General features: G+C 69.8%; 400 protein-coding genes, 1 other RNA gene, 4 pseudogenes and 1 riboswitch (2 of these 406 only partly in view). Of the genes and pseudogenes, 220 read left to right on the top strand and 185 right to left on the bottom strand.

Annotation, left to right across the window (positions count from 1 at the left end):
• Positions 1 to 114, bottom strand: the 5' end (the start) of a protein-coding gene (coaA, locus tag ACH34W_RS19275) for a type I pantothenate kinase (RefSeq protein WP_395962288.1). Its footprint begins 825 nt before the window's first position; only the first 114 of its 939 coding nucleotides appear in the window; its start codon is at positions 112 to 114; its stop codon lies off the left edge, out of view.
• A gap of 199 nt (positions 115 to 313) precedes the next feature.
• On the opposite strand from coaA, the gene glmS reads away from it, so the two are divergent.
• The 5 genes and pseudogenes from glmS to ACH34W_RS19300 all read left to right on the top strand — a co-directional run.
• On the top strand, positions 314 to 2158 hold the full coding sequence (gene glmS, locus ACH34W_RS19280) for a glutamine--fructose-6-phosphate transaminase (isomerizing) (protein ID WP_395962289.1): 1845 nt from the start codon (positions 314 to 316) through the stop codon (positions 2156 to 2158).
• Positions 2159 to 2234: 76 nt separating this feature from the next.
• Positions 2235 to 3227, top strand: a complete 993-nt coding sequence (locus ACH34W_RS19285) for an ABC transporter ATP-binding protein (RefSeq protein WP_395962290.1) — start codon at positions 2235 to 2237, stop codon at positions 3225 to 3227.
• A 19-nt stretch (positions 3228 to 3246) separates the two neighbouring features.
• Positions 3247 to 4200, top strand: coding sequence for an ABC transporter permease (locus ACH34W_RS19290; RefSeq protein WP_395962291.1), 954 nt, complete (start codon positions 3247 to 3249; stop codon positions 4198 to 4200).
• Positions 4201 to 4323: 123 nt separating this feature from the next.
• A complete protein-coding gene (locus ACH34W_RS19295; RefSeq protein ID WP_395962292.1) occupies positions 4324 to 5766 on the top strand; it encodes an alkaline phosphatase PhoX in 1443 nt (480 codons plus the stop codon).
• Positions 5763 to 5960, top strand: a pseudogene (locus ACH34W_RS19300) (DUF6082 family protein); the annotation flags it as partial. The gene ACH34W_RS19295 and the pseudogene ACH34W_RS19300, both read left to right, overlap by 4 nt.
• Positions 5961 to 6079: 119 nt before the next feature.
• Here ACH34W_RS19300 and ACH34W_RS19305 read toward each other — a convergent pair.
• The 3 genes from ACH34W_RS19305 to ACH34W_RS19315 form a co-directional block, all read right to left on the bottom strand.
• A complete protein-coding gene (locus ACH34W_RS19305; RefSeq protein WP_395962293.1) occupies positions 6080 to 6451 on the bottom strand; it encodes a DUF397 domain-containing protein in 372 nt (123 codons plus the stop codon).
• Between the two features lie 88 nt (positions 6452 to 6539).
• A complete protein-coding gene (locus ACH34W_RS19310; protein ID WP_395962294.1) occupies positions 6540 to 6800 on the bottom strand; it encodes a DUF397 domain-containing protein in 261 nt (86 codons plus the stop codon).
• Between the two features lie 124 nt (positions 6801 to 6924).
• A complete protein-coding gene (locus ACH34W_RS19315; protein ID WP_395962295.1) occupies positions 6925 to 7803 on the bottom strand; it encodes a helix-turn-helix domain-containing protein in 879 nt (292 codons plus the stop codon).
• 320 nt (positions 7804 to 8123) lie between these two features.
• On the opposite strand from ACH34W_RS19315, the gene ACH34W_RS19320 reads away from it, so the two are divergent.
• The gene (locus ACH34W_RS19320) at positions 8124 to 8783 is read left to right on the top strand and encodes a hypothetical protein (RefSeq protein WP_395962296.1); all 660 of its coding nucleotides are present in this window, start codon (positions 8124 to 8126) and stop codon (positions 8781 to 8783) included.
• 52 nt (positions 8784 to 8835) lie between these two features.
• On the opposite strand, the gene ACH34W_RS19325 is transcribed toward ACH34W_RS19320, so the two are convergent.
• Both ACH34W_RS19325 and ACH34W_RS19330 read right to left on the bottom strand, forming a co-directional pair.
• The gene (locus ACH34W_RS19325) at positions 8836 to 9090 is read right to left on the bottom strand and encodes a DUF397 domain-containing protein (RefSeq protein WP_395962297.1); all 255 of its coding nucleotides are present in this window, start codon (positions 9088 to 9090) and stop codon (positions 8836 to 8838) included.
• Between the two features lie 295 nt (positions 9091 to 9385).
• Positions 9386 to 10018, bottom strand: a complete 633-nt coding sequence (locus ACH34W_RS19330; RefSeq protein WP_395962298.1) for a hypothetical protein — start codon at positions 10016 to 10018, stop codon at positions 9386 to 9388.
• A gap of 433 nt (positions 10019 to 10451) precedes the next feature.
• Here ACH34W_RS19330 and ACH34W_RS19335 point away from each other — a divergent pair, with 433 nt between their 5' ends.
• From ACH34W_RS19335 to tsaD, 9 genes are all read left to right on the top strand, one after another.
• On the top strand, positions 10452 to 11321 hold the full coding sequence (locus ACH34W_RS19335) for a helix-turn-helix domain-containing protein (RefSeq protein WP_395962299.1): 870 nt from the start codon (positions 10452 to 10454) through the stop codon (positions 11319 to 11321).
• Between the two features lie 93 nt (positions 11322 to 11414).
• The gene (locus tag ACH34W_RS19340) at positions 11415 to 12860 is read left to right on the top strand and encodes an NAD(P)H-hydrate dehydratase (protein WP_395962300.1); all 1446 of its coding nucleotides are present in this window, start codon (positions 11415 to 11417) and stop codon (positions 12858 to 12860) included.
• Positions 12861 to 13020: 160 nt separating this feature from the next.
• Positions 13021 to 14148: an alanine racemase gene (gene alr / locus ACH34W_RS19345; protein WP_395962301.1), complete on the top strand. Its 1128-nt coding sequence runs from the start codon at positions 13021 to 13023 to the stop codon at positions 14146 to 14148.
• A 30-nt stretch (positions 14149 to 14178) separates the two neighbouring features.
• Positions 14179 to 15261, top strand: coding sequence for an alpha/beta fold hydrolase (locus tag ACH34W_RS19350; protein WP_395962302.1), 1083 nt, complete (start codon positions 14179 to 14181; stop codon positions 15259 to 15261).
• Between the two features lie 38 nt (positions 15262 to 15299).
• Complete coding sequence (tsaE, locus tag ACH34W_RS19355; RefSeq protein ID WP_395962711.1) at positions 15300 to 15734, top strand: tRNA (adenosine(37)-N6)-threonylcarbamoyltransferase complex ATPase subunit type 1 TsaE; 435 nt, start codon at positions 15300 to 15302, stop codon at positions 15732 to 15734.
• 568 nt (positions 15735 to 16302) lie between these two features.
• On the top strand, positions 16303 to 17049 hold the full coding sequence (locus ACH34W_RS19360) for a hypothetical protein (protein WP_395962303.1): 747 nt from the start codon (positions 16303 to 16305) through the stop codon (positions 17047 to 17049).
• A 73-nt stretch (positions 17050 to 17122) separates the two neighbouring features.
• Positions 17123 to 17833 (top strand): tRNA (adenosine(37)-N6)-threonylcarbamoyltransferase complex dimerization subunit type 1 TsaB, encoded by a 711-nt coding sequence (gene tsaB / locus ACH34W_RS19365; protein ID WP_395962304.1) that lies wholly within the window; start codon positions 17123 to 17125, stop codon positions 17831 to 17833.
• Entirely contained in the window at positions 17830 to 18330 is a 501-nt protein-coding gene (rimI, locus tag ACH34W_RS19370) for a ribosomal protein S18-alanine N-acetyltransferase (RefSeq protein WP_395962305.1), read from the top strand. The genes tsaB and rimI overlap by 4 nt, the downstream gene beginning before the upstream one ends.
• Positions 18327 to 19364, top strand: coding sequence for a tRNA (adenosine(37)-N6)-threonylcarbamoyltransferase complex transferase subunit TsaD (tsaD, locus tag ACH34W_RS19375; RefSeq protein WP_395962306.1), 1038 nt, complete (start codon positions 18327 to 18329; stop codon positions 19362 to 19364). The genes rimI and tsaD overlap by 4 nt, the downstream gene beginning before the upstream one ends.
• 41 nt (positions 19365 to 19405) lie before the next feature.
• Here the strand turns inward: tsaD and ACH34W_RS19380 are convergent, their stop codons facing one another.
• From ACH34W_RS19380 to ACH34W_RS19395, 4 genes are all read right to left on the bottom strand, one after another.
• Positions 19406 to 20377 (bottom strand): phosphotransferase family protein, encoded by a 972-nt coding sequence (locus ACH34W_RS19380; protein WP_395962307.1) that lies wholly within the window; start codon positions 20375 to 20377, stop codon positions 19406 to 19408.
• Positions 20378 to 20598: 221 nt separating this feature from the next.
• Positions 20599 to 22215 (bottom strand): hypothetical protein, encoded by a 1617-nt coding sequence (locus tag ACH34W_RS19385; protein WP_395962308.1) that lies wholly within the window; start codon positions 22213 to 22215, stop codon positions 20599 to 20601.
• Between the two features lie 192 nt (positions 22216 to 22407).
• Complete coding sequence (locus tag ACH34W_RS19390) at positions 22408 to 22614, bottom strand: zf-TFIIB domain-containing protein (protein WP_151558844.1); 207 nt, start codon at positions 22612 to 22614, stop codon at positions 22408 to 22410.
• A gap of 160 nt (positions 22615 to 22774) precedes the next feature.
• Entirely contained in the window at positions 22775 to 24043 is a 1269-nt protein-coding gene (locus tag ACH34W_RS19395; RefSeq protein WP_395962309.1) for an SAM-dependent methyltransferase, read from the bottom strand.
• 255 nt (positions 24044 to 24298) lie between these two features.
• Here ACH34W_RS19395 and groES point away from each other — a divergent pair, with 255 nt between their 5' ends.
• The 4 genes from groES to ACH34W_RS19415 all read left to right on the top strand — a co-directional run bounded on the left by groES (position 24299) and on the right by ACH34W_RS19415 (position 28189).
• Positions 24299 to 24610, top strand: a complete 312-nt coding sequence (groES, locus tag ACH34W_RS19400) for a co-chaperone GroES (RefSeq protein WP_225992920.1) — start codon at positions 24299 to 24301, stop codon at positions 24608 to 24610.
• 104 nt (positions 24611 to 24714) lie between these two features.
• On the top strand, positions 24715 to 26343 hold the full coding sequence (gene groL, locus ACH34W_RS19405) for a chaperonin GroEL (protein WP_395962310.1): 1629 nt from the start codon (positions 24715 to 24717) through the stop codon (positions 26341 to 26343).
• Between the two features lie 392 nt (positions 26344 to 26735).
• Complete coding sequence (locus ACH34W_RS19410) at positions 26736 to 27338, top strand: sigma-70 family RNA polymerase sigma factor (protein WP_395962712.1); 603 nt, start codon at positions 26736 to 26738, stop codon at positions 27336 to 27338.
• Positions 27335 to 28189, top strand: a complete 855-nt coding sequence (locus ACH34W_RS19415; RefSeq protein WP_395962311.1) for a hypothetical protein — start codon at positions 27335 to 27337, stop codon at positions 28187 to 28189. Before ACH34W_RS19410 ends, ACH34W_RS19415 begins: the two co-directional genes overlap by 4 nt.
• A gap of 43 nt (positions 28190 to 28232) precedes the next feature.
• Here the strand turns inward: ACH34W_RS19415 and ACH34W_RS19420 are convergent, their stop codons facing one another.
• A complete protein-coding gene (locus tag ACH34W_RS19420) occupies positions 28233 to 28622 on the bottom strand; it encodes a DUF5319 domain-containing protein (protein WP_395962312.1) in 390 nt (129 codons plus the stop codon).
• 305 nt (positions 28623 to 28927) lie between these two features.
• On the opposite strand from ACH34W_RS19420, the gene guaB reads away from it, so the two are divergent.
• From guaB to glpD, 3 genes are all read left to right on the top strand, one after another.
• On the top strand, positions 28928 to 30424 hold the full coding sequence (gene guaB / locus ACH34W_RS19425; protein WP_395962313.1) for an IMP dehydrogenase: 1497 nt from the start codon (positions 28928 to 28930) through the stop codon (positions 30422 to 30424).
• Positions 30425 to 30522: 98 nt separating this feature from the next.
• Positions 30523 to 31632 (top strand): GuaB3 family IMP dehydrogenase-related protein, encoded by a 1110-nt coding sequence (locus ACH34W_RS19430; RefSeq protein ID WP_395962714.1) that lies wholly within the window; start codon positions 30523 to 30525, stop codon positions 31630 to 31632.
• Between the two features lie 82 nt (positions 31633 to 31714).
• Positions 31715 to 33454 carry a glycerol-3-phosphate dehydrogenase gene (gene glpD, locus ACH34W_RS19435; RefSeq protein ID WP_395962314.1) on the top strand — a complete coding sequence of 580 codons (1740 nt, stop codon included), beginning with the start codon at positions 31715 to 31717 and terminating at the stop codon, positions 33452 to 33454.
• A gap of 220 nt (positions 33455 to 33674) precedes the next feature.
• Here the strand turns inward: glpD and ACH34W_RS19440 are convergent, their stop codons facing one another.
• The gene (locus ACH34W_RS19440) at positions 33675 to 34358 is read right to left on the bottom strand and encodes a TetR/AcrR family transcriptional regulator (protein ID WP_395962315.1); all 684 of its coding nucleotides are present in this window, start codon (positions 34356 to 34358) and stop codon (positions 33675 to 33677) included.
• 292 nt (positions 34359 to 34650) lie between these two features.
• Here ACH34W_RS19440 and ACH34W_RS19445 point away from each other — a divergent pair, with 292 nt between their 5' ends.
• From ACH34W_RS19445 to ACH34W_RS19455, 3 genes are all read left to right on the top strand, one after another.
• Positions 34651 to 35475 (top strand): SDR family oxidoreductase, encoded by an 825-nt coding sequence (locus tag ACH34W_RS19445; RefSeq protein WP_395962316.1) that lies wholly within the window; start codon positions 34651 to 34653, stop codon positions 35473 to 35475.
• A 65-nt stretch (positions 35476 to 35540) separates the two neighbouring features.
• On the top strand, positions 35541 to 37106 hold the full coding sequence (locus ACH34W_RS19450) for a succinic semialdehyde dehydrogenase (RefSeq protein WP_395962317.1): 1566 nt from the start codon (positions 35541 to 35543) through the stop codon (positions 37104 to 37106).
• A gap of 8 nt (positions 37107 to 37114) precedes the next feature.
• Positions 37115 to 38896 carry a GMC oxidoreductase gene (locus ACH34W_RS19455; RefSeq protein WP_395962318.1) on the top strand — a complete coding sequence of 594 codons (1782 nt, stop codon included), beginning with the start codon at positions 37115 to 37117 and terminating at the stop codon, positions 38894 to 38896.
• Positions 38897 to 38985: 89 nt separating this feature from the next.
• Here the strand turns inward: ACH34W_RS19455 and ACH34W_RS19460 are convergent, their stop codons facing one another.
• The gene (locus ACH34W_RS19460) at positions 38986 to 39639 is read right to left on the bottom strand and encodes a hypothetical protein (protein WP_395962319.1); all 654 of its coding nucleotides are present in this window, start codon (positions 39637 to 39639) and stop codon (positions 38986 to 38988) included.
• 157 nt (positions 39640 to 39796) lie between these two features.
• Here ACH34W_RS19460 and ACH34W_RS19465 point away from each other — a divergent pair, with 157 nt between their 5' ends.
• Entirely contained in the window at positions 39797 to 40534 is a 738-nt protein-coding gene (locus tag ACH34W_RS19465) for a DNA alkylation repair protein (RefSeq protein WP_395962320.1), read from the top strand.
• A 12-nt stretch (positions 40535 to 40546) separates the two neighbouring features.
• Here ACH34W_RS19465 and ACH34W_RS19470 read toward each other — a convergent pair whose 3' ends face one another.
• Positions 40547 to 41488 carry a zinc metalloprotease gene (locus ACH34W_RS19470; protein ID WP_395962321.1) on the bottom strand — a complete coding sequence of 314 codons (942 nt, stop codon included), beginning with the start codon at positions 41486 to 41488 and terminating at the stop codon, positions 40547 to 40549.
• A 233-nt stretch (positions 41489 to 41721) separates the two neighbouring features.
• Between ACH34W_RS19470 and guaA the strand changes: the two genes are divergently transcribed.
• The 6 genes from guaA to ACH34W_RS19500 all read left to right on the top strand — a co-directional run bounded on the left by guaA (position 41722) and on the right by ACH34W_RS19500 (position 50718).
• Entirely contained in the window at positions 41722 to 43290 is a 1569-nt protein-coding gene (gene guaA / locus ACH34W_RS19475; protein ID WP_395962322.1) for a glutamine-hydrolyzing GMP synthase, read from the top strand.
• A 27-nt stretch (positions 43291 to 43317) separates the two neighbouring features.
• On the top strand, positions 43318 to 44226 hold the full coding sequence (locus ACH34W_RS19480) for a LysR substrate-binding domain-containing protein (protein WP_395962715.1): 909 nt from the start codon (positions 43318 to 43320) through the stop codon (positions 44224 to 44226).
• Positions 44227 to 44418: 192 nt separating this feature from the next.
• Positions 44419 to 44922, top strand: a complete 504-nt coding sequence (locus ACH34W_RS19485; protein ID WP_395962323.1) for a hypothetical protein — start codon at positions 44419 to 44421, stop codon at positions 44920 to 44922.
• The gene (locus tag ACH34W_RS19490) at positions 44919 to 46100 is read left to right on the top strand and encodes a glycosyltransferase family 4 protein (RefSeq protein ID WP_395962324.1); all 1182 of its coding nucleotides are present in this window, start codon (positions 44919 to 44921) and stop codon (positions 46098 to 46100) included. Before ACH34W_RS19485 ends, ACH34W_RS19490 begins: the two co-directional genes overlap by 4 nt.
• Positions 46101 to 46195: 95 nt before the next feature.
• On the top strand, positions 46196 to 47089 hold the full coding sequence (locus ACH34W_RS19495; protein WP_395962325.1) for a CDP-alcohol phosphatidyltransferase family protein: 894 nt from the start codon (positions 46196 to 46198) through the stop codon (positions 47087 to 47089).
• A 29-nt stretch (positions 47090 to 47118) separates the two neighbouring features.
• A complete protein-coding gene (locus tag ACH34W_RS19500; RefSeq protein WP_395962326.1) occupies positions 47119 to 50718 on the top strand; it encodes a CDP-glycerol glycerophosphotransferase family protein in 3600 nt (1199 codons plus the stop codon).
• Here ACH34W_RS19500 and ACH34W_RS19505 read toward each other — a convergent pair.
• Together ACH34W_RS19505 and ACH34W_RS19510 are read right to left on the bottom strand one after the other, a co-directional pair.
• Complete coding sequence (locus ACH34W_RS19505; protein WP_395962327.1) at positions 50704 to 51738, bottom strand: PseG/SpsG family protein; 1035 nt, start codon at positions 51736 to 51738, stop codon at positions 50704 to 50706. The two genes, ACH34W_RS19500 and ACH34W_RS19505, sit on opposite strands and share 15 nt — an antisense overlap.
• Positions 51735 to 52457, bottom strand: coding sequence for a cytidylyltransferase domain-containing protein (locus tag ACH34W_RS19510; protein ID WP_395962328.1), 723 nt, complete (start codon positions 52455 to 52457; stop codon positions 51735 to 51737). Before ACH34W_RS19510 ends, ACH34W_RS19505 begins: the two co-directional genes overlap by 4 nt.
• Before the next feature lie 104 nt (positions 52458 to 52561).
• Here ACH34W_RS19510 and pseB point away from each other — a divergent pair, with 104 nt between their 5' ends.
• Both pseB and ACH34W_RS19520 read left to right on the top strand, forming a co-directional pair.
• Complete coding sequence (pseB, locus tag ACH34W_RS19515; protein WP_395962329.1) at positions 52562 to 53545, top strand: UDP-N-acetylglucosamine 4,6-dehydratase (inverting); 984 nt, start codon at positions 52562 to 52564, stop codon at positions 53543 to 53545.
• 4 nt (positions 53546 to 53549) lie between these two features.
• Positions 53550 to 54674 (top strand): DegT/DnrJ/EryC1/StrS family aminotransferase, encoded by a 1125-nt coding sequence (locus ACH34W_RS19520; RefSeq protein WP_395962330.1) that lies wholly within the window; start codon positions 53550 to 53552, stop codon positions 54672 to 54674.
• Between the two features lie 72 nt (positions 54675 to 54746).
• Here ACH34W_RS19520 and ACH34W_RS19525 read toward each other — a convergent pair whose 3' ends face one another.
• From ACH34W_RS19525 to ACH34W_RS19555, 7 genes are all read right to left on the bottom strand, one after another.
• A complete protein-coding gene (locus ACH34W_RS19525; RefSeq protein WP_395962331.1) occupies positions 54747 to 55829 on the bottom strand; it encodes a hypothetical protein in 1083 nt (360 codons plus the stop codon).
• The gene (locus tag ACH34W_RS19530) at positions 55819 to 57567 is read right to left on the bottom strand and encodes a hypothetical protein (protein WP_395962332.1); all 1749 of its coding nucleotides are present in this window, start codon (positions 57565 to 57567) and stop codon (positions 55819 to 55821) included. Before ACH34W_RS19530 ends, ACH34W_RS19525 begins: the two co-directional genes overlap by 11 nt.
• Complete coding sequence (locus ACH34W_RS19535) at positions 57564 to 58808, bottom strand: acyl-CoA reductase (protein WP_395962333.1); 1245 nt, start codon at positions 58806 to 58808, stop codon at positions 57564 to 57566. Before ACH34W_RS19535 ends, ACH34W_RS19530 begins: the two co-directional genes overlap by 4 nt.
• Positions 58805 to 59884 carry an acyl-protein synthetase gene (locus ACH34W_RS19540; RefSeq protein WP_395962334.1) on the bottom strand — a complete coding sequence of 360 codons (1080 nt, stop codon included), beginning with the start codon at positions 59882 to 59884 and terminating at the stop codon, positions 58805 to 58807. The genes ACH34W_RS19535 and ACH34W_RS19540 overlap by 4 nt, the downstream gene beginning before the upstream one ends.
• Positions 59881 to 61269: an AMP-binding protein gene (locus ACH34W_RS19545; protein ID WP_395962716.1), complete on the bottom strand. Its 1389-nt coding sequence runs from the start codon at positions 61267 to 61269 to the stop codon at positions 59881 to 59883. Before ACH34W_RS19545 ends, ACH34W_RS19540 begins: the two co-directional genes overlap by 4 nt.
• Before the next feature lie 62 nt (positions 61270 to 61331).
• A complete protein-coding gene (locus ACH34W_RS19550) occupies positions 61332 to 62081 on the bottom strand; it encodes an SDR family NAD(P)-dependent oxidoreductase (RefSeq protein ID WP_395962335.1) in 750 nt (249 codons plus the stop codon).
• On the bottom strand, positions 62074 to 62307 hold the full coding sequence (locus tag ACH34W_RS19555; RefSeq protein WP_395962336.1) for an acyl carrier protein: 234 nt from the start codon (positions 62305 to 62307) through the stop codon (positions 62074 to 62076). Before ACH34W_RS19555 ends, ACH34W_RS19550 begins: the two co-directional genes overlap by 8 nt.
• Before the next feature lie 87 nt (positions 62308 to 62394).
• On the opposite strand from ACH34W_RS19555, the gene ACH34W_RS19560 reads away from it, so the two are divergent.
• The 3 genes from ACH34W_RS19560 (at position 62395) to ACH34W_RS19570 (ending at position 64570) form a co-directional block, all read left to right on the top strand.
• On the top strand, positions 62395 to 62877 hold the full coding sequence (locus ACH34W_RS19560) for a GNAT family N-acetyltransferase (protein WP_395962337.1): 483 nt from the start codon (positions 62395 to 62397) through the stop codon (positions 62875 to 62877).
• A complete protein-coding gene (pseI, locus tag ACH34W_RS19565) occupies positions 62874 to 63941 on the top strand; it encodes a pseudaminic acid synthase (protein WP_395962338.1) in 1068 nt (355 codons plus the stop codon). Before ACH34W_RS19560 ends, pseI begins: the two co-directional genes overlap by 4 nt.
• Positions 63942 to 64225: 284 nt before the next feature.
• On the top strand, positions 64226 to 64570 hold the full coding sequence (locus tag ACH34W_RS19570; protein WP_395962339.1) for a hypothetical protein: 345 nt from the start codon (positions 64226 to 64228) through the stop codon (positions 64568 to 64570).
• Here ACH34W_RS19570 and ACH34W_RS19575 read toward each other — a convergent pair.
• From ACH34W_RS19575 to ACH34W_RS19620, 10 genes are all read right to left on the bottom strand, one after another.
• Positions 64551 to 64889: an STAS domain-containing protein gene (locus ACH34W_RS19575; protein WP_395962340.1), complete on the bottom strand. Its 339-nt coding sequence runs from the start codon at positions 64887 to 64889 to the stop codon at positions 64551 to 64553. The two genes, ACH34W_RS19570 and ACH34W_RS19575, sit on opposite strands and share 20 nt — an antisense overlap.
• A 73-nt stretch (positions 64890 to 64962) precedes the next feature.
• The gene (locus ACH34W_RS19580; protein WP_395962341.1) at positions 64963 to 65784 is read right to left on the bottom strand and encodes an exodeoxyribonuclease III; all 822 of its coding nucleotides are present in this window, start codon (positions 65782 to 65784) and stop codon (positions 64963 to 64965) included.
• Between the two features lie 64 nt (positions 65785 to 65848).
• Positions 65849 to 67048 carry a 4-hydroxy-3-methylbut-2-enyl diphosphate reductase gene (locus ACH34W_RS19585; RefSeq protein ID WP_395962342.1) on the bottom strand — a complete coding sequence of 400 codons (1200 nt, stop codon included), beginning with the start codon at positions 67046 to 67048 and terminating at the stop codon, positions 65849 to 65851.
• 128 nt (positions 67049 to 67176) lie between these two features.
• Positions 67177 to 67878, bottom strand: a complete 702-nt coding sequence (locus ACH34W_RS19590; protein ID WP_395962343.1) for a class I SAM-dependent methyltransferase — start codon at positions 67876 to 67878, stop codon at positions 67177 to 67179.
• A gap of 100 nt (positions 67879 to 67978) precedes the next feature.
• Positions 67979 to 68884, bottom strand: a complete 906-nt coding sequence (locus tag ACH34W_RS19595; protein WP_395962344.1) for an SRPBCC domain-containing protein — start codon at positions 68882 to 68884, stop codon at positions 67979 to 67981.
• Positions 68885 to 69079: 195 nt separating this feature from the next.
• Positions 69080 to 69937: an FAD binding domain-containing protein gene (locus tag ACH34W_RS19600; RefSeq protein WP_395962345.1), complete on the bottom strand. Its 858-nt coding sequence runs from the start codon at positions 69935 to 69937 to the stop codon at positions 69080 to 69082.
• On the bottom strand, positions 69934 to 72381 hold the full coding sequence (locus ACH34W_RS19605) for a xanthine dehydrogenase family protein molybdopterin-binding subunit (protein ID WP_395962346.1): 2448 nt from the start codon (positions 72379 to 72381) through the stop codon (positions 69934 to 69936). The genes ACH34W_RS19600 and ACH34W_RS19605 overlap by 4 nt, the downstream gene beginning before the upstream one ends.
• A complete protein-coding gene (locus ACH34W_RS19610; protein WP_395962347.1) occupies positions 72378 to 72869 on the bottom strand; it encodes a (2Fe-2S)-binding protein in 492 nt (163 codons plus the stop codon). Before ACH34W_RS19610 ends, ACH34W_RS19605 begins: the two co-directional genes overlap by 4 nt.
• Before the next feature lie 129 nt (positions 72870 to 72998).
• Positions 72999 to 74951 (bottom strand): sigma-70 family RNA polymerase sigma factor, encoded by a 1953-nt coding sequence (locus ACH34W_RS19615; RefSeq protein ID WP_395962348.1) that lies wholly within the window; start codon positions 74949 to 74951, stop codon positions 72999 to 73001.
• Positions 74948 to 75268 carry a YciI family protein gene (locus ACH34W_RS19620; protein WP_395962349.1) on the bottom strand — a complete coding sequence of 107 codons (321 nt, stop codon included), beginning with the start codon at positions 75266 to 75268 and terminating at the stop codon, positions 74948 to 74950. The genes ACH34W_RS19615 and ACH34W_RS19620 overlap by 4 nt, the downstream gene beginning before the upstream one ends.
• A gap of 137 nt (positions 75269 to 75405) precedes the next feature.
• On the opposite strand from ACH34W_RS19620, the gene ACH34W_RS19625 reads away from it, so the two are divergent.
• Positions 75406 to 76044: a DUF998 domain-containing protein gene (locus ACH34W_RS19625; protein ID WP_395962350.1), complete on the top strand. Its 639-nt coding sequence runs from the start codon at positions 75406 to 75408 to the stop codon at positions 76042 to 76044.
• Between the two features lie 27 nt (positions 76045 to 76071).
• On the top strand, positions 76072 to 76434 hold the full coding sequence (locus ACH34W_RS19630) for a DUF1801 domain-containing protein (protein WP_395962351.1): 363 nt from the start codon (positions 76072 to 76074) through the stop codon (positions 76432 to 76434).
• Positions 76435 to 76504: 70 nt separating this feature from the next.
• On the opposite strand, the gene ACH34W_RS19635 is transcribed toward ACH34W_RS19630, so the two are convergent.
• Positions 76505 to 78034, bottom strand: a complete 1530-nt coding sequence (locus ACH34W_RS19635; RefSeq protein WP_395962352.1) for an alkaline phosphatase D family protein — start codon at positions 78032 to 78034, stop codon at positions 76505 to 76507.
• Positions 78035 to 78380: 346 nt separating this feature from the next.
• On the opposite strand from ACH34W_RS19635, the gene ACH34W_RS19640 reads away from it, so the two are divergent.
• Entirely contained in the window at positions 78381 to 78824 is a 444-nt protein-coding gene (locus ACH34W_RS19640) for a cysteine dioxygenase (protein ID WP_395962353.1), read from the top strand.
• 1 nt (position 78825) lies between these two features.
• Here ACH34W_RS19640 and ACH34W_RS19645 read toward each other — a convergent pair whose 3' ends face one another.
• The 4 genes from ACH34W_RS19645 to ACH34W_RS19660 form a co-directional block, all read right to left on the bottom strand.
• Entirely contained in the window at positions 78826 to 80145 is a 1320-nt protein-coding gene (locus ACH34W_RS19645; RefSeq protein WP_395962354.1) for a dicarboxylate/amino acid:cation symporter, read from the bottom strand.
• Positions 80146 to 80272: 127 nt separating this feature from the next.
• On the bottom strand, positions 80273 to 80359 hold the full coding sequence (locus ACH34W_RS19650) for a putative leader peptide (RefSeq protein ID WP_395962717.1): 87 nt from the start codon (positions 80357 to 80359) through the stop codon (positions 80273 to 80275).
• An 86-nt stretch (positions 80360 to 80445) separates the two neighbouring features.
• Complete coding sequence (locus tag ACH34W_RS19655) at positions 80446 to 80670, bottom strand: hypothetical protein (RefSeq protein WP_395962355.1); 225 nt, start codon at positions 80668 to 80670, stop codon at positions 80446 to 80448.
• Entirely contained in the window at positions 80663 to 82030 is a 1368-nt protein-coding gene (locus ACH34W_RS19660) for a PspC domain-containing protein (protein ID WP_395962356.1), read from the bottom strand. The genes ACH34W_RS19655 and ACH34W_RS19660 overlap by 8 nt, the downstream gene beginning before the upstream one ends.
• A gap of 166 nt (positions 82031 to 82196) precedes the next feature.
• On the opposite strand from ACH34W_RS19660, the gene ACH34W_RS19665 reads away from it, so the two are divergent.
• The 3 genes from ACH34W_RS19665 to ACH34W_RS19675 all read left to right on the top strand — a co-directional run bounded on the left by ACH34W_RS19665 (position 82197) and on the right by ACH34W_RS19675 (position 85030).
• The gene (locus ACH34W_RS19665) at positions 82197 to 83444 is read left to right on the top strand and encodes a PspC domain-containing protein (RefSeq protein WP_395962357.1); all 1248 of its coding nucleotides are present in this window, start codon (positions 82197 to 82199) and stop codon (positions 83442 to 83444) included.
• Positions 83441 to 84076, top strand: coding sequence for a LuxR C-terminal-related transcriptional regulator (locus tag ACH34W_RS19670; protein ID WP_395962358.1), 636 nt, complete (start codon positions 83441 to 83443; stop codon positions 84074 to 84076). Before ACH34W_RS19665 ends, ACH34W_RS19670 begins: the two co-directional genes overlap by 4 nt.
• Before the next feature lie 183 nt (positions 84077 to 84259).
• On the top strand, positions 84260 to 85030 hold the full coding sequence (locus tag ACH34W_RS19675) for a DUF4190 domain-containing protein (protein WP_395962359.1): 771 nt from the start codon (positions 84260 to 84262) through the stop codon (positions 85028 to 85030).
• 100 nt (positions 85031 to 85130) lie between these two features.
• Here ACH34W_RS19675 and ACH34W_RS19680 read toward each other — a convergent pair whose 3' ends face one another.
• Both ACH34W_RS19680 and ACH34W_RS19685 read right to left on the bottom strand, forming a co-directional pair.
• Positions 85131 to 86252, bottom strand: coding sequence for a winged helix DNA-binding domain-containing protein (locus ACH34W_RS19680; RefSeq protein ID WP_395962360.1), 1122 nt, complete (start codon positions 86250 to 86252; stop codon positions 85131 to 85133).
• Between the two features lie 59 nt (positions 86253 to 86311).
• Entirely contained in the window at positions 86312 to 86698 is a 387-nt protein-coding gene (locus ACH34W_RS19685) for a winged helix-turn-helix transcriptional regulator (protein ID WP_395962361.1), read from the bottom strand.
• 147 nt (positions 86699 to 86845) lie between these two features.
• On the opposite strand from ACH34W_RS19685, the gene ACH34W_RS19690 reads away from it, so the two are divergent.
• Positions 86846 to 87448: a short chain dehydrogenase gene (locus ACH34W_RS19690; RefSeq protein WP_395962362.1), complete on the top strand. Its 603-nt coding sequence runs from the start codon at positions 86846 to 86848 to the stop codon at positions 87446 to 87448.
• Positions 87449 to 87468: 20 nt separating this feature from the next.
• Here the strand turns inward: ACH34W_RS19690 and ACH34W_RS19695 are convergent, their stop codons facing one another.
• Complete coding sequence (locus tag ACH34W_RS19695; RefSeq protein ID WP_395962363.1) at positions 87469 to 88122, bottom strand: nitroreductase family protein; 654 nt, start codon at positions 88120 to 88122, stop codon at positions 87469 to 87471.
• A gap of 114 nt (positions 88123 to 88236) precedes the next feature.
• Here ACH34W_RS19695 and ACH34W_RS19700 point away from each other — a divergent pair, with 114 nt between their 5' ends.
• A complete protein-coding gene (locus ACH34W_RS19700; protein WP_395962364.1) occupies positions 88237 to 88866 on the top strand; it encodes an NAD(P)-dependent oxidoreductase in 630 nt (209 codons plus the stop codon).
• On the opposite strand, the gene ACH34W_RS19705 is transcribed toward ACH34W_RS19700, so the two are convergent.
• The 5 genes from ACH34W_RS19705 to ACH34W_RS19725 form a co-directional block, all read right to left on the bottom strand.
• Positions 88856 to 89281 (bottom strand): DUF3703 domain-containing protein, encoded by a 426-nt coding sequence (locus ACH34W_RS19705; protein WP_395962365.1) that lies wholly within the window; start codon positions 89279 to 89281, stop codon positions 88856 to 88858. The two genes, ACH34W_RS19700 and ACH34W_RS19705, sit on opposite strands and share 11 nt — an antisense overlap.
• Before the next feature lie 79 nt (positions 89282 to 89360).
• Positions 89361 to 90086: a helix-turn-helix transcriptional regulator gene (locus ACH34W_RS19710; protein ID WP_395962366.1), complete on the bottom strand. Its 726-nt coding sequence runs from the start codon at positions 90084 to 90086 to the stop codon at positions 89361 to 89363.
• A 153-nt stretch (positions 90087 to 90239) separates the two neighbouring features.
• Positions 90240 to 90692, bottom strand: coding sequence for an SRPBCC family protein (locus ACH34W_RS19715; RefSeq protein ID WP_395962367.1), 453 nt, complete (start codon positions 90690 to 90692; stop codon positions 90240 to 90242).
• Between the two features lie 27 nt (positions 90693 to 90719).
• Positions 90720 to 91664: a nucleoside hydrolase gene (locus tag ACH34W_RS19720; protein WP_395962368.1), complete on the bottom strand. Its 945-nt coding sequence runs from the start codon at positions 91662 to 91664 to the stop codon at positions 90720 to 90722.
• 100 nt (positions 91665 to 91764) lie between these two features.
• On the bottom strand, positions 91765 to 92484 hold the full coding sequence (locus ACH34W_RS19725; RefSeq protein WP_395962369.1) for a PIG-L deacetylase family protein: 720 nt from the start codon (positions 92482 to 92484) through the stop codon (positions 91765 to 91767).
• Between the two features lie 131 nt (positions 92485 to 92615).
• Between ACH34W_RS19725 and dhaK the strand changes: the two genes are divergently transcribed.
• From dhaK to ACH34W_RS19740, 3 genes are read left to right on the top strand one after another with little or no spacing between them, the layout of a single operon-like run.
• Complete coding sequence (dhaK, locus tag ACH34W_RS19730; RefSeq protein WP_395962370.1) at positions 92616 to 93611, top strand: dihydroxyacetone kinase subunit DhaK; 996 nt, start codon at positions 92616 to 92618, stop codon at positions 93609 to 93611.
• On the top strand, positions 93608 to 94237 hold the full coding sequence (gene dhaL / locus ACH34W_RS19735; RefSeq protein WP_395962371.1) for a dihydroxyacetone kinase subunit DhaL: 630 nt from the start codon (positions 93608 to 93610) through the stop codon (positions 94235 to 94237). The genes dhaK and dhaL overlap by 4 nt, the downstream gene beginning before the upstream one ends.
• Before the next feature lie 2 nt (positions 94238 to 94239).
• Complete coding sequence (locus ACH34W_RS19740) at positions 94240 to 94632, top strand: PTS-dependent dihydroxyacetone kinase phosphotransferase subunit DhaM (protein ID WP_395962372.1); 393 nt, start codon at positions 94240 to 94242, stop codon at positions 94630 to 94632.
• A 20-nt stretch (positions 94633 to 94652) separates the two neighbouring features.
• On the opposite strand, the gene ACH34W_RS19745 is transcribed toward ACH34W_RS19740, so the two are convergent.
• Together ACH34W_RS19745 and ACH34W_RS19750 are read right to left on the bottom strand one after the other, a co-directional pair.
• Complete coding sequence (locus ACH34W_RS19745) at positions 94653 to 95003, bottom strand: protealysin inhibitor emfourin (RefSeq protein ID WP_395962373.1); 351 nt, start codon at positions 95001 to 95003, stop codon at positions 94653 to 94655.
• A 135-nt stretch (positions 95004 to 95138) separates the two neighbouring features.
• Complete coding sequence (locus ACH34W_RS19750) at positions 95139 to 96617, bottom strand: hypothetical protein (RefSeq protein WP_395962374.1); 1479 nt, start codon at positions 96615 to 96617, stop codon at positions 95139 to 95141.
• A gap of 356 nt (positions 96618 to 96973) precedes the next feature.
• Between ACH34W_RS19750 and pcrA the strand changes: the two genes are divergently transcribed.
• Entirely contained in the window at positions 96974 to 99235 is a 2262-nt protein-coding gene (pcrA, locus tag ACH34W_RS19755) for a DNA helicase PcrA (RefSeq protein ID WP_395962375.1), read from the top strand.
• Positions 99236 to 99249: 14 nt separating this feature from the next.
• Here the strand turns inward: pcrA and ACH34W_RS19760 are convergent, their stop codons facing one another.
• Together ACH34W_RS19760 and ACH34W_RS19765 are read right to left on the bottom strand one after the other, a co-directional pair.
• A complete protein-coding gene (locus ACH34W_RS19760) occupies positions 99250 to 100167 on the bottom strand; it encodes an NADP-dependent oxidoreductase (protein ID WP_395962376.1) in 918 nt (305 codons plus the stop codon).
• A 4-nt stretch (positions 100168 to 100171) separates the two neighbouring features.
• The gene (locus ACH34W_RS19765; RefSeq protein ID WP_395962377.1) at positions 100172 to 100636 is read right to left on the bottom strand and encodes a luciferase family protein; all 465 of its coding nucleotides are present in this window, start codon (positions 100634 to 100636) and stop codon (positions 100172 to 100174) included.
• A gap of 65 nt (positions 100637 to 100701) precedes the next feature.
• Here ACH34W_RS19765 and ACH34W_RS19770 point away from each other — a divergent pair, with 65 nt between their 5' ends.
• The gene (locus ACH34W_RS19770; RefSeq protein WP_395962378.1) at positions 100702 to 101109 is read left to right on the top strand and encodes a winged helix-turn-helix transcriptional regulator; all 408 of its coding nucleotides are present in this window, start codon (positions 100702 to 100704) and stop codon (positions 101107 to 101109) included.
• 77 nt (positions 101110 to 101186) lie between these two features.
• Positions 101187 to 101573: a RidA family protein gene (locus ACH34W_RS19775; RefSeq protein ID WP_395962379.1), complete on the top strand. Its 387-nt coding sequence runs from the start codon at positions 101187 to 101189 to the stop codon at positions 101571 to 101573.
• On the opposite strand, the gene ACH34W_RS19780 is transcribed toward ACH34W_RS19775, so the two are convergent.
• A complete protein-coding gene (locus tag ACH34W_RS19780) occupies positions 101570 to 104620 on the bottom strand; it encodes a BTAD domain-containing putative transcriptional regulator (RefSeq protein WP_395962380.1) in 3051 nt (1016 codons plus the stop codon). The genes ACH34W_RS19775 and ACH34W_RS19780 overlap by 4 nt on opposite strands.
• A gap of 19 nt (positions 104621 to 104639) precedes the next feature.
• A complete protein-coding gene (locus ACH34W_RS19785) occupies positions 104640 to 105287 on the bottom strand; it encodes a TetR/AcrR family transcriptional regulator (protein ID WP_395962381.1) in 648 nt (215 codons plus the stop codon).
• A gap of 48 nt (positions 105288 to 105335) precedes the next feature.
• On the opposite strand from ACH34W_RS19785, the gene ACH34W_RS19790 reads away from it, so the two are divergent.
• Complete coding sequence (locus tag ACH34W_RS19790; RefSeq protein WP_395962382.1) at positions 105336 to 105869, top strand: GNAT family N-acetyltransferase; 534 nt, start codon at positions 105336 to 105338, stop codon at positions 105867 to 105869.
• 18 nt (positions 105870 to 105887) lie between these two features.
• Here the strand turns inward: ACH34W_RS19790 and ACH34W_RS19795 are convergent, their stop codons facing one another.
• The gene (locus ACH34W_RS19795; RefSeq protein WP_395962383.1) at positions 105888 to 107123 is read right to left on the bottom strand and encodes a Tm-1-like ATP-binding domain-containing protein; all 1236 of its coding nucleotides are present in this window, start codon (positions 107121 to 107123) and stop codon (positions 105888 to 105890) included.
• 363 nt (positions 107124 to 107486) lie between these two features.
• Positions 107487 to 109109 carry a glycoside hydrolase family 15 protein gene (locus ACH34W_RS19800; protein ID WP_395962384.1) on the bottom strand — a complete coding sequence of 541 codons (1623 nt, stop codon included), beginning with the start codon at positions 109107 to 109109 and terminating at the stop codon, positions 107487 to 107489.
• A gap of 349 nt (positions 109110 to 109458) precedes the next feature.
• Here ACH34W_RS19800 and sucC point away from each other — a divergent pair, with 349 nt between their 5' ends.
• The 3 genes from sucC to ACH34W_RS19815 all read left to right on the top strand — a co-directional run bounded on the left by sucC (position 109459) and on the right by ACH34W_RS19815 (position 113620).
• Complete coding sequence (sucC, locus tag ACH34W_RS19805; protein ID WP_395962385.1) at positions 109459 to 110637, top strand: ADP-forming succinate--CoA ligase subunit beta; 1179 nt, start codon at positions 109459 to 109461, stop codon at positions 110635 to 110637.
• 3 nt (positions 110638 to 110640) lie between these two features.
• On the top strand, positions 110641 to 111528 hold the full coding sequence (gene sucD, locus ACH34W_RS19810; protein WP_395962386.1) for a succinate--CoA ligase subunit alpha: 888 nt from the start codon (positions 110641 to 110643) through the stop codon (positions 111526 to 111528).
• A 400-nt stretch (positions 111529 to 111928) separates the two neighbouring features.
• Positions 111929 to 113620 (top strand): DUF6350 family protein, encoded by a 1692-nt coding sequence (locus tag ACH34W_RS19815; RefSeq protein WP_395962387.1) that lies wholly within the window; start codon positions 111929 to 111931, stop codon positions 113618 to 113620.
• A 36-nt stretch (positions 113621 to 113656) separates the two neighbouring features.
• Here the strand turns inward: ACH34W_RS19815 and ACH34W_RS19820 are convergent, their stop codons facing one another.
• Positions 113657 to 114220, bottom strand: a complete 564-nt coding sequence (locus tag ACH34W_RS19820; protein WP_395962388.1) for a hypothetical protein — start codon at positions 114218 to 114220, stop codon at positions 113657 to 113659.
• A gap of 105 nt (positions 114221 to 114325) precedes the next feature.
• On the opposite strand from ACH34W_RS19820, the gene purN reads away from it, so the two are divergent.
• The 4 genes from purN (at position 114326) to ACH34W_RS19840 (ending at position 117944) form a co-directional block, all read left to right on the top strand.
• Positions 114326 to 114991: a phosphoribosylglycinamide formyltransferase gene (gene purN, locus ACH34W_RS19825; protein WP_395962389.1), complete on the top strand. Its 666-nt coding sequence runs from the start codon at positions 114326 to 114328 to the stop codon at positions 114989 to 114991.
• The gene (gene purH, locus ACH34W_RS19830) at positions 114972 to 116537 is read left to right on the top strand and encodes a bifunctional phosphoribosylaminoimidazolecarboxamide formyltransferase/IMP cyclohydrolase (RefSeq protein ID WP_395962390.1); all 1566 of its coding nucleotides are present in this window, start codon (positions 114972 to 114974) and stop codon (positions 116535 to 116537) included. Before purN ends, purH begins: the two co-directional genes overlap by 20 nt.
• A 181-nt stretch (positions 116538 to 116718) precedes the next feature.
• A complete protein-coding gene (locus ACH34W_RS19835; RefSeq protein WP_395962391.1) occupies positions 116719 to 116898 on the top strand; it encodes a hypothetical protein in 180 nt (59 codons plus the stop codon).
• A gap of 80 nt (positions 116899 to 116978) precedes the next feature.
• A riboswitch (ZMP/ZTP riboswitch) is annotated at positions 116979 to 117066 on the top strand.
• Positions 117067 to 117089: 23 nt separating this feature from the next.
• On the top strand, positions 117090 to 117944 hold the full coding sequence (locus ACH34W_RS19840) for a bifunctional methylenetetrahydrofolate dehydrogenase/methenyltetrahydrofolate cyclohydrolase (RefSeq protein ID WP_395962392.1): 855 nt from the start codon (positions 117090 to 117092) through the stop codon (positions 117942 to 117944).
• 129 nt (positions 117945 to 118073) lie between these two features.
• Here ACH34W_RS19840 and ACH34W_RS19845 read toward each other — a convergent pair.
• Positions 118074 to 118649, bottom strand: a pseudogene (locus tag ACH34W_RS19845) (FHA domain-containing protein); the annotation flags it as partial.
• A gap of 301 nt (positions 118650 to 118950) precedes the next feature.
• On the opposite strand from ACH34W_RS19845, the gene ACH34W_RS19850 reads away from it, so the two are divergent.
• The 6 genes from ACH34W_RS19850 (at position 118951) to ACH34W_RS19875 (ending at position 127726) form a co-directional block, all read left to right on the top strand.
• The gene (locus ACH34W_RS19850) at positions 118951 to 119265 is read left to right on the top strand and encodes a DUF3017 domain-containing protein (RefSeq protein WP_395962393.1); all 315 of its coding nucleotides are present in this window, start codon (positions 118951 to 118953) and stop codon (positions 119263 to 119265) included.
• A gap of 126 nt (positions 119266 to 119391) precedes the next feature.
• On the top strand, positions 119392 to 120615 hold the full coding sequence (locus tag ACH34W_RS19855) for an NADP-dependent isocitrate dehydrogenase (RefSeq protein WP_395962394.1): 1224 nt from the start codon (positions 119392 to 119394) through the stop codon (positions 120613 to 120615).
• Positions 120616 to 120851: 236 nt separating this feature from the next.
• Complete coding sequence (locus ACH34W_RS19860) at positions 120852 to 121841, top strand: malate dehydrogenase (RefSeq protein WP_395962395.1); 990 nt, start codon at positions 120852 to 120854, stop codon at positions 121839 to 121841.
• Between the two features lie 262 nt (positions 121842 to 122103).
• Positions 122104 to 123957, top strand: coding sequence for an HSP90 family protein (locus ACH34W_RS19865; protein ID WP_395962396.1), 1854 nt, complete (start codon positions 122104 to 122106; stop codon positions 123955 to 123957).
• On the top strand, positions 123954 to 126692 hold the full coding sequence (locus ACH34W_RS19870; protein ID WP_395962397.1) for a hypothetical protein: 2739 nt from the start codon (positions 123954 to 123956) through the stop codon (positions 126690 to 126692). The genes ACH34W_RS19865 and ACH34W_RS19870 overlap by 4 nt, the downstream gene beginning before the upstream one ends.
• 227 nt (positions 126693 to 126919) lie before the next feature.
• Positions 126920 to 127726: a hypothetical protein gene (locus ACH34W_RS19875; protein ID WP_395962398.1), complete on the top strand. Its 807-nt coding sequence runs from the start codon at positions 126920 to 126922 to the stop codon at positions 127724 to 127726.
• A gap of 7 nt (positions 127727 to 127733) precedes the next feature.
• Here the strand turns inward: ACH34W_RS19875 and galK are convergent, their stop codons facing one another.
• A complete protein-coding gene (gene galK / locus ACH34W_RS19880) occupies positions 127734 to 128870 on the bottom strand; it encodes a galactokinase (protein WP_395962399.1) in 1137 nt (378 codons plus the stop codon).
• Complete coding sequence (gene galE / locus ACH34W_RS19885) at positions 128867 to 129838, bottom strand: UDP-glucose 4-epimerase GalE (protein ID WP_395962400.1); 972 nt, start codon at positions 129836 to 129838, stop codon at positions 128867 to 128869. The genes galK and galE overlap by 4 nt, the downstream gene beginning before the upstream one ends.
• Before the next feature lie 113 nt (positions 129839 to 129951).
• On the opposite strand from galE, the gene ACH34W_RS19890 reads away from it, so the two are divergent.
• From ACH34W_RS19890 to ACH34W_RS19905, 4 genes are read left to right on the top strand one after another with little or no spacing between them, the layout of a single operon-like run.
• Positions 129952 to 131052 carry a hemolysin family protein gene (locus tag ACH34W_RS19890; RefSeq protein ID WP_395962401.1) on the top strand — a complete coding sequence of 367 codons (1101 nt, stop codon included), beginning with the start codon at positions 129952 to 129954 and terminating at the stop codon, positions 131050 to 131052.
• 18 nt (positions 131053 to 131070) lie between these two features.
• Complete coding sequence (gene trpS, locus ACH34W_RS19895; protein WP_395962718.1) at positions 131071 to 132135, top strand: tryptophan--tRNA ligase; 1065 nt, start codon at positions 131071 to 131073, stop codon at positions 132133 to 132135.
• A 58-nt stretch (positions 132136 to 132193) separates the two neighbouring features.
• The gene (locus ACH34W_RS19900; RefSeq protein ID WP_395962402.1) at positions 132194 to 132727 is read left to right on the top strand and encodes a 2'-5' RNA ligase family protein; all 534 of its coding nucleotides are present in this window, start codon (positions 132194 to 132196) and stop codon (positions 132725 to 132727) included.
• A 57-nt stretch (positions 132728 to 132784) separates the two neighbouring features.
• Positions 132785 to 133837 (top strand): YihY/virulence factor BrkB family protein, encoded by a 1053-nt coding sequence (locus ACH34W_RS19905; protein WP_395962403.1) that lies wholly within the window; start codon positions 132785 to 132787, stop codon positions 133835 to 133837.
• A gap of 23 nt (positions 133838 to 133860) precedes the next feature.
• On the opposite strand, the gene ACH34W_RS19910 is transcribed toward ACH34W_RS19905, so the two are convergent.
• Together ACH34W_RS19910 and ACH34W_RS19915 are read right to left on the bottom strand one after the other, a co-directional pair.
• A complete protein-coding gene (locus tag ACH34W_RS19910) occupies positions 133861 to 134283 on the bottom strand; it encodes a nuclear transport factor 2 family protein (RefSeq protein ID WP_395962404.1) in 423 nt (140 codons plus the stop codon).
• A 112-nt stretch (positions 134284 to 134395) separates the two neighbouring features.
• The gene (locus tag ACH34W_RS19915; RefSeq protein WP_395962405.1) at positions 134396 to 135628 is read right to left on the bottom strand and encodes a D-alanyl-D-alanine carboxypeptidase family protein; all 1233 of its coding nucleotides are present in this window, start codon (positions 135626 to 135628) and stop codon (positions 134396 to 134398) included.
• Between the two features lie 407 nt (positions 135629 to 136035).
• Here ACH34W_RS19915 and ACH34W_RS19920 point away from each other — a divergent pair, with 407 nt between their 5' ends.
• From ACH34W_RS19920 to ACH34W_RS19955, 8 genes are all read left to right on the top strand, one after another.
• A complete protein-coding gene (locus ACH34W_RS19920) occupies positions 136036 to 137202 on the top strand; it encodes a glutamate--cysteine ligase (RefSeq protein WP_395962406.1) in 1167 nt (388 codons plus the stop codon).
• Positions 137189 to 138709 carry an amidohydrolase gene (locus ACH34W_RS19925; protein WP_395962407.1) on the top strand — a complete coding sequence of 507 codons (1521 nt, stop codon included), beginning with the start codon at positions 137189 to 137191 and terminating at the stop codon, positions 138707 to 138709. Before ACH34W_RS19920 ends, ACH34W_RS19925 begins: the two co-directional genes overlap by 14 nt.
• A gap of 383 nt (positions 138710 to 139092) precedes the next feature.
• Positions 139093 to 140145 (top strand): BMP family protein, encoded by a 1053-nt coding sequence (locus tag ACH34W_RS19930; RefSeq protein ID WP_395962408.1) that lies wholly within the window; start codon positions 139093 to 139095, stop codon positions 140143 to 140145.
• Positions 140146 to 140287: 142 nt separating this feature from the next.
• A complete protein-coding gene (locus ACH34W_RS19935) occupies positions 140288 to 141865 on the top strand; it encodes an ABC transporter ATP-binding protein (RefSeq protein WP_395962409.1) in 1578 nt (525 codons plus the stop codon).
• Positions 141858 to 143252, top strand: coding sequence for an ABC transporter permease (locus ACH34W_RS19940; protein ID WP_395962410.1), 1395 nt, complete (start codon positions 141858 to 141860; stop codon positions 143250 to 143252). The genes ACH34W_RS19935 and ACH34W_RS19940 overlap by 8 nt, the downstream gene beginning before the upstream one ends.
• The gene (locus ACH34W_RS19945; RefSeq protein ID WP_395962411.1) at positions 143249 to 144601 is read left to right on the top strand and encodes an ABC transporter permease; all 1353 of its coding nucleotides are present in this window, start codon (positions 143249 to 143251) and stop codon (positions 144599 to 144601) included. Before ACH34W_RS19940 ends, ACH34W_RS19945 begins: the two co-directional genes overlap by 4 nt.
• A gap of 188 nt (positions 144602 to 144789) precedes the next feature.
• The gene (locus tag ACH34W_RS19950; protein WP_395962412.1) at positions 144790 to 145206 is read left to right on the top strand and encodes a cytidine deaminase; all 417 of its coding nucleotides are present in this window, start codon (positions 144790 to 144792) and stop codon (positions 145204 to 145206) included.
• A gap of 59 nt (positions 145207 to 145265) precedes the next feature.
• A complete protein-coding gene (locus ACH34W_RS19955; RefSeq protein ID WP_395962413.1) occupies positions 145266 to 146585 on the top strand; it encodes a thymidine phosphorylase in 1320 nt (439 codons plus the stop codon).
• Between the two features lie 63 nt (positions 146586 to 146648).
• Here the strand turns inward: ACH34W_RS19955 and ACH34W_RS19960 are convergent, their stop codons facing one another.
• Positions 146649 to 148358, bottom strand: coding sequence for a hypothetical protein (locus ACH34W_RS19960; RefSeq protein ID WP_395962414.1), 1710 nt, complete (start codon positions 148356 to 148358; stop codon positions 146649 to 146651).
• Positions 148359 to 148409: 51 nt separating this feature from the next.
• Here ACH34W_RS19960 and ACH34W_RS19965 point away from each other — a divergent pair, with 51 nt between their 5' ends.
• Positions 148410 to 149483: an adenosine deaminase gene (locus ACH34W_RS19965; protein WP_395962415.1), complete on the top strand. Its 1074-nt coding sequence runs from the start codon at positions 148410 to 148412 to the stop codon at positions 149481 to 149483.
• 36 nt (positions 149484 to 149519) lie between these two features.
• Entirely contained in the window at positions 149520 to 150170 is a 651-nt protein-coding gene (locus ACH34W_RS19970; RefSeq protein WP_395962416.1) for a PH domain-containing protein, read from the top strand.
• A 63-nt stretch (positions 150171 to 150233) separates the two neighbouring features.
• Here the strand turns inward: ACH34W_RS19970 and ACH34W_RS19975 are convergent, their stop codons facing one another.
• Genes ACH34W_RS19975 through ACH34W_RS19985 form a run of 3 tightly spaced genes read right to left on the bottom strand, consistent with a single transcriptional unit; the run spans position 150234 to position 153167 of the window.
• Positions 150234 to 151889: a phospho-sugar mutase gene (locus ACH34W_RS19975; RefSeq protein WP_395962417.1), complete on the bottom strand. Its 1656-nt coding sequence runs from the start codon at positions 151887 to 151889 to the stop codon at positions 150234 to 150236.
• A complete protein-coding gene (locus ACH34W_RS19980) occupies positions 151886 to 152680 on the bottom strand; it encodes a purine-nucleoside phosphorylase (RefSeq protein ID WP_395962418.1) in 795 nt (264 codons plus the stop codon). The genes ACH34W_RS19975 and ACH34W_RS19980 overlap by 4 nt, the downstream gene beginning before the upstream one ends.
• A 34-nt stretch (positions 152681 to 152714) precedes the next feature.
• A complete protein-coding gene (locus tag ACH34W_RS19985; protein WP_395962419.1) occupies positions 152715 to 153167 on the bottom strand; it encodes a gamma-glutamylcyclotransferase in 453 nt (150 codons plus the stop codon).
• Between the two features lie 1428 nt (positions 153168 to 154595).
• Between ACH34W_RS19985 and ACH34W_RS19990 the strand changes: the two genes are divergently transcribed.
• Positions 154596 to 155981, top strand: coding sequence for an NAD(P)H-quinone dehydrogenase (locus tag ACH34W_RS19990; protein ID WP_395962420.1), 1386 nt, complete (start codon positions 154596 to 154598; stop codon positions 155979 to 155981).
• On the opposite strand, the gene ACH34W_RS19995 is transcribed toward ACH34W_RS19990, so the two are convergent.
• On the bottom strand, positions 155975 to 156283 hold the full coding sequence (locus tag ACH34W_RS19995; RefSeq protein WP_395962421.1) for a DUF5313 family protein: 309 nt from the start codon (positions 156281 to 156283) through the stop codon (positions 155975 to 155977). The genes ACH34W_RS19990 and ACH34W_RS19995 overlap by 7 nt on opposite strands.
• A 1600-nt stretch (positions 156284 to 157883) precedes the next feature.
• Between ACH34W_RS19995 and ACH34W_RS20000 the strand changes: the two genes are divergently transcribed.
• Positions 157884 to 159146, top strand: coding sequence for a DUF222 domain-containing protein (locus ACH34W_RS20000; protein ID WP_395962422.1), 1263 nt, complete (start codon positions 157884 to 157886; stop codon positions 159144 to 159146).
• A gap of 243 nt (positions 159147 to 159389) precedes the next feature.
• Here ACH34W_RS20000 and ACH34W_RS20005 read toward each other — a convergent pair.
• A pseudogene (locus ACH34W_RS20005) lies at positions 159390 to 160170 on the bottom strand (IS5 family transposase).
• A 416-nt stretch (positions 160171 to 160586) separates the two neighbouring features.
• Complete coding sequence (locus ACH34W_RS20010) at positions 160587 to 160796, bottom strand: hypothetical protein (protein ID WP_395962423.1); 210 nt, start codon at positions 160794 to 160796, stop codon at positions 160587 to 160589.
• Positions 160797 to 162029: 1233 nt separating this feature from the next.
• Between ACH34W_RS20010 and ACH34W_RS20015 the strand changes: the two genes are divergently transcribed.
• The gene (locus ACH34W_RS20015) at positions 162030 to 162383 is read left to right on the top strand and encodes a hypothetical protein (protein WP_395962424.1); all 354 of its coding nucleotides are present in this window, start codon (positions 162030 to 162032) and stop codon (positions 162381 to 162383) included.
• A gap of 690 nt (positions 162384 to 163073) precedes the next feature.
• On the opposite strand, the gene ACH34W_RS20020 is transcribed toward ACH34W_RS20015, so the two are convergent.
• Positions 163074 to 164384, bottom strand: a complete 1311-nt coding sequence (locus tag ACH34W_RS20020) for a hypothetical protein (RefSeq protein WP_395962425.1) — start codon at positions 164382 to 164384, stop codon at positions 163074 to 163076.
• 164 nt (positions 164385 to 164548) lie between these two features.
• On the bottom strand, positions 164549 to 166318 hold the full coding sequence (locus tag ACH34W_RS20025) for an acetyl/propionyl/methylcrotonyl-CoA carboxylase subunit alpha (RefSeq protein WP_395962426.1): 1770 nt from the start codon (positions 166316 to 166318) through the stop codon (positions 164549 to 164551).
• Positions 166319 to 166493: 175 nt separating this feature from the next.
• On the opposite strand from ACH34W_RS20025, the gene ACH34W_RS20030 reads away from it, so the two are divergent.
• The gene (locus ACH34W_RS20030) at positions 166494 to 167543 is read left to right on the top strand and encodes an SPFH domain-containing protein (protein WP_395962427.1); all 1050 of its coding nucleotides are present in this window, start codon (positions 166494 to 166496) and stop codon (positions 167541 to 167543) included.
• A gap of 29 nt (positions 167544 to 167572) precedes the next feature.
• A complete protein-coding gene (locus tag ACH34W_RS20035; RefSeq protein WP_395962428.1) occupies positions 167573 to 167896 on the top strand; it encodes a hypothetical protein in 324 nt (107 codons plus the stop codon).
• A gap of 133 nt (positions 167897 to 168029) precedes the next feature.
• On the opposite strand, the gene rpsN is transcribed toward ACH34W_RS20035, so the two are convergent.
• Genes rpsN through rpmG form a run of 4 tightly spaced genes read right to left on the bottom strand, consistent with a single transcriptional unit; the run spans position 168030 to position 168983 of the window.
• On the bottom strand, positions 168030 to 168335 hold the full coding sequence (gene rpsN / locus ACH34W_RS20040) for a 30S ribosomal protein S14 (RefSeq protein ID WP_395962429.1): 306 nt from the start codon (positions 168333 to 168335) through the stop codon (positions 168030 to 168032).
• The gene (rpmB, locus tag ACH34W_RS20045; RefSeq protein WP_395962430.1) at positions 168335 to 168571 is read right to left on the bottom strand and encodes a 50S ribosomal protein L28; all 237 of its coding nucleotides are present in this window, start codon (positions 168569 to 168571) and stop codon (positions 168335 to 168337) included. Before rpmB ends, rpsN begins: the two co-directional genes overlap by 1 nt.
• Positions 168571 to 168822 carry a type B 50S ribosomal protein L31 gene (locus ACH34W_RS20050; protein WP_395962431.1) on the bottom strand — a complete coding sequence of 84 codons (252 nt, stop codon included), beginning with the start codon at positions 168820 to 168822 and terminating at the stop codon, positions 168571 to 168573. Before ACH34W_RS20050 ends, rpmB begins: the two co-directional genes overlap by 1 nt.
• The gene (gene rpmG / locus ACH34W_RS20055; RefSeq protein WP_395962432.1) at positions 168819 to 168983 is read right to left on the bottom strand and encodes a 50S ribosomal protein L33; all 165 of its coding nucleotides are present in this window, start codon (positions 168981 to 168983) and stop codon (positions 168819 to 168821) included. The genes ACH34W_RS20050 and rpmG overlap by 4 nt, the downstream gene beginning before the upstream one ends.
• An 84-nt stretch (positions 168984 to 169067) precedes the next feature.
• Between rpmG and ACH34W_RS20060 the strand changes: the two genes are divergently transcribed.
• Positions 169068 to 170186: a CobW family GTP-binding protein gene (locus ACH34W_RS20060; protein WP_395962433.1), complete on the top strand. Its 1119-nt coding sequence runs from the start codon at positions 169068 to 169070 to the stop codon at positions 170184 to 170186.
• Between the two features lie 382 nt (positions 170187 to 170568).
• Positions 170569 to 171108 carry a hypothetical protein gene (locus tag ACH34W_RS20065; RefSeq protein ID WP_395962434.1) on the top strand — a complete coding sequence of 180 codons (540 nt, stop codon included), beginning with the start codon at positions 170569 to 170571 and terminating at the stop codon, positions 171106 to 171108.
• A gap of 84 nt (positions 171109 to 171192) precedes the next feature.
• Here the strand turns inward: ACH34W_RS20065 and ACH34W_RS20070 are convergent, their stop codons facing one another.
• Entirely contained in the window at positions 171193 to 171981 is a 789-nt protein-coding gene (locus ACH34W_RS20070) for an SAM-dependent methyltransferase (protein ID WP_395962435.1), read from the bottom strand.
• A 522-nt stretch (positions 171982 to 172503) separates the two neighbouring features.
• Here ACH34W_RS20070 and ACH34W_RS20075 point away from each other — a divergent pair.
• From ACH34W_RS20075 to ACH34W_RS20095, 5 genes are all read left to right on the top strand, one after another.
• On the top strand, positions 172504 to 172776 hold the full coding sequence (locus ACH34W_RS20075; protein ID WP_151558621.1) for a WXG100 family type VII secretion target: 273 nt from the start codon (positions 172504 to 172506) through the stop codon (positions 172774 to 172776).
• A 151-nt stretch (positions 172777 to 172927) separates the two neighbouring features.
• The gene (locus ACH34W_RS20080; RefSeq protein WP_395962436.1) at positions 172928 to 173170 is read left to right on the top strand and encodes a hypothetical protein; all 243 of its coding nucleotides are present in this window, start codon (positions 172928 to 172930) and stop codon (positions 173168 to 173170) included.
• A gap of 38 nt (positions 173171 to 173208) precedes the next feature.
• Positions 173209 to 175239 carry a hypothetical protein gene (locus tag ACH34W_RS20085; RefSeq protein WP_395962437.1) on the top strand — a complete coding sequence of 677 codons (2031 nt, stop codon included), beginning with the start codon at positions 173209 to 173211 and terminating at the stop codon, positions 175237 to 175239.
• The gene (locus tag ACH34W_RS20090) at positions 175236 to 175817 is read left to right on the top strand and encodes a hypothetical protein (protein ID WP_395962438.1); all 582 of its coding nucleotides are present in this window, start codon (positions 175236 to 175238) and stop codon (positions 175815 to 175817) included. Before ACH34W_RS20085 ends, ACH34W_RS20090 begins: the two co-directional genes overlap by 4 nt.
• 122 nt (positions 175818 to 175939) lie before the next feature.
• On the top strand, positions 175940 to 176716 hold the full coding sequence (locus tag ACH34W_RS20095) for an MOSC domain-containing protein (RefSeq protein WP_395962439.1): 777 nt from the start codon (positions 175940 to 175942) through the stop codon (positions 176714 to 176716).
• Positions 176717 to 176920: 204 nt separating this feature from the next.
• On the opposite strand, the gene ACH34W_RS20100 is transcribed toward ACH34W_RS20095, so the two are convergent.
• The gene (locus ACH34W_RS20100; RefSeq protein WP_395962440.1) at positions 176921 to 177394 is read right to left on the bottom strand and encodes a VOC family protein; all 474 of its coding nucleotides are present in this window, start codon (positions 177392 to 177394) and stop codon (positions 176921 to 176923) included.
• Between the two features lie 156 nt (positions 177395 to 177550).
• On the opposite strand from ACH34W_RS20100, the gene ACH34W_RS20105 reads away from it, so the two are divergent.
• Both ACH34W_RS20105 and ACH34W_RS20110 read left to right on the top strand, forming a co-directional pair.
• The gene (locus tag ACH34W_RS20105; protein WP_395962441.1) at positions 177551 to 178042 is read left to right on the top strand and encodes a nuclear transport factor 2 family protein; all 492 of its coding nucleotides are present in this window, start codon (positions 177551 to 177553) and stop codon (positions 178040 to 178042) included.
• 11 nt (positions 178043 to 178053) lie between these two features.
• The gene (locus tag ACH34W_RS20110) at positions 178054 to 179253 is read left to right on the top strand and encodes a pyridoxal-phosphate dependent enzyme (protein WP_395962442.1); all 1200 of its coding nucleotides are present in this window, start codon (positions 178054 to 178056) and stop codon (positions 179251 to 179253) included.
• Positions 179254 to 179380: 127 nt separating this feature from the next.
• Here ACH34W_RS20110 and ACH34W_RS20115 read toward each other — a convergent pair whose 3' ends face one another.
• The gene (locus ACH34W_RS20115) at positions 179381 to 179737 is read right to left on the bottom strand and encodes a nuclear transport factor 2 family protein (RefSeq protein WP_395962443.1); all 357 of its coding nucleotides are present in this window, start codon (positions 179735 to 179737) and stop codon (positions 179381 to 179383) included.
• On the bottom strand, positions 179734 to 181197 hold the full coding sequence (locus ACH34W_RS20120; RefSeq protein ID WP_395962444.1) for an MFS transporter: 1464 nt from the start codon (positions 181195 to 181197) through the stop codon (positions 179734 to 179736). The genes ACH34W_RS20115 and ACH34W_RS20120 overlap by 4 nt, the downstream gene beginning before the upstream one ends.
• An 87-nt stretch (positions 181198 to 181284) precedes the next feature.
• Between ACH34W_RS20120 and ACH34W_RS20125 the strand changes: the two genes are divergently transcribed.
• The 3 genes from ACH34W_RS20125 (at position 181285) to sigJ (ending at position 185130) form a co-directional block, all read left to right on the top strand.
• Positions 181285 to 181992, top strand: a complete 708-nt coding sequence (locus ACH34W_RS20125; RefSeq protein ID WP_395962445.1) for a TetR/AcrR family transcriptional regulator — start codon at positions 181285 to 181287, stop codon at positions 181990 to 181992.
• Positions 181993 to 182005: 13 nt separating this feature from the next.
• A complete protein-coding gene (locus ACH34W_RS20130; RefSeq protein ID WP_395962446.1) occupies positions 182006 to 184159 on the top strand; it encodes a LuxR C-terminal-related transcriptional regulator in 2154 nt (717 codons plus the stop codon).
• A gap of 95 nt (positions 184160 to 184254) precedes the next feature.
• Positions 184255 to 185130, top strand: coding sequence for an RNA polymerase sigma factor SigJ (gene sigJ, locus ACH34W_RS20135; protein WP_395962447.1), 876 nt, complete (start codon positions 184255 to 184257; stop codon positions 185128 to 185130).
• Between the two features lie 91 nt (positions 185131 to 185221).
• Here the strand turns inward: sigJ and ACH34W_RS20140 are convergent, their stop codons facing one another.
• A complete protein-coding gene (locus tag ACH34W_RS20140; protein ID WP_395962448.1) occupies positions 185222 to 189907 on the bottom strand; it encodes an FtsK/SpoIIIE domain-containing protein in 4686 nt (1561 codons plus the stop codon).
• Between the two features lie 107 nt (positions 189908 to 190014).
• A complete protein-coding gene (locus ACH34W_RS20145; protein ID WP_395962449.1) occupies positions 190015 to 190932 on the bottom strand; it encodes an NAD-dependent epimerase/dehydratase family protein in 918 nt (305 codons plus the stop codon).
• Between the two features lie 131 nt (positions 190933 to 191063).
• Here ACH34W_RS20145 and ACH34W_RS20150 point away from each other — a divergent pair, with 131 nt between their 5' ends.
• The 11 genes from ACH34W_RS20150 to ACH34W_RS20200 all read left to right on the top strand — a co-directional run bounded on the left by ACH34W_RS20150 (position 191064) and on the right by ACH34W_RS20200 (position 202108).
• Positions 191064 to 191765 carry a WHG domain-containing protein gene (locus tag ACH34W_RS20150; RefSeq protein WP_395962450.1) on the top strand — a complete coding sequence of 234 codons (702 nt, stop codon included), beginning with the start codon at positions 191064 to 191066 and terminating at the stop codon, positions 191763 to 191765.
• Positions 191766 to 191998: 233 nt separating this feature from the next.
• Complete coding sequence (locus tag ACH34W_RS20155; protein ID WP_395962451.1) at positions 191999 to 192937, top strand: hypothetical protein; 939 nt, start codon at positions 191999 to 192001, stop codon at positions 192935 to 192937.
• Between the two features lie 2 nt (positions 192938 to 192939).
• The gene (locus tag ACH34W_RS20160; RefSeq protein WP_395962452.1) at positions 192940 to 193932 is read left to right on the top strand and encodes a hypothetical protein; all 993 of its coding nucleotides are present in this window, start codon (positions 192940 to 192942) and stop codon (positions 193930 to 193932) included.
• Entirely contained in the window at positions 193933 to 195234 is a 1302-nt protein-coding gene (locus tag ACH34W_RS20165; RefSeq protein ID WP_395962453.1) for a CpaF family protein, read from the top strand.
• Positions 195235 to 195268: 34 nt separating this feature from the next.
• Positions 195269 to 196249, top strand: coding sequence for a type II secretion system F family protein (locus ACH34W_RS20170; RefSeq protein ID WP_395962454.1), 981 nt, complete (start codon positions 195269 to 195271; stop codon positions 196247 to 196249).
• Positions 196246 to 197163, top strand: coding sequence for a type II secretion system F family protein (locus ACH34W_RS20175; RefSeq protein WP_395962455.1), 918 nt, complete (start codon positions 196246 to 196248; stop codon positions 197161 to 197163). Before ACH34W_RS20170 ends, ACH34W_RS20175 begins: the two co-directional genes overlap by 4 nt.
• A 63-nt stretch (positions 197164 to 197226) precedes the next feature.
• Positions 197227 to 197433, top strand: coding sequence for a hypothetical protein (locus tag ACH34W_RS20180; protein WP_151558591.1), 207 nt, complete (start codon positions 197227 to 197229; stop codon positions 197431 to 197433).
• Positions 197434 to 197480: 47 nt separating this feature from the next.
• Positions 197481 to 197870 (top strand): TadE/TadG family type IV pilus assembly protein, encoded by a 390-nt coding sequence (locus tag ACH34W_RS20185; RefSeq protein ID WP_395962456.1) that lies wholly within the window; start codon positions 197481 to 197483, stop codon positions 197868 to 197870.
• Positions 197871 to 197956: 86 nt separating this feature from the next.
• Positions 197957 to 198373 (top strand): TadE/TadG family type IV pilus assembly protein, encoded by a 417-nt coding sequence (locus tag ACH34W_RS20190; protein WP_395962457.1) that lies wholly within the window; start codon positions 197957 to 197959, stop codon positions 198371 to 198373.
• 20 nt (positions 198374 to 198393) lie between these two features.
• The gene (locus tag ACH34W_RS20195; RefSeq protein WP_395962458.1) at positions 198394 to 198816 is read left to right on the top strand and encodes a TadE/TadG family type IV pilus assembly protein; all 423 of its coding nucleotides are present in this window, start codon (positions 198394 to 198396) and stop codon (positions 198814 to 198816) included.
• Positions 198817 to 198946: 130 nt separating this feature from the next.
• Positions 198947 to 202108 (top strand): BTAD domain-containing putative transcriptional regulator, encoded by a 3162-nt coding sequence (locus ACH34W_RS20200; RefSeq protein ID WP_395962459.1) that lies wholly within the window; start codon positions 198947 to 198949, stop codon positions 202106 to 202108.
• A 114-nt stretch (positions 202109 to 202222) separates the two neighbouring features.
• Here ACH34W_RS20200 and ACH34W_RS20205 read toward each other — a convergent pair whose 3' ends face one another.
• The 4 genes from ACH34W_RS20205 to ACH34W_RS20220 form a co-directional block, all read right to left on the bottom strand.
• Positions 202223 to 203470, bottom strand: a complete 1248-nt coding sequence (locus ACH34W_RS20205; protein WP_395962460.1) for a YncE family protein — start codon at positions 203468 to 203470, stop codon at positions 202223 to 202225.
• A gap of 106 nt (positions 203471 to 203576) precedes the next feature.
• Positions 203577 to 204623 (bottom strand): NYN domain-containing protein, encoded by a 1047-nt coding sequence (locus ACH34W_RS20210; RefSeq protein WP_395962461.1) that lies wholly within the window; start codon positions 204621 to 204623, stop codon positions 203577 to 203579.
• A 118-nt stretch (positions 204624 to 204741) separates the two neighbouring features.
• Positions 204742 to 205008, bottom strand: coding sequence for an acyl-CoA carboxylase subunit epsilon (locus ACH34W_RS20215; RefSeq protein ID WP_395962462.1), 267 nt, complete (start codon positions 205006 to 205008; stop codon positions 204742 to 204744).
• Positions 205005 to 206597, bottom strand: a complete 1593-nt coding sequence (locus ACH34W_RS20220; protein ID WP_395962463.1) for an acyl-CoA carboxylase subunit beta — start codon at positions 206595 to 206597, stop codon at positions 205005 to 205007. The genes ACH34W_RS20215 and ACH34W_RS20220 overlap by 4 nt, the downstream gene beginning before the upstream one ends.
• Before the next feature lie 133 nt (positions 206598 to 206730).
• Between ACH34W_RS20220 and ACH34W_RS20225 the strand changes: the two genes are divergently transcribed.
• Complete coding sequence (locus tag ACH34W_RS20225) at positions 206731 to 209361, top strand: phosphoenolpyruvate carboxylase (protein ID WP_395962719.1); 2631 nt, start codon at positions 206731 to 206733, stop codon at positions 209359 to 209361.
• Between the two features lie 51 nt (positions 209362 to 209412).
• On the opposite strand, the gene ACH34W_RS20230 is transcribed toward ACH34W_RS20225, so the two are convergent.
• A complete protein-coding gene (locus ACH34W_RS20230) occupies positions 209413 to 210192 on the bottom strand; it encodes an enoyl-CoA hydratase/isomerase family protein (protein WP_395962464.1) in 780 nt (259 codons plus the stop codon).
• A 93-nt stretch (positions 210193 to 210285) separates the two neighbouring features.
• On the opposite strand from ACH34W_RS20230, the gene ACH34W_RS20235 reads away from it, so the two are divergent.
• Both ACH34W_RS20235 and ACH34W_RS20240 read left to right on the top strand, forming a co-directional pair.
• A complete protein-coding gene (locus ACH34W_RS20235) occupies positions 210286 to 211131 on the top strand; it encodes a biotin--[acetyl-CoA-carboxylase] ligase (protein WP_395962465.1) in 846 nt (281 codons plus the stop codon).
• 125 nt (positions 211132 to 211256) lie between these two features.
• On the top strand, positions 211257 to 212246 hold the full coding sequence (locus ACH34W_RS20240; RefSeq protein WP_395962466.1) for an adenylate/guanylate cyclase domain-containing protein: 990 nt from the start codon (positions 211257 to 211259) through the stop codon (positions 212244 to 212246).
• A gap of 261 nt (positions 212247 to 212507) precedes the next feature.
• Here ACH34W_RS20240 and bfr read toward each other — a convergent pair whose 3' ends face one another.
• Entirely contained in the window at positions 212508 to 213005 is a 498-nt protein-coding gene (bfr, locus tag ACH34W_RS20245; protein WP_395962467.1) for a bacterioferritin, read from the bottom strand.
• A 104-nt stretch (positions 213006 to 213109) separates the two neighbouring features.
• Entirely contained in the window at positions 213110 to 213409 is a 300-nt protein-coding gene (locus tag ACH34W_RS20250; protein ID WP_395962468.1) for a bacterioferritin-associated ferredoxin, read from the bottom strand.
• A gap of 163 nt (positions 213410 to 213572) precedes the next feature.
• Between ACH34W_RS20250 and glgX the strand changes: the two genes are divergently transcribed.
• From glgX to ACH34W_RS20275, 5 genes are all read left to right on the top strand, one after another.
• A complete protein-coding gene (gene glgX, locus ACH34W_RS20255) occupies positions 213573 to 215696 on the top strand; it encodes a glycogen debranching protein GlgX (RefSeq protein ID WP_395962469.1) in 2124 nt (707 codons plus the stop codon).
• Positions 215689 to 217944, top strand: coding sequence for a malto-oligosyltrehalose synthase (gene treY / locus ACH34W_RS20260; protein ID WP_395962470.1), 2256 nt, complete (start codon positions 215689 to 215691; stop codon positions 217942 to 217944). The genes glgX and treY overlap by 8 nt, the downstream gene beginning before the upstream one ends.
• 4 nt (positions 217945 to 217948) lie before the next feature.
• Positions 217949 to 219718 carry a malto-oligosyltrehalose trehalohydrolase gene (gene treZ, locus ACH34W_RS20265; RefSeq protein WP_395962471.1) on the top strand — a complete coding sequence of 590 codons (1770 nt, stop codon included), beginning with the start codon at positions 217949 to 217951 and terminating at the stop codon, positions 219716 to 219718.
• Positions 219719 to 219972: 254 nt separating this feature from the next.
• Entirely contained in the window at positions 219973 to 220644 is a 672-nt protein-coding gene (locus ACH34W_RS20270) for a response regulator transcription factor (RefSeq protein WP_151558558.1), read from the top strand.
• 101 nt (positions 220645 to 220745) lie between these two features.
• Complete coding sequence (locus tag ACH34W_RS20275) at positions 220746 to 222023, top strand: ATP-binding protein (RefSeq protein ID WP_395962472.1); 1278 nt, start codon at positions 220746 to 220748, stop codon at positions 222021 to 222023.
• Between the two features lie 22 nt (positions 222024 to 222045).
• On the opposite strand, the gene ACH34W_RS20280 is transcribed toward ACH34W_RS20275, so the two are convergent.
• A complete protein-coding gene (locus ACH34W_RS20280) occupies positions 222046 to 222642 on the bottom strand; it encodes a GtrA family protein (protein WP_395962473.1) in 597 nt (198 codons plus the stop codon).
• A gap of 207 nt (positions 222643 to 222849) precedes the next feature.
• Here ACH34W_RS20280 and ACH34W_RS20285 point away from each other — a divergent pair, with 207 nt between their 5' ends.
• On the top strand, positions 222850 to 224046 hold the full coding sequence (locus ACH34W_RS20285; protein ID WP_395962474.1) for a 5-(carboxyamino)imidazole ribonucleotide synthase: 1197 nt from the start codon (positions 222850 to 222852) through the stop codon (positions 224044 to 224046).
• 48 nt (positions 224047 to 224094) lie between these two features.
• Complete coding sequence (gene purE / locus ACH34W_RS20290; RefSeq protein ID WP_395962475.1) at positions 224095 to 224586, top strand: 5-(carboxyamino)imidazole ribonucleotide mutase; 492 nt, start codon at positions 224095 to 224097, stop codon at positions 224584 to 224586.
• Positions 224587 to 224592: 6 nt separating this feature from the next.
• Here purE and ACH34W_RS20295 read toward each other — a convergent pair whose 3' ends face one another.
• Positions 224593 to 225018, bottom strand: coding sequence for a CoA-binding protein (locus ACH34W_RS20295; RefSeq protein ID WP_395962720.1), 426 nt, complete (start codon positions 225016 to 225018; stop codon positions 224593 to 224595).
• Between the two features lie 65 nt (positions 225019 to 225083).
• Complete coding sequence (locus ACH34W_RS20300; RefSeq protein ID WP_395962476.1) at positions 225084 to 226427, bottom strand: UDP-glucose dehydrogenase family protein; 1344 nt, start codon at positions 226425 to 226427, stop codon at positions 225084 to 225086.
• A gap of 67 nt (positions 226428 to 226494) precedes the next feature.
• On the opposite strand from ACH34W_RS20300, the gene ACH34W_RS20305 reads away from it, so the two are divergent.
• Complete coding sequence (locus ACH34W_RS20305) at positions 226495 to 227664, top strand: acyl-CoA dehydrogenase (RefSeq protein WP_395962477.1); 1170 nt, start codon at positions 226495 to 226497, stop codon at positions 227662 to 227664.
• A gap of 45 nt (positions 227665 to 227709) precedes the next feature.
• On the top strand, positions 227710 to 228543 hold the full coding sequence (locus tag ACH34W_RS20310; RefSeq protein ID WP_395962478.1) for a hypothetical protein: 834 nt from the start codon (positions 227710 to 227712) through the stop codon (positions 228541 to 228543).
• Between the two features lie 18 nt (positions 228544 to 228561).
• Here ACH34W_RS20310 and ACH34W_RS20315 read toward each other — a convergent pair whose 3' ends face one another.
• The 8 genes from ACH34W_RS20315 to ACH34W_RS20350 all read right to left on the bottom strand — a co-directional run bounded on the left by ACH34W_RS20315 (position 228562) and on the right by ACH34W_RS20350 (position 237801).
• Entirely contained in the window at positions 228562 to 228906 is a 345-nt protein-coding gene (locus tag ACH34W_RS20315) for a hypothetical protein (RefSeq protein WP_395962479.1), read from the bottom strand.
• A gap of 54 nt (positions 228907 to 228960) precedes the next feature.
• On the bottom strand, positions 228961 to 230136 hold the full coding sequence (locus ACH34W_RS20320; RefSeq protein WP_395962480.1) for a hypothetical protein: 1176 nt from the start codon (positions 230134 to 230136) through the stop codon (positions 228961 to 228963).
• 320 nt (positions 230137 to 230456) lie between these two features.
• Positions 230457 to 230750, bottom strand: coding sequence for a hypothetical protein (locus ACH34W_RS20325; protein WP_395962481.1), 294 nt, complete (start codon positions 230748 to 230750; stop codon positions 230457 to 230459).
• A 128-nt stretch (positions 230751 to 230878) separates the two neighbouring features.
• Positions 230879 to 232897, bottom strand: a complete 2019-nt coding sequence (locus ACH34W_RS20330; RefSeq protein ID WP_395962482.1) for a xanthine dehydrogenase family protein molybdopterin-binding subunit — start codon at positions 232895 to 232897, stop codon at positions 230879 to 230881.
• Entirely contained in the window at positions 232894 to 233895 is a 1002-nt protein-coding gene (locus ACH34W_RS20335) for an FAD binding domain-containing protein (protein WP_395962483.1), read from the bottom strand. The genes ACH34W_RS20330 and ACH34W_RS20335 overlap by 4 nt, the downstream gene beginning before the upstream one ends.
• Positions 233892 to 234488, bottom strand: a complete 597-nt coding sequence (locus tag ACH34W_RS20340) for a 2Fe-2S iron-sulfur cluster-binding protein (protein WP_395962484.1) — start codon at positions 234486 to 234488, stop codon at positions 233892 to 233894. The genes ACH34W_RS20335 and ACH34W_RS20340 overlap by 4 nt, the downstream gene beginning before the upstream one ends.
• A 62-nt stretch (positions 234489 to 234550) precedes the next feature.
• On the bottom strand, positions 234551 to 235969 hold the full coding sequence (guaD, locus tag ACH34W_RS20345) for a guanine deaminase (RefSeq protein WP_395962485.1): 1419 nt from the start codon (positions 235967 to 235969) through the stop codon (positions 234551 to 234553).
• 158 nt (positions 235970 to 236127) lie between these two features.
• Complete coding sequence (locus ACH34W_RS20350) at positions 236128 to 237801, bottom strand: LCP family protein (protein WP_395962486.1); 1674 nt, start codon at positions 237799 to 237801, stop codon at positions 236128 to 236130.
• 292 nt (positions 237802 to 238093) lie between these two features.
• Between ACH34W_RS20350 and ACH34W_RS20355 the strand changes: the two genes are divergently transcribed.
• Complete coding sequence (locus tag ACH34W_RS20355) at positions 238094 to 239092, top strand: glycosyltransferase family 2 protein (RefSeq protein ID WP_395962487.1); 999 nt, start codon at positions 238094 to 238096, stop codon at positions 239090 to 239092.
• A gap of 113 nt (positions 239093 to 239205) precedes the next feature.
• Complete coding sequence (locus ACH34W_RS20360; RefSeq protein WP_395962488.1) at positions 239206 to 240027, top strand: hypothetical protein; 822 nt, start codon at positions 239206 to 239208, stop codon at positions 240025 to 240027.
• 22 nt (positions 240028 to 240049) lie between these two features.
• On the opposite strand, the gene ACH34W_RS20365 is transcribed toward ACH34W_RS20360, so the two are convergent.
• Positions 240050 to 240841 carry a glycerophosphodiester phosphodiesterase gene (locus ACH34W_RS20365; protein ID WP_395962489.1) on the bottom strand — a complete coding sequence of 264 codons (792 nt, stop codon included), beginning with the start codon at positions 240839 to 240841 and terminating at the stop codon, positions 240050 to 240052.
• Positions 240838 to 241557: a 2-C-methyl-D-erythritol 4-phosphate cytidylyltransferase gene (gene ispD / locus ACH34W_RS20370; protein ID WP_395962490.1), complete on the bottom strand. Its 720-nt coding sequence runs from the start codon at positions 241555 to 241557 to the stop codon at positions 240838 to 240840. The genes ACH34W_RS20365 and ispD overlap by 4 nt, the downstream gene beginning before the upstream one ends.
• Positions 241558 to 241686: 129 nt before the next feature.
• Here ispD and ACH34W_RS20375 point away from each other — a divergent pair, with 129 nt between their 5' ends.
• From ACH34W_RS20375 to ACH34W_RS20400, 6 genes are all read left to right on the top strand, one after another.
• Positions 241687 to 243318: a CDP-alcohol phosphatidyltransferase family protein gene (locus ACH34W_RS20375; protein WP_395962491.1), complete on the top strand. Its 1632-nt coding sequence runs from the start codon at positions 241687 to 241689 to the stop codon at positions 243316 to 243318.
• Entirely contained in the window at positions 243315 to 243863 is a 549-nt protein-coding gene (locus ACH34W_RS20380; protein ID WP_395962492.1) for a DUF5941 domain-containing protein, read from the top strand. The genes ACH34W_RS20375 and ACH34W_RS20380 overlap by 4 nt, the downstream gene beginning before the upstream one ends.
• 2 nt (positions 243864 to 243865) lie before the next feature.
• A complete protein-coding gene (locus ACH34W_RS20385) occupies positions 243866 to 244597 on the top strand; it encodes a sugar phosphate nucleotidyltransferase (protein WP_395962493.1) in 732 nt (243 codons plus the stop codon).
• Positions 244598 to 244735: 138 nt separating this feature from the next.
• The gene (locus ACH34W_RS20390; RefSeq protein ID WP_395962494.1) at positions 244736 to 245809 is read left to right on the top strand and encodes an iron-containing alcohol dehydrogenase family protein; all 1074 of its coding nucleotides are present in this window, start codon (positions 244736 to 244738) and stop codon (positions 245807 to 245809) included.
• A gap of 7 nt (positions 245810 to 245816) precedes the next feature.
• Positions 245817 to 246755, top strand: a complete 939-nt coding sequence (locus ACH34W_RS20395) for a CDP-alcohol phosphatidyltransferase family protein (RefSeq protein WP_395962495.1) — start codon at positions 245817 to 245819, stop codon at positions 246753 to 246755.
• Between the two features lie 111 nt (positions 246756 to 246866).
• Positions 246867 to 247748, top strand: a complete 882-nt coding sequence (locus ACH34W_RS20400) for a glycosyltransferase family 2 protein (protein WP_395962496.1) — start codon at positions 246867 to 246869, stop codon at positions 247746 to 247748.
• Between the two features lie 14 nt (positions 247749 to 247762).
• Here ACH34W_RS20400 and ACH34W_RS20405 read toward each other — a convergent pair whose 3' ends face one another.
• The gene (locus ACH34W_RS20405; RefSeq protein ID WP_395962497.1) at positions 247763 to 248254 is read right to left on the bottom strand and encodes a metallophosphoesterase family protein; all 492 of its coding nucleotides are present in this window, start codon (positions 248252 to 248254) and stop codon (positions 247763 to 247765) included.
• Positions 248255 to 248285: 31 nt separating this feature from the next.
• Complete coding sequence (locus ACH34W_RS20410) at positions 248286 to 248723, bottom strand: nuclear transport factor 2 family protein (RefSeq protein ID WP_395962498.1); 438 nt, start codon at positions 248721 to 248723, stop codon at positions 248286 to 248288.
• A 135-nt stretch (positions 248724 to 248858) separates the two neighbouring features.
• Here ACH34W_RS20410 and ACH34W_RS20415 point away from each other — a divergent pair, with 135 nt between their 5' ends.
• Positions 248859 to 250097 carry an NADH:flavin oxidoreductase/NADH oxidase family protein gene (locus ACH34W_RS20415; protein WP_395962499.1) on the top strand — a complete coding sequence of 413 codons (1239 nt, stop codon included), beginning with the start codon at positions 248859 to 248861 and terminating at the stop codon, positions 250095 to 250097.
• On the opposite strand, the gene ACH34W_RS20420 is transcribed toward ACH34W_RS20415, so the two are convergent.
• From ACH34W_RS20420 to ACH34W_RS20450, 7 genes are all read right to left on the bottom strand, one after another.
• Positions 250094 to 250753 carry a TetR/AcrR family transcriptional regulator gene (locus tag ACH34W_RS20420; protein WP_395962500.1) on the bottom strand — a complete coding sequence of 220 codons (660 nt, stop codon included), beginning with the start codon at positions 250751 to 250753 and terminating at the stop codon, positions 250094 to 250096. The two genes, ACH34W_RS20415 and ACH34W_RS20420, sit on opposite strands and share 4 nt — an antisense overlap.
• Before the next feature lie 103 nt (positions 250754 to 250856).
• A complete protein-coding gene (locus ACH34W_RS20425) occupies positions 250857 to 253367 on the bottom strand; it encodes a HelD family protein (RefSeq protein WP_395962501.1) in 2511 nt (836 codons plus the stop codon).
• A gap of 94 nt (positions 253368 to 253461) precedes the next feature.
• The gene (locus ACH34W_RS20430; protein WP_395962502.1) at positions 253462 to 254247 is read right to left on the bottom strand and encodes an SDR family NAD(P)-dependent oxidoreductase; all 786 of its coding nucleotides are present in this window, start codon (positions 254245 to 254247) and stop codon (positions 253462 to 253464) included.
• Complete coding sequence (locus tag ACH34W_RS20435) at positions 254244 to 254939, bottom strand: acetoacetate decarboxylase family protein (protein WP_395962503.1); 696 nt, start codon at positions 254937 to 254939, stop codon at positions 254244 to 254246. The genes ACH34W_RS20430 and ACH34W_RS20435 overlap by 4 nt, the downstream gene beginning before the upstream one ends.
• 43 nt (positions 254940 to 254982) lie before the next feature.
• Positions 254983 to 255468 (bottom strand): SRPBCC family protein, encoded by a 486-nt coding sequence (locus tag ACH34W_RS20440; protein ID WP_395962504.1) that lies wholly within the window; start codon positions 255466 to 255468, stop codon positions 254983 to 254985.
• Positions 255469 to 255510: 42 nt separating this feature from the next.
• Positions 255511 to 256101 (bottom strand): HD domain-containing protein, encoded by a 591-nt coding sequence (locus ACH34W_RS20445; protein WP_395962505.1) that lies wholly within the window; start codon positions 256099 to 256101, stop codon positions 255511 to 255513.
• Positions 256102 to 256239: 138 nt separating this feature from the next.
• Positions 256240 to 257367 carry a glycosyltransferase family 4 protein gene (locus ACH34W_RS20450; RefSeq protein ID WP_395962506.1) on the bottom strand — a complete coding sequence of 376 codons (1128 nt, stop codon included), beginning with the start codon at positions 257365 to 257367 and terminating at the stop codon, positions 256240 to 256242.
• 210 nt (positions 257368 to 257577) lie between these two features.
• Between ACH34W_RS20450 and ACH34W_RS20455 the strand changes: the two genes are divergently transcribed.
• A complete protein-coding gene (locus ACH34W_RS20455; RefSeq protein WP_395962507.1) occupies positions 257578 to 258597 on the top strand; it encodes a hypothetical protein in 1020 nt (339 codons plus the stop codon).
• The gene (locus tag ACH34W_RS20460) at positions 258594 to 259784 is read left to right on the top strand and encodes a DUF6716 putative glycosyltransferase (protein ID WP_395962508.1); all 1191 of its coding nucleotides are present in this window, start codon (positions 258594 to 258596) and stop codon (positions 259782 to 259784) included. The genes ACH34W_RS20455 and ACH34W_RS20460 overlap by 4 nt, the downstream gene beginning before the upstream one ends.
• A 32-nt stretch (positions 259785 to 259816) precedes the next feature.
• On the opposite strand, the gene ACH34W_RS20465 is transcribed toward ACH34W_RS20460, so the two are convergent.
• From ACH34W_RS20465 to ACH34W_RS20525, 13 genes are all read right to left on the bottom strand, one after another.
• Entirely contained in the window at positions 259817 to 261385 is a 1569-nt protein-coding gene (locus ACH34W_RS20465) for a glycosyltransferase family 39 protein (protein ID WP_395962509.1), read from the bottom strand.
• Between the two features lie 148 nt (positions 261386 to 261533).
• Positions 261534 to 263825, bottom strand: a complete 2292-nt coding sequence (locus ACH34W_RS20470; RefSeq protein WP_395962510.1) for a phospholipid carrier-dependent glycosyltransferase — start codon at positions 263823 to 263825, stop codon at positions 261534 to 261536.
• 101 nt (positions 263826 to 263926) lie between these two features.
• On the bottom strand, positions 263927 to 265300 hold the full coding sequence (locus ACH34W_RS20475; protein ID WP_395962511.1) for an alpha-2,8-polysialyltransferase family protein: 1374 nt from the start codon (positions 265298 to 265300) through the stop codon (positions 263927 to 263929).
• Positions 265297 to 266262, bottom strand: coding sequence for a glycosyltransferase family 2 protein (locus ACH34W_RS20480; protein WP_395962512.1), 966 nt, complete (start codon positions 266260 to 266262; stop codon positions 265297 to 265299). Before ACH34W_RS20480 ends, ACH34W_RS20475 begins: the two co-directional genes overlap by 4 nt.
• Positions 266263 to 266368: 106 nt before the next feature.
• Positions 266369 to 267670, bottom strand: coding sequence for a hypothetical protein (locus tag ACH34W_RS20485; RefSeq protein WP_395962513.1), 1302 nt, complete (start codon positions 267668 to 267670; stop codon positions 266369 to 266371).
• The gene (locus ACH34W_RS20490) at positions 267667 to 268611 is read right to left on the bottom strand and encodes a glycosyltransferase family 2 protein (RefSeq protein WP_395962514.1); all 945 of its coding nucleotides are present in this window, start codon (positions 268609 to 268611) and stop codon (positions 267667 to 267669) included. The genes ACH34W_RS20485 and ACH34W_RS20490 overlap by 4 nt, the downstream gene beginning before the upstream one ends.
• Before the next feature lie 10 nt (positions 268612 to 268621).
• Entirely contained in the window at positions 268622 to 269512 is an 891-nt protein-coding gene (locus tag ACH34W_RS20495; protein WP_395962515.1) for an N-acetylneuraminate synthase family protein, read from the bottom strand.
• Positions 269509 to 270693, bottom strand: a complete 1185-nt coding sequence (locus ACH34W_RS20500) for a cytidylyltransferase domain-containing protein (protein WP_395962516.1) — start codon at positions 270691 to 270693, stop codon at positions 269509 to 269511. The genes ACH34W_RS20495 and ACH34W_RS20500 overlap by 4 nt, the downstream gene beginning before the upstream one ends.
• A gap of 115 nt (positions 270694 to 270808) precedes the next feature.
• The gene (locus ACH34W_RS20505) at positions 270809 to 271933 is read right to left on the bottom strand and encodes an acyltransferase family protein (RefSeq protein WP_395962517.1); all 1125 of its coding nucleotides are present in this window, start codon (positions 271931 to 271933) and stop codon (positions 270809 to 270811) included.
• 14 nt (positions 271934 to 271947) lie between these two features.
• Positions 271948 to 272310, bottom strand: a complete 363-nt coding sequence (locus ACH34W_RS20510; protein ID WP_395962518.1) for a phosphomannose isomerase type II C-terminal cupin domain — start codon at positions 272308 to 272310, stop codon at positions 271948 to 271950.
• Positions 272311 to 272361: 51 nt separating this feature from the next.
• Entirely contained in the window at positions 272362 to 274389 is a 2028-nt protein-coding gene (locus ACH34W_RS20515; protein ID WP_395962519.1) for a DUF6077 domain-containing protein, read from the bottom strand.
• A 157-nt stretch (positions 274390 to 274546) separates the two neighbouring features.
• Positions 274547 to 274930, bottom strand: a complete 384-nt coding sequence (locus tag ACH34W_RS20520; protein WP_395962520.1) for a DUF2304 domain-containing protein — start codon at positions 274928 to 274930, stop codon at positions 274547 to 274549.
• Positions 274927 to 275646, bottom strand: a complete 720-nt coding sequence (locus ACH34W_RS20525) for a glycosyltransferase family 2 protein (RefSeq protein WP_395962521.1) — start codon at positions 275644 to 275646, stop codon at positions 274927 to 274929. The genes ACH34W_RS20520 and ACH34W_RS20525 overlap by 4 nt, the downstream gene beginning before the upstream one ends.
• Positions 275647 to 275932: 286 nt before the next feature.
• On the opposite strand from ACH34W_RS20525, the gene ACH34W_RS20530 reads away from it, so the two are divergent.
• Positions 275933 to 277948, top strand: a complete 2016-nt coding sequence (locus ACH34W_RS20530; protein WP_395962522.1) for a PIG-L family deacetylase — start codon at positions 275933 to 275935, stop codon at positions 277946 to 277948.
• Here ACH34W_RS20530 and ACH34W_RS20535 read toward each other — a convergent pair.
• Positions 277945 to 281382 carry a CDP-glycerol glycerophosphotransferase family protein gene (locus ACH34W_RS20535; protein WP_395962523.1) on the bottom strand — a complete coding sequence of 1146 codons (3438 nt, stop codon included), beginning with the start codon at positions 281380 to 281382 and terminating at the stop codon, positions 277945 to 277947. The two genes, ACH34W_RS20530 and ACH34W_RS20535, sit on opposite strands and share 4 nt — an antisense overlap.
• A 35-nt stretch (positions 281383 to 281417) precedes the next feature.
• Entirely contained in the window at positions 281418 to 283655 is a 2238-nt protein-coding gene (locus tag ACH34W_RS20540) for a CDP-glycerol glycerophosphotransferase family protein (RefSeq protein WP_395962524.1), read from the bottom strand.
• 423 nt (positions 283656 to 284078) lie between these two features.
• Here ACH34W_RS20540 and ACH34W_RS20545 point away from each other — a divergent pair, with 423 nt between their 5' ends.
• Positions 284079 to 285773 carry a hypothetical protein gene (locus tag ACH34W_RS20545; RefSeq protein WP_395962525.1) on the top strand — a complete coding sequence of 565 codons (1695 nt, stop codon included), beginning with the start codon at positions 284079 to 284081 and terminating at the stop codon, positions 285771 to 285773.
• Positions 285774 to 285806: 33 nt separating this feature from the next.
• Here ACH34W_RS20545 and ACH34W_RS20550 read toward each other — a convergent pair whose 3' ends face one another.
• From ACH34W_RS20550 to ACH34W_RS20565, 4 genes are all read right to left on the bottom strand, one after another.
• Positions 285807 to 286805 (bottom strand): CDP-alcohol phosphatidyltransferase family protein, encoded by a 999-nt coding sequence (locus tag ACH34W_RS20550; protein WP_395962526.1) that lies wholly within the window; start codon positions 286803 to 286805, stop codon positions 285807 to 285809.
• A 189-nt stretch (positions 286806 to 286994) separates the two neighbouring features.
• Positions 286995 to 288275 carry a lipopolysaccharide biosynthesis protein gene (locus ACH34W_RS20555; RefSeq protein ID WP_395962527.1) on the bottom strand — a complete coding sequence of 427 codons (1281 nt, stop codon included), beginning with the start codon at positions 288273 to 288275 and terminating at the stop codon, positions 286995 to 286997.
• Positions 288276 to 288283: 8 nt separating this feature from the next.
• The gene (locus tag ACH34W_RS20560; RefSeq protein WP_395962528.1) at positions 288284 to 288724 is read right to left on the bottom strand and encodes a DUF2304 domain-containing protein; all 441 of its coding nucleotides are present in this window, start codon (positions 288722 to 288724) and stop codon (positions 288284 to 288286) included.
• On the bottom strand, positions 288721 to 289542 hold the full coding sequence (locus tag ACH34W_RS20565) for a glycosyltransferase family 2 protein (protein WP_395962529.1): 822 nt from the start codon (positions 289540 to 289542) through the stop codon (positions 288721 to 288723). Before ACH34W_RS20565 ends, ACH34W_RS20560 begins: the two co-directional genes overlap by 4 nt.
• A gap of 524 nt (positions 289543 to 290066) precedes the next feature.
• Here ACH34W_RS20565 and ACH34W_RS20570 point away from each other — a divergent pair.
• Entirely contained in the window at positions 290067 to 291632 is a 1566-nt protein-coding gene (locus tag ACH34W_RS20570; RefSeq protein ID WP_395962530.1) for a hypothetical protein, read from the top strand.
• Positions 291633 to 291790: 158 nt separating this feature from the next.
• On the top strand, positions 291791 to 293701 hold the full coding sequence (locus ACH34W_RS20575; RefSeq protein WP_395962531.1) for a glycosyltransferase family 2 protein: 1911 nt from the start codon (positions 291791 to 291793) through the stop codon (positions 293699 to 293701).
• 90 nt (positions 293702 to 293791) lie between these two features.
• Here the strand turns inward: ACH34W_RS20575 and ACH34W_RS20580 are convergent, their stop codons facing one another.
• The 4 genes from ACH34W_RS20580 to ACH34W_RS20595 all read right to left on the bottom strand — a co-directional run bounded on the left by ACH34W_RS20580 (position 293792) and on the right by ACH34W_RS20595 (position 301078).
• On the bottom strand, positions 293792 to 297349 hold the full coding sequence (locus ACH34W_RS20580) for a CDP-glycerol glycerophosphotransferase family protein (RefSeq protein ID WP_395962532.1): 3558 nt from the start codon (positions 297347 to 297349) through the stop codon (positions 293792 to 293794).
• A gap of 127 nt (positions 297350 to 297476) precedes the next feature.
• On the bottom strand, positions 297477 to 298763 hold the full coding sequence (locus ACH34W_RS20585; RefSeq protein ID WP_395962533.1) for an acyltransferase family protein: 1287 nt from the start codon (positions 298761 to 298763) through the stop codon (positions 297477 to 297479).
• 18 nt (positions 298764 to 298781) lie between these two features.
• Positions 298782 to 300206: an LCP family protein gene (locus tag ACH34W_RS20590; protein WP_395962534.1), complete on the bottom strand. Its 1425-nt coding sequence runs from the start codon at positions 300204 to 300206 to the stop codon at positions 298782 to 298784.
• 101 nt (positions 300207 to 300307) lie between these two features.
• A complete protein-coding gene (locus ACH34W_RS20595) occupies positions 300308 to 301078 on the bottom strand; it encodes a TIGR03089 family protein (protein WP_395962535.1) in 771 nt (256 codons plus the stop codon).
• A 299-nt stretch (positions 301079 to 301377) separates the two neighbouring features.
• Here ACH34W_RS20595 and ACH34W_RS20600 point away from each other — a divergent pair, with 299 nt between their 5' ends.
• From ACH34W_RS20600 to ACH34W_RS20610, 3 genes are all read left to right on the top strand, one after another.
• Positions 301378 to 303432 (top strand): hypothetical protein, encoded by a 2055-nt coding sequence (locus tag ACH34W_RS20600; RefSeq protein ID WP_395962536.1) that lies wholly within the window; start codon positions 301378 to 301380, stop codon positions 303430 to 303432.
• 72 nt (positions 303433 to 303504) lie between these two features.
• A complete protein-coding gene (locus tag ACH34W_RS20605; protein WP_395962537.1) occupies positions 303505 to 304416 on the top strand; it encodes a glycosyltransferase family 2 protein in 912 nt (303 codons plus the stop codon).
• Positions 304417 to 304429: 13 nt separating this feature from the next.
• Entirely contained in the window at positions 304430 to 305566 is a 1137-nt protein-coding gene (locus ACH34W_RS20610; protein ID WP_395962538.1) for a glycosyltransferase family 4 protein, read from the top strand.
• Here ACH34W_RS20610 and trxA read toward each other — a convergent pair.
• Both trxA and ACH34W_RS20620 read right to left on the bottom strand, forming a co-directional pair.
• Positions 305541 to 305864 carry a thioredoxin gene (gene trxA, locus ACH34W_RS20615; protein WP_151558378.1) on the bottom strand — a complete coding sequence of 108 codons (324 nt, stop codon included), beginning with the start codon at positions 305862 to 305864 and terminating at the stop codon, positions 305541 to 305543. The two genes, ACH34W_RS20610 and trxA, sit on opposite strands and share 26 nt — an antisense overlap.
• A gap of 2 nt (positions 305865 to 305866) precedes the next feature.
• Positions 305867 to 306874, bottom strand: coding sequence for a YbhN family protein (locus tag ACH34W_RS20620; RefSeq protein WP_395962539.1), 1008 nt, complete (start codon positions 306872 to 306874; stop codon positions 305867 to 305869).
• 118 nt (positions 306875 to 306992) lie between these two features.
• Between ACH34W_RS20620 and ACH34W_RS20625 the strand changes: the two genes are divergently transcribed.
• From ACH34W_RS20625 to ACH34W_RS20635, 3 genes are all read left to right on the top strand, one after another.
• The gene (locus ACH34W_RS20625) at positions 306993 to 307700 is read left to right on the top strand and encodes a class I SAM-dependent methyltransferase (RefSeq protein ID WP_395962540.1); all 708 of its coding nucleotides are present in this window, start codon (positions 306993 to 306995) and stop codon (positions 307698 to 307700) included.
• 191 nt (positions 307701 to 307891) lie between these two features.
• Positions 307892 to 309034, top strand: coding sequence for a glycosyltransferase family 4 protein (locus ACH34W_RS20630; RefSeq protein ID WP_395962541.1), 1143 nt, complete (start codon positions 307892 to 307894; stop codon positions 309032 to 309034).
• Positions 309035 to 309074: 40 nt separating this feature from the next.
• Positions 309075 to 310142, top strand: coding sequence for a sugar phosphate nucleotidyltransferase (locus tag ACH34W_RS20635; protein ID WP_395962542.1), 1068 nt, complete (start codon positions 309075 to 309077; stop codon positions 310140 to 310142).
• A 48-nt stretch (positions 310143 to 310190) separates the two neighbouring features.
• Here ACH34W_RS20635 and ACH34W_RS20640 read toward each other — a convergent pair whose 3' ends face one another.
• The 4 genes from ACH34W_RS20640 to ACH34W_RS20655 all read right to left on the bottom strand — a co-directional run bounded on the left by ACH34W_RS20640 (position 310191) and on the right by ACH34W_RS20655 (position 316121).
• Complete coding sequence (locus tag ACH34W_RS20640; protein WP_395962544.1) at positions 310191 to 312752, bottom strand: bifunctional FO biosynthesis protein CofGH; 2562 nt, start codon at positions 312750 to 312752, stop codon at positions 310191 to 310193.
• A 142-nt stretch (positions 312753 to 312894) separates the two neighbouring features.
• Positions 312895 to 313848 carry a LysR family transcriptional regulator gene (locus ACH34W_RS20645; protein WP_395962546.1) on the bottom strand — a complete coding sequence of 318 codons (954 nt, stop codon included), beginning with the start codon at positions 313846 to 313848 and terminating at the stop codon, positions 312895 to 312897.
• A 260-nt stretch (positions 313849 to 314108) separates the two neighbouring features.
• Positions 314109 to 314987, bottom strand: a complete 879-nt coding sequence (locus tag ACH34W_RS20650) for a DNA-3-methyladenine glycosylase family protein (RefSeq protein ID WP_395962547.1) — start codon at positions 314985 to 314987, stop codon at positions 314109 to 314111.
• A gap of 171 nt (positions 314988 to 315158) precedes the next feature.
• Positions 315159 to 316121: an NlpC/P60 family protein gene (locus ACH34W_RS20655; RefSeq protein ID WP_395962548.1), complete on the bottom strand. Its 963-nt coding sequence runs from the start codon at positions 316119 to 316121 to the stop codon at positions 315159 to 315161.
• A 261-nt stretch (positions 316122 to 316382) separates the two neighbouring features.
• Here ACH34W_RS20655 and ACH34W_RS20660 point away from each other — a divergent pair, with 261 nt between their 5' ends.
• Entirely contained in the window at positions 316383 to 317399 is a 1017-nt protein-coding gene (locus ACH34W_RS20660) for a substrate-binding domain-containing protein (RefSeq protein ID WP_395962549.1), read from the top strand.
• A gap of 18 nt (positions 317400 to 317417) precedes the next feature.
• Here ACH34W_RS20660 and ACH34W_RS20665 read toward each other — a convergent pair whose 3' ends face one another.
• Together ACH34W_RS20665 and cofD are read right to left on the bottom strand one after the other, a co-directional pair.
• The gene (locus ACH34W_RS20665) at positions 317418 to 318704 is read right to left on the bottom strand and encodes a coenzyme F420-0:L-glutamate ligase (RefSeq protein WP_395962550.1); all 1287 of its coding nucleotides are present in this window, start codon (positions 318702 to 318704) and stop codon (positions 317418 to 317420) included.
• Positions 318701 to 319639 (bottom strand): 2-phospho-L-lactate transferase, encoded by a 939-nt coding sequence (cofD, locus tag ACH34W_RS20670; protein WP_395962551.1) that lies wholly within the window; start codon positions 319637 to 319639, stop codon positions 318701 to 318703. The genes ACH34W_RS20665 and cofD overlap by 4 nt, the downstream gene beginning before the upstream one ends.
• Before the next feature lie 190 nt (positions 319640 to 319829).
• Here cofD and ACH34W_RS20675 point away from each other — a divergent pair, with 190 nt between their 5' ends.
• The 4 genes from ACH34W_RS20675 (at position 319830) to ACH34W_RS20690 (ending at position 326358) form a co-directional block, all read left to right on the top strand.
• Positions 319830 to 320870: a hypothetical protein gene (locus ACH34W_RS20675; RefSeq protein ID WP_395962552.1), complete on the top strand. Its 1041-nt coding sequence runs from the start codon at positions 319830 to 319832 to the stop codon at positions 320868 to 320870.
• Positions 320871 to 321075: 205 nt separating this feature from the next.
• Complete coding sequence (locus ACH34W_RS20680) at positions 321076 to 321339, top strand: WhiB family transcriptional regulator (protein WP_067487041.1); 264 nt, start codon at positions 321076 to 321078, stop codon at positions 321337 to 321339.
• Positions 321340 to 321486: 147 nt separating this feature from the next.
• Entirely contained in the window at positions 321487 to 324912 is a 3426-nt protein-coding gene (locus ACH34W_RS20685; RefSeq protein WP_395962553.1) for a glycosyltransferase family 2 protein, read from the top strand.
• Positions 324913 to 326358, top strand: coding sequence for a DUF5719 family protein (locus ACH34W_RS20690; protein WP_395962554.1), 1446 nt, complete (start codon positions 324913 to 324915; stop codon positions 326356 to 326358).
• Positions 326359 to 326568: 210 nt separating this feature from the next.
• Here the strand turns inward: ACH34W_RS20690 and ACH34W_RS20695 are convergent, their stop codons facing one another.
• Both ACH34W_RS20695 and ACH34W_RS20700 read right to left on the bottom strand, forming a co-directional pair.
• Complete coding sequence (locus tag ACH34W_RS20695) at positions 326569 to 327438, bottom strand: esterase/lipase family protein (protein ID WP_395962555.1); 870 nt, start codon at positions 327436 to 327438, stop codon at positions 326569 to 326571.
• 377 nt (positions 327439 to 327815) lie between these two features.
• Positions 327816 to 328244 carry a metallopeptidase family protein gene (locus ACH34W_RS20700; protein ID WP_395962556.1) on the bottom strand — a complete coding sequence of 143 codons (429 nt, stop codon included), beginning with the start codon at positions 328242 to 328244 and terminating at the stop codon, positions 327816 to 327818.
• 208 nt (positions 328245 to 328452) lie between these two features.
• On the opposite strand from ACH34W_RS20700, the gene ACH34W_RS20705 reads away from it, so the two are divergent.
• From ACH34W_RS20705 to ACH34W_RS20750, 10 genes are all read left to right on the top strand, one after another.
• Complete coding sequence (locus ACH34W_RS20705) at positions 328453 to 330306, top strand: substrate-binding domain-containing protein (protein WP_395962557.1); 1854 nt, start codon at positions 328453 to 328455, stop codon at positions 330304 to 330306.
• Entirely contained in the window at positions 330303 to 331520 is a 1218-nt protein-coding gene (locus tag ACH34W_RS20710; protein ID WP_395962558.1) for a sensor histidine kinase, read from the top strand. The genes ACH34W_RS20705 and ACH34W_RS20710 overlap by 4 nt, the downstream gene beginning before the upstream one ends.
• Positions 331517 to 332206 carry a response regulator gene (locus tag ACH34W_RS20715; RefSeq protein ID WP_395962559.1) on the top strand — a complete coding sequence of 230 codons (690 nt, stop codon included), beginning with the start codon at positions 331517 to 331519 and terminating at the stop codon, positions 332204 to 332206. The genes ACH34W_RS20710 and ACH34W_RS20715 overlap by 4 nt, the downstream gene beginning before the upstream one ends.
• Before the next feature lie 141 nt (positions 332207 to 332347).
• On the top strand, positions 332348 to 332728 hold the full coding sequence (locus ACH34W_RS20720) for a DUF3499 domain-containing protein (RefSeq protein WP_395962560.1): 381 nt from the start codon (positions 332348 to 332350) through the stop codon (positions 332726 to 332728).
• A 160-nt stretch (positions 332729 to 332888) separates the two neighbouring features.
• Positions 332889 to 334238, top strand: coding sequence for a phosphomannomutase/phosphoglucomutase (locus ACH34W_RS20725; protein WP_395962561.1), 1350 nt, complete (start codon positions 332889 to 332891; stop codon positions 334236 to 334238).
• Positions 334235 to 334417 carry a Trm112 family protein gene (locus ACH34W_RS20730; RefSeq protein WP_395962562.1) on the top strand — a complete coding sequence of 61 codons (183 nt, stop codon included), beginning with the start codon at positions 334235 to 334237 and terminating at the stop codon, positions 334415 to 334417. Before ACH34W_RS20725 ends, ACH34W_RS20730 begins: the two co-directional genes overlap by 4 nt.
• Complete coding sequence (locus ACH34W_RS20735; protein ID WP_395962563.1) at positions 334414 to 335559, top strand: bifunctional phosphoglucose/phosphomannose isomerase; 1146 nt, start codon at positions 334414 to 334416, stop codon at positions 335557 to 335559. The genes ACH34W_RS20730 and ACH34W_RS20735 overlap by 4 nt, the downstream gene beginning before the upstream one ends.
• Entirely contained in the window at positions 335560 to 336534 is a 975-nt protein-coding gene (locus ACH34W_RS20740) for a cation diffusion facilitator family transporter (protein WP_395962564.1), read from the top strand. It begins immediately after the preceding gene.
• A gap of 506 nt (positions 336535 to 337040) precedes the next feature.
• Positions 337041 to 338702 carry a sensor histidine kinase gene (locus ACH34W_RS20745; protein WP_395962565.1) on the top strand — a complete coding sequence of 554 codons (1662 nt, stop codon included), beginning with the start codon at positions 337041 to 337043 and terminating at the stop codon, positions 338700 to 338702.
• A 21-nt stretch (positions 338703 to 338723) separates the two neighbouring features.
• Positions 338724 to 339395 (top strand): response regulator, encoded by a 672-nt coding sequence (locus ACH34W_RS20750; protein ID WP_395962566.1) that lies wholly within the window; start codon positions 338724 to 338726, stop codon positions 339393 to 339395.
• A gap of 58 nt (positions 339396 to 339453) precedes the next feature.
• Here ACH34W_RS20750 and ACH34W_RS20755 read toward each other — a convergent pair whose 3' ends face one another.
• Positions 339454 to 339789, bottom strand: coding sequence for a MerR family DNA-binding transcriptional regulator (locus ACH34W_RS20755; RefSeq protein ID WP_151558330.1), 336 nt, complete (start codon positions 339787 to 339789; stop codon positions 339454 to 339456).
• A gap of 145 nt (positions 339790 to 339934) precedes the next feature.
• On the opposite strand from ACH34W_RS20755, the gene ahcY (ACH34W_RS20760) reads away from it, so the two are divergent.
• From ahcY (ACH34W_RS20760) to ACH34W_RS20775, 4 genes are all read left to right on the top strand, one after another.
• Positions 339935 to 341365, top strand: coding sequence for an adenosylhomocysteinase (gene ahcY / locus ACH34W_RS20760; protein ID WP_395962567.1), 1431 nt, complete (start codon positions 339935 to 339937; stop codon positions 341363 to 341365).
• A gap of 87 nt (positions 341366 to 341452) precedes the next feature.
• Entirely contained in the window at positions 341453 to 342715 is a 1263-nt protein-coding gene (ahcY, locus tag ACH34W_RS20765) for an adenosylhomocysteinase (protein WP_395962568.1), read from the top strand.
• Between the two features lie 36 nt (positions 342716 to 342751).
• Positions 342752 to 343333: a hypothetical protein gene (locus ACH34W_RS20770; RefSeq protein WP_395962569.1), complete on the top strand. Its 582-nt coding sequence runs from the start codon at positions 342752 to 342754 to the stop codon at positions 343331 to 343333.
• A 231-nt stretch (positions 343334 to 343564) separates the two neighbouring features.
• Positions 343565 to 344836 carry a M14 family metallopeptidase gene (locus ACH34W_RS20775; protein ID WP_395962570.1) on the top strand — a complete coding sequence of 424 codons (1272 nt, stop codon included), beginning with the start codon at positions 343565 to 343567 and terminating at the stop codon, positions 344834 to 344836.
• Positions 344837 to 344938: 102 nt separating this feature from the next.
• Here ACH34W_RS20775 and ACH34W_RS20780 read toward each other — a convergent pair whose 3' ends face one another.
• Positions 344939 to 346375 (bottom strand): RDD family protein, encoded by a 1437-nt coding sequence (locus ACH34W_RS20780; protein WP_395962571.1) that lies wholly within the window; start codon positions 346373 to 346375, stop codon positions 344939 to 344941.
• 73 nt (positions 346376 to 346448) lie between these two features.
• Between ACH34W_RS20780 and ACH34W_RS20785 the strand changes: the two genes are divergently transcribed.
• Positions 346449 to 347444, top strand: coding sequence for a stage II sporulation protein M (locus ACH34W_RS20785; RefSeq protein ID WP_395962572.1), 996 nt, complete (start codon positions 346449 to 346451; stop codon positions 347442 to 347444).
• Between the two features lie 95 nt (positions 347445 to 347539).
• Here the strand turns inward: ACH34W_RS20785 and ACH34W_RS20790 are convergent, their stop codons facing one another.
• The 5 genes from ACH34W_RS20790 to ACH34W_RS20810 all read right to left on the bottom strand — a co-directional run bounded on the left by ACH34W_RS20790 (position 347540) and on the right by ACH34W_RS20810 (position 352970).
• Positions 347540 to 348850, bottom strand: coding sequence for a DUF58 domain-containing protein (locus ACH34W_RS20790; protein WP_395962573.1), 1311 nt, complete (start codon positions 348848 to 348850; stop codon positions 347540 to 347542).
• Positions 348850 to 349809 (bottom strand): AAA family ATPase, encoded by a 960-nt coding sequence (locus ACH34W_RS20795; RefSeq protein WP_395962722.1) that lies wholly within the window; start codon positions 349807 to 349809, stop codon positions 348850 to 348852. The genes ACH34W_RS20790 and ACH34W_RS20795 overlap by 1 nt, the downstream gene beginning before the upstream one ends.
• Before the next feature lie 74 nt (positions 349810 to 349883).
• Positions 349884 to 351119, bottom strand: coding sequence for a DUF4350 domain-containing protein (locus ACH34W_RS20800; RefSeq protein WP_395962574.1), 1236 nt, complete (start codon positions 351117 to 351119; stop codon positions 349884 to 349886).
• Positions 351116 to 351865, bottom strand: coding sequence for a DUF4129 domain-containing protein (locus ACH34W_RS20805; protein WP_395962576.1), 750 nt, complete (start codon positions 351863 to 351865; stop codon positions 351116 to 351118). The genes ACH34W_RS20800 and ACH34W_RS20805 overlap by 4 nt, the downstream gene beginning before the upstream one ends.
• Positions 351855 to 352970 carry a hypothetical protein gene (locus tag ACH34W_RS20810; protein ID WP_395962577.1) on the bottom strand — a complete coding sequence of 372 codons (1116 nt, stop codon included), beginning with the start codon at positions 352968 to 352970 and terminating at the stop codon, positions 351855 to 351857. Before ACH34W_RS20810 ends, ACH34W_RS20805 begins: the two co-directional genes overlap by 11 nt.
• Positions 352971 to 353331: 361 nt before the next feature.
• On the opposite strand from ACH34W_RS20810, the gene mtrA reads away from it, so the two are divergent.
• The 7 genes from mtrA to ACH34W_RS20845 all read left to right on the top strand — a co-directional run bounded on the left by mtrA (position 353332) and on the right by ACH34W_RS20845 (position 361994).
• Positions 353332 to 354009 (top strand): MtrAB system response regulator MtrA, encoded by a 678-nt coding sequence (gene mtrA / locus ACH34W_RS20815; protein WP_151558308.1) that lies wholly within the window; start codon positions 353332 to 353334, stop codon positions 354007 to 354009.
• Between the two features lie 70 nt (positions 354010 to 354079).
• The gene (mtrB, locus tag ACH34W_RS20820) at positions 354080 to 355717 is read left to right on the top strand and encodes an MtrAB system histidine kinase MtrB (protein ID WP_395962578.1); all 1638 of its coding nucleotides are present in this window, start codon (positions 354080 to 354082) and stop codon (positions 355715 to 355717) included.
• Entirely contained in the window at positions 355714 to 357534 is a 1821-nt protein-coding gene (locus ACH34W_RS20825; RefSeq protein WP_395962579.1) for an LpqB family beta-propeller domain-containing protein, read from the top strand. The genes mtrB and ACH34W_RS20825 overlap by 4 nt, the downstream gene beginning before the upstream one ends.
• An 85-nt stretch (positions 357535 to 357619) precedes the next feature.
• On the top strand, positions 357620 to 358384 hold the full coding sequence (locus ACH34W_RS20830) for a ComF family protein (RefSeq protein ID WP_395962580.1): 765 nt from the start codon (positions 357620 to 357622) through the stop codon (positions 358382 to 358384).
• 675 nt (positions 358385 to 359059) lie between these two features.
• Positions 359060 to 359731 (top strand): ribosome hibernation-promoting factor, HPF/YfiA family, encoded by a 672-nt coding sequence (hpf, locus tag ACH34W_RS20835; RefSeq protein ID WP_395962581.1) that lies wholly within the window; start codon positions 359060 to 359062, stop codon positions 359729 to 359731.
• 216 nt (positions 359732 to 359947) lie between these two features.
• A complete protein-coding gene (locus tag ACH34W_RS20840; protein ID WP_395962723.1) occupies positions 359948 to 360646 on the top strand; it encodes a response regulator in 699 nt (232 codons plus the stop codon).
• A gap of 160 nt (positions 360647 to 360806) precedes the next feature.
• Positions 360807 to 361994, top strand: coding sequence for a winged helix-turn-helix domain-containing protein (locus tag ACH34W_RS20845; protein WP_395962582.1), 1188 nt, complete (start codon positions 360807 to 360809; stop codon positions 361992 to 361994).
• A gap of 140 nt (positions 361995 to 362134) precedes the next feature.
• On the opposite strand, the gene ACH34W_RS20850 is transcribed toward ACH34W_RS20845, so the two are convergent.
• Positions 362135 to 362473 carry an HGxxPAAW family protein gene (locus ACH34W_RS20850; protein WP_395962583.1) on the bottom strand — a complete coding sequence of 113 codons (339 nt, stop codon included), beginning with the start codon at positions 362471 to 362473 and terminating at the stop codon, positions 362135 to 362137.
• A 183-nt stretch (positions 362474 to 362656) separates the two neighbouring features.
• Here ACH34W_RS20850 and secA point away from each other — a divergent pair, with 183 nt between their 5' ends.
• Positions 362657 to 365509 carry a preprotein translocase subunit SecA gene (gene secA, locus ACH34W_RS20855; protein ID WP_395962584.1) on the top strand — a complete coding sequence of 951 codons (2853 nt, stop codon included), beginning with the start codon at positions 362657 to 362659 and terminating at the stop codon, positions 365507 to 365509.
• 58 nt (positions 365510 to 365567) lie between these two features.
• Here the strand turns inward: secA and ACH34W_RS20860 are convergent, their stop codons facing one another.
• The 4 genes from ACH34W_RS20860 to ACH34W_RS20875 all read right to left on the bottom strand — a co-directional run bounded on the left by ACH34W_RS20860 (position 365568) and on the right by ACH34W_RS20875 (position 370225).
• Entirely contained in the window at positions 365568 to 366080 is a 513-nt protein-coding gene (locus ACH34W_RS20860) for an Rv3235 family protein (protein ID WP_395962585.1), read from the bottom strand.
• Positions 366081 to 366307: 227 nt separating this feature from the next.
• The gene (locus tag ACH34W_RS20865; protein WP_395962586.1) at positions 366308 to 367729 is read right to left on the bottom strand and encodes a PTS transporter subunit EIIC; all 1422 of its coding nucleotides are present in this window, start codon (positions 367727 to 367729) and stop codon (positions 366308 to 366310) included.
• A 34-nt stretch (positions 367730 to 367763) separates the two neighbouring features.
• Positions 367764 to 368504, bottom strand: coding sequence for a GntR family transcriptional regulator (locus tag ACH34W_RS20870; RefSeq protein WP_395962587.1), 741 nt, complete (start codon positions 368502 to 368504; stop codon positions 367764 to 367766).
• A gap of 332 nt (positions 368505 to 368836) precedes the next feature.
• Positions 368837 to 370225, bottom strand: coding sequence for a PTS transporter subunit EIIC (locus tag ACH34W_RS20875; RefSeq protein WP_395962588.1), 1389 nt, complete (start codon positions 370223 to 370225; stop codon positions 368837 to 368839).
• A 163-nt stretch (positions 370226 to 370388) separates the two neighbouring features.
• Between ACH34W_RS20875 and nagA the strand changes: the two genes are divergently transcribed.
• From nagA to ptsP, 7 genes are all read left to right on the top strand, one after another.
• Complete coding sequence (gene nagA / locus ACH34W_RS20880) at positions 370389 to 371543, top strand: N-acetylglucosamine-6-phosphate deacetylase (protein ID WP_395962589.1); 1155 nt, start codon at positions 370389 to 370391, stop codon at positions 371541 to 371543.
• An 8-nt stretch (positions 371544 to 371551) separates the two neighbouring features.
• The gene (locus ACH34W_RS20885; protein ID WP_395962590.1) at positions 371552 to 372595 is read left to right on the top strand and encodes an SIS domain-containing protein; all 1044 of its coding nucleotides are present in this window, start codon (positions 371552 to 371554) and stop codon (positions 372593 to 372595) included.
• Positions 372596 to 372718: 123 nt separating this feature from the next.
• Entirely contained in the window at positions 372719 to 372955 is a 237-nt protein-coding gene (locus ACH34W_RS20890) for a glucose PTS transporter subunit EIIB (protein WP_395962724.1), read from the top strand.
• A gap of 31 nt (positions 372956 to 372986) precedes the next feature.
• Entirely contained in the window at positions 372987 to 373436 is a 450-nt protein-coding gene (locus ACH34W_RS20895; protein ID WP_395962591.1) for a PTS glucose transporter subunit IIA, read from the top strand.
• Positions 373427 to 374119, top strand: coding sequence for an HAD family hydrolase (locus tag ACH34W_RS20900; RefSeq protein WP_395962592.1), 693 nt, complete (start codon positions 373427 to 373429; stop codon positions 374117 to 374119). Before ACH34W_RS20895 ends, ACH34W_RS20900 begins: the two co-directional genes overlap by 10 nt.
• Positions 374120 to 374138: 19 nt before the next feature.
• Positions 374139 to 374411, top strand: a complete 273-nt coding sequence (locus ACH34W_RS20905) for an HPr family phosphocarrier protein (protein ID WP_395962593.1) — start codon at positions 374139 to 374141, stop codon at positions 374409 to 374411.
• Positions 374412 to 374647: 236 nt separating this feature from the next.
• Entirely contained in the window at positions 374648 to 376345 is a 1698-nt protein-coding gene (gene ptsP, locus ACH34W_RS20910) for a phosphoenolpyruvate--protein phosphotransferase (RefSeq protein ID WP_395962594.1), read from the top strand.
• A gap of 170 nt (positions 376346 to 376515) precedes the next feature.
• Here the strand turns inward: ptsP and ACH34W_RS20915 are convergent, their stop codons facing one another.
• From ACH34W_RS20915 to ACH34W_RS20925, 3 genes are all read right to left on the bottom strand, one after another.
• Complete coding sequence (locus ACH34W_RS20915; protein ID WP_395962595.1) at positions 376516 to 378174, bottom strand: glycoside hydrolase family 3 protein; 1659 nt, start codon at positions 378172 to 378174, stop codon at positions 376516 to 376518.
• A gap of 76 nt (positions 378175 to 378250) precedes the next feature.
• A complete protein-coding gene (locus tag ACH34W_RS20920) occupies positions 378251 to 380530 on the bottom strand; it encodes a transglycosylase domain-containing protein (RefSeq protein WP_395962596.1) in 2280 nt (759 codons plus the stop codon).
• A 380-nt stretch (positions 380531 to 380910) separates the two neighbouring features.
• Positions 380911 to 382047: an N-acetylglucosamine kinase gene (locus tag ACH34W_RS20925; protein WP_395962597.1), complete on the bottom strand. Its 1137-nt coding sequence runs from the start codon at positions 382045 to 382047 to the stop codon at positions 380911 to 380913.
• Positions 382048 to 382108: 61 nt separating this feature from the next.
• On the opposite strand from ACH34W_RS20925, the gene ACH34W_RS20930 reads away from it, so the two are divergent.
• From ACH34W_RS20930 to ACH34W_RS20960, 7 genes are all read left to right on the top strand, one after another.
• A complete protein-coding gene (locus ACH34W_RS20930; RefSeq protein WP_395962598.1) occupies positions 382109 to 383071 on the top strand; it encodes a MurR/RpiR family transcriptional regulator in 963 nt (320 codons plus the stop codon).
• Positions 383068 to 383964 (top strand): N-acetylmuramic acid 6-phosphate etherase, encoded by an 897-nt coding sequence (locus ACH34W_RS20935; protein WP_395962599.1) that lies wholly within the window; start codon positions 383068 to 383070, stop codon positions 383962 to 383964. The genes ACH34W_RS20930 and ACH34W_RS20935 overlap by 4 nt, the downstream gene beginning before the upstream one ends.
• A 279-nt stretch (positions 383965 to 384243) precedes the next feature.
• The gene (locus tag ACH34W_RS20940) at positions 384244 to 384879 is read left to right on the top strand and encodes an HAD family hydrolase (protein WP_395962600.1); all 636 of its coding nucleotides are present in this window, start codon (positions 384244 to 384246) and stop codon (positions 384877 to 384879) included.
• A gap of 102 nt (positions 384880 to 384981) precedes the next feature.
• Positions 384982 to 385491 carry a DUF6912 family protein gene (locus ACH34W_RS20945; protein ID WP_395962601.1) on the top strand — a complete coding sequence of 170 codons (510 nt, stop codon included), beginning with the start codon at positions 384982 to 384984 and terminating at the stop codon, positions 385489 to 385491.
• A gap of 157 nt (positions 385492 to 385648) precedes the next feature.
• Entirely contained in the window at positions 385649 to 387277 is a 1629-nt protein-coding gene (pruA, locus tag ACH34W_RS20950; RefSeq protein ID WP_395962603.1) for an L-glutamate gamma-semialdehyde dehydrogenase, read from the top strand.
• Between the two features lie 244 nt (positions 387278 to 387521).
• Positions 387522 to 388247 carry an HAD family hydrolase gene (locus ACH34W_RS20955; RefSeq protein WP_395962604.1) on the top strand — a complete coding sequence of 242 codons (726 nt, stop codon included), beginning with the start codon at positions 387522 to 387524 and terminating at the stop codon, positions 388245 to 388247.
• 199 nt (positions 388248 to 388446) lie between these two features.
• The gene (locus ACH34W_RS20960; protein WP_395962605.1) at positions 388447 to 390411 is read left to right on the top strand and encodes an acetoacetate--CoA ligase; all 1965 of its coding nucleotides are present in this window, start codon (positions 388447 to 388449) and stop codon (positions 390409 to 390411) included.
• A 105-nt stretch (positions 390412 to 390516) separates the two neighbouring features.
• Here the strand turns inward: ACH34W_RS20960 and ACH34W_RS20965 are convergent, their stop codons facing one another.
• From ACH34W_RS20965 to ACH34W_RS20980, 4 genes are all read right to left on the bottom strand, one after another.
• Entirely contained in the window at positions 390517 to 391332 is an 816-nt protein-coding gene (locus ACH34W_RS20965; RefSeq protein ID WP_395962606.1) for an aldo/keto reductase, read from the bottom strand.
• An 8-nt stretch (positions 391333 to 391340) separates the two neighbouring features.
• Positions 391341 to 392378: a GDP-mannose 4,6-dehydratase gene (gene gmd, locus ACH34W_RS20970; protein ID WP_395962607.1), complete on the bottom strand. Its 1038-nt coding sequence runs from the start codon at positions 392376 to 392378 to the stop codon at positions 391341 to 391343.
• A gap of 14 nt (positions 392379 to 392392) precedes the next feature.
• Positions 392393 to 393604 (bottom strand): class I SAM-dependent methyltransferase, encoded by a 1212-nt coding sequence (locus ACH34W_RS20975; protein WP_395962608.1) that lies wholly within the window; start codon positions 393602 to 393604, stop codon positions 392393 to 392395.
• 112 nt (positions 393605 to 393716) lie between these two features.
• Positions 393717 to 394271 carry an NUDIX domain-containing protein gene (locus ACH34W_RS20980; RefSeq protein WP_395962610.1) on the bottom strand — a complete coding sequence of 185 codons (555 nt, stop codon included), beginning with the start codon at positions 394269 to 394271 and terminating at the stop codon, positions 393717 to 393719.
• An 828-nt stretch (positions 394272 to 395099) separates the two neighbouring features.
• On the opposite strand from ACH34W_RS20980, the gene ACH34W_RS20985 reads away from it, so the two are divergent.
• Positions 395100 to 395519, top strand: a complete 420-nt coding sequence (locus ACH34W_RS20985; RefSeq protein WP_395962612.1) for a nuclear transport factor 2 family protein — start codon at positions 395100 to 395102, stop codon at positions 395517 to 395519.
• 75 nt (positions 395520 to 395594) lie between these two features.
• Here the strand turns inward: ACH34W_RS20985 and ACH34W_RS20990 are convergent, their stop codons facing one another.
• A complete protein-coding gene (locus ACH34W_RS20990) occupies positions 395595 to 395957 on the bottom strand; it encodes a VOC family protein (protein ID WP_395962613.1) in 363 nt (120 codons plus the stop codon).
• A gap of 309 nt (positions 395958 to 396266) precedes the next feature.
• Here ACH34W_RS20990 and ACH34W_RS20995 point away from each other — a divergent pair, with 309 nt between their 5' ends.
• The gene (locus tag ACH34W_RS20995; protein WP_395962614.1) at positions 396267 to 397148 is read left to right on the top strand and encodes a 2-dehydropantoate 2-reductase; all 882 of its coding nucleotides are present in this window, start codon (positions 396267 to 396269) and stop codon (positions 397146 to 397148) included.
• Between the two features lie 19 nt (positions 397149 to 397167).
• Positions 397168 to 397356 (top strand): hypothetical protein, encoded by a 189-nt coding sequence (locus ACH34W_RS21000; protein ID WP_395962615.1) that lies wholly within the window; start codon positions 397168 to 397170, stop codon positions 397354 to 397356.
• 90 nt (positions 397357 to 397446) lie between these two features.
• On the opposite strand, the gene ACH34W_RS21005 is transcribed toward ACH34W_RS21000, so the two are convergent.
• Positions 397447 to 398043, bottom strand: a complete 597-nt coding sequence (locus ACH34W_RS21005; protein ID WP_395962616.1) for a hypothetical protein — start codon at positions 398041 to 398043, stop codon at positions 397447 to 397449.
• Between the two features lie 55 nt (positions 398044 to 398098).
• The gene (locus tag ACH34W_RS21010; RefSeq protein ID WP_395962617.1) at positions 398099 to 399163 is read right to left on the bottom strand and encodes an NlpC/P60 family protein; all 1065 of its coding nucleotides are present in this window, start codon (positions 399161 to 399163) and stop codon (positions 398099 to 398101) included.
• Positions 399164 to 399504: 341 nt separating this feature from the next.
• Between ACH34W_RS21010 and ACH34W_RS21015 the strand changes: the two genes are divergently transcribed.
• Positions 399505 to 401247, top strand: coding sequence for a serine/threonine-protein kinase (locus tag ACH34W_RS21015; RefSeq protein WP_395962618.1), 1743 nt, complete (start codon positions 399505 to 399507; stop codon positions 401245 to 401247).
• Positions 401248 to 401496: 249 nt separating this feature from the next.
• Entirely contained in the window at positions 401497 to 406341 is a 4845-nt protein-coding gene (locus ACH34W_RS21020; protein ID WP_395962619.1) for an NAD-glutamate dehydrogenase, read from the top strand.
• A 26-nt stretch (positions 406342 to 406367) separates the two neighbouring features.
• Here ACH34W_RS21020 and ACH34W_RS21025 read toward each other — a convergent pair whose 3' ends face one another.
• From ACH34W_RS21025 to prfB, 3 genes are all read right to left on the bottom strand, one after another.
• Positions 406368 to 407273, bottom strand: coding sequence for a hypothetical protein (locus ACH34W_RS21025; protein WP_395962620.1), 906 nt, complete (start codon positions 407271 to 407273; stop codon positions 406368 to 406370).
• A 146-nt stretch (positions 407274 to 407419) separates the two neighbouring features.
• The gene (locus ACH34W_RS21030; protein WP_395962621.1) at positions 407420 to 407758 is read right to left on the bottom strand and encodes a hypothetical protein; all 339 of its coding nucleotides are present in this window, start codon (positions 407756 to 407758) and stop codon (positions 407420 to 407422) included.
• Between the two features lie 153 nt (positions 407759 to 407911).
• Positions 407912 to 409027 (bottom strand): peptide chain release factor 2, encoded by a 1116-nt coding sequence (gene prfB / locus ACH34W_RS21035; RefSeq protein WP_395962622.1) that lies wholly within the window; start codon positions 409025 to 409027, stop codon positions 407912 to 407914.
• 113 nt (positions 409028 to 409140) lie between these two features.
• On the opposite strand from prfB, the gene ACH34W_RS21040 reads away from it, so the two are divergent.
• Positions 409141 to 410190 (top strand): hypothetical protein, encoded by a 1050-nt coding sequence (locus ACH34W_RS21040; RefSeq protein WP_395962624.1) that lies wholly within the window; start codon positions 409141 to 409143, stop codon positions 410188 to 410190.
• Between the two features lie 54 nt (positions 410191 to 410244).
• Here the strand turns inward: ACH34W_RS21040 and ACH34W_RS21045 are convergent, their stop codons facing one another.
• Positions 410245 to 410388, bottom strand: coding sequence for a hypothetical protein (locus ACH34W_RS21045; protein ID WP_395962625.1), 144 nt, complete (start codon positions 410386 to 410388; stop codon positions 410245 to 410247).
• Positions 410389 to 410779: 391 nt separating this feature from the next.
• Here ACH34W_RS21045 and ftsE point away from each other — a divergent pair, with 391 nt between their 5' ends.
• The 12 genes from ftsE (at position 410780) to ACH34W_RS21105 (ending at position 422028) form a co-directional block, all read left to right on the top strand.
• Positions 410780 to 411469, top strand: a complete 690-nt coding sequence (gene ftsE, locus ACH34W_RS21050; RefSeq protein WP_344546665.1) for a cell division ATP-binding protein FtsE — start codon at positions 410780 to 410782, stop codon at positions 411467 to 411469.
• Positions 411470 to 411527: 58 nt separating this feature from the next.
• Positions 411528 to 412433 carry a permease-like cell division protein FtsX gene (gene ftsX / locus ACH34W_RS21055; protein ID WP_395962626.1) on the top strand — a complete coding sequence of 302 codons (906 nt, stop codon included), beginning with the start codon at positions 411528 to 411530 and terminating at the stop codon, positions 412431 to 412433.
• 109 nt (positions 412434 to 412542) lie between these two features.
• The gene (locus ACH34W_RS21060) at positions 412543 to 413766 is read left to right on the top strand and encodes a S41 family peptidase (protein ID WP_395962627.1); all 1224 of its coding nucleotides are present in this window, start codon (positions 412543 to 412545) and stop codon (positions 413764 to 413766) included.
• Positions 413767 to 413770: 4 nt separating this feature from the next.
• Complete coding sequence (gene smpB / locus ACH34W_RS21065) at positions 413771 to 414244, top strand: SsrA-binding protein SmpB (protein ID WP_151558223.1); 474 nt, start codon at positions 413771 to 413773, stop codon at positions 414242 to 414244.
• Between the two features lie 9 nt (positions 414245 to 414253).
• The gene (locus tag ACH34W_RS21070; protein ID WP_395962628.1) at positions 414254 to 416191 is read left to right on the top strand and encodes a penicillin-binding transpeptidase domain-containing protein; all 1938 of its coding nucleotides are present in this window, start codon (positions 414254 to 414256) and stop codon (positions 416189 to 416191) included.
• A gap of 314 nt (positions 416192 to 416505) precedes the next feature.
• Positions 416506 to 416878, top strand: a transfer-messenger RNA (tmRNA) gene (gene ssrA, locus ACH34W_RS21075).
• A 513-nt stretch (positions 416879 to 417391) separates the two neighbouring features.
• On the top strand, positions 417392 to 417952 hold the full coding sequence (locus ACH34W_RS21080) for an RNA polymerase sigma factor (RefSeq protein ID WP_395962629.1): 561 nt from the start codon (positions 417392 to 417394) through the stop codon (positions 417950 to 417952).
• Positions 417949 to 418860 carry a zf-HC2 domain-containing protein gene (locus ACH34W_RS21085; RefSeq protein WP_395962631.1) on the top strand — a complete coding sequence of 304 codons (912 nt, stop codon included), beginning with the start codon at positions 417949 to 417951 and terminating at the stop codon, positions 418858 to 418860. The genes ACH34W_RS21080 and ACH34W_RS21085 overlap by 4 nt, the downstream gene beginning before the upstream one ends.
• A 5-nt stretch (positions 418861 to 418865) precedes the next feature.
• Positions 418866 to 419552, top strand: coding sequence for a hypothetical protein (locus ACH34W_RS21090; protein WP_395962632.1), 687 nt, complete (start codon positions 418866 to 418868; stop codon positions 419550 to 419552).
• Complete coding sequence (locus tag ACH34W_RS21095) at positions 419549 to 420376, top strand: hypothetical protein (RefSeq protein ID WP_395962633.1); 828 nt, start codon at positions 419549 to 419551, stop codon at positions 420374 to 420376. Before ACH34W_RS21090 ends, ACH34W_RS21095 begins: the two co-directional genes overlap by 4 nt.
• Before the next feature lie 32 nt (positions 420377 to 420408).
• Entirely contained in the window at positions 420409 to 421269 is an 861-nt protein-coding gene (locus ACH34W_RS21100) for an ATP-binding cassette domain-containing protein (RefSeq protein WP_395962634.1), read from the top strand.
• Between the two features lie 228 nt (positions 421270 to 421497).
• The gene (locus ACH34W_RS21105) at positions 421498 to 422028 is read left to right on the top strand and encodes a hypothetical protein (RefSeq protein WP_395962635.1); all 531 of its coding nucleotides are present in this window, start codon (positions 421498 to 421500) and stop codon (positions 422026 to 422028) included.
• A 61-nt stretch (positions 422029 to 422089) separates the two neighbouring features.
• Here ACH34W_RS21105 and ACH34W_RS21110 read toward each other — a convergent pair whose 3' ends face one another.
• The 4 genes from ACH34W_RS21110 to ACH34W_RS21125 form a co-directional block, all read right to left on the bottom strand.
• Complete coding sequence (locus ACH34W_RS21110) at positions 422090 to 423109, bottom strand: hypothetical protein (RefSeq protein ID WP_395962636.1); 1020 nt, start codon at positions 423107 to 423109, stop codon at positions 422090 to 422092.
• The gene (locus ACH34W_RS21115) at positions 423109 to 423690 is read right to left on the bottom strand and encodes an RNA polymerase sigma factor (protein ID WP_395962637.1); all 582 of its coding nucleotides are present in this window, start codon (positions 423688 to 423690) and stop codon (positions 423109 to 423111) included. The genes ACH34W_RS21110 and ACH34W_RS21115 overlap by 1 nt, the downstream gene beginning before the upstream one ends.
• 116 nt (positions 423691 to 423806) lie before the next feature.
• Positions 423807 to 424352, bottom strand: a complete 546-nt coding sequence (locus ACH34W_RS21120) for a hypothetical protein (RefSeq protein ID WP_395962638.1) — start codon at positions 424350 to 424352, stop codon at positions 423807 to 423809.
• Positions 424353 to 424602: 250 nt separating this feature from the next.
• Positions 424603 to 424797, bottom strand: coding sequence for a hypothetical protein (locus tag ACH34W_RS21125; RefSeq protein ID WP_395962639.1), 195 nt, complete (start codon positions 424795 to 424797; stop codon positions 424603 to 424605).
• Positions 424798 to 424894: 97 nt separating this feature from the next.
• Here ACH34W_RS21125 and ACH34W_RS21130 point away from each other — a divergent pair, with 97 nt between their 5' ends.
• From ACH34W_RS21130 to ACH34W_RS21140, 3 genes are all read left to right on the top strand, one after another.
• The gene (locus tag ACH34W_RS21130; RefSeq protein ID WP_395962640.1) at positions 424895 to 425473 is read left to right on the top strand and encodes an RNA polymerase sigma factor; all 579 of its coding nucleotides are present in this window, start codon (positions 424895 to 424897) and stop codon (positions 425471 to 425473) included.
• On the top strand, positions 425466 to 426584 hold the full coding sequence (locus ACH34W_RS21135; protein WP_395962641.1) for a hypothetical protein: 1119 nt from the start codon (positions 425466 to 425468) through the stop codon (positions 426582 to 426584). The genes ACH34W_RS21130 and ACH34W_RS21135 overlap by 8 nt, the downstream gene beginning before the upstream one ends.
• A 179-nt stretch (positions 426585 to 426763) precedes the next feature.
• Positions 426764 to 427579 carry an SAM-dependent methyltransferase gene (locus tag ACH34W_RS21140; RefSeq protein WP_395962642.1) on the top strand — a complete coding sequence of 272 codons (816 nt, stop codon included), beginning with the start codon at positions 426764 to 426766 and terminating at the stop codon, positions 427577 to 427579.
• Positions 427580 to 427612: 33 nt separating this feature from the next.
• Here ACH34W_RS21140 and ACH34W_RS21145 read toward each other — a convergent pair whose 3' ends face one another.
• The 3 genes from ACH34W_RS21145 to ACH34W_RS21155 are packed head-to-tail and all read right to left on the bottom strand — an operon-like array spanning position 427613 to position 429226.
• Positions 427613 to 428029: a VOC family protein gene (locus tag ACH34W_RS21145; protein ID WP_395962643.1), complete on the bottom strand. Its 417-nt coding sequence runs from the start codon at positions 428027 to 428029 to the stop codon at positions 427613 to 427615.
• Positions 428030 to 428039: 10 nt separating this feature from the next.
• Complete coding sequence (locus ACH34W_RS21150) at positions 428040 to 428459, bottom strand: helix-turn-helix transcriptional regulator (RefSeq protein WP_395962725.1); 420 nt, start codon at positions 428457 to 428459, stop codon at positions 428040 to 428042.
• The gene (locus ACH34W_RS21155) at positions 428459 to 429226 is read right to left on the bottom strand and encodes a DUF6597 domain-containing transcriptional factor (protein ID WP_395962644.1); all 768 of its coding nucleotides are present in this window, start codon (positions 429224 to 429226) and stop codon (positions 428459 to 428461) included. Before ACH34W_RS21155 ends, ACH34W_RS21150 begins: the two co-directional genes overlap by 1 nt.
• 65 nt (positions 429227 to 429291) lie before the next feature.
• Here ACH34W_RS21155 and ACH34W_RS21160 point away from each other — a divergent pair, with 65 nt between their 5' ends.
• From ACH34W_RS21160 to ACH34W_RS21190, 7 genes are all read left to right on the top strand, one after another.
• A complete protein-coding gene (locus tag ACH34W_RS21160; RefSeq protein WP_395962645.1) occupies positions 429292 to 429867 on the top strand; it encodes a TIGR03086 family metal-binding protein in 576 nt (191 codons plus the stop codon).
• Positions 429868 to 429987: 120 nt separating this feature from the next.
• Positions 429988 to 430977: an EI24 domain-containing protein gene (locus ACH34W_RS21165; protein ID WP_395962646.1), complete on the top strand. Its 990-nt coding sequence runs from the start codon at positions 429988 to 429990 to the stop codon at positions 430975 to 430977.
• A 75-nt stretch (positions 430978 to 431052) separates the two neighbouring features.
• Positions 431053 to 432774, top strand: a complete 1722-nt coding sequence (locus tag ACH34W_RS21170) for a hypothetical protein (RefSeq protein WP_395962647.1) — start codon at positions 431053 to 431055, stop codon at positions 432772 to 432774.
• Positions 432775 to 432852: 78 nt separating this feature from the next.
• Positions 432853 to 435081, top strand: coding sequence for an acyl-CoA dehydrogenase (locus ACH34W_RS21175; protein ID WP_395962648.1), 2229 nt, complete (start codon positions 432853 to 432855; stop codon positions 435079 to 435081).
• Positions 435082 to 435593: 512 nt separating this feature from the next.
• Positions 435594 to 435887, top strand: a complete 294-nt coding sequence (locus ACH34W_RS21180) for a hypothetical protein (protein WP_395962649.1) — start codon at positions 435594 to 435596, stop codon at positions 435885 to 435887.
• Between the two features lie 70 nt (positions 435888 to 435957).
• A complete protein-coding gene (locus ACH34W_RS21185) occupies positions 435958 to 436320 on the top strand; it encodes a YciI family protein (RefSeq protein WP_395962650.1) in 363 nt (120 codons plus the stop codon).
• Between the two features lie 15 nt (positions 436321 to 436335).
• Complete coding sequence (locus tag ACH34W_RS21190) at positions 436336 to 437655, top strand: RNA polymerase sigma factor (protein WP_395962651.1); 1320 nt, start codon at positions 436336 to 436338, stop codon at positions 437653 to 437655.
• Here the strand turns inward: ACH34W_RS21190 and ACH34W_RS21195 are convergent.
• Complete coding sequence (locus ACH34W_RS21195) at positions 437603 to 438394, bottom strand: alpha/beta fold hydrolase (RefSeq protein ID WP_395962652.1); 792 nt, start codon at positions 438392 to 438394, stop codon at positions 437603 to 437605. The genes ACH34W_RS21190 and ACH34W_RS21195 overlap by 53 nt on opposite strands.
• 113 nt (positions 438395 to 438507) lie before the next feature.
• Between ACH34W_RS21195 and ACH34W_RS21200 the strand changes: the two genes are divergently transcribed.
• From ACH34W_RS21200 to ACH34W_RS21220, 5 genes are read left to right on the top strand one after another with little or no spacing between them, the layout of a single operon-like run.
• On the top strand, positions 438508 to 440241 hold the full coding sequence (locus tag ACH34W_RS21200) for a hypothetical protein (protein ID WP_395962653.1): 1734 nt from the start codon (positions 438508 to 438510) through the stop codon (positions 440239 to 440241).
• Positions 440241 to 440372 carry a hypothetical protein gene (locus ACH34W_RS21205; protein ID WP_395962654.1) on the top strand — a complete coding sequence of 44 codons (132 nt, stop codon included), beginning with the start codon at positions 440241 to 440243 and terminating at the stop codon, positions 440370 to 440372. Before ACH34W_RS21200 ends, ACH34W_RS21205 begins: the two co-directional genes overlap by 1 nt.
• A 31-nt stretch (positions 440373 to 440403) precedes the next feature.
• Positions 440404 to 441231, top strand: coding sequence for a glycosyltransferase (locus ACH34W_RS21210; protein ID WP_395962655.1), 828 nt, complete (start codon positions 440404 to 440406; stop codon positions 441229 to 441231).
• On the top strand, positions 441228 to 442541 hold the full coding sequence (locus tag ACH34W_RS21215; RefSeq protein WP_395962656.1) for a glycosyltransferase family 4 protein: 1314 nt from the start codon (positions 441228 to 441230) through the stop codon (positions 442539 to 442541). Before ACH34W_RS21210 ends, ACH34W_RS21215 begins: the two co-directional genes overlap by 4 nt.
• 57 nt (positions 442542 to 442598) lie before the next feature.
• Positions 442599 to 447032, top strand: coding sequence for an alpha-(1->3)-arabinofuranosyltransferase family protein (locus ACH34W_RS21220; protein ID WP_395962658.1), 4434 nt, complete (start codon positions 442599 to 442601; stop codon positions 447030 to 447032).
• A gap of 27 nt (positions 447033 to 447059) precedes the next feature.
• Here the strand turns inward: ACH34W_RS21220 and ACH34W_RS21225 are convergent.
• The 3 genes and pseudogenes from ACH34W_RS21225 to ACH34W_RS21235 all read right to left on the bottom strand — a co-directional run.
• A pseudogene (locus ACH34W_RS21225) lies at positions 447060 to 448157 on the bottom strand (acyltransferase family protein); the annotation flags it as partial.
• 159 nt (positions 448158 to 448316) lie between these two features.
• Positions 448317 to 449132, bottom strand: coding sequence for a glycosyltransferase family 2 protein (locus ACH34W_RS21230; protein ID WP_395962660.1), 816 nt, complete (start codon positions 449130 to 449132; stop codon positions 448317 to 448319).
• Between the two features lie 11 nt (positions 449133 to 449143).
• Positions 449144 to 450754: an MFS transporter gene (locus tag ACH34W_RS21235; RefSeq protein WP_395962662.1), complete on the bottom strand. Its 1611-nt coding sequence runs from the start codon at positions 450752 to 450754 to the stop codon at positions 449144 to 449146.
• Between the two features lie 135 nt (positions 450755 to 450889).
• On the opposite strand from ACH34W_RS21235, the gene ACH34W_RS21240 reads away from it, so the two are divergent.
• Both ACH34W_RS21240 and ACH34W_RS21245 read left to right on the top strand, forming a co-directional pair.
• Positions 450890 to 451951: a DUF3068 domain-containing protein gene (locus tag ACH34W_RS21240; protein WP_395962663.1), complete on the top strand. Its 1062-nt coding sequence runs from the start codon at positions 450890 to 450892 to the stop codon at positions 451949 to 451951.
• A 152-nt stretch (positions 451952 to 452103) separates the two neighbouring features.
• A complete protein-coding gene (locus ACH34W_RS21245; protein WP_395962664.1) occupies positions 452104 to 453213 on the top strand; it encodes an NAD(P)H-dependent flavin oxidoreductase in 1110 nt (369 codons plus the stop codon).
• A 41-nt stretch (positions 453214 to 453254) separates the two neighbouring features.
• On the opposite strand, the gene ACH34W_RS21250 is transcribed toward ACH34W_RS21245, so the two are convergent.
• Both ACH34W_RS21250 and ACH34W_RS21255 read right to left on the bottom strand, forming a co-directional pair.
• Positions 453255 to 453665, bottom strand: a complete 411-nt coding sequence (locus ACH34W_RS21250; protein ID WP_395962665.1) for a VOC family protein — start codon at positions 453663 to 453665, stop codon at positions 453255 to 453257.
• Positions 453666 to 453706: 41 nt separating this feature from the next.
• Positions 453707 to 454138 (bottom strand): helix-turn-helix transcriptional regulator, encoded by a 432-nt coding sequence (locus tag ACH34W_RS21255; RefSeq protein ID WP_395962666.1) that lies wholly within the window; start codon positions 454136 to 454138, stop codon positions 453707 to 453709.
• Positions 454139 to 454177: 39 nt separating this feature from the next.
• Here ACH34W_RS21255 and ACH34W_RS21260 point away from each other — a divergent pair, with 39 nt between their 5' ends.
• Both ACH34W_RS21260 and ACH34W_RS21265 read left to right on the top strand, forming a co-directional pair.
• Positions 454178 to 455113: a DMT family transporter gene (locus ACH34W_RS21260; protein WP_395962667.1), complete on the top strand. Its 936-nt coding sequence runs from the start codon at positions 454178 to 454180 to the stop codon at positions 455111 to 455113.
• A gap of 192 nt (positions 455114 to 455305) precedes the next feature.
• Positions 455306 to 455896: a Uma2 family endonuclease gene (locus ACH34W_RS21265; RefSeq protein WP_395962668.1), complete on the top strand. Its 591-nt coding sequence runs from the start codon at positions 455306 to 455308 to the stop codon at positions 455894 to 455896.
• Between the two features lie 13 nt (positions 455897 to 455909).
• On the opposite strand, the gene ACH34W_RS21270 is transcribed toward ACH34W_RS21265, so the two are convergent.
• From ACH34W_RS21270 to ACH34W_RS21280, 3 genes are all read right to left on the bottom strand, one after another.
• Positions 455910 to 457061, bottom strand: coding sequence for an MFS transporter (locus ACH34W_RS21270; RefSeq protein WP_395962669.1), 1152 nt, complete (start codon positions 457059 to 457061; stop codon positions 455910 to 455912).
• Positions 457062 to 457256: 195 nt separating this feature from the next.
• The gene (locus ACH34W_RS21275; protein WP_395962670.1) at positions 457257 to 457682 is read right to left on the bottom strand and encodes a hypothetical protein; all 426 of its coding nucleotides are present in this window, start codon (positions 457680 to 457682) and stop codon (positions 457257 to 457259) included.
• 127 nt (positions 457683 to 457809) lie between these two features.
• Positions 457810 to 458070, bottom strand: coding sequence for a hypothetical protein (locus ACH34W_RS21280; protein WP_395962671.1), 261 nt, complete (start codon positions 458068 to 458070; stop codon positions 457810 to 457812).
• A 404-nt stretch (positions 458071 to 458474) separates the two neighbouring features.
• Between ACH34W_RS21280 and ACH34W_RS21285 the strand changes: the two genes are divergently transcribed.
• Complete coding sequence (locus ACH34W_RS21285; protein ID WP_395962672.1) at positions 458475 to 458996, top strand: hypothetical protein; 522 nt, start codon at positions 458475 to 458477, stop codon at positions 458994 to 458996.
• A 398-nt stretch (positions 458997 to 459394) separates the two neighbouring features.
• Here the strand turns inward: ACH34W_RS21285 and ACH34W_RS21290 are convergent, their stop codons facing one another.
• Both ACH34W_RS21290 and ACH34W_RS21295 read right to left on the bottom strand, forming a co-directional pair.
• Positions 459395 to 460669: a hypothetical protein gene (locus ACH34W_RS21290; RefSeq protein WP_395962673.1), complete on the bottom strand. Its 1275-nt coding sequence runs from the start codon at positions 460667 to 460669 to the stop codon at positions 459395 to 459397.
• Positions 460666 to 461373 carry the 3' portion of a hypothetical protein gene (locus ACH34W_RS21295; RefSeq protein ID WP_395962674.1) on the bottom strand. It continues 240 nt past the right edge of the window, so only the last 708 of its 948 coding nucleotides appear in the window; its start codon lies off the right edge, out of view; it ends in the stop codon at positions 460666 to 460668. The genes ACH34W_RS21290 and ACH34W_RS21295 overlap by 4 nt, the downstream gene beginning before the upstream one ends.

The following is a 461373-nucleotide window of genomic DNA, read 5'->3' on the forward strand; positions in this document are numbered from 1 at the left end:
GGCGTCAAGCTCGCCGGGCGTGAGGGGCAGCGGCGTGTTCTCACGCAACCCCAGCCAAGCCTCTCGCGAGAGTTCCACATAGGGGCTCGGCACGCCGTCCCATCCGCTCGTCATGGCTGAACAGTAACCACCGGGTCATCTGAGATCAGGCGGACGTACGGTTTCCGAGGGCCGTCGACGCCTTGGGGACAGCCCCAAAGCCCTTGCAGGTAGGCGCAGGCGCGGCCCGGCGTGTCGCGCCGGGGACGGCGGGCGCCTAGCCGCTGGTGGCCAGCGCGCGCGTGTGGGCCGGACACCGAATAGGCTTGCCGCCATGTGCGGAATCGTGGGGTACGTGGGCTCGAAGCAGGCCGTCGAGGTCGTGATGGAGGGACTGGCACGGCTGGAGTACCGCGGCTATGACTCAGCCGGGGTCGCTCTCGTGTCCGACGGGGAGCTGTCAACGGCCAAGCGCGCGGGCAAGCTCGTCAACCTGCGCAACCTGCTGGAGGAGGCGGCGCCGCCGGCGGGCACGCTCGGAATGGGGCACACCCGATGGGCCACCCACGGGCCGCCCAACGACCGCAACGCGCATCCGCACACCGACTGCTCCGGGTCGGTCGCGGTGATCCACAACGGCATCATCGAGAACTTCGCCACTCTCCGCGCGGAGCTGGAGGAGCGCGGTCACGGGCTGGCCTCCGACACCGACACCGAGACCGTCGCGCACCTCCTGGAGGAGGAGCTGAAGGACGGCATCGGCCTGGCCGAGGCGCTGCGCAAGGTGTGCCGCCGCTTGGAGGGCGCCTTCACCCTGGTCGCGGTGCACGCCGCCGACCCTGAGCTGGTGGTGGGGGCGCGCCGCAACTCGCCGCTGGTGGTGGGGCTGGGCGACGGCGAGAACTTCCTCGCCAGTGATGTCGCCGCGTTCATCGCGCACACCCGCAACGCCATGGAACTGGGCCAAGACCAGGTCGTTGAGCTGCGCCGGGACGGCGTGACGGTCACCGACTTCGACGGCAAGCCCGCCGAGGTGAAGGAATACCACGTCGACTGGGACGTGTCCGCCGCCGAGAAGGGCGGCTACGACTACTTCATGCTCAAGGAGATCGCCGAGCAGCCCCGCGCGGTCGCCGACACCCTGCTCGGCCGCATCGGCACCGACGGCCGGCTCACCCTCGACGAGATGCGCATCACCGACCAGGAGCTGCGCGAGGTCGACAAGATCATCATCGTCGCCTGCGGCACCTCGTACCACGCCGGGCTGATCGCCAAGTACGCCATCGAGCACTGGGCCGGACTGCCCTGCGAGGTGGAGCTGGCCAGCGAGTTCCGCTACCGGGACCCGATCCTGAGCCGGACCACGCTGGTCATCGCGATCTCGCAGTCCGGCGAGACGATGGACGCGCTCATGGCCGTCCGGCACGCCCGCGAGCAGCACGCCAAGCTGCTGGGCATCTGCAACGTCAACGGGTCGACGTTGCCGCGCGAGTGTGACGGCGTCCTTTACACGCACGCCGGACCGGAGATCGCTGTCGCCTCCACCAAGGCGTTCCTGACCCAGCTCGTCGCCGTCTACCTGATCGCGCTCTACATCGCGCAGGTGCGCGGCACCAAGTGGGGCGACGAGGTCTTCGCCATGATCCAGCTCCTGGAGCGGATGCCGGAGAAGGTGGAGAAGGTGCTGGAGACCATGGAGCCGGTGCGCGCGCTGGCCCGGTCGCTGGCCGACGAGCGCAGCGTGCTGTTCCTGGGCCGCCACGTGGGCTTCCCGGTCGCGCTGGAGGGCGCGCTCAAGCTCAAGGAACTGGCCTACATGCACGCCGAGGGGTTCGCCGCCGGCGAGCTCAAGCACGGCCCGATCGCGCTGATCGAGGAGGGCCTGCCGGTGATCGTGGTGGTGCCGCCGCGCGCCCGTGACGTGCTGCACGACAAGATCGTCTCCAACATCCAGGAGATCCGGGCCCGCGGAGCCCGCACCATCGTGATCGCCGAGGAGGGGGACGACTCGGTGGAGCCGTACGCCGACACCCTGATCAGCGTTCCCGCCGTCCCGACCCTGCTGCAGCCACTGGTGACCACTGTGCCGCTCCAGGTCTTCGCCTGCGAGCTCGCCACCGCCAAGGGCCACGACGTCGACCAGCCCCGCAACCTGGCCAAGTCCGTCACGGTCGAATAACGGCTGGAACCTCCCGGAACCACCCGCGTCCGTCCCCGCGTCGGAAGGGGATAGTCATCGCGCGGGAGGTGGCCGGGTGGCCGAACCGAACGGGATCGAACCGAACGGGATCGAACCGAACGGGATCGAGGCGCGCGGGGTGTTCCGCGCGTTCGGAATGGTGCCCGCCCTGCGGGGGCTGGATCTGACCGTTCCCTACGGGCAGGTGACCGCCCTTGTGGGAGCCAACGGGGCGGGCAAGACCACCCTGCTGCTGATCTTGGCGACGCTGCTCGCTCCGGACGCGGGCCGGATCAGCGTGGCGGGCCATGATCTGAGCACGCATCCCGAGCAGGCGCGGTCGGCGCTCGGCTGGATGCCGGACACCTTCGGGGTGTACGACCAGCTCACGGTCGACGAATACCTGGCGTTCTTCGCTGACGCGTACCGGCTGCCGAAGGACGAGAAGCCGCGCCGCGTCCGGGCGCTGCTGTCGCTCGTTCACCTGGAGGACCAGCTCGGACGGCCCGTCCATGGGCTGTCGCGCGGGCAGAAGCAGCGACTGGGCGTGGCCCGTGCGCTGGTGCACCGGCCCCGGGTGTTGTTGCTGGACGAGCCCGCCTCCGGGCTCGATCCCCGGTCGCGCGTCGAGCTGCGCGACCTGCTCCGCTCACTGGCCGCGGACGGTGTGGCCGTCCTCGTGTCGAGCCACATCCTCAGCGAGCTGGAGGAGATCGCCGACCGGGTGGTGCTGGTCGCCCACGGCCAGGCCGTGGGCGAGCACCGGATGGCCGACCTCATCGCGTCCGGGCCCAACGGGATGGGACGCGCGCGCTGGCGCATCAGAGCGATGGAGGGAGTGGAAGGGGGCTCCCTCGCGGCGCGGCTGGCCGCCCGGCCCGGTCTCGGCGAGGTCGGCGACCTGCCGGGTGGCGCGGAGGTCGGTCCCCTGACGGAGAACGAGGCCGCCGATCTGCTCGCGGCGCTGATCGCGGAGGGCGTGCGCGTCGTCGCGTTCGGACCGGTCGGAAGCGCGCTGGAGTCCGCGTACCTCGCCATGACCGAGAACATGTCGCAGAACCGGAGGTAGCACGATGACAGCGCACGGAATGACAGCGCACGGAATCGGCCTCGTGGCACGGCAGGAGATCCGCACGCGGCTGCGGACCGGGCGGTGGAAGGCGCTCCTGACGGTGTGGGGCGTCGTCGTGAACGGCCTCGCGGTGCTCTTCCGGCTGGCGCTGGAAAGCTCGGAGGGCTTCGACTGGGGCGACGAGGAGGGCGTCATCATGTTCGGCGGCGTGCTGCTCTCGGTCCTGGTCCTCACGTTGCTGGTCACGCCGGCGCTGAGCGCGCAGACGATCAACGGGGACAGGGAACGCGGCACGCTCGCCACGCTCCAGGTCACGCGGTTGACGGCGGGCGAGATAGCGCTGGGCAAGCTGGTGGCGGCGTGGGGGACCGGGCTCGTGGTGCTGGGCCTCACGCTGCCGTCCCTGTTCCTGCCCGTCCTCGAGGGCGCGATCGGCGTGGGGCGCTTCGTGGTCGTGGTGCTCGTCGCGGGCCTGCTCATCGGCATCGTCTGCGCGATCTCGCAGGGCTGGTCGGCGCTGCTGGCGCGGAGCATCACCTCGGTACTGATGTCGTACATGACGGTGTTCGGGCTGCTGGTGGTCACGCCGATCGTGTTCACGCTGGCGATACCGCTGACGGCGGCGCCGTCGGACACTGAGCACGGCACGTATTCGAAGGAGCACACAGAGTACGTGTGGTGGCTGCTCGCGCCCAACCCGGTCGTGATCCTGGCCGACGCGACGCCGCGGTTGCCCAAGAGGCACAACAGCATCGGCTACCAGAGTGAGGAATCGGACCCGCTCGGTGACATCGGCCGGTCGGTGCGGGACGCCCGTGCCGGGAGCGGCGGAGATGAGGATTCTGTGGGGCCGGTCTGGCCGTATGGGCTGGGGTTCAACCTGATGCTGGCGGGCGGCGCCCTGTGGGTGAGCGCACGGCGGCTGCGTGCCCCGGCGCGGACCCTCCCGGAGGGCATCCGGGTGGCCTGATCAGGGCGTCAGTGCAGCGCGAGCGCGGTCACAATCGGATGACGTGGCTGTTCGCGGCCTGTCCCATATGGTGAATGATCGGTAAATTCCCGGAGAACGTTGCCTGACGAAGGAGAATCCGGGATGGATCGGCGTCATTTCCTGGCCGGTGGAGCGACCGTGGCGGCCGGAGCGGCGCTGACAGCGGGACCGTTCCAAGGGGTCCTCGCGCACACGGAGCAAGCGGAGAAGGTGAGCAACGGCGGCGTGCCCGCGCGGGGCCGCGCCTACGGGCCACTGCGCCCCGTGCGCGACCTGCGTGACGGCGAGGTCCGGCTGCATCTGCCTCAGGGATTCCGCTACCGCTCGTTCAACCCGGCGGGCTCCACGCTGGGCGACGGCACCGTGACCCCCGGCAAGCACGACGGCATGGCCGCCTTCCGTGGCACCCGCGGCTCGGTGATCCTGGTCCGCAACCACGAGGTGAACGGGCCGGTCGGCGCGTTCGGCGACCCGGCCAAGGCGTACGACTCCGCTGCGGGCGGCGGCACCTGCACTCTGCGCGTCACCCCGTACGGCGAAGTGCTGGACTCCCGCGTCAGCCTGGGCGGCACCCAGATGAACTGCTCGGGCGGCCCGATGCCGTGGGGCAGCTGGGTCACCTGCGAGGAGACGATCAACGGCCCGGACGTGGGCAACGACTTCTCCGGCGGCGACAACAGCAAGCTCAAGCAGAAGCACGGCTACCTCTTCGAGGTCCCGACCAGCCGCCGGGTCACGCCGCGCCCGATCCGCAACGCAGGCCGCTTCGCGCACGAGGCAGCCGTCTGCGACCCGCGGACGGGCGCCATCTACATGACCGAGGACAACTTCAACTTCGCCTCGGGCTTCTACCGCTACCTGCCGCCGAAGAACCCCCTCCGTACCGGCCGGCTCCTCGACGGCGGCCGGCTCCAGATGCTCGCGGTGAAGGGCAGGCCCGGGGCCGACCTGTCGCTGGGCCAGCCCAGGAACGCGGTGTACGAGACGACGTGGGTCGACATCGACGACCCGGACCCCACGTTCACCGGCAAGCCGAGCAACGACGAGGCGATCCAGGCCGTCGGCAAGCAGGGCCGCGCGGGCGGCGGCGCGCTCTTCTCCCGCCTGGAGGGCGCGGTCTACGACCACGGCGTGGTCTACTTCGTCTCCACGCAGGGCGGCGCGCCGGTCACCCAGCCGCCGCCTTCCGGCTTCGGTGACGGCCGGGGCCAGATCTGGGCGTACGACACGCGCAGCGGCAGGCTCCGCCTCGTCGTGGAGTCACCCGGCGCCACCTGGCTCGACCTGCCGGACAACATCACCCAGAGCAGGCGAGGCGCCCTCGTCCTCTGCGAGGACGGCGACGGCGACAACTACCTGCGAGGCCTCACGCAGCGCGGGAACCTCTTCGACTTCAGCCGCCTGGAGCCCATCAAGGAGGACGGGGGCGCCGAATTCGCCGGCTCCACGTTCTCCCCGGACGGCAGGACGCTCTTCGTCAACATCCAGTCGAAGGTGGGCATGAGCTTCGCGATCTGGGGCCCCTGGCACCACGGCCCCTTCTGACCTCGCCCGCCCGGGAGCCGCCCAGCGGCCGCCGGGAGTCGCCCTGGGAAGACGGCTGCGCGGCGGCACCGGGGCGCAGTTACTGGCAGATGCACGGTTCGGCGCGCATCGCCTGCGCCACGGGCCGCCGCGCCCGGACGTTCAACGAGATCTTCGACCAGGAACACGCCGCGGCTGTCGCCACCGGGCCGCCCGCAAGGAGACGTGTTGCCGTTCGGCCGGATGCTCCGCGTACGCGCCGTCCGAGATCCCTCTCGCTGCTCGGTGCCGTGGGTGCGGGCGTGGTCGTGGGGTACGCGGGGGGACGGGTTGTTCAGACGGCCGGCGGGATCCTCGGGTCGAGGACGCCGGACTTGACACTGTTGGTGAAGCCGAGCCAGCCGGCTTCAGTGAGAATAAGGATCGCTGCTTCGCCGGAATCCGGTTCGCCGCGAACCCCTACCTTCCGGCCAGGGAGCCTGCGTACCTCCACACAGGTGTTGCTGGCGCCGCAGTGCCGACTCTTGACCCATGGACTCTGGGATGCCTGCTCAGCTCGCATCCCCACCTCCTGACGGGGTTGGACCGACGAGGACAGGCGTCGTTGCCAAGCAGGTTCTACCCACCGTCCACCGAGAATATTAGCGGGAGATCGATCCGCCTGGTGATAACACGGAGAGCGATCAAACGGAGAGCAGGACTTCATTCGAGTCAGGGGAGAGTCAAGGGTCTGATGCGACAGGCGCCCGTCAAGTGAATGTGGGACGGGCGCCCTCACTCAGCGTGTCCTGGTACTAGACACTGAGGTCGAATTCGCCGCTCTTTGCTTGCGTTAGGAACGTGCGCCAATCGTGTGTACTGAAACTCAGGATTGGCCCTTCGGTGCCATCCTTCGTGTCCCGAGTGCCGATCTGTCCATTCGGGAGTACGCCCACCTCAACACACGTCGCACTTCCGCCACATCGTGTGCTCTTCCGCCATCTGGCGGAGTTTGCGACCAAGGCTGACACCGACGATCCTCCAGGGTTTTTTTGTCCGATTCGAGCTGCAGGCACCTTGCCTGATAACTCCGCTATGGCAGTGAAAGCCGGTAGCCGGAGTCGCTCAAAGTGACTTCGCGCCCGGACTTTACCAGTTGAGCCGTCGCCACTGCGAATGGCGTGGCCGTGTAATGGCCGACTACTCCCGCGGCTTGGTCCACCAGTCTCTGGTTTGGTCTAGCAACAGGCGGGATTCTTCGGGTGGCAGTGCGGTCTGGCGCATGTGGTGATGGGCGAGTCTATACATATTGGTCTCTCGCTCGTCCTCCAAATAGTGCAGGGTGAGGCTCTCGGTGTGGACGGTGTCGGGAAAGGGGGCATCGTAGAGAGGTGGAAATTCGAGCAGTGTGAACGAGCCGCCCAGGATTCTTTGTTGTGCATCGAGCGGTAGCACCAATATTTCCACATGCGGCAGTGTCGACATCCGAAGGAGATGGGAGACCTGCTCGATCATCACTGCCGCGTCGCCGATGCGTCGCCGGAGAACGGCTTCGTCAAGTACCACCTGCAGCTCCAGTGGGCGCGGTTGGCGCTCGACCACTTGCTGACGGCGCATGCGAACCTCGATGCGTCGTTGTATCTCCTGAGGTGTCAGCGTGTCGACGATCTGCCAGCCGCTGATGACTTCGCGAGCGTAAGACTCTGTCTGGAGCAGTCCGGGAACGACGAGATTTTCCCAGCAGAGGGCTTTGCGCGCGTCCGCCTCAAGCGCGATCAGCTGGGCGTATTCGGGTCCAATTGATGGAAAGGCCTCCCACCAGCCCTTTTCTGCCGCGTCCTCCGCGAGTGCAATGAGCTCGTCGTGGTGCGGCCCGTTCACCTCGTAAAGGCGCAGGAGCCGGCGGACGTCGGAGATCCGCGCACCGGTGCGCGCATTCTCGATCCGGGACACCTTCGCCGTGCTCCACGAGAGCTCGGCTGCGACGTCGTCTCCCGTCAGCTGCCGCTCCTCGCGGAGCCTGCGCAGCTCGGCCGCCAGGCGCCGCTGCCGGACGGAAGGACGTGGGGATGCGCTCATGGCTGCGGTCTCTCCCGCCCAACGGGTTGCTTTGTGCGCAGTCTGCCCCGGGAGGGGGGCCACGACGCAAGCCGGGTGGCGATGTTTCTACGGCGTCGAAGGATTCGTCGCCGTACATGACACTGTAACTTGCACAGCAACCTACGGATGTTCACAATCTAACCAAGCGGCCGATCATCAAAACGGCCGGCGTCCGACCGGGTCACAAGCCCGGCCGACCGAAGGCAGGCAACGGGGCCTCGCCGGGTCATCCGAGATCACAACCACGTGGTCTTCCCTCGAAGGTTGCCGGCCGACCGGCCGGAGAATGGAGGGGTCCGGTGGACAATCTCCCCCTGCACCGGAGCATCCTGGCCGTCGACATGGAACGGTCGACGAGCCCGCTCCGGACCAACCCGATCAAAGGTGAGCTGCGCGGCCACGTCTACCGCATGCTGGACCAGGCCATGGCCTGCGCCGGTATCGGCCCGCGGCAGCGCGACCCGTTCGAAGACCGCGGCGACGGCGTGCTCGCGCTGATCCAGCCCGATGACGGCGTCCCCAAGACCTACCTGCTGAGCCGCCTCATCCCCGAGCTCGCCCGGCAGCTGGTCGACTACAACCTGGGCCTTCCGCCCGACGAACGGCCGCGCCGCGGCCTCCGTCTCCGTGCCGTCGTGCACGCCGGCGAGATCCACCGTGACGCGTACGGCTACTTCGGCGAAGCCCTCGACGTGGCCTGCCGTCTCCTCGATGCCCGGGCGCTTAAGAAGTGCCTCGAATCCGTGCCGGCACCCCTCGTCCTGGTCGTCTCCGAGGAGATCTACCAGACCATCGTCAAGCACGGCTACGGCGGTATCTCTCCGGAGACCTACCAGCCCGACGTCCGCGTCAAAGTAGCCGGTCGCCGCCGCCAAGGCTGGGTCCACGTCCCTATCGAAGCGCTGAAGCTCATAACCGAGACCCAGCACTTCACCGGCCTCGACCACACCGCCGCCTAACACCCCAGCCATTCCGGGAACGGGCTCAATTCGAGCCCTCATCATCCCCTCGTCACGGCAGGTCGTAGACACCTTGCTTGGTGTGTGAAAGGAAGTCCCGGAACGTTTTTTGGTCGAGGAATAGGATGGGGCTGGCATCGCCGAGCACGCTGTCCCGGGCACCTGCGATCCCCGAGGAGAGTGGCGCTAGTTCGACACAGCCATTTGTCGCCTGGCAGGCTTGGGCCTTCTGCCACTGCGGAGATGCCGGGGAAAGTCCTGAGTGTCTGGACTCACCGTCGAATTCATCCTCCACTGTCGCCTGCATGGCTTTCCCCTTCGCCTAGTCGAGGCGAAGGGACCCCATCTCAGGAGCTCCTAGGGCAGAGCTCAAGAAGGGGTGGCCTGTTGCATGCCCCGACCTGAATGAATGGACGAATATACGTCGGCATGCACGTGCCGACTGCGGGGAAGACTAGTGGGCTGGGAGTCGCACCGGCAACGTGGCGCGCGTTACGTCCTTGGTCAATTTTGTGGACACCGCCAGTCGGTTTGTATCAACCCAGAAGCGAACTTCGTAGACGAAATTGCAGTTGTGGGCCCGTACGATCCGTCTATCTCCTTTAGGCGGCAGTGGGAGGTTGGGAGCAACTCTCAGACGGCGGTTGATGGATCCAGCCGTAGCGTGTGAGACCGCACACTCTGACCTCGACAGCGCGCTTGTAGGTTTCCGGGCAGATCCCGTCGTAGCGATGGAAGATGATCGCTTCGTAGATCTGCTGGGACACAACAAGCACGAGCGGTGCCGTGGTCTCGCGCAGCACTTCACGGACCACCTGCGAATCCAGCAGCCGGATGGCGGCGTCGATCTCGGCTCCGAAGGGGCCGTGGTCATCGCACAGCAGATCGCCCGCATGCACCACGGCGCGCATGCGAAGCTGCCGTTCGGCACGTTCGGCCGGAGGTAGAGCGGCGTTGTACTCCGTCAGCAGGCGCGTCAGCACCGGGATGAGCGGCATCAGAAGGCGCGATCTCGGGACCTCGTCCACCGGGTGGACCAGCACGAGCACCCCGTCACCCCGGTCTGCGATCGGCTCACAGTGCCGTTGGTCGATCCCGGCGGCTTTCATCGCCTCGCGCAGGAGGTGGTAGAGCTGGTGCCGCAACTCGACCTTGATGAGGTTGGTGCGGGCCGACGAGCTTTCGAGGTCCAGGGCCAGGATGCTTCGGTGCAGGGGGCCGCGGAGGTTGATCAAGGTGCCCTCCCATCCAGGCCGATGCTCCCGCCCGGCCCGGCAGAGACTGAGGAAGGTTTGCCACCTGGGTGGCAGGCCCCGATAACAGCATCGTCGCCGTTAGCGGGCGTCGCTCGCGTGATCCGCCCCGGCAGAGGGTGCCGGTTCGGTTTACTCCCCTTATGGTCTATGTATGACCGATCAGGACGTCCTGTGCAACATGCACGGCCGCATGCAGTCAGGGGTTAAGAAGAATCTATCCTTGTCGTGACATGGACGGTCGAAAATTGCACGACCAATTGCTCATACCATCGGAAGATGATGGAATAACGTGACAATGCAACGTGCAGTGTCAGTTGCACTGTAAGACAATCCAACACATCCCAGACGACCAGACAACTGGACAACCCGTGGCCGGAGACCATTCCCGGCCTGTCGTGGGGGGGAGTCGGCGGTGCCCACGTCGCGAGCTCCGACCGTTCGCCAGCGCAGGCTGGGGGCCGCGCTCCAGCGGCTGCGCAAGGAGAACGAGCTCAGCGCGGATGATGTCGGCTGGCGGCTGGGCTGGTCGGCCTCCAAGGTCAGCCGGATCGAGACCGCGCGCATCGGGGTCCGCGAGTCTGATCTCAGACGGCTGCTCAAGCTGTACCGGGCGACCGAGCACATGAGGGCCGAACTGCTGGCTCTGTCGCACGAAGCAGGGAAGAAGGGCTGGTGGGCCGACTTCCCCGAACTGCGCGATGACCTGGCCACGTTCATCGCGCTGGAGGACGAGGCCGATCAGGTCCTCACCTTCGAAAGCCAGGCCGTCAACGGGCTGTTGCAAACCGAGGACTACGCGCGGCGGCTCATTCTCGGGTGGGACGAGGTGATGCCGCGTCCACCGGCGGCCATCGACCGAGATCTGCAGGTGCGGATGCGACGGCAGCAACTGATCGCGCCGCCGCGTTCGCTGCGGTTGACGGTGGTGCTGGACGAGGCCGTGCTGTTGCGGCGCGTCGGGGACGCGACCGTGATGCGACGGCAACTGGAGCGCCTCGTCGAGCTCGCGGGGCTGCCCAATATCGAGCTGCTGGTGTTGCCCTTGGACGCCGATCACGGCGCTGGTCTCAGTGCGTTCACCTTGCTGGAGTACGCGCCTGCGTACGAGGTCACGTTCCCCGCGATGGTCCATACGGAGAGTCGTACCTCGAGCCAGATTCAGGACGAGACGGTCACGCATGAATACCGTCGCGAGTTCCAATGGCTTGTCGAACGCAGCCTTGACCAGAGTCGCTCGGTCGAGTTCATCCAACGGGTCAATGCGGAGCGATGGGCGCGCTGAGGCCGGCGTGGCAGGGTGGGCGCGGCGGCATGTCTCACTGAGCCACGACGGGGGCATTACGACGGCGGTCGTGATCGCTGAAGGGGAGTCTGGATGAGGTACGCGCACGAAGTCGGCAAGGTACGCGCCGCCGAGCAGGCGCTGATGGCGCGGTTGCCGGAAGGCACGCTGATGCAGCGGGCCGCGGCGGGGCTGGCTGCTGTCTGCGCCGGGTTGTTGCCGCGGGTGTACGGGGCGGATGTCGTCTTGCTCGTGGGCGGCGGTGACAACGGTGGCGACGCTCTGTACGCCGGAGCACGGCTGGCCAGGCGGGGCGCCCGGGTGACCGCTGTGGCGGCCGGTTCGAAGATCCATGAGGAGGGGCTGGCCGCGTTGCGGGGAGCGGGCGGGCGGCTGGCGGACGATGCCGGGATCGAGGGCGCCGATCTTGTGATTGACGGGCTGACCGGGATCGGCGGGACCGGGGGATTGCGGGAGCCGTACGCGACGTTTGCGCGGCGGGCCTCGGAGGCTGACGGGATCGTTGTGGCTTGTGACGTCCCCAGCGGGGTTGACGCGAGCAGTGGACGGGTGGAGGGCACCGCTGTACGGGCGGATGTGACGGTCACGTTCGGGACCCATAAGCCGGGGCTCTTGATCGACCCGGGGGCGGCATATTGCGGTGTCGTGGAGCTGGTCGATATCGGGTTGGACCTGCCCGATCCCGATGTCGTGGCGGCTTGGCCGATGGATGTCCGGCCGCCCGAGCCGGGGCCGGAGTCCGACAAGTACCGGCGGGGCGTGGTCGGGATCTTGGCCGGCGGCGATGAGTTCACCGGTGCCGCTGTGCTGAGCGTGGGCGGGGCTGTGCGGGGCGGTGCGGGGATGGTCCGGTTCGCCTCGGTGCCGCACGCCGTGGAGGTGGTGAGGCATCGGTGGCCGGAGGTCGTCACCGCGGTGATCGAGCCTCGGGACGGCCTGGATGGGGTCGGGCGGGTGCAGGCATGGGTCGTGGGACCGGGACTGGGGACCGGCGCGGACGGTGAGGCGCTGGTCGAAGCGGCCCTGAGCACCGATCTGCCCGCGCTGGTGGACGCGGACGGACTGACGATCCTGGCGCGGCGGCGGGACCTGTTGCGGCGGGAGGCTCCGACCGTTCTCACGCCTCATGCGGGGGAGCTGTCCCGGCTGCTCGGCGTGGAACGGGAGATCATCGAGGCGAGACGGCTGGAGCATGTCCGGCGCGCGGCGGCCGAGCTGTCCGCGATCGTGTTGCTGAAGGGGTCGACGACCCTGGTGGCCGAGGAGGATCGTCCGGTACGGGTCAATCCGACGGGCACGCCGCGGCTCGCCACGGCGGGGACCGGGGACGTGCTGTCTGGGCTGATCGGGGCGTTGCTGGCGGGCGGGATGCAGGCGCTGGACGCCGCGGCGGCCGGCGCCTACCTGCACGGGCTGGCCGCGCGGCTCGCCTCGGCAGGCGAGCCCTCCGACACGCCGATCAGCGCGTTCGACGTCGTCACCGGGCTTCCCGACGCCTTCCGCAGCCTCACCGGGTGAACCTGGCGGCGGGCGACCGGGGGAACCTGGCAGCGGGCGATCGCGTCCAAACGGGGTAAGGAACGTAATAGGGGTTCACGCGGACAGTGCGGTCATGGGCCGGGGGACAGCGGGGGAACACATCCCATGCACTGCCCATGGACCGGCACACTGGGTAACTATGAGGAGTCCAGCACAGGCGCGCATCGATCTCGCCGCCATCAGCCACAACGTCTCCCAACTGCGGGAACGGGCAGGCGGCGCCGAGGTCATGGCCATGGTCAAGGCGGAGGCGTACGGCCACGGGCTGGTGCCCGCCGCCCGCGCGGCGCTGGCCGGCGGGGCCACCTGGCTGGGGGTCGCCAAGCTCGCTGAGGCGCTGGAGCTGCGGCGGGCCGGGATCACCGGGGTGCGGACGCTGGTCTGCCTGGGCGTGCCGGGCGAGCCGTACGACGAGGCGATCGCGCTGGACGTGGATCTGACCGCGGGCACGCCCTCGCTGGTCGAGGAGATCGCGGCGGCAGCCGAACGCGCCGGGAGGCCCGCGAGGCTGCAGCTCAAGGCCGACACCGGGATGGGCCGCGGCGGGTCGACGCCGGCGGACTGGACCGCGCTCGTGGAGGCCGCGCTCAAGGCCGAGGCCGCCGGGCATCTCCGGGTGGTGGGGCTCTATTCGCACTTTGCCTGCGCGGACGACCCCGGGCATCCCTCGATCGCGAACCAGATCGAAGTCTTCACAGAGCTCGTCGAGCATGCCGAGAAGGCGGGGATCCGGCCGGAGATCAGACACCTGTCCAACTCCGCTGCCATCCTGACGTTGCCGGAGGCCCGCTTTGATCTCGTGCGGCCCGGCATCGCCATGTACGGGCTGACGCCCGTGCCGGCGCTCGGTACGTTCGGGCTGCGGCCGGCCATGACGCTCACCGCCGACACGGCCGTGGTGAAGCGGGTTCCGGCGGGCAGCGGCGTCTCGTACGGCCACACGTACGTCACCGACCGGGAGACGAACCTCGCGCTGGTGCCGGCCGGATACGGCGACGGGATCCCCCGGCACGGCTCCAACCTGCTGGAGGTGTTCGCGGCCGGCCGGCGTCGCCGGATCGCCGGGCGGGTCTGCATGGACCAGTTCGTCATCGACCTGGGGGACGACACGCTGTCCGCCGGGAACGAGATCATCTTGTTCGGCCCGGGGGACCGGGGCGAACCGACCGCCCAGGAGTGGGCGGACACGCTCGGCACGATCTCGTATGAAATCGTCACCCGCATCGGTTCGCGGGTCCCCAGGGTGTACGAGGGCGGCGCGTCGTAAGGGGCGCATCGTAAAAGGACAGGTCAGACAATGAAAAGCAGCAACAAGCGCAGGATCGGCGCAGTCGGCGCCGTGGCGGGCATCGGCGCGGCCGGTGTCGGAGCCGCGGTCGGGCTGCGGCACCTGGCGGTCGGCCGCGTCCGGCTGCGTCCCGACCCGGACGCGGGCGAGCCGTTCGGCGAGCTCCGCGGCCGGGAGCTGACGGTGCTGGCCGACGACGGCCTGCCGCTGCACGTCGAGATCGACGGCCCGGACGACGCGCCGCTGACCGTGGTGTTCTGCCACGGTTACACGCTCAACCAGGACTCCTGGCACTACCAGCGGCGCGACCTGGCGGCGAAGGGCGCGAAGCTGCGGATGGTCTTCTGGGACCAGCGCAGCCACGGCCGCTCGGGGCGCAGCAAGCCCACGCACGCCACGATCGACCAGACCGGCGCCGACCTGCACGCGGTGCTGCGTGCGACCGTCCGGCCGAAAGAGCCCGTCGTGCTCGTCGGGCACTCCATGGGCGGCATGTCGATCATGGCGCTGGCGGCAGACCACCCGAAGCTGTTCGGGAGCCAGATCAAGGCCGTGGCGCTGGTCAACACCTCCTCCGGCGAGCTCGCCGAGCTGACGCTCGGCCTGCCGCTCGTGCTGGCCAAGGTGATCCGGCCGCTGGCGTCGGGCACCCTGCGCGGCCTCGGGCGCCGCGCGGCGCTCGTGGACCGGGCGCGGGTGTACGGGGCCGACATCGCGTTCATGGTCACCCGCCGGATGGCGTTCGCCGACAAGTACGTCAGCCCGACCGTGGTGGACTTCCTCGAGCAGATGATCAGAACGACCCCGATCGACGTGATCGCGGAGTTCTACCCGTCGCTGGTCTCCCACGACAAGTCGGCCGCGATGGAGACGATCGCCAAGGTGCCCGCGCTCGTCCTGGTCGGCGGCGAGGACCGGCTGACGCCGGCCGAGCATGGCCGCCGCATCGCCGAGATCCACCCCGACGCGGAGCTGATCGAGGTCGGCGACGCCGGCCATGTCCTGCCGCTCGAATACCCGGGTGTGGTCACCGGTGGACTGCGCCGTCTGGTCGAACGAGTCCTGCCACGACGCGAGGAGCGCACCGCGTGAGTGAGCCGCTGAACCTGGCCGTGCCCACTGCCGAGGACATGTGGGACCTGGGGCTCCGGCTGGCCGGGCTGGTTCAGGCCGGGGACCTGCTGGTGCTCACCGGCGACCTCGGCGCGGGCAAGACGACGCTCACGCAGGGGATCGGGGAGGGGCTCAAGGTACGCGGGCCGATCACGTCGCCGACCTTCGTGATCGCGCGGGTGCATCCCTCGTTGTGCGGCGGGCCGCCGCTGGTGCACGTGGACGCCTACCGGCTGGGCGGTTTCGCCGAGCTCGACGATCTCGACCTGGACGCGTCGGTGGCGGAGTCGGTCACGGTCGTGGAATGGGGCGAGGGACTGGCGGAAGGCCTGACCGAAGATCGACTAGAAGTGATCATTTCTCGCGGGCATGACGAGGGATCCGAGGAACGGTCGGTGAACATCACCGGTGTCGGCGGGCGATGGGCCTACCTGCGGGACGATCTGGCCTGATGCGGCCTAGGCGATCTGAGAAACACTCGCGATTTTCCGTAAGTGGGACCGAGCCACTTTACGGTTACATGTCGTACTCTTTGCCGAACGAACCACACCTTCGCGACATAGCGGCTTTTCCTCGGGCGGGAGTGGACCGGTGAGTGGGAATCATCGCAGCGGGAATCACCGCACCGACGGCACGGACAGCGGCGCGTACCGCCATGCCGGGCTCGGCCCACGCCCTCCGGCGGGGAGCGGCGGCTATCCGGCGCGCGAATCCGGCCCCCGCCGACCCATCCGTGACACCGGCCCTGGCGGCCCCGGCGCCCCTCGCGACACCGGCGCTGGCGCGGCTAGTGACACTGGCGCGGGCTCCGGTCACGGCTCGGGCTCCGTTCACGGTTCGGGACCTGGCTCCGTTCACGGCTCGGGACCTGGTGCCGTCCATGGCTCAGGACCTGGCGCCGTCCATGGCTCGGGACCTGGCTCCGTCTACGGCACCGGGCCTGGCTCCGTTCACGGCACGGGGCCTGGCCCCATCCGCGACACCGGTCCCAGTGCGATGCGCGAGACCGGTCCCCGCCCCATGCGCGACGTCGGATCCCGCCGCACCGGCAGCGGAAGCCACCGCGTCGTGCGGAAGAAGCAGTCGAGCCGCCGCTGGGCCTTCGTCCTGGCGGGCGTGGTGGCCGGTGCCGCGGCCTGCGTGCTGGCGGCATTCGTGATCATGAGCGGGGGCGGCGTGGGGGAAGGCGCGCACAGCGGCGGCGAGGTCGCCAACAGTGGCGCCGCCGACACCACGCCCCAGACCACGGGCGAACGGTCGCTTGTGCCCGACGCGTGCCAGCTGGTCGGCAACGAGCTAGCGGGCAGGCTCGCGCCCAACGCCGACCGCACCCAGGCCGACAACTACCAGAGCAACGACCGGCAGAACCAGTGCGTCTGGGGCGCCTACACCGGTGACCGCAAGCGCCAGCTGACCGTGGAACTGCGCGCGATCGTCGCGGCGGGCGGCCAGAGCGCGACCGACGCCGCCCGCGCCTCGTTCGACGCCGAGCGCAAGGCGGACGAGTCCGGCAAGGCCCTGCTCGCGGTCCAGGAGCTGACCGAGAAGCGCCGGCTCACCGATGTCGGCGACGACGGCTACGTCGTCTACAGCGTGAACGACAGCCAGGGGTCGAGCGAGGCCATCGCCAACGTCCGCGTCGGCAACGTGCTGGTGACGATCCACTACTCGGGTTCCAACAAGGGATCCCCGCTCAGTGAGTCCGTCGCCATCGACGGCGCGCTGGAAGCCGCGAAGAGCGCCGTCACCGGCCTCAACGCCAGCTGAACGCGCCCCTGGTGACCTGCGGGGTGTCCCGCGCGGGCCCCACCGCCTGTCACGGGCACTAAGCTTTTAGTTCGTGCTCGTCTTGGCTTTCGACACCGCGACCGCCGCCGTCACCGTGGCGCTGTACGAGTGGTCTCCGGGTGAGGGGATCGTCGGCCGCGCGGCGGCCGAGGCGGTCGACCCGCGCCGGCACACCGAGCTGCTCACCCCTTCGATCGCGGCCGTGCTGGCCGAGGCGGGGGCGGCACCGGAAGACCTCAGCGCGCTGGCGGTGGGCGTCGGCCCCGGCCCCTACACCGGGCTGCGCGTCGGCCTGGTCACCGCGCGCGCCATGGGCGAGGCGCTGCGCATCCCCGTGCACGGCGTCTGCACGCTGGACGTCGTCGCCTGGGCCTCGGGCCGGATGACGCCGTTCGCCGTGGCGACCGATGCCCGGCGCAAGGAGGTCTACTGGGCCCGTTACGACTCGGCGGGCGCCCGTTCGACCGAGCCCGCCGTCGGCCCGGCCACCGACGTGCGCGACGGCGCTCCCAGCGATCTGCCGGTGATCGGCGAGGGAGCGGCCCTGTACGCCGACGTGCTGGGCACACCCGGCCAGGACCCCGCGCCGCTGCTGCCGACGGCGACGGCGCTGGCGGAGCTGGCGGTGACCCGCCTATCGGGCGGCGCCGGGCCGGAGCTGCTTCCGCCCGAGCCGCTCTACCTGCGGCGTCCCGACGCCAAGGAACCCGGCCCGCGCAAGAAGGTGACGCCCTCGACGCCGCCGAGCGGAGTGCGGCCATGACGAAGTACCTGCTGCGCGGCATGACCGACGAGGATCTGCCCGCCGTCCTGCGGCTGGACCAGGAGCTGTTCCCCGAGGACGCGTGGAGCGAGGAGATGTTCCGCGGCGAGCTGGCGGACCAGCCGCGCACCCGCCACTACGTGATCGCCGAGTCCGGAGACCGGGAGATCATCGGTTATGCGGGCCTGTCCGCCGCAGGCGGGCAGGCGGACGTGCAGACCATCGGGGTGCGGACCGGCTGGCGGGGCGCGGGCATCGGCGCAGCGCTGCTCACCGAGCTGCTCGACGAGGCGGCCCGCCGAGCCAGCGAGGCCGTCTTCCTGGAGGTGCGCGCCGACAACGACTCGGCGCGCCGGTTGTACGAGCGGTTCGGCTTTGAACGTGTCGGCGTCCGCAAGCGCTACTACCAGCCGTCGAACGTGGACGCCATTGTGATGCGCCGCGAGCTCCGTGCGGTTCGCCGTGCGCCTGTCGGCTTCTCCCGGGAGCAATCATGATCCGAGACTCCGAGCCCCTGGTGCTGGGCATCGAGACCTCCTGCGACGAGACCGGCGTCGGCGTCGTCCGCGGCCACACTCTGCTGGCCGACGCGATCGCCTCCAGCGTGGAGCAGCACGCCAGGTTCGGCGGTGTCGTGCCCGAAGTGGCCTCACGGGCCCATCTTGAGGCCATGACTCCGACCGTGGAGCGCGCGCTCGCCGACGCCGGGGTGGCGTTCGAGGACATCGACGCGTTCGCGGTCACCGCCGGTCCGGGGCTGCCCGGCGCGCTGATGGTCGGCGTGGCCGCCGCCAAGGCCTACGCGCTGTCCCTCGGCAAGCCCCTGTACGGGGTGAACCACCTGGCCGCGCACGTGGCCGTCGACCAGCTCGAACACGGCCCGCTGCCCAAGCCCTGCGTGGCCATGCTGGTCTCGGGAGGCCATTCCTCGCTGCTGCTGGTGCCCGATGTGGCCACCGACGTCCGGGCGCTGGGCTCGACCGTGGACGACGCGGCGGGCGAGGCGTTCGACAAGGTCGCCCGGGTGCTGGATCTCGGCTTTCCCGGCGGCCCGGTGATCGACCGGATGGCCCGCGAGGGTGATCCGGCCGCGATCGCGTTCCCGCGTGGCAAGTACGCCGACGGCACGTACGACTTCTCCTTCTCCGGCCTCAAGACGGCCGTCGCGCGCTGGGTCGAGGCCAGGGAACGCGCCGGCGAGCCGGTGCCGGTCGCGGACGTGGCCGCCTCGTTCCAGGAGGCGGTGGTCGACGTCCTCACCCACAAGGCGCTGCGGGTCTGCAAGGACAACGATGTCCAGGACCTGCTGATCGGCGGCGGCGTCGCGGCCAACTCCCGGCTGCGGGCCCTCGCCCAGGAACGGTGCGAGGCCGCAGGCGTACGGCTGCGGGTGCCGAGGCCCAAGTTGTGCACCGACAACGGCGCCATGGTGGCGGCGCTGGGCTCCGAGCTGGTGGCCTCCGGCAAGGCCCCGTCAGAGCTCGATCTGCCCGCCGACTCCAGCCTGCCGATCGAGCACGTGCTGCTCTAGTACGTGCTGCTCCAGCGCCGATCAGGTTTCGAGTTCGCCGATCAGGCTTCGAGCTCGGCCAGCAGGGACGCCAGGTAGTCCTCGATGAGTGGCACGTGGGCCTCGCTGATGGTCCGCCCGGGCTCCTCCGGGAGCATGTCCAGCAGGCACCGGACGTCCCAGGACGGGTCGTGCGGGTAGCCGCCGGACACCTGGTCGAACGCGGCCAGGAACCGGTCCGCCACGGGCTTCCCGTACCGCAGCACCAGGCTCAGCCGCATCTGCGCGATGTCGACGGCGACCGGGCCGTACGAGGCGTCCGACCAGTCGACGACGCCGGTGAGCCGCCCGTACGACCACAGCGTGTTGTCCGGCTGGTAGTCGCGGTGGATGAAGCGGGACGGCGCCTCCGGCGCGGGCCTGGACGCGACGTCGTACGCGCGCTCCCACAGCTCGGTGCGGTCCGCGTGCACGGGCGGTGTGCGCACACCGAGCCGGTTGTAGGGGACGTACGGCGGCATCGTGGACGCGCCGTTCAGCGCATGCACGCCCAGCAGCGCCGCCGCGAATTGGATGAGGTATTCGGGCAGGTCGTCGGGGGCCGGCCGGGGCGGGTGCCCGATCAGCCGGGTGATGAGCAGAGCGGGGGCGTCGCCGTAGGCGCCGGCGGGGTCGGCGGCGACCAGCGTGGGCGTCGGGATCTCGGCGCCGGCCAGGAGGGCCAGCGCGGCGATCTCACGTTCGGGGGAGAAATCCGAGCCGCCCCGGGGGAAGTAGGCGTCGTGCGGGCGGCCTGCGCCGAGGTCAGGAGGGCCTGCGGGGAGCCAGCGGCGGAGCACGAGCCGGTGGGCGCTGCCTGAGCGGCTCTCCACCAGAAGCGCGTGGTTGACGTGCGCGACGCCGCCCGCCAGTGGACGGATCATCCTGACCTCGGCGCCCTGGCCGAGGCACTCCTCGACCCAGCGCAGGGTGGCGCGGTTTGGCGGTGCGCCGATCGGAAGACAGGTAGCCGGGGTCTGGGTCACGAGGTCCATGAAAACGGATTCAGCTGGGTATTGAGAGTGATTTTGCAAAGACGGAACGTAACGAAACGCACGTCGTCGGCCTTTCTTGGGTGGAGGATCCTCCACCGTGCCGCCTTCGCGGGGGTCTCTTTGCGGTCTTCTCCAGTTCGCACCGTGGGCGTCGGCGGGGCGCCCACGTCTTGGGCGCCCCGCCCTTCCATGATCAATGAAGCTCGCCGCCAGGGCCGCCGCTAGTCCTTGCCCTCGCGGCGGGGGCGCAGCAGCGCCTCGGCCAGCGCCAGCATGGTCTCCTCCAGCGTCGAAAGCCGCTTGAGGACGTCCTCGTGCACCGCCGTCACCTGCTTGGTGACGTCGCCGTGGACGCTGTCGACCTTCTTGCCGACCTCCGTCTGCACGCCCTCGACCCGCTTGCCGACCTCCGCCTGCACGTCCGCGGCGCGGCGGGCGACCTCGTCGTGCATGCCGTCCACGCGCTTGGCGAACTCCTCCTGGACGCCGCCGACGCGCTTGGTGACGTCCTCGTGGATGCTGTCCACCTGCTTGGTGACGTCGTCGTGGATCCCGTCGATCCGCCTGCTGACGTCGTCGTGCACGCCGGTGACCTGGCGGGAGAACTCGTGGTGCACCGACTCCACCTGCTTGGTGACGTCGATGTGCACCGACTCGACGCGCCGGGAGACGATCTCCACCTGGGTGGTGAACTCCTCCAGGGCGCCGTCGACCTTCTTGGTGACCTCCTCGTGGATGCCCTCGATGCGCTTGCGCACGTTCTCGTGGACGTCCTCGAAGCGTTTGGAGAACTCCTCCATCCGCTTGGCGACGTCGCTGTAGGCGGTCTCGGCGATCTGGGACATCGTCGCCTTGACCTCGTCCCGGTCCGGCCGGGCGCGCAACTCCTCGATGAGCGGGTCGACCGCGTCGACGAGGTGTTTTTCCAGCGCGTCGAAGCGGTCGCTGTGGTCGAGCACCGGCCGCTGGACCAGCTCGGCCAGCTTGCGGTGCAGCTCGGAGATCTCCAGTGTGGCGGGGAGCTGGCCGATCCGGTCGTTGACGCCGTCGATCCGGTCATCGATGCCCTCGAACCGGCCGTCCAGCCCGTTCAGCTTGCCCGACAGCCCCTCGAGTCGGCCATCGAGCCCTTCCAGCCGTCCGTCCAGCCCTTCCAGCCGTCCACCGACCCCCTCGACCCGGCCGTTGACGGCTTCCAGGCCCTGCTCCACGCGCTCGGCCATCTCGCCCAGCGACTGGTCCACCCGCGTGGTGACCCCGGTGATCGAATGTTCGAGCTTCTCGGCCCGGTGCCCCAGCTCGGCCAGTGACTTGTCCAGCCGGTTGAAGCGGACGGAGGCCGCCTCCATGCTGCCCTGGAGCTTGTCCAGGCGCTTGGTCATCTCCTCCATCCGCTGCGATGCCTGCTGGGTGGCGTCGGTGATGTTCTGCGCGGAGTCCAGCACCGCCTGCAGCCGGGTGAGACCCTCATCGACGTTCTCGGCTACGACACCGACGTCGGCCCAGAGCGCCGGCAACTCGGCGACGGGCTTGACCCGCTCGCCCACCGCCTCGATGTGCTCGGCAAGTCCCTCGGCCCACTCCGGAGGTTTGCTGGACAGGTCGTCGACCTGCCCGCGCACGTTGTCGAGCTGCCCCGTCAGCCCGTTGAGTTCCCGCTCCCGGACCTCCCGGAGCAGCCACTCCATACCTTCCAGTCGCTGGCGTATCTCATCCAGGACCTGACCCTGTGAGCGCTGTTCATAGACGTGGTCCTGCGCCGCACGGGCGAGCAACTCCCGCATCCGGTCCGAGACCGGTTGACCCCCCGTCTGCAGGAAGTTGTGATTCGTTTCCACCCGATGCTCCTTCGTGTGCCGACGCGGCTAAATAACGCGCGGCAATGAATCGTGAGGGCCCAACCATAGTGCTTCTCCAGCGTGCCTATGAGAGGGAGCAGGGAACATTACGAGTTCTGTAGAATGCGCTTGTTTCCCGAGTGGTACGGAACGTGGCCGATCACAACGAGTGTGGTGATTCGGGTGTTCTGCTTAATTCCGGCGGTGGCGTCCCTCATAGTGCCGCCCGCCGTGCCCGTTGCTGGGCAGGGGCGGCGGCAGCGTGCAGCCGCAGGTCTCGACCAACCTGACCAGCTCGTACTCACCGATCAGTACCGCCCGGCAGGACATGCACTGCTCGATCAGGATGCCGTCACGCTGGTAGCCGACCATTCCCGCATGGCATTTGGGGCATTGCATGGCCACCTCCTGATCAAGCGGGGCCGTTTCCCGGCCCGGTTCATTCAACCTTGCCGGTCAGGCGTAAATGATAGTCCGCGCAATGCCGGAAAGTGCTCAGGATTTGCTCTGCCGTGGCGCGTTGCCCGTGGTCACTTGGTGTTCTCGGCCCGCGTGGAGATCATTGGGATTGATTAAGGGCGCTATGGTCTGCCGGGCGCGTCAGCAGAGCGATCGGCGCAGCGCCGACACGTGTCAGGACGAGCGTCATCTCTTTCGCCCCCCTGGGTGCCTTCCGCGCGAAGCCGAGGTCGCGCCGGAGCCGGTCGACGTCGACCGCCGAGCCGCGCTTCTTGACCGTCAGGACGCCGACCTCGCGGCGCCGCAGCTCGGCCTTCAGCCGCTTCAGCGAGAAGCCCAGCACGTCCTCGATCTCGTACGCGCTGGCGAACGGGGTCGGGACGAGCTCGTCGGAGGTCACGTAGGCGATCTGCGGGTCGGCGAGCCCGCCGTTCACCCGCGCCGCCACCTCGGCGACCAGATGGGCGCGGATCACGGCCCCGTCCGGCTCGTACAGGTAACGCCCCCACTCGCGTACGGCCGGATCGCCCAGCCCGGGCTCGGGTGTCAGTGTCTCGACCGTCAGCTTTTCTTCTGTAATCGGCTTTTCTTCTGTAATCAGTGTTGCGCGGCGGCGCACGTCCCCGGCCAGCCCGCCGAGCCACAGCGCGGCCTCCTTGACCTCGCCGCCAACCGAGATCCATTCGGCCTCGGCGCCGTCCGGCACCGCCTCGTGCGGGATGCCGGGCGCCACCTTCACGCACGCGCCGCCCGCCCGGCCCGCCAGCTCCAGCACCGTGTCCAGCGGCGGCTCGTACGACCTCGGGTCGAAGACCCGCCCCCGCGCCGTCCGCCGTCCCGGGTCGGCGAAGACCGTCCCGTACCCGCCCGGGTCCTGCCGCGTGGCGTCCCCCTCACGGACGGAGGCCAACTCGCCCAGCCCGAACGCCTCGATGTTCGCCCGAGCCACTGCGGCCGTCAGCGGATCGAGCTCGACGCCCACACCCGGCACCCCCGCGCGAGCCCGGGCGATGAGGTCGCCGCCGATCCCGCACCCGAGCTCCAGCGTGGGCCCTGTTGTGATGAACGAGGTTGTGGCGAACGAGGCGAAGCGGCGGGCTCGGTATGCGGCCACGGACGCCCGGGTGGACTGCTCCAGTCCAGCGGGGGTGAAGTACATCCGAGCCGCGTCCCCGCCGAATTTGGCACGGGCACGCTCGCGGAGGCGCACCTGGGTGAGGGCGGCGGCGACCAGGTCGGCGGGGTGGCGCTCACGGAGCCGGGACGCGGTGGTGATGAGCCCGTTCTCACTCAGGTCCGCCCCGGCCGCCTCGGCCAGAACCGCCTGGCCGGGTGAGGTGAGGAGGCTTGAGAACGCCGCGATGTCCATAGGGTGGACGGTAGCGCTGCGATGAACGGCGGAAGACGCGGCCGTTGACTGTGTTCGCCCTTGACCGTGTTCGTGTTGACGGGCTACCGGGGATTGCATAGTCTCCGGACTGGCACTCTCCAGGCGAGAGTGCCAACACAGCGACAAGGTCGGTCTGGCACCCGCGACGACAGGCCGGTCCAGGGTCGCCTCTTCTGCCACCTGTGCGGCCGGCCTCGCCGAGGTCGGCCGAGGACACCACGAAGGGGAGGTCAGATCGTGACGACCGCCACCAAGGTTGCTCTCAAGCCGCTTGAGGACCGCATCGTGGTCCAGCCGCTCGAGGCCGAGACCACCACCGCGTCGGGCCTGGTCATTCCTGACACCGCCAAGGAGAAGCCCCAGGAGGGCACTGTCCTTGCGGTGGGCCCGGGACGCGTCGACGACAAGGGCGAGCGCGTGCCGCTCGACGTAAGCGTCGGCGACGTCGTGCTCTACAGCAAGTACGGGGGCACCGAGGTCAAGTACAACAACGAGGAGTACCTCGTTCTCTCGGCTCGCGACGTGCTCGCGATCATCGAGAAGTAATCACCGAGACGTGATGCAACGCCCCGGATCCGCCCGAAGCAGGGGCGGGTCCGGGGCGCTCGCGTGACGTGTCTGCCGTACAACGGAGTTTGGGAGTTATCCGTATGGCGAAGATCCTGCAATTCGACGAGGACGCTCGCCGGGCTCTTGAGCGCGGCGTCAACGCCCTCGCGGACGCCGTCAAGGTGACCATCGGCCCGCGCGGCCGCAACGTGGTCATCGACAAGAAGTTCGGCGCGCCGACCATCACCAACGACGGCGTCACCATCGCCCGCGAGGTGGAGCTGGAGGACCCCTACGAGAACCTGGGTGCCCAGCTCGCCAAGGAAGTGGCGACCAAGACCAACGACATCGCCGGTGACGGCACCACCACCGCGACCGTGCTGGCCCAGGCGCTCGTGCGCGAGGGCATCCGCAACGTGGCCGCCGGCGCCTCGCCGCTGAGCCTCAAGCGGGGCATGGACGCGGCGGCGCAGTTCGTGTCCGACCAGCTTCTCAAGTCCGCGCGCGAGATCGAGGAGAAGAGCGACATCGCCGGTGTCGCGACGATCTCCGCGCAGGACGCCAAGATCGGCGAGCTGATCGCCGAGGCGTTCGAGAAGGTCGGCAAGGACGGCGTCATCACCGTCGAGGAGGCCCACACCTTCGGCCTGGAGCTGGAGTTCACCGAGGGCCTGCAGTTCGACAAGGGCTACCTGTCGCCGCACATGGTGACCGACCCCGAGCGCATGGAGGCCGTCCTGGAGGACGCCTACGTGCTGATCGTGGACGGCAAGATCTCCAACGTGCAGGAGTTCCTGCCGCTGGCCGAGAAGGTCGCCCAGACCAAGAAGCCGCTGCTGGTCGTGGCCGAGGACGTCGAGGGCGAGGCCCTGGCGCTGCTCGTCGCCAACAAGATCCGCGGCACCTTCCTGTCGGTCGCCGTCAAGGCGCCCGGCTTCGGCGACCGCCGCAAGGCGATGCTCGGCGACATGGCCACCCTGACCGGCGGCCAGGTCGTCAGCGAGGCCATCGGCCTCAAGCTCGACAGCATCGGCCTGGACGACCTCGGCCGGGCCCGCCGGATCACCGTCACCAAGGACGCCACCACGGTCGTCGACGGTGAGGGTTCGCAGGACGAGATCAGCGCCCGGATCAACCAGATCAAGGTCGAGATCGAGAACAGCGACTCCGACTGGGACCGCGAGAAGCTGCAGGAGCGCCTGGCCAAGCTGGCCGGCGGCGTCTGCGTTCTGCGCGTCGGTGCCGCCACCGAGGTGGAGCTGAAGGAGAAGAAGCACCGCCTCGAGGACGCCATCTCGGCGACCCGCGCGGCCATCGAGGAGGGCATCGTGTCCGGCGGCGGCAGCGCCCTGGTGCACGTGGCCAAGGAGGGCTTCGACGCCCTCGGTCTCAGCGGCGACGAGGCCACCGGTGCGGAGGCCCTGCGCCGCGCCCTGGTCGAGCCGCTCCGCTGGATCTCCGAGAACGCCGGCCAGGAAGGCTACGTCGTCGTCTCCAAGGTGCAGGAGCTGCCCGCCGGCCACGGCTTCAACGCCGCGACCAGCGAGTACGGCGACCTTGTCGCCCAGGGCGTCATCGACCCGGTGAAGGTGACCCGTTCCGCCGTCACCAACGCCGCGTCGATCGCGGGCATGCTGCTCACCACCGAGGCGCTCGTCGTGGAGAAGCCGGAGGAGGCCGATGAGGCCGCCGGCGGCGGTCACGGCCACGGTCACGGTCACGGCCACTGATCACCGGCTGCCGATCACGGCCACTGATCATTGGCCCGACGGTGCCCGGTTGAACAACGGTGCCCGGTTGAACATTCGAAGCGAAGGCCCTCACCCGTCCGGGTGGGGGCTTTCGTGTGATTTCCGGCCTGCTGAGCTGTTTATGGGTGTTTGAGGTGGTCGGTTGGGAATTCATGGGACCACGGGCGACCGTATGACCGCGTTGCGTCATATCAGAGGGCTCGTCCCCGCACTGTGACCATTCCGTTGTCGTGGACGGGGGAGACAGGCTGGACCCCGCTGGGCATCATGCTCTCGTGACCGAGGGAGCTTTCGCCGGGACCACGACCGCGCGCGCTACCGAGCCCTCGGGGGGGAACGCCCCTCCGACAGCTCCCGATGTCGGGCGAGGGGTGCGGGTCGTCCGCCCGGCCGCCGCCCGTTCGAGCAAGGCCGACGAAGGCGACCTCAAAGAGCTGACGAGCCTTGCCGTCCAGGGCGACCCAGGGGCGATCGAGGTGCTCATCGGGCACGTCCGCCCGATGGTGGTCCGGTACTGCCGGGCCCGTCTGGGCCGGGTCTCCGGGCAGTACCACATCGCCGACGACGTGGCCCAGGAGGTGTGCATCGCGGTCCTGTCCGCGCTGCCCCGTTACCGCGACATGGGCCGCCCCTTCGCCTCGTTCGTCTTCGGCATCGCCTCGCACAAGATCGCTGACGCGCTGCGCAGCGCGGTGCGGGCGGCCGTGCCGACCGAGGACCTTCCGGACGGGCCGGACGACCGGCCGGGTCCCGAGGAGACCGTGGTGCGCTACATCGAGGCGCAGCGCGCTCGCGATCTGCTGACCCGCCTGCCCGATCACCAGCGTGAGCTGGTGTTGTTGCGGGTGGTGGCGGGGTTGTCGGCGGAGGAGACCGGTAACGTGCTGGGCATGTCCGCGGGGGCGGTACGCGTCGCGCAGCACCGGGCCCTGACCCGGCTGCGCGCGATGGCACGAGAGGAGTCGATCGCTTGACGGAACGGAGCCACGGCGCCCCGGATCCGGCCGAGCCTTCGAAGTCCGGTGCGCCCCCGGCACCGGGGAACCCGACGCCCGCGCCGCCGCCGCCGCCGCCGTCGCCGTCGCCGGGGGCGGATCTGAGTGCCGTACGCCGTACCGACGCGTTGTTCGACGAGCTGGCGGCCCGCCGCACTGCCGCCTCTGAAGCCGCCCCGCCGCCCGGCATCTCTGGCCGCCGCACATCCGGTGACCCCGCCGTACGCCTGTTGCACGCACTGGTCGCCGACGTTGACGCGGGCCTCGACACCGGCGATGCCGCCGGGCCGGACACGCTGCCGGGCAAGGGCGCGGACGAGGCGGGCGAGAGCGATCCGGCCGCCCCGGGCGGGCGGCGCCGCGGCTCCCGTACGTTCGTCGCCCTCGGAGTCGTGGGCGTGGTCCTGACCAGCACCGGCGTCGCGGCCGCGGGCGGCGGGCTGACCCGTGACGCCGCGCCCGCTCCGCAGACGCCCAAGGTGTCCGACGAACCACTGGTGGACCGGCTCGAGCCGAAGAGCCGCCCGTCCTCGCCGGGCAGGACGCCGGTCACGGGCCCCGGGGCGCCGGCTCAGGGCCGTCCGGATGCGGGCCGTCCAGATGCGAAGGGGCCCGAGCCCGACCCGGCACGCCGGCGTTTCGAGGACCTCAAGGGCAAGCTCGAAGACCTGTTGCCGCCCAAGAACCGCCGGCAGGGGCACGATGAGTGGCCCTTCCAGACGCCCACGCCCAAGGCCAACGACGAGGACGACACCCGGAAGAAGCTGGACGACATCCGCAGGCAGGCCCAGAAACGGCTCGAACGCTACCGCGACCGCCACGGCCGCTAGCGCCGGGCACGGCGGCCGGTCCGTCAGTCGATCATTCGGTCGATCAGTCGGCCTCGCGGCCCTCTTCGCTGTCGATGACGCCGTCCACGTAGCCGCGGGCGTATTCCCAGCTCACGTAGTCGACCGGATCGGGTGCCAGCGCCGGCTCGTGCACGCGGGGCAGCCCCTGGTCGAGCAGATGCCGCAGGTTGCCGTGCAGCAGATCCCAGTCGATGTAGTGCAGCTTGCCGCAGTCACCGCAGTCGACCGTCAGCCCGCGTACGCCGAGGGGTTCGAGGAGGGCCCGGAAGACCTCCAGGTCGGCCAGATCGGCCAGCACGTCCTCCCGCTCGGCCACGCTGAGCGGGGCGATCTCCTCCCCGGGATCGCCAAGCGACGCCGCCGGGTCCTCGGGGTCGTCGGCGAACGGATCGAGCGGAGCATCGTCGTGCACGATCCCACGCTACTGCGCGATGCCCCACCAAGTGCACCCCCTGTCCCTTCCGAGCGCGAACGGCCAGGTGTCCACGCCGTTACGCAATGCCCCATAGAAGGAATCTTTACGGATCGGAGGGGAATTCAGCGGCTCGTCCCGGGCGTTATCGGGGGATCTGGGGGGTCGTCCTCCCAGGGGGCAGGGACGGCGCGGGCAAGCGGCGGTGCCCAGGGCACCCGACGCCCTACCATGGGAGCAGGCCGCCGTGACCTGGCACTGTTCACAAAGCGCACGATGCCGCCGCGACTACTGGAAAGGTCGTCATGAACCCCGCAGCCGAGTCCGCGAAGTTCCTTCCGCAGGGCCTGACCTTTGACGATGTGCTGCTGCTGCCGGGGTATTCCGACCTGCAGCCGGGGGAGGCGGACACCACGACCCGGCTGACCCGCAACATCTCGCTGCGCATCCCGCTGGTGTCGGCCGCGATGGACACGGTGACCGAGTCCCGTACCGCGGTCGCGATGGCCCGCCAGGGCGGTATCGGCGTGCTCCACCGCAACATGTCGGTCGAGGAGCAGGCAGCCGAGGCCGACCGGGTCAAGCGCTCCGAGGCCGGGATGATCACCAACCCGGTGACCTGCCTGCCCGACGCCACGCTGGCCGACGTCGAGGAGCTGTGCGCCCGCTACCGCATCTCCGGCGCGCCGGTGACGGATGTGCGCGGCGTCCTGGTCGGCATCGTGACCAACCGCGACATGCGCTTCGAGACCGACCACTCGCGCCCGGTGCGCGAGGTCATGACCCCGATGCCGCTGGTGACCGCACCGGTGGACGTGTCCAGGGACGACGCGTTCAACCTGCTGGCCACCAACAAGATCGAGAAGCTGCCGCTGGTGGACGAGGAGGGCCGGCTGCGCGGGCTCATCACGGTCAAGGACTTCACCAAGAGCGAGCAGTACCCCGACTCCACCAAGGACACCGACGGCCGCCTGCTCGTCGCCGCCGCCGTGGGTGTCGGCGAGGACGCGATCCGCCGTGCCCAGGCGCTCATCGAGGCCGGCACGGACGTCATCATCGTCGACACCGCGCACGGCCACTCCAAGGGCGTCGCCGACACCATCGCCAAGATCAAGGCGAACGCCCGGGTCGAGGTGGTCGGCGGCAACGTCGGCACCTACGCCGGAGCCAAGGCGCTCGCCGAGGCCGGTGCGGACGGCGTCAAGGTCGGCGTCGGCCCGGGTTCCATCTGCACCACCCGCGTCGTCGCGGGCGTCGGTGTGCCGCAGATCACCGCGATCTTCGAGGCGGCCCGCGCGGCTAAGGAGGCCGGGCTGCCGGTCATCGGCGACGGCGGCCTGCAGTACTCCGGCGACATCGCCAAGGCCATCGTGGCCGGCGCCGAGACCGTGATGCTCGGCAGCCTGCTGGCCGGCATCGAGGAGTCCCCGGGCGAGCTGATCTTCGTGCACGGCAAGCAGTACAAGTCGTACCGCGGCATGGGCTCCCTCGGCGCCATGCGCAACCGCGAGCGCGGCGCCTCCTACTCCAAGGACCGCTACGCGCAGGCCGATGTCAGCGCCGAGGAGAAGCTGATCCCCGAGGGCGTCGAGGGCCAGGTGCCCTACCGCGGCCCGCTGGCGAACGTGGCGCACCAGCTCGTCGGCGGCCTCCACCAGTCGATGTGGTACGCCGGGGCGCGCACGATCCCCGAGCTCCAGGAGCGCGGCCAGCTCATGCGGATCAGCGCGGCGGGGCTGCGCGAGAGCCACCCGCACGACATCCAGATGACCGTCGAGGCTCCCAACTACCAGGGCCGCTAATCTGAACAGGTCGGCTTTTCCCGCCGTGACCGAGGAACCGTCATTCCGGATCCATGGTCACGGCGGAGTCATGAGAGGAAGCACCAGTGGCTGCTGAGGTGGAGATCGGCCGGGGCAAGAGCGGTCGCCGGGCATACGCCTTCGACGACATCGGCATCGTGCCGTCCCGCCGTACGCGCGACCCCGAGGAGGTCAGCGTCGCCTGGCAGATCGACGCCTACCGGTTCGAGATGCCGCTGGTCGTGGCGCCGATGGACAGCGTCGTCAGCCCGGCCACCGCGATCGCGATCGGCAGGCTCGGCGGTCTCGGCGTGCTCGATCTCGAAGGTCTGTGGACGCGGTACGACAACCCCGAGCCCCTGCTCGCCGAGATCTCCTCGCTGGACGACGCCCGCGCCACCCGCCGGCTCCAGGAGATCTACACCGAGCCGATCAAGGAGGAGCTGATCGGCCGCCGGATCGAGGAGATCCGCGAGGCCGGGGTGACGGTCGCCGCGCGGCTGTCGCCGCAGCGCACGGCGCAGTTCCACAAGGCCGTGATCGACGCGGGCGTGGACCTGTTCGTGATCCGCGGCACCACGGTCTCGGCCGAGCACGTCTCCGGGCGGGCCGAGCCGCTCAACCTCAAGCAGTTCATCTACGACCTCGACGTCCCCGTGATCGTCGGCGGTTGCTCCACCTACACCGCGGCGCTGCACCTGATGCGCACCGGTGCCGCCGGCGTGCTGGTCGGCTTCGGCGGCGGCTCGGGCCACACCAGCCGCACGGTGCTGGGCGTGGCGGTGCCGATGGCGACCGCGGTCGCCGACGTGGCTGCGGCCCGCCGCGACTACATGGACGAGTCCGGTGGCCGCTATGTGCACGTCATCGCCGACGGCGGCATGACCAACAGCGGCGACATCGCCAAGGCGTTCGCCTGCGGGTCCGACGCGGTCATGATCGGCTCCCCCTTCGCCCGTTCCACCGAGGCGCCGGGCCGGGGCTACCACTGGGGCAGCGAGGCCCACCACGGCGACGTGCCCCGCGGCACCCGCCTCAACCTGGGCACGATCGGCAGCCTGGAGCAGCTCCTGTACGGCCCGTCGCACGTGGCCGACGGCTCGATGAACCTCATCGGCGCGCTGCGCCGGGCGATGGCCACCTCGGGCTACACCGAGCTCAAGGAATTCCAGCGGGTCCAGGTCGTGGTCGCCCCGCAGTCCCACTGAGGGTGGCCCTCGGAGTGGTGGCCTCCTTACTGTTGGGTAGGTAAGCCACGTCATGACCCAAACCCGCATGGGGGAAATCGCGATGACGGCATCACCGGTGACCGGACTGGGCAGCTCACGGCTGGGGCCCGCGGAACGCACCGCCGCGCTGGACCGCATGGGACAGGAGGAGTTCGATGTCGTGGTCGTGGGGGCGGGCATCGTGGGCGCGGGCGCCGCGCTCGACGCCGCGACCCGCGGCCTTTCGGTGGCGGTCGTCGAAGCCCGTGACTTCGCCTCGGGCACGTCGTCGCGTTCGTCGAAGCTGATCCACGGCGGTCTGCGGTATCTGGAGCAGTACAACTTCGACCTCGTACGGGAGGCACTAACCGAGCGGGGGTTGCTGCTCCAGCGGATCGCGCCGCACCTGGTCCGGCCCGTTCCGTTCCTTTTGCCGACGACCAAGCGTGTCTGGGAGCGCGGCTACCTCGGCGCCGGAGTGGCGCTGTACGACGCGCTCTCGTTCTCCATGGGGAGCACCCGCGGCGTGCCGCACCACAAGCACCTGACCCGCAAGGGGGCGCTCAAGCTGGCGCCGTCCCTCCGCAGGGACGCCTTCGTTGGAGCGATCCAGTTCTGGGACGCGCAGGTCGACGACGCCCGATTCGTGATGACGGCGCTGCGCACGGCCGCCGAGTACGGCGCGCAGATCGCCTCGCGCACCCAGTGCGTGGGCTTCCTGCGTGAGGGCGAGCGGGTGACCGGGCTCCGCGTCCGCGATCTGGAATCCGGCACCACCAGCGAGGTACGCGCCAAGCAGATCGTCAACGCCACCGGCGTCTGGACTGACGACATCCAGGAGCTCGTCGGCGGGCGCGGCCAGATCCACGTGCGCGCCTCCAAGGGCATCCACCTGGTGGTGCCCAAGGACCGCATCCACTCGTCCACGGGTCTCATCCTGCGCACCGAGAAGTCGGTGCTCTTCGTCATCCCGTGGGGACGGCACTGGCTGATCGGCACCACCGACACCGCCTGGAACCTCGACAAGGCACATCCGGCGGCGTCCCGCGCCGACATCGACTACGTCCTCGAACACGTGAACTCGGTGCTCAACACCCCGCTCACCCACGATGACGTCGAAGGCGTGTACGCGGGCCTGCGCCCGCTGCTCTCGGGTGAACGCGACGAGACCTCGCAGCTGTCGCGCGAGCACATCGTCGCCCACCCCGTGCCCGGCCTCGTGCTCGTCGCCGGCGGGAAGTTCACCACCTACCGGGTCATGGCCAAGGACGCCATCGACGCCGTCGCGCACGGCCTGGACGGCAAGGTCGCCGAGTCGTGCACCGACCGCATCCCGCTGGTCGGCGGCGACGGCTTCCAGGCGATGTGGAACGCCCGGCACCGGCTGGCCTCGGGCTCCGGCCTGCACGTGGCGCGCATCGAGCATCTGCTGCGGCGGTACGGGACGCTCGTGGACGACCTGCTGGGGCTCATCAAGGAGAAGCCGGACCTGGGCAAGCCGCTGAACGGCGCGGACGACTACCTGCGCGCCGAGATCGTCTACGCGGCGGCGTACGAGGGGGCCCGGCACATCAACGACGTCCTGGCCCGCCGTACCCGCATCTCGATCGAGGCCTGGGACCGCGGTCTCGGCGTCGCGAAGGAGGCCGCCGACCTGCTGGCCCCGGTGCTCGGCTGGTCCAAGAAGCAGACCGATCGCGAAGTGGAGTACTACCGCAAGCGCGTCGAGGCCGAACGCGACTCCCAGAACCAGGACGGCGACCAGGAAGCCGACGCCAGCCGCCGGGGCGCCCCCGACATCGTTCCCACCGCGACTCCTTAATTCGGCTTTCGCGGCCTCGGGTCCTCGCCTGGCGGCTCGGACCCGAACCGCCATCCCACAGCGCCCCACCCGCCACCCATCAATCGACAAGCTTCGCTTGACGCCTGATAGCGGCAAGCGCGGCATCGCTTCGCGATCTCTCGTGCAGCTTCGCCTTCGGCTCGCTGCACGACCCGGTCGCGCGCTCGCGTGCGTGGCCAGGGTCCATCGGAGACAGGACCTAGGTGGCCGTGTCGGGGCCGGGAAGGGCGTGTCCCAGTACGAGGCGCATGCCGGCGGCATAGAGCTCCGCCGGCACCCGGTCGGGGTCCAGGAGGTGCTGGAACGCCAGGCCGAAGTCGAGTGCCATCGCCAGCGCCGCGCGATCGTTGCGGGGGACGCCTTCGGTCTCGCCCAGTTTCAGCCCGCGGGCGATGGAATCCCGGCGTTCGGCGTACCAGTCGGCCAGGCGCCAGCCCGCGGCATAGTCGCGCATGCCGTACAGCCAGAACTCCACCAGCAGCAGCGCGAGCAACCGCGCGTCCTCACCGGCGAGCCGGCGTGCGTAGGCGTGCCCGGCCCGCTCGAAGCGTTCGTCAAGGGGACGGTCCGCGTCGCGGAGTTCGTCACAGACGTCGGTCCCGATCCGTTCGCGGATGTAGCGCTCGAGCAGGGCGAGGAGCAGGTCCGTCTTGCCCGCGAAGTTCGAATAGACCGCGCCTTTGGTCAGGCCCGCGGCCGACGCGACGTCGTCGAGCGAGGCGCCGTGGATGCCGCGTTCGGCCCAGAGCCTCTCGGCGGCGCCGAGCAGGGCGGTCCGGGTGAGCTCGCGGCGTTCCTGTCGCCGCCGTCCCTTGCCGCTGCCGCCTTCCTGCCCGCTGGGTCCGTCCTGCTCCGGCCCCGGTTGCACCTGGGCATTGATCATTCGTCGATTCCTCCTCGGAAACGGCACCATCGCCCCGAGGACGCGCGGCAGCGAACGCCCGGGGAGCAACGGCGTGTTCGGCTCTCCGCTTTCCGGAATACACCGAGAGGTCATGGTCAATCCGCTGCTTACGTGAGAAGGATCGAAATGGAACGTTCCCGTCTCCCATAATGGAAATAGGTCAATGCTTGGTCTTTTCAATGGCTTGTTCGCTTAGGTAATTGGCAGGTCCATTCCTGAATTCGCGGCGGGCCGGGAGGTAGATCACCGGTCTGGAGGGAAGGGCCCGGCCATGAGCGATTTCAAGGCACCGATCTCGGGCACCGGGTACGACCAGGTGGCGATCATCACGGGCGCGGACTCCGGGATCGGCCGCGCCACGGCGGTGGCCCTCGCCGAAAGCGGCTTCGACGTCGGGATCACGTTCCACTCCGATGAGGCGGGCGCCCGTGGGGCCGCGGCCGAGGTGGCCTCCCGCGGCCGGCGTGCCGCCGTACGGCGGCACGATCTCGCCGAGCCGGTGGCGGCCGCCGCCGTCGTGGACGAGCTGGCGGATGAACTCGGCGGAGTCGGCGTGCTGGTCAACAACGCCGGAACCGGGAGCAGCCGCCCGCTGCTGGAGATGGAGTACGACGAGTGGCGTTCGGTGGTGGCGGTCGATCTGGACGGGGCGTTCATGTGCGCCCGGCAGGCGGCCCGCCGGATGGCCGCTGCCGGTCATGGCGGCCGGATCGTCAACGTGACCAGCGTCCACGAGGAGTATCCGCGGGTCGGCGCGGGTCCCTACTGCGCGGCCAAGGGCGGGCTGCGCATGCTCGCCCGGGTGCTGGCGCTGGAGTTGTCGCAGTACGGCATCACCGTCAACACGATCGCGCCGGGCGAGATCGCCACGCCGATGACCGGCCAGGCGGACGAGCCGCCGCGACCGGAGACCAGGCCCGGATACCCGCTGGCCCGGCCGGGGGACGCACGCGAGGTGGCGGCGGCCATCGCCTTCCTTGCAGGGCCTGGGGCGTCCTACATCACCGGTGCGTCCTTGTTCGTCGACGGTGCGCTCGGCCTGATGGGACCGCAGGCCGCAGGCGCGCTCGACTCCGCGGACTGGCGCAAGGGCTGAACAGCGCGGAACGTCTCATTACCTGTGGGTAGCGAAAAATGTCCAGGCGGTCATAGTCTGCCTTCATGGCTTCTCCGAAGGTCCCCGAGCGCACGCTCTCCGCTGCCCTGATCGAGCGGCTGACCTCCCACATCGTGGCCGACGGCGCCGACAAGACCACCATCCCCGCGCCCTTCACCGGCGAGCCCCTCGCGACCCTTCCGGTGTCGAGCTCCAAGGACGTCCTGACGGCCTACGAACGCGCCCGGGAGGCGCAACGGGCCTGGGCGGCGCTGCCGGTCAGGGAACGGGTCAAGCCGTTCCTGCGGCTGCCCGACGTGCTGGTGGAGCGCCGCGAGGAGATCCTCGACGTCATCCAGCTGGAGACCGGCAAGGCCCGCCGCCACGCCCTGGAGGAGTTCCTCGACGTGGCGCTCTGCACCCTCCACTACGCCCGGCGGGCCGAGAAGCTGCTCAAGCCGCGCCGCCGCCAGGGCATGATGCCCGGCGTCACCCGCGTCCAGGAGATGCGCCACCCCAAGGGCGTCGTCGCGCTGATCGCCCCCTGGAACTACCCGTTCTCGCTCGGGGCCAGCGACATCGCCCCCGCCCTCCTGGCCGGCAACGCCGTGATCCACAAGCCCGACACCCAGACCTGCCTGTCCAGCCTCTGGATCCTCGATCTGATGGTCGCCCTCGGCCTGCCCAGGGACCTGTGGCAGATCGTCGTCGGCGATCCGGCGGAGGTCGGCGACCCGCTGATCGACAATGCCGACTACGTCTCGTTCACCGGCTCGACCCGGGCGGGCCGGGCGATCACCCAGCGGGTCGCGCCGCGGCTGGTGAGCTACTCCATGGAGCTCGGCGGCAAGAATCCGATGATCGTGCTGGACGACGCCGACGTCGAGCGGACCGCGAAGGGGGCCGTCCGCGCCTGCTTCACCAACGCCGGGCAGCTCTGCATCTCGATCGAGCGGATGTACGTCCACGAGGACATCTATGACCGGTTCGTGCCGGAGTTCGTGGACAACGTCAAGAACATGAAGCTCGGCACCAACCTGAGCTTCGAGCCGGAGATGGGCTCGCTCACCTTCCAGCGGCAGCTCGACGTGGTCAGCAAGCATGTCGACCAGGCGGTCGAGCAGGGCGCGACGGTGCTGGCGGGCGGCAAGCCCCGGCCCGACATCGGCCCGTGGTTCTACGAGCCGACGGTGCTGGCCGACGTGACCACGGACATGGACCTGTGCGCGAACGAGACGTTCGGCCCCGTGGTGGCGATCTACAAGTTCCGTGACGAGAAGGAGGTCGTCGCCACCGCCAACGACACCGAGTACGGCCTCAACGCCTCGGTGTGGACCAAGAACGTGGCGCGCGGCCGTGCGCTGGCCGCGAAGATCCAGGCGGGCACGGTCAACATCAACGACGGCTACGGCGCCGCCTTCGCCTCCTACGACGCGCCGATGGGCGGCTTCAAGCAGTCCGGCGTCGGCCGCCGGCACGGCGCCGAGGGCCTCCTCAAGTTCACCGAGGTGCAGACCATCGCCAGCCAGCACTTCATGGATCTGGAGCCGCCCGGCAACGTCTCGTTCGACAAGTTCGCCGACCTCATGGCCACCGGCGTCAAGGTCATGAAACGGCTGCGGATCAAGTAGGGGGCCTCGTGGCCGGCAGGCACGACTTCGACGTTCTCATCGTCGGGTCAGGGTTCGGCGGCAGCGTCTCCGCGCTGCGGCTGACCGAGAAGGGCTACAAGGTCGGCGTCATCGAGGCGGGCCGCCGCTTCGACAGCGGACCGGACGGCGGGCCGGACAGTGGGCCGGACGGTACGCATGGCTCGCGCCATCCCGGGCTGCCCAGGACCAACTGGAAGATCTCGCGGTACCTGTGGGCGCCCGGCCTCGGGCTCACCGGGATGCAGCGCATCCACCTGATCCGCGGCGCCAAGGCGAGCCGGGTCATGGTGCTTGCGGGCGCCGGGGTCGGCGGCGGGTCGCTCAACTACGCCAACACCCTGTACGTCCCGCCCGCGCCTTTCTTCCAGGACCGCCAGTGGGCCGACATCACCGACTGGCAGGCCGAGCTCGCCCCGTTCTACGACCAGGCGCGGCGCATGCTGGGCGTCGTTCAGAACCCGACGACCACCGCGGCCGACGTGGAGTTGAAGAAGGTCGCCGACCGGATGGGCAAGGGCGACACCTTCGTCAAGACCCCGGTCGGCGTGCACTTCGGCTCGGGGCCGGGTGTGGAGAGCGACGACCCGTACTTCGGCGGCGCAGGGCCGCGGCGGCGTGGCTGCATCGAGTGCGGCGACTGCATGGTCGGCTGCCGGCACGGCGCCAAGAACATGCTCACCGAGAACTACCTCTACCTGGCTGAGAAGGGCGGCGCGCGGGTGATGCCGCTCAGCCGGGTCACCCGGGTGAGCCCGCTGGCGGGCGGGGGCTACGAGGTGGAGATCGTGCGGACCGGCTCGTTCGGCCGCCATCGCAAAACCTTCACCACCGAGCAGGTGGTTTTCGCGGCCGGTACGTACGGCACGCAGAAGCTGCTGCACAAGCTGAAGTCGACCGGCCTGCTCCCGGCGATCTCCGACCGGCTAGGCTTGCTGACCCGCACCAACTCCGAGGCGATCCTGGGCGCCGGCCGCAAGAACGGCGTGCCCGGCCCCGACTACTCCAAGGGCGTGGCGATCACCTCGTCGTTCCACCCGACGCCGGAGACCCACATCGAGCCGGTGCGCTACGGCAAGGGTTCCAACCTGATGGCCGGGTTGCAGACGCTCCTGGTGGACGGTGACCGTCCCGGTGAGCGCCACAGGCCCAGGTTCCTGAAGTTCCTAGGCGAGGTGGCGCAGCGGCCCAAGGACCTGGCGCAGCTCTTCAACGTGCGCGCCTGGTCCGAACGGACGGTCATCGCCCTGGTGATGCAGACGCGCGACAACTCGATCACCCTCAAGCCCAAGAAGGGGCCGTTCGGCTGGGATGTCCAGGCGACCGAGGGCCACGGCGAGCCCAACCCGACCTGGATCCCCGAGGGCCACGAGGCGACCCGCCTGCTGGCCGAGGAGGTCAACGGGATCCCGGGTGGCTCCTGGGGCGATCTGTTCGACATCCCGATGACCGCACACTTCCTCGGTGGCTGCGTCATCGGCGACTCGCCCGAGACCGGCGTGATCGACCCGTATCACCGTATGTACGGCCACCCCGGCCTGCACATCGTGGACGGCTCGGCCATCTCGGCCAACCTGGGCGTGAACCCGTCGCTCACGATCACCGCCCAGGCCGAACGCGCGATGTCGTTCTGGCCGAACAAGGGCGAGGACGACCTCCGGCCGACGCTCGGCACGGGCTACCGGCGCCTCACCGCCGTGACGCCGAAGAACCCGGCCGTCCCGGTCGACGCCCCGGCCGCCCTCCGCCTCCCCATCGCCGAGATCACCTGATCTCCCGGCGGAGACCCGGGCGCGGGGCGGGCGGGTGGCCCGCCGCGCGGCGCATCACTGGGGAGATCAGAGAGGTCGATCCAGGCAGGTCACGGGTAGTACGCGGCGATCCGGGTCTTGATGTTCTTGACAGCCGCCTCGTACTCCACGGGCGGGTTCTCGCCCGACCGGTGGTCCATCAGCGTCAGGGCGTAGAGCACCCGGCCCTGGCGGACGACGGCGAACTGGTACGGCGTGCCGGGGTAGCCGGTCACCCCCGAGATCGCCCGGTAGACACGCACGCCGTCTGCGGTGCCGACCTGGCGGACGTCCTTCATGTAGCCCGAGCCGTCCCCGTCTTCGGGATAGCGGTCCTCACAGGTGATCAGATCCGCCTCGTACTGCCGGAACGCCGCGTCCGCCTTCTCCGGGGTGGGGAACTTCAGCGCGGTGTCCCAGCCCACGAACAACTCGGTCCGGTGGCGGACGGTGATACCGCCGTCGGCGCCGGTCGGGCGGCCGTACACGCCGCAGGGGGTGGTGAAGACCTCGCGTTCGACGTAGCGGTTGGTCCAGGGTTCGCCGACGTCGGGACGCTCCCCGGCGGGGAGGATGACGGCCGGGTTGATCGATTCGGCGGCGGTGGTGGAGGTCGTCGTGGTCGTGGACGTGGTGCCGGTCGCCATGGCGGGGGTGGTGGTGAGGACGGTGAGCGCGGCGGTGAGCGCGCCCAGCACGCCGACTCGGGTCCGTGGGCCGAGCATGGGGGAGTCCTCTCGTGGACAGCCGATGATCATGTACTCAAGATCATCTGCCCGGCTGCGGGCAAGGACAGTACAAACTTGTACGACCGTGATCAGAGTGTGATCATTAAGCCCGGATCGCGGGCGGCGCGGGTGATGTGGGCGTAGCTTGGCCGGCATGGATGTCGCCCAGGAGGCCTCGCGCATCGAGAAGGAGCTGCGCGCCCAGGCCGACCCGGTGCGGTCGGAGAACGAGAAGCGCTACCTCAAGAGCGACTTCGTCCATATCGGTGTGCCCATGGGACCGCTCCGCAAGATCGCAGTATCGGCCGTCCGCGACATGCCCGATCGGGAGGACCTGCTCGCCCTCGCCGAGGCGCTGTGGACGATGACCGAGTCCGGTCGTCCCGTCCACGAGCTGCGCATGTCGGCGATCGAGATCCTGATACGCCGGGTGGCCGTGCTGGACCCCGATGACCTGGGCTTCGCCGAACGCCTGATCAGGGATTCGGCGAGCTGGGTCTATGTCGACGGCCTCGCGGAGAAGGTCGTCGGAGGCCTGGTCGTGCGCGTCCCTGAGCTGGCCGCCGTGCTCGACCGGTGGGTGGGCGACCCGTACTTCTGGATCCGCCGGACCGCGATGCTGGCGCTGCTGGCGGGGGTCCGTGCCGGTGACCCCGATCTCGACCGGATCTCCGCGTACGGGGACGAGCTGATCGGGGAACGCGAGTTCTTCATCCGCAAGGCCCTCGGCTGGGTCCTGCGTGAGCTGTCCAAGAAGGGCCACGCGGACTGGGTCCGCGACTGGGTGACGGCCCGGACCGGCGCGATCTCCGGCGTGTCCATCCGGGAGGCCGTCCGCCATCTCCCTCCGGCGGACGCCGAACGGCTCCTCGCCGCGTACAAGGCCCGCTGAGGGCCCCGTAGCTCATCCGCGGTAAGCAGACCAGACCTTGTGCATGCGAGCACCCTGGCCTGCCGTGAAGTTGTTCATGCAGGAGTCGAAGGCGTAGTCCATGAAGTTGTGGATCGGGTCGCGGCCGGCGGCCGGGCAGGTGTCCTTGCTGCCCGGGCAGCCGTCGGTGGAGTCGCGCGCGGGCGGGGTGTCGGCCACCCGGTCGCCGGGACTCGCGCAGCCGTCCTGGAACACGTGGTAGAGGCCGAGCCAGTGCCCGGTCTCGTGGACGCCGCTGAAGCCGCGGTCATAGTTCTTGATCGATCCGCCCGGCATGGTCCCGATGTGGAGGACGACGCCGTCCATCTTGGGTTCGTTCTCGTACAGCCAGGGGAACGTGGACCAGCCGAGCAGTTCGTCGCCGAGGTCGGCGCTGTAGAGGTTGAGAGTGCCCGGCCCGCCCTTGCGCAGCCGGGGCTTGTAGGTGCCCTCGTAGGCCTCGGGATAGTCGTACCAGCTGGCATTGTCCGACCGGGTCACCTGCTTCAGGACGAACGTGAAACGGGTGTCGGTGCCACCGAGCCGGCCGCCGTACGCGGCGTTCAGCGCCGCGATCTGACGCTTGATCAGGGCCGTGGACAGGTTGCCGCGCGGACCGTCGTGCAGGACGTGGAAGTAGACCGGGATCCAGATTCGGCTCGGGACCTGTCGCTGAGTCTGGCCGGCGCTGGGCGTCTTCGTGCCGAGCGCCGCGAGCAGACCGTTCAGCTCGCGCTCGACATTCACGACCTCGGCCGGAGTGAGCTCGTTGCGCTCTCGGGCTGAGTGGGCTCCGTGCCGGACCCGGGCTTCCGGGTGCGCGCAGCCTTCCTGCGTGCCCGTGACGCTCTCGGCGGCGGGCTTCGGAACGGGCGGCACGGACGCGGAGGTCACGGACGCGACCGCCAGTGCGGCAACGGCAAGGAGCAGCTTCACGTCGATCCTCGGGGATCCGGGGGCGGGCGGGAGACGATGTGAACGCAGAGCGTGACCCACAAGTACCAGAGAGTCGCCCTGTGGGGGAGCTGATCCCAGTCGAACGGAAGCTGACCGTTATTACTCGCGTGCTGTAAGTGATCCCCACCCCGGGCGGACCGTGATCTCCGAGAAGGCTTCTAGACTGGTAGTCCTTCGCCGAAACCCTGTTTGCCCTGCGAAAGGCGCTGTTGGTGTCCGTCGACCAGTCTTTTGACACCGTTCTCGTCGTCGATTTCGGTGCGCAGTACGCGCAGCTGATCGCCCGGCGCGTACGCGAGTGTCATGTGTTCAGCGAGATCGTTCCGTCCACCATGCCGGCGGCGGAGATGCTCGCCAAGAAGCCGAAGGCGATCATCCTGTCGGGCGGCCCGGCGTCGGTCTACGCGGAGGACGCGCCGGTCGTCCCGGACGGGCTGTTCGACCTCGGCGTCCCCACGTTCGGCATCTGTTACGGGCACCAGGTGATGGCGCAGGCGCTCGGCGGGACGGTGGAGAACTCCGAGGTCGCCGAATACGGCGGCGCCACCATCGCCGTGACGGCTCCGGGCGTGCTCTTCCGGGGGATGCCCGTCCACCAGTCGGTGTGGATGTCGCACCGTGACTTCGTGAGCCAGGCACCGGCGGGCTTCACGGTCACGGCCATGACCGACGTCACCCCGGTGGCCGGCATGGAGGACCCCGAGCGCGGCTTCTACAGCGTCCAGTTCCACCCCGAGGTGCTGCACACCGAGCACGGCATGGAACTGCTGCGCAGGTTCCTGTACGAGGGTGCGGGCTGCCGGCCGAACTGGACCATGGTCAACATCGCCGAGGAGTCGATCGAGGCCGTCCGCACCCAGGTCGGTGGCAAGCGCGCCATCTGCGGCCTCTCCGGCGGCGTCGACTCCGCGGTGGCCGCCGCTCTCGTTCAGCGCGCCATCGGCGACCAGCTCACCTGTGTCTTCGTCGATCACGGTCTGCTGCGCAAGGGCGAGGCGGAGCAGGTCGAGAAGGACTTCGTCGCGGCCACCGGCGTCAACCTCCATGTGGTGGACGCGCAGGAACGGTTCCTCGCGGCACTCGACGGGGTCACCGACCCCGAGGAGAAGCGCAAGATCATCGGACGCGAGTTCATCCGGGTCTTCGAGGAGGCCGCGAGGGAAATTGTCGGCGAGGCGGCGGCGGCGCCGGTGGAGTTCCTTGTGCAGGGCACGCTCTACCCGGACGTCGTGGAGTCCGGCGGCGGCACGGGCGCGGCCAACATCAAGTCGCACCACAACGTCGGCGGGCTGCCGGACGACCTGCAGTTCAAGCTGGTCGAGCCGCTGCGCACGCTCTTCAAGGACGAGGTCCGGGCGCTCGGCGAGCAGCTCGGGCTTCCCCCCGAGATCGTCTGGCGGCAGCCGTTCCCCGGGCCGGGCCTCGGCATCCGGATCATCGGCGCCGTCTCCAAGGAGCGTCTGGACATCCTGCGCGACGCCGACGCGATCGCGCGCGAGGAGCTGACCCGGGCCGGCCTCGACCGCGAGATCTGGCAGTTCCCGGTGGTGCTGCTCGCCGACGTGCGGTCCGTGGGCGTCCAGGGCGACGGCCGTACCTACGGTCACCCGGTCGTCCTGCGTCCCGTCACCAGCGAGGACGCGATGACCGCCGACTGGGCCCGCCTGCCGTACGACGTCCTGCAGAAGATCTCGACCCGCATCACCAACGAGGTGCGTGAGATCAACCGGGTGACCGTCGACATCACCAGCAAGCCCCCGGGCACGATCGAGTGGGAGTGACCCATCAGCAGGCCGACGGTCGCCCAGCTGCGGGCCTTCCTGGCGCTCGCCGAACACCTCCACTTCCGTGACGCCGCCGCCGCGCTGCGGATGAGCCAGCCGGCCCTGTCGGGCGCGGTGGCGGCTCTCGAAGAGACCCTGGACACGCAGCTCGTCGAGCGGACGACGCGCAAGGTCCTTCTCACGCCCGCGGGCGAACGCGTCGCCCGTCGTGCGGAGCTCGTGCTCACGGAGCTGGACCGCCTGGTGGAGGAGGTGCACTCCGCCCGCGGTTCGCTCGTCGGCCCCCTCCGCGTCGGTGTGATCCCGACCGTCGCGCCCTACCTCCTCCCCGTCGTGCTGCCGCGTCTGTCCGCCGAGTTCCCCGACCTGGAGTTGTCGGTCCACGAGGAGCAGACCGAGGCCATCACCGCCGAGCTTCTCGCGGGCCGGCTGGACGTCGTCCTCCTGGCCCTGCCCGTCTCGGCCCCGGGCGTGACCGAGCTCGCCCTGTACGAGGAGGACTTCGCTTTGGTGGCCCCCGACGCCCATGACCTGGGGAGCCCGGACGAGCCCCTGCCGCGGTCGGCGCTCAACGACCTCGAGGTCATCCTGCTCAACGAGGGGCACTGCCTGCGCGACCAGGCCTTGGACGTCTGCCGCGAAGTGGGTGCCCGCGCCGGTGCCGCCACGTACGCCACCAGCCTCGCGACGCTCGTCCAGCTGGTCTCCGGAGGTCTGGGCGTGACCTTCGTCCCCGAGACCGCCCTTCCGGTGGAGACCCGGCGGGCCCCCGGCCTGACCGTTCGCCGTTTCGCGGCGCCCGCACCACACCGGCGCATCGGTCTCGCCTACCGCTCCAGCTCTCCTCGCGCCGACGAGTTCGAGACCCTGGCGCAGAGCATCCGGTCCGCCGTGGCCGCCGCGGACGCACACGTACGCGTCCAGCCCGCCTGAAAGCGCCACCCGCCTGAAGCGCTGCCCGCCTGAAATGCCAAGGGCGGCCACGCCCGCGTCGGGTCTCCCCAAGCCTCCGGCAAAGTCTTCGCCATTCTCGTCCGGCTGTCGGTAAGTGCGCTGACAAAGCTCAGCGCGCACCGAATCACTGCGGTTCACTCCTGGCAACTGATGCGCCGACGAGAGGGCACGATGACGACGGGGACCAGGCAACCGCATGCCGAGCTCGATGAGGTCTGGGCACGCGACGAAGAGATCAGGCTCGTCGGCAGCCTGCCCCCGTCCGTCCCCGCCGATCGGCTGTGGCGAGTCCGCCTGACGCTGCGAGCGCCCGGCCGCCCGGCCACGGTGCGAGGCCGGGTGCTGTGGCCGTTCCAGAGCGTGCGCCGGGCGTTCTGGCGCGCGCCGGGACCCTTCATAGCGACGGTGTCCGGCCACAAGTTCGAGGCGACCGTGCCGGTCGAGTTGCTCACCCTGCCCATACCGATCCTGGCCGCGTGCTGGGACGTCCATCTGGTCTCCGAGGACGACGGGGAGTGCTTGGAGCTCCGCCTCGGCCGCCACTGTGGCGTCCCGCCGAAGGCACAGTCGATCACCTTCCCGTGGCAGCGCGTCGAGGGCTGGCAACGCTTCAAGGTCCGGCCCTGCTACCGCGCCGACAACGACCTCTCCGTGGAAAGCCGGCGTACCCGATGAAGATCACCTATGTCCTGCTGCACGCGTACGGCATGGGCGGCACGATCCGCACCGTCATCAACCAGGCCAACGCGATGGCCGCCGCCGGGCACGAGGTCGGCCTCGCCAGCGTCGTGCGCCGCCGGGACGGCAGCCACTTCACCATCGATCCCCGCGTGGAGATGGTCGATGTCGTCGACCAACGCGCGGTACGGCCGGTCCAGCCGGCGCACAGCGAACCCGGCGTCCAGGTGCCGGTCGGCGAACCTGCCAAGGAGACCTTCACCCGCGTCGTCGAAGACACGTTCGTCGAGTTCATCCAGGGACTGGACGACGGGATCCTGGTCACCACTCGTCCAGGACTCAACTTGCTGGCCGCTCGGCACGCACCCGAGAGGCTGGTACGGGTGGCGCAGGATCACATGCACCTGGGCCGTTACAAACCCGGCGTACGGGCGGCGATCCTTGAGGACTACCCGCGCTTGGACGCGGTGGTGTCGTTGACCCGCAAGGACCGCGCGGAGTACGAGCAGGCGCTGAACGGCCAGGTCAGGACCGCGCACATCCCCAACCCGCTGCACAGCCTCTCGGCGCCACGGACCGATCATTCGAGCAAGGTCGTGGTCGCCGCGGGCCGCCTGACGCGCCAGAAGGGCTTTGACCTGCTCATCCCCGCGTTCGCCCAGGTGGTCCACCGGCACCCTGACTGGCGGCTGTACGTCTACGGCTCGGGCAAGGCGGAGGGGCGCCTGCGCAAGCTGATCCACGGGCACCATCTCTATAACCACGTTTTCCTCATGGGGCCGACCAAGCACCTGGACAGGGAGCTGTCCAAGTCCTCCATCTACGCCTTGAGCTCACGGTTCGAGGGCTTTCCCATGATCCTCCTGGAGGCCCTCAACTGCGGGTTGCCGGTCGCGAGCTTCGACTGCCCGACCGGACCGGGCGAGATCATCGTGACCGGGGAGAACGGCCTCCTGGTGCCGCACGAGGATGGCGAGGGCCTCGCCGCCGCACTCTGCCGGCTGATCGAGGACGCGCCGCTGCGGCGCCGCCTCGGCGAGGCGGGCCGCGAGACCGCCACACGGTACGGACCCGACGCGATCCGGAGCCGGTGGGAGGCGCTGTTCGCCGAACTGATCGAGGCGAAGAAGGCGGGTCCCCCTGCGCCGCCCAAGGGCGCGGGCGCGCACACGTAGATCCGCCCACGCACCGGTCAAGTCTGGGTCAGACGACGGTGCGGTAATGGCGATGCGTTCCTGGGTGAACACGACCGGTCAGCATGCTGGGCTTCATGGCCACGTACTCACTGGAAGACGTTCGCGCGGTCTGCAAGCAGCGCGACGCGTGGTGGACGGTCCTGCTCGTCGACCCGATCGCCGTCCGGCTGGCCTGGTTGGTCGCGAACCGCACCTCGTTCACCCCCAACCAGATCACCTTCGCCGCCTTCGCCCTCGGCCTGGGCGCGGCGGGGTGCTTCGCGCAGGCCACCTCCGGGTGGCTCGCACTCGGGGCGCTGCTCTACCACCTGGGATTCGTGCTGGACTGCGTGGACGGCAAGGTCGCGCGCCTGCGGGGCACGGGGTCGCCGTTCGGAGCCTGGCTGGACTTCATGCTCGACCGGGTCCGGGACGGCCTCTGCGCGCTGGGCCTCGCGGGCGGGCAGTACGCCGCCACCGGGCACGTCGCCTATCTCTGGCTCGGTTTCGCGGTGCTGGCCCTCGACATGATCCGCTACCTCAACGGCCCGCAGATCGCCAAGGCCCGCCGGAAGATGGTGAGCAGGCCCGCGTCCGAGGAGGCGGGCAAGTCCGAGGCGGGGAGGCCCGAGGCGGGGAAGTCCGAGGCGGGGAAGTCCGAGGCGGGGAAGTCCGAGGCGGGGAAGTCCGAGGCCGGCAAGCGGACCGGACCGCCGCCCGCCGGGCCCTCCCGCTACCAACGGGTCCGCCGGAGCCTGTTGCGGTGCAGGATCCGCATGCATCTGGTCAGCGGCATCGAGTTCCAGATGGCCACGTTCATCGTCGGGCCGCTGACCGGCGCGATCATCCCGGTCACCGCGGCCGCCGGCCTTCTGCTGCTCGCCTTCGAGTGCCTCATCATCTACCGGTTCTGGAAGAGCACCCGCGACTTCACCCGGGCCTTCGCCGAGCGGCACACGTTCGCTCCGCCGGCCGAGGCGAAACGTTGAGCGGCCCCGTGATCAGCGTGAGCGGCCCCGTGATCAGCATTATCGTTCCCTTCCACAACGAGGAGTCCCACCTCGCGGAGTGCCTGGAGTCGCTGGCGCGGCAGACGCTGCGGCAGCTTGAGGTGATCATGGTGGACGACGGGTCCACCGATGCCGGAGCCGTGATCGCCAAGGCGATGGCGGACCGGGATGGGCGGTTTGTTCTGCTGCAGCAGGAGCACGCGGGCGTCGGAGCCGCACGCAACGTCGGCGTCAGGCATGCGCGGGCGGAGTATCTGGCTTTCGTGAACGCCCATGACGTGGTGGTCCACAACGCCTACGACCTGCTCGTCGGGTCCCTGCGGAAAACGGGCTCCGACCTGGCTTGCGGCAACGTGCTCCGCATGGAGTCCGGGCGCACCTTCCAGTCGCGTGCGCATCGCGAGCCCTTCGAGTCCCCGACGGAACGGACCCACATCACCAGGTGCCCGGCACTGCTCCGGGACCGGAAGGTGTGGAACAAGGCGTACCGCCGCTCGTTCTGGGACAAGCACAACCTCTCGTTCACCCAGGGCGGCCAGGGCCGCCACGTGGACGCGCCGTTGTCGCTTCGCGCCCATGTGCTCGCCTCGGCCGTCGACGTCCTGGACACGGCCGTCTACTCGTGGCGCAAGTCCACGAGTGCGCCGGCGGAACGCCGCGACGGGCCACGGGATCTGGAAGAACGGATGGCCGCGGTCACCGAGATCTGCGACGTCCTCGCCGCGCACGCACCGAAGCTGTCCCGGACCTATCACCGGCAGGTGTTCGGCAAGGAGCTCGGGCTGCTCGTGAAGGCACTCCCCACGGTGCCCGCGGCCGACCAGGCCCGGCTGCTCGCCCTGGGGGTCCGGTTCGTCGAACAGGCCGACCGGCGTGCGATCGCGCAACTCGACGCGTTCGACAGGCTCTGGGCGCACCTGCTCGGCCGCCGAATGCTCGCCGAACTGCTGGAGGTCATGGCTCCGCACAGGAAGGCGGAGTTCGCCAAGGCGCCGGTCACGCGGCAAGGGTGGATCCGGCCGCGCTGGTACGCGCGCTATCCCTACTTCGAGGACCGGACGCGTGGAGTCCCGCGAGCGGTCTACGACGTCACCGGCGAGCTGGAGTTCCGTGGACGCGTCGACACCGTCGAGTGGCGCGGGGACCGGTTGCTGGTCGAGGGGTACGCCTGCATCGGCCGTCTCGATGTGGCGTCTGCCGGCGACGCGCAGATCAAGCTCTGGCTCCGGGACGCACGTGGAGGCAGGCGCGTCGAGCTCGTCGTGGACCGGATACGGCGTCCCGATGTCACCGCCGAGCTGAACCACCCGTTCGTCTGCTACGACTGGGCCGGGTTCGCCGTGGAGATCGAGCCGTCGCTGCTCATCCGGCGTTGCCGGAAATCAGGCGAGTGGGAACTGCACGCGGAGGTCGTCGTCGCGGGCACCAAGCGCAGCGGCAGGGTGGGCAGCCCGCCCGGGCAGCAGACGGCCTGGCTTCCGTCGCGGCAGGAGGACGGACGGCGGGATGGAGCAGTCTGGATCCAGCCGGTGGCAGGTCCCGAGGGTTTCGCCGTGCGCGTCAAACCGCTCAAGGCAGTCGTCACAGGCCATCGCCGCGTGGGCACAGCGCTGGAACTCGGCGGCTGGACGTCGGTCACAGGGGAAGCCGCCGGAGGAGTCGCCACGGACGCCGCCGAGGGACTCGCCAGGGACGTCGCCGGGGAAGGAGCTCGGACGCGGGTGGTCGCGACCTCACGGCAGGCTGATCTGACGGTGTCGGGAGACATCGAGGTCGCCGAGCCGGTCGGCGGGCGCTGCGGATTTCGTGCGGTGCTGCCGTTGGAGGAGATGGTGTCTCTCCAGGCGAAGACCGCACCCGGCAGCATCGGAGAGTGGGAGATCACGCTGAGGGGCGGCGCGGGGAGGCTCAAGCCGGTGCTGGCCGTCGAGGTACCCGAGGGCCGTTATCCCGTCGGAGCACAAGAGGTGGCACTCACCCGCACCCGGTACGGCAACCTGCTCGGCCTGGTGCGACCCTGCGCCCCCGTGGTCACCGAGATCGGCTGGAGCGACGAGGGGCGGATCCGGCTCGCGGGGGACTTCGCGGGCGAGGGCGCCCGGCCGGTGAGCCTCATCGTCCGGCACGCCCGCGCCGCCGAGGAGTACACCGTTCCGCTCGAATGGGCAGGCCGGCGGTTCACCGCGGCCTTCTCGCCCGAGGCGATGCCGGCGCTGGGCTCCACACGGCCGATGACACCTGGGACCTGGAAGCTCTTCGCCGTCACCGGTGATCCTGAGGACGGCGACGCGGAAGTGGCCGTTCTCCTTGAACGAACCGTCATCTCAGAGCTTCCCGAAGCCAGGAAAGTGGGAGCCCACGAGGTCGCGCTGCTCGCCCATACGGGAGGGTCGCTCCAGGTGCGCGTCCGCCTGGCGCTGGCCGAGGATGAACGTGGAGCTCACGCTCAGGAGCGGCTCAAGACGATCGTCTATCCCCGGTTGCGCGCGACACCGCTTCGCGACCTGGTGGTCTTCGACTCGTACATGGCCCGCCAGTACTCCTGCAATCCCCGCGCGGTCTATGAGGAGCTCGTTCGCCAGGGCACCGATCTGGAGTCTGTCTGGGTGTCGCGCGACGGCCAGTTCACGGCGCCGCACGGGGCCCGCACCGTGCTCGTCGGAACCAGAGACCACTACGAGGCACTGGCCAGAGCCCGGTACATCGTCGGCAACGAGGCCCAATGGCCGTGGTTCGTCAAGCGAGCCGGCCAGACGTACGTGCAGTGCTGGCACGGCACGCCCCTGAAGAAGCTCTCGCTGGACGTTCCGGCTCTTCCGCATCTGAGGCAGGCCACGCTCGAATGGGTGGAACGGGAGGTGCCGCGCTGGGACGTCCTGATCTCGCCGAACCCTTTCACCAGCCCGATCATGCGGCAGGCCTACCGGTACCAGGGCGAGATCCTGGAGTCCGGCTATCCCCGCAACGACCTGCTGTTGCGGCCGGAGGGCCCGGCGATCGCGGCTGAGGTGCGCAGGCGGCTGAGCATCCCGCCGGGCAAGCGGATCATCCTGTACGTGCCGACATGGCGCGACGACCTCTACTTCGCTCGGGGCAGGCGCGCGTTCGAGCTCGCCCTGGACCTCGGCGAGGCGCGCGCGGCCCTCGGTCACGACCATGTGCTGCTTCTTCGCACGCACTACCTCGTGACCGACCGTTCCTGGTCCCAGGTGGACGACTTCGTGGTGGACGTGTCGCGTTATCCCGACATAGCTGATCTCTACCTTGCCGCCGACGTACTGGTCACCGACTACTCCTCGGCCATGTTCGACTTCGCCGTCACAGGCAAGCCGATGGTGTTCTTCGCCTATGACTTGGAGAAGTACCGCGACCACGTGCGGGGGTTCTATTTCGACTTCGAAGCCGAGGCGCCCGGCCCGCTGCTGCGGACCTCGGCGGAGACCATCGCCGCGCTGCGTTCGGTGGACGAGGCGGTGCGCGACTCCGCTGCCGCCTACGCCGCGTTCGTGGCCAAGTTCTGCCCGTACGACGACGGGCACGCCGCCGAACGGGTGATCCGGCGCATGTTCGAGCTCGGTGGAAGGTGTGACCGTTCAGACCGGGCGTAGCTGGACGGCGTCGAGGAGGGCGTCGCACACACGCTCGCGGCCACGTCCGTCGATGAACGCGTGGCCGCGGGCGGCGATGGCCATACGTTCGCCGGGATCGGTGAGGAGCCGCTGCAGTGTCTCCACCGCCGCTCCCGCCGCCGCTCCGGTCAACCGGGCGGGATGCCCAAGCCCGGCCGCCAGGCCGCGGGAGACGGCCGCCTGGTAGCCGATCAGCTGGTTGTCGGCGACATGGACAAGCGCCGCCGGTACGCCCAGGCACATGAGCTCCCAGACAGAGGAGCCGGACGCACAGATGGCCAGGTCGGCGCCGGAGGCCAGCTCAGCGATGCGGCCGGTCGGCGCGACCGGCACGAGGGACTGGCCAGGCGACAGCTCGATGGCCGCCAGGGCACGGGCCGTCGTCGCGCGAGCCGCCACGACCGTCGCGGTGAAGGGGACGCCCGTGGCCGCCGCGAGACCCATGACGGCCGGCGCCGCGTCGGCCGCGTCCGTACCGCCCAGGAAGCACAGGATCCGGGGGACGCCGCCGCCGTGCTGAGGGGGGCCGTCCGGCCGGAGCCGCCGCACGCAGTCGCGCAGCAGGACGAAATCCGCTCCCGCCAGCCGCAGGGAACCCGCCGGCATCTCGAAGGAGGCCTGCTCGGCCCCCAGGTTCTGGTCGAGGTAGACGTCGGCCTGCTGGCCGCGGTGGTCCCCGTCCACGATCGCGAGCACCGCCGTCCCGGCTCGCCGCACGGCGTCCGCGCAGGCGGGGTCGGTCTCGTACGAGTCGATGACCAGAACGTCCAGGCCGAGCGCGCGGGCCTGCGCCGCCAGCGGGCCCGGTCTCGCGGCTGCCGGCATCAGTGGCAGCACCCGGGCTTCGAGCTCCGCCCCGATCCAGTCCGGGCCGTTGATCTCGCCGAGGAAGACCACCGGGACGTCGCGCCGGACGAGCTCCTCGGCGAGGGCCACGCAGCGGATGAGGTGCCCGGCGCCGGTACCGATCCCGGCGTCACATCTGATCCCGACCTTCACCCTTCGCAGAGCGCCTTCTGTCGCACGCCGGCGTTCAGTGCGCGTACCTCCGGGTTGAGCTCCAGCCAGTCGACGAGCTCCCGGTAGGGGATCGGCGTGTCACCGAACTTCCCGGTGACCGCCTGGAGGAGGGCAAGGTCGGCGGCAGTGTCGAGAGTGACCCGGAGATGGTCCGCATGCGGCGGGAAGGTGAGCCCCATGACGGTGAAGTCCGCTGGATGCGTGTAGACGTACGACGTCACATGGACGCGATGTTGCCCGGTCGCGAGCCGGCCGGCGCGGCGGAGTGCCTGCGCGGCGATGACCTCGGCGTCCAGGCCGCGCGGCAAGGTGTGCGGGAGCCCGCCGCTGAGGTAGTCGAGATTCGGAAGGGCGCGGAACGCCGTGCCGACGGTCCGGATGACGGCCGGATCGAGGAGGGGGCAGTCCGCTGTGAAACGCATGACGGCGTCGGCAGGACGGGCTTCCAGTGCGCCCAGGAACCGGTCGAGGACGTCGTCCGCCGGGCCGCGGTAGGAGGCGGCGCCAAGCCGTTCGCATTCGGCGACGACCGCGTCATCCTCAGCGCGATCGGTCGTCGCCACCACCAGATCGTCGAGCACGCCGCTCTCGCGGGCGGCACGGACGACCCAGCCGAGGACCGGCCGTCCGGCCAGTGGGAGGAGCACCTTGCCGGGCAGGCGGGTCGACCCCATGCGGGCCTGAATGATTCCGGTCATGCGGACGGACACGACATTCCCCCACGTCGGCGTGGTGATACCGAGGAGGCGCTAGGCTACCGCAAGCCGTTACGGTAAGTCATGTAAAGCTACGGGGGGTAGTCGTGGTCGCGACCGAGGGCTCTTCGATCTTGCTGACCGGAGGAACCGGCTCCTTCGGCAAGGCGTTCCTGCGCCACGCCCTCGAGCACCTCGATCCGCGCCGGGTGGTGGTCTTCTCCCGCGACGAGCTCAAGCAGTACGAGATGCGCGGGCTCTTCGGCGACGACCCGAGGCTGCGCTGGTTCATCGGCGACGTCCGCGATCGCGAGCGGCTGCGCCGGGCCATGCACGAGGTGGAGTACGTCGTGCACGCGGCGGCGCTCAAGCAGGTCGACACGGCCGAATACAACCCGTTCGAGTACGTGCAGACCAACGTCCAGGGCTCGCAGAACGTCATCGAGGCGGCCATCGACTGCGGGGTGCGCAAGGTCGTCGCGCTCTCGACCGACAAGGCGTCCAGCCCCATCAACCTCTACGGCGCCACCAAACTGGTCGCCGACAAGCTCTTCGTATCGGCCAACCACTACGCCGCCAGCTACGACACCCGCTTCGCGGTCGTGCGCTACGGCAACGTGATGGGCAGCCGCGGCTCGGTGATCCCGTTCTTCCGGCGGCTGGCCGAGCGCGGCGAGAGCCTTCCGATCACCGACAAACGCATGACGCGCTTCTGGATCAGCCTGGAGCAGGCGGTCGAGTTCGTCGTCGACTCGTTCGGGCTGATGCGCGGGGGAGAGCTCTACGTGCCGCGCATCCCGAGCATGCGCATCATGGACCTCGCTCGGGCGGTCGCCCCGCAGAGCCTGATCCACGAGATCGGCGTGCGGCCGGGCGAGAAGCTGCACGAGGAGATGATCGCGCCGGACGACAGCCGCCGCACGGTCCGGTTGCCCGGCCGCTACGTGGTCATGCCCACGATCGCGACCTGGGGATACGTCCCCCCGCAGGGCGGCGAGCCGGTGCACGAGGGTTTCAGCTACCGGTCGGACGACAACGACATGTGGTTGACCGCCGACGACCTGCAGGGTCTGCTCGCGACCTGCGGGTGACGCCGTGCTGCCCTACGGTCGCCAATCCATCGACGACACCGACATCGCCGCCGTCACCGAGGTGCTGCGCGGTGACTGGCTCACCACCGGGCCCGCCGTGGCCGGCTTCGAGGAGGCCCTTGCGTTCTGGACCGGCGGGGTGCCGTGCGTCAGCGTGACCTCCGGGACGTCGGCGCTGCACGTCGCCTACGCGGCGGCCGGTGCAGGGCCCGGCGACGAGGTGGTGACGTCCCCGATGACCTTTGTGGCCACGGCCTCGACGGCCATGGTGCTAGGGGCGAGCGTGGTGTTCGCCGACGTCAGTGACGACACGGCCAATCTCGACCCGCAGGCCGTCGAGGCCGTTCTCTCGTCCCGGACGAAGGTCGTCACGGCCGTCGACTACGCCGGGCATCCGGCCGACTATCCGGCGCTCCGGCCCTTGGCGCACGCACACGGAGCGCTGCTGGCCGCGGATGCCGCGCACTCGCTGGGCTCCCGGCTCAACGGCGTTCCTGCGGGGGCGCTCGCCGACATCACGACCTTTTCTTTCTTCCCGACCAAGAACGCGACCACCGGGGAGGGCGGCGCGTTGGCGGTGCCCGACCCCGAGCTGTTCGATCGGGCGCGCAGGTTCCGCTGCCATGGGCTCGTGCGGGAGGTTGAACGGCTGCGGTCGCCCGATGAGGGTGGGTGGCATCAGGAGGTCCACACGCTTGGGTTGAACTACCGGTTGCCGGATGTCTTGTGTGCGCTTGGCACCAGCCAGCTCCGGCGGCTCGGGGACTTCAAGGTGCGGCGTGCCCGTCTCGTGGCGCGCTACAACGAGCTGCTGGCCGATGTGGACGGCTTGCGGCTCCCGGTGGCGAGGGCGGGGGCCGACCCGATGTGGCACCTCTACGCGGTGCGGATCCTGGACGGGCGTCGCCGTGAGGTGTACGACCGGATGCGCGCGGCGGGCATCGGAGTGCAGGTGAACTACATCCCGGCCTACTGGCACCCAGTCTTCGAGGATCTCGGCTACAGACGCGGGATGTGCCCGGTCGCGGAGTCCTTCTACGCCGAGCAGCTGTCGCTGCCGCTGTTCCCCGATCTCACCGAGGCGGAGCAGGACCGGGCGGTGGCGGCACTGCGGGACGCCCTTGCCTGAGCGCTCGGAGTTGCCTGTGCACTCCGCCTTGTCTGAGCACTCCGACTTGCCTGAGACCCTCCGGGTCGTCCCTCAGATCGGTGTGTGGTCGATCAGCTTGAAGCGGGTGGCCGATTTCGGGGCGTCCTGCTGGGAGATCGTCAGCAGTATCGGCTGCGCCTGGCCCGGCACGACGACGGTGAATCCGCCTTCGGGCCGGTAGGAGACCGGGAGCGTGGTGACCGCACCGTCGCCCAGCCCGACGGCCTGGACTTGGAGCCAGTCGAGGACATGTGGCCCGGGTGGCGCGGCGGCCTCAAGCCCGCGTTGTGCGATCACCAGGGCCTTCCTGCGGGCCCGGTCCATGTGCCGCCGCCAGCGTGGACTGTCCTTCGCGCCGCGGAGGGCGGGCGGCGTGCCGCGTGCGAATCCGAGGGTCAGCCGGGCGGAGGTTCCGGCGCACGGGTTCACCACGAGCATGCCGGCGCTGAGGAAGGTCGCGCCCTGCTCCGTGAGCATCTGGGCGTTGAGGCCGCCGGTGCTCACCATCCCGAGCCGTTCGCTCGTACGGGCGTCGAGGGTGTGGTTGACGGACCACGCGACCGGAGGATCGGCGGGGCTGACGGAGATGGTGTTGACCATCATTCCCGTCGTCGCCTGCGGCGCGAGCGCGGAAGCGGCGGCGACGGCCGCGCCGCTCGCGGATCGCCACTCATGCGCGCCCCACAGCTCGAAGAGCGCGAGGCCGCCGGCAGGGAGCTCGCCGGACGCGAGGGTCACGCCGAGCTCACCGATCGCCCGTCCCTGTCCCACCGGGCGCGGTGTGAGCAGCAGTGCGCCGCGTACCTCACGCTGGGCGCAGACGACGACCAGCCGTGGCTGGTCGGCCGCCGATCGGGGCACGTCCTCGTGCACGTAGCGGTCCCAGTACGTGGCGGTGTGACGGTCAAGGCTCAGCCGGAGCGTCACCCGGGTGGGGTCGTCGCCGAACGCAGCCGCGCTCAGGCCGAACGCCGCCGGCGACGCGATGCACCGGCCCACGTTGCCCGTCCGGCGAAGGAACCCCTCGGTGACGCGCAACACGGGGTCCTTGCCGTCGGTGAGCTGGGGCGGGACGGGACCGGCCCGGTCGTGGTCGTAGCGCGTCGCCAGGTAACCGCCGGAGTCAGCCTGCATCGGTCGTACCGCCCTCTCTCATCGCCGGTAGCAGCTCTGTCAGGGACCCGGAGTCGGTCAGATCGAACCTGGTGAGGAAGGGCTCGCGCCTGGTCCACATCCGGCGGACCGAGGTGAAGAGGGGGTCGCCGTCGCTCTCGACCGCCCTCATATTGATCTCCAGGGTGCGCAGGTGCGTGTCCTCGGGCATGACGTCCCAGTGCGGCACGAGCAGTGAGGAGACGTCGGTCGCGCTGCGGTAGAACCACGACCACAGCCGGGCGCGCTCGACCTGGTCCGCGCTGATCAGGGATTCCTTCCGGGTCAGCGCCTCGATGGACGCGGTGAGCGTCTTCCAGTACGCGTCGGCGTCGGGCACCACCGTGGACATCCCGCACGCGCTCCACTCCGACCACCCCGCCTGGATGACGGGCGTGCCGAACGCGGGCAGCTCGTTGCTCACGCTGCCGCGGACGGTGATCCCCAGATCGGTGAGGCTCCACATCGCGTTCTTGGACAGGTCGTTGCTTGACATGAAGGTCAGGTGACCGGCGTGGCCGTACGAGTCGGCGAGCTTGCCGAACATGCCGGTGCGGTCGTATTTGTCCTGGTTCGGATGGTCGAGCAACAGCCAGTTGGCCTGGCTGTGCGTGGCGGCGAACGCCACGGTCTTCTGGAACCACCCGGCCAGGTCGGCGAAGATCTCACGGTTCGTGCCGAGCGCGTCCGAGACCGCGTGGTTGAAGACGGTGATGACCGGGAGCGCCGGATCCAGGCCCAGCTTCGCCATCCCGTAGGCGCGGAACTGATCGCGCTCGGTCAGGTTGGTGAGCTCGCACAACGCGTTGGGCCCGAACCGCCACCAGCTCGGGCGTCCCAGATTGCCGCGGGTGCGCCAGGCGACCAGTTCTGCCGCCGGACGGATGATGTCCCGGTTGCCCCAGACGTGCCGGTCGAAATAGGCACCGATCTGGCGCGTGAGCTCGGCCCGGAACGTGGCCTCGCCCTGCCGGTGCTCGGGGAAGAGCGTGTAGGCCTTCAGCGACCCGGTGGACTGGACGTGCACCACCGGGACCTCGAAGCGCGTCGCCGCCTCCGTGCCCAGGCCCCAGGGGTCATAGTCCACATGGCTCGTCACGAAGGCGATCGGCCGCAGCGCGCGGAAGAGCATTTCGTAGACGGCGGCGAACGCGGCCGAGCGCGGTCGCTGCTCGCGCAGTCTGGGGTTGTCGTGGCGATCCCCGTCCAGGCGCGGCACCAGATCCAGCCGGCATGCGGAGGCGTAGGCGATCTCGTCGAGGACATCCGCGTCGATGGACGACCACCGGACAGCCGTCTTGTCGGTGCCGGTGTCTGCGGCGACGCCGGACCCGACGGTCAGCGTCCGACCGCAGAGATCGAACGTGGGAGGCCTGCCATCCGGCGCCGCCGCCACCTGGTCGACCAGTGCGTGCACGTCGACGACCTCGGTGACGGCGAAGGCCTCGCCGAGACGCCGCACCTTCTCGACGTTGAAGTCCTCCCAGATCGTTTCGTACCAGCTCTCGTCCGTGCCGGTCAGGACGAGGACGCGTGCGGGCCGCACCCGCCGGATCGCGTTGGCCAGCGCCAGGTTGCGGAGCACGTTGCGGAACTGGTGGTGCATCGCCTCGACGACGATCCAGTCCTCGCCCGGCGTCGCGGGCAGATTGTTGCGCCAAAAGACCGAGGCCACCGACAGGAACCGGTCGTAGTTCGCGGGTGTGGCGTTGAGTCTCACAGGGACCCCCCGGGTGAGATCGTCATGACGCGGCTGAACTCGCGGAGCAGGTCATAGCCGTCCCAGATCGCAGCGAAGGAGAGCGCCGAGCCGAACGGCACGACGCGGTCGATGCCCCGCGCCCCCGCGCCGGCCGCGAAGTCCCGCAATGTCGCGGGCGGGAAGCCGAACGTGCTGAGCGTCTGGTCCTTACGGGTGATCAGTGGGATCAGGTCGTCCAGATCATCGATGACGGCGCAGGCGAAGGTGCCCGCACCCAGCCACCGTCGCGGCAGGCGGGCCGGCTCGGTGAGGTCGAGCGTGGCGATCGTGTTGCCGCGGAAGCGGATGGCGGACGCGTCTCCCGTAGCCGCCATGCCGTAGGCGGCGACGTGCTTTTCCACGGCCATGGCGGCGTCCACGCTGAAGCCGCGTGCCGTGACCGCTTCGGCGAGCAGATCCTCGAACTGACGGCGGGCATCGGCTGCGGCGGTGGGCTCGCCGACCCAGAAGAGCGTGCGGGGAGAGGAGCAGGCCGCCTGGTCGAACCAGTAGGCGTCGTTGACGAAGCCGTCTACGGCCGCCCGGCGCCGGTCCGGGCCGGCGGCGTGCCATCCGTTCACCGAGATCGCGGCCAGCGAGGACCGGTCGGGGAAGGTCAGATCGCGGGCCGGTGGCCGTAGGCGATGGCGCCGGATGGCGGTGACCGACGCGTCGCCGCCCCAGACAACGCGCAGGTCGCAGGCCGCCGAGAGCGCCTCCGTCGTCGCATCCGACCGTTCGTAGCCGACCAGCCGCTGGGTCTGGGCCACGGCAGGGTCGGCCTGGTCGAGAGCATTGTGCAGCACCTGCAGAATCACGGAAGACGCCCCGCCGCCACGTGTGGACAGGCGGACGACGTTGGCGTTGCCCGCGAGTGCCGACAGTGCCCATGAATAGACGAAGACCGTGTCCACATTGGCGGGCGGGATGTGGAAGACGAGCCCGCGCGGAAAACGGAGACGGTCGTCCGAGTGCTCGGCCGCGCCTTCGAGGACACGGGACAGCTCGCTCGGCCGCAGGAAGAAACCGAGCGCGCCCAGCTCGGGATGGCGCCGCATGACCGACGGCTTGAGCAGCCGCCGCGAGACCGCGCCGAGGAAGTCCCTGAGCCGCTCGTCGCCGAACGTGAGCGGACCGTCGTCCGGGATGGCTGTGACCTCGGCCAACAGCGTGCCGACCGAGACGGGCTCACCGGGCGGGAAGTGTTGCCGGACGCTCATGCCGCCACACCTCCCGGCTGTGCCGCGAAGGTGTCGCTGCAACCCCGTGCTTCAGCGCGCGGGAGGCGTCCGAGTACCGAGAAGCGCTTGCCGGGCCAGTCGCCGTCGTCGATGCCGTGGACCACGCCGAGGTCCTCGGTGAGCAGGACATGCCCCGGGTAGGAACGCGGCAGGGTGCTGACGACTTCGAGGAGCCCCGGTACGCCGGGCTCGGTCTCCGCCCAGGTGGCAGGATCGCGGACGATGACGTCGGCGAAGTCGGTGCAGTAGAGCGAACCCCCGCTGGAACCTTCCAGGAAGATGGTGCCGATCTGCTCCACCATCCCGTAGAAGTTGTGGATGCGCGTCAGGCCGGTGTGCTCGGCGAAACTGCTCCGGAACTCCGCGTTGTCCACAGCCTGTGCGGCGAGCTTCTTCCATCCGCCGGAATGCACGAGGACGCCCCGGGACAGGTCGAGGCCGGCCGCCCGCGCCGGTTCGTAGAGATACCGCCACACCATGAACGTGAAGCCGAAGATCAGGAACGGGGCGTCGCCGTGGCGGGCGAGGAAACCCTCCAGCGCCGCGAGGTCGGGACGGTCGTGCTCGTCCAGGATCCAGGTGTGGTCGCGGCCGAAGTTCGCCATGCCGAGCACGCCGGCGGCCCGCGCGCTGGACGACCGTGCCACCGCCCGGCTGTCGACCATCAGCATCGGGAGCCGCCGGGGGCCGAGGACGGTGCGCATCGTCCGGGCGAGCATGCGGGCCTGGGTGGCGGCCGCCTCCCTGTCCAGGTGGATCCGGCTGACCGCCCCGGTCGTGCCGCTGGAGGTCAGCACGCGGAACACGGCATCGTCGGGAACGCTCTTCAGCACGTGGTCCTTGAACATCCTGACCGGCAGCCACGGGAGCTCACCCACCGCGGCGTACTCCCGCCCGCACTCCCGGTCGTCCGCATGACCGATTGCTTTGAGGATCCGGTCGTACGCGGGGCAGGCCGCCCGGTGATGACTGGTCAGGCTCGCTAGCTCGGGGAGCAGCCGCGCCTCTTTGTCCTTCTGAGCAAGGGCGAAGACGTCCTGGGCCGTAACGATCATGAACGTGCCTCCAGTGCCCGGTAGTCGACCTTGCCGTTGGGGAGAAGGGGGAGACGGTCGATGCCGCGGACCTCGATCCCGGTGTGGTGCAGCCGCAGCTCCTCGGCCAGCACCGGGGCGGCACGGCGGCAGATCTCGGCGGTGGCGCGCTCGGCCCACACGATCACCCGGTCGTCGGCGCCGACCGCCGCCACGCTGCCGAGGTCGCGGGCCAGGCGCTCGACGTCGTCGAGATTCAGCCGGGTGCCGAACACCTTGCCGATGCGCTTGAGCCGCCCGGTGAGATAGAGGAAGCCCTCGTCGTCGAGGTGTCCCAGGTCGCCGGTCGCGAGCGTTCCGCCCAGGTCGTCGCCGCGAGCGAGGTCCTCGGCGCGCTCGGCGTACCCCATCATCACGTTGGGGCCTTGGTAGACGACCTCGCCCACGGCCTGCGGCGATGCCGTCGTCTCGCCGTCACCGGTCCGGATCGTGAGCAGTCCACTGGGGATGGCTGGGCCGACCGAGCCCGGCTTGTCGGTGAGCCGTTCCGGAGGAAGAGCCGTCATGCGCGCGGTGGCCTCGGTCTGCCCGTACATGACGTGCAGCCGCCCACCCACCGCCTCCATCCGCGCCGCGAAGTCGGTGAGCAGCTCGGGGCGCAGCCGTCCTCCGGCCTGCGTGAGAGTCCGGAGGGAGGGGTAACGGGCGGGGTCGAAGCGGATCCTGCGCAACATCTCGTACTGGGCGGGAACGGCCGCCAGCGACGTGACACCGTGGTCAGCCACCATCGTCCAGAAGGGGCGGCTGACGATGCCGCCGGACTCGAACACCACGGTGGCCCCCGCGACCAGGTGGCTGTTCAGCACGGACAGGCCGTAGCTGTAGAAGAGCGGCAGGCTCGTCGGCGCGACCTCGCCGCCGTCGATGCCGAGCGCCGCCCCGATCGAACGGGCGTTGGCGAGCACGGCGGCACGGGTGAGCCTGACGAGCTTCGGGCTGCCCGTCGAGCCGGACGTGGCGAGCAGGAGCCCTAGATCGGGATGCGGCTCCACCTCTGACGGCCGTTCCGGACACCAGGCCGACCCCAGCGCGGGCAGTTCGGCTGGGCGATACCCGTCGGGTGCGGCCGTGCCGCCGAGCAGGACGGCGGGCTCGTAGCGGCGAACCAGGTCGTGCATCGTGGTCGCGGGCAGTGCCGGGTCGAGCAGCGCGATCGGACGTCCCGCCGCCATGGCGCCCAGGTAGCGCACGGCGGCGTCGACCGAGATCGGTGTCCGCGCCATGACGAGCCCGGAAGGGGCCTTGAGGTAGTCGGTCGCGGCCTCGTCCACCCGCGCGCGCAGGACGGCGCCGGTGAGCGTGACCCCGGTGGCCGCGTCGACCAGCCGCGCGGCGTGGTGGAGCAGCGTGTCGGTCCGCGGCGTGGTTGCGGTGAGAGTGGTCGTGGTGAGAGCGGTGCTGGGCGGGGTCAGAGGACCAGCCCCCCGTCCACACCGATCACTTGACCGGTGACGAAGCGGGCGCCGTCCGACAACAGGAACGCGATGACGTCTGCCACGTCCTCGGGCCAGCCCAAGCGGCCGAGCGCGGTCGCCGCGACGCGTTCCCCGCGGTCCTGGTCGTTCAGGGTCGCCAGCATGTCGGTGTCGATGAAGCCCGGGGCCACGGCGTTGACCCGGATCCCGGCCGGGCCCAGCTCCTTGGCGGCGGCGAGGGTGAGGCCGAGCACGGCGGCCTTGGACGCCCCGTACAGCGCCTGGCCGGGCGCGCCTTTCGTGCCCATCACCGACGAGAGCATGACTACGGAGGGACGGGTGCCGCGGCGCATCAGGCGCAGGGCGGCTTGGAGGGTGTGTGCGGTGCCTGCGGCGTTCACCGCGAAGAGCCGCTGCACGCTTTCGGCGCTCGTCATGCCCAGCATGCCGGCGTCGTGCACGCCCGCGTTGACCACCAGGGCGTCGAGGCGGCGGTGGCGGTCGAAGACGGCGCGCATCATCGCCGCCACGGCAGCCGGATCGCCGACGTCGCCGGAGACGGCCAGCGGGTCGCCGTCGAACTCCTTCGCCGCCGCCTCGGCGGCGTCCACCGTCCGCCCGTGCAGGACCACCGAGTAGCCGTCCGCGGCCAGCCGGCGGGCGGTGGCCAGCCCGATCCCGCGCGACGAGCCCGTGACGAGCGCGACCCGGGGCGAGGCCCCGGACTCCGGCGCCTCAGACAAGGTGCTTCTCCAGCAGTTCCCGCGCCTTGCCGAACGAGCTCATGTCGATGACGTCATCGATGTCGATCATGATGTCGAACTCGTCCTCGAGGGCCGCGACGAGGGCCATGTGCGCGAGCGAGTCCCACTTGTCGATCCCGCGGTATTCCAGGACGTCGACCTCGATCTCTTCGCCCAGGTTGAGGGCACTGCGAAAGACCCGGCGCAGCCTCTCGTCATCGATCACGGCTCCCCCTCGTGATGGCGTATCGTGCTGACTCAACCACGGATTGTAGTGGCGGCATCGGTCATTGGGGGTGTGATGCTCAGGGAGGTGTCCGACTCCGACCTCGGCACGCTCCGCCGCTGGCGCAACCACCCGGAGGTCCGCAAGGCCAGCTTCACCACCCACGAGATCGGCGAGGTCGAACACCGCCGCTGGTGGTCACGGGTGTGCGCCGACCCGGCCCGCCGCGTGCTGGTGTACGAGCACAGGTCCACGCCGTGCGGTGTGGTCACGTTCTCCGGGCTTGACGGCGCCGGCGCCGAGGCCTGGTGGGGTTTCTACCTCGACCTCGACGGGCTGCACGAGAGCGGCGAGTTGCTGCGCGCCTGGCTCGGGTTGGAGAAGGCGGCGATCGCGCACGCGTTCGGTCCCCTGGGTCTGCGTGTGCTGCGCGGTGAGGTGCTGGCCGCCAACGAGGCCGTGCTCCGGTTCCACCGGCGATGCGGCTTCAGCGAGTCGGGGCACTACGTACGCGAGATCGACGGCGAGGAGCAGGTGGTCGTCCGCATGGAGCTCAGGAGGGAAACATGAGCCGGGTCGTGACGAAGCGTGCTGTCACGGTGGGTCCGCACTCCGTCGGGGCGGGCGGCCGGCCGTTCATCGTGGCCGAGCTGTCCGGCAACCACAACGGAGACCTCGGGCGTGCCTTGGCCATCGTCGACGCGGTGGCGGACGCGGGCGCCCACGCGGTCAAGCTCCAGACCTACACGGCCGACACTCTCACCATCGACGTCGACTCGCCGCGGTTCAGGATCGGAGACGGGCATGAGCTGTGGGGCGGCCGTAGCCTCTACCAGCTCTACGAGCAGGCGCACACGCCGTGGGACTGGCACGCCCCCGTCTTCGAGCGCGCCCGCGAACGCGGCCTGGTCGCGTTCTCCAGCCCCTTCGACCCGACCGCGATCGCTTTCCTCCAGGCGCTCGGCGTGCCCGCCTACAAGATCGCCTCATCCGAGCTGGTCGATCTCCCGTTGATCCGGCTGGTCGCGGAAACCGGCAAGCCGTTGATCATTTCGACTGGGATGGCGAGCGTCGGTGAGATCGACGCGGCGGTCCGCGCGGCCCGCGAAGCCGGCTGCGAGCAGCTCGTCGTCCTCGGCTGCACGGCGTCCTACCCGGCCGCCCCTGAAGACGGCAACCTGCGTGCGCTGCCGCTGCTGGCGGAGATGTTCGACGTGCCCGTGGGCTATTCCGACCACACCCCGGGCATCGGCGTCCCGATCGCCGCCGTCGCGCTCGGGGCCTGTCTGATCGAAAAGCACGTGACCCTGGACCGCACGGACGGCGGTGTCGATTCGGCGTTCTCGCTGGAGCCGGACGAGCTCGCGGCGCTCGTCGTGGAGAGCGAGCGGGCGTGGCGGTCGCTCGGTGCCGCACACATCGGGCCCCGGCCCGGCGAGCGCGAGGGCCTGCGCTTCCGCCGTTCCCTCTTCGTCGTCGAGGACGTCCGGGCGGGGGAACCGGTGACCGACCGCAACGTCCGTTCCATCCGCCCGGCCGGCGGTCTCGCTCCGGACGCCTTCGAGTTCGTGCGCGGCCGCACGTTCGCGGGCGACGTACGCCGGGGCACTCCGGTCACCTGGGAGCTCTTCTGACGCCCGCGCGTCGCGGCACGGCGGGCAATGGCACGTCAATTCACACTGATCGCGGATCGCCGTTGGTCAACATTGCGCATTCATCGGTGCGCGGTTGAAGTCATTTCTGTCGGGCACACGGCATTCGAAGGGGACATTCTTGGCCCGGCGCTCGGCGGTGAGAAATGCCTCAGGGTAAAGGCTTGGTCGATCGATTACCGCGTCAGGTAAAGGCAGGGAAGGCGTGGATATGCGCTCGGTTCGTCAGCGGGAGCACGTTCTCAGGCTGAAGGGGGGAATGTTCGATGCACAAGGTCATTGTGGCCTTGGGGGCGATGGCGCGGGTCGTCCTGGATGCGCACTCCGAGCATCTGCCCACGGCGGATCCGGTCGTGGTTCGTGAGATCTTGGTGGGGCTCGGCTATGCCGTTCCGATGAATTCGAGCGGTCTCGCCGCGGGGTTGCGCGAGTTTCAGGGCGCTGTCGGCTTGACGCCCGACGGGGCTGCGGGGCCGCATACGGTGCACGCTCTGGCCGAGGCGCGCAGGGCGGTACGGATCGTCAGCGTGGAGCAGCTGCCAGCGCAGATGCCGGAGTTCGCGTGGGCAGGGCGGAGTGCGGGGGCGCCGGTCAGCCAGGGAGGTCGTTGAGGCTCTCGACCGTCTCGAACGCCCGGTGCGTGCCGGTGATGTCGAGGATCTTGCGCACCCGATGGTGCAGGCCCATCAGCACGAGCCGCCCGCCCCGGGCGTGGATCCACCGGCTCGACCGGAGCAGGGACTCCAGCCCGGAGGAGTCCATGAACCACACCTCGGTCATGTCCACGATCACCCGCGGCTGGGGGGTCAGGCCGGCTTGGTCGATCGCGTTGGTCAATACCGACCGCCCGCAGAGGTCCAATTCGCCGGTCAAGCGAATGACCGTCCACAGTCCGATCCGGTCGACCTTCGCCCCGAGCGTCTCCAGCACTTCACACCTCGCGTCCAAACGGCTACGTCCAAGGTAGATGGAGTTGTCGGGCGGCGTAAGTGCGACGGCGGAGCTAATCGACATCCACCACGATCGGTGCGTGATCGGACGGGCCCTTGCCTTTGCGGGCCTCGCGATCGACATACGCCGACCTGACGCGTTCGGCCACCGGCGAACCGGCGTAGAAGAGGTCGATGCGCATGCCCATGTTCTTGTGGAACATCCCCGCCCGGTAGTCCCAGTAGGTGAACGGGTGCGGGCCCTTCATCGGGGTCGGGACCACGTCGTGCAGCCCCAGCGACAGCAGTTCGGCCAAGGCCTGCCGTTCGGCCGGCGTGACGTGTGTGGAACCGGCGAAGACGGCCGGATCCCAGACGTCCGCGTCGGCCGGGGCGACATTGAAGTCGCCGGCGGCCACCAGGGAGCGGTTCTTCTCGAGTTCGTCCGTGAGGGCCGCCTTGAACGCCGCGAACCATGCGAGCTTGTAGGCGTAGTGCGGTGAGCCCACCGTGCGCCCGTTCGGTGCGTACAGGGACCACACGCGGATCCCGTCGCAGGTCGCGCCGAGCGCCCGTGCCTCGGCTGCGGGCGGCGGGAGCTCGTCGTCGAGCAGCGACGGCTCCTCGGGCGGGTTGACGAAGCCGGGCTCGCCGGGGAATCCCCGCGTCACGTCCTCCAGGCCGACCCGCGAGAGGATCGCGACGCCGTTCCACCGGCCGTCGCCGTGAGCGGCGGTCTCATAGCCGAGCTCGGCGACCTCCGAGGCCGGGAAGTTGTCGGCGGAGCACTTGGTCTCCTGCAGGCAGAGGACGTCGGGCTTGGCCTCAGCCAGCCATTCGAGCAGCCGCGGCAGACGTGCTTTGACCGAGTTGACGTTCCAGGTCGCCAGGCGCATGCCTCAAGCTTGCCATCCCGGCGTGAGGGCCGCCCTCACACGGCTTGCTTCTGACTTAGCGGACTCACACGGCTTCTGACTCAGCGACCGCGGCTGTCTCGCTGACCACGCGGCGGCGGACGACCGAGAGCGGGCCTAGGCCTGCCAGAGCCCGGATGACCGTCGCGGTCATCCCGGGCTTGGCGGAGAGGGCGGCCGCCAGTCCGATGGTGGCCGCGTCGGCGAGGCCGGCCGGGTCCAGATCGCCGAGGTCCCCGAGGATCTGGGTGGGGGTGCCGGTGGTCAGGCCGGCGAGCTCGCGGGCGTCGGGCGAGTCACGGTCACCGCAGATCAGCATCAGGTCGGCGGCCTCCGCGATCGCGCGGACGGTGTCGGCCCGGTCGGAGGCGGCGTAGCACCAGCCGTCGGGATGGGGGCCGCGCGCCAGGGGATACCGGGCCCGGAGCGCGGTGACGAGGCGCGCCGCCTCGTCCGCCGCCATGCCGGTCTCGACGACGTACGAGATCCGCTCCGGCAGATCGAGGCGCTGGATGTCCTCCTCGTTCTCGACGAGGACCGTGTCGTCCGGTGCCTGTCCGGTGAACGATCCGATGGCCCTGTGGTCGCGCCGTCCGACGACCACGACGGTGTCGCCGCGGTCCGCGAACCTGCGGAGCTCGCCGTGCGCCTCGGTCACCAGAGGGCAGGTGGCGTCGACGACCCGCATGCCGCGTGCGGCGGCCTCGGCCCGGACGCCCAGCGGGACGCCGTGGGCGGGGAACACGACCGTCCCGCCGTCGGGAACCTCGTTCAGGTCGTCGATCTCGATGAGACCGTCGACCTCCGGGGGCCGTCCGATCACGTAGGCCGGGTCGTCGCGTGCGATCTCCTCCATCATGCGGAGCGCCCGGGCGGCACCCATGCACCGCGGTTCGACACCTGACACCAGTACGCGGCGCATGCGCGGTGTCCGGGACCACACGTCCATGGTGTCGCGGGCCGTCGCGAGGGAGGCGGGATCGTCACAGTGGGCGGCGAGGCCGAATCCTTCCGCGTGGCCGTCCTTGGCGAGGTAGGTGGTCGTGTACAGCAGGCCCTCGCCGTGCCACTGGCCCAGCTGTGCCTGACCGCGCCGGGCGGCCGGGCCCAGCCGTGCCGCGAGGGCGGGCGCCGCCGCACACTCGACGAGCCCTCGCCGGGGATGCAGAAAGGAGTCCGCCACGAGGATCTCGCCCACGGCGACGCCGTATACCGCGAACGATTCATGCCACAACGTACGATCCATCGGAGCCCCCGAATTACTTCCTCTTTCAGTATCTGAATGCGGAGGCAACGGGACGGCAGCCCAAGGTCATGGAATCGGGAAAAAAGACTTGATTACAGGTTTTGGGTGCTTTTGGCCCTTTTGTTGCACTAGGTCGGGCGATGGGCGCGGGCGAAGAGGGTGACGCCGGGCCAGGATTTGAGCGGAAGGCGGCGTTCGAGCGACGTGAGCAGGCTCAAGCCCTCGTTGAGAGCCGGGTGAACGTTGGCCATGTCCTCGCAATGGGCCATCCGGTGGCGGCGCAGCCTGATGAGCGGGCGGAGCACGACGTTGCAGCTCCACACGCGGTCGAGGGCGAGGCCGGCGGCCGCGAGCGTGTCGGTGAGCGTCCGGCGGGTGTAGCGGCGGTGCCGTCCCAGCGCCACGTCATGGGCCGACCAGAGCTTCATGTCGCACGGGACGGACACCAGCGCGGTGCCGCCGGGACGGAGCACACGAGTGATCTCCGACGTGGCGGTGGCATCGTCCTCGATGTGTTCGAGGACGTTCAACGCCAGGGCGAGGTCAAAGGTGCCGGAAGGCAGCGGCAGGAAGCACGCGTCGGCGTAATAGGCGTCCATGCCCTGCGCCAGGCAGAGGTCTACGGCGGTCTCGGTGTTGTCGATCGCGGTGGCGCGCCAGCCGTGGTCGAGGAGTACCCGGGTGTTGCCGCCGCCGGCGGCGCCGATGTCGACGGCGCGGCCCGGGGCGCCGAGACGGCGCAGCTCACGGGCGATGATCTCCCGGCGCTCGCGGTACCACCAGTTGTCGTCCTCGATCTCGGCGACCCGCTGGATCTCGATGGTGTCCACGGCACCAGCCGACGCGACGGGCCGCCGCGCCGCCAGGACCACCGCCGCGCCCGGCCGGATCGTTGGCCGGTTCTTGATCGATGGATGGGGTGGCCCACTCCTAGCCGCGCCGGCGGCGCCGGAACAGGAAGCGAACGGCCAGCAGAAAAGCGACGGCGGCGGCGACGGCAGGGATGACGCGCCGCACGATGGACGGGCCCGCCACTTCGAGCAGGTCGATCGCGTCGTCCTCCTGGCGCGGCCGGACAGGCAGCGGCCGCACGGTCGATTCGGTCGACTCCGCCGGGCTCGCCGGGCGCTGCGCCGGAACGGTGGGCGTGGCCTCCCGCGCGGAAGCGGGCTCCTGCGAGGCGGGCTCCGGCTCGACGACCGGGATGTCGGGGCGGGTGTCGAAGATCGAAGGCGGGGGAGCCGTGGCCTCTTCGGCGATGCTCGACGACGGTGTCGCGGTGTCCTCGATCTTGTCCTGCGCGGTCTTGTCCGGTGCGACCTTGTCCTGGGCGGCCTCGGCGGCGGCCTGCTGGTCGACCGCGCCACCAGCCGCCTGCTCCGCGGCCTCGGTGGGGGACTCCAGTTCCTTGGCGAGTGCCTTGGCGAACCGGGTGACGAGCTTGGCGCCGACCTCGGCGAGGATGTTGCGGCCGAACTGGGCTGGACGGCCCGTCACGTTCAGCTTGGTGTGGACCGTGACCCGGGTGATGTCGCCTTCGTCATGCAGGCGGGCTTGGACCGTTGCGGAGGCGGTGCCGGAGCCGCGGGCCTCCTTTGCGGCGGCCTCGATCGTGACGGTGTGCGAGGACTCGTCGGCCGCGGCGATCCGGGCGGTGCCGCGATAGGTGATGGTCATCGCGCCGACCTTCACCTTGAGGCGGCCCGCGTACTCGTCGCCGTCGACCGAGTCCAGTGTCGCACCGGGCATGCAGAGCGCCACACGCTCCACGTCGAGCAGCACCGACCAGGCTTGATCCACCGGTACGGGGACGGTGAATTCGTGGTCGAGCTCCATGGTGGGGATTCCTTCTCGTCTGGGGGGCTTGTCCGTGACCCTATGACCGTCACCCTCCCGGCCGCCAGATGCGCAGGTGAGGATCGCATGTCACGGAGGTGCGGCCGGGGCGGGTGATCGTGTGGCCGGGAGTGGGTGATCATGCGGCCGGGCCCTGGGGCGTGTGGGTCCGGCCGCATGATCACGGATCCGGCGTCAGACGGCCGCCGCGGCGGTCAGGGCACGGGCGGTGAGCACCTGGGCCAGATGGGTCCGGTACTCCGCCGAGCCGTGCAGGTCGCCGGGCGGCTCGGTGCCCTCGGCAGCCCGTTCGGACGCGGCACGGAAGGAGTTCTCCGAGACGGAACGGCCCTCGATGAAGCGCTCGACCTCGGTGGCCCGGACGGGTGCCGGACCCATGTTGGTCAGGGCCACCCGGGCGTCCTCGATCGCGCCGCGTTCACGCCGTACGGCGCACGCGACACCGACGATCGCCCACGCCTGCGCCGTGCGGTGGAACTTCTCGTAGTGCGCACCCCAGCCCGGTCCGAGCTTGGGCACGCGCACGCCGATGAGCAGCTCGTCGGACTCCATCGCCGACGTCATCCAGTCGACGAAGAAGTCCGCTGCGGGGATCTCCCGGTCACCGCGCACGGACCGCACGACGAAGACCGCGTCCAGCGCGAGCGCCACCGCGGGCAGGTCACCGGCCGGGTCGGCGTGCGCGAGCGACCCGCCGAACGTGCCGCGATGCCGCACCGCCGGGTCGGCGACGGTCGCCGTGGCCTTGGCGATGAGCGGCGCGTGTTCGAGGACGAGGGGGTCGCGCACCACCTGGTGGTGCGTGGCCATCGCGCCGATGAACAGGTCGCCGTTCTCCGAACGGATCTGCCGCAGCGACTCGACCCGGTCGAGGTCGATCAGCGCGTCCGGGTAGGCCAGCCGGAGCCGCAGCAGCGGCATCAGGCTCTGGCCGCCCGCCAGCACCTTGGCGTCCTCGCCCGCCTGCGACAGCGCCGAGACGGCCTCCTCGATCGAGGACGGGCGGATGTAGTCGAAGGTCGGAGGGATCATGCCCGGCCCCCTTCCTGGTCTCCCTGCGCCGAGCCGAGTCCGCCGCCCGCGCCGGGCTGCGCTCCGCCGGGGCCCTCGGGTTCCTCGCCGAAGGCTTCGCGGAGCGCACGCCAGACACGTTCGGGCGTGCATGGCATCTGCACGTCCTGCACGCCGTGCTGCCGGAGCGCGTCGACGATCGCGTTGACGACGGCGGGCGTGGACGCGATGGTGCCCGCCTCGCCGACGCCCTTCACCCCGAGCGGGTTGGACGTCGCCGGGGTCTCGGTCCGGTCGGTGACGAACGTGGGCAGGTCGGCCGCCGACGGCACCAGGTAGTCGGCCATCGTCGTGGTCGTGAGGTTGCCGTCCGCGTCGTACACCGCCTCCTCGTACAGCGCCTGCGCGATGCCCTGCGCGAGCCCGCCGTGCACCTGCCCGTCGACGATCAGCGGGTTGACGACCGAGCCGATGTCGTCGACCGCCACATACGAGCGGATCTTCACGAATCCGGTCTCGGTGTCGACCTCGGCGGCGCACAGATGCGTGCCGTGCGGGAAGGAGAAGTTCTCCGGGTCGAACGTGGCGTCGGAGTCCAGCGACGGCTCGACGCCTTCGGGGAAGTCGTGCGCGGACAGCGTCGCGCCGGCGACCTCGGCCAGCGTCATCGAGGCCCCGTCACCCCCGACCCCCTTCACGCTGAACGAGCCGCCCGCGTAGTCGAGGTCGGTTTCGGCGGCCTCCAGCAGGTGCGCCGCGACCTTGCGGGCCTTATCGACGACCTTCTGGCAGGCGTTGTGAACCGCGATGCCGCCGATGGTGAGTGACCGCGAGCCGTAGGTGTCCCACCCGCGCGGCGCGATGAGCGTGTCGCCGTGCAGCACCTTCACGTCCTCGAACGGCACGCCGAGCGCGTCCGCCGTGATCTGCGCCCAGGCCGTGGCATGGCCCTGGCCGTGCGGCGACGTCCCGGTGACGACCTCGACCTTGCCGGTGCCGAGCACCCGCACGGTCGCGTGCTCCCAGCCGCCCGCCGCCGACCGCACCTGGGCGAGCGCGCGCGACGGCGCGAGACCGCACATCTCGGTGTACGTGGAGACGCCGATGCCGAGCTGCACGGTGTCGCGGCGTTCCCGCCGGTCGGCCTGCTCGGCGCGCAGCTTGTCGTACTCGAACAGCGCGAGCGCCTTGTCGGTGGCGGCCTCGTAGTTGCCCGAGTCGTAGGTGAGCCCCGTGATCGTCGTGTAGGGGAACTCCTCGTGCTTGATCCAGTTGCGCCGCCGTACCTCCAGCGGGTCGAGCCCCAGCTCGGCGGCCAGCTCGTCCATCATCCGCTCGACGCCGAACGTCGCCTCCGGCCGCCCCGCACCCCGGTAGGCGTCGGTGGGCGTCTTGGTCGTGAAGACCCCGGTGCAGGTGAAAGAGTAGGCGTCCATCTTGTAGATGCCGTTGAACATCGGCGCGCCCAGCGTCGCGATGCCCGGCGTGAGGAGCATCAGGTACGCACCCATGTCGGACAGGATGTCGACCTTGAAGCCGCGGATCCGCCCGTCGGCCTCGGCCGCCATCGTCAGCCGCTGGATCTGGTCGCGGCCGTGGTGCACGGTCATGTTGCCCTCGCTGCGCGACTCGGTCCACTTGACGGGACGGTCGAGCCGCTTGGCCAGCAGCAGGAGGAGCACCTCCTCCCCGTACACCTGCAGCTTGGAGCCGAAACCGCCGCCGACGTCCGGCGCGATCACCCGGATGCGGTGCTCGCCGATGCCGGTCACCGACGCCAGCATCAGCCGCAGGATGTGCGGCACCTGCGTCGCCGACCACATCGTGAACTCGTCGCCGTCCGGCCGGCAGACCACGGCCCGCGGTTCCATGGCGGTCGGGATGAGCCGCTGCTGCACGTACCGGCGTTCGATCGTCACGGGTGCGTCGCGGAACGCGGCGTCGACGTCGCCGCTCTCGACGACCATCCGGTAGCTCTGGTTGGTGCCCAGATCGCCGTGCACGAGGTCGGCGCTCTGCCGCAACGCCTGCTCCATGTCCGTCACGGCGGGCAGCGGCTGGTAGTCGACGTCGATGTCCTCCAGCGCGTCGATCGCCGCGTACCGGTCGCGCGCCACCACGCACGCCACCGGGTCGCCCACGTACCGCACCTCGGAGACCGCCATCGGCGGGTGGTCGGGGATCAGGATGTCCTCGGTGACCGGCCACGCGCACGGCAGGCTGCCCTGCTCGTCGGCGAAGTCCTGGCCGCTGAACACAGCGAGCACGCCCGGCCGGCTCTTCGCGGCCTCGACGTCCACCCGGGTGACGCGCGCGTGCGCGTAGGGGCTGCGCAGGAACGCCACATGGCACAGCCCGGGAAGCTGCAGGTTGTCGGTCCACTGCGTCCGGCCCGTGATGAGCCGCGCGTCCTCGCTCCGCAGCCGCGCTTTGCCTACCTCAGTCGCCTTGCCTACTTCAGTCACGGGGCCACCTCCGACTGGGCAGGTCGCCGCATCTCATCAGCGGCCTTGCGCACTGCGCGGACGATGTTCTGGTAGCCGGTGCAACGGCAGAGGTTGCCCTCCAGGCCCTCCCGGATCTCCTCCTCAGAGGGATCGGCGTTCTCCCGCAGCAGGTCGATCGATGCCAGGATCATGCCGGGTGTGCAGAACCCGCACTGCAGCGCGTGTTCCTCGTGGAACGCCCGCTGCATCGGATGGTTCGTCCCGTCGGTCCCCAGCCCCTCGACCGTGGTGATCCCGCGGTCGTCGGCCTGGACGGCGAGCACGGAGCAGCTCTTGACGCTCATCCCGTCGAGCAGGACGGTGCAGGCTCCGCAGTTGGTGGTGTCGCAGCCGATCGGGGTGCCGACCTTCCCCAACCGGTCACGGAGATAGTGGACGAGCAGGAGGCGCGGCTCGACGTCGTCCTCGTACGTCACACCGTCGACCTCGACGCGGATTCGTGGCATTCGATCTCCCATGGACGTCTCTTGGGCAGGGTTGTAGGGGGGAGACGTCCCTGGGGGTGGAGCGCGCTGGGTCGGCCGCGGCATCGAGGCCACCTCCGAAGGAAGGAGGGCGACCTTTTGAACGTATGCCTACTCGGAATCGCGTACTAGACCCTGACGTGCGCCTTTTACTCCGATTTTGAGCCGATGGAGCGTATAGCCGTCGCCTGTGGGGTCGAGCGACTTCGTGGCCTGTTTGAAGAGGTATTCGGCCCGTTCATAGGAAAGACGGCGGCGGCCGGTCTCCGGGCACAGATCGGCCGCGGCGGGCATACGGGCGGGCGCGGGACGCCGGTCGGCGAGGAAGAGCGGCCCCCGGGTCCGGTCGCCGATCAGCTGGGGGAGCAGCCGGGCGGTCTCGGCTCGCCAGCTCACCCAGGCGCCTCGTACGCGGGCCCGGCGGTCATCGAGGTCGAGGGCCTCGACGTTCAACGCCAGCACCGTCGTGATCGGGGCCGCCGACTCGTACAGGAGCCGCCAAAGGGTGCGTTCGCGTAGCGGCAGATCCTTACTCCACAGCTCGTCGAGCCGAGGCGCCGCCGCCGTCGTCGAAGGCGCCGCCTCCCGCCTCTCAACGCGTGCCGCCAGGTCATCCGCCGAGGCCCAATCAGAGAACGACCGTACGGTCGAGCGGTGGCGGTTCCAGGTCTTGGGGGCGGCACCACCCCACGCCGTGGCGAACACCCGCGCCACTTCCTCTGCGGTCAGCGCGTCCAGCGGGGCCTGGTCGCCAAGAGCCCGGCGCAACCGGTCGAGCGTCTGCCGGTACGAGCGGACCGTAGCCGCGCCCAGGCCGTCCTGGCTCAGGAAGCCGTCCGCGGCCGAGCCCAGCGTCGGCCCGGCCACCTCCGGGACCTCGATCTCCTGCGCGCGCCGCAGCAGAAAGGCCCGCTCCGCCTCGTTCTTGGTCAGCACGGCGGCACGCTCGAACTCCCGACGTGCCTCCGCCTGCCGGCCCAGCCGCAGCAGGAGATCTCCACGTACACCTGGAAGCAAGTGGTAATCGCGCAAGGAGGGATCGGCCACCAACTCCTCGACGAGCTCAAGCCCGGCCTCCGGCCCGCGCGCGAACCCCACCGCGACCGCACGGTTGAGGCGCACGACCGGGGTCGGCATCAACCGGACCAACGCCTCGTACAGCGCCGCGATCTGCGCCCAGTCGGTCGCCTCGGCCGTCTCAGCCTGCGCGTGCGACACCGCGATCGCTGCCTGGAGCACATAGGGCCCAGGTGCGCCGCCCGCCGCCCTGGCTCGCAGCATCGCCTGGAAACCTCGCCGGATCAGCAACCGGTCCCAGCGGCCGCGGTCCTGCTCGTGCAGCTGAACGGGCTCACCCTCCGGCCCCGTACGCGCCGCCGAACGCGACTCCTGGATCTCCATCAAGGCCACGAGCCCGTGCACCTCGGCCTCGTCCGGCGCCAGCGCCGCCAGCAGCCGCCCCAACCGCAACGCCTCCAAGGTGAGCCCCGGCCGCATCAGGCCATCACCTGACGTCGCCGAATACCCCTCGTTGAAAACCAGATAGATCACGCCCAGCACCGAAGAGAGCCGTTCGGCCAGCTCCCTCCCCTCGGGCAGCTCAAACGCCACCTCCTTCTCGGCGAGCGTTCGCTTCGCCTCGCTCACCCGCCGCGTGATCACCGGCTCGCTCACCAGGAACGCCCGTGCGATCTCCGCCGTCGTCAGACCGCCGAGCAGCCGCAACGTGAGGGCCACCCGGGCCTCGGTCGGCAGCACCGGGTGGCACGACATGAACATCAGCCGCAGCAGGTCGTCCTGCTGTTCCTCCGGCTCAGGCGCGACCTGCTTGCGTTCGAGGTTCCGCGACCGCCGGACGAGGTCGACCGCCCGGCGCTTGGCGATCGTCATCAGCCAAGCGCCGGGATTGTCCGGCACACCCTCCCGGGGCCACTGTTCGAGCGCGGCGACGAACGCGTCCTGAGCCAGCTCCTCCGCCAGCCCCACATCGCGCACGATCCGGGTCACCGCGGCGATGATCTTCGCCGACTCGAACTTCCAGATCCCCTCGAGGATCTCGGTCACGGACCGAAGACCTCCTGGATGACGCTCTCGCCGTCACCGACGATCTTGCGGAACCGCCGGCCCAGCTCGATCGCCTCCTCCTTGGACCGCACCTCGACCAGCGCGAACCCGGCCACCGCCTCCTTGGCCTCGGTGAACGGCCCGTCCGTCACGGTGATCTCGTCGCCCTTGGAGGTCAGGACGATCCCCTCCGGCCCGAGCCCGCCGGTCGCCAGCAGCACGCCCGCGGCGGTCATCTCCTGGATGAACGCGGCCATCTCGGTGAACAGCTTCTCGTCAGGAGCGTCTCCGCCCTTGGACATCATCAGGTAGCGCATCGGTCTTCCCTTCTCGAACCCCGCATCTCGGAGTTCTGCCCCCACGTCGAACGAGCTTATGTGACAGGGAACACTCCCATTCCCTGTCACAGATCCCAGTCGACGTGTCAGCGAGAACCGAACCGAGAGAGGCAGACATGACCACCATCACCGCCACCCGCACCGCCACCTCCAAGACCCGCGCCCTGCTCACGTCCGCCGCCGTGGCCGCGCCCCTCTGGGCCGTGGTCTCCCTCGCCCAAGCAGGCACCCGGGAGGGCTTCGACCTGGCCCGGCACCCGCTGAGCGCCCTCAGCAACGGAGACCTCGGCTGGCTGCAGATCACCAATTTCCTGGTCGCCGGCACCCTCACCGTCATCGGCGCCACAGGCTTGAGTCGCGTCCTGACCACCACATGGGCGCCCCGCCTGGTCCGGATCAACGGCCTCGGCATGATCGCCGCAGGCATTCTCGTCATGGACCCCGCCGACGGATTCCCGCTCGGCACGCCCTATGGCATGCCCGAGACGATGACCTGGCACAGCTACGGCCACATGGCCGCCGGCTCGATCGCGTTCATCGCCCTGATCGCCGCCAACTACGTGCTAGGCCGCCACTTTTCCCGCGCCGGCAACCACTCGTACGCCATCGCCTCCCGCATCGCCGGGACGGCCCTTCTCCTGGGCAACGCGTGGGCCATGACCGGCGGCAAGGCCGGCTCGCTCACCCTCGCCGTCGGAGCCATCACCGCGATGCTCTGGGTCTCTTTCGTAGCCGCCGCCCACCGCAACCACTGACACTCACTGACGCACAAGGAGCCAGCCATGCCCAAGCACACCACTGTCCAGGACTACGTAACCGCCCTCCCCGAGCCCCAGCGCGAGATCGCCGAAAAACTCCTCCCCCTCATCGAGAAGGTGCTTCCCGGCGCAAGCGCAGTCTGGCACGGCCACCCGGTCTGGAGCCTCGGCCCAGCCCCGGGCAAGTCCCCGGTCTGCCATATCAAGGCCTACTCCACATACGTCACCTTCGGCTTCTGGCGGGGCCAGGAACTCTCCACACCCGGCCTCGAAGCAGGCGCCCGCCAGATGGCCTCCATCAAGCTCCGCACTCTCGCCGACATCGACCCGGAACTCATCACCACCTGGCTCACCCAGGCTCGAGCTCTGGAAGAGTCGACCTCTTGAGAACGCCACAGAGCGCCGGGTGCCCCTTCGCCCGGCGCTTCGGCGTTCTAGAGCCCGCCGAATGGATCACTCAGCGGGCCGGGGTGAGTTCTTGTGCGTAGAGGACCTTGCCGTCGATGTCTCGGAGGCGGGCGGTCAGGTGGCCGCTCCTGCCGTTGATGTCCACCTCGCCGAAGAACTGGTAGCCCTCGGCGGGGGACGTGTTGGCGCGCGGGGGTGTCTGGCGGAACTTCAGCTGGGGACCGAACGTGGATTCGAGATTGTTGGGGCCGAAGGCGCCGGCGTTGAGGGGTCCGGTGACGAACTCCCAGAAGGGGTCGAAGTCCTGGAACGCGGCCTTGGCGGGGTCGTAGAAGTGGGCGGCTGTGTAGTGCACGTCGGCGGTCAGCCAGACCATGTTGCGGACGCGGTTCTTTTTGGCGTACGAGAGCAGGTCGGCGATCTCGCGTTCGCGGCCAAGGGGAGCCCCGTTGTCGCCTTGGGCGATGCCTTCGAACGCGGTGCCGTCGGGGACGATCAGGCCCAGCGGGAGGTCGGCGGCGATCACCTTCCAGGTGGCCTTGGAACGGCGGAGCTCGCGCTTGAGCCAGGCGAGCTGTTCCGCGCCGAGGATCTGGCCCCTGGGGGAGTTGTTGGCGTTGTTCGCGTCCTTGTAGGTGCGCATGTCGAGGACGAAGACGTCCAGGTGCGGGCCGTAGGAGATGCGGCGGTAGACGCGGCCCTTCTTGGCGGTCGAGATCGGCGTGTACTCGAACATGGCCTGGCGGGCGCGGGCAGCCAGGACGTCGACGCGCTTCTCGGTGTACTGCGGCAGGTCGAGGATCTCGCCCGGATACCAGTTGTTGACGACCTCGTGGTCGTCCCACTGGTTGATGATCGGGGTCCGCGCGTTGAACGCCTGGTAATTGGCGTCCAGGAGGTTGTAGCGGAACTGGCCGCGGTATTCGGCGAGCGTCTCGGCGACCTTGGTCTTCTCGGGGATGACCAGGTTGCGCCACGTACGGCCGTCGGGCAGTTGGACGGTCTCCGCGAGGGGGTTGTCGGCGTAGACCAGGTCGCCGCTGCACAGGAAGAAGTCGGGGTCGACCGCGCCCATGGCCTTGAAGATGCGGTAGCCGCCGAGGTCGGGGTTGATGCCCCAGCCCTGGCCCGCGAGGTCGCCCGACCAGACGAACGAGACGTCCCGGCGGTGGCGGGGCGCGGTGCGCAGGCGACCGGTGGTGGGGGCGGACGTGGCATGGCTGTCGAGATCCGCCAGACGGACGCGGTAGTGGAGCTCCTCGCCGGCGGGGAGGCCGCGGAGGAACGTCTTGCCGGTCAGGTCGGAGGACGGCGTGAGGACCGGGCCGCGGACGTGGTGGGACTGCCTGAAGTCCGGGCGCCGGCTGACCTCGACCAGCATGCGCGCGGGGCGGTCGGAGCGTGCCCAGACGAGCGCCTCGTGCGCCGTGACGTCACCGCTCTGGACGCCGTTGGTGAGACGGGGTCGGCTGCGGATGAGGGCGGGTGCCGCATGGGCCGCGGGAGAGAACAGGCCAAGGGCAGCCCCGCTGCCCGCCACCAGGCCACCACGCAAGAGACTCCGCCGGTCCAGCGCCATCGACGACTCCGTTCACACGAGTGAGATCAGGACGTGCGCATGCTCTCGTGTCGCGGCGTACACGACCAGGCCCGAATGTGGCTTTTCCGTGAACGCGGGACATCTCGTGATCATTTGGGCATCGACTTGACAGCGTTCCGTAGTGGAGTGTCTCCTATACCTCATGCCAGCGCGCCTCTCACTCTGCAGCCCCGTGGCCCTCCGCCGCGTGGCCAGCGCGCTGTGTCCTTCCTGTTGTCGCTGATCAGCGATCTTCCCGCCGGGTGACGCCTTCCCCGGCCTGCTCTCCCGTTTGACCTTTCCCTTGGCTCATCGGCCATCAGCGGCCGCACACGAAGGACTTTCTGTGAACCTCAACATGGTTCCCGACATCACGATGCGTGGCCAGGACGACCCCCACGGGCGGTCGTCCGTCGTGCGGCCCCCGACCGTCGGGCAGCTCGCCGCGCGCATCCATGACCTCGCGGCCCGTCCCGGCGACTGGTGGGCCCTGGTGCGGTTCGCCGCCGACGGCCCGGTGCGGGTACGGCTGGACGAGGTGGACGGCATCAAGCTGTGGCTGACCACCTGGCCGCCCGGCCACCGGACCGACGTGCACGACCACGCGGGCACGGAGGTCAGCACGGTCATCGCCGGGGAGCTCGCCGAGGTGCGGATCACCGCCGAGGGCGTGACCGAGCGGCCCCTCCGGGCCAACCGGGTACGCGTCCACGGCGGTGGCCGCACCCACGAGCTCACCAATCCCGGCCCGGCCTACGCGATCACCCTCCACGCCAACCTGGCCTCCTGAGTCAGGCGGGAACGGGCTCCCGTGTCTTGGTCGTGCCGGGCTCTTCAACGGCGGTCGGCTCGTCGGTGATCTCGGGCGGGGTGCGGTTGAAGACCTTCTCGTCGAGCAGACCCTCGGAGCGGGCGACGAGCACCGGGACCGTGAGCTGGCCGGCGACGTTGAGGGTCGTCCGGGCCATGTCGATGACCTTGTCGATGGCGATCAGGTAGCCGATCGCCTGCAGCGGCAGGCCGACGGTGGTGAGGGTCAGGGTCAGCGCGACCAGGGCCGGGCCGGGGGTGCCGCCGGTGCCGAGCTGGCCGATGACGGCGGCCAGGGCGATCAGGGCGTACTCGGCGAAGCCCAGGTGGGCGCCGGTGTACTGGGCCACGAAGACCGCGGCCACCGCCGGGTAGATCGCGCCGCAGCCGTCGAACTTGATCGTGGCGCCCAGCGGCTGGGCGAAGTTCGCGTACTCGCGCTGCACGCCGTTCCGCTCGATCTGCACCTTCTGCGCGATCGGCAGGGTGGCGAGGGAGGACGAGGAGACGAACGCGAACTGCAGCGCAGGCCAGGAGTTGCGGTAGAACCTCAGCGGCGAGACGCGGCCGAAGACGCGCAGCAGGACCGGGTAGCCGACGATCAGCATCACCGCGACGGCCAGGTAGATCGCGCCGGTGAACTTGGCGAGCGGCTGCAGCGAGCTCGGCCCGTACGTGGCGACGACGGAGCCGATCAGGAAGAACGAGCCGATCGGGGTGAGCCGCACGACCCACCAGACGACCTTCTGCATGACCTGGTAGATGTCGTCGATCAGGTCGGTCAGCCGCTGCCCGCGCTCACCGATCGCCACGAGGGCGGCGCCGAACAGCGCGGCGAACGTGACCACGCCGAGGACGTTGCCCTCGGACATCGCGTTCACGATGTTGGACGGGAAGAGGTTCTGCAGAATCTGCGTCCAGGTGACCGGCTCGGTCTCGGCCGCCTCGCTGGCGAGCTTGCCCAGCCCCTCGCCCGGGTCGACGACCAGCGCGACGATCAGGCCGATCGCGGTGGCGATGGCCGAGGTGATCACGAACCAGCCCAGCGTCTTGCCGGTCAGCCGCGCCACGTTCCCGACATTGCGGAGCCGGCCGATGCTCACCACGATCGCGGTGAAGACGAGCGGGACGACGACGACCTTCAGCAGGCTGGTGTAGACCGAGCCGAACGGGTCGAGCCAGTCCTCGGCGAGCTTGGCGCCGTCACCGAGGTTGTTGAGCAGGGCACCGACCGCCACGCCCAGGACGAGCGCGAGGACGATCTGCTGCCAGAACTGCCATTTCCAGACACGCAAATACACGGAGGGGTCTCCAGGAGTCGAGTCACCCCGTACGGCGCCGTCCGGCCGGCCACATCAGGGCACGGCGGTGCGCGGGGGTGAAAAAAGGTGAAGGGGAGCGGGAGTCAGAAGAGGGCGTGGTGGCGGGTCAGCCGCGACACAGCACGCTGGCGAGGCGGCACAGGTCGACGTGCAGCCGGGCCACGAGCAGGATGCTCTTCTTGGTGGTCCTCACGGGGTTGAATAACCCCGATGTCCCGTTTGTTCGTTCCCGGCCGGGCGGTGATCCCCCTCACACCTGATCACCGGCCGGGATCGAGGTCAGCGCAGGGTGCGGCGCCGGGAGCGGGTGAGGACCCGGATGATGCCCACCACACCGAGCCCGATCAGCACCGCGGGGACGAGGAACCGCAGGCTCACGACGGGCTCGCCGGAGAACCCGGTCGCCAGCGACACACCGGCGACGGCCAGGAAGAACAGCCCGGTGATCACACCTCCGGGGTCGAACCGGTGCCGCCGTCCGTCCCGCGTCCCGTGCTCAGACATGATCCACCTGTATCTCGCCGACCTTGCCGCGGATCCGCAGCGTGATCACCGGCGGGTTCACGGTCGTGCCGTCCTTGGGCGGCAGCACCTCGTTGACCTTGGCGCGCGGGCCGCTGATCGTGCGCAGGTCCACGGACATGTCACCCAGCCCGATCTGCGCGTCCAGCTCGACCCGGACCGTGGGGGGGAGCTTGACCTTGAGTCCGCCGAGCAGCACCTCGACGTTGATCGTGATGCGTTCGCCCGCCTTCATCGGCAGCGCGGTGAGGTCCAGGACGGCAGAGCCGACCGCGACCTTGTAGTCCTGTTCGGTACGGGTGCCATCGGTGGGCCGCCATTTGATCTCGCCGTAGCGCGCGTCCCGCGGCACCTCGGTGGCCGCCGACCCGGCGAGCAGGCTCAGCGTGAGCAGGGTGCCGGCCGTGGCCAGCCCGCGCGCCCGGAACCATCCGCCCAGCAGGAGCCCGCCGCCGATGACGGCCAGCGCGGCCGACGCGACGATGACGGCGTTCTGCGGTGCGGGGTGGCCGCTCGCGACCGGGATCATCGCGGCCCCGGCGGCCATGGCCGCCAGCAGGGTGATCTGCGTCAGGGGCGGCGGCCCGTGCTGCTTGCGGATCGCCGCGGCGGCTCCGGCTGGCCATGCCTTCATCGGAGGTACGGAACGTTCTGCCGCTGGCCGGGTGTCTGCCGGAAGGGTGTCCGTCGGCTGGCTGTCCGCGGGCGGAGTGCCGCCGAGGGTGGCTAGGTCGATCATGCCCTCGGGCAGCCCGCCCGGCGTCCGGTCGAGCTTGTCCAGCGAGATCCGGGTGCTCTCCGCGCCCGCCGTACTCGGGGCAGCCGCACCCTGATACGGCTGGTTGAGCGGGTGGCCCTGGAGCCGTTCGGGGAACGTACGGGCGGCTGCGACGAGGTCCACCCCCCGCGCGTGGGAGACCAGCAGTACGAGGCCGAACACCGTGAAGATCGCCAGCGCGTCGCCGAAGACCGCACCGCCGGCCATGCTCAGCGTGAAGCCCAGGCACATCAGTCCGCCCAGGACCGACAACACCGCGGCCTTGTCGAACCGGCGCCTGAACAGCTGCTCCGCCGGCGCCAGGTTCTGCGGGCGTCCGGGCATGAAGAGCGCGGCGGCGATGTAGAGCAGGATGCCCTGGCCGTGCGCGAGCATCAGGATGCCGAAGGCGACCCTCATCACCACCGGGTCGACCCCGGTGGCACGTCCGATGCCGGTGCACACCCCGGCCAGGATGCGGCCCTCGGTGACGCGGGGCATCCGCTCGTAGGCCCCCGGCGTCGGCTGGGCCCGAGACGACTGGGGCGGCGGCGGTGGGCTGGCTGCGCTGTGGTCCTCGACCATGGTCCCCATCGTTGCGGACCCCGCTCCCGCGCGGAATCCGGGACACCCCTGACTCGACCCTGAGGCGTTCCGCAGGTAATCGGGGGCCTGCCCTGATGCGATCCGCCCCCGCCCATGTGACGATCGGTGCAGTGGAGATCTCTTACACAGCTTGGGGACGACGACGATGACCGGACAGGCCGTGCCTGACGCGCCGGTGGCCGGCCGGCTGGTACGGCGCGCCGACGGGCGGCTGGTGGCCGGTGTGTGCCGTGGCCTGTCCGCCCATCTCGGCGTCGACACGCTGATCATCAGGGCCGCGTTCGTCCTGCTGAGCATGGCGAGCGGCCTCGGCGTGGCGGCATACGCCGCGTTCTGGGTCCTGGTGCCGAGCGAGGACCACGATCCCGACGCCGCCCACGCCGACGCCGTCGGCGGTGTCGCCGGAACCGCGGACGATGCCCCCGCCGTCAAGCCCCGTCGCCGCCGCCGTGACTGGGGCCAACTGCTGGCGTACACGGCGGTCGCGGGCGGTCTCGCCACGCTGAGCGCGAGCAGCGGGCTCATTCAGGGCGCGCTGTGGCCGTTCATCGCGGGTGGCATCGGCGCCGCGATCCTGTGGCAGCAGGCAGACCGCGACCAGCGGCAGCGCTGGGTCGGTCTGACGCGGATCCCGCTCCGCCAGATGTGGCTGCGCAGTGTGCTGGGCCTGATCCTGGTCGTCGGCGGCATCGCGGGATTCGTCGCCCAGCAGGTGGAGCCGGCCCAGGCGAGCTCCGTGCTGATCGCCACGCTGGTGATCCTCACCGGCGTGGCCGTGATCGTGACCCCGTGGGTGGTCCGGCTCTGGCAGGACCTGGACGCCGAGCGGCACGAGCGCATCCGCTCCCAGGAACGGGCCGAGCTCGCGGCGCACGTGCACGACTCCGTACTGCACACGCTGACCCTGATCCAGCGCAACGCCGCCGACCCGCGCGAGGTGCAGCGGCTCGCACGGTCCCAGGAACGCACGCTGCGCAGCTGGCTCTACCAGCCGAAGGCCGATCCCGACCAGACGTTCGCGGCGGCGGTGCGCGAGATCGCGGGCGAGGTGGAGGACGACCACGGCGTGCCGATCGAGGTCGTCTGTGTCGGCGACACCACGCTCGATGAGCGGCTCGGCGCCGCGTTGCAGGCGGCCCGGGAGGCGATGGTGAACGCGGCGAAGTACGCCGAGGCGCCGTCTGTGTCTGTCTATGCCGAGGTGGAGGGGGATGAGGTGGCGATCTTCGTCCGGGACCGCGGCAAAGGATTCGACACGAACGCCATTCCCGCGGACCGGATGGGTGTGCGAGGCTCCATCATCGGACGTATGGAACGCAACGGAGGCAAGGCCACCGTCCGTACCGCCCCCGGCGAGGGCACCGAAGTGCGTTTGGAGATCAAGAAGTCATGAGTGACACCAGGGTCGTCCTCGTCGACGACCACCAGATGTTCCGCACCGGGGTCAAGGCCGAGCTCGGTGCCAGCATCGAGATCGTCGGCGAGGCCGGGGACGTCGACGAGGCGGTCACGGTCATCAAGGCCGCCGAGCCCGACGTCGTGCTGCTCGACGTCCATCTGCCCGGTGGCGGCGGCATCGAGGTGCTGCGCCGGCTCCACGGCTCCGTGCAGTCGCGCTTCCTGGCGCTGTCGGTGTCCGACGCGGCCGAGGACGTGATCGGTGTCGTGCGGGGCGGGGCGCGGGGCTACGTCACCAAGACCATCTCCGGGCCGGAGCTGACCGACGCGATCGGCCGGGTGGCCGAGGGCGACGCGGTCTTCTCACCGCGCCTTGCGGGCTTCGTGCTGGACGCCTTCGCCGCCACCGACGCGCCCGCCGTGGATCCCGAGCTCGACCAGATCACCCAGCGTGAACGCGAGGTCCTGCGCCTGATCGCGCGCGGCTATGCCTACAAGGAGATCGCCAAGGAGCTCTTCATCTCGGTGAAGACGGTCGAGACGCACGTGAGCTCCGTGCTCCGCAAGCTGCAGCTCTCCAACCGCCACGAGCTGTCGCGCTGGGCCGCCGCCCGGCGCCTGGTCTGACGTCCAGAAGCTCCGGAGCCCTGAGCCCTGAGCCCTGAGCCCTGAGCCCTGATGTTCTGACGATCAGTTGAAGTGTCCCTAGTTTCATCTCCGGGTGATCCGCAAGAGTTACACCCACCTCGTGATCGAATCGTGATCGCTAAATCCGACATGGTGATCACAGGCATGGGATGGTCGCTCGTCATGACATACCCACCTGGTTCCGGCTTTCCGGGCAATGACCCCGCCCCGGGTGCCGCACCCCAACCCCCATATCCCGCGCCCGGCGCTCCGGGTCCGCTGCCTGGACCGGCCTCCCACCGGCCGTCCAGCAACAGCACCAACGGCCTCGCCATCGCCAGCCTGGTCACAGGCCTCCTCGGCTGTTTCGGGATCCTCGGGCTGATCCTCGGCGCGATCGCGATGAAGCAGATCAAGGAGCGCGGTCAGAAGGGCCGTGGCCTGGCCATCGGCGGCATCGTCCTGTCCCTGCTCTGGGTCGTGGGCGGCACCGCCAGCTACCTCTTCATCAGCTCGCTCGACAAGGACGACCTGGACAAGCTCGCGACGCCCAAGGTGACCACGACCAAGCCGAAGGACGTGCGCGCCAACAGGATGCGCGTCGGCGACTGCATCAACGACAACTCCGGCGCGACCACCTCCACCGAAGGCCCCGTCGAGGTGGAGAGCGTCAAGGTCGTGCCGTGCACGACACCCCATGACGGCGAGGTGCTGGCCACATTCCGGCTGTCCACCGCGACCCTGCCCAGCGAGAGCCAGATGAGCAACGTGGCCGGGAAGGGCTGCCAGCAGCGCATCGGCACCAGGCTCAGCCGCGAGCCGGCCCGCCGCAGCCTCGCGACGTCCTACTACTTCCCGAGCGTCCAGTCGTGGGCGTCCGGCGACCGCGCGATCACCTGCGTCGCCGTGCACGCCAAGGAGGGCACAAAGCTCACCCGCAAGCTGCGGACCTGAGTCCGTCCACGGCGCACGTCACAGGGGCACGAGCGCCAGTGGACGCTTCGTCCACAGCAGGCCGTCGCAGGCCCGGCGCCGCGCGCGCCGGGCCCGGCCGTCACCGTGACCCCGCCTGCAGGTTGTTGATCGGAGCGGATCCGTCCTCGATGAAGTCGATGGTCAGCTCGCCGCCGATGAAGGCGCGCAGCCGTTCGGCCTCAGCCAGCACCGCCTCGGCGTCCCCGTCCGGCAGCGGGCGGAAGGGCGCGACCTTCAATGTCGAGTTCCGTACGGTCCACACGCCCTGGACGAAGCCGTCCACGAGGAACATCGGCACCCCGCCCGACGCCACCTTCGCGTAGCGCCTGCGGTCCTCTTCGTCGATCACGCGCCGCCGGTCCTTGTGGCCGAGCAACGCGTTGTCGAACGCGGGCAGGAAGCGGACAGGCACAGGCTGGTCGGGATCGGCGATCGGCGCATCGGGCAGGTCGTACAGTTCTCGCCCCTCCTCGTCCCGGACAACGCGCAGTTCGTCGCGCATCCCCTCCATCACCGCGCGGAGCCGGGTGATCCCCGCCCACGTCTGCACGTCCATGACGCTGGCCGGCCCGAACGCCGCCAGGTAACGCAGCACGAGCCGTTCCGGCGCGGGCGCGGTCGCCATCGGCAGTCCCGACCACTCCTCCGCAAAAGTGACCGAGACGCTGGGCGGGCTACCCCACCGTCCCCACGCCCCGGCCTCGGGACCGTGCACCATCGCCGACATGAGCTCTACCACCGAGGCGAGCCGGCCGCCGTTACGTCCGGGGTACCGCTCGGCCATCAGCCGTCCGTACTCGCGCCGCGTCAGTGTCCGCCCGGCCAGGAGCTCACGGCCAACCTGGTGCACCTCGTCCAGGTCCAGTCCCTTGGTCTCGTCGGCATAGAAGGGCGAGCTGAACGCGGCGCGCACAATGGGCGCCACGGTCGGCCTGATCCAGCTGAAGTCGTCGGCGTCGGCGATGTGCACGGTCCGGCGCAACATAGTGGATCGGACGACCTTGCGTTCGTGAAGCAGCGTGGCCAGGTCGTCGTGCTGGAAGTCCGTCAGCCGCGTCCATAGCCCGAGGTAAGGCCAGTTGGGCTCCTGTCCCTGCACGGCGACCAAATGCCGGATCGTCTCGAAGGGCGCCATCGGGACTCGGTCCACCAGAAACTGGCGGGTGAGCAGGGTGCGGTTGAGGCCGCGCAGCGAGATCATGCTTCAGACCCGATACCTATCCGACCCGATGCCTATCCAACCCGATCATCCAACCCCGATCATCCGGCCCGATCCAGCCGTTCGACGTTCTCGTACGACTCACGGGCGTCGAGGAGTTCCTCCCAGTGCTCCTCGATCCAGGCGCACGCCGCGGCCATCGGTACCAGCATGCTGCGGCCAAGCGGCGTCAGCTGGTATTCGACGTGCGGGGTGGCCTCCGCGTAGACGGTGCGGCTGATCAGCCCGTCCCGTTCGAGGCCGCGCAGTGACTGGGTGAGCACCTTCGCGGTGACGCCGCGCAGCGGGACGCGCAACTCGGAGAACCGCCGCGGTCCGTGTTCGAGCACCCGGATGACCATCCCCGCCCACTTGTCGCCGAAGCGGATCGGTGACAACGACGTGGGACAGACCTCGTCGAACATGTCCGGACGCAGCGGCTCTCTCATGCGCGTCACCCTAGCCGGTAGTCCATCGGTGAGCCCCCGATTCGTGATCATTAGAATTGCTACACAGAATCTGAAGTATAAGTAGCTGGACTGAATAGTACTGTTCGGGTGAAGCTCTTTTCGTTGTTGCAACGAGAGGAGCGCACGATGAAGGTCCTGCTGATCGGAGCTAACGGCACACTCGGCAGCGCGGTGCACGAGGCGCTGCGGGCGCGCGGCCACGAGATCGTCACGGCGTCCCGGAAGGGCTCGGAGGTCTCGGTCGACATCACCGACCCCGAGTCGGTCCGCACGATGTACGAGAAGGCGGGCAGGGTCGACGCCGTGGCCAACACCGCGGGATGGGTGCCCTGGAAGCCGCTCACCGAGCTGGGCTCCGAGGACGTGATGGCCGGTCTGCGCGGGAAGGCGTTCAGCCAGGTCGAGCTGGTCCGGCAGGGCACCGCGTCCGCCGCGGAGGACGCCTCGTTCACGCTGATCACAGGAGTGCTCACGCGCGACCCGGTGCGCACGGGCTCGATGGCCTCGCTGGCCAACGGCGCGATCGAGTCGTTCGTGCGCGCCGCCGCCATCGAGCTGCCGCACCGGCAGCGGATCAACGTGGTCAGCCCGACCGTCTTCACCGAGTCGATGCCCGTCTACGGGGAGATCTTCGCCGGTTTCGAACCCGTTCCGGTGGCCGCGGCGGCGCGGGCGTACGTGCGCTCGATCGAGGGTCACCAGACGGGCCAGGTGTACGTGGTCCAGTGACGCTCGGACGGGCTCGGCGGTTACCAGTGGTTGATATGCAGCACCTCGTCGAGTGGTGCGCGCGGGGCGGGCTGGAACGTGTCGCCCGTGTAGTAGGCGGTCGGCAACAGGACGCCCTGGCGTACGTCCTCCGGGAGTCCGAGCAGATCGGACACTTCGCGTTCGTAGCCGAGGTGCAGTGTCGTCCAGGCCGTGCCGAGCCCGCGGGCGCGCGCGGCGAGCATGTAGCTCCACGCGGCGGGCAGCAGCGATCCCCACAAGCTTGCCTGCGAGCCCTCAGGCAGCTTTCCCGTGGGCAGCTTGATGCATCCGAGCACCAGCACCGGGACCTCGCCCATGTGCTCGGCCAGGTGGCGTGAGCTGTCGCTGACCCGCCGCTGCACCTCGGCGCGCTCCGGGTCGTCCGCGTAGAGCGAGGCGGCCGACGAACCCGAGTTGTAGTACGACTCCAGCGAGCGCCGGTAGTACGCGGCGATCTGCTCGCGGATCTCGGGCTCGGTGATGACGATCCAGTGCCAGCCCTGCCGGTTGCTGCCGCTCGGGGCCTGCAGCGCGATCTCCAGGCATTCCCGGACGAGCTCCAGCGGGACGGGCCGGGTGAGGTCGAGGCGTTTGCGCACCGTGCGCGTCGTGGTCAGGAGTTCGTCCGTACTGAGTGGTCGCGTCGTCGTCATGATCCTTATCGTTGCACCCCGCAGTCCGGTTTCCGATCGGAAACCGGGCCTCCTCATAGCGTCCGGGCAACGGCCGGCGTCCGGATCGGCCGGGACGAAGTGGGGTGTATCGGCATGAGCAAGGTAGTGATTTTCGGCGCGGGTGGCCGGGCCGGGAAGGCGGCCGTGGCGGAGGCTCGGCGGCGTGATCACCAGGTCACCGCGGTCGTGCGGGATCCCGCCGCGCACGGGGAACTAGCCGCGGACGGTGTCATGGTCGTCGCGGGTGACGTCACCGATACGGCGGACGTCGCGAAGGCGTCGGTCGGCCACGACGCCGTGATCGCGAGCGTCGCCGACTTGAGTGCCTCGCCGAGTGAGTTCTACACCGGTGCCGTCCGGGCCCTCGGTGCCGGACTGGCCGACGCCGGGGTGAGCCGGCTGGTGTTCGTGGGGCTGGCCTCGTTGTTGGTGGGCCAGTCCGGCGTCCCGCTCATGGACGAGCCCGGCTACCCGCAGGAGTACCGGGAGTTCCTCCTCGGGCATGCGGCCGGTCTCGCGGCACTGGCGGACACGGGGCTCGACTGGCTCTACATCAGCCCGGCCGGAGATTTCGACCACGGCGGCGGGCGCACCGGGTCCTACCGGATCGCCGAACACGGTGACGCCGAGAGCCGGCTGACCTACCCCGACTTCGCCATCGCCCTGCTGGACGAGATCGACAGCCCCGCGCACAGCCGTGTACATCTCGGCATCACGGCGTAAGCCGCTCCACAGCCCCTGTTGATGGTGTGCGAACACCTCGTTCACCTGCAGTTCCGGCGCTTCGCGGGCTGCCTGCGGCAAGGATCGCCGCGAGGTCGTCGGGAACGGGCATCACCGTCATCAGGCCGACGCGTGTGCGGCCGGTGTTGCCTTCGGGGGCACGGCCCATCAGGGAGCCGGGGCCGCCGACAAGAAGCCTGATGACCTGGCCCCAGGCCTCCCTCCGGTCACGGCATTTCAGCGCCAGTACGAACATGTGCCAGTGGGCGCGCGTGTGCGGCCACGCCCACGACTGGGACAGGATGTGCGCGCGTTCGAGCGCCGTCCACATCGTGTCCAGGTCGGTGGCCGTACGGGCCTGGCGCAGCTCGGCCTCGAAGGCGGCGCGGACGGCAGGCGGCATGGGGGAGGGCATGACGACTCCTCGGGATCGACGCCGGATGGGTCACCACCAGCCTCGCTCTCCCCTTGCCGGCGACGCTTGAACGAACCTGCTACCCGGTGGCGCGGACGAACTCGGATGGGGCGATGCCGAACATCCGGCGGCAGATCCTGCTGAGGTGAGCACCGTCGGCGAAGCCCGCACCGTGTGCGGCCTCGGTGACCGACGCACCCGCGGCCACCAACTCCGCCGCCCGTTGCAGGCGAAGCCACTGAACGTACGGCCGGATCGGCAACCCGACCTCTTCACGGAACAGATGTGCCAGCCGGCTCTCCGAGAGGTTGACCGCCCGCGCCAGCTCGCCCAGCCGGATCGGGGGACCGTCGAGCCGTCCGGGCAGTGTCCGCAACGTCTGCCGCACGGCCGGATGGTGAACCTCGATCTGCCGTGCGGTGGGGAGCGCGTCGATGAGTTCCTCGGCCGAGCCGAGAATCTCGCCCGCCTGCCCCCAGCCCGCCACCGCGTCGTCGGGATCGGGCAACTGGCCGAGCTCGCGTCCCTGCGCCGACTCCGGATCCAGATGCACCATCAAGGCCTCGGCCACGCCGCCGACGACCTCGTGCGGAACGCCCGGCGGGATGACGGCGGCCTGGCACCCGAGACGTTCACCGGCCGCGTCGCCCAGGACGATCTCGTCCCGCCGCGCGATGAACACCTGCACCGAGTGATGAGCGTGCAGCGTGGCGGTGCCGACCGTCCCCGTGTAGACGAGCAGTCCCGGGCGCACGGTGGCGACGCCGTTCCAGACGTTCGCAGGACCCCGGCCGCCGCCGCTCATCCGGCCAGGCTAGCCGCCCTGAGTGCGGTTATGAACGTATGGCGGGGACGGTCTATCTCATCACCGGTATCCAGGCGGCCGGGAAGTCCACGGTGGCGCAGGCCGGGCGCAGCAGCCGCAGCCGCAGCAGCCGCAGCAGCCGCAGCGGCCGGGTCAGTCGGGGAGGCGGGTGGGGCAGCCGGGCTCGCAGCGTTCGGAGTGCCGGGCGACACGGCGGGCGAACGAGGCCAGCATGCGGCTGAGGAAGAGGCGGATCACCGGGCCGCTGCCGGGGATCACCGGCTCGAACCTGGCCTTCCATCGGATGACGGTGTTGAGGCCCTGCGGCTCCAGCGTGACGTCGGAGCGGTACTCGCGGACGGGCATCCCCGTCAGGATGACGTAGGCGTAGTGCCGGGGCGGGTCGTACGCCACGACCTCCTCGCGCGCCGGCGGAATCTTGCGGATGGCGCCGACCCCGTTGGGCGTCTCGTCGCCCGCGCGCTCCCGCCGGGCCCTGGTCGGGAAGTTGCCCCACTCGCCCCACGCCTCGGCGACGGCGAGATGCTTGAAGATCACCTCGGCGGAGGCGCTGGAGGTGGCGGTGGTCTCGATCTCGTACGGCATGCCGGCTCCCGGTTCTGGATCAGCGTCTCACAGCGCGAACACCGAAGTGAGCAGGCGCTCCTGGAACCGCTCCACGTCGCTGCCGACCATGACCTTGACCGGGCGGCGCTCGTCCCGGGCGGGGGCGGTGCGGGCGTCCCAGATCGTCGCGCCGCGGGTGAGTTCGCCGCGCAGCTCCACCCGGACCGGGCGCTCCACGTACGTCCCGAGATCTGGCTCGGCGATGAGCATGGCGGCGAGCGCGTCGTGGATGACGCAGCCGCGGCGCTTCAGGATCGGGGCGTACGAGTCGATGTAGAACTCGAGGATCTGGCTGGCGAACCGGGCGGGCGCGGAGTCGTGCGCGGCGAGCCGGTCCAGCCAGGGTGCCTCCACCGCGGTCGGGTGCGTCGCGTCCAGCGGCACGAGCACCACCGGCCAGTCGGCCGCGAAGACGAGCTCGGCCGCCTCCGGGTCGTGCCAGATGTTCGCCTCGGCGTGCGTGGTGATGTTGCCCGGGTGGTCGAACGCGCCCCCCATGATGACGACCTCGCGAAGCAGCGACGGCAACTCGGGGTCGAGCAGCAGTGCGGCGCCCAGATTGGTCAGCGGGCCCGTCGCCAGCAGGGTCAGCTCGCCGGGCTGCTCCCGGGCCAGCCGGACGATCTGCGCGGGGGCGGCCTCGGCGGTCGGCTCGCCGCGGGGTGCGGGCTGGCCGGTGTCGCCCAGGCCGTCGGAGCCGTGGAAGTCCAGCGCGTAGTGCACGTCCTGGGCCATCGGGCGCGGGGCGCCGATCGCCACCGGGACCCCGTCCACCCCCGCCAGCTCCAGCACCCGCAGGGTGTTGAGCGCGCCGGACCGGGGGTCGATGTTGCCGTGCACGGTGCCCACCGCGACCAGCTCCGCCTCGCCCGCCCTCACCAGCGAGGCCAGATAGAGCAGCGTCATGGCGTCGTCGATGCCGGTGTCGCAGTCAAAAAGGATCTTGGGCATGCGGGGACCCTCCGGGCAGTGGTGATCGTCGCCGTGGAGGTTATCCGCTCCCCATGACGACCCGCGCACTGGTCAGGCGGTACTGGTCAGGCGGTACTGGTCAGGCGGTGTCGATGACCTGGAAGACCTCGGCCAGCCGCCCTTCGGGGAACCCTGCGGCCTGCGCGTTCGCCGACATCCAGCCGCGCAGCATCTGCTCCAGGCCGTCCTCGCCCATGTGCGCGGTCTGGCTGGCGTGGGCCTTGAGCGCGGCGAGCTTGCGGTCGAACACGTCGGTGACGTCCACGTGATGGTTGGGCATGGGCCCGCCGACGAGCCAGACCTCGGGCGCCGTCCACGCCGCCAGGCCCTCGTCGGCCAGCAGCTCCGGGAAGGCGTAGGGGTTGCGCGCGTCGGGGTAGACCGCGTCGAGCGCGGCCGAGCCGACCGCCCGGTGATCGGGGTGGCTCGGATAGATGCGCTCGTAGTTGCGCTCGGGGCTCGGCATGACCACCCGGTCCGGCCGGACCTGGCGGATCACCCGCGCGATGTCGCGGCGCAGCGCCAGCGTCGCCTCCACCCGGCCGTCGGGATAGCCGAGGAACCGCACGTCCTCCACGCCCACGCACTTGGCGGCGGCGCGCTGCTCGTCGCGGCGCAGCGTGGCCATCTCCGTCCGCGTGACGGCGTCGTCGAAGCCGCCCGCGTCGCCATCGGTGACCATGAGGTAGACGACCTCGATGCCCTGATCTGTCCAGCCCGCCACCGTCCCGGCGGCGCCGAAGTCGACATCGTCGGGATGGGCCATCACCACGAGGATCCGCCGCACGTCGTTAGTCACGATTTCAACTGTATGGCCTCCCTACCGGTTTTCGAATCGGAGGGTGCCCCGGGTGACCTCTGTGCCGCTGTCACTGTTCCTGTGACGGATTGGGCCTGGGACACGCGTCACGAGCAGGGTAGAGCTGAGACATGCGGAAACTCATCAACGCCCCGGCGGACGTCGTCGTCGACGCGCTGCGCGGTCTGGCCGCGGCCCATCCGTCCCTGCGAGTCGATCTCGAGAACCGGATCGTCGTCCGGGGTGACGCGCCGCGCGCCGGGAAGGTGGGCCTGGTGTCGGGCGGCGGCTCCGGCCACGAACCCCTGCACGGCGGCTTCGTCGGGTACGGGATGCTCGACGCCGCGGCGCCGGGAGAGGTCTTCACAAGCCCGGTGCCCGACCAGATCCTCGCCGCGACAACGGCGGTGAGCAGCGGCGCAGGCGTCCTGCACATCGTCAAGAACTACACAGGTGACGTCCTCAACTTCAGGATGGCCGCTGAACTCGCCGAGGACGAGGACATCGGCGTGGCGTCGGTTCTGGTGAACGACGACGTCGCCGTGGAGGACAGCACGTTCACCGCGGGCCGGCGCGGCACCGGCGCCACGCTGTTCGTCGAGAAGATCGCCGGAGCGCTGGCGGAGGAGGGTGGCGCGCTCGACGCGGTCGCGGACGTGGCGCGGGAGGTCAACGAGCGCAGCCGGTCGTTCGGGGTGGCACTGTCGCCCTGCACGGTGCCGGCCGCGGGGGAGCCGACGTTCGAACTGGGCGAGGACGAGATCGAGCTGGGCATCGGCATCCACGGCGAACCAGGGCGGGAACGGGCCAAAGCCGCCACCGCGGTCGAGATCGTGGACGCGGCGTTGTCGGCGATCGACGCGGACATGCCGCTGTCGGGCGCCGAGGTCCTCGTGCTGGTGAACGGGATGGGCGGGACCCCGCTGATCGAGCAGTACGTGGCGTACGCGGCGGCCGCCGACTGGCTGGCCGACCACGGCGCGATCGTCGCCCGCACGCTCGTCGGCCCGTACGTCACGAGCCTGGAGATGGCCGGCTGCATGGTGTCGGTGTGCCGGCTCACGCCCGAGCTGACCAGGCTCTGGGACGCCCCGGTCGAGACCCCGGGGCTGCGGTGGGGCCGGTGAACGGGGCGGCGCTGGCGGACTTCGTCCGCCGGGCGGCCGAGGTGGTCACGGCCGATGCCGACCGGCTGACCCGGCTGGACGCCGCGATCGGCGACGGCGACCACGGCCTCAACCTGAGCCGGGGTTTCGCCGCCGCCGTCGAGGCCCTGCCGGTGGGGGCGCCGCCGGGCAAGGTCCTCATCGCGGCCGGCCGGGCGATCGTGTCGAAGACCGGCGGCGCCTCCGGCCCCTTGTACGGGACGGCGCTTCGTCAGGCGGGCAAGGCGCTGGGCGACGCGGAGGAAGTCGACGCCGCGCTGCTTGGGGCGGCGTTGCGTTCGGCTCTGGACGCTGTGCAGGAGCTGGGCCAGGCCGCCGAGGGCGACAAGACGATGGTGGACGCGCTCATTCCGGCGGTCGCGGCCTACCAGGCGGCACTGGGGCGGAGCGAGTCCCTGGCGGAGTGCGCGCGGGCCGCCGCCGAGGGCGCCACGGAAGGCGCTGAGGCGACCGTTCCGATGAAGGCACGGAAGGGCCGGGCCAGCTATCTCGGCGAACGCAGCGTCGGTCACCTCGACCCGGGCGCCGCGTCCACCGTGCTGGTTCTGCACGCGCTGGCCGACGTCGCCGCCGGGGAAGGGGGCTGACCTTGGTCGGGCTTGTGATCATCTCGCACAGCCGGGTACTGGCGGAGGGCGTCGCCGAGGTCGCGCGGGCCATGGGCGTCGGCAAGGCGGTGGTCGAGTGCGCGGGCGGCGACACCGGCGGCGGGCTCGGGACGAGCATGGATCTCGTCGAACGGGCCGTCCGGGCCGTCCGGGCTGCGGACGGCGGCGGCGATGGCGTGGTGCTGCTCGCGGACCTGGGCAGCTCGGTGCTGACCGCCAAGATGTACGCCGAGGACGCGGACGGCGAGGTCGTGCTCGCCGACGCGCCACTGGTCGAGGGGGCGGTCGCGGCGGCGTCCATGGCCGCCACGGGCGCCGGGCTGGACGCCGTGGTCGCGGCGGCCGAGTCGGCCCGCGATCTCCGGAAGACCTGACAGGCTAGAGGCCGGACGGGCTAGAGGCCGGACGGGCTCGGGGGCTTGTTGTGAGGCTTGCCCTCGGGCGGCTCCCCGGGCTCGCCCGGGCCGCGGAGCAGCACGGTGAGCGGGCCGTCGACGGCGTCGGGATGCGTGCCCACGACCTCGAAGACCCGCTGGTCGCCGCCCACGTCGCCGACGGTCACGCGGTACGCGGGCAGGTCGGCGCCGATCTCGCCGGGCTCACCGCTCTCCTCGGCGGCGGCGAGCGCGTCCACCGCCTCGCGGACCTTGTCGGCCTGGTCCTTCGGCAGCTCGTCGGTGTCGTACAGGGCGACCATCACCTGGTCGCCCGCGAAGCCGCCGGTGCTCTCGATCTTCACGCGCATGAGTTCGCCTCCCTGGGAACCGCCCGCCGGGCCGTCCGCCCGATGCCGTCCGCCCGGTGCGCCGTCCGGTGCCGTCCCCCCGGGTCGTCGTGCCCGCCATTGGACACGACGACCGGGTTTCAGGGAGATCCTTTTCTACTTGTTGAACGCCCTCCGGAGTTCTTCCAGCTCGCCGCGGAGGATGTCGTCGTTGTCGAGCGATCCGCGCTGGCCCAGCTTCTCGGCGTCGATCGCCGCGTACTCCGGCATCTGCATCGTGCCGCAGCAGCGCGAACGGTCCTGCTCGGCGCGCAGGCTCGCCGAGTGCTCGTCGGCCGCCCCGACCTCGGTGACGTCCTGGCCGTTGCCGGTGTAGTCGGCGTCGGTCATGTTGATCCGGCCGCTCATGAGGTCGGTCAGCGGCGTCGGCGAGGTCGTGATCTCGCGGACCGCGAACCGGTTGCGGATGAACGTGCGGTAGTTGGCCGGGTCACCCTGGCTGCTGGAGATCTGCAACATCTTGTTGGCGACGTCCACGTACGTGGCGCCGGCCGCGGGCGCGGCGACGATCGCGTCGAACAGCAGCTTGGCGAGCTTGCCGGCGACCTCGATGAGGACCAGTGTCGGGTCCTTGGTCCGGCGCTGCCGGTTGCGCTCGAACACGAAGATGTCGGCCAGCACGTCGTAGATCGCGCCGGTGAACACCTGCGAGATCGCGTGCACCTCGTTGCTGACGTCGCTCAGCTTGAAGTCGTTGTCGGCGTTGCGCAGACCGTAGTCCTTGCCCAGTGCCTTGCCGAACTCCTCGGCCACGGCGGGCAGGAACGACTTGTCGTGCAGGTTGGCGCGGGTGAGCGCCACGAGCGCCTCGGCCTGGTCCGGCTGCGCCAGCGCCAGGAAGATGGCAGTGAGGTCGCCGAACGCCTCGTGCAGGCCGCCGGTCTGTGGCGGGTTGCCCGCCCCCAGCCAGCCGGGCTTGAGCCCGTCGAGGACGGCGTGCCCGCACTCGTGCGCGGTGATGTCCAGCGACCGGCAGGTGAAGACCTCGGCCTGCGGCGGCTGGCCCTGCGGCACGAAGTGCAGGAACTTCAGGACCTTGGCGGTGCGGCTGTAGAACGCGTTGGCGCCGACCCCGGCCCGCGGGTGGACGGTGATCTTGTCGGTGTTGCCGCCGACGTTCCACGCGAACGGGATGGCGTTGCCGCCGTTGTGCCGCTCCCACATCGAGAGCGTCTGCCGTACGACCGCGAAGGTGTGCGCGCAGTCGAACTCGGGGGTGTTGGGCTGGAAGACGAAGTCGCCATTGATGTTGCGCGCCACCGGAGTGACCCCCTGGAGGAGGGTCGTGATGCGCGCGTCGGTCGGGCCGTTCAGCACGATCGTGGGGATGAACGCCGCGCGGATGCCGAGCGCCGTGACGGTCGGGTCCTGCTTGTAAACGAGGATGCGGTGGCCGGCCACGACGGGCACCGGAATCGGTACCGGACGCGGAACCGGCTGGGGCGTCGGCGGGGCCGCCGCGCCTTCGACGCGCAGCTGGGCCGGGATCATTTCGATCCGCGACTCGGGGACCTCCAGTCCCTGGGCGCGCCTCTGGAGTTCTTGCTGGCGTTGGAGTTCCTGCTGGTGGATCATCGTCGTTCCACCTTCCCGTCACTTGACGTGGGCCCCTGCTGGCCCAGCGCGGTCGAGGGCGGGCATGGCAATGCCTGGCCGGACGTGTCCGGCGGACGTATTCGTCGCCACGGGTGGGGTGAGGTCCGGGGCCAAGTGCTCGCCGCCCTGCGCGGACTACGCTCCGCCCGTCAGGTAGGTCAGTCAAGGCCTGGCAAATCCCCGTAGGCCCTTTGTCCAGTTTCGGACTGTTGATCAGACATTGCGGTGTGTATGCACCGATCCATCGTCGCCGTGGTGCCAGAGAAGGCCAGAGAAGGGGGGCCGACCTCGTGGCGGGGCGTGTTTGTCGGCGCTGGGCTCTACACTCGCTCGTGATGTCGAAGACCGAAACTCACCCCCTGCTTGAGGGCCTCAACCCGCAGCAGCGGGCCGCCGTGGTGCACGCCGGTGGCCCGCTACTGATCGTCGCCGGTGCCGGCTCGGGCAAGACCCGCGTGCTCACGCACCGCATCGCCTATCTGCTGGGCGAGCGCGACGTGCATCCCGGCCAGATCCTGGCGATCACCTTCACCAACAAGGCCGCGGCCGAGATGAAGGAGCGCGTCGACGCGCTGGTCGGGCCGCGGTCCAGAGCCATGTGGGTGATGACCTTCCACTCGGCGTGCGTGCGCATCCTGCGCCGCGAGGCCAAGCGGCTGGGCTTCCCGACGAGTTTCTCGATCTACGACCAGGCGGACGCGCAGCGGCTGATGGCCCTGGTCTGCCGCGAGCTCGACCTCGATCCCAAGCGCTACCCGCCCAAGTCGTTCTCCGCGCAGGTGAGCAACCTCAAGAACGAGCTCATCGACTACGAGACCTACAAGGCCCGGGCGTCCACCCATATGGAGCAGACGCTCGCCGAGGCCTACGAGATGTACCAGGCCCGGCTGCAGCAGGCCGGCGCGATGGACTTCGACGACCTGATCATGCTGACGGTCAATCTGCTGCAGATCTTCCCGGAGGCCGCCGAGCACTACCGCCGCCGCTTCCGCCACGTCCTCGTCGACGAATACCAGGACACCAACCACGCGCAGTACGAGCTGGTCCGCGAGCTGACGGCACCCGTCGAGGGCGTCGGCGCGGCCGAGCTGTGCGTGGTGGGTGACGCCGACCAGTCGATCTACGCGTTCCGCGGCGCGACGATCCGCAACATCCTGGAGTTCGAGCGCGACTACCCCGAGGCGACCTCGATCCTCCTGGAGCAGAACTACCGCTCCACCCAGACGATCCTGTCGGCCGCCAACGCGGTCATCGAGCGCAATGCCGACCGCAAGCCCAAGAAGCTCTGGTCCGACCAGGGCGAGGGCCACAAGATCACCGGCTATGTGGCCGACAACGAGCACGACGAGGCGGCGTTCGTCGCCCAGGAGGTCGACAAGCTCACCGACTCCGGTACCGCCAGGCCCGGCGACGTCGCGATCTTCTACCGGACCAACGCGCAGTCCCGTGTCTTCGAAGAGGTCTTCATCCGCGTCGGCCTCCCCTACAAGGTCGTCGGCGGCGTCCGCTTCTACGAGCGCAAGGAGGTCCGCGACCTGCTGGCCTACCTCCGCGTCCTCGGCAACCCCGAAGACACCGTCAGCCTCCGCCGCATCCTCAACGTGCCCAAGCGCGGCATCGGCGACCGCGCCGAGGCCTGCGTCGAGGCCTACGCCTCCCGTGAGCGCATCTCGTTCTGGCAGGCCCTGCGCCGCCCCGAGGACGTGCCGGGCATGGCCACCCGTTCGATCAACGCGGTCCGCGAGTTCGTCGCGCTCCTCGACGAGCTGGGCGCGGCCGTCGAGTCGGCCACCCCCGCCGAGCTGGTCGAGCAGATCCTGGTCAAGAGCGGCTACCTGGCCGAGCTCCAGGCATCCAAGGACCCGCAGGACGAGACCCGCATCGAAAACCTCCAGGAGTTCGAGGCCGTCGCCCGCGAGTTCGAGGAGCGCCTCGACGGTGAGTCCGCCGAGGGCCGCCTCGTCGACTTCCTGGAGCAGGTGGCCCTGGTCGCCGACGCCGACTCCATCCCCGGCGGCGCCAAGAGCGCCCCTGTCCCCCCGGGCGAGCAGCCCGAGGAGACCGAGCAGGGCGTCGTCACCCTGATGACCCTGCACACCGCCAAGGGCCTGGAGTTCCCCGTCGTCTTCCTCACCGGCATGGAAGACGGCGTCTTCCCGCACTTGCGCGCCATGAGCAACCCCAAGGAGCTCGAAGAGGAACGCCGCCTGGCCTACGTCGGCATCACCCGGGCCCGCCAGCGCCTCTACGTCTCCCGCGCCGCCATGCGCAGTTCCTGGGGTGCCCCCCAGGTCAACCCGCCCTCCCGGTTCCTCGGCGAGGTCCCCACGACCCTCCTCGACTGGGAGCGCGAGGCCTCGTCCTCGTCCTCCCCGGCGATGTCCCGCATGGCGGCCCGCCGCGGCGTCCAGTCACCGGGCAACCGCGCGGTCCCCAGCCTCGCCCCCGGTGACAAGGTCACCCACGACGCGTTCGGCCTGGGCACGGTCGTCACCGTCGACGGCGCCGGCGACAAGGCCGCCGCCAGCGTCGACTTCGGCGGCGAATACGGCGTCAAACGCCTGATCCTCCGCTACGCCCCCGTCGAAAAGCTCTAGAAGCCAGAAAAGCTCTAGACCGTGATGGCCAGCTTGCCCACGGTGCCTTCGGTGAACGCCGTGAGGGCAGGTGCGGCGTCGGCCAGCGGGTAGGTGCCGGCGATCGGGACGCGCAGCCGTCCGGCGATGACGTCGTCGGCGAGGCGGGTGAGCGTGGTGCTGTTCGGGTCGGCCATCACCGTGGTGGCCTTGATGCCGGACCTGGCGGGGCTGAAGTGCACGGTGGACGTGAACCGGCCGTCCTGAACGAGCAGGCCCGCCACGGCTTCGCCGTCGCCCGCGAGGTGCAGCGCCGAATGCACGCCGTCGGGGGCCACGGCTCGTACCTGCATGGCCAGCTCGTCGGGATTCACGGTGTGGGTGGCACCGAGCGCGGTGACGAAGGCGGCCTCGGCGCCGGGCCGGGCAGTGGCGAGGACGGTGGCACCGCGAGCCGTGGCGAGCTGGATCGCGTACGCGCCGACGCCGCCCGTCGCGCCCGAGATGAGCACCGTCTCGCCAGGAGCCGGGGCGATGGCGTCGACCGCGTTGAGCGCAGCCGTTCCGGCCAGCCCGAGGGCTCCGGCTCGCGTGTGGTCGAGCCCCGGCGGCAAGGGGGCGAGACCGTGCGCCTCGTTCACCGCGACGTATTCGGCGAAGCCGCCCTGGCCGAGCGTCGGCCGCATCACCACGCCGAACACGGCGTCCCCCACGGCGACGCTGGTGACCCCGTCACCGATGGCTGCGACCACGCCGGCGAAGTCCTTGCCCACGACCACCGGGAAGTCGTACTCGTACATGCCCTTGAGGAATCCGCCGAGCGCACCGAGATCGAACCCGTTCACCGACGAGGCCCGCACCTGGACAAGCACCTCACCCGCCGCGGGTTCGGGGGTGGGCAGATCGGTGATCACGGGCGCCGCCCCGAAATCGCTGTATGCCAATGCACGCATCTGTTTACTCCGTTTCTGTAGTGGCCTGCTGCCAGGACGCTCGAAGGACTGCCACGGCGACGGCGAGCTCCGCCTCGTCACGGGGGGCGTAGAGCATCACGATCGTGTCGGGCCATGCGGCGCGGAGGCTGATCGGATGCCGCTCGGCCCATCCGCCCTCGGCCAGCTCTGCCATGAGCGGCGGCGGGACCGTCACGTGCATGAACCCCGCCCGGTGGATATGGCCGAACTCGTCGCGGCTAGGGTGCAGGAACGCCTCCCACGGCCCGCGCGGCTCATGCAGCCGCAGGGCCAGCGAGGAGGGCTCCGATACCTGGCTGGGGCCGGTGAAGACGCCCGGCAGCGACGCTGCCTCCTTGACCAGAGCGGCCCGGATGGCGGGCGGGGAGAACTGGTCGAGCTGGTCATGCGGGACCTCGAGTCCCGTGGTGACCGGGCGTGGCCCAGATCTGGTCGGTAGATCGAACATCAACCGCACTTTCTGTGCGTTGGTTACTTCTTGTGTGCGCCTGAAGTGTGGTCGACAATGCAGGGATGGTGGAAGAAGGCACTTTGTCCCGCGTACCGCACACCGATGTGCGTGCGCCGGTCGGCGCGGACAGTCCGACCTGCCAGCTGCGTGACGTCCTCGACCGGGTCGGCGACAAATGGAGCGTGCTGGTCATGGCGCTGCTCGGCCACGGGTCCCGGCGTTACTCCGAGCTCCAGCGCGGGATCGACGGCATCTCCCAGCGCATGCTGACGCTGACGTTGCGGAGCCTGGAGCGTGACGGCCTCATCATCCGCACCGTCACGCCGACCTCGCCGCCCCGCGTCGACTATGCGCTGACCGAGGTCGGCGAGACCCTCTCCGGGGAGGTCGGCTCGCTCATCCGCTGGGCGGAGGAGCACCGCGAGTACGTCGCGACGTCCCGGCTCCGGTACGACGAGGAAAGCCGATGACCGCATCGCGATGCACCCCGGCCGGCTGAACGGATAACCGGGTGCGCGGGGGTCGGGACTTTGCCATGATCCGGCCCATGGAGACTGTGATCCACAACCCGGCCGACGGCATCTACCCCGCGACCGGCGACTATGTGCACGCCATCGAGGTCCGGGACGCCCGGCGGACGTTGTACGTGTCAGGGACGATGGGGCTCGACGCCGCCGGGGCGGCCGGGGCCACGTTCGCCGAGCAGCTGGATCTGGTCTGGTCGAACCTGCGGACGATCCTCGCCTCGGCCGGCATGACCGTCGACAACATCGTCCGCATCACCAGCTACCTGCGCGACGCCTCCCACGCCGAGGCCAACGCCGCGGCGCGGATGGAGGCGCTGGGCGGCCGCGCCGTGCCGGTCACCGGCATCGTGGTCGGCCATCTCGCCGACGACTGGCTGGTCGAACTGGAAGTGATCGCCGCAGCCTAGGCGAGAGCGGCGAGCGCGTCCTCGCGGGTGAGATCGGCGCCCTGGCGGAAGGCCTTCTCGTACGCGGCGTCGCCCAGCCGTTCGCGCACGGCGGCCATGATCCGCGCGATGTCGGGGTCGCCGCGGTCGAGGGCACCGCGCACGCGGACCGCGGTGCCGAGGAGCGTCGCCGCGCGCTCCGGCTCGTCTTCCGCGAGGGCGAGCTCCGCCAGGACGTGTGCGGCGGTGGCCAGGCTCGGCATGTCCGACGAACGGACGGTGCGTTCGACTGCGTCCTTGAGGTGGCCGCGAGCCGCGTCAAGGTCACCTTGCCTGATCTCGACGCCGGCGAGGCCGGCCATGATGGACGGCGCAAGCCCCTCGGCGGAGGAGTCGCCCATCGCGATGGCGAGGGCCTCCTCGTAGCGGCTCCGCGCCTCGTCGAGGTCGGCCGCCAGCTTGCCGAGACCGCACGTGACCCACGCGAGGGCCTTGGGGCTGCCGGTGCGTTCGGCCAGATCGAGCGCGCGGGTGAACTCGGCGAACGCACCTTCACGGTCGCCCGCACGGAGCAGCTCGTGACCGATCTGGCCGACGAGCTCGGGCACGTTGGTGATGGTGCCGAGCGCCTCCAGATGGGCCAGCGCCTCGCGGTAGGCCGCGGCGGCGCGTACGGGGTCGCCGTCAAGCGAGTACAGCGGGCCGAGTGCCTGTGCGCTCAGGAACAACCCCCAGCGGTCACCGAGCCGTTCGAACGTGGCGTGCGCCGTGGCCAGATCCGCGCGTGCCGCCGTCGCATCGCCATTGATGTCGCTCACGAGACCGCGGAACATCAGCGCCGTCGCCTGGCTCCACGGGTCGCCCTCCGCCAGCAGGGGCTCCAGCTCGCGGTGGACGCCGTCGACGTCCTGCGCGAGCATCGCGGCGATCGGCTCCAGAAGAGCCAGGAGCGGATGGCGGCCGACCTCTGCGTCCGGGAGATGCGCACGCGCCGCGGCCACCGCCTGCTCGCCCGTCGCCACGTCGCCCGTGAAGACACCCGTGACCATGGCATGGACGGTCGCCACGATCGCCCGTTCTGTTGGGAGTTCGTCGCCTGCCAGGCCGAGCACGCCGTTCACCACGGCGGTGTCGTAGCGGGCGCCCTGCAGGATCCAGTACCAGACGAGCGCGGCACAGAGCCGGATCGCCACCTCGCTGTCCCCGCCGTCGAGCGCCCGGCGCAGCGCGGCCAGCAGATTGGGGTGCTCGGTCCGCAGCACGGCCAGCGTGCGCACCTGCTCGCCGGTCCGCAGGCGTGGCTCGGCGTCCTCAGCCAGCGCCAGGTAGTACCGCGCGTGCGAGGTCTGGAGCGCCTTGGTCTCGCCCGCGGCGGTGACCCGATCGACTCCGTACGCGCGGAGGGTCTCCAGCATCCGGTAACGCATCTCGCCGGTCGCCGTCTCGAACGCCTCCAGCAGCGACTTCTCCGTGAGCGCGGCGACGACGTCGAGGACCTGATCGCGGGGAAGCCCCTCGCCAGAGCAGACCTCCTCCACCGCGCCGAGGCTCGCACCGCCGACGAACACCGAGAACCGCCGCGCCAGGAGCCGTTCCGGCTCGTCCAGCATGCCCCAGCTCCACTCGACCACCGCACGCAGCGTCTGGTGGCGGGGCGGTGCCGTGCGGCTGCCACCGGTCAGCAGCCGGAAGCGGTCGTCCAGTCGCTGTGCGATCTGGGCAGGGCTCAGAATCCTGAGCCGCGCGGCCGCCAGCTCGATCGCCAGCGGCATGCCGTCCAGGCTCCGGCAGATCTCCACCACCGGCGCGACGTTGCCGGCGGTCACCGTGAACCCCGGGCGCACGCTCGCCGCCCGGTCCGCGAAGAGCTGGACCGCCGGAAATACAAGAGCCTCTCCAGCAGACGCTTCGGGCTCAGGCAGGCCGAGCGGCGGGATTGCATACTGCCGTTCGCCCGCGATCCCGAGCGGCTCACGGCTGGTGGCGAGAATCCGCAAGCCAGGACAGTCTGCCAGCAGCCGCTCAGCCACCGCCGCCGCCGCGTCGATGATCTGCTCGCAGTTGTCCAGCACCAGTAGCCCGTGCCGGTGCCTGAGCGCCTCGGCCAGCGTGGCGAACGCGTCGAGGCCCTGGTCGCGGATGCCGAGCGTCACCAGGACGGTCTGCACAAGATCCGTCGAGTCGGCGACCGGCTCCAGCTCGACGAACCAGGCGTCGCCCTCCACGAGCTCGAGGGCCAGCCGAGTCTTGCCCGCGCCCCCGGAACCGACGATGGTCACCAGCCGGGCCTCCTCCAGCAGCCCGCGGAGAGCACGGAGCTCGCCGTCGCGCCCGACGAACGTCGTCAGCGGCGCAGCAGCGTGGTGCCGCCGCGTCTCCGGCTTCAGCTCGGGCGCCTGCCGGAGCACCGCCACATGGATCTCGGCCAGCTCCGCGGACGGATCGATGCCCAGTTCCTCATCGAGCGCGCCCCGCACGCGCTCGTAAACGGCCAGCGCGTCCGACTGCCGGCCTGTCGCGTACAGCACCTTCATCAGCTGGCCCTGCAGCCGCTCCCGCAGCGGATGCGCCGCCGCGAGCCGTTCGACCTCGCTGACCATCTCCGCGTGCCGGCCCAGCGCGAGCTCCGCCTCGATCCGGTCCTCGGCCGCGAGCACCCGCAGGTCGTCCAGCCGGGCCGAGGCCGTGCCCGCGAACGGCGCGTCCCCCAACCCGACCAGCGCGGATCCACGCCAAAGCCCCTCAGCCTCCCGCAACACCCGCGCCGCCGACTCGAAGTCTCCGCCGTCCAGACTGCGGCGCCCCGCCTTCGCCAGCCGTTCGAACTCCAGCGCGTCGACGTCCTGGACCACAAGCCGGTACCCGCCCGGCTCGGACCGGACGGCGTCACTCCCCAGCACCCCGCGCAGCCGCGAGACCAGCCGCTGCAGAGCGTTCAACGCCCCACGCGGAGGCTCCTCGCCCCACAGGTCGTCGATCAGCAATTCGGCGGACACGGGATGCCCGGCGTCCAACGAGAGCCGCGCCACCAACGCGCGCACGCGAGCCCCGCCGACCTCAGCAGGCAAGCCGCCATCATCGACTACTTCAAGTGGCCCCAGAACCCTGATCCGCACGCCGCCCAGTCTCCCAGCTCGAAACGAGGGGAAAGGTTGTGAGGGATTGGAGGAGGTTGTTCAGGAGGGTTGTTTGGCGGGCTGGCGGGAAGCGGTCGGGGTCGAAGAGGGCTTGGATGACGATGCCGTGGGTGAACGCGGCGACGGTTGTGGTCACTTCGTCGATGTCCGTGTCGGGTGGGAGGTCGCCGTCGTTGCGGGCGGCTTCCACGTGGGGGCGCAGGCGGCTGCGCCAGGCCTCGTAGCGGTCCTTCTCGCGGACGCCGAGCTCCGGATCGGCCAGGGAGCCGTCCCACGAGCTGACCCAGACGCGATTCATCGCCGCGGCCTCGGGTGTGAGGGGGAGAACTTCCAGCAGGGCGGTGCGGAGACCCTCCAAACCTGGCTTCGGGGTGGGTTGCCGGGGGCGGGTGGCGGTGCGTTCGTCGGCCACGTCCAGGGCGTACGCGATCAGGGCCTTCTTGCTGGGGAAATAGTGCGTCAGCAGGCCGGTTGAGGCGTTCATCTCGGCGGCCACGGCGCGCAAGGTCAGGCCACCGAAGCCGCGTTCGGCCAGGACGCGCCAGACGGCTTCGGACACGTCGCGGCGGCGGGCATCGTGATCTCCGCGTGCGGGCATGGGTACCATGGTACGTAACGAACGTTTGGTATGCACCTGGGAGGTCCCGTGTTCGCACATGTGCTGGGGGAGAATGCCGAGCTCAGGCCGCTGGAGCCGTGGCACTCCGAGGAGTTCGCCGGGCATGTCGAGCTGGTGCGTGATGATCTCCTGCCATGGATCCCGTTCGCCCGGATGGTCGTGGACGTGGAGTCCGCGCGGGCCTTCCTGCAGAGCTACGCCGATCGGCAGGCAGCCGACGGGGGCCGGATCTACGGCATCTGGGTGGACGGCGTGCTGGCGGGCGGCGTGCTCTTCCGTGTCTTCGACGCGGCGATCGGGGTGTGCGAGGTCGGTGTCTGGCTGGGCACCGGGGCCCGCGGCCGGGGGCTGGTCACGAAGGCGGTCCGGCACATGGTCGATTGGGCGATGAACGTGCGGGGCATGGCGCGGGTGGAGTGGCGGTGCGATCCGGAGAACGCCAACAGCCGCGCCGCGGCCAAGCGCATCGGCTTCACGCACGAGGCGACCTTGCGCGGCTCGTGGGTCATCGAAGGCGAACGGCGCGACGAGGAGATCTGGGTCCTCCTGAAGGACTTGTGATGTTGCCCTGCGCGCCGGTCAGGAGGCGGCGGCGCGCATGGCGGGAGTCAGCATGAGGTGCAGGTGATCGGCCATCGCGCGGCCGAAGGCTGGGTCGTTGATGTCGGTGTCCATCTCGACGATCTCGACGGGGGAGCCCGCTAGGCCGTCGCGTACGGCGTCGAAGAGAACGGCGTCGAGAGCGGGGTCGTGGTACGGGCCGCCGGGAGAGCCGAGCGTGGAGAGCCCGCGGAGCGGGATGAAGAGAGCCGTCGGACCGACTGCGGGGCGGAGCTTGGCGGCGACCGTCCGGCCGAGTTCGGCGCACTCGTCGGCGTTGGTGCGGATGAGCGTGACCGAGGGGTTGTGCGCATGAACGTGGCGGTGCCGGAAACGTTCGGGGACCTCCGGGCCGAACTTGACCATGTCGAGGGCGCCCAGGCTGACCACCTGGGGGATGCCGAGACGGCCCGCCGTCTCCAGGCGGTCAGGTCCGGCCACCCCGACGCCGCCGACGAGCGCGTTCGAGAGCTCCAGCAGGGTCGGGTCGAGGACGGCGGTGAGCATGCCGCCCGCGGTCATGGCTTCGAGGGAACGGCCGCCGGGACCGGTGGTGTGGAAGACCAGCACCTCGTACCCGAGCACGCTCAGGAGCTCGCGCGCCGCGTTCACGCCCGGTGTGGTGACGCCCGCCATCGTCGCGCCGATGACGGCGCGGCCGCCGGGCGGCGCCGGCGTCCCGGCGGCGAACCCGGTGGCCATCCCGGCGATCGCGTCGGCGGCGTTGGCCAGGACGCGCACCGAGATGCGGTTGATGCCCGCGATGTCGACGACGCTGTACATCATCGTGAGGTCGGTGCCGCCGATGTACGTGGAGACGTCACCCGAGGTCATGCTGGAGACCATCAGCTTGGGCACGCCGACCGGCAACGCCCGCATCGCGTTCGTGGAGATCGCTGAGTTGCCGCTGCCGCCGACCGAGAGCACGCCGTGCACGCGGCCCTCGCGATGCAGCCGTGCCACCACCGCGGCGGCGCCGCGCGCCATCGCCGTCACCGCGACGCCGCGGTCGCCCTGGGCGCGCAGCGCGGCCAGGCTGGTGCCGGCGGCGCGGGCGACCTCGTCCCTGGACACGTCGGGTTGGACCCAAGGCGGGTCGAGGACGCCGGTGTCGACGAGCACCACCTCCATCCCGAGCCCGTTCAGCCGTTCTCGCAACCATTCATATTCAAGTCCTTTGGTATCAAGCGTCCCGATGAGCACTACAAAAGGCATATTTTGACTGTTTGCGTGCTTTATTCGGTGAACAATCTCCAGCGGCGCCCCAGTTTTCTGACGCAAGGGGATTTAGGACTAACCCGGACAGCAAGTGTGAAGCCGCGAAGAGTATGAGAACCGGGCGAAGATCGCGCCGGGCGGGCTCCAGGAGTGCCACGTCCGACCATGATTTAGCTCCTTACCCCCGGCGCCCCCTCGCAGGTCGGGCGCGTGATCATGCTTCTGCCGGCCACGACCGACGCCGGATGGGTCGACGCGGTCGTCGGCGGCGGCGGACTGATCCAGCTCCCGCCCTGCTGGTCCTCAATCCGTTGTCCCAGGAGGGGGCGTCTCAGTAAGGGCTGTCTCAGGAGGGCTGTGTCAGGAGGGATTGGGGATGGGGAGGGGGCGTTCCAGGGCGCTCAGGCTGAGGACGACCGTGGCGGCCGTCCAGCCCAGCGGGGCGACACCGGCCGGCTTTCCGTGCTCGTCGACCTTCTCGGGGAGGACGCCGAGCGAGGTTCGGTGCCCGGCGAGCCAGTCCAGCCGGGTCAGCGCCTCCTCCTTGCGGCCCGAGCACGCTGAGGCCAGCGCGAACATGCCCATCTCCGGGGTCCACGCGACCTTCTTGCCCCCGGCCCAGCGTTCGCCCGGCAGTACGCCGCCGTTCGACAGTTGCTGCCGTTCGAAGGCGTTCTGCACCGCGGCGCTCACGCCCGGGTCGACGGAGGCGAACGGCGGCGCGAGGAACGTCACCGAGGTGTCCATCCGGCCGCCGGCGATCGGTGAACGCGGGTAGCCGTGCGGCGTGAACTGCCGCGCGACCGCGTCCGACAGCCGGTGCGTGGCGTGCTGCCAGCGGGCGGCCTGCTGCGTCTTGCCCAGGTCGCGGGCAAGGGCGGCGGCGGAACGCAGCCCGGCCAGGACGGGGCCGATGACGCCGAGCGTGGGGCGGCGGGGATCCTGTTCCGACGCGTGGTCGCGCTCCCAGTAGTCGGACGAGGGAGGGGGGAGTCCCTCGACGTCCAGCGACCGGGCCAGCCGGTCGGCGGCGCGCGAGACCATCGGCCAGAACTCGGGCAGGTCGGTGGCGGCCGTCGGGCTCTGCGTACGGAAGAACCAGCTCGCCCACAGCACCCAGCCGAGCGAGTCGAGCTGCGGCGCCCGGCCGTCGGCGACCGCGCTGCCGTCCGGGTTGTAGCGCGCCGCCCACATGCCGTTCTCGTTCTGCACCCGGGCGAGGAAGCGCAGCACCCGCCGGGCCTCCGCCTGGTGCCCGGTCACGGCGAACGCGGCGACCGTGAAGGCCGAGTCGCGCGGCCAGGAGTAACGCCACTTGTCGTACCAGGACGCCAGCGAGGCGCCGTTGGGCCGGGTCAGCAGCCGCAGGTCGAGCAGCGCCCGGGCCGCCATGTCGCGGTAGACCTCCCGGGTGTCCGGGCTGACGGAACCGGCCACTTCCGGCCGCACCACCGCGGCGGGACTAGCCGGGGCGGGACTGGGCGGAAGAGGGCTGGACGTGAGGCTGCTGCCCGGGAGCGGTACGTTCGCGCCGGGCACCGTGCCCCGCGCGAGCCAGGCCTTGTCGGAACGGACCGCGGCGGCCACCCTCGGGTCGGACGCGGCAACGGTGATCGGGGTGTCGGAGCCGAACGGGATCAGCCGGACCCGGCTGTCGGCGAGCCGGACGACCGAGCTGTCCGGCAGGTAGGTGGCCCCGTAGGCGTCCACCGGGTTGAGGGGCTCACCGGCGAACGGCCAGCCACCGCCTCCGACCAGGCCTGGGCTGGCCCAGCCAGGCCCGGCCTGGCTCCGCAAGGTGGCTCCGCAGGTGGCGACCAGTGCTGCGACGAGCAGGAGCGCGGCGGCCCGTCGAACCCTGCTCCAACCCCCGCCCCGCTTGACGGAACCGGACGCTCTGGTCCGGCTCGGCACGACGCGTTCGGCCCCCGCGAGCTCAGCGCGATCGTGGGCTCCGATGAGCCGCCCCCGGTCAATGGTCACCGGCCTATCTCCCCCTTGACACCCCGCATTAATGCAAGGCGGAGGATTAGTACACCAAACGCCGCCAAGTGGGTCATCCTCCTCAGGGTCCAAACGCGGCATCCTCCTCAGGAGCCATACCCCGTCACATCACCAGGAAGCGGCAGGTAAGCGCAGCTTGCCCTTTGATGGGCAGCCTGCGGGGGCCCGGAAATGGCTGGTGACCGGACCCGGCGGCATGACCATGGACACCGGTTGACTAGGCTGCATCGACGGAGCGGACCGCGGAGTGGCGGCCGCACGGTCACAACCCCCGTGCAACCCCCACTCCAGTGGTCTTTGGCTGTCGATCCGTATAAAGGACGCCCTCGTGGACCTGTTCGAACATCAGGCGAAGGAACTCTTCGCCGAGTACGGGGTACCGGTGCCCACCGGCAAGGTCGCCCATACTCCCCAGGAAGCCCGGACGTACGCGGAGGAGCTCTTCGCTGCGGGCAGCAAGAAAGTCGTGGTCAAGGCCCAGGTGAAGACCGGGGGCCGCGGCAAGGCCGGCGGCGTGAAGCTCGCCGACGACGCCGACGAGGCGGAAGCGCTCGCCGGCCAGATCCTCGGCATGGACATCAAGGGCCACACGGTCCACAAGGTCCTGATCGAGGAGGGCTCCGCCATCGCGCAGGAGTTCTACTTCTCCTTCCTGCTCGACCGCGCCAACCGCACCTTCCTCACGATCTGCACCGTCGAAGGCGGCGTGGAGATCGAGGATGTGCCGCACGACAAGCTGGCGCTCATCCCGATCTCGCCGCTGGAGGGCGTCGACAGGGCCAAGGCCCGCGAGATCGCCGTGCGCGGCCGCCTCCCCGAGGCCGCGCTGGACGGCGCCACCGAGATCATCGAGCGGCTGTGGGCCGTCTTCACCGACGAGGACACCACCCTCGTCGAGGTCAACCCGCTGATCCTCACCGCCGACGGGCAGGTCAAGGCCCTCGACGGCAAGGTGTCTCTGGACGACAACGCCTCGTTCCGCCAGGACCACGAGAAGCTCGAGGACAAGGCCTCCGCCGACCCGCTGGAGGCGGCGGCCAAGGCCAAGGACCTCAACTACGTCAAGCTCGACGGCAGCGTCGGCATCATCGGCAACGGCGCCGGCCTGGTCATGTCGACCCTCGACGTCGTGTCGTACGCCGGTGAGGAGTTCGACGGGCAGAAGCCGGCCAACTTCCTCGACATCGGCGGTGGCGCCTCTGCCGAGGTCATGGCCAACAGCCTGGAGATCGTGCTCTCCGACGCCGACGTCAAGTCGGTCTTCGTGAACGTCTTCGGCGGCATCACCGCCTGTGACGCGGTCGCCAACGGCATCGTGTCCGCGTACAAGCTGCTGGGCGAGCGCGGCGAGACCGTGAACCGCCCGCTGGTGGTCCGCCTGGACGGCAACAACGCCGAACTCGGGCGTACGATCCTGAGCGACGCGGCTCTGCCGGGTGTCGAGCAGGTCGAGACGATGGACGATGCGGCCAGGCGCGCCGCCGAACTCGCAGCGGCAGGTGCATGAGCAATGGCCATCTGGCTCACTGACAACAGCAAGATCATCGTTCAGGGCATCACCGGCTCGGAGGGCATGAAGCACTCCCGCCGCATGCTCGCCTCCGGCGCCGCCGTCGTCGGCGGCGTGAACGCCCGCAAGGCCGGCCAGACCGTCGACTTCGACGGCAAGGCGCTCACGGTGTACGGCACCGTGGCCGAGGCCATGGCCGAGACCGGCGCCGACGTGTCGGTGGTCTTCGTGCCGCCGAAGTTCACCAAGGACGCCGTCGTCGAGGCGATCGACGCCGGGATCCCGCTGTGCGTGGTCATCACCGAGGGCATCCCGGTGCACGACACCGCCTACTTCTGGGCGTACGCCGAGTCCAAGGGCAACAAGACCCGCATCATCGGGCCCAACTGCCCCGGCATCGCCTCGCCCGGCGTCTCCAACGCGGGCATCATCCCGGCCGACATCACCACGCCCGGCCGCATCGGCCTGGTCTCCAAGTCGGGCACGCTGACGTACCAGATGATGTACGAGCTGCGTGACTTCGGCTTCTCGACCTGCGTGGGCATCGGCGGTGACCCGATCATCGGGACCACCCACATCGATGCGCTCAAGGCGTTCCAGGACGACCCGGACACCGACGCGATCGTGATGATCGGTGAGATCGGCGGTGACGCCGAGGAGCGCGCGGCCGCGTTCATCGAGCAGAACGTGACCAAGCCGGTCGTCGGCTACGTCGCCGGTTTCACCGCGCCCGAGGGCAAGACCATGGGCCACGCCGGCGCGATCGTGTCCGGCTCCGCCGGCACCGCGCAGGCGAAGAAGGAGGCCCTGGAGAAGGTCGGTGTCCGCGTCGGCAAGACGCCGAGCGAGACCGCCCGCCTCATGCGCGACATCATGAAGAACCTCTGATCCAAGGGCCCCTCGCTACCACGGATCGACGAAAAGACGCCCGGGCCGCATGCGGCCCGGGCGTCTTTCGTCATACTCCGACACCCCTTTGATCGTCTACGACAGTGTTTGATCGTCTACGACAAAGGCGACACGCCGGACGAGCGGGGGCGCGCGGCGGCACCTGGCTGTCAGCATTGACGGCGTGAGCGATGTGAGCCCTCCGCGGCGTGTGAAACCGGAACGACCGGAGCCGTCGAGGGCCGCCACCGGCCGCGGCGGCACGCCATCGGCCAGAGGGAGCAGCACGCCATCGGCCAAGGGGAGCGGCACACCACCCGGCCGGGGGAGTGGCTCACCACCGGGCCGGGGGAGCACAGCGCCGCAGGCACCGAAGATCGCAGGCGGCCTCGCCGGCGGCATGGCCAGGCCGTTGTACGTGACGGGCCTGGTCGGCGCGCTGTGGTGCATCGGCATCGGCCTCGCGGTGCTCACCACGATCACGCTCGTCGGATGGATCGGCGCGCCGCGCACCGCGCTGGGCCCCGGGCTCCCCGGCGTCTTCCGCACGGCGGTCAACTTCTGGCTGGTCTCCCACCACGCCGGTTTCTCGGCGGGGCACGGCCGGGTCGGGCTGCTCCCGCTCGGCCTGATCGTTCTGCCGGGCGCCTTGCTCTACCGCAGCGGGGGGTGGATGGTCCGCGCCGTCGGTGTGACCACCGGCCGCCGCTACCGCGTCGGCGTCGTGCACGTGGCGGTCGCGCTGGCCGTGCCGTACGCGATCCTCGCCGGGCTGCTGGCGCTCGCCGCCGCCTCCACGGCCGTGAGCGCGTCCGTCTGGCAGGCGCTCATCGCCTGCTTCGTGCTGGCGGTCCTGGCGGGTGGGCTGGGCGCGGCGCGGGCCGTGGTGGCGCAGAACGCGGCCGACGATCCCGACGCGCGGGTCCGATCGGGGCTGGGGGCGCTGCTGCGGCTCCTGCCGGACCGGCCGCGGTCCCTGGTGATCGGGGTCACCGGCTCGATGGCCGTGCTCCTCGCCTCGGGCGCGGTGCTCGTCGGCACCTCGCTGGCCATGCACATGTCCGAGGCCACCCGGCTCCACGACATGCTGGCGCCCGGGTTCGTGGGCGGGGTGCTGCTGGTCCTGGTCGAGCTGGTCTACCTGCCGAACGCGGTGATCTGGGGGATGGCGTACGCGATCGGTCCAGGCTTCTCGGTCGGCGCGAACACGACGGTGTCGCCGACGGGGGTGTTCCTCGACATCGTGCCCACGTTCCCGCCGCTGGCAGCGCTGCCCGAGCCCGGCCCGGCACCCGCACTGTCGCTGTTCGCGCTGGCCGCCCCGTTCATCGCGGGTGCCGTCGGGGGCGTGCTGACCGTGCGCAACATGCCGAGCCCGGTGTCCGAGGCGGCGCCGCTCTGGGGATTCCTCTCCGGGGCCCTGACCGGCGCCGTGGCGGCCTTGCTGGCCGCGTTGTCGGGCGGCCCGCTGGGCGGCGGGCGGATGGCCACCGTGGGGCCCTCAGCCTGGCAGGTGGGCCTCCTTGCCGCGCTGGAGGTGGGCATCTCGGCGGCCATCGCCGCATGGATCGCCAACTCGATGATCCTGCGGCGGCCCGCGAAGAGGACCACAGCCCCCAGCAAGCCCCGTAAGCGCAGGTGGCGCCGCACCGCCTCGCCCGCGACCCCGCCAGTACCGGCCAAGGCCGCAGTGCCGCCGGAGCCTCCCCGGGCACCCGAGCAGCCCGTTCCCAAGGCGCCCCGCAAGCCCGCTCCGTTCGCGCCCGATCCGGTGGAGTTCGAGGAGGCGGAGCCCGTTCTGGCGCCTCGCAAACCGAGGTCCAGGACACGGCCCGCCGACCCGCTGCCCGATCTGGCCGAGGCGACCGAAGAGCTGGCCCCCGCCGAGCCTGAGCCCGAACCCGACCCGGTGCCGGACACCCGGTGGGCCTCGGAACGGGAGATCGTCGTCGCCGAGACCCACGTTCCGCCCGATCCCACGGACGAAGAGCACCCGCCGGTGCCGCAGCCCCGAGATCGGGACGACTCCGGCCGCACCGAGAACCGCGGCGGCGCGATCTACGTGCTCAGGGACGAGCCGGGCCAGGACTAGACGAGCCGGGCCAGGACTAAAAGCGGGGAGCTTCGCTCAGAAGAGGTTGCCGTACTTCGACATGCTGCCCTCGGGGAGGTTCAGCTTCTTCTCGATCTTGGGGTAGTAGTCGTCCCGGCAGGCCTTCTCGTCCGTGCTGGTGTTGGCCTTGCCCACGCAGGTCTGGTAGCCGCTCAGCTCGGGCCACAGGAACATCGTCAGGCCCAGCGAGAACGTCGAGAACGCCAGCGCGATCCCGCCCAGCACCAGGCCCGCGATCGCGCCCGGCGCGACGCTGTGCTGGCGGCGGGCGCTCCGGCGGGCCTTGATGCCGACCACCAGCGCCGCGATGCCCAGGATCAGTCCGACCGGGAAGAAGAACAGTGTGATCAGGATGGCGCCTGCACCGAGCCAGAGCGCCCGCCAGCCCAGGCGTTCCACCGGGCGGGGCCCCTGGCCCTGGCCCGGCGGCCGCCACGGGGAAGGCTGGTTGCCGCCGCGTTCTGGAAGCTCCGCGCGGCCGGGCGTCTCCGTGCGCTCGTTGGGATCGGGGCGCTTGGAGAGGTCGGGACGGCCGGACGTGCCGACTCCGCTATCGCCCTGACCCGGCTGCTCGCTCACGTTCGTCCTCCTGGCCCTTCTGACCTGTGGTGTCGAAATAAACACCGCCTGCGCGGCCGGTAGGCTTCGGGTGTTCGTTGCCAACTCACCGTCCACCAGGGAGTCATGGTGTCCGCCCGGCTCGTCGTCCTCGTCTCCGGCGCGGGGACCAACCTACAGGCGCTGCTCGACGCGTGCTCAGATCCAGCCTACGGGGCGCACGTGGTGGCCGTGGGCGCGGACCGAGGGGAGATCGCCGGGTTGGAGCGGGCGGCCGCCGCCGGGCTCCCCACGTTCACCGTGCGCATCCCCGACTTCGAGAGCCGTGACGCCTGGGACGCGGCGCTGGCGGACGCGGTCGCGGCCCACGAGCCAGACCTCGTTGTCTCCGCCGGTTTCATGAAGATCCTGGGCAAGCGGTTCCTGGAGCGGTTCGGCGGCCGGATCGTCAACACCCATCCGGCGCTGCTGCCCTCGTTCCCGGGCGCGCACGCCGTACGGGACGCCCTGGCGTACGGCGTGAAGGTGACGGGCTGTACCGTGCACTTCGTCGACGAAGGCGTGGACACCGGACCCGTCATCGCCCAGGAGACCGTTCCCGTGGGCTGGCACGACGACGAAGACTCCCTGCACGAACGTATCAAGCAGGTGGAGCGCCGGCTTCTGGTCGACGTCGTGGGGCGGCTGGCCCGCGACGGCTGGACCACGCGGGGCAGGCGGGTCTCCATGAAGTGCCGGACCTGTGGACCAACCGATGAGGGGAGCTCGACCGGTGAGTCGGGTCGCGATTGAGCGTGCGCTGATCAGCGTTTATGACAAGACGGGGCTGGAGGAGCTGGCCCAGGGCCTGCACCGGGCCGGCGTCGAGATCGTGTCCACCGGCTCCACGGCGGCGAGGATCGCCGCCGCCGGGGTGCCGGTCATGAAGGTCGAGAAGCTCACCGGGTTCCCCGAGTGCCTCGACGGCCGGGTCAAGACCCTGCACCCCAAGGTGCACGCCGGCCTGCTCGCCGACCGGCGCAAGGACGATCACGTCCAGCAGCTCGAAGACCTCTCGGTCGAGCCGTTCGACCTGGCGGTGGTCAACCTCTACCCGTTCGCCGACACCGTCGCCTCCGGTGCCAAGCCGGACGAGTGCGTCGAGCAGATCGACATCGGCGGGCCGACCATGGTCCGTGCCGCCGCCAAGAACCACGCCAGCGTCGCCGTCGTGGTGGATCCGTCCAGCTACGGCACGGTGCTGGACGCGGTCGAGGCGGGCGGCTTCACGCTCGAAGAACGCCGCCGCCTCGCTGCCGCCGCGTTCGCCCACACGGCCTCGTACGACGTCGCCGTGGCCTCCTGGTTCGCCAACGTCTACGCGCCGGACGAGGTCGCGGCCGAGGCGCACTGGCCCGACTTCATGGGCGCCACCTGGCAGCGCAAGAACGTGCTCCGGTACGGGGAGAACCCGCACCAGCGCGCCGCGCTCTTCACCGCCGACGACGGCCCCGCCGGGCTCGCCGGTGCCGAGCAGCTGCACGGCAAGGAGATGTCCTACAACAACTACGTCGACGCTGACGCCGCCCACCGCGCCGCGTACGACTTCACTGAGCCCGCCGTCGCGATCATCAAGCACGCCAACCCGTGCGGCATCGCGGTCGGCACGGATGTCTCCGAGGCCCACCGCAAGGCGCACGAGTGCGACCCGGTGTCGGCGTTCGGCGGTGTGATCGCCGTCAACCGCCCGGTGACGGCGGCGATGGCCGCCCAGGTCGCCGAGGTGTTCACCGAGGTCGTCGTGGCGCCGGGCTTCGAGCCCGAGGCGCTGGAGATCCTCACCAGGAAGAAGAACATCCGCCTCCTGGTGTGCCCGGAGGCTCCGGCCGGCCCGGCCGAGTTCCGCCGGATCACCGGCGGCCTGCTCGTCCAGACCGTGGACCGCATCGACGCCCCCGGCGACGACCCGGGCGACTGGGAGCTCAAGGCCGGTGACGCGGCCGACGAGGCGACGCTGCGCGACCTCGCGTTCGCCTGGCGGGCCTGCCGCGCGGTCAAGTCCAACGCCATCCTGCTCGCGGCCGACGGCGCCACCACCGGCGTCGGCATGGGCCAGGTCAACCGGGTCGACTCGGCCCGGCTGGCGGTGACCCGCGCGGGTGCCGAGCGCGCGGCCGCCTCGGTGGGGGCCTCCGACGCCTTCTTCCCGTTCCCGGACGGCCTCGAAGTACTGACGGACGCGGGCGTGCGCGCCGTCGTCGAGCCGGGCGGCTCCGTCAACGACGAGAAGGTCATCGAGGCGGCTCAGAAGGCCGGGATCACGCTCTACTTCACGGGCGTCCGGCACTTCTTCCACTGATCAGTAATTCTCCCGCCGATCAACTCTCCCGCCGATCAACCGGACCGGCCGCAAGACCAGCTGGTCTTGCGGCCGGTTCCGGCGTGTGGGGAGTTTTACGTTTGGACGTTGGTAGCCTCGGGAAACGTCGCGCCTTTCCCCGCATTCGACTTCGGCGCGCCCAAGCGCTGAAGGAGGCGTGATGGACTTCCTGGCCACCCTCATCCTGGGGAACGTCGTGCAGACGGCATCCCTGCTGATGGAGTCCCGTCAGATCATCGGCCTCGTCGCCGCCTTCCTCGCCGCCGTCCTGGCCGCGCAGCTCGGCTGGCACGGCACCGACCGCGTGATCGCCTGGCGCAGCCGCCCCGACCAGGACTGACCGCCGCCCGACCAGGACTGACGGCCACCCCGGCCAGGACTGACTGCGGCGGGCCGCCCCGTTCGATCCGTCGATAGCATGGAGACGAACGCGACTGGCGCAGTCAAGGTGGATTCGACCACCGGGGAGCGAAGGACGGCCTGCACACCGCGCGCCTGGGTGTACGGGCCCCTGAGCACGCGGAGGTACCAATGACGGCACAGGTCCTGGACGGCAAGGCGACGGCCGCGGAGATCCGCGCCGACCTCAAGGTCCGCGTCGAGGCGCTGAGCGAACGCGGCATCTCGGTCGGGCTCGGCACCGTGCTGGTCGGCGACGATCCCGGCAGCCACGCGTACGTCAACATGAAGCACCGCGACTGCGCCGAGGTCGGCATCCAGAGCATCCGCCGCGACCTGCCCGCCGACGCCTCCCAGGAGGACGTCGAACGGGCCGTCGCCGAGCTGAACGCCGACCCCGCGTGCACCGGCTACATCGTTCAGCTGCCGCTGCCCAAGGGTTTGAACGAGCAGCGCGTGCTGGAGATGATCGACCCGGACAAGGACGCCGACGGCCTCCAGCCGATCAACCTGGGCCGCCTCGTCCTGATGGAAGAGGCCCCGCTGCCCTGCACGCCCAAGGGCATCGTCGCCCTCCTGCGCCGCTTCGAGGTCCCGCTGCGCGGCGCCGAGGTCACGGTGATCGGCCGTGGTGTCACCGTCGGGCGTCCGCTGGGCCTCCTCCTGACCCGCCGCAGCGAGAACGCGACCGTGACCCTCTGCCACACCGGCACCCGGGATCTGGCCGCCCACGTCCGCAACGCCGACATCGTGGTGGCCGCCGCCGGCGTCCCCGGCCTCATCACCGGCGACATGATCAAGCCTGGTGCGGCCGTCCTGGACGTCGGTGTCTCCCGCGTCGACGGCAAGCTCGCAGGTGACGTGGCCGAATCCGTCCGCGACGTGGCCGCCTGGGTGGCTCCCAACCCCGGTGGCGTGGGGCCCATGACCCGCGCGATGCTCCTGGCCAACGTGGTGGAAGCCGCAGAGGCCACCCCTCACGCCTGATCCGGCGCGGGAGAAGTGGTGGGCATGAAGGGGTGGGCATTGGTTGCCGCCCGGCGGCGCCGCGCGTCGTACTCCCCCCGGCCCTTGGCCGTCCAGTGGCGGCCGGTTCTGCTGGGGGACGTGAACCGGGGGCAGTGGCCGGACGAGGCCCATCGCGATGACCTCGTTGGCCAGCCGGGTACGGCGGTTGGCGCCCTCGGGGATGCGGAACTTCTGATAGAGCCGCAGCAGGTGCTGCTTGACCGCGGCTTCGGTCACGACCAGGTCGGCGGCGATCTCCCTCGCGGTGGCGGGGGCGACGAAGGCCTCGTCCGAAAGGGCGGGCCGGCAGAGCGAGGTCAGGACATCGACCTCTCGGCGGGTGAGTTCGGGTGCCACGGCGCGCCGCAGCTCGACGTCGGGATCGACCTCCTCGCGGGGGATTCCCCCCATCCGGCAGCGCGCCGTGCCGAAGCTCACGACGTCGCCGTCCTCCAGTACGCGGCGGGCGATCGGCCGGCCGTTGACGCGGGTGCCGTTCCGTGACAGCCCCATGTCGACCACGTATACGTACGGGCCGCGCCGAACGATCTCTGCGTGCAATCGGGACACACTCGGGTCGTCGAGGCGAATGTCCACTCCTCGTCCTCTCCCGACCGTCGTGACGTCGGGGCGCAGCGGCATCACCAGCCCGCTGTCCTCGATCCGCATGAACGGCCCCTCCACGGCAGTCCTCCCAGCTAGTTAGCGACCCCTGTCTGCCGGGTTACCCGGGCGCCCCGGGGTCACACCCTCCTACTGGCGAGTAGGGACTGTGACACAAGGCTTTTCGTGTCCATCCACACGTATCGGACCCCATCTGTATCAGCTCTCCGGTGAGTGGTTCCCGGGAGGTGGCCGCCGGACGTCAGAAATATCCGGAGATGCCGCACCGAAACCCGGCCCCGCCGGAGCGGTCGTGCGAGTCTCTGGTTGCGACTAACGTGAGATCTGACGAAACGTTCGCCCCGACACGCAGAGCGAGGCCATGAGCACGGAGCTGCACCGGCGCCGGCGGAGAGCACCCAAGCGGCGTGGCGCCACGCCGCACTGGCTGGGTCAGCTGCCCTACATGATCGTTCTCTGTGGAGTGGCGGGCGCTCTGGTGCTGTGCTCGTTCAACTACTTCCGCAAGGGCTCCGGGTTGATGGCCGCCGCCGTGCTCTTCGGCGCGCTCGCCCGGCTGGTACTCCCCCCGAGCCAGGTCGGCATGCTCGAGACCCGCAAGAAGTGGTTGGACGTGGCCACGATGACGGGCTTCGCCGTGGCCATCGCCGTGGTCGCCTGGGTCGTGCCCGATTAGCCCGACTTGTAGCGAGAGATCCAAAAGGCCGGGGCGAGGTCTAGACCTTTGTTCGCCCTCGGATAGCCTGACCAGTTGAGCCTTACAAGGACTGCTGGCCAGGTGTAGGAAAGGGACAGCAACAGCATGCCCAAGATCAAAGTAGCGGGCCCTGTCGTCGAACTCGACGGCGACGAAATGACGCGGATCATCTGGCAGTTCATCAAGGACCAGTTGATCCTGCCCTATCTCGACGTGGACCTGAAGTACTACGACCTCGGTATCGAGCACCGTGACGCCACGGACGACCAGGTCACCATCGACGCCGCGAATGCGATCAAGCAGCACGGCGTCGGTGTGAAGTGCGCCACGATCACCCCCGACGAGGCCCGGGTGGAGGAGTTCGGCCTCAAGAAGATGTGGCGCTCCCCCAATGGAACGATCCGCAACATCCTCGGCGGCGTCATCTTCCGCGAGCCGATCATCATGCAGAACGTCCCCCGGCTCGTGCCGGGCTGGACCAAGCCCATCGTGGTCGGCCGTCACGCGTTCGGCGACCAGTACCGGGCGACCGACTTCAAGGTTCCCGGCGCGGGCAAGCTCACGGTGACGTTCACGCCCGAGGACGGCTCCGAGCCCATGGAGTTCCACGTCGCGGACTACCCCGAGGGCGGCGGCGTCGCGCTGTCGATGTACAACTTCCGCAAGTCCATCGAGGACTTCGCGCGCGCCTCGCTCCGGTACGGCCTGTCCCGGGACTACCCGGTCTACATGTCGACCAAGAACACGATCCTCAAGGCCTACGACGGCATGTTCAAGGACGTGTTCCAGGAGGTCTTCGACACCGAGTTCAAGGCCGACTTCGAGGCCAAGGGGCTCACCTACGAGCACCGCCTCATCGACGACATGGTCGCCGCCTCGCTCAAGTGGGAGGGCGGCTACGTCTGGGCGTGCAAGAACTACGACGGTGACGTCCAGTCGGACACCGTGGCGCAGGGCTTCGGCTCCCTCGGCCTGATGACCTCGGTGCTCATGACCCCGGACGGTCGGACCGTCGAGGCCGAGGCCGCGCACGGCACGGTGACCCGCCACTACCGGCAGCACCAGCAGGGCAAGCCGACCTCGACCAACCCCATCGCGTCCATCTTCGCGTGGACCCGGGGCCTCGCCCACCGCGGCAAGCTGGACAACCAGCCCGAGGTCACCGCGTTCGCCGAGACGCTGGAGCGGGTCTGCGTCGACACCGTCGAGAACGGTCAGATGACCAAGGACTTGGCCTTGCTGGTGGGCTCGGAGACCCCGTTCCTGACCACGCAGGAGTTCCTGCACGCGCTGGACGTCAACCTCCAGAAGAAGGTCAACGAGAAGTGACCTTCACCCCCGCCAACGCGGGGATCGCTTGACAAGGCCGTCCCGGAGACCTGGGGCGGCCTTCGGCGTTTTCTCAGGTGGGATCGGGTCGTGTGGGATCGAGTCGTGTGGGATCGGGCACCTCGTGCCACCACCGCGTCGTGCGCGCGATAGCCTGACGGGTGAAATATCTCGACGACGAGAGAAACCCAAGGCGGCGCCTCTCGATCAGGCGACAGCAGGAGATGAAGAAGGCAATGGCTCGCACCCCAGTCACCGTCACCGTCACCGGCGCCGCCGGCCAGATCGGCTATGCGCTGCTCTTCCGCATCGCGTCCGGGCAGCTGCTCGGAGCGGACACGCCCGTACGCCTGCGCCTGCTGGAGATTCCGCAGGCGGTCAAGGCCGCCGAGGGCACCGCCATGGAGCTCGACGACGGTGCCTTCCCGCTGCTGGACGGCGTCGACATCTTCGACGACCCCACCCAGGCCTTCGCCGGCGCCAACGTCGCCCTGCTGGTCGGCGCCCGTCCGCGTACCAAGGGCATGGAACGCGGTGACCTGCTGGAGGCCAACGGCGGCATCTTCAAGCCGCAGGGCGAGGCCATCAACGCCGGTGCCGCCGACGACATCAAGGTCCTGGTCGTGGGCAACCCCGCCAACACCAACGCCCTCATCGCCCAGCAGCACGCCCCGGACGTCCCGGCCGAGCGCTTCACGGCGATGACCCGCCTCGACCACAACCGCGCGCTGGCCCAGCTGTCGAAGAAAGCCGGCGTCTCGGTCTCCGACATCAAGAAGATGACCATCTGGGGCAACCACTCGGCCACCCAGTACCCGGACCTGTTCCACGCGGAGATCGCGGGCAAGAACGCCGCCGAGACCGTGAACGACCAGGCCTGGCTGGAGAACACCTTCATCCCGACCGTTGCCAAGCGCGGTGCCGCGATCATCGAGGCCCGGGGCGCGTCCTCGGCCGCGTCGGCCGCCTCCGCCGCCATTGACCACGTGCACACCTGGGTCAACGGCACCGCCGAGGGTGACTGGACGTCCATGGCGGTCGTCTCCGACGGTTCCTACGGCGTGCCCGAGGGCCTCATCTCGTCCTTCCCTGTCACCACCAAGGACGGCAAGTGGGAGATCGTCCAGGGCCTGGAGATCGACGGCTTCTCCCGTGGCCGCATCGACGCCTCCGTGAACGAGCTGGCCGAGGAGCGCGACGCGGTCCGCAAGCTGGGCCTTATCTGACCGCTCTGAATCTGACCGATCTGACGTCGAGGACGTTCTGACGTGACGCGAGCTCCGGGCCGGGCGGCCCGGAGCTCGCTGGCTTTCCGGCAGACACGCTTTCCGGCAGACACGGTTCCGGCAGACACGGTTCCGGCAGACACGGTTCCGGCAGACACGGCGGTGCCGTAAATGTCGGGGATGCCCCGCAAGCTCTCGATAAGGTGGCGGGTCAGCCGTTACGCGTACCGAGGGTGGCGGCGGTCGCCGGGAGGACGAACGGGTGGAGCAGGCGTTTCAAGTCGATCTACGTGGCGTGGTGGACCTGCTCAGCCGGCATCTGTACTCCAGTCCGCGGGTGTACCTGCGTGAGCTTCTGCAGAACGCGGTGGACGCCATCACAGCCCGCGGCGGAGAGGGCGGCACGGTCACCGTCGAGACTCACGACGGCCTGTTGCGCGTCCATGACAACGGGATCGGGCTCACCGAGGACGAGGTCCACCGGCTGCTCGCGACCATCGGCCGTTCGTCCAAGCGGGACGAGCTGGGCTTCGCCCGGCATGACTTCCTCGGCCAGTTCGGGATCGGCTTGCTCTCGGCGTTCCTGGTCGCCGACGAGATCGAGGTCGTGACCCGGTCGGCGACCAGCGAGACCGGGACGGCCGTCACGTGGACCGGCTTCGCCGACGGCCGCTACCAGGTCGGGCCTGGTGAACGCGACGAGCCCGGGACCACCGTCACCCTGCGCCCCCGTCCCGGCTCCGCCGACCTGCTCGCCCCGGCCACCGTCGCCGAACTGGCCCGCGCGTACGGCTCGCTGCTGCCGGTCGAGCTCATCGTGGACGGCGTGGCGATCACCGGGGACGGGCCGCCCTGGCAGGCCGCGTATCCCGACCCGGCGCGCCGCCGCCGGTCGCTCGACGCCTACTGCCGAGAACTGTACGGATTCGAGCCGTACGACGTGATTGACCTCAGCGTGCCCGAGGCAGGACTCTCCGGCGTCGCCTTCGTCCTTCCGCAACCCGTCACGCCGAGTGCCCGCGCCGCGCACCGCGTTTACCTCAAGCGGATGTTGCTGGCCGAGAACGTCGAGGGCCTGCTGCCCGAGTGGGCGTTCTTCGTGCGCTGCGTGGTGGACGCGGGGGAGCTGCGACCGACCGCCAGCCGTGAGTCGCTGTACGAGGACGAGCTGCTGGAGTCGACCCGGGACGCGCTGGGGGAGCAACTGCGCCAGTGGCTCGTCCGGCTGTCGGAGACCGATCCGGCGCGGCTGCGCGGTTTCCTGCGCCTGCACCAGCTCGGCGTCAAGGCGATGGCGCTGCACGACGACGACATGCTGCGCATCGTCGACCGCTGGCTGGAGTTCGAGACCTCCGCCGGTCCGATGACGTTGGCGGAGTTCCGCAAGCGCCACGTCGGCGGCCGGTACACCACCAACGTGGAGGAGTTCCGGCGGTTGTCCGCGGTCTCCGCAGCCCAGGGTGTCGGACTGGTGAACGGCGGCTACGTCCACGACACCGAGATCATCGAACGGCTTCCCGACATCGATCCGGACGTGGCGCTGCGGCGTCTCGACCCGGCCGAACTGACGACCCATTTCGGGGTGCTCGATCCGAGCACGGAGCTCGCACTGCGGCCGTTCCTCGCCGCCGCGCAGCGGGCCCTCGACCGGCTCGGCTGCGAGGTCGTCCTGCGCGACTTCGATCCGCCGTCGCTGCCCGCGCTCTACCTCACCAGCCGCGCGGCCCGGCACCAGGCGGAGCTGGAGGAGGCCCGGGAGCTGGCCGACGACCTCTGGAACGACGTGCTCGGCGCGATGAACGACGCGGTCGAACGGGACCGGCCGCAGCTTGTCCTCAACCATCGCAACCCCCTCACCCGCCGCGTCACCATGATCAAACCCGGTGCGCCGCCGCCTGCCGATTCGGGCCGGGCCGCTTCGGGCCGGGCTGGTTCGGGCAGGGCCCGTTCGGCCCCCGCCCAGGAGGGACTGATCGAGCTCGCGGTCCAGGCCCTGTACGGCCAGGCGTTGCTGCTCGGCCATCATCCGCTGCGGGCCGCCGACACCGCCGTCCTGAACCGTTCGTTCCTTGGCCTGCTGGACTGGGCCGTGCACGACCCGGAGGCCACGCCGTGAGCGTCGACCACGTCTATGACCTGATGGCGCGGGCGGGGGAGCTCCCGTACGGTGAGGCCAAGACGGTCCTCGTGGAGGACGCCCTGCGGCAGGCCGAGGCCGCGGGCGAGCCGGAGCTGGCCTTCCGGGTGCGGATGGAGCTGACCACCGCCTACCAGTACGGCGGGGAGCCGGCGAAGGCGTTCACCACGTTCAGCCGCTGCCTGTCCGACCATGACCGGGAGCCGGGCAGGTTCGACGAGGAGCGCCGGCTGCTCTGGCAGATCAAGTGGATGGTCAACTCGCTCACCCTCTTCCCGGAGATCCCCCTGGATCGGACCTACGCGATCCTGGACGAGATGGAGCGGCGCTACCAGCTGGGCGGCCACAGCTTGCAGGCGGTGTTCCACTACCGGCATGCGGTGGCGCGCCATGTGGGCGATGCCGGGGCGGCCGACGAGTGGTACGCGCGGTGGCGTGCGGCCCCGCGCGACGAGTTGTCGGACTGCGCGGGGTGCGACCCGACCGGGATGGTCTACCACCTCGCGAGCCGGGAGCGGGACGAGGAGGCCCTGGCCATCGCGGGGCCCGTGCTGAACGCCGAGCTCAACTGCACCGAGCAGCCGCAGGGCATCCTCACCGCGCTGCTGCCCGTCTATCTCCGTACGGGCCGTGTGGAGGACGCGCGGGATGCGCACCGCCGCGGCTACCGGATCATGCGATCCAATATCGCGGACTTCGCCGACATCGCCGAGCACATCGAGTTCTGCGCGCTGACCGGTAACGAGCCACGGGGGCTGGAGATCCTCCAGCGTCATCTGGGCTGGCTGGACCGGGCACCGAGCCCGCACTCGGCGATGCGGTTCGCCGCCGCGGCGGCGCTGTTGCTGCGACGGCTCGACGAGACCGGCCACGGCGGCGAGGTCTCGGTCCGCCGTCCCGCGCACGGCGACCGGAAGGCCGCGGACGTGCCCGCCGCCGAGTTGCAGGCCGAGCTGACCGCGCAGGCCACGGAGCTCGCGGCGCGCTTCGACGTCCGCAACGGCACCACGTACCAGGGGGATCTCGTACGGGAGATCCTCGCGGCCGGGCCGATCATCGATCACCTGCCGCTGACCGCGCACGACCGCCGCCCCACCACCGCGACATCCGCTCAAGCCGCGACATCCGCTCAGGCCGCGACGTCCGCTCAACCCGTGACATCCGCAGAGGCTGCGGCGCCTGCGGCGCCCGCCCGTCGCACCGTCGCGGACTACTCGGATGTCGATGATCTCGACGCGCTCCTTGCGGCGGGCAGCGAACGATGGCAGGCCCGTGACGTGGACTCCGCCCGGGCAGCCTGGCAGCGCTTCGACAAGGTCCTGGCTTCCACAGGCGCAGTTCTGAGCACGGCACAGAGGGCGCAGCGCGCCGACGGGCGCGGCCTCGAACTGCTCTTGAGCGGCGAAACCGAGGCCGGGCTGGCCGAGTGGCGGCGCGCCGCGGAGTTGTACGCGGAGGCCGGAGATCCCGTCCTCCAGCACTCAGCCCTCAGCCGAATCGGCGGCGCCCTCGTAGGCCTCGGCCAACTCGACGAGGGCCTTCCGCTGCTCACCACAGCGGTGGCCTACCTGGACGAACACGCGCCGGGAACGCGGCGCGCCCTGACCGCGCGCCTCCGGCTCAGCGGCCACCACCTGGAGTCGGGCAGGCCGGAGGAAGCGGTGGCGGTCCTCGCCGATCTCGCACCGGACGAGCCGTCCGATATCGGCGATCTGGAGCTCAACCGGGCCCAGGCGCTGGCCCATCTCGGACGCCATGAGGAGGCCGTGGCCACGCTGCGGCGGGCCTGCGCCGCGCTACGGACGGCCGGCGACCGCGAGCCGGTCGCCCAGGCGGCCTTCATGCTCGGGCAACTGCTGTCGCACGACCCGGCGGGCTTGGACGAGGCGCTCGCGGCGTTCGACGAGACGCTGGCGAACGCCGTCCTGCCCGCGCTACGCCTGGCCGCTCACGCCGAGCGAGGCAAGCTCCTGCTGTCGTCCGAACGGGCCGCGGACGCGGTGGCCGACCTGGTGGAGGCGGTGGCCGGGTTCACCGCCGAAGGGGCGCACGCCCAAGCCGCCCACGCACGGTTGGAGCTGGCGGCGGCCTACTACACGACCGGGCGGCACTTCGAGGCCGCCGAAGTCGCCGAGGAAGCGGCTCCGATCCTCACCCAGCTGGACGACACCGCAGCCGAACGCCGACTCCGCTACATCCTCGCCCACTCTCAGCGTGAGCTCGGTGAGCCGCAGGCCGCCGATCTCTTCACGGAACTGGCACGCGAGGACGACGACCCCGGTGCCGCCGCACAGCTCCTGGAGACGGCCGCCGAGGTCCTCACCGGACTGGACAAGGACGCGCTCGCGGCGGAACGGTTCGCCGAGTCCGCCGACGCCTTCGCCGACGCCGGGAACCCCTACGGCGTCGTCCGGACGCGGCGGCGCAGCGCGCTCTGTCATCTGTGGAGCGGCCGAGAGGACGAAGCCCTTACCGAGATGGAGAGGGCCAAGGTGGGCCTGAAGGAGCTGCCGCCTGACAACCCGGCCGCGCTGACCTGGGAGAGCTCGATGGTCGCGTATGACGAGGCACGTCTGCTCGCCAACCTCTCCCGCTACGACGAGGCGCTGCGCAGCGTCGGCGAGGCCATCGAGGGTTACACGTCCCTCAACGAGACCGAGGCCGCGGAAGCAGCCCGGCGCCTGCGCTCCAGCATCCAGGACGAACTCTCGTGACTCTGCGTGTCCGCCGGTCAATGACCTTCCGCGTTCACTAGACTTCGTTCCGTACACGGGGATGAGGTGACGGGCCCTTCCGGCCCGCGGTGACGGCCGTCGCCTTTGCAGGTCGGGGTGGATCTTCCATGCGTCGGGTTCCGGTCGCTTTGTCCGTCATGAGCGGGTTGATCGCTACCGGTCTGCTCCCTACTGGTCTACTTTCTACCGCCCCCCTCGTCACCAGCGTGGCGGACGCCGCCGAGCAGCCCCTGGCCACGGCGGACCTGCGGGTGGAGCTGGCCGGTCCGGCCCGCCGGGTGAAGACCGGCTCCGTCGTCGACTACGCCGTACGCCTCCGCAATGTGGGACCGGCGGCCGTCACCGACGCCGCCACCGTGGTGCGGCTGCCGCGCGGGATCGCCGTCGTCGAGATCTCCGACCCCGCTTGCCGTGAACGTGGCAGAACGCTCAAGTGCCCGCCCGCCGCTCTTGCCGCGGGAATGTCGCGCACTGTCCACATCCTGGGGATAGTGAAACCGGCCGCGCGCGGCTCGTACCGTGTCCAGGCAAGGACATACGCGAGCAGCGCGGCGGATCCCGTTCTCCGCAACAACATGACCCACAGGGTCACGAAGGTCGCGCCGAGCACCGACGTGGCGGTGCGGCTGTCCGCACCACGCCGGGTAGCGGCGAAAGGCAGGCTGACCTTCGCGGTGACCGTCGTCAACCGTGGGCCGCGCCCGGCGCGGCGCGTCAGGCTGCACTTGGGCGCGCACGGAGCCCGCCTCACAGCGCCCTGGAAGCGCCGGGGCACCTCTTGCCGGGTAGCGGACGAGCGAGCCGGTGGCCACTTCCTGAAGTGCTCGCTGGGCACTCTCCCGGTAGGGGCCCGCCGGACCCTGTACTTCCGGGCGCGGTTCTCCCCGTCTGGACGGGTCCTCGCTCAGGAGTACGCGGTCACCGCGTCACAAACGCTCGGCGACAGCCGTCCTATCAACAACACGGCAAGCGCCAGGGTCCGTGTAGCCCGTCTCACCAGCCCGGCTCAATAGGCCTGTCTCAGATGACGCGGTGAGCCCCCGGGGCGGGATTCGCCTCGAAGATCGTGGGCGGTGTCCAGTCCCGGGCCGCGTAGGCGCCGATGATCGCCGCCTGTACCCCGGCGGCACGGTCGGTGGCCGTCAGGACGATCGCCGAGCCGCCGAAGCCGCCACCGATCATGCGGCCGCCCCGGGCCCCGGCGCGCAGGGCCTCCTCGACGGCCACGTCGGCCTCCGGCCACGAGATCTCGAACTGGTCCCGCAGCGACAGATGGGACGCCGTCAGCATCGACCCCAGCTCCGTCACCGCACCTGCCCGCAGTAGCCCGACGACCGCCTCGACGCGGTGGTTTTCGGTGACGACGTGCTGGACGCGGCGGCGCAGCACCGGATCGGCCAGCGACGCGAGCGCCGCGGCGAGGTCCTTGACGTCACGGAGAGCCGGGACGCCCAGGAGCCGCGCGCCCTCCTCGCACTCGGCGCGGCGCTCCGCGTACTCCCCGCCGGTCAGGGTGTGCGTGGCGCGAGTGTCCACGACCAGCAGGGTCAGCCCGGAGGCCGAGGGGTCGAAGGGCACCTGGGAGGTCAGGCCCGAACGGCAGTCGAGCATGAGCGCGTGACCGTCCGTGGCCAGCAGTGAGGCCGACTGGTCCATGATCCCGCAGGGCATGCCCACATGCTCGTTCTCGGCCCGCTGGGCGAGCAGCGCCAGCTCCCGCCGGTCCATCTCGATCCCGTACAGGTCGCAGAGGGCCAGCGCGGTGGCGCACTCCAGCGCCGCCGAGGACGACAGGCCCGCGCCGGCCGGCAGGTCGGAGTCGATCAGCAGCGACGCGCCGCCGGCGCCGTGCTCGTGCAGCAACCAGGCCACCCCGGCAGGGTAAAGAGCCCACCCATCCAGCGAACCACCCTTCACCGGCACGGTGATGCCCTGATCGGCGGCTTGCAACGACCGCACGTGCAGCATGCCGTCGTCGCGGCGGGCCGCCGCGACCGAGACGCCGAGATCAAGGGCGAACGGCAGGACGAAACCGTCGTTGTAGTCGGTGTGCTCGCCGATCAGGTTGAGCCTGCCGGGTGCGTGCCAGACGCCCTCGGGGGCCCGCTGGTAGGCCTCACCGAAGGCCGCCGAGAGGGCGGAAGGATCGGGGCTCATCGCGACTGGAGGAAGGTCCAGGCGTCGTTGACCATGGTCCGGAGATCCCGCTCGGGCTTCCAGCCCAGCATTGACTGGATCTTGTCGGACGAGGCCACCAGTACCGCCGGGTCACCGGCGCGGCGCGGGCTGACCACCGCCGGGATCGGGTGCCCGGTCACCTCGCGGCAGACCTCGATGACCTCGCGGACCGAGTAGCCGCTGCCGCTGCCCAAGTTGAAGATCTTGTGCTCGCCGGGCGTGCCCGCCTCGCCGGGCGCGCACGCGTCCAGCGCCAGCAGGTGCGCCACGCCCAGGTCGACCACGTGCACGTAGTCGCGGATGCAGGTGCCGTCGGGCGTCGGGTAGTCCTCGCCGAACATGCTGACCGACTCGCGCTCACCCAAGGCAACCTTGAGCACGTTGGGGATCAGGTGGGTCTCGACGGTGTGGCGCTCGCCATACGCCCCGTACGCCCCGGCCACGTTGAAGTAGCGGAGCGAGACGCCGCCCAGGCCGAACAGCCGGGCGTACTCGGCCAGCGCCGTGTCGATCGCGAGCTTGGACGCGCCGTACGGGTTGGTCGGCCGGGTCGGGTCGGTCTCCAGGATCGGCGTGGACTCCGGCTCGCCGTAGGTCGCCGCCGTGGACGAAAAGACGATCTTGGATACGCCGGCCCGGCGCATGGCGTCCAGCAGGGCCAGTGACTCACCCAGGTTCTTGTCCCAGTACAGCCCCGGCTTCTCCACCGACTCGCCGACCAGCGACTTGGCCGCGAAGTGCAGCACCGCGTCGAAGTCCGCGCCGTCGAGCACCTCGAACGCCTTGTCGCGCAGCGTGCCCTGGACCAGCCGGGCGCCCTCCGGCGCCGCGTCCTCGTGCCCCGTCGACAGGTCATCGAGCACGACCACCTCGTGCCCGGCCTCCAGCAGCAGTGCGGTGACGACGCTGCCGATGTAGCCGGCGCCTCCGGTGACGAGCAACTTCACTGGTGAGTCCTCCTGCTTCTGGGATCTTCCGCTTCTGAGATCTTCTGGGGTCTGGGCTGGGCCGCGATGCCGGTCCAGGCTATCCGTAAGGAGAACCTGGGAAGGCTGAACGAATGGACCCGATGGAGCCGCGGCAGCCAGGGCCGCCGCAGGCAGTCCCGCCGCAACCCCCGCCGCAACCCCCGCGGCGGGTCGCCCGGCCGCTGGTCTGGTTGTTGTCCAAGTCCACCGATCTCGCCGTACGGCTGGGCGGCGGCGATCCGCAGGCGCTCCGCGAGGAGATCACAGCGGATCGCATGCGGGCCATGGTCGCCGAGAACACGCAGCTCACCGCCGAGGAACGGGAGTTGATCGAGGAGGTCTTCGCGGCCGGAGAGCGGCCCCTGCGCGAGGTCCTGGTCCCGCGTACCGAGGTGGTGTTCCTGGACGCCACGCTGCCGCTGTCCACGGCCGCCCGGATCGCCGCCGCGACGCCGCACTCGCGGTTCCCGGTGTGCCGGGACTCCCATGACGAGGTGATCGGCTTCGTGCACATCCGCGATCTGCTGGTGCCGGAGGTGGCGGATCGTTCGGTCCCGGTGGGCGAGCTGGTCCGGCCGGTGTTGTACCTGCCCGCGTCGCAGCTGGTGTTGCGGGTGCTCTCGGAGATGCGGCGCGAGGGGCACCACCTGGCGATCGTCATGGACGAGTACGGGGGAACGGCGGGGATCGTCACTCTCGAAGACCTTGTCGAAGAACTCATCGGTGACATCCGCGACGAATATGATGTGAAGGACGCACATGCCCGCCGCCTGCGCGACGGGGTGGTCGAGGTCGACGGCCTGCTCAACCTGGACGACTTCGCCGCCGAGACCGGCATCCGGCTGCCCGCGGGGCCCTACGAGACCGTCGCGGGGCACATCATGGCCGCCCTCGGGCAGGTGCCTGCCGAGGGCGACTGGGTCGAGGTCGGCGACAGCCGGCTCGCCGTCGCGCGGATGGACGGGCGCCGCATCGAGCGGGTGCGTGTCAGTCCGAACCCCCCTGCCCGCGGGGGCGTCCCACCGGATGGGGGAGACACGGGTCACGTGGACACCGCTGCCGCAGAGATCATCGGCCACGATGCCTCCGGTCACCACGCTGCCACCCACACTGCCAGCACCCACGACGTCAGTACCCACGACGTCAGTACCCACGACGCCAGCACCCATGACGCCGCCTCGAGCGAGGCCTGAGAGAATCGGTCCGTGCACATGTCCGAAGCGCCCCAGCAGCCCACCACCGGCACGACCGCACCGCGCGTGCTGTCAGGGATCCAGCCCACCGCCGACTCGTTCCACCTCGGTAACTACCTGGGTGCACTGCGGCAATGGGTCGCGCTTCAGGACTCGCACGAGGCCTTCTACTGCGTCGTCGACCTGCACGCCATCACGGTCAAGTACGAGCCGGAGGCGCTGCGCCGCCGTTCGAGGGTGTCCGCGGCCCAGCTGCTCGCCATGGGCGTCGACCCCGAGCGCTCCACCCTCTTCCTGCAGAGCCACGTGCCCGAGCACGCCGAGCTCGCGTGGGTGATCGGCTGCCTCACCGGCTTCGGCGAGGCCGGCCGGATGACGCAGTTCAAGGACAAGTCCTCCAAGCAGGGCGCCGACGCGACCACCGTGGGCCTGTTCACCTACCCGATCCTGCAGGCCGCCGACATCCTGCTCTACACGCCCACGCCGGGCCCGGGCGAGCGGGTCTTCCACGTGCCGGTCGGCGAGGACCAGCGCCAGCATCTGGAGCTGACCAGGACGCTCGCGCAGCGCTTCAACCACCGGTTCGGCGACACGTTCGTCGCGCCCGAGGCCTACATCCCGCAGGGCGCCGCCAAGATCACCGATCTCCAGGAGCCGACCGCCAAGATGAGCAAGTCGGCCTCGTCGCCCCAGGGCATCATCGACGTGCTGGAGGAGCCGGGCCCGATGCGCAAGAAGATCATGCGCGCGGTCACCGACACCGGCTCGGAGGTCATCTTCGACGAGGAGAACAAGGCCGGCGTCTCCAACCTCCTGCGCATCTTCGCCGCGCTGGAGGGCAGCTCGGTCGAGGAGGTGGAGCGGCGGTACGTGGGTTCGGGCTACGGCCAGTTCAAGAAGGACCTGGCCGAGGCCGTGCTCGACACGTTCGGGCCGATCCGCGAGCGCACCCAGAAGCTGCTGGACGACGAGGCGGAGCTGGAGCGCATCCTTGCGCGCGGCGCCGACCGGGCCAGCGCGGTCGCAGCGGGCACCATGGACATCGTGCGTGACCGGGTGGGATTCGTGGGACGTGGCCACTAGGCGTTCCCCGGACGCCGCAACACCGCGTGGTCCGGGCACGGGGCAGAGGGCGATCGGGGTGGCCATCCCGATCCCCGAGCCCTATGGCACCGGGCTGCAGCGCAGGCGGGAGTCGTTCGGCGACGAGCTCGCGTCGGCGATCCCCACCCACATCACCCTCCTGCCGCCGACCGAGGTCGGCGAGGGCGACCTCGACCCCATCGAGGGGCACCTGCAGATGATCGCCGCCGCGGAGCACCCGTTCCGGATCCTGCTGCGCGGCACCGGCACCTTCCGGCCGGTGTCGCCGGTGGTCTTCGTGGCGGTCGCCGACGGGATCGCGGGTTGTGAACGGATCCAGCGGCAGGTGCTGGCCGGCCCGCTGGCCCGCGAGCTCGACTTCCCGTACCACCCGCACGTGACGGTGGCCCATCACCTGCCGGAGGAGGCCATGGACCGGGCCTTCAAGGAGCTGGCGGGATACGAGGCCGACTTCGAGGTGCGGGGTTTCTCCCTGTACGAGCACGGCGATGACGGGGTCTGGCGGCCGAGGCGCCACTTCGCGTTCGGCCGCGGCGCCGACGGCGGACCCGTGCGCAATGTGATCATCTGATTGCGCTGAGATCATCTGATTGCGCATTGAACGGATTCCACCGGGTACGTGCCGTACATGCGGCAGGCGATCGCCGAGGTCCAGCGCCGCTTCGGCGCGCTCCAGGAGACGGGCAAGGACCGGTTGCGCGGTCTGCGAGGGCGCTGGCCCGTCTTCGACCACCTCGCCCGCGCGTACGAGCGTTACCAGGACCGGCGCGGCGACCGGCTCGCCGCCGCCCTCACCTGCTACGCCTTCCTGTCGTTCTTCCCGCTGCTCGCGCTGGCGTACGCGCTGCTCGGCTATCTGGTCATGTTCAGCGAGAAGGCGCGCGACTACTTCGTCGAGGCGATCAACTCGCTGCTGCCCGGCCTGTCCGACCAGCTCGGGGTGGAGGAGATCGTCAGCTCCAAGGCGGCGGTCGGGGCGATCGGCCTGATCGGCCTGCTGTTCACCGGGCTCGGCTGGGTGGCGGTGCTGCGCGAGTCGTTGCGCGACATCTGGGGGAACGACCCGAACGGCGACACCAACTTCTTCCTCAAGAAGGCCTATGACGCCACCGTCCTGGTCTTCCTGGGGGCGACCCTGATCTGCTCCGTGGCGGTGTCCACGGTTACCTCCCAGGCCACCCACACGGTGCTGGGCTGGCTGGACCTGGACGACGTCACCGGCGCGGGCACCATGCTGCGCCTGCTGTCGCTGACGGTCGCGATCCTCTTCAACACCCTGGTCTTCCTGGTGCTCTTCTCGCGGCTGTCCGGCACCCGCGCGCCCTGGCGGCGCATCATCAAGGGCGCGCTGTTCGGAGCCGTGGGCCTGGAGATCCTCAAGCAGATCGCCACGCTGCTGCTCTCCCACACCACCGCCAACCCGGTGTACGCCTCGTTCGCGGTCCTCGTCGGGCTGATGGTGTGGATCAACATCGTGTCGCGTTTCCTGCTCTTCGTCGCGGCCTGGACCGCCACCCGCAAGATCGTCCTGAGCGCCGACGAGCAGGCGAGCACCCGCGACCCCCAAGACGAGCACGATCCCCAAGAAGACGCGAAGGTGAACATCGAGCAAGTCAAACCGGTGGCCAGGGGCACTCCCACGGGCGCTTCTACTGGCGTTTCCACCGGCAAGGACCCCTAGGCCCCGGAGGCCCCATAGGCCCCTTAGGTCCAGAAGTCGTCGTCGGTGTACTGGTCCTCGGCCAGCGTCCTTATCTCGGTGATCCGGCCGTGGTCGATGCGGAAGACGTCCACCGCGTGGCTGTCGAGCACCTTGCCCGGCCGTTCGGCGTACCTCTGGACGAGCGCCACGCCGTGCTCATCATCGGCCATGACCGCGTAGGGCTCACTCTGGAAGGTGCCGCCGGACAGCTCGAACAGCCGGACGTAGAAGCCGAGGATCTCTTCGGGGGTGCGGTATTCGCCGCAGAGCGGCCCGCGGCCGGGCACGCGGTGCACGACCCGATCTGCCAGCAGGCCACGGATGAAGTCCATGTCGCCCTTGGCGAACGCGGTGTAGCCGTCGCGCAGCAGGGTGACGTTGGGGTGCTCGGAGGCCGGTGGCGCATAGGCATGGCGATGTGACACGACGCATCCTCCTGAACACGCCGGCCCGCCGCCCAGCCTGCGACACTGCCGACCGGCGTCACTGACGAGAGTAGTCCTGGGATCCGGCCGTGGCGAGTGCAGGGGCCGGTGCTCAGGTGTCGTGGCGGCGCCGCAGGAGGACGAAGGCGAGGACGCCGGCGGCCAGGACGGCGCCACCGGCCCCAGCGACGATCAGGCCCCAGCCGCTGCCGGAGTCGTTGCCCGGAAGCCCGTTCACGGCCGGGAGGACACCGCCGCCGTCGTCCTTCTTCTTCGGCGTGGTCACGTCGCCGGGCGGTACCAGGGTGCCCACCGGCTTGGCCTTGCCGCGTGCCCGGAAGCCCCAGTCGAGCAGCTGCTTGGCGTACTTCGACGGCGGCATGTCCGCGCGCATCAGCGAGACGATGATCGTGTGCCCGCCCCGGCGTGCGGCGGCCACGAAGGTCTGCCGGGCGTTCTCGGTGTAGCCGTTCTTGCCGCCGAGCATGCCCGCGTAGTCCTGTGCCTGGCCCGGCAACATGCGGTTGTGCGTGTGGATCGGGTAGCCGCCGATCTTCTTGCCCTTCTTGCGCTGCGCCTTGGTGGGCGGCGCCGGGAACCAGTGGTCGATCTTCTCGGTGTAGCGGCGGAAGGCCGGGTTCTTCATGCCCTCCCGCAAGATCAGGGCCAGGTCGTACGCCGAGGTGTGCTGGGTCTTCACCGTCAGGCCGAGGTCCTTGTCGAGCCCGTTCGGCGAGCCGGCGAGGGTGTCGCGGGCGTTGATCCGCCGCGCCTCGGTGTTCATGTCGGCGAGCGTCTTCTTCATCCCGCCGTTCGCCTCGGCGAGCGTGACCGCCGCGTCGTTGGCCGACATCATCATGAGCGCGTGGAAGAGGTCGGACACCTTGTACTGCAGCTTCGGCGTCATGCCGACCTTGGTGCCCTCGACGTCGCAGGCCTGCCGGCTCGGCCGGACCATCCGGTTCGGGTCCAGCTTGGGGATCAAGGCCAGCGTGGTGAGGGTCTTGAGCGTGCTGGCAGGCAGGTACTGGCCGTGCGGGTCTCTGGCGGCCAGCACCTCACCGGTGTCGCCGTTCGAGATGATCCACGACGCCGCCTTGATCTTCGGCGCGGCCGGCACCCCCGGGCCCGGATTGATCACGACCCCCCGGCCGGCCAGCTGGGGTCCGCCGACAGGGTCGCCGGGCTCCGTCCGGGCTCCAGCGGCCTGGGCTCCCGCGGCCGGAGCCGCGGCTCTGGCTGGACTCGCTGTCGCCGGTGCTGCCGCGTACACGGGCGCGGCGATGAGTGAGGCCGCGACGAGCGGCACGGTGAACGCGGTGGCGGCGCGGCGTGGTCTCCTCATGATTCCCCGAAGACTAGGCGACACGTCCAGAGGACCGGAAGCCGTGCGCGACGTGTCTGGCAGGAGTGACTGAAGGTCATGTATTGCCCATTGTCGCCCACCAGGTACTGTCACATTGCGTGACCAGTGCTTATTTGGGTCAGGTATAACTAGTTCGTTCGGGTGGTGCACTCTCGGGCAAAGGTGACCGAAAAGGGTGACCGGCCGTGATCGGCCGCCGCCCGTACGAGTCAAATGATCCGCAAAGGGCATGGAGTCCCGCAGGGTGGCGGGCACGGGCGCCATCATGGAGTGAACGCCGACCCTGGTCGGCCTGGGACGGCGTTTGTCCAGGCTTAGGGACCCGCTGGCTGAATTGCGCCACGTGCCACGCATCGACCTGCAAGGATTGTGGACGGAGGTTGGCCGTGGCCATTGACTTCAACCCTTCCCGCGGCGCGACGCTGGGCGTGGAGTGGGAGCTCCAGCTCGTCGACGCGGAGACGATGCACCTTCGGCAGGACGCGCGCGAGGTGCTGGCCGCGCTGCCGTCCCTCAGTGAGGGCGGCGACAACCCCAAGATCCGACATGAGCTGATGGAGTCCACCGTCGAGATCGTGACCGATATCAGTCACACCGTCGGCGAGGCCAAGGCCGATCTGGCCGGCACGGTCGCCGAGCTGCGCGCCGCCGCTGACGTGCGCGGCCTCGCGCTGGCCTGCCTCGGGACCCATCCGATCAGTGACTGGCGGGACGCGGTGATGGCGCCGATCCAGCGCTACGCCGAGTTGATCGAGCAGATGCAGTGGCTGGCCCGAAGGATCCAAACGTTCGGCGTGCACGTTCATGTTGGTGTGCGAAACGTCGACAAGGCGATTCCGATCGTCAACGCGCTCTCCGCGTACCTCCCGCACTTCCTCGCGCTGACCGCCTCCAGCCCGTTCTGGAGCGGCAGCGACACCGGGCTGGCGTCGAGCCGCGCCGTCGTCTTCGGCCAGCTGCCGACGGCCGGTCCCCCCCACTTGCTAGACGATTGGGCGGCGTTCGAGGATTACATGGACACCTTGCTGCGCGCCGGGACCATCCGGAGCATCAAGGAGGTGTGGTGGGACATCCGCCCGCATCCCGATTTCGGCACCATCGAGATCCGGATGTTCGACGGCATTCCCACCATGCGGGAGGTGGGCATGGCCGCCGCGTTGTGCCAGAGTCTCGTCACGCTCTTCGACCAGCAGCTTGATCGCGGCTACACCTTGCCGCGGCCGGCCGCCTGGGTGGTCCGCGACAACAAGTGGCGCGCCACCCGCTACGGCCTCGACGCCATCGTCATTACCGATGACACTGGAAGCACCGCCCCGCTCCGCGACGATCTCTACGAGCTGATCCGCGAGCTGGAGCCGGTGGCGGACCGCCTGGGCTGCGCGGAGGAGCTGAAGGTGGCCGGGGAGGTCCTCGAACACGGGGCACCGTACGAGCGCCAGCGCGCGATCCGCGCAGAGGGCGGCACTTTGGAGCAGGTGGTCGAAGCAGCGATCACGGAGTTCGCAGAGGACAGATTCGTCACTCTGGGGGAGGTTGCACATGTCGGGACCTGAGGAGCCGCCCGGCGACGCGCACACCCCACGCAGCACTCCATCAAACGACACCCCATCGAACGCTCCGCGGGACGGCACATCCGCCGCCGGAGCCGACAACGAACAGACCACAGGGCGGGCGCCGTTCGGCTCCGCCATGGCGCAGGGGGCGCATATGACGAAACCCGGACCCGGGGTGATGCCCGGCCTTGAACCACCGACCGCCCCAGGGGCGGCCGAGCAGCGCGAGACATCGTCCGCCGGGATCACCCCGACGGGAGTCACGCTTGGCGGGGAGGCGCTGCAGCCGCAGCTGGACTCCTTCCTGGCGGGGCACGAGGACGACCTCACGCTCTTCCGGCGTGATCTCCATATGCACCCGGAGCTGGGCTACGCCGAGCACCGCACCACCCAGCGGATCGTCGAGCGGCTGACCGCCGCCGGGCTCCGCCCGCAGGTGCTGCCCCGCGGCACCGGGCTGTTCTGCGACATCGGCCCGGAGGACGGCCCGACCGTCGCCCTCCGCGCGGACATCGACGCACTGCCCCTCCAGGACGAGAAGGACGTTCCCTACCGTTCGACGGTGCCGGGCGTCGCTCACGCCTGCGGCCACGACGTGCACACCACGATGGTGCTCGGGGCCGGTCTCTTCCTGGCCCAGCAGGCCGCGGCGGGGCTCCTGCCCGGCCGGGTCCGGCTGCTCTTCCAGCCCGCCGAGGAGACCCCCGGCGGCGCCCTGGACGTGATGGCCGCCGGCGGCATCTGCGGCGTGGACCGCGCGTTCGCCCTGCACTGCGACCCGCGCATCGAGGTCGGCCAGCTGGGCCTGCGCACCGGTCCGATCACCGCGGCCTGCGACAAGGTGTACGTGAAGGTGACAGGGCCCGGCGGCCACACCGCCCGGCCGCACCTGACCGCCGACCTGGTCTACGCGCTCGCCAAGATCGTCACGGAGCTGCCCGCCGCGCTGTCGCGCCGCGTCGATCCGCGGTCCAGCCTGTCCCTGGTCTGGGGCCGGGTCTCGGCCGGCTCGGTCGCCAACGCGATCCCCGATGACGGCATCGCCGAGGGCACCGTGCGCTGCCTGGACGACGAGGCCTGGCACCGGGCGCCCGAGATGATGAAGTCGCTGCTGCAGTCCGTGGCCGCCGCGTACGACGTGGAGGCCTCGCTGGAGTACGTCCGCGGCGTTCCCCCCACGGTCAACGAGGCGACCAGCGTGCAGATGTTCCGCGACGCGTCGGCGGAGGTGCTCGGCGACGAGGCCGCGGTGCCCACGCCGCAGAGCCTCGGCGGCGAGGACTTCGGCTGGTACCTGGAGTCGATCCCCGGCGCCCTGGCCCGCCTCGGCGTCCGCACGCCGGGTTCGACGGCGGAGTACGACCTGCACCGGGGCGACTTCGACGTCGACGAGAGCTGTATCGGCGTCGGCATCCGGGTCCTGGTCGCCACCGCTCTGAACGCCCTGTGGGACGGGGGCCGCCCCGGCGACCCCGAGCAGGTTCTCAAGGCCTCCACGGCGACCTGATTCTCGACGGCGACATCACCACGGGGACATGACCACAGCGACATGACCCTCACGGCGACTTGATTCGGCCGGGACCCTGGTCCGGAGAATGCCCGGACCAGGGTCCGGGGGGTATCCGGACCTTGGTCCGGGGCGCGTCGGGACTCCGGTCCGGGGCAGCCCCGGTAAGCTGCGGGCGACCGCCTCGCCGATCATGGGATCTGCCATGGTCGACGTCCGTTTCACTGCTGTGACCTGTGGCGATATGCGTACGCATTGGTAACGACCGCATTGCGAATCGGTGCACGTGGGATGTTTTGGTCCACTCGCGAGGTAGCGTCCAGTCGATTTCAGTGGCCGGTTTTGGCCGCTATGTCTGGGTGGGGAATGGAAGGAGCGCTACCTTGCGCCGTGGACTCAAGATTTCGCTCGTCACGCTGACGGGTGCAGCGCTCACGCTGAGCGCCTCCGCGTGCGGTGGCAAGAAGGCCGAGACCGGCGGTGACGGCGGCGACAAGAAGACCCTGAAAGTGGGTCTGGCGTTCGACATCGGCGGCCGTGGCGACCAGTCGTTCAACGACTCGGCGGCGGCGGGTCTGGACCGGGTCAAGAAGGACCTGAACATCCAGACCGAAGAGATCTCCGCCAAGCCGGACGAGCCGGACGCCGACAAGGAGTCGCGCCTCCGCCTGCTGGCCACCAAGGGCTACAACCCGATCATCGGTGTCGGTTTCGCCTACACCAACTCGATCAACAAGGTCGCCAAGGCGTTCCCCAACACCAAGTTCCTGGTCGTCGACGCCGACCAGTGCAAGGTCGAGGGCACCAACGTGCTCGGCGCCTGCTTCTCCGAGGAGCAGGGCTCGTTCCTGGTCGGCGCGGCCGCCGCGCTCAAGTCCAAGACCGGCACCATCGGCTTCATCGGCGGCGTGAACGTGCCGCTGATCCACAAGTTCCAGGCCGGGTACGAGGCGGGCGCCAAGGCCGCCAAGCCGGGGATCAAGGTCCTGCCGGCCAAGTACCTGACCGAGCCGCCGAACTTCGACGGCTTCAAGAACCCGGCGCTCGGCACCGAGGCCGCCAAGGGGCAGCTCGACAAGAACGCCGACGTGATCTACCACGCCGCGGGCGGCGCGGGCATCGGCGTGATCAACACGGTCGGCGCGGCCAAGAAGCTCGCCATTGGCGTCGACTCCGACCAGTACAACCTGCCGGCCGTGGCCTCGGTGAAGGAGCAGATCCTCACCTCCATGGTCAAGCGGGTCGACCTGTCGGTCTTCGACTTCGTCGAGTCGGTCAGCAAGGGCACCTTCCAGGCCGGCACGAAGAAGTACGACCTGAGCAACGACGGCGTGGCCTACTCCGCGTCGGGCGGCAAGGTCGACGACATCAAGGCCAAGCTGGACCAGTTCAAGGCCGACATCGTCAGCGGCAAGATCAAGGTGCCCACCAAGTGAGCTGAGGCCCGGCCTCTCTCTGCTGGCCACTCTCTGCTGGCCTCTCTCTGTGCCGGCCCTTCGCCGTGATGGTCCCGCCGGTCTCGCGACCGGCGGGGCCGCGGCGAAGGGATTTCGACTTTTCCCAGTCAGGAGGGCACTCGTGCCTGACGAGGTGCCGGCCGTACGGCTGACATCGATCACCAAGCGGTTCCCCGGCGTGGTGGCCAACCGCGACATCGACCTCACCATCAACAAGGGCGAGGTGCACGCGCTGTGCGGTGAGAACGGCGCGGGCAAGTCGACATTGATGAAGATCCTCTACGGCATGCAGAAGCCGGACGAGGGCACCATCGAGATCGATGGCCAGGAGGTCTCGTTCAAGACCCCCGCCGACGCGATCGCGCGCGGGATCGGCATGGTCCACCAGCACTTCAAGCTGGCCGACAACTTGACCGTGCTGGAGAACGTGATCCTCGGTGCGGAGCCGAAACCACGGGGGCGGCGGGGCGTAGCCATGGGGGCGAAACTCAGCGGTCGGATCGATTTCGGTGCGGCCCGCGAGAAGATCCGCGAGATGTCGGCGGCGTACGGGCTGCGCGTCGATCCCGATGTGCTGGTCGAGAGCCTCGGCGTCGGCGACCGGCAGCGGGTGGAGATCCTCAAGGTGCTCTACCGGGGCGCCAAGGTGCTCATCCTGGACGAGCCCACCGCAGTGCTGGTGCCGCAGGAGGTCGACGAGCTGTTCGGCAACCTGCGGGAGCTGAAGGCCGAGGGGCTCACGGTCCTGTTCATCTCCCACAAGCTCGACGAGGTGCTCTCGGTCGCCGACACCATCTCGGTGATCCGGCGCGGCACCTCGGTCGCCAACTGCCTGGACCCGCGGGAGATCACGTCCCGCCAGCTCGCCGAGCTGATGGTCGGGTCGGAGCTGCCGACGCCGGAGCTGCGCGAGTCCACGGTCACCGAGGACGTCCAGCTCGACGTCGCCAAGCTGACCGTGCTGACGCCGCAAGGGCGCCCGGTCGTCGACGACGTGTCACTGCGCATCCGGCGCGGCGAGATCGTCGGCCTCGCCGGGGTGGAGGGGAACGGCCAGAGCGAGCTCATCGAGGCGCTCATGGGCATCCGTTCCGCCGACACCGGCACGATCACCTATGGCGGGGACGACATCACCCACTGGCCCACCCGCAAGCGGCGCGAGGGGGGCATCGCCTACATCCCCGAAGACCGGCACCGGCACGGGCTGATCCTCGAAGGCGCGCTGTGGGAGAACCGCATGCTGGGCCACCAGACCCAGCGGCCGAACGTCCGCGGTCCTTGGGTCGACCGCGGCGGCGCGCGGCGCGACACGACGCGGATCGTCCGGGAGTACGACGTCCGTACGCCCGGCATCGACGTGCCGGCGGCGGCGCTGTCCGGCGGTAACCAGCAGAAGCTGATCGTCGGGCGGGAGATGTCCGGTGAGCCGCGCCTGCTGATCGCCGCGCACCCGACCCGCGGCATCGACGTCGGCGCCCAGGCCGCCATCTGGGAGTACCTGCGGCAGGCCCGGGCCGCCGGCCTGGCCGTGCTGCTGATCAGCGCAGATCTCGAGGAACTCATCGGTATGTCCGACACGCTGCACGTGATCCTGCGCGGCCGCCTGGTCGCCCAGGTCGACCCGGGCACGGTCACCCCCGAGGAGCTGGGCTCCGCGATGACCGGCGCCGGTCCGGACTCGGGGGCCGCAGATGAGTGAGCCGCAGGAGACCCCCGAGACCTCTCCGGCACCCGCCAAGGGCGGGTCCCCGGAGCACGTGCCGGCCTGGCAGGCGATTCTGCGCGGCCTCGGTCCGCGCGGCTGGGCCCTGCGGCTCGGCGCGCCGGTGCTGGCCCTGGTCATCTCGCTGGTCATCACGATGATCCTGCTCCGGGTGACGGGTGCGGACCCGGTCAGCTCGATCCAGAGCATGATCGACTACGGCACGACCGACTCGTCGATCGTCGACATCGTCAACCGCGCGACCCGCTACTACCTGTCGGCGGTCGCGGTGGCGATCGGCTTCCGGATGGCGCTGCTCAACATCGGTGTGGACGGCCAGTACCGGCTGGCGGCGTTCCTGGCGGCCGCGCTGGGCGGCGCGCTGACGCTGCCCGCCCCGTTCGGCCAAATGCTGGTGATCGTCTCGGCGATGCTGATCGGCGGCCTGTGGGCCGCGATCGCGGGCATCCTCAAGGTCACCCGCGGGGTCAGCGAGGTGCTGTCCACGATCATGCTGAACGCGATCGCGACCGGCGTGATCGCGTACCTGCTGAACGACAAGCGCCTCGCCGAGGTGCGGCCGGGCAGCAACAACGTCGCCACCGCCCAGATCCCCGAGTCGGGCCGGGTCGGCCCGTTCAACGGCGCGCTGAACTCGATCTTCAGCGGCCCGGTGTTGTGGGTGATCCTGGTCGCCGGTGCGGCCGCGATCGTCTACTTCTCCTATCGCAAGCAGGTGGCGGCCGGTGAGCCCGGCAAGAGCCCGGTCGCCGGCCTGGTCGTGGGTGTCATCGGCGCGGCCGTCTTCGTCGCGATCATCGCGCTGGTGGTCGGCCCGATCCTGACCGACCTGCCCGGCGAGGTATACGGCCTGCTGCCGATGGCGGTCGTCGTCGGGATCGTGTTCTGGGTGGTCATCAACTTCACCCGGTTCGGCTTCGACCTCAAGGTCTCGGGGCTGTCCCTGACGGCGGCGCAGGCCAGCGGCGTCAGCGCCAAGCGGATGATCGTGATCACGATGGTCGCGTCCGGGGCGGTCGCCGGGTTGATCGGCATGCCCGAGCTCCTCGGCGCCTCGTACGAGTACTCGCTGAACTTCCCGGCCGGGCTGGGGTTCACCGGGATCACCGTCGCGCTGCTCGGCCGCAACCACCCGTTCGGCATCGCGCTGGCGGCCGTGCTGTTCGCCTTCCTCGACCAGACCTCCGACGTGCTGCAGGAGGTCGACGTGCCGAAGGAGATCGTCGGCGTGATGCAGGGCGTCGTCGTCCTGACCGTCGTCATCGTCTACGAACTCGTGCGGCGCTGGGAGATCAGGTTGCAACAGCGGACCGTGGCGGCCGAGCTGGCCACCGGACATGACCTTGCGAAGGGGGCAGCGTGAGTACTACTGCCGTTGTTGACAAGGTCAAGGCCGCGAACGGCAAGCTCAAGCTGCGCTGGCCGCACTACCTGATGCTGGCCGGGGCGCTGCTGGTCCTGCTGTCGCTGGTGCGCGTGCTCGACGACGCCAACGATGTCACCTCCAGCGGCACGGTCAGCGCGGCGCTGCGCCTCGCAGTGCCGATCTTCCTTGCCGGGCTGGGCGGTCTCTGGGCCGAACGGTCCGGGATCATCAACATCGGCCTTGAGGGCATGATGATCCTCGGCACCTGGACGGGTGCCTGGGCCGGTTACCAGTGGGGTCCGTGGATCGGGGTGCTCGCGGGCATCATCGGCGGCGCGCTGGGCGGGCTGCTGCATGCCGTCGCCACCGTCTCGTTCGGTGTCGACCACATCGTCTCCGGTGTCGCGATCAACATCCTCGGGCTGGGGCTCACCCAGTTCCTGGCCGGGCTGATCTTCAACACCGGTGAGGCCAAGGCGCTGGGCGGCGGTCCGCGCCAGTCGCCGCCGGTCGATCCGATCAGCACGCTCACGCTGCCGGTGTTGTCTGGCGGGGAGATAGGCGGCTGGAAGAGTCCGGACTGGCTGGGATCGCTGGAGAAGCAGCACTGGTTCCTGCTGTCGGACATGGCGGGCATCCTGCGCGGCCTGACGGCGGGGATGTCGCTGCTGACGCTGGTGGCGTTGCTGCTCGTACCGCTCTCGTTCTACGTCCTGTGGAAGACCGCGTTCGGCCTGCGCATCCGCTCCTGCGGTGAGGACCCGTACGCGAGCGAGTCGCTGGGCGTGAACGTCTACCGGATGAAGTACGCGGCCGTGATGATCTCGGGTGGCTTCTCCGGCCTGGCGGGCGCGTTCCTGGTGACCGTGGCGGCGCCGCTGTACCAGGACGGGCAGACCGGCGGCCGGGGCTTCATCGGCCTGGCTGCGATGATCTTCGGTAACTGGCGGCCCGGCGGCCTGCTCGCAGGGTCGATGTTGTTCGGCTACACCGACGCGATGAACGCGCGCGGCGGCGGCGAGTCGGTGCACGCGCTGCTGCTGTTCGTGGCGGTCATCCTGGCCGCGGTCGCGGTGTGGCAGGTCGTCCGGGCGAGCCGCCTCCGGCCCATGATCACCACCGACCTGGACCGCCGTACGCTGCGCAACGCCTACATCAGCATCGTCCTCTCGGTGCTGGCGGCGCTGGGCCTGTTCGTGTGGTTCCTGAACAGCGACGTGGTGCCGGGCGAACTGGTCTCGTTCACACCGCACCTCACCACGCTCCTGGTGCTGGCCCTGGCGAGCCAGCGGCTGCGGATGCCCGCCGCCAACGGCCTCCGCTACCGCCGCGGCGAGGCCCGCTGACCGTCGTTTCAGTGGCGAGCCCGCAGCCAGGAGGCGCGGGCTCGCCTGTCCCAGACATGCTCGCGTGGTTGTGCGTGGGCGGGAATGCGTGCGCGGGAGTACGTGGGCGGGGCGTGCGCGGTCTGGCATGCGTGGGTGGAATTGCGTGGGTGGAATATGGAGCAAGTGATGGTGCTTGGGAAGACACGATGAACGAGATCGACTGGAAGGCGCTGCGTGCGGCCGCCCAGGGAGCGATGAGGCGGGCGTACGCGCCGTACTCCGACTTTCCCGTAGGCGCCGCCGGGCTGGCCGACGACGGGCGCGTGCTCACCGGCTGCAACGTGGAGAACGCCTCGTACGGCGTGGGACTGTGCGCCGAGTGCAGCCTGGTGAGCGCCCTGCACGGCCCGGACAAGGCCGCTGAGGGCGAACGTCCGCGCCTGGTGGCCGTGGCTGTGGTCGACCGGCACGGCGAGCCGCTGATGCCCTGCGGGCGCTGCAGGCAGCTGTTGTGGGAGCACGGCGGCCCGGCGATGTTGCTGGAGACGACCCGCGGCGTCCTGCCGATGTCGGACGTGTTGCCGGACGCCTTCGGCCCCGACGATCTGATCAACCGAGCCTGAGCCTGATCAACCGAGCCTGAGTCTGATCAACCGAGCCTGAGTCTGAACGAGAGGAATCCGTGGACGCCATCGATGTCATCCGCGCCAAGCGGGACGGCGGGGAGCTCACACCGGAGCAGATCGACTGGGCGGTGGACGCCTACACGCGCGGGGCGATCGCCGAGGAGCAGATGTCGGCCCTGGCGATGGCGATCCTGCTGAACGGGATGAACCGCGCCGAGGTCGCCCGCTGGACCGAGGCGATGATCCGTTCCGGCGACCGTATGGACTGGTCCATGCTGGATCGTTCCACCACCGACAAGCACTCCACCGGCGGCGTGGGCGACAAGATCACGTTGCCGCTGGCGCCGGTCGTGGCGGCGTGTGGTGCCGCGGTCCCGCAGCTGTCGGGACGGGGGCTCGGCCACACCGGCGGCACGCTCGACAAGCTGGAGTCGATTCCCGGCTGGCGCGCGTCGCTCTCGCCCGAGGAGATGCTGGGTGTGCTGCGCGACGCCGGAGCGGTCATCTGCGCGGCGGGCAGCGGCTTGGCTCCGGCCGACCGCAAGCTGTACGCACTCCGCGACGTGACCGGCACCGTCGAGTCGATCCCGCTGATCGCCTCCTCGATCATGTCGAAGAAGATCGCTGAGGGCACCGGCGCGCTGGTGCTGGACGTCAAGGTCGGCTCCGGCGCGTTCATGAAGACCGTCGAGAACGCCCGCGAGCTGGCCGAGACCATGGTCGGCATCGGTACCGACCACGGCCTGCGCACGGTCGCCCTGCTGACCGCCATGGACCGGCCCCTCGGCCGCGCGGTCGGCAACGCCGTCGAGGTCGCCGAGTCGGTCGAGGTCCTGGCCGGCGGCGGGCCGGACGACGTGGTGGAGCTCACGGTGCGACTCGCCCGCGAGATGCTCGCCGCGGCGGGCCTCGACGGTGGCAAGGACCCCGCCGACGCCCTGCGGGACGGCTCCGCGATGGACGTCTGGCGCCGGATGATCTCCGCCCAGGGCGGCGACCCCGACGCCGAACTGCCGGTCGCTGCCGAGACGCACGAGATCACCGCCCCCGCGACCGGCGTCCTCACCCGCCTGGACGCCTACGGCGTCGGCGTCGCGGCCTGGCGCCTCGGTGCGGGGCGGGCCCGCAAGGAGGACCCCGTCTCGTTCGGCGCGGGCATCATCTGCCACGCCAAGCCGGGCGACAAGGTCACCGCCGGACAGCCGCTCCTCACCCTCCACGCCGACGACCCGAGCCGCTTCGAACGTGCGCTGGAGTCCTTGGACGGCGCATTCGAGATTATTGAAGGAAGTTTCGAGATCATTGAAGGAAATGCGGCGGCCGGGGAGGCGGGCACCCTGGACCAGCTCCCGCTGATCATCGACCGCATCGCCTGACGCAGGCGGAGGCCCTGCTCAGAGTGCTTCTCTGAGCAGGGCCTTCGTGTGCCTGGAGGCCGATCAGCGGATGCCGTAAGCCCGGATCAGGGTGTGGTCGATGACGCCGGGGACAGCCGCATTAAGGGAGACGTGGCCTGAGGCCGGGTTGCGGACATCGGCGATCCAGCCCGCGCCCGACTTGCGGACCGGGACTCCGGTCCAGCTCCGGCCGTCGTCGTACGAGACGCGGAGGGTCGGAGCGGCGGCGCTGCCGGTGGGGGCGAGTGTGATCGGCTGCAGGGCCCCCGCCTGGGCACGGCTCCGTGCGTCGAGCGGTGTGCGATAGGAGATGGCTGGCAACGGCCTCGGCGCGCTGTCGGTGACCATGAACCGGATCACTGCCCTCTGCCGGGTCGTGAGGTCTGACCAGGGCACCGTTCGGTTCGCCTCCAGCGTGAGGGTGTACGCGCCGAGTGGGGGCGCCGGCCACTTGTGCGCCGTGCCAGGCTGGTCGCTGGTGTAGACGACCTCACCGGCGGCGTTCCGGAGCGTCGAGGTGCCCGTCGTTCCCACGTACGGCGCGATCTGGCTGCGGGTGTTCCAGGTGGAGAGCATCGGCACGGCGAGCGCTGGCTCGCCCCCCTCGTGGGTGCCCCAGATGGCGGTGCCGGATGCGAGGCCGAACGGCCCGACGTTCCAGTCGCGGGCGTAGGTACCGGCGCGCGGGAAACGTTCCTCACGGGTCCTGATGTCGGCCTCCTCGAACCCGCAGCCGGCCTCCCCGATGACCACATCGGTCGCCCAGGTGACGCCGGGCGTGAAGTACTCGGTGCGGTTCGTGGGCAGCGCGCCGACTCCGACCGGCTCGCCGATCTGGCCGCCGATGCCCCAGTTCACGCCGCTGTGACTGAAGCCGCAGGCCGTGCCGCCCTCGGACCCGTAACGCATGCGGACTGCGGCGAGGTCCTTGGTCGCGACCGTGCGAGGGGTGTCGCCGACCCTGCCGGTCTGCTCGTGGGCGATGTTGTAGACGTACGGGCTGTCGTACTCGGCTCCGTTCTTGGTCAGCACGGCCTGGCTGCGCAGCGCCAGCCCGGCGGCAGGATCGGTGGGCGTGACGTAGAGGTCCGTGCCCATCAGCATGGCGATGGTCGTCACCTCGCCGCCGATCTTCTGGGAGACGAATGCGCTCGCGCTCCGGATCCGGGCGTCGGCGCGGTCCAGTCCGGGCGTGAGGGGCCTGGCCTTGCGGGCGTCGAGCTGAAGCCGGGTGTCCGTCTCGATGGCGACGTCCGGCAGGTAGACGAGGCTGGTGGACGTCGAGTCGCCGTTCCGGGTCGTCACCCAGGCCAGCACCGCGTACCGGCCCTGCGGCAGCCGTCCCTCCGCGTGCCCGTCCTGAAGATCGGCGGACAGCCAAGCGCTGCCGTCCAGCGCTATGAGGCTCGCGGCAGGCGCGTCGTCGGTGGCCGGCAGCTTGCCGTTCCGGTCGGTCACATCGATGGTCAGCTTGGGCTCCTCCGCTGAGGAACGGGTAGTAGCGGCCAGCTTGCGGGTGGCCCGATGACGAGGATCCGCACCCGTGAGGGAGCGTCCGCGAAAGCCATCCGGGTAACGGGGAGCCGCCCAGCCTCCAGCCAAACCGGCCTTGGGGGCGGCGAACCTGACCGCGGACGCCTTCTGGACCTCCGGACTCGGGACATCGTGGCTGTGGGCGACCCCGGCAGGGACCGTGGATGCCGCCAAGATGCCCAGGACGAGGGCGGCGCGTGGAATGAAGTTGTTGATCACTTTGATTATCGGCCGGAGGCGGCAGGAGAGTTCCCGAGGTAAGTTCAGGAGATGGAAGAACGTCCCACTCTCGAAGCCATCCGGCGCGCGCCCAAGGTCCTGCTCCACGACCACCTCGACGGCGGGGTGCGCCCCGAGACCATCGTGGAACTCGCCCGCGACGGCGGGTACACGGATCTGCCCACCACCGATCCCGGCAGCCTGCGGACGTGGTTCGCCGAGGCGTCGAACTCGGGCTCGCTGGAGCGTTATCTGGAGACGTTCTCGCACACCGTCGGGGTGATGCAGTCAGTCGAGTCGCTCACGCGCGTCGCGTACGAGTGCGCCGAGGACCTCGCCAAGGACGGCATCGTCTACGCCGAGGTGCGCTACGCGCCGGAGCTCCACACCAGCACCGGGCTCTCGCTGGAGCAGGTCGTGGAGGCCGTCCTGGCGGGCTTCGCGGCGGGCGGCCGCGACCACGGCATCCGGGTCGGGACGCTGGTGACCGCGATGCGGCACCAGGCGCGCAGCATGGAGATCGCCGAGCTCGCCGTGCGCTACCGCGACGAGGGCGTGGTGGGCTTCGACATCGCCGGGGCCGAGGCCGGCTACCCGCCCACCCGCCACTTGGACGCGTTCGAATACCTCCAGCGCGAGAACTCCCACTTCACCATCCACGCCGGCGAGGGCTTCGGGCTCCCGTCGATATGGCAGGCGATCCAGTGGTGCGGCGCCGACCGGCTCGGCCACGGCGTGCGGATCATCGACGACATCACCGTGGAGAACGGTGCGCCCGAGCTGGGCCGCCTCGCCGCGTACGTGCGTGACAAGCGCATCCCGCTGGAGATGTGCCCGACGTCCAACATCCAGACCGGCGCCGCCAAGTCGATCGCCGAGCACCCGATCGGCCTGCTCCGCCAGCTCAGCTTCCGGGTCACGGTCAACACCGACAACCGGCTGATGAGCGGCACCACGCTCACGGAGGAGTTCGCCAAGCTGGTCGACGCGTTCGGCTACGGCTGGGACGACCTGCGCTGGTTCACGGTGAACGCGATGAAGTCGGCGTTCATCGGCTTCGACGAGCGGCTGGAGCTGATCAACCGGGTGATCAAGCCCGGGTACGAGGAGCTCAAGCAGGGCTGACCTGGGGGACCCGGTTTCCCTGGCATGATCGGAGCCATGACGACCGGGTCCCCGCAGCTGAAGTTCCGTTCCAACGCCGCACGGGTGGGGGCGTGGGCGTGGGTGACGTTCGCCGTCCTCAACCTGGTCGACATCGTGTGGCGGGGCCGGGACATGACCGCCCTGGTCATGGCCACGGTTCTGATCTTCGGCTGCGGCGTCGCGTACGTCCTCGGCCTGCGCCCCGCCATCGTCGGCGACGAGACCGGCCTCACCTTCCGAAATCTCCTCCGCGACGTACGCGTGCCCTGGGGCGCCGTACGCAAGATCGAAGGCACCGACTCGGTGAAGGTCCGGTACGCCGGTGCCGGCGGCGGGGAGGCCGTCTCACGGGCCTGGACGCTGCAAAGCTCGCCCCGTGCCCAGGCGAGGGCCCAGGCCCGCGCCCAGCGCGACGCCCAGAAGCTCCCAGCGGGCGCCGCCGAGGCGCTCAAGACCCGCACCCCGACCGCCTACGCCGCCCAGCAGCTGAACGAGCTGGCCGACCGCCACCGCCCCAAGACCACCAAGTCCGGCAACCCCAGCAAGGCCGCCGAGCAGGCGGCCAAGCCCAGCGGCTCGGTGACCTGGTCGATGACGGCCCTGGCCGCCCTGGCCATCCCCGCCACTGCCGTGATCATCGCCGTCCTGACCGCCACCCTCACCTGACGTGCGACCGCGGCAGGCGTGCAGCCCCGAAAGCGGGCAAGCGTCTGGCGCCGCTGAAGGGCGTCAGCTGAGGCCCAGGGCGTTGGCGACGTCGGCGCGTAGGGCCTCTAGGTCGTCGGCGGCCTGAGCGCGGACCGCGGCAAGGTGTGCGTCACCGACCGGGAGGACGACCTGGAGATAGCACTTGAGCTTGGGCTCGGTGCCGGACGGGCGTACGACCACGCGGGCGCTGCCTCCTGAGGTCCCTGCCGAGAGCTGAAAGCGCAGGCCGTCGGTGGGTGGCAGGCCGCCCGCTCCCTCGGCCAGGTCATCGACGCGTTCGACCGTACGGCCGCCGAGCCGGGTGGGCTGCTCCGCCCGCAGCCGGGCCATCGCATCAGTGATCAGCGAAAGGTCGGCGACGCGGAAGGAGAGCTGGCCGGTGGCGTGCAGGCCATGGCGGCGGGCCTGATCGTCCAGCAGGTCCTGGATCGTCCGGCCGTCGCGTTTGGCCGCCGCCGCGAGCCCGGCGACCGTGAGCGCCGCCCCGATGCCGTCCTTGTCGCGGACGATCACGCCGTCGTCGCCGCCGACGCTGTAGCCCAGCGCCTCCTCGTAGCCGTAGACCAGCCGATCGCCCCGCACCCCCGCCTTCATGATCCACTTGAAGCCGGTGAGCGACTCCGCGAAGCGGACCCGGTGCTCCCGGGCGATCGCGCCGAGCAGGGACGAGGACACGATCGTGGTGACGACCAGCCGGTCGTCGCCCTTGGTCTGCCGGAGGGTCTGCTCGGCCAGCAGCCCGCCGACCTCGTCCCCGGCCAGCATCCGCCAGCCGTCGGACGTCGGGATCGCGACGGCACACCGGTCGGCGTCAGGATCGTTCGCGATCACCAGATCCACGTCCGCGGCGACCGCCAAGCTGAGGGCCAGGTCCATCGCGCCGGGCTCCTCGGGATTGGGGAACGCGACGGTCGGGAAGTCAGGGTCCGGTTCGGCCTGCTCAGACACCACAGTCGGAGCGGGGAAACCTGTCCAGTCGAACGCGCGGAGGAGTGTCTCGCCCCCGACCCCGTGCATTGGCGTGTACGCCACGTTCACGTCGCGGGCGTCGCCGAGCGGGAGATGGGAGAGCGCGTGCAGATAGGCCTCGATGATCTCCTCACCGAGCCGCTCGTAGTCGTCGCCCAGCGGAAGAGCGTCCACTGGGCCCACCGCGTCGATTGCCGCGGAGATCTCGGCGTCAACAGGCGGAACGATCTGCGCGCCGTCGTTCCAGTAGACCTTGTAGCCGTTGTCGCGAGGCGGGTTATGGCTGGCCGTCACCATGACCCCGGCCGCCGCCCCCAGGTGCCGTACGGCATAGGCGAGAACGGGTGTGGGCAACGTCCGGGGGAGCACCCACGCCTGCAGCCCCGCCCCGGCCATCACCGCGGCGGTGTCGAGCGCGAACCGCTCCGAGTTGTGGCGAGCGTCATAGCCGATCACGACCCCCGACCCCTCAGCCAGTCGAGCGGCCAGGCCGGCGGCAGCGCGCATGACCGTGACACGGTTCATGCGGTTGGGGCCGGCACCCAGCTCACCGCGCAGACCGGCGGTGCCGAACTCCAGCCGGGCCCCGAACCGGTCAGCCAATGCCACAGCGTCGCCGGCGTCCAGGATTCCCTGCAGCTCAGCGCGCGTTTCGGGATCAGGATCCTGGGCCAGCCATGCGTGCGCCGCGTCCCGGTGGTCGCTCATAGCTTGGTGATCAGCGTGTGCAGGAGCGTGCCCATCCGGGTGGCGGCCGCGCGGCCAGCGGCGAGGACCTCCTCGTGGTCAAGAGGCTGGTCGGACAGGCCCGCCGCGATGTTGGTGACCAGCGAGATGCCGAGCACCTCGGCACCGCCCTGCCGGGCCGCGATGGTCTCCAGCACCGTGGACATGCCGATCATGTCGGCGCCCATCGTCCGGAGCATGCGGATCTCCGCCGGAGTCTCGTACGTGGGCCCGCGGAACGCCGCGTACACGCCCTCGGCCAGCGTCGGATCGACCTCCCGGGCCAGTGCGCGCAGCCGACCCGAGTAGGCCTCGGTCAAATCCAGGAACGTGGCGCCGGTCAGCGGATTCGCGCCCGTCAGATTGAGATGATCGGCGATGAGCACAGGATCGCCGACACGCTGGTGCTCAGGCCGCAGTCCCCCAGCAGCATTGGTAAGGACGACGGTCCGCACCCCGGCGGCCAGCGCGGTCCGGACACCGTGGACGACAGGATCGACACCTCGGCCCTCGTACAGGTGCGTACGTCCGAGAAAGACCAGTGCACGACGGCCGCCGACCTCCACCACGCGGATCCTGCCCGCGTGGCCCTCCACAGCCGGCGGTGCGAACCCCGGCAGATCCGTCACGGCCAGATCCGCGACCGGCTCGCCGAGCATGTCGGCGGCCGGGACCCAGCCGGAGCCCATCACCAGGGCGACGTCGAAGGAGTCAAGAGAGGTACGGGCGCGCAACTCGTCGGCCGCCGCCTGTGCAAAAGCGTCATTGCTCACTCAGCCGACACTATCGCTGCCGCGCCCGGGCGGCTCAATCACCCAGTGACTTGCAGGGACGGGTCCGCAGGTCCTTCACATAATCGTCCGGCGCCCCCGCCGCCTCAGCCGCGTCCGCCAGGATGCCCAAATAACGTGCCGAGGGCAGCCCGCCCTCATAGTCGTCGAGGACATAGAGCCAGCAGAGCACGTCACCGTCCAGTGTCTCCACCCGCACCCTGATCTTGCGGTAGACACCGAGGGCCGCGCCCTCCCAGGCATCCAGCTGCTTCTCGTCCCAGGCCGGGACGTCATACATCACCACGAAGACCTGCTCGCCGTCATCCTCGACGACGGTCGCCAGGGCCCCGTCCCAGCCGACGTCCTGGCCGCCGAAGGTGAGCCGCCACCCCGAAAGCCAGCCGGTGCCGCGCATGGGCGAGTGCGGAGCCCGGGAAGCCATCTGGTCCGGGTCCAAGTTGGAGGCGTACGCCGCGTACAGTGCCACGGTCGCCTAGCGTACGCGTATTTCCCGCGACCGCAGGTAGTTGCCCCCCGCCATCCCCCTAGCCTTCCGCGCCCCCGCTCTCCGAAGCCCGCCCACCGCAGGCGCCCCCGAACACCACAAGGGAGCAATCGCGCCCAGAAATGCCACCCCCGGCACCCGCCCACGCCATACCCGCCATCCCGCACCCCGCGCCGTGCACGCGGTCCCCGCCCGCGCTCCACGCCCTGCACCTGCATCCCGCACCGTGCACCTGCGTTCCGCACCGTGCACCTGCGTTCCGCACCGTGCACCGCGCTCCGCATCTTGCCCCCACACTCACACCGGGCACCCGCGCCCCGCACCATGCACCCGCGCCCCGCACATGCACCCGCGCCCCGCACCATGCACCCGCCCCCGCACTCACACCGTGCCCCCACACTCACCACGCACTCGCACTCACACCGTGCACCCACACTCACACCGTGCACGCGCCCGCACCATGCACCCGCGCCCCGCACCATGCACGAGCGCCCCGCGCCCGCACTCCACACCAGCCCGCGCGCTGCACCTGCACCCCGCGGCCCTGCCCCCGCACCCTGCACCTGACCCCGCACCCGTACGCCGGATGAAACGTTCTGGATACCGCGCCCGCACGTTGCACCACTGCCCACAGCCGAACGTTGCGGGCCGCACATAAGACCCGCACAGGAGACGCGGGCACGACACCCGCCAGCCGTATCCAGCACCGCACGCCGCGCCCCGTACGCCGGATGGCCCGGACTACACCCTGCACCCCACACCCCCACTCCGCACCCCACACCCCCACACCCCACACCCCGCGCCCTGCACTTCGCGCCCCGCACTCCGCGCGCGGCGCCCCGCACTCCGCGCCCCGCGCGCCGCACCTCGCACCCCGCACCCCGGCACTCGCACTCCGCACCCCCCACCCCGCACTCCGCGCGCCGCACTCTGCACCTCGCACCCCCACCCCGCGCGCCGCGCACCGGACCCCCGCACACGGGCCGCATGCCGCGTCCAGGCCCCCGCATCCGGACGCCGAACGGTGCGTCACAGATGCTGTCCCCCGAGCGGCACCCGGATGATGCTGCGCCTAGTACGACACCGCGCACACGCGCCTGACATGCGGCATGGGGCGTACGGCATGGGGTGTACGGCGCCACAGCGACGGATCGGCAGAGATCACAACGCGGCATGCCTGGGGGGAGCCGTCAGGCATCCAGGCCCGCTGCAGGTGTGCAATGTCGCGGGAGCCAAGCGCGCGCGGCCCCGGACCCGACAGCCGGGGCCAGAGGGGAGAGGCAGGCCGCAGCAGCATGCGGCGCAGCGGGCCAAAGCAGCCACGCGGACAGCGCAGCGAGAACTGGCCAGTGCTCCCTGTATGGGGGGAACCGGTCAGGTCACTACCTCGCGTAGGAAACAATAGAAATCGTGACCCGCATCGTGATTATCGGAGGAGGCCCAGGCGGCTACGAGGCCGCCCTCGTCGCGGCGCAGCTCGGCGCCGACGTGACCGTGGTGGAACGCGACGGTCCCGGCGGGGCGTGCGTGCTCACCGACTGCGTGCCCTCCAAGACGCTCATCGCCACTTCGACCCGGATGGCGGTCATGTCCGAGTCCGCGGGTCTCGGACTTCGCTTCAGCGGCGGCCCCGACGGCATCGTCGGCGGTCTTGAGGCTGACATGTGCACCGTCAACAAGCGCGTGAAGGACCTGGCGCGGGCCCAGTCCTTCGACGTCGCCGAACGGCTGGCCTATGAAGAGGTCAAGATCGTTCGAGGTGAGGCCCGCCTGATCGAACCGCATGTCGTCGCGGTCGGCGACCGTCATCTGCGTGCCGACATCATCCTGGTCGCAACCGGCGCCACGCCCCGGGTGCTGCCAGGCGCCGAACCCGACGGCGAGCGCATCCTCAACTGGCGGCAGTTGTACGACCTGCAGGAGCTTCCCGAGCACCTGATCGTGGTTGGCTCCGGTGTTACCGGTGCGGAGCTGGCCGGGGCCTATCTTTCCCTCGGCTCCAAAGTGACGCTCGTCTCATCTCGAGACCGCATCCTGCCCACCGAGGACGCCGACGCTGCGGCCGTTCTGCAGGAGGTCTTCCTGCGCCGGGGGATGAAGGTCATGTCCCGGTCCCGCGCTGGCGCCGTGGAGCGTTCCGGTGACGGTGTGATCGTCACGCTGGAGGACGGCACCAAGATCGAGGGCTCACACTGCCTCATGACGGTCGGCATGGTGCCCAACACCCGCGGCATCGGCCTTGAAAAGACCGGCGTCCGCCTCAACTCGCACGGCTTCGTCGAGGTCGACAAGGTCTCCCGTACGAGCGTCCCCCACATCTATGCCTCTGGCGACTGCACCGGCGTGCTCATGCTGGCCTCCGTTGCGGGCATGCAGGGCCGCATCGCAATGTGGCACGCCCTGGGCGAGGCTGTGCAGCCGCTCAAGCTGGGCTGGGTGTCGTCCAACATCTTCACCGACCCCGAGGTGGCCTCGGTGGGCGTCTCCCAGAAGATGGTCGACGACGGTGAGGTGAACGCCCGTACGGTCATGCTGCCGCTCTTCAGCAACGCACGCGCCAAGATGCAGGGTTTCGAGGACGGCTTCGTGAAGCTCTTCTGCCGTCCTTCGACCGGCATCGTCCTGGGCGGTGTCATCGTGGCCCCCCGCGCGAGCGAGCTGATCCTTGGCCTCTCCATCGCCGTCCAGCAACACCTCACGGTCGACCAGGTGGCGCACACCTTCGCCGTCTACCCGTCCCTCTCGGGCAGCATCACCGAGGCCGCCCGCCGCCTCATGACCGAACACGCCTACTGATCCAGGCCATGCCGCCGCAGCCGCGACCGCCGCAGGTCGTCGGCACTGATCGCAACGGCGAACGTGCTGGCCACCAACGCCAGCATCCCGACCATGACCCGGATCCACCACTCCGCTGGCAACAACCCGAGCCCGACGCAGACCGGGATCATGATCGCCAGGTGCCGGCCCAGCATCCGTCCCCGCCATCCCGCGTCAGTCAGGTCATGCCGTACCCAGTCCCGGTTCTCGGCAGGCAGGCGAAACCCCAGCGTGTAACCAACACGCCGCCAAGCCCCCGGATCACCAGCCAACCGGGTCATCTGAGTGTCATTCCCCCCAAACCCCACCCCCAACGAGCAACCCTTACCCAGCACCCAAGGCACCCCCCGCCAGCGCCCGGTGCCTAAGGCATCCCCCACTTCGCTCGAACAGCGCCCATTTAGGTTTCCGCCCTACCCCAAGCCGGGCACGTCCCAGGGCCCCGCCTGCTCGAGCCATAGGAACCCCAGGCAACGCCGAACCCAACCGAGCCCGGACACAACATGAGACTCCATATTCTTCGAACACTTTGACCTGAGGCCACATCTGCCCAGCAGGCAACTTCCTCGTGGATACCCACTCCACACCCGCCCGGTTTTCGGTGCTGTGGTCGTGTTGGCCGGCCGGGGTGACAAGTCACTCGTTCAGCTCGCCGATGACGTAGAGCTAACCGTTCTGTCTGCTAAATGGGCAGGCGAGAAGAGTGCCGACGACGGAAACAGAGGTGAATCCGGTCGGCTGACCACAGCGGAGGAGAGGAAGAAGGAGCTGTCAAAACTCATCGTAGTAATTGGCGGCTGGAGGGCCCTCAGGGAGGGCCACTGCATCTGCTTCATATAAGCCTCACGCGACCAACACAGTTGCTTGCTCGCCCCCTGAAAAGCCACGCTGGAAGCGACGTGCTGCGAGTTTAAGGTGAGCAGTGGTGGCAACAGTCGCCCCCTTTGCTGACGCGGTCACCCGACTGCATGCTGGCCCGTCTTCGCTTCAAACGCTGGCGGCGAAGAAAGAGCTCGCCGGGGGTGGGGCTCGCACCTGCCTGCGGGTTTGTGCATGTCTGTGAGTTTTGCCTATGCATCTATGCATCTGCGGGTCTGTGCATCTGCGGATTACTGCTCTGCCGCTGCGCGGTTGGCGGCAGTGGTCACCCTTTTGGCTTCGGGCCCTGCCCGGCTGTCGGGTGGGGCGGGGCTGAAGGTCTAAAAGCGGCGGCGACAAGAAGGTAGGCGGTGGGTGCGGCAGGTGCGTGCGGACAGGTTTCCGGGCGGCAGGTTACTTCGTGCCGCTTCGCGGTTGGCGGCAGCGGTCACCCCTTTGGCTCCGCACCCCGCCCGGCTGTCGGGTGGAGTGCGCTGAAGACCCAATAAGCGGCGGCGAGAAGAAGAGGCGGCGGGTGCGGCTGGTTGGTGATGTGCGGGTTGCTGGTGGCTGATGCTCGACCTTAGCCGCGCGAAGCGCGGGATTTCCCGCAACCCAAGCGGCGGCCCGCCCTCACCCTTGTGTCGCATGGCTGGACTTCCGCAACCGCAACCAACGTGACCGCAACCCACGACAAAGCCGCACAAACCCGCAAACGGTCATTTCGGCACCGCTCAACCACCCACCCAAACCAGCCGACTTAATCCCCGATCCACCCGTCCTCAATCGACAACGACCGTGGGACGACCCCCCACCCCAGCCACCCACAAAAACAGGCCACAAACAACCACCCCGATCCCGGCGAATGACATCGACATAACCCTCCGACTCGCCGCTCCTGGCCCAAGTGGAAATCGTGGGACGGTCACCTGTCGCACCCGGCCCAAAAAGGTGGCCGGATGCCGTCGGCAATCGGCACTCAACACCTTGCGATATCACCGAATGTGACGATAGAATAACAGCATGGATTCGATCGTGGCGGGACTTGATTCCGCTTCCACCGCTGACTTGGTGGAAGCGGCCGCCGCGATCACCACCCAACTCGCCCAACGAGCGGCGCCCGACTCCGGGACCGCCTGCATGGAGTTGGCCGAGCGGTTTGCTGCCGCGTTGGATCAGGGTGAGCAGGTGCTGGCGGGGTTGATTGCGGTGGTGGACCGGACCGGCGAGATGAAGCACTGGGGTCTGGCGTCGACTCAGGCGTGGTTGCGGTGCCGGTTGGGCATGCGCGAGGGCCGCGCCCAAGAACGCCTCACCCTGGCCCGGCAACTCCCCCGCCTGCAGCAAGTAAGCGAGCGGCTGGCCACCGGCGCCCTGTCGTATGGGTATGCCGCCACCATCGCCGACGCCGTACAGCGCCTGAACGATGAGGATTGCGCGGCGGCCGAGGGCATTTTGTTGGAGGCGGTGGCGGGCGGGGTGTCGGCGCGGAACCTGGCGCGGCTGGGCCGCAGAGTGCATGATCTGGTCGCCGAACTCACCGGGGAAGATAAACCGCCGGAGGATGCGGCGCGGGGGTATCAGCGGTCGTGGGTGACCGTCAGCCGGTCGTTGGATGGCGGCTGTTACCTGCACGGGTGGCTCAACCCCGAAGACACCGCCATCCTGGACGGCACCCTGACACCGCTCGCGAAACCCGCCGGGACCGACGACCGCCGCGATCTGGCCGAACGCACCGCCGCCGCCCTATCCACCGTGCTGGCTGGTGGGCACAGGGACACCCGGGTCACTGTCATCGCCGACCTGCAGACCCTGACCGGCGATGACCGGCCCGGGCGGCTGCGTGACGGCACCCCGATCCCGGCGGCGCAGGTGCGGCGCATCGCCCTCAACGCCGGAATCTCCCCACTGATCATGAGCGCCGACCATGTGCCGCTGTATTTGGGGCATGCGGTGCGGATCGCCACCGCGGGGCAACGGCGGGTGCTGGAAACGCTGTATGACACGTGTGCGGTGCAGGGGTGCGAGGTGCCGGGGCTGTTGTGCGAGGTCGACCATGTCGATGGGTGGGCGCTGGGCAACAGCCCCACCGACATCGACAAACTCGCCCTATGCTGCGGCTGGCACAACCGCTGGAAACACACCCACCCCCACCAGATACACATCACCCACACCAACGACGGCCGCTTTGTCTACCGGGCGCTGCCACCCGACGGGACCGCCAGATCCAGACACGGCAGACCCGTCGATCAGGCCGACAATCCCTGGCACGACCACGCGGCCTGACCACCCCGCACACCCCCAGCCCTGTAGTAGCCCGGCGCACCCCCAGCGCCGGGCCTACAGGCACGCCCCCACCCCGGGCCAACCGTTCACCATGGGCGGCAGCCGCGTCCGGCAGCCTTGGCGCCCACCCTGACGCCCACCCTGGCACCCGCACCCTGCCCGCAGCCCCGACCAAGTGACCGCCAGCCCCCAAGGGGACAGGTCACCCACCGCGTCGGCAGGCTCTAAGAGCTCCTCACAGAATCAGCGGACGAGGCGTCGCCAGCAGACGATGGCTGCGGCCAGGGTCATGAAGGCCTCGTGGATGTCGTCGCGGATCTCCCAGCGGATGCGCAAGCGGCGGAACCAGTGCAGCAGGCCGATGGTGCGCTCCACGACGTAGCGGTGGACGCCCAGGCCAGAGTCGTGCTCGGTGCCGCGGCGGGCGATGCGGGGTTTGATGCCCTTGGCCGGACCAGGCGGCGGTATTTGTCGTGGTCATAGCCGCGGTCGGCCAGCAGGCACGCCGGTCTGCGGCGGGGCCGTCCCACCCGGCCGCGGACCGACGGCACCTTGTCCAGCAATGGCATCAACTGGGTGACATTGTTGCGGTTGCCGCCGGTCAGGCTGAGGGCGAGCGGGATGCCGTGGCCGTCGGTCAGGACATGGTGCTCAGAGCCCGGCCAGCCACGGTCGACCGGGCCCGGTCCGGTTTGGGCCGCCTTTCAACGCCCGGACGTGCGAGCTGTCGATCACCGCCTCGACCAGTCCAGGTGACCGGCGGCGTGCAACTCCTCCAACAGCAGCCGGTGCAATCGATCCCACACGCCGGCTTGGTGCCACTCGGCCAGCCGCCGCCAGCACGTCATCCCCGACCCAAACCCAGCTCCTGGGCAAGAACTCCCACCGGATCCCGGTATGCAGCACGAACAAGATTCCGCGCAGCACCTTGCGATCGTCCAACCGCCTGCGGTCGGGTGTGGCGCTTGCGGCGCTCCACCTTCGGCAGCAGCAGTTCGATCCGCTCACACAAGCTGTCGGGCACGCCCCAGGGAAGTTGCTCGCCTTACGCATGCCCCTACCGAACAGCTAACCACTACCGCATGTCGCGCCATATACGCATTCTGTTATGACCTCTAAGGCCGCTGTGGGCGTTAGCACGGCCGGGATGCAGCAGCACCAGCCTCCCCGCGCACAGCGCCACAAACGCTCTTCCCCCGGCCAGACGCGCGGCACCTTGACGCCCAGACCTCCCCCCGGCTCACCTCGCCGCCGGGTCTGAATCCAGCCCAGCGGTGACCCGCAGCCGGGCAAGCAGCCGCCCCCAAGGGGTGGCCGACGCCGAGATCACAGACCTGGAGCTGCTGTGGTCATGAGCGTGGTCGGCATGGGGCAGTGCCAGCCTCCCCGTGCGCAGCGCGGCAAAGCTCTTGCCCATCAGACCCGCGGCCACGTCGGCACTCAGCCCTGCCCTCCGCTCACCTCGCTGCCGAGTCTGAACCCCAGCCCTGCGGTGACCCGCAGCCGGGCAAGCAGCCGCCCCCAAGGGGTGGCCGACGCCGAGATCACAGACCTGGAGCTGCTGCGGGCATGAGCGTGGTCGGCATGGGGCAGTGCCAGCCTCCCCGTGCGCAGCGCGGCAAAGCTCTTGCCCATCAGACCCGCGGCCACGTTGGCGCCCTGCCCTGCCCTGCCCTGCGCTCGTCTCGCTGCCGGGTTTGAACCCCGGCTCCGCGGTGGCCCGCAGCCGGGCGACCAGCCGCACTAAAGGGGTGGCCGATGCCGAGTTCGCAGTCCTTGGGCCGCTGCGGCCGTGAGCATGGCCGGCCTGGGGCAGTGCCAGCGTCCCCGTGCGCAGCGCGGCAAAGCTCTTGCCCATCAGACGCGCGGCCACGTCGGCGCCCAGCCCTGCCTCCTGCTCGCCTCGCTGCCGAGTCTGAACCCCAGCCTCGCGGTGACCCGCAGCCGGGCGACCAACCCGCGCACAAGAGGCGACCAGGTGCCGAGATCGCTGATGCTGGCCGCCGCAGACAACACAGGCGGCAACCCGACAGCGACGGACATCCCGCGCAGCGCGGCGATATCTTCTACCAGCGTCCGGCGAGCGGTTACGTTGGCGTGCTACTCCGCCCCCCGGTTCACCTCGCCGCTAAGTCCGAGCACCAGTCCAGTGGTGGTCGGCAGTTGAGTGACCGGCCGCGCCACCGGGGTGACCGATACCGGTTCGTTGCTTTGCTGCGCGTCGATGTGCACCACACCGTCCGTGCCACACCCACTGCTGCGGCACGGACGTTGCTGGAATGCACCAACACCAGGCACCTCGCGCGAGGCGCGGCGGGGTGTTTCACCAGCGTCCGGGGAGCGGCCACGTTGGCGCGCTGCTGTGGGCCTCACTCACCTCGCCGTCGAGTCTGTGCCCCTGCTCTGGGCCGCAGACGGGTGACCGGCCGCGCGAAAGGGGGTGATCGGTGCCGAGATCGCCGGCCTTGAGCCGCTATGGCTGTGAGTGTGGCCCGGGATGCGGCAACACCAGGCATCCCGCGCGAAGCGCGGCAAAGCTCTTGCTCCTCACTGGGCGTACGGTCACGTTGGCGCTCCAACGGTCTGTCGAGGACGACGGGGCGCTCTCCCATCGGCGTGAACGGCCTGGTCATGCCGACGACGATGGCCTCCATCGACACCATCAGCATCGTGTGAGCGCCATCGCGGGTGCCCGAGCGACGATCAGCAAGCGGCGGTGGGCGAATACCGGCGAATCGGATCTTCACCGCCGACAGACTTCGTCATCAAGCAACCCTTTTGATCACGAAGCCGTGTGTGCAGGGAACGAGCCCCTGCCCTTCGGGTGATCCACTCGGTAGAGGCTGTGATCGCACGGCTTCGCTCCCACAGAGAGGATCGCAAGTGAAGGCAGGATTCCGTTTGGTCATCGCCGTCACTGCGGCGGCGCTGGTTCCGGCGGCCGCGACGGTCACAGGGGCTTCGGCGGCTGGCAGTGTCACCGTCGGGATTTCCAAGGCCAACCGCGACCATGCTCGCGTCGAGGTGAAGAACGGGACCGGCCGTACCCTCACCGACGTGGAGGTCGACCTGTGTTACGACGGGGGTCCTTGCAAAAGGCTGAACCGCTGGCTCGTCACGATCAAGCCAGGAGACCGTGTGGCCTACACCGGCACGTGCACCCAGGGCCAGAAGATCTACGGCCTGGTCCAGTACCCCCGTGACCACGGCGAGCACTCACGCATCATCACCTGCTGAGGCGTACGCGACCTGCGGACATAACCCGATTCAGGGGTCTGCCCACAAATGCGAGCAGCCCCTGGTCCAAAGGGCGAGCGTTCGGCGACGCACAACTGGACGCCTCACTCCCAGTGAATGCCGACATCTCGGCGGAGTCGCGAGCACGATCGTGGGCTCAACCCTTGTGCGCCCCGGCGCTGTGGTGACGGCAGGGCCCGGCCGGGGCATTGTCATCGGACCAGCATGCTCCGGCGGCAGCGGCGAACGGGCTTCGGCTCTCGCGCTAAGGGTGGCATGGGCCCGATTTTTAAGGCGCGTGGGCTGCGGACAGTGACTCAGGGGGCCAGTGAACGTCGCGGATCTTGGTCGTCCCGCGACTCGCTCTGGTTGATCCGGTCGCGCACATATCGGCTCGTCAGAGTCGCTGGTGACGCGTTCGGGTGACGGGAACGATCGTTCGCGACCGGGCCTGCTCGTTCAGATCGGCCAGTTTCTCCTCACGGAACGCCGACCAGCCGAACCTTCCCGGTCCCGGTCGGCCATTGGAGAATCGTCGATGTGGATTGCCCGGGCCATCCTTGCGGTGGGGGCCACTGAGGTTGTCGAGCGCTGCCTTGGGGGCGACTCGCGTGGGCTCGGGCCTTCGCAGCGGTTTTGAATAGAGCGAGGGGTCGCGGCGTTGGGACCCCTCGCTCTCACTCGGGCGGATCAGAAGCCTCCGAAGTCGCCTCCGCCGCCGAAGTCACCGGAGCCGAAGTCCCAGCCGCCGCCGACGTCGCCACCGTCGCCGCCGAAGCCGCCCATGTCGCCGGCACCCATGTCGCCGTAGCCGCCGCCCCAGCCGCCCATCATCGAGCCGAGCATGGTGCCGATCATCATGCCGCTGAGGAGGTCCATACCGCCGTACGAGGCGTAGTAGCCGCCCGCGTAAGGGCCGTAAGCGGGGCCTGCGTCCCAGTAGGGACGGCGGCCGTCGCCGTAGGGCACCATGCGGATGTCCGGGTTTCCTCCGCTCAGTACGGCCTGTGCGTCGGCTTCGCAGGCGGGGACAGAACGGGGCGTGCCGCCGGGCGGGGCCCACATCACGTCCTGCGTAGACGGGCCGTGGTTGGGGTTGAAGAAGCAGGGGGCGCGCTTCTCCGGCACTGGCTCACCGGCCATCCGGGCGCGTGTCGCGGTCATGTAGTAGCGGCCGTCCTCCAGGGCCGTGGTGACCGCCTGCATGTCCTGTGGATTGGAGGCGCGGACGGTCGCGGACTTGGCCCCGTCGTAGGAGTTCATGGCGCGCTCGTAGTCCGAACGGATCTCGGGGTCGAGCTTCTGGTCCATGACGTTGAGGTCGAGCTTGGCGATGTCCTCGCCGAGCAGCGTCACGTCCTCCTCGACACCCTGCTTGAGCTCGGCCATCTGCTGCTCTTCGCGCTTGCGGCGCTTGCCGCGCACGACGAGGAACGCGGCGAACGCGGCGGCCAGGAGCAGGATGACCACGCCCAGCGTCACGAAGCCCCCGATCATGCTCGATCGGGCCTGGTCGTCGGCCTTCTTCTCGGCGAGCGACCCGAACTGCGTGAGCCGGGACTTGATCCCGCCGCCGGAGGTCTGCGCGATCAGCTGGTTGATCTCTTTGCTGGAGAGGTCCTTGGAGATGCCGGCCATCTCCCGGCCGTTGGCGTCGATCGCAACGTAGGTCTTGCCCTTGCCGACCCGATTGCCGACGGACTTGAGCATGCTGCCCAGTGCCTGCTGGGAGTGGCCGGGCTTGACCACGACGGCGCGGATGTCGGCGTCCCCGTCGTTGGCGAACGCGGCATTGATCTCGGCCTTGTCGGCGTCCGACAACGACGCACCGGAGTCGGTCGTCACGTACAGCCGGGAATTGGTCAGGCCTTTGGCGATCTGTGAGACATCGTCGGCCTGGGCGGGTGCTGCGAAGCCGAACAGCAGCAGCATGACAGCGGCGATCATCGCCGGCACCGTGAAACGGCGTGCCGGGGGCCTCGCCCGAAGCTCGGAACTCATGATGACAGTCTGCCTCCTCACCTGGTAAGACGAGTTCACGGCACACTCCGTTCCGGACCCCCCGTCGCCGCAGGTCAGCGGCCTGCTCAAGGTCATACCCGGGAATGGTCATACCCGGGAAAACGGAACGCACCCCCGCCGGGTGGCGGGGGTGCACGATTCGGTCAGGAATCCTTGATCTCGCAGATGACCGCGCCGCTGGAGACGGTCTGCCCGACCTCCGCCGCCAGGCCGGTGATCGTGCCGGCCTTGTGGGCGGTGAGAGGCTGCTCCATCTTCATGGCCTCCAGGACCACGATGGTGTCCCCGGCCGCCACGGTGGCGCCGTCTTCGGCGACGAGCTTGACGATCGTGCCCTGCATGGGGCTGACCAGGGAGTCGCCGGACGCCTGGGACCCGCCGCCCTTCTTGCCGCCGCGCCGCTTGGCCGGGGCTCCCGCCTTGCCCGTGGCGGAAGCCGAGGCGCCCAACCCTGCGGGGAGAACGACCTCGATGCGCTTGCCGCCGACCTCGACGGTCACGCGCTCACGTTCGCCGGCGTCAGGCTCGCCGGCCGCTACGCCCGCGTCGTATGGCGGGATCTGGTTGTCGAATTCGGTCTCGATCCACCGGGTGTGGATGGTGAACGGTTCGTGGGGATCGACGGGGACGAAGGCGGAGTCGGCCAGGACTGCCTGGTGGAAGGGCAGCACGGTCGGCATGCCCTCGATGGCGAACTCAGCCAGCGCACGACGGGAACGTTCGACTGCCTGCTGGCGAGTGGCGCCGGTGACGATGAGCTTGGCGATCAGCGAGTCGAACGCCTGCGGCACCGTTTGCCCCTGGACATAGCCCGAGTCCAGCCGCACACCCGGGCCGGACGGCGGCTCCCAGGTGGTCAACGTGCCGACTGCGGGCAGGAATCCACGGCCCGCGTCCTCGGCGTTCAACCGGAACTCGATCGAGTGGCCGCGCAGAACGGGGTCGTCGTAGCCCAGCTCTTCTCCGGCAGCGATCCGGAACATCTCCCGCACCAGGTCGATCCCGGCAACCTCTTCGGTGACAGGGTGCTCCACCTGCAGGCGAGTGTTGACCTCCAGGAACGAGATAGTGCCGTCCTGGCCGACCAGGAACTCGCACGTCCCCGCCCCCACATAGCCTGCCTCGCGCAGGATCGCCTTGGAGGAGGTGTAGAGCAGGTCGACCTGCTCGTCGGTCAGGAACGGGGCAGGGGCCTCTTCGACCAGTTTCTGGTGGCGGCGCTGTAGCGAGCAGTCTCGGGTCGACACTACGACTACGTTGCCGTGGGTGTCGGCCAGGCATTGGGTCTCCACATGCCGCGGCTTGTCCAGGTAGCGCTCGACGAAGCACTCGCCTCGCCCGAACGCACCGATTGCCTCCCGTACCGCCGACTCGTACAGCTCAGGGACTTCCTCCAGCGTCCGGGCGACCTTCAGCCCGCGGCCACCACCGCCATAGGCCGCCTTGATAGCGATCGGCAGCCCGTGCTCACGCGCGAACTCCACCACCTCATCGGCACCCGACACCGGGTCCTTGGTGCCCGCCACCAGCGGTGCACCGACCTTCTGCGCGATGTGCCGCGCCTGCACCTTGTCACCCAGCGCGATGATCGCGGCAGGCGGCGGCCCGATCCACGTCAACCCCGCCGCCATGACCGCGGCAGCGAAGTCAGCGTTCTCGGCCAGGAACCCGTAGCCGGGATGCACCGCGTCAGCGCCCGCATCCGCGGCGACCTTCAGGAGCTTGTCGATGTCCAGGTAGCTGTCTGCGGCCGTCGAGCCGCCGAGCGCGAACGCCTCGTGCGCCACCCGAACATGCAACGCGTCCAGATCCGGCTCGGCGTACACCGCGACGCTGGCCAAACCTGCATCGCGACAGGCTCGGGCAATACGAACCGCGATCTCCCCGCGGTTGGCGATCAGGACCTTGCGCACGTGGGTCTCCTCCCTGAACCTCGCACGCAGTCTAGATAACCCCCCTCCAAGACTTTTGTAAGCCCCTCCTTATCGTCGATTATCCCTTGTGAAGCAAGGGATCCAGGACACCCGCCGTCCCGTCTGACCGGTACCCCCGGGAACGAACGCCCGGCGGCGGAGAGGAGAGCGGGACGTGGCAGACAAGAACGCGTCGGGCGCGAAGGACTCACTGGGAGCACGAGGATCGCGTCGCCTCCAGGCACCGAGCCGTCGGAACGCGATCATCCTGGCGGTGGTGCTGGTCCTGGTGGGCGGGCCGCTGCTGAACGGGCTGCTGAGCGGCTACGAGCGGACGGGCGGCGGCGAGATCGCCATCGTCCGCAACGGAGGCTTCTTCGACAACAACAGGATCCGGCAGGTCGTCGACCCCGGATCGAGCCGCACCTGGATCGGGCTGTACTCGAAGGTCCACAAGTACCCGGCGCAGCAGCGCTTCTACACCATCACCTCGAAGGAGTCCAAGGGCGAACGCGAGGGCGTGGACGTCGTCACGGTGCCCAGCGCCGACGGCGTCAACATGGGCCTTGAGGGCACTCTCTACTTCACGCTCAACCTGGACCACCAGGCGCTGAAGTCGTTCGACGACAAGTTCGGGACCCGGAAGTTCCGCGGTGTGGGCGGCGGCGCCTACTTCGCCTGGGAGGGGGACAAGGGCTGGTCGGCGTTCCTCGACCAGGTCGTCCGCCCGGTGATCGACAACGATCTGCGCAGCCAGATCAACAGCTTCCGCTGCGCCGAGCTCGTGTCGTCCTGCGCCCTCGTACAGAACACCTCGTCTGCCGCCAACGCGCAAAAGCCGCTGGCGGGCGGAGCGCAGCCGCAGAGCAACAACGCCAACATCGCCAAGGTGCAGCAGGCGATCAACACCAGCCTCGCCGCCGATCTCGAGAACACCCTCGGCGGCAAGTTCGTCACCAATCTCCACTTCAACCTCGTCCGGGTGACGCTGCCGGAGAAGGTGCAGGACGCCGTCGACCGGGCACAGGCCGCGTTCGCCCAGGTGAGCGAGGCGCAAGCGCGTGTCGCCACGGCGAAGGCCGAGGCAGCCGCGAACAAGGCCCGCCAGGACGGCTACAACAAGTGCCCGACGTGCGCGAGGATCGAGGAACTGCGGGCGTTGCCGCAGGGCATCACGGTCTACGCGCCCGGCAATCCGAACGGTGCCCTGCTGCCGAGGAGGTGACTCGTGCAAAGCTGCCGAGGAGGTGACCCGTGCGATTCCTGATCATCCTCGTGGCCCTGGTGCTGCTCGCCGTGGTGATCGTCCTGCTGCTGTACGGGCTGCGGGGCGGCGCCGAGTCGAAACCCGCAGACGTCCGGGCGAGGTGGGAGCCACACACCGAGGCCGGCGACGGCGTCACCACGGTCGTCGTACGTCAACTTGCCGAGAACCCGCGAAGCGGGCACGCGATCGAGTCCGGCCGCCAGGTCATCGCGTCCATCCCGGACGACGATCCGGAGTGGGAGACGCGCTACCACGAGGCCATGGCCCAAGCCCGATCCCGCGTGGCCGCCCTGGAGAGCCAGGCGGACTGATCGTTCAAGACCGACCGTTCAAGAAAGTCGCGCACTGACCGTTCGAGAAAGACCCGCGCGTGCCGGGGACGGGAACGCAGGGGACCGGCACGCGCGGGAGCCATGGCTTCGGAGCCGCGCTTTGGAGCCCTGGTTACCAGCTGGACTTGCGGACGCCTGGGAGTTCGCCTCGATGGGCCAGTTCGCGGAAGCGGACGCGGCTGAGGCCGAACTTGCGCAGGTGGCCGCGGGGGCGCCCGTCGACGGCGTCGCGGTTGCGGATCCGGGTGGGGCTGGCGTCGCGGGGTTGACGGCTCAGCTCGCGTACGGCCGCGGCGCGGATCTCGGGGTCGACGCCGGGGTTGCGGATGAAGCGCTTGAGCTCGGCGCGGCGGGCGGCATGCCGTTCCACCACGGCGCGACGCCGTTCATTCGCCGCGATCTTGCTCTTCTTGGCCATCAGACCTTCTCTCCACGTGCCCTGATCCGGGCCACCGCCCGGTCGATGCCGATCTTGTCGATGGTCTTGATGGCCTTGGTGCTCAACGTGAGCGTCACGTACCGCCGTTCGCCCGGCAGCCAGTAGCGCTTGCGCTGCACGTTCACGTCGAACCGGCGCGGGGTCCGGCGGTGCGAGTGCGACACCCGCTTGCCGAACCCCGGTCCGCGGCCCGTCAGCTGACAACGCCGGGACATCAGCCGCGGCCCCGCGCGTAGCGCCGGTTGAACTTCTCGACCGCGCCGGTGGAGTCCACCAGGCGGCTCTTACCCGTGTAGAACGGGTGGCTCGCGGACGAGACGTCCACATCGACGACGGGGTAGGTGTTGCCGTCCTCCCACTCGATCGCGCGGTCGGAGACCACGGTCGAACGCGTCAGGAAGGCGAAGTCGGCGCCGCGGTCGCGGAAGACGACGGGCCGGTAGTCGGGGTGGATGTTCTTCTTCATCGTTCCTCCCGGTAGGTCACGTGCCTGCGCACGATCGGGTCGTACTTGCGGAGGGTCAGGCGGTCGGGGTCGTTCCGGCGGTTCTTGGTGGTCACGTACGTGTGACCGGTGCCGGCGGTCGACCTGAGCTTGATCACCGGCCGGAGCTCGTTCTTGGCCACGGATCCACCCCTTCCTGTCGGCAGCACTTCCGTGCCTGTGCAAACATAATGATAACCGTTTTCATTCCTGGGAGGGCAAGCAGGATGTCGAGCATTCCGGTGGTCGTGGTCGCGGGTCTGCATGCCGAAGTGCGGGCCGAAGCCGTGCGCAGGCTCCTGGCGGCCACGCCGTACTCCCTCGCCGTTCACCACGACCTGCGCGGCATCGGCCATGGCCAGGTCGAACGCGTCGTGCTGGATGCGTGGGGAGTGCGGGAGCGAGCCGATGTACGCCTGGCGCACGGCTGCGTTTCGTGCACCATCCGCGAGGACGTGCTGCCCGCCATCGAGCGGCTGGCCAGCGAAGCGCGCCTCCTCGTCATCGAGACTTGGGGCTCGGTCGAACCACGTGCCGTCGCCGAACAGATCGCCAAGGTGCCCGGTGTCCACCTCACGGGCGTGCTCACGGCCGCGGACCCGGCAGGCGTGCTGAACGACCTGGGCGGCGGCGAACGCCTGCGTGACCGGGCGCTGACGGCGTCCGAGGAGGATGAGCGGTACGTGGCAGAGGTTCTCGTTCGCCAGATCGAATACGCGTCGACCCTCATCCTCGGCGCCGGGGAGCCGGAGGATGTCCTCTTGGCACAGACCGTGCTCGAACACCTGGGCGCCGGAACGCCGGTCACGCCGCTCGACGAGCTCACCGCCCCGCACGGCGCACTCGACGCCGCGACGCTCGCGGCCCGGGTCGATCCGGAGAGCCTGCGCCTGCCGGTCGATCAGGACTCCGACGGGGTCGCCACAATGATCTGGCGGCGCCCCCGCCCGCTCCACCCCGTGCGGCTGTACGAGGCGATCGACGATCTGGCGACCTGTGCCGTACGGAGCCGTGGGCGCCTGTGGCTCGCGAACCGTCCAGACGTGCTCCTGGGATGGGACTGCGTGTCCGGCCTGCTGGCCATCGAGGATCGCGGCCGGTGGCTCGCCGCCCGTTCCAGCCGCGCCTGGTCCAAGGCCACGCCCGCCCGCCGGGCCGCCGCCGCGCTGGACTGGCAGCCGAAGACCGGCGACCGCACCCAGTTGCTTGCATTCACCGGCCCGGAGCTGGATCGCCCCGCTATGACGCACCTCCTCGACCGATGCCTGCTCACCGAAGCGGAGATGCGCGCGGGCTCCGACGCCTGGGCCGCCTACGCCGACCCGTTCGCGGGCGTCCTGGACTGATCCGCCCGCAACCGTCCTGAGCTGGTCCGTTTAGTGGCGTCCGTCGCAGACGGCCAGGGCGGGTCCGTTAAGTGGGCGTCGTAAGTTGATCCGTCCGCGGACGTCCTGGGCTGAAGCGTCCGGCACAAGCTCTGACTGAGCCGGACGTTCCCGCCGCGGGGTGTACTGAGCTGGATCGTTCGCGGGCGGGTTGGGCCGTTCGTCTGAGGTGGCCGGGGTCGCGTCGTTTGCGGCACTTATGGGCGGGATCGCTCATGTTGATTCTGGGCGATCTGATCCCAGTGGCTGTGGGGGTATCCGGACGCGATGGTTCGGGCGGATTTGCCTCTCCCGTCGGGGGTTCTGCCGGTGTATCTTCGCGACTGATCAACAGAGGAGACCGATGGCCCGCGGGACTCGTTCCGGCTTGGCGATGGTCCTCGCCATCGCCGCATGCGTGATGGTGCCGTCGTCCACCCCGGCGATGAGCCGGCCGACCGTGGACGACGAGACCAAACAGCAGCTCACCGTCGCCGCCCGGTCGCTGCTGGAGCGCCGTTCGAAGGCGCTCGTTCAGCAGCCCCGGCGCCGTGACCGGCAAAGTCCCTCCGAAGTACTCGGCGTCCAGATCTCGCCCCTGGTCGTACGCAACCAGGACCGGGCCCTGCGGGAGCTGGCGAACCGCAACCGCGCCCCAGTCGAAGGCGGCCCGGCGTACACCGGCGCCCGCACGCGCCTCCGCGCCGATCGTGCCGTCCGGACGGGCGACCGCATCACGCTGGAGGCCACAGAGCACACCGAGGTCCGCTACGAGAACGGCAGACTCACCCAGTCAGTGCGCCGCCGGTTCGAGTTCACGACCCAAGGCGAGCAGATCACCTTGGTGGCCGAACGAGTCCTGGACCCCTCGGTCCACCCCCTCAACGACCCGGACCACCACTGACCTGCTGAGGCCATCTCGCCGCTGTCCGCGCGTGTATGGCAATCGCCTACTCGCCCTCAGCCCCATGAACCCCTCTCGGCGCGTTCAGGCGTTCTTCCGCCCGACTCCACCCGCGCAGGCGACCTCGGGCGGGTCGTGCAACGGCTCAGGGCGCCATCTCGACACCGGAACGATGCCAGGCTCCAGAACCTCGAGACCGTCGAAGTAGCGGGCGATCAGCTCCCGGCTCCGAGCCGTATAGGGGATCACGCCCCTCCCGGCGTTGTAGCGCCTGAGCGCCTCCACGTACGTCGGCTCGGCGTCGGTCCCGTCGTAGAGCGCCAGGTAACTGCCCGGCGGCAGCCCCGCCATCAGTTGTCCCACGATCGAACGAGCCTCGTCGTAGTCGCGGATCAATCCCAGGATGCCCATGAGCATGAGCGCGACGGGCTGGCTGAAGTCCAGCGTGCGGGCTGCCGCGGCCAGGATCTTCTCCGGATCGCGCGCGTCCGCCTGGATGTAGTCGGTCGCCCCCTCCGGCGTGCTCGTGAGCAGGGCCTGGGCGTACGCGAGCACCAACGGGTCGTTGTCCACGTACACGATCCGCGATTCCGGAGCCACCCGCTGAGCGACCTCATGGGTGTTGTCGACCACGGGAAGCCCGGTGCCGACGTCCAGGAACTGGCGGATCCCCGCCTCAGCCGCGAGCCATCGCACCACGCGGGCGAGCATGTGGCGGGAGTGCCGGCTCAGTTCCACCATGCCGGGGAAGATGCCGCACACCATGTCGCCGGCACGCTGGTCGACGGGGTAGTAGTCCTTCCCTCCCAACAGGTAATTCCAGATCCGCGCCGAGTGCGGCACGGTGCTGTCGATTTCGGGAGGCTTACTCATCGCCGGTTCTCACTCTCCTGACGCAGTGCCCCGAGATCCTCGCACTCCCACTGGGCCGCCACCCGCCTTTGGCCGCCCTCGGCCGAAACTTGCCGCCCGTAACCCCGTCCTGACCTGCCCCTCCGCCCGCCATAACTTGTTCGCCACCCCCGCGCGCGGCGCCGCCCGAGACCCGTCGGCAATGGCGTGGAGAACGAATCGCATAGTCGGTCAATGGCGAGGTGTGAATTCCCGTAAGCCTGGGAATGCTTATTCGTTCCAGTCGAAATGGAAAGCCAACGTAAAGGGCGCTCGTCCTGCACATGTATTGACGTTCGGTAATAATGAGCGTCAACCAACTGCACAGCGTGACGAGCGGTGGGAGCGGTGTCCGGGCCGCTGTGGCCGCTTCCGGCCACTGGAGGTCCACCGGAAAACGCCCGAATCGGCAGGTGCGAGCCCTCGTACGGGTGGATTACTGTGATCCGTGGGGCGTAGGCTGGCAGCCATTCTTCCGGCAGTGCGGCGAAAGGGATCGGTGCAATGAGCGGTGACAAGCGGGGCGCCAGCATCGGGGCACTGGAAGACCTGTCCCGCATGTTCAGCAAGCACTCCAAGAACCTCGACGCCCTGATCAAGGACCTCAACGGCCGTACGGTCAGCAGCACCGAGATCTGGTGGGGACCGGGCGCCGACCGGTTCCGCAGCGCGTGGATGGAGGCCAAGACGGCCTTCGACAAGATGGCCGTCGCCCTTGAGCAGGGCAGCCAGGACATCAAGCGCTCCCAGCAGAACATCGAGGCGGCCACACGCTGACGCCGCCTCCGTGAGACCGCGGGTCCCGGCCCATCCCCCCGAGGTCGGGGCCCGCGCCTTTCTCAGCGTAACGATCTGATTCCGGTGCGTGACGAACGCCCGTAGACCTCCGCCTCCGCTGGCAGTCTCGTCCGAGAGATCGGAGGCGGACGTGGACGAGGCTGAGCGCTTCAGGTTGCAACTCCTGCTGGGACGCATCCACCAGCTGTCGAACGACCACTGGCACACGTTCACGCGGCCGCGCCAGGCCATGGGCGACCACGCCTGGGTGGGCGGCGCCTCCGCCAAGTCCTTCGACCGGCGGCTCGAACGCAGCGACGCCGAGCTCCACGCGCAGATTCGCAAGGCGCTGGACCTCGTTCAGGAAAAGATGCGCCGCCCTCTGGTCGGCTGACCGTGGCGGACAACTGGCTCGGGCCTGACACGTGCGGAGTGAAGCTCGCGCAGTTCGAGCAGATGACGCAGGACATGACCAAGGCCGGGCCGCAGCTCGCGGAGATGGCCGACCAACTATGGCAGGCGCTGAACGGCGCCGGCGTCAGCACTGCCCCCGCCGAGGAGATCAAACGGATTGCCGCCTGGGCACAACAGGCGGCAGCCGACCTCCGCCGCCGCAACACACTTGCACACGACCTCGACCGCCAGAAACTGACGTTCGGCGTCTGCCGCCCTGACGGCAACTTCATCACCCTGCCGGACCGCTACACCGACCAGGTCGCCTATGCCGAAGGCCGCCGCCTGGCCCCACTCCTGCAGCGCGCCGCCAAGAACGACCCCAAAGCCCTAGAAGGCCTCCGCCGCTACGACCCGAATGACGTCACTCCTGCCCTCGCGAAGGCCCTAGTGGAAACGTTGGGTGCCGAAGACCTACTGAAGCTCCCCGCCGCGTTCCGTGCCAACGAAAACATCCTGGCCCTGCTAGGACGCAGCCTTGCCCTCACCACAAACCCCGACCGCAGCGCCTACATCGGCGACGCCTTCCTAACCGAACTCACAGAGGCCGGCCGCACGACCTTCCCGCCAGGCACCAAGCCGCCGTACGGCTACGCCGGTTACCAATCGCTCTCGACCCTGATGGCCGCCGGAGACACCCGCTTCTCCGCCCGCTTCATCAAAGTGGTGGGTGGCGACATGACCGAATACGACCGAACCGTCCGCAAGGCCCTCCTAGGCAGCCCGCTCCCCGACCTCACCGGCAGGTTCAACGCCACCAAAACCGACTTCCTCATCCCCCTCCTCAACGCCGCCGCCGCATCGGGCCGCGAGGGAGCCCAAGCCCTCCTCAACCACGCCCCCATGGGCCCGCCCACGGCCGACACCCCGCCGCGCATGAGGCTCTCGAACCTCGAATACCTCCTCCGCGACCGTCGCGACCTCTGGGGCCAAACAGACCACGGCGCCGCCCTGGGCAAGGCCCTCCAGACCGCCGCCGCAGGCCAAGACGAACCCTCCGAACACCTAGCCTTCGCCGCAGGCAAGATCCTCGCCGACGACGCGAAGAAGTACTACGTGGTCAAGGAGGGTCAACTCGAGGCTCTGGATCAGAGCGGTGGCGAGTACCTCCGCGACCTAGATTTCAAAGGCTTCGTCGCTCCGGTCCAAGGGATCGACAACCTTGCTGGCCTACGTCCTCACATGGCCGCGATCCTCGCCGCCCACATCACCAAGATCAACGATGTTTACCAGTCTTTCCGTACCGGTCGCTCGACTGGTAGCACCCCTATGTCCGATGTGGGCATGGATTATCTGCTCCTTGATCTCGCTCGCGACGCCGAGTCGTTCGACACTCTTCTCCGGGCCCAGATCGCTCATGCCAGGGTCTCGATCGACAGCGCGATCGCCCAGAATTCTCGCCATCTCGACAGCGTGATCGTCGCTGAGGGTTGGATGTTCGGACATCTCCTGGAGGCCCACAACCAGTCACTGAAGGGCGAGGAGGCTCGCCTGGCCGCAGACTTCCACCGTCTCAAGACATATGTAGACATGGCACTTGGTATCGCAGGCCAAAAGGCCCTGGCGGGTGTGGCTCAACGCGTTCCCGTTGCCGGAGAAGCCGCCGGCCTCCTGGTGAACCGGATTCAAGGTGCTCTCTCCATCCAGATCACCAAGTATCTGGCAGAGAAGCCCAGCGAGACCATCTTTGCCCCGAAGTCAAACACCGAAGCCGTAGAGAAACTCTTCAACCAGATGATCGCCGCCTCCCTTGTCACCCACGCGCGCTACGATCCGAAGGACCTCAAGGGCAAGTCCTTTGCTGCAACTGGAGTCGAACCCAAGGTCCGCTCTCTTGAATCGCTGAGCATTGATGAGCTTGAAGAGTTCCTGCGGTGGGCGAGCACTCACTCCGATCTCAACGACCTTCGCGATCGAGCCCTGACTTCGATGCAGACCGGAATGAGGGAGACTGCTGGGCACTATCGCGACGGCGACGGTCACAACGTGGCGCCTACTTTCCAGCGATGATCGCGATGCGGACGGTAGCCGTGGCCGCAGTTATGGGCATGTTTTCGACTGTTGCGTGCACCAATGCGTCCCCTCCCAAGGTAAAGGCTTCACCCGATCTCCGGCCTGTCTCGGATGGGCCGCCGTATCTTTGCGACCTGGTCTCAGAGCCAGCATTCCGTCGAGTCACGGGCCTGATGCACCTCACCTCACGATGGGCCGGCCCACAGACCGACAACGGGTTGTGCCTCGCCCACATTCCTGGACGCGAGGCGCCACTTGGCTTGGACTGGTCCTATAACGACGGCCAAAAGGTTCTTCGTCTCCAAAAAGAAAACTGGGAAGACAACTCGCCGCACCGGCTCCCTGCGGACCTCGGCAGTGGACTGGCGGTGATCCGACCTACTGCGGGTGCAGATCCACGGCCAAACTTCGTGATTGCGCTGTTCAGATGCGGTAAGGAGAGGCCGTGGATCAGCATTGACTTTGCGCCGGTGGTGCGGGGGCGGGATGCGGTCCAGGACATGGTGGAGTTCATGCGTATCGCTGAGAAGAGATTTGGTCAGATCCACAAATGCACGCCTAAGCCGCTGGAGTGAGGGGCCTGGGGCAGGACAGCGGGGGGCAGGTGGCCGGTATGCGACCCGTAACTTGACGGAGTTTTGTTAGGAAGGGCTCGTTTTTCTGGCTTTGGGAGCGGGGGAGACGTAGCGTCCGTTGGGTGACGGTGGTTGTGCGGCAGTTGAATGCGTTTCCGATCAAGAGCGCGGGCGGGACTTCGGTGGGTGAGGCCGAGTTGCTGGCCACGGGGTTGAGGTATGACCGGGAGTTCATGGTCATACGGCCGGACGGGCGGCATCTTTCGCAGCGGGAGCTCCCTGGGCTTGCTCTGCTGAGGCCCTCGTTCGACGGGGTCAAGCTGACCGTTCAGGCGGGTTACTCAACGTTGGTGTACGAGCCGGAGCCTGGGCCTGTGCGGGACGTGAGCGTCCACGGGCAAGTGTGTCTGGGCGTGGACCAGGGCGATGAGGTGGCGGCATGGCTCGGTGAGGTGCTGGGCGAGGACGTTCGGCTGGTGCGGTTTGCCGGCTTGCGGGTCGTCAAACGGGGCGCCTCGATGATGTACGGGGATGGCGAACCCATCTCGGTGCTGTCCGTGGAGTCTTTGGACGATCTGAACGGGCGGTTGGCGAAGCCGCTTCCGATGCGGCGGTTCCGGCCCAACATCGTGGTGGAGGGCCTGGGTGCGTACGGGGAAGATGCGATCTCCAGGATCCGGGTGGGCGAGGTGGAGATCGAGCTGATCCGGCCTTGCGGGCGGTGCGTCATCATCAACACCGATCAAGACACCGGGCGGAGGGGGCGGGAGCCTCTGAGGACGCTTGCCGGCTACCGGACCTCCAGCTTTGAGGGCAGCCGGGCGATCATGTTCGGGCGGCTGGGGGTGCCGCGCGGAGTTGGGACCTTGCGAGTCGGGGACGTGGCGGCGTGTTCGTGATGTGGACGGCCGGGGCCGAGGACCTCGTGCGGCGGACACCGCGGTCTGGCTCGGCGAGACGGGGATCGCCTGGCGTGCAGGCGCTCTACTAGTCCGAGGGCTTCGTCGCGCGGAGATAGCGAGTTTCTGACGCTGCAGTGGAAGGTTTCGGGAGACGCGGCCGTACGGGGAGGCCGCTTGGCGGCCTCCCCGTACGCTGCGGGTTCACGCGTTGTAGGCGTCTCGGAGGCCTTGGATGTCGATCTTCTTCATTCCGAACATGGCCTTCATGACGCGTTCGGAACGGGCCGGGTCCTTGTCGGCCAGGAGGTCGGTGAGCGTTCTGGGGATGATCTGCCAGGACAGGCCGAAGCGGTCCTTCAGCCAGCCGCATGGGCCTTCTTGGCCGCCGTCGGCCGTGAGCTTCGCCCAGAGTTCGTCGACCTCTTCCTGCGAGGTGCAGTCGACGTAGAGCGAGACCGATTCGTTGAATTTGAATTCAGGGCCCCCGTTCAACGCGATGAACTCCTGCCCGGCCAGCTCGAACCTCATCACCATCACGGAGCCCTTGGGACCCGGACCGGCCTCGCCATAGCGCTGGACGTCGGTGATCCGTGAGCCCTTGAAGACCGACGTGTAGAGGTTGACCGCTTCCTCGGCCTGGTCGTCGAACCACAGGTATGTCGTGATCTTCTGCATGCCGGTCTCCCTCGTTGCGGGTCTGGTGCTCGTGTAGACCACGCGCGGGCCCAGAACTCATCGCCTCACCCCCTTTTCCGAGCGGCTCACCCCCTGCGGTGGGATGGGACGGCTCAGCCGGGGCGCTGATCCGAGCGACCCTGAGGAGGACATGTCATGTTCAACGCCATCAACGCCCAAAGCCCTGACGCCATCGTTCGTGAGCTCAAGGACCGGGCGGAGATCGTCGACGCGCTCTACCGGTTCGGGCTGGGCCAGGATCTGAAGGACCGTGAGCTGTTCGCGTCGGCCTTCGCCGCCGAAGCCGAGCTGGACTTCCGGCCGACCGCTGTCAAGATCGGGATCGAGAGCGAGCTGATGGTGGGCCGGGACACGATTGTGGACACGATCCTGGGGCTGTTCCGGGGACGCGTCGACACCACGCACACGGTCACCAATCCCCGCGTGAGTGTTGACACCGACACCGCCGAGCTCACCGCGGTCGTGGACGCCCAGCACGTGCTCCAGGCCGACCCGTCCCAGCACGCCCTCCTCAAAAACCTCTACGCGGTCGGCCTCGTACGCGACGGGCAGCGATGGGTCATCAGCAGGATGCGCATCGACAACGTCTGGTACACCGGCACGCCCAAGGCCATCTTCGGACCATAGACTCGGCTCGCATGGGTTCCCTTGCCAGTGGTCAGCGCTCTCTCTTCGATGCGTCCATCCGTTATCCGCTGACGCCGCCGCTCACCCGAGGTTGCCCGGAGGCGAGCACCGAGGAGATCGCCTACCCGGTGGAGGTCGACTACGACTACGCCCGGGTGCCGCGCGAGCTGTTCGCGCAGCATCCGGGCGATCTCGATCAGTGGGCGCCGATCCTGCCGCCGCTCGCGGCGCCCGGCCTGGGTGAGGGTGGTACGCCGCTGATCCAGCTTGAGGACGGCGTCTTCGTCAAGGACGAGTCCCGCAATCCGACGTGGAGCCACAAGGACCGGATCAACCGGTGCACAGTGAGCGCCGCGGCGGCGATCGGGGCGCCCGGCGTCGTCGTGGCCTCGTCCGGCAACCACGGCGCCTCGGCTGCCGCGTTCGCCGCCCGGGCGGGCCTGCCTTGCGTCGTTCTCGCCACGGCGGACACGCCCCCGGCGGTCGGCTCGTTCGTCAGCGCGTACGGCGCGCATGTGCTGCCCGTGGCCAAGGAGGAACGCCGGCCGCTCATGCGGCGCATCGTGGACGAGCTGGGGTTCCATCCGCTCAGCAACCTGACCGAGACGCACACCGGGCATGCGTACGGCCCCGAGGGCTACAAGACCATCGCGTACGAGATCTTCAGTGAGATCGGCATCCCTTCGGCGGTCTATGTGCCGACCGGATACGGCGAGCTGTTGTTCGGCGTTTGGAAGGGCTTCACCGAGCTCCGGCTCCTCGGCCTGACCGAGCGTGCGCCCCGGATGTTCTCGTGCGAGCCCGCCGCCGGGGCCCCGCTTGCGCACGCCGTTGCCCAAGGCGTTCCCGCCGTTCACCTGAAGGCGGGACCGACCGACGCGTACGCCATCGACTGCGACTTCAACGGCTACCGCGGCGTGATCACAGTCAGGGACAGCGACGGCGCCGCGTTGAGCCTCACCGACGACGAGATGCGCGCCGCGCAGCGCGAGCTCTCCCGGACGGGCCTCTGGTACGAGCTCTCCTCCGCCAGCAGCCTGGCCGGGCTCCGGCAGGTGGGTGAACGTGACCGCACCGGCCCGGTTGTCTGCATCGCCACGTCCAGCGGGTTCAAGGACACCGGCGTCGGCGCCCGCCCGCTCGAACCCATCGACCCTTCCTGGGATTCCGTCCTCCGCCGCCTGAAGTCCGCCGGTCTCCCCGGCACCTGATCAGTGGGCGGCCACCTCTCGATCAGCGGAGCGGCCGTTTCGCGATCAGTGGACGGCGGCTCGCGCGATCCAGCGGAACGGCCGCCTCGTTGGACGAGGCGGCCTTCCGATCAGGTGAACGTTCAGATCATTCGAAGAAGCCGATCACTCGGCTGATGCGACCGTCCACGATCTCCACGTAGTCGTAGTCGTAGCCGGTCGCGACCGCGGAGTCGGCTCCCGCCGGCCCGAGCCGCCAGGTGAAGAGCGCCTTGTCGTGATGAACGTTGATCAAGGTGCCCAGGGAGAAGACCAGGTCGCCGAACTTCGCCTGGCCCTTGTCGATCGCGGCCGACAACTCGCTGTGGCCCTGGAGACCCGCGTAGTCCGGGTCGCTGTAAATCGAGTCATCGGTCAGCGCCGTCGCCATCAGCTCGCCCCGGCGCGTGGCGTCGCGTTCGTTCCAGACGGCGAGGTAGTTCTGAACGAGTTCGTCGATGCTCATGGCCTGACTCCTTCGAGAGAGGTGGTGATTTCTTCCGATACCGGCGCGGGCCCCTCCGGGGCCGGTGCCGGACGCTTGAGGATGAGGGCGAGCAGGCCGCCGACGGCGGTCACGGCCGCGGCCGCCCATCCGGCGGTCTGCAGGTCGTCGAGGATGTCGGCGGGTGTCGAGGCCGCCGTGCCCGTGCTCGCGGTGGCGATGGCGACGAACGCGGCCAGGCCCATGGCGCCGCCGATCTCCTTGGCGCTCGTGGCGACCCCCGAGGCGACGCCCTGCTCCTGGGGGGCGATGCCCGATCCGGCCGCCGCGAAGAGTGCGACGAATGCGATACCGCCGAAGGCGCCCCAGATGACGCTGCCGGGCATCAGCGCCCAGAACGAGCCGTTGACCGACATGCCGGACACGACCGCGGCGATCCCGACCGCGGTGCCGAACATGCCGGTGACCAGCGTGGTCCTGACACTCCATCGCCCGAGCATCAGGGGAACGATCTTCACGGCGGCGAACATGCAGATCAGGGTGAGGGGCAGGAACGCCAGCCCGGCCTCCAGCGAGCTGTAGCCGAGGACGGGCTGCAGGTACGACGTGAACACGTAATACCCGCCGCCGAGCGTTCCCTGGAAGATGGCGATCACCGCCATCGTCGTGGCCAATGACCGGGTGCGCAGGAGCCGGAGCGGCATGAGCGGGTCACGCGTACGGGACTCGACGACGAGCAGGAGCGCCATCAACGCCGCGCCCGCCGCCAGTGAGCCCGCCGCCTGGACCGAACCCCATCCGGCTTCGGGACCGCTCGCCAGCCCGAACACCAGCAACACCGATCCGGCGGTCGCGAGCACCGCGCCCGGCAGGTCGAAGCCTCCCCATCCGGCAGAACGAGGCGCGTCCGCAGCCAGCAGCCAGACAGCGGCCGCAGCGGCGCCCAAAGCGAGCGGCACGTTCACGAAGAACACCGACTCCCAGCCCAGATAGTTGGTGAGCACCCCGCCCAGCAACGACCCCGCGGCCAGCCCGCCTGCGCCTGCCATGCCCCAGGCGCCCAGGGCACGGTTGCGCTCGGGCCCCTCCGCGAATCCGCCATAGATCAACGCGAGCGTCGCAGGCGTCAGCAGCGCGCCGCCGACTCCCTGCACGGCCCGCGCCGCCACCAGCGTTCCGGTCCCCGTCGCGAGGCCGCCCGCCAGCGACGCGATCCCGTACAGCAGCAGGCCCAGCATGAACATCCGCCGGGCACCGATCCGGTCGACGGCCCGCCCGCCGAACAGCAACAGTCCGCCGAGCCCGACGGCGTAGGCGCTGACGACCCATTGCACGGATTGGGCCGTGAAACCGAGCGCCGACCCGATATCGGGCAGCGCAACATAAACGATGTTGTAGTCGAGAGCGACGATGAGCTGCGTGAATGCCAGCAGGGCCAACCTCAGCCCGGCTCGTGTGGGCCTGGGTGCGGCTCTTCCCACAATCCGTCTCCTATACAGCGTTGGTTTACTACACGGCGTTCAGAGTTGTCACGGCGTAGAGTAGCGCAACGCTGTAGACTGTCAAGCATGAGTGAGACGGTGAACCGACGGGCCCGGCTGCGCGCCGAGACCAGCGCCGAGATCAAGACCATCGCGCTGAAGCTGATGGCCACCGGCGGCCCCGACGCCATCTCGCTGCGCGCCATCGCCCGCGAGATGGGGATGACGGCGGGCGCGATCTACAGCTACTACCCGACCCGGGACGATCTGATCACCACGCTGATCAGGGACGTCTACGGCGAGCTCGTCGACGCCGTGGAGGTCGCGCGGGACGCCGTGCCCGAGAGTGATCCGGGTGGCCGGCTGCTGGCCTGGGGCGAGACAGTCCGCGCATGGGCGCTCGCCAACCCCGAGGGCTTCCGGCTGATCTACGGCGATCCGGTGCCCGGTTACCAAGCGCCCGAGGGTGGCCCGGCGCGCGAGGCCGCCCACCGTGCCTGCGCCGGTCTCACCGGCCTCGTCGCCGCCGCCTGGCCGGAGGCCGAATCCTGGCAGCCCGGCGGCTACGACTGGTCGGACTTCGAGGCCGGCCTGGCCGAGGCAACGCAGGAGCAGTTCCCCGGCCTCCCGCCCGCGGCGGTCGCGCTCTCCCTACGTGTCTGGGGACGCATGCACGGCCTGGTCGCCCTGGAGATCTATGGCCACCTGCGCCCGCTCACCCACAAGACCGCCTCGATCTTCCATGACGAGATGCTCGACCTGACGAGGTCACTCGGCCTCACCCCGCCCAAGTGACCGTGATGGCCCAATGAACGCGAAGCACGGCGTCCAGGCAAAGACGCACATCGTTCAGGTCAAACTGCGCCCGCCACGGCCTCTCCGCCCCTTGATCGAACGCGCCGGCCTTGAGGCCCGGCTCCAGGCGGCGGTGAACGAGGCGTTCGTCATCCTCCTGCTTGGGCCGAGCGGCACCGGCAAGACCTCGCTCCTGACTCGCTGGGCGCAGACGACCCCCACCGCCTGGCTGACGGTGGACGCCCGCGACAACGACCCGGCGCGCTTCTGGACCCACCTGGCCGCCGCCCTACCCGCCCCCGCCTCGCTCGACCCCGCTCTGACTGACGCCTCTCCGCCCGACGTCGCTCCGCACGTCTCGCCAGTCCCTGCGGGCAGTGATGCGTTCGTGGAAGTGCTCGCTGAACGAGTCGCCGGATCCCCCAAGCAGGTGATCTTGGTCCTGGACGAGTACGAGCAGATCGTCGAACCTTCCGTTCACCAGCAGCTGGACCTCTTCATCCGGATGGCGGGAGACGCGCTCACGACGGTGATCGCCAGCCGGGTGCGGCCGCCGCTGCGGCTCGACCAGCTTTCGCTTGCGGGGCGGCTCGCGACCGTCACCTGGTCCGACCTGCGGATGAACGAGGAGGAGGCACATCGGCTGCTCCTCGAGACGTTCGACGTCGACGTCAAGGACGATCAGGTCGCGGCACTCGTCGAGAGCACGGAAGGGTGGGCGGGAGGCCTGGCGCTGGCCGCCGTGAGGATCCGCGACGACGTGCCCGATCGGGCGAGCGATGCCGACCACCTTCTGGACTACGTCTGGGGAGGGCTCGCACCGGAGCTGCGCGAGTTTCTCCTGGACACCTCGGTGCTGGATCGGTTCACGGCCGGGCTGGCTGATGCCGTGCACGGAACGGGTGACGCGGCCGGCCTCCTGGACCAGCTCCGTCGTGATGGCGTCTTCCTCCTGGTCGAAGAGGACGGGCCTGGCAACGGCACCACCTACCGCTACCAGCGGCTGTTCAGATGGGCGGTCGCCCGCCGCCTGTCCGCCCACGATCCGGAACGGGAACGGGAGGCGCACCGGGCGGCGGCCTTCTGGTACGCCGAGCACGACGACCGCGACAGCGCCATCGACCATGCCCTCCAGGCGGGCGACCACGGGCTCGCGGTGGACCTGATCGGGCGTGCCTTCGACGACGCGCACGGCTGGAACGCCATGGAGAAGTGGCTCCAGGCACTTCCGGACGAGGCGATCGACGCGGCGGTGGGGGACTTCGTCGACCGGGCGCTGGAGGTGTGGTGCGGCCTCGGGCGGCGGGACGAGCGGGACCGCTGGAGCCGGCTCACGGGTCGCGAGTCACCGCCCGGACGGCCGGCGGACGTCTGGCAGCTCTGCCTGCCGCGTGAACGGGGTGATCTCGCGCTGGCGCTGCGGTACGGGCGGGAGGCCGTGGGGCGCTGGCCGGCGCCGATGACGGCCACCCAGGTGCGGATCAGCCTGGGACGCAGCCTCCTGCTCGCCGGCCGTACGCAGGAATGCCGGCAGTTCCTGGACGACGTCGAGACGTTCTGGCCGAAGGGCATCCCCGCCCGTCTCGCCACTGCCGTCGAGGCACTCCGCGGGCTCGCTGCGTACCGCGACGACGACCACGCCGAGGCACGCGTCCGGCTGGATCACGCTGACGCCGCGCGTGCCGAGGCGCCCGGTCACCCTCGCCCCCAGGCCGTTCCCGAGTACGTCATCCTCAGGGCCGCGCTCACCGGAGGCACCGAGCCGCTCCGCAACCTGATCGACGGACTCGGACCCGACCACAGCATGGCCGCGTTCGCCTCGCTCATGCTCGCCCGGGCGTACCTCGACCAGGGAGAGCCCGAGCTGGCAGCTGGATGCGTGGCGCCTGCCAAAGACCAGATCGCCTCGTTCGCGAGTGCGCTTGGGCTGGTGGACCTTCTCGCCGAGACCGCCGCCAAGACCGCGGACGAGCCCCGCACCGCTCCCGCCGACCTTCTGAGCGAGCGCGAACTGGCGGTGCTCCAGTACCTTCGCAGCGACCTCACCCTCAAAGAGATCGCGGCTCACCTCTATGTGTCGCTCAACACGATCAAGACCCACGCGCGCCACGTCTACCGGAAACTAGGAGTGGCAGGCCGCCACGACCTCCTTCCCCCTGTTCGCTGACAGCTGAATCCGTCCCGCGTGCTCCTGCCCCAAACTCATGCACGAGCCCCCACACCGGGCCCGTTACGATCTCAAGATCTTGTGACGGAGGACCCATGGACGAGAACGACCAGCTGGCGGAGCGCTTCGAGGCCCACCGTCCCCATTTGAAGTCGGTGGCCTACCGGATGCTCGGCTCGCTGGCCGAGGCCGAGGACGTGGTGCAGGAGTCATGGTTCCGCCTCAGCCGTTCCGACACCTCCGAGATCGACAACCTGGGCGGCTGGCTGACGACGGTCGTCTCGCGGATCTGCCTTGACACGCTCCGGTCCCGCTCGGCCCGGCGCGAGGACCCGCTCGACGTGTACGTGCCGGACCCGATCGTGAGCCGTGCCGACAGCGGCGCCATCGACCCCGAGCAGGAAGTGCTCATGGCCGACTCGGTCGGCCTGGCCCTGATGGTCGTGCTGGAGACCCTCTCGCCGGCCGAGCGGCTGGCGTTCGTCCTGCACGACATGTTCGCCGTGCCGTTCGAGGAGATCGCGCCCATCGTGGAACGTTCGCCTGCGGCGACCCGGCAGCTGGCCAGCCGGGCCCGTCGCCGGGTCCAGGACGCCCCGACACCCGATGCCGACCTGGCCCGCCAGCGCGAGGTCGTCGACGCCTTCATCGCCGCCGCCCGAGGCGGCGACTTCGAGGCGCTGGTCGCCGTGCTCGACCCGGACGTCGTGCTGCGCGCCGACCTCGGCGTCGCCAACAAGCCGATCTTCGGTGCCGCCGCCGTGGCCAAGCAGGCGCTCATGTTCCAGGGCGTGGCGAAGTACGCCCAGCTGGCCATGGTCAACGGCGTGCCCGGCATCGTCCGGGTCGAGAACGGCCGGGTCGTCGCGGTCCAGTCCTTCACGATCACAGACGGCAAGGTCGTCGAGATCCACATCCTCGCCGACCGCGCCCGCCTGGCCGACCTGGACATCCACTTCCCCGCCGCCTGACGCTCCGACCTCCCGCCACAACCCGACCGGCACCACCACGCCAGCCACCACACACCACCGCCGCTAGGTTGCCTGACCGGATTCGCTGCCGTCAGGTCGCAGGCACTGGGGCGCCGCCTTCGGGGCGGTCGCCGCCTACGGGGGGTGGGAGTGCCACCTGGATCTGGGTGGTGGCGCCGGTGGCCACGAAGAGGCCGCGGCCGGTGGGGCCGCCCAGGGTGGCGTTGCGGGGGAGGCGCAGGCCGAAGAGGTCGCCGTCTTCGGGGCTGTCGACGGACAGCAGGAGTCCTGAACGGGACCGGCGGGTGTCGGAGAGGAAGCCGCGGTAGCCGCGTCCCAGGTCCTCGGTCGTGCCACCGATGACGACCGCGTGCTCGCCGTCGCGGGCGGTGCGGAGGACGGTGCGGAGGGCGTCGTCCAGCTCGCTCTCGTCCAGGAGTTCGGCGTCGTCGACCACGACGACGTAGCGGTGCTCGTCGCCGATGGCCGCGGTCAGGTCCTCTTCTTCGGAGTCGGCCGACAGCAGGCCGAGGACGCCGGGGCGGCCGCTCAGCAGGCGAAGGGGGGAGCGCCGCGGGGTGATGAGGACGACCGGGACGAGCCCGCCTCCCACCGAGGGGTCGAGGAGCGACTCGACGATGGTGCGGAGCGTGGTGGAGCGGCCCGAACGCGGCGGGCCGGCGACGACGAAGCCCGGGCCCTCGTTCAGCAGGTCGATGCCGACCGGGGCGAGGGTGTCGCCGCCGACGCCGACCAGCGCCCACAACGCGGAGGGGGCCGTGTGCTCCTGGTCGAGCGCCATCGCCTCCCGGTACGTGACGCGCACCGGGAGTTCGTCGACATGGAGGGGGCGTTGCCTGCGCGGCAGCCGTCCGTAGCGCGTGACGCATGTCCGGGCGATCTCCTGCAGCGCGGCGATCTGCGCGGCGCCCGAAGGGTCGTCGCCGAGCAGGCCGATCTGCGACTCGCGCGGCGGTGTGCCGGCCCCGGCCATCTCCAGGACGCGGCCCGGCGGCATTTCGGCGGGCACCTGCTTCTCCTGCAGCCCCGCATAGCCGTAGTCGTTCGGGTCGGCCATGCGCAGGACGAGGCGGCGGTCGAACACCGTGGAGACCTGGCCGCTCAGCCCGGAGCGGTCGCCGGTGAAGACCGCGCGCAGGCCGACCGCGGCGCCCTCGCGCAGCAGGCGGAGGACGGCGTCCACCAGGCGTCCGTAGTCGTAGTGTTCGAACGCGCCGACGAAGCCCTCCCAGCGGTCGAGCATCAGCACCATCCACGGGAGCCGGTCCGGTGCGGCGACGGCGGAACGCTGTTCGGCGAGTGAGGCGAAGCCTGCCTCGGCGAGGAGTTGCTGGCGCCGTGCGATCTCGGCCGCGAGCGCGGTGATGAGCCGTTCGACCCGGTCGAGCTGGTCGCGGCCGACGACCGCGCCGCAGTGCGGCAGTGACACGAGCGGCAGCAGCGCGTTGGCGCCGCAGTCGATCGCGTAGAGGTGCGCGTCGTACGGGGAGCACGCCCCGGCGAGGGAGCCCGCGATCGTGCGCAGCGCGGTCGAGCGCCCGGATTGCGACGCGCCGGCGAGATAGAGGTGGCCGCCCCCGGTGAGGTCGAGGGTGAGGGGTTCGCGGGACTGCACGGCGGGCAGGTCGGTGATGCCGAACGCGATCGGCGGGACGTCCACGACCGAGCCGCCCGCGGCGGTACGCGGCGCGAGCCGGACCTTGTCCGGCAGCGGGGTCAGCCACGGCGACGGCTGCCGTTCGATGCCCTCGCGGCGCGCCGCCTCGGCGATCGACTGGACGAGGACGGCCAGGTCGGTGACCATTCCCGTGTCCGCGTCGTCCAGGGACTCGCGTAGCGCGGGCAGCGGCCGGCCGAGGCCCTGCCACGGTACGGGCAGGACGGTGGCAGGCGCGGCGACGGCAGGTCCGGTGCCGGGCCGGCGGCCGCCGATCCGCGCGGACTGCACCGCGTGCAGCGACGACGCGCCGGAACGGATGTAGCAGCGGCCGGGCGTGGCCTTGGAGATCTGCGCCGCCTCGGGGGAGTCGAGCACGTCGGTCGACTCGTCCGGGTCGGTGACGCGCAGCGCGATCCGCAGGTTGGTGTTGGCGCGGATGTCGGCGGTGACGACACCGGCCGGGCGCTGCGTGGCGAGGATGAGGTGCACGCCGAGTGAACGGCCCCGGCGGCCGATGTCGACGAGGCCGGTGACGAAGTCGGGCAGTTCGGTGACCATCGCCGCGAACTCGTCGATCACAAGGACGAGGCGCGGCATTGGTGCCAGATCGCTGCGGATGAACGAGTGGTCCTGCTCGGGATGGGCCTTCATGCTGCGCAGGTCGTTGTAGTCCTCGATGTCCTTCGCGCCCACGTCCAGCAGGACCTCTTCGCGGCGCCGCAGCTCGGCCGACAACGATTCGAGGGCGCGCTCGGTCGCGTGGCCGTCCAGGTCCGTGACCATGCCGACGGTGTGCGGGAGCTTGGCGCAGTCCTTGAACGCGGCGCCGCCCTTGTAGTCGATGAGCACGAACGTCATCTCGTCCGGCCGGTTGGTGAGAGCGAGCGAGGCGATCAGCGTCTGGAGGAGCTCCGACTTGCCGGCGCCGGTCGTGCCGGCGATCAGGCCGTGCGGCCCGTCAGCGCGCAGGTCCACCTCGTACACGCCGTCGGTGCCGACACCGATCGGGACGCGCGTGGAACGCCCGCCGGTGACGTCCCACGCCCGCACCACGTGGTCAGCCGTCGGGTCGGGCAGGTTGAGCAGATCCAGGAGCCGGGCCTCCGCCGGGATCACCTCCTCGGCGTCCTCCCGCGACACGTCCCGGACGGGGGCGAGAGCCCGCGCGACCCGGTCGGTCCACGCGGCGGACACCTGGTCGGCGAGGACGGGACCGATCACGTCGAGGCCCTGGCCGCGCAACCGCAGCGTCTCGGGGCTCTCCGGGTCCCAGGCGGCGACGGCGGTGCACTCTTCGGGCAGCAGCCGTTCCTCGTCGTCGATGCAGATCGCGTTCAGGCCGAACTCGGCGCCGCGTTGCAGCAACATCGGCATCCCCGGCACGCGCCGCAACTGCCGGGCGCCGTCGAGCACGATGAGAATGTTGTACGGGATCAGGTCGGCCGGTTTGCCCTGGCCGAAGAGACCCGATGCCGACGCGGCCTGCGCTGCCCGCCGCCGTTCGCTGACCCGGATCGCCAACTCGGTGACGCGGTGCGCCACCGACTCGGGGTCGGTGCCCACCAAAGCCGTGCATTCCTCCCCTTCGCGCGGTGCAGAGTGCGGCAGCCAGCGGACCCAGTTCCACTCCTCTTCCGCTTCCCGGTCGGCGCACAGCACGACGATCGCCAGGTCACGCGGGCTGTGCAGTGCGGCGGCCTGCGCGACCAGCCAGCGTGCGAGCGCACGGGACGCGGGGCGCGACTCACGGGCCGCGGTGCCGGTGATGCCGATGACGCCCAGCTCGGGCAGTGGCAGCGTGACCGGTACGAGCCGTGCCACCGGCACGTGCAGATCGGAAGCCTCCGGACCTGCCGACTCCAGTCCCGCCAGCTCGATCCGCGCGGGCAGGTCGGCCACGCCGAGCCGCAGGTGGAGCACGTCCGGGTCGGTGGCGCGCCGCTCCCAGAGCCGCCGCCGCGGCCCGGTCGCGGTCAGCAGCACCTCGGCGGGATCGGGGTGGACGGTCCGGCGTTCCTCCTGGTCCTCGCGCCGCAGCCGGTCAAGCTCGCCACCGAACTCGGCGGTCTTCCGGTGGTACTCCTTCAACGCCTTCTTGTACGACTTGCGGCCGTGGACACGGTCACCGATCCACTCGCCGACCGTCATCACCGGCCAGGCCAACGCGAACAGCGCCCACCACCACTGGCCCAGCGCGAACGCCATCACCAGGCCGAACGCCGAGAACAGCAGCGCGCCGAAGAGCCTCAGCCGCTCCTTGGGGTTGCGTTCGGGCCGCTTGGGCACCTCCAGCCGCCGCGTCCGGTGCGCGGGGTGCAGGCGCGGCGGGCGGTTGAACGCGAGGCCGCCTTCGGGCAGCGGTTCCAGATGCGTGTCCGGTGCAGAGCTCTGCGCGAGCGTGAGGATGCTGCCGCCGATCGCCAGCATGCCACCGAGTGGCCAGACGGTCTTGCCGGAGAGCGGCTCCCCGTCCAGGAGCACGCCCCGGGCGATCGTCTGGGTGGACGGCTCGACATGGACGGCGTGCGGCTCGACGGTGATCCGCAACGACCGGGACGGCACGAGCGGATCGTCGAGGGCGACGTCCACGTCCTCATCCGGCGCGCCCGAACCGAGCGTCGAGACGCCCAGGCCGAGCCGGTGCACCGAGCCCGCCGCCGGACCGCTCACCACCCGTACCTCGACCAGCCCGGTCGGCTCGGCCAGCATGGTCGCGGCGGCCGCCCGCTGCTCCACGGCGACGACCGCGCCGTCTCGCAGCTCCCTGACGGCGGGGGCCTGCGGGTCGAGCATGCGCCCGTTCATCCACAACGTCCGCCGCTCAGCCTTGCGAGTGTCGACCCGGGCGTCGGCCCGGCTGCCGTCACGCGCGTCGGTCCGGGCACTGGCGCGGGTGTCCAGGCGACCGCCCTGGGCGAGCGTCGCCTCTTTCGAAAAGCGGGGCGTGTGCGCGGCCGGGACACCATCCGCCGGTGGTGCGGCGTCCAGGGTGGCGAAGAGTGATCTGGCGACGCTGTCAACGGTCGCGTCGGCGTCGACATTGATCACGACATCCCGGGGTCCCTGGCCGGTCAGCGCCGTGAACGAGATCCGCATTCAAGCCCCTCCAGAATGCGCCGCCCCCGTATCAAGGGCGGCGCTGCCGCTCGGGCCAGCTTAATTACACACGCCCGCCAAGCGGCTCGGGACGACACGAGGCGACCTTAAGCAGCGGCGATAACGGCCTTAAGCCCCTCGTCCACCGAAGTCGGCGCGACGCCGAAGGTGTTCTGGAACGCGGACGAGTCGAGGATGTACGGCGCGTCGAACTGGTATCGGGTCTCCCGCAGCTCGCGCATCATCGGGTTGACCAGTCCGATCGCGTTGAAGAGGGGCCGGGGCATCGTGCCGATGCGCGGGGCCGGAGCACCTGCCAGCTCGCACAGCCGTTCGCCGAACGACTGGGCGGTGAACGCCGGTGCCGTCGGGATGTGCCAGACGCGTCCGAGGGCCCGCTCGTCCGTGCCGGCGATGGCCAGTGCCCGCGCGACGTCCGGCAGGTAGGTCCAGCTGTGCGGCTGGGCCGGGTCGCTGAGGAACGTGACCCGCTTGCCCGCGAGCAGCGGCCGGACGAACCTGACGGAGCCGATGTAGGCGTTCTCCGTGCTCCCGGGGCCGTAGAAGTCGGAGGCGCGCAGCTCGGTGACCCGCGCCCGCCCGGCCTGGTGCGACGCGAGCATGTCGTCCCACATCTTCGCCCTGATCTGGCCCTTGTGGCCGGGGGCGGCCTGCGGCAGGTCCTCGGTCATCGGGCCGTCCACAGGGCCGTACACGTACAGGTTGCCCAGCGCCACCAGGGCCGCGCCGGTCTGCTCGGCGGTGGCCAGCAGGGAGGCGGCGACGGGCGGCCAGATCTCCGCCCACTCGTGGTAGCGCGGGTTCATGCAGTTGTAGAGGGTGTCCGCGCCCCGCGTGACCTCGATCAGCCGGTCGCGGTCGGCGGCGCTCGCCGCGACCTTGCGGACGCCGTCCGGGCCGGAGCCGGAACGGGTGACGACGGTGACGTCGTGCCCCTTGGCCATCAGCAGCTCGGCGAGCTGTCCACCGACCTGGCCGGCACCGACGATGACGTGCTTACCCATGAGAACCGCTCCCTTGATCCGGGTGAGCCGAGCCTGCCGCTCCGCTTCGAGAGCAATGCTCTCTCAAGAGAGCATCGTTCGTCAAGAGCAGTGCTCTCGTTTTATTTCGGTGCTCTGCTAACCTCGGATCCATGAGTGCGAGCCGTACCGCCCGGGAGCGCGTCCGGGCCGAGCTGATCCACGAGATCACCGAGATCGCCCGCAGGCAGCTGGCCACCCAGGGGGCGACCGGGCTGTCACTGCGCGCGGTGGCCCGGGAGATGGGCATGGTCTCCTCGGCGATCTACCGGTACTTCCCCAGCCGGGACGACCTGCTGACGGCGCTGATCATCGACGGCTACAACGCGGTCGGCGACGTGGTGGAACGGGCCGACGCGGCGAGCCGCCCGGACGACTACGCCGGACGGTGGCTCGCCGTCTGCCGCGCCATCCGGGAGTGGGCGGTCGCGCACCCGCACGAGTACGCGCTGATCTACGGTTCTCCGGTGCCCGGCTACGAGGCGCCCGAGGACACCATCTCCGCCGCACTCCGCGACACGGTCGTCTTCGCGCGGATCGTCACCGAAGCGCACGGCGCCGGTGAGCTCGAGCCGCCAGCCGGGCTGCCGCCGGTGCCGCCCTCGATCGAGGCGGACCTCGGACGCGGACGGGCGGCGGTGGAGATGAACGTGCCGGACGACGTCGTGGCACGGGCGCTGATGGCCTGGGCGGGACTCTTCGGAACGGTGAGCTTCGAGCTCTTCGGGCAGTTCGAGACCGTGGTCGAAAACCGGATCGGCTACTTCGACCACACTGCGACGACGCTTGGACGCCTCATCGGCTTCAAATTCTGACCTTTTGGTACTAACAGACTGACCTTTTCGGTAGCTGTCAGCGATTCATGTGACTGGGCGTAAGAACGGAAGTGATTAGCGAAATGCCTGGTCAAATCGGGATTTCCAGTCACGGTGCGGCTTCACCTCGTGGAATCCATTGACGTGGCGTCGCGCCCCCCGCGAGCATGGATCGCCCCGGTGATGTGGGATCTCGCGGGACGCGGGAGGCCACGGGGGACGGGAAGGAGCACGTGGCGAGGGCGATGAAGGGCAATCAATCGGCCGTCGCGGGTGGAGTCTCCGCAGGTACCGGCAGTAATGCGGGCGCGGGCCGGGCGGGGCTGGGACAGTCCGGGCTGGGCGCCTCAGGCGGGCAGCGGCTTCCGGTCGCACCGCGCGAGCGCAAACCGGCGCTCGCCGCGCTCGCCGTCCTCCTCATTCTCGGCGGCGCGCTCGCCAGCGCGTATCTCGTGATGGCCAGCGGCCAGCGCGTGTCGGCGATCCGCATCGTCCAGCCGGTCGCGGCAGGCCAGCCCATCCCGCTGAGCGCCCTCCAGGAGGTGCAGGTCGGCGACACCGGCGTGGAGTACTACATCCGGTGGTCCGAGCGCCAGAAGGTGACGCGCGCGTACGCCGCCGTGCCACTGGTCAATGGCGCGCTGCTCACCAACGGAATGCTCAGCAAGACCGCGGAGGCTGAGCGCGGCAGGGTCGTCGTGGGCCTGGCGCTCAAGCCCGGCCAGCTTCCGGCGGGGGCGGACGGCCTGGTCAACGGCGCGCGAGTGAGCCTGTACGCGGTGGGCACCGGCACGGGTTCGGGCGGGCCGCGCCCAGGGACCGTGCTCTCGACGAACGCGATCGTGGTCAACGTCAGCAGTTCCGGGAAGAGCGACCGGCTGCGCGGCGACCAGACCTCGGTGAACGTCGCCGTTCCGCCCAACGAGGCGCCGGCGATCGCGCAAGCTGCCTCGGCCGGAGCAGTGGGCCTCGCCCTGCTCCCACCAGGTACGGAGCTGGCACCCCAGCAGGCCCCCACCCCCCAAAAGCAGCAGACGCCCGGCAACGGCAACACCCAGAGCCCAGGACCCGGCAACGGCACGGGCACGGGCACGGGCAGCGACACTGGGAACGGCAGCAACACCGGGAACGGCAACGGCACCGGCAACGGCACTGGACCGGGCGGGAACTGACAGTGGCACTCATCGCGCTCGCGGCCGACAAAGGGGCGCCGGGCGTCACGACCGCCGCCGTCGCCCTCGGCGCCGTATGGCCGCGCCCGGTGCTCGTCGCCGAATGTGACCAGGCCGGCGGAGACCTCGTCTACCGGTTGCCTGCGGCCGCCTCGGAGGACGACCAGCTCGGCGGCATGCTCAATCCCTCGCGCGGGCTGCTCAGCCTCGCCGCCACCGCCCGGCGCGGACTGCGCCCAGACCAGATCGCCGAGCACTGCCAGCGGCTCGTCGGCGGGCTGGACGTGCTCGTCGGCATCACCGGCGCCGAGCAGGCGCAGGGCATGACGTGGCTCTGGGGCCCGCTGGGCCGCGCGTTCGCCGGGCTCGACCCGGTCGACGTGCTGGCCGACTGCGGGCGGCTCGGCGCGGGCACTCCGGTGCTCGACCTCATGCGCGAGGCCGACCTGGTGCTGCTGTTCACGCGGGCGACGCTGGAGCAGGTCGCCCACCTTCGTGAACGTGTCGCGGCGCTGTCGTCGGAACTGCGCGGCGGGCCGCCGATCGGCGTCATCGTGCTGGCCGATCCACGTGACTTCCGCGCACAGATCGCCGAGGTCGACCGCGTCATCACCAGCTCACAGGGCCGCCACGCCGCCGACGCCCCCACCGGAGCACCGCCGCCCACGGTGACCGTGCTCGGCGGGCTGGCGCTCGACCCCAAGGGCGCGGAGCTGCTGGCGGGCAGCTGGGGCGGCCGGCTCGACCGTTCCCTGCTCATCCGCTCCGCCCGGGAGGTCGCCGGCGAGCTGGTCGGCCGCCTCTCCTCGCTCCGGGTCGGCCCGGGCGGCAGGCACGCCGCTCAGAACGGCGCGCCGCAGGTTCCCCCGGCCACGCAGATACCAGTCGGTCAGGCAGATCACGCAGGTCAGGCCGGGCACGCAGGCCAGGCAGGCCACGCCGGGCACGCCGGGCACGCAGGCCAGGCCGGGCACGTCGAAGAGGGGAGTCGCTAGGTGGACCACGGCCTCGTCAAGCGGCTGCGCCAGGAGGTCGGTGACCGGCTGGCCCAGCAGCGCCGGCTCGATGCCGCCAGCGGGCTCGCGCCGATGTCCGGAGAGGACGAACGCCAGTTCGCCCGCGCCCTCATCGGACAGGTGCTGGAGGAGTTCGCACGCGGCGAGCTGACCGCGGGGCGCCGCCCGCCGAACGCCGAAGAGGAAGAGGCGCTCGCCGCCGGCGTGCACGCCGCGCTGTTCGGCGTCGGCCGCCTCCAGCCGCTGCTCGAAGACCCCGAGATCGAGAACATCGACATCAACGGCTGCGACCGGGTCTTCATCGGCTACGCCGACGGCCGGGAGGTCATGGGCGAGCCGGTGGCCGAGACCGACGAGGAGCTCGTCGAGCTCATCCAGATACTGGCCGCCTACAGCGGGCTGTCGTCCCGGCCGTTCGACACCGCCAACCCGCAGCTCGACCTGCGGCTGCCGGACGGTTCGCGGTTGTCGGCGGTGATGGACGTGGCCGTCCGGCCCGCCCTGTCGATCCGCCGCGCACGCCTCGGCAAGGTGTTCCTCAGCGACCTGGTCGGCAACGGCACGTTCAGCTCCGAAATCGGCGCGTTCTTCAAGGCCGCCGTGCTCGCCCGCAAGAACATCATGATCGCCGGGGCCACCAACGCCGGCAAGACCACGCTGCTGCGCGCCGTCGCCAACGAGATCCCGCCGCACGAACGCCTCATCACCGTGGAACGTGCCCTTGAGCTCGGCCTCGACGCCTTTCCGGAGCTGCACCCCAACTGCGTCGCGTTCGAGCAGCGGCTGCCCAACTCCGAGGGCCAGGGCTCGATCACGATGGCCGAGCTGGTCCGCCGCTCACTGCGCATGAACCCCTCCCGCGTCATTGTCGGCGAGGTGCTCGGCGACGAGATCGTCACGATGCTGAACGCGATGACGCAGGGCAACGACGGCTCCCTCTCCACGATCCACGCCAACTCCTCGATGGAGGTCTTCAACCGCATCGCCACGTACGCGATCCAGTCGGTGGAACGCCTGCCGGTCGAGGCCACCCACATGCTCATCGCGGGCGCCATCGACTTCGTGGTCTTCATCGAGAAGCGCAACGACTACGCCAGCGGTGGCCGCCTGCGCCGCTACGTGGCGAGCATCCGGGAGGTCACCGGAGTCGACAACCGTGTGCTCTCCTCCGAGATCTTCGCGCTCGGCCCGGAGGGCTACGCGCTGCCCGCCGCGCCGATCGCGTGCGCCGACGAGCTGGCCGAGTTCGGCTACGACACCTCCCTCGGAGGTGTCTGGTGACCGGCCTCCATGTAGTGACGTCCGGGGGAGGCTGATGTACGCGCCCGACGTGCTCCTCGCCATCATCGCCGGAGGGCTGGTCGGCGGCGGGTTCCTGCTGCTCGTCGTGGCGGTCCGTGGGCTGCCGAGCCGCCCGGGCCCGGTCCGCGGCCGCAGCCGTGAGGACCTGGTCAAGACCCTGACGACCCGTACCGCCGTGGCCGTCATCGTCGGCCTGCTCGTCCTGATCCTCACGCGCTGGCCGATCGCCGCGATCGGCACGGGCGTCCTCGTCCTTGCCTGGAACGGCCTGGCGGGCGGCGCCGCCGAGGAACGCAAGGCCATGGTCCGGCTCGAGGGCCTCGCCGCCTGGACCGAGTCGCTCCGCGACACCATCGCGGGCGCCGTCGGCCTTGAGCAGGCCATCCCCGCCTCACTCCGAGCCGCCGCTCCCGCACTCCAGCAACCCCTCCGCACGCTGGTCGACCGCCTGCACACCCGCGTGCCGATGCCCGAGGCACTGCGGCGGTTCGCCGACGACCTCGACGACCCGTCGGCCGACCTGGTCATCGCGGCGCTGATCCTCAACTCCAAGCTGCGCGGCCCCGGCCTGCGCGACATGCTCGGCGCGCTGTCGACCTCGGCCCGCGCCGAGCTGGACATGCGCCGCCGCGTCGAGGCAGACCGGCGGTCCACCCGGCGCAGCGTCCGCATCGTCGTCGGTGTCTCCGTCGGCACCGCGTTGCTTCTGGCCATCTTCAACCACTCGTACGTGGAGCCGTACGACGACTTCCTCGGGCAGCTCGTCCTGTGCCTGGTCATCGCGCTTTACGCCGCCGGTTTCCTGTGGCTGCGCAGGCTCTCCAAGCACGAGCTGCCAGGCCGCTTCCTCACCAGCGAGGCGCGCCCCGGCGTGCCCGGTGAGATGCCGCGCACCGTCGCGGGCTGGCAGGGCGACCGCACGGTCGCCGACAGGGAGCCGTCCGCGCTGCGCGGACGGCACACCATGGACGCGGGCGGAGGCGGTGCCTCGTGAACGGAGCGATGCTGGCCGGCGCGCTCGTCGGCCTCGGCCTCTACGTGCTCGTCCGCGCCGTCTTCCCGCCCCGTCCGGGGCTGGCGGCGCGTCTTGCCGCTTACGATGCCGCCCGCCGCCGCGACCAGGAGGACGCCCGGGCCCGCCGCATGTCGCCCACCCTCGAACGGGTCGGCGGCCTCCGCGCGAAGGTCGGCCGCGAGCTGGTGCGCCTCTGCGAGGCACGCGGCTGGCAACTCCGCTCGATCCGCGCCGATCTCGCCATCACCGACAAGTCACTCGAAGGCTTCCTCGCCACGAAGTTCCTGCTGCCCGCCGCGGCGTTGCTCTTCATCCCGGTCGTCGTCGCCTACTTCGCACTGCTGGGAGTGGGGGCGTCGTTCCAGGTGCCGGTGTGGATCTGTGCGATCTTCGCCATGCTTTTCTTCTTCTTCCCCGACATGCAGCTGCGCCAGGAGGCCGCCGCCCGGCGCCAGGACTTCCGGCACGTCGTCGGCGCGTTCCTCGACCTGGTCTCGATGAACCTCGCCGGCGGCCGCGGCGTCCCCGAGGCCCTGATGACCGCCTCCGCGGTCGGCGAGGGCTGGGCGATGCTCCGCATCCGCGACGCGCTCGCCAACGCGCGCATCACCGGCCAGACCCCCTGGCAGGCCCTCGGCGGCCTCGGCGACGAGCTCGACATCGCCGAGCTGCGCGACCTCGCCGGCGCCCTCGCCCTCGTCGCCGACGACGGCGCCCAGGTCCGCAAGTCCCTCGCGGCCCGTGCCGCCTCGATGCGCAGCAGGGAGCTGTCGGAGCTGGAGGGCAAGGCCGGTGAACGTTCCCAGTCGATGCTCGTCGCCCAGCTCTTCCTCTGCGCCGGTTTCCTCGTTTTCCTGGTCTACCCGGCCGTGATGCGGGTGATGGCCTCGTGACTTCACCCGACACGCCTCCGCCCGATATGGCTCCGCTCAACCCCGTTCCGCAAAGGAGAAACCGTGAATCCTCTGAACGACCCGACCGTCGCCTACCTACGCGCCCTGCTGGGCGCCAGGGTGGAGAAGGCCCGCGCCGAAACGGACCGGGGCGCGTCCGCGATCGAGTGGGCGATCATCACCGCGCTGCTCGCCGGCATCGCGATTGCGGTGGGTGCGATCATCATCAAGAAGGTCAGCGACAAGGCGAACAGCATCAACACCGGCTGACCGGACGGCGTGACCTGATCGGACGGCGTGACCGGGGCGCGTCCGCGATGGAGTGGGCACTGCTCACACCGGTCCTCATCCTGGTGTTGCTGGTCGTCGTGCAGTTCGCGATGGTCTTCCACGCGCGCCATGTCGCCCTCGCCGCCGCGCAGGCCGGGGCGCGGGTGGCCCGCACCCAGCCCGTCGGCGCGGACTGGGAGGGACCGGCGGTCGCCAAGGCGGCCGGTGACGTCGACAAGATCGGGCCGCAACTGCTCAGCGGACGGCAGGTGACCCCGCTGCAGGGCGCCGACGAACGCGGCATCGAGGTGAGCGGCAACGCCGTACGGGTCATTCCGTTCATGACCTTCCGCGTCTCGCAACGATCCCAGGGCCCGATCGAATGTTTCCGCCCCGACGTGGGCGCCGGCACGGCGTGCCAGGGAGCGGGCCCATGAACGACCACGCGACGGACAGAGAGCACGCGACGGACAGAGACCACGCGACGAACAGAAATCATGCGACGGGCAGAGACCGCGGCTCGATGTCGCTGGAGATGGTGCTGGTCACGCCGCTCTTCGTCGCGTTCCTCCTGCTGCTCGCCGGAGCCGGGCGGATGGTCGACGCGAAGAGCCAGATAGACGGCGCCGCACGTGACGCCGTGCGCGCCGCCTCGGTGGCACGGAGCGCGGGCGCCGCCGAGGGCCTCGCGCAGGAGACCGCCTCGCTCAACCTCCAGAACAACAAGTGGTGCGCAGGCGGGCCGACCGTGACCACCAACACCGGCGACTGGGGGCCCGGCGGCAAGGTCTCGGTGACCGTCGTCTGCGACGTCGACCTCGGCGATCTCTCTTTCATCGGATTCCCCGGCAGCAAGCGGCTGAGCGGCACCTCCGTGGCGCCCATCGACACCTACACGTACCGGGGCACCGACACGGGCGACGGCGGTGACCAAGGATGATCCGGCCATCGACGAGGAAAGTGTCTGACAAGGACCGGGACCGGGGCACGGTCTCGATGTACGTCGTGCTGTTCACCCCCGCCGTCCTCGTCCTCGCCGGACTCATCGTTGACGGCGGCCTGGCGATCCACGCTCGCCAGCGTGCCGCGGACATGGCCGAGCAGGCCGCCCGCGCCGGGGCGAACCAGATCAACGAGGCCGAGTTGCGCGCGACCGGCAAGCCCGTGATCGACCCGGGCCGGGCCGAGTCCGCCGCGTGCGGGCTGCTCAGCGACTACGACGACAACATCACCGGGAGTTCGTGCGGCGCCACCGAGGAGGAGGTGGAGGTCACGGTCGAGCTGACGGTGAACCCCCAGTTCCTCAGCATCGTCCCCGGGTTCGGCTCGTTCACGATGCGCTCCACCGCGTCCGCCCAGCCGATCACGGGCGACGAGCCGTGACGGCCGGTGCCACCCGAGATAGTTACCGCTCGGGCATTGCGCGCGGGTCATGGCTGTCTACGATGACAAAGGCGACGTCTGTGCAGGCACGGACCGGTGAGCATCACCGGACGGGCGAGCAAGGGGTGCGATGCTGACAGGACAGCCCGGAAGTACGGGCACCGGGCGGGGGCCCAGGCCGCCGGTGCGGGTCCGGGGGCGTCGCAGTTTCGGGGACATCGCCGCCGGAGTCGGCGCGATCACGGCGTTGCTCGCGCTCGTCGCCGGTGTGCCGTACGCGTTGCTGACGTTCTTCGAGCCGCCGATTCCCGACCGGGTGCCGACGGCGTCCGACCTGACGCAGCAACTCGGGCCGAGTTCGCTCGTCACCGTGCTGGTCGCACTGGTCTGGCTGGCGTGGTTGCAGCTCGCGCTGTGCGTGCTGGTCGAGGTGTACGCGGGCATCCGCGGCGTGGGAGTCCCGGCCCGGGTGCCGCTGGCGGGCGGCACGCAGTCGCTCGTTCACCGGCTCGTGGTCGCGGCGCTGCTGTTGTTCACGGCGACGTCGGCGATCATGCCCGCGTTCGGCGGCCGGGAACTGCACGCGCAGCGGCCGGTGCAGACGCAGGCACAGGAGTTCCGCCCGGTCCAGGCGGCCGCCGTCGCGCCGCCGGTCGCCACCGAACAGGCTGCCGAACCGGTCGTCCAGCCGATGGCCAAGTCGCCGACGACGAAGATCTACCGTGTGCAGCCGCCGGAGGGGCGGCACCACGAGAGCCTCTGGGAGATCGCCGACAAGTGCCTGGGGGAGGGGCGCCGCTACAAGGAGATCTTCGCGCTCAACAAGGACCGGGTGCAGCCGGACGGGTCGAAGCTCAACATCGCCAGCCTCATCCGGCCGGGCTGGATCCTGGAGATGCCTGCGGACGCGTCGGGCGCCCAGGTCATCCCGGTGAAGGATGTTGACGACTACTTCCGGACGGGCCACGCGGGCCCGCCCGAGCCCCTGCCACGGCCCACGCCCGAGCAGCCCCCGCTGCGGCAGCCGGCCGCGCCGCCGCCCGCCGCGACGCAACCGCCCGCCACCGAGGCCCCCGTGACGCCGCCGCCGGCGACCCAGGCGCCCGCACCCGAAACACCGGCCCCCGAAACACCTGCCCCCGAAACACCTGCCCCCGAAACACCTGCCCCCGAAACACCTGCGCCCGCCGTCCCCGCGCCTCAGCCGCCCGCATCCCAGGCACCAGCGCCTCAGCCGCCCGCATCCCAGGCACCAGCGCCAGAGAAGCCCGCGCCGGAGAAGCCCGCCCAGCAGGTCCCCGCGCCTCGTCCCGCCGACGAACTCGGCGGCGGCGCGGGCACCGGCGGCGCGAACGTCCCCGGGCGCGACTCGGGGCAGCAGCAGGCAGACCAGGCACCCCTCCCGTTCGACCTCGAATGGCCGCAGGGGCTGGCGGCGGCCTCGCTCGTCGCCGCCGGGCTGCTCAGCGCGCTGGGCAGGCGGCGCCGTACGCAGATGTGGCACCGCGCGTTCGGACAGATGATCGTACGGCCGGAGGGCCGGGCCGCGAAGGCCGAGCAGGCGCTGCGCATCGGGGCCGACACCGCCGCCGTGGAACTGCTCGACCTCGGCTTGCGGCACCTGTCCAAGTCCATGGCCGCCGAAGGGGGCGGACAGGGCCGCGCCATGCCCACGGTGTACGGGGTGCACCTGGGCAACGAGAGCCTCGACCTGTGGATCGCACCCGCCGACCGCAACCCGCCCGCGCCGTGGGAGGCGTACGACGACGGGCAGGTGTGGCGGCTGCGCGGCGACGCCATGACCGGGCTCCGGGCCGCCGACCTCGGTGACGTCCTCGCCCCGTACCCCGGACTCGTCTCGATCGGCACCAACGAGAACGGCCGCATCCTGGTCGACCTGGAGGCCGCGCACGGGCTCATCGCCCTGCAGGGTCCCGTGGAGACCCGCCGGGCCGTGCTCGCCGCCCTCGCGCTGGAGCTGGCGACCAACCGCTGGTCGGACCACATGCGCATCACCCTCGTCGGCTTCGGCGCCGAACTGGGCGAGGGGCTCGCCGACATCGCGCCCGACCGTATCCGCACCGTCGCGTCCCTCGACCAGGCCCTGCCCGAGCTCGAAGGCCGCAGCGAGGAGGTGCGGCAGGCGCTGGCCGCCTCCGGCGTCGACTCGGTGCTCACCGGCCGTTGCCGCGGGGTGTTCGGCGAGGCATGGATGCCGCACTACCTGATCATGGCGGACCAGCCCACCGAACGGGAGGCCGACCGCCTGGTCGCGCTCGCCCGTACCGGCACCCGGATGGCCGCGGGCTACATCGTCCCCGGTGAGGTGCAGGGCGCGACGTGGACGTGGGAGGTCGACGCCAACGCGCGGCTCCAGGCCGGTGTGCTCGGCTTCCAGGTGGACGCGCAGCTGATCCCCGAAGAGCACTACCGGGGAGTCTTCGAGCTCTTCCGCACCACCAAGCGCCTCGACTCGGTGCCGCTGTCCGACCCGTCCGACATCGCGGGCCCCGAACCGCCCGGCACCAACCAGTCCTCGGTGGACATCCGGCTGCTCGGCCCCGTCGAGGTCGACGCCCCGGGCCCGATGGACGAGAGCCGCCGTGCCCTCTGCACCGAGGTCCTGGTCTACCTGGCCACCCATCCCGGGGGAGTGCATCCCACGGTCCTCGGCGGCGCGATCTGGCCCCGCGGCGTGACCACCGGTGTCCGTGACGCCTGTGTCGCCCGCGTCTCCGACTGGCTGGGCCGCGACGCGCGCGGGCGCCCCAACCTCTACTACGACGACCGGGGCCGTATCCGCCTCGGCTCCGAGGTCAGGGTCGACTGGGCGGTCTTCCGCTGGCTGGTCTGGCGTTCCGCGGCCGAGCCCTCCTCCGAGACCGCCTACATGTCGTACGCCCTCGACCTGGTCCGCGGCCCGGTACTCGCCGACCGTCCCCGCGGCCGCTACGGCTGGCTGGCCGCCGACGACCTGGAGTACGAGGCGAGCGCCCGCGTCATCGACGTCGCCCACCGCCTCGTCGTCCTCCGGCTCGAAGAGGGCGACGCCCGCGGCGCTGTCGGCGCGGCCCGCGCGGGCCTCCGCCTGGCTCCCGAAGACGAAGGCCTCTGGCGTGATCTCCTCCGTGCCACCCACGCCACCGGCGACGAGGCCCAGGTCCAGGTAGCGGTGGACGAGCTGCGCTCCCGCGTGGCCCGCGACCCTCTCCTGGACCAGCTCCAATCCGAGACCGAAGCCCTGGTGGAGGAGCTCATCCCGCAGTGGTGGCGCGAGGTCCCCGCCCGCTGATCCAGCGCGCTTTCCCCCTGCGCCAAGGCGGCAGCTGTCACTGCCAGAGCTTGGCTGGGCTGGTACGGAGGCCCGCCCCACCCCCGGGGACGGGCCTCCGTACGTTCTGGAGGGTCAGCGGTAGATGCTCGTGCCGCCAAGAGAGTGGCGGCCCGGCTGCGGATAGACCGCCATGCCTTGCGGCACGCCGCCGACCTTCACCGTGTGGACGAGGCGTCCCGTGCGCGTGGACACCGCGTACGTCACGCCCGTTCTGGGCTCGCACAGCCACAGCGTGGTGCCGTCGGCGGAGACCCCGCCCGGCTCCGGCGAACCGCCGTTGGGCAGCCGCCAGTGGTCCGACGCCTTCCGGGTCGCCACGTCGATGGCGGACAACGTCCCGGTGCCCAGGACGAACAGCCGCCGCGCATCGCGGCTGACGGTGAGCCCGTAGGCGCCCGGCCGGGTCGGCACGAACCCCAGCACCGTGAACGCGACGCCGTCGATCATCCAGACCCCGCCCTTAGCGGAGTCCGCCACGTAGAACGTCTGGCCGTCCGGTGCGAGCCGTACCGAACCGGGAGCCGCGCCGCGCGGGAGCGCCAGCTTGCCGGTGACCTCGCGCAGCTTGGGATCGATGCGGACGAGACGCCCGGACGAGGTGCAGCTGACCACCATGAACGTGCCCGTGGCCGAGAAGTCGGCGTGCTCGGCACCGGGGCATGGCAGCTGCATCCGGCCGCGCGATCGCATGGTGTGCGGATCGCGCACCTCGATCCGCCTCGGCGGGCCCGCCAGCACGAGCGCCTCGCTGCCGTCCGGCGTGAAGTACAGGCGGCCGCCCTGATCGCCGATTTTGACGGGCGGGCCGCGGCGGCCGTTGCGCGGGTTCACCGGGATGAGCGTGCCGTCTTCCGCGTCGGTGACCCACAACCGGCGCAGGTCCCAGGCCGCCGCGATCCGGCGCGGCGTACCGCCGACGGGCAGCTGCGCGATGACCTTGAACGCTCGCAGGTCGACGACGTCGACCATGCCGGTGTGCCCGTTCGGCACGAAGAGCCGCGGGGGCAGCTTCCGCATGGCGGGGTCGAGCAGACCGGGACCGGTGGCCTCGTAGACGCCGTTGCCTGCCGGGGCGGCCGTACCGAGCCTCGCGGTGCCGGGCGGGCGCGGAGACGGGCTCTGGATGTACGGGGCATGGCCGCCGAGCCCGACCACCGGATCGTCCGGCGAGCCTGCACCCGGCGGATAGAACGGCACCGGAGACTCGCAGGCCGCGACCGCCGACACGGCGACCGCCATGCCGAGCATGGTCACGGCGGCGGTGCGGTGCCTGGTGCCCTGCCCAGCCAACAGCAGCCCAGCCAGCAGTCGTCCAGCCAACAGTGGTCCCTCCCATCACGGCCGGGACTGTATCGGTTCCATCACTCCATGTGTCGGACTCATCACAAAAAGTTTGACCGGCCGGATGGCCAGGGTGAGGCAGGGATCAGTCGGACTTGCCGATCCCGATGCCGAACTCGCGGTAGACGCGCTCCCAGAAGCCGTCCCGGAGCCATGTCCGGGCCTCCTGGTAGGGCCGCAGCGAGCTGCCCAGCTCCTTCTCCGCCTCGATCAGCAGCTCCTTGTCGATGACAGGCGGCAGGATCGGGCCGGGGAGCAGGTCGCGGATGTTGTCCCGTCCCCGCTCGAAGATCCACTTCTGGGCGACATGTTCGCCGATCTCCAGCATGTGGTCGCGGTCGGGCCCCAGCTTGCCGTCGGTCGTGGACGTCGTGGCGGCCGGGATCACGTGGTGGCCGGCGTGCGGCACCGCGTTCTTCATGGCGGCGGCGGGTACCGGCTTGACCGCCGGGGCACGGCCGGCGAACACCTGCGACGGCGACGGCACCGGAGCCGTGCGGGCGCCCGCCTGCGCGACGGCGGCGGCGTCCCGTACGGCGGCAGCGGCAGCGGTGGGAACGGGCAGAACCTTGGCTTTAGTGAAGTACGGACGCAAAAAATCGGCGGGCAGGACCTCGACGGTGTCGGACTCCCAGACCAGCCATTCGGCCTGGTTGGAGCCGTGTGTCGGCTCCACCCCCCAGAGGTGGACGCGCACGCCGTAGCGCTGCGCCGCCTCCACCGCGGGGAGCATGTCCTCGTCCCCGGCCAGCAACACCGCATCCGTGATCGCCCTATGTCGGGCCAGGGCCTCCAGATCGGCGCGCAACTGCGCGTCCACACCCTTCTGCTGGCCCTGCGCGTTCAGATTGCCCAGCCGGAGCTTCACCAGCGGCAGGTTGGCGATCACTCGCTGGTCGACCGTCGGCTGCCGCTTGGGCGCCGCGTCGAACCAGTAGACCCGCAACAGTTCGCCCACCAACTGATCGTCGGCATGGGTCGTCAACGCCTTGATCAATTTCTCCGCGGCCACCCGGTATTCGCGTCTGGAACCGCAACCGAGCAGCAGCGCACCGGAGGCCGCATAGAGGTACCCCGCATCGACGAAGACGGCGTATCGAGCGGGCTGCGGGACGAACTCCGAGGTGGCCATGGCCTTTCACCTTATTCGTGCCGAGGCCTTCCGAGGGCGCGAACCACGGTTACATCTCCCTGGATGATTTCCCCTGACACGCCCGGCACACTTCGGTGCGCCGCCCACAGATGATCGTTCAGCGCGGGAAGGCGCTCGCCCGCCACGCCCCCGGGCCGCGCGGCCGGAGACCCTCCGCCACCGGTCCGCTCAGCTGCCGGGAACGGTCGGCCCAGCGCGAGGTCCGGCCCGTGCCGCGCTCCTCGGCCCGGGCCCGGGCAGCCGCGGCCGCCTGCGCCCGGGCTGTGAGCACGGCGACCAGCGCCGCGATCTCCTCGGCCGTCGGCTCACCACGCACAACCTGCAGGAACGGCGCTCGGGTCGCGTCTTCTCCGGTGGAGCTCACAGCGGGATGTTCCCATGCTTCTTGGGCGGCAGGCTCTTGCGCTTCTCGCGCAGCGAGCGCAGCGCCTTGATGACCTGGCCGCGCGTCTCGGACGGCTTGATCACCGCGTCGACATAACCGCGTTCGGCCGCGATGTAGGGGTTGGCCAGCGTGTCCTCGTACTCGGTGATCAGCTCGGCACGGCGGGCGTCGGCGTCCTCGGCCGCGGCCAGCTCGCGCCGGTAAAGGATGTTGACCGCGCCCTGCGCCCCCATGACGGCGATCTGCGCGGTCGGCCAGGCCAGGTTGACGTCGGCGCCGAGGTGCTTGGATCCCATGACGTCGTACGCGCCGCCGTACGCCTTGCGCGTGATCACCGTGACGAGCGGCACGGTCGCCTCGGCGTAGGCATAGAGGAGCTTGGCGCCGCGCCGGATGATCCCGTTCCACTCCTGGTCGGTGCCGGGCAGGAAGCCGGGCACGTCCACGAAGGTCAGCACCGGGACGTTGAACGCGTCGCACGTACGGACGAAGCGCGCCGCCTTTTCGGAGGCGTCGATGTCGAGCGTCCCGGCGAACTGCATCGGCTGGTTGGCGACCACGCCGACCGAGTGGCCCTCGACCCGGCCGAAGCCCACGATGATGTTGGGCGCGAACAGCTCCTGGACCTCCAGGAACTCGCCGTCGTCCAGCACGTGCTCGATGGCGGTGTGCATGTCGTACGGCTGGTTCGGGGAGTCGGGGATGAGAGAATCGAGCTCCTCGTCCAGCTCGTTCGGGTCGGCGGCGGCGTCGAACACCGGCGCGTCACCGAGATTGTTGGACGGCAGGTACGACAGCAGGGCCTTGACGTACTCGATCGCGTCGTCCTCGCCTGCGCCCTGGTAGTGCGCCACTCCCGACTTGGAGTTGTGCGAGTGCGCGCCGCCCAGCTCCTCCATGGTCACCTCTTCGCCGGTGACCGTCTTGATCACGTCCGGCCCGGTGATGAACATGTGCGAGGTCTGGTCGACCATGACGATGAAGTCGGTGATCGCCGGGGAGTACACCGCGCCGCCCGCGCACGGGCCCAGGACGAGGGAGATCTGCGGGATCACGCCGGAGGCGTGCACGTTGCGCTTGAAGATCTCGGCGTAGAGGCCGAGCGCCACCACGCCCTCCTGGATCCGCGCCCCGCCGGAGTCGTTGATCCCGATCACCGGGCAGCCGGTCTTGAGGGCGTGGTCCATGACCTTGCAGATCTTCTCGCCGAAGACCTCGCCGAGCGATCCGCCCGAGACCGTGAAGTCCTGGCTGAAGACCGCCACCGGCCGGCCGTCGACGGTGCCGTGGCCGGTCACCACGCCGTCGCCGTAGGGACGGTTCTTCTCCATGCCGAAGCTGGTCGAGCGGTGCCGGGCCAGCTCGTCGAACTCCACGAACGAGCCGGGGTCGAGCAGCGCGTCGATCCGCTCCCGGGCGGTCATCTTGCCCTTGGCGTGCTGCTTCTCGACCGCGCGCGCGGAGCCCGCGTGCACGGCCTCGTACCGGCGCCGTTCCAGATCCGCGATCTTTCCGGCCGTCGTGTGGATGTCGATGTCCACAGCGGGTTCAGGGGCTTCCATCGCCATGCGGGTCAGGGTAACCGCACACTGACCCCGGCCCCGCTACCGGGTCGTACGGACGCGGTGTCAGGTGCCTTTTCCATGCCTCACTAGGCTGGTTTCCGTGGTTACGAACACACGCGACACCCTCCGGCAGGACATGCCCGAACCCCTCCGCCGCGATGTCCGGCTGCTGGGCGCCATGCTCGGCGACAGCCTGGTCGAGTACGGCGGCCAGGGCCTGCTCGACGACGTCGAACGGCTGCGGCACGCCGTGATCGCGGCCCGCCGTGGGGAGACCGGCATCGAGGACGTGGCGGCGCTGGTCAACGGCTGGTCGCTGGAACGTGCCGAACTGGTCGCGCGGGCGTTCACCGTCTACTTCCACCTCACCAACCTGGCCGAGGAGCACCACCGCATCCGCACGCTCCGCGAACGCGACACCGGCGAGTCGGTCCCCAGTTCGGTCGCGGCGGCCGTCGAGGCGGTCCGCGCCACGGGGGCCGGCACTCCGGAGGGGCTCAAGCGGAACTACGATCCGGAGGGGCTCAAGCGGGTCCACGAGGCGGTGGCCGCGCTGGAGTTCCGGCCGGTCTTCACCGCGCACCCCACCGAGGCCCGCCGGCGAGCGGTCGTCACGGCCATCCAGCGGATCAGCGACCTGCTGGCGCGGCTGAACGCCGAGCCGGGGACGAGCGAGCAAGACGAGCTCGAACGGCGGCTGCGCGAGGAGATCGACCTCCTCTGGCGTACGGCCCTGCGCCGCCACGCCCAGATGGACCCGCTCGACGAGGTCCGCACCGCGATGGCCGCGTTCGACGAGACGATCTTCCGGGTGGTGCCGCAGATCTACCGGACGCTGGACGCCGCGATGGCGCCGATCACCGGGGCCCGTCCTCCGGGGGCCCCCGCATATCTGCGGTTCGGCAGCTGGATCGGGGGTGACCGGGACGGCAACCCGTACGTGACCGCGCAGGTCACCCGCGAGGCCGTGATGATCCAGGCGGATCACGTGCTGCTGGGCCTGGAGAACGCCTGCACCCGGATCGGCCGCGAGCTGACCGTGCACGAGGCGACCACGCCGCCTTCGCCCGCGCTCCGCAACGCGCTCGCGGCGGCGCGGACCGGCCAGCCGGGACGGATCGGCGAGATCGCCAAGCGTTCGCCCGAGGAGCCCCACCGGCAGTTCCTGCTGTACGTGGCGGAACGGATCGCCGCGACCCGCCGCCGCGACGCCGACCTGGCGTATCCGGGCCCCGACGACCTCCTCGCAGACCTGCGCCTCGTTCAGGAGTCGTTGCTCGTTGCCGGGGCCCGCCGTCAGGCGTACGGCAAGGTCCAGGATCTGATCTGGCAGGTCGAGACGTTCGGCTTCCATCTGGCCGAGCTGGAGATCCGTCAGCACAGCGAGCTCCACGAGAAGGCCCTAACCGAGCTTGAGAGCGGGGGCGAACGCAGCGAGATGACCGTGGAGATCCTCGACACCCTGCGCGTGGTGGCGTGGATCCAGCAGCGATTCGGTGTCCGGGCCTGCAGCCGCTACGTCGTCTCGTTCACCCGTTCCGAGCAGGACATCGCCAACGTCCACGAGCTGGCCGCCTCGCTCGGCGACCACGCGCCCGTGCTCGACGTGATCCCGCTCTTCGAGACCGGTGAGGACTTGGAGCGCGCGCCCGCCGTGCTTGAGGGCATGCTGGCGATCCCTGCCGTCCAGCGGCGGCTGGCCGACACCGGGCGGCGCATGGAGGTCATGCTCGGCTACTCCGACTCGGCCAAGCAGCTCGGCCCGACCAGCGCCACCCTGCGGCTCTACGACACCCAGGAGGCACTGACCGCCTGGGCCGCCCGCAACGACATCAAGCTGACCATGTTCCACGGCCGGGGCGGCTCGCTGGGCCGCGGCGGCGGCCCCGCCAACCGGGCGATCCTGGCCCAGGCGCCGGGCTCGGTCGGGGGCCGGTTCAAGGTCACCGAGCAGGGCGAGGTCATCTTCGCCCGGTACGGGCACCCGCAGATCGCCCGCCGCCACGTCGAGCAGGTCACCAACGCCATCCTGATGGCGTCCACCGACGCCGTGCAGGACCGTGCCCGCGAGGCCGCCGCCCGGTTCCGGCCGCTCGCCGACAAGATCAGCGACGCCGCCCGCGCCGCGTTCCGCGGGCTGATCGAAACCGAGGGCTTCGCGGAGTGGTTCGCCCGCGTCAGCCCGCTGGAGGAGATCGCTGAGCTTCGCATCGGCTCCCGTCCCTCCCGGCGCAAGGCCGCCCGCGGTCTGGAAGACCTGCGGGCCATCCCGTGGGTGTTCGCCTGGACGCAGACGCGCGTCAACCTGCCCGGCTGGTACGGCCTGGGCAGTGGGCTCGCCGCGGTCTCCGGTGAGGGCGCCGATCTCGGCGAGCTCCAGGAGGCGTACGAGGCGTGGCCGCTCTTCGCCACCCTGCTCGACAACGCCGAGATGAGCCTGGCCAAGTCCGACCGCGCCATCGCCGAGCGCTATCTCGCACTCGGCGGGCGGCCCGAGATGGCCGAGACCGTCCTCGCCGAGTACGACCGCACGCGGTCTCTCGTCCTCGCCGTCACCGGGCACCAGCGCCTGCTGGAGAACCGCAAGGTCCTGTCCCGGGCGGTCGAGCTCCGCAACCCGTACGTGGACGCGCTCTCGCACCTCCAGCTGCGCGCCCTGTCCGCGCTCCGGGACGGTGTCACCGACGAGGCCGAACGCGGCCACCTCGAAGAGCTCCTGCTCCTCTCGGTGAACGGTGTCGCGGCGGGCCTCCAGAACACCGGCTGATCAGGTCCTGCACCTGGCCAGAGCCCGCACGCGGTCAGGGCCCGGACGCGGTCAAGGCCACTCGGGTGTGCGCTTCTCGTTGAACGCGGCGATGCCCTCGCGGCGGTCAGGGGAGAACGCGACCGTGCGCCACGCGTTCTCCTCCAGGTCCAGCGCCGAGGGGAGGTCCTTGCCCGCGCCCAAACGCATGGCGCGCTTGGCGGCCCGTACCGCGGTCGGGGAGTTCCGCGCGATCACTCCGGCCAGCGTCAGCGCCTCGTCGCGGGCCGTGCCGGCCGGTACCCGCCGGTCGACCAGCCCGTACGCCTGCGCCTCGCCGATGCTCAACCGGCGGCCGGTCAGCACCAGGTCGGCCGCCCGGCCCGGCCCCAGGCGCCGCAACGCCAGCTGCGTGCCGCCGCCGCCCGGCACCAGCCCCACGCTCACCTCGGGCAGGCCGAACACCGCGGTCTCGTCAGCCACGATCAGGTCGCAGGACAGCGCGAACTCGCATCCGCCGCCGAGCGCGTAGCCGTGCACCGCGGCGATGACCGGCTGCGGCAGGTCCAGCACACCGCCGAACGCGGCCCGGAACACCGGCCGCTGCGCCATGATCTCGTCGTCCGTCATGGCGTTGCGTTCCTTGAGGTCCGCCCCGACACAGAAGGCCTTCTCACCCGCCGCGCTGAGCACCACCGCCCGCACCGAGCGTTCGGCGGCGACCTCCGCGCACACGGCGGCCAGCCGCCGCGCCATCGCCGTCGACAGCGCGTTCAGCGCCTCCGGCCGGTCCAGCACGATCTCGGCGACGTGTTCGTTCTCGTCGTCGCGCCGTAGCGTCACTCCATCCACACCCGCCACTCTAGGCCGCGCCCCCAGGGCGTCGACGACCCGGACGGTGGGGCGGGACATCGCCATGAGGCGCGGGTGGGGTTGGATGGACGCGTGAACGAGTCAGCATATGGCGATCTTGGTCGGCCGCCGCTGCACGAGACGGCGCTGCGGCGCGCGCTCATTCGGGACGGCGGGCTCTGGCGAGACGTCCGGGTGGTGCCCGAGACCGGATCCACCAACGCCGATCTCATGGCCGCGGCGCGTGAGGGAGCCCCGGAGGGGACGGTGCTCGCCACCGAGTTGCAGACGGCCGGCCGGGGACGGCTGGGCCGCCAGTGGACGGCGCCCGCGCGTTCGGGCCTCATGTTCTCGATGTTGCTGCGGCCCACGGTGCCGATCGAGCGGCTGGGGTGGATCCCGCTGCTGGCCGGACTTTCGGCGGCCTCCGCTGTACGGCGGATGACCGCGCGGGTCGAGGCGGGGGACTTCGGCGAGGCACATGGCGACGTCGCCGTGGACGTCCGGCTCAAGTGGCCGAACGACCTGATCGTGGGCGAACGGAAGCTCGCCGGGATCCTGGCCGAGAAGGTGGACGACGCCCTGGTCGTGGGCGTCGGGCTCAACGTGAGCCTCCACGAGGAAGAGCTGCCCGTGCCTGCCGCCACCTCCCTGGCGATCGAGGGTGCCCCGCTCAGCGACCGGGCGACGCTGCTGCGCGCGATCCTGCGGCATTTCGAGGGGTGGTACCGCGAATGGACGGAGCTGGGCGGTGATCCGGAGAAGAGCGGACTGCGCACGGCTTACAAGGAACTCTGCGCCACCCTCGGCCGGACGGTCCGGGTCGATCTGCCCGGCGACGAGACGCTGAGCGGCGTGGCGGGCGACGTGGACGGCTCGGGCCGCCTGGTCGTCGGCGACCGCGCGGTGAGCGCCGGGGACGTCGTGCATGTCCGATGATCACGTGCATGTCCGGTGAGCGTGGAGGTTGACGGCACGTGAACGGCGTACGGGGTTTCGGACACTGATCGCCTCGGTGGTGCCTGATCTGCCACGATATGTCGCGGGGGAGGAGGTGCAGGGAGATGGCTGAGATGCCGGACCCGAAGGAGATCGAGGAGCTCCTGCTGGGCGGCGATCTGCGCTACACCCGGGTCGACGCCGTGCGCCTGTCGGGCGTGACGAAGGAGTTCTCCGGCCGCCTCTGGCGGGCGTTCGGCTACCCCACCATGCCGGACGAGGCCATCGCCTACACCGAGGGCGACGTCGCCGCGCTCACCCGCATCAAGCGCCTCATGGACGACGGCGTGCTGGACGAGGACGGCGTGATCCGGCTGGTCAGGGCGTTCGGTCAGACCATGACGCGGCTTGCCGAATGGCAGGTCAACCTGCTGAGCAGCACGCTGAGCCGCGACTCGCAGGAACCCCCCAGCAACGAGGCGGTCAGGATTCTCGTCGAGATCGCCGAGAAGCACATCGGCGATTTCGAGCCCCTCGTCGTGCACGCCTGGCGCCGGCAGCTGGCCGCCGCGGGCACCCGCGCCATGGCGGCGGTCGCCAGCCAGGAGGGTGCGACCCCCGCGCGCCAGCAGACCACGGTCGGCTTCGCGGACATGGTCTCGTTCACCCAGATGAGCCGGGAGCTGGAGGAACTGGAGCTCGCCAGGGTCGTCGAGCGGTTCGAGGAGACCGCCGCCGACATCGTCGCCGCCAGCGGCGGCCGCCTGGTCAAGTCCCTCGGCGACGAGGTGCTCTTCAGCGCCGACTCCCCCCGCCTCGGCGGCGAGATCGCCCTCACCATCGCCGAAGCGATCAAGGACGAGACCGAGGTCCCGGACGTCCGCGTGGGCGTGGCCTACGGCCCCGTCCTCCCGCTGATGGGCGACGTCTTCGGCACCACGGTCAACCTGGCCGCCCGCCTCACCTCGCTGGCCCGCCCCGGCTCGGTCGTGATCGACGACGCCCTCGCCACCGAGCTCGCGGACGAATCCGCCTTCGAGATCACCCGGATAGTCCGCCGCCCCGTGCGCGGCCTCGGCATCATCCAACCGCACGTCCTCCGCCGCGCCGGCTGACCTTGCCTCCAAGAAAAGGCCCCTCGCCACCGTTGGTGGCGAGGGGCCGAAACGAAAGGCGGCCCAACGGCCGAGAGAGCCTCAGGCCCCCGTCATGCAATCCCAGCAAGATCAAGCGTCGCCGCGAACGCGCTACCTGAGCGGGGAGCGAGCCGAAGGCGAAGCTCCCCGCGAAGATCGCGAAGCGATGTCGCGGTCGCCGCTTTGCGGTTCGGGACCGAGCCGCCAGGCGAGGGCCCGAGGCCGCGAAAGCAAATAAATTCAGACGGGTTCGGAGATGCTGTCGCCTGGGCCTTCGGTGAGGCGGAGCAGGTAGTTCTGCTCGCCGAGCGACTTGACCAGGGCCAGCTCGGTCTCCAGATAGTCGACGTGCTCCTCCTCGTTGGCGAGGATGTCCTCGAAGATCCGGGCCGAGGTGACGTCGCCGCGCGAGCGCATGAGCTCGATGCCGGGGCGCAGCCGCTTGACCGCCTCCATCTCCAGCTCCAGGTCGGCCTTCAGCGTCTCGACGACGGTTTGGCCGATCTTGAGGGTGTTGAGCTTCTGGTAGTTGGGAAGCCCATCGAGAAACAGGATGCGGTCGGTCAGGCGCTCCGCGTGCTTCATCTCTTCGATGGATTCATCGCGGGTGTGCTTGGCCAGGCGGGTGAAACCCCAGTTGTCCTGCATCTTCGCGTGCAGGAAATACTGGTTGATCGCGGTGAGCTCCGCGGTGAGCTGCTCGTTGAGCAGCGCGATGATGTCCTTGTCGCCTTCCATATCACCCCATGCTTTCATGTCCGGGGCTCTGTGGACAGCACTGGGGCCCGCCCGGCGCGTGTCTTCTCGATCACGGTCGTGGCGGGTGTCCTCTGACAGGGACCTCAGGCGGCGGTCGTGGCGGTGTTTCCTCTCTGGGTGATGTCGGTTGCGACCACCGGGGCCGGTGGTGCGAGAGGCTGCTCCGGAACGACCTCCAGCGGGGCCGGCCCGCCGGTCAGGGCGTCCACGAGGTCGCTGGCCGTCCGGTACTCGCTGACCATTGCGGACAGCCGCTTGGTGCAGGAGCCACAACCCGGCTTCATGCCGCAGGCGGTCTTGACGTCCTTGGTCGTCATGCAACCGTCCGCCATACAGCCGCGCACGTCGTCTTCCGTGACGGCGTTGCAGATGCAGACGTACATGGAGCCGGGGGCCTTTCTGTTAGGGCAGCCTCAATAAGGTTAGGCAAGCCTAACGGTACCCAGGAATGTCCGATCTGGCCAGTCGCCTCCCGTTCGGTGTGAGCTAACCCTCATGGGGAAACATCCGTTCGCGAGGGACCCCCCGGCCTGGAAGGCAGAGAGCATGGCGGACGTCTGGCCTGGGGATGCTTATCCGCTGGGGGCTCACTTCGACGGTGCGGGCACCAACTTCGCCGTCTTCACCGAGGCCGCCGAACGCGTCGAGTTGTGCCTGTTCGACGGCGAGGGCGGGCCGGAAACCCGCATCCCGCTGCCGGAAGTGGACGCGTTCGTCTGGCACGGCTACCTCCAGGGGATCATGCCGGGGCAGCGGTACGGCTACCGGGTGCACGGGCCGTACGAGCCGAGCGAGGGGCATCGCTGCAATCCGGCCAAGCTCCTGCTCGACCCGTATTCGATGGCCATCGAGGGCGAGGTGGACTGGGACGAGTCCTGCTTCGGCTACACCTTCGGGGATCACCGGTCCCGCAACGATCTCGACTCGGCACCGCACACCATGCGGTCGGTGGTGATCAGTCCCTACTTCGACTGGGGGGACGACCGGCCGCCGCGCACCTCGTACCACGAGACGGTGATCTACGAGGCCCATGTGAAGGGGCTCACGATCACACATCCCGAGATCCCGCCGGAGTCGCGCGGCACCTACGCGGCGCTCGGCCATCCGGTGATGATCGATTATCTTCGGAACCTCGGGATCACGGCGGTCGAACTCATGCCGGTGCACCAGTTCGTGCACGACGGCTTCCTGCTCAAGCGGGGCCTGCGCAACTACTGGGGCTACAACACGATCGGGTTCTTCGCCCCGCACAACGAGTACTCCGCCGGAGGCCAGCGCGGCGAGCAGGTGCTGGAGTTCAAGGCGATGGTCAAGGCCCTGCACGAGGCGGGGATCGAGGTCATCCTCGACGTCGTCTACAACCACACCGCCGAGGGCAACCATCTGGGGCCCACGCTGTCGTTCCGCGGGCTCGACAACGCTTCGTACTACCGGCTGGCCGACGACGACCCGCGCTTCTACATGGACACGACGGGCACGGGGAACAGCCTGCTCATGCGCGGTCCCCACGTCCTCCAGCTGATCATGGATTCGCTGCGCTACTGGATCACCGAGATGCACGTCGACGGGTTCCGGTTCGACCTCGCGGCCACGCTGGCCCGGCAGTTCCACGAGGTGGACCGGCTGTCGGCGTTCTTCGACCTGGTCCACCAGGATCCGGTGGTCTCGCAGGTCAAGCTGATCGCCGAGCCGTGGGACGTCGGCGAGGGCGGCTACCAGGTGGGCAACTTCCCGCCCTTGTGGACCGAGTGGAACGGCAAGTACCGGGACACCGTCCGAGACTTCTGGCGGGGCCGCCCTGCGACGATGCCGGATTTCGCGTCACGCCTGGCGGGGTCAAGCGATCTCTATGCCGAGGACGGCCGCAAGCCGTTCGCCTCGATCAACTTCGTGACCTGCCACGACGGCTTCACACTGAACGACCTCGTCTCGTACAACGTCAAGCACAACGACGCCAACGGCGAGGCGAACCGGGACGGCACGGACGACAACCGCTCATGGAACTGCGGCTACGAGGGCATGGTCGAGGACCTGGAGGTCCTTGCCCTGCGCGAGCGGCAGAAGCGCAATCTGCTCGCGACCATCTTCCTGTCCCAGGGGGTCCCGATGTTGTCGCACGGCGACGAGCTCGGCCGTACGCAGCGCGGCAACAACAACGCCTACTGCCAGGACAACGCTCTCACCTGGATCAACTGGGACGACCTGCTCGATCACTTTCCGCTGCAGGACTTCGTCCAGCGGCTGTCCCGGCTGCGCGCGAAGCACCCGGTGTTCCGGCGCCGCCGCTTCTTCCAGGGCAAACGCATCATGCGGGCGGAGACCGAGCTGCAGGATCTGGTCTGGTTCACCCCCGGCGGGCGGCAGATGGCCGAGGCCGACTGGTCGGCGGGGTTCGCCAAGTCGGTGCAGGTCTTCCTGAACGGCAACGCGATCAGCGAGCCCGGCCGCCGCGGCGAGCCCATCCGCGACGACTCGTTCCTGCTGATGTTCAACGCGCACCATGAGGATCTCGACTTCGCGCTGCCGCCGGCGCGGTACGGAGGGATGTGGATCAAGGTGATCGACACCGCCGATCCGATGCTGGCCGAGGATCGGGGCCCCGCCGCCGTCAAGGCCGGTGAGTCTGTCCTGGTCGAACAACGTTCGGTGCAGGTGCTGCGCCGTGTCTGAGACGTCTGAGACCCCGGGATTCCCCATCGGCACGTACCGGCTGCAGCTGTGCGGGGTCGGCGACGGGCCAGGGCAGCGGTTCGGGTTCGCCGAGGCGGCGGCGCTCGCGCCGTACCTCGCCGCGCTGGGCGTCTCGCACGTCTACCTGTCGCCGGTGTTGCGGGCGGCGCCCGGATCGACCCACGGGTACGACGTGATCGACCACGGACGGCTCGCGGAGGAGCTGGGCGGCGAGGACGGCTTCCGGGCCATGGTGGCGCGGTTCCGCTCGCACGACCTGAAGGTGCTCGTGGACATCGTCCCCAACCACATGGCCGTGCCGATGCCGGTGGACCTCAACCGGCCGCTGGCCTCGGTGTTGGCCGAAGGGCCGTCCTCACCGTACGCGCGCTGGTTCGACATCGACTGGGAGGCTGGCGACGGCCGGGTGGTGCTGCCGTGGGAGGGCGAGGTCAACTACCGGCGGTTCTTCGACATCTCGGGGTTGATCGGGCTGCGTCAGGAAGACCCGGAAGTCTTTGAACGCACCCATGAGCTCACCTTGCGGCTGGTGGACGAGGGGCTCGTCGACGGGTTGCGCGTCGATCATCCGGACGGGCTCGCCGACCCGCGCGGCTATCTGGACCGCCTGGGCTCGCGGGCCGCCGCGGCGTGGGTGCTCGTCGAGAAGATCACCACCGGGGAGGAGGAGCTCCCGGGTGACTGGCGGTGCGCGGGCACGACCGGGTACGACGCGCTCGGCATGGTCGGCGGGTTGTTCATCGATCCCGACGGGGAGAAGCCGCTCACCGACGCCTATGTCTCGTTCACCGGTGGGCCGCCGGAGTTCGCCGAGGTGGAGAACGCGTCGCGGCGGTATGCGGCGGAGCACGGGCTGCGGCCTGAGATGGCGCGGCTGCACAAGGTGCTGTGCCGGACATTGCGGTCGGAGTCTCCCGAGGCCTTGGAACAGGTGCTTTTCGAGCTGCTGATCGCAGTCCCGGTCTACCGGGCCTACGTGGTTCCCGGTGAGGAGGCGCCTGCGCAGGCGGTCGAGGTGATGGGACAGGCGGCCCGCAGAGCACGGGCACACCTGCCAGAGGAACTGCATGGGCTGCTGGAGGCGGTCGTCCGGCTCGTACTCGGGCTGGATTCAGCGGAGGCATCGGGCGACGGCGAATTCGTGGTGCGGTTCCAGCAGACGTCGGCGCCGCTGGCGGCCAAGGGGGTGGAGGACACCGCGTTCTACCGCTGGTCGCGGATGGCGGCGTTGAACGAGGTGGGCGGTGACCCCGAGCGGTTCTCGGTGGGTGCCGCCGACTTCCACTCGTTCTGCGGCCGGATCGCGCGCGACTGGCCAGGCACGATGACGACGCTCTCCACGCACGACACCAAGCGGCAGGAGGACGTGCGGGCCCGGCTGGCCGTGCTGGCCGAACTGCCCGCGGAGTGGGCGGCGGCCGTACGGCACTGGCACACCTGGTTTCCCGAGGGTGTTCCGCTAGAGCCCGACCTGGAATACCTGCTGTGGCAGACGCTCGTGGGAGCCTGGCCGGTCACCGAGGACAGGCTGGCCGGTTTCCTGACCAAGGCCATGAGGGAGGCCAAGACCCGTACGTCCTGGGTCGACGGCGATCCCGCGTACGAGGATGCGGTGCTCGCGTACGCCCACCGGATCTTGGCGGACGCGGACCTGGGAAAGAATGTCATGGACTTCGTTGGGCGCATCACGCCGTACGCCCGGGCGAACAGTCTCGGGCAGAAGCTCGTCCAGCTCACCATGCCGGGCGTTCCGGACGTCTACCAGGGTTGCGAGCTGATCGGCCTGTCGCTGGTCGATCCCGACAACCGGCGGCCGGTCGACTTCGGGCGGCGGCGCGCGCGGCTCACGCGGCTGGACAGCGGCCGCGCGCCGAGCGACGCGAATGACGAGAAACTCCTGGTGACAGCGCGGGCGTTGCGGCTGCGGCGCGATCATCCGGAGTGGTTCGGCGGCGGCGCGCACGACCCGGTGGGCGTGGCAGGTCCCGCCGTCGATCATGCCGTCGCGTTCCGGCGTGGTGAGGCGGTGACCGTGGTGACCCGGCTGCCCGCCGGACTGGAGCGGCGCGGCGGCTGGAGCGGCACCGTCGTCGAGGTCACCGCGGAGGCGTGGCGGGACGTCCTCACCGGTGTGGTCCACCAAGGGCCGCGGCTGCTCCTCTCCGAGGTCCTCGACCCGCTGCCGGTGGCCTTGCTGATCCCTGACCGAGTTCCTGCGAGTGAGTGAGCGAATGACGACGACGTTCGAGGTGTGGGCGCCCGACGCCGAACGGGTCCAGGTGGCGACCGGCAACGGCGCGAAGCTCGTCCGGCGTGCGATGCGGCCGGTGGAGGAGCGGCCGGGCCGGTGGCGAGTCGAGGTCACCGACGCCGGGCACGGCACGGATTACGGATTCGTCCTGGACGACGTGGACGAGGTGCTGCCGGACCCGCGTTCCCTCTGGCAGCCGTACGGGGCCCATGGCGTGAGCCGGGTGTACGAGCACGATCGTTTCGCCTGGACCGATCAGAAATGGCGGGGACGGCCGCTACGCGGAAGCGTGCTGTACGAGCTGCACATCGGCACGTTCACCCCCGAGGGCACTCTCGACGCGGCCATCGGCAAGCTCGACCACCTCGTGTCGCTGGGTGTCGACGCTGTCGAGTTGATGCCGATGGCCTCCTTCCCTGGCACGCAGGGCTGGGGATACGACGGCGTTCATCTGTGGGCCGTGCACGAGCCGTACGGCGGTCCCGACGCGCTTAATCGGTTTGTCGACGCGGCGCACGGGCGCGGGCTGGCCGTGGTGCTGGACGTGGTCTACAACCATCTCGGGCCCAGCGGAAACCGGCTGAAGAGCTTCGGGCCGTACTTCACCGACTTCTACGCCACACCGTGGGGCGACGCGGTGAACTTTGACCGGGCGGGCGCGGACGAGGTCCGGGCGTTCGTCGTCGAGAACGCGCTCATGTGGATGCGCGACCACCACATCGACGGGCTGCGCCTGGACGCGGTGCACGCCATCGCCGACAACCAGGCCGTGCACATCCTGGAGGAACTCGCGATCGCGGTGGACGGGCTCGCCGCGAGCCTCGGCCGGGAGCTGTTCCTGATCGCCGAATCCGATCTCAACGACCCGCGGCTGGTCAGCGCCCGGGAGGCGGGCGGCTATGGGCTCGGCGCGCAGTGGAACGACGACTTCCACCACGCTCTGCACGCCGCCCTGAGCGGGGAGCGGCAGGGCTACTACGCCGACTTCGGGTCGATGGAGGCGCTCGCCAAGGTCCTCACGCGGGTCTTCGTGCACGACGGCACGTGGTCGACCTTCCGGGGGCGGCACCACGGGCGGCCCGTGGACGTGCACAGGATCCCGGGCCACCGCTTCCTGGCGTATCTCCAGAACCACGACCAGGTGGGCAACCGGGCTGTGGGCGACCGGATCGGCGCCACGGTGCCGCTCGGACTTCTCAAGGTCGGCGCGGCGCTCGTGCTGACGTCGCCGTTCACGCCGATGGTGTTCATGGGGGAGGAATGGGCGGCCGGCACGCCCTTCTGCTACTTCACCGATCACGTCGAACCCGAGCTGGGCCGTGCGATCAGCGAGGGGCGGCGCCGGGAGTTCGGCCGACACGGCTGGGTGGGCGAGGTTCCCGATCCACAGGCTGTGGATACGTTCCGGCGCTCGGTGCTCGACTGGGCCGAGCCGGGCGAACTCCCGCACCGGGAGATGCTCGAATGGCACCGGTCTCTGATCACCCTCCGGCGCGCCTGGCCGGATCTGACCGACCCGCGCCTGTCCGAGGTGGACGTCGCGTACGACGAGGAGGCGCGCTGGCTGGTCGTGCGTCGTGGGCGGCTCACGGTCGCCGCGAACCTGGGTTCCGGCGCCGCCCGCCCGCCGGTCACCGGCACGCGCGTGATCCTCGCCTCCAACCCCGCCGTACACCTCGACCGTTCGGGAGCGGGAGCCGCCGGAGCGGGCCTGACTCTCCCCGGTGCCTCCGTCGCGATCGTCGCCTAGCTCGATCGTCTCTTACGCGATCGTCGCCTAGTGCCGTCGTCGTCTAGTGCGATTGTGCAACTGCGATCGTCCGACCGCGACTGTTCGACCTCTTTCACGAGCGGGGCCACAGAGGTTGGTGGGGTCAGTGTGGCGGCTACCTCCTATTACATCTCGGTTTGTAAGTATTTGAGGATGTACTACGAGTGGCAAACCGCAGGTCAAGAGCGCGGCGGTAGCCGGGAAACGTTCATGAATGGCCATACGATCGGTTCATGACCTCAGTACTGCTCGCCGAGGACGACACGTCCATCTCCGAGCCTCTCGCCCGTGCGCTGCGGCGGGAGGGCTACACCGTTGAAGTGAGCCCGGACGGGCCGCAGGCCCTGGAGCGTGCGCTCGGCGGTGGAGTGGACCTCATAGTTCTCGACCTTGGATTGCCCGAGCTCGACGGGCTCGAGGTGGCACGCCGGGTCCGTTCGGAGGGCCATGGAGTGCCCATCCTCATCTTGACCGCCCGTGCCGACGAGGTGGACACGGTCGTCGGTCTGGACGCCGGCGCCGACGACTATGTCACCAAGCCGTTCCGGCTGGCCGAGCTGCTCGCCCGGGTCCGGGCCCTGCTGCGACGCGGCAGCACCGAGACCCCGATCGTGCAGGGTGTGCGGATCGACGCCGAGTCGCGCCGTGCCTGGATGGGTGACCAGGAACTCCAGCTGACCACCAAGGAGTTCGATCTGCTGCGTGTGCTCGTCCGGGACGCCGGCAAGGTGGTGACCCGCGAACAGATCATGCGCGAGGTGTGGGACACCAACTGGTGGGGCTCGACCAAGACGCTCGACATGCACATTTCCTGGCTGCGCCGCAAACTCGGCGACGACGCCGGCAGCCCGCGCTACATCACCACCGTGCGGGGTGTCGGGTTCCGGTTCGAGCGAGGCGACTAGCCCGACCGACCCGTCGTGGTCCTGCAGTCCTGCACCGGCCGCCGTGCGCGGCGATGGTGCAGGGCTGCACGGTCATGGCTTCATCCCGGTAAGGAGCCCTGATGAGGCGTCGACTGCTCTTCTCGACGCTCGCGGTGGCGGTCGTGGCGATCCTGCTACTCGGCATCCCCCTCGCGTATGCGACGCACAAGCTCATCTACGAGGAGGCCCAGCGGTCACTGGAACGCGAGGCCTCCTCGATCGTCGGCGGCGTGCTGTTCAGCCTCGAGTCCCGGCAGGACATCACCAGCGAGAAGATCTCGCAGGAGTACCACGGCCGCTACATCGTGATCACCTTGCCGGACAACAAGGTGATCACCGCGGGCGGCAAGCCGCCGGACGGCGCCGGCCTGCTGACCGACTCGCGGACCCAGTCGGGCGTGCACGTCCAGGTCTCGCAGGAGGCGTCGGAGGTCCAGGATGAGGCGCTACGGCAGTTGCTGCTCATCGGCGGCCTCGCCGCGCTCGGCATGGCCGTGACCGTCGGACTGGCCATGTTCCAGGCCCGCAAGCTGACCTTGCCGCTCAGCGATCTGGCCGAGACGGCCGACCGGCTCGGCTCGGGCAACGCCCGGCCGCGGCGACGGCGGTACGGGATCCCCGAGGTCGACCGGGTGGCCGAGGTGCTGGACCGCAGCGCCGTCCGGATCGCCGACCTGCTGGCCGCCAGCCGCGAGTTCGCCTCCGACGCCAGCCACCAGCTGCGTACGCCGCTGACCGCGCTGTCCATGCGCCTGGAGGAGATGATCGAGGCGGCCGACTATCCGGACGTGGTCCGGGAGGAGGGCGCCGCGGCCGTCGCCCAGACCGAACGCCTGGTCGCCGTCGTGGAACAGCTGCTGGCCCGTGCCCGCCATGACCGCACCGGCACCGCCACGGCCCTGCCCATCGACGACATCATCGCCCAGCAGGTCGAGGAGTGGCAGCCGATCTTCCGCCGGGACGGCCGCGAGATCCGCATCACCGGCGACCGGGACCTGGTCGGCATGACCAACCCCGAGGGGCTCTCCCAGATCATCGCCACTCTCCTGGACAACTCGCTGGTCCACGGCGGGGGCACCGTCACGATCAACACCAAGCCGGGTGTCGGCTCGGTGGTGGTGGAGATCGGCGACGAGGGGCCGGGCATCCCGGGGGACCTGGAGCCCCGGATCTTCGAACGCAGCGTCAGCAGCGGCCGGGGCACGGGTCTGGGGCTCTACCTGGCGCGTTCGCTGGCGGTCGTGGACGGGGGCAGGCTGGAGTTGATCTCGCCGCGGCCCGCGGTCTTCGGGGTGTTCCTGCGCCAGCCTGCCGAGGTCCAGCTCGCCGAGCAGCGCGTGGTCGTCGGACCGACCTGACGCCGGGGCCCGATGGCCGGTTTCAGCGGCTCTGCGTGTATTCCGCGAGGTCCTCGGCCTGGGAGGCGTCGATGGGGCGGCCGAGCGGCTGCAGCGTGTGCCCGTTCACCGGCTGGTGACCGGGTGGCGGGGTGTCCTCGGCCGCCTCGGGCAGGCCGGACGCGGGGTCGACGTGCGGCGAGGTGACGGGCAGGAACACCCACTTCTTGTACGACCAGAAGCGGAACAGCGTGGCCACGCCGGTACCGATGATCAGTGCGGCGTTGTAGGGGATCGCGCCGGTCAGGTCGAGCACGTAGTGGGTGAAGCCGATGAACAGCTGAGTGATCACCAGGCCGACGCCGTTCAGCGCGAAGAACAGAAGGTATTCCCGGCCGAGGCCGGTGCGGTCGCGGTGCCGGAAGGTCCAGAACCGGTTGGCCACGTAGGCGAACGTGGTGGCGACGACGGTGGCGATCGCGTTCGACGACAGCGGGCCCATGCCGAGGCCGGAGTCGGAGTGCAGGAGGTTGCTGAGCCCGATCGTGATGGCGAACGCGATGGCGCCGACGCTGCCGAACTTCATGAGTTCGTGCACAAGATGCGCGAAACGGCGATAAAGGTTGGCGACGAGGCTCACGAAGGGGAGTCCTTCCGGGCTGCTGCTAGTGCAATGTGGCTGCGGAGGCACAACGAGAATAGACGCATGGTGCCCCCGTGGCGCCAGAACATGAACGTTTCACACTACCTGGGCGATTCCCTGCCCATAGTTCAGGTGACCACACCCTGTCCGACGCTTGAGACGCCCCGTTCGTTCACTCTTGGGGCGGCCGATAACCTTCTCTTTGTGAGAAATCCAGCTCAGGGGCCTGTTGTGGGGATGGCTGGGGGCGGGCAACTGGCCCGGATGACCCAGCAGGCGGCGATCGGACTCGGCGTCCATCTGCGGGTGCTCGCCGGTTCGCCGGACGACTCGGCCGCGAAGGTGTGCGCGGACGTCCGGATCGGCGATGACCGTTCCCTGGACGATCTGAGCGCGTTCGCCAAGGGTTGCGATGTCGTCACGTTCGACCACGAACACGTGCCCGGGGACCACATCGAGGCCGTGGAGGCCGCCGGGGTCCCCTGCCGGCCTGGGGTCGCGGCCCTCCTGCACGCGCAGGACAAGCTGGTCATGCGTGACCGGCTGAGCGCCCTGGGCGCGCCCTGCCCGCGTTATGCCGAGATCGGCGGGGACGACCCGTTGGCGATCATCGAGGCCTTCGGCCGGGAGACCGGCTGGCCGGTGGTGCTGAAGGCCACCCGGGGCGGCTACGACGGCAAGGGCGTCTGGGTGCTCGACGAGCCGGACGAGGGCCTGGTCCGCGAGCTGCTCGCGCAGGGCCTGAGCCTGATGCTCGAGGAGCACGTCCCGTTCCGCCGTGAGCTGGCCGCCCTGGTGGCCCGTTCGCCGCACGGCCAGGGCGCCGCGTACCCCATCGTGGAGACCGTCCAGGAGAACGGCATCTGCGTCGAGGTGATCGCGCCCGCCCCCGGCCTGGACGACGAGATCGCCGCCGAAGCCCAGCGGCTCGCCCTGGAGATCGCCGAGAATCTGGGCGTGACCGGCCTGCTGGCGGTCGAGCTGTTCGAGAGCGACCGGGGCCTGCTGGTGAACGAGCTGGCCATGCGCCCGCACAACTCCGGCCACTGGACGATCGAGGGCTCGCGCACCTCCCAGTTCGAGCAGCATCTGCGGGCCGTCCTCGACCTGCCGCTCGGCGAGACCAGGCCGACGGCGCCGTACGTCGTGATGGCGAACGTGCTGGGCGGCGACGACCCGGACGTCCACTCCCGCTACATCCACGTGATGGCCCACGATCCGGGCGTCAAGGTGAACCTGTACGGCAAGGAGGTCCGCCCCGGCCGCAAGATCGGCCATGTCACCGCGCTCGGCGACGATCTCGCCGAGGTGAGGGAACGTGCCCGCCACGCTGCCGATTATCTTCGCTGGGGGCCTGCCGGCAACCGCAGCGAAGCGAGGATTGCCGGCAGGCGTAGTTAGTCGGGGGGTCTGGGGGGTCGTCCCCCCAGAATGACAAGGGGAGAACACATGACGCCGCTGGTCGGTGTGGTGATGGGCAGCGACTCGGACTGGCCGGTCATGAAGGCCGCCGCCGAGGCGCTGGCGGAGTTCGGGGTGGGCTACGAGGCCGACGTCGTCTCCGCGCACCGGATGCCGCACGACATGATCCAGTACGGGGTGGACGCGGCCGACCGGGGCCTGCGCGTGATCATCGCAGGGGCGGGCGGGGCCGCTCACCTGCCCGGCATGCTCGCCTCGGTGACCCCGCTCCCCGTCATCGGCGTCCCTGTGCCTCTGAAGTACCTGGACGGCATGGACTCGCTGCTGTCGATCGTTCAGATGCCCGCTGGCGTCCCGGTCGCGACCGTCGCGGTCGGCGGGGCGCGCAACGCAGGCCTGCTGGCCGTACGCATCCTGGCGGCGTCCGACGAGGCCCTCCAGGCCAAGATGAAGGACTTCCAGCGGGACCTGTACGACCAGGCCAAGGCCAAAGGCGCCCGCCTCCGCGACAATCTGTAGCTGCCTCTAATTTCGACGCAGAGCCCATTCGACGGCGGGGCAGCGGTCCATGACGACGTCCAAGCCTGCCTCCTGAGCCCGTTTGGCCGCGGCTTCGTCGATCACTTCCAGCGGGAGCCAGACGGCCTTGGCTCCTGCGGCGATCGCCTCGTCCACGACCGCACCGGCGTACTCCGCCCGCCGGTAGACGCCGACGACGTCGATGGGCCCTTCCGTGGCGGGGATGTCGGCCAGCGACGCGAACCCCTGCTCGTTCAGCACGGTCCGCCCGTCCGGGTGGACCGGGATGATCCTCTTGCCGCGCTCCTGGAGGAGCCGTGCCTGGGTGTGGACCTCGCGGTCGGGGTTGTCGCCCAGACCCACGAACGCCCACGTCTTCGTCTCGTTCAGCAGCCGCCGGATCACCGTCAGGTCCGCATAAGCATCAGCCATGTCCACGACAACAGCTCCCTGGGCATCAGGATTCCTGCGGGCCGAACGGACGGTGGACCTACGGTCTAGGGGGCTTGGGGGCGGCCGAGGGCGCGGTAGCTCCAGCCGGCGGCGCGCCAGCGTTCGGGGTCCAGGACGTTGCGGCCGTCCACGATGTTCTTCTCGGCCACGACGGCGCCGAGCTCGGCCGGGTCCATGTCGCGGAACTCGGCCCACTCGGTCAGGAGGAGCACCGCGTGCGCGTCCTTGGCCGCCTCCAGGGCCGAGCCGCCGAAGGTGAGATCGGGATGGGCGCGCCGGGCGTTCTCCATCGCTTGCGGGTCGTACACGGTGACGGTCGCGCCCTGGCCGCGGATGGACGCGGCCACGTCGAGGGCGGGCGAATCGCGGATGTCGTCGGAGTTGGGCTTGAACGCCGCGCCGAGCACGCCGACCGTCCGGCCGATGAACGAGCCGCCGAGCTGGTGCCGGGCCAGATCGACCATGCGGATCCGGCGGCGGATGTTGATCTCGTCCACCTCGCGCAGGAACGTCAGGGCCTGGTCGGCGCCGAGCTCGCCGGCGCGAGCCATGAACGCACGGATGTCCTTGGGCAGGCAGCCGCCGCCGAACCCCAGGCCCGCCCCGAGGAACTTGCCGCCGATCCGGTCGTCGTAGGACAGCGCCTCAGAGAGTTTCGTCACATCGGCGTGCGCCGCCTCGCATACCTCGGCCATCGCGTTGATGAACGAGATCTTGGTGGCGAGGAAGGCGTTGGCGGAGACCTTGACCAGCTCCGACGTCGGATAGTCGGCGACGATGAACGGAGTGCCCTCGGCGAGCATCTGCGCGTACACCGCGCGCAGCACCTTCTCGGCGTGCTCGGCGGCGCCCTGGTCGCCGGGCACGCCGATGACGATCCGGTCCGGGTGGAGGGTGTCCTGGACGGCGAAGCCCTCCCGCAGGAACTCCGGATTCCAGGCCAGCACCGCGTCGCCCGCCGCCGGGGCCTGCCGGGCGATGCGGTCCGCCAGCCGCGCCGCGGTGCCCACCGGCACGGTGGACTTGCCCACGATCAGGCACGGCCGTCGGAGCAGCGGCGCCAGCGAGTTGACGGCCTCGTCCACGAAGGTCATGTCGGCCGCGTATTCGCCGAGCTTCTGCGGCGTCCCCACGCACACGAAGTGCACGTCGCCGAACTCCGCGACCTCCTCGTACGACGTGGTGAAGCGCAGCCGCCCGTTCTCCAGGTTGCGGCGCAGAACCGGCTCCAGGCCCGGCTCGTAGAACGGGAGATGACCCGCCGACAGCTGGTCGATCTTCCGTTGGTCGATGTCGAGTGCGATGACCTCGAATCCCAGGTCTGCCATGCAGGCCGCATGGGTGGCACCGAGATACCCGGTTCCGATCACCGTGAGGCGGTGGGCCACGGTGTCTCCTCTCGACAATCTTCCTGCCCAGGCCGGGCGCAGTGTACCGGCCGGTAGCATGCGTGTTATGAGTCCCGACTTTCCTGCATACGCCCCGTCTGAGGAGCACGAACTCCTCCGCCAGACGGTCCGCGAGCTCGCCGATGCCAAGATCGCCCCGCATGCCGCGGAGGTCGACGAGGAGTCCCGCTTCCCCAAGGAGGCCTTGGACGCACTGGTGCAGAACGAGCTGCACGCGGTGCACGTCCCGGAGGCGTACGGGGGAGCCGGTGCCGACGCCCTGGCAACGGTGATCGTGATCGAGGAGGTCGCCCGCGCGTGCGCGTCCTCCTCGCTGATCCCGGCCGTCAACAAGCTCGGCACGGTGCCGGTCCTGCTGTCGGGCTCCGAAGAGCTGAAGAAAAAGTATCTGAATCCGGTGGCCAAGGGCGAGGCGATGTTCTCCTACGCCCTGTCCGAAGCGGAAGCCGGGTCCGACGCCGCGGGCATGAAGACCAAGGCCGTCCGTGATGGCGATCACTGGGTCCTGAACGGCGCCAAGATGTGGATCACCAACGCCGGTGAGTCGGAGTACTACACGGTGATGGCCGTCACCGATCCCGCCGCCGGGGCCCGCGGCATCTCCGCCTTCGTCGTCGAGAAGTCCGACTCCGGCGTCTCGTTCGGCCCCAAGGAGAAGAAGCTCGGGATCAAGGGCTCACCCACGCGCCAGGTCATCCTGGAGAACGTCCGCATCCCCGCCGACCGCATCATCGGCGCGGAGGGCTCCGGCTTCAAGACCGCCCTCGCCACCCTCGACCACACCCGCATCACCATCGCCGCCCAGGCCCTCGGCATCGCCCAGGGCGCCCTCGACTACGCCATCGGCTACGTCAAGGAGCGCAAGCAGTTCGGCAAGGCGATCGGCGACTTCCAGGGCGTGCAGTTCATGCTCGCCGACATGGCCATGCGCCTCGAAGGCGCCCGCCAGCTGACCTACCACGCCGCCATCAAGTCCGAGCTCGCCATGCACGGTGCGAAGGTCCCCGACCTGACCTTCGTCTCCTCCGCCTGCAAGTGCCTCGCGTCCGACGTCGCCATGGACGTCACCACCGACGCCGTCCAGCTCCTCGGCGGCTACGGCTACACCCGCGAGTTCCCCGTCGAACGCATGATGCGCGACGCCAAGATCACCCAGATCTACGAGGGGACGAACCAGATCCAGCGGATGGTGATGGCGCGTCAGCTTCTGAAGTAGCCCGTGTAGCCTCCCTTGTGGCCGATTCTCCGCAGGTTGGGATGGATGGTGGCGAACTTGTTCGAGGTTCCGCAGCTTGAGGTGATCTCGCTGTCGCGGGATCTGCACTACCAGCTGAGGGATCCGCAGACGGAGAGCGCCGTGGCCATGGTCGCGCCGGTGGCCGTGGGGGAGCTGCGGGAGGAGAAGGGCTTCAAGCGGTTCCTGCGCTCCAAAGGTCCTGGCCGCTTCCCCGGGGAGAACGTTCACATCCCTCGCATCACGTTCCGGGTGGGCGACCGGGAGGGCAGGACGTTCTTCTTCGTTGACCGGGCGGAGAAGCTGGCCGGGCACGGGTGCATGCCGCACTACGCCGTCGTGGACGCGGGCGGGGGCGTGATCGGTTACACCACCAACGACCACCGGCAGAGTCTCGTGCCGCCGGACGGGCCCGTCGACGCGGAGGGGATGACGCTCCTCAGCGGGCGCGGGCACCTGCGGGACCGCGATCATGAGGTCGTCTGCGACATGGTCGCGCGGGTGGCCATGAATCCGGGGGCGACGGCGGAGCCCGGGGTGCGGTTCGTGGGGCGCGACGGCGCGCTGCTGGCACAGATGCGGGGTCACGACTCGACGAGAGTGGAGTTCGCGCCGCAGGCGCCTCAGTTGATCAGAGCTCTGGTCGCCGCGCTGATGATCGCGGGACGGGTGGACGAACGCCTGCAGGTGTCGATCATCACATCCGGTTACAGCGCGCCCGAGCCCGTGCAGGCCACGGGCGAGCCGTATCCGGGATACCAGGACGTGCATTCCTCCTACATGCGGTACCAGGAGGAATTCATCGAGTGGTACAAGAAGGAAATGAACAAGAGGGGCAGGATCGCCGCCGCCGGCAGCTGAGCCGCACAGCACGACGGGTCAGGTTTCGGAGAGGGCCTCTGGGTCGGTGAGGCCTCGGCGTGCAGCGGTTTGGCGGCGGGCACGGACCTGGGCCTTGGTGCGGGGACGGGACTTGGGCTCGCGGCCGCAGCCGCAGGTTTCGAAGCCGTCGTAGGTGAGGCCGGCTTCCAGGACGGCGGCTACGGCTGCCCAGCGGTTGTCGTCGAGCTTGCGAGGAGCGGCGAAATCGTGGCCGGCGAACGTCATGGGAGCGCGGCAGCGGGTGCAGAGGTGCTCAGCGCCGTCCCAGAGGTACTTGTGGCTCTGGCGGCAGGGAACACACACATAGTGGACCTTGTACGTGGTCTCGGCGTATGTGCACATGGCGTTCAGTGTATGGAGAAGACGTGAGCCGGGGGCGGTGCCCCCGGCCCAAGCTCACAGGTTCTTTTCCCAGGGTGGCGGCTCGTCGTCCTTCTTCTTCTGGATACTTCCGTCGACCCGGTTGAAGAACGGCGAGTTGACGTTGTACTTGTCGCTGTACTGGTTTTTCTGGTCCCAGTTCCCCTCGTACTCGCCCTTCGTGCCGAGCGGCCCGCTTTCCACGCCGGCGTTGAACGACTTGTTCTTGAGGTTCTCGTTCTCGTCCCATTCGAGCTTGCCGCCGAGGCTTCCGCTGGCCATCCCGCCGGGCGTGGTGCCCTTGATCTTGCCTTCGACCTCCTGTCCCTGCACCTCGCCGTTCCTGATCTTGGCGTGGTAGCCGCCCTCGAACTCGCCCATGCCGCCGGGCGTGGCGACCTTGGCGCCGCCGCCGACGTTCCACGTCTTGTCGATGTCCCGGTCGGCGTCGAAGTCCAGCTCCGCTGCGGGCCTGCTCACTCCTGGCACGCCGCGGCTGAGGAAGTTCAGGCCGCTGTTGACGCCGGCCTGGGCGAGGTTGGCCGCCGCCCCCGCGGCGCCGGTGGCCATGCCCTTCTCGAACGCGTCGAAGGCGTTCGTGGCCCCGTTGCCCTCCTGTGAGTTGGCGGTGAGCGCCGCACCGCCCACCATGACCGCGGCCACGCCGACGCCTGCCACGGCGAGGATGCCGGTCGCGACCATGGTGACCTTCATGCCGACGGCCGCGAGGGTCTGGCACTCGGCGAAGATCGTCGCGCCCGCCGGTGCGCCCACGACGGTGGCCGTGGCGGCCAGCGCCGCCGCGGCCGCGATGGCCAGGGCGTCCAGGTAGACGGCCATGCCCATCGCGAAGACGGAGTAGGTGAACAACGCCCAGGCGACCACCATGATCGAGATCTGGACCGCCTCGATGTAGCTCGCGAGCGCGTCCACCTGCTGGCCGAAGTCCACGACCTTGCTCTCGTAGAGCGGCCGGTCGTCCATGGTCCAGGCTTCGCCGGGGATGGCGTTGACGAGCTCGGTGATCTTCTGGGCGGCCTGGCTCAGCTCCTTGGCCGCGTCCGCCCAGTCCTGGGCCGCCTTCTCGAGCTTGGACGGCTTGCCCGTGGACTCCTTGTAGAGGAACGTCACCATGAGCGCGGGCGGCAGGATCGCGCCGGCGCCCATGGCCATGGCGGTGGCGATCGACATCAGGCTCTCGGCCGTCCCCACCACCGAACCGCCCGAGGCCCCGGCGAAGAGGGCACCCGCCAGGCCGAGCCCGGCGGCTCCGGCACCCTGTTTGATGCCCTTGGAATTCGTTGCGCTCGTCTGCGCGGAACGCTGTGGCGTGGACGGGCTCGTTGGACTGGTTCCCTGGCTCGGGGACGCCCCCTGGCTGGGGCTGGATCCCTGGCTGGGGGGCGGGCTCGGACTTGTCCCTTGGCTCGGGGTCGAGTTGGGGCTGGGACTCGAGCTTGGGCCGTCTCCGGGACCGTTACCCACTACGTCTCCTTTTCGCTGGTCGCCGTTGCCGGTTCACCGTTGAACGGTCAGATGGTGCTGTTCTGCTCGGACTTCCGGTAGGTGACGGCCGCCTGGTCGACCTTCTCGGCGAAACCCTGGACGGTCTTCATCAGCATCTTGATGTCCTCGAAGGCGAACTGGATGGCCATCGGGTAGGCGCTTCCGGCCGCGACGCAGGCGATGCTGAAGTCACCGCCCTCGAGGTTGTACGTGCCGTCCTTGTTGAGGGTGTCGCCGGCCTTCTTGACCATCGGGACGACGTCGCTCTTGAGGTCATCGGCGTGCTGCAGGATCCGCTGGGGATCGGCGTACTTGGTCACGCTTCACCACTTTCGGGGGAGCGATCCGATCTTCGTCCAGTCCGACTCCGACCGGACATAGGCGGTCATGTCCGTAAATCGGCAGGATAGTGGACATGCGTCTGCGGGGACGCCAGCCACGTCTGGGGTCAGAGGGATGACAGGAGGCGGGACGGTGTTATGGGGAGGTCTCGCACGCGGACGCCGGTGGCGTGGTGGACGGCGTTGGCGACGGCTGCGGCGGCGCCGACGGTGCCGATCTCGCCGATGCCCTTCGAGCCCATCGGGTTGAGGTGCGGGTCCTTCTCGTCGAGCCAGATCGCCTCCAGGTCGCGGACGTCGGCGCAGACCGGCACGTGGTACTGCGCCAGGTCGTGGTTGAGGTAGTCGCCGAACTCCCGGTCCATGGTGCTCTCCTCCATGAGCGCCATGCCCAGGCCCATCGTCATGCCGCCGATGAACTGCGAGCGCGCGGTCGCGGGGTTGATGATGCGGCCGGCGGCGAAGACGCCGAGCATGCGGGGTACGCGGACCTCACCGGTGTCGATGTCGACGTGGACCTCCACGAAATGGGCGCCGAACGCGTGGCGGGCGTACTTCTCCTGGGACTCCAGCTCCTCCTTGGTGTCCACGGTGACCTCGACGCCCTCTGGCGGTACGGGCACGTCCAGTTCGGCCAGGAGGGCCTCGCAGGCGTTATGGACGGCGGTGCCCCAGCTCGCGGTGCCCGTCGAACCGCCCGCGAGGGAGGCCTTGGGCAGGTCGCTGTTGCCTATCTCGACCGTGACGCGGTCCGGGTCGGCCTTGAGCGCCTCCGCGGCGATCAAGGTGAGGACGGTGCGGGCGCCGGTGCCGATGTCGGTGGCGGCGATGCGGATGGTGAAGCGGCCGTCCGGCTCGGCTCGCGCGGTGGCCTTGTTGCGTTCACGGTTCACCGGATAGGTGGCGGACGCGACGCCCGTGCCGATGAGCGTGCGGCCCTCGCGGCGGGCGCGGCGGTCGGCCCAGCCGAAGCGTTCGGCGCCCTCGCGGAGGCACGCCACAAGGTTGCGGGAACTCCACGGGAGCCCCTCTTCCGGAGAGGTCTCCGGCTCGTTGCGGATGCGCAGCTCGATGGGGTCGATCCCGAGCGTGACGGCCAGTTCGTCCATCGCCGATTCGAGGCCCCACATGCCCGGCGTCTCGCCCGGCCCGCGCATCCACGAGGTGGCGGGCACGTCGAGCTGGACGAGCCGGTGCGCCATCCGGCGGTGCGGTGCCCGGTACATGATCCGGGTCGGTCCGACGGTGTTCTCGGTGAACTCGCGTACGGTCGAGTTCTGCTCGATCACCTCGTGGACGATGACCGAGAGCCGGCCGTCGGCGTCGGCACCGAGCCGCACCCGCTGGATCGTCGGCGTCCGGTAGCCGGTCATGGAGAACATCTGCTGCCGGGTGAACGCCAGCTTGACCGGCCGTTCTACGTCGCGGGCGGCCATCGCGGCCAGCACGGCGGTCGGACGCGGCGTGCCCTTCGATCCGAAGCCGCCGCCCACGTGCGGCGAGATGACGTGGACCTGGGCCGGGTCGAGGTCGAAGATCTTGGTGAGGGTGTCCCGCACGCTCGACGAACCCTGGTTGGAGTCGTGGACGGTGAGCCCGTTCTCATCCCACACCGCGAGTGTGGCGTGCGGCTCCATCGGGTTGTTGTGCTCGGCGGGCGTCGTGTAGGTCGCGTCGATCGAGACGGCGGCCTCGGCGAGCGCGGACTCCGGATCGCCCTGCTCGACGTCGGCGAGAAAATCCGAGCGGTCGTCCCGGAAACGGACGTCGTGTTCCTCGGCCCGATAGCCGATCCGGAGCCTGGCGGCCGCCTCCCTGGCGGTCTCCAGGGTCTCGGCGACCACGGCGGCGATGAGCTGGCCGCGGTACGAGACCGTACGGGACTGGAAGACCTCGAGTTCGGCGTCGTCGACCGAGTTCAGCTTCGGCGCGTTCTCGCAGGACAGCACCGCCAGGACGCCGGGCAGCGCCAGCACCTCATCGGCACCGACGGACTGGATCTCGCCGCGTGCGATCGTCGCCGCGACGGCCACCGCGTGCACGGCGCCCTCGACGGGGTACTCGATCGCATAACGGGCCGCGCCGGTCACCTTGTCGCGCGCCTCCACCCGTTCCAGCGACCTCATGATCCATCCCCCGGCTTGGACGGCGCCTGTTCAGACAGCGCCAGTTCAGACAGCGTGCGTACGATCAGGTTGGTCGCGAGCTGCACCTTGAAGCCGTTGTCGCGGAGCGGTTGTGCCGCCTCCATTTCGGCCTGGGCGGCGCGCAGGTAGCTCTCCTCGGTGGCGGGGGCACCGCGCAGCATCTCCTCGGCGCGCCGTGCCCGCCACGGCCGGTGGGCGACACCGCCGAGCGCCACGCGGCAGTCGCGGACCGTTCCATCCGCGACGTCCAGCGAGGCGGCGATGGAGACGAGCGCGAACGCGAACGAGGCTCGCTCCCGGACCTTGCGGTAGCGCGACGCCATGCCGAGCGGCGGCACTTGGATCCCGGTGACCAGGTCACCGGGATCCAGCGTCGTGTCGCGGGAAGGGTCGTCGCCGGGCAGCCGGTAGAACTCGTCCAGCCGGACACCGCGTTCCCCCGAACGGCCGTGCACCCGGACGGAGGCGTCGAGCACCGCGAGCGCCACCGACATGTCGGACGGATGGGTGGCGACGCAGTGCGGCGTGTAGCCCAGGATCGCGAGGTTGTGGTGTTCGCCCTCGCGGGCAGGGCAGCCGCTTCCGGGGTCGCGCTTGTTGCAGGGCTTGGTGACGTTCTGGAAGTAGGAGCAGCGCGTGCGCTGGAGCAGGTTGCCGCCGACGGTGGCCTGGTTGCGGATCTGGCCGGACGCACCGGCCAGAACGGCCTCCGCGAGCACGGGATACCGTTCGCGGACGGTCCGGTCGGCGGCCAGGTCGCTGTTGCGGACGGCGGCGCCGATGAGCAGCCCGCCGCCGTGCTCCTCGATCCGGTCGTACGGCAGCAGGGTGACGTCGACGAGCTTGGCCGGGCGTTCGACGCCGAGCCGCATCAGGTCGACCAGGTTGGTGCCGCCGCCCAGGTAGTGCGTGTCGCCGTCGTGCAGCGCGAGGGCCTCGTCTGCACTCCGTGCGCGCTCGTAAGTGAACGGCCTCATCGCACGGCCTCGCGTGCCGCGGTCGGACGCTCTGTGGGCTGACGCCCCGCCGTCTCGCGCTCCGCGGCTTGCTGGACGGCTGCGACGATGTTGACGTACGCGCCGCAGCGGCAGATGTTGCCGCTCATCCTTTCGCGGATCTCGGGCTCGTCCAGTTCGGGATCGGCGGCCACGTCCTGGGTGACCACGCTCGGCCAGCCCCGTGCCGCCTCGTCGAGCACCGCCGTCGCCGAGCACAGCTGGCCCGGCGTGCAGTAGCCGCACTGGAAGGCGTCCCGTTCGATGAACGCGGCCTGGAGCGGGCTCAGCTCGTCCCCGTCGGCGAGGCCCTCCACGGTCACGATGTCGGCGCCGTCGTGGGCGACCGCGAGCGCCAGGCAGCCGTTCGCCCGCCGCCCGCCGACGAGGACCGTGCACGCGCCGCACTGGCCGTGGTCGCAGCCCTTCTTGGTCCCCGTGAGCCCGAGTTCCTCGCGCAGCACGTCCAGCAGGGACGCCCGGGTGTCGACGGCGAGCCGGTGCCCCCGGCCGTTGACGATCAAGGTGATCTCGGCGCGCACCGGCGGCTCGCCCGAGACGTTCGCGCTTTCCATGTCCGGGCTCCTACCCAGGATCATGCGGCTGAGTCCCGCTCCGGTGTTCGTGATCATGTTCGTCATCTGCGGTGATGGCCGTGGTGGACGTGGTGCTCGTCGAACGGGGAGGCGCGGCGGCCGAGCACGTAGGTCGCCTTGGTGGCGCGTTCGTCCCCCAGCATCGCCAGCGCGAAGAGCCGCTCGACGAGGCCCTCGGCGGCGTCCGTCCGGCGTTCGAGAAGGGGAGTCGCCGCGAAGTCCAGCACCACGAAGTCCGCCTCGTTGCCGGGCTGGAAACCTCCGATCCTGTCCTCCAGATGCAGGGCCTCCGCACCGCCCCTGGTGGCCAGATAGAAGCCGCGGAGGGCTGACAGGTAGTCGCCTTGCAGAGCCATCACCTTGTACGCCTCGTTCAAGGTTGCGAGCATCGAGAAGCTGGTGCCGCCCCCGATGTCCGTTCCGAGCCCGACCCGGACACCTGCCCTGCGCGTCCTCACCAGCGGGAACAGGCCGCTCCCCAGGAAGAGGTTGGACGTAGGGCAGAACGCGACACCGGCCTGACGCTCCTTCAGCAGCTTCCAGTCCCGCCCGCCGCCGATGCCACTCCGGTAGACGTTGTCCGGCCAGAGACAGTGCGCCCAGACGCTTCGCGGCCCCACCAGCCCGCACTTGTCGTAGACATCCAGGTAGGAGCGCGGCTTGAGTGCGGTGAACCGTTCGAGCACCGTGTCGACCTCGTCCCGCGTCTCTGCGAGGTGAGCCTGCGCCCAGACGGGCTCTCCGCGGTCCGCGTACTCCTGGAAGAGGCGGCCGGCCATGCGCAGGGCCTCGACGGTCGAGGTCGGCCCGAAGCGCGGCGTGATCGCGTACAGGCCGCGGCCCTTGCCGTGCCACCTGTCGATCAGCTCGCGGCAGTCGTCCTCCGCCTGCCGTACGTCGGTGTCGAGGTAGTCGTCGGGGACGGGGCCGCCCTCCGCGCGGCCGCCCGCGTCCATGAGCACCTTTCCGGCCACCATCCGCAGGTCACGTTGGTACGCCGCGGCGAAGAACGCGTTCGTGGAGGACTTGAAGGTCGTCGTGTGCACGCACGCCGTCGTGGTCCCGGCCGCCAGCAGCGTGTCCAGGAAGTCTCCAGCCGCCCGGTGCGCGTACTCGTCGTCAGCGAACCTGCGTTCGGCCGGATAGACGTAACTCTCCAGCCAGTCACGCAGATCACCGCCAGGGCTGGCGATCGCGTCGATCTGGCCTGAGTGGATGTGCGTGTCGACGAATCCCGGCAGGATCAGGTCGTCGCGATAGTCCTGGACCGCCTGGGCCCGGAAGTCGTCGTCCAGATCCACCCATGGCGACACATGGTCGACCAGACCCTGGTCGTTGACGACCAGGGCGCCGTCTTCGAGGAGATGGACGTTCCCGCCACCGGCGGCGGGATCCCCGGTGAAGTGCAGGACGGTTCCGCGATAAGCCTTCATGCCGTTCACTCCGCCCACGTCGGTCACATCGGCTCTCCACGCTCGCTCGACGACATAGGGCCGCTGCCTATTTCGTCGATACAGCGCGGATCAAACATCGCCTGACCGGGTGCGGAGTGTCTGATCAGCAACCTTTGACCCGAATGGCGCCTGCCTCTCGCAGACGTGCCTGCCTACTTGCAGACCTACTTGCAGAGTTTGGAGGTGGCCGTGCCGGTCTCCAGGGACGGGCCGGGGGAGTCGCCGGCCGAGGCGGGCTTCTTGACCTTGACCTTTTCGGCGCCCTTCCAGTTCTCGCCGACCAGGACCTGCACGCGGGAGCCGAGCGAGTCGACCTGCTTGATCTTGGCGCCGGGGATGGCGGCGGCCAGGGTCTTCGCGGACTCCTTGCGGCCCGGCCCGTACTGGATCACCGTGCTCGCCAGGCCGCGGCGCGCGATGCCCTGGACGACGGTGACCTTGAACCCGGCGTCGGTCAGATCGCCGCCGGCGCGGCGGGCCAGGCCCGGCGTGCCGACCGCGTTGCGGACCAGGACCTGGATGTCGCCGGGCGGCACGGTGAGTGCGTTCTTGTCCTGCGGGGTGGCGCTGGGCGCGGGCTTGGGCGGCTCGACGAGCGGCTGGTCACGCTTGATCTTGCCGAAGAGATCCCGGGCGCGGCTCTGGTCCCACAACACGGTCGACTGCGGGGCCGTCGCGTTCCACAACATCGTGTTGTAGCCCGGGTTGGACAGCGGGATCTTGGCGAACGTGAGGTTGTCGGTGGACAGGTCCTTCATCTGGTCGGCCAGCTTGGGCAGGTTTTTGGCCAGCTTCTCGTCGACCGTGAGCGACTTGAGCGCCGCGTTGAGGAATTTTGTGGACTTCACCGGGTCGCTCAGCGTTTTGCTGCTGAGGGCCTGCTTCATCATCGCCGACATGAACTGCTGCTGCCGGTCGATGCGGCCGAGGTCGCTGCCGCCCGTGAGCGAGTAGCGGGCACGGGCGAAGCTCAGCGCCTTGAGCCCGTCCAGATGGGACTTGCCCGCGGCCAGCTTGAGCCCGCTCTTCGGGTCGTTGACGGGCTCCTCGGTGCAGACGTCGACGCCGCCGAGCGCGTCCACCATGCTCACGAAGCCGTAGAAGTTGACCTCGATGAGATGGTCGATCGAGACGTTGGTGGCCTGCTTGACCGTGTCCACCATGAGGTCGCGGCCACCGAACTGGTAGGCCCAGGTCAGCTTGCCGTGGCGGGCCGGCACCCGGTTGCCCTTCGAGCCCTCGGAACCGTTCGACTTGTGCGAGGGGATCATCACGTACGAGTCGCGCGGCAGGTTGATGACGGTGACGCGGTCGTGGTTGCGTGAGATGTGGACCAGCATCATCGTGTCGGAGCGTTCACCCGGCTCGCGGCCGAGGCGCGCGGCCTTCTGCTGGGCCCGGGTGAGCCCCTCGCGGCGGTCGACACCGGCCACCAGGATGTTCATGGCGCCCTTGGGAGCGTCCTTGTCCTTGCCGAGCCCGCCGACCTTGACCTTGTCGAGGGCGCCGGTGACGTAGTTCTGGAAGCCCCAGGCGCCGCCCGCCGTCAACAGCACGAACGCCGACATGGTGCCGGTCAGCATGAGGAAGCGGCGCTGGCGCCGGGCGCTCATCGCCGCCCGGGGACTCAGGCTCGCCCCGGGCCTGCGCGGGCCGCGCGGGGTCTCGACCGCGACCCGGGGCGCCGGCGCGCCGTCGACGGTGACGCCGTCGATGCCGTCGTCGCCGGCCCCGTCGTCACCGCCCGCCGGGCCGTCACCCGGCCGGGGGCGGAAGTACCGCTCGAACGGATCGGCGTCCTTACCGGCGCCCTTGCCGGTGTCGTGACCGTCAGCCATTCTGGCCGCCGCCTCCTCCCGAGACCGATTCGGCGCCTTCTGACGCGCGTCGTCACCACCTTAAAGTGGGGAACACCCGTCCGTTCGCTACCTCGGACTCGTGTCCTTGGAGTAACGTGGCGCCGTCTTGACCTCCCTCCCAGGCGGCCACACCCGGCCAGGGTGTCGTGAGCTGCGTCATAGACCGGAGCCAGCAAGAGAGAGGAAGGGCCCCCGGCCAGCCGACCCGGCCCAGAGCAACTGTATGAATCCGTCTCCCCAAGCGCACAGTCCAATGAACGGCGTCCAGCAGATGACACAAGACCGCACCTGGCCCGCGGTGTCGGTCGTGATGCCCGTGCTCAACGAAGAACGGCATCTCACCGACGCCGTCCGGCGTATCGTGACCCAGGACTACCCCGGCGAACTCGAACTCGTCCTCGCCATCGGACCATCCCGGGACCGTACGGAGGAGATCGCCGCCAAGCTGGCGACCGAGGACCCGCGCATCGTCGTCGTGGCCAATCCGACCGGGCGCACTCCCCAGGGCCTCAACATCGCCATCAAGGCGTCCCAGTACTCCATCATCGTCCGCGTGGACGGCCACTCGCTGCTGCCTGCCGACTATGTGCGGGCCGCAGTCGAGACGATGGAGGAGACCGGCGCGGACAACGTCGGCGGCATCATGGCGGCGGAGGGCGTCACGCCGTTCGAGCAGGCCGTGGCCCGCGCGATGACCTCCAAGCTGGGCGTGGGCAACGCGCGTTTCCATACCGGCGGCGAGGCGGGCGAGGTGGAGACGGTGTATCTCGGCACGTTCAGGCGCAGCGCGCTGGAGCGTGTCGGCGGTTACGACGAGACGTTCGTGCGCGCCCAGGACTGGGAGATGAACCACCGGATCCGGCAGAGCGGCGGAAAGATCTTCTTTACCCCGCGTATGCGTGTCACCTACCGTCCCCGGCCCAACTTGCGCGCACTGGCCAAGCAGTACTTCCACACCGGCCGCTGGCGCCGCGTCGTCGGCCGGGAGCACCAGGGCACGCTCAACCTGCGCTACCTGGCGCCGCCGCTGGCGGTCCTGGCGATGACCGCGGGCACGGTGGCGGGCGCGTTCGGCATCTGGCCAGGCTGGCTCCTGCCCGGCGGCTACGCGGTCGCCATGGTCGCCGGTGCCGCCGTGGAGGGTCGCGGGTTGCCGGTTTCGGCCTGGATGCGGTTGCCGCTGGTGTTCGCCACCATGCACGTTTCGTGGGGCGTCGGCTTCCTGACCAGCCCTCCCGGACTCGGCCAGCCCACCCCGGCCAAGCCCTGACCGACATGCCGGATTTGGGAAGAACCAGACCGAACGAGTGAACCCGGGTAGATAAAGCCACGTCTCAGGATTAGGTTGGCGGATCATGGCGCCGGCCGGATGAGGAGGTGGCCATGTCGAACGGTGCGCGTCACGGCCTGGGGGTCCTGGCGGGGGTGATCGCCACGCCGCTGGTCGGCGCCGGGCTCGTGGTCGGGTTCGAACGGCTCGAGGAGCACCGCCGTCATTTCATACGGCTCGACTCGACGACGTCCACGGGGCTGGTCGCGGGCGCCGTCCTCGCCCTCGCCGCCGCGGCGATCGCGGTGCTGGTGGCGTCGCGGCTCTCACCGCTGGCCTCGTTCATCCCCGGTGCGGTCTTCACCGCGTACGGGGTGGTCTGGCTGCTGAAGCCGGCCTGGGCCGCGAGGCAGGCCGCCGACCTGCCCGACCGCTACGCCGGCCCGGTCATCAACATGTCGGTCTTCGCCGTGCCGTTCCTGGTAGGCGTGGTGCTCTTGGCCGGCTCGATACTGCCGTCGCGCTGGCGGGCGCGGACGTCTGCCGCGCAGGCGACCCGCCAGCCTGCCGGCCCACCGCCACCAGGGATGCCCGGCGGGCCGCCACCGCACGCCGCGATACCCGGGGCGCCGAGCCCGATGTACGGGCGGGAGCAGCAGCAGCCATACGGTCGTGGCCCGAACCCGCCACCATCGCCGTACGGGCAGCCCCCGGGCCCCGCCCCGAGTGCGAGCCCGGGTGCCAGTCCCGGTCCGGGCGGCATCCCGGTGCCGAGACCGGCGCAGGGGCCGCCATCGTCGCAGGCGCCGCCACCGCCACCACCTCCACAGGCGAAGCCGTCACAGAGCTCGCAGTCGCCCGAGGACGACGAGCCAGGGGAGTGGACCCGGATGTACGGCGGAGACGACCTCAAAGACGGCGGCAGCTCGCGCTAGGTGTTCGGCTCCCGCTAGGCCTTCACTGGCTGAGGCCTTCGAGGGCGCCGACGACGCCGGGCACATCGTTGACGACCAGCGCGTCCACGCCTGCGGCCGCATAGGCGTGGACGTCCTGCGGCGCCGGGCACCAGGCGACGAACTCCAGATCCGCCTTGTGCGCCACGTCCACGATGTGCTCCAGCGGGCGCAGGCGCGTGTCGGGGTGGCCGAATCCGCACGACTCGGTGTGCACGCCGATGGCCTGCAGGCCGAGGCCCGCCGCGGCGGAGACGCCGTGCCACAACGGGAACCGCAGCCACGTAAGCAGCCCCAGCGGCACGCCCGGCAGCTCTTCCTGCAGGTAAAGCAGCAACGACGGGTCGAACGACGTCACCAGCAAGGGGCGGCGCCCGGCCTCACGGCGCAGAACGGGTGCCAGCAGCGCGCCGGTACGCCTGGACGGGGCGTCCACGGCGTCTTCGAGGATCGTCTTCACGTCCACGTCGACCGGCACCCCGGCCGGCAGCGCGTCGAACACCTCCACCAGCCGCGGCAGGCCGCTGTCCGCCGCCGCGGTGTCGATCAGGAAGTCGCCGCCGGGAAGGGTCGGGTCGTGGCGCAGGACGAGATCGTCGTCGGCCGTGCGGGTGACGTCGATCTCGATCCACGAGGCGCCCGCGTCGAGCGCGGCCAGCATCGAGGGGATCGTGTTCTCGGCGACGGTCTCGGGGCTCAGGCTCTCGTCGGGGATCGGCTCCGGGCCGGGCAGCGGCACGTCGCCCGAGCCGGAACCGCGATGACCGATGACGGCGGGGGCGTTCTCGAAGATCATCTACTCTCCGGGGATTCGGTGGTGTCGTCGGGCTCGGCGGCCAGATGTTCGGCGATGACGACGTCGAGCGGGTGGGTCACCTTGAGGTTGCGCTCGCTGCCCGTCACCACCCGGATGGGCACGTCCGGCAGGTACCGGTGGACGATCCCGCAGTCGTCGGTGGCGGCGAGGAGCGGATCGGCCAGGGCGAGCTCGTAGGCCTTGCGGATCGTGCCGAGCCGGAAGCCCTGCGGTGTCTGGAAACGCGCGAGCGACTCACGCGGCGGCATCGACAACACCAGGCCGTCCTCGATCGCGACGATTGTGTCGGCGGAGGGCACGCCCACCGCGACCGCCTCGTACGTCGCCAGCGCCGCCAGCACGCGGTCGATCACGCCGTGGTCCACGAACGGACGGGCGGCGTCGTGGAAGAGCACCCGCGTGTCGTCAGGCCGGCCGGCCAGCGCGGTGAGCGCCGCGACCGTCGAGGCGGTACGCGTGTCTCCGCCCTCCATCAGGCCCGTCACCTTGTGGAACGGAGCGGCGATCTTGGCGGCCGTGCGCACATGGCCGGCGGCCATGACGATCAGAAGCTCATCCACGCCCAGATGACCATTGAATGCCTCGATCGCGTATGCCAGGATCGGCCGACCGCCGACCTCGATGAGCTGCTTGGGCCGCGAGGCGCCCATTCGTTGCCCCGTGCCGCCGGCGAGGATCACCGCGACCGTCCGCATCGCCCGTTCCCCTTTCCTCTTCGAGTAGTCGTCAAAACGCTACGCTGAGCAACTCCCCGGTGCCGCCCAGGCGGTTCCGGGACGCCCGTCCACCCGCTGACCCCGAGTAACATGCCGCCGGAGGCGCCGATGACCGTAGCGGTAATCCTCGCGACCGGACGGATCGCCGGGGGCCACGTTCCGTGCCCCGCGGCGGCCCTGTCCTACGCGGGCGGATCCGGTGACACCGAGCGGCTGACGCTCCTGGCGCGGCTGCGCGGCCAGCTGGCCACGCTCAACGTACCGGACCAGCGCATCATCACCAGGCCGGAATTGGCGCCCGCGCTGCGTCAGGACGGCCACGACGTCATCGAGTCCAGGGGCACGCTCAGCGACCTGCGCGAGATCGCCGAGCTGGCAGGCCAGGCCGAGGAAACGATCGTGGTCCTGACCGGCGACCTCGTCACCGGGGACGAGCCGCTGGCCCGGCTGCTGCTCGACGCCAAGGGGCCCGCCACCGCGCTGACCGGTCCGCCGCCGGACGCCGCCACCCCGGTCCGGGCCGAGCGGCGCCGGATCGCCTCCGCGGGCTCCCCGTATCACCGGGTGACCGAGCCGAACGCGGGGTTCCCGGGTGCGCTGAGGATCGCCCACTCCCGCGCCGGCGCGCTCGCGGAGATCGCCGAGAATCTGGCGTCGCTCCTGGACGACCCCGAGGCGCTCGAACGGTTGAGCCCCGAGCCGGAGACTGACGGCTCCACGCCGGGACGGGCGCCGGAGACGATCGAGCTGCTCCTTGTCGGCCTGGTCCGCGCCGGGATCCCGGTCGCCCAGTGCGGCGACCCGCAGCTGGTCTGCCTGCGCGCCGACAGCGAGGAGGGCGTGGACGCAGCCCGGGCCGCGATCGACGCCGTGGACGAGGACAAGGTGCGGCTGGCGGCGGCGGTCAAGAGCAACGACGGCTTCTTCACCACGTTCGCGGTCAGCACCTACTCGCGCTACATCGCCCGCTGGGCGGCCAGGCGCGGGCTGACGCCCAACATGGTGACGTCGATCTCCATGGGCATCGCCGTGGTGGCGGCCGTGTGGTTCGCGGCGGGTACCCGTACCGGCATGATCCTTGGCGGCGTGCTCTTCTACTTCTCCTTCGTCTTCGACTGCGTGGACGGGCAGCTGGCCCGCTACTCCCGGCAGTTCAGCACGCTCGGGGCATGGCTCGACGCCGTCTTCGACCGGGCCAAGGAGTACGTCGTCTTCGTCGGGCTGGCGGCCGGGTCCACCGCCGCCGCGGCCGGCAGCGGCGTGGACGGAGGCAACGTCTGGGGTCTCGCGGTGGCCGCGCTGGCCCTGCAGACCGTGCGGCACATGATCGACTTCTCGTACGGTGCGAGCCGCCGCCAAAAGGTGGCGCGGCCCCTGCCCGTGTTGCCGCTGACGTCCCCGGACGACGGCGTGCCCCCACCCGAGCCGACTCCCGCCGAGCGGCCCGCAGCTGAGCAGCCCGCGGCCGACCGGCCTACGGCCGAGCAGCCCGCGGCGGCCCAGGACGTGCAGCCGAACGGAGGCCTTGCCGTGCGGCTGTCCCGCAGTACGTCGCAGGTGCGGATGCTGCACTGGGCCAAGAAGATCATCGTCCTGCCCATCGGTGAGCGTTTCGCGCTCATCGCGATCACCGCCGCGCTGTTCAACGCCCAGGTGACCTTCATCGCCCTGCTCCTGTGGGGCAGCGTCGCCGCCATGTACACGCTGACCGGACGAGTGATGAGGTCGATCGCGCGATGACCGCCATGGCTGAGGACGGGGCGATCCAGGAGCCGGGCGCGCAGGACGCCGCCGCGCAGGCCACCGCGATGGCCGCCCGGCAGCTGCGGGCCTACCGAGACGACGGGCCGATCTGCACGGTGCTGGGCCGGCTGGCGCGCGGCCTCCTGCCGCCGCTGCCGGGCGCCCACACCGGGCGACTTGACTGGCTTGTACCGCCCATCATCCGCTCGATCGAGTATGGTTACCTGGCCGTACTGGGGTTCGCACAGGGCGTGTCGGCGCCACTGATCTACGCGCTGATCGCCGTCCTCGCGTACCACCACTACGACACCGTGTACCGCACCCGTCAGCGGCTCTGGCCACACGACTGGGTCTTCCGGGCCGGCCTCGGCTGGGAGGGCCGCATGCTCATTGTGGCTTTCGCGGGCCTCTCGGGGCTTCTCCCGTTCGCGTACGCTGCGTTGGCCGCCTACCTTGGCGTGTTGTTCGTCAGCGAGAGCGTCACGACGTGGACGCGGACCGGACGCGGTACTGGCGAGATCGTCGACCTGGAGGAAGATTAAGCATGATCGGGATGGTGCTGGCGGCGGGCGCGGGCAGGAGGCTGCGGCCGTACACCGACACGCTGCCCAAGGCGTTGGTGCCGGTCGACGGCGAGACGACCATCCTCGACATCGCGCTGGGCAACCTGGCCGAGGTCGGGCTGACCGACGTCGTGATCGTCGTCGGCTACCGCGCGGGCGCGGTCGAGGAGCGCAAGGCGGCTCTGGAGGAGCGTTACGGCGTCTCCCTCACCCTCGTCCACAACGACAAGGCCGAGGAGTGGAACAACGCCTACTCCATGTGGCTGGCGCGCGAACACTTCTCCAAGGGCGTCCTCATGGTCAACGGTGACACCGTTCATCCGGTGAGCGTGGAGAAGACGCTACTTTCCCACCGCGGCCCGGACATCCTCCTGGCCGTGGACAATGTGAAAACTCTGGCCGACGAGGAGATGAAGGTCACCCTCGACGACGCCGGCAACCTCAAGACGATCACCAAGCTGATGGACCCGGCCAGCGCGGCCGGCGAGTACATCGGCGCTACGCTCATCGAGCCCGCAGCGGCCGGGCCCCTGGCCGACGCGCTCAAGGCCACCTGGGAGGGCGACCCCGACCTCTACTACGAGGACGGCTACCAGGAGCTGGTCAACCGTGGCGGCACGATCTCCGTGGCTCCCATCGGCGCCGTCGACTGGGTGGAGGTCGACAACCACGACGACCTGGAGAAGGCCCGGCGGATCGCCAAGACGTACTGATCCGCTCGCGCTGATCTACTCGCGCTGATCCGTTCACCGCCCCGAACCGCACACCGACCTCCGGCCTCCCGGCACCCCGTGCCGGACCCGGCGGTACCGCCCCCGCGGGCCGCTGCGACCGCCGGAAAAGGAAGTCACATGCCCCTGCTGACGCGGATGCTCAACGCGCCGCTGTCCATCGATGTCCGCCGCGGTGCCATCGCGGCCCTCGGCGAGCTGCTGGCCGACAAGCGGATCGCCACCGAGGGGCGGGTGGCGATCGCGGTCGGCCCGGGGCAGGGCGACCAGATCGCCGAGCACGTGCGGCCGTCGCTGGCGGCCTGCGAGGTGTTCCACGTGGACGGCGGCACCGTCGACGCGGCGGTCAGCCTGGGGTCCAAGCTGCGGGCAGGGTCGTACGAGGCGGTCGTGGGCATCGGCGGCGGGCGGACGATCGACGCGACCAAGTACGCCGCGACGTTGTCCGGCATCCCCATGGTCTCGGTCGCCACCAACTTGTCGCACGACGGCATCTGCTCGCCGGTCGCCTCGCTCACGCACGACAAGGGCAAGGGCTCGTTCGGCGTCGTCATGCCGCTCGCCATGATCGTCGACCTTGACTACGTGCGGGCGGCGCCCGTCCGGCTCGTGCGCGCGGGCATCGGCGACGTGGTGAGCAACTTCTCCGCGGTCGACGACTGGCTGCTGGCCTCCGAGGAGGTCGGTGAGACGGTGGACCGCATGGCGCTCACGGTCGCGCGGATGGCGGGCGAGGCGCTGCTCCACCAGCCCGAGTCGGTCGAGTCCGACCGGTTCCTGACCGTGCTGGCCGAGAGCCTGGTGTTGTCGGGCATGGCGATGTCGTTCGCCGGCGACTCCCGGCCCGCGAGCGGCGGCGACCACGAGATCCTGCACGCCATCGACCAGCTCTACCCGGGCACCGCCAACCACGGTGAGCTCGCCGGCATCGGCGCCGCGTTCTGCTACCACCTGCGCGCCACCCGCCTCGGTGTGGGCGCGGAACGGCTGGCCGAGATCGTCGCCTGCCTCGACCGGCACGGCCTGCCCAAGGGGCCGGGGGACGTGGGACTGACCGTCGAGCAGTTCACCGAGGCCGTGCATTACGCCCCGCAGACCCGGCCGGGCCGCTATACGATCCTGGAGCATCTCGCCCTGGACCAGGGAGAGATCCGCAAGGCGGTGGAAGAGTTTGTCCAAGTCCACGGAGGCTGAGCGGCCCATGGCCGACACGCGTGCGCCCGGCGACCAGGGTCCGCCCGACCAGGGACAGTCCGGCCAAGGATCAACCGGCGACCAGGGATTGGCCGGCCAAGGACCGTCCGGCCAGGGGTCGCCCGGCGACCAGGATCACCGGCCGTCGCGCCGGAGCGCCAAGGTCGCCGACATCCGCCGGTACGGGCAGCCACCCGGGCTCAAGGACCGCCGGAACGAGGAGCACTGGGCGGGCCGCCTCTACATGCGGACCCTCTCCCCGTACTTCGCCTGGATCTTCCTCCGCCTCGGCCTGAGCCCCAACCAGCTCACCTACCTGATGATGCTGAGCGGCATCGTGGGGGGTTTCGTGGTGTCGCTGCCGGTCACCGGCACCGCCACGCTCTGGGCGGCCCTCGGCGGGGCCTTCCTGATCCAGGTCTACCTGCTGCTCGACTGTGTGGACGGCGAGGTCGCCCGTTATCTCCGGCAGACCTCGGTCGCCGGGGTCTATCTCGACCGCATCGGCCACTACCTCTCCGAGGTGTCACTGCTCATCGGCCTCGGCTTCGCCGCCCAGGGCGGCTGGGAGAACGGCGGCTGGGTCGAGCTCGGGCTGCTCGCCGCCCTCGGCGCCGCGCTGATCAAGGCCGAGACCGACAACGTCGTGGTGGCGCGGGCCAAGTCGGGCCTGCCCGCCGACCCCGTCGGCGGCGACCGCGCGCTGCGTCCCCGTTCCACCGGCATCGCGCTCGCCCGCCAGGCCGCGTCCATGCTCCGCTTCCACCGCATCATCGGCGCGGTCGAGCTGTCATTGCTGATCGTCGCCGCGGCCGCGCTCGACACGGTGATGGGCAACGACACGCCTGCCGCGATCCGGGTGCTGACGGTCGCGGTCGCCGCCGTCGCCGTCCTGCAGACCCTGCTGCACCTGGTCAGCATCCTGGCGTCGCGGAGACTCAAGTGAGATCACTCGTCAATGAACGGGAGATCACCGCACGACTAACGCGATCTTGCACAAAAGTGTCCTCCAGGTGACAGACTTGTGCATGATCGTGGAGTGGCAGGGAGTGTCTCGTTGAAGCTGTCGGTCGTCGTGCTGACGATGGGTAACCGTCCCGAGGAACTGGCCAGGGCCGTACGCAGCGCGCTCGAACAGGAGCACGTCGACGTCGAGGTCGTCCTGGTCGGCAACGGCGTCGATCCCATCGGGGACCGCGCCGGCGTCGCACCCTTCGACGACGAGCGTGTCACCACCGTCCACCTGCCCAAGAACGTGGGCATCCCCGCCGGGCGCAACCGTGGTGTCGAGGCGTCCTGCGGCGACGTGATCCTCTTCCTGGACGACGACGGCTGGTACCGGTCGCAGCGGCTGGGCGTCTACCTGCGCGACCGGTTCGCCGCCGACCCGGGCCTCGGCATCATCTCGTTCCGTGTCCGCGACCCCGAGGGCGGGCGCGGCGAGCGCCGCCACGTGCCGCGGCTCCGCGCGGGCGACCCGGAGCGCTCATCCGACGTCACCACCTTCCTCGGCGGCGCCTGCGCGGTCCGCCGCGCCGCCTGGGACGCCGCGGGCGGACTCCCGGAGGACTTCTTCTACGCGCACGAGGAGACGGATCTGGCTTGGCAGGCGCTCAACGCCGGCTACCGGATCGTGTACGACGCGTCCGCGGTGATGTTCCACCCCGCCGTGCTGCCCACCCGGCACGACATGTTCTACCGCTACAACGCCCGCAACCGCGTCTGGCTGGCCCGCCGCAACCTGCCGTGGCTCCTGGCGTTCACCTACCTCGCCGTGTGGGTCGGCATGACGCTCCTGCGCGAGCGCAAGCCGAGCGCCCTCAAGCCGTGGTTCAAGGGCTTCGTCGAGGGCTGGCGCAAGCCGGCCGGTCCGCGCCGTCCGATCTCCTGGCGCACCGCCTGGCGCATGACCCGCACCGGCCGTCCTCCGATCATCTGAACCGTCAGGTCGATTCAGGTCACCGGGACGATCTCGGCTTTCAGCAGGCGCCCCTTCTCGATCGTGAGGAGGCCGATGGTGCCGTGTGGCTGGCGGCGGCGGTCGGTGGGGGAGCCGGGGTTAAAGACCCGGATGCCGTCGCCTGTCTCGTCCAGTGGGATGTGGGAGTGGCCGAAGACCACCAGGTCTGCGTCCGGGAACGTGTGTCGCATCCGGCCGGTGCGGCCCTTGGCCTGGCCGCTGTCGTGGATCATCGCGACCGTGAGGCCGTCCAGGTCCAGTTGAAGGGTCTCCGGGGCGCCCCAGGCCGACACGTCCGGGCCGTCGTTGTTGCCCAGCACCGCGTGGACGGGCGCGTAGGCGGAGAGTTCGTCGAGGACGTCCGCCGTGCAGACGTCGCCCGCGTGCAGGATCAGGTCGGCGTCACGCAGGTGCGCAGCGACCGCAGGCGGGCAGGACTTCCAGTGGCGCGGCGCGTGCGTGTCCGAGATCGCGACTACTCTCACCAGGCCATTCTGCCCGCGTATGGCCGTCTGCTCACTGCATGGTGCGCCAGAGTTGCTCCATGACGACCTCGCGGCTGCGCCAGCCGCCCGCCGTCCGGACCATCCTGTGGTGGTACCAGCCGCCGCCGCGGATGAGGCCCGGGGTGTCTGCGTTGATGGCGTCGCGGCTCGGCGCGAGCGTGTCGGTGAACGAGGCGGTGACCTCGGCGCGGTCCCCGTCGAAGGCGATCAGTGTCGCCCCGATGAGGTGCTGGCGGCCGGGCCACGCCGGCAGCACCTTCGCCAGGAAGGCCTTGGCCTCGTCCAGCGAGCCGGTCACGCCGCCGGACGAGCTGTAGTCCAGCGTGGCGTCCGCGGTGAAGACGGTGTCCAGCAGGTCCCAGCGGCCAGAGTCCACCGCGAGCGCGTAGCGGGCAAGGACCTCGCCGATCTCGAAACGGTCAGGGAGTTCCACGGGTGACATCGGCATGCCATCAGGTTAGCAAGCGCTTGGTTAACACCTGTGCCGTCCGGCCTTGCGCAGTGCGACCGCGCCGCCCGGCAGCCCTCGGCGGATAGCAGGTTCGTTCAAGCCAGAGGCCCGTGTGGTCCTCATCCTTGACGGATGAGCGTGCTGGCGAAGCCCCTGGAGCTGCCCTGCGGCGCCGTGCTGCGAAACCGGCTGGCGAAGGCGGCGATGAGCGAGCAACTCGCCACGCGCGCCAACGCCCCCGGCATGGAACTGGTCCGGCTGTACGGGCGGTGGGCGGACTCCGGAGCCGCGCTGCTGGTGACGGGCAACGTGGCGATCGACCGGACCGCCCTGAGCGAGCCCCTCAACGTGTCGGTCGAGGACGAGCGGGACCTGGCGGCGCTGCGGTCCTGGGCCACGTCGGCCGGCGCGGGCGGCGCCGGGGTGTGGATGCAGATCAACCATGCCGGGCGGCAGTCGCCGAGGTATCTGTCCCGGCGGCCGGTCGCGCCGTCGCCGGTGGCGGTGCGGGGGCTGGGCGGCGCGTTCGCGAGGCCGCGCGAGCTCACGCACGCGGAGATCGAAGGACTGGTCGCGCGCTTCGCCACGACGGCGCGGATCGCATTGCTGGCCGGCTTCACCGGGGTGCAGATCCATGCGGCGCACGGCTACCTGATCAGCCAGTTCCTGTCGCCGCTCACCAACCGGCGGGACGACGCGTGGGGCGGGGACCCGAAGCGGCGGCGCCGGTTCCTCGTCGAGGTCGTGCGGGCTGTGCGGTCGGTGACGGGCGGCCATGTGCCGCTGTCGGTGAAGCTCAACTCGGCCGACTTCCAGCGAGGTGGTCTGACCTGGGAGGAGTCGTTGGAGGTGGCCGGAGTGCTCGGAGCGGAGGGCGTGGATCTGCTGGAGATCTCCGGCGGGACGTACGAGTCGCCCGCGCTGCTCACCGGCGATGTGCAAGCCAGTCCCGTACGAGCCAGCACGCAGGCGCGCGAGGCCTACTTCCTGGACTTCGCGCAGCGGGTGCGTGCCCTGACGTCCGTTCCGCTGATGCTCACCGGGGGCTTCCGGACAAGGGCGGCCATGGAGGAAGCGATCAGTGGTGGGGCGGTCGACCTGATCGGCCTGGGCCGTCCGATGGCGCTGGAGCCGGACCTGCCCGCCCGGCTGCTGGACGGGGACGGCATGACCAGCGGAGTCACCAGCGGCGTGGTGCCCCGGCGGGTGGGGATCCGGCGGCTGGACGGCATGAGCGAGCTCGCCTGGCACACCGAACAGCTGTGGCGAATGGCCGGTGGCCGGGATCCCGATCCGCGCAGCAGCCCCCTGCGCAGCATGGTGCGTTACACCGCCGCCAGCGGGCTCGACGCGTTCCGCCGCAGGCGTTAGTCCTTTGAGGTCAGACGTTCCGGGGCGGTGGCCACGGCGAGGATCAGGTGGGTGAGCTCGGCGGTGATCTCGTCCAGCGGGATGTCCTGGCCGCGTGAGGACCAGTGGTGGACCAGGTTGTTGACCGCGCCGATGATGGCCATCGCGGTCAGCCGGTAGTCGCGGGCGACGGCCTCGCCGCGCGCGACCGCCTCGTCCGCCAGGGCGACGATCATGTCGGCCCAGCGTTCCCGCCATTCCAGCCGTAGCGCCTCCAGCTCGGAGCTGACCCCGATGACCTCGACGAAGCTGATCCGGGCCCAGCGCGGGTCGCTGGCCGTGACTCCGACGTACGCGCTCACCGCGCGTTCGACCCTGGTGGGCAGGTCTTCCGCCGTGGCCGCGGCGTACGCCTCGCTCAGTGCGGCGTGGGCCCGCTCGTTCAGACGCAGGTGGAGCGCCGCGAGCAGCTCCTCCCTGCCGCTGAACTCCTCGTAGAAGTTGCGCGTGGACACGCTCGCGGCCGAGCAGAGCCGTTCGATGGACGTCGCGGCGTAGCCCTGGGTGCCGAAGAGCTCCAGGCCTGCGGACAGCAGCCGTTCCCGCCGCTCGGCACGGCGTTCTTCGGCCGTGCGGCCTCCATAACTGCGCCGCGGGGCGGGATTGCGGCCGCTCATACAACTCCGGTCGTCAGGACACAAAGCGGTCAGGTCTCTTGGCAGCCTAACCGCCGGTCGCCGGGGTGGCGGACACGCTTCTCAAAATCTGACTTATCACTACCTAGCCGGTGGTCAAGATCGCGGTCCAGGTGGGGTCGCCGGTGAGCACGGTCAGGCGTTGCGTCGCGCGGGAGACCGCGACGTACAGCACGCGCAGGCCGCGCGGCGACTGGGCGGCCACGGTCTCGGGCGCGACGATCACCGCCGCGTCGAACTCCAGGCCCTTGGCCTCCAGTACGTCCAGTACCTGGACCCGCTCCGGCAGTCCGGCGGCGAGCCGATCACGGTCGGCGGGGCTCCAGGCCCCACTGGTCTCACCGTCCACGGAGAAGAGGTCGGCCTGCGCGTTCCCCGGACGGGACGGGCCCGTGGGCAATGGCACGATCAGCCCGATCGTGCCCTCGACCTGGTCGAGGAGCTCCTCGACGGCCGCGCGGGCCGCCGTGGCGAGCTCCGGCTCCGGTACGGCGCGGATGACCGGGTCGATGCCGGAGGTGCGCACCGCGCGGGCCGGGCGGGCCTCGGGCAGCGCCAGCGCGAGCACGCGCGTGGCCACCGCTGCGATCTCGGTCGAGTTGCGGTAGTTGGTCGTCAGCTCGTACTCGTAACGGGCCCGCTGGACGGTGGACGGCTTGCGGGAACGTCCCTTGCCGCGGCGCGAGCGGGCGCCGGGCTGGTCGGTGCCGAGGGCGGTCTCCATCGCCGTACGGGCGGCGTCGAGGTCCTCCCAGGCGCTCTGTGCCGGGTCCTCGACGATCGTCCAGCTGGCCTGGCGGCCGCGGCGCCCCAGCATGCGCCACTGCATCGGCGACAGGTCCTGTGCCTCGTCGACCACGATGTGCGCGTACTCCGGGCGTTCCTCGACCACGCCGTCATCGACGCGGCGGGACCGTTCGAGGCGCTCGATCGAGGTGGTGAGCTCGCGCATCTCCGGCTCCCAGTCGTCGTCCGCGACCTCCTCGCCGGTGAGGATGTTGACGCCGTCCACGACGTACGGGTCGTCCTCGGCCGCCTTGGCCTTGCGGCGGGCGGGCCGGGGCGGCGAGCCGAGCAGCGCGTCGAGCTCGTCGAGGAGTGCGACGTCCTGGTAGCTGAGCGTCTCAGGGTCTGCCCATGAGGCCGCCAGCAGGGCCACGGCGTCGCGGTCGAGGTCGCGCGCGGCGGCGCGGCGCAGCCGGTCCTCGTCGCCGAGGGCGGCCAGCACGTCGAGCGGGCGCCGGATCGGCCACCAGGCCATCAGGAAGTCGGTGAACGCCCGTTGCTCGCGAACCCGGGTGGTGAACTCGCCCTGCTTGCCCTCCGGCTTCTTGGCCGGGCCGGAGCCGTTCCCGTTTGTGCCCGTCCCCTCGCCCGACTCATCCAGCTCACCGAGGCCGTCCGCGGCGAGCAGATCGTTCCAGAGCGCGAGGTTTTCCTGGCCGGGCGGCGCGGGCTCCTCGTGCCCGCCGATGTCGGTGTACTGCTGCCACAGGGCCTCCAGCAGCAGCTCGGCGGCCCGGCCCCTCGCGGCGTTCACGCTGCCCCTGCTGCGCCGGTGCACCTCGTTGCGCAGCTTGTCGAGGCGCTGCCGGTCCAGCCGTACGACGACGCCCCGGTGGACGACGCGCAGCTCGTCGGGCGCGCCGGGCGCCTGGTCGGCGACGGCGCGGCGCAGCACCCGCACCATGGTCTCCGCGCCCTTGAGCCGGGCCAGCGCGGGGGAGTCGTGGCCGGTGGCGGTCACGCCGTCCACCAGGTCGCCGAGCGAGCGCAGGCTCGCCGAACCCTCGCCGAGCGAGGGCAGCACACGCTCGATGTACGCGGTGAAGCGGCAGTTGGGCCCGACGATCAGCACGCCGCGCGAGCCGAACCGGCGGCGGTGCCGGAAGAGCAGGTAGGCGACGCGGTGCAGCGCCACCGCCGTCTTGCCGGTGCCGGGAGCGCCGCGGACGAGCACCGTGCCGTCGGCGGGCGCGCGGATCACCTCGTCCTGCTCGCGCTGGATGGTGGCCACGATGTCGCGCATCGCGCCCTCGCGCGTCCGGGCGAGGGAGGCGAGGAACGCGCCGTCGCCGACGATCGTGAGCCCGTCGGCGGCCTCGGGATCGAGCAGATCGTCCTCGAGGTCGACGACCGCGTGGCCGCGCGAGTGCAGGACCCGGCGGCGGACCACGCCGCGCGGGTCCTCGGGGGTGGCGCGGTAGAAGTCCTCGGCGGCGGGGGCACGCCAGTCGATCACGAGCGAGTCGTGCTCGGACGTGCGGACGCCGATGCGTCCGATATAGCGGATCTCCCGGCTGGCCAGATCGAGCCGGCCGAACACCAGGCCGTCATCGGCGATGTCCAGCGCCTGGGCGCGCAGCGCGGCCTGGTGCACCATGGCGTCCCGGTCGACCAGCGAGCCCTTGGTCCCGGCGAGGGACTGCCGGTAGCCCTCGCGGATCATGGCCTGGGCGTCCGCGCGCATCTCGTCGAGCCGCTCGTACGCCACGTCGACGTACCGCTGCTCGGCGGCGATCTCTTGGTCCTTGACCGTGGTCTTGGCTGAGGCCGGCCGGCCCGTGACGGCTGCCGGCCTGCTCAGGGACGACATGCAGGCTGCTCCTCGCGACTGTGCTCCTCGGGGGTTTCATCCCCGTACCCCACGGAGGGGCGAAAGAGACAGCTTATGCGGTTCGGGCGGCCTGCTAGCCGGTCCGGGTGTCCCCTGAAAGCCCCCGGCCGGGCCGAGTGGCCTGCCGCAGCGCAAGATCGACGAGCCCGGGGGCGTGCCGCTGGAGGAACACCGCGGCCTTGGCCCGGCCGCCGGGGAGAACGTAGAGATCGCGGGCGGGACGGGCCAGCGAGCGGTCGATCTCGTCCAGGACCAGCCGGGGCGCGATGATGCGCGTCCGGCCGACCGCCGGGTACCGCTCCACGATCCGGCGGAGCATCGGGGTGTCCACCTGGGCGGGGCACACGCAGCGGATCTTCACGCCGCTGTCGCCGTGCTCGCGGACGAGTACCTCGGCGTAGGCGTTCACCGCCGACTTGGCCGCCGCGTACGCCGACGTCAGCGGGGCGGTCAGCCATCCCGCGAGCGAGGAGAAAAGGATCAGCTCGCCCTGGCCGCGGGCCAGCATGCCCGGCAGGACCGCCCGTACGACGTGGACGGTGCCCAGGTAGTTGACCCGGATCACCCGTTCGACCTCGTCCAGAGGCTGCTTCAGGGCCGGTGCGAGCGGACCGATGCCGGCCGCGTGCAGGACCCGGTGCGGCGTGCCGATCTCAGCCACGACGGCCTCGACGGCCTTCGGGTCCGCGACGTCGCACACCCGCGTGTGCATGATGGGGGAACGTGCCGCCGTGCGGCCGAGACCCGCCTCGTCCACGTCCACGCCGACGACGTCCCAGCCCGCGGCGGCCAGCCGCTGCGCCGCGAGCGCCCCCATCCCGCTGCCCGCGCCCGTGACCAGTGCCGTCTGCCGCTTCATTGCCGCACCTCCACCGCGTCCGCGAACTCCATCGCCAGGTGGGCGACCGTGCTGCTGCTCAGCGCGCGGGCGCCGTGGAGGCCGAGCCCGCGGAGCTCGTCGGCCACGGGATGATCGCCCAGCTTGAGGCTCGCGCCGCCCGGCCGGAGCCGGACCCCCGACGGTGACATCGTCCAGGGTGTACGGCGGGTGACCCCGTCCAGGCAGGAGTACGCGTCGACCTTCGGCGCCGCCGCCCCGCCCGGCATCGGCAGGCCGGGCTTCACGGCCAGTTCGAGGGCGGTACGGCCGCCGAGGCGCACGGCGCAGCGTTTGATCCGGCTGGTGAGGTCCATGGGGATGTCGGCGATCTCCTTGGGGAAACCCCAGATCGTCCGGCCCGCGTCCAGCGTGAACGCCTGGTTGACCGGCAACCAGTGGATGAACGCCCCGATGGGCCCGCCGTCCGGTGAGCGTACGAGGAACGCCACCGCGAACTCGTGGTACGGGCCCAGGTCGCCGTCCGCGTAGCGGATGAAGGCCAGCGAGCAGATGGCGCGGCGGCCCGGGATCGGCGTGGCCACCCGCAGGCCGGAGTAGTCGATGACGGCCTGCGCCGGGGCCGCGGGCACGGCGAACATCGCCGAGGCCACCGCGGCGTCCCGGATCCGGACGGGCATGGTGACCCGCTCACCCTGAATCACATGACTCACACCGCTAAGTAGAACAGGTTCTTATTTTCCTGTCACTACGGGATCACCGTGATTCGAGCGCCGTCCTGAGCCGGTCCAGCGTGGCGCGCATGCCCGCCCGGTTGACCTCGGCGCGCTGTTCGGCCGGAACGCCCGTGAAGACCTTGCCGAGCAGCGAGACGAACCCCGCGCCGCGGGTGTCGCGCCGCAGGTCCTCCCAGTACTCGGTCAGCCGGGTCGAGCCGTCGCCGATGTCCTCGATCCGGTAACCCCAGATCGCCACCGGAATGCCGAAGCTCGACACCCGGAACGCGAAGACCTCTCCCGGAACGGCGGCGCTGACCTGGCAGTTGGTGAACCAGAGCCGCCAGCTGATCCGGTTGAAGCCCACGAACTTGGTGCCCGTCTCGACGGAACGCCCGCGCACCCACACGGCGAACGTCTCCTCGCTCCACTCGCGCATCCGCCGCAGATCCGCGAGCGCCGCGTACACCGTCGAGGGCTCCGCCTTGATGGCCACGCTCTCCTCGACCACCCATTCCCTGTCCATGTCCCGATCATCTCAGGGACGGGCAGGGGCGATCAGAGGCGGTCAGCGCAAATGGGCGAACTGTTCGCGCCATTCGCCGTACCACTGCGCGAACCAGGGATCCGTCGCGGCGAGCGGCAGGATGTACGTGACCGTCTCGGCGAAGTAGCGGCGCTGGAAGTCGGGCGGCATCTGGTCGAGGCGCTGCACGTTGCTGACGCGGTCTGCCAGCTTGACCAGTACCGCTTCGCGCGGTGCCTCGCCGAGACGCCGCAGGTACGCCGACTTGGCCGCGCGCTTGGCCTGCCGCCCCGCGCCCGCCGTGGGGGGCTTGGTGACCCAGTCGACCAGCTCGGCGACGACCGGTCCGAACTCGGCCTCCACCTCGCTGACGGTGGCGTCCGTGTCCTCGACGACGTCGTGCAGCAGTACCGCCGCGAGCAGGTCGGAGGAGGTCACCTGGGCCCCGCGGACGAGCACTTCGAGGGCTTCGAGGAGGTGCTCGACGTACGGCACGCCCGTGGGCCGCAGTTGGTCGCCGTGCCATCGCTGCGCCGCCGTCGCCGCCTTTTCGACGGCGGCCAGGTCCACGGGCAGCTCCGCCAGGTCCACGCGGGCCTCGTCCCACGTCCGCCAGGAGGTGAAGATCTCCACTTGTGCGCTCCGTTCAGCCCGTTTTACCCGGTCAGCCGGACTCCAGCCTCACACAAGACAGGACGGCAGCGCTCCTAACCCCCGGCAGTAAACCGGTGCGCGTCAGCCTGTGCGGCCCGCGTCGGCTCGTGCGGCGCGTCAACCGGCGTGCGGTTCGGTGGAGACGGGTTGCGGGGTGGGCGATCGCCCGGCCCAGGCTTCCAGTTGGGAGACGAACTCCTCGGCGTGAACGGCCCAGTGGAAGCGCGCGCGGGCCGTCTCGTACGCCCGCTTGCCCATCTCGGTGCGGAGGTCCACGTCCTTGGAGAGTTCGAGCACCGCGTCAGCAGCCGCCCGCGGGTCGCCGAACGGGACGACGATCCCGCTGCCGGAGGGCTTCACCACAGCCACCGTCGCGGGGTGCGGCGTCGTGACCACCGGCACGCCGTGGGCCATGTACTCCATGACCTTGGCGGGCACAGGGCGCCCCTCCGCCGGCTCGTCGTGCAGCAGAGCGAGCCCGGCCGTGGCGCCTTCCGCGATGCGGAGGGCCCGGTCGTTCGGGACGAACCCGTACCAGCGCAGGATCCCCTCGCGCTGCGCATCACGCAGCGCGGGCCGGACCTGCGGGTCGGCGGAGCCGATCAGCTCGACCATCACGCCCGCGGCGGCCAGCAACCGGGCCAGCTCGATCATTTCGTGGGCGCCCCGCCCGGCCGACAGCCGCCCGACGTAGACCGCGCGGCCGGGGCCCGGCGGCATGGGCGGCTCCGCGGCGACGTACGCGGTGTTCGGCACCACCGGGTGCGGCCTGGCGAACCGGGTGCGGTAGCCCTCCTCGGCCAGCAGCAGCCGGTGCCGCCGCTCGCTGCGCGCCTCCAGCCGCCGCACGAACGGGCGCAGCAGCGGGCGCACGGGGCGGAGCAGGCGCCCGCGTTCGGTCAGCGCGACCGTGGTGTCCTCGTGCACGTCCCAGACCACCGTCCGCCGCCGCACCGACCGGGGCAGCGAGATCAGCAACTCCGGGTCGTGCAGCAGCACCACGTCGGCGTACGCGGCGTGCTCGGCCAGGGCACGCTTTGCGGCACGGAGCGCGTACAGCCGCCGCCGGCCCGTCGCCTGAGGCACGTCGACCGGGGTGATCTCCCGCCAGGGCGTCACGTTGCAGGCGCGGAACGGCGCGATGTACGTGACCTCGTGCCCCGCGTCGAGCAGGGCACGAATCTGGCGGTGCAGGACCCGGGCGTCCTCGGGATGACGTGCGATGGTGCACACGCAGACCCGCATTGGCTCACTCCTGGGGGAAGACACTGTCCTTCTGGGCGATTGTGGGCGGGCTGGGAGAATTCCCGCCGTACGGGAGGGTGACCTCGGGTGAACGTCGGCCGGTCGATGGGCGGAACCATTCCCGGACGGAACCATCCCTGAGGGCAATATCCCCATGTAGTTGTTCGGAGGTTCACCTTCCCGTCGCGAAGCCGGGCCACAATGCGCAGGGTGTCCCTTTCCGCACCGTCACCGCCCGCGCTCAGACGGCCGCCCGCCACCAAGGTGTGGGTGGAGTCGCCGCTACAGCTGCTGTCGGCGGTCGAGGCCCATCACGCAGGCCTGCTCGGCCACGGGACCGAGATCGTGCTGCGGTCGGGCGTGGAGCCGCTGGTCGCGACGGCGTCCGAAGTGGAACGCCTCGGCCCGCACCTGGGGCTGGCGGGCCTGCACGTGGGCTCCCGGGTGCCGCTGCCGGGCGGCACCGGGACGCTGGTGATCGGCGACGCCTTCTCGGGCACCGTGCAGCGACGGCTGCTGACGTTCCGGGCGCAGCGGATGATCATCGCCGATGACGGCCTGGCCACCATCCATCTGCTCGAACTGCTCGCCGCGCCGGATCCACGGCCGCTGATCCGGGCGCGCGCCCAGCCCACGGTGACCCGGCAGGCGCTGGGCCTGGCCGCCGCCACCCGCCTGCGCGCCCTCGGCCGGGCGGGCCGCCTGATCATCTTCACTGCGCTCCCGGTCCCGGGGGACCTGCGCGAGGCCGTGACGAAGCACGGCGTCACGATCGTCGGGCATGACTTCCCGTGGTTGCGGAGCCGTCCCGCCGGACCTCCGCCGCCGGAACGCCAGGTCGTCCTGGGCAGTTCCCTGGTGGCGAACGGCCTCGTGCACCGCGAGCGTTACCTGGAGTGGGTCGCCGATCTGGCCGCCGCCGAGCCGATCGCCTACCGCCCGCACCGGCGTGAGCTTCCGGCCGACCTCGCCGAGCTCCGGCGCAACCCGCGGATCGCGGTGGCCGAGCCGGGGCCGCCCGTCGAGGTCTGCCTGCGCGGGCTCACCCGCGAGCACCGGGTGATCAGCCTGCCGTCGACCGCGCTCACCTCGTTGAGGCTCGTCCTGCGGGGAAACGGCACTACGATCCAGGGCGTGACCGTTCCCGCCGAGTGGTGGACCGACCAGGCCGACGCCGGACTGCGCGAGCACCTGAGCCTCTTCCTGGACGGCCTGGAGCCCAGCCGTTGACCGCCAGGGTCCTCGCCGTCGCCGACTCCGATTCGTACCTCAAGTGGGCGGCCGGCCTGCTCGACGCGCTGCCGCCCGGCTGGACCGCGCGCACCGCGGTCGTGCGGTCCCCGATCACACCGTCCCCGGACCAGATCCGGGCCGCGCTGAACGGGACCATGACCGCCGAGGCCGAGGTGCTCCCCGCCCGCCGGTTGCGCCGCCTGCTCGCCTCGTACGAACCCGACGTCGTGCTGCTCGCCTGCACCGGCCCGGTGGTCGAGGTGCTGAGCGGCATCATCCTCGACCGCGCCGGTCCCCGGCCCGTCCTGGTCTCCGGGCTGCCCGGGATCTCGGTGCCCGCCAGTGAACGCGCCTGGGTCTTCCGCTCGGCCGCCGACCTCTTCATCGTGCACAGCCACCGCGAGGTCGACGAGTTCACCGGGATCGCCCGCGCCCTCGGCGTCCGTGGCACGGTGGGCCGCGCCCGGCTCCCGTTCCTCGATCCGGCGCCGCCCAAGCCGGAACGCGATCGCGTCGTCTTCGCCACGCAGGCCAAGGTGCCCGTCGCGCTGGACGAACGACGTCGCATCCTCCTCTCGCTGGCGGCTCTGGCCGGGCAACGCCCGGATCTGCGGCCTGTGGTGAAGCTGCGCGCTCGCGCTGACGAGCAGCAGACCCACCGCGAGCTGCACCACTACGAGCTTCTCTGGCGCGACCTGGTGACCGAGGGCAAAGTACGCGCCGGTGCCCTGACCTTCGACGCCGGTCCCATGCGTGAGCATCTCGCGCGCGCCGCGGGCTTCGTCACGGTGAGTTCCACCGCGGCCCTGGAGGCCATCGCCGCGCGGGTGCCCCTCCTCGTCCTGTCCGACTTCGGTGTGAACGCCGAGATGATCAACATGGTCTTCGAGGGCAGTGACTGTCTCGGGACGCTGGCCGACCTTGAGGCGGGGGCGTTCCGTACCCCCGACCGGGGCTGGTGCGCGGCCAACTACTTCCATGACCCGGTGGACGACGACTGGACCACCCACCTGTCCGGCCTCGTCGTGCAGGCCCGGACGGGCGGCCTGCCCGCGCCCACCCGCCTCCCGTATCCTGGCGGCGCCCGCGCCCGCCGCCGGGCCCGCATGCGCCTGGAGGTCCCCGCCGCCATGGAGGTCATCTCCGCCGTGCGCCAAGCCCGGCAGCGCGTGGCCGGAGGCTGAGCGCACAGCCGTCATTCAGGTGGCGGAGTCGTTCAGGTGGCGGGACTGCCCCCGCACACACCGGGGTCGGCGGGACGAGAGCGTGTGACGAGCTTGATGCTTCCGCCCTTGTAACGCCAGACGCCGAGAGTCACATCCAGGCCCATCCTCTGGACGAGGTTCTCGCGGTTGCGGACCCACGAGGGTTGGCGGGCACCCCCGCCGTCCATCAGCCAGACCCGGTCGACGGTGCACAGCCGGGTGGCCAGGACCGCAGGGTTCACGTCCTCGCCGTCGAGGTTGGCGGCTTTGGCCGGGGACTTACGGACCATGAGATCGGTGAGTCCCTTGTAGGCGTCCGCATAGGCCGCCGTGCGCCAGCGCTGGTGCCGCGCGAGGAAGAGGACCCCGTCGCCGGGCATGGCTCGTTCCCGGACGATGTCGGCGGCGGCGCGAAGGTCGTCGATCCGCTCGTCCTGCTTGCGGATCTCCAACTGGCCGGGGACCGTGAGCGCCAGCACCGCCACGAGGGCCACCGCTGTGAGGGGCCGCCACAACTGCCCGAGCGCCACCAGCCCCGCCGCGACCAGGAGCACGAGCGCCGGCACGCACATCAGCACGTACCGGGTGCGGAACATCGGCTGGATGAACGAGACCGACAGGAGGAAGACCGGCGGGAAGAACAGCCAAGGCACGGCCAGCGCGGACAGTCCCGGCACGCGCGGCGTTCGCGGCGGTTGCAACCTGCTAGCGATCATGCCGATGACCAGGAGAGCGGTGAGAACCAGGATGAGCCGCTCCCCTCCCGCCAGGAAACGCACCAGGCTCCAGGTCATGGCGGTGGTCGGCTTCTGCAGCGAGGCGACCTGTGCCTTCTGGGTCTGCGAGACGATGACGAACGGGGCGAGCACGACGAGCGCCGCCGCCGTCGCGACGAGCCAGCGGCGCAGGAGACGCGGCTCCACGCGCGTCCACAGAAGTGTGATCGCGTGGGCTGCGACCAGCAGCAGGCCGAAGATGTTGAAGAGCCCGACGAACACCAGGACGACGGCGTAGCCGGTGAGCCAGACCTGCTGCCGGTCCCGCGTCTCCTGCGTCCCGGTCTCCTGCGTCCCGGTCTCCTGTGTCCCGGTCTCCTGCGTCCCGGTCTCCTCCGTGGCTTGGAGGGCCCGTACGAGCAGATAGGTCGCCAGCACGGCGGTGGCCGTGACCATTGCGAACGGCCGGGCCTCCTGCGCGTACCGGGTGACGGTCACACTCGTCGCATAGCAGATACCGGCCACCAGGCCCGTCATGTCCGACCCCACCCGGCGGCCGAGCGCCACCACTCCGGCGGCGCCGGCCGCCATGGCGACCGCGGAGGGTAGCCGCAGGGCGAGTTCGCCGTCGCCGAACAACGCGACCCACGGCTTCATGATCAGGTAGTAGGCGAAGTGCACGAGATCGAGCCGGTGGACGGCGCGTTCGAGATCGGGCAGCGAGCGCCCGGTCATGCTGATCGTCGCCGCCTCGTCGAGCCAGAAGGACGGTCCGCTAATGCCCAGGAGGGCGATGACCAGCGTCGCGGCCGCCGAGAAGGCCGGGACGGCGCAGGTCCTCATCGAGTTGGTACCAGGTGCCACAAAACGTCCTTCGGGTGGCAATGACCGTCTGCGGGAGGGACCGTCCGCGGCCCCGGCGGATCATTGCGCGGTGTCACCTGTAGGACGATTTGGAGGGCCAAACGGGGTGCCCGAGATCGTAGAGTTCACCGGCCGTTTGAACAGAGTCTCAATACGCGGTGAACGCGTCGATGCGGAGGGCGTAGTGCGTCGCCAGGAGGTCGCAGACGGGGGCGTCGCGGTCCCATTGGTAGAGGGCCGGCGCGCCTGGGCATGCGCGCTGCGCGTCCAGGCGGACGGCGATGACCAGCGCGAGCATGTCGGGGGCCCGCAGGCCGGTGGCGGTGAGGCCGCTGGCGGCGCCCTCCAGTTCGTCCAGCGCCCCGCCGGCCTTCCATTGCACCTCGGGCACGATGTCGGGCCGCCACGTGCCGGCCGGAAGGGGCCTGCCCAGGATCTTCATCGTCTCGAGCGCGATGCCGCGTGCGGCGCGTCCTCGTTTGGTCGCGGTCCAGCTCTCGAATTCCGGCTCGTCGAACGTAGGCGGCTTGGCGTTCAACGCGTTGGCGAGCTGGGCTGAGAGCAGCCAGTGGCGCGCGTTCTCCGGGGTGAGCTCGCGGCCCCTCGGATAGCCGCGTGGCAGCTCGCCGCGGATACGGGTCTCCACGCCGGGCTGTACGGTCCCGCCCGCCTGCTTGAGCGTGACGAGCCAGATCGCCCGGTCAAGTGGAGTCGCCCGCATGACGTCCGGCGTACGCGCCGCGAGGCCCGTGGCCATCCGGGGGTCCGCGGTGGGCAGCCGCCCCATCGAGCGGATCTGGGTGACGTAGTACGAGGCGTAGAGAGCGGTCAGCTTCTCTTTCGTCGGGAAGGGCAGCCTGCGCGACCACTCCGGATTGGTGGCCGTGGACGGCCGGAAGAGACCGTCGGGAGTGCGGAGGCTTTCGAGCGATGCCGCGAGCTGCCGCCGATCGGCTTCGGCCTGCTTGGCTTCGCGTGCGGAGGCCGGGCCCGGCCAGGTGACGAGCAGCGCGGCGGCGAGGACGGCTGCGGAGGCGGCGGCCATCGGCGCGCGCCATCGATGCGGCGCGGCCCGCCACGGCGGCGCCAGCCCGAGGGCCAGCGCGGCGAAGGGGACGGCTGGCGGGATGTAGCGGGGATCGAAGTCGGCCATCGCAGCGGGGACCACGAGCAGCGACCAGGCGGTCAGCCAGGGCACCACCGCGATCCACCGGCGGCGCACGACCATGCCGACGGGTGCGACCAGAAGGATGAGCAGCAGGGCCGGCCCGGGCAGGCTGGTCCAGCGGCCGGCCTTGTAGTCGCGGACCTGCCGTGCATGCGGCTCGACGACGCGCGGCTGGTCGTCCGCCCCGGCGTGCGGGATGTCGAGATAGCGGGCGATGCTGACCGCGCCGTTGCCCTCCATCGGCGTGAGGGTCCGGGGGAAGGACAGCGCGACGGGAGTGGCGGGCGTGGGGTAGGCGGTGTCCACGGCCCGGAAGGACCGGACGGTGTCACGCCAGACGACAGCCAGATAGTCGCCCGGCTGTTTCAGGATGGCGCGCTTGGCGAAGCTCTTGGCCAGCGCGTTGCCCTCCGCGCCGGACCTCTCCACACCGTTCCAGCGGACGAACGCCGAGGACGTCCCCCAGCCGCCCCAGAGCGCGGAGAACGCCGGAGCGACGACCGAGTCCTCCGGGAGTCTCGGGCGGCAGAGGAACTGCTCCTCCGCGGGTGGCTTGATCTTGGCGCAGTCGGCGAACGCCGCCGTCCGGCCGTACAGGAAGGCGCCATCGCTGTTGCTCAACCCGTACCGGCCGTACTCCTCGTGGAACCACACCGCGTACGACCCGACCGGGATCGCGAACGCCGCCACCAGCGCGACCGTGACCCACCGGGTCCGGCGGCGGTAGAGCAGCCGGGCGGCGATCAGCACCACGATCAGGGCGGCGGGCGGCCGGATCAGGGTCGCGGCGGCGACCGCCAGCCCGGCCAGGGGCGCCGTGATCCAGTACGCCCACCGGGCACGCTGGAACCGCCACGCCCCCAGCGTGACGCCCAGCATCATGAAGAAGATCCATGGCGACTCGGACACCAGCATGGTCTCCAGCTGGAGCAGCCGGGCGTCCAGGAGCCCGGGCACCGCCGCGAGCGTGGCCCACCACGCCGCGATGCCCCGGTTGCGGAGCAGCAGGTAGACCATGGCGCCGGTGGCCACGCCGAGCGAGTGCTGGACGGCGACCACCGCCGTGAGGCTGTGCTCGGAGCGCAGCAACGCCAGGAACGCCGAATAGCCGCTGGTGTGCCAGCTCCCCGGGCTGAGGTGTGCCGCGTGGTCGAGGTACTTACCGGTGTCGCCGAACCACAGCCCGCCGGGATAGCCGCGCGTCGCCATCACGCGCAGTTGGATCGCGTACGCCAGCAAGCCCAGGAACACGACATGGCGTGCAACGAACAACCCCGCCCCACGGGCGGCCCCAGGCAGCCGGCTTTTCCCCAGCAGGCCTACGCCCACCTGTAGCTCCCCTGTTCATCTGTTCATCGACCTGACCGCACGGTTCATTCGTCGGTCTGGCCGCGCATCTCCTCGGTCTTTCGCAGCGCCTTCAATGCCAGCTCGCGGCGCTTGGTGTGCGGGGGGAGCGCGGCGGTCAGGAGCCGGCGGTTGGACTGGGACAGGCCGCCGGGGAGCTTCAGGCTCGTCAGCCGGCGCCGCTTGAAATAGCGCAACATCGGGCCCTCGGCGTGCTCGGCGAGGAACGCCTGGGCGTCGTTCCGCAGCTCGGGGCGGCTGCCGGCCTGCATGCAGTACGTGACGGCGGTCAGCAGGGGGGCCAGCTCCTCCCCGGCCCGGTCCAGATCGATCACCGGCGTGCTGAGCTTGCCCTCCGCGTCCAGATGGGGGAGCAGCGTGTCGGTGATGACGAGCGGAACGCGGTTGCTGTTCTGGTACGGGGTGAGCTGGTCGAGCATCATGCGCGTACCGCTGCACGCGGCCGTGGCCCCGAAGAAGCGCAGCGCGGTCATCTGGGCGGTCGAGAAGCAGCCGACGACGAGCTCGGGCTTCGCCGTGGCCCACCACACCTCGGCGGGCACCGGATCGTCGATCACCACGAGCCGGACGCCGAGCTTCCCGGCTTCCTCGGCGAGCCGTCCGGACAACGACGTCTGGCTCGTCGGGTGCGGCTTGAACAGCACGGTCGTGTGGCCGCGCGCGGCGCAACCCCGCAACATCCGCAGGTGCAGGTCCTCCTCCGCGGACTCGGAGATCAGGTCGAGGGCGGCCAGATACTGGCCGACGATGAGCGCGGCGCCCTCCAAGCCCGAGCCGTGCCGGGCGAGCACCGGCGCGACCTCCGTGGTGACCTCGGCCAGCACCGCCAGGAACGCCTCGTCCGGCACGATCGCAGGCGGCACTCCATACTCTTCGAGCAGGCGCGGTTTCAGGCCCGGCACCAGGTCCAGGTGCAGCAGCCGGTCGATCCGCGGGCCGACGTTGGGCAGCGACGTCCGGGTCGGCCCGTACGCCATGAGCCCGTCGGAGTACACTGTCACCGGCGCGTCATGGAAGATCATCGCAAGCGCCCGGCCGGGGCTCACCGCGATCGACTCGGTCACCAGCTCGACCGGGTCCGTGCCGAGGCCCCACCGGTCGCGCAGCAGCCGTTCGAAGACCGGCAGGTCCTCCGCGCGCGGCGTCCAGCCGAACGGATGCAGCGGATCGATCAGGTCGTTCCACGACAGCACCTCGTGGAAGCGGCCGGCGAGCGCCTCGAAGCCGGGCATCTCGTGCAGGGGCGTGGCGAGCTGCGGGATGGCCGCGTTGTTGGCGGTCAGCAGCACCCGCCGCCCACCCCCGAAGAGGCCGGCGTCGATCGCGGCCGCGACCGTCATCGCGCCGTACATGGTCCCCGCGACGAAGATCTGGGTCACAGGATCACGTCCGTTCCGAGCTGCTGGGTGAACAACCGCGTCCGCTCGCCGCCCAGGCCGGGCAGGACCTCCGCGAGCACCTCGGGCGGCATGCCCTTGATGGTGGTCCGGGCGCGGGCGCGCAACTGCCGGCGGAGCGCAGGCGTCAACCGTTCCCGCTCCGACAGATGGTGCGCGATGACGGCCAGATAGGTCCGCACGGCCTTGCGGATGTAGGGCACCCGGTCCGGGTCGTCGGCGAGCTCGGCCAGGACCATGTCGAACGAGTCGAAGAAATGCAGCTGCCGGGCGTCGCCCACCTGGGTCAACGACCCGGCCACCTCGCGCCGGTAGTGCAGGCCCGCAATGGAGACCACCGCGTACGACCCCGCCAGCCGGTGCAGCCGCCAGATCCACGGCCGGTCCTCGGCGGTCAGCAGCGGCTCGTCGAAGGTCAGCATGCCCGCGTCGGCCAGCTCCCGCCGGAAGACCCCGGCCCAGGCGTACGGGTAGTCGACCATCGTCTTGTCGTGCGCGGGCAGGATCGACTCCCGCGGCTTCAACACGACCCCCCGCCTCGGCGCCGGCGCGCGTTCCACCACCCGGCGACGCCCGAAGACCTGGATGTGGTCGACCCGGATGAAGTCACACCCCAACCCGTCGATCGCCTCGACGAGATCGGTGAAGTAACCCGGAACGACCCAGTCGTCCCCGTCCAGATAGCTGATGTACCGGCCGGCCGAGACCGCGAGCCCCGCGTTGCGCGCGCCGCTCAGCCCCTTCGCCTGGTCGTGGCGGACCACCGTCAGCTGCGGGATGCGCTCGGCCGCCGCCGCGAGGATCTCCGGGGTCCGATCGGTCGAACCGTCGTCCACGACGATGTACTCGAAGTCATCCCGGGCGTTCGCGGCCAGACCGCGCAGCATGTCGCCGACATAGCCCTGGACGTTCCTGGCCGGCACGATGACCGACAACGTGGTCATCGGATCTTCTCCTTGCTCATGAGGCCGTTTCGTTGAGTGAGTCGCCGAGCGAAGCTCGTCATTTGATGGCGGTGGGTGGGGGCTGGAGGACGGTGGTTGAGGACGGTTATCCGGATCGAAGCAGGCGTGTGGTGATACGGCCACGCTTACGCGCGACCGGTTCTGGCGGCGGCGGTGCAGGCTCCTCCACCTGAGGCGGCGTCCCACCAGGCAGCCCGAGCTCAGCAAGCCGTTCCCGCTGGAAGTAAGGAGAGCCCACGTGGCGCTCCAAGTAAGCACTGGCATCGGCCCGCAAATCCGGCCGACTACCAGGCCGCAAGCAGTAACTCACCGCATTCACCAGCGCGCCGAGCTCCCGTGCCAAGCCGTCAGCCTGTGCCTGCGCTTGCGTCGGACCGCTGAGTGGGAGCGTGCCCTCGGTGGCGAGGTGAGGCAACACGTGTGCCGCGATGATGGCGGGGATTTGGCGATCGTCGTTCTTTTCCGCGCTTGCGTAGGCGGTGGGGATGTCGAGGTAGCGCCAGGTCGCAAGGAGGGCGGAGACGTCGCAACCTACAACGAGGTCCGGGGCCAGGGCGGCGCAGAGAACCTCGACTGGCGCCGACGGGTATGCGGGGTCGGTCGTCAGCAGGCGCACGCCGAGGGTCTCGGCTTCGTTGGCCATGCGGGTTGCCAGGCTTGTGGCTGGCCAAGTCGGCGCTTCGGGGGGCGGCGCGTACACGATGGTCTTGTGGCCGTTCGCGGCGACGGCGCGCAGCATGGTGAGGTCCTTCGCCCGTTCGGCGGTTCCGGCGATGAGTGCGGTGCCGGGGGGCGGGTTCACCTGGGTGGCGGCTTCGGTGAGGAGCGTTCGGTAGGCGTCGGGTGGGATGACCTCGGCCGGGGTGCCGTACTCGCCCAGGAGGTGGGGGGTCAGGCCGGGGACCAGGTCCAGGTGGAGGAGGCGCTCGATCCGGCTGCTCATTCCGGTGGGCAGGGCGGCCGGGGTGGGCGCGTACACCTCGGGTGAGGCGGTGCAGACGGTGACCGGGGCCGAACGGAAGATCGTGGCGAGGGCCCTGCTCTGCGCGGACGTCGCGGAGCCCACGATCAGTTCGATGGGCTCGCTGCCGAGGTTCCACTCGCGGCGGAGCATGCGCTCGAACAGCGGGCGGTCCTCGCTGCGCGGAGTCCAGGCGGCCGGGTGGGCCGGGGCGATGGTCTCGTTCCACGACAGGGTCTGGGCGAAGCGCTCGGCGGCTGTGGCGAAGCCGGGGGTGTCACGGAGTGAGGGCGCGAATTCGGGGATGGTCGTCTCGTCGCTCACCAGCAGGATGCGCTGGGCCGAGCCGAGCATGCCTGCGTCGACCGCGGCGGCCATGGCCAGGGCAGTTGGTACGGAGGCGCAGGTGAAGAGCTGGATGGTCATGTGACCCCCAGCAGGTCGGCGAAGAGGCGGGCCCGCTCGGCGCCCATGCCCGGCAACGTCTCGGCCAGGGTCTCCTCCGGCAGGGATCGCAGGGCGGTCCGGCCGCGTTCGTAGAGTCTTTCTCTGAGCTCGGGGGACAGGCGGTCTCGTCGTTTGAGGTGGAACGCGATGATGGCGCAGTACGTGCGGGCCGCCTTGCGCAGGAAGCTCTCCCGGTCAGGATCGTCCGCCAGATCTTGGATCACCTGGTCGAACGCGTCGAAGAAGTGCAGCTGGCGTTCGTCGCCGATCTGGCGCAGCGAGCCCGCTCTTTGGCGGTAGTGCAGCCCGGCCAGGGAGACGACCGCGTACGAGGCCGCCTCCCGGTGCAGCCGCCAGACCCATGGGCGGTCCTCGGCGGTGTGCAGCCGTTCGTCCATGGTGAGCAGCTCGCCGAGTTCTCGCCGGTAGATGCCGGCCCAGATCGCCGGATAGTCGACCATCGAGTTCTCGTGCACCGGGAGGATCCCGTCACGGGGGTCGAGGACCACCCCGCGCCGGCCCATTGGGGCCGGCTCGGGGATCCGGCGGGTCCCGGTCACCTGTACGTGGTCGACGCGCACGAAGTCGCAGCCCAGGCTCTCGATCGCCGCCAGGAGGTCGCTGTAGTAGCCCGGCATGACGTAGTCGTCGGCGTCCAGGTACGTGACGTATCGGCCAGAGGAGAGCGCCAAGCCCTGGTTGCGTGCCGCCGCGACGCCGGTGGGGTGGTCGTTGCGGACCACCGTGAGGCCGTCGAGGCGGGCCTCCTGGAGGATCTCCGGGGTCCGGTCCGCGGAGCCGTCGTCGATCACGATGAACTCGACGTCGGCGCGGGCGTTGGCGGCCAGACCGCGAAGCAGGTCGTCCAGATGGGGGGCGACGTCGCGGGCCGGGATGACGACGGAGAGCGCTGGGGTCACGCTCGGTTCCTCAGACCGTGGTCCGGCGCAGGCGGGCCCGCGGCTCCTCCTCACCGGGGAACACCCGCTTGTCGCCGTCGCCGAGCGCCTCGCCGATGATGCGGATGTCGCGGACGAGGTGTTCCAGGCCGGTCGGCTCCAGCGAGGCGGCGTGGTCGGAGCCCCACATGGTGCGGTCCAGGGTGATGTGGCGTTCGACCATGACCGCGCCCATCGTGACGGCCGCCAGCGAGATCTGCAGCCCGCGCTCGTGGCCGGAGTAGCCGACCGGCACGCCGTACCGCTGCTGGAGGGTGCCGATCGTGCGGAGGTTGGCCTCCCCGGGCGGCAGCGGGTAGGTCGAGGTGGAGTGCAGGATGATCAGCCGCTCGGTGCCGAGGACCTCCACCGCGGCGTCGATCTCGTCGAGCGTCGACATGCCGGTCGACAGGATGATCGGCTTGCCGGTGGCGGCCAGCGCGCGCAGCAGCTCGTGGTCGGTGACCGAGGCCGAGGCGACCTTGTGCGTGACGACGTCGAGCTCCTCCAGGAACTCGACCGACGGCACGTCCCACGGCGAGGCGAACCAGTCGATGCCGCGGTCGGCGGCGTACTTGGCGATCTGCTGGTACTCGTCGGTGCCGAACTCGACCCGCTCCTTGTACTCCATGTAGGTCATCTCGCCCCACGGAGTCTGGCGGAGCTTGTCGCGCTGCTCGACCGGCACGCAGATCTCCGGCGTGCGCTTCTGGAACTTGACCGCCTGGCAACCCGCGTCGGCCGCGATGTTGATCAGACGGCGGGCGATGTCCACGTCGCCGTTGTGGTTGATGCCGATCTCACCGATGACGTAGACGGGGTGTCCCTCGCCGATTTCGGTGTTGCCGATCCGCACGGTGCGGGTGTCCACTGCCGAGCTCATATGTCGCCGTCCTTGGATTCCTGTTCGGTCCGCGCCGAGGTCCCGCGTGCCCGCAGGATCCGGTCGCAGAGTTCGCGGACCGCCCCGGCGCCGCCGGGACGGGTGAGGGTGATGCGCGCCGCCGCCAGCACCTCGGGATGGGAGCCGGGAACGGCGATCGGCCAGCCGACGAGTGCCAGGCAGCCGAGATCGTTGACGTCGTTGCCGACATAGGCGACCCGTTCGGGGTCGTATCCCTCGTCGGCCATCCATTTGCGCAGCGCCGCGGCCTTGTCCTCCAGGCCGTGCAGCACCGGCACCTTGAGCTTGCGGGCGCGTGCCGCCACGACCGGGTTGACCTCGGTCGACAGGATCAGCAGCGGTACGCCGGCACGGCGCAGCAGCGCGACCCCCATGCCGTCGGAACGGCTGACGGCCACGCTCTCCGTGCCGTCCTGGTCCACCCAGGCCCGGTCGTCGGTGTGCACGCCGTCGAAGTCCGTCACCACCGCGTCGACGTCCAGCGCCTCCGGCGGCTCGGCGATCGGCGCCACGGCGCGGGCGAGCGCCAGGTCGGTGGCGGTGTCCACCTCGATGGCGTGCTCGGGCCGGACGGGCTGCGCCGCGATGTGGCCGAAGAAACGGTGCTTCAGGACGCGCAGCTCCGCGGTGCGCATCACGTAGAACGCGCCGGTCTCGCGGTAGTGGACGGGCCGGTCCTGGCGTCGTGGCCGCTGCGTGGCGTCGTGGCCGACCGCGGTGACGCCCCGGTCGTCGACCACGCGCCACTGGAACTCGTGGGACTCCATCGCCGCGAAGACGCTGTCGGCGGCGCCGTCCAGCACGCGGCCCACGGCGGCGTCCAGATCGGCCGGATCGATGAACGGGCTGGTGCACTGCACCATGACCGTCACCTCCGGGCTCTCCTCGATCTGGTCCAGCGCGTGCAGGAGCGCCGATTCGGAGGAGGCGGTGTCGCCGCTGATCTCGCCCGGGCGGTCCACCACACGGGCGCCGGCGCCGCGGGCCTCGGCGGCGATCTCGGCGTCGTCGGTGCTGACCACCACCGCGTCGATGAGCGGTGCGGCGAGCGCCGACTGGACGGCACGGGTCACGAGGCTGCGGCCGCCGATGCGGGCGAGGTTCTTTCGGGGAACGCCCTTCGAGCCGCCGCGCGCGGGGATGATGCAGACGACACGCACGTGTTTCCTCAGGTGGTAAGGGGTGTGGGGGAGCTTTCGACTCCGGAGCCCCAGACGTTAGGGACGCAGTTCTGCGGTTCTGTGTCCCGAACATGAACGGGCGCTGTCGTCCTGCCTAAGGCTTACCGCTCTGGTGGACGCCCCGGGGTGCCGGCAGGGACGGCTGCGCTGGAGCGAAAAGCCAGGTCAGCCTTGGTTCGACGAGGAATCGTGTGGCCCGGACGACCGGTGGCGTGCAGAGTACGGTCGCCAGCACGCACCCCGCGACCGCCACCAGCGTGACGCCAGGCAGGGTGTGCAGCCATTCGAGCTCGTACCAGCCGAAATAGATCATGAACGTACGGACGGCGAAGTCGTGCAGCAGGTACGCGTACAGCGTGGTGGCGCCCAGCACGGTGAACCACAGGTGTCGTGCCGGGACCACCGCCAGGAAGGCGAATGTGAGGGTCATCGAGAGCCCGAACATGCCGGTCCGGATCAGCGTCCCCATGAGGTTGCCGACACCGAGTGCCTCATGGCCGCTGTCCCAGTAGACCCACTGGTGCGGCAGCTTGCGGCCCACCGTGCTGATGAAGAGCAGCCCGGCCAGCAGGACCGCGGTGCCGACGACCTTCGCCCGCGGCGTCCGCAGCGCCTGGAAGTGCTCCGGGCGGAGCAGCGTGCCCAGAACATAGAAGGGAAGCAGCCCGAACATGCGGTGCAGGCTCAGCTCCTTGGGCATCTCCGTCATGTACGACAGGAGCGAGATGCCCAGCGCGATGGCGAACGGCCAGCGCAGCTGTTTCCAGACGGGCGTGGACAGCCGCCACAGGAAGACCGCCATCAGGAACCACATCACGAACGTCGGCTGCAGCAGGCTGAACTCCAGAGGCTTGTTCGTCGTCGCCCAGAAATAGAGCGAGAAGAGGACCTCGAAGAGCACGTAGGGCACGACGAGCTGCAGGGTGAGCTTGCGTACCCGGCCGCCTGCCAGCGTGAAGCCGCGCGACAGGTATCCGGTGAGCAGGATGAACACCGGCATGTGGAACATGTAGATGAAGACGTAGACCGCCCGCGCGGCGGGCACGTCCCGCAGCCCGCCAATGGCATGGCCGGCCACCACGAGCACGATCGCCACGAACTTGGCGTTGTCGAAGAAGGGGTCCCGCGCCCGCCTGCCCTGGGGCGCAGCCTCTGCGGTCGTCCCTGCGGTCGTCCCTGCGGTCGTCACGGTGGCGTCGCGTCCGCTCACGTCGGTCATCGGTCACATGGGGGTCAGGCGCGGCCGTAGGCGTCTTCGAGGCGCTCGATGTCGTCCTCGTCGAACTCACCGAAGGCGATCTCCAGAACGCGCACGGCCGGTCCCGACGAGCCCATCCGGTGCGTGTCACCGGCCTTGATCAGCACCCGCTCGCCGACCTCCGGCTCGATCCGCTGCCCCGCCACCTCGAAGACCGCGCCGCGGTCCAGCGCCACCCACAGCTCGTCGCGGTGGCGGTGCCGCTGGAGGCTGAGCCGCTGTCCCGGCGCCACGTGGATGATCTTCACGGTGGACTGCTCGTTCAGGGTGAACCGCTCGAAGCGCCCCCAGGGCCGCTCGTCAGTGATGATCGTCGGTTCGGTTGCTTGGTCGGTCATCCCGGAGATGGTGGACGGCTTTGGCGAACTGCGGTCGTACGCCAGGAGGCGTCAGGGTTTCGCTGTGGGGTCAGAGTTTCGCTGGGGGCCAGGGTTTCGTTCGGAGCCGCTCGCGAAGAGGCAGCCGAGGCCGCCGACCTTGCGCTGCTCGCCGTAGTCGGCGGCGGCGATAAGCCGCAGCGCCGCCTTGTCGGTGTGATACGCGCAGGCCACGGTGACCCCGACCCGCTGCAGGGCGTCGCGCACAGCCCCGGCGGCCGGCTTTTGGCTCCGCGGTGACTGGACGAGCTGGTCAAGCAGCTTCCGGTCGTTGGTGAACGAACGAGACGCGCCCAGGATAGTGAGGTGATGGCTGTTGGGGCTGACCGCGTTGACCCTGATCGCGAACATCGGAACCGTCCGCATGTAGCGCTGGGGCATCAACACCGTGCCACCGCCGCGTTCCTTCGCCGCTTCCACCACCGCCCGCGATGTCCGCAGTTCCTTGGGAACGGCTTTCCAGGAGGGGCGGCCTTCGACGCGCGTCCCGGCGTCCTGCGTCCAGAGCGGCAGCCCGCTCACCACAAGGGCGATGCAGATGAGCCCAGCAGGCGCCAGCGCGAACCACCGGCTTGCCTTGACATGGGCGAGTGCCCGGGGAAGGGCGACGGTGGCGAGCAGGCCGACCAGCACGGGCGCGGGTACGACCCACATCGTGCGCCACATCACCGGTCCGGCGCCCGTCGCGGAGCCCGTGAACTCCAGCAGCCCGTTCATGAGCAGCACGGTGGCGACGGCCGCGACCCCGCCGGTGATCAGCGCAGGGACACCCGGGCGGGCCAGCCACGGACCCAGCCAGAGCGCACATCCGCCGATCACGCCGATCACTCCGGTGAGCAGGACCCTCGCGTAGCTGGAGGCCGCACCGTCGGCGTGCCCCTCGACCATCGCGCTGCCGCTGTGGGTGAGCGTGACCAGGAGGCCCGCGCCGACCGGGTAGGCCAGCGCCGCCGCGGCAGCCAGCCCGACGCGGATCCGGCCCGTGATGATCAGCGGTCCCGCCACCGCCGCGACGACGAGTGGGACGAGGAGCGCCGCCGTGGACGAGAGCCCGGTCGCCGCGACGCCCGCGGCCGCGGCCAGCACGAGTGCGGATGGTGAACGCCGCTCCGCCCAGCGGGTCAGGTAGACGTACAACAGCGGGATGAGCGCCGACACGAACATCGCTTTGCCCTGCCACATGCGCAGCAAGTGGAACGCCCCCAGCGAGCCGCCGCTCTCGCCTGACCAGACCAGGTAGACCACGGCGACCGCGAAGCAGGCGAGCAGGCGCCGCGGTGCCCATTCCCGGACCAGCCGCCACAGCGCCCAGACCGCGAGGAAGACGACCACCGGGAGCGCGACGTACCAGAGAAGGGATGCCGCGGGCACCCCCAGTTCCCGGGCCAGCGCCCCGACCAGGACCTCGATCGAGGAGACCGGCGGCTCGCCCGCGATCGGCGGGATCTCGCCCTGCGTGAAGATGACGTCCTGGAGCGCGATGCGGCCATGGGCGGCGGTCCACACCGAGCGGGACACGAAGAACGCGTCGTCGCCATCGGTGTTGACGAGGAAGAGAGAACCGATCGCGAAGCCCGCGGCCGTCAGCACGGGCACCGCCGTCATGTCGCGTGCGGGCTCGTCCGTGTCGGTTCTGCCTCGCAGGACCTGCGCGCCGCCCCGGGCGCCGACGAAGACCACGGCGGTGGCCGCGACGCTCAGCAGCCCGGCCGACCAGACCAGCCACCAGGGCACACCGGATTTGTGGAGCCCCGCCGCCGCTCCCGCGACCACGCCGGTTGCGATGGCGGCGAACGCCCAGTAGCCGAGCGGCGGCCGGTCGACGGAAGCGCCAGCCGCTCGTTCCGCCCCTCGTTCAGCCGGCTGGGGCGTCAACCACCACGCGTACAGCCCGCCCAGGATCGCGAGCACCACGAGCCAGCAAGACAGTAAAACCCATGTGGGTGGGGTGAACAGCAGTCCCACGTGGTACACGGCCGTCCATACCGCGAACGCCACGACCGCCAGATCCGAGAGCCGGTCGAACAGACGGTTGATCAACGGTTCACTCCATCACGAAGACGCGCGCCGGCAGATCAGTGGCAAGGCGCACGAAAATGGGCTCGGCACGGTGCAGGGCCGAAGCGGGGATCAGTCAGGCCTGCATCGGCAGGCGTGGATCAGGCAGGCGTGGGCGAAGACAGCCGACGCGGCTGAGTCAGGGGGCGTCAGAAGGCTCGGCCTGGTCGAGCCGGCCGGGCCGTTGTTCGATCTGCTGGACGCGCAGGCGTTGGAGGCCGAGTTCTTCGGCGAGCGTGCGGACCTTGTCTTCCAGGCGGCTCACTTCGGAGCTGAGCTGGACGTTCATGGCGAGTAGCAGCAGGCTCGCGCCGAAGAACAGGAGGTTCGCCGGGACCTGGACCCCGGTGAGGTCGGCGGCCCAGGTGAGGATGTTGGGGAATGCCGCGATGAGGACGATGAAGACGGCCAGGACGACCCAGATGATCGCGTACTTTTCGCGGAGCCGGCGCCGGCGCAACATCTCGAAGATGACGACGAGGGCGATCGCGGCGCCGATGAGTCCCAGATGGTAGACCTTCATGCCGCGGATGTCCTCGGCGTCCAGCGGCGCACCAGCGCCAGCCCGAGCGCGACGACGGCGCGCAGCAGATAGATGGTCGCACGCAGGGAGGACTGGCTGGCCTGCCCGGCGGCCCGCGGCCGCATCGCGACCGGCACCTGCCGGACCCGGTAGCCGGACCGCACGGCGATGACCGTCGACTCGACAGTGTCGCCGAGGTACTCGGCCGGGTAGTGCTCGGCGAACAGCTGGACGGCCCGGGGGCCCGCAGCCCGGAAGCCGCTCGTGGTGTCTGTGAGCTGCGTTCCGGCCAGTCTGGACAGTACGCCCGCGAGCAGGCTCATCGCCCAGCGGCGCGGTCCGCGCCCGGCTGAGTACTCGCCCTCTCCGGCGAAGCGTGCGCCGATGACCAGGTCGGAGCCTTTGTCCAGCTCGGCGACGAGCTGCGGGATGTACGAGGCGTCGTGCTGGCCGTCGGCGTCCACCTGGACCACCGCCTGGTACCCGTGGCGCAGCGCGTACCGGTATCCGGCGCGCATGGCCCCGCCGACGCCCAGGTTGAACGGCAGCCGTACGACGGGGACGCCCAGGGCAGTCGCCGTGGCGGCGGTGCCGTCCGCCGAGCCGTCGTCGATGACGAGCACGTCGGCGTCCGGACAGTAGAGAGCGAGTTCTCTGAGGACGCCTGCGATGGCGAGCTCTTCGTTGAGTGCCGGTACGACGACGAGTGTGCTCACCCGCTGCCGGACCCCGGACTCCCGGCATTCAAATGTCCCCTTGATGGCGATTCCCCGTCTCCGCTCGTCGGGTAAGCGGCCTGACCAGCATCTGACCGCATACCCGGGTGGATCTCGTACTAATGACGCCCCAAGGCCGCCTGAACGTTGCCTCAAAATCCGGTCAATATCCGGCCAATTTTGATCTTGCGCCGCCGGGTCGTTCTCGTCCAAGATCTCCTGCCAGAGGTCCACGTCTTCGCGGGCGCCGCTGTCGGCCCGCCTGTCTCGGGGGAGCCACCACAACGTGGGGATTCGTGAAGGCGTGCCCGTTCTGTGGACGGTCACCGGTGCCGTGGCCGTGTCCGGACTCGCCATGGTCGTCGGCGTCACGCTCGCCGAAAACGGCGTTCAGGCCCGGCGCGAACCCGTACCGGTGCGGGCCGCAGCCGCCCCGGAGGGTAAGGCCGGCGCCGCGGGAAAACGAGACCGTTATATGCAGGTCGTCGCGCATGAGGATGACGATCTGCTTTTCATGAATCCTGATGTCAGAGACGTCGTCACTGCCGGTCGGCAGACGGTCACCGTGTTTCTGACCGCGGGCGAGGGATATGCACGGTCATACGATCCATATGCCTATTCGGCGAGCAGAGAACGGGGAATCCGGCTGGCGTACGCCCGCATGGCCGGGGTGCGTGACCGCTGGACGAGCAGCGCGGTGGCGGCCGGGCCGCTCACCGTTCAGGTCGACACGCTCGCCGACCGGCCTGCGGTACGGCTGGTGTGGTTCCGGCTGCCGGACGGCGCCGACAAGCACACGAGCACACTCGGCAAGAACGCCCTGAGACGCCTCGAGAGGGACCTGATCGGGACGACCTGCGTGCACACCGTCGTCCCCGCGGGATCGCCGTTCTCCCGCTGTGTCAGCCGGGCGGACGTGCTGGCGGCCCTGCAGGCACTGATGAAGACGTTCGGCACGACCGTCGTGCGCCACCAGGACACCCAGCCGTACGGGCATGACCACAAGGACCACGTCGCGGCGGCGCGCCTGACGGCCGAGGCCGTGCGCGGGGCGGGCGACCCGCGCCTGGTCGCCATCGGCTACGTCGACTACGCGATCCTGCGGCTCCCCGTGAACCTCGGCCCGGGGCAGCGGGCGGACAAGAAGGCCGCCTTCGAGGCGTACCGGCGGCATGACCGCCTGCTCGGCGAACCGAAACTGCGCAAGTACTGGGGCTGGACGAAGCGCATGTACCGCCGCTGGCCGGGGAGCGGCGTACAGTTGGCACGCGGGTCCGACGGGCTGCTGCGCGCCTTCGCGGTCGAGCAGGGCGGGCTGTACGTCTGGACGCAGCGGAACGCCGACGAGTGGAGCGGGCCGCTCCGCATCGACCCCGGATTCCCGCTCAGTCCGGGGATCACGGTCGGCAGTGTCGGCGATCAGTGGATGGTCGCCGCTCACCGTGCCGACGACACGCACGGTCTCGTGGTCTTCCAGGCGGGCCGGGCGAACGCGTGGCAGGTGACGCAGTTGGGCGCCCCCGGCCGCGAGCGCGACCGCAAGCACACGGGATCCCCGGCCGTCACCGCGACCGCCGACGGCCGGATCGTCGTCTTCGTGCGCACCGGCGCCGGCACCGTCGCCATGCGCATGCAGGACAAGCCGCTGGGCACGTTCGGGAAGTGGCGCGACCTGGGCGGACGTGACCTGCGCGACGGGCTCGCGGTCACCCCTGCCGGGCGGTCGCCGATCGAGGTGTTCGCCGCCTCCGATGACGACCCGCGCGTCCGGGCCCGGCACGAGGCGACAGGTCCGGGCACGGTGATGCGCTGGCGCATGCAGGAGACGCGCCCGGTCCGCGGCGAGGACATCGGCCGCACCGCACCGGCCGGTCCGCTGCGGCTGTCCACCGGATCGGACGCCCGCACGCGGCTGGTCCACCGCGATCCACGCTCCGGCGAATACCTCATCCAGAAGGAGCGGGCGGACGGCACGTTCGCAGCACCCGTGCGAGCGGGCGGGGTGGACGAGATCGACGCCCCCGCCCTGGCGACGTCCGACGGCGGCCAGACGTCGCTCATCTGCGCGCGCGGCGGGACGCCGGCGGGCATCAGCTGCTCCTTCGCCGACGGCCGGGGCTTGGCGTTCGGCCGCTGGTTCTCGCTGGGCGGGCCGCTCGTGGCGGCACCGTCGGTCGCGTTCGACTCCACCGGCCGGGCCGTGGTCGCCGCACTGGGGGACCACGGCCGGCTCCTCGTCAACCGGCAGACACCAGGCGCTCAGGCATTCGAAGGCTGGCGCGCCATCGCCGAAACTCCCTAAGGAAAGACCTTGTCGATGACGCGGGCCGCTGCGTGGCCGTCGTCAAGCGGGCAGAAGCGGTCCACGAAGGCCTTGTAGCGGAGTTCGTGACCGGCGGTGGCCTCATCGACATTGCGGATCGCCTCGATGAGCGCGTCCGAGGTCTCCAGCAGCGGGCCCGGCGCCTCTTTCTCGAAATCGAAGTAGAAGCCGCGCAGCCGGTCGCGGTAGTCGGCCAGGTCGTAGGTGAAGAACAACATCGGCCGGCGGGTGTTGGCGAAGTCGAACATCACCGAGGAGTAGTCGGTGATCATCATGTCCGAGATCAGGTAGAGCTCGGCGATGTCGGGGTAGAGCGAGACGTCGAAGACGAAGCCGTTGCCGTCCTCGTGAACGCCGTCCACCACGTTGCTGTGGAGACGGACCAGCAGCACGTGGTCGTCGCCTAGCGCCGCCTGCGCGCGCGCCAGGTCGAGCCGCATGTCGAACTTGTAGCGGCCACGGCTGTAGTACTGGTCGTCACGCCATGTCGGCGCGTACAGCACGACCTTCTTGCCCTCCGGGATGCCGAGCGTGGAGCGCACCGAGGCGGCGATCCGGTCGGCCTCAGGGTGATAGAGGACGTCGTTACGCGGGTACCCGGCCTCGATGATCTCGCCCTTGAACCCGAACGCGCGGCGGAAGATCTCGGTGCTGAACGGGTTGGGGGACAGCAGGTGCGTCCACTCCGGCAGGTTGGGCGTCGCCGGTACGTCGGCCGACTTCGCCTGCGTTTGTGCCTGGAGGGCCTTCTTCATGCCCGGCGCGTAGGCGAAGTGCACCTCCTTGAGGTCACGGCCGATCTTCTTGAGCGGGGTGCCGTGCCAGGTCTGGAGCACCACCTGGTCGGGGTGCCGCTGGAACCAGTCGCCGAGACGGTGGTTGGTGATGATGTAGCGGGACGAGGCCACCGCCTCGTGCCATTCACGCCCGTTCAGGCGGACGGCCTGGAGGGTGTCGGGCAGATCCACCTGGCCGTCGTTGACCACCCACAGCTGTTCCATGTCGACGCCACGGCGGACGAGCTCCTCGTGGATCGCGCGCGGGCTGTCGGAGTACTGCCGGCCGTTGAAGCAGCTGAACAACACGGTGTCGCGCAGACCGTCCTTGGCGACCCTCTTGCGGGCCTCCGCGCGCATCGCGGTTGCGCCCGCGCCGCGTTCCTCTGCCGTCAGGTTGTTGGTGACGTGCACGACCAGGTTGTCGCCCTGGCTCTCCAGCCTGTATTCGCGCAGCGCGATCTCGACCGATGGCTGCGGGTCCGCCGAGACCTCGGGTGTGGTGCGCACCGCCAGCGGCCGGCCGCCGGTGGGCCGGAACAGCACATCCCAGCGGCCCTGCCGCAGCGGCAGCACTCCGGCGACGCCCGGCATCGCGGCAGCGGGGACGTCGCAGACCAGCGTGCCGTCACCGGACGCCTTGACCGGGAACGGGTAGTCCTTGCGGCGGCCACGGCTCCGGATCACGATCTCGCCGGCGTCATACGCGGCGTGGGAGCCGGTGAGGACCAGCGTGCCGTCGTCGCTCCAGTCGGCCGCCGTCACCAGCAGCCGCGCCGTGCGCAGCTGCAACCGCAGGTAACCGGAGGGGCCGCGGCCGGCGAACACCTCCTGGCTGCCGATGAGCTGCTCAAGATCGGTGACGCCCTCCGCGAGCACGAGCGGGTGCCCGTCCAGGAACACCGCCCAGTCGCGGGTGTCGTCGATGGCGTGCGGATCGGCGCCGCCGGTGGCGGACGGCAGCGGCAACCGGGCGCTGAACCGGCCATTGAACCGGCCGCCGTCGCCTGCGGTCACCGGGACGCGCACGATCTCGTCGCCCAGGGCCAGGCTCAGCTCGGCCGGCGCCGGACCGGTGGTGATGCCGTCCAGTTCGACGCCGTCGTCGGCCCAGCGCAGGGCGGTGGCCTTGGCGGCGACGGTCTCCACGGCGATCCGCAGGCTGCCGTCGACGACCTTCGGGACGATCCGGACGTCATCGGTGACGTAGTGGTACGGCGGCCGGGCACCGCTTCCTCCCGTGCCGCCGCGCAGCCGGGCCGAACGGAGCACGCCCGCGTTGAACACCGTGGCCTCGACGTCCCAGACACCGTTCCGCCAGGCGCCGCGACGCTTGAGGCGCTTGGGGTCGAGGGTGAACTCGAACCCGGTCCACGCGCCGGACTTCTTGCCCGGCTTGGGGGTCTGCTTGGCGAGCAGTGGGATGCGCTTGCGGCCCGACCGCAGGCTCACGCCCTTGATCGCGGTCCACTTCCGCCGCGAGCTGACCGAGTTGATGTACGCCTCGCCGGTCACCACGAGCTTGCCGTCGCGCCAGGCGACCTCGTGCACCCGGCCGCGCAGGGCCACCTCGCTGCGTGCACGGTACGTCTCCTGCGGCACCCCGAGCTTGTCGTCCTTCCAGTACGGGTGGACGACATAGCGGCGCAGGCCCTCGCGGACGATCGAGGGGTTGGGCTTGCCCCGGCCGTACCGGACGACCTTGACCAGCTCGCCGCGCTTCTTCTGCGCGGCCAGGTGCCACTTCAGCCTGCTGATCGCGGGCAGTCCGGCCAGCACCTTCGGGTCGAGCCAGTCGGCGTGCGCCGCCGCCTGCGCGACGACCTGGTCGCGTTCCTCGTCGGTGGTGTCGGGCAGGCCTTCGAGGAAGGCGCGCAACTCACGGTCGAGCACGGCGGCCAGGAACCGCCGCCGCTCCTTGGGCTTCCACCGGCCGTCGAGCGCGGCCAGCACCGCCTCCACCGCCGCGAAACCGTCGGCGGCGTCCTGCGGGACGGCGCTCGGCGCGGGCGCGACGTCGGCGAACCGCCGGACGACGACCGCGGGCACCACGTCCACCGCGTCGGCCAGGAAGTACGCGGGCACCGCCACGGCCAGGTCGTCGTCGCGGTTGACGTCCGGGAACACCAGGCCGCTCCGCTCCCAGAAGGAGGCACGGAACAGCTTGTTGCTGACCAAGCGGTCGCCGAGCAGCGCCTCGTGCCGCCGGATGTGCGTGCCGGAGAGATCCGTCGCGAACGCCTTCTTGTGCACAGGCGAAAGGCGCGTCCCTCCGCCGCCGTCCCGCCGGATCCCCACGTTGCCCGCCGCGAAGTCCGAACCTCCGGCGGTCAGGGCGGCGTGAAGCGTCGCCAGGGCGTCCTCGGGAAGGATGTCGCCGTCCTCGGCGAAGGCGAGGAACTCGCCCGTCGCCTCCCGTACACCGATGTTGCGCGCCGCGCCGCGGCCGGGAGCTCCCTCCCGTATCAGCCGGAAACGCTCATCGGGAAGCGTCACGTCCGCTCCCGCGCCGGTGCCGCCGTCCACGACCAGCATCTCGAGAGCGCGGTGGGACTGGGCGGCCAGCGAGGCCAGCGTTTCGGCCAGGTCAGCGCCGGACCGGCGTGCGAGCACGACGACACTGATGAGGTTGGACACCAAAGGGAGACTCCTTGCGGCGAAGCGCGGCGTTGCTACGGCTGGGGCGGGTTCGGGACGTTCTCACCTAGAAAGACGCGCCGGACCGCGCGTTCGGATGCCCGGCCGTCCTCCCAAGGGCAGAAACGTGCACGGAACGCGCCTCGCGAGCGGGCCGCGGCCTCGCCCCACGGGGCCCCGGACCGGATGCTCTTCAGCAGGTCCTCTTCGGTGTAGGCGATCACACCGGGCGGGAACTCGGTGAGATCGAAGTTGACGCCGCGGGTGAGCTTGTAGGTCTCCCAGTCGTTAGCGAAGATCACGATGGGCCGGTCGGGCAGCACCGCGTAGTCGAACATGATCGACGAGTAGTCCGTGAGCAGCGCGTCGGAGGCGATGCACAGGTCCTCGACCGACTGGTGACCGGAGACGTCGATGACGCGCTCGCGGTCCCACATCTCGGCCTCGGGCTTGTAGAAGTAGTGCGCCCGCAGGAGCAGGACGTATTCCTCGCCCAGCTCCTGGGCGAAGCGCCGGATGTCGAACATCGGCGCGAAGTCACGCCGGTAGTCACGGTGCGTCGGCGTGTAGAGGATGGCCTTCTTGCCCTCGGGGATGCCGAGCTCGGCTCGCAGCCGGTCGCGCTCCTGCTCCGTCGCGCGGACCAGCCGGTCGTTGCGCGGGTAGCCGATCTCCAGCATCTCGTAGTCGCAGGGGAAGCTGCGCTCCCAGGCCTCCGTGGTCAGCGGGTTGGCCGACAGATGGAAGTCCCAGCGGTCGGCCCGCCTGATCAGGGCGTCGAAGTCCATCGTCCCGCCGCCCGCCGGGTACTGCAGCTGGTCGAGCCCCATGCGCTTGAGCGGGGTGCCGTGCTCGGTCATGACATGGATCTGGCCGGGCCGCTTGACCAGGGCGTTCGAGAAGTTGACGTTGTTGACGAAGTACTTGGCACGGGCGATGAGACGCCAGTAGTCCTTCGAGTTGTGCTCGACGTAGGGCACGCCCTTGGGCATGTCGCCGACGTTCTCCGCCTTGACGACCCACACGCCCTTGATGTGCGGGGCGAGCTCCTTGGCCTTCTCGTAGATCGCGGCGGGGTTGCACGCGTAGCCGCGGTGCCAGTAGGCGGCGTACACCGCGAGGTTCTCGTCGATCGGGCGGCGCAGCTGCGTCTGGTAGAAGACCTGCATGCCACGCCGCTTGGAGTTGTTGGCGAACGCCTTGACCTTGCGCTTGGCCTTGCCCGCCGCCTTGCGGGCGCGGATCTTCTTGTGCAGGCGTTCGAAGCCCTTGTAGTCGTTCTTGGCGATCAGCCGGTACTTCTTGGCGAGCAGTACGTCGTCCGGCATGACATGGTCGGACGGCCGGTAGCGGCGATAGACCTCGGACATGCTCGCGAAGAAGCGGGCCCGGTCGGCCTCCGGCACCCGGTCGTCCGCCTCCATGATCACCAGCAGGTGCCAGATCGTGCGGTCGAACATCCGGGGACGGAACTGGTCGGCCTCGGGACCCATCTGGTCCATGAACGCGAACACGCGGTCGTACTGGGCGAACGCGTCGAAGTGCTTCTGGCTGCGCGTCTTGGTGATCGCCCCGCGGCGGCGCTGCCGGTAGATGTAGCAGACCTGGTCGAGCAGGGAGATCCGCTCGGCGACCATGAGGATCGGGTAGGTGAGGTTGAAGTCCTCGTAGTGGCCGCGGCTGAACCGCAGCCCGAGCCCGAGCAGGAACTCGCGGCGGATGGCCCGATTCCAGGCGGTCATCATGAGACGCAGGACGCTCGGGCGCTCCGCGCAGGTGAACACGTCCGGCGCCGGAGGCACCCGGAACAGGTCGTTGATGACGCTGCGCTTGACCTTGCCGTGCCAGTACTCGCGCGCGTAGTCGAAGAGCAGCACGTCCGGCCGGGTCTGCGCCAGCCGCTCGACGATCGCCTGCACCGCCCCCTCGGTGGCGTAGTCGTCGCTGTCGAAGAACCAGACGTAGTCGCCGGTGGCCATGTCAAGGCCGATGTTGCGGGCCTCGCCCAGCCCCACGTTCTCGGTGAGGTGGCGTACCCGCACCCGCGGGTCACGTGCGGCGATCTCGTCGAGGATCTCCCCGCACCGGTCCGGCGAGGCGTCGTTCACGGCGATCACTTCGAGGTTCGGCAGATCGCAGGCGAGGATCGACTCAAGGCACTGTCGGATATATCCCTGGACGCGATGCGTGGGGACAATGACGCTCAGTGACGGGGTCGTCGTGTTGGCGGACCGCCAGTCGGCGGGGGGCGCGCTGTTCGGGTTGTCGGCCATGGCTCCGGGAACAGGTCGGGACTCAGGGGGTGACGCTGCTGTAAGGATCGACTGTAACGGCACATTTGGGGTGATGGAGGCCATCTGCCGGATGGCGCTGCTTTACCTGTTGTTTCCCCTGTGGAGCGTCTGAAGCCAAAGCGGCCGGACGGCGTCCTCGGCGGTCCGCCGAGCGGCGGCGTCGCGGACAATGTGATCAGAATGCGACTCGGGGAAATGGCGAAGCGAAGGTCCGGCGGGTGAGGTTGCGGTAAACCCTTGTCGTGCACGGAGCGTCCTGATGTGCGGCGACTTTGGTGACGTGGTCATGTTGCCAGGTGTGGTTGCGCCCGACGGGGTGAATGCATCACCCAGGTCGAGGCTGCCTTGGATTTTTTCGGAGACGGTTTGAGTGACAGTGCCACCACGGTGGGTGCTGATGGCGTGCGGCTTCTCCCAGTCGCACGTGTTCTCGCGGCGGTCGCACATGGGATGGGCCGGTTCTTCCTGGCCCACGGCCTTTTCCTGATCGTGGTCGCCGGATCCGTCGCGGTGCGGTGGATCGTGATGATCGGTTATCCGTCGCCCCTGTGGTTCGGTGATTCGACGACCTACCTGCAGGGCGCGCTGTCGTTTGAGCCTTCCCGGCTCCGGCCGAGTGGCTATTCGGTCTTCCTGTGGCTGCTCAAGCCGTTCGAGAGCTTCACCGTGACGTTGGTCGTCCAGCATGCGATCGGCGTGCTGACGGGCGTCCTGGTCTACGTGCTGGTCTGGCGCGGGCTGAAGGCGGGCTGGCCACGTTGGTGGAGCTGGGTTGCCGGGGTCATCGCCACGGCGGCCACGGTCCCGATGCTGTACGACGCGTACCAGATCGAGCTCGAGCACATGCTGATGTCGGACGGGCTCTTCACGTTCCTGCTCGTCGCGGCCATCACGGTGGTGCTGTGGCGTCGCCGTATGAGCTGGTGGATGGGCGCGCTCGCGGGTGTGCTGATGGCGTTCACCACCCTGGTGCGGTCGACCGGGTTGCCGCTTCTGTTCGTCCTGCTGCTGTGCATGCTCATCCGGCGGGTCGGATGGCGTGCCATCGCGGCCGCCATGGTCGGCGCGGCCATTCCCATCCTGATCTACATGTCGTGGTTCGACGAGGTGCACGGCAGGTTCGCCCTCACGAACACCGACAAGGTCTGGTTGTACGGACGGACCGTCGACTTCGCCGACTGCTCGATCATCAAACCCCGGCCAGAGGTCGCTCCCTTCTGCCGCGATGGGCTGCCCCGCAATCCGGAAGTGGCCCCGGCCCTGGGGGCGTTGTGGGGCGGGAACTCCGGCTTCAGCACGCTGCCTGACGGCCTGTACGACCCGCAGGCCAACAAGCTGGCCGGCGAGTTCGCCATGGCGGCGATCACCAAGCAGCCGGGGGACTACCTCAAGGTCATCTGGCGCGACACCCTCCGCTGCTTCGAGTGGGAACGCGCCAACTACCCCTCACGCTCGATCGTCGACCTGTACGAGTTCCCGGAAGGCGCGTCCCTCAGTAACTGGCAGGCGCTCCACGCCTACCCGTACGGCGGGTCGACCGCCGATGCCCGGGTCGTCGAACCGCAGGCCGCTTGGGTCCGCGACTACCAGGACCGATTCTTCCTTCGCGGCCCATATCTGGGTGCCGTCATGGCCGTAGGGCTGCTGGGAGTGTTGCTCCGGGTTCGCAGGCTCGGTGGTGAGGTGTTGCTGCCGCTCGGCATAGGCATGGCCCTTCTGGTGATCCCGGCCGCCACCGCGGACTTCGACTACCGCTACATCCTTCCCGCAATCCCCTTCGCTTTCCTGGCAGCCGGCCTCAGCTTGGCTCGCACACCCAAGCCGGTCATTGCGCCACCCGAACGAGTCTCCCTGGTCAAGGAAACAGCCCCGAAGCCGAAGGCAGAGCCCGAGGCGGAGGCAGAGCTTGAGGCAGAGCCCGAGGCGGAGGCAGAGCCAGAGCCCGAGGCGGAGGCAGAGCCCGAGGCAGAGCCCGAACCTGAGCCTGAGGCGGAACCTGAGCCTGAGGCGGAACCTGAGCCCGAGCCTGGGCCTGCCGCGAGCAAGCCGCGGGTGCGGGCGGAAGGGGCCAAGAACGCCGGAGCGCCCCGGCCCTGAAGGGCGGAGGCGCTCCGGCGGAGCAGGGGGTTCTCAGACGCTGTCGGCGGCGGTCAGCTCGTGCTGCTGGGTGACTTCGGCGCGCAGGTCGGCGACCTTGCGTTCGAGCGTGACCAGCGTGCGGCCGTAGTCGCGGCTGGACAGCCAGAACTTGTAGATGATGAACAGCTCGAAGGCCATCATGCCGGCGCCGGCGAGCGCGGCGACCGGGATGATGGCACCGGTCACGGCGGCGGCGACCAGCGGGGCGACGATGAAGACGCCCATCTGGAACTCGATGCCGCTGACCAGGTGCGGGCGGATGCGTCCACGGGTGAGGACGTTGCGGATGCGGATGTACCACGGGAACTTCTGGTAGAAGCCCTCCTGCAGGATCGCCGCCGGGGTCGGCTGGTCGCCGATGACCTGGTCTTCCATGTCGGCTTCGGGATCGGGGCGCAGGATGCGGTCGAGCGGGTCGATGACGGTCGTCTCTTCGCCGTTGGCGCGCTTGTGCGCCAGTTCGAGAAGCTCCGCCTCCTCCTGGAGCTTGCGGAGCTGGCTGCGCATCTGCGAGCGCACCTTGTAGATCTCGAGCGCGTCCATGTAGCGCAGCATGTCGAGGAAGACCACGCCGACCGCGGCCCAGATATAGGCGACGTTGTCGGTGGCCGCGTACTGCCCGCCCATCAGCGCGATGGCGCAGACGAGCACGCGTATGCGGTCGAAGATGTAGTCGAGCCAGGCGCCGAAGACCGAGCCGGTGCCCTTCAACCGCGCGACCTTGCCGTCCATGCAGTCGAGCGTGAATGACAGGTGGTAGAGCAGCGCCCCCAGCACCAGGTACTGCCAGGACGCCGCCGCGAAGCTCGCGGCCGCGCCCAAGCCGAGAATCAGCGAGCCGATCGTCAGCTGGTTGGGCGTGATGTTGGTGCGGTTGGCGGTGAAGCGGACCAGCCGCGCGGCGAGCGGGTCCACCAGCAGGACCGTCCACCATGCGTCACGCGCTTTGTACGTTCGCTCGCGAACGTCATCGAGCGTGAAATTCGACATGGTGAGAGGTCCTTTCATCGTGGATAGACGAGGTTCCCCGCGGTGAACGCGTGAAATCCCAAGATGATCTCTTCATGGTATCGGCGTGATCAGAAGCGAAAGGATATTACCGGGAGACGGAAGGACGTTAATCGGGGGTGACCAGCTCGTTGCACCCCGTCATAATGCACAGGGTCATGATGCACAGGGTCACGATGTCGCCCTGGTGGGTGCGGTGAGCAGCCGGGCGCCGAGCAGGACGGCTGCCACGACGCAGGACAGGACCAGGGCCAGCTCGACCCTGTGCAGCGCGGACAGGGGGACCAGGCAGGCGAGCACGAAGGTGGCCAGGGCCACCGCCCAGCCGAGGCCGTTGTCGCGGTGGCGTTCGAGGGCGACCAGCCCGGACTGGAAGACGAGAGCGATCATGTAGATGCCGGTCGCGGCGGCCAGGACGACGATGTCGACACGGCCGAGGGCGAACTCGTCGCCGAACGCCAGCCGGAGCACCTGTGGCCCCACGGCGGCGGCTCCGGCCACACCCACCGCGGCGACCGCGCCGGTGGCCGCCAGCACGCGACGCAGCTCGCGCCGGAAACGCGCCCGGTCCTCGGCCGCGAGAGCCCGGGCCAGACCGGGCAGCAGCACTGCCTGGACGGCTTGGAAGAGGAACAACGGGACCCTGGCGATCACGAAGGCGGCGAGGAACTGCCCGGCCGCGTCGCTCTCCGGGGCCAGCAGGGCCACCGCGACCATGGCGGCGTTGGCGACACCCTGGGCGCACACGGCCGCCAGGAGCAGCCAGCCGAGGTTGGCGGAGATCTCGGTCCAGGGCGACGGCGGCCCCGGCTGGATGGCCCGCGTGGCGCCGGGCGCGGTGGCCAGGACCGAGATCAGCGGTGCCGCGGCCAGCAACCAGGCGTAGGGTCCGGCGACGTCCAGGCCGATCAGGAAGAGCGCGACGCAGCCGATGATCCGCACGCCGCCCTCGATGCCGAGCTGCGCCGAGTACCAGCCGAAGCGTCCCGAGCCGGAGAACATCCCGCGGGTGAGGTATTGCGCCGCCATGGCGGCGACCGCCACGGCCAGAGCGAACAGCAGGGACCACTGACCGTCGAAGAGCCGATCGACCAGCGCCGGGGACAACGCCGCCCCGGCTGCGAGCAGGATCACGAGCGTGATGGCGGCGGCCTGCATGGTCCGTACGATCACGGGCCCCCCGCCGCGGCCGAGCTCCGTACGACCGGCGAGGGCGCGGCCCAGTTCCTGCTCGAACGGGAGGAACGCGCCGATTCCGAACGTGTAGACCAGCGTCCACAACGTCGAGACGGAGGCGAACTCGCGGGGTCCGACCGCGCGGGCCGACAGGACCAGGTAGACGGTGGCCGACAGCCCGAGGAGCACGAGGCCGATCCCGACGGTCAGCGTGCCTGAGGCCACCGAACGCGAGGGGCGCGGGGACGCGGGGACGCCGTCGGTCGTCGCGGACACCTGTGGTCTCACGGGGCGTCGCCGGAAGTGCCGTCATGCGCGGGCTCGTGGTCCGCCATGCCGGACTTCTCGGCCTGCTCGATTTGCTCGGCCCGCTCGATCTCCTCGATTTGCTCGACCTGCTCGATGCGCAGGCGTTGGAGGCCGAGTTCTTCGGCGAGCGTGCGGACCTTGTCTTCCAGGCGGCTCACTTCGGAGCTGAGCTGGACGTTCATGGCGAGCAGCAGCAGGCTCGCGCCGAAGAACAGCAGGTTCGCCGGGACCTCGACTCCGGTGAGGTCTGCGGCCCAAGTGAGGATCTTGGGGAATGCCGCGATCAGCACGATGAAGACGGCCAGGACGACCCAGATGATCGCGTACTTCTCGCGCATGCGGCGCCGGCGCAACATCTCGAAGATGACGACGAGGGCGATCGCGGCGCCGATGAGTCCCAGATGGTAGACCGTCATGCCGCGGGCGTTCCCGGCGTCCAGCGGCGCACCAGCGCCAGGCCCAGGGCGACGATCGCACGGACCAGGTAGATCGTCGCCCGGATCGGGGACTGGCTGGCCTGCCCGGCGGCGCGCGGGCGCATCGCCACCGGGATCTGCCGTACCCGGCAGCCGGACCGCAGGGCGATCACCATGGATTCGACCGTGTCACCCAGGTATTCGGCCGGATAGTGCTCCGCGAACACCTCGATGGCGCGGGGCCCGGCCGCCCGGAAGCCGCTGGTGGTGTCGGTGAGGCGGGTGCCGGAGAGCCGGGAGAGCACGGTGGCGAGCAGTCCCATCGCCCACCGGCGCGGTCCGCGCCCGGCCAGGTAGTCACCCTCGCCGGCGAAGCGGGCACCGATCACGAGGTCCGCGGTGTCGAGCGATTCCACCAGCCTGGGAAGGTAGAACGCGTCGTGCTGTCCGTCCGCGTCCACCTGGACCACGGCCTGGTAGCCGAGGCGCTGCGCGTGCCGGTAGCCGGCGCGCATGGCCCCGCCCACGCCCAGGTTGAACGGCAGCCGGACGACCGGGACCCCGAAGGTCTCGGCCTCGGCGGCGGTGCCGTCGGTCGAGCCGTCGTCGATGACGAGGATGTCGACCTCGGGGCAGCTGGCGAGGAGATCCTTGATCACTCCGCCGATGGCCAGTTCCTCGTTGAGCGCGGGGATCACGACAAGCGTCGACGCGAGTCGTCCCGTGCCCTGTTCGTGGCGCAGAGCTACCTCGGTGATGACGGCCCCCTCGTGATTCCGGCCGGTACGTGTACGCGCACCCTGCGGCCTTTCGTCCAAGTGATGATGTGCGGTCCAGCAGGTGATGATGTGGTCCAGGGGCCGTCGGTCCCCTGGCGCTGACGAGCGACCACGGACCGACCACGGCTGGACGCCGCTCTCATCGATTGCTCTCATCGATAATGACGTCTTGACCCTGGGATCAGTTGTCTGAAATTTACACGGACGTTCCCAGTGATACACCCCTGATCTACCATGCCCACTTTGCGCTGTTTGAGAGTGACGGTCGGTAGTCGATCACATCCATGCGGACACCGACGCGGACCACCGATGCGAGTGATACCCACCTGCGATGACATGTCAATGCAACTGGCCGCACACAAAGAATGATTACCGAAAGAAGGCGGCGGAGTGAACTCTGCGTCGCCGGTACGATCGGGTGGCGGGCCGGTCTGGTCTGTCCCGGGCTGCAGATGCCTGGCATCCAGGAGTCCCTCATCTGTGCGGCTCAGAAGTCGCGACTCGAAGACATCCAAGGATGGGCTGACGTTGTGGTCACCACTGTTTCGAGGTCGTTTCGGCGTGTGCCGGTGCGGCTGCGCCTGCCGGTGTTCGTCTTTGCGGTCTGTCAGTTCGTGCTGCTGCTCTGGTGGGCCGCCTACTACCCCGGCGCGATGAGCTATGACTCCATCTCATATGTGTGGCACGTCACGGCCGACCACTGGATGGCCAATCATTCGGTTCCCTACGACGGCCTGGTCTGGTTGTCCCTCCAGCTGACCGGAGACGTGGCGCTGCTGACTTTTCTGCAGACCGTCTTCTGGGCGGCGACTTTGGCCTATACGGCCGATGTGCTGCACGAGTTGGGAGTGCGTGCGCGGTGGGCGGCGCTGGCCGCCGTCGTGTCCGTCGCCCTTCCAGCGCTGGGACAGTTTCCGTCCTTTCTGTGGAAGGACGTGCCCTTCACGATCTCCGCGTTGTTCCTCTTCGCCGTGACCGGCCGCCTGGTGGCGCGCCGCCGGGCCGGGGAGAAGGCGTCGTGGAAGCTCATCGGCCTCCTGGCCCTCGGGCTCACCGGGCTGGTCCTCTTCCGTAACAACGGTTTCCTCACCGTCGTGATCGCGACCCCGATCCTTGTCGTGGCCCTGTCGGGTATCCGGTGGAAAGTGGCCGCGACCTGCGTCGGCGTCGTGGGGATTTCGGTGGCGCTCACCGCGGGGCTCTACCCCGCACTGGACATTGAAGGCCCACAGCCCAGCCTGACCTACGCGACGGCCTATGCGGATGTGGCGGTCGCTTATTACGAACGTCCGGAGGATTTCACCAAGGGCGACATGGCGTTGATGCGGCAGGTGGCCCCTCTCTCGCATTGGGCCACCGCGGGTTCGAGCTGTTACAACGCCGACTGGCTGACCAACCGGCCGGGGTTCAGCAAGACGAAGGCCGATCCACTCAGTGATCAACTGCTTGCGCTGTGGAAGACGACCATCAGGCGTTCTCCGGACCTGGTGGCCGGGGCCCGGTTCTGCCGTGGTTCGGTCGCCTGGGCGATCTGGCCCGGTCCCAAGTCGCTCGACGGCCGGACGGCGATCGCGGGCGGCACCGTCACCCCCGACCGGTTCACCTGGTCCTTGCCCGGCGGGCGAATGGCGGACAGCCGCTATCTTCCCGTCCTCAAGACCAGGCCGCTCGTGGGACCGGTCCGCGCCGGTGCCGAGTTCGGCCGGCGCCTCAGCCGCGCACCCCAGTTCGAATGGCTGCTCTGGCGAGGTGCATTCTGGTCATATGTGGGGTATGCGGCAATCGGGCTCTTTGCCTGGCGGCGTCGTGTCCCGGGCGCGTGGGCCTTGGTGGCGATGATCGCGGGAGTGCAGCTAGCCGTGCTGGCGGCCAACCCGGCACAACTCTTCCGCTATGTGGCCGCACCGATGCTGGTCGGTTTGATGGCGGCGCCATTGCTCACCGTGGCGCTCGGCCGTGCCCGGCGCACAGAAGCGCCGAGCCCTGCCGCGGAAGTGCCGGGTCCGGCCGCAGCAGTGTCCGGTCCGGCTGCCGAAGCGCCGGGTCCGGTCGAGGAAGTCCAGGAAACCCGAAATGAAGATGGCCAGGAAGGGCCAGGTTCGCGCTTGCCAGAACGCTCACACAGGTGAAAAGACGCCCTATCATTCCAATATTCAGACCTTTTGTGGAATCGTTGCTTCACATCTGATTGGACCTCCGCTGGCGAGGGTCGGTTGATGCTGGGTCTGTCGATGCACAGCACGGACGCCATCATCAGGCCGGCGGGTCCGGATGAATGGGAGACAGGATGATCGCGCCCAGGGTCAGTGTCGTCATGCCCGTGCACAACTGCGTGGCGACGGTGGGACGTGCCGTACGGTCGGTGCTCGACCAGACGCTTCCCGCGGAAGAGATCGAGATCATCGCCGTCGACGACGGGTCCACCGACGGAAGCGGCGAGGAACTGGATCGCCTGGCCGCTGAGCATGCGGGACTGCAGGTCATCCACCAGTCTGCTTCGGGCGGCCCCGGGCGCCCGCGCAACGTCGGCCTGGACCGCGCTGCCGGAGAATACGTCTTCTTCCTCGACGCGGATGACCACCTTGGCCCGGAAGCACTGGAACGGATGGTCGCCGCCGCGGACGAACACGGCACCGATGTGGTCGTTCCGAAGTATGTCGGCATCGGCCGCAAGGTGAATCCCCTTCTGTTTCGCAAGACGGTCCCCTTTACAACGATTTACGACGATGTTCCTAATCTCTATGGCAGCCTCACCGTCCTGAAGCTCTACCGGCGCCGGCTGCTTGAGGACAGGAAGATCCGGTTTCCCGAGGGCGTACTGTCCGGCGAAGACCAGATCTTCGCGGTGCGCGGATATTTCGAGGCGTCCGGCGTGACCGTTCTGGCCGACTACGACTACTACTACTGGGTTGAGCGTCACGACGGCACGAGCGCCCTCCAGAAGGGCGGGGCTCCCGCCGCCACCTACTTCCCGCAGATCGCCGAGCTCCTCGCCTACGTGACCACCCACACGGAGCCGGGCGAGGTGCGTGATCGCCTGTTGTGCCGGCACTTCGCCATCGAGGTGTTCTCCCGGTTCGACCCGCGATACTCGCGGTTCGACCAGGCCGAGCGCGACGAGACCAAGGCGGCGGTCCGTGAGCTCGTGCGCACCTATGGCAATCCGGCGGTGATGGCCGAGCTTTCGCCCTACATGAGGCTTCTCGACCACCTGCTGCGGAACGGCCCCGAAAGCCTCATCGACGAGGCGGCCCGCGTCCATGCCACCGAGCCCCCGCCCATCGTGGTGGACGGTGAGCACGCCTACGTGGCCTATCCCGGCTTCCATGACGAACGCGCCCAGATCCCGGACGCCGTGTTCGAGGTGTCGGAGCTGCGCCAGCGCGTCGAGCTCGTCGCGGTGGAGTGGAAGGAGCACCGGCTCGCTGTCCGCGTCGCGGCGCGGATCGAACGTCTGGATCCGAAGGCTCAGCGCGCCGAGCTGGTCATCCGCCGGCGAGGGGAACGCGGGGAGCACCGGTTGCCGCTCGAACCCGTGGACGACGGCGAGCTGCTCGCGGAGATCGACTTCGGCGAGGCCCTTTTCGCCGCCGGCCGCTGGGACCTGAGCGCGACCATCCGGGCAGACAAGATCGTCCGCGAGGGGGGCCTGGTGCCCGGCAAGGGCCTCAAGGTGACGCCTCCGGGGCCACGCATGGTCGCCGTGGCGGATGGCACGCCCTGTGTGACCCCGTACCTGACCAAGGCGAGCGGTGCCCTCGCCCTGCACGTGGGATCCGGACGGGTGATCCAGATCGATCGCGCCGCTGTGGAAGGCCGGTCTCTCCGGCTGGAAGGCCGCGTGGCGGCCGCGGTCGCTGTTCCGGTCACTTTGCGCACGGTCCTGCGGCACCGGAGCTCGGGGCAGACACGCTCAGCCGGGCTGGAGGTCTCGCGCGATGTGGGCACGCTCGCCTTCGCCGGCATGATCGGCCTGCGGGGCCTGGCGCCGGGCAAGTGGGATGTCTGGTGCGAGGTGAGTGACGGTGTCGACGGCCTGCTCCGCGCGGGGCTGTCCCCCACGGCGGACCTGCCGGACGACCGGCCTGACGGCAGGTTCGGTCAGCGGGCGCAGGCGTTCCGCACGGTGAAAGACAACCTGTCCGTCGAGGTCAGAGCCGGTTTGTTCAGGCGTGTCCGCCGATTGGTCCACGCCTGAACTCCCCGCGTGAACTCCCCGGCGTGAACTCCACGCCTGAACTCCCCGTTTTACCCCTCGTCCCGTTTACCCCTCGTCCGGCCGGATCCGTCAGGTGTCGCGGAGCATACGGTCCACCGCGCGGGCAGCCGCCCCGCCGTCGTCCCACGCGCAGAACTTGGCGCGGAAGGCCTCGTACCGGTCGGCGTAGGTGTCCTCCAGCGAGCCGGCCGCGCGGATCATCTCGATCAGCTCCGCTGAGGTCCCGCACAGCGGCCCGGGCGCCTCCGCTTCGAAGTCGAAGTAGAAGCCGCGCAGCTCGTCCCGGTAGCGCTCCAGGTCGTAGGTGAAGAAGAACTGGGGACGGCCGGTGACCGCGTAGTCGAACATCACCGACGAGTAGTCGGTGATCAACATGTCGGCGACCAGGTAGAGCTCCGCGATGTCGGGGTAGCGGCTCACGTCGATCGCGAACTCGCCGTCCGTCCCCTCGACTCCGCCGCCCAGATTGAAGTGGCCGCGGACCAGGAGCACGTGGTCGTCGCCGAGGGCTTCGCGTGCCGCCTCCAGATCGAGCTCCAGCTCCATCCGGTAACCGCCGGACTTGGCCTGGTCGTCCCGCCATGTGGGGGCGTACAGCACGATGGTCTTGCCGTCCGGCACACCCAGCAGGGCACGCACCCTGGCCGCGCGCTCCGCATCCGGCTTGGCGAGCAGATCGTTGCGCGGGTAGCCGGACTCGAGGACTTCGCCCTCGTACCGGAAGGCCCGCCGCATGATCGGTGTGCTGAACGGGTTCGGCGACACCATCGCTGACCACTGGGCGACGTCGGCACTGAAACGCCGCAGGTAGTCCTGCGCGTTCTTGAACTTGGGGCGTTCGATGTCGTAGCCGATGCGCTTGAGGGGCGTCCCGTGCCAGGTCTGCAGATAGAACTGGCCGTCGCGGCGCCGGAACCATTCAGGCATCGGGTCGTTGCCGACGAGGAAACGTGCCTGGGCGAGGACCTGGAAGTGCTCCCGGCTGCCCAGCAGAACGGTGCGTGCCCCTTCCGGCGGCTGGAACTGGCTGTCCAGAGTGATCCAGACGTATTCCAGGTCGGGCATCCGCCGGGCCATCTCCTCGTAGATGGCACGCGGGCTGTCGGAGTATTGCCGGCCGCGGAAGCTCTCGAAGACGGCCATGTCCCGCAACGGAGACGCCAGGAAACCCGGGTAGTCACGCTGGGCCATGCGCTTGAGCCCGTAGACGCCGCGCTCGTCGTCGTTCAGTGCGGTCCGGGAGGTCAGCCGCAGCGCGTCTGTCTGATGGGCGCGCAGGGTGAACTCGTGCTGCCCCAGCTGCTGCGGCGGCGGGAGGTCGGCCAGGGAGGACCGGGAGATCGCCACCGCGACCTCACCGTTGTCGAACTGGGTGAAGAAGTCCCAGGGTCCGGCGGCGAGCGGCAGCACCTCGCCGAACCGCGGGATCCGTGCCGGTGAGAAGACGAGGGAGAAGGTGCCGTCGTCGGCCCAGCGGAGCGGAAGTGAGTGGGTGTCCCCGCCGGTGCGCAGGCGGAGGAGCATGCTGTCCGGGCGATCGCCGTCCGCCAGGTCGGCCGCCGCCAGTTCGCCGGTGAGAACGAGTTCGCCGTCCTCCGTCCACTCCGCCGTGGTCACCACGCACCGGCGTGGGCGTTCGAGCAGCCGCAGGTTGCCGAACCTCGTCCGGGTGACGACGATCTCGTTGGTGCCGACGGGATGCCGTATCTCGACGTTGTCGGAGACCGAGAGCCGGATGGCCTTGCTGCCGCTCAGCTTGATCGAGGCGTCCCAGTCCAGCCCGCCGGACATCCAGGTGTGGATGGTGTCGGCCGTGTCAGACGCATGGGAGACCAGGACGTCGAGCGGTACGTCTGCCGTGAAGGCGCCCCGTTCGTCCAAGGTCACCGGCACGCGGGTCTCGGCCACGCCCAGGCGGCGTGCCAAGACCACTTCCCCCTGGAGGGACTTGGCGTTGGTGACCCGTCCGGCCAGGACCAGGGTCGGCCCTTCGATGCGGGCCTCGGTGACCTGCGCTACGAGCTGCTTCACCTGCACGGTGAAACGATTGCCCGACGCGGTCACCGGCCGCACCACGACCCCGGGAGCGACGTCGCGTCCGGCGGCCCACTGGACGTCGGTGCGCACCGGGCCTCGCATCGGACCGCTCAGGGTCAGCCCGCCGGGTGCCGTGACCTCGGCGTGCAACTCCCAGTTGGCCGATCGGAACGACGGGAGGATCCGCTGCTTGAACAGGCGCAGGGCGCGATACCTGTTCACCTGGAGCAGCGCCGGGTCGATCTCGACCGTGAACCCGGCCCAGTCGTAGTCAGCGGCGGCACGGCTGGCTTTGGCGGTGACATCGGGCCGGTAAACGCGCGTGACCGGCAGCTCCACCACCGTCCCACGACCTGCGTGCTGGAGCCACACTCGCATCTGGCACGCGTCCCGGTCGGTGGCCGGGTCGGCCATGGGGATGCGCGTGATGTGCGCCTCTCCGGAGATGCGGAGTTTGCCGTCTTCCCACCAGGCGTTGTCGACACGGGTCTGCAGGGTCAGCTCGTCGGTGACGTCGTAGACCCGGTCCGGGATGCCGTACTCGGCGTCCCGGAAGAAGGGGTAGTCGGCGTACCACCGGTCACCCTGGCGCTCCACATCGGCGGTGAAGATCCTGGCCTGCTGGTACGCGAGGACCTCGAGCAGTTCGTCGATCAGCCCGCGCTGGACGAGGTGGTACTTCAGCCGCTTGAGGGCGGTCAGCTCCGCGAAGATCGAATCGTCGGCCTCGGCGATGGCCTCGTTGACCAGCGGCAGCAGGCGCTCGTGGTATTCGGCGCCTCCGTCGAGGGCCGCGTCGACATAGAGCGACAGCTCGGTGGCGAGCACGGAATACAGCTGGGCATGCCACAGCTCGGGCGACCGCTCATGGAGGAAGGCCGTCACCACCTTGATGGTCCGGACGCGGTCTTCGAGGTTGCCGGGCTCGCTACGCCGCTGAGTGATCGACTGGGACTCGCCCTCGCGCTCGCGCCAGTAATAGACCACGTCGCTGAGCACATCGACGGAGGAGGCGAGGAAATGCGCCGGAATGGTCACCGGGCTGTCCTCGTACAGCCCGGGCGGGAACTCGAAGGCGTGCGAGTCCCAGAACGACTTGCGGAAGACCTTGTTCCACGCGGTGCGGTCGCCCAGCAGATCCGGTCGCCTGGTGATGTGGGTCTGCTTGTCGGCGGCCTTGAAGATCTGGGTGTGGAGCGGTGATTTGGCCGGACCCGCAGCGGTGAACCTGCGTACCCCGCCGCAGGCCAGATCCGAGCCGGTCTCCTCCAGGGAGGCGATCAGGATCTCGTAGGCGTAGCGGGGGAGGAGGTCGTCGGAGTCGAGGAAGGCCAGGTAACGCCCCGTGGCCTGACGGGCGCCCGTGTTGCGGGCAGGTCCGAGGCCCTGGTTTGGCTGCTGTATCAGCCGGAACCGCGAATCCCGCTGGGTGAAATCCTTGGCGATGGCCGCGCTGCCGTCCGGCGAACCGTCGTCGACCACGATCACCTCGATGTCGCGCAGCGTCTGCTGCTCAAGCGACTCCAGGCATGCCTCGAGATATTCTTCGACGTTGTAAAAGGGCACAACGACGCTTAGCAGCGGTGACACGGTCCTCCATCTGACATCTGCGCCGTCGCGGCGCCGCCGCCCGGCCTCTGAACGGACGGCTCAGTCGGACGGCTCGGGAATCGCAGCTTCCAGCAGACTATCTGACACGCCTGGTTCGAGTGTCTCGTTACCGGCCCATCTCGGCACTTACCGTGCCTCTGCCTTCACCCGGTGTGGCTTTGGCCTGGCGTTTTGCCCGGCCGCCGTTCGGACGGCGCAATTTGGTGAACACCCAGGTCGTATTCGGTTCAAGCAGCCACTTGGTGGAGCGCACCACAGGCGGGGTGCACAGGATCGTGCCCAGCACCAGCGAGCCGGCGATCAGCGCCAACACCCCCGGTACGGAGGCCGCCCAGTCGGTCTTCCACCATCCGGCGAAGCTCAGCAGCTTGGTGAAGAAGCCGTGCAGCAAATACGCATACAGCGTGAAGGCGCCGAGCGCGGTGAACCAAGTCTTGCGCCGGGGAACAATTGTCAAGAAGGCGAACAGCAGCGTGGTGGCACAGGCGAACATCGCCAGCCGCATGGTGATGCCGGTGATGTTGTCGACGCCGAAGTGCCTGAAGGAATGGTCCCAATAGACCCACCCTCTGGCCATGCGGTTCATGGTCAGATAGGCCACGCCGAAGCCGCAGATCAGCACGGTGATGCCCAGGACGCGCGCCTGCGGCTTCTTGAGAAGCTCGAAGTGCTGCGGCTTGAGCATGAGGCCCATCACATAGAACGGCAGCAGGCCGATCACCCGGTGAAGGTTGAGCGTGGCGCCCAGGTCGGTCATGTAGGACAGCAGCGAGAAGAGCGCCGCCACCGCCAGCGGCCAGCGGATCTGCTGCCAGACCGGGGTGGACAGCCGCCACAGGAACAACGCGCACAGGAACCATGTCAGGTAGTACGGGTCCAGCAGCGTGACCTCGAGCTCGTTCCCGCCGGCCAGCCAGTCATAGCCCGAGTAGGCGAACTCGAAGATCACGTATGGCACGCCCACGGTGGCGATCAGCTTGCGCGCCTTGCCGGAGGAGAAGGTCCAGTTCCGCGAGAAGTAGCCGGTGACCACGATGAACAGCGGCATGTGGAACATGTAGATGAACATGTACACGCTCTCGGCCAGCGGGGAGCGCAGTACACCCCCGAGCGCGTGCCCCACCACGACGAGCAGGATCGCGAGGAACTTCGCGTTGTCGAAGTACGGGTCCCGTTCCTTGCGGGCAGGCTTGACCGCGGCAGGGGCGTCCCCGGTGGCCGCGGCAGGGGCGCTCCCGGTGACCGCGGCATGGGCGCCCCCGGGCGCCGGTTCGCCGTTCCCCCGGGCAGCCGGGTCGCCGGCACCGGCGTGCGGTGCCTGATCGGGGCTCCGGGGCAGGGCCGGTGCGGAGGCGGGCTGGGATGCGGCTGAGGGCCTGGCGGTGTACGTCATTGATTTCCCGGGGTTGGGTCAGCTCCCCTTGCAGATGTCGTCGGTCGCGCGGATCTCCCCTTGCTGCTTGGGGATGCCGGCCTTGACGTTCTTGAGGGCGGTCCAGTCCTTGCCGACCACGAGGTCGACGACGCCGGGGGTGCCGCCGCTGGAGCGGGCGGTCGGCTTGGGTCCGCTGGGGACCAGCTTGGCGAGGAAGGAGGCCTGCTGGTCGGCGCCGGAGCCGTACAGCACCTTCGTGGTCGCCGCGCTGCTCATGTTGCCGCCGAGGCTGGCGTGGAAGCCCTGGGACTCCAGCGCGGTGATGACCCGCCCGGCCTGGCCTTCGATCCCGCTGGCGTTGTAGACCCGCACCCGCACCTGGCTTGGGGAGATCTTGGACGCGCCCGCCTTGGGCTCGCTCGCCACGGTCTTGTCGTTGCGGATCGTGCTGAAGAAGGTGTTCGCACTGGGCTGGGTGAGCGCGACCCGGTTGGGGTCCGCAGGGTCGGGCCCGGACGGCACCGTGACGAAGCGCAGCTTGCCGGAGGTCATGCCCTGCATGCCCTGGGCGATCTGCATCATCACCCTGGGCGTCAGGTCCTCGTCGGTGGTCAGCGACTTGGTCGTCGCGTTCATCAGAGAGAGGAGCTTGCTCGGGTTGGCCAGCACACCGGCGCTCAGCGCCTTGTTGGCGAGCGAGCCCATGAACTTCTGCTGGCGCTTGATGCGGTCGGTGTCGGAGCCGTCGCCCAGGCCGTACCGCACGCGCACGTAGGCCAGCGCGGTCTCGCCCTTGATGGTGTGCTTGCCCTTGGCCAGCTTGAGCCGGGACTTCTTGTCGTTGACGGCCTTGGACAGGCACACGTCGACGCCACCGACGGCGTTGGTGATCGACTTGAAGCCGTTGAAGTCGATCTGCATGAAGTGGTCGATCTTGATGTTGGAGAGGCCCTCGATCGTCTTGATGACGCAGGAGGCGCCGCCGTTGGTGAACGCGGAGTTGATCTGCCCCCGGTCCGTCGCGGCGGTCGATCCGTTCTTGGTCTTGCAGGGCGGGATCGGGACCATCAGGTCGCGCGGGAAGCTGATGCCCATGGCCTGCCCGCCGCCGGGCGACAGGTGCAGAAGGATCATGGTGTCCGAGCGCGGCGGCTCGTTCTTCATGCTCCGGCCGTACTTGGCGTTGCCGCCGGCGCGGGTGTCCGACCCGAGGACCAGGATGTTGAGCGCGTTGTTGAGCTTCTTGGGGCGATTGGGGCCGACGTTGGCGTTGACGTCCTCGTGAGCGATGTTGCCCATCGTCTTGTAGTAGACGCCGTAGGCGGCCAGGCTGCCCACGACCATGACGGCGGACAGGCCGACCGACACCCATCCGAGGATGCGCCAGCCACGCCGCTCCGGCGCCGGCCCGCTGGGATCGGCGTCGTCGACGTACTCCATGTACATGGGGTTGCTGTTCATCGGCTCCGTGGTGGGGGCAGGCCCGCGCTCTCAGGGGTCAGGGAAGCAAACGTGTCGGCTGGCAAAACAGGTCGGCTGAACGAGCAGAGACAGAGACTAGATCAGGCGAGCCGGCGCACGGACCCGGATTGGTCATTCCATCCGGACACGCCGGCCACCACGGTCACATGTTCCAGGCTCACTCGATGATCTAGGGCGTCTTTGTGGAAGTTTCGTTGGATTATGACGGAAGCACCCGAGGCTAGTGGTGCAAGCAGGCCAGTAAGAACCCCGTCGAGTGTGGCGTAGGACATGTCAACGAGGACCCTGTCCTGCGCGTCCAGCCCCCAGTTCACGGCGGCCTCACGTGCCACACGCACCAGCTCCACCCCACTGAGTGTGGTGTTTGTCACAGTCAACTGCGGCATCACAGAGCTAGCTGGGCTACCCGGAACGAACCTGTCTCCGTAAGCGCGCACCTCCACTGCGTAGTCGACCACCCCGCCGGGGGGCTCCGTGAGGGGCCCGCCGAGCGCGTGCAGCGAGAGCCCGATGATCTCCTCGGCCTCCTGGTCATCGATCACATCTCCCAGCACATCCTCGGCAGCCGCTAGGAGATACGGCCCGGTACCGCCGACCGGTTCGCCGGATTTCACCCTTTCGGTGAAACCGGCACTGTCCGGATCGACGACCTCGACATGGAGTCCGGCCGACCAGCAGGCCATCAGCCACACCGCGCTCTGCCAGTGCGGCGGCAGCACGAGCACGGCGCGGTCGCCCGCCTCGGCGGCCAGCCCGTCGACCAGGAGGTTGGCCGTCTTGGCCACCCAGTTGTCGAACGTCTTGGCCGACAGCTCCACGCGTTCGCCGGCCTTGTCGTCGTAGAAGGTCACGAACGGGCGCGACGGGTCGGCCGCGACCCGCTGCCGGAGCAGGTCCGCAGGTCCCGCGTCATGTCCGGGGCCAGATCCGAAGTCAGGCATGGGAACAGACAGTACGCCGCGCCCCGCGCGGCCATCCGGCCCGCCCGGAGGAAGTGTCCGACTCGCTACCCGGTCGCGGCTGGGCCGGGGCTCAGGACCGCTACGCTCCGCATCGTCGAACGACGAGACCGGGGGTGGCGGGGCGTAGCCATGGGGGTGCAAAAGAGGGGGTGGCGGGACGTAGCCATGGGGCGCATTGGAGCGGAACGATGAGCGGGGGCCGCCTGCTCGCCAGGGCCAGCGTGGCCCCGGCCCTACTGATCGTGGCGTGGCTGATGGTGTCGTTGCCGCTGCTGCTGGCCGGCATGTTCTCGCCGGGCCCGGCGATCGCGCTGTTCGTGCCGGTGGCCACCGTCGTCGTCTGGCTGGGCCTGCGGGACCGGCGGCGCGATCCCGATGAGGAGGATCCGCCGGAAGGGCCCGTGCCGGTGCCCCGCTGGGTGACGGTCTCGGTGCTGGCGATCGTGCTGGTCTTCCTGGTCTTCCAGATGATCATGAGTTCCGAGCAGATCATCGTCCGGCGCGACCCGGCCTCGTACGTGCAGTTCGCGACCTGGCTGAACGATCACGGCTCGCTGCCGATCCCGCAGATGCGCTGGGCGTTCGGCGGCGGCGACCCGGTCCTGGAGTACCAGAGCCCGGCCTTCTACCAGCGCGACGACGTCATCTGGCCCCAGTTCATGGCCGGGCTGCCGATGCTCCTCGCGCTCGGCGGCTGGATCGGCGGCACGTACACCATGCTGGCCATGGCCCCCCTCCTCGGCGCGTGCGCGGTGCTGGCGTTCGCGGGGCTCACCGCCCGCCTGGTGGGTCCGCGGTGGGCGCCGGCCGGTGCGCTCTTCCTCGCGCTGAGCCTGCCCATGTTGTGGATCTCCCGCTCCACGTACAGCGAGCTGCCCGCGCTGATCCTGCTGCTGGGCGGCCTGTCCCTGATGTACGACGTACGGGCGGAGGCGGCTTGGGGATTGCCGCAGTCGGCGCGGGTCAAGGCGTTCCTCGCTGGGCTGGCGCTGGGGCTGATCGTCCTGGTGCGGATCGACGGGCTGCGCGACGTCCTACCGGTGGTGGTGATCGCCGGGCTCCTGATCGCGCGCCGCCGACGGACCGGCCTGCCGCTGATGCTCGGCCTGACCATCGGCGTCGGCGCGGGCCTGATCGAGGGCTTCACGCTGTCCCGGCCCTACCTGGAGTACCTGCACGCCTCGCTCGATCCGCTGCTGCTCGGTACGGCCGTCCTGATCGCGCTCACCGCGGTCATGGTCGTCGTGCTGCGCTGGCCGAGGACGGCGAAGCGGCTCCGGCGGCTCGGCGCGCGGGTCTCGGCCGGACGGCTGCCGAACGCGGCGGCGGTGCTGACCGTCCTGCTGGTGATCGCGTTCGCCGTCCGGCCGTACGTGCAGACGGTGCGGCGGGTGCCGACGAACGACGACGACAGGCTCAACGCCGAGTTCATCGAGGCGACGCAGAAGCTCGCGGGGTTGCCGCTCGACGGCACCCGGCAGTACTCCGAGCTCTCCCTCTACTGGGTGATCTGGTACATCGGCGTCCCGGCGATGCTGCTCGCCACGTTCGGTGCGGCCCTGCTTGTGCGGCGCCTGCTGCGGCGCGGCTCGCCGGAGTGGCTGCTGCCGTACGCCGTGATCGTCTTCACCACGCTGCAGGTCCTGTGGCGTCCCGGCATCACCCCCGACCACCCGTGGGCGACCCGGCGCCTGATCGGCCTGGTGCTCCCCGGCTTGCTGCTCTTCGCGGTGTGGGGGCTGGCCTGGTCGTTCCGGCGGGTGCGGCGGCTCGGGTACGGGCGGCGCCTCACCAACGCGGCCGCGGTCGTGGGGGTGCTCGTGCTGGCGGTGCCCATCACGATCTCGTCCGCCGGGCTCATGTTCACCAGGACCGACCAGGACGAGGTCGGGGCGCTTCGCGGGATGTGCCAGAAGCTGGGACCGGGACGTTCGATCGTGGTGGTGGAGCGCGTCACCGCCGACCGTTTCCTGCAGGTGATCCGCAGCATGTGCGGCCTGCCCGCGGCCCGCACCGTGGACGGGGCCCGGCCCGCCGACATCCAGCGGGTGGCCGGCAAGATCTGGGCCGCCGGGCGGCACCCGGTGATCCTCGGCGCCGAGGCCCGGCAGGTGTCGCCGTACGGCCAGCCCGTCCGGATCGTGGAGCTGCGCACCCGCCAGGACGAGCGGACCCTCGTGGAGTCGCCGAACGGCTCCTGGAGCCTCAATGTCAGCGTCTGGATGTCCGAACCGCCCGGTTAGCGGCCTGTTGGCGGGTGTTCGCCGAGGGCGACCGGCCTCGTAAGGGGCTCAGGGCGAGTATTCTCGCCCTGCGTGAGTACCCAGCCCACCGACAGTGCCGTGCATGTGACGATCGTTCTGCCGTGTTACAACGAGCAGGATCATGTCCTCGAAGAGGTCGAGCGCATCTGCAAGGCGATGGACAACAGCGGCAAGACCTACGAGCTGCTGGCCGTCGACGACTGCTCGACCGACGCGACGCTGGCCCGGCTGGAGGAGGCCGCGCCGCGCTTCCCCAATATGCGGATCATCGCGTTCCACCACAACAGCGGCTCGGGCACGGTGCGGCGGATCGGCACCCAGCAGGCCCGCGGCGAGATCGTCGTGTGGACCGACGCCGACATGACGTACCCGAACGAGCGCATCCCCGAGCTGGTCGAGATCCTCGACACCGACCCCACGGTGGACCAGGTGGTCGGCGCGCGCAGGAGCGAGGAGGGCACGCACAAGCTGCTGCGGGTGCCCGCCAAGTGGTTCATCCGCAAGGTCGCCGAACGGCTGACCAACACCAGGATTCCCGACCTCAACTCGGGGCTGCGGGCGTTCCGCCGCCAGGTCTCGCTTCCCTACCTGCGGCTGCTGCCGCCCGGGTTCTCCTGCGTCACGACGATCACGATCGCGTTCCTGTCGAACCAGCACGACGTGCGGTACGTGCCGATCGACTACTACAAGCGGGCAGGCAAGTCCAAGTTCCACTTCACCAAGGACGCCTACCGCTACATCCTGCAGGTGCTGCGGATGGTCATGTACTTCAACCCGCTCAAGGTGCTGATGCCTCCGGCGTTGTGGCTGCTGGTCATCGGCCTGGTCAAGGGCGTGTTCGACATGGTCGTGCACTTCGGCTACTTCGCCAACAACACCGTGATGATCTTCATTACCGGGATGCTCATCGCCTCGCTGGCGTTGCTGGCCGACCTGATCGTCCGTTCGCGCAACGACACCTAGGCGGCGGCATCCGATGCGGATAGCGATCATCGGCCCGGCGTTCCCCTACAAGGGCGGCGGCGCGCACCACACCACCGAGCTGGCGCACCGGCTGGCCGCGGCCGGACACGAGGTCGCCATCGAGTCGTGGCGCGCCCAGTACCCGGCGTTCCTCTACCCGGGACAGCAGACGATCTCCGAGCCGGAGGGCGAACCGTTCCCCGGCACCCGGCACGATCTCGACTGGCGCCGCCCGGACGGCTGGTGGCGCACAGGGCGTTCTCTGCGCGCGTACGACCTTGTGGTGCTGGCGGTCCTCAGCCCCGTCCAGGTCCCCTCGTACCTGGGGATCCTCGCCGGTCTACGCGGCGGGACGCCTGTGGTGGCGCTGTGCCACAACGTGCTCCCGCACGAGCGCAAGCCGTACGACCGGCCGCTCATGAAGGCCCTACTGCGTCGTGTGAACGGCGTTCTCGTGCATTCGGAGCAGCAGGCCGAGCTGGCCAGGGGGCTGACGACCCATCCTGTCCGCGTCGCCGAGATGCCCGCTCACCTGCCGACTCCTTCAGGTGGCGTCACCGAACGCGCCGGACGTGGGGAAGGCAGCGGACACGAGGAAAGCGCTGGGCGAGAGGCAGGCGTGCGGAACCGGCTGCTGTTCTTCGGGATCGTCCGGCCCTACAAGGGGCTGGACGTCCTGCTCCGGGCGCTGGCCGCGGGTCCCGAGGAGGTCTCGCTCACCGTGGCGGGGGAGTTCTGGGGCGGGCTCGACGAGACCGAACGGCTGATCGCCGAACTGGGGCTGGCAGGGAGAGTCGAGCTGCGGCCGGGCTATGTCCCGGCGGCCGACGTGCCGGGCCTGTTCGAGGCGGCGGACGCGCTCGTCCTGCCCTATCGAGCCGCTACGGCCTCGCAGAACGTGTGGATGGCGTACGAGCACGGGCTGCCGGTCATCGCCACCCGGGTCGGCGGATTCGCCGACCAGATCCGGGACGGCGTGGACGGCCTGGTCTGCGAGCCGGACGATGCCGGCTCGCTGGCCGACGCCCTCAAGCGCTTCTACGCGCCGGGCGAGCCAGAGAGGCTCCGTGCGGGCGTGCGCCCGGTGGATCACGAACCTCTCTGGGCCGCCTATCTGGACGCCCTTACAGGTGCTCGTCGATCAGCTTGAGCAGCGCACGCTTGGGCTTGGCGCCGACGATCTGCTGGACGACCTCGCCGTTCTTGTAGAGGTTCAGCGTGGGCAGGCCCATCACGCCCTGCGAGGCCATGGTGGTCGGGTTGGCGTCGGTGTCGAGCTTGGCGATCGTGAGCTTGCCCGCGTACTCCTGGGCGATCTCCTCCAGCACGGGGGCGATCATCTTGCACGGACCGCACCATTCCGCCCAGAAGTCCACCAGGACCGGGGTTTCGCTCTTCAGGACCTGCTCTTCGAACGTGGCGTCGGTGATGGTAATCGGGGCGGTCACGATCACTCCTTATTCGGCTGCGTACCCGTGACAAGTGTGCCGGGTGCCGGTTCATTCCCACTGTCTTCGTTCCCGTCGCCGGGGCCCTCCTTCACCGGCGCTTTGGGCGGCCGGCCGCCGATGAGCACGGCGAGCCCGGCGTTCACGAGGTCGGCCAGCGTCAGGACCACGCGGGACGCGAGCGCGACCACGATCGGCGCGCCCGCCGGCAGCACCGGCGTCAGCACCAGCACCATGGCCGCCTCGCGGGCGCCGATCCCGCCCGGCGCGATGAAGACCAGGAACCCGGCGACGAAGGCCAGCGCGTAGGCCCCGGTGGCGAGGAACGGCAACCCCGTCCCGTCGCCGCCCACCGCCGCGCACAGCAGCCACAGATGGACGCCGAAGAACACCCAGCCCAGCACCGCCCAGAACACCCCGAGCAACGTCTCGGGCAGGCTGACCGGATGCTCCAGGGACGGCCGCCGCACGAGCCTCAGCAGCGTGTTCAGCGCCCAGGTGACGATCTTCGGGTGCAGGCAGGCCAGCACCACCGGGGCCAGCAGGAACAGCCACCAGTACCGGTCCCGGGCGGCCGCCGAGGTCAGCGGCAGCGTGCTCGCGGCGATCGCCAGCCCGGTCGCCTGCGAGGCGGCCATGGCCAGCAGTGTGGAGCCGAAGCTGCGGGCCCGCGGCACCTCGTACTCGCGGGCGAGCTCCATCTGGGTGACGAGCGCCCACACCTTGCCCGGCACGTACTTGCCGAGCTGAGAGATGGAGGAGATCCGATACATCGCCTTGACCGGGAGCGGCGAGCCGAGCCCGGCGAGGAAGACCCGCCAGCTCAGAATCCACGCGAGGAGCCCGGCGAGCCCGGCCGCGAACGCGCCGAGCAGCGTCGCCACCGACATCTGCTCGAACGCCCGCACGGTGGCGTCCCACTGGTCGATCAGGCTGTACGCACAGAACCCGAGCGCGAGCAGCACAAGAAGCACGCGCCCGATCCGCATCGCCACAGCCTTAGAAATCACGTGCCCAAGGGTAGGCCAGCTCACCTTGCGCTCGGCGCCCTCGCGTCCACCGGCCAGGCCGTTCAGGGCGGCACACCCAGGGCAGTCGGCTTTGAAGCACGCTCTAGAGTGGTCGGCGATGAAACTCTCGGATGTGGTCGCGTTCATGGGGCACCAGGTACATGTCTGCCGGTACCGCGAGGCCGGGACGCTGCTGGCCTGGATGGGCCGGAACCTCGGCGGCAAGCGGGTCCTCGACGTCGCCGGCGGTGACGGCTACTGGGCCGGGCAGGCGCGCAAGCGCGGCGCGCAGGCGGTCTCGATCGACCTCGCGCGCAAGAAGATGGTGTACGGGCAGACGCTCGCGCATCCGCCCGCGTTGATCGAGTGTGACGCGCTGCGGCTGCCGTTCGGCGAGGGTTCGTTCGACGCCATCCTGTCGGTCTGCGCGATCGAGCACTTCGACGACGGCGGCAAGTCCCTCGACGAGATGGCCCGGGTGCTCAAGCCGGGCGGCGAGATCTTCATGTCGGCGGACGTGCTGAGCCGCGCCGACGCCTGGCCCAAACTGCGCGACGCCCACAAGGCCAAGTACCACGTCCAGCACACGTACACGCACGAGACGCTGGCCAAGCTGATGGACGAGCGCGGCCTCGACTTGGTCCGCCACTCCTACCAGTTCCGGACCCCGGCGGCCGAGCGGCTTTACCTGTCGCTGTCGACGTACGGCGGCAAGGTCGGCTTCAACGCCGCCGCCCCGCTCGCGCCGCTGGTCGCCCTGACCGACCGCCGGGCGCCCAACGAGCGCGGGAGCATCGTCTTGATCCAAGCCCGCAAGCGCGCCTGATCCAAGCCCGCAAGCGCGCCTGATATCCGTCCGTCGGCGCGGCCGGCACATCGGCGTGTGCTCACAATTGATATTGATCCGTGTTGGCACGGCGGTCTGACTTCCGATGGGGCACGATCGGCGTAGGCTCTGAAGTGGCGGGGGCTGATCCATGCCGTACGCCGCGAGATCGGGACACAAAAGGGGGCAATGTGGCGCCTCGGATCCTCGTCGATGCCACTGCCGTACCCGTCGACCGCGGCGGGCTCGGCCGTTATTGCGACGGACTGGTCGTCGCTCTAGACCGGCTCGGCGCCGACCTGGCGATCGCCTGTCAGCGCGCGGATGAGGAGCGTTACGGCACGCTGGCGCCGAACGCGCGGATCGTGGCGGGCCCGGCGGCCCTGGCCCACCGGGACTCCCGGCTGGCCTGGGAGCAGACCGGCCTGCCGTACGTGGCGCAGCAGGTGGACGCCGACGTCATCCACCTGCCCGCGTACATCCTCCCGACCCGGGCCGGGCGGCCCACGGTCGTCACGATCCACGACGTGACGGTGTTCGCGGAGCCGGAGATCCACGACCCGGTGCGGTCGACCTACATCAAGTCCGCGACCCGCACCGCCGCGCGCCGCGCCACCCGGCTGATCGCGCCGTCCATGGCCACCCGCGACGAGCTGGTGCGGCTGCTCGGCGCCGACCCCACGCACATCGACGTGGCGTACCACGGCGTCGACCACGACGTGTTCCACCGGCCCGACGAGATCGAGATCAAGAAGGTGTCGGACCGGCTCGGCCTGCACGGCCGTTCCTACATCGCCTATCTCGGGGCGCTGGAGCCGCGCAAGAACGTGCCCAGCCTGATCCGCGGCTGGGCCCGCGCCGTGTCCGACTACCCCGACCCGCCCGCGCTGGTGCTGGCTGGCAGCGGCGGCTGGGACGACGAGGTCGACGCGGCGCTCGCGACGGTCCCGCTCAACCTGAAGGTCGTCCGTCCCGGTTACCTGCCCCGGACCGCGCTGCCCGGGCTCCTCGGCGGCGCGCTCGTCGTGGCGCTGCCCAGCCGGGGCGAGGGCTTCGGCCTGCCCGTGCTGGAGGCGATGGCCTGCGGTGCGCCGGTGCTGACCACGCGCCGCGGCCCGCTGCCGGAGGTGGGCGGCGAGGCCGTGGCCTACACCGAGCCGGACGCCTGGGCTGTCTGCCGCGCGCTCTCCGGGCTGATCGAGGATCCAGCCGGCCGCCGCGCGCTCGCCGACGCGGCCTACGAACGATCGCAGCAGTTCAGCTGGAAGGCGTCTGCCGAGGCGCACATGGCCTCGTACGAGCGAGCCGTCGCAGCACACGCGTCCCCCCGCTAGACCAGTAGGCTCGACCAGACCGTTCGAGGGAGGGGGCCTTGTGGAAGCGATTCTTCTGGTCGGGGGCCAGGGGACCCGGCTGAGACCTTTGACGATCTCCACCCCCAAACCGCTGCTTCCCACGGCCGGGGTCGCCTTCCTCGCCCACCAGCTCGCCCGCGCCCGGGCGGCCGGAGTCGACCGCATCGTGTTCGCGACCTCGTACCGTGCGGAGATGTTCGAGGCGGCGTTCGGCACCAACGCGCACGGCGTCGACCTCGCCTATGTCAGCGAGGTCGAGCCGCTCGGCACCGGCGGCGCCATCCGCAACGCGGCCCGCGCGCTGACCTGCGACCCCGATGAGCCCGTGCTCATCCTCAACGGCGACATCCTGTCCGGCCACGACGTGACCGCCCAGGTGGCCATGCACGAGAAGTCGTCCGCCGCCGTGACCCTCCACCTGACGAAGGTCGACGACCCCTCCCGTTTCGGCTGCGTGCCGACCGATCCCGACGGCCGCGTCGCCGCGTTCATGGAGAAGACCCCGCACCCGGTGACCGACCAGATCAACGCGGGCTGCTATGTCTTCCGCCGCTCGGCGATCGACACCATCCCCGAGCACGAGGTCGTCTCCGTCGAACGCGAGTCGTTCCCCTCCCTCATCTCCTCCGGTGCCGTCGTCATGGGCTACGTCGAGACCGCCTACTGGCTTGACGTCGGGACCCCCCAGGCCTTCGTCCAGGGCTCCCGCGACCTGGTCCTCGGCAAGATCGCCTCATCCGCCATGCCGGGTGAGCCCGGCGAGCGCCTCACCCTCCACGGCGCGATCGTGTCGCCCGGCGCCGTCGTCCGCGGCGGCACCACCGTCGGCCGCGGCGCCGAGGTCGAGCCCGGCGCCACCGTGATCGGCAGCGTCCTGCAGGACGGCGCGTTCGTCGCCGAGGGCGCCACCGTCCGCGACTCGGTCGTCGGCCGCGGCGCCCGCGTCGGCGCCGGCGCCGTCCTCGACGGCGTCGTCCTCGGCGACGGCGCCATGGTCGGCCCCGGCAACGAACTGCGCGACGGCCTCCGCCTATGGCCCGGCATCGCCCTCCCCCCCACAGCCGTCCGTTTCTCCACCGACGCCTGACACCGCACAGCCCGGTAGAGGGGCTCCCCGGTGGGGAGCCCCTCTTTTTCAGCTGGTGAGCAGGGGGAGGGAAAGGCCTCGGCCGAAGTGGCCGACGCCGTCGGTCTTGCGGGCGGCCTCGATGCGTTCGGATGAGGGACGGCCGTATTCGGTCGTCCGCTGCACCGCGGGCCTGCCGGCCGAGGCGGCGATGGCCTCCAGCGAGCTGATGGTCTTGAACGAGCCGTTCTCCGACCCCGCCATGCGGCTGATGGTCTCCTCCATCAGCGTTCCGCCCAGGTCGTTCACGCCACCCTTCAGGACGCGGGCGGCCACCTCGTCGCCCAGTTTCACCCATGAGGTCTGGATGTTGTGGATGGCGCCGTGCAGCAGGATCCGGGCCAGCGCGTGCACCGCGAGGTTCTCGCGGACGGTGGGCCCGGGGCGTGCCAGACCGGCCAGGTAGATCGGCGAGTTGTGGTGCACGAACGGCAGCAGCACGAACTCGGTGAACCCGCCCGTCCGCTCCTGCAGTGAGCGCAGCAGCTTGAGGTGCGCGACCCAGTGGGACGGGGTGTCGACGTGCCCGTACATCATCGTCGACGTGGTCGGGAGGCCCACCTCGTGCGCGGTGGTGACGACCTCGATCCACTGCTCGGTCGGCAGCTTGCCCTTCGTGAGGACCCACCGGACCTCGTCGTCGAGGATCTCCGCGGCCGTTCCGGGGAGCGAGTCGACGCCGGCGGCCTTGGCCTCCTGCAGCCACTCACGGAGCGACATGTCGGTCCGGCTGGCGCCGTTGACGACCTCCATCGGGCTGTACGAGTGGAGGTGGATCTCCGGTGCCCGCTTCTTGACCTCTCGCGCGAGGTCGAAGTAGGCCGTGCCCGGCAGGTCGGGGTGGATGCCCCCCTGCATGCAGATCTCGGTCGCGCCTGCCGCCCAGGCCTGGTCGACGCGGTCGCCGACCTGCTCCAGCGAGAGCGTGTAGGCGTCCGCGTCCGTCCGGCGCTGGGCGAACGCGCAGAACCGGCAGCCCGTGTAACAGACGTTCGTGAAGTTGATGTTGCGCGTCACCACATAGGTGACCTCATCGCCGACCGCGTCCCGCCGCAGGTCGTCGGCGAGCTTGGTGAGCGCTTCCAGTTCCGGCCCGTCGGCGTGGAGCAGCGCGAGGGCCTCGTCGTCGGTGAGGCTGGCGGGGGCGGCCTCCGCCTTCGCCAGCGCCGCCTTGATGTCGGCGTCGAAGCGCTGCGGTGCCGACATCCGGTCCTTCAGGGCGTCCCAGTCGCCGTAGACCTCGTCGAAGTCGTCCCGCCGATCGGTGGTCCGCCCGGTCGTGTCGATCTCGACATGGAGATCCGTGCGCCCGAACGCCTCGAACCCCCCGTCCGGCTCCTGCCACGGCCGTCCTTCCGGCATCTTCTCGTCGTCCGCGAGACCCGTGGAGCGTTCGGCCAGCGCGGCGACGTGCCCCATCATCCGCGGGTCGAGCCACGGCTCGCCGCGCTTGACGTACTCCGGATAGACCGGCAGCCGCTCCCGGAGAGTGAAACCCAGCTCGGCCGTCTTGGCCGTCAGCTCGTCGATCTGCGGCCACGGGCGTTCCGGGTTCACATGGTCGATGGTGACCGGCGAGACGCCGCCCCAGTCGTCGATCCCCGCCCGGAGCATCAACGCGAACTCGCCCCCCACCAGATTGGGCGGCGCCTGGATGCGGGCCTTGGTCCCGAGCACCAGCCGCGCCACGGCGATGGTCGCCGCGAGTTCCTCGGGCCCGGCGTCCGGCGTGGCCCGCATCTTGGTGTCGGGCTTGGCGCGGAAGTTCTGGACGATGACCTCCTGGATCGCCCCGTACTCCCGCATCGTCTTCCTGATCGCAAAGATGGACTCGGCCCGCTCTTCCAGCGTCTCGCCGATCCCGATCAAAATCCCCGTTGTGAACGGCGTATTGGTCCGCCCCGCGTCCTCCAGCACACGCAACCTGACCGCCGGGTCCTTGTCCGGTGACCCGAAGTGCGCCTCGCCCCGCTCGCTGAACAACCGCGTGGACGTCGTCTCCAGCATCATCCCCATCGACGCCGACACCGGCTTGAGCCGCTGGAAGTCGCGCCAGCTCATCACCCCGGGGTTCAGATGGGGCAGCAACCCCGTCTCCTCCAGCACCCGGATCGCCATCGCCCGCACGTACGAGATCGTGTCGTCGTACCCATGCGCGTCGAGCCATTCCCGCGCCGGCTTCCACCGGTCCTCCGGCTTGTCGCCCAGCGTGAACAGCGCCTCCTTGCACCCCAGCGCCGCCCCCTGCCGCGCGATCTCCAGTACCTCGTCAGGGCTCAGGTAAGGCGATTCCAACTTGTGTGGAACGGTCGCGAACGTGCAGTAGCCGCACCTGTCCCGGCACAACCGTGTCAAGGGGATGAACACCCCGCGGCTGTACGTGATGATCCCGGTCCGGCCCACGGCCTCAAGCCCGGAGTCCCGCACGCGCGACGCGTACGTCATTAGATCGTCGAGCTGCGCGCCCCGCGCATGCAGCAGAGTGGTGGCCTCGGAAACATCGAGCGTCTTGCCGTCCCGCGCGCGAGCCAACGCCCGGCGAAGCGCGGAGTCCGTCACACCAGCATCCATGCACGCACTCTATGCCAAACGTCATATTTTTTGTCAGCCACCCCCATCCGGGTCGGCCGGCGTTCCCTACAGCCCACCCGAACGCCGCCCTATTCCCCTGAACGCGTTGGAGATCTTCGAGCGGAGCGTCAGGGGTGGCTGGTCAGGCGGGGCCGCGGATGAGGCTCGGGCGGGCTTTTGCCAGGGCGTCGGCGGACTGGCGGAGGGCCTGCATGACGGCGCGGACGGCGGGGCGGCCGTTGGAGGGGGACTCGGTGCCGGTCCGGGTCCACATGACCATGCGGCGGAGGACGTCGGCTTCGGCGATCTCACGGACGACGATGCCGGGTTCGCGTTCGGCGAGGGCCAGATCGGGGGCGAAGGCGACGGCGCCTTGGGCGATCATCGCGAAGATGACCAGGATGTCGTTGGAACGGTGACGGATGTCGGGGCGGAAGCCCGCCACGTCCACGCAGGTGCGTTCCAGGAGGTCGGAGTGGTTGGTGCCGACGTGGCCGGTCGCCCAGGCGGCGTCGGCGAGGTCTGCGAGGCGGACGGGCTCGCCGCTCGCGGCAAGAGGGTGCATCTCGGGCATGGCGAGCCGCATGTGCTCGGTGATGAGGACTTCGGCGGTCAGCTCGGGGCGGTTGGGGCGGGGGAGATGTGAATACTCGTCCGTCATGACGACATCGATGTCCTGCAGGACGAGTGCCTGGAGGACGCGGCTGAACTCCTCGTCGAGGACGTCCACGCACAGGTCGGGGTAGTCCGTTCTGAGGGCGGGCAGCGCGGGGGCCAGGACGTGGAGAAGGGCTGTTTGGAAGCCCACGACCTTGACGGTGCCTGCGACGCGGCCCCCGGCGGCGACGGTCGCCTCTTCGGCGCGCTGGGCCTGGACGAGGAGAGACTCGGCGTGCTCAGCGAGGACTTCGCCGGCGGTGGTGAGACGCAGGCGGCGGCCGACCTTCTCGACGAGCGGGACGCCGACGTCCTTCTGGAGCTGGGCGAGTTGCTGGGAGACCGCCGACGGGCTGTAGCCGAGGATGTCGGCGACGGCGCCCACGGTCCCGAGCTGCTTGAGCTCGCGAAGTATCCGCAGCCTGCCCAGATCCAACATAGTGAAGCGATTCTTACACATTCCATGCAGAAAAGGTCGCTGGACCTGAAGGTTCCACCCGGGTCAAACTAGAGGCACACCGCGCGGGAACGTCCCAGAGCCCCGGCCAGGGCTCACCCATCACGACCAAAAGGACACTCCCATGCTCACGTTCCTCATCCTCTTCGCCGCACTCGCCGTCCTGGGCCCGCTCTTCGGCGCCGACTCGCGTGACGGCCTCGACTGGGCCCGCAACAACTTCTGGATGCGCCGCAGGCAGTCTAGAAGTGGCGATAGTCACGCACAGCGAGACGCGGCCCGCGTCGCGGAGGCCCGGCGCCGGACGATTCCAGCAGCCGGGTGACCCGGTGCCGGTGTCCCGCGTACGGCTCCAGTAGCTCGAGCATCCCGTCGTCGTCGACCTTGCGGCCGGTGAACGCCCAGCCCACGATTCCGGGCAGGTGGTAGTCGCCGACCGAGACGGCGTCGGGATCGCCGAGAGCCCGCTGCCGGATCTCGGCGGCGGTCCAGACCCCGATGCCGGAGAGCGAACGCAGTTTGGCCTCAGCCGGGTCGTCCTCCAGGCGTTTCGCCACCCGGGCGGCGCCGATGATCGTACGAGCCCGTACCGCCTCCGCACCTGAGCGGTGCCATTCCCACGACGGGATGCGCGCCCACACCTCAGGCGGCGGAGGCACTCGCATGTCCGGGGCGCCGGGCGCGGGCTGCCCGAAGCGCCGCAGGAGGTAGCGCCAGGCGCGCCAGGCCTCCATACCGAGGACCTTCTGCTCCAGCACGCCGGGCACGAGCGCTTCGAAGACCCGGTGGGTACGGCTGATCCGCAGGCCGGGGCTCCGCACGATCAGGTCGCGGAGCAGCGGCAGTTCCGGGTCGAAGTCCTCGGGGGTGTCGCAGGCGCCCAGCAGGTCAGGCAGTCCGTCCAGCAGCCATGCGGCTCCCGGGCCCCACGCCGCAGCCTTGATGACCGATCCGGACTCGCGCAGGCTGAGCGTTCCGGGCCCGTCAGGGGTGAACGAGGCGCGCCAGATCGTGCCGTCGCGGTCGATCCGGAACGCCGGGTCGCCGGATCCGCGCCGGTGCGGCTTCAACGTCCGCCGCACGTCGACCTGCCACGGCGGCCGCCATTCTCGTTCCAACATCGCACCGCAAGTGTGCCACCACCTGCCGACCCGTCAGGCACGCCCCGGGAAGAGCAAAGGCACCCCGGCCGGGGATCGCCCGGCCAGGGTGCCTTCCCTCAGCCCCCACCCAGCCTCCCTTTCAAGGGACAAGCTGCGCTTGGAAGCCTCTTTGATCAGCTTTCTCCGGGGTCAGGCGAAGACGCGGATCGCGTGCGCGGCGAGGTTCTTCTCCGCCGACTTGGTGAATTTGCGGACGTGCACGCTGGTCGTGGTGCGCGGCCACTTGGCCTCGACGATCTTGCCCTTGCCGAGGTAGATCGCGACGTGGGTGGTCTTCCAGCCGTTCTCGCCACCGCCCCAGAAGATCATGTCGCCGCGGCGCAGGTTCTTGTAGGAGACCTTCTCGCCCTTCGTGAACTGGAATCCGGTGGCCGGGCCGATGTCCTTGCCGGCGCCCTTCCAGAACGCGTAGGCCGTGAAGCCCGAGCAGTCGTACCCGTAGCGGTTGTAGTCGTCCGCGCTCTCACGGAAGTGGTTCTTGGGGTTGCCGCAGCTCGGGCCGCCCAGGCCGCCGCCGCCCCAGGAGTACGGGATCTTCTTGCCGGTCTGGGAGAGGGCCGCCGAGATGACCCGCTCGACCTTCTGCTTGGAGGTGCCCTTGGTGGAGCCCTTCACCTTGCGCGCGGCGGCCCGGCTCTGCCGGCCGTGGTGCGCCCCCGGCTGGAGGCAGCGGGGGTCTTCGAAGACGGGCTTGCCGTAGCCGGGTCCGGCCGTCGGCTTGTCGTTGTCACACTTCGGGATGTCCGGCACGAACTTGCTGTAGCCGGTCTTGACGTAGTGGTCGGGGATCCACAGGTTGTCCGTGGTCTTGTCCCAGACGTACGACTCGTAGGCCAGCGTGCCCCAGGCCTGGCACTTGATCTTGATCTTGGTGCCCTTGGGGTACTGCTTGTACGACTTGGCCTTGAGGTCCTTGACCTTCAGGCCGCCGAGGGCGGCGGTGGTCGGGAACTCGCGCGCGGCATCGGCGTTGCTGACGTTCCCAGCGGTTGCGGAATTGTTTCCGGTGCTGAGGACGACGGCGATGAGTGCCGCCGTCGCGCAGGCTATGGCGATCGCCGAAGCGATGATGAGGCGTGCTCGCTGCTTCATGAGGGAGAGCGAACTCCTTTCGGGCGCGCCGAAATTGCCGCCGCGCCCAGCGGGGGGCGAGCGGCTGGTGGATCGCTCCACTGCCGCTCTTATGACAAGCCGGTCGGTCGTCGCCGCCGGCATTACTCGTAATCTTTGGGTGGATCTCTTTCGGTGACTCCTTGGAGGGGAGCCGTAACGATCTTGTCATGACTAATGCGACGGATGAGTGCTTCTGTGGAAAGAACGGCGAATGACCGGTCTGCCGATAGGCCCTCGGCGATGCCCCCGCGCCGTCGCCGGTTGCCCGTCCTCCTAGCGGTCGGCGCCCTTGTCGCCGCTGGCGTCGGCGGTGGAGGAGCCTGGGCGCTCGGTGCGTTCTCCGAGACGTGCAGCGGTGCGCCGCTGGAAGTGAAGATCGCCGCGCAGCCCGAACTCGCCCCGGCCCTGCGGAACGTGGCGGACCGCTTCAACGTGGAGTCGCGACGGGTCGGCGGCCGCTGTATCCGGGCTCAGATCACAGCGATCGCTCCCGCCGACTACGTCCGTACGCCCGCGAACACGAACGCTCAGCGCAGTGACGCGTGGATCCCCGAGTCGTCGCTGTGGCTCGGCGTCGCACGCCGCGCTGGGCACCAGACGGTCCCTGCGGGCGCGCCCTCGTTCGCCACTTCGGCCGTGGTGCTCGCGACCACCCGTCCTGTGGACGCCGAGTTCCGCAACGCCGGCGTGGCGCCCACCTGGCGGCTGTTGCTCGGCCGGAAGGCCAAGGGAATCACGCTGGCACACCGCACGACCGACCCGGCGAAAGGGATGACCGGCACCGTCGCCATGATCGCCCTCGCGCAGGTCCAGAAGAAGCCGGTGAACGGGCGGATCGTCGGTGAGCTGCGGCGCGGCGCGGAGATCACCCCACTGCACGACCTCGCCGGCATGGAACGCTTCGTCCGCCCGCTGGCGGTGACCTCCGAGCAGGCCGTGGTCGCCTACAACGACGCGCACCGGCCCAATCCCGTGGTGGCGCTGCCGCCCCGGGAGGGGACGCTGATGCTCGACCATCCGTTCGCGATCACCGCCCGGGATCCGCTCCGGCACGACGGCGCGGCGGCCTTCCTGTCGGCGCTGGGCTCCCGTTCCGCCCGCGAGACGCTGCAACGATTCGGCTTCCGTACGCCCGAGGGCGCGATGGGAGCGGCGTACGCGCGCGACCACGGCCTCACCGAGACCGCGCCGCGCGTCCTGCGCCTGCCCACCCAGAAGGAGATCGACCAGGCGCTCCGCTCCTGGTCCAGCCGATGACTCCGCTATCCGGCCCGGCTAGCGCACCTCGATGAACGCGTCGGGGCTGCGCGGCGGCCGGTCGCGCGGCGGCGCGGCGGCGTGCCCCACCCCGATCGCCCCCATGGGGTCCCACTCGTCCGGGATGTCCAGGGCCTCGCGAACGACGTCGCGGCAGAACATCGTGCTCGACACCCAGCAGGAACCAAGCCCCTCGACCGCCAGGCCGACCAGCAGGTTCTCCACGCCCGCGCCCATCGCGACGACGAACATCTCGCGCTCGGCGCCCGCCCGGCGCGCGTCCGGGTAGTCGTGCGAGCCGTCCATCACCAGGCACGGGACGATCAGGTACGGGGCACGCCGGAGCACATCGCCGCGCCGCAGCCGCTTGGTGATCGACTCCTCGGAGAAGCCGTCGCGGCGCAGATCCGCCTCCCACGCGTCGCGCATGGCGTCCAGCAGTTCGATCCGGGCGTCGGCTGATTCCAGCAGGACGAAACGCCAGGGCGTCGTGTGGTGCGGGGCGGGCGCGGTGATCGCGGCGGCGACCGCCCGGCGGACCACCGCCGGGTCCACCGGCTCGTCGGTGAACTCCCGGATCGTCCGGCGCGCGTGCAGCACGTCGGACGATCCGTACCGGAACATGTCCTCGGACGACGGCCGCACCAGCGCACGCGCCCCCGGGCCGTCCTCCTCGGTGACCAGCCCGCCCATGCCGCGGACCACGGCGATCGGCACGCCGTCGAGCTTGCCCTTGACCAGCTCGGCGGCCGACGCGAGCTCGTCGGCGATCGCCGTGACGGTCGCCTCCAGGCGGTTGCCGTACGCGTCGTCCCGGCCGCGCAGGTCGTCCAGCGGCGCCAGCCCAGCCACACCGATCGCGGCGTCGGTCAGGCCGATCCGCCATGGGCGCCCGAGCGTGTCGGACACGATGACGGCGGCGTTCACGCCGGTGCGCTCGCGCAGCGCGGCGCGGATCCGGCGGGCCGACTCGTCCGGGTCGGCGGGCAGGAGCAGCACGGTGCCGGGCGCGGTGTTGGAGGCGTCGACGCCGGCGGCGGCGAGCACGAGTCCCTGCCGCGTCTCGACGATCCGCGTCTCACCGTGGGCGTGCGCCCGGCGGGCCACCACCCGGACGGTCTCGGCGTCGATCGCCTTCTCGCGGTCGTCGGCGACGAGCACGCGGCCCTCGGCCTTGCTCACGATCTTGGACGTGATCACGAGGATGTCGCCGTCCTCGATCGTCCCGGCCGGCACGAGGGCGGCGATGTCATCGCCCTCCTGTACCTGCGGCAGTCCCTGGAGCCCGAACACCTGCAACGTCACGCGAGCTCCTCGGCGAGGTCGAGCGCGGCACGGGCGATGGCCGCGGTGGCTTCCGGGTCGCTCATCAACAACGGACGGGACCGCACGTCCATGCCGTCGACCCGTACGCCGGAGTCCGCCTCTGCCACCAGCCACCCGTTCACCAGGTCCGGCCCGTACAGCTCGGCGACGGCCTGGGCGGAGGTCTCCACGCCGATCGCGGTGAGGCACGCGTCGGCCATGCCGCGCACCGGCGCGCCGCCGATGATCGGGGAGACCCCGACCACGGTCTTGGCCGCGACGGCGGCGCGGACGCCCGGCACGGACAGGATCGTGCCGATGCTCACGACCGGGTTGGACGGCGGGAAGAGCACGACGTCGGCGGCCTCGATCGCCTCCAGTACGCCCGGCGCGGGCTTGGCGTCCTCGGCGCCGACGAGCGCGATCGACTCGGCGGGGATCGAGGCGCGCAGCCGTACCCACCACTCCTGGAAGTGGATGGCACGCCGCCCGGTGTCCGGATCGTCGATCACGACATGCGTCTCGGCCTGGTCATCGGTCATCGGGATCAGCCGGACGCCCGGCTGCCAGCGGTCGCACAGCGCCTCGGTGACGGCCGACAGCGGATATCCGGCCGCGAGCATCTGGGTGCGCACGATGTGGGTCGCGAAGTCGCGGTCGCCGAGGCCGAACCAGCTCGGTCCGACCCCGTACTCCAGCAGCTCCTCCTTGACGGTGAAGCTCTCGCCGGTCCGGCCCCAGCCCTGGTCCTCGTTGATGCCGCCGCCGAGCGTGTACATCACGGTGTCCAGATCGGGACAGACCCGGAGTCCGAACAGCGTGATGTCGTCGCCGGTGTTGCCGATCACTGTGATCTCGGCCGCGGGGGCGGCCGCCTGCAGTCCGCGCAGGAAGCGGGCTCCGCCGATGCCGCCCGCCAGCGCCACGATCCTCATGCGGGCCAGCCTAGGGCGCCCGAGGCCCCGCCCCCGACGCCGGTACGGCTCTTGTACCGCACTTGGCCGCTCTATGAGGCACGCCGCGGGTAAACACCTGCCTGGACGATCATTGCCTGGCGTACGCCGGGCAGCACGATGTGCAAAGCTTTGGGTAGGAAACCGATTCCCTCTGTCTGGAGAGATGGTCGTGAATAAGGAAGCCGTCCAGCGTTTGCGTGAACCGGCCGCCTGGGTACTGGTCGCCTCTGCCGGCCTGCAACTGCTCGCCGGCATCATCGGCCTCTTGTCCGGAAACAGCTTCAAGTACAACGCGTTCTCGGAGATCTCCGGCGGTACTTTCACCAGTGTCGCCGTCGTCGGGCTTCTCGTGCTCGCCGTGTTTCTCGTCACCTGGCTGGACCCGCCCACCTCGCAGGCGCGCACCATCGTGATGGGTGCCCTCGGCGTGCTCGGCGGCATCGCGCTGTTCACCGTCATCTCCTGGCTGGCGGGCATGCTCGCAGGCGGGGACGGCGTGACCGAAGTCAAGATCAGTGCTTCGGCCAAGCTCGCCGCGTTCCTGGTCGGTGTCGCCAAGCTCGCCGTGATCGGCATCGGCGGCTGGGTCATCTTCACGGTCTTCCAGGGCATGCAGCCGACGCGCCCAAAGGCGGCGGCGCCCGGCCAGGTGCCCGGCCCGTACCCCGACTACGGCTACCAGCAGGGCCAGCAGGGCCAGCAGGGTCAGCAGCAGTACGGCCAGCAGCAGGGCTACGAGCAGCAGCAATACGGCCAGCAGGCCGGCTATGAGCAGCAGCAGGGCTATGGCCAGCAGCAGTACGGCCAGCAGGCGTACGGCCAGCAGGGCTATGGCGACCAGGCCCAACAAGGCTATGGCGACCAGGCTCAGCAGGGTTACGGCGACCAGCAGCAGTACGGGCAGCAGCAATACGGCCAGCAGGCGGGTTATGACCAGCAGGGCCAGCAGGCCGGTTACGACCAGCAGGGCCAGCAGGGCCAGCAGCAGTACGGCGGCCAGGCCGGATACCAGCAGCCCGCCGCCGAGGAAGAGGGCGCCGGGGAGTGGACCCGTGCCTACGGTGGATCATCCGACGACAGCGGCCAGGGCGGCGGATACGGCCAGCCCGGATACGGGCAGCAGGGCCAGCAGGGTCAGCAAGGGCAGCAGGGAGAGCAGAGCCCTGAAGAGGGCGGCGACTGGTACCGGGACAACCGTCCGCCGCAGTGAATATCTGACGGCCGGAACTGATCACTGGTCAATCTCGATCGTTTCGATCCCCAAATAGCTCCCTATGTCACCCCGGAAACTTGTTCCGCTTGACGGACCGGGTCTTACACGCGTGTAATTTCGTGCGTGTAGTTCTATGCCTTCTCGGGGGATGGAGCTGAGGGAAGGCATTGACCAGGGGGCTCCACGGGCTAGGAGGTGCGCTGTGAGCGAGGTAGTGATCCCGCTGGCGCACGGCACAGACGGTGAAGAGTTGGGCTGGCAGGAGCGCGCGCTGTGCGCGCAGACGGACCCGGAGGCATTTTTTCCGGAGAAGGGCGGCTCCACTCGCGAGGCCAAGAAGGTGTGCCGGGCATGCGAGGTGCGGGCAGAGTGCTTGGAGTACGCGCTTCAGCACGATGAACGTTTCGGAATTTGGGGAGGACTGTCGGAGCGCGAACGCCGCAAGCTGAAGCGCCAGGCCGTCTGACCGGGTAAGCCCTGGCCCCTCGTTCGAGGGGGACCTCCCCGATCTAGGGGGATCCCAGGGCGGGTCTCCCGGGCCACGCGTACAGTGGTCAGCCGTGCCGGCCCATGGGCCGGCACGGCTGCTGCCCGTCGACCCCGCGAGCGCCCCTTGTCGACTCCACTCTCCCGCCCAGCCGATCGCAGCCCTCGCCCAGCCGATCGTCACGTCGTCACGGCCGTCCTTGTCGCGCACGAGGGTGCTCGCTGGCTGCCGGAGACGCTCAAGGCGCTGCTGACCCAGACCCGGCCGGTGCAGCGACTCGTCGCGGTCGACACCGGCAGCCGGGACCGCGGTCCCGCCGTGCTGGGAGAGGTCGTGGGTCCCGGCAACGTGCTCACACTGCCCCGGACGACCGGATATGGCATGGCGCTGGCTGAGGCGCTGAAGCATCCCGCGGCCTCGGTCCCCGTCCCTGACGAGGCACCGGGTGAGCCCCGCACCGAATGGATCTGGCTGCTCCACGATGACTCGGCGCCCGCGCACGACGCGCTCGCGCTGCTGCTGCGGGTGGCCGACGCCGACCCCAACGCGACCGTCCTCGGCCCCAAACTCCGCGACTGGACCGACCGCCGGGTGCTGCTCGAACTGGGCGTCACCATCGACGGTGCCGGCCGCCGCGAGACCGGCCTCGACCGCAGCGAGTTCGACCAGGGGCAGCACGACGGCATCAAGGATGTGCTCTCCGTCGGCAGCGCCGGGATGCTGGTGCGCCGGGACGTGTGGGAACGGCTGGGCGGCTTCGACACCGAGTTCGGGCTTTTCCGCGACGACCTCGACTTCTGCTGGCGGGCGCACGCCGCCGGGCACCGGGTGGTCGCGGTCAGCGACGCGGTGGTCTTCCACGCCGAGGCGTCCCGGCGGGGAGTGCGCGAGATCGGCATGTCGGCCGAGTCGCCGCGGCGCCGTGACCGCCGCAACGCGCTCTACGCCCTGCTGGCCAACCTGCCCGTGTTCCCGATGGTGCGGACGCTGGTCCGCAACATCTGGTCGACGTTCGTCCGCATCATCTTCCTGCTCGTGGTCAAGCAGCAACAGGCGGCGAAAGACGAGCTGGGTGCGCTCGGCGACGTGCTGCGGAGCCCGCGGCGGTTGATGCGCGCACGCGCCGCGCGAGCCGATGGCCGGCGGCACGTCTATCACTCCATCAAGCGCTACCAGGCCCGGTGGGTAGCGCTGCGCCAGACCTTCGAGGCGCTGGGGAACCACCTGGCCGCCAAGAGCGCCGCCAAGAACGCGGCCAGCCGCCGCCACGACGAGGATGTCCCGATCCCCGACAGGCCGAGTGTGATCCGCCGGTTGCTCGCGCACCCGGGGCTCGTGCTCGTCCTGGGCCTCACCGTCGTCTCGATCGCCGCCGAGCGTTCGCTGATCATCGCCGCCGGGCGGCTCGGCGGCGGTGCGCTCGTGCCGGCCTGGGGCGGTGCGGACGAGCTGTGGGCCCAGTACGTCTCGGGCTGGCATCCGGTCGGCCTCGGATCGGACGCGGGCAGCCCGCCGTACGTGGCCGTCCTCGCGCTGCTGTCCACGATCACGTTCGGCAAGCCCTGGATCGTCGTCTCGGTGCTGCTGCTCGGGAGCGTCCCGATGGCCGGGCTCGCGGCCTACCTCGCGGCCAGGCTCGTCGTCTCCGACGACCCGGTGTCCGGCCGGCGTGTCCACCACCCGCGCCGCCGCGTCCCCGCGCCGTACATCCGGGCCTGGTTCGCGGCCGTGTACGCGCTGTTGCCCGCCGCCACCGGCGCCATCGCGGGCGGCCGGCTCGGCACCGCCGTGGTGATCGTGCTGCTGCCGCTGATCGCCGTCCAGGTGGCGCGGATGTACGGCCTGCCACGGAAAGCCAGGCCCGCCGATCCGGTGCTGCGGCACAAGCGTGCACGGCGTGCGGCCTGGTGTGTCGCGCTGCTGCTCACGGTGGCGATGGCATTCGTTCCGCTGACCTGGCCGCTCGCACTCGTCGCGGGTGCCCTGACCTGGGTGCTCTTCGAGAGCCGGGCGCGTGGCGGCGGCCGCCGCAACCTGGTCATCGCGCTGGCGACGCCGCCGCTGCTCCTGCTGCCGTGGACGGTGGGCCTGCTGCTGCACCCGTCCCGCTTCTTGCTCGAAGCGGGGCTGCACACGGCGGTCACGCCCGCCGCCGCCCGCGACCTGCTTGCGCTCAACCCCGGCGGTCCGGGCACCCCCGCACGCTGGACGATGTACGGGCTGCTCCTGATCGCGATCTGCGCGCTTCCGCTGCGCGGCCGGCGGACCGCCGTGCTGGCAGGCTGGATGCTCGCCATCTTCGGTGGCGTCACCGCGATCCTGGTCAGCATGGCCACGGTGTCGAAGGGCGCCGACGAGGCACCGGCCTGGCCGGGCGTGGCACTCGTCTTCGCCGCCGCGGGCGTGCTCCTGGCCGCCACCGCGGCGGTGCAGCGCGGTGTGGAGGTCCTCGCCGGCCGCCACCTCACGTACCAGGCAGGCGGGGCGGTGGTCGTGCTCGCCGCGCTCAGCGTGCCCGTGCTCGCAGCCGGAGTCTGGATCGCTCAAGGCGCCGGCGGTCCGCTCGGCAAGGTCGACCCCGATGTCATTCCCGCGTTCGTGAACGCGCCGACAGGGCCGCGGACGCTGGTCATGCACCGCGAAGGTTCCGGCCGCGTCGCCTACACCGTCGTACGCGGCCGCGAGCCGATGCTCGGCGAGGCCGAGACACCGGTGAACGAGACGGCGCGGCGCAGGATGGACGGATTCGTCGCCGGGCTCGCGGGCGGCCGGGTCGGCGACGGCCAGGCGCTCACCCGGATGGGCGTCCAGTACGTCCTCGTGCCCCGGCCCGGACGCGACGCACTGACCGGAATCCTCGACGCGAACCCCGAGCTCACCCGGCTCAGCCGCACGCGCGACTTCGGGACCTGGCGCCTCCCCTCGTCAGCGGGTCGCCTGATGTTGCTGGACGACGGGGTCGTGACGCCGCTGACCGCCGGGCAGACTCCGGCCGTCTCGGCGACCGTGACCGTCCCTGCCGGGACCGGCCCCCGGATGCTGCTTCTCGCCGAACCTGCCGACGGCGGCTGGCGCGCCGAGTTCAACGGCGCCGAGGTCACGTCCAAGACCGTGGACGGCTGGGCCCAGGGCTACGAGTTGCCGGCGAGCGGCGGCGAGTTCGAACTGTCGCGCGGCATGATGGTGCGGCACCTGTGGGTCGGCGTCCAGGGGATCGCGGTCCTGCTGGTCGCCGCTCTGGCGCTGCCTGGTGTGCAGCTGGAAGGGCAGGTCGCGTCCGGCGGCCACGGGCGTCATGGCCGGGCCCGCAGACGCCGGGCACGCGCCGCCGCAGGCTCGCTGGTCCGCCGGACGGAGTCCCTCCGCCTCCGACGAGGCGTTCAGCCTGAGACGGCCGAGGGCGCGCCGAGCGAGTCCGGAGCACCTGGGCCGAATGAATCCGAAGCGCCGGGGCCGAGTAAGTCCGGAGAACCGGGGTCGAGCGAGTCCGGCGAACCGGGGCCCATCGAGACCGTGGACGCTCAGCGGGCCGGGTCCGAGGAGCGTACGTAGATGGACAAGATCCTCCGCCTGCTGGGCTTCCGCTACGCCACTGCCGGCCTCGTGCTGGTGGCACTGCTGGCGCTGTACGGAGCCGCGACCCTGTCCCGCCCCGAAGACCGCACGCGGACCGCGGCGAAGAGCGTCGAGGTGCCGGTGGCCTGGGCGTCCCTCGTCTGCCCCTGGGGCGGCGAGGACGGGCGCCTGAGCCTCCTGACGCCCCCCAAGGGCGCGTCCGGCAGCGGCAAGGTGGACGTCGTCCAGACCACGAACGGCAAGCCGCTCGCCTCGGTGCCCAACGCGGGGACGTCCTGGGCCAAGGACATACGCCGCGACAAGAACGACTCGTTCACCGTCCGGGGCAGCGGGCCGCTCGCCGCCGGGCTGGAGGCCGAACGGACCATCCACTGGCCCGGCGGGCCGGACCGCGGGCTGGCAGGGACCCGATGTGCCCGCCCGGGGACGGACCTGTGGTTCCTCGGCCCCGGACCGGTCGCCGCCGAGCGCATCGACCTCTACCTCACGAACGTGGACGCACAGCCCGCCTCGGTCGACGTCACCGCGCTGTCCGGCGAGGGACCGCTGGACACCGTGGACGGCCACGGCATCCCCGTCGAGCCGTACAGCACCAAGATCGTCCGCATCGGGAAGTCGCCCGAAGGGCTCGGCGACATCGTGACCACCGCGCGCGATCTGGCGCTGCACGTGCGTGCCGGGACCGGCCGGGTGGCGGCCTCCATCCGGGTGCGGGTCGACGAGAAGAAGGGCATCGAGTGGATGCCCTTGTCGCCGGCGCCCGCCACCTCGCTCGTGGTGCCGGGAGTGCCTGGCGGCGGCGGGCGGCGCCAGCTGCTGATCGGCGTGCCCGGCGAGCAGGACGCCCGGATCCGCATCCAGGTGATCACCGCCAGCGGCGCGTTCGCCCCGCAGGGACAGGACGTACTGGACGCCCCCGCCGAGACGGTGACCCCGTTCGATCTCGACCGTGCCCTGTCGGGCAAGCCCGCCGCGGTCAGGCTCGTGTCCGACCGGCCGATCGTCACGGGCCTGTCCGCCCAGCGCGGCGCCGACGTCGCGTACGGCACAGCCACACTGCCGCTGGGTGCGCACGGCGGCTTTGTCACCGACAACCGTTTCTCGGCGTATCTCCAGCTGACCGCGCCCGCCGGCGCCGCCACCGTCCGGGTGACGTCGGTGGACCCGAAAGGCCAGGGCTCACCCCAGGACGTCAAGGTCGGAGCGGGTCGGACGGTCGAGATCAAGCTCACCGGCCCGGGCGAAGGGGGCTATGGCACGCTGATCGTTCCGCGACCGGGCTCAGGTCCCGTGCACGCCGCGCGCAACCTCGCCACAGGCAAGGGCGACAAAGGGCTCTTCACGATCCTGCCTATCGGCCCGGCACTCAGTACGGTCACCTTGCCGCCAGTGGGAGACTCCCAGACCGCGCTCATTCCCTGAGCGCCTGAGCGCGATGTGAGCCCCGTCCCCTCAGGCCGGGGCCCACCGCGAGAGTGGAAAGGGTCGATCCACTCACGTCTTCGCGATTCGCCATGTTCTCCGAGATCAGGGGCCGCATGGCGAACGCCTCAATAATCACGCCGACGCCGCGCCACGCGAAGATGCCCTGGGCCCATTCCGGCTAGTGCCTGAGAACTATGGCCCTGTCAATCAGTGCGCGGTCGAGGAAAGCGCGTCGTACATCAGCCGCAGAGGTCCTGGGCCGGTGCGATTACGCCAGGTCTCCCCGGAGTTGTTGGTGTACCGCGACTTCCAGCTGTTGCCGGTGCCTTTGTTCTTGATTGTGGTGTGCTCCAGGCCCTGCCCTGCGGCATAAATCGACTTGTGCTTCGCCCGCATGCCCGTCGCCGAGCCGCTGGTGATCATGTCGTCGTCACTCGCGCCGATGAGGGTCCAGTCCGTTCCGCCGGCCGCCTGGGGGTTCTGCCCGGCCCACTTGAGGAAGCCGCTGCCGGGCCGCAGGTCGCTGCACTGCTTCCAGCCGCGGAGCGCCGTGCATGAGGTCGCCCAGCTGGTGCCCGTGTGAGGCGAGCTGAACGTGACGACGTCCTTGATCTGAAGCTTGTCGGGCCAGTCCGCGTTCTTCCCGTACCGCCGCACGCCCTCGATGGCGGCGCGCACGACCACGCCGCCCATCGAGTGCGCCACCACGTCTACGGGTTTCCCTTGTTTCGTGTAGTGGTTGTGGATGTCCCAGGCGAGCCTGCGGCCCAGCTCCTGGACCCGCGTGTTGAGATTGCCGTTGAACTTGCGGGTGCAGCGGGTGTCCTTGGCGTAGAAGCCCCAGGTGACCAGGCTGCCGGTCCAGCCGCGGTTCTTAAGGGCGGCCTTGGCCGCCTTCCAGGCGCTCTCACAGTTGAGCTGCGCGTCACCCGCGGCGGAGTGGTTCCAGTCGATCCCGTGGACAAAGTAGACGGCTCCGGAGGGCGCCGCTTGTGCTGGAGTGGGGATGCTCAGTGTGCCGACGGCGGCCAGTACGGCGATCGCCGTACTGGCCACCTTGCGCGATATGGGGGGCATGCGCGGGGGCCCTTCATGACACGGCCATGATCCCGATGATCATGACGGTGCCATGATCATGACCGTTTGCCACCTTTCGCACCAGAGCCCCAGGTACAAAGCTCTAGGCCCCTGAGCACTACCGCAGCCCAACCCCCAAAGCAGTCACACAGGCCAAATCCGCGCACACACGGATGCCCTGTCGAGCTGACAGGGCATCAAGTCGGTAACAAGATGGCGACGTAGCGTGATGGCGGCTGAGACGACGCGGTCACGCGCGCGCTCAAAACGAGCGGCCGGGGCTATGCGCGCGGGCGCTCAGACGCGCGGGGATGCGCGGGTGCTCAGGACGCGCGGCGGTTGGCCTCGGGAGTGAGGATGATCACACGCGGGTGAGGTCAGTCGTCGGGGGTGTCGTAGCTCGGGTCTACGGATTCGGGGGAGACGCCCAGCAGGTCGGCCACCTCTTCTACGAGGAGGTCGCGGATGAGCCTGCCCAGGTCTCGTTCGCCGGTGGCGCGGGCCTCGACCGGGCGGCGGAAGACCGCGATGCGGACGGGGCGGCCGTTGTCGCCGGGCACGGTCTGGCCGAGCGGGACAGGGCCGTCGAACCAGGGGCCGAGGTCAGGGACCTCATCGACGGCGAACTCGACCTGCGCGAGCTCGCGCCCCCAGCGCTGTTCCAGCCGGCGCACCTCGTCGCGGACGAGGTCGTCGAAGCGCTCCGCGCGGGTGCGGGAGACCGGAGCCTGTGGGGGTGTCAGAGGGCCACGGAGGCCGCGGCCGTACCGGTCGCGACGACGCACGCGTGCCACACGGGATCGCACGTTGACCAGACTACCCGCCCGGCCCCCTGGTTCCTCCTCTCCAGGGCATTGACAGTCCGTCCATTGACAATTGGTCCAAGGAGAGTTGGGAGCTTTCGCCGGAAATTGAGCGCAATCGTACGATCTTGTTCATGGAGCTATGCCAGAGTAGGGCGGCGCGAGGATGACACTCGTTCCACGCTCTACGGCGCTGTCCGGGGAGACTGACATGGATGGATCATCCCCATGGTCCCCGCCGGGGGGCGACCCGGTGCCCCAGCCCCGGCGCAACCATGACCGGCTGACGGTCGCGGCGGCCCTCGCGCTGGCGGCCGGGCTGCTGCTCGGTGCGGGCGGATGGGCGTTGACGCGCGGCGGGCCCGACTGCGACGGCCGCACACAGTGGCTGGCCGTCACGGTCGATCCGGCCATCGCTCCCGCCGCCACCATCGTGGCCGAGCGCTACAACGCCGATCAGCGGGCGAAGGCACGCTGCGCGTTGGTGCGCGTCACGGCTGGAGACTCGGACCGGACATCGGCGTCGTTCGCGACCAGCCAGACCCCGCCGGACGTCTGGATTCCCGACTCGTCGTTGTGGATCGACCTGGCGCGCGGCAGGGCGAAGCGCACGGCGGGTCCTGGAACGGACGTGGCCTCGGTCGCATCATCGCCGCTGGTCTTCGCCATGCCGGCGCAGAGCGACGGTGCCGCACCCAACGAGGACGTGACCTGGCGGGGGCTCACGGCGGGCGTACGGTCCCGGAAGGCCAGCAGCAGCGCTGACAGTGGCGCGGGGCCCGGCGACGGTGACGGTGGCGCGGGAGCCGGCAGCGGTGACGGTGGCGCGGGAGCCGGCAGCGGTGCGAGCGGTGCAAGCGGGAAGGTGCGCCTTCGGATGCTCGACCCGGATCGGACCGGTGCGGGGATGGCGACCCTGCTGGCGTTGGAGGCATCGTCCGGCGGGCTCGACCGGTTCGCCCAGACGCTCCGTACGACCAAGCTCCTGCCCGCAGCGGGGGCCGGAGAACGCATGCGGGCCGAGAAGAAGAACGACGGGCGCGTGCACGTGGCCGTCCTGCCGGAGCAGTCGGTGTGGTCGCAGAATCGCAGCACCGGCTCCAAGCTACGAGCCATCTACCCGGCCGACCGCACGCCCTACCTGGACTTCCCCTTCACGGTCGTCACGACCAACCCGGACAAGAAGCGGATCGCCCACGACTTCCGGACCGCCCTGCGTTCCGCCCGGACGGTTGGTGATCTTCAGCGGACGGGCCTGCGCGGGCCCGTCGGCACCGTTCCCGCGTTCCGCGACGGCGGAGGCCGTAGCTCCCTGTTGCTGACGGGGACGGAGCTCTCCGCGCCCGCGTCCACCGGGATGGCAGTCGCCAAGCGGGGCGCGGCGGCGCGCATCCGGGGGGTCTGGCAGGACTTCGCGCGCGTCACCAACATCCTGGTCGTGATCGATCCCCCGAAGATCGCTCGTTCGGGCCCGGCGGCGGGACTGGCCGACCCTGCGATCCAGCCGCTGAGCGAGATGATGACCGCGCTGGGTGCGGGCTTCGCATCCATGCCTGACAGGAGCACGTTCGGGCTCTGGAGGGTGTCGACCGGCCGCGGCCGCCCGTACGACCCGCTGGCACGCGTCCGCGAGCTCGGCGACACCGATCCGGACGGCGTGGCGCACCGGTTGCGCCTCCAGGAGGCGCTGCGGAAGCTCCAGCCCCGGCAGGAGGGCACAGCGCGCCTGTACGAGGCGATCCGGGCGGCCCAGCGGGAGGTGACGCGCACCCACGTCCCGGACAAACTCAACGCCGTGGTGGTGCTCACCTCCGGAGCGGACAAGGGCGGCGGGCGCGCCGGGCGCGCGGCGTTGCGGCAGGTCAGGCAGTCCTACGACCGGAAGCGCCCGGTGAACGTGATCGTGCTCGACTTCGACGGCACGATCGCGCCCGAACTGGGGTCGGCGACACAGGCCACCGGCGGCTGCGCCTTCAAGATCGACAACTTCAGCCGGATCATGGCGCTCTTCCAGAGGTCGGACAGCATGCGCATCGCCGACGGCAACGCGGTGTGCGGCCCATGAACGGCTCGACCACCTGGGTGCGGCTGGGAGTCGCGTTCCGGCTGCTTCTCTCTCTGCGGCTGCTCGGGCTCGCCATGGCGGTGGCGCTGACGCCCGCCGCCCGGCTGGACGCGGGCCTTGCTCTCAGCGCGGCGGGGCTTGCCCTGCTGTCCACCGCCGGGATCTTCCTCTGGCGGCCGGTGCTGGCCTGGCTGGTGCGGTGGCCTGCTCTGTGCTGCGTGGACGCCCTTCTGGCCGCCGCCGTGCTCGTTCAGGGCGGGGTCTTCGGGGCGGCATTCCTGTTCACGGTGTCGACGTCGGCGATCGCCGGGGTCCTGTACTCGTGGCGTCCCGTGCTGGTGGTCTGCGTGACCCAGATCGTTCTCAGCTATGCGGCCGTGGCCCTGGGGGAGCCGGTCACGGGACGTCCGGACACGGCGATCCTCCTATCCGGCTTCTATCCCGTCGCGGCCTGCGCCGGAGTGTGCCTGCGGCGGCTCCTCGACCAGTACGCGGACGCCGAGGCCGCGCTGCGGAACGCCAGGACCGTCGCCGCAGCGGCCGAAGAACGCACCCGGCTGGCCCGCGAGATGCACGACTCGCTGGCCAAGACCCTGCACGGCATCACGATGTCGGCCACCGCGCTGCCGACCTGGATCCGCCGTTCGCCTGACAAGGCCGAGCACACCGCGCGCGACATCGTCGCCGCCCTCCAGGTCGCCACGCGCGAGGCCCGCGGGCTCATTGCCGACCTGCGGGACGAGGCCTGCACGCTGCCGCTGGACGTGGGGGTGCAGCGGATCGCCGCCGAGTGGAGCGCGAGCCAGGGGATTCCGGTCCGGCTCTTCGCCGTACCCGGACCGCCCGGCGACCACGATGTGCCGCTGAAGATCCGGTACGAGGTCATCTCGATCATGAAGGAGGCCCTCACCAACGTGGCCAGGCACGCCTGCGCGCGCCAGGTGGACGTTCACCTGACCTGCCAGGCGGCGGGGGTCGAGCTGGTCGTACGGGACGATGGCAGGGGATTCGCCGCGCCTGCGGGGGAGCGGCTGCGTCTCTTCGCGCGTGAGGGTCACTACGGGCTTGTCGGAATGGAGGAACGTGCACGTCAGGTGGGCGGCAGGCTCACCGTCGATTCCCGCCCGGGGGCCGGGACCAGCATCATGATCACTGTCCCCTCGGTGCCGTCTCCTGCCGCGGAGACGCCCCCGCCAGAAAGACGAGCCTCATGACCTCCAAGGATCCGCGCCCGATCCGGGTGCTCGTGGTGGATGACAACCCCGTGGTGCGGACGGGCCTGACGACCCTGCTGGAGTCGGGCGGCGTCCAGGTCGTCGGGGAGGCGTCCGACGGCGCCCAGGCGATCGAGCTGGCCCGGCATGCGTGCCCGGACCTCGTGCTGCTGGACGTGCGGATGCCGGTGATGGACGGGGTGACCGCGGCCGGGCCGCTGAGCGGGCTGGCCAAGGTGCTCATGCTGTCGTACGACTCGGACGCCGAAGTGATCGGCGCTGCGATCCGCAACGGCGCGGCGGGCTATCTCGTGCACGGCGCGTTCGGCGCGGAGGAGCTCGTCGCCGCCATCGTGGACACGGTCGCGGACCGCAGCAGCCCCCTGTCCCCGCAGGCGAGCCGCGCCGTCGTGGCGGCGCTGCGCGAGGGGCCCGGGGATCGCCAGGCCGCGGAGGCCCCGCCCGCAGACCGGCGAGCCGATCTCGGGCTCTCCCGGCGCGAGGCCGAGGTGATGGACCTCATCGCGCGCGGCCGTTCCAACGGTGAGATCGCCGCGATGCTGGTCGTCTCGGAGTACACCGTCAAGAACCACGTCAACCGCATCTTCGCCAAACTGGGCGTCCGTGCCCGGGGCGCCGCGATCGCCTGCTGGCTCGGCACCGCGGACTCGCCACCCCGCAGCTGAGGGGCCCCTAACCTCGCCCGGCGGCACAGTGCGCCGAACCCCGCACGGTATGTAGTTGTTACGTCGGAAACGGCCCGGTAACGGCGACACGTGCACGCGGGTGGTGGCGGAGGCGGCGGGAGGGGGGTACGGTCGGCCATCGTGAGCCCCGTCCGCATCTGCTCCCGCACCGCCTGTAAGGCGCCCGCAGTTTTCACGCTCACGTACGTCTACCGCGATTCGACCGCGGTACTGGGGCCGCTCGCCACGTACGCCGAGCCGCATTGCTATGACCTGTGTGCGGAGCACTCCGAACGGCTCACCGCCCCCATGGGATGGGAACTCGTCCGGTTGCCCGTCGGCGCCGAGACCGAGCCCAGCGACGACGACCTGGAGGCGCTCGCGGACGCGGTGCGAGAGGCCGCCAAGCCCGCAGCCGGTGGCCGCCAGGAGCCCGTCGGGCAAGGCACCGAAGTGGGCCGCCGCGGCCACCTGCGCGTACTGCGCTCCGACTCCGCAGGCACCCCCACCCCGCAAGACTGATCGCCCCGCCCCTGTGGCCGCGCCGACGGCACTGACCGTTGTCGGCCGTGACCACGCGTGTTCGCCCAGGCGTGGCCGGGCGCGACGGCGGTCACCGGTAGGCTCGGAACTCGTACGAGGAGTGCCGAACGCGGCAGAGCTTTTCGGATAGGGAGCAGGAGTGGGCGACCTCGCCAAGATCTTCAAGGCGTACGACATCCGCGGCATCGTGCCGGAGGAGCTCGACGCCGAGACCGCCGAGGCGATCGGCGCCGCGTTCGTGCGCGTGACCGGTGCCACCGCGGTCGTCACGGCCCACGACATGCGGGAGTCCTCCGGCCCGCTGGCCGAGGCCTTCGCGCGCGGCGCGACCGGCCAGGGCGCGGACGTCGTCGAGGCGGGCCTCGGCTCCACCGACCTGCTCTACTACGCCAGCGGCAGCCTCGACCTGCCCGGCGCGATGTTCACCGCCAGTCACAACCCGGCCAAGTACAACGGCCTCAAGCTGTGCCGCACGGGCGCCAAGCCGATCGGCCGCGACACCGGCCTCATCGAGATCCGCGAACTGGTCGAGAAGGGCGTGCCCGCCTACGACGGCGAGCCCGGCACGGTCAGCCAGCGGGACCTGCTCAAGGGCTACGCCGACCACCTCAAGACGCTGGTCGACCTCGTCGGCATCCGCCCGCTCAAGGTCGTCGTGGACGCGGGCAACGGCATGGGCGGCCACACGGTGCCGTCGGTGTTCGAGGGCCTGCCGATCGATCTGGTGCCGCTCTACTTCGAGCTGGACGGCACGTTCCCCAACCACGAGGCCAACCCGATCGAGCCGGAAAACCTGCGCGACCTGCAGGCCAAGGTCCGCGAGACCGGCGCCGACATCGGCCTGGCCTTCGACGGCGACGCCGACCGCTGCTTCGTGGTGGACGAGCGGGGCGAGATCGTCTCCCCGTCCGCGATCACCGCTCTGGTGGCCACCCGCGAGCTGGCCAAGCACCCCGGCTCCAAGATCGTGCACAACCTGATCACGTCCAAGTCCGTACCGGAGGTCGTCAGCGAGAACGGCGGCACCCCGGTGCGCACGCGGGTCGGCCACTCGTTCATCAAGCAGACGATGGCCGAGACCGGCGCGGTGTTCGGTGGTGAGCACTCGGCCCACTTCTACTTCCGCGACTTCTGGTTCGCCGACTCCGGGATGCTGGCCGCGATGCATGTGCTGGCCGCGCTCGGCGAGCAGACCGGACCGCTCTCGGAGCTGCTGACCTCCTACGACCGGTACGCGGCCTCCGGGGAGATCAACAGCGAGGTGGCCGACCAGGCCGCCGCCGCCGACCAGGTCCGCGCGGCGTTCGCCGAGCGGCCAGGAGTGACGATCGACGAGCTCGACGGGCTGACCGTCGGCACCGACGACTGGTGGTTCAACCTGCGCCCCTCCAACACCGAGCCGCTGCTCCGCCTCAACGCCGAGGCCTCCGACGAGCAGACCATGGCGGCCGTCCGCGACGAAGTCCTGGCGATCGTGAGGGGAAAGTGACCGTGAAGCTCGACTCCTGGCTGCTGGAGATCCTGGCCTGCCCCAACTGCGGCGGCAGGCTGCGAGCCGATGAGCAGGCGGCTGAGCTCGTCTGCACCGGCTCCTGCGGCTACGCCTACCCCGTACGCGACGACATCCCGGTGCTCCTCGTCGACGAGGCCCGCACCCCGGCCTCGTGAACAGGCAAACAGTCGACCCGGCCGCGCTGGACGATCCTGCGGCGATCGAGGCGGCCGATCCGGGTGGGATGCTTCGCCAGGTCGCGTCGTCGGCGGCGCAGATCCGCGAGGCCGGGCGCGCGGCCGTTGAAGCGGGCATCGACCGCCTGGCCGAGGACGGCCGCCCGCGGGCGATCGTGGTCGCCGGCATGGGCGGGTCGGGCATCTCGGGCGACGTCCTGGCCGCGGTCTGCGGCCTGGGCTGCCCGGTCCCCATCGTGACCGTGCGCGGCTACCAGCTGCCCGGCTGGGTCGGTGCCGCAGACCTCGTGATCGCGGTGTCGTGCTCGGGCGGTACGGAGGAGACGCTCGCCGTCGCCACCGAGGCCGCCCGCCGGGGCGCCCGGCTGCTCTTCGTGGGCGGCGCCGACTCCCCGCTCGCCGCGATGGCCGCCCAGACCCGCGCGCTGTTCGTGCCCGTGCGCTCAGCGGGCCAGCCCCGCGCGACGCTGTGGGGGCTGACCGTGCCGCTGCTGCTGGCGGCCCGCACGCTCGGGCTGGCCGACGTTCAGGACGACACCCTGGAAGCCACGGCCACGCTCCTGGAGGACGTCTCCCATCGCTGCCGTCCCGCGAGCGAGGCGTTCGTCAACCCGGCCAAGCGCATCGCGCTGGAGCTGGCCGGCGACGTCCCGATGGTCTGGGGCACGTCACCGCTCGCCGGCACCGCCGCGTACCGCTTCTGCTGCCAGCTCAACGAGAACGCCAAGTACCCCGGTGTCTACGGCGATCTGCCAGAGGTGGACCACAACCAGGTCGTGGCGTTCGACGGATTCTTCGCACGTTCCGGCGGTGGCTCCGACGACCCGGACGACTTCTTCCGGGACCGGACCGAGGACGCCGACCACGGGCTCCATCTGGTCGTGCTGCGCGATCTCGACGAGCACCCGCAGGTGCTCAAGCGCCGCGAGGTCTCGGTCGAACTGGCCCGCGCGCGGGGCGTCGCGGTGACCGAGATCGCAGCCGAGGGGGAGCATCCGCTGGAAAGGATCGCTACGCTGATCGCGCTCGGGGACTACGTGACGGTTTACTTGGCCATCGCGCTGGGCGTGGACCCCACGCCCGTGTCGGCCATCCAAGAGCTCAAGGCGAGGATTGCGTAGATGAGTGCAGAAGGCGGAACCAAGGCGATCGTCGCCGCGCTGGCCGCCAACCTGGGGATCGCGACCGCCAAGTTCGTGGCGTTCGCCTTCACTGGTTCGTCGTCGATGCTGGCGGAGGGCATCCACTCGGTCGCCGACTCCGGCAACCAGGGCCTGTTGCTCCTGGGCCGCAAGCGTTCGGAACGTGAGCGCACGCCGCAGCACCCGTTCGGCTATGGCCGGGAACGTTACTTTTACGCCTTCGTCGTCGCCGTGGTGCTCTTCACAATCGGTGCCGTCTTCTCGCTGTACGAGGGCTATCACAAGATCACCCATGCCCTCGATCACCCCGACGAGAAGATGAGCGCGGCGGGCTGGGCCTTCGGGGTGCTGATCATTGCGATCATCCTGGAGACGTTCTCGTTCCGTACCGCGATCCAGGAGTCCAACCGCGTACGCGGCGACAAGTCGTGGTGGCAGTTCATCCGCCGTTCCAAGGCGCCGGAGCTCCCCGTCGTCCTGCTGGAGGACCTGGGCGCGCTGGTCGGCCTGATCCTCGCCCTCGGCGGCGTCACCATGGCCGTCGTCACCGGCAACCTTGTCTGGGACGGCGTCGGCACGCTCGCGATCGGCGTCCTGCTGGCGGTCATCGCGATCATCCTGGCCATCGAGACCAAGAGCCTGCTGATCGGTGAGGGCGCCGGGCCCGAGGCCGAGGAGCAGATCATCGCCGCGCTCGAATCGGTGGACGAGGTCGATCACGTCATCCACATCCGGACGCAGTACGTCGGCCCGGAGGAGATGCTGATCGCCGCCAAGATCGCCGTACACCACGACGACACGGCCGCCGAGGTCTCCCGCGGCATCGACGCGGCCGAGGCCAAGATCCGGGCCCAGTTCCCCGAGGCCCGCCTGATCTACCTTGAGCCCGCCCTCGACGAGGTCGACCTCAAGAACGCCCCCGTCACCCCAGAGACCCCGGCCCCCTCCTCTTGATCGCTTGGATCAACGGGCCCTTGGGGTCGTTGGTCCGGGTGATCGCGTGCCGCGGCGAAGGTTGTCCGAGCGTGGATGCGTAAACGGATCCCGCTTGTAGAAAGGGGCAGCCGCCGGAAGTTGCAAGCGGCACGCAGATGTTGGAGGCGTGTTGGGAGGCGTTTCCCTCGCCGGCCGGCCGTTTTGCGCCGATCGACCCCAGCCCAGGCAAGACCGGCCGTGTCTCGGAGAGACACGCCCACGGACGACCAGCGAGGGCGCCTTCCCATGCTCCCCGTCCGGACCCCTGAAGCCGGACGGTTCTGGCGTGACCACGGCAGCTCCGCCGAACCCCCTATGTCGGAGGGGCTGCCGCGTAGGTCACGGTTAAGACATTACGTTCGCGTCCATCCCCCTTACGTCCCCCAAAAGGAGGGAAACGGAGTCGTCCTCTAGGGGGACATCCGGCGCACGCATAACACCGCACGGTGAGGTGAGCATCGGGGTAAAAGGGACAGTATTGATGAGTGACCGGCAACAACCATCCCAGCAGCGCCCCGCACCGTACGCGCGGGCATCCACCGCCACCCGCTGATGCGGCCGCACGCGGGGAGCCGTCCGCACCGATGGCCACCGAGTTCGGCCCGGCGCTCGCCCATCATGCCTGGCGGCTGTCCGGACGGGTCGTCGCCGGCCTCGGGCAGCTACTGCTGTGGATCATCACGGGTCTCGGCCGGCTGCTGAGCCCGCTCGGGAAGAGGCTCGGCGCGAAGTTGTACGGATCGGGCCGGCGCCAGCACGGAGCTCCTGCCATGTCGCCCGACGGGACCGCCGTCCTGCCGGGCTCCCCGACGCGTACCGCCCCGCTGCCTCGATGGATCAACGCCTGGGCGGAGTTCATGGCGTCCTGGTACTTCGCGCCGCTCACCGGGCTGGCGTTGACGATCGCCGCCCTCGCCGAGCTCGCGCCGCGTAGGGAATCGCCGCTGAGCGTGGCCGGTGGGTTCGCGGTGGCCGCCACGTTGCCGCTGGTGTGGCGGCAGGAGTACCTGCGGCCGGTGGCGGCGGTGGCGCTCGGCGCGTTCGCGGCGAGCCTGCTGACCGGGCAGGGCCTGCTGATCACCACCACGTTCGCGGCCCTCTACACGCTGTACGCGCTGGGACGGCAGCTGCCACGCCAGTCCGCAGGGGCGCTCGCGGTGGGCAGCCTGGTCACCGTCGCGGTGGTCTACTTCGCCACCAAGACGCTGGACGAGATCCCCTGGCCTGCGCCCGTGGTCGCGGTGCTGGCCGCGATCGGGCTCGGTGACGCGCGCCGCGCGGTGGAGAGCGCGGGGCGTACGGAGGCCGAAGCCGAAGAGCGCAACAACGAGACCCTCACGCGCCTCACCGCCGTCCAGCGGGAACAGGCGGTCATGCGCGAACGTGCCCGAATCGCCCGTGAGCTGCACGACGTGGTCGCCCACTCGGTGTCGATGATCGCCGTACAGGCCGAGACCGCCCCGTACACCATGGAGAACCTGTCCCCGGAGGCCCGCGCGGGCTACACCGAGATCGCCAAGACCGCGCGGGACGCCCTGGTCGAGATGCGGCGGCTGCTCAGCGTGCTGCGCGCCGACGCCAAGCCGGAGCCGGAGTCGCAGACGGCGCCGCAGCCCCGGCTGGACCGGCTGCCGGACCTGATCGACCAGCACCGCGGCGCGGGCGGCCAGGTGGATCTGGAGGTCCACGGCGACCCTCGCACACTGTCCACGACGGTCGAGCTGTCGGCGTACCGCATCGTTCAGGAGGCCCTCACCAACGCGCGGCGGCACGCGCCCGGTGCCGAGGTGCACGTGGACCTGACCTACCTGCCGGATCGGCTGGCCGTCCGGGTACGGGATGACGGCGGCTCGGCCCCGACCATGATTCTGAACCGTGACCCCTCCGCCACCCGTAGAGACGATGAGGAACCCGGCGGCGTGGCGCCGCGTCATACCGGGCAGACTCGTCTCCAAGCCGCGCCTCCCGCGGACTCCGCCGGCGGACACGGTCTGGTCGGAATGCGGGAACGTGCGACCATGCTCGGCGGACGTTTCTCCGCAGGACCGGCCGTAGCGGGCGGGTTCCTCGTGGAGGCCGAGCTCCCGCTGTCGAGGGAAGGGAACCCGACCCGTGATCCCGGTTCAGAGGCACCCGGTCATCGCTGAGCTCCGCGTGGAGCCGACACGATGATCAAGGTGATGATCGTCGATGACCAGACGATCGTGCGTGCGGGCTTTGCCGCACTTCTGGACGCACAGCCCGACATCTCCGTCATCGGCGAGGCCGGGGACGGCCGCGAGGCAGTCCAGATGGCCGAGAGCAACCGGCCGGACGTCGTCGTCATGGACATCCGGATGCCCGGCATGGACGGCATCGAGGCCACCAAGCGCATCCTGGGCCGACCGGGCGCCGACGGCGTCCGGGTGCTGGTGCTGACCACGTTCGACGTGGACGAGTACGTCTACGAGGCCCTTTCGGTCGGCGCCAGCGGATTCCTCCTCAAGGACGCCACCGCCGACGAACTGGTCTCAGCCGTACGCGTCGTGGCGCGCGGCGACTCCCTTCTGGCGCCCCAGGTCACCGGACGCCTGATCCGCGAGTTCACGACGCAGCGCCGCAACCGCCCTCAGGCCCCCGCGGAGCTGGCCACGCTGACGGCCCGCGAGACCGAGGTGCTCGTGCTGATCGCCGGTGGCCTGTCGAACGGCGAGATCGCCGCTCGCCTGGTGGTCAGCGAGCACACCGTCAAGACACACGTGGCCCGCGTCTTCACCAAGCTCGGCCTGCGTGACCGGGCTCAAGCCGTCATGCTCGCGTACGAGTCAGGCCTGGTGGTCCCGGGAGCCAAGAGCACCTGACACGCCAAGACCTCGCGGAGCGAGGGACCGGTTTGCCGACGGCGGGCGGTCGGCTCGGTTAGCGACGGCGGAGGAGGCGGAGGGCCTTTTCCTTCTCGAAGTCGAGGGCTCGGGTGGGCGGGGCTGAGAGGCGGCCGATCCGTTCGCCCAGCTCTCGGACGCGGGCCTGGACCTCGGGCTCGGCGAGTACGCGGAGGCCGAAGGCCAGCTCCGCCGGGCCTATGTCATAGCGTTTCTCCAGAGCCAGGGCGAGGGCGACCGCGCGGAGTTCGGTGTCGCCGAAGCGGCGGTGGCCGCTCTGCTCGCGGGTGGGCGGCAACAGTCCGAGGGCCTCGCGGTAGCGGAGCATGCGGGGTGAGGTGCCGAGCCGCCGGGCGGCCTCCGTGATGCGCATGGGGATGATTCTGACAAATTAGTGTCAGAAAGTCGCCCCGGAGCGTGCCTCAGCCACCTGGCCGCGCCTAGACTCGCGGGCGGACCCACAGTCATGGGCGCGGTGGGCGCCGATCCTCCACGTGGACGCAAGGAGCAACGTAAGCATGGACTACAAGGTCGCCGATCTGTCGCTGGCCGACTTCGGGCGCCGGGAGATCCGGCTCGCCGAGCACGAGATGCCCGGTCTGATGGCCGTACGCAAGGAGTACGCCGAGGCCAAGCCGCTGCGCGGGGCCAAGATCATGGGCTCGCTGCACATGACGATCCAGACCGCCGTGCTGATCGAGACGCTGGTGGAGCTGGGCGCCGACGTCCGCTGGGTGTCGTGCAACATCTTCTCCACCCAGGACCACGCCGCGGCAGCGGTCGTCGTGGGTTCTGAGGGCACCGTCGAGGACCCGAAGGGCGTGCCGGTGTTCGCCTGGAAGGGTGAGACGCTGGAGGAGTACTGGTGGTGCACCGACCAGGCGCTGTCCTGGCCCGACGGCACCCCGCCGAACATGATCCTCGACGATGGCGGCGACGCCACGATGCTGGTCCACAAGGGCGCCGAGTACGAGAAGGCGGGCGCCGTCCCGTCCGCGGGTGAGGGCGACCCCGAGGAGTGGGGGATCGTCCTCGAGACGCTGCGCCGCACGATCGGTGAGCGTCCCGGGCGCTGGACCGAGGCGGCCGCCGCGATCAAGGGCGTGACCGAGGAGACCACGACCGGTGTGCACCGGCTGTACGAGATGCACAATGCCGGCACGCTGGCGTTCCCGGCGATCAACGTCAACGACTCGGTGACCAAGTCCAAGTTCGACAACAAGTACGGCTGCCGCCACTCGGTGATCGACGGTCTCAACCGCGCCACCGACGTGCTGATCGGCGGCAAGGTCGCGCTCGTGGCCGGCTACGGCGACGTGGGCAAGGGCTGCGCCGAGGCGCTCAAGGGCCAGGGCGCCCGCGTGATCGTCACCGAGGTCGACCCGATCTGCGCCCTGCAGGCCGCGATGGACGGCTTCCAGGTCGCCACGCTGGACGACGTGGTCGGCACCGTCGACATCTTCGTGACCACGACCGGCAACTTCAACATCATCACGGCCGACCACATGGCCCGGATGAAGCACCAGGCGATCGTGTCCAACATCGGGCACTTCGACAACGAGATCGACATGGCCGGCCTCGCCCGGATCCCGGGCATCGTCAAGACCGAGATCAAGCCGCAGGTGCACGAGTGGCGCTTCCCGGACGGCCACACCATCCTGGTGCTCGCCGAGGGCCGCCTGATGAACCTGGGCTGCGCCACCGGCCACCCCTCGTTCGTCATGTCCAACTCGTTCACCAACCAGGTGATCGCGCAGATCGAGCTGTTCACCAAGGCCGAGGAGTACCCGCTCGGCGTCTACGTCCTGCCCAAGCACCTGGACGAGAAGGTCGCGCGCCTGCACCTGGACGCGCTCGGCGTGAAGCTGACCAAGCTCACCAAGGAGCAGGCCGAGTACATCGGCGTCGACGTCGAGGGCCCCTTCAAGCCCGACCACTACCGGTATTGATCAGGTTCCGGTAGATCTTCTGAACGACGATCAGCCGCCGTACGGCCGTTGCGGTCGTGCGGCGGCTGTCGTTCACCCGGGGGAGGAATGCAGATGAGTGACATTGCGGACGCTTCGCTGGCGTACCAGGGCGTCAAGCGGATCGAGTGGGCCGACCGGACCATGCCGGTGCTGCGGCAGATCCGGGACCGGTTCGCCGCCGAACGGCCGCTGGACGGTTTCAAGATCGCGGCGTGCATGCACGTGACGACCGAGACCGCGAACCTCATCCGTACCCTCCAGGCAGGCGGCGCCAGCGTCGCGCTGGCCGCCTCCAACCCGCTGTCCACGCAGGACGACACCGCCGCCGCGCTCGTCCTGGAGTACGGTGCCGAGGTCTTCGCCCGCTCGGGCATCGATCGCGAGGGCTATTACCGGCATATCCACCAGGCGCTGGAGACAGGCCCGGATCTGGTGCTCGACGACGGCTGCGATCTCGTCAACACCCTGCACATCGAACGCACCGACCTGCTCGCCACGGTCAAGGGCGGCTGCGAGGAGACGACCACCGGGGTCATCCGGCTCCACCAGATGGCGCGTGAGGGCGCGCTGCGGTTCCCGATGGTGGCGGTGAACGACACCGACACCAAGCACATGTTCGACAACCGCTACGGCACCGGCCAGTCCACGCTCGACGGCATCATCCGTGCCACCAATACCTTGCTCGCAGGCAAGACGATCGTTATCGCGGGGTTCGGCTACTGCGGGCGGGGCCTGGCCGAACGTGCCCGTGGCCTCGGCGCCCGCGTCGTCATCACCGAGATCGACCCCGTGAAGGCGCTGGACGCCGCGCTGCAGGGCTTCACCGTCCTGCCGATGGCCCAGGCCGCCGAGCACGGCGACGTCTTCATCACCGTCACCGGCAACCGCGAGGTGATCGCCGCCGAGCATCTGGCAGTGATGAAGGACGGCGCGATCCTCGCCAACTCCGGGCACTTCGACGTCGAGATCGACGTACGCGCCCTGGGAGACCTGGCGGTCGAGGTCCACCGCGGCGTCCGGCCCCAGGCGGACGAGTACGTTCTCGCCGACGGGCGCCGCCTGGTGCTGCTGGCCGAGGGGCGCCTGGTCAACCTCGCCGCCGCCGAGGGCCACCCGGCGGCCGTCATGGACATGTCGTTCGCCGACCAGGCTCTCACCTGCGCCTGGCTGGCCAAGGCACACGCCGGCCTCGCGCCCGCCCTCCACGACGTACCCAAGGAGATCGACACCGAGGTCGCCCGGCTCAAGCTGGCCTCCATGTCGATCGGCATCGACACCCTCACCCCGGAGCAGGAGGACTACCTCCACTCCTGGCGTCTGGGCTCCTGATCGTTCGGGTGGCGGCCCTGCGGTAACGTCCTTCGCGTGCCGCGCGGAACCTACCTTCACCTCGACGAAGACCTTGAGGAACGTTTCCAGTGCGCGCCGGGTGCGGGTGGGTGGCGGTACGTGGGGGAGCGCTCCGACGGCGTCCGGCTCGACCTCGTCGTGGACGGGCGGTGGCGGCAGATCCGGATGGAGCTGGTCGCTCCCGACTGGTGGATCCGGGGTGGCGTGACCGGTCACGAGCTCGCGTGGGTACGGGCGGCTTCGGGTGCGGAGACCGCGACCGAGCATGGTGAACGCGCCGCGGCGTTCATAGGGGATTCGCCGGGCTTTCTCGTGGCGGTGGGCCGGACGTTGCGGCTCCGGAAGGGCGAGCAGGCCGACGTGCGCCTCGTTCGGCTGAGCGGCCCGGCGCTGTCCGCGCTGACCGAAACCTGGCGCTGGCGGCTGGCGGAGATCGAGACGCACGAGACCGAGACCGCCCCGCTGCCGGTGGAACGATATGAGGTCACCGATCTGGCGACCGGCGAGGTGGCCATGGTGCACCTGGCCGGAGACGTGGTCCTGGCCGCCCCCGGAATCGAGCTGACCGAGCTCGGATCGCCGCCCAATCTCAGCTGATCACACATTTTCAATGGACACCGTTGAAATTTCAGTCCGATTTTGATTGGGACTGAACACGGGCCATTCAAACAGCCGATGACCTGCATTGACAGGTAATGGCTCCTTCTATCGGCTGATCGCTGCCGCCATTGTCAAAGGACGCCGCAGCGGTCATCGTGACGGCACCGCGAGCGCTCGTGGACCCCCTGTGGAAACCCCCGCACATGCGAATGGCAGGTGTCCCGTCACATGGTGATCCCCCGAAGACTCGCTTCCGTCGCCGCGGTCCTCGCGGCCTTCCTCATGGTCCTGGCCGGGCAGTCCGGCGCCGGGGCGGCCGCGCCCGCTCCCGACTCGCCGTCCAAGCAGTACCTGGTGACCGGCGCGGCAACGGCCCAGCAGCGGTCCCAGCTGGCCCGTACGGGCGCCGCGATCGACAACGTGCGCGCCGACGGCTCGGTCGAGGTCAGCGCCATCCCGTCCGAGGTCAGCGCCATCAAGCGGCTCGGGCTCAAGGTCAGCTTGCTCCCCGCCCCCGGCCCGCAACCGCGCGCCGCCACCTCGTACCACACCTATGCCGAGACGCTGGCCGAGATCGACCAGGTCGTCGCCAACTACCCGCAGATCGCGCGCAAGTTCGTCGCGGGCAAGTCGTACCAGGGCAGGGACATCGTCGGCGTCAAGATCAGTGACAACGTCGCCGCCGACGAGGCCGAGCCCGAGGTGCTCTACATCGCCAACATCCACGCGCGGGAGCGGATCACCAACGAGCAGGCGCTCTACCTGATCGGCATCCTCACCAAGGAGTACAACGCGACCAGCCGCATCACGAGCATCGTCAACAGCCGGGAGATCTGGATCATCCCGATCTCGAACCCCGACGGCCAGGTCTACGACATGACCAGCGACACGTCGGCGGGCCGCATGTGGCGCAAGAACCGCAGGCCCAACTCGACCTCGACCGGCACCGACCTCAACCGGAACTTCGCCTACCGGTGGGGCTGCTGCGGCGGCTCGTCGGGCAACGGCGCCAGCGAGACCTACCGCGGCCCGTCTGCGGAGTCCGAGCCGGAGACGAAGGTCCTCGCCAACTTCGCCCGCAGCCGCGTCGTGGGCGGCGTCCAGCAACTGAAGATCTTCCTGGACATCCACTCGTACGGCGAACTGGTGCTCTGGCCGTTCGGCTACACCTACAACAACACCGTGCCCGGCGCCCTGTCGGCGGACGAGGAGGCGACCCACCGCACCATCGGGCGCCAGATGGCGAACTCCAACGGCTACACGCCACAGCAGGCCAGCGACCTCTACATCACCGACGGCACGACAGATGACTGGTTCTGGGGCAACCAGCGCATCTTCTCCTACACGTTCGAGATGTACGGCAGCAACTTCTACCCGTCACCATCCATCATCGAGCGGGAGACCTCCCGTAACCGGGACGCCCTGCTCGCTCTGACCGAGTACGCAGACTGCCCCTACCGGGCCATCGGCAAGCAGCAGCAGTACTGCGGCACGCCCTAGCGAATCAGGAACCCCCGCCGGCCGATTCCCACCGGAGCCACCATCCGGTGGGAACGGTCGGCGTGCCGTATCCCGCGGTTGACTGCCTCCGCGCCTCGGGCTTTACGGCGCCGCCGGAGGTGAATCCTGCGGTGGAGACGAATCTTGCGGTGAAGGCGACGCCTGCCGTGGGGGCGAATCCTGCGGTGGGGGCGAATCCTGGGGTGGTCCAGCAGACGGGGCTTGCGGCGGCCCTTGGGCTGGCCCCTGATGTGGCCCGTGGGGCGGTCCGAGGGGAGCGCCCTGCGGTGGCCCAGGTGGGCCGTGCAGCGGGCTTTGCGGTGGCCCTGGGGGAGGCCCCAGCGGTGGCCCAGGAGGCAATCCTTGGGGCGGTCCGAGAGGTGGGCCCTGCCAGGGGCCCTGCGGCGGGCCCTGGGGAGGTCCTTGGGGCGGGTAGGGAGGTTGGTGGGGCGGCGGCTGGCTTCCGTACTGATAGGGGTACGGCGGCGGCTGAGGCTGTGGGCCGTGTTGCGGCGGCTGGTATGGCGGCTGGTATGGGCCTGGGCCTTGCCCGGGCGGCGGCGGCTGGTTCAGGACTCCTTGGTACGGACCGGCGCCGTAGTTCGCGGGCGGCACGAACGTGGGACGGCCTGGCACCGGGCCGCTGAACGGCGGCGGAGCCGGAGGGCCTTGACGCGGGCCGGGAGCAGGCGCCGCGCCCGCCATGGCCATCGCGGGCGCCGGGGCGGGGCTGGCCGGACCCGGCCAGGCGGTCAGCTGCTGTCCCGCGATCCGCATCCGGCGTGCCTTGCGCTGTGCGAGCCGCCATTCGTCACGGCGGCGCCGCTCGGCCAGGATGGCAGACAAGAGGATCTCGGGGCGTACGCCGGGCGGCGGGGGTGGGCTGACCACGGCGGTGACCTGGTCGGTGATCCGCTGGCCCAGCGCGTCTCGTACCTCGGGCAGCAGATCCCAGAAGCGAGCGAGGTACTGCCGCGCGGTCATCGCCAGTTCGTCCGACAGCTGCGAGAGCTCCAGCGTCTGCGCCCAGCCGGCCAGCTGCGGCGGCATCACCGCGATCGGGCCGTAGATCGACGTGCCGGACGCCCGTTCCTGGATGACCACCGTTCCCGCGAAGAGGTCGCCCAGGCGCTTGCCGTGCTTACTGAACAGCGACGCGATCAACGCGGGCGCGCCCGCGAAGGCCCAGAACTCCACGTACCCCGCCAGCGCGCGGACCAGCGCCTGCCGGAACCGGATCGGCCCGCCGTCGTCGGAGACCACCCGCAGCCCCAGCGCGAGCTTGCCGAGCGTACGGCCCCGGGTCATGGTCTCGAAGATGCTGGGATAGCCCACCTGCACCAGGACGGTCGTCAGGATGACGAGCCCGGCAGACCAAGCGTCGTCGGCGACCAACTCGGTCATGCGGGCCGGGATCAGCGCGAAGTTGAGGATCACAAGCTGGATCATCAGGTCTATCAGGAGCGCGCAGGCGCGGCTGGCCAGCCGCGCGACCTTGATCTCGACCGCGACGGCCTCACCGGTGACGAGTTCGGCCATGTACTACTCCTGCGTCGGGCGCCGGGGAGGTCCATTTTGCCCGGTCGGTGATCGGACACGTTACTCTCCCCAGGTGGACGTCGATGCCTATGTGGCCGCCCATAACGACGAATGGCAGCGTCTGGAGCGGTTGATCAACAACAGCCGCAAGCTGACCGGTGCCGAAGTCGACGAGCTGGTCGAGCTCTATCAGCGCACCGCGACCCACCTCTCGGTGGTCCGGTCCGGCTCGCCCGACCCGCTGCTCGTCGGGCGCCTGACGTCCCTGGTGGCGCGTGGCCGCGCGGCCGTCGCGGGTGCGCAGGCGCCGATGTGGCGGGATTTCTCCAGGTTCTTCAGCGCGTCGTTCCCGGCCGCCGCCTACCGGCTCCGCTGGTGGTGGATCGGCAATGCGCTGCTCGGCAATCTGCTCGCCTTCGCCCTGGCGGTCTGGATCGTCAAGAACCCGGAGGTCCAGGCCTCGATCGCGACGCCGAGCCAGATCCGCGACATCGTCGACAAGGACTTCGCCAACTACTACACCGAGCATTCGGCGGCGTCGTTCGCCTTCAAGGTCTGGATCAACAACGCCTGGGTCTCCGCGGTCGCCCTGATCTTCGGCATCCTGCTGGGCATCCCGACGATCATCGTGCTGGTCATGAACCAGCTCAATCTCGGCGTGATGGCCGGGCTGATGATCGCCAACGGCAAGGGAGACGTGTTCTTCGGGCTGATCCTTCCGCACGGCCTGCTGGAGCTGACCGCGGTCTACCTGGCCTGCGCCGCCGGACTGAAGATCGGCTGGACCATCGTCGACCCGGGCCGCCGTCCCCGCGCGCAGGCGCTCGCCGAGGAGGGCCGCGCGATGATGAGCATCGCCCTCGGCCTGATCGTCGTCTTGCTGGTCTCCGGTCTGATCGAGGGCTTTGTGACCGGCTGGGTCCACACCACCTGGCTGCGCATCGGCATCGGCGTGGTCGCCGAGGTCACGTTCCTCGCGTACGTCATCGTGCTGGGCCGCCGTGCCGTCCGCGAGGGCGAGACCGGCGAGAGCCCCGAACGTCCCGACGTCGTCCCCACCGCGGGCTGACCTGCCACGGTCCTCACCGTGGGCTGACCTGCCACAGACCGACGTTTCACCGACCGCTCGCGCCATAGGCAGCGGTCCCTTGCGGCGCTGCTCCGTTAGAGGCGGCCGCCGGCTTTTAGGGCCAGGTAGGCGTCGGCTAGGGCGGGGGCCAGTTCGTCTGGCGGGGCGTCGACGACCTCGACTCCGTACTTGCGCAGCTCGGCGGTGAGACGGCGGCGGTCGGCGCGGGCCTGTTCGGCTGCGGCCGCGTCGTACACGGCGGCCAGATCCCCCCGCGCGGCGGCCATCTCGTTGACGCGCGGGTCGGACACCGAGGCGATCATCAGCAGATGCCGTGCGGTGAGCTGCGGCAGGACGGGGAGCAGGCCCTCCTCGATCGCGGCCGTGTTGAGCTCGGTCAGCAGCACCACCAGGCAGCGCTGCCGGACGCGCGACATGAGCGTGGAGACCATCCCGGCGGCGTCGCACTCGATCAGTTCGGGCTCGATCGGCGCCAGGGCCTGCACCATGGCGGGCAGCAGGTCGGTGCGCGAGGCGCCCTCGACCCGGGCCCGCACGCGGCGGTCGTACGCGAGCAGGTCGACCCGGTCACCGGCCCGGGACGCCAGGGCGCCGAGCAGCAGCGCCGCGTCCATCGAACAGTCCAGGCGCGGGATGTCGCCCACGCGCCCGGCGGACGTGCGGCCCGTGTCGAGGACGAGGTAGATCCGGCGGTCGCGCTCGGGCCGCCATGTCCGGACGACCACGTCGGCCCGGCGCGCGGTGGCCCGCCAGTCGATCGAACGCACGTCGTCGCCGTCCACGTACTCTCGCAGCGAGTCGAACTCGGTGCCCTGGCCACGGATGAGCGCCACGTGCTGCCCGGTCAGCTCGCGCAGCCTGGCCAGCTTGGCGGGCAGATGGCGGCGGGACGGGAACGCCGGCAACACCCGCAGCGTCCAGGGCGCGGCGCGCGACAGCTGCCGGGCGGCAAGGCCGAGCGGGCCGACCGAACGGACCGTGACGGTCACCGCTTTGCGGTCGCCGCGCCGCGACGGCACGAGCGTCATGTCGATGCGGCGGCGTTCTCCCGGCGGCACGTTGATGACGACCGTGCGCCCGTCGCCGGAGCCGTCCGGGGTCGCGTTGGCGCTCGGCGGCCAGACGTCGCGCAGCCTGGCCTTCACCCTGCGGCCGCCGAGGTTCTCCACGATGAGGGCCACATGCGCGGTCTGGCCGAGCCGTACGTTCGTGTCGCCGGTCCGGTGGAAGCGCAGCGCGCGCACGTTCCCTGCCAGCGCCAAGTCGAGCAGCACGCCGAGCAGCAGGACGCCCCAGATCGCGAGCAGCGTCCACCAGCTCGGCAGGAAGATCGGGACGGCCGCGCCGAGCAGCGCGAGCAGTCCCAGGCGCCCGGTCAGCGCCATCAGCGTGGGGCGGGGACGTGGGCGAGGATGCCCTCCAGCACGCCGTCCGCGGTCGCGCCCTCCAGCTCGGCCTCGGGGCGCAGCTGCGTCCGGTGGCGGAGCGTCGGGCGGGCCAGCGCCTTCACGTCGTCTGGCGTCACGTAGTCACGGCCGGACAGCCATGCCCACGCGCGCGACGTGGCCAGCAGCGCGGTCGCACCACGCGGCGAGACGCCCAGCTGGAGCGACGGGGACTGGCGGGTGGCCCGGCAGATGTCGACGACGTAGGCGGCGACCTTGGGGTCGAGGTGGACGCCGCGCACGGCGGCCCGTCCGGCGGCCAGCTCGGCGGCGCCCGCGACCGCGGTGACCTCCGACAGGTCGCGCGGGTCGAATCCGGCAGCGTGCCGCTGCAACATCGCGATCTCGTCGTCCCGGGCCGGCACCGGGACGGTCAGCTTCAGCAGGAACCGGTCGAGCTGGGCCTCGGGCAGCGGGTAGGTGCCCTCGTACTCGATCGGGTTCTGCGTGGCGCAGACGACGAACGGGTCGGGCAGCGGACGGCCGGTGCCCTCGACCGACACCTGCCGTTCCTCCATCGCCTCCAGCAGCGAGGCCTGCGTCTTGGGCGGCGTCCGGTTGATCTCGTCGGCCAGCAGCAGGTTGGTGAACACCGGGCCCTCACGGAACTCGAACTCCGCGGTCCGGTTGTCGTAGATCAGCGAGCCGGTGACGTCGCCGGGCATCAGGTCGGGCGTGAACTGCACCCGCTTGAAGTCCAGGTCGAGCGCGTGCGACAGCGTCCGGATCATCAGCGTCTTGGCCGTGCCGGGCACACCCTCCAGCAGCACGTGGCCCCGGCAGAGCAGCGCGATGACCAGGCCGGTCACCACCGAGTCCTGGCCGACGACGGTCTTGGCCACCTCGGCGCGCAGCGCGGTCAGCGCCGCCCGCGCGCTCGCGGCCTGCTCGGCGTCCACCGCGGCCGGAGCTCCGCTGGACTCGGGCGTATCAACAGGTGGTTCGCCGTCCTTGGCGAGCTCCACGGGATTGTTCACGATTGCCGAACCTGCCTTTCCAGGTCGTCGAGAAAGTCGGTGAGCCCCACCAGCTGCGCGTCGTCCGCAGGCTCAGGACCGTACAGCGCCGCGCCGATCGCCGCCTCGCCGGCGTTCGTGCGGCGGGCGACCGCGGCGACGATCTCCTGCGCCGCCGCCGGATCCTGCGCGGCGCTGCGGGGCAGTCCGAGCAGTGGAACGAGCCGTTCAAGGGCACCTGCACGCAGGGCCGCGGCGGCGCGGTCCCGGGCGTGATGGGCACGGTACAGCCGGGCGCGTCCCTCGACCGTCTCGGCGGAACGGACGGCGACGGGCAGCGCCTCGGCGATCACCGGGCCGAGCCGCCGCCCCCGCCACAGCGCGATGAGCACGACCGCGACGGCCAGCTGGAAGAAGAAGAGATTCACGCCGTGCGGGATCAGGTCCCTGAGCGCCGTGTCCCCGCCGCTGCCCGCGCGCGGGCGCTCGGGGATCAGCCAGACCACGGACGAACGGGCACCCGCGAGGTTCATCGCCAGCGCCGCGTTGCCCTCTTTGGCGAGGTGCTCGTTGGTGAGCGGCGTGGCGGAGCCGATGATCGTGACCGTCCGGCCGCCGGCCGCGGCGGGCGGAAGCTGGACGACCCGCGCGAACTCGTCGGCGCGGTAGCAGCTGGTCGCGACCGCGCCGGGCGGGAACTCGTAGGTCTCCGAATCCCGGTTGAAGTCGACCCTGCCCGCGAGCGTCGCCGCCGGCAGGGAGCAGCCCGGGGCGGCCACTTTCTCGAAGGATTCAGCCGCCGGGAAGACACCGGGAGCCAGCGCCTCCAGGAGCGCGCGGCTCGGCGTGACCAGCAGGAGGTCGCCGGACGCCGCCCGCAGGCGGTCGACGTCGGCCGCTCTGAGGTTCTCCGGCCTGGTGATCACGAGGACGGAGGAGGGGTTGCTCTGGGCCACGGCGTCGGCCGAGCGGCGCGTCACCGTGACGGGAGTGCCGCGCTGCTTGAGGACCTCGACGAGAGCGCGGGTGCCGTCGCGGCCCGGCTCGGTGGGGTCGAGGTACCCCGGCGTGACCGTCGGTTTGAGCGCGGCCAGGATGATCGCCACGATCACCATCGCGAAGATCACGAAGACGATCCCGCGCGCCGCCCGCCAGCGGCGCCCGGCCACCTGCCGCGCCGTCGTCTCGCCGCCGCCGTTGCCGCCTGCGGGTGGGACGGAAGGTTGCGCGGGCGCGCTGATCGTGTCCGTCATCGTCCTTCACCGCCCGTCTCAGCCGGGATGTACGGCGACCGCCACCCACCCGCAGCGGGGTCAGCGCCGGCGCCCTGGAGAACGCCTTGGCCGTCGGCCTCGTCCTCGCCGTCCTTGCCCCCGCCGTCAAGCGGCCGGGGGCGCGTGGCCCGTACCCGTTCGTCCAGCGTGGTGAGCGTGGCGTAGCCCTCCGCCGTGCCCGGCCGGTCGCCGTACCAGACGTCGTCGAAGATCCGTACGCCCGTGAGGAGGTCGGTGGCCAGCTCCGGCAGCGCCTGCCCGGCCTCGGCCGCCAGCTCGTCGGCGGTACGGCCCGGTCTCGGTCCGAGGATGGCTCGTTCCTCCAGATCACGGGCGATGGCTCGCAGCCGTTCCCGGATCGCCTCCGCCCACTGGCCCGCGGCGGCGTGCCGTTCGGCGGCGTCGCGATGGTCGCGCGAGGCCGAGGGCTTCTCTTCGAGGAGCGGAGCCTTGCGGGAACGGGTGAGGCGGCGGCCGCGCATGAGCCATGCGACGATCGCGATCGCCGCCGCCAGGATCACGAGGATGATGACGATCGAGACCCATCCGCCGCCGTTGCCTTGCGCCTGCGGCGCCGACGCGTCCTCGAACAGGCCGTTCAGCCAATCGGTGAACTGGTCCCACAACTTCTCCAGCCAGGACGAGTTGTCCTGGTACATCTGCTTTTCGAGCTCGCGGCGGGCCAGCTCCCGGGCCTCGTCCCGCCCGATCGGATCAATGATCATGAGGAACCCCGGGGTAGGGGGAGGTGATCAGCGGGCTCGGCCGCCACAGGTCGAAGAACCCATCGTCGCCGGGCTCCGTGGCGGTGGATCCGTCCGCAGGGGCCTGGGCGTGGTCGTCGGTGGCCGGGACGTGCGCCGGCGCGGGGGCCGTGTCCTCGGCGGGACGGGTGCGGAGGTCGAGGTCGAGGCCCTCGCGCCGCATGCGGCGGTCGAAGTAGAGCAGCGCGATCACGCCCGCGTCGAACGGCAGCACCACCGACCAGCTGACGATGCGGCCGACCGTGTCGAGGGCGATCTTCAGGACCAGCTCGCTGCCGTGCGGGTCGCGCTCGAAGAAGACCAGGTCGGCGACCAGGAACGGGATCCGCAGCGCGAAGAACCCCATGAAGAACGTGATCATCATGGTGAGCAGCAGCGTGCCGCAGGTCCGCCACCAGCGGCCCCGGGACAGCGCGGTGGCGCGCCGCAGAGCCCCGGTGAACGTCTGCCGTTCCAGCACCACGGCGGGCGAGCCCAGCACCAGCAGGACGTACAGCCAGATCATGAGGGCCAGGCCCGCCGGGATCCCGATGACCCCGGCCAGCACGCTCAGCGCCGGATGCGTCTCGGCGGCGACGAGCATGGCGAACGGGGCGAGCGGAAGGATCAGTCCGAGCAGCGCGGCGAGGATGACCACGGCCGATACGGCGGCCAGGCGGCCCAGCCGGGGCCGGGTGTCCCGCCACGCCTGCCGCAACGAGGCCGGCCGCTCGAACATGCTGCGCCCCAGCACCGGGCCGAGAAACCCCGAGAGCAGGAGGATTCCGTACGCCGAAAGGGTCATGCCGAGCGCGCCGAGCCAGAGCTGGGTGCCCACCGACTCCCAGAACTTGCTGCGCGTGAAGCCGCCGCTCGCCTCCGGGCCCAGCAGGTAGTACGCCATGAGCGAGCCGAGCACCTGGATCACCGTGGTCACGGCCACCGAAAGGCCCAGCGTGGCCCGCGGATGGCGGCGCATCCCGGCGATGGCGCCGTCCATCATCTCCGAGATCGACATCGGCCGGAACGGGACGTCGCCACCCAGGAGAGGGGCGTCGTCAGGCTCCCACCCTTTCGGTCCCGGCATCTCTCTGCTCCCAGTACGGCGGCCAACGTGCGAACGAACGGACCTCTCGAAGTTCTCGTCATCCTGTCATGAGCTAAGCGAGCCTTGTCCGCCTAAAGCGCACGTGGGTGCAAGCTGTGGAACGCGAACCTTGCCCGTTAACGTGTGGTGCAACTCGTGGCAAATCCGGGTCAACCCACGGCCAGGTTGGGGAGTCCCAGTTGACAATCGGGCCTTTGAACACCGGTATCTGCGAGCCGGTGCCCCGTGCCCGGTGGCCAGGAGGGGTCATGTACAAGGCAAACGCGGGTAACCTTGCACCCCTAGATGTAATTCTCGCCACCCCACTCCACCGAACCCCGACTTTGTGACGATGAGGGCCATGAGAGGACGTGTACTGGTCGTCGACGACGACCTCGCGCTCGCCGAAATGCTTGGCATCGTGCTGAGGGGCGAGGGCTTCGAGCCGTCGTTCGTGCACGACGGCGACAAGGCGCTCGAAGCGTTCCGGGAGACGCGGCCCGATCTCGTGCTGCTCGACCTGATGCTTCCCGGCGCGGACGGCATCGACGTCTGCCGCCAGATCCGCGCCGAATCCGGCATACCGATCGTCATGCTGACGGCCAAGAGCGACACCGTCGACGTGGTCCTCGGCCTGGAATCGGGCGCGGACGACTACATCGTCAAGCCGTTCAAGCCCAAGGAGCTCGTGGCGCGCGTCCGCGCCCGCCTGCGGCGCACCGACGAGCCGGCGCCCGAGACCCTGCTGATCGGCGACATCACGATCGACGTGGCGGGCCACTCGGTGAAGCGGGGCGACAAGCACATCCCGCTCACCCCGCTGGAGTTCGACCTGCTGGTCGCCCTGGCCCGCAAGCCGCGCCAGGTGTTCACCCGCGAGGTGCTGCTGGAGCAGGTCTGGGGCTACCGGCACGCCGCCGACACCCGCCTGGTCAACGTGCACGTACAGCGGCTCCGGGCCAAGATCGAGAAGGACCCGGAACGCCCGGAGATCGTCGTCACCGTGCGCGGTGTCGGCTACAAGGCCGGTCCGGCATAGCCGCGCCCCTGTCCGGACCCCCGGTGAGCAGCAGGAATCCACGGCCAGGCCGGCCATGACCACGATGAACATGACCGCGATCAGGCGGAACGTGCGACGCGGGCTCGTCACGTTCCGCCGGATCGTGCGCGGCGTCGCGCGGCGCCTCTACACGCGGTGGCGCCGTTCCATCCAGGTCCGGGTGGTCACGTCCACGCTGGTCATCTCCGCGATCGTGGTGGCGATCCTCGGCGTCTTCCTCCAGCTGCGGATCAGCTCCGCGCTCCTGGAGGCCAAGACCAACACGGCGACCGGCCAGCTCGACGAGGGCCTCGCCGCGGTCCGGCGCGAGCTGGCCAGTTCCGCCGAGACCGGCGGCCGCGTCGAGAGCGTGGTCAACGGGCTCCGGGCGCGCAGCGGCCCGTCCGGGCTGTACGAGGTCTACATCCGTGACACGCGGAACGAGTTCGTCGACGGCTGGGGCACCAACGGGCTGGAGGCGAAGAGCGTCCCGCGGCGCCTGCGCGAGCAGCTCAAGCAGTCGGCGGCCAGTTCCAGCTTCACCACTGCCAGCACGTACGGGACGCTGACGTACACCGATCCTGAACGCCCGTCGCAGCGCAGCCTCATTGTGGGTGGGCAGGCCGGGCAGTTCGAGCTTTATTACCTCTTCCCGCTCACTCAGGAGGAGAGGACTCTGACCGATGTGCAGCGGACCCTGGTCGGCGTCGGTGCCGTCCTGGTGCTGCTGCTTGCGGCGATCGCCTCGCTGGTCACGCGGCAGGTCGTCATCCCGGTGCGGCTGGCGGCGCAGGGAGCCCAGCGGCTGGCGGCGGGGCGGCTCGAAGAGCGGATGAAGGTACGCGGCGAGGACGATCTGGCGCGCCTGGCCACCTCGTTCAACGACATGGCCGCCAACCTCCAAGACAAGATCGGCGAGCTGGAGGACCTGTCGCAGGTGCAGCGGCAGTTCGTGTCGGACGTGTCGCACGAGCTGCGCACGCCGCTGACCACCATCCGCATCGCCGCCGACATGCTCTACGAGCACCGCGACACGTTCGACGACCCGTCGGTGGGGAGGTCCGCGGAGCTGCTGCAGAGCCAGCTCGAACGGTTCGAGTCGCTGCTGGCCGACCTGCTGGAGATCAGCCGCCACGACGCCGGGGCGGCGACGCTGGACGCCGAGTCGGTGGACGTACGCGACCTGGTGTTGCGTGCCGTGGACGACTCCCAGACGCTGGCCGAACGCAAGGGCAGCAAGATGGTGCTCCAGCTGCCGGGCGAGCCCTGCATGGCCGAGGTCGACAGCCGCCGGGTCGAACGTATCCTGCGAAACCTGCTGGTCAACGCCGTCGAACACGGCGAGGGCGAGGACATCGTGGTGTCCGTGGCCGCTGACCGCGACGCGGTTGCGGTGGCCGTGCGCGATCACGGCGTCGGGCTGAAACCGGGGGAGGGGCAGATGGTCTTCGACCGCTTCTGGCGTGCCGACCCAGCCCGCGCGCGCACCACCGGCGGGACCGGCCTGGGCCTGTCGATCTCGCGCGAGGACGCCCAGCTGCACGGCGGCTGGCTGCAGGCTTGGGGCGAGCCCGGGGTCGGCTCGCAGTTCCGCCTGTCGCTGCCGCGGATCGCTGGAGCCGAGCTGCGCGGCTCGCCGCTGCCGCTCGTGCCGCCGGGTGCCGGCACATCGCGGCCCCTGTTCGCGGAGCTGGAGGTAGGCGAATGACCATGCCCTCCCGCCGGCCCTCCCGCCGCCGATCTCGTCCCGCCGTCATGACTGCGGCGATGCTGATGGCTTGCGTCAGCGCTTGCGCGACCGTGCCCAGCGGTGGCCGGGTGGTGTCCGGCAAGACCGCCGACCGGGCCGAGCAGGCCGACGATCCGTACGTCCGGCTCATCCCGGTCCGGCCGCGGACGGGCTGGTCGCCGACGCAGATCGTCTCGGGCTTCCTGTACGCCTCGGCGAGCTTCGACGACGGCCAGAAGGTCGCCCGCGAGTATCTGGCCGGCAACACCGGCTGGAAGGTCGGTACCCGGCCCGCGGTCACGGTCTTCGGCGACGCCCGGTTCGAGCCGCGGATCGAGAAGATGAACGACACGCAGGCCACCGTGAAACTCGCGGGCAAGCAGCTCGGCGCGATCAACACCGACGGCCAGTACACCGCCGATCCCCGGGACGTCGTCGTCAGCTTCCAGCTCACCCGGACGCAGCCGGGGACGTGGCGGATCACCGGGCTGCCCACGGAGGGCCAGGTCGGCCTGCTGCTCACCAAGGCCGACGTCGACCGCGCGTTCCGTTCGATGAACCTGTACTTCTTCACGCCCGACCAGCGGCGGCTCGTGCCCAACGGGGTCTTCCTGCCGCTGGCCAACCGGCGGCACCTGGCCACCCACCTGGTCCGGGCGTTGTTGTCCGGGCCCACGTCCTGGCTGAGCCCGGCGGTGAAGAGCGCCTTCCCTGCCAACACCAAGCTGCTCGGCGGCGGTGTCGACATCGACAAGGACGACATCGCCACGGTCAACCTCAGCCGCGAAGCGGCCGGCGGCAATCCCGAACGCATGTCGTCCCAGCTCAGCTGGACGTTGCGGCAGCTCTCCGAGATCAAGCAGTGGCGGCTGAAGATCGATGGCGACGAGATCGCGCCCGACGGCCACGACGCCACCCAGCCGATCCGGTCCTGGCAGGAGTACGCCCCGGACGGGAACCTGAGCGAGGAAGCGCAGAGCGCCGAGACCCCCTACTTCATCGGGGAAAAGGGCCTGCTGAGCGGGCTGGCCTCGGGCGAGGAGAATCCCCTCACCCAGAGCCTTGCCTACCGCCTCATACGCCCCGCGGTCGCGCCGGACAAGTCGGAGGCGGCCGGCCTGAGTCCTGACCGCAGCCAGGTGCTCCTGACCAAGGGCGTGGTCGGCGCGCGCGAGGTGCAGACCCTGCTGGTACACCAGCGGCCCGGCTCGCGCTTCACCGCCCCCACCTGGGATCGCAATAACCAGCTGTGGGTCGTCGAGACGGACAAGAACAAGTCCTGGCTATGGGTGCGCAAGCGCGGCCAGCCGTTCCAGCGGGTCGAGCACTGGGGACTCGGCGGCCGTGAGGTCCTCGCGCTCCGGCTGGCCCGCGACGGCGTCCGGGCTGCCGCGATCGTCAAGGTCGACAACCGCACCCAGGTGCAACTCGGGCGTATCGCCTACGACGACAAGGGTGCCATCGACGCGGGTATCTTCCTGCCGGTCAGCTCGGAGCTGGAAGATGCCATCGACCTGTCGTGGCGCGACTATGGCACCCTCGCCGTGCTCGGGCGCCGACGGTCCGAGTCGCAGGTCCTGCCCTACCTCGTTCCGGTCAGCGGCAGCGCTATCAGCCCGCTGGGCGGTGGCATCCAGGGCGAGCCCAACTCGATCGCAGCCTCGCCGGGCGCCCCCGTCTACCTCGGTACTCGCAACGGCCAGCACAACGTGATCTGCCATCAGCAATTGGCCCGTGACCAGTTCAGCGAGTGGACGTGCCCGATCAAGGGCTCCGATCCGAACTACTACCGCTGAGAGTCCGAACCACTACCGCTGGGAGTTATCCACAGTTTGCGCGGGGTCTGGCCGTGGACCGAGACCTTCGGGCATCGTCGTCCGCATGCGCTTATTCGAGACCCTGCTCGATCTGGCCCTGCCTCAACGTTGCGCAGGCTGCGGTGTCCTTGACCAGCCTGGCGGCGTCCTCGACCAATCCATCTGCACGCTCTGCGCGGCCCTTCTGAGCGGCCCCGCCCGCAGAGCCTCGCCCGTTCCCGTGCCGCTCGGGCTTCCGCCGCCCTGGACGATCTCCGCGTACGAGGGTCCGGTCCAAGCCCTGATCGTCGCTCACAAGGAGCGCGGCCGCACGAGCCTGGCCCGCCCGCTGGGCCGGGCCCTCGCCAAGAGCGCTCTCGCGGCTCTAGAGGCCGGGTCTCCCGGGTGGGGCGGTCATGACGCGCAGGCGGGTCATGAGAGGGGCGTGAGCGGCTCTCATAGCGCCACAGAGGGCCTGGGGGTGGTGGCCTTGGTCCCGGTGCCGTCCTCGGCCATGGCGGTGCGGCAGCGGGGACATGACGCGACTCGCCGGATGGCCTCGTTCGCGGTGCAGGAGATCCAAGCGGCGGGAGTACGGGTCGTGCGGGTGGACGCCCTGCGTCAGAGACGGCGGGTCGCTGATCAGGCGGGGCTGTCGTCGACGGCGCGCGCCGTCAATCTGGTGGGGGCGTTCGAGGCGGTGGCATGGGTGGCCGGGAGGCGGGTCGTCGTGGCCGACGACGTGATCACGAGTGGAGCGACATCGGCGGAGGCTGCGCGGGCCCTGCGGGCTGCCGGTGCTGATGTGGTGGGCGTCGCGACTGTCGCCGCGACGCCACGAAAATGGTGACGGCCGGGGGAGGGTGACTTTCTTCACTGTAAGGCGCCGACACGATAACGAGTTACCCACCGTCACGGAATCTTGCCCGAGATGTCTCATCTGGGTGGGAAGCTTCTGATATCTACAGTCACGAGCTGTCATCGCGCCGGTCGGAATTTCCAAACTCACCGAGCGGTCAGATGCCCGTGACCTGCATTGAGACCGCGACCCCCACCCCCGCGCTCGCGGGGGTTCACGGCACGTGAGCGGCTTCGCGGGAGCGTTCGAGAGTGGCAATGCGACCCCAAACGATGACGGTGTGTGAGTTTTTCCTCCGTTCACCCCCCTGACATTCGTGGCGGAAGGGGTTAGCGTTCCTGACATGGCACCCGCCCGGGTCCGTGGTTGCGTCGGATCGCAGTGCTCTGTGAGGGCACGGAAGGCGGTCCGGCTAGCCGATGCCAGGCGCAGGCGAAACGGCCCACGTAAGGCGACTTCTCGTCGACCGATCACGGTGCGCCTTAGAGGTAAGTCCTGCCTCATCGGGGGATCCGACATCCCCCGAAGCGAGAGAAGGGTAGTAGTGGCGAGAGCGCCGCGAGGCTCTCAGCAGGCGGATGTGGGGACGAAGACCAGGTCGGCCGGGCGGGTGCGACCCCGAAAGAACGGGAGCCCGTCATTTTCCGGGAGAAGGGGGGGTCCCGCGTGGACATCATCGTGAAGGGCCGCCGTACGGACGTCAACGACAGGTTTCGGCGGCACGTCGACAACAAACTGGCCAAGATCGAGAAGCTGAACCACAAGGTCATCCGCGTTGATGTGGAGGTGTCGCAGGAGCGTAATCCGCGCCAGGCCGACCGGCGGGAACGCGTCGAGCTCACCATCCACCACAGCGGGCCTGTCATCCGGGCCGAGGCCGCGGCCGACGATCGATACGGAGCCCTCGACCTGGCGCTCGACAAGCTTGAGTCCCGGTTGCGGCGCGACAGTGACCGGCGCAAGGTCCACAAGGCCCACCACGGCAAGTCCCCGGCGAAGCTGGCCACCATGGAACAGCTGCCGCCCGAGCCCCTGCCCGAGCCGGTGGCCGCGACCACCGTCACGGAGACCGCCGAGCCGGAACTCGACGGTTACGAGCCCGCCGACCTCTCGGCGGACGAGCATATTGTGCCGATCTCCATGGAGGGCGACGGCCCCATCGTCGTCCGGGAGAAGTTCCACAAGGCCGAGCCCATGGGCATTGAGCAGGCCCTCTTCGAAATGGAGCTGGTGGGCCACGACTTCTTCCTGTTCCGCGACAAGGCCAGCGGGCAGTCCTCCGTCGTCTACCGGCGACGGGGCTGGGACTACGGCGTCATCCGCCTTGTCGAAGAGTGATGTGGCACATGCGACACGTCACCCCGCCGAGCATGTCATGATCTAGAAAGCAAGCCGCGGACGCGGTGGTCCGGGGCCCGTGTCGGCCCCGGACCACCGCGCTCCACATGACCCAAGATCACGCACAGTGAAGGGGGGAAGCGGCGTCTCCTCCACGTCGCGACTCAGGTGAGCGAGAATCCCGAGACTCGCGGCGCCGCGGCGGTACCCCGTCAGGTGGCCGCAGGTGACTCCGCCGCGTCCGGCGAGTCCGATCCGATCAGAGTGCTCATCGTCGACGATCACGCGCTCTTCCGGCGCGGCCTGGAGATGGTCCTGCAGAGCGAGTCCGACATCGAGGTCATCGGTGAGGGCGGCGACGGCCACGAGGCCGTCCAGATGGCGGGCGACCTGCTTCCCGACGTCGTCCTGATGGACATCCGCATGCCCCGCCGCTCCGGCATCGAGGCCTGCACGGCGATCAAGGAGGCCGCCCCCAGCGCCAAGATCGTGATGCTGACCATCAGCGACGAGGAAGAGGACCTCTTCGAGGCGATCAAAGCCGGTGCCAGCGGCTACCTGCTCAAGGAGATCTCCATCGACGAGGTCCCGCAGGCGGTGCGCGCCGTGCACGGCGGCCAGTCCCTGATCAGCCCCTCGATGGCGTCCAAGCTGATCACCGAGTTCGCCTCCCTCTCCAAGCGCAGCGAGGAGCGCACCCAGCAGGTGCCGGCTCCCCGGCTGACCGAACGCGAGATGGAAGTGCTCCGCCTGGTGGCCCGCGGCTTGGGCAACCGGGAGATCGCCAAGGAACTCTTCATCTCCGAGAACACCGTGAAAAACCACGTCCGCAACATCCTGGAGAAGCTCCAGCTGCACTCCCGGATGGAAGCCGTGGTCTACGCAGTCCGAGAGAAACTCCTAGAAATCACCTGACCCCCAACGCCCCCCGGGCGCGATCAGCAGCGCGCCTCTTCTCCTGATACGGCCGATTCGACGCGCCTGATATTGCCGATTCGACGATCGCGCGCCGGCCGCCTCCATGTGCGGCAACCGCCGAAGGCGTTTTGTCGGTGTTGTGTCCTACGATCGCGGCGTGAGCCACGTTCAACTGACAGCCGACGAAGCCCGCCGTCTCCAACTGCGCGCACAGGGTCTGCTGGGTGCCGCCGGGCAAGGTCATCGCGACGGGGGAGTCCCGGCTCTCCTTGAGCATCTGGGCGCCGTCCAACTCGACACGATCTCCGTGCTCGCGCGTTCCCACGAGCTCGTTCCGTATGCCCGCCTGGGCGCGGTCGGGCGCGCGGCCGTCGAGGACGCCTATTGGGGCGACGGAGCGACTTTCGAATACTGGGCGCACGCCGCCAGCATCCTGCCCATCTCCGAGTGGCCGTCGTTCGCCTTCCGCCGCCGTGCGTTCCGCGACCGGGGAGTGCGCTGGCACAAGGTTCCCGACGGGGCCCGCGAAGACGTCCTCAAGCGCCTCCGCACCGACGGCCCGCTCACCACCAAGGAGATCGGCGGAGCCAAGTCGGGCGGCGACTGGTGGCAGTGGAGCGACGCCAAGATCGCGATCGAGTGGCTGCTGGACATCGGCGAGGTGGTCTGCGTGCAGCGCGTGGGCTGGCGGCGCGTCTACGACCTGGCCGAACGGGCCGTTCCCGCCGACCTTCTCGCCCAGGATCCGGACGACACGACGTGCCTGACCCGCCTCGTGTCCCACGCCGGCCGCGCCTTGGGCGTGGCCACCCGTGCCGACCTGGCCGACTACTTCCGCGTGAAGGGCGACCAGGTGTCCTCCGTCATCGAGGCCACGGATCTCGTCCCTGTCCAGGTCCAGGGCTGGAAGCATCCCGCCTGGGCCGATCCCGGTGCCCTGGGCAAGCCGCCTCGTGGCAGGCACGCCACCACCCTGCTCTCCCCGTTCGACTCCCTGGTCTGGGATCGCGCCCGCACCTCCCGGGTCTTCGGCTTCGACCACCGGCTGGAGGCCTACGTGCCCAAGGCCAAGCGCGTGCACGGCTACTTCGCCATGCCCCTCCTGGCGGGCGGCCGGCTTCTGGGCCGTGTCGACCCGGCGCGCGAGGGCAAAACCCTCGTCGCCCGCCAGGTCTCCCTTGAGCCTTGGGCGACAGCGACTCCCGCCCGCGCCGAGACCACCCTCCAAGCCCTCCGTACCGCCCTCTGGCAAGCCGCCACCTGGGTCGCCTGCGACGACGTCCGAGTGGAAAAGCTCAACCCACCCCACATCCTTCCCGCCCTGGACCTGTCGCCGACCACCTGAGGCCACCACCTGCCCCGCCGCCCGGCCGTGCCACCGCGTGATCGGAGGTTGAGTGGGTGGGGATGCGAAAGCCCGTCTTGCGCTGGTGGCAAGACGGGCTGGCGGGGCTGTTTTAGCCGCGTGGAGTCTGGCGGGGCTGCTCAGCCATGTGGGGTTTGGTGCGGGTCGGTGGCCTTGGGCTTGTCCAGCGTTTCGCCGGCCAGGCCGCCGCGGCGCTTTTCTGTACGGGTGCCGAAGAGGGAATAGTCCACGATCTCGGGGATGACACGCGGGGCGTCGACGACCACGTCGGAGAAGATGTGGACGGCGCCCATCACCACGCTGCCGATCACCACGATCGCGACGCCGATCCAGAACACGATCCAGTTGGGGCCTATGGTCAGGGCCACCCCGCCGACCACGAAGCCTATGAAGACGACCGTGACGGCGACCCATGAGCTGGGTCTGCCGGCGTGCGATCCAAGCGACTCATCAGACATCTGGCGCCTCCCCTCAAATGCACGTCTAGATCTTCCGCGTGACGGGCCGGTCAAACAGAATGCGGCCTGGATTGCGTCGCCGCGTGAGCTAGACCATCCTTGGACTCGCCTACGATGGCATCGTACGTGTGGTGTGCGTGCCGCTGGTCGCGGTGAACCACGATCTGCAAGGAGCCTCCGAGAGTGCCGCCAGTCATCGATAAGATCCTTCGCGCGGGCGAAGGCAAGACCCTGCGCAAGCTCAAGAAGCTCGCGGATCAGGTCAACTCGATCGAGGAAGACTTCCTCGAGATGAGCGACGCCGAGTTGCGCGAGCTGACTGACAAATACCGGGAGCGTATCGCCGAGGGCGAGACCCTGGACGAGCTGTTGCCCGAGGCGTTCGCGACGGCGCGTGAAGCCGCCAAGCGGGTGCTCGGCCAGCGCCACTATGACGTTCAGGTCATGGGTGGAGCCGCGCTGCATCTGGGCAATATCGCAGAAATGAAGACCGGTGAGGGCAAGACCCTCACCTGTGTGCTCCCCGCCTATCTGAACGCGCTGTCCGGCGACGGCGTCCATGTGGTCACGGTGAACGACTACCTGGCCAAGCGTGACGCCGAGTGGATGGGGCGCATTCACCAGTTCCTGGGGCTCGAGGTCGGTGTCATCGTCCCGCAGATGACGCCGGAAGAGCGACGTGCCGCGTACAACGCCGACATCACCTATGGGACCAACAACGAGTTCGGTTTCGACTACCTGCGCGACAACATGGCGTGGAGCCTGGAGGAGTGCGTCCAGCGCGGCCACAACTTCGCCGTCGTCGACGAGGTCGACTCGATCCTCATTGACGAGGCCCGGACGCCGCTGATCATCTCCGGCCCGGCCGAGCAGAACTCCAAGTGGTTCGGCGAGTTCTCCAAGATCACCCCGCGCCTCAAGCGCGCCGAGCTGGTCAGCACCGCCGGGCAGGTCGACGAGTACGGCCCCGGCGACTACGAGGTGAACGAGAAGAAGCGCACCGTCGGCATCACCGAGTCCGGTGTCGAGAAGGTCGAGGACTGGCTCGGCATCGACAACCTCTACGCGCCGGAGAACACGCCGCTCGTCTCGTTCCTCAACAACGCGCTCAAGGCCAAGGAGCTCTACAAGAAGGACAAGGACTACGTCGTCATGAACGGCGAGGTCCTGATCGTCGACGAGTTCACCGGCCGGATCCTGCACGGGCGCCGCTACAACGAGGGCATGCACCAGGCCATCGAGGCCAAGGAAGGCGTGGCGATCAAGGACGAGAACCAGACTCTCGCCACGATCACCCTCCAGAACTACTTCCGCCTCTACTCCAAGCTGTCCGGCATGACCGGTACGGCCGACACCGAGGCGGCGGAGTTCAACAAGACCTACAAGGTCAACGTCGTGCCGATCCCGACGAACAAGCCGATGATCCGCGAGGACGTCGCCGACGTCGTCTACAAGACCGAGCAGGCCAAGTTCGAGGCCTGCGTCGAGGACATCGCCGAGCGTCACGAGAAGGGCCAGCCGGTCCTGGTCGGCACCACCTCGGTCGAGAAGTCCGAGCGGCTGAGCAAGATGCTCAAGCGGCGCGGCATCCCGCACCAGGTGCTGAACGCCAAGCACCACGAGCACGAGTCGGCGATCGTCGCCGAGGCGGGCCGCAAGGGCGCCGTCACCGTCGCCACCAACATGGCCGGTCGAGGCACCGACATCATGCTCGGCGGCAACCCCGACTTCCGGGCCGACCTGGAGCTGCACCAGCGCGGGCTCAGCCCGCTGGACACGCCCGACGAGTACGAGGCCGCGTGGCCCGAGGCCCTCGACAAGGCCAAGGACGACGTCAAGGGCGAGCACGAGGAGGTCGTCGACGCCGGCGGGCTCTACGTGCTGGGCACCGAGCGGCACGAGTCGCGCCGCATCGACAACCAGCTGCGCGGCCGGTCCGGCCGTCAGGGTGACCCGGGCGAGTCCCGCTTCTACCTGTCCCTTGAGGACGACCTGATGCGGCTGTTCAACTCCGCCCGCGTTGAGTCGATCATGACGCGCCTCAACATCCCGGACGACGTGCCGATCGAGTCCAAGATCGTCTCGAACGCCATCAAGTCGGCGCAGAGCCAGGTCGAGCAGCAGAACTTCGAGATGCGCAAGAACGTCTTGAAGTACGACGAGGTGCTCAACCGCCAGCGCACGGTCATCTACGGCGAGCGCCGCCAGGTGCTCGAGGGCGCCGACCTGCACGAGAACGTCCGCCGGATGCTCACCGAGGTGGTGGACGGCTACGTCGCGGGTGCCACTGGCGAAGGCTTCGCCGAAGAGTGGGACCTCGACAAGCTGTGGAAGGCGTTCAAGCAGCTCTACCCGATCTCCATCACGGTCGACGAGCTGGCCGAAGAGGTCGGCGGCGACATCTCCGGCCTGGACGCCGAGACGCTGGCCGAGCGCATCCGCGAGGACGCCAACGCCGCGTACGACAAGCGCGAAGAGGAGCTCGGCGCCGAGGTCACGCGCGAACTCGAGCGCCGCGTCGTCCTCTCCGTGCTCGACCGCAAGTGGCGCGAGCACCTCTACGAGATGGACTACCTCCAGGAGGGCATCGGCCTGCGGGCCATGGCGCAGCGCGACCCGCTGGTCGAGTACCAGCGCGAGGGCTTCGACATGTTCAGGGCGATGCTCGACGGCATCAAGGAGGAGTCGGTCGGCTACCTCTTCAACCTCGAGGTCGAGGTCGAGGACCAGCCCGCGGCTCCCACCGTCGGTGCCGCGCCGGTCGAGGTCTCCAAGACCGCCGAGCCCACCGACGACGTCGAGGTGGACGACGTCCCCGAGGACGAAGCGCCGCACATCAAGGCGAAGGGGCTCGACGCGCCCAAGCGTCCGTCCAAGCTGGACTACTCCGGTCCCACCGTCGACGGTGAGGGCGGCGTGGAGCACCACAGGGAAGAGTCCGAGGACGAATACGCCGGCGTCTCGCGCAACGACCCGTGCCCCTGCGGTTCGGGCAAGAAGTTCAAGCGCTGCCACGGCGACCCGCGCAACAAGTAACAAGTAACGCACGCTGAAGCGGCCTCCCGGTTTCGAACCGGGAGGCCGCTTCGCTGTTTCACGGGAACGCGTGTGCCCGCGTTCTCCCGCCGTCCCTGTCGGTGGTCTCGACGGTGACGCAGCGCCAGCGTTCCCGCCGGTGTTCGAGCCGCAGCGCCAGCGCCCGCACGCGCCCGCCGATGACGACGACCGCTCCCGCCTCGACCGCGTCCGGTGCGGGTTGTTGCAGCCACGACGTCAGGATCCGCGGCGGAACGATCCGTACCCCGGCCGCCACCGGAGCCCGATGCGCGGCGATCGCGAGGCAGACCTCAGGCAGCGCGCGCCGGGCGAGCTGCCGAACCGGACGCGTCCCGGCCAGCACCTCGGCGACCAGCTGTAACGTCGCCTCGGCGGTATGGCGAAGCTCCGGCGGCCCCGGCGCCCGAGCCATCTCGCGTACGCCATCAGGCCGAAGAGCAAGCGCTCCGTCGAACGCGTAGCCGCTCTCCGTGACCGGGATGGCCCGGTCACGGACGTCGGGGGTACGGATGTTACGTACGTCCGGGGTACGGATGTATCGCCTCGGCATGCTGCAGACCTCCTGTCGTTCGGCGTCGACAACAAGAGCCCCACCGGTCCGCGCGAATACACCGTGGCCACCTACGGTCACCGCAGTAACAGAAAGCCCAGCGGATTCCGGAAAAGACACAGCGGCGGGGCGTCGGATCGTGACGCCCCGCCGCTGCGGGGTGAGTCGTCCCTGGGAGTCAAGAGAGGACTCGGAGTGGGGCCTGTGGGCTGGAGGTCCCGGATGTGTTACGTGGCCGGCTTATCGGCCGCGGTTTCGGCGCCGTCGCGTCGCGATCGGCTCTTCTTCTCGCCGGCGGCGAGCTCGGGGTCGGCGGCCGGGTCTGCGGCCACCGAGTCCTCGCCCTCGGGCTCGCGGCCCGGGGTGGCGAGGTTGAACTTCTTGATCATGAACGTGAAGAGCGCGTAGTAGATGACCGCGTAGATCAGGCCCATGATGATCAACCCGAACAGGTTCTTCGTGTTGTCCTTGCCCCCGTTGATCACCATGTCGATGAAGCCCGCGGAGAAGCTGAAGCCCAGCTTCATGCCGAGGAGATCAGCGATGGCCATGGAGATGCCGGTCAGGATCGCGTGGATGCCGAAGAGCACCGGGGCGATGAAGATGAACGCGAACTCGATCGGCTCGGTGATGCCGGTGACGAACGCGGTCAGCGCGGCGGAGAGCATGAGGCCGCCGACGGCCGGACGGCGGTGCGCCGGGGCGGCGCGCCAGATGGCGATCGCGGCGGCGGGCAGACCGAACATCAGGACGGGGAAGTATCCGGTCATGGACCAGCCCGCGCCGTCCGCGCCCTGCAGGTAGCAGTTGAGGTCGCCGCTGTAGCTCTTGCCGCCGACGGTGCAGTCGGGGATCTGGAACCACACCACGTTGTTGGGAATGTGATGCAGACCGAGCGGCAAGAGCAGACGGTTGATGACGCCGTACACGCCCGCGCCGATCTCACTGTGGTCGGCCATCCACTCGCCGCCGTTGCTGATCCACTTGCCGAGGACCGGCCAGATCCACCCGAAGAGCAGGCCGAGCAGCAGCGCGGCGAACGAGGTGATGATCGGCACGAACCGGCGCCCACCGAAGAACGCCAGCCACGTGGGCAGCTTGATCCGATAGAAGCGCTGGTAGAGCAGCGCGGTCACGATGCCGATGACGATTCCGCCCAGTGCCCGGGTCGGGTTGGCGGCGGCCAGGTCCACGGCGACCTTCGGCGTGCCCGGGTTGTCCGGGTCGAACAACGACTTGGTGATCCGCGGGAACACCAGCTTGTCGTCGGCGAAGGTGTGGAAGAACATCGTCATGCTGACGTAGTGGAAGACCAGGTAGCCGACCACGGCGGCCAGCCCGGTCGAGCCGTCGGACTTCTTCGCGAAGCCGACCGCCACACCCACCGCGAACAGCAGCGGCAGCCAATCGAAGAGCGCACCGCCCGCGGCGGCGAAGATCTCAGCGACCCGGTCGGCTCCGGAGAAGCTGATCCACGGGTCCTTGGTCTCGTCGACGCCGATGACGTCGGGCTGGCCGAGACGCAGCAGCAGGCCCGCCGCCGGCAGCACGGCGATCGGCAGCATGAGGCTGCGGCCGATCCGCTGCAGGACAGCGAGTGTCTTGGAGCTGCCGCCGGGCACGGTGCCCACGGCGGTTGTCGAACTCATCAGGGGTTCCTCCTCGTTTTACCGGGGGGCCGCGCTAGGAGCGCGTCGGGGGATTTCCGAGGGCCGTGTGGACCTGGTAGCGGTCGGCCCGGTAGGTCGACACGCCCAGTTCCGCGCAGACGCCCCCGGTGTAGGAGCGCCGCTGAAGAAGCAGCACGGCGCTGCCCCTGGGGATGTGTAGTTGCTTGGCCTCCGTCGCGTCGGCGACCGCGGCGTCTATGGTCTGGTCTCCGGCGTCGAAGACCAGCCCGTACACCGCCTCGAGCACGCCGTAGAGGGAACGATCCGCAAGACGCCGGTCGAGCAGATCGGGGGCGAAGGAGGCGAGGATGTGTGACCGTTCCAACGCCATCGGCTCGCCGTCGGCGGTCCGGAGACGTTCGATCACATGGATGGCGGTACCGGCCTCGACCTCGAAGAGCCGGGCCAGCCGTGCGTCGGCCGCGACGGTGCGCCGGGCCAGATCGATCGCGCCCGGCCGCAGGCCGCGGCTGAGCATGTCCTCGGTGAACGAGACGAGCCGCAGCGGCATCTCGATCTTGGGCCGGGCGACGAACGTGCCCTTGCCCGGCACTCGGTAGAGACGTCCCTCGGTCACCAGCTGGTCGACACCCTGGCGCACGGTCATCCGGGACAGGCCGTACTCCGCGCACAGCTCCCGCTCCGACGGGATCGGTGCGTCGACGGGCAGTTCCGCCGTCTCGATCAGATCGAGCAGGATGGCTCGGAGCTGGAAGTACTTGGGTACGGGACTGTGTGGATCGATCGCTGTCACGGGAGTCCTCGTGGGCCGGGGAGTCCGGTCGGTAGCACTGGTCAAGGTCAGGTCAGTACTGGTCTAGGCCGGACTAGACCACACAAAATTAACGTCTGTCAATGCACAGATGAATAACGGCCGGATTACGTCACTGCCAGCAAACTCGCAGGTCAGGCCGCTGGAAGATCAACAACGGGGGATCTGCGAAGTACCTCGGCCCCTGCACGCTCCGCCTCCCTCCGAGTAGTGCTTCCCAAGGTCAGCTCGTAGACCAGTGCCGAACTCAGCCCGCGACCAACGCTCGGGCGTTCGCGCGCGGAACCTGTTGTGCGCTTGCTTGGCAGGCTCGGCTAGTCGGGGGGCTGGCGGGGTGGTCTTGACTTCTTTGGTTCGGCTGCGGGTGTGTCGGTGGGTTGGTCGATCAGGCCGCCCAGGGTGCCGTCGGCGGCTCCGCCTTCTTCGCGTTCACGGCCGGGGGTGGGCAGGTTGAACCTCGTGATCGCAAAGTAGAAGATCGCGAAGTAGAGGCAGAAATAGATCACGCCCAGGCCGACGATGGCCCAGAGATGCCGGGTGTTGCTCTTCGTCGAGTTCAGCAGCAGGTCGATCAGGCCCGCGGAGAACGAGAAGCCGAGCTGGGCGTCGATCGCGGCCAGCAGGAACATCGAGACGCCGGTCAGCAACACGTGGAGGACGTAGAGCAGGGGTGCCACGAACATGAACGAGAACTCGATCGGCTCGGTCACGCCGCACACGAACGCCGTCAGGCCTGCCGACACCATGAGGCCGCCCACCGCGCTCCGCTTGTGCTTCGGCGCGGCCGCCCAGATGGCCGCCGCCGCTCCGGGCAGGCCGAACATCAGGACCGGGAAGAACCCCGCCAGGAAGGTGCCCGCGTCCGGGTCGCCGGCCAGGTAGCGGTTGATCTCACCGTGCGAGAGCACCCCGTCGGGCGCCCTGTACGTCCCGAACGTGAACCACACGAGCGTGTTGAGGATGTGGTGCAGTCCGAACGGCAGCAGCAGGCGGTTGGCCATGCCGTAGACCCCGGCGCCCGCCGCGCCCAGCCCGGTGATCCAGCCGCCGAAGTCGTCGATCCATCCGCCCAGCGTCGGCCAGATGAGACCGAAGACCACCCCGAGCACCATCGCGGCCGCCGCGCTGATGATGGGCACGAAGCGGCGGCCGCCGAAGAACGCCAGCCACGTCGGCAGCTTGATCCTGTAATAGCGCTGGTAGAGCAGGGCGACCATGATGCCGACCACGATCCCGCCCAGCACCTGAGTGGGGTTCTTGGCGCCGTAGTTGATCGTCTCCGTTGCCGTGCCGTCCTGCATCACCGTCTGGACGACGTTGGCTTTCAGCGTCTCGGTGTGCGCGAACATCACCTTGGTCACCCGGTCGAAGACCAGGTAGGCGACGATCGCCGACAGCCCCGTGGAGCCGTCGGCCTTCCTGGCGAAGCCGATCGCGACACCGACCGCGAAGAGCATCGCCAGGTTGTCGAACAGGGCGCCACCGGCGGCCGCGAAGACCTCGGCGATGCGCGACCAGCCGAGGCCGTCCTTGCCGAGCAGATCGTCCTGGCCGAGACGGAGCAGGATGCCGGCCGCGGGCAGCACGGCGATCGGCAGCATCAGGCTCCGGCCGATGCGCTGCAGGACCGCGAACGTGGCTGACCAGGCGCCATGCGCCCCGCCGCCGGCCGTGCCGCCGGCCATGGCAGCCGTTGAGCTCATGAGCGGATGACCTCCCCCGAGTGGGCCCGACCACATGAAGTTCGGCCCGACGTCTTCGCTCTAACGGATGTGTGGAGTATGGTTCGTACTGGTCTAGTCCGGACTAGACCAGTTAAAACATGACAGCAGAGAGCGGCTCAAGCGTCACGGAGAGTGCGCACCCATGGCATCACTTCTGATCACCGCGAACAGCTTGATCACATCCCCCGTCGATGGTGGTCCTACCCGCGTACTCTCTCCGGGATTCGTCCGCATCGAGAACGGGGTGATCACCGAGGTCGGTGAAGGGCGGCCGGTGACGGCCCCTGACCTGGACCTTCGTGACGGCGTGCTCGCCCCCGGGCTGGTCGATCTTCAGGTCAACGGGTTCTTCGGGCACGACATGGCCGACGCCGGCGAGGACGGCTGGCACACCGTCGTACGCCGCCTCCCCGAGACCGGCGTGACCGCGTTCCTCCCCACGTTCATCACGGCCCCGGTCGACGTCCAGGCCAAGGCTCTGCGGCATGCCAAGGAGCTGCTGCCGGGCCTGCCCGCGACCGGCGCCAAGGTCCTCGGCGTCCACCTCGAGGGCCCGTTCCTCTCCGAGAAGCGCAAGGGTGCGCACAACGCCGGCTTCCTCACTGACCCGATCCCCGAGGCGATCGCGACGCTGCTGGAGACCGGCCTCGTCAAGCTGGTGACGCTGGCCCCCGAACGCAACGGCGCGCCCGCGGCGATCGAGACCCTGAGCCGCCACGGTGTGCTGGTCAGCGTCGGCCACAGCGACGCCACCGCTGAGCAGGTCGAACGTGCCGCCGACGCGGGCGCGCGCATGGTCACCCACATCTTCAACGCCCAGAGCGGTATCAATCACCGCGATCCCGGCGTCGCCGTGCAGGCGCTCATCGACCACCGGCTGCATCCCGGCCTCATCGTCGACCTGCACCATGTCGCCCCTGCGGTGTGCAAGCTGGTGTTCCAGGCCGCGCCCGGCCGGGTCGTGCTCGTCACCGACGCCGCCGCGGCCGCCGGGATGCCGCCCGGCACCTACGAGCTGGGCGGCGAACCCATCGAGATGCCCGAGTCCGGCCCGCCGCTGCGCGCCGACGGCACGATCGCCGGTTCCGGCCTGCGCCTGGACGAGGCGGTCGGGAACGCGGTGCGGATCGGCATCGACCTGGTCACCGCCGTGGACGCCGCCACCCGCGTCCCGGCAGACCTCATCGAACGTACGGACCTCGGCCGCATCGCTCCTGGCGCAGCCGCCGATCTGGTCTGGCTCGGAGACGACCTCCGGGCGCGTACGACCTGGATCAACGGGCAGAAAGCCTGCTGAGGGGGATCATGAGCACCAGCCGAATGCGGGCCGAGATCGGTGAGCAGCCCGAGGCGCTGCGCCGCACTCTCGACGCCCTGCTGCCGCGGACAGCCGACATCGCACAGCTCGCGCGCGAGACGCGCCAGGTGTTGTTCATCGCGCGCGGTTCGTCCGACAACGCCGCCGTGTACGGGCGGTACCTGGTCGAGTCGCACACCGGGCGCCTCGCCACGCTGGCCGCTCCGTCCATCGCGACCACCTACAAGCGCAAGCTCGATCTGTCCGGCGTGCTCGCCGTGGCGATCAGCCAGTCCGGCAAGACGGAGGAGATCGTCGAGACCCTGGACTGGGCCGCCGCCGGCGGTGCCCGGACCGTGGCGATCACCAACGGCTCCGGGTCGCCGCTCGCGGAGATCGCCGAGGTCGCGCTGCTGACCCAGGCGGGCGACGAGCTCGCGGTGCCGGCCACCAAGACCTACACCACCCAGCTGGCCGCCTTGTCGATCCTGGGTCTCGGGCTGGGCGCCGACGTCGAGCTGGACGACCTGCGCGCGGTGCCGGACGAGGTCCAGCGGATCATCGCGATCACCGAGTCCGCCCCGGCGCTGCCTGAGATCGTCGAGGAGCTCGCCCAGGTGCCGGGCGCCGTGGTGTCCGGCCGCGGCATCGCGTTCGGCACCGCGCTGGAGCTGGCCCTCAAGATCAAGGAGGCGTGCTACCTGCACGCCATGGGCCTCTCGTACGCCGACCTGCTGCACGGCCCGATCGCGGTCGTGGACGACCAGACGCCCGCCCTGCTGGTCGCCGCCGAGGAGGGCCCGACCCTGTCCGGCACCGTCGCGCTGGCCCGCCGCGTCACGACCGCCGGGTCGCGCGCATACGGAATCGGCGGCGGCACGGGACTCGCCGATGCGTCCTCGCTCGCCCTGCCCGGCCCCGCGCTGGCCGAGTGGGTCGCGCCGCTCGGCCTGATCGTGCCCGGCCAGATCCTCGTCGAGAACCTGGCCCGCCGGCTCGGCATCGACCCCGACGTGCCACGCGGGCTCAACAAGGTCACCCAGACCGACTGATCCCGACCGCCACACTCCACCGCACAGCGACCTTTCACACCCCACTGCACAATGACCGGCACCCCCCGGGCATAGTGACCGCCGAACCCCACCGCACACAGCACTGACCGAAGGCAGGAACTGATCATGGACAAGGCCGAGGCCATCATCGCGGCGCTGGGCGGCGCCGACAACATCGAAGACATCGAGCCCTGCGCCACCCGGCTGCGCACCGAGGTCTCGGATCCCAGCAAGGTCAACGAGGCCGCGCTGAAGGCCGCCGGCGCGTTCGGCGTCATGCGCAGCGGCAGCGTCGTCCAAGTGGTCGTGGGCCCGGAGGCCGACACCATCGCCAGCGACATCGAGGACATTCTCGACTGATGCCCGGCAGGGCAGGACAAGGAGTGTTCTCATGACGCGAGTTCTGGCGCCCGTGAGCGGGCGCGTCGTCGGGCTTGCCGGCGTGCCGGACCCGGTGTTCGCCCAGGCCATGGTGGGCCCGGGCACCGCGGTCGATCCCGAGCGTGCGCCCGGGAGGGCGCTCGCCCCGGTCACCGGCACGATCGTCAAGATGCACCCGCACGCCTTCGTGGTCGTCGACGGCGAGGGCCACGGCGTGCTGGTGCACCTGGGCATCGACACCGTCCAGCTCAAGGGCGAGGGCTTCGAGCTCCTGGCCGCCGAGGGCGACGCGGTGACCGCCGGTCAGCCGGTCGTCGGCTGGGACCCCGCCGCGATCGAGGCGGGCGGGCGCTCGCCGATCTGCGCGGTGGTGGCACTGGACGCGAACGCGGACGCGCTGTCCGACGTGGTCGAGTCCGGTGAGGTCGACAAGGGGGCAGAGCTCTTCACATGGAGTTGAGGGCCGCCGATTCCGCCGACCCCGGCCGTACGGATCTGAAGGCAGCCGTCTTCGACCTCGACGGGACGCTGATCGACACCGAGCCGCGCAACCGCGAGATGTGGGCGCGGATGTTCGCGGCGAACGGCATCGCCCACGACGAGGCACTGATCGCCTCGTTCGCCGGGCGGCGGGGCCGGGAGGTGCTCGCCGAGCTGCTGCACCTGTTCCCGGGGCGCACCGTCGAGGATCTGTTCCACGAGGTGATCTCGTACGAGACGGGACCGGACATGCCGCCGGTCCAGCCGGTGCCGGGTGCGGTCGAGCTCGTCCGGGCGCTGCACGCCGGGGGCGTTCCCCTGGCGGTGGTGACCTCGGGAGTACGGCCGTACGCGGAGGGCCTGCTGGACGAGCTCGGCATCAAGAGTTTGCTGGACGTGCTGGTCACGGCAGACGACGTGGCCAACGGGAAACCCGACCCCGAGGGTTTCCTGGCGGCCTGCGACGCCCTCGATGTGGCGCCGCGGGACGCGCTCGGGTTCGAGGACGCTCCCGCCGGGGTGGCCGCGGTGAAGGCCGCGGGTATGTCCTGCGTGGGAGTCACCACCACCCAGCCCGCGGTCGCGCTGGCCGCGGCCGACCGGGTGGTGGCGGACATGACCGAAGTCGATCTCCGTGCCTGGGGTCTCCCGGGCACGGGGTGAATGATGAGGAGTTGTTTCAGTGACACAGCGTAATGTCAAGATCGAATCCAAGGTGGGTCTCCACGCCCGTCCCGCCGCGATGTTCGTCCAGACCGCGGCCAGGGCCGTCGGCGAGGTCACGGTGGCCAAGCACGGCGGCGATCCGGTCAACGCCAAGAGCATCCTGTCGGTGCTCGGCCTGGACGCCCGCCACGGCGAGGAGATCGTCATCTCCGCCGAAGGCGACGGCGCCGACGCCCTCCTGGACGAGCTCCAATCCCTTCTTTCCGAGCCCGAGCCAGAGAAGGCCTGACCACACCTGAGCAGGCCTGACCTCCGTCTCAGGCCTGAGCCCCGCCCCAGGCCTGACCTCCGTCTCAGGCCTAAGCCACGTCCCAGGCCTGAGGCCACGCCCCAGCCCCCGTCCCCAGCCCCGGTCCCCAGCCCCGTCCCCGTCCCCGTCCCCGTCCCCGCCTGAGTAAGCCTGACCAGGCGACCAGGCCTGAGCTTCGTCCTGAACCTGAATTCGATCGCCGGAGGGTGCGCGAGATGAGTCCCAGCGTGTTGCGGGGAGCCGGGGTCAGCCCGGGTGTCGGTGTCGGGCCGGTACGCACGGTCGCAGGTGCCGTGCCCGAGCCCGAACAGGATTCTCGCCATGCGGGCGACGCGGCGGCGGAGACCGAGCGGGCGCTCGGCGCGCTCGCCGCCGTGGCCGCCGACCTGGAGGCGCGCGGTGTCCTCGCCGCCGACGCCGGCAACAAGGAGGGTCAGGACGTGCTCAACGCCCAGGCCCTGATGGCCCGCGACCCCGGCCTTGCCGACGGCGTCAAGGCCAAGGTCGGCGAGGGCGTCGGGGCCGCCCGCGCCGTCTTCGAGGCGTTCGGCGTCTACCGGGAGATGCTGGCCGGGGCCGGTGAGTACCTGGCCGCCCGGGTGACCGACCTCGACGACATCCGGGACCGTACGATCGCGCGCCTGCTGGATCTCCCGATGCCGGGCGTACCGGAGTCGGCAGAGCCGTTCGTCCTCGTCGCCCGGGACCTGGCACCCGCCGACACCGCCGTGCTCGATCCCCGGCTGGTCGTCGCGTTCGTCACCGAGGAGGGCGGCCCGACCAGCCACACGGCGATCATCGCCCGCACGATGGGCGTCCCCGCCGTGGTCGCCCTGCCCGGTGCCACCGGCCTCGCCGACGGCACCCGCGTCCTCGTGGACGGAGCCGCAGGCACCGTCCAGGTCGACCCGACCGAGACCGAGGTCGCTGCCGCACTGGCTGCGGCGGCGGCCCAAGCGGCGGCGCTCGGCACGTCCACTGCTCCGGGCGCCACCAAGGACGGCCACCGGATCCCGCTGCTGGCCAACATCGGCGGACCCAAAGACGTTGAGGCCGCCCTGGTCAACGGCGCCGAGGGCGTGGGCCTCTACCGGACGGAGTTCCTCTTCCTCGACCGTTCGACACCGCCGACCGACGACGAGCAGGAAGAGGCTTATCGCAAGGTCCTCGAAGCGTTCCCGGACGGCCGCGTGGTCGTGCGCACGCTCGACGCCGGTGCCGACAAGCCCCTGGCCTTCCTCCCCCCGCCCGGCGAGGAGCCCAACCCGGCCCTCGGCGAACGCGGTCTGCGCATGATGCGCCACCACCCCGGCTTCCAGGCGGCCCAGCTCGGCGCCCTCGCCCGGGCCGCCGCAGGCCAGTCCGCCAAGCTGGAGGTCATGGCGCCGATGGTGACCGGCGCGGACGAGGCGGCCTACTTCGCCGAGGTGTGCCGCGCCGCCGGGATCGACCATCCCGGCATCATGATCGAGGTGCCGGCCGCCGCGCTGCGCGCCCGTGACCTGGCGCCCGAGGTGGAGTTCTTCAGCCTCGGCACCAATGACCTCACGCAGTACGCCTGCGCCGCCGACCGCCAGATCGGCAGCCTCTCGCATCTGCAGGACCCTTGGCAGCCGGCCGTGCTCGACCTGATCGCGATCACCGCCGAGGCCGCCGCCGAGGCGGGCAAGAGCTGCGGCGTCTGTGGCGAAGCCGGGGGAGACCCGGCCCTGGCCTGCGTGCTCACGGGCCTGGGCGTCACGTCGCTCTCGATGGGCGCCCCGTCCCTGCCGCTCGTACGAGCCGCCCTCGCCCGGCACACCCTGGCCGAATGCCGCCTGGCCGCCGAGGCCGCACGCGCGGCCCGTACCGCCGAAGCCGCCCGCACCGCCGCCCGGATTCACCTGCCCGCCTTGGCAGAGCTGGGCCTTTAATCCGAACTGGGCCTTGATTGGAATTGGGCCCTTAAAGCTGAGCAGCGGTGAGGCGCCCCTGCGAAGGCAGCCTCACCGCCGCCACCTAGGATGCCGCACCGCCGTACACCTACTGTCGAGTTCGCTGAAGACAGCGGCAAAGGACGCAGAGGGAATGGCACGTCCAGCGCTCAGTAGGTCAGGCCGGTGCCTGGAGGCTTGCCGGCGGCGGGGACCGGGAGCTTGCCGGTCGGTTTGATCGTGCCTGCCAGGGCCTTGGCGAGGGCGTTGAGGGCGGGCGAGCCGGAGGAGTAGGTGGCCAGGGCCGCCTTGGCCTGGCCGGCCTTGTCCAGATCGTACGGGCGGCCGAGCGCGGCGACGATCACCGGCTTGGAAGCGAGGGCACGGACCCGTGCGGCGGTGCCGGCGGCGCCCGAGTCGAGGGTCGTGAGAACGGCGGCGTCGGCCGAGTTGACCGAGCCGACGGTGCGGACGCCCTCGCGGCGCAGGGCGGTGGCCAGGACGCCGCTCTGGGGGCCCGACACGTAGACGGGCCTGCGCTTGAGCGGCAGCACTCCGCCCTCGTTCCGGACGAGCGTGACCGCGTGCTCGGCGACCTGCCGGACCGTTGCTTTGTTGCCCTTGGAGCCGACGACCTGGTCAGCGCGGCCCGGGTCGACACGGGTGCCGCGGAACAGGCCGCGCCGTTCCTTGAGCTGCACGATGCGTGACACCGCCTCGTCCAGGCGCCGCTCGGAGATCCTTCCGTCGCGCACGGCCTTCAGCACCGCGTCGTAGGCGCGCGGCAGGCTCGGTGGCATGAGGAGCTGGTCGGCGCCCGCGTTGATGGCCCGTACGGGGACCACCGAGTCGCCGTACTTCTTGCGCGCGCCCGCCATCAGGAGGGAATCGGTGACGATGACGCCCTTGTAGCCAAGGGAGTCGCGGAGCAGCCCGGTCAGGACCTTGCGTGACAGCGTCGAAGGGTCGCCGGATCCGTCCAGCTTCGGCACCACGATGTGCGCGGACATGATGGCGTCCACGTTGGCGGCGACCGCGGCCTTGAACGGCGGCGCGTCCAGCCGCTCCCATTCCGCGCGCGAGTGTTTGATGACCGGCAGGCCGGTGTGGCTGTCGGTGTCGGTGTCGCCGTGCCCGGGGAAGTGCTTGGCGGTCGCGGCGACCCCCGCCGCCTGGTAACCCGCGATGGCGGCCCCCAGCATCTGCGACACCAGTGCCGGATCCGAGCCGAAGGACCGTACGCCGATCACCGGATTGGCCGGGTTGACGTTGACGTCGGCCACCGGCGCGTAGTTCTGGTTGATCCCGACCGCGCGCAGCTCGGTGCCGGTGACCTGGGCGGCCGCCCGGGCGTCGGCGGGGCGGCGGGTCGCGCCGAGCGCCATGTTGCCGGGGAACGAGGTGATGAACGGGGTGCGCGAGACGATGCCCTGTTCCTCGTCCACGCCGAGCAGCAGCGGGACTTTGGAGGACTTCTGCAGGGCGTTGGACTGCGCCGCGGTCTGCGCCGGGGTGCGCATGTTGCCGGGGAAGTAGATGAGCCCGCCGACCTTGTAGCGCTTGATCATCGACTGTGCGGCGGCCTGGCTGGAGAACGTCGGCACGAAGAGCTGGCCGACCTTCTCGGCGAGGCTCATGTCGGCGACGAAGCGGGGGATCCAGGAGATCTGAGGGCGGGCGGGAGCCGTCGTCCCGCCCTTCGCCCCGCCTGTCGCACGGTCGCCGCCCGGCGAGCCCTCCTTGGCGGGGTCGCCGCCGCAGCCTGCGGCGAGCGGCACGGCAAGGGCCGCTGCGGCCATCGCGATGGCGGATGAACGTGGAGCTCGCACTGGACCAGGCTCCCCGACGTGGTCGCTCGTCACGGTCTGCTGACTCGTTACGGTCTTGTGATCTGACCTGGCGACGTTAGCCGTTCGGTAGCGACCTGTCGACTCGCGGCGGTGTTGAAGGACTGGGCGGCGTGGTCGCGCGACCGGACGGCGGTGTTCCACGGCCAAGCGGCGATGTTCCACGGCCAACCGCTGCCTTCCGGCAGGTGGGCACATTGCGGTTGGCGGGCAGGCTGCACCATTGCGCGAATTCGGGGTCGCCGGGCGACGGCTGCGCCCAGTTCTTGACCTGACCGGTGAAGAGCGGCTCGGCGAACGGCTCGTACGTCAGATCGCGGCCCGCTTTGGCCATGAACGCGCGCCAGATCGTCGCCGGAGTGGTCTCCCCGGAGACCTTGCCGCGCTGCTTGTGCAGGCCCTCCAGCGGTTTGCCCTTGGTGTCGGTCATCATCACGGCGGTCGACAGCCGCGGGACGAAACCGACGAACCAGGCGGCGCGGTTGCGGTCGGTGGTGCCCGTCTTGCCCGCCGCCTCGTGCTCGGTGAGCGCCGCACGGCGTCCGGTGCCCTTCTGGACGGTCTGGCGGAGCGCGTAGGTCACCTGAGCCGCCTGTTCCGTGGTCAGGACCCGGCGTCCGGGGCGGCGCCAGGGCAGCGGGATCTCCCGGCCCCACGCGTCGACGATCTTCGTGATGACATGGGGCCGGACGGCGAGGCCGCCGTTGGCGAACGCCGCGTACCCGGCCGCCTGGTCCGCGGCCGGGATGGTGGCGGTGCCCAGCGTGATGCCGGCCTGGTTCTTGAACGGCGCGAGCGCTGCCGCCGGGACGCCGAGATCGGTGGCCGTCCGCGTGACGTTGTCCAGTCCGGCCGCGAAGCCCAGCTTGACGTAGCCGGTGTTGACCGATTGCGCGGTCGCCTCAACGAGGTCGATCGGGCCGAGCGAGCCGATCTTCTCGTCGTTGTCCACCAGATAGCCGGGAGCGGTCATCGGGGTCAGCTGCCCGTCCGGCGCGAACTTCTGCGGGGAGGCGCCGCTCACGATCGACCGGACGCTGTATCCGCGTCGCAGTGCCGCGGCCAGCACATAGGGCTTGAATGTGGAGCCCGCCTGCGCCACCGGGTTGAAGACGCTGTCGTACTGACTGCGCTTCGGATCGCCGCCGTAGAACGCCTTCACGGCACCGTCCCGCGGATCCACCGCGATCAGCCCGGCCCGGACGGTGCCGGGCCAGCGGGGCTCCCCGGCGGCCCGCATCGCCTGCTCCGCGTACCGCATCCAGCGCTGGTCGAGGCTCGTGTAGATCTTCAGGCGCCCGTTCACCACGCTCTGGAGCGGCACGTTGAGCTCGCGCAGCTCGTCCAGGACCCGCTGCTGGACGAGCAGGGTCTGACCGGAGACGCTCACGCCCCGCCATTCGTCACGGGTCTGCGGGAATCGCTCACGGTCGGCCTGGGCGCGGCTCAGCTTGCCCATCGTCACCATGCCGTTGATCACGTACTGCCATCTGGCCCGCAGGGCACGCGCGGGCGCGCCGTCGCCCTGGGTGTGGAAGTACGCGGGGCGCTGGATCATGGCGGCGAGCAGGGCGCCCTCGGCCACGGTCAGCTGCTGGACGTCCTTGTCGAAGTACGCCCGCGCCGCGGCCTGCACCCCGGAGGTCTGGCGGCCGAAGAAGACGGTGTTGAGGTAGAGGGTGAGGATCTCGTCCTTGCTCCGGTGCTCGTCCAGCTTGAGCGCGATGAAGATCTCCCGGACCTTCCGGTCGACGGTCCGCTCGTCGCTGAGTCCCTTGAAGTAGTTGCGCGCCAGCTGCTGGGTGATCGTCGATCCGCCCTCCGCCGCGCCACCCGACGCGCCCTTCAGAAAGCCCCGGGCCATTCCCATGGGCGAGACGCCGTGGCCCTTGTAGAACCCGCGGTCCTCGGCTGCGAGCACCGCCCACTGCACATGCGGCGGGATCTGGTTGAGCCGGACGACCTCGCGGTTGGCGCCGAGGCGGAACGCGGGGGTGCGGCCATCGGCGTAATAGACCGCCGAGCCTTCGTCCGTCACCCCGTCCTTGGGCTCTGTCGGCAGCGGCGTCCGCATGTACGCGACGACGACCGTGCCGATCAGCACGAGACAGAAGGCGAGGCAGGCGGAAAGGAAGCCGCGTATGCCGCGCAGCATCCTCGGCCGTCCGGCCCAGAGCGCGGCCGGACGGCGGAAGGCCCGGCTGAGAATTCGGCGGGGGGCCCTGCGAGAGCCTCGGCGGGAGATCAGGGAAATGCGGCGGCGGGAGATCTGGGGAAGGCGCAGGAGGAACGAGTGGGTGGGCACCAGGCGATGGCGGGACGGCGTTCGGCGACGCATGCAGCCTCATTCGACGTGGGTGTACGGAATCGGCCGTCACCCGGGTGTCTGGGGCGCGTCGCGGTCCTCACGGCATGACGGAGGACACACTGGGGCCCGCCGCGAACAAGGGTCGCGGAAGAGACTGGCCGGGTGACGCTGCGGAGTAACGCAGCCAAAATCGGTACATGCCACGTCTGTGGCCGGTGGTACCACCGGGGCCGGATCCGCGAAGGCGCATCGGCCCGGCGGAGTTCGCTCCACCGTTGATCACAACTTAATCACGGCGGAGCGGAAATTTCAGCGTCATGCGGAAATTGGTGATCTTGAGCACATGACGTGCCGGAACGGTGGCACCTGTCGCGGACCCATGGCGGACCCGCCGCAGACCTATGGCGTGCCTACGGCAGAGCGTGGCCAAGGCGGCGCAGGGCCAGGGCGGCGGCGCCGACGGCACCGTCGCCGGCCCGCCGTGGATCGGCGGCGAACCGGTCGCGCAGCCCGTCGCGGACGGCCTCGGCCACCGGGCCGTCGCGCAGCACCGAGCCGTGCATGACGACCGGGGCGTACGGATCGGCCAGCGCGGGCCGGACCGCGTCGACGTCGCGCAGCAACCACTGGGCGGCCTCCTCGGTGATCCGCCGGGCCACCGGATCACCCGCGGCCGCGGCGGCCGCGACGACCGGGCCGAGACGGCCCAGCGCGGCGGGCGGGCGGCCGTACACCTCCTTGATGATCGCCTGGGCGAGCTGCGGGTTCGGCGTCGCCTGGGCGGGCGGCGGGAGATCGTGCTCCGGATCGAGTGTCACCGCCACCGCCCCGGGTGGGGCGGGTCTGGGGACGGTCGCCGGAGTGCTCCTGGGTGCGGGTCTGGAAGCGAGAGCGGGTGCGCCGGCCAGCGCCAGGGGCCGTTCGTGCCGTGACCGCGGACGACTGGAGTTGATCTCCGTGGCGACGGCCGCGCCGAGCAGCGCGCGAGGCACCGACTCGGTGAGCAGGGTCGGTGACCCCCGTCCGTCGTAGGCCGCCAGAGCGGCCCGGACCGCCTCCCGGCCCAGCCACACGGCCGAGCCCTCGTCGCCGACCAGCCAGCCGTAGCCGTCGGCGCGCTGCACGATCGCGCCGTCGCTGATCACCGCGGCCCCGGCACCGGTACCGGAGAACACCACGATGCCCTTCGGTGCGCTGGTGCCGGCGGCGAAGGCCACCGCGATGTCGGTCACGACGGCGGGCGAGCCGCGCAGCCCGACGGCCTGCCAGGCGCGCCGCGCCGCGCTGACGGCGGCGGGGCGGCCGGCCGACCCGGCCCCGGCGATCCCGAAGACGCCGGCGAGGATGTGAGAACGATCCAGGTCACCAAGCGCCGTCTGGAGAGCGGTGGTGAGCGCACCCGCGGTATCGCCGCCGGAGTTGGGGTTGGCTCCAGGACCGGTTCCGGAACCGGCCAGAGCGCCCCCGAGCGTTAGTACGACACAGCGGGTCTTCGTGCCACCCGCGTCTATGCCGATCACGTAAGGACCGGCCAAATGGGTCAACACATGGCGACCGTAGCCCTTTCTACCGTTGACGTGACATCCGACAAGTAAGAAAATTTCTTCCATGAGGAAACCCACCGGCTCAGAGCCAGGGGGCATAGGGGAGACCAGAGCATCCGGGGTCGACGCGGCCGTCAAGGAGACGACGCCGCTGAGCACCGTTGTCAGGGTGCGTTCACTGCTTCCATCGCTTCCCCCAGCAGAGCGCCGCGTCGCGCAACGCGTCATCGACGACCCCGAAGGGGTCGCCAACTCCACCATCACCGAACTCGCCCAAACCTGTGGCACCTCAGAGACCACTGTCATCAGGTTCTGCCGGGCGATCGGGTTTCATGGATACCCAGAGCTGCGGTTGACCCTGGCGACGGAGGCGGGGAGGGCACAGAGCGCCTCCGGCGGCCGGGTCATCGGCAGCGACATCAGTCCTGACGACTCTCTCGAACAGATCGTGGAGAAGGTGACCTTCGCCGACGCCCGGGCCGTGGAGGAGACCGCAGCCCAGCTCGAGATCAAGGTGCTCGAGCAGGTCGTCGACGCGGTCGTGGGCGCGGAACGCGTCGACGTCTACGGCGTCGGTGCCAGCGCCTTCGTCGCCAAGGACTTCCAGCAGAAGATGCATCGCATCGGAAGAGTCTGCTACGCCTGGTCGGACGCCCACATCATGCTGACCAGCGCCGCGGTGCTGGGCAGCGGGGACGTCGCGATCGGGATCTCGCACACGGGCGCGACGGTGGAGACCATCGACGCGCTGGAGGTAGCCAAGAGCAAGGGGGTGACGACGGTAGCCCTGACCAATTTCCCCAAGTCCCCGATAGCCGAAGTAGCCGATCTGATTCTGACGACGGCGGCACGGGAGACCACGTTCCGATCGGGCGCGACCGCCAGCCGGCTGGCGCAGTTGACCGTGGTCGACTGCGTCTTCGTCGGGGTGGCGCAGCGGACGTTCGGGCAGACCCGCAAGGCCCTGGAGGCCACGTACGAGGCGGTCCGTGGGCGGACCGTGCGACCCGACCGGAGGCGTCGGTGATCGACTTGGAACTCCCCACAGAGGGGCGGAACCCACGGACCATTGACGTCGACACGCTGCCCACCCTCGAGGTGCTGCGCCGCATCAACACCGAGGACGCCACGGTCCACCTGGTGGTGGCGGCCGTGCTGCCAGAACTGGCACGGCTCGTGGACCTCGCGGTGGACTCCCTGCGGGCGGGTGGCAGAGTGCACTACTTCGGCGCCGGAACGTCCGGACGGCTGGCCGCGCTCGACGCGGCGGAGCTTCCCCCGACGTTCGGCATCTGGGGCCGGGTCGTCGCACACCACGCGGGCGGACCGCGCGCACTGTCCCAGGCGGTCTCGGAGGTCGAGGACGACCACGAGCAGGGCGCCCGGGACGCGGCCGAGATCCAGCCCGGCGATGTCGCCATCGGCATCGCCGCGAGCGGCCGCACCCCCTACGTCGTCGGCGCCCTGCGCGCCGCCACGGCCGCCGGGGCGCACACGGCGCTCATCAGCTGCAATCCCCTCACACCGTACGGCGACGAAGTCGACGTGCACATCGGGCTGGCCACCGGACCCGAGGTGATCAGCGGCTCCACCCGGATGAAGGCGGGCACCGCCACCAAACTGGTGCTGAACTCCTTCTCCACCACGCTGATGATCCGGCTGGGTAGGACCTACTCCAACCTGATGGTCAGTGTGAACGCGCTCAATGCCAAGCTCCGCGCCAGGCTGGTGCGCATTCTCACCGAGGCGACCGGACTGGACGCCCTCACCTGTGAGAACGCGCTCGCCGAGGCCGGGGGCGACACCCGTGTCGCCCTGGTCTCGCTCCTGGGCGAGGTCCCGGCCGCGCGCGCCACAGTCGCGTTGGAGGAGTCCCACGGAGGAGTACGAGAGGCGCTACAACGTCTGAGATCCGCGTAGTCCCGCCTGGTCAGCGCGCGCATCCGCGTGCCGGCTGAGGTGCTGCTGCGCGCTCCCTGATCCGCACCTTCCTCGATGATCCGAAACGTCCCCTCGACCCGAACGCTCCCGAATCCGAACGCTTCCGACCCGAGGTCCACATCCCGGTGATCATGTGATCGGCACCCCTCCGCCGATTGCATGATCAAACCGGGCGGGCACGACCGCAGGGCCAGTCTGGCAGAACGCCATTCGGTTAGACCGGCCGCGAACCCCTAGACACGCCCTAGTATCGGGCGCGTGACCGTCAAAGCTGTGATCACCGACTGGGGCGGGGTCCTGACCTCGCCGCTCAACGACGCCATCGCCACATGGCTGGCCGCCGACCAGATCGACGCCGACCACTACCGGACGGTGATGCGCGCCTGGGTCCGGCAGGCGTACGACGGGGAGGGCACCAACCCGATCCACGGCTTGGAGGACGGCACGCTCGACCCGGCCGAGTTCGAACGCCTGCTGGCGGCCGAGCTGCTCACCGTGGACGGCGGCCCGGTCATGGCGGAGGGCCTCATCGCCCGCATGTTCACCGCGTTCACACCGGTCGAGCCGATGTACGACGCGCTGCGCACTCTGCGCGCCGGTGGAATCCGCACCGCCCTGCTCTCCAACTCCTGGGGCAACGACTACCCGCGCGATCTCTTCGCGGACCTGTTCGACGTGGTCGTCATCTCCTGCGAGGTGGGGTTGCGCAAGCCCGACGAGGCGATCTTCCAGCACGCCGTCGACCTGCTGGGCCTGACGCCCGCCGACTGCGTCTTCATCGACGACATCGAGCACAACATCACCGCGGCCGAGGCCCTCGGCATGCGAGGCATCCTGCACACCGGCCCGGCGGAGACCCTGGCCGCCCTCCGCTGGCTGGGCCTGTCGGTCTGAGCTGCCCTCCGCGGGCTGGGCTTGTCCGTCTGACCTGCCCTCTGCGGACTGGCCTGTCGGTCTGACCGGGGGATCCCCGGTCTGGCAGACTGGCTGACCGTCATGCGCGTCTACCTGCCGTCCACCCTCGCCGAACTCGCCCGCCTCGTGGAGGCCCGCGAGGTCGGCCCCGCGCCGCTCGCCGCCTACGCGGTGACCCCCGCGCTCCGCGAGTGGTACGCCGGTGGCGACCTGGAGGAGCTGGAGTACGCGGCGATGACCGCCGCCGCCCGGGCGTCGCTGCGGCTGCTCGCGGGCGATCCGAAGCTGCCCGCCCGCCGGGTCGTCCTGGCCGCCGAGGTACCCGACCAGCAGGTCGAATGGGCCCGGGGCGACGCGTCCCTGGCGGACGATTCCCGCGCGCTGGTACGGGTGACCACTGCCGTTCCGTGGCAGAAGATCGCTTCCGGGCATGTGGACGATGCCGACGCCGAGGCCGACGTGCGCGCCGCCGCTACCGCCCTGGCCGCCGCCGACGCGGGTGACGACGACGCCCGGTTCACGGTCGACGGCGCCGAGGGCCATGAACTGATGTGGTACGCCACGCAGGAGCTGGGCGATCTGACCGCCTGATCGCCGGATCGGGTGGATTGGGCGATGTCTCATAAGGTGCTGATAGGCGCCGTCGTTCAACGGGTAGACCTCGGTCGTCAGGGCCGCGATGAGGCACCCGTCCCGTGCGGCGGTGCGTGCTTGTCGACAACGATGTCGGATTTCTGGGAGCCATCACATGGATGCCGTCACCAACGTGCCCGTACCGGTGAACGAGCCGGTCAAGGGCTATGCGCCGGGCAGCGGCGAGCGGGCCGCGCTCGAGTCCAAGATCAAGGAACTCGGGGGCGAGCAGATCGACCTGACCATGACGATCGGCGGCGAGCAGCGCCTCGGTGGCGGCGCGCCCGTCGACGTGGTGGAGCCGCACAACCGCCGCCATGTGCTCGGTCAGCTGAAGAACGCGACCGACGACGACGTGCGGGCCGCGATCGACGCCGCGCGCGAGGCCGCCCCCGGCTGGCGTGCGATGTCGTTCGACGACCGGGCCGCGATCCTGCTCAAGGCCGCCGAGCTGCTGTCGGGGCCGTGGCGGGCGACGCTGAACGCCGCGACCATCATGGGGCAGTCCAAGTCCGCGCAGCAGGCGGAGATCGACGCGGCCTGCGAGCTGATCGACTTCTGGCGCTTCAACGTGGACTACGCGCGGCAGCTCTACACCCAGCAGCCCAATTCCTCCCCGGGCGTGTGGAACCGGATGGAGTACCGCCCGCTCGAAGGCTTCGTGCTCGCGATCACCCCGTTCAACTTCACCGCCATCGCGGGCAACCTGCCCACGTCCGCCGCCCTGATGGGCAACGTCGTGGTCTGGAAGCCGTCGCCGACGCAGCAGTTCGCCGCGCACTTCACGATGCGGCTGCTGGAAGAGGCGGGCCTGCCGCCCGGCGTGATCAACCTGGTCACCGGTGACGGCCAGGCGGTGTCGAACGTGGCGTTGACGCACCCCGAGCTCGCCGGCATCCACTTCACCGGCAGCACCGGGACGTTCCAGCACCTCTGGCGGACCGTCGGCGAGAACATCTCGGGCTACAAGGGCTACCCGCGCCTCGTGGGTGAGACCGGCGGCAAGGACTTCATCGTGGCGCACCCGTCGGCCGACCTCGCGGTGCTCAAGACCGCGATGGTGCGCGGTGCGTTCGAGTACCAGGGCCAAAAGTGCTCGGCCGCCTCGCGCGCGTACGTGCCGCGGTCGATCTGGGAACGGATGCGCGACGACTTCTGCGACGAGGTCGAGGCGCTCACCATGGGCGACGTCGCCGGGGACCTGTCGGCGTTCATGGGCGCGGTCATCGACGAACGCGCGTTCGCCAAGCACACAGACGCGATCGAACGGGCCCAGGCCCTCGATTCGATCAAGATCCTGGCGGGCGGCGGCCTGGACGACTCCGAGGGCTGGTTCGTCCGCCCGACCGTGCTGGAGTCCGCCGACCCGGCCGACGACCTCTTCACCAAGGAGTACTTCGGTCCCATCCTCGGCGTGCACGTCTACGAGGACCGGGACTACGACACGATGCTCGACCAGATGGAGAGCATCGCCCACTACGCGCTCACCGGCGCAGTGATCGCACAAGACCGGGCCGCAGTGGCCGCCGCAGCCGAAAAGCTGCGCTTCGCGGCGGGCAACTTCTACATCAACGACAAGCCCACCGGCGCAGTCGTCGGCCAGCAGCCCTTCGGCGGCGCCCGTGCCAGCGGCACCAACGACAAGGCCGGTTCGATCTTCAACCTGATCCGCTGGGTCAACACCCGCTCGATCAAGGAGACCTTCGTCCCCCCGACCGACTACCGCTACCCCCACATGGGCTGACGCCGTACCCCCACATGGGCTGACGCCGTACCCCCACATGGGCTGACGCCGCGCCTGCCGTGGTCACCCGGTGACCACGGCACCGCAGCCACACCCGCACGCCGGCCTGCTTTGTGGCCGAGCTGTGGCCGGGGTCCGGGCCGGTCGGCTTGCGGGGAGTGGGGCTGAGGACCGACGATAAGCTCGCCCGCACCGGCGGGCGAGCCGCATGACGCGGGTCCACGGACGTCGAGCAAGGAACGGGATGGCAACGCTGAACCGCCTGGTGCTGTGGAACATCGATCACACGCTGGTGGACGTGGGGCGAGTCACCCGGGAGGCCTACGCCGAGGCGTTCCAACGGACCACCGGCCGGCCGCTGGTCCGGCTGGCTCCCACCCCGGGCCGGACCGAGTCGGAGATCATCTTCGAGACGCTCGCGTTCAACGACATCGTCACCACCGACGATCACCTGCCCGCGTTCATATCCGCGCTCGCCGAGGCCTTCGCGGCGCGCCGCGCGGACATCAAGACCCACGGCAGGGTGCTGCCGGGGGCCTACGAGGCCATCTCCGCTCTTTCCCGTCTCCCCGGCACCGTCCAGTCCGTGCTGACGGGCTCCATCCAGCCGAACGCCGTCCTGAAGGTCTTCGAGCTCGGCCTGGCCGATCACCTCGACCTGGAGGTCGGCGGCTACGAGAACGGCGTCTACAGCAAGGCCGCCCTGCTGGAGCTTGCCCGTACCCGGGCGGGGGAGAAGCACGGCGCCCGCTTCACCGAGTCGACCACGGTCTTCATCGCCGACTCCCCGCGCGACGTCCAGGCCGCCCATATCGCGCGTTCACCGATCATCGCCGTGGCGACCGGCAGCGCCACCGAGACCGAGCTCCGTGCCGCCGGCGCCGAGGTGGTCCTCCCGACCCTCGCCGACACCGACGCGGTCCTCCGGGCGGTGACGTCCCTGGCCGAAGGGCCCGCGGCGGGGCGCTAGCCCGTCGGCAACCCGGGGATCAGGTGCGGCCACACCGTTTTCGGGTACGGCTTCAGGCCAGGTCATGGGGTTCGGGCGAACGGGGCGAGCGGCTGATGTCCGACCCCGGTTCCAAGCCGGGTTGCCGCGGCGTGCATGCTGGCTTGATGCTGGGGAAACCCTGCGGCGCGGCGCGGGTAGGAATGAGGAGGCCGGTCCAATGTCGAAAGACGAGCTGACCCCCGAGGGTGCTCCGCTTTGGGAGCCGTCTGAAGAAATCGTGGCCAACGCGAAGGTGACGCACTACCTGCACTGGCTGTGGGACCGCGGCATCCTGGCCGAGACGTACGAGGAGCTGTGGCGCTGGTCGGTCACCGAGGTCGACGCGTTCTGGGACTCGATCTGGGACTACTTCAAGGTCGTCGGCCACCGCGGCGACGGCCCGGTCCGCTCCGAGGGCCGCATGCCGGTCGATGGGCTGCGCTGGTTCGACGGGGCGACCCTCAACTACGCCGCCAACGCCCTTCGCCGCGCTGACGAGACCCCCGACGAAACGGCCGTGATCTTCCGTTCCGAGGCGGGCGGCCACCGCATCCTCAGCTATCGCGAGCTAGCGCTCCACGTGGCAGAGGTACGGGCCGGGCTGGCCGAGTTGGGCGTCGGCAGGGGCGATCGGGTCGCGGCCTACCTGCCCAACATCCCCGAGGCGCTGATCTGCTTCCTCGCGACCGCCTCGCTCGGCGCCATCTGGTCCTCCTGCTCCCCGGATTTCGGCTCGTCCAGCGTCATCGACCGCTTCGCGCAGATCGAGCCCAAGGTCCTCATCGCCGTCGACGGCTACGCGTACAACGGCAAGCACTTCAGCCGTCTCGACACCGTTCGGGAGATCGAGGATTCCCTCCCGACCCTCGCCGCGACCGTCCTCATTCCGTACCTCGACCCGGCCTCGTCGCCCGCTGACCTCCGCGTGGGCGTGTCCTACAGCGACCTTCCTCGCGAAGGCCACCCCCTCGCCTTCGAGGACGTCCCGTTCGACCATCCGCTCTGGGTGGTCTACTCATCGGGCACCACCGGCCTCCCCAAGCCGATCGTCCACGGCCACGGCGGCGTCGTCCTGGAGCACTTGAAGTCGCTCTCGTTCCACCACGACCTCGGCCACGGCGACGTGTTCTTCTGGTACACCACGACCGGCTGGATGATGTGGAACTACCTCATCGGCGGCCTGCTCGTAGGCTCCACCGTCGTCATGTACGACGGAGCCCCCGTCGACCTCTGGAAGCTCGCGGCTGACACCAACGTCACCTACTTCGGCGTGGGCGCCCCGTACATCATGGCCTCACTCAAGGCAGGCGAGCAGCCAGGCAAGACCCTCGATCTCTCATCCCTTCGAGGCATAGGTTCCACAGGCTCCCCTCTCCCGCCCGAAGGCTTCGCTTGGGTCTACGAGGCAATCGGCAAGGATCTCCTCCTGGGCTCCTTCTCCGGCGGCACCGACATCTGCACGGGCTTTGTCGGGCCGTCCGTCCTCTTGCCCCTGCACGCCGGCGTCATCCAGTGCCGTGGGCTGGGGGCCAAGGTCGAGGCCTACGGCGACGACGGCAAGCCCGTCCTGAACGAGGTCGGCGAGCTGGTCCTCACCGAGCCCATGCCGTCCATGCCCGTCTTCTTCTGGAACGACCCGGACAAAACGCGCTACCGCGAGTCCTATTTCGACACGTTCCCAGGCGTCTGGCGCCACGGCGACTGGATCAAGATCCTCGAAGACGGCGGCAGCGTCATCTACGGCCGTTCCGACTCCACCCTCAACCGCGGCGGCATCCGCATGGGCACCTCCGACTTCTACCGCGTCGTGGAGGCCTTCGACGAGATCGCCGACAGCCTGGTCATCGACACCGGCCGGCTGGGCCAGGAGGGCCGCCTGATCCTCTACATCCAGCTCGCCGAGAACGCCGCCCTGACCGACGACCTGACCACCCGCCTCAAATCAAAGCTCCGCTCGGCCCTCTCCCCGCGCCACGTCCCCGACGAGATCCACGAGGTCCCCGGCATCCCGCGCACCCTCTCCGGCAAGAAGCTCGAAGTCCCCGTCCGCAAGATCCTCCTAGGCACCCCGATCGACCAGGCAACCAACCGAGACTCCCTGGCCAACCCCGAAGTCCTCAGCCACTACACCCCGCAGCCCTAGCAACCCACCGCAGCCCTAGCAACCCACCGCGCTCCGCTGGCAAAGGGCCGTCCACGCACAGGGCCGCGAAGGGCACGCTGAGCATTACGGGCTTGCCTGCCGGGTTCAGTCCACTTCCGTGGTCTCCGGGTCGGCGGGTTCCTCGGTTCCGTCGAGAGCGGAGATCCCCTCGATCTCTGCTGCGGAGAGCTGGAAGTCGAATACGTCGATGTTGGCGGCCAAACGTTCCTCGTTCAGGGACTTGGGCAGCGGGACGAGATCGTGTTGCAGATGCCAACGCAGGATGATTTGCGCTGGCGTTCTGCAGTGGCGGGCAGCGATCTCGCGTACCACCGGTTCGACGAGGAGGGATTCGCCGCGATTCAGCGGCTGCCATGACTGCAAGGTGATTCCGCGCTCCCGCGCGTAGGCGCGCCCAGCATGCTGTGCCACTCTCGGGTTGAGCTGGATCTGATTCACCGCAGGGGGTGCCCCCACCTCGGCGATGATGCGGTCGATGTGGGCGGGTGTGAAGTTGGAGACTCCGATGGCCCTGGTGCGTCCGTCGGCCAGAAGCCGGGCGAAGGCGCGCCACGTTTCGACGTAACGGTCGCGCCGGGGCATCGGCCAGTGGATGAGGTACAGGTCGAGATAGTCCAGGGCCAGCCGGGCCAGGCTCTTGTCGAACGCTTTGAGTGTGTTGTCGTATCCGTGGTCACGGCCGTTCACCTTGGAGATGATGAAGAATTCCTCGCGAGGCACGTCCGAACGGGCGATGCCCTCGCCCACCCCGTTCTCGTTCTCGTAGTACGCCGCCGTGTCGATCATCCGGTATCCGAGCCGTGCGGCCGTCGGGATGACGGAGGCGGCGTCCGCGTCGGTCATCGTCCAGGTGCCGAGCCCTAGGCGCGGCATGGCGACGCCGGTGTTCAGTGTGGTCATGGGGACGTTCACCGTGCCCATCGCGGGTCCTCCCGGTCCGATGTCCGACCCGCGCTCGCGGGATCGTGGGGGTGACGCGTCAGGTCGGCCAGGTCAGCGTCGACCATCATCTCGATGAGATCGCGGAAGTTGCCGCGTGGCTTCCAGCCGAGCCGCTCGCGGGCCCGCGAGGCGTCCCCGACCAGCAGGTCCACCTCGGCCGGACGAAACAGCCGAGGTTCCTGTCGCACGTGGCGTTCCCAGGCGTCGATGCCGACCCGGTGGAAGGCGATGTCGAGCAGGTCCCGGACCGTGTGCGTCTCCCCGGTAGCGATCACGTAGTCCTCCGGCTCGTCCTGCTGGAGCATCAGCCACATCGCCTCGACGTAGTCGCCGGCGTATCCCCAGTCGCGGGACGCGTCGATGTTGCCGAGGAAGAGGGTGTCTTGCAGCCCGAGCGCGATGCGCGCGGCACCACGGGTGATCTTGCGGGTGACGAACTCCTGGCCCCGGCGCGGGCTCTCGTGGTTGAACAGGATCCCCGAACACGCGTACGCCCCATAGGACTCGCGGTAGTTGACGGTGATGTAGTGGCCGAATGCCTTCGCGATGCCGTAAGGGGACCGAGGGTGGAACGGGGTGCTCTCGTTCTGCGGCACCTCGCGGACCTTGCCGAACATCTCCGAGCTGGACGCCTGGTAAAAGCGCACCTTCGACATGTCACCCTGGGTGTGGATCCGCAGCGCCTCAAGGATCCGCAGCACGCCCAGCCCGGTGATCTCGCTGGTGAGCTCGGCCTGTCGCCAGGACATGCCGACGAAGCTGATCGCGCCCAGGTTGTAGACCTCGTCCGGGCGGGCGATGTCCAGGGCTCCCACCAGGCTCGGCAGGTCCCTCAGGTCGCCGCTGAGCAGCCGGCTCGGGGGGACGGCCTCCGCGACCAGCTGGGCCCGCGGGTTGTTCTGTCCTCGGACCAGGCCGAAGACCTCGTAGCCCTTCTCTGACAGGAGCTCGGCGAGGTACCTGCCGTCCTGCCCGGTGATCCCTGTGATCAACGCACGTGGCACTGGAACTCCTCGTCTCAGGCGCCCACGATCTCCAGGTCGGGCAGCGGGAAGATGAGCTTGCCGCCGGCGCGCAGGTAGTCGCGCTCCCGTTCGATGAACACCTCGCGAAAGAACCACGGCGCGACGAGCATGTACTCCGGATGATCGGCGCGGGCCTGCTCCTCGGAGATGATCGGCACCCCGATCGAGGCGATGGTGCGGCCGATCTTCGCCGCCTGCCGCTCCACCGCGAACGGCAGGTCCCGCACGGTCAGGCCCGCGGCCTGCCAGATCGTCCCGCCCCGGGTGCTCGCGCCGTAGATGTAGCAGCGTTTTCCGGCCGCGTTGATCTCGTCGATGAGGCGGTGCAGGTCGTCGAATGCCTTGCGCACGCGGTCGGCGAACCGGTGCCAGGTGCCCGGTTCGTGCAGGCGGGCCCTCGCTTCGAGGTCGCGTTGCGCGGCGACGGACGGGCTGACCAGCCGAGCACCGCGATGCGACACCACGGTTCGGAAGGAGCCGCCGTTCACCTCCGACAGCAGGACGTCGTTGACTTCCAGGCCGTGCCGGCCCAGCAGGTCTTCGAATGCGGCCAGCGACCAGTAGGTGATGTGCTCGTGGCACACGTTATCGACCGCGCACGACTCCAGCATGGTCAGCAGGTAGTTCTGCTGGATGACCCACACGCCGTCCGGTGCCAGAACCTTGGCGACGTCGTCGACGAATCCGTTCGGGTCGTCCAGGTCGTAGAACATGGAGATGCACGTGATGATGTCGAACCGCTCGTGGTCCTGGCCGTCTGGGCCGGGGGTGAACCAGCGCGGGTGGAAGAAGTCGACGATGATCCGGTCGGCGTGCTGACGCGACTCGGGTTCGAACGTCGTCACCGGGTCGACACCGACCCGGTGTATCTCCTGCGGGACGAACGACAGAAGCGTGCCGTCGTTGCAGGCGATGTCCAGCCATCGCCGCGCGTCGGGGTGGGTCGTCAGGGCGTGCTCCACGATGGAACGCAGGTCGGTGCGGATCGCCTCGTTGACGCCCGACCGGAACCCGTACCGATCGTGGTACATCAACTCTCGCGGGGTGGTGTCCCGCAGTTGCAGAAGCCCGCACGCCCGGCACAGCATCAGGGCCAACGGCCACTGCGGTGGACGGCGATCGTCGTCCCGGAAATCGCTGAGATACTGGTTGCCGAGATTAAGGACTTCTGTCAGGTCAACGGTGTGGCAGGAACGACAGTTCACGCGCGTCTCCAGAAGTGAGATGACTCCTACCGGCCTCCCGTCTCGGGATGCCGACAAGGCGGCTGGGAATGCGGAAATGCCGATCGTCCAAGCGGGTCGGGCGTCTAATCAGTCAGTACAGTCCCGCGTTCTGTAGGACGATGGGAAGAAAAGGGTGGATCAACTCGGATCTGGAGGTGTGGAGCTCACGGATTTCGGTGGTGGAGTACCAGCGCACCGACTGGTGGGTGTTGTCGGCAACGGTGACGGATTCGGCCTCTTCCTCGGTGCACCGGTACTTCATCAGGGTGAGGAGGGTCTGAAATCCGCGCTCCTCGGGCGGTGCGCTTCTGGTTCCCCACATCACGTTGTAGATGTTCGCAAAACACAGCCGGCCCCGGTCCACGTTGAGTCCGAGTTCGCGGACGAGGGCACGCGCGCCGGCGTCGGCCATGGTCTCCCCCACCTTCATCCTGCCGCCGAACACCCAGAACATGTCCCGTAGTGGCAGGTCCTTGCGGTACCCGAGAAGGATCTGGTCGTCGCCGTTGTGAACGATCACGTCCACGTTGGCCTGAACCAGGTTGTCCAGGGCCTGTGCGTAGACCGGTTCAGGCAGCCCGAAGTCGGGGACGTCCCGTAGCGTGAAATGGTCCTCCGCCAGTTCGTGCACAATGACGTCCAACACCTCTCCCAATGATCTCTAAAACGCTCGAAACATTTCGTGACACAGAGTCAGCCTTACGTTGCGGAACCCCGTTCGACCGGTACGGACAGCGCATTCAGTGTCGCAAGAGGCATCCGTGCCCACAATCCCCTTGAATCGTAAAGTTGTTGCAAAGTGGCTCTTTGTGGCTGCCTGCCCAGGGGGCGCAGCAAGCCCAGCAGATGGTTTCGAATCGCAGGTCTACTCGCGCTCGACGTTGTACAGCTGACGGGATCTCCATCTATGATTCCGAATCATTCGCAGTAGCGCACGCAGTGAGAACATTCCGTCGATCCGGGCAGTGTTCTCAACATGTGACACCATTAGTGCGGTGAAAGGCGGCACTCCGCAGACACCATCTCGGGGCGGTTCTTCGGCAGGTGCATCTGACCGGCCCGATCTCGCGCACGGCGCTGGCAAACCGGCTGGGCCCGAACCGCAGCACGATCCTGGCGCTGACCACGCAGCTCACGGCGGCAGGTCTGGTGCACGAGGGGGCCTCAGGGGCGGGCGGGCCGTCGCTGGTGCTGCCGGCCGCGTCGGCGTGCGAGCCATCGTGGAGGCGGCTGAGGACGGTGACGCTGCCGCCCGCAAGGCCCTGGACCGGGTCGGCGACTGGCTCGGGATCGGCGTGGTCAATCTGATCAATCTTCAATCCCGGCGCCGTCGTCTTCGGCGGCACGCTCGGCGAGATCTATCGAGGCGCGGCACTCGCCCGCGGCCCGGGTCGCCGTTCGCCACCATCGACGTGCGCGGTGAGGTCGCATTTCCGCCAGCCACGCACCTTGAGCTCCGCCTAGCGTCGCCTGCGTGACACAAGCGAACCGGGATGTCGTCCAAAGCGCGTGGCAGGCCTTCGCCCACCATGACGCCGATCAGATATCGGCTTTCTTCACCGAGGATGCCGAGTGGCTGGCCCCGCCAGGCAACGCCACCGCTGTCGCCCTTGACGTTCCCAGCCACATGATCGGCAGGGAGGCGATCGCCACCTTCATCGCCGACGACTTTCCCCGGCTCTTCGCACGAGACGTGGCCATCACCTTCCACGGCTTCTACGCAGATGGCGACCGCGTGATCGTGGAAGAGACGATGAGCGCGACGCTGGCGAACGGAAACACCTACGTCAATGACTACTGCTTCGTCTTCGAACTACGCGGCGGGCTCATCCACCGCGTACGCGAATACATGGACACCGCACGCGGGCAACGCATGGTGTTCAGTGACCCCTGAGCCAAGTTCATGAGGAATAGTCAAGACTCGTGGATCGGGGGTGTCATGCGAAATACCGATCCACGGTCAGCGGCTTCACTTCTTGTGGATCTGGACCTTGTGCCCGTCGGGCCCATTGACGAAGGCAAAGGTGCCCCACGCTTGCACGTCAGGATCGGATACCTCCGCCCCCCGGTTGCGCAGTTCGTTGACGGTTGCTGCGACGTCGTCGCACGCGAACGTCAGATAGGCACCTTCGCCAGGCTCCTTGCCCTCCCGGGCAGCGTCATGCAGCGCAATGGTCGTAGTGCCGTCGGGCGGTGCCACTTCCAGCCAACGGGCACCTTCGCCCATGTCCTGATCCGTGACGACCGAGAAGCCCAGCAGGTCCCTGTAGAACCTGAGAGATTCCTCTTGATCGGAAACATAAAGCATGGCCGTACCTATGTTGGTGATCACTGTCTCACCATACGCCACCGTCCTTTTCGCACGGCCATTGCAAAGTCGGTGATGGGCGATGTTCGTGCTGGTCACGCGGGGACGCCGAGAAGGGGCGGTGAAGGCGTCGTATGACATTTCGCGGCGGGCGGCGGCGATGCTGTCGTGTCCGACGTCGCGGACGTGGTGCAGGACTTCGATGCCCAGCGGCCGCGCACGATCAGCGCCAGCCGCCGCGGTGATTCTTGCGCCGAGGAGGGGCTGGGTTTTGCCTACCGATCGTCCAAGGTCAAGACTGGCAGCGGACGATGCTGTCTAACGAGGGGGCTGATGATGGCCGATTCGGTGGCGATTGTCGGGGCGGGCGCGGTGGGCACGATGCTTGCCGGATATCTCGCCGAGGCCGGTCATCCGGTCACGATCTGCGGGCGGACGCGGCTGGACTCGGTCAGCATCACCGATGACCAGGGCGCCCGCAGTTACCCGGTCAACTGGGCGGAGGCCCCGGCCGATCTCCCACCGTTCCGGTGGCTCGTGCTGGCCACCAAGCTGCAGCACACCGCGGCCACGGTCCACTGGCTGAAGGCCCTCGCTGAGCCGGGCAGCGTTCTGCTCGCAGCGCAGAACGGCGTGGACCATCGAGACCGGCTAGGCCCGCTGACCGAGGCCGAGGTGGTGCCGACGCTGGTGTACCTGAACGTGGAACGCACCGGCCCCGGCCGGGTGCATGCCCGGGCCACTGGCCGTGGGCTGGTCATGCCCGCCGACGAGGTCGGGCAGGCGGCGGCGGCCCTGTTCACGGGCGCCGCCGTGCCGGTGGAGAACCAGTCGGACTTCGTCACGGTGGCGTGGGCCAAACTGCTGATCAATGTCACCGCCAATCCATTGACGGCGCTGACCGGACGGCGCGTGGAGGTACTGCACGAGCCCGGCATCGCTGACCTCGCCCGGGAGATGCTCCGGGAGACCGTGGCCGTGGCCCGCGCCGAAGGGGCGGCCCTCACCGAGGAGGACGCCGATGCCACGCTTGACTGGCTGCGATCGCTTCCGCCGACCGCACCGACCTCGATGCTCCAGGACCGGCAGGCAGGCCGCACCCTGGAACACGACGGTCTGATCGGCCCGGTGGTGCGGCTCGGCGCCCGCCACGGCATTGCCACACCCACCGGCCGCACCCTGCTCGCTCTGCTCGACGCTCTCGCACCGAAATGACGGCCGCCGCGACACCCGGGTGATCAAGGTGCTGACCATGGATGCCCTGGGCTTTCCACACGCTCGGCAGGTCGCGCGCATCACCGGTCACTCCAGGAGCGTCAAGACCGGCAAGCGCACCCGCGAAACCGTGTACGTGATCACCAGCCTCTCCTCGGCGCAAGCATCACCGCGGCGGCTGGCGCTGATTGTGCGACGTGGATTTTGAAGGGGTGGGCTCTGGGGCGGAGCCCCAGCTTGGGGCTTGGGGCGGGAGCCCCGATAAGGCCAGTCCCGAGCGGAGCGAGGGGCCTTGCCTTTATGGGGTGCGGGGTTTGGTGGCGGCGTAGGTCTCTATGTCGCGGCGGCGGTAGAGGCGGCGGACTCGGCCGCCTCCTAGGGGTTGTTCTTCGGCGGGTTCGGGCCAGCCGGCGGGCGGGCGTTTGGCGTAGACGGTGGCGCTTGACTGGGCCAGACCCAGGATGCGGGCGGCCTCAGCGAGGGTGACCAGGTCGTCGGGGTCCTCGGCGGGGCTCTGGGTGTACGACTCGTACCAGGTGAGCCACTCGGACTCGTTCCAGTAGAGGGCCTTGCCCACCTGGTGGGCGGGTTCGGGATGGCCGTTCTCGGCGCGGTCGGCCCAGAGCTTCTTGAGGGTGTGCCGTGACAGGCCGTGCTTGGCGGTCAGGTCGTCGCGGGTGACCAGGCCTGGTGGGACGCCCTTGTCGCGGGATGCGTACCAGCGGTCCCAGACCTCGGCGTCCCAGGTGAGCTGGGAGCCGACCGTTCCGGCGGGCTCAGGGTGGCCGTTGGCGGCGCGTTCCCGGTACCACTTCTCCAGGGTGCTGCGGCCGAGGCCGTGCGCCTCCATCAGGTCGGCGCGGGTGTAGACGCGGCGCCCGTCGAGTGTGGTCATGGTGTCATTCTGGCTGAACGTGAGCCGGGTCCGACCGGCGCACGTTCAGCCAGATTCAGTGGATGCGTGTTGGGATTGCCGGCAGGGGCTTCCAGGCGGGACGCGCGGCCCCGACGTAGCTCCTGCGGTAGTGGCCGTTCAGCCGTTCGATGCTCACCCGGCGTCCTGTGCTCGGCGCATGGATGAACCGCGACTTGCCGAGGTAGAGCCCGACGTGGCCGAGCCCATGGAAGAAGACCAGGTCGCCGGGCCGTAGTTTGTTGCGTGCTACCCGGTTGCGGATCTTCCTGTACTGGGTGGCCGCCACGCGGGGCACGGAGACCCCGGCGTGGCGCCAGGCCTGCTGGACGAGTCCGGAGCAGTCGAAGCCGCGGCGGCCGGTGTCGCCGTAGACGTACGGGCGGCCGCGCTGCTTGAGCGCGAACCTGACGGCGCGGTCGGCTCGGCGTTGCCACTGGGCCTCCATCCGCGCACGCTTCTCGTGCACGGCCTGTTGCATCGCTGTCAGGGTCATGGTTTTGCTCAGGTGTGTGCCGCCCTGCCTACTGTCCGTCGGCCCTGCGGGGTGGTCTGGGTGCTGTGCGACGGGAGGCCCGCCTGCGATCTGCCCCCGCTGGCCAGCCCGCGCCACGTGCCCCTGGTTTGATGCTTGCGCGACGCCTAACTGGGCGAAGTCCTGCGCTATGGCGAACTGGCTGAACGCCCGGACGGCTGCGCTCTGGCGCGTTGGGGCCCTTGTCTGCTGGCTGGGTCCCTGCTCGGCGCTCTCCTGGCCCGATGTATGGGCGGCGCTCTCCTGGTTGGGCGCTTGGGCCGTGCTCTCCTGGCTGGATGCCTGGGCCGCGTTGTTCTGGCCAGCGCTCTGGGCCGCTGCCGGGGCCGTCTTGTTCTGGCCGGCGCTCTGGGCCGGTGCCCGGCTGGGTGCCTTGGCGATGTCGGCCTGGCTGGTGTCCTGGGCTGGCTGTAGGTCGGCCTGGGACGGTAGTTGCCCGCCCTCGGCCGGTGTGGCCGGGGTCCGGATCTTGTCAGCTGGGGTGACTTCGGCAGCCTCGGTCATGCTCGGAGCCAGGGCCAACGCGACCGTGGTCGCGCAGCAGGCGGTCTTTAACGGGATGGACATGCCTGTCTTACCTCCTCACAACGAAGATCGTTAGGCGACGATCTACCCGTTCCGGCAGAATCACACGCATGAAACTCGCGAAAAACCCGTCCCTGCCTGCGGATTCGCGGGTTATGGCCGTTTGATTGCGGTATCGCGGAAGGGGTGTTCGGGACTAGGGTGTCCCTCTGCGCCAAATGTGGCTGGAGAGGGAGCGGCCCGGGCAGATCACACCGTAGGGTCGCCAAGTCGGGTCAACTTTCCCTGCGTTTGGGGCGTCCCACAGACGGAAGGTCGGTCTGCGCCGTTTCGGACTGTGGTCCGGTTGGTGCGATCAAGTCGAGAGAGGGGCTGTTCCGCGCATGGAGGTTGGGGCGCTGCGATCCGGGGATCCGGAGCGACTGGGGTCGTACGCCCTGATAGGCCGCGTCGGCGAGGGCGGTCAGGGCACCGTCTTCCTGGGCGAGGCGGAGGACGGCAAGCGCGTCGCCGTCAAGCTCCTCCACGCGGAGCTCACTTCCGACGACAAGGCGCGGGCGCGGTTCCTGCGGGAGCTCGCGGTCGCCAAACGCGTCGCGCCGTTCTGCACCGCGCAGGTCATCGACGCCGACGCGGACGGCGAACGTCCCTACATCGTCAGCGAGTACGTGCCCGGCCCGTCGCTCAACCAGCTGGTGACCCGGGAGGGCCCGCTCAGCGGCGCCTCCCTCGAACGCCTGGCCGTCGGCACCGCGACCGCGTTGTCCGCCATCCACCAGGCAAAGATCATCCACCGCGACTTCAAGCCGCACAACGTGCTCATCGGCCCGGACGGCCCGCGCGTGATCGACTTTGGCGTGGCCCGGGCCATCAGCGGCTCCACCACGCTGACCAGCAAGGTCATCGGCACCCCCTCGTACATGGCGCCCGAACAGCTCCAAGGCGACGAGATCGGCACCGCCGCGGACGTGTTCTGCTGGGCGGCCACCCTGGTGTTCGCGGCGACCGGCGAGGCCCCGTTCGGCCAGGACACCATTCCCGCCGTGATCAACCGGATCCTGCACCACGAGCCCCGGCTGGGGCCCCTGGAGGGCCCGCTCCGCGAGCTGGTGAGCGACTGCCTCAGCAAGGATCCGGCCGCCCGCCCGCAGGCGCGGCACGTGCTGATGCGGTTGCTCGGCCACGAGGATGTCACCGCCGCCACCCCGGTCGTCGTCGACGCCGCTGTGGAGGACGACGGCACGGCGATCTTGGCCGTGGGCAGCGTTGTGGCTGCCGAGCTCGGCGAGGAGGACGGACCGGCGCAGGCCGCCGCTGCCGTGGCGGAGCCCACCGAAACCCAGGCCGTACGGGCCGTCGCGGACGTGCCCGGTGGCATCGAGGCCGAGCGCCAGCCGGACTACGCGTCAGAGCACCAGCCGGACTACCTGTCAGACGGACAGCCGGAGTACCGGGCTGAGCGCCTGCCGACACCCGCCGAGTTCATCGCGGAGAACGCGGGCACTCTCGGCGGGGAGACCGTCCCGGGCTCGCTCGGCGGAGGCGGGGGAGCCGCGGCCAAGCGCCCCGGCCCGCAGGCATTGCGCAAGATCCCCGCCAAGGCCGCCGCCCTGTGCGCCGTCGCGGCCGTCCTGATCGCGGTCGCGGTCACCTCGGTCGCCCTCGCGCTCGGCGGTGGCGAGAGCCCGGCCAACCCGGCGAGCAACCCCGCCGACAACGTCCCGGCCGACATGCCCGGCGACTCCGGCCTGCCCAATGACCAGCCGTCCAAGTCGGTGCCACGCCCGCAGCAGTCGACGCGCACCACCAACCCGTCGCCCACCCGGACCGAGCCGACGGCGCCGACCACCCCGCCGACGACGCCTCCCACCACCCCGCCGACCACGCCTCCCACGACGCCCCCCACCACGCCTCCGACGACTCCGCCGACGACGCCCCCGACCACCCCGCCGACGACGCCGCCGAGCGGTCCGGGCGGCGGCGGCACTGGTACCGGGACCGAGGGCGGCAGCGGGAAAGCGACGCGTACGGCCTCCAGGCAGGCGACGCGTACGGCCTCTGGGCCCGCGACCCCGCCCGGCTCCGGCCAGGTATCGCCGGGCTCGGGAACGGGCGGGTCGGCCTGAGCGACGAACCGACCCTGATCGACGAACCGACAGAGCCTGAGGACACGTGCCGATCGGGCTTGAGGACGATGATCGGATCGGGCGGGAAAACGGCCAGGATGATGACGAAACCACCGGCTGGAAGGTCGGCTGAGCGATGCCACGGCTGAGTCGCGGCCCCGCCGGTCGGCTTTGCGGCGATTCCTGGCTACGCTGGCGCAGTGAGCGGCGCCACAAAGAGGTGGCGAAGGGTCTCAAGGGGAGTTATTGATGGGCGGCAAGCTCGATCAGGCTAAGGACGACCTGCTCCGGCGGGCGGCGGAGACGTGGGCGCAGGGGGCCGGCGCCCGTGGTGGTGACCTTGAGGAGACGGTCGCGTACCTTCGGTTGTACTACCGGCACGTCGCGGCCGAGGACCTGCTCTCGCGGGACCCGGCCGACATCTGCGGTCCCGCCATGGCGCACCGGGTGCTGGGTGAGGAACGGCCGCAGGGCCGTGCCAAGGTCCGGGTCTTCACCCCCACGCTGGAGGAGTTCGGCTGGGATCCCGGGCACACGATCGTCCAGGTCGTGACCGATGACATGCCCTTCCTCGTCGACAGCGTGACGATGGAGCTGAACCGGCACGAGCTGGCCGCCCATCTGGTCGTGCACCCGCTGCTCGGCGTCGACCGGGATGTCGCGGGCCACATGAAGGCCTTCCGGGGCAAGCTCGACAGCGACACCGACATCGACGAGTCCTGGATCCACATCGAGGTCGACCGCACGAGTGACCGCGCCCGCCTGGAGCAGGTCGAGCGGGATCTGCTGCGGGTCCTGCAGGACGTTCGGGTCGCGGTCGAGGACGAGCCGAAGATGCGCTCCCGAGCCGGCGAGATCGCGCTGGAGATCCGGGACACCGCGCCGCCACTGCCCGAAAAGGAGCTTGCTGAGGGCGTCGAGCTGCTCGATTGGTTGTCCGACGGGCACTTCACGTTCCTCGGCTACCGCGACTACACGCTCACCGAGGAGGGCACGGTCCTGCGCCCCGAGCCGGGCACCGGCCTCGGCATCCTGCGCGGTGACAAGCGTGAGTCCGACAGCTTCGCCGCGCTGCCCCCCGAGGTGCGGGAGAAGGCCACCGAAAAGCACCTGCTGGTGCTCACCAAGGCCAACTCGCGGTCCACGGTGCACCGGCCGCTCTACCTCGACTACATCGGGGTGAAGAAGTTCGACGGGAACGGCGAGGTGGTCGGCGAGCGCCGCTTCCTCGGCCTGCTCACGCACGGGGCCTACAGCGGGTCGATCATGCACGTCCCGGTCCTCAAGCGCCAGCTGGACGAGGTCCTGGAGCTCGCCGGGTTCACCGCCGACAGCTACGACGGCCAGGATCTCATCGAGATACTGGAGAGCTACCCGCGCGACGAGCTCTTCCAGATCTCCGTCGACGACCTGCTGCCGATCGCCTTGGGCGTGCTGCGGCTGCGCGAGCGCCGGCAGCTCAAGCTGTTCCTGCGCAAAGACCTGTACGGCCGCTACATGTCGTGCATGGTCTACCTGCCGCGCGACCGCTACACGACCAAGGTCCGGCTGCGCATCCAGGAGATCTTGCGCCGCGCGTTCGAGGGTGTCAACGTCGACTACAGCGCGAACGTGACGGAGTCGATGCTCGCCAGGCTGCACGTGGTCGTGCGCGGCGAGCGCGGCCGCCCGCTGCCGGACGTGGATGTCGACGAGCTGGAGGCCCGGCTGGCCGCCGCGACCCGTTCGTGGGAGGACGACCTGGCCGACGCGATCGTCGAGCAGTGCGGCGAGGAACGTTCGGGCGTGCTGGCCCGCCGCTACGGCGACGCATTCCCGGAGGGCTACAAGGCCGACTTCCCGGCGCGCACGGCGGTCGCCGACCTCAAGCGGCTGGACAAGCTCGCCACCGACGGCGAGACGTCCATCAACCTGTACGAGCCGTTCAGCGCCGAGCCGGGTGAGCGCCGCCTCAAGATCTACCGGCTGGGCCCGCCGATCTCGCTCTCCCGGGTGCTGCCGCTGCTGACCAACATGGGCGTCGAGGTCGTCGACGAACGCCCGTACGAGATCAACACGAGCGACCCGGGCCGCTCCTTCTGGATCTATGACCTGGGCCTGCGTTACACGCCGCCGGCGGGCGTGGCCGAAGACGACATCAAGGAGCTGTTCCAGGACGCGTTCAACGCGCTCTGGCGGGGCGACATCGAGAACGACGGTTTCAACGCCCTGGTGCTCCACGTCGGCCTCAACTGGCGGCAGGCGATGGTGCTGCGCGCGTACGCGCTCTACCTGCGGCAGACGCGCACCACGTTCAGCAAGCGCTACATCGAGCAGGTGCTGCTCGGGAACGCCGCGATCACCCGGCTGCTGATCCGGCTCTGGGAGAGCCGGCTGGACCCGTCGCTGGCGGGCGGCGAGGACGAACGCAGCATGGCGATCGCCGAGGTGCTGGCCGGCAAGCTCGACGAGGTCGCCAGCCTCGACGAGGACCGCATCCTGCGCGCCTACCTGTCGATGATCAAGGCGACGCTGCGCACCAACCACTACCAGCGCAAGCCGTACCTGTCACTGAAGTTCGACCCCGAGCGCATCCCGGACCTGCCGCTGCCCCGGCCCAAGTACGAGATCTTCGTCTACTCGCCCACGGTCGAGGGTGTGCACCTGCGGTTCGGTGCCGTGGCCCGCGGCGGTCTGCGCTGGTCGGACCGGCGCGAGGACTTCCGCACCGAGATCCTCGGGCTCGCCAAGGCGCAGGCGGTCAAGAACACCGTCATCGTTCCGGCCGGTGCCAAGGGCGGCTTCGTCGGCAAGCAGCTGCCCGATCCGTCCGTCGACCGCGAGGCGTTCATGCAGGCGGGCATCGCCTGCTACAAGCACTTCATCTCCGGCCTGCTCGACGTGACCGACAACCTGGTCGACGGCAAGGTCGTGCCGCCGCCCAATGTCGTCCGGCACGACGGCGACGACACCTACCTGGTGGTCGCCGCTGACAAGGGCACCGCGACGTTCTCTGACATCGCCAACGAGGTGGCCGCCTCGTACGGCTTCTGGCTCGGCGACGCGTTCGCCTCCGGCGGCTCGATCGGCTACGACCACAAGGCGATGGGGATCACCGCGCGCGGCGCCTGGGAGTCGGTGAAGTACCTCTTCCGGTCGCTCGGCAAGGACATCCAAAAGGAGGACTTCACGGTCGTCGGCATCGGCGACATGTCCGGTGACGTCTTCGGCAACGGGATGCTCCTCAGCGAGCACATCAAGCTGGTCGCCGCGTTCGACCACCGGCACATCTTCATCGACCCGGACCCCGACCCGGCGGTGTCGTTCCAGGAACGCAAGCGCATGTTCCAGCTGGCGCGCAGCTCGTGGGCCGACTACAACACCGAGCTGCTGTCCAAGGGCGGCGGGATCTTCCCGCGCACCCTGAAGTCGATCAAGCTCACGCCGGAGATCCGGGCGGCCCTCGGCATCGACGGCGACGTGCTGGCGATGACCCCGTTCGAGCTGATCTACGCCGCGCTCCTCGCGCCCGTCGACCTGCTCTGGAACGGCGGCATCGGCACCTACGTCAAGGGCCTGGTCGAGAACAACGCCGACGTCGGTGACAAGGCCAACGACCAGGTCCGGGTGAACGGCGCCGACCTGCGCTGCAAGGTGATCGGCGAGGGCGGCAACCTCGGCGTCACCCAGCTCGGCCGCATCGAGTTCGCCCGCCAGGGCGGCCTGGTCAACACCGACTTCATCGACAACTCGGCCGGGGTCGACACCTCCGACCACGAGGTCAACATCAAGATCCTGCTGGACCAGGTGGTCCGGGACGGCGAGCTGACCCGCAAGCAGCGCGACCACCTGCTGTACGAGATGACCGACGAGGTCGCCGACCTCGTGCTCCGCGACAACTACGGGCAGAACGCGACGCTCGCGGGGGCCCGGGCCCAGGCGCCCTCCATGCTGCACGTCCACGCCCGCTACATGCGCAAGCTGGAACGGGCCGGGCGGCTCAAGCGGCGGCTGGAGTCCCTGCCCGACGACAAGGCGCTGGCCGAACGCCGCCAGTCCGGCCACGGCCTGACCGGGCCGGAGTTCTCGGTGCTGCTGGCCTACGCCAAGCTCACCTTGGACGAGGACCTCGTCGTCTCCGACCTGACCGACGACCCGTACCTGCGGTCCTGGCTGGTCGACTACTTCCCGACCCCGCTGCGGGACCGCTTCCGCGAGTACATGGACCGGCACCCGCTGCGCCGGGAGATCATCACCACCACCGTGGTGAACGACGTGATCAACAACAGCGGCATCACGTTCATGTTCCGCATGAACGAGGAGACCGGGGCCTCGCCGCAGGACGTGACACGGGCCTACCTGGTCGCCCGCGAGGTCTTCGACATGCCGCGCTTCTGGCAGTCGATCGAGGCCCTGTCGTACCAGGTGGACGAGTCGACCCAGATCGCGATGTTGCTGGAGGCGCGCAAGCTCACCGAGCGCGGTGCCCGCTGGCTGCTCCACAACCGGCGGCCCCCGTTCGACATCCGCGACACGATCGACTTCTTCGTCGCCAGCGCCTACACCCTCGGCGCGCAGTTGCCCAAGCTCCTCGTGGGCCTCGACCTGGACGGCTTCGAGCAGCGCCGGGACGGTTTCGCCGAACGCGGCGTGCCGGACGAGCTGGCCGAGCGGGCCGCGATGATGGTGCCCGCCTACTCCACGTTCGACCTGGTCAGCGTCGCGCACGAGACCGGGCGTGCCGTGGAGGAGGTCGCCGAGGTCTACTTCGACCTGGCCGACCGGCTCCAGCTCAGCCGCCTGCGCGAGCGCATCATCGCGCTCCCGCGCGACGACCGCTGGCGCTCGATGGCCCGTTCCGCGCTCCGCGACGACCTGTACGCGGCGCACGCGGCCCTCACCCGTGACGTGCTGGTCGCCAGCATGCCCGGTGCCCAGCCGGAGGAACGCCTGGCCAACTGGGTCCAGAAGAACGAGACCGCCGTCCTGCGCGCCCAGCAGACCCTCACCGAGATCTGGGAGAGCGACAGCTTCGACCTGGCCACCCTGTCGGTCGCCCTGGGCTCCATCCGCACCCTGGTCACAGCCAGCGCCCTTCCCAGCACAGAGGCGTAATTCAGCGGGCGGCTGCGGTGGGCTGGTCAGCGGGCGGTGGTCAGGGAGACCGATTCGCCTAGGACGGTGCTCTTGCCGGTCGCCGGGGCGTAGCCGATGGCCAGCCACTGCCAGCCGGCCCGGACGGTACCGCCGGGCTTGGTCTTGGCGCGGGCCAGGTAGTTGCGGACGTCAGCGGGCAGGGACTGCTCGGTCCCGCCGGTGAGCGTGCGCTGCTGGGTGAGGCCGTACCAGACCAGCGAGCCGCCGTCCTTGGTGCGGAGGGCCCAGGAGGTGCCGGGGCCCGGCGCGATACGGCCGGCGTCGGCCTTCCAGTTGCCGTATGAGGGGGTGCGGGCCCCCATGGTGTAGGCGTCGGGCGTGAAGGCCGCACGGTCGCCTGAGGTCAGGAAGGCCGCGTGGGCGGCGGGGAGACCCCGGTCGGGGGCCGGGATGGCGTAACCCTCCGCGTCGTACGCCAGCTCGGGCGGCTTGCCCTTGAACGTGAGCCAGTGGGCGGCCCGCCACAGATCCTTGTCGGTCGAACGGACGAAGAGCGCGAGGACCTGCTGTTCCTTGCCGCCGGACCGCTGCAGCGCGGCGACCGCGAACCACTTCGCGGTTCCGCCGGTCTGCCTCGGTACGTACAGGACCGGGTTGAGCAGGGTGATGCGCGTTGAGGCGGGGAGGCGGCCGTACGTGCGGACGCGGGCGCTGACCGGGGCCTCCAGGCCGCCGGTGACCGCGGCCCGCCAGAGCCGTTCGTCCCCGGACGTGACCGCCTTGTTGTGCCGGGCGGTCCAGTCCTTGAGGATCCGGCCCGCCTCGTCCGCGGTGACCACGGGCTTCTCGGCGGGATCGGCAGCCCGGGCCGCCGGGACCTCGGGGTCGGCCGAGCAGGCCGCGGCGAGCACGGCGAGCGCACCTCCGGCGGCGAGCACCAGTCGGAGCAATTCCCCACCTCGGCGGACGATTCGGAAGTATGCCGCGTCAGTGTAGTGCGGAGGGCGGCGGGGAGACCGGGTAGGCCCGAAGGGTGCCGGAACGATCCCGCTGCAGCGGTCAGGAAGAGCGGAACCGCCCCGGCACCCGACGGAGATCAGGAACCCGCGGCCGAGATGGCCTTGTGGTACATCCCGGTGACCCTGGCTTTGCCTTCGCGCGGAACGGCAGCCAGCTCCTGCACCAGTACGACCGTATCCAGGTGCGTTGTGACGGCCGAAGCCGGGGCGAGCCCGACGAGATCACCGGTCACTGCCAGCCTGCCCCGCTTGGACGAGGAGTACGCCTCGTTCCGCCGCACGACGTACCGGACCAGCGCGCCGCCGTCGATGATCCACAGAGCGTAGACCAGGACGGGCTCGGGTGTGAAATGCGAGCCGAGCGTGACGCCGCGAGCGGCGCCGGCATCTGCGGCGGCGGGAGGGCGAGGTTGCACACGGGCATTGGCGGACCTCGAGAAAGAAGGCGATGGTGCGTTCCGCCTCCATCATCGCAGGGTGACCACATGGTCACGCAGCGAATGCGGAATGAGCGCTACGGCGTGCTCACAGGGAACGGAACGTGCGTGGGACGTCCCTCGAACGGGCGGTTAGGAGCTCGCGGTCTCCTGCTGGCGCATCCAGCGGATCTCGGCCTCGATGAAGTCGTCGATGTCGCCGTCCAGGACCGAGGTCGGGTTGCCGACCTCCACACCCGTGCGCAGGTCCTTGACGATCTGGTAGGGGTGCAGGACGTAGTTGCGGATCTGTGTGCCCCAGCTGCTGGTGCCCTCACCACGGAGGGCGGACATCTTGTCGGCCTCCTCCTGCCGCTTGCGCTCCAGCAGCTTGGCCTGGAGCACGTTCATCGCGGTGGCCTTGTTTTGCAGCTGGCTGCGCTCGTTCTGGCAGGAGACCACGATGCCGCTCGGGATGTGGGTGATCCGCACCGCCGAGTCGGTGGTGTTGACGCCCTGCCCACCGGGCCCGGAGGACCGGTAGACGTCGATCCGCAGTTCGCTCTCGTCGATCTCGACGTGGTCGCTCTGCTCCACGACCGGGACCACGTCCAGGCCGGCGAACGACGTCTGGCGGCGCCCCTGGTTGTCGAACGGCGAGATGCGCACCAGCCGGTGCGTGCCGTGCTCGCCGCGCAGCGTCCCGTAGGCGTAGGGGGCCTTGACCGTGAACGTGGTCGACTTGATCCCGGCCTCTTCGGCGAAGGACGTCTCGTAGATCTCGGTCGGGTAGCCGTGGCGTTCGGCCCAGCGCAGGTACATCCGCTGCAGCTGCTCGGCCCAGTCGGCCGCGTCGACCCCGCCCGCCTGGGCGTTGATGGTGACCAGCGCCTCACGCGCGTCGTACTCGCCCGACATGAGGGTCCGGACCTCGAGCTGCTGGATCGCCTTGAGCAACGATCCGAGCTCGTCGTCGGCCTCCTTGCGGGTGTCCTCGTCGCCCTCTTCGGCGGCCATCTCGTAGAGCGTGGGGAGGTCGTCGAGCCGGCGCCGCAGCCCCTCGACCCTGCCCAGCTCGCTTTCGAGGTACGACAGGCGGCGCGTCACCGACTGGGCGCGCTCCTGGTCGTTCCACAGGTCAGGGTCGGCCGACTGCTCGCGCAGCTCGGCGATGTCACGCCGCATGCCGTCGAGATCCAGCACCTGTTCGATGCCGGCGAGGGTCGAGCCGAGCTCCTTGAGCTGTTCTTCGGGTTCGATGCCTGCCACAGGTCGAGCTTATCGTCGTCCCGGTAGTGCCCGAACGCCCAGTCATACCCCGGCTGATGGCAGAATCACGGGTCAGCGAGGTGTGATTTGGAGAAGCCAGGGGGCGAGGGCGGGTGCTGAGGGTCTCGCGGACGGCGGCGGCGCTGCTGCTGGCCGTGCCGCTCGCCGTCGCCGGCTGTGCCGGTGGCGAGAAGTCCACGGCCAAGCCGTCCAAGGCCACGATCACGACCGCGACGCCGACTCCCGAGCCGCTCACCCCCCAGGTCGCCGAACGCCAGTTCCGCACGTTCACCATCGACGACAACGTCGCCAGGGCGGCGGGCGACGAACGCCTGGCGCTGAACTGGGTCACCGACGGCCAGTCCATGCTGACCGCCTCCGAATACCGCAAGGCGGCGTTCGACGGCGACCCGGTCCGGGAGTACGAGTACGGCACCCCGAAGCTGTACGTGCCGAAGCTCACGTCCTATCCCCACTGGTTCGTGGCCCAGGTGCCCCGCAACGTCAAGGGTGACAAGAAGAGCACCCGCGAGACCTACCTGGCGTTCGTCCGCCGCAACCCCGTCGAGGGCTGGAAGCTGAGCCTGGCCACCCAGCTCGCGCCCAAGGCCCGCGCGCCCAAGGTCGCCGTGGACGCGGAGGGCTACGCGACCCCGCTGGCCACGACCGAGGCCTCGGTGTTGATCCAGCCGAGGGCGCTCCCCGGCATCCAGGCCACGCTCGCCGCCGAGGGCCCCGACAGCGTGGCCGCCAAGGTCATGAGGGGCGGGCCGTTCACCACCGGCTACTACTCGCAGACCCGCAAGGACCGCCGGAAGGCCAGGGAGCACGGCCTTTCCCTGGAAGCGGTCTTCGTGGCCACGCCCTTCCCCTTCTTCCCTCTGCGCACTCAGAACGGCAGCGGCCTGGTGCTCTACGCGCTCTCGCGCAACAGCATCATCACGGGCAAGGAGAAGGACAAGAGCAAGCCCCCCATCCCGCCCGATGTCGCGCATCTGCTGGACGGCACCGTCAAGGGCACCGAGATCCACACGACCGACATCTTTCAGTTCGCCGCCTTCGACCCGGTCAAGGTGAGTGGAGAAGGCAAGTTCCAGCCCAAGGCGGACGTGATCGGGGAAGCCGGCGCCCTTGCCCGCGCCACCACCCCGCCCCCCAAATAAACGAGGGTGTCAGCCGGGGACGTGTCAGCCGGTGACGCGTAAGCCTCGGACGTGTCAGCCGGTGACGCGTTGTAGTACGAGCGCCACGAAGAAGAGCGCCACCAGGCCGGCCAGGATCAGGGCCGGTGGCACGGACGGTCCGTGGCGGTGCATCTCGTCACGAGCGATCCGGCAGGTCGGGCACCGTCCTTCGACCACCGGGCCCGAGCATCGAGCGCACATCAGGTGTTCGCAGCTCATCTAGTGGGCCCCTATCTCCGTGCAATTCGCCATCATCCAGCGTAGCCGGACTGTATGGTCGTTCCGGCAAGTCCAAGAGCTCAAAGGGCACGAACCGGCGTACGTCGGGAGTCAGTGGTATGGAAGGCGCTCGTTTCTTCGGGGCCGATACCCCGTGCCCGGTGGCGCTTCCGGCGCCCGCAGACGGCCTCATATTGGCCGAGGCAGTTGACCGTCCCCTCTATAGTGCTCGGAAGCCACCTGGTCACCCGGCCGGGCGGCGCAGCGGAGTCGCTCCCATCCCGGATCCGTCCGGGGTTCCCGGCGTCACCGTTCTCAGACCCCTAGACTGAACCGCCGTGATGCAGCCGTGATCCACTTCGACAACGTCACCAAGGTCTACAAGACCCAGAACCGGCCTGCCCTCCAGCACGTGAACGTCGCCATCGAAAAGGGCGAGTTCCTGTTCCTGGTGGGTCCGTCTGGTTCCGGCAAGTCGACCTTCCTGCGCCTCGTCCTCAAGGAGGAGCGTCCTACCCAGGGTCACGTGCATGTGGCGGGCAAGGACCTCAGCCGGTTGACCAACTGGAAGGTGCCGCACCTGCGGCGCCGGATCGGTTGTGTCTTCCAGGACTTCCGGCTTCTCCCCAACAAGAACGTCTTCGAGAACGTCGCGTTCGCCCTCGAGGTGATCGGCAAGCCGCGGCGTTTCATCGGCAAGGTCGTGCCCGAGGTCATCGACCTCGTCGGGCTCGAGGGCAAGGCCAACCGAATGCCGGACGAGTTGTCCGGCGGAGAGCAGCAGCGCGTCGCCATCGCGCGCGCGTTCGTCAACCGGCCGATGATCCTGCTGGCCGACGAGCCGACCGGGAACATCGACCCGGCGACCTCGATCGGCATCATGAAGGTCCTCGACCGGATCAACCGCACCGGAACGACCGTGGTGATGGCGACGCACGACGCCGCGATCGTCGACGCGTTCCGCAAGCGCGTCGTCGAACTGGAGGACGGCAGGGTCGTCCGCGACCAGTCGCGCGGCGTGTACGGCCAGGCCTACTAAGGCCGGCCCCCCGTTTCCACGCTCCAGTCGGGGCACAGGCGATCAAGGACAGCGAGGCATGCGCGCACAGTTCGTTCTTCAGGAGATCTGGATTGGTCTCCGCCGGAACCTCACGATGACGATCTCCCTCGTCATCACCGTCGCCATCGCCATGGCGCTCTTGGGCACCGGTCTGCTGCTCAGGACTCAGGTCGAATCCTCCAAGGGCTACTGGTACGACAAGATCGAGGTCTCGATCTTCCTGTGCGCCAAGACGAGCTCCAACACCAACTGCAACAAGCAGGACATCACCCCGCAGCAGCGCGCCGCGCTCGAGGCCGACCTCAAAAAGCTGCCGCAGGTGGCCAAGGTCGAGTACGAGAGCAAGGAGCAGGCGTACGCGCGGTTCAAGGACCGCTTCGCCAGCACGCCGGGCTTCGTGCAGAGCGCCAAGTCGGGTGACATTCCCGACTCGTTCCGGATCCGGCTGAAGGACCCGGCGCAGTACAAGCAGGTCTCGCAGTCCGTGCTGGGCCGTGATGGCATCGACCAGGTCATCAACGAGCAGGAGATCCTGAAGAAGTTCTTCAAGATCCTCGGTGGTCTGCAGTGGGCCGCGCTGATGATCGCGCTCATCCAGGTGGTCGCCGCGGTGCTGCTGGTGGCCAACACGGTCCGGCTGTCGGCGTTCAACCGCCGGCGGGAGACCGGGATCATGCGGCTCGTCGGCGCGTCCAACACCTATATCCAGCTGCCCTTCATCATGGAGGGCGCGATCGCGGGCCTGATCGGCGGGCTGTTCTCCGCGTTCCTGCTCGTCGGCAGCAAGGTGCTGCTGATCGACCGGCTGGCCGGCAACATCGGGTTCGCGAGCCAGCTCAACTGGGGCACCGTGCTCCTGGTGATCATCGCCACGATCTGCTTCGGCGTGCTGCTCTGCGCCTTCGCCTCGTTCCTCACCCTCCGCCGCTACCTGCGCATCTGACGCCGCTACCTGCATATCTGACGGCGTCTGCCGGGCCCGCGTTCGTCGGTCGATGCGTGTGCTTGCGGGCTGGACCCCTAGGGGTACGGCGGTGTCTAGACTTGGCCGCATGTTCCGGTTCAGCGGTCGTTTGCTGCGTGCAGCCGCCGTGGCCGTCGCCGTCATCTGCGCGTACGCCGTCGGAGTGATCTCCGGTGGCGGGGCCCAGGAGCGGGCCGTGCCCGCCGGGCGATCCCTGCTGGACGAGGTGGCTGCGAAGATCGGCCAGGAGTCGGCCCAGCCGGTCGACCGGGATGAGCTCGATCGCGCCGCGATCGACGCCATGCTGAGGCGCCTCGGCGACAAGTGGGCCCGTTACTACTCGGCTCGGGAGTACGACGACTTCCGCGGCCGGCTCACCGGCCGTTACAGCGGCGTCGGGCTCTGGCTGGGCGCCGCAGACGACGGGGAGGCGACGGACAAGCGCGTCCGGGTGGCCAGCGTCCAGCCCGGCTCAGCCGCGGCCCGCGCGGGCGTACGGGTCGGCGACGTGATCACCCGCATCGGGGATGACCAGGTCGAGGGCTGGAACGTCACCAAGGTCGCGATGGGGCTCCGCGGAGCCCCCGACTCCAGCGTGCGGCTGGCCGTCGACCGGGACCGCCGGGAGTTCCGGTTCACCCTCGTCCGTACGACCGTGACCAGCGGTGATGTGTCCGTGGCGCCCCTCGACGACGACATGCAGGTCATCCGTGTCGGCGCGTTCACCGACGGGGTTGGCGGCCAGGTGCGCGGCGCCCTCGCCGAGACGCCCGCCCGGCGCCGCGGCGGAGTCCTGCTCGACCTGCGCGGCAACCCGGGCGGGCTGCTGCGGGAGGCGGTCGAGACGGCGTCGGCGTTCCTGCCTGAAGGCCTCGTCGTGACGTACGAGCGGAAGGGCCGTCCAGCCGAGAAGATGAACGTGACGCAGCCAGGCGACACCCGGACGCCGCTGGTCGTGCTGGTGGACGCGGGCACGGCGAGCGCGGCCGAGGTGGTCGCGGGCTCCCTGAGCGACCGTGATCGCGCGGTGATCGTAGGATCGCGTACGTTCGGGAAGGGTTCGGTGCAGGAACCGATCCGGCTGGCGGACGGCTCGGCGATCGAGCTGACCGTGGGTCGCTATCGAACCCCCAGCGGTCGTAACCTCGACGGGGTCGGGATCGACCCGGACGTGGCGGTCTCCGCCGACCGCCCGCCCAAAGCGGCCGAGCAGCGGGCTCAGGCGGTGTTGCGGGGGCTGCTCGCGACGCTGCCGGAGGCGGGCTCGGGCGGCGCGACGAATGGCGGCGCAATGAATAGAGACCGAGGCTGATTTCGTGCCACGTGAGACAGGGCGTAGGAACATCGCCCAGAACAAGCGTGCCCGTTACGACTACCACATCGACGACACGTGGGAAGCGGGCATGGTGCTGCTCGGCACCGAGGTGAAGGCGCTGCGCGCCGGGCGGGCCTCGCTCGTCGACGGCTATGCCAACGTGCGGGACGGCGAGGTGTGGCTCGAGAACGTGCACATCCCGCAGTACGTGCAGGGCACCTGGACCAACCACGCTGAAAAGCGTCCGCGCAAGTTGCTGCTGCACAAGCGCGAGATCCAGAAGATCGTCGTAAAGTCGCAGGAGCCGGGTTGGACGCTGATCCCGCTGGCGCTGTACTTCAAGGACGGGAAGGCCAAGGTCGAAATCGGCCTGGCCCGTGGTAAGAAGTCGTACGACAAGCGCCAGGCCATCGCGAAGCGGGAAGCCGACCGGGAGATGCAGCGTGCGAACGCGGCCCGGTTCAGGAGACGGTGAAGGGTGTCCATGAGCAACCGAGGCCGCAAGGGCGTGGTGACGGTGCGGCGCCGGGTGATCTCGGTGACGTCCTGCGTGGTGCTGGTGGGCGCCGGTACCTCCGCCTGCTTCGCCGAGCGGTCGGCGATGCCGACCGTGCGCGACTTCCTCGTCGCCTGGCAGGTCGAGAACTACGACGCCGCCGCCAAGCACACGGTCGGCGCCGGCCAGGACCAGGTCGCGCGTGCCCTTGCCGGGCTGCGCAACCAGCTTGACGCGGCCTCGATGAAGCTGGCGCTGGGCCAGCCCGTTCCGGAGGGCAAGAAGCCCGGCAAGGCGATCGTCAAGAACGGCGAGGAGGCCCAGGCCCGCTTCGCGGTCAAGATCGACCTGGGTGAGAACGGCGAGCCCTGGACCTACACGGGCGTGATGAAGCTCAAGCGGATCAAGGGCAAGTGGAAGGTCGTCTGGGATCCGTCGATCATCCACCCGCGGCTCAAGGCCGGTCAGCGGCTCGCTGTGGTCTCCCAGACGCCCCAGCGCAGCCCCATCCTGGCCGCGGACGGCAAGTCCCTGCTGCGCACCGTACCGGCGCAGGTCATCGGGGTCGTCCCCGGCGAGCTGACCGACCCGCAGAAGACCATCCAGGAGATGGTCAAGTCGTTGCGGTTCAACGGCACCCGCACTCTCGACACCCAGCGGCTCGTGGGCCGCATCCGGTCCGCCCCGCCGGAGAAGTTCCTCCCGCTGCTGACAGTCGAGGAGCCGTCCACGAACGGCATCGGCCAGCAGCTCAGCCAGGTCCCCGGGCTGCAGACCAAAGCCACCAGCGCGCCGATCGACCCGGCCGCCGCACCCGAGTTCGTCGGCAAGCTCGGCCCGGCCACCAACGACCGGCTTCAGCAGGTCGGCGCCCCGTATCAGCCGGGCGACACGATCGGCGTCAGCGGCCTGCAATTGCTCCTGCAGCGCCGGCTCGCCGGCACCCCCACCGTCAAGGTGATCGCCCAGGACGAGGTGGGCCGCAGCGTCGAGGAACTGCGCTCCTGGCTCGGGACCCGCTCGGAGCCCGTCCAGACGACGCTGAGGTCCGAGGTTCAGAGGCGGGCGGACTGGGCGCTCGCCGCCCTGCCGTACCCGGCCTCAATGGCCGTCGTCAGTCCCGCCAGCGGCGCCGTCCAGGCCGTCGCCAACCACCGCACGAACGGCCAGAACAGGGCCCTCGAGGGGCGTTACCCGCCTGGGCTCACCTTCGGCATGGTCGGTGCGGAGGCGTTGCTCAACAGCGGCTTGACCAGGGACGCCCAGACCGACTGCCCGGCATCGGTCCAGGTGGGGGGCCGCACGTTCACCAACCCGACCCAGGCGCGCGGCAAGGACAGGTTCGACATGAACTTCGCCCTCTCCTGCACCACCACGCTCGCCTCCCTCAGCAGCCGCCTGGACGCATCGGCGCTTCTCGCGGCCGCCGGCAGGTTCGGGATCGGCAAGGACTGGGGCATGTCGGTCCCGGCGTTCACCGGCTTCGTGCCCACCCCCCGAAACGACGCCGAGAAGGCCGCGGTGATGATCGGCGAGGGCGGCGTGGAGGTCAGCCCGCTGGCCATGGCCCTGGCCGCCAGCGCCGGCTCGAACGGCGCCTGGCGCCCCGCGTTCATGCTGACGAACCCCCGCGACACGCAGACCGGCGTCACCGGCCAGCTGCTCGCGGCCGCCGCTGCCCAGGAGCTCGAGTCCATGCTTCGCTCCTCTGTCACCCGCGGTACGGCCAAGGCCGCCAATATCGGCCCGAACGCGGTGTCCGGCATCACCGCCACCGTCACCACCAACGGCAAGACCGTCTCGTGGTTCGTGGGCTCGCGCGCCGATTACGCCTTCGCGATCGCCGTGGAGGGCAAGGTCAACGCCGCTGCCCTGGTCCAGCGCTTCCTGGCCTCCAACGACCAGATCCCACGCTCAGTTCGCTGATCGTTGCGGCTTTGTGATCTCTTTACATTTCGGTCGCAACCTACCTGATGGTTCCGGACGTCTTTATAGGTGACTGAGACACCGCTCGGGGGGTTGCGGACTCAGTCGCCGTGATGAGACCAGAGCCTCGTCTCGGGGGAGGCTCTGCCGTCCGGACCGGCCCGACCCTGCCGGTCAGCCCCGGTGGGCGCGACTAGCTCGTCGCCCACCGGGGCGTCACTTTTCTGGCCCCCGGGAATCCCGTTGGCATCACCTGCGTTATCCATGTAGCGTCTTGCTACGGACGTCCAGGCGTCCGTTTGACAACTCAACATGGGGGTGACCGGCTTCGACTTCGGTAGGTCGAGCCAGGGGAAGCGGGCCGAGGGTTGCTGTCGTGACCTCGTAAATCCTGTGACAGCAAACCAATAACTGCCAACAAGAAGCAGTCTGAGTTCGCTCTCGCCGCCTGAGGCGAGTAGCGACTCTGTCAGCCCGGGTGAGTCTCCGCCCCGGGGTCTGGCATCGCTAGGAGACTCCACCTGTAATCCCGGCCGCGGGGACTACAGGAACATCTAACAGTGGCTGAGCCCGCCGGCAACTTGCCTGCGTGAGTGCCGGGGCTGAGAAAGCGACTAGCAGGCTGCGCCCGGAGAAGCCCTGACTCATCATCGAAGGACGCGGGTTCGATTCCCGCCACCTCCACTCGTGGGATAAGTGTGCCTGGAAGCGAAAGCTTCCAGGCCACTCTCGTTTCGGCATGCCTACCCAGGGGGGCGACCCCCTGGAACCCCCGATGCAGGGGCTCCGCCCCCGCACCCCCGGCCTCGCTTCGCTCGGGCATCCTTCGCTTCGCTCGGATGTAATCGACCTCGCTCCGCTCGGGCAGTCCTTCCCGGGGCTCCGCCCCAGACCGCGGCAGGGGCTTCGCCCCCGCACCCCCACCCTTCCTGGGTGTCTCTCTTCCATACCTTGGACATGGCCTCGGCAGTCACAGGCTCGACCTGACCGGCGCGGTCGACCCGGCCACCTGGAACGCCCTGGTTCAGCCGCACGAGGCGGCCAGCGGTTACGCCCTCGCCTCGGCCTACCTCACCGGCGCCATGCACCCCCTTGAGGTGCTCTTCGGCGCCGCATTTGCATTCGATTGGCCATGAGCCAGGCCGGTGAACCATTCGCCTCTCGGCTTGCTACCTACCTTCAGACGGAGGAGGTGAGCGGATGGCGCGGCCCGAGCCGGGCAGTGACGAGGCGCTGTTGCGGGCGGTCGCCGCCGGCGACGCGGGCGCGCTGACCCGGCTCTATGAGCGTCACGCCCGCGGGCTGTTCGGCTACCTGTACCAGCTGGCCGGTGACCGGATGGCCGCCGAGGAGATCCTCCAGGACACGATGCTGGCGGTCTGGCGGTCGGCCGCCGCTTTCGAGGGCCGCTCGAAGGCGACCACGTGGCTGTTCGGGGTCGCCCGCCGTCAGGCGCATAACCGGTTGCGCGGCCGGTCCGGCCGGGAGGCGCTCGGCGTCCCCCTGCCCGATCCGCCCGACCAGGGCGCCGGCCCCGACGAGCTGGCGATCGCGGCGGCGGGCGGCACACCAGTGGCCGCGGCCGTCGGACGGCTGCCCGACCACCACCGCGACGTGATCGCTCTGGTGTTCGTGGCCGGCCTGCCGCTCGCCGACGTCGCCGAGGTGCTCGCGATCCCCGTCGGCACGGTGAAGAGCAGACTGCATCACGCCCGGGCCGCCGTCGCCGCCGCGCTCACCGCTCAGGAGGTGCCCGAATGAACGAGATGCTGCCCGCGTACGCCGCCGGTTCGCTGTGCCGGGCGGACCGCCACCGGGTCCGCGCGCACCTGGCGGGCTGTGCGCGCTGCCGCGCGGACCTCACCGCCTGGCAAGCGATCGCGGATGCCGTTGCGCCGGTCGACGCGGCACCGGACGCCGCGCGGATGGTGCGGGCCGTGCTGATCCGGAGCGCGATCGAGGCGGACCCGCCGGGTGACGGTCCCCGGATGAGGCGCCTGCGGTACGCGGCCGCGCTGGTGGTGGCCGAGGCGCGGCTGATCCGGCTGGCAGTGCCCGTCGCCTCGGCGCTGGTGATGGCGCTCGGCGTGGCCATCGTCCTGGTTCAGGCGACGGCCGTCGCGCGGCCCGCGGACATGGTGCTCGCGCTGGTCGCCCCGATCGTGGCCGCGGCGGGTGTCGCCGGCACGTACCGGTCACGACGCGATCCGGCCACCGAGTTGGTCGCCGCCACCCCGACCGCGGGCCCGCTGTTGCTGCTGGTACGGCTCGCGCTGGTGTTCGGGTATGACCTGGTCCTCGCGGTGGCGGCCTCCGCCGTGCTGACCGCCGCCGCGCCGGGCGGGGCGGCGAGTCTGCACTCGCTGATCGCCGCCTGGCTCGGGCCGATGGCGCTGCTGTCCTCGGTCAGCCTGCTGGTCGCCGTCCGGTTCGGGCCGGACGTCGCGCTCGGCGCGGCGATCGGACTGTGGGCGGTGAGAGTGATGGCGGGCGGCGTGTTCGTCCGCGACGACTGGCCGGCGAGGTTCATCGTGGATGCCTGGTCCACGAACGCGGCGGTCCTCGCCGTGAGCGCCGTGTTCGGGATCGCCGCTGTGGTGATGGCCGGGCGCATTGGTCCGTACGGCGGTGAACCGCACGGCGGCCGGCGCGCTACCCATCAGACGTGAGACCAATGACGCTCTGGCGGTACGAGGCGCGCCGGGCGGGATGGGCGGCCCTGCTCGGTCCGCCGATCGCCGTCACGCTGGGAGTCTCGGCCGCGTTCGCGAACCCGCAGCCGGGCGACACGACGACGGCCCGCATCCTGCTCGGCGCCCTGGAGATGGCGCTCCCGCTCGCCGCCGGTGTCGGCTGCGCCTCGCTGGTCGGGCGGGACCCGGCCGTGGAACTGCAGCTCGCCGCGCCCACGCCGTACCGCGTCACGCTGCTGCGGCGCATGGCGGTGACGCTGGGGTGGGCCGCGATGGTCGCCGGGCTGACCGCGGCCGTGCTGATCGCGACCGGCTGGTGGGCGCGCTGGCCGGCCAGCCACGGGCCGTTCGCCGGGCAGCTCACCTGGGCCGCGCCGACCGCCGGCCTGGGGGCCGTGGGCTTCGCGGCCGGCGCCGCGTTCCGCAGCCCGGCGGCGGCCGGTGCGCTGGTCACCACGCTCTGGACGGTCCAGCAGTTCTTCGCCGAACTGGCGCAGCAGCACCTGCCGGGACGGCTGCTCTACCTGTTCGCCACGACCCGCGGCGCGGTGCCCGGCGACTGGACCGAGAACCGGCTGGCGCTGCTCGGCACGGCGGCCACGCTCGTCGCGCTGACGCTGGTCCTGCTGGCCCGCTCTGAACGGCTCATCGGCGAGGAGGAAGAATGACCGGCCAGACCGCGAGCACGTTCGGCGCGAGCCTGAGGTACGAGTTCCGCATGCAGTTCCGCAAACGGTCGGTGTGGATCGTGCCCGCGCTGACCGTCGTGCTGTTCCTGCTGATCGGCGGCAGCCTGCTGCGTGACCTCTTCGACCCCGACGAGCAGCCGGCCGGGGCCAGGTCCGCCGTCGTCGGCCTGGCGGTCCAGGTGCACGCGCTGCTGTCGATCGGGTACGGCTGCCTGCTCGCCGATCGGCTCGTCCGTGACGACCGGCTGCGCGTGGCGCCGATCCTGGACGCCACGCCCGCGCGGCCGGGTGCCCGGCTCGCCGGCAAGTACCTCGGTGCGGGCGTCGCGACCGCCGTACCGATCCTGGCGGTGTACTTCGGCCTCGCTGCGGCGTACGCGGTGCACACCGGCGCCCCGCACGCGCTCGGCTGGGCGCTGGCCACCTGCGCCGTGGTGATCGTGCCGGGTCTGCTGTTCGTTGCCGCCTTCGCGCTGACGGTGCCCCTGATCATGCCGGCGCCGCTGTTCCGCGTGATCTTCGTCGGCTACTGGCTCTGGGGCAACGTGGTCGCGCCGGACATGATGCCGACGCTCGCGCGAACCCTCATCCATCCGCTCGGCGGCTACCCGCTCGACGCGCTGCTCGACTTCCACGGCATCGACGGCGATGACACCTGGGCCGGCCCGGTGCCCGGCGCCACGCTGAACGTTCTGCGGCCGGACCCGACGCCGGTGAACGCCTGGCTGTCCATCGCGGTGCTGCTGGTGCTCGCGGCCGCCGCGCTCGCCGGTGGCCACGCGGTACGTGCCCGCCGAGCCTGACGCCACCCGAACGACGACGAACAGAGGAACCGATGCGGATCGAGATCTCCGGCCTGACGAAGACGTACCGTGGCGGGGTGGCCGCCCTCGACGGCCTGGACCTGGTCGTGCCCACCGGCATGTTCGGGCTGCTCGGCGCGAACGGCGCCGGCAAGACCACGCTGATGCGCATCCTGGCCGGCTTGGTCCAGCCGACGTCCGGCCGGGTCACCGTGGGCGGGCACGACCTGAGCACGGGCGCGGGGCGCACGGCCGTGCAACGCGGCCTCGGCTACCTGCCGCAGGACCTCGGCGTCTATCCCGACCTGACGGCACGCCAGTTCCTGGACTACCTCGCGCTGCTCAAGGGCATGGACGACCGTGCGGCGCGCCGCCGGCGCGTCGGGGAGCTGCTCGAGGTGGTCGCTCTCACCGGGGACGCCGACCGTCGGCTGCGCGGCTTCTCCGGCGGGATGCGGCAACGGGTCGGGATCGCTCAGGCGCTGCTCGCCGACCCGCAGCTGCTGATCGTGGACGAGCCGACCGCGGGACTGGACCCGGAGGAGCGGATCCGTTTCCGTACCTTGCTGGCCCAGTTCGCCGGTCGGCGAACCGTGCTGCTGAGCACGCACATCGTCGACGACATCGCGCAGACCTGCCGCGAGGTGGCGGTGCTCTCCCGGGGCCGGCTGATCTTCCGCGGCACGGTCGACGAGCTGATCCACCGCGCGCGGGGCCGGGTGTGGTCGGTCGTCACCGACGGGCCGCCGCCGGCCGAGGGCACGGTCGTGTCCGCGCTGCCACACGAGGGCGGCATGCGGTACCGGGTCGTGGCGCCCGCGGCGCCGGGGCCGCAGGCGCGGCCGGTGGAGCCCGCCCTCGAGGACGGGTACCTCGCGCTGACCGCCCAGTGAACCTTGCCCGCCTGGTGGGATCGGCCTGCACGGACCGGCCCAAGGTCACCGCGCCACTACGTCCATCGATCGTGGACGGCCATCCGCCGACTGGTGGCCGGCGTGCGCGAGGTGCTGGCCGTACGCACATGGGACGGCCGGTCGTCCGCTGGCTCGGCAGAGCGGCCGGCTTAACTCGGTAGCGCTCACCGATCCGCGCACTGGTGCTTAAAGGCGAGGCTCAAGTTCATGGAAACCACCACCATCGCCGACAGCAGTCAGACGGCGAACGGCGGCCACCGAAAGCGCCGGTTCGTCATGCCAGTGGCGGGAGCCGTCCTCGCTGCCGCCAGCGCGAGCGCGATCGCGCTCGGCACCTCCAACCCGGCGCAGGCAGCTGCCCCGCCGGAGGTGTTCGCCGGATTCAAAAACAGCCACCGTCTGGGAAGCAATAGTCAGCACACCTTCAGCCTGGCACTCCCGACCGCGGGGGCCTACGCGATCACGGCGAAGGTGCAGCCAAGGTCGAACACCGCGACCCGCGTCGACGTCATGTGCCGCCTCAAAGCGGGATCCAACTTCGACGAGACGCGGGTGACTCTCGAGGGCTTCTCCATGCAATCCATCAGCAACGCCGTTGTGACACAGACCACAGGGCCGTCCACCGTGACGCTGACGTGTTTCAACGCCTCGACGGTGACCAACGTCGACACCTTCCTCGACTTCACCAAGATCGTGGCAACGCGGGTCAACAGCCGCAGCGACGTCCCGCTCTCCTGAGACAGCCGAACGTGCGGGCCGCCCGGCAACCGGGCGGCCCGCACGATCTCGCTGGTATGGGTCAGAATTTGCCGGCTCTGATTTCGGCGAGTGTCACCCGGGAGGTGTGATAGTAGGTCGTGCTGGGCGGTATGTCCGAGGCGCTGCTGGACAAGGCGACGGGATGACCTGTCCCAGCGTTGATGACCAGCTTTTCCACGTGCTTCCCGAGGGCGGGCCAGCTGTCCATCAGCGTCAGCGTGGGCTGTCCGGCGGTGGTCGTCTTGGTGACCTTGACGTTCGGCATCGTCGCCATGATGCGGAGCACGCCGGCCCGGACCTGGGGATTCTCCGGCGCCGCGATCAGCGCGTCGATGGCGTTCGCCCAGATGTGGTTGTCGGTGATCCCTCTCTGCTGCTCCGGGGTCGGCGGCTTCGGCGGAACGTACTTCTCCCCCCGCGCCTTGGCCAGGCCCTTGAGCTTTTCGATCTTCGTCCGTTCCGGATCCGGATTCGTGCCCGGGGCGATGTTGGCAACGGCCATCCGTGCACGAGCGATGCCGATATCGCCCTTCACGGCGTAGAGCGCCACCGCTATGTCGCGCTTGAACACGTCATCACCCCCGTCCATTCGAACGATGGCGCGCCGCAGGGCACTCTTGTCGACCCCCCAGTAGTAGGTGCCGTCGTCGGTGAACAGGCCGATGCCGTTGCTGCCCAGCTCGGCACTGGTCGGCGACTGGTTGCGGATTTCCAGCGTCGCGTCGCCCGGCGCGTTGGCCGGCAGAGGCGTGATGTTCGCGACCAGCTTGGCCAAAATCGGGTTCGCCGTTGCCTGCCCCGCCTTCGCGGGGGGCTTGTCGGGCGTCGGTGTAGATGTGACGACCAGCGCTGCCGCCGCGGACGCGGCGACCAAGGCAGCGGCACTGAAGCCCACCATGCGGCGCTTGCCCCACCGGGTCCGCCGGCGAGATCCGGGTTTCGTCTCCGGTGCCCCTGTTGCCATCGCCGCCCGCAGCACGGTCCTGGCCTCCTCGAAAGCGTGCGGCCGCACCGGCTCGGCCTTCTTCAGGTCCCTCAGCAGGTCCATCTCATCAACCATCACTTGGCCTCCCTCACCGCGTTGTGATCGGTCAGCAGCGCGGCCATCCCCGGCGCGTTCCGCAGCGCCCTGCGCGCCTCGTGCATGTAGCGGCGCGCTGTCCCCGGCGGTATGCCGATCGCCCGCCCCGCGTCGGCGACGGTCAGGTCCTCCCACGCGACCAGGGTCAAGATCTCTCGCTGCTGCGGCTTGAGCAGCGCCAGGGCGCTCCGCAGCACAGACTCGACGTCGACGCGGTTGTCCACAGCGGCCCACGGGTCCCACCCGGACGCCATGTCGGCGTCCACGTTCGCCCGCGGCTCCTCGTCCCGCCGGGACCGCCAGTGCCGCCGGAGCGTGTTGTGCGCCACACCGAACAACCACGGGCCGGCGTCGGGAAACGAGCGATCGTACTTCGCCCGGGACGCGAACGCCGCCACCCACACCTCGCCGAGCAGGTCCTCGGCCCGTTCCCGGCCGACCCGTCGCGCGAGGTAAGCCCCCACCGCCGCCTCGTGGCGCCGGACCACCTGGACGAAGGCATCCTCATCGCCGTCGAGCGACCGGACCATCAACTCCGCATCCTCCGGATCAGATGTCATGACCCTCCTCGTAGCCGGATCGCCTTACACCCAGGAATTGCCAACTGATGGTGTAAAGCGTTCAGCGCCGGTCAGCGCCCTGTTTCCTGGAGGATCGACGGCATGAGAATCCCGTCCTAGACGAAGAGGTCGATCATGAGGCCCACCACGCACAGCGCCGCCGCCCCGGCCGCCGGCACCGCCATCGCGTAGAGGGACAGGCGGCCGGGCCGTCGGCCGAACAGGTATGCCAGCCCCCATGGCATCGGCACAAGGAACAGGACGCCCAAGGCCGGAAGGGCGAGCGAACCGAGCTTGCCGCGCAGATCGGCGAAACCGGCGGAGTCACCGTCGGGCCGCAACCGGGCGGTGAAGGTTTCCCCCTCGTCGGTCTCCGGCGGCATGCGGACGTTCTCCACCGCCGGTCGGCTCCGGTCGTCCGGCCGGAACGTGCCGCGGCACTCGGTGTACGAGTCGGCTCCGCTGTTGTAGTCGGCACACCGTTCCACGGTGGCCTTTCCCGGCTCCCCGACGAGGCCGAACGCCAGCCGCACGTCCCCGACGCCGAACAGGAGGGGCAGCAAGCCCACGGTGAGCCACAGGACGACGGTCAGCAGAATTTTGCCGAGTCCCGCTCCGGCCTGGCGATTCCCCCGCGGCGTGGACGCATTCGATCGCGACATGAAAGCCCTTCAGATCAGGGGAGCCCAGGTGTACGACGCCCGAGAACGCGCTCTCGTTCACCCTGTTGCCCACGTTTCGGATGTTGATCAGGGGTGAAGGTGACGAGCGCATGGGCCGACCGGCCGTCGAGGCCCACGGTCAGCGATCAGGCCGTGGGTCAGGCGGGGGTTTCGGCGGTAGCGGTCAGGACCGCGCGGCCGTCCGTTGTTCAGACCAAGCGCCTTAACCCTGGAATGATCGACGCTGAGGTCACCGACCGCGCCAAGCGGCGGCTCGCCGAGGGCCCGTGGCTGCGAGCTCGTCGAAGGTCATGAGCCGCTGATCGAGGGCCTGAAGCTGCCCGACGCCGACGACCGTCATGTGCCGGCCGCCGCGATCAAGGCCGGTGCTCCGCGCCAGCCCGGCACCGGTGCCGGGGACGAGCGGCTGACCGCAGTGCTTCATTGCGAGAAGGGTTTGGGGGGCTGCGGGCAACAAGGGGTGTGACCGTACCTCCAGAAGGGTCTTCGATGGTCGGCCTCCTGGCATCATCGAGGTGGCCATGAAGAGTGATTCCTCCCAGGCTGAATCTCCCATGGTCGACCTGTCCGATGCGGAGATCATCGCTGCCTCGCGAAAGGATCCGGTTCGGTTCGCTGAGATCTTCAACCGGCACTACCAGGAGATTCAGCGTTATGTGGACCGGCGGCTGGGTGGGGATGGGGCTGACGACATCGCGGCTGAGACGTTTTTGATCGCATTCCGGGGGCGTGCGCGTTTCGATGCGGAGGGGTCAGCGCGGCCTTGGCTCTACGGCATCGCCACCAAGTTGGTCGGCCGGCACCGGCGCGACGAGCTTCGGCGCTATCGCGCTTTGGCTCGCCTTGATACCGGGAGTGCTCTGGAGGGGCACGAAGAGCGTGTTACCTCCGCCGTGGCCGCGGCCGACGCCGGGCTCGGAGCCGCCCTGGCGGATCTGTCGCGAGGCGACCGGGACGTGCTGATGTTGGTCGCTCTCGCCGACCTCAGCTACCCCGAAGTCGCTGCTGCGCTGGGGATCAAGTACGGAACCGTCTGCTCCCGGCTGAGCCGCGCTCGACGGCAGATCCGGGCGGCACTTGAAGGAGGCGGCCATGGATGAGCTGGCCGAGGTCGGGGAGCTGCTGACCGCCGATCACCCGTCGACTCCCCAGGCGATCGAGAAGAGCCGGCGACGTCTGATGAACGAGGTGTCTCGCGCCCATCGGTGGCATCCTCGGCGCTCCGGGGCCACGATGCCGAGGCGGCAGGTCGCGTTTGTCTCCTTTGTGACTGCTGTGATCATGCTTGTCGGCGGATGGGGGGCTTACGCGTGGTGGACGCGGCCGCTCTACCGGCCCGAGCCGCTGGCGGGACAGACCGGTCCGGCGGCGTCGTTCCTGCTCGCCGCCGCTGACGGCTCGGCACGCCATGCTGCGGCCGGGAAACACTGGTATCTGGAGGTACTGAACGGCACCACTGCCGTGGTGACCTCTCCCACGCGGCCGAACGTCCGGTACACCGTCGAGGTGAGCGTGAGCACCTATCAGCTGGTGGTGAACGGCGCCGGCAGGGATGGTCAGTCGACCGAGTGGGACGGGGGTGATGTCGTCGTCCGCCCTCTCAGCGATGCAGATCACGCCGCGTGGACAGCCGATGGGCAACCCGACGCGCACGCTCTCAAGGTGGAGATGCCTTCACGCCTGGATGGGCCTGACCTTCAGGAAGGCGGGTACTTCGACATCGGGCCACCCGAAGCGCGTGACCTTCCTGCCGACCCGTCCGAGCTGCGTGCCTGGATCTTGAACTATGCGACCAAGTTCGATCGTCAGCGGCTGAGTGAGCCGGACCTCTATCTGTTCGTCTATGCCCCGCTGCTCCTCGCCGACCTGCCCGTCTCCGACCGCGTCCGCATCGCGACGTACCGCATCTTGGCCAGCCTGAAAGGCGTGCGGATGGTCAACGCCACCGACGCCGTCGGCCGGACCGGCAGGGCCGTCTCGATGCGCCAGACCACTCGCGACCACGGAACGATCGACTGGCAGCTCTTCATCGACCCCTCCACCGGACGGCTCACCGCAAGCCAAGGAGTCGTCGTCACCCCGGGGTCCAAGAACGCTGGGATGCCACCAGGCTCCCGCCAGTACTTCCAGGTCGTACGGAAAGCCGAATGGACGAACACGTCTCCCAAGAAGCTTCTTCCAGAGCCGGTCCGGGAACCTCCCCTCAATTGATCCCGGTGCCTGCGCCCTGGCAGATGTGGAACGCGCCGTTGCTGCCTGACGGCAGGTCTGGACGCGCCGTCTGAGCTGGGTGGCTTGCGGAAGACCTGTTGAGATGGGCTGTTTGCGGTCAAGATGAGGGCCCGGACTTCCTCCTGGAACGACTTCCCCTCGGAAATGGAGCCTTCTTGATGACCGATGAACAGCCCAACATGAGGCTTTCGGACAGGATCGACACATCGGTGCCGCATTCGGCGCGGATCTGGAACTACTGGCTCGGCGGCAAGGACAACTATCCGGTCGACCGGGTGGCCGGCGACCAGTACCTGGAAACGTTTCCAGGAGTCGCCGACGTCGCCCGCGCGTCCCGGGGCTTCCTCAAGCGTTCGGTGGCCTATCTGGCGGGCGAGGCCGGCATCCGGCAGTTCCTCGACATCGGCACGGGCCTGCCCACTTTCGACAACACCCACGAGGTCGCGCAGCGGGTGGCTCCGACCTCCCGGATCGTCTACGTGGACAACGACCCGCTGGTCCTGGTGCACGCGCGTGCGCTCCTGAACAGCCACCCCGACGGCATGACCGACTATCTCGACGCGGACCTGAACGACCCGGAGAACGTCCTGCGGGCCGCCGCCAAGACGCTGGACTTCACACAGCCCGTCGGGCTCATCCTGAGTGGAATCATGGGTCATGTCGCTAACGGCGACGAGGCGCGCTCGATCGTGCGCACTCTCCTGGACGCCCTGCCGTCCGGCAGCTATCTCTCGCTGAACGACGGGTCCAGTGCCGTGTCCGGCGACGCGGTCGCGGAGGCCCAGGAGGAGTACAACGAGGGCGGCGCCGTGCCCTACACGCTGCGCAGCCCGGAAGAGATCGCGCGCTTCTTCGAGGACCTCGAACTGGTCGAGCCCGGCGTGGTCACCTGCCCGTTCTGGCGGCCCGAACCGACAGAGATCGGCTCGCCCCAGCCCAGCGACGCGTACGGCGGTGTGGGCCGCAAGCCCTGACCGTCGCCCAGTCGGACAGTCCCGCAGGCAGGGTCAGGTCTTGCGGGGCTGATTGAAGCGGATGAGGTTGCCGGACGGGTCGCGGAAGGCGCAGTCGCGGACGCCGTACGGCTGGTCCTTGGGCTCTTGCAGGACATCCGCGCCGGAGGACGCGATGCGTTCGAACGTGGCGTCGCAGTCGTCCGTGGTGAAGATGACCCCGCGCAACATTCCCTTGGCCAGCAGGTCCGTGATGGCCTGGTGGTCGGCTTCGGACGCGTTCGGATCCGCGTTCGGCGGCTCCAGGACGATCTCCACCTCGGGCTGGGCGGGCGGGGTCAGGGTGACCCAGCGCATTCCCTCGAACGAGACGTCGCTCTGCACCTTGAGGCCGAGCGCGTCGCGGTAGAAGGCGAGCGCCTTGTCGTGGTCGTGCACGGCGATGAAGCAGTGGGAAAGCTTGAGATCCATGCCGGTCAGATTAAGCCTCTGAGGTGCGCTTGGCCTCACCGTTCCGGACCGGGCGCGTGTAGATCTTGGCGTAGCAGGCGGGGATCGCGGTGCCCTCGTCGTGGTTGCGGGCACGGTAGGCGCTGGGGCTCTCGCCGACGAGCTCGGTGAAGCGGGAGCTGAACGAGCCCAGCGACGTACAGCCGACCTCCATGCAGACCTCCGTCACGGTGAGGTCGCCACGGCGGAGGAGCGCTTTGGCGCGTTCGATGCGGCGCGTCATCAGGTAGCTGTAGGGCGTCTCTCCGAACGCGGCGCGGAAACTTCGGGAGAAGTGGCCCGGCGACATGTGGGCGGCCTGCGCCAGCGCTGTGACGTCGAGCGGCTGATCGTAGTCGCGGTCCATCGTGTCGCGGGCCCGCCGCAGCCGTACGAGATCGTCCAGGTTCATCATGGCCTCGCGTATGCGGCCGGCGAGGTGCCGACCGCGGCGGTGAAGTCGCGTGTCAGGTGGGACTGGTCGGAGTAGCCGAGGTCGGCGGCGAGCACGGCCCAGTCGATGGTGGTGCCCTGGTCGGCGCGGGCCGCGGCCTCATGCAGGCGGGCCCTGCGCAGCACCCACTTGGGGCTCGCACCGACATATTCGGCGAACAGGCGCTGGAGTGTGCGGGTCGACATGTTGAGGGTGCGGGCGGCCTCCGCCACGCGCGTGAGCGAGGGGTCGTCGGTGATCCGCTTGACCATCTCCGCGACCTCTTCGGCCAGCGGGTCCGGCTTGGCGGGCAGCCGGGGGAGGAGGAACGCCTCCGCCTCGGCCGCCGGGTCGCCTGCGTCGAGGACCGCGCGATGGGCCTCCGCTATCTCGGGGCCGAAGAACTGGCTCGCGGGAACGTGCCGGTCGGCGAGGTCGATGATGGGCCCGTCGGCGAACGAACGGAAACCGCCGGGCCGGAACTTGATGCCCAGTGCGTGCCCCTCGCCCTCCAGCCGGCGGACGAACAGGCCGCGGTCCACCCCGTAGACAAGCGGCTCGGGCTCCTCGAAGACGAGGTGCACGTTCGGATGGGCGAGCACCTTCGTGTCGTGCGGCTCCGGGGCGTGCCAGCGGACATGCCAGTAGAACTCCACGAACGGCGCTGCCTCAGGGGCGGGTTCGTGCGTGGCCGTCTCCACGAACAAGGCGCTCTCGTCCGGGTGAAGCAGACCTCGCGGGCTCATCTGCCCAGGGTACTTGTCGCGTTTCTTCAAGAGGGCGATAAGGGTGTTTACCTAGGGTTTTGCCCATGAACGAACTTCACACGTACATGCAGGAATGTGCCGCCGAGGCCGCTCGGATCGCGCGTGGCGTCAAGGCCGACCAACTGGGCGATGTGACCCCCTGCGCGGAGTACGACGTCCGGGCGCTCGTCAACCACTGGGTGCTCTACACGTCGTATGGCCTTGAGTGCCGCGCTCAGAGGCGTCCGATTCCGGAAGATCTGACGGAACGGGACTTCGCGGGCGAGGAAGGCTGGGCCGAGGGGTACGCGGCGCAGCTCGACCGGGCCGTCGCAGCCTGGTCGGACCCGGCGGTCTGGGAGGGCGAGATCGACCTCGGATTCGCCACGCGCCCGGCACGCGAGATCGCGCAGATGATCATCAAGGAGGTGGCGGTGCACGGCTGGGACGTCGCCAAGGCCACCGGCCAGGAGTTCCACGTCTCCGGCGCGGTCGGCGAGATGTTGCTGAAGGTCGTCGACGAGCACGCCGAGATGTACCGGCAGTACGACGGCTTCGCCGACCCTGTGCCGCTGGAGTCGGGCACCGCGTTCGAACGCGCGCTGGCGCTGTCGGGCCGCGACCCCCGCTGGACCCCGTGACTTGGTAGTGCCCGGCGGGGGCCGTGGCGGGGACGGTGGGACGGGTGTGACGAGAGCGGCATGGCCTCCGTCCCTCGTTCGCGGAACTTGGCAGGCCTTCCGGCCCGATACGTTGGACGCGTGAACCAACCGTACGATCCCGGCCGTCCCCCGCCCGCCGGTCCCCCGCCGTACTCCGGCCCGCCGCCGATGCCAGGTCTGCCGCCTCAGGCACCCGCGCCGGGGCCGGTGCCAGCGCAGGGACCGGCGCCAGCGCAGGGACCGGCGCAGGCGCAGGGACCGGCGCAGGCGCAGGTGCCCGGGCAGGCGCTGCCGCCCAAGCGGGGCCTCGCAGCCTTCTTCACCGGCGTCGGTTACCTCTTCCGCGGGCTCGGCTGGATGGCGCGGCGTCCCGGGCAGTGGTTGTTCGGGCTCATTCCGGCGTTCATCGTGCTGATCGTCTACGTGGCGGCGCTGGTGACGCTGGGCTGGAATCTGGACGGTCTGGCCGGCTGGGTGACGCCCTTCGCCGACGACTGGGCGGAGACCGCGCGGTCGCTGGTCCGGGTGGTCGCCGGGATCGCGATCTTCGGCACGGCGGCCTTCCTGGCGATCATCACGTTCACGGCGATCACGCTGCTGGTCGGCGAGCCCTTCTACGAGCGCATCGCGGTGAACGTGGAGGAGTCGCAGGGCGGCGCGCCGCCCGAGCCGGACGACTCCCTGATGGTGCAGATCGGGCGGGCGATCAGGGACGCGCTGCTGCTCGGCGCCGTGGCGCTCTGCTTCGCGGTCGTCTTCTTCGTGTGCGGCTTTCTGCCGATCATCGGTCAGACCGTGGTGCCGGTCATCGCGGCGTGCGTCTCCGGTTACTTCCTCGCGAGCGAGCTGACGTCGATCGCACTCGAACGGCGTGGTGTCCGTCGCAAGACGCGGTTCGCGATCCTCAAGCAGAACCGGCTGATGGCGGTCGGATTCGGCGCGGCCACATTTGTGGTCTTCCTCATCCCCTTGGGCGCTGTGCTCGCCATGCCGGGGGCCGTGGCGGGCGGAACATTGCTGGCCAGAGAGCGTTTGGCGAACAATCCGCTGGTCACGGGGGGTGACCATGTCCTCCCTGGACATCACTGAGGCGATAGAAAGATGTGTCCTGCGCGTGATTACCGGCCGGTCCGCAAAGGCTGATCTTCGCGTAACGTGTGCCGCATGTCCGATCAGGGGGAGCGCGTCATGCGCTGGACCGAGATGAGTGATGATGCCGCGGGGCGTGACCAGGAGACGGACCGGCCCGAGGGCGTGGCGGCCGTGACCGGCGCCGAGGAGTCTCCGGGCAGGATGTCGTTCCCCGAGACCGAGGCCAAGATGCCCGAGGTGGTGGTCCCGCCTCCGACCGAGGTCGAGCCCGAGCCCGAGTCGGCCAGCGGGCCTCCGCACGACGTGTGGGGCAAGGTCGAGTCGGCCGCCGAAGCCGATGACATCAAGGTCGCACCCGTGCCGCCGGCCGATGACGACAACACCGGTGGGCTTGCCTCGATCGCCGAGGGGCCCGAGCCCTTCGCTCCCGAACGTGCCGAGCCTGACGAGACTGGATCGCCGCTGGCGGATTCACCCGTTCCGGCGCCGGAGTCAGAAAGCGGGCAGCCCGTCGCAGGAGGCCAGCCGGCGTGGGAGGGTTCGCTCTTCGACGGCCAGGGCGGAGACGCCGGGGCCGGGAACGACCTCTACGCGCCCGTCTCAATGACCGGGCCGGCCACTCCGCCCAAGCCGGGCAAGCCGAGCTCCGGTAACTGGCAGATGCCGGACTGGATGGACAACGAAGATTCCGCGGACGCGATGCTCGGCACCGGCGACGAGGGCGGCAAGCGCAGCCGGTTCGGCCGTTCCGGGCGTTCGGGACGGTCGAGCGCGGCCAACGCGAGCGCTGCCAACCCGACCGACGCCAGCGCAGCCAGCTCCAGCGCAGCCAGCGCCAACGCGGCCAACGCGGCCGACGCCGGCGCAACCAGCGCCAGCACGGCCGACGCCAGTGCAACCAGCGCCAACGCGGCCGGTGCCTTCGCGGCTGGCGCATCCGCTGCGGCCAACTCACCTGCGGCGGCCGACCCGTCCGCTGCGGCTCACCGTGCGAACGTGCCCACGCCCCCCGCCCCGCCCCGCCACGACGTGATCGAGGCCGAGGGCGGCCGGTCCCGGCTGGTGCTGATCGCCGGGGTGGGCCTGCTCGCGGTGGCCGTCGTGGCCGCCGGCGGCGTCTACTTCCTGAAGGGCGGCGACAGCGCCGTGCCCGCCTCTCCGGAGGGCAAGTCAGGCGGCCCGGCCGTGGGCAACCCGGCTGGACAAGACGCGCCAAAGGTCCAGTTGCCGCCTGACAAGGTGCTCCAGAAGTTCGCCGGCCGCCCGAGCAAGATGGTCGGCCGGGTCACCGACACGCACTCGGGGCTCTCGTACCCGCGGTTCGCCGCCCCCTGGCAGGTGCCGACCAAGAAGAACAAGCTCGGCGTCACGGGCTGGTCCGGCCAGCAGATCCTCGTCACCGAAAGGCGCGGCGGGCAGATGTGGTACGGCCAGGTGCTCACCGGCACGCTGGTCCCGACGCTGCAGAGCGCCTACAAGGGCCCGGAGAGCATCAAGACGGTCGCCGCGCTGGCCGCCGCCGGATTCGAGCAGAGCTACTACGCCTTCCCGCACAAGAAGCTTCCGGTGGCCTCCCAGCCGCTGACGATCGGCGGCCGCCAGGGCTGGCTGATCGCCTCCTACCTCACCTACAAGCGCGCGGGCGTGCGGGCCACCGGCGAGGTGGTCGTGGCCGCGATCATCGACACCGGCCGTCCGTCCCCGGGTGTGGTGTTCGCTTCGGTGCCCAACACCCACCGCCGGCTGTGGCCGGACCTCAATCAGTTCGTGTCGCAGCTCAAAGTGATTTCCTGATGCTGGTCGCCTCGCTCTGGCCATGACCGAATCGCGTTCTAATAGGCTATGGCTCACCCCTGAGGAGAGGTGCGAGTCATGGCGATCGGCTTGACGGAGGAACACGAGGCGCTGGCGGCGTCCGTACGAGGGTTCGCGGAACGGCACATCACCTCGCAGGCCGTACGCGCCGCGGTCGGTGCCGCCGATCAGGGAGAGCCGCCCGTACATCCGGAGTTCTGGAGGACGCTCGCCGGCCAGGGACTCCTCGGGCTGCACTTGCCCGAGGAGTACGGAGGGCAGGGCTTCGGCCTCCTCGACCAGGCCGTGGCTCTCGAAGAGCTGGGCCGGTCGCTCGCACCCGGCTCGTACACGCCCACCGTCCTGGCCGCCGCGCTCATCGAGGCCGGCGGCTCGGACAAGCTCAAAAGCGAGTTGCTGCCCGGTCTCGCCGACGGCTCCCGTACCGCCGCCGTGGGTCTGGCCGACGGCACCAACGCACTCGCCGTCCAGGACGGGCGGCTTTCCGGCACCGTCCAGCCAGTGCTCGGTGCGCAGCTCGCCGATCTCTTCGTGCTCCCGGTCGAGGGCGACCGGTGGGCGGTTCTCGACGCCACGCACACAGCCATCACGCACACAGCCGCCACGCACACAGCCGTCACGGTCGAGCCCCTCGAAGCGCTCGATCTCACCCGTCCGTCCGGCGCGGTGACCGTCACCGACGTGCCCGCCGCCGAACGGCTCCTGTCCGGGGTCGACGCCCGTCCTCTCTCGGTGGTCGTCCTCGGCGCCGAGGCCTGCGGCGTCGCGGGCCGTGCCCTGGACGAGGCCGTCGCGTACGCCAAACTGCGCGAGCAGTTCGGCCGTCCGGTCGGGCAGTTCCAGGGCGTCAAGCACAAGTGCAGCCGCATGCTCATCGCCCTCGAACGGGCCCGCGCCGCCGTCTGGGACGCCGCACGTTCGCTCACCGAGCCGGACGAGCGCCAGCGCGCCTACGCCGTGGCCGTGGCGGCAGCCCTCGCCGCCGACGCGGCTGTCGAATGCGCCGAGGGCAATATCCAGGTGCACGGCGGCATCGGCTACACGTTCGAGCACGACGCCCATCTCCTCTACCGCCGCGCGCTGACGCTGCGAGCCCTGCTCGGCCGTACGTCCGCCGCCCACGCCGAGGTGGCGGCGCTCACTCTCGCGGGCGTCCGGCGTCCCATGGACATCGAGCTGGCAGGAGCGGGCACCGAGTCCCTGCGGGAGGAGATCCGCACCGAGGTCGCCGGCCTGGCCGCCATGGACATGCCCGCGCAGCGCGCGGCGATGGCGGCGGGCGGGTGGGTGACGCCGCATCTGCCCGAGCCGTGGGGGAGAGCGGCCGGGCCGCTGGAGCAGATCGTGATCCAGCAGGAGCTCAGGGCCGCCAAGGTACGGCCCGTACCGCTCATGATCGCCGCCTGGGTGGTGCCCTCCCTCGTCCAGTACGGCAGTGCCGAGCAGCAGGAACGTTTCCTGCCGCCGACGCTGCGCGGTGAGTTGATCTGGTGCCAGTTGTTCAGCGAGCCGGGTGCCGGGTCCGACCTGGCCGGGCTGACCACCCGGGCCGAACGGGTCGAAGGAGGCTGGCAGATCACCGGGCAGAAGATCTGGACCTCGCTCGCCCGCGACGCCCAGTGGGGGATCTGCATCGCCCGTACCGACCCCGACCGGCCCAAGCACGGCGGCATCACCTACTTCCTGGTGGACATGACGTCGCCCGGCATCGACATCCGGCCCCTCCGCGAGTGCACGGGCGACGCGGTCTTCAACGATGTCTTCCTCGACGGCGTCTTCGTGCCCGACGAGCTCGTGGTCGGCCCGGTCAACGAGGGCTGGCGGGTCGCCCGCAACACGCTGGCGAACGAGCGGGTCGGCCTGACCAGCTCGTTCCAGCTCGGCGGCGACGTGCCCAAGCTGGTCGAGCTCGCCACCGAGCTGGGGCTCGCCGGCGACCCGCTCGTCCGCGACAACCTCGGCCGCCTGGCCTGTGACGAGCACGCGTTCGCCCTGCTCGGGCTACGGGCCACTCTCAAACAGCTGTCGGGCACCGACCCTGGCGCGACGGCGAACGTGCGCAAGCTGGTCGCGATGGAACACGGTCAGCAGGTCACCGAGTACGGCTTCGGCCTGCTGGGTCCGGAAGGGGTGTTGACCGGCGGCTGGCGGTCCGACCTGCGCCGGCGATGGACCCGCTACCTGCTCGCCTCCCGCGCGATGACGATCGGCGGCGGTACGACAGAGGTCAATCTCAACGTGATCGGCGAACGCATCCTCGGCCTGCCGCGCGACCCCGAGGCCTAACCGGGGTCACCTCCGGACACCCGCCGAAAAAATCTTGAAGTCGTGTGTCGAATCCGTCGTTCCCCGTTCGAGGCGTAGAAAAGGACCTCGAGAGCAAGGGACCGAACGATGGCCACGTTCACCGCGAAGACCACGAACTCCGTCACCGCCCCGGCTGCCCGCGTCACCAGGACCTTCTTGGTGGCGGGCGCCGTCGCCGGTCCCCTCTTACATCCCGGTGTCGGTCGCGCAGGGCACGCGACCGCCACGCGTGGAGCGTCTCTGATTGGCTAAGCGATCCTGAGGAATCCTCAGGAATCGCGCACGGCTGGATGCCGGGCATACGCCAATCGCCTTCGTGCCCTGGTGTCGGCGGACAGAGCCGCCGACCCTCGTGACACGTCCCTCCGGACGCTAATCGGTCCAGCCTGCACAGCTATAGGACCGAGGAGGGTGCCCCGCGTCGCCTGGGCACGGGGCGTGCTGATGTCGGAACGCTACCACAGGATCACCAAGGGTGACTAAAGAAAGTAGTGAGCCTGCTCGCCAACGGCGACCTCGGCTGGATCCACGTCACCAACCTCGTGGTTCGCCTGCCTGATCGCGGCCTGCTTCGTGCTCGGCCGGCGCTTCGGGGCCGCGGGCCTCTGCGGTGTGCGGCGTACTCCCGGACGACCGGCGCGCTGTTCCTGGCCGGCTTCGTCGCCATGTCGGCGGGCGCCGGAAACACCGTCGGCAACCTTGCCTTCACGGCCGCGATCCTGCTGGTCTGGGCCTGGCTCAGCGCCCTTTCCGTCCACCTCCGCAAACGTGTTCCGAACGCCTAGAGACCCTCGTCCGACAACCGTTCACAGAACCTCACAGACACGAACCCCACAGACACAAGGAGAAAGATCGATGCGATTCCTGACGACCTTGAGGGACAGCCGCCCCGGGACACCACCGCCGCCCGAGCTGATGGAGGCCATCATGAAGCTCGGCGAGGACGCCACCAAGGCGGGTGTGCTGCTCGACCAGGGCGGGCTGGCGCCCAGCGCGATGGGCGCCCGGGTCGAGGTGGCGGCGGGCACGATGAACGTCACCGACGGGCCGTTCGCCGAGTCCAAGGAAATGATCAGCTACGCGATCTACCAGGTGCGGTCGAAGGAGGAGGCCGTCGAGTGGTGCTCCCGCTTCATGCAGCTCCACCAGGACCTGTGGCCCGGCTGGGAGGGTGAGTGCGAGGTGCTCCAGATCTTCGGCCCGGAGGACTTCCAGTAGGCCTCCGGCCTTCAGGTGGTTGAATCGGTGGTCGTGGCGGCCACCGATTCTTCCTATCCGGCCATCGAGGCGATCTGGCGGATCGAGTCGGCTCGTGTCATCGCCGGGCTCACCCGCATGGTCGGCGATGTAGGTCTCGCCGAGGAACTGGCACAGGACGCGTTCGTCATCGCGCTCGAACAGTGGCCGGACGAGGGCGTCCCGCCCAATCCCGGCGGCTGGCTGATGTCGACCGCCAAACACCGGGCGATCGATCTCGTGCGGCGGCGGGCCACCTACGAGCAGAAGCTCCAGCAGCTGGGACGCCGGCTCCCGGCACACCATGAACCCGACCTGGATGAGGCGCTCGACGACCAGATCGGCGACGACCTGCTCCAGCTGATCTTCATGGCCTGCCACCCGGTGTTGTCCGCCGAGGCCCGCGCCGCCCTCACCCTGCGGCTGCTCTGCGGTCTCACCACCGACGAGATCGCCCGGGGCTTCCTCACCGCCGAGCCGACCGTCGGGCAGCGGATCTTCCGCGCCAAGCGCACGCTGGCCACGAAGGGCGTGCGCTTCGAGATGCCCGCGCCGGCGGACCTTCCGGCCCGGCTCTCCTCCGTCCTGGAGATCATCTACCTGGTCTTCAACGAGGGGTATTCGGCGACGGCGGGTGGCGACTGGACGCGCCCGGCACTGTGCGAGGAGGCGCTCCGCCTGGGCCGGATCCTCGCCGGCCTCATGCCCGCCGAGCCCGAGGTGCACGGGCTGGTGGCCCTGATGGAGCTCCAGGCCTCCCGTCTCCGGGCCCGCACCGCGCCCTCGGGCGAGCCCGTGCTCCTGCTCGACCAGAACCGCGCCCGCTGGGATCGCCTCCTGATCCGCCGCGGCCTGGAAGCACTCGAACGAGCGGAGTCCCTGGAGGGCCCGATCGGCCCGTACACCCTCCAGGCCGCGATCGCCGCCTGCCACGCTCGCGCACCGGTCCCGGAGGCGACCGACTGGGAGCGGATCGCGGCTCTCTACACCGTCCTCGCGCACGTCATGCCTTCGCCCGTCGTCGACCTCAACCGTGCGATCGCCGTCGGCATGGCGTACGGCCCGGCGAAGGGGCTGGAGATCCTCGACACGCTCACGCTCGACGGCTATGCCCAGCTTCCCGCCGCACGCGGCGACCTTCTCGCCAGGCTGGGCCGTGCCGCCGAGGCTCGCGCGGAGTTCGAACGTGCGGCGGCCATGACTCGCAACGAACGCGAACGCGCCATCTTCGAACGCCGTGCGGCCGGGCTCGGTACGGCCGAGATCAGTGCAGAGCCTCCCGCAGTGCCCGGGCGAACGCCTCCGGATCCGCGGTGAAGCTGCCGTGATCTCCCGGGAAGGCCATGAGCGGCGTGCCGAGCTCCGCGGCTGCCGCGGCCGCAGCCCGGTGGGCGGGCTCTCCCTTGGACTCGATGCCGCCGGCAATGACGACCTTCGCCGACGCTGCCCGCAGCGCGGCCACGTCGGGCACGAAGCCTCGTAGCGCCGGATAGATCCGCCCGTAGAAGACGTCGATGTCCTTCTCCATCATCGACATCCACGGCTGCGGCTCGCCCCCTTCCTCCTCGGCGAAGCCCGCCCCCACCATGAACGCCTGCATGGCCGCGATCGCGCCCTTCTCCCGGTAGACGGCCATTACCCGTTCACCCTCGACCCGGTACTCCTCCCGTTCGGGCAGCAGTTCGACGACCGGCGGTTCATGGGCCACGACGGTCCGCACCGCCTCCGGGTGCCGTGCGGCCAGGCTGAGCCCGTTGATCGCGCCGTTGCTCGTGCCGAAGACGTACGCCGGCCCGTCCGATACCTCCGCAATGAGATGCCGGACGTCGTCCGCCAGCACCTCAGGCGGCATCGGCCCTGGCTCGTCGACCGTGCTCCGCGCCAGCCCGCGCGGGTCGTACGTCACGACCGTGTACTCCTCGGACAGCCGGGGCACCACGGCCTCGAAGGCGCTCGCGCCCATGAAGGCCGCCGGGATGAGGACGAGCACGGGCCCGGATCCCTGGACCTCGTAGTGCAGCGTCGCACCCGGAACCCGCAGGCTGTTTTCAGGCATGGCAAACCCCTCTCGGTCGCTTCTGGCCATAGAGACCCACGCTGAAGCCGAAACTCATCGCGCGAACCGGCCCGTCCTCCAGCGTGTGGCTGATCCGATAGCGTCCAAGCGCGATGATGGGGCGCGCGCGGCATTGGGTGGCCGCATTCACCGGCCTGGTGCTGGGACTGCTGGCGATCGGGCCGGGTCTGGCGCCCGGCTTTGTGTTGTCGTTCGACATGGTCTTCGTGCCGGACCCCGTGTTCTCCAGGATGACCTTCGGGCTGACGGGGACGGTGCCCCGGCACGTGCCGAGCGACGCCTTTGTCACCGCGCTGGCCACGGTGCTGCCGGCCGACGCCGTGCAGAAGCTGGTCCTGCTTGCGATCTTCGTGATGGCCTGCACGGCGGCGGCGTCGCTGGTGCCCTCGGAGCGGCTCGCGCCCAGGCTCGCGGCGGGCGTCCTCTATGCCTGGAACCCCTTCGTCGCCGAGCGGCTGCTGCTGGGCCACTGGGCCTTCCTGCTGGGGTACGCGGCGTTGCCCTGGGTAGTGGGCGCCGCAGCCCGGGTGGCGGAACCGGGCGGCGGCCGGCGGCTCGTGCGGGCGCTGATACCGGCGGCGATCGGCGGCTTCGCGGCCATCGCGATCTCGGCACTCACCGCTCTCGCCGTCGCGGCGGCGGGCGGGGCGGCCGGCAGGGAGCGGGGGCGGGCGCTGGGCCGGACGGCCGTGGCGCTCGTCGTGCTGAGCCTGCCGTGGCTGGTGACCGGGTGGCTCCGCCCCGCGGGCATGCCCGGCGACGCGGTGGGCGTGGAGGCCTTCGCGGCGCGGGCCGATACGCCGTTCGGCGCGGTCGGGAGCCTCTTCCTGTTGGGCGGCGCGTGGAACCGCGAGACGGTCCCCGCGGGCTACGGGACGCCGATCATCGCGTTCGCCTGGCTGCTCGTCGTTGTGGCCGCCGTCTTCGCGTACGGACGGTGGTGCCGGACGGCGTGGGCTCGGGGCGTGGCGCTGGCCGCGGGGGCAGGATTCGTGCTGGCCGCCTTGGGAACGGTCGTGCCGTGGTTGCTGCGCTGGGCGATCGGGCTCTGGCCAGGCTTCGCGGTGTTGAGGGACGGGCAGCAGTACGTGGCGCCGCTGGCTGTGCTGGTGGCCGTGGGTCTGGGCGTCCTGGTCGAACGGGTCATGAGGCAGCGGGTGGACACCGCCCGGGCGGATACAGCCGGGGTCGCCTTGGCGATCTTCGCGATCCTCGCGCCCGTCGTCCTGCTGCCTTCGCTGGCATGGGGTGCGGCGGGCCGCCTCAAGGCCGTGGACTACCCGGCGGCGTGGGCCGCCGGACGGAAGATCATCGAGGCCGACACGGTGCCCGGTGACGTGCTGGCGCTGCCGTGGGCGACGTACCGCTCGTACCCCTGGAACGGCGGGCGGACGAGCCTGGACGCCCTGCCGCGTTACCTCGGCCGCCGGGTGATCGTCAGCGACGCCGTCATGATCGGCTCGCTGACGATCCGGGCGGAGGACCCGAGGGCGCGGCGGCTGGACGAGGTGGTGCGGGCCAGTGGGCCCCTGACGGGAGGGCTGCGCGCGGCGGGCATCCGGTACGTGGCGCTGGACGCCGAGACGTCGGCGGCGAATCCGGCCCGGGGAAGGCTCGCCGGGGCAGAGCTGGTGCTGGACCGGCCGGACCTGGTCCTCTACCGGATCGAGGCCCCCGCGAAGGCGGGCGACGGCGGCGCTCCGGCGTGGTCCGCGGTGCTGGCGTGGTCAATTGTGATAGGGGTGATTCTCTGGTCATTTTTCGTACCAGCCAGTACGCTAAGCGCCTACTTCCCCCGCCGCCCCCGACGTAGAAGGACCCCCTGATGCGAATTGCGATTGCCGCAGTGGTCGGCGTCGTGCTGGCCGCCCTCGCGTCGGTAGGCGCCGTGCAGGTGTCGAATGCCTCGCAGAGCGACCCCGTCATCAAGCCGCTCTACAACTACGGCTCGCGCTGAGCGACGCCCTCCGGGCGTCACCGAAGGTCTCATGGACGTAGCCGAGCCCTCCCTCCTGGAGATCGTGGTCCCCGCGTACAACGAGGCGGCCCGGCTCCCGGACGGCCTGGCCCGGCTCAGCGCCGCGCTGGACGCCCTGCCCTTTCCCACCGGCGTGATCGTCGTGGACAACGCCAGCGATGACGGCACCCCTGACATCGTCCGGGGCTGGACCGGCCCGGTGCCGGTGCGGCTTGTCGGATGCGCGCGACGGGGCAAGGGTGCCGCCGTGCGGGAGGGGCTCCTCGCGACACGGGCGCCGTACGTGGGCTTCTGCGACGCCGACATGGCGACCGGGCTGGCGGCGTTGAAGACCGCGGTCGGCCTGCTGCACGCGGGCCATCCCGTTGTCGTCGGCTCCCGCCGCCATCCGCAGTCGCGTGTCGAGGACTACAGCCACCCGCTGCGCAAGTTCGGGGCCGTCACGTTCAACCTGCTGATCCGCGATCTCGCGGGCGGGGTGACCGACACCCAGTGCGGCTTCAAGTTCTTCGCCGGGCCGCTGGCCAGGGCCGCCGCCGCCGAACTGCGCACCACGGGGTTCGCCTTCGACGTCGAGCTCCTCATGCACTGCGCGCGGCGCGGCGCCGCGATCACCGATCTGCCGGTCGAGTGGCGGGACGTGCCGGGCACCACCTTCTCGGTCCGCCGGCACTCCTTCTCCTGCCTCCGCGACCTGGCCCGGATCCGCTTCAACGCCGCGCGCGAGCTCTCCCGGCCGGGGGCGGCAGCCGAGTGGCCGGTCACCTCCGCGCTCCCCGCGCTGCCGGTCGCGCCCGCGTTCCCCGTCACCGAGACCAGCCGTTCCGGGCCGGGATGAACGGCGGCGTCGCGGGCCGCCGGCTGGTGATCGTCAACTGGCGGGATCCCTGGCACCCTTTGGCCGGGGGTGCCGAACGGTATGCGGGGGAGTTGGCTCGGCGCCTGGCGGCGCGGGGCGCCCGGGTGACGTACGTGACGAGCCGCGCGCCCGGGCAGGCCCGCCGGGTGCGGGTCGAGGGCGTGGACTTCGTCCGCACGGGCGGCCGGTTCACGGTCTACCCGCTGGTGTTGCTCTGGATGTTGCTCCGGCGCCGCCGCTTCGACGCGGTGATCGACTGCCAGAACGGCATCCCGTTCTTTACTCCCTGGGTGTTGCCGCGCCGGGTCCCGGTCTTCTGCTCGATCTTCCATGTCCACGACGAGCAGTTCGGCCTCTACTTCCCCGCCTGGCTCGCCTGGGTCGGGCGGATGCTCGAAGGCCCTGTCGCGCGCTGGACCTACCGCAGGCACGCGTGCACGGCCATCTCCCTGACGACGCTGACCGCCCTACGGGAACGGCTGGCCTGGACGGGCCCGGTCTATCTGGTGCCGGTCGGGGTCACCATTCCTGACCAGGTGGTTCAGGCAGAGCCGGTCGGCGCCCCTGACTTGGTGTGCGTGACGCGGCTGGTGCCGCACAAGCGGGTCGACCGGGTGCTCGATCTCGCCGAACGCCTTCTCCCGCACTGGCCCGGCCTGCGGATCGGCATCGTCGGGCGCGGACCCGAGCACGACCGGCTCGCCGCCGAGATCGCCGCGCGCGGCCTCGACCGGACCGTCGCCCTGCACGGTTTCGTGTCGGAGGAGGAGAAGGCGGCGCTGGTCGGCCGGGCCGACCTGCATCTGAGTGCCTCGCAGGGCGAGGGCTGGGGCCTGTGCGTCGCCGAGGCCGCCGCGCTGGGCGTGCCGACCGTCGCCTACGACGTGGACGGCCTGCGCGACGCGATCCGCGACGGGGTGACCGGCTGGCTCGTCCCCGATGAGGAGGAACTGGCCGGCACCGTCGAACGGGCGCTCAAGGAGCTGGACGACCCGGAGCGCCGGGCGCGGGTGGCCGCCGACTGCCGCGCCTGGGCTGCGGAGTTCGACTGGGCGCGCACGGCCGACCGGATGGGGGAGCTGATCGCGGCGGCGGTCCGCGCGGGCACCAGTGCCACCGAGGACGCCGACGCACATGTCGTACGCGGGTACGGTGACGAACACCCCCGCGTCGTCGAGGGCCCGGTGAGGGACGAGCTGCTCCGCGACCACGGCGACGTGCTCCAGGTGCGGATCGCCACTCCGGTGGAGCGGTTGCTCGGCCGCGCCGACGACGGTTCGGGCCGCTGAGCCGCACCCGATCCGTACGCGGTCAGGGGTCAGCTCAGGGAGGAGGGGCGAGGCGGGATGGGTAGCGGCACGGGAGCGTGGGCCGACCGGCTGGCGCGGCGCCTCTCCGACGCCGACCGTGATCTCTCGCAGCGGCCCGAGCCCGATGAGGGCGGCGTCGACGAGCGGCTGCGCGAACGGTTCCGGAGCGCCGTCTGCTGCCTGGCCCTGATCGTCCTGGTGACCTCCACCCGCCCGGGCCGGATCCTCGCCGACACCAAGATCGACATGGCGGTCAACCCGCTCGGCTTCCTCGGCCGGGCGCTGCACCTGTGGGATCCCGAGCAGTTCGGCCAGCTCCAGAACCAGGCGGCCGGCTACTTCTTCCCCATGGGTCCGTTCTACGCTCTCGGCGACCTGATCGGGCTGCCCGCGTGGATCACGCAGCGGTTGTGGTTGTCGCTGCTGCTCTGCGCGGCCTTCCTGGGCGCCAAGCGGCTGGCGGAACGGCTCGGGATCGGCGGTCCGGTCAGCAGGCTCGTGGGCGCGATGGCGTACGCGCTCGGGCCGCACGGGCTCTCGGCACTCGGCCAGAACTCCTGGGAGTACCTCCCGCTCGCGATGTTGCCGTGGATCGTCCTCCCGCTGACCTCGGCCGGCACGGGGCGCGGCGCCAGGATCCGGGCCGCCGCCCGTTCCGGCGTCGCCGTGGCGCTGTGCGGCGGGATCAACGGCACCGCGACGATCGCCGTGCTCGCCGTCCCCGCGATCTACCTCCTCACCCGCCCCCGGGGCGCGCCGGGACGGTTGCGGCTGTTCGCCTGGTGGAACGTCGCCGTCGTGTTCGCCACCGCCTGGTGGCTGGCCCCGCTGGTGCTCACCGGGCGGTACGGGTTCTCCTGGCTCGGCTACACCGAGAAGGCCGACACCACGACCGGGCCGACCGGGCTGATCGACGTCCTGCGGGGCGCCGAGCGCTGGATCAACTATCTGGACGCCGCGTCGCTCCCGGTCGGGTTCCAGCTGTCCACCGGCACGTTCCTGATCATCGTGACCGCGGTGCTGGCCGCGCTCGGGCTGGCCGGGCTGACCCGCCGAGACCTGCCCGAACGCACGTTCCTGCTGCTCGTCCTGCTCGCCGGGCTCGCGATCATCGCGGCCGGGCACGCGAGCCGGATCGAGGGGCCGCTGGCGGCGCCGATGCGCGACCTGCTGGACGGGCCGCTGGCGCCGCTGCGCAACCTCTACAAGTTCGACGGCCTGGTGCGCTTGCCGCTCGCGCTCGGGCTCGTTCACCTGCCGAGGACGTTGCGCCGTCCGCGGGCGCGGCTGAGCCTCTTCGCGGTCTCGGGCGCCACGCTGGCGGCGGTGTCGTTCCCCGCGCTCACCAACGGCCTGGCCGGTCCGGGCGACTTCCCGGCCGTTCCGCAGTACTGGCAGCAGGCCGCCAACTGGCTGAACGGCAGGGCCGGGCAGCAAGCCGTGCTCGCGGTGCCGGGCGCCCGTTTCGGGGAGTACACCTGGGGCCGTCCGATGGACGACATCGTCCAGCCGTTGCTCAGCACCCGCTGGGGCGCGCGGCAACTCGTCCCCCAGGGCTCCCCGGGTTACGCGCGGCTGATGGACGCGATTGACCAGCGTGTCGCTGCCGGGCGCGGCTCCGCAGGGCTGACCGAGGTGCTGGCCCGGATGGGCGTGCGCTTCCTGCTCGTACGCAACGATCTCGCCCGGTCGGACCTGCGCGGTGCCTGGCCTGCCCGGGTCCATGAGGCCCTGGAGACCTCGCCCGGCATCAAGCGCGTGGCGTCGTTCGGCGACCAGCCGGTCGGCGGATGGGGTGATGACGAGGCGGTCGGCTCGTTCGACCAGAGGTACCCGCCGGTCGAGATCTACGAGGTGGGCGACGCCGACGACGTCGTCAGCATGCTCGACGCGAGCCAGGCCGTCCGGATGTACGGGGCGCCCGACGGCCTGCTCTCGCTCGCCGACAACGGCGCGCTCAAGGGCCGCCCGGTGCTGCTCGACGACGACGATCCGGCGGCTCCGGCACAACGTGTCGTGTCGGACGCCCTGCGCTGGCGCGACCGCAACCTCGGGGAGATCCGCAGCCAGATCTCCCCGACGAAGACTGCCGACGGCGTCCGGTCGGACACGCGCGGGCAGGGCGCGGACCCGGAGGAACCCGAGTGGCTGCGCTACCGCACCACCGCGGTTTATGAGGGGATCAAGAACGTCACGGCCTCGTCGTCGGCCGCCGATCCCGGCGCGCTCACCGGGTTCGACGACCCGGGCGCCCTGCCGTCGGCCGCCCTCGACGGCGACCCGCGCACCCACTGGACGACGGGCGGCTGGAACGGCCCGCTCCAGCAGTGGCTTCGCGTGGATTTTCAAGGGCCTCAAGATCCCGGCCAGGGGGTGGATGCGTCCTTCGTGCGGAACGACTTCCTCGGCCCACCGCCGGCCCGCGTCGCGGTGGACACCCAGGCAGGCACGGTCGAGCAGGATGTGAAGCCCACGGCCGAGGTGCAGCGGCTGCGGGCCCCGGCGGGGCAGACGAGCTGGCTGCGGATCCGGATCGTGAAGCTCGCCCGGGAGCCGGTGTCGCCCGCCGCCGCCCGGGTGGCCGTCTCCGAGCTCACGATCCCGGGTGTGCGGGCGGCCCGTCACCTGCGCATGCCCGCGGCATCGGGCTGGCAGACCGCGGCGCCGGGCCGGCAGGCCCAGACACCCGACCAGGCGCCCGCCCAGCTGATGGCGCGGTCCGTGCCGCCGAGATCGGAGTGCATGCGCGGCTCGTCCCGCTGGGTCTGCTCGCCGGACCTCGGCAAGGACGACGAAGAGGGCAACACGTTCAACCGGGTCTTCCCGTCGCCGGCCGAGGCGACCGCCAAGATCAGCGGGAACGCGGTGCTGACCGAGCCGGGGTTGATCGACCGGCTCACCCGGTTCGGGTCCAAGGTCACCGTGAGCGCGAGCTCGACGTGGACGCGCGAGCCTGCGGGCCTGCCGCGGTCGGCGTTCGACGGCAACCCGGCGACGACCTGGCTCGCCGCCGGCGACGACCGCGCGCCGACGCTCAAGATCGGCTGGGGCCGTGCGGGCAGGCTCAGCGAGGTGACGGTCACCCGGCCGGCCGGGGCGCGGGCGGCGCTGCGCGTCACCGTGACCGGGGCGCGAGGCGAGGTCCGGGAGGGCCTGGTCGACAAGAACGGGCGGCTGCGCTTCAACCCGATCTGGACCGACCGGATCACGCTCAGATTCACGTCCGCGCAGGTGCCCCTCCAGATCAGCGACGTCACCGTGCCGGGGGTGCAGCCGCTGACGGCCTCCGGGTTCAAACCGTTCACCACGCCGTGCGGGTACGGGCCGACCGTGCAGGTCAACGGCACCGCCAGCCGGACGCGGCTCACCGGGACCGTGGACGACGTGCTGGGCGGGCGGCTCACGCGGTTCCAGACCTGCGAGCCGGTACGGATCGTGGCGGGCGACAACCGGATCGGTGCCGGGGGCACCTCCTACCGGGTGGACTCAATGGTCGTCGACCCGGGCGGCAAGCTCGCCGCCGCCAAGCCCCAGGCGAGCCAGCCTGTGCAGGTCCGCGGGTGGGACAAGGGCTCGCGCGAGGTCGAGATCGATACCCAGGGACGTTCCTACCTGGTCGTGAACGAGAACTTCAACGCCGGGTGGAAGGCCGAGGTCGACGGCCGGGAGTTGCGGCCCGTCCGCCTGGACGGCTGGCGGCAGGCCTGGGAGGTCCCCGCGGGCACGGCGGGCGTGGTCAAGCTGACCTACAAGCCCGACGGCCTCTACCGGATCGCGCTCTTTGCCGGCCTGAACCTCCTCATCGTGCTCTTCCTCGTGGCCTTCTGGCGGCGGCAGGCGCCTGTCACGGCGTCTGCCCCCGCGCTTGCCCGAGCACCGGGCCGCGTGGCGGGCCTTGCGGCGCTCGGGCTCGCCGCCGGCCTCGGCTTCTGGCTGGCGGGTTTCCCGGGCCTGGCGCTGACCGTGGTCGTGGCGGTGGTGACACAGTGGGCACAGCGCCACACCTCCGCTCCTGCCCGCCGCCTACGTTCGTCCTGGCTGGTCGTGGCGCCGATGGTGGCCGGAGGCGGGTGCGTCGCCATCGGCACTTGGCTGGCACGCCGGGGTACGGAGGGCACCTTGCCCGACGTCCTCCGGGACGCCGCCCCGCAGGTCTTCGGGCTCCTGGTGGTGGGTTACCTGGCGGCCATGCTCGCCGCCTCGCGGGAGCCCGACATCTGGCTCCCCGGCGGGGGAGAGCTCCGCTGGGTCCCGATCACACCGGTCGAGGAAGACGCCGAGGGAGGTCTGGACAAGCCTCTGGACAAGGACCCTCCGGACAAGGACCCCGCGGAGAGCGGACCGTCACCCCGGGACACCGTCCCCGACGGGCTGCCGGCGAACGGCCGTCGGCCGCCGGCGCGTCCCCAGCCGCCGGACGGGACTTTCGATCAGGTAGTAGCTCAGGGTCGACACCCCGACGGTGAGTAGCGTGCAGACCGGGAAGTCCACGAGCAGGTTGCCGGTGAACGGCGGATGGTTCGTGATGTCGAACCAGACGTAGATGACCACGAACTGCCACAGGAAAATGCTGTAGGAGATCTTGCCGAGGAACGCCATCACGCGGTTGCCCAGGATCTGCCGGATCGCCGGATGGTCCGCCGGGGCCAGCGCCACCGGGGCGATCAGGAACGCGGCGACGAGGCCGTACAGCACGATGTGCAGCTCGGTCGTCCAGGCGCTCGCGGCGATGAAGCGGGACACGCCGGTGAGCGGTGTCGAGGACACGCAGTAGAGCAGCGCGGCGGTGATCCAGCACATGCCCCACGAGGCCGCGACCGTACGGCAGAACCTGCCCACCGGCCGCTCGCCGTCGCCCGCTGGTCTCTCGTCACCTTCGCCCGCCGCGCCCGGGTCGCCGTCGCCCGCCGCGCTCTGGTCGCCTTCGTTCGCTGCGCCCTGGTCGCCTTCGGCGTGGGCCCAGACCGACACGACGGCCAGGGCCATCCCGATGGCGAACCAGATTAGGTAGCGCGGCAGCCAGTTGCCGTAGAACCCTTCGTTCGAGGTGAAGGAGACCCCGAGCGCGTAGACCAGCGATATCAGCGAATAGCCGCCCAGCCCGTACAGCAGTCGCCGGGCGCGCGCGCCGATGTCCGCACCGGCTCGCTCCGCCCACAGTCGCAGGAGGAAAGCGAGGAACGGCAGCGCCACATAGAACGCGGCCTCGACCGTCAGGCTCCAGATCTGGCCCATCCCGTTGGGCCCGAGGTAGTTGTTCCACCAGGGGTGTGGGTCGTAGCTGTAGGTGAGAGTGCCTAGCGAGAGCCAGGTCCAGATATCTGTGAGATGGTCCTCGGCGTACATCATCATCGTGACCACGACCAGCGCCCAGTAGGCGGGCAGCAGCCGAAGCGCGCGCTTCCAGAGATAGCCGCCGGTGCCGGGAGCGGGCCGCAGCCCGAGCGCCGCTGAGGCCCAGGGCCGGTAGAGCAGTAGTCCGGACAGCGTGAAGAAGATCGGCACCCCGATCTCGCCCCGGGACAGCAGCGAGGGCAGGGCGCCCTGGCGGGTGAGGTAACCCGTGCTCGCCGCCACATGGAAGAGCAGCACCATGAGCGCCGCCACGGCACGGAGACCGTCGAGCGCGGCGTGGTGCCCGGAGATCGTGGGGAGCCGATCGTCCCGGGCGGCCTGGGGTCGGGAGGCTGCGAGTGTCACGGTGGCCGAAGGTTATCCGAGGGCGGAGTCATTCGAGGGGGTCATTCGAGGGGGTCATCCGAGGGCGGAGTCATCCGAGGGGGCATCCGAGGGCGGACTACCGGAGGGGCGGCGGGAGCCGCGGAGCAGGCCCAGGGCCTCGGAGATCTTGAGTGCGACCAGGCCGGCTACATGGTGGGGCGAGCCCTGCCGCAGGAGCGTGCGCACCGAGCGGGCGCGGCTGAACGACCGGGCGTGCGGACGGGACCGGTACGCGGGGAGCCAACGGCCGTAGTAGCGGCGCTTGCGATAGGCGGAACGGAGCGTGATCCGGCCCTCGTCGTGCCAGACGACCGCCGTCACCCGGCCGATGCGCAGACCGGTCGCGGCCACCCGGTCGGCCAGGTCCCAGTCTTCGAAGGCGCTCAGCCCCTCGTCGTACCCGCCGACCTCTTCCAGTGCCGAACGGCGGAACACGCGGGCCGCCTCCACCGTCTCGTCGCCGAGGTAGGACCGCTTCTCGACGGCCCGGCAGCGGGCCAGGAACCCTTCGCCGAACGAGAGTTCCGGGATGACGAGCCCGCCGAGGTCGGGTTCGGTGGCGAAAATCTTGACCGCCTGTTCGACGACCTCGGGCTCCAGGACCATGTCGGAGTCGACAAAGGCGATGATCTCGCCCTCGCCGGTCCGCCAGCCGTGGTTGCGCTGGGCGCTGCGTTCGGGCCCGTGGTCCGCCACCACGTCCGCGTGCGCCGCCGCGATCTCGGGGGTCGTGTCGGTGGAGGCGTTGTCGACCACCACCAGCTCCACCGCGTGGGTCTGCGACCGCACGGAGGCCAGGCACCGCTCCAGCGTGCGGGCGGAGTTCCGGGTCGGGACCACGACGGTCACCCGTATCGGCGTCAGCGCGGCCTCCCATCCAGTGGGCGTGGAGTCTCGACGGCGTCGATGAAGGGTAGTTTGTCGGCTTCGTCCGGTGCGACGGGTTCGTCCGATGCGATGCGTCTCGGTAGCAAACCGGAGAGTGCGGCGGCGAGCAGCAACGCGAAGCAGCTGAACGCCAGGGCCCGCGGTGTCCCATCCGGTGTGACGGTGGACGGAGCCTTGGCCGCGCCGAAGAAGAGGAGTCCGGCTGCGGCGACGCCGAGGACGCCGCCGAGCTGGGTGATGGAGTTGAAGACGCCCGAGGCGGCCCCGGCGCTGTGGTGGGGCACGTTGCTGATCACCGCGTTCGCCAGGATCGGCAGTGCGAAGCCCATGCCGAGACCGGCCACGAAGAGCCACGGGACCAACGGCCAGTGCGTGAGCTCCCGGCCCTCCGCCAGCGTGAGGACACTGAGACCGCCCAGGCCGAAGGCCATGATCAAGGTGCCGGCGCCGACCAGGAGGCGGGCGTGGCGGTGGCCGTGCCGGTGCGTGAACTGCGCCGTGCACGCGACCCCGGCGGGCCAGGCCAGGCCGGTCAGGGCCACCCGCATCGGCGACCAGCCGAGGCCGAACTGCAGCCCCCACGTGAGGGTGATGAAGCACGCGGCGACGCCGGAGAAGAGCGCCAGCGTGAGGATCAGCCCGGCGGTGAAGGAACGCTGGGCGAACAACTGCGAGGGTACGAGGGGGCTCGCGCTCCTCCGCTCATAGGCCGCGAACAGGAGAAGGGCGGGCAAGGTGCAGACGAGGAGCGCCACAGACCACCAGGGCCAGCCGTACTCCCGTCCCTGCACGAGGGGGAACATCAACAGCAGCGACGCCACGCTGATCAGCACGACCCCGACAGGGTCGAGCCGCGGCGGCGGCTTGGCGCGGGAGTCGTCCATCCACCGCGCGGCCCCGGCCAGCGCCACCAGCCCCACCGGGATGTTGACGTAGAAGATCGCACGCCAGCCCAGGGCGCCGAAGAGGCCGTGCTGGGTCAGCAGCCCGCCCAGAATCGGCCCGCTGACCTGGGCGATGCCGAGCAACCCCCCGTACAGGGTGAACGCCAGCGTGCGCTCGCGCCCGGGTGCGAACTGCACGGTGATCACCGACAGCGCCTGCGGCACCATGATCCCGGCGAACGCGCCCTGGGCGGCGCGGGCACCGATCAGCATGCCGGGGGAGATCGCCGCCCCCGCCACCACCGAGGCGACCGTGAACCCGACGATCCCGGCCAGGAAGACCCGCCGCCGCCCGAAGATGTCGCCGAGGCGCCCGCCCGTGATCAGCAGGAGCGCGTAGCCGAGGGCGTACACCGCGGCCATCCACTGCCCGGCGGCGGTGCCGGCGTGCAGATCCCGCTGGATCGCCGGCAGCGCCACGTTCACGATCGTCACGTCCACCAGGTCCATGAACGTGGCAAGCAGCACGGCGCCGAGCGCCAGCCAGCGCCGACCCGGAAGCGCGGGCCGGCGCAGGCCCGGAAGCGTCGGCCGACGCCGACCCGGAAGCGCGGGCCGGCGCCGACCCGGAAGCGCGGGCCGGCGCAGGCCCAGAAGCGCGGGCCGGCGGCGGTCCGGAGTGCGGATACCGGTGTTCACGGGGGCCGCCTTCAGCGGAATTGGCTTATTGGACGAGGGGTTTGAGTGGTCCTGTAGGGTAACGCGCACACGCCGGGGTCGGCCCCTCGTGATCGTGAAAAGACGTGTCGTGAGAAGCCCGCCGGGAGGTTGGACATGCGCCGGACGTTCGGCCTGGTCCTGATCGTTTTCGGGGCGTTCTTCCTGACGCTGGCGCCGCTGGTGCGGTTCTATGTCGCCGACCAACTGGTGCGTGCGCCGCTCAACCGTTACCAGCGCACCACGCTCGAGGCGCCGAACGCCACCTACTTCGACACGGCGACCCTCAAGATGCGCAAGGGCGTCACGCTCGTCGCCGAGAACACCGTGCGCGGCGACGTCCGTGCCAACAACGGCAACGGCGACATCGCGGTCTGGGACTCGTCGACCAACATCTTCGACAAGGCCGTCCCGGACAAGATGATCGAGGTCCAGGGCTACCGGATCGCCTTCGACCGGCGTTCGTCGGAGCTGGTCAACTGCTGCGGCACCAACATCGGCGGCGACACCAAGGTGCAGATGAGCGGCTACGGGCTGCTCTTCCCGGTGGCGAACGTGGAGAAGCGCGAGTACCCGTTCTTCGACATGACCACTCGCCGCGCGGTCCCGATGCGCTTCGAGGCCGAGGAAAAGGTGCAGGGCATCACCGCCTACAGGTTCACCCGGCAGGTCCCGGTCACCATGACCCAGAAGGTCAACTTCAAGATGCCGGGCGACTGGCTCGGGCTGGGCAAGAAGAGCCCCGCCCAGAAGGTCGACCGCTACTTCCAGTCGACCATCACCCAGTGGGTGGACCCGCGTACCGGCGTCCCGGTCAAGGTCCGGCAGGCGATCCACAGCTTCGTGCAGACCCCGGACGGCCGGGGGAGGATGACGGTCGCGTCGGCCGATCTCCGGACCACCGTGCAGGGTGAGAAGAGCCTGGTCTCCCAGGCCGACAAGGCCGCCCTCATGATCGCCGCCGTCCGGGTCTACGTGCCGGTCGGCTCCCTCTTCCTGGGCCTGATCATGCTGCTCCTGGGCGCCATTGCGGGAATGCTCGCCGGCCGGAAGGCCGCGCAGCCGCCGAAGAAGCCGGTCCGGCGGGCGGACGGCAAGTTCGGCGAGGTCCAGCCGGCCGGAGCCGCGCCTCTGCCGGCCGAAGAGAGACCCGCGCCTCCGCCGATCAGGCGCAACTGACCTCTGCCTTCCCACGACCCCGCGGCCTCGGCTGCGGGGTCTCGTTCGCTGATACGTGTTCTAACGACAGAGATCAGCGGCACTCGCAGGCAGCCAAATACACAAAGTAGAACCTGTTGCAGTTTGCTGATCGGGGCCCTATCGTTCGGGGTGTGCGGACACGAGTCACCGAACTATTCGGCATTGAGTACCCGATCTTCGCGTTCAGTCACTGCCGCGACGTCGTCGCGGCGGTGAGCCGCGCCGGCGGCATGGGCGTGCTTGGCGCGCTGTACTTCACCCCCGAGGAGCTCGAGCTCGAGCTCAAATGGATCGACGAGAACGTCGGCGGCAAGCCGTACGGCGTGGACGTGGTGATGCCCGCCAAGTACGAGGGCGCCGACCTCGGCGACGCCGACGAGCTGCTCGGCAAGCTGCAGGGCATGATCCCGAAGGAGCACCGGGAGTTCCTGGAGAACCTCCTCGCCGAGCACGGCGTCGAGCCGTCCACCGAGAAGGCGAACAAGGCGCTCCTCGGCTGGACCGACCAGACCGCCCGGCCCCAGGTCGAGGTCGCCCTCAAGCACCCCATCGCCCTGCTGGCCAACGCCCTCGGCCCGCCCCCGGCCGACGTCGTGGAACTGGCCCACCAGCACGGCGTGAAGGTAGCGGGCCTGGCGTCCAACGCCCGCCACGCCCGCAAGCAGGTCTCGGTCGGCGTGGACATCATCGTCGCCCAGGGCACCGAGGCCGGCGGCCACACCGGCGACGTGTCCACCATGGTCCTGATCCCCGAGGTGGTCGACGCGGTCGGCAAGGACACGATCGTCCTGGCCGCCGGCGGCATCGGCCGCGGCCGCCAGCTCGCGGCGGGCATGGCCCTCGGCGCGGACGGCGCCTGGACCGGCTCGATCTGGCTGACGGTCGACGAGGCCGACACCCCCGAACGGGCGATGCCCAAACTGCTCAACGCCACGTCCCGCGACACAGTGCGCTCCCGCGCCTGGACGGGGAAGCCCGCCCGCTTCCTCAAGACCGCGTGGACCGAGGCCTGGGAGAGCGAGAAGTCGCCCGGCTACCTCCCCATGCCCATGCAGTTCATGCTGGTCGCCGACGCCCTGCCCCGCATCGCCCGCTCGGGCGACGGCGAGCTGGTCACCTTCCCGGTCGGCCAGATCGTCGGCTCGATGAACCAGGTCAAGCCCGCCGCCCAGGTGGTCTACGACCTCATCGAGGAGTACGTCGAGGCCATCGAACGCCTCAACACCATCACCGAAGCCTGACAACGGGACGCTCCGGCCGCCCACCCGGCCGGAGCGTCCCGTCACCGCATCTCGGTGAGGCGGATGCTGTTGCCCGAGGGGTCGCGAAAGGCCGAGTCGATCCCGTACGGCCGTTCGTCAGGCTCCTCGGTGAACTCCACCCCGCGCGCCGACAGCTCCTTGAACGCCGCACGGCAGTCGTCGGTCGAGAGGAACACTGTGCCCGCGAAGCCCTTGGCCACCAGATCCCGCACCTGGTCCGCGGTCGCCGGGTCCATCACCGGCGGTCCCGGCACCGCCATCAGCACGATCGACACCTCCGGCTGGTCGGCCGGCCCCACCCCGAGCCAGCGGAAGCCCATCTCGGGGAGCGTGACGTCGAAGCGCACCTCCATGCCGACCTTCTTCGTGTAGAAGTCGAGCGCCTCGTCCTGGTCGTGCACCCACAGCTGCGCGTTGGCGATCCTGATCATTTGGGTCCTCCCCGTTCCGGTTCGATCAGCACCGACGCTATTCAGCGAGGTGGGGCCGCGTCTTCTCGAAACGTCCGGTTTTGCGGACGCCCATAAATGCGCAGGACGCATGCGGGTATCAGCGCGAAATCAGCGGCAGGCGGGAAGGAGGCGCGATAGGCCGTCGGCGACATCCCGTACACGCGGCTGAAGCTGGTCGTGAACGAGCCGATGCTCTGCAGACCCACGCTCACGCAGATGTCCGCCACTGACCGGTCGGTCGTGCGCAACATGGCGGCGGCCCGTTCTAGCCGCCGGGTCAGCAGATAAGCATGCGGCGTCTCCCCGAAGGCCCGCCGGAACTCCGTGCTGAAGTGCGCCCGCGACAGTCCAGCCGCCCGCGCGAGATCCTCCACGGTCAGCGGCTCGAAGAACCGCCTGTCGGCCAGGTCTTTGGCGCGCACGAGATGCCGCGCAGGCGGAACGGAGACCACCTTCCCAGTATGGACCCGCCCTCTGCTATCCATATCGGGATGGTCGATTGCGCCGAAAAGCCCCCGCCCCCCGCCGTACGCAGCCGCGCGGCGGGTCGTTGGGTGGGGCTCGGCATCGCGGTCGCGTTCGTCCCGATCTGGAGCAGCGGCTACATCGCCGGGACCATCGGGGCACGCAGTGAGCCCTCGCTGGCCTTGGTGGCGTGGCGGTTCCTGATGGCGTGCGCGGTCCTGGGTGTGGTCTCGCTGGTCACGCGTGCTCCCTGGCCGACCAGCCCGCGCGTGTACGCACACCTGCTGATCACCGGGATCCTGCTCCAGACCGTGCAACTGGGCGGCGTCTTCCTCGGCCTCGGCCACGGCGTTCCTGCTGGGCTGTCCGCGCTCATGCTCAGTGCCTGCCCGCTGATCGTCGCCGCCGCCGCGGTCCCGCTCTTCTCCGAACGGCTGACCGGCCGGCAGTGGATCGGCATGGGCGTCGGCCTGCTGGGCGTGGCGATCTCGGTGAGTGAGAGGCTCTCCGGCGGCGGACGGCTCTCCGGCTATGCGTTCACCGTCCTCGCGTTGGCCGGTCTGGCGGCTGGAACGCTCTACCAGAAACGCTTCGGGCACTCCGTGGACCTGCGCACCGGCACCACGATCCAGTTGCTGGGCGCCACGCTCACCATCTTCCCGCTGGCGGCCGGGTACGGCGGGCTGGACATCCCCATGGACGCCGCCGCCCTCGGCTCGCTCGCCTGGCTGGCGATCGTCAATTCGATCGGCGCCCTGATCCTGCTCTTCGTCCTGCTCCGCCGGAGCCCAGGCGGGGTGGCGACCAGCCTGCTCTACCTCGTGCCCCCAGCCACCGCGCTCCTGGCGGTCCCGATCCTCGGCCAGGGCCTGACCCTCAGCATCGTCCTGGGGATGGCGGTGTCGGGCATCGGCGTCGTGTTCGTCATCGTCTCCAGGCCTGCGTCACCTGGAACGACGTGACCAAGAGAGCGTTCACGTGATTTTCGATTCCGATCTCACGGCACGTAGTCGAACGATAGAGTCAATACTCAGTGTGTTGAGCTGATCACGAAGAGGTGTCCTGCGATGTCGGCTGCCGCTGAAAGCGCGTCCTACGACTCCTGCTCCGTGCCGGTCCCTATGCTGGAGGGACAGCCGGAGAGGGGGTGTGGCATGACCGCCGGTGCGGAGCATGACCCGAGGTGCGCCCACGAGCAGGCGCTTCTCGACGGGTTCCTGAAGCTGGACACGCCGGAGGGCTATCGCGCGGAGTTCATCGAAGGGGAAATCGTCGTGTCGCCACCCCCCATTGGAGACCACGAAATGATCTTCTCCCGCATCACCTGGCAGGTGATGCGGGAGTCTCGCATGGACATGGATGTCTCCGGCAACAAGGGTCTGGAACTGGCGCGAGGGTCGCGCTGCACCAAGAATCACCTGATCCCGGACGCCGTCTTCGCGCCGAAGGACCTGGATCTGTTCGCCGGAGCCGAGTCGTGGATGCCTTCGGACGGTGTCGCGATGGTGGTCGAGGTGACCTCGGGTAAGCCGGAGAAGGATCGGGGTGTCAAGCGGCACTGCTACGCCAAGGCGGGCATTCCGCTCTACCTTCTGGTCGACCGGGCGGACCGTGTGGTGGCCCTGTTCAGTGAGCCCGACCGCGATGCGGAGGACTACCGCGAAGACATCCGGCTGACTTTCGGGAAGGCGATCGACCTGCCTGAGCCGTTCGGTTTCACGCTGGAGACGAACGAGTTCCAGTAGGTGGACATGCTCGTCATCGTTTCCAGGCCAGCGTCGCCGCCGCCAGGACCGCGAGCAGCCCGCCCAGCACCATGACGGTCGAGGTGGATGTCGCGTCCACGACCACGCCGCCGAGGAGCGCGCCGAAGGACAGGGTCGCTTGAAACGAGGAGGTGAACACGACCATCGCCGCCTCCTGGGCTTGAGGGGCCGACCTGGTGAACCAGGTCTGCGAACAGACCGGCACCGCTCCGTATGCGAGTCCCCACACCACGAGCAGCCCCAGACTCCAGGCGCCGGCCACCGGCAGCAGCAAGGTCGCTGCGGCCAGGGCGCAGGCGCTGCCCGCGAACGTGCTGCGGAGGCTTCGCGGGATCGCCGCGCCCGCGACGAAGTTGCCCGCGATGCCCGCCACGCCGTAGGCCAGCAGGAATGCGCCGACCAGGCCGGCGTCCACGCCTCCGACCTGCTCCAGGAACGGGGTGACGTACGTGTACGTGCTGAAGTGCGCCGTCACGATGAGTACCGTCGCCGCCAACCCGACCCGCGCTTGAGGTGCCCGGATCACCTGCCAGAGCACGTTCAACCGGGTCACTTGTGTGACGGGCAGCGGAGGCAGGACGAGGACGAGCGCCGCCAGGACGCCCAGTGTGAGGAGTCCCATCGCTAGGAAGGACGTTCTCCATCCGGCCAGGTGCCCGACGAACGTTCCCGCCGGAACGCCCAGCACCGACCCCAGCGGCACCGCTGCGAAGATGACTGCGGTCGCCCTGGCCACCGACCTCTCGGGGACCAGCCGTCCGGCCAGTCCCGCCCCGATCGACCAGAAGCCGCCGATCGTGAGCCCCACCAGGACCCGCGAGACCAGCATCATCCAGTAGGCCTGCGCACTCGCCGCGAGGAAGTCCGCGACCGCAAGCACGGCCATGAGCACGCACAACATCGTCCGCCGGTCGATCCGCCCGCTGGCGACGGTCACGGCGGGCGCCGCCACCGCCGCGACGAAGCCCGGGATGGTCATCGTCAGCCCCGCTGTCCCGGCTGAGATCCCGAACTCGTCCGCGATCGGCGGGAGCAGGCCGATCGGGAGGATCTCCGTGGTGACGATCGAGAAGATCCCCATCATCACCGCGACGACGCCGAACCGGCTCTTCCACGTGGCCGCCGGGCTGATCGTTGTGGTCATGCCACAAGTCGATCAACGACGCGGGGGCGGAGGCTGGCAAATATCCGCCGCCTACGTGGCCTGCGAGGGTGACGTCGCTTTCTCGCTGACTGGAGGCATACCGAACGGCCCGCGGTGGCGCGGGCGCGGGCCGTTCAGAAGGTGGCTCGGCGCGCCTGCTCGGATCAGAGCGGGTGCCGGCAGGCGCGCCGACGATCAGAAGCGGATCAGCCAGGAGACGACGCGCGCCATCGCGTAGTAGACGGCTGCGGCGATGCCCCAGTTGAGGTAGAGCTGGCGTTCGGGGTCGGAACGGGTGAACGCGTCGTGGAACGGGGTCGCGAGCCAGCGTCCGGCGTCGAGGGTCGCGTCCACCAGCGTGTTGCCCGGGTTGGCGTCGCCCCACGTGAGCAACATCCCGAGCACGAGGATCAGGGTCGCCGCCCAGCCCGCAGCCATGATGATCATGCTGACCGGGTTGGTCCGGCGGCGAGGCCACCGGCGCGGCCCGCGTTTGACGACGACGGTACGCGTCGCGCCGGCCTCGGCGGTCGTACGCCGCGGCCAGAGCCGCTGTCGCAGGGGCGGGCGCTGCTCCGCGACGGGCTCTTCCTGCCGCTTGCGTCCTAGGTTCAGTGCCATGATCAGTCGCTCCTCCTGTGACACATGCGTCTGGTGCCATTGCCACGGGAGGAGACGGCATTCAGGGAGCCGGTTTTAGGGGGGCCCTAATGCTGGTTTGGGTGCCTGCTCCGACCACTCAATCCCTTCACGGCGTGGTGCCGAAGAGTTCGGTCATGAGCTCATCGTGCGATTTGGCGCCAGGGCGACCGCTGGCCTCCCACTCGTCCAGTTCCGCTGCCGCCGCGGCGAGCTTCGGCCGCATCCCGGGCCTCAGGACCGGCTGCGTCCTCGAGTTCCCGAGCCGCCGGAAATCATGGTGCGGCACCACGACGGCCCGGACCTCGCCTCCGGCTTGGGTGACCTCGTACGCGCCCGTATCCAGGAAGGATGTCTCGACCGGCTCCACGCTCAGGGCTCAAACGTACCCGCGTTGCGTGGAGGTGATCACGGGCTGCCGCGCTCCGTGACTTTGGATGTTGTGCTGGAACAGGTGCGCGGTCATCTCCGGCCGGTCATCCAGATCGGCAGGATGGACAGGCGTGGTGTAGATCAGCTACCGGCACGCCACGTCCGGAACCGGACGACGTAGGGGATCCGCCAGGAGTTGGCGGGGGTCTGTTCTAGCCTGACTGCGATCCGACCGATGGATGCCTAGGGGCTGCTATGGCGGAGCGCTGGATCACCAAAGATGGTCGGCGAATCCCAATCGGAGGCGGTAGTGGAGGCACGACCGTTGCGGTCGGGCTGGCCGCGGCCATGATCGTGGGGAGTGGAGGAGTCGCCGGTGGGGCGGGAGGTTCCTCTGTCGGCGTGGAGACCGTCAAGGTTCAGAAGGCGCAAGCGAAACGTTCTGCGCGCAAGGGCGACGCCGACGAAGCGTGGCGGCGTGTCGGAATGCGGCGGTTGAGACAGTCGGTCAGTCGGCGGAACCTAGGGTGTGTGCGCGCCACGTTCGGGGAAGTGCAGCGATCTCTCATTCGCAATCCGTGTACCTCGCTGGACCGAAAGTTGTTCGCCATCGCCGATCGGCGGGGGAACACCGCCCTTGTATCGGTGGCTTGGGTGAGGTTCCACACCAGCGGTGCCCGGAGACGGTTTCAAGAGGTGATCGACGTATACGGCACCGGCGACATCAAGCCGCTGACCGCGAACCTGCTCGGCCTGGCCGACATTCGATTCACCGGTCGTTACTACCATTCGATCCACCAAGGTGCGCGTCTCACCGTCGCCGAAGCCGAGGCTGTCAGGGGCACCTTCGATCCCAAGGTGCTGGATGGATTCGCCGAGATCGCCGCCGAGCTACCGAGTCCACCGGGTCAACCGCGGCGCTGACCCACGGCTGCACGACGGTCGGTGGCGTGATGCCAGGGGTGCTCTTGGCCGCGGCCCACCGAAATTTGGTGACGGTGGCACTGCTTGGGCCGCTGCAAATTCCCGCTGAGCGGGTTCCGTATCGCAGCACAGCCCGCTGCGCACTAGACGCCCCGTGAGGTGGACACCCTCGACAATGGATCTTGGATCCGTGAGGGGAGTTCTGGGTGGTACGTCCGTCCAAGTACGGGGATGAGTTCAAGCGCGATGCGGGCGCTGGTCCGTTCGACAGGTCGGTCGTACGCGTCGTTCGCGCGTGGGTTGGACGTGAGTTGGGCGTCAATCACGAGACGCTGCGGACCTGGTCCGTAGTGCAAGGCTTGGCATACCAGCGTGGCCGGGCGGTGGGTCAGGTTGGCTCAGCAGGTTGCCAGCAGGTTCCGCAGGGTGGTTGCACGTTGGTGCAGGCCGGTCGCTGACGCCTCCATATCGTAGGACGACAGCAGGTTGTCGACGGCGGCCTTCGCCGCGGGGAGTTCCCGCCTGGCGAGTACGCGAGCCTCGGCGAAGTGCAGCAGCGTCAAGGCGATGTCGTGTGCGGCGCACAGGTGACGAGACGCGAGCTGCTCGGCCAGCGCACGTGCCTCCGCCGTGGCATCGAGGAGATCGCCGGGCTGTGCCGTCTTCCGGCTCAGCAGCACGAGTACCAGGTTGTTGAGCGACCGCAGCAGCTGGGGACCGTACGTGTCGGGCTTTCCAGACGTGAGGCCACGCCGGATTGAAACCGCCTCGGCCAGGCTCGTTTGGGCCGTGTCGAGGTCTCCCATGCGCAGGCCCAGGAACCCGAGGTTGTTCAGCGCCGCCGAGAGTCCGGGCAGGTGCGTCCCCGGGTCAGCGGCCGCGAGGTCCCGCCGGATGGCGACGGCCTCGGTGACAATCGCCCGACCCGCCGTCTGGTTGTCCTCGAATCGCAGGGCGCCAAGGTTGTTCAGGGTCATCGCCAGGTCGGGCAGTTCGGCGGGGTCGCGTTCGGCCAGGGATCGCAGAACGTCGGCGTGCTCCGTGAGCAAGGACATCGCCTCAGCCCGATTCCCCTCGTTCAGCGCAATGCTGGTGTACGCCTCGAGCATGGTCGACCGCATGCGTGCGCAGGTGGAAATCACTTCGTCATCGGCAGCGGCGAGCGTAGCCGCTTCACGAAGACATCGCAGCGCCTCCTCACGACGGTTCAGCCCCAGCGAGATGCGGGCGCGTTGGTAGAGGCAAAGCGCGAGTGCGTTGTCCCGGTCCTGTTGGAGTAGCTCTCTGCTGTGATCGAGCGCCTCGTCGAGGTGGGTTACCGCTGCCTCTAGGTCTCCGTCCCGCTCTAGTTGGAGGGCTAGTTCCGTGAGCGATTGGACGAGCGCCGACCGGTACAGCCGCGGATGTACGGGCGTGAGCATCCGGAACAGGTCGGTCCGCTGGTGTGGGCCGTCGGCTAGTTCTGCGACCAGCGGGGCCGCCTTCTGCATCTCGTACTCGATCGCGAAGAGCAGCTCGTCGCGGGTTTCTGCGGGCGGCGGTGGTGCCAGCCGCCGCGAGGCAGCCACCGCGGCCCGATGGGCGGGCACCATGTCCCGCTCGTATCGGGCCAGGTAATCCCTGGCCTCGGGGTTGTCAGCTGCGGCGGCACGCCAGATCTCGTCGAGGCTCATTCGTCCTCGAAGGCGATTCCCGGCGTCCGTTGCTGGACGACGACGCTGATGCGGCTCATAGCGGCGTGGCGCAGGTCCTCGATGCTCTCGCCGAGATTAGCGACCAGGGCATCCCGAGTGTTGGAGGGGGTGTCGAGAATGCCGAGCAGCAACAACGGGCCGTTGACCGTGATGGCGCCGTGCACCCAGGCGTACATCTGCGCCTGCCGCATCTCTGGCCGTTCCACCCATTCGAACGGGCGGAACGCGCCGACCGGAGTGTCCTGGAAGCGACGCAACGCCCTGATGATTCTCAGCGAGAGCCCCGATCGTACGGCCTCGAAGCAGGCCGTTACCGAGTCGTCGGGCAGGTGGAGCAGCGCCAGCAGTACGTCCGGGGTGAGCAGCATGCGATCACGGTCGCGGCATGCCTCGTAGGCGGCACGGAGCACTTCGCGAACCCGGCCGTCCGGCGGGATCGTGCGGGCCAGCGTACGCATGCTGTGGCGCAGGTCCGCGAGGTGCGCAGCGGCGACCGCGGGAAACAGCGGGTTGCCGTCGCCGTCCACGGCCGTGTGCAGCGCCTCCTCGGCGACGCCCCGCAGCATCCGGTCGATGAGCTTCTCGAATGGAAGCGGGAACGTCTGCGAGTCGAGTCCCTGCTCCGTGGCGATCTCTCGCCACCGCCGCATCGTCGCGTCCTTTCCGGCCTCTTCGGGTTCCAG

This window comes from Actinomadura sp. 6N118 (assembly GCF_044326415.1).
Taxonomy (GTDB): Bacteria; Actinomycetota; Actinomycetes; order Streptosporangiales; family Streptosporangiaceae; genus Spirillospora.

Bases quoted from the DNA above. Each gene is read 5' to 3' on its own strand.
- glmS (WP_395962289.1), top strand. From the start codon at position 314: ATGTGCGGAATCGTGGGGTACGTGGGCTCGAAGCAGGCCGTCGAGGTC.
- ACH34W_RS19290 (WP_395962291.1), top strand. From the start codon at position 3,247: ATGACAGCGCACGGAATCGGCCTCGTGGCACGGCAGGAGATCCGCACG.
- ACH34W_RS19295 (WP_395962292.1), top strand. From the start codon at position 4,324: ATGGATCGGCGTCATTTCCTGGCCGGTGGAGCGACCGTGGCGGCCGGA.
- ACH34W_RS19305 (WP_395962293.1), bottom strand. From the start codon at position 6,451: ATGAAGTCCTGCTCTCCGTTTGATCGCTCTCCGTGTTATCACCAGGCG.
- ACH34W_RS19315 (WP_395962295.1), bottom strand. From the start codon at position 7,803: ATGAGCGCATCCCCACGTCCTTCCGTCCGGCAGCGGCGCCTGGCGGCC.
- ACH34W_RS19325 (WP_395962297.1), bottom strand. From the start codon at position 9,090: ATGCAGGCGACAGTGGAGGATGAATTCGACGGTGAGTCCAGACACTCA.
- ACH34W_RS19340 (WP_395962300.1), top strand. From the start codon at position 11,415: ATGAGGTACGCGCACGAAGTCGGCAAGGTACGCGCCGCCGAGCAGGCG.
- alr (WP_395962301.1), top strand. From the start codon at position 13,021: ATGAGGAGTCCAGCACAGGCGCGCATCGATCTCGCCGCCATCAGCCAC.
- ACH34W_RS19350 (WP_395962302.1), top strand. From the start codon at position 14,179: ATGAAAAGCAGCAACAAGCGCAGGATCGGCGCAGTCGGCGCCGTGGCG.
- tsaE (WP_395962711.1), top strand. From the start codon at position 15,300: ATGTGGGACCTGGGGCTCCGGCTGGCCGGGCTGGTTCAGGCCGGGGAC.
- ACH34W_RS19360 (WP_395962303.1), top strand. From the start codon at position 16,303: ATGCGCGACGTCGGATCCCGCCGCACCGGCAGCGGAAGCCACCGCGTC.
- rimI (WP_395962305.1), top strand. From the start codon at position 17,830: ATGACGAAGTACCTGCTGCGCGGCATGACCGACGAGGATCTGCCCGCC.
- tsaD (WP_395962306.1), top strand. From the start codon at position 18,327: ATGATCCGAGACTCCGAGCCCCTGGTGCTGGGCATCGAGACCTCCTGC.
- ACH34W_RS19380 (WP_395962307.1), bottom strand. From the start codon at position 20,377: ATGGACCTCGTGACCCAGACCCCGGCTACCTGTCTTCCGATCGGCGCA.
- ACH34W_RS19390 (WP_151558844.1), bottom strand. From the start codon at position 22,614: ATGCAATGCCCCAAATGCCATGCGGGAATGGTCGGCTACCAGCGTGAC.
- ACH34W_RS19395 (WP_395962309.1), bottom strand. From the start codon at position 24,043: ATGGACATCGCGGCGTTCTCAAGCCTCCTCACCTCACCCGGCCAGGCG.
- groL (WP_395962310.1), top strand. From the start codon at position 24,715: ATGGCGAAGATCCTGCAATTCGACGAGGACGCTCGCCGGGCTCTTGAG.
- guaB (WP_395962313.1), top strand. From the start codon at position 28,928: ATGAACCCCGCAGCCGAGTCCGCGAAGTTCCTTCCGCAGGGCCTGACC.
- glpD (WP_395962314.1), top strand. From the start codon at position 31,715: ATGACGGCATCACCGGTGACCGGACTGGGCAGCTCACGGCTGGGGCCC.
- ACH34W_RS19440 (WP_395962315.1), bottom strand. From the start codon at position 34,358: ATGATCAATGCCCAGGTGCAACCGGGGCCGGAGCAGGACGGACCCAGC.
- ACH34W_RS19445 (WP_395962316.1), top strand. From the start codon at position 34,651: ATGAGCGATTTCAAGGCACCGATCTCGGGCACCGGGTACGACCAGGTG.
- ACH34W_RS19450 (WP_395962317.1), top strand. From the start codon at position 35,541: ATGGCTTCTCCGAAGGTCCCCGAGCGCACGCTCTCCGCTGCCCTGATC.
- ACH34W_RS19460 (WP_395962319.1), bottom strand. From the start codon at position 39,639: ATGCTCGGCCCACGGACCCGAGTCGGCGTGCTGGGCGCGCTCACCGCC.
- ACH34W_RS19465 (WP_395962320.1), top strand. From the start codon at position 39,797: ATGGATGTCGCCCAGGAGGCCTCGCGCATCGAGAAGGAGCTGCGCGCC.
- ACH34W_RS19485 (WP_395962323.1), top strand. From the start codon at position 44,419: ATGACGACGGGGACCAGGCAACCGCATGCCGAGCTCGATGAGGTCTGG.
- ACH34W_RS19490 (WP_395962324.1), top strand. From the start codon at position 44,919: ATGAAGATCACCTATGTCCTGCTGCACGCGTACGGCATGGGCGGCACG.
- ACH34W_RS19495 (WP_395962325.1), top strand. From the start codon at position 46,196: ATGGCCACGTACTCACTGGAAGACGTTCGCGCGGTCTGCAAGCAGCGC.
- ACH34W_RS19510 (WP_395962328.1), bottom strand. From the start codon at position 52,457: ATGACCGGAATCATTCAGGCCCGCATGGGGTCGACCCGCCTGCCCGGC.
- ACH34W_RS19525 (WP_395962331.1), bottom strand. From the start codon at position 55,829: ATGCAGGCTGACTCCGGCGGTTACCTGGCGACGCGCTACGACCACGAC.
- ACH34W_RS19535 (WP_395962333.1), bottom strand. From the start codon at position 58,808: ATGAGCGTCCGGCAACACTTCCCGCCCGGTGAGCCCGTCTCGGTCGGC.
- ACH34W_RS19540 (WP_395962334.1), bottom strand. From the start codon at position 59,884: ATGATCGTTACGGCCCAGGACGTCTTCGCCCTTGCTCAGAAGGACAAA.
- pseI (WP_395962338.1), top strand. From the start codon at position 62,874: ATGAGCCGGGTCGTGACGAAGCGTGCTGTCACGGTGGGTCCGCACTCC.
- ACH34W_RS19570 (WP_395962339.1), top strand. From the start codon at position 64,226: ATGCACAAGGTCATTGTGGCCTTGGGGGCGATGGCGCGGGTCGTCCTG.
- ACH34W_RS19580 (WP_395962341.1), bottom strand. From the start codon at position 65,784: ATGCGCCTGGCGACCTGGAACGTCAACTCGGTCAAAGCACGTCTGCCG.
- ACH34W_RS19585 (WP_395962342.1), bottom strand. From the start codon at position 67,048: ATGGATCGTACGTTGTGGCATGAATCGTTCGCGGTATACGGCGTCGCC.
- ACH34W_RS19595 (WP_395962344.1), bottom strand. From the start codon at position 68,884: ATGGAGCTCGACCACGAATTCACCGTCCCCGTACCGGTGGATCAAGCC.
- ACH34W_RS19600 (WP_395962345.1), bottom strand. From the start codon at position 69,937: ATGATCCCTCCGACCTTCGACTACATCCGCCCGTCCTCGATCGAGGAG.
- ACH34W_RS19610 (WP_395962347.1), bottom strand. From the start codon at position 72,869: ATGCCACGAATCCGCGTCGAGGTCGACGGTGTGACGTACGAGGACGAC.
- ACH34W_RS19620 (WP_395962349.1), bottom strand. From the start codon at position 75,268: ATGCGCTACCTGATGATGTCCAAGGGCGGAGACGCTCCTGACGAGAAG.
- ACH34W_RS19625 (WP_395962350.1), top strand. From the start codon at position 75,406: ATGACCACCATCACCGCCACCCGCACCGCCACCTCCAAGACCCGCGCC.
- ACH34W_RS19630 (WP_395962351.1), top strand. From the start codon at position 76,072: ATGCCCAAGCACACCACTGTCCAGGACTACGTAACCGCCCTCCCCGAG.
- ACH34W_RS19635 (WP_395962352.1), bottom strand. From the start codon at position 78,034: ATGGCGCTGGACCGGCGGAGTCTCTTGCGTGGTGGCCTGGTGGCGGGC.
- ACH34W_RS19655 (WP_395962355.1), bottom strand. From the start codon at position 80,670: ATGTCTGAGCACGGGACGCGGGACGGACGGCGGCACCGGTTCGACCCC.
- ACH34W_RS19660 (WP_395962356.1), bottom strand. From the start codon at position 82,030: ATGGTCGAGGACCACAGCGCAGCCAGCCCACCGCCGCCGCCCCAGTCG.
- ACH34W_RS19665 (WP_395962357.1), top strand. From the start codon at position 82,197: ATGACCGGACAGGCCGTGCCTGACGCGCCGGTGGCCGGCCGGCTGGTA.
- ACH34W_RS19670 (WP_395962358.1), top strand. From the start codon at position 83,441: ATGAGTGACACCAGGGTCGTCCTCGTCGACGACCACCAGATGTTCCGC.
- ACH34W_RS19675 (WP_395962359.1), top strand. From the start codon at position 84,260: ATGACATACCCACCTGGTTCCGGCTTTCCGGGCAATGACCCCGCCCCG.
- ACH34W_RS19680 (WP_395962360.1), bottom strand. From the start codon at position 86,252: ATGATCTCGCTGCGCGGCCTCAACCGCACCCTGCTCACCCGCCAGTTT.
- ACH34W_RS19685 (WP_395962361.1), bottom strand. From the start codon at position 86,698: ATGAGAGAGCCGCTGCGTCCGGACATGTTCGACGAGGTCTGTCCCACG.
- ACH34W_RS19690 (WP_395962362.1), top strand. From the start codon at position 86,846: ATGAAGGTCCTGCTGATCGGAGCTAACGGCACACTCGGCAGCGCGGTG.
- ACH34W_RS19695 (WP_395962363.1), bottom strand. From the start codon at position 88,122: ATGACGACGACGCGACCACTCAGTACGGACGAACTCCTGACCACGACG.
- ACH34W_RS19700 (WP_395962364.1), top strand. From the start codon at position 88,237: ATGAGCAAGGTAGTGATTTTCGGCGCGGGTGGCCGGGCCGGGAAGGCG.
- ACH34W_RS19705 (WP_395962365.1), bottom strand. From the start codon at position 89,281: ATGCCCTCCCCCATGCCGCCTGCCGTCCGCGCCGCCTTCGAGGCCGAG.
- ACH34W_RS19710 (WP_395962366.1), bottom strand. From the start codon at position 90,086: ATGAGCGGCGGCGGCCGGGGTCCTGCGAACGTCTGGAACGGCGTCGCC.
- ACH34W_RS19715 (WP_395962367.1), bottom strand. From the start codon at position 90,692: ATGCCGTACGAGATCGAGACCACCGCCACCTCCAGCGCCTCCGCCGAG.
- ACH34W_RS19720 (WP_395962368.1), bottom strand. From the start codon at position 91,664: ATGCCCAAGATCCTTTTTGACTGCGACACCGGCATCGACGACGCCATG.
- dhaK (WP_395962370.1), top strand. From the start codon at position 92,616: ATGCGGAAACTCATCAACGCCCCGGCGGACGTCGTCGTCGACGCGCTG.
- ACH34W_RS19745 (WP_395962373.1), bottom strand. From the start codon at position 95,003: ATGCGCGTGAAGATCGAGAGCACCGGCGGCTTCGCGGGCGACCAGGTG.
- ACH34W_RS19750 (WP_395962374.1), bottom strand. From the start codon at position 96,617: ATGATCCACCAGCAGGAACTCCAACGCCAGCAAGAACTCCAGAGGCGC.
- pcrA (WP_395962375.1), top strand. From the start codon at position 96,974: ATGTCGAAGACCGAAACTCACCCCCTGCTTGAGGGCCTCAACCCGCAG.
- ACH34W_RS19760 (WP_395962376.1), bottom strand. From the start codon at position 100,167: ATGCGTGCATTGGCATACAGCGATTTCGGGGCGGCGCCCGTGATCACC.
- ACH34W_RS19765 (WP_395962377.1), bottom strand. From the start codon at position 100,636: ATGTTCGATCTACCGACCAGATCTGGGCCACGCCCGGTCACCACGGGA.
- ACH34W_RS19770 (WP_395962378.1), top strand. From the start codon at position 100,702: ATGGTGGAAGAAGGCACTTTGTCCCGCGTACCGCACACCGATGTGCGT.
- ACH34W_RS19775 (WP_395962379.1), top strand. From the start codon at position 101,187: ATGGAGACTGTGATCCACAACCCGGCCGACGGCATCTACCCCGCGACC.
- ACH34W_RS19785 (WP_395962381.1), bottom strand. From the start codon at position 105,287: ATGCCCGCACGCGGAGATCACGATGCCCGCCGCCGCGACGTGTCCGAA.
- ACH34W_RS19795 (WP_395962383.1), bottom strand. From the start codon at position 107,123: ATGCCTTTTGTAGTGCTCATCGGGACGCTTGATACCAAAGGACTTGAA.
- sucD (WP_395962386.1), top strand. From the start codon at position 110,641: ATGGCCATCTGGCTCACTGACAACAGCAAGATCATCGTTCAGGGCATC.
- ACH34W_RS19815 (WP_395962387.1), top strand. From the start codon at position 111,929: ATGGCCAGGCCGTTGTACGTGACGGGCCTGGTCGGCGCGCTGTGGTGC.
- purN (WP_395962389.1), top strand. From the start codon at position 114,326: ATGGTGTCCGCCCGGCTCGTCGTCCTCGTCTCCGGCGCGGGGACCAAC.
- ACH34W_RS19835 (WP_395962391.1), top strand. From the start codon at position 116,719: ATGGACTTCCTGGCCACCCTCATCCTGGGGAACGTCGTGCAGACGGCA.
- ACH34W_RS19840 (WP_395962392.1), top strand. From the start codon at position 117,090: ATGACGGCACAGGTCCTGGACGGCAAGGCGACGGCCGCGGAGATCCGC.
- ACH34W_RS19850 (WP_395962393.1), top strand. From the start codon at position 118,951: ATGAGCACGGAGCTGCACCGGCGCCGGCGGAGAGCACCCAAGCGGCGT.
- ACH34W_RS19855 (WP_395962394.1), top strand. From the start codon at position 119,392: ATGCCCAAGATCAAAGTAGCGGGCCCTGTCGTCGAACTCGACGGCGAC.
- ACH34W_RS19860 (WP_395962395.1), top strand. From the start codon at position 120,852: ATGGCTCGCACCCCAGTCACCGTCACCGTCACCGGCGCCGCCGGCCAG.
- galK (WP_395962399.1), bottom strand. From the start codon at position 128,870: ATGAGCCCCGATCCTTCCGCCCTCTCGGCGGCCTTCGGTGAGGCCTAC.
- ACH34W_RS19890 (WP_395962401.1), top strand. From the start codon at position 129,952: ATGGACCCGATGGAGCCGCGGCAGCCAGGGCCGCCGCAGGCAGTCCCG.
- trpS (WP_395962718.1), top strand. From the start codon at position 131,071: ATGTCCGAAGCGCCCCAGCAGCCCACCACCGGCACGACCGCACCGCGC.
- ACH34W_RS19905 (WP_395962403.1), top strand. From the start codon at position 132,785: ATGCGGCAGGCGATCGCCGAGGTCCAGCGCCGCTTCGGCGCGCTCCAG.
- ACH34W_RS19915 (WP_395962405.1), bottom strand. From the start codon at position 135,628: ATGAGGAGACCACGCCGCGCCGCCACCGCGTTCACCGTGCCGCTCGTC.
- ACH34W_RS19925 (WP_395962407.1), top strand. From the start codon at position 137,189: ATGTCGGGACCTGAGGAGCCGCCCGGCGACGCGCACACCCCACGCAGC.
- ACH34W_RS19940 (WP_395962410.1), top strand. From the start codon at position 141,858: ATGAGTGAGCCGCAGGAGACCCCCGAGACCTCTCCGGCACCCGCCAAG.
- ACH34W_RS19950 (WP_395962412.1), top strand. From the start codon at position 144,790: ATGAACGAGATCGACTGGAAGGCGCTGCGTGCGGCCGCCCAGGGAGCG.
- ACH34W_RS19965 (WP_395962415.1), top strand. From the start codon at position 148,410: ATGGAAGAACGTCCCACTCTCGAAGCCATCCGGCGCGCGCCCAAGGTC.
- ACH34W_RS19970 (WP_395962416.1), top strand. From the start codon at position 149,520: ATGACGACCGGGTCCCCGCAGCTGAAGTTCCGTTCCAACGCCGCACGG.
- ACH34W_RS19975 (WP_395962417.1), bottom strand. From the start codon at position 151,889: ATGAGCGACCACCGGGACGCGGCGCACGCATGGCTGGCCCAGGATCCT.
- ACH34W_RS19995 (WP_395962421.1), bottom strand. From the start codon at position 156,283: ATGACCCGGTTGGCTGGTGATCCGGGGGCTTGGCGGCGTGTTGGTTAC.
- ACH34W_RS20000 (WP_395962422.1), top strand. From the start codon at position 157,884: ATGGATTCGATCGTGGCGGGACTTGATTCCGCTTCCACCGCTGACTTG.
- ACH34W_RS20020 (WP_395962425.1), bottom strand. From the start codon at position 164,384: ATGAGTTCCGAGCTTCGGGCGAGGCCCCCGGCACGCCGTTTCACGGTG.
- rpsN (WP_395962429.1), bottom strand. From the start codon at position 168,335: ATGGCCAAGAAGAGCAAGATCGCGGCGAATGAACGGCGTCGCGCCGTG.
- rpmB (WP_395962430.1), bottom strand. From the start codon at position 168,571: ATGTCCCGGCGTTGTCAGCTGACGGGCCGCGGACCGGGGTTCGGCAAG.
- ACH34W_RS20050 (WP_395962431.1), bottom strand. From the start codon at position 168,822: ATGAAGAAGAACATCCACCCCGACTACCGGCCCGTCGTCTTCCGCGAC.
- ACH34W_RS20060 (WP_395962433.1), top strand. From the start codon at position 169,068: ATGTCGAGCATTCCGGTGGTCGTGGTCGCGGGTCTGCATGCCGAAGTG.
- ACH34W_RS20065 (WP_395962434.1), top strand. From the start codon at position 170,569: ATGGCCCGCGGGACTCGTTCCGGCTTGGCGATGGTCCTCGCCATCGCC.
- ACH34W_RS20070 (WP_395962435.1), bottom strand. From the start codon at position 171,981: ATGAGTAAGCCTCCCGAAATCGACAGCACCGTGCCGCACTCGGCGCGG.
- ACH34W_RS20075 (WP_151558621.1), top strand. From the start codon at position 172,504: ATGAGCGGTGACAAGCGGGGCGCCAGCATCGGGGCACTGGAAGACCTG.
- ACH34W_RS20090 (WP_395962438.1), top strand. From the start codon at position 175,236: ATGATCGCGATGCGGACGGTAGCCGTGGCCGCAGTTATGGGCATGTTT.
- ACH34W_RS20100 (WP_395962440.1), bottom strand. From the start codon at position 177,394: ATGCAGAAGATCACGACATACCTGTGGTTCGACGACCAGGCCGAGGAA.
- ACH34W_RS20105 (WP_395962441.1), top strand. From the start codon at position 177,551: ATGTTCAACGCCATCAACGCCCAAAGCCCTGACGCCATCGTTCGTGAG.
- ACH34W_RS20110 (WP_395962442.1), top strand. From the start codon at position 178,054: ATGGGTTCCCTTGCCAGTGGTCAGCGCTCTCTCTTCGATGCGTCCATC.
- ACH34W_RS20115 (WP_395962443.1), bottom strand. From the start codon at position 179,737: ATGAGCATCGACGAACTCGTTCAGAACTACCTCGCCGTCTGGAACGAA.
- ACH34W_RS20125 (WP_395962445.1), top strand. From the start codon at position 181,285: ATGAGTGAGACGGTGAACCGACGGGCCCGGCTGCGCGCCGAGACCAGC.
- ACH34W_RS20130 (WP_395962446.1), top strand. From the start codon at position 182,006: ATGAACGCGAAGCACGGCGTCCAGGCAAAGACGCACATCGTTCAGGTC.
- sigJ (WP_395962447.1), top strand. From the start codon at position 184,255: ATGGACGAGAACGACCAGCTGGCGGAGCGCTTCGAGGCCCACCGTCCC.
- ACH34W_RS20140 (WP_395962448.1), bottom strand. From the start codon at position 189,907: ATGCGGATCTCGTTCACGGCGCTGACCGGCCAGGGACCCCGGGATGTC.
- ACH34W_RS20145 (WP_395962449.1), bottom strand. From the start codon at position 190,932: ATGGGTAAGCACGTCATCGTCGGTGCCGGCCAGGTCGGTGGACAGCTC.
- ACH34W_RS20150 (WP_395962450.1), top strand. From the start codon at position 191,064: ATGAGTGCGAGCCGTACCGCCCGGGAGCGCGTCCGGGCCGAGCTGATC.
- ACH34W_RS20170 (WP_395962454.1), top strand. From the start codon at position 195,269: ATGTACGCGCCCGACGTGCTCCTCGCCATCATCGCCGGAGGGCTGGTC.
- ACH34W_RS20185 (WP_395962456.1), top strand. From the start codon at position 197,481: ATGGAGTGGGCACTGCTCACACCGGTCCTCATCCTGGTGTTGCTGGTC.
- ACH34W_RS20190 (WP_395962457.1), top strand. From the start codon at position 197,957: ATGTCGCTGGAGATGGTGCTGGTCACGCCGCTCTTCGTCGCGTTCCTC.
- ACH34W_RS20200 (WP_395962459.1), top strand. From the start codon at position 198,947: ATGCTGACAGGACAGCCCGGAAGTACGGGCACCGGGCGGGGGCCCAGG.
- ACH34W_RS20210 (WP_395962461.1), bottom strand. From the start codon at position 204,623: ATGGCCACCTCGGAGTTCGTCCCGCAGCCCGCTCGATACGCCGTCTTC.
- ACH34W_RS20220 (WP_395962463.1), bottom strand. From the start codon at position 206,597: ATGGCGATGGAAGCCCCTGAACCCGCTGTGGACATCGACATCCACACG.
- ACH34W_RS20225 (WP_395962719.1), top strand. From the start codon at position 206,731: ATGCCCGAACCCCTCCGCCGCGATGTCCGGCTGCTGGGCGCCATGCTC.
- ACH34W_RS20240 (WP_395962466.1), top strand. From the start codon at position 211,257: ATGGCTGAGATGCCGGACCCGAAGGAGATCGAGGAGCTCCTGCTGGGC.
- bfr (WP_395962467.1), bottom strand. From the start codon at position 213,005: ATGGAAGGCGACAAGGACATCATCGCGCTGCTCAACGAGCAGCTCACC.
- ACH34W_RS20250 (WP_395962468.1), bottom strand. From the start codon at position 213,409: ATGTACGTCTGCATCTGCAACGCCGTCACGGAAGACGACGTGCGCGGC.
- glgX (WP_395962469.1), top strand. From the start codon at position 213,573: ATGGCGGACGTCTGGCCTGGGGATGCTTATCCGCTGGGGGCTCACTTC.
- treZ (WP_395962471.1), top strand. From the start codon at position 217,949: ATGACGACGACGTTCGAGGTGTGGGCGCCCGACGCCGAACGGGTCCAG.
- ACH34W_RS20270 (WP_151558558.1), top strand. From the start codon at position 219,973: ATGACCTCAGTACTGCTCGCCGAGGACGACACGTCCATCTCCGAGCCT.
- ACH34W_RS20275 (WP_395962472.1), top strand. From the start codon at position 220,746: ATGAGGCGTCGACTGCTCTTCTCGACGCTCGCGGTGGCGGTCGTGGCG.
- purE (WP_395962475.1), top strand. From the start codon at position 224,095: ATGACGCCGCTGGTCGGTGTGGTGATGGGCAGCGACTCGGACTGGCCG.
- ACH34W_RS20295 (WP_395962720.1), bottom strand. From the start codon at position 225,018: ATGGCTGATGCTTATGCGGACCTGACGGTGATCCGGCGGCTGCTGAAC.
- ACH34W_RS20305 (WP_395962477.1), top strand. From the start codon at position 226,495: ATGAGTCCCGACTTTCCTGCATACGCCCCGTCTGAGGAGCACGAACTC.
- ACH34W_RS20310 (WP_395962478.1), top strand. From the start codon at position 227,710: ATGGTGGCGAACTTGTTCGAGGTTCCGCAGCTTGAGGTGATCTCGCTG.
- ACH34W_RS20315 (WP_395962479.1), bottom strand. From the start codon at position 228,906: ATGTGCACATACGCCGAGACCACGTACAAGGTCCACTATGTGTGTGTT.
- ACH34W_RS20330 (WP_395962482.1), bottom strand. From the start codon at position 232,897: ATGAGGTCGCTGGAACGGGTGGAGGCGCGCGACAAGGTGACCGGCGCG.
- ACH34W_RS20335 (WP_395962483.1), bottom strand. From the start codon at position 233,895: ATGAGGCCGTTCACTTACGAGCGCGCACGGAGTGCAGACGAGGCCCTC.
- ACH34W_RS20340 (WP_395962484.1), bottom strand. From the start codon at position 234,488: ATGGAAAGCGCGAACGTCTCGGGCGAGCCGCCGGTGCGCGCCGAGATC.
- ACH34W_RS20350 (WP_395962486.1), bottom strand. From the start codon at position 237,801: ATGGCTGACGGTCACGACACCGGCAAGGGCGCCGGTAAGGACGCCGAT.
- ACH34W_RS20355 (WP_395962487.1), top strand. From the start codon at position 238,094: ATGACACAAGACCGCACCTGGCCCGCGGTGTCGGTCGTGATGCCCGTG.
- ACH34W_RS20360 (WP_395962488.1), top strand. From the start codon at position 239,206: ATGTCGAACGGTGCGCGTCACGGCCTGGGGGTCCTGGCGGGGGTGATC.
- ACH34W_RS20365 (WP_395962489.1), bottom strand. From the start codon at position 240,841: ATGATCTTCGAGAACGCCCCCGCCGTCATCGGTCATCGCGGTTCCGGC.
- ispD (WP_395962490.1), bottom strand. From the start codon at position 241,557: ATGCGGACGGTCGCGGTGATCCTCGCCGGCGGCACGGGGCAACGAATG.
- ACH34W_RS20375 (WP_395962491.1), top strand. From the start codon at position 241,687: ATGACCGTAGCGGTAATCCTCGCGACCGGACGGATCGCCGGGGGCCAC.
- ACH34W_RS20380 (WP_395962492.1), top strand. From the start codon at position 243,315: ATGACCGCCATGGCTGAGGACGGGGCGATCCAGGAGCCGGGCGCGCAG.
- ACH34W_RS20385 (WP_395962493.1), top strand. From the start codon at position 243,866: ATGATCGGGATGGTGCTGGCGGCGGGCGCGGGCAGGAGGCTGCGGCCG.
- ACH34W_RS20390 (WP_395962494.1), top strand. From the start codon at position 244,736: ATGCCCCTGCTGACGCGGATGCTCAACGCGCCGCTGTCCATCGATGTC.
- ACH34W_RS20395 (WP_395962495.1), top strand. From the start codon at position 245,817: ATGGCCGACACGCGTGCGCCCGGCGACCAGGGTCCGCCCGACCAGGGA.
- ACH34W_RS20410 (WP_395962498.1), bottom strand. From the start codon at position 248,723: ATGCCGATGTCACCCGTGGAACTCCCTGACCGTTTCGAGATCGGCGAG.
- ACH34W_RS20415 (WP_395962499.1), top strand. From the start codon at position 248,859: ATGAGCGTGCTGGCGAAGCCCCTGGAGCTGCCCTGCGGCGCCGTGCTG.
- ACH34W_RS20420 (WP_395962500.1), bottom strand. From the start codon at position 250,753: ATGAGCGGCCGCAATCCCGCCCCGCGGCGCAGTTATGGAGGCCGCACG.
- ACH34W_RS20425 (WP_395962501.1), bottom strand. From the start codon at position 253,367: ATGTCGTCCCTGAGCAGGCCGGCAGCCGTCACGGGCCGGCCGGCCTCA.
- ACH34W_RS20430 (WP_395962502.1), bottom strand. From the start codon at position 254,247: ATGAAGCGGCAGACGGCACTGGTCACGGGCGCGGGCAGCGGGATGGGG.
- ACH34W_RS20440 (WP_395962504.1), bottom strand. From the start codon at position 255,468: ATGGACAGGGAATGGGTGGTCGAGGAGAGCGTGGCCATCAAGGCGGAG.
- ACH34W_RS20450 (WP_395962506.1), bottom strand. From the start codon at position 257,367: ATGCGGGTCTGCGTGTGCACCATCGCACGTCATCCCGAGGACGCCCGG.
- ACH34W_RS20480 (WP_395962512.1), bottom strand. From the start codon at position 266,262: ATGACCACGTTGTCGGTCATCGTGCCGGCCAGGAACGTCCAGGGCTAT.
- ACH34W_RS20485 (WP_395962513.1), bottom strand. From the start codon at position 267,670: ATGACCATCCAGCTCTTCACCTGCGCCTCCGTACCAACTGCCCTGGCC.
- ACH34W_RS20495 (WP_395962515.1), bottom strand. From the start codon at position 269,512: ATGAGCTCGGCAGTGGACACCCGCACCGTGCGGATCGGCAACACCGAA.
- ACH34W_RS20505 (WP_395962517.1), bottom strand. From the start codon at position 271,933: ATGACCGACGTGAGCGGACGCGACGCCACCGTGACGACCGCAGGGACG.
- ACH34W_RS20510 (WP_395962518.1), bottom strand. From the start codon at position 272,310: ATGACCGACCAAGCAACCGAACCGACGATCATCACTGACGAGCGGCCC.
- ACH34W_RS20520 (WP_395962520.1), bottom strand. From the start codon at position 274,930: ATGAAGGTCTACCATCTGGGACTCATCGGCGCCGCGATCGCCCTCGTC.
- ACH34W_RS20540 (WP_395962524.1), bottom strand. From the start codon at position 283,655: ATGGCCGACAACCCGAACAGCGCGCCCCCCGCCGACTGGCGGTCCGCC.
- ACH34W_RS20550 (WP_395962526.1), bottom strand. From the start codon at position 286,805: ATGTCGAATTTCACGCTCGATGACGTTCGCGAGCGAACGTACAAAGCG.
- ACH34W_RS20560 (WP_395962528.1), bottom strand. From the start codon at position 288,724: ATGACGGTCTACCATCTGGGACTCATCGGCGCCGCGATCGCCCTCGTC.
- ACH34W_RS20575 (WP_395962531.1), top strand. From the start codon at position 291,791: ATGATCGCGCCCAGGGTCAGTGTCGTCATGCCCGTGCACAACTGCGTG.
- ACH34W_RS20585 (WP_395962533.1), bottom strand. From the start codon at position 298,763: ATGACGTACACCGCCAGGCCCTCAGCCGCATCCCAGCCCGCCTCCGCA.
- ACH34W_RS20590 (WP_395962534.1), bottom strand. From the start codon at position 300,206: ATGAACAGCAACCCCATGTACATGGAGTACGTCGACGACGCCGATCCC.
- ACH34W_RS20600 (WP_395962536.1), top strand. From the start codon at position 301,378: ATGAGCGGGGGCCGCCTGCTCGCCAGGGCCAGCGTGGCCCCGGCCCTA.
- ACH34W_RS20610 (WP_395962538.1), top strand. From the start codon at position 304,430: ATGCGGATAGCGATCATCGGCCCGGCGTTCCCCTACAAGGGCGGCGGC.
- ACH34W_RS20625 (WP_395962540.1), top strand. From the start codon at position 306,993: ATGAAACTCTCGGATGTGGTCGCGTTCATGGGGCACCAGGTACATGTC.
- ACH34W_RS20640 (WP_395962544.1), bottom strand. From the start codon at position 312,752: ATGGATGCTGGTGTGACGGACTCCGCGCTTCGCCGGGCGTTGGCTCGC.
- ACH34W_RS20645 (WP_395962546.1), bottom strand. From the start codon at position 313,848: ATGTTGGATCTGGGCAGGCTGCGGATACTTCGCGAGCTCAAGCAGCTC.
- ACH34W_RS20650 (WP_395962547.1), bottom strand. From the start codon at position 314,987: ATGTTGGAACGAGAATGGCGGCCGCCGTGGCAGGTCGACGTGCGGCGG.
- ACH34W_RS20655 (WP_395962548.1), bottom strand. From the start codon at position 316,121: ATGAAGCAGCGAGCACGCCTCATCATCGCTTCGGCGATCGCCATAGCC.
- ACH34W_RS20660 (WP_395962549.1), top strand. From the start codon at position 316,383: ATGCCCCCGCGCCGTCGCCGGTTGCCCGTCCTCCTAGCGGTCGGCGCC.
- cofD (WP_395962551.1), bottom strand. From the start codon at position 319,639: ATGAGGATCGTGGCGCTGGCGGGCGGCATCGGCGGAGCCCGCTTCCTG.
- ACH34W_RS20690 (WP_395962554.1), top strand. From the start codon at position 324,913: ATGGACAAGATCCTCCGCCTGCTGGGCTTCCGCTACGCCACTGCCGGC.
- ACH34W_RS20695 (WP_395962555.1), bottom strand. From the start codon at position 327,438: ATGCCCCCCATATCGCGCAAGGTGGCCAGTACGGCGATCGCCGTACTG.
- ACH34W_RS20705 (WP_395962557.1), top strand. From the start codon at position 328,453: ATGGATGGATCATCCCCATGGTCCCCGCCGGGGGGCGACCCGGTGCCC.
- ACH34W_RS20710 (WP_395962558.1), top strand. From the start codon at position 330,303: ATGAACGGCTCGACCACCTGGGTGCGGCTGGGAGTCGCGTTCCGGCTG.
- ACH34W_RS20715 (WP_395962559.1), top strand. From the start codon at position 331,517: ATGACCTCCAAGGATCCGCGCCCGATCCGGGTGCTCGTGGTGGATGAC.
- ACH34W_RS20740 (WP_395962564.1), top strand. From the start codon at position 335,560: ATGAGTGCAGAAGGCGGAACCAAGGCGATCGTCGCCGCGCTGGCCGCC.
- ACH34W_RS20750 (WP_395962566.1), top strand. From the start codon at position 338,724: ATGATCAAGGTGATGATCGTCGATGACCAGACGATCGTGCGTGCGGGC.
- ACH34W_RS20755 (WP_151558330.1), bottom strand. From the start codon at position 339,789: ATGCGCATCACGGAGGCCGCCCGGCGGCTCGGCACCTCACCCCGCATG.
- ahcY (WP_395962567.1), top strand. From the start codon at position 339,935: ATGGACTACAAGGTCGCCGATCTGTCGCTGGCCGACTTCGGGCGCCGG.
- ahcY (WP_395962568.1), top strand. From the start codon at position 341,453: ATGCAGATGAGTGACATTGCGGACGCTTCGCTGGCGTACCAGGGCGTC.
- ACH34W_RS20775 (WP_395962570.1), top strand. From the start codon at position 343,565: ATGGTGATCCCCCGAAGACTCGCTTCCGTCGCCGCGGTCCTCGCGGCC.
- ACH34W_RS20780 (WP_395962571.1), bottom strand. From the start codon at position 346,375: ATGGCCGAACTCGTCACCGGTGAGGCCGTCGCGGTCGAGATCAAGGTC.
- ACH34W_RS20790 (WP_395962573.1), bottom strand. From the start codon at position 348,850: ATGGCGCTGACCGGGCGCCTGGGACTGCTCGCGCTGCTCGGCGCGGCC.
- ACH34W_RS20800 (WP_395962574.1), bottom strand. From the start codon at position 351,119: ATGACGGACACGATCAGCGCGCCCGCGCAACCTTCCGTCCCACCCGCA.
- ACH34W_RS20805 (WP_395962576.1), bottom strand. From the start codon at position 351,865: ATGATCATTGATCCGATCGGGCGGGACGAGGCCCGGGAGCTGGCCCGC.
- ACH34W_RS20810 (WP_395962577.1), bottom strand. From the start codon at position 352,970: ATGCCGGGACCGAAAGGGTGGGAGCCTGACGACGCCCCTCTCCTGGGT.
- mtrA (WP_151558308.1), top strand. From the start codon at position 353,332: ATGAGAGGACGTGTACTGGTCGTCGACGACGACCTCGCGCTCGCCGAA.
- mtrB (WP_395962578.1), top strand. From the start codon at position 354,080: ATGACCGCGATCAGGCGGAACGTGCGACGCGGGCTCGTCACGTTCCGC.
- ACH34W_RS20825 (WP_395962579.1), top strand. From the start codon at position 355,714: ATGACCATGCCCTCCCGCCGGCCCTCCCGCCGCCGATCTCGTCCCGCC.
- ACH34W_RS20830 (WP_395962580.1), top strand. From the start codon at position 357,620: ATGCGCTTATTCGAGACCCTGCTCGATCTGGCCCTGCCTCAACGTTGC.
- ACH34W_RS20850 (WP_395962583.1), bottom strand. From the start codon at position 362,473: ATGTCTGATGAGTCGCTTGGATCGCACGCCGGCAGACCCAGCTCATGG.
- ACH34W_RS20860 (WP_395962585.1), bottom strand. From the start codon at position 366,080: ATGCCGAGGCGATACATCCGTACCCCGGACGTACGTAACATCCGTACC.
- ACH34W_RS20865 (WP_395962586.1), bottom strand. From the start codon at position 367,729: ATGAGTTCGACAACCGCCGTGGGCACCGTGCCCGGCGGCAGCTCCAAG.
- ACH34W_RS20875 (WP_395962588.1), bottom strand. From the start codon at position 370,225: ATGAGCTCAACGGCTGCCATGGCCGGCGGCACGGCCGGCGGCGGGGCG.
- nagA (WP_395962589.1), top strand. From the start codon at position 370,389: ATGGCATCACTTCTGATCACCGCGAACAGCTTGATCACATCCCCCGTC.
- ACH34W_RS20885 (WP_395962590.1), top strand. From the start codon at position 371,552: ATGAGCACCAGCCGAATGCGGGCCGAGATCGGTGAGCAGCCCGAGGCG.
- ACH34W_RS20895 (WP_395962591.1), top strand. From the start codon at position 372,987: ATGACGCGAGTTCTGGCGCCCGTGAGCGGGCGCGTCGTCGGGCTTGCC.
- ACH34W_RS20900 (WP_395962592.1), top strand. From the start codon at position 373,427: ATGGAGTTGAGGGCCGCCGATTCCGCCGACCCCGGCCGTACGGATCTG.
- ptsP (WP_395962594.1), top strand. From the start codon at position 374,648: ATGAGTCCCAGCGTGTTGCGGGGAGCCGGGGTCAGCCCGGGTGTCGGT.
- ACH34W_RS20920 (WP_395962596.1), bottom strand. From the start codon at position 380,530: ATGCGTCGCCGAACGCCGTCCCGCCATCGCCTGGTGCCCACCCACTCG.
- ACH34W_RS20930 (WP_395962598.1), top strand. From the start codon at position 382,109: ATGAGGAAACCCACCGGCTCAGAGCCAGGGGGCATAGGGGAGACCAGA.
- ACH34W_RS20945 (WP_395962601.1), top strand. From the start codon at position 384,982: ATGCGCGTCTACCTGCCGTCCACCCTCGCCGAACTCGCCCGCCTCGTG.
- pruA (WP_395962603.1), top strand. From the start codon at position 385,649: ATGGATGCCGTCACCAACGTGCCCGTACCGGTGAACGAGCCGGTCAAG.
- ACH34W_RS20955 (WP_395962604.1), top strand. From the start codon at position 387,522: ATGGCAACGCTGAACCGCCTGGTGCTGTGGAACATCGATCACACGCTG.
- ACH34W_RS20960 (WP_395962605.1), top strand. From the start codon at position 388,447: ATGTCGAAAGACGAGCTGACCCCCGAGGGTGCTCCGCTTTGGGAGCCG.
- ACH34W_RS20965 (WP_395962606.1), bottom strand. From the start codon at position 391,332: ATGACCACACTGAACACCGGCGTCGCCATGCCGCGCCTAGGGCTCGGC.
- ACH34W_RS20995 (WP_395962614.1), top strand. From the start codon at position 396,267: ATGATGGCCGATTCGGTGGCGATTGTCGGGGCGGGCGCGGTGGGCACG.
- ACH34W_RS21005 (WP_395962616.1), bottom strand. From the start codon at position 398,043: ATGACCACACTCGACGGGCGCCGCGTCTACACCCGCGCCGACCTGATG.
- ACH34W_RS21010 (WP_395962617.1), bottom strand. From the start codon at position 399,163: ATGTCCATCCCGTTAAAGACCGCCTGCTGCGCGACCACGGTCGCGTTG.
- ACH34W_RS21015 (WP_395962618.1), top strand. From the start codon at position 399,505: ATGGAGGTTGGGGCGCTGCGATCCGGGGATCCGGAGCGACTGGGGTCG.
- ACH34W_RS21020 (WP_395962619.1), top strand. From the start codon at position 401,497: ATGGGCGGCAAGCTCGATCAGGCTAAGGACGACCTGCTCCGGCGGGCG.
- ftsX (WP_395962626.1), top strand. From the start codon at position 411,528: ATGCGCGCACAGTTCGTTCTTCAGGAGATCTGGATTGGTCTCCGCCGG.
- ACH34W_RS21060 (WP_395962627.1), top strand. From the start codon at position 412,543: ATGTTCCGGTTCAGCGGTCGTTTGCTGCGTGCAGCCGCCGTGGCCGTC.
- ACH34W_RS21070 (WP_395962628.1), top strand. From the start codon at position 414,254: ATGAGCAACCGAGGCCGCAAGGGCGTGGTGACGGTGCGGCGCCGGGTG.
- ACH34W_RS21080 (WP_395962629.1), top strand. From the start codon at position 417,392: ATGGCGCGGCCCGAGCCGGGCAGTGACGAGGCGCTGTTGCGGGCGGTC.
- ACH34W_RS21085 (WP_395962631.1), top strand. From the start codon at position 417,949: ATGAACGAGATGCTGCCCGCGTACGCCGCCGGTTCGCTGTGCCGGGCG.
- ACH34W_RS21090 (WP_395962632.1), top strand. From the start codon at position 418,866: ATGACGCTCTGGCGGTACGAGGCGCGCCGGGCGGGATGGGCGGCCCTG.
- ACH34W_RS21095 (WP_395962633.1), top strand. From the start codon at position 419,549: ATGACCGGCCAGACCGCGAGCACGTTCGGCGCGAGCCTGAGGTACGAG.
- ACH34W_RS21100 (WP_395962634.1), top strand. From the start codon at position 420,409: ATGCGGATCGAGATCTCCGGCCTGACGAAGACGTACCGTGGCGGGGTG.
- ACH34W_RS21105 (WP_395962635.1), top strand. From the start codon at position 421,498: ATGGAAACCACCACCATCGCCGACAGCAGTCAGACGGCGAACGGCGGC.
- ACH34W_RS21110 (WP_395962636.1), bottom strand. From the start codon at position 423,109: ATGGTTGATGAGATGGACCTGCTGAGGGACCTGAAGAAGGCCGAGCCG.
- ACH34W_RS21115 (WP_395962637.1), bottom strand. From the start codon at position 423,690: ATGACATCTGATCCGGAGGATGCGGAGTTGATGGTCCGGTCGCTCGAC.
- ACH34W_RS21120 (WP_395962638.1), bottom strand. From the start codon at position 424,352: ATGTCGCGATCGAATGCGTCCACGCCGCGGGGGAATCGCCAGGCCGGA.
- ACH34W_RS21125 (WP_395962639.1), bottom strand. From the start codon at position 424,797: ATGAAGCACTGCGGTCAGCCGCTCGTCCCCGGCACCGGTGCCGGGCTG.
- ACH34W_RS21130 (WP_395962640.1), top strand. From the start codon at position 424,895: ATGAAGAGTGATTCCTCCCAGGCTGAATCTCCCATGGTCGACCTGTCC.
- ACH34W_RS21135 (WP_395962641.1), top strand. From the start codon at position 425,466: ATGGATGAGCTGGCCGAGGTCGGGGAGCTGCTGACCGCCGATCACCCG.
- ACH34W_RS21140 (WP_395962642.1), top strand. From the start codon at position 426,764: ATGACCGATGAACAGCCCAACATGAGGCTTTCGGACAGGATCGACACA.
- ACH34W_RS21145 (WP_395962643.1), bottom strand. From the start codon at position 428,029: ATGGATCTCAAGCTTTCCCACTGCTTCATCGCCGTGCACGACCACGAC.
- ACH34W_RS21150 (WP_395962725.1), bottom strand. From the start codon at position 428,459: ATGAACCTGGACGATCTCGTACGGCTGCGGCGGGCCCGCGACACGATG.
- ACH34W_RS21155 (WP_395962644.1), bottom strand. From the start codon at position 429,226: ATGAGCCCGCGAGGTCTGCTTCACCCGGACGAGAGCGCCTTGTTCGTG.
- ACH34W_RS21160 (WP_395962645.1), top strand. From the start codon at position 429,292: ATGAACGAACTTCACACGTACATGCAGGAATGTGCCGCCGAGGCCGCT.
- ACH34W_RS21170 (WP_395962647.1), top strand. From the start codon at position 431,053: ATGTCCGATCAGGGGGAGCGCGTCATGCGCTGGACCGAGATGAGTGAT.
- ACH34W_RS21175 (WP_395962648.1), top strand. From the start codon at position 432,853: ATGGCGATCGGCTTGACGGAGGAACACGAGGCGCTGGCGGCGTCCGTA.
- ACH34W_RS21185 (WP_395962650.1), top strand. From the start codon at position 435,958: ATGCGATTCCTGACGACCTTGAGGGACAGCCGCCCCGGGACACCACCG.
- ACH34W_RS21195 (WP_395962652.1), bottom strand. From the start codon at position 438,394: ATGCCTGAAAACAGCCTGCGGGTTCCGGGTGCGACGCTGCACTACGAG.
- ACH34W_RS21200 (WP_395962653.1), top strand. From the start codon at position 438,508: ATGATGGGGCGCGCGCGGCATTGGGTGGCCGCATTCACCGGCCTGGTG.
- ACH34W_RS21205 (WP_395962654.1), top strand. From the start codon at position 440,241: ATGCGAATTGCGATTGCCGCAGTGGTCGGCGTCGTGCTGGCCGCCCTC.
- ACH34W_RS21210 (WP_395962655.1), top strand. From the start codon at position 440,404: ATGGACGTAGCCGAGCCCTCCCTCCTGGAGATCGTGGTCCCCGCGTAC.
- ACH34W_RS21215 (WP_395962656.1), top strand. From the start codon at position 441,228: ATGAACGGCGGCGTCGCGGGCCGCCGGCTGGTGATCGTCAACTGGCGG.
- ACH34W_RS21220 (WP_395962658.1), top strand. From the start codon at position 442,599: ATGGGTAGCGGCACGGGAGCGTGGGCCGACCGGCTGGCGCGGCGCCTC.
- ACH34W_RS21240 (WP_395962663.1), top strand. From the start codon at position 450,890: ATGCGCCGGACGTTCGGCCTGGTCCTGATCGTTTTCGGGGCGTTCTTC.
- ACH34W_RS21250 (WP_395962665.1), bottom strand. From the start codon at position 453,665: ATGATCAGGATCGCCAACGCGCAGCTGTGGGTGCACGACCAGGACGAG.
- ACH34W_RS21260 (WP_395962667.1), top strand. From the start codon at position 454,178: ATGGTCGATTGCGCCGAAAAGCCCCCGCCCCCCGCCGTACGCAGCCGC.
- ACH34W_RS21265 (WP_395962668.1), top strand. From the start codon at position 455,306: ATGACCGCCGGTGCGGAGCATGACCCGAGGTGCGCCCACGAGCAGGCG.
- ACH34W_RS21270 (WP_395962669.1), bottom strand. From the start codon at position 457,061: ATGACCACAACGATCAGCCCGGCGGCCACGTGGAAGAGCCGGTTCGGC.
- ACH34W_RS21275 (WP_395962670.1), bottom strand. From the start codon at position 457,682: ATGGCACTGAACCTAGGACGCAAGCGGCAGGAAGAGCCCGTCGCGGAG.
- ACH34W_RS21290 (WP_395962673.1), bottom strand. From the start codon at position 460,669: ATGAGCCTCGACGAGATCTGGCGTGCCGCCGCAGCTGACAACCCCGAG.